Genomic DNA, 443,899 nt, shown 5'->3' with positions numbered 1-443,899 from the left:
TAGAGCAAGAAGAAATTGCTCGTTTGAACAAAGAAATCCCTGAATTTGCCCCCGGCGATACCGTTGTGGTGTCTGTGCGCGTGGTAGAAGGCAACCGCAGCCGTTTGCAAGCGTATGAGGGCGTGGTGATTGCGCGCCGCAACCGCGGTTTGAACAGCAACTTTATCGTTCGCAAAATTTCCAGCGGCGAAGGTGTGGAGCGTACTTTCCAACTGTATTCGCCTAACGTGGAAAAAATTGAGGTGAAACGCCGCGGTGATGTGCGTCGTGCAAAACTGTATTACTTGCGCGGCTTAACGGGTAAAGCGGCGCGCATTAAAGAAAAACTGCCTGCGCGCAAACAAGAAGCGTAATTTCGCTTAGATGAAAAAGGACAGCCTTTGGGGTTGTCCTTTTTTTGGTTTTAGCTTCGCAACTCCGCTTCGCTACGCAGGCTGCCTTTGGGGCGTACGCGATAAGGCAGCCTGAAACGATGCAAGAAAGGGTGGAGATTGGGCGGGGTGCAGGGGCTTGCCCCTGCTCGTGGTAGGCGGCGAAACGCCTGCGCGGGCAAAAGACGGGCAATGGCAGCCTGAAAACCGCAATCTGCTTTGCAAACCAATCGGCAGCCTGAAAAGGGTCGGCAGCTTGAAACGATGATAATTTTTGGCGACAAACCGTCGCTACTCTGTTTTGTGTTTCAGGCTGCCTTTTGTGCATAGGGTTGCCAATCATGAGGCAGCCTGAAAACCTTAACCCGCTTTGCAAACCAATCGGCAGCTTTTTGTGCATAGGGCTGCAACCATAAGGCAGCCTGAAACGTGAAATATCATTTTCAGGCTGCCTCATGCTATCCGCCATACTCAATCGCGTTGAGCTTTTTCAATAAGTCGTCGGATTTGTCGGGGTCTTCGTTGCGCATCAGGCGGGAGATGTCGTTTTCTAGCTGTTCGCTGTGGCTGCGTAGGATGATGTCTTTGATGGCGAGCAGATTGACGGTGTTCATGGAGAAGGTGCGCAGCCCGAGCCCAAGCAGCAGCCGTGTGAAGCGGGGGTCGCCTGCCATTTCGCCGCACAGGGATACGGGCTTGCCGAGGCGGTTGGCGGTGCGGATGATGTGGGCGAGCAGTTTGAGCACGGCAGGGTGGGCGGGCTGGTAGAGGTAGCTGACGCTGTCGTCGTTTCTGTCCACGGATAGGGTGTATTGGATGAGGTCGTTGCTGCCGATGGAGATGAAATCGGCGTGTTTGAGCAGGCTGGATACGGTGAGCGCGGCGGAGGGGATTTCTATCATGCAGCCGATGTCGGGGCTGCCGTAGGCTTCGTTGCGCTCAGTGAGTTGTTTTTTGGCGGTGTCCAGATGAATCAGGCTTTGTTTGAGTTCGGACAGGCTGGCGACCATGGGGAACATGATTTTGGTTTTGCCGTGAACGGCGGCGCGGAGAATGGCGCGCAGCTGGGTGCGAAATAATACGGGCTCGGCGTGGCTTAGGCGGATGCCTGTGAGCCCGAGCGCGGGGTTGAGGGCGGCGTTGGGGGTGCTGTTGTTGCCGAACCAGCGGGGGTTTTTGTCCACGCCCAAATCGATGGTGCGGATGGTGAGGGGCTTGCCTTTGAGCTTTTTGACGATGTCGGTGTAAAACCGGTATTGCTCGTCTTCGTCGGGCGGGGCGTCGCGGTTGAGAAAGAGAAATTCGCTGCGCAGCAAGCCGACTCCGTCTGCGCCCAATTGATGCAGGGCTTTGATGTCTTCGCTGCTTTCTATGTTGGCGAGCAGTTCTATTTCTTCGTTGTCTTGGGTTTGCGCGGCGGTTTTTTTGAGTTTGTTGAGGGCGCGTTGCTGGCTGCGGTAGGCGGCTTGTTGCTGGCGGTATTGGGCGAGGATAAGCTCGTCGGGGGCGATAACGAGCGTGCCGCTGATGCCATCCACAATCACCCATTCGTGTTCGCGGATAAGCCGCCGCGCTGCGCCCAGCCCAATCACGGACGGGATGTTGAGACTGCGCCCGAGTATGGCGGTGTGGCTGGTGGGGCCACCCATGTCGGTGGCGAAGCTTTCTATGCGTTGGTCTTTGAAGTGGATGGTGTCGGCGGCGGAAAGGTCGTGGGCGATGAGAATGGTGTCGTCCAGCAGCGTGCCTTCTAGGTTGAGTTCGGTGCTTTGCCCGATGAGGTTTTTTTGGATGCGCTCCACGACTTGCAGCATGTCTTGTTTGCGCTGGCGCAGGTATTCGTCGTCGATTTCGTCGAATTGCTGGGCGAGGCGTTCGGTTTGAATTTTGAGCGCCCATTCGGCGTTGATTTGCTGTTGTTCAATAATATCGATGGGTTCGCGCGACAGGGTGGCATCGGTGAGCAGCATCAGGTGCAGCGAGATGAATGCGCCCAGCTCGGTGGGGGCGTTTTCGGGGATGTTGCTGCGGATGTGTTCCAGCTGCTTGCGGGTGGTTTTGACAGCGGTTTCAAAGCGGGTGGCTTCGGCGGGGATGTCGCCCTCGGCAAGGCTGATTTGCGGGACTTCGGAAGTGTTGCGGCGGATAAGGTGGGCGCGCCCGATGGCGATGCCGCTGCCTGCGGGGTAGCCGTGGATGACGAGCATGGTTATTCTCCTTCGCCGAAGTAGTCGTTAATCAGCGCGGTTAGGGCTTGGACGGCTTGGGCTTCGTCTGCGCCGTCGGCTTCGATTTGGATTTGGCTGCCTTGGGCGGCGGCGAGCATCATTAAGCCCATGATGCTTTTGCCGTTGATGCGTTTTTCGCCTTTGCTGACCCAGATTTCGCTTTGGTATTGGGCGGCGGTTTGGACGAATTTGCTGGATGCGCGGGCGTGTAAGCCGAGTTTGTTGATGATGGTTACGGTTTGGGTGTGCATAGGCGGAAGTCCTTGGGGATGGGCGTTGTGTCGGGCTGTGCGGATGGGTGTTTTCAGGCTGCCTTGATGTGCGCGGGCAGCCTAAAAACGCATGGGCGGCATGCTGTCGGCTTTTCAGGCTGCCTATGCCCCACCATCGGGGGGTTCGGTAAATGCGAGTATGCCGTTGATGCCTGCTTGTTGCACGGTTTCGGTGAAACGGGCGAGGTCGGTGCTGTGGGCGCAATGGGTGAGGGCTTTGACGAGCATGGGCGCGTTCAGCCCGGTAACCATGCTGGTTTGGCGGGGGATAACGAGTTTGAGCGCGGCGTTGCAGGGGGTGGCGCCGAAGATATCGGTGAGAATCAGCATGCCGTGGTTGGGCGCGGTGCGGGCAAGGTGGTCTTGGGCGCGTTGGATGATGGCGGCGTGGTCGTCGTCGGGTTGGACGTGCAGTTGGTGGATATGGCTGAAATCGCTGAGGGGCAGGATGTGGCGGGCGAGCGCGGTGTAGGCGGTGCCGAGGGTTTCGTGGGCGATGATGAGCAGGTTAATCATGGTGGGTTTGTGTGGATGGGAATAGGCAGCCTGAAAACGGCCGGGCGGGTTCAATTGAGATGGGGCGTGGCTTTGCGCGATGGCGTTGCTGCGCCCCAAGCGGGCAAATTGTAATGCCTTTTCAGGCTGCCTGATGGCTTTTTGCATGAAGCGTTTTCATGCTGATTGCGTATTTTTCGGATTTGTATTTTAGTTACGGCTTGATTATAGTAAACCGATTTGGTTAATGGTTTTCAGGCTGCCTATGGGCTGCGATTTCTACTTCGCGCGTTTTCAGGCTGCCTACGCATAAGGAACAACAATGAATTTAAAACAACACATCCAACAACGCCCGATGACGGGTTTTCAATGGCTGGTGGTGGCTTTGGCGGTGGCGCTGAATATGCTGGACGGGTTTGATGTGCTGGCGGTGGCGTTCACGGCGAAAAGCATCAAAAGCGAGCTGGGCTTGACCGGCGGGCAGATTGGCTCGCTGATGAGCGCGGGCTTTGTGGGCATGACGGCGGGGTCGCTGCTGCTGGGGCCGCTGGCGGACAGGCTGGGCCGCCGCCCTGTGCTGATGCTGTCGGTGTTGCTGTCGGCGGCGGGAATGCTGCTGACGGTGTGGTCGCATTCGATGGCGTGGCTGGTGACGTCGCGCGTGCTCACGGGCTTGGGCGTGGGCGGGATTTTGCCGTGCACCAATGTGTTGGTGAGCGAGTATGCGAATAAAAAATGGCACGGCTTGGCGATTGCGGTTTATGCCTCGGGCTTCGGCGTGGGCGCGATGGTGGGCGGGATGTCGGCGGTGATGCTGCAAACGCAGTACGGCTGGCGCTCGGTGTTTATGGTGGGCGCGGCGCTTACGGCGATGGCGTTGGTGGCGTTGGTGGCGTTGCTGCCTGAAAGCGTGGATTATCTGCTCAACCGCCGCCCTGCCAACGCAAAGGCGCGGCTGGATGCGATTGCGGCGAAGATGGGGCTGCACGGCGATTGGGCGTTCCCCGAGGCGAAGCATCGCGCGCGCGGCGTGTCGGTGTTGCGCTTGTTCCAAGCCGATTATTTGAAAACCACGCTGCTGATTTGGTTGGCGTTCATTGCGGTGATGGCGGCGTATTACTTTATCAGCTCGTGGACGCCCACGCTGCTGGAAGAGGCGGGCATGAGCAAGGCGAGCAGCCAAACGGTGGGCATGGCGATTTCCATTGGCGGGGCGGCGGGGTCGCTGCTGTTCGGTTTTTTGGTGAGCCGCTGGAGCGCGCGCACCATGCTGCTGGCGTTTGCGGGCTTGGCTGCGGCGGCGGTGTGCGCGTTTGTGCCCGCCACGGCAAATTTATCGCTGGCTTTGGTGTTGGCGGTGGTGCTGGGCGCGCTGTCCAACGGCTGTATCGCGGGCTTATACACCATCAACCCCGCGCTGTGGGAGGCGGATTTCCGCAGCACGGGCGTGGCGGTGGCAATTGGCGTGGGGCGCGTTGGCTCAATGGTGTCACCCATGTTGGTGGGGCGGCTGCTGGATGCGGGTTGGCAGAAAAATCAGTTGTATTTTGGCGCGGCGATTGTGTTGCTGCTGGCGATGGCGGCGGTGGCGGGCTTGAAGCAGCGGGTGTAGCGGGGTAACCCGGGCAGCCTTAAAACCGATACGGCAAGGCTGAACGGGTTACGTTGTTTTCGCTTTGCATCAGCGCGTAAACGGGTTTCGGCCCCGCCGCACCGGGTTTCAGGCTGCCTTTTCCGGTTGGTTGGGTTGGTTGCCCGCTGCGTTGCCATCGGCAGGACTGCGGCGGGAATAACGCCATCGGCTTTTGAGCCGATTTTTTGTTTTTCAGGCTGCCTAAACTATAATCCCCCCTTTTCACGCCCCGCCCGAGCCCGCCATGTCCAAACCCCTCTCCCCCATGATGCAGCAATACCTCAACATCAAAGCCGAACACGCCGATAAGCTCGTGTTCTACCGCATGGGCGATTTTTACGAACTCTTTTTTGACGACGCCATAGAAGCAGCCAAACTGTTGGACATCACGCTCACCACGCGCGGGCAAATCAGCGGCGAGCCCATCAAAATGGCAGGCGTGCCCTATCATGCCGCCGAGCAATATCTTGCCAAGCTGGTGAAACTGGGCAAAAGCGTCGCCATCTGCGAACAAATCGGCGAGCCTGTGGCGGGCAAAGTGGTGGAGCGCAAAGTGGTGCGCATCATCACCCCCGGCACGCTCACCGACAGCGCCCTGTTAGAAGACAAACAGCCCAACCGCATCGCCGCGCTTGCCGTGCTAAAAAAACAAACCGCCCTCGCATGGGCTGCGCTAGAAAGCGGCGAATTTAAAGCCAAAATCATCCATGCCGACCAGCTTGCCGACGAACTCGCCCGCCTGCAAGTCGCCGAGCTGCTCGCCCCCAACGATTTCAGGCTGCCTGAAAATATCGCCGCGCAAACCAGCATCACCCGCCTCAACAACTGGCAGTTCGCCCCCGACACCGCATTCACCTTGCTCACCCAATACTTCGGCAGCCAAGATTTAAGCGCATACGGGATGCAGCCTGAAAATCACCCCGCCGCCATCGCCGCCGCAGGCGCATTGCTCAACTACCTCAAAATCACCCAAAGCCAGCTCCCCCCGCATTTAGACGCGCTCACGCTGGAACACGAACACCAATACATCGCCCTAGATGCCGCCACCCGCCGCAACCTAGAAATCACCACCACGCTATCAGGCAAAAAAGCCCCCACCCTGTTTTCCACGCTCGATAACTGCGCCACCCACATGGGCAGCCGCCTGCTCGCCCAATGGCTGCACCACCCCCTGCGCAACCGCGACCACATCCAAGCCCGATTAGACGCCGTCGCCGCCCTGCTCGCCGATAACACCAGCACCGAGCTTTCAGGCAGCCTGAAAACCATCGCCGACCTAGAACGCATCGCCGCCCGCATCGCCCTGGGCAGCGCCCGCCCGCGCGACCTATCCGCCCTGCGCGACAGCCTGCTCGCCCTCGCCACTTTCAGGCTGCCGCAAAGCCCCCTGCTGCAAACCCTAGGCGACAGCTTCCCCGCCACTGCCGCCATCGCCGAACACCTACAACGCGCCCTGTTGCCCGAGCCATCCGTATGGCTCAAAGACGGCAACGTCATCAACCACGGCTACCACGCCGAGCTAGACGAACTGCGCCACCTGCACACCCACGGCAGCGAAACCCTGCGCCAAATGGAAGAACAAGAACGCCAAAACACAGGCATAGGCAGCCTGAAACTAGAATACAACCGCGTACACGGCTTCTACATAGAACTCAGCAAAGCCCAAGCCGAACACGCCCCAGCCCACTACCAACGACGTCAAACCCTCAAAAACGCTGAACGCTTCATCACCCCCGAACTCAAAGCCTTTGAAGACAAATACCTAGCCGCCCAAGAGCGCAGTCTCGCCCTAGAAAAACAACTCTACGAAGAACTGCTGCGCCAGCTGCAAAAAGAGCTCCCCAAAATCCAACGCAGCGCACGCGCCGCCGCCACGCTAGACGTGCTCAACAGCTTCGCCCACACCGCCCGCAGCCAAAACTACACCCGCCCCCAGTTCACCGACCACAGCAGCCTACACATCCAAAACGGGCGGCATCCCGTAGTAGAACAACAAGTCCAACACTTCACCCCCAATCACACCCAGCTCACGCCCAGCCGCCGCCTCACCCTGCTCACCGGCCCCAACATGGGCGGCAAATCCACCTATATGCGCCAAGTCGCCCTTATCGCCCTGCTCGCCCACACAGGCAGCTACATCCCTGCCCAAGCCGCCACCATCGGCACCATAGACCAAATCCACACCCGCATCGGCGCATCGGATGATTTGGCAGGCAACCGCTCCACCTTTATGGTAGAAATGTCCGAAACCGCCTACATCCTGCACCACGCCACCGCCCAATCCCTCGTGTTGATGGACGAAGTCGGGCGCGGCACATCCACCTTCGACGGGCTCGCCCTTGCCCAAGCCATCGCCGAGCATCTGATTAGCAAAAACCAATCGCTCACCCTATTTGCCACCCACTATTTTGAACTCACAAGGCTGCCTGAAAACCACCCCAGCGCATTCAATATGCACCTATCCGCGCTAGAACAAGGGCAAGACATCGTGTTCCTGCACCACATAGAAGCCGGCCCCGCCGAAAAAAGCTACGGCATTGCCGTCGCCAAACTCGCAGGCATCCCCAGCCGCACGCTCAACACCGCGCGCAAACACCTTGCCGCGCTAGAAGCCCAAACCGCGCAACAGCATCCCCAGCTGGATATGTTCGCCCCCCTGCCCGAACACAATGCCGAACACGATGCCAAGCACACGCCCAACCCCCTAGCCGAAAAACTGCGCCACATCCACCCCGACGACTTAACCGCCCGCGCAGCCCTAGATTTGGTGTACGAATTGAAAAAACTGGCAGATGAGGCAGCCTGAAAACCTTGCGAAACCAAAGGCAGCCTGAAAAACAAAACCGTTTAATGTTGAGCCAAACGGTTTTGTGCTGAATGAATTGGCTTTCAGGCTGCCTAACGCTTCACAAATATTTAATGCTGCCGCCACTCTCCCCTACGTCCAGCCGAACGCAGCATCCTTTTTTCGGGAACAAGCGTGCGCTTGTCCGACGACGCGCAAAGCGCGGCTAGTTCGCACGCGCCGAAAAAAGGATGCAGCCTTCGGGAAGTTTGGCGCAGCCAAACTTGCACGTCGAGGTCGCCTTTCTTTTGCCAGAACCTGTATTCGTTATCTGCGCGAGCGGATTTTGTATTCAGTGAATACGAATACAAGGCGACAAGCCAAGTTAATAGTGGTTCTATTAACTTGGCTTGGCAACGCAGTAGGCGTGTTCAATGAATGCAAAAGCAGCCGTGCAGATAGCGAATGCAGGTTCTCATTCTTTGGCGAAGCAAAGAAAAGGAAGTGCCCCGCTGGCATGAAGCGCATGGTTAAAACCACACCCAAAAGCCAACCACAAAGCAGTAACCCATTTTCAGGCTGCCTTAAACGCCAGCCACATAAAACGATAGTGTGCAGATTAGTAAAACGTCAGCAAACCACCATCGCTCTATTGGTAGCAATAGATTTTGCACAAACAGCCCTTAAAACAAAATCCCCATACCAAACAACCCCCTACCCACCTACACCCAAATACCATTTGACACCCCCGCCAAAATCCGTAAAATGGCGCACTTCAACACCTGCCCAGGTGGCGAAATTGGTAGACGCAGGGGACTCAAAATCCCCCGCCGCAAGGTGTGTCGGTTCGAGTCCGACCCTGGGCACCAAATTCCCAAAACCCTGTTCTAAGCGAACAGGGTTTTTTCATATCTGCTCAATTCAGCCCAAATCATCTGCCCAATCGGTTTTCAGGCTGCCTTTGGGCTATAATCGCCCCCTTTTAGCTACGCCTTTTAAAACGCCCATGAACATTTTCTACGAAGACGGCGGCAGCCTGAAAGTTGCCAGCATCGTCCAAAAAAACGACGCCACCTACCAAGCCGACACGCAACACGGCAAGCGCGTCAAAATCAAAGCCGCCAGCGCATTCATTGAATTTGATGGCGACATGGATGCCTTTTTATCCGCCGCGCAAAGCGAAGCCGCCGAAATAGACACCGCGCTGCTGTGGGAAGCCGTGGGCGAAGACGAATTTTCCGCCGAACAAGCCGCCGCCGAATATTTTGGCAGCCAAACCAGCAAAACCCAGCTTGCCGCCACCATCATCGCGCTATACGCCGCGCCGATGTATTTTCACAAAAAAGGCAAAAACAATTTTCGCGCCGCGCCTGCCGATATTTTGCAGCAAGCCCTTGCCACCATGCAGCGCAAGGCCGAGCAAGAAGCGCAAATGCAAGCATGGGCAGATAGCATGGTTTCAGGCTGCCTGCCCGATGCCATCGCCGCCGATTTGCCCAAAATTCTGCACGCGCCCGATAAGCAAGCGCTGTCCTACAAAGCCTTTTGTAAAGCTGCCGATGCGCTCAAACTTTCCGCCTACGAGCTTGCCAAACACATCGGTGCCATCCAAGCCTTGCCCGATTATTTAGTGCAACGCTTTGAATACAAAAACTTTCCGCAAGGAATCGGCTTTGCCCATGTTGCTGAGCCAAGGCAGCCTGAAAACAATTTACCCCTTGCCGAAAACGTGCGCGCCTTTTCCATTGACGACCAAGACACCAGCGAAGTGGACGACGCGCTTTCCGTGCAAGACTTGGGCGGCGGCGCCAAACGCATCGGTATCCACATCGCCGCCCCCGCGCTCGCCATAGAAGCCGACAGCGAAATGGAACGCATCGTGTTCCAGCGCCAATCCACCGTATACTACCCCGCGCACAAAATCACCATGCTGCCTGAAAGCTGGATTAGCACATTTAGCCTAGACGCAGGCGCGGCGCGGCCCGCATTCAGCGTGTATTTCAACGTGTCCGCCGAGGGCGAGCTGTCCGCGCCCGAAACCAAAATCGAGCGCGTGTTCATCGAAACCAACCTGCGCATTCAAGACATCGAGCCGCATTTCAACAGCGAAACGGGCATCGGCAGCGCAGCCGAGCCGCAGTTCCCGCATCATGCCGATTTGATTTACCTGCTGAATTTAGCTTACACATTGCAAAAACGCCGCGACCGCTACGAAGACCCCGCCGCGCCGAAAAAATACGACTACGGCATTGAATTTGACGCGCAAGGCAAGGTGCGCATCACCCGCCGCGAGCGCGGTTCGCCGATTGACACGCTGGTAAGCGAAATGATGATTTTGGCGAACACCACATGGGCGCAAATGCTGCACGATAACGACATCAGCGGCATTTTTCGCGTGCAGCCCAGCGGGCGCGTGCGCATGAGCACCCAATCCGAGCCACACATCGGCATGAACGTGCAGCATTACGGCTGGTTTACCTCGCCCTTGCGCCGCGCCTGTGATTATGTGAACCAAAAGCAACTGCAAACACTGCTGCAAAACACGCCGCCGCGTTTTGGCAAAAACGACAGCGCGTTGTTTACCGAGCTAACCGCGTTTGAAACCACCTACGCCGCCTACCGCGAGTTCCAAGACAACATGGAAAGCTATTGGTCGCTGGTGTGGCTGGAACAGGAAAACGTGCGCGAAATCAACGCCACGGTGTTGAAAGACGACCTCGTGCGCATCGACGGCTTGCCGCTGGTGGCGCGCGCCACGGGCATCCCGCTGGAAATCGCGCCCAAAACGCTAATCAAGCTGGCGGTGAGCGAAGTGGACAGCGAGAAGCAGTTTGTGGCGTTGAAATATGTGAACGTGGCGGATTGAAGGCGGGGAAGGCAAGGCAGCCTGAAAACGGGGAGTGAATACCGTTTCAGGCTGCCTTTTATGCACGCGCAAAGGCTGCCTTGAAACCATCCCAAGGCAGCCTGCGCAGCGAAGCGGCGAAGCCAAAACCGCAAAATCCCAGCCAACCGAAAGGCACCCCCATGAAACCCACCGCCGCACTCACCGCACTCTTGCTCAGCTTCGCCCCCGCACACGCCCTGATCGTCCACCCCGACATCTGGTTCGGCAGCGACAACGGCAATATCCGATGCGGCGGCTATCCGCAATACATCAGCGGCGTGGTCTGCGAAATCCACCGGAGCGAAAACAACATTCAACCGCATACCGCGCGCCCCGAAGCCTGCGGCAACGGCGATTGGCACTACCGCTTTGCAATAGACGACCAAGGCGAAGCCCGCGCCTTTTGCGTAAACGACCGACTCCGCCACCTCGGCGCAGCATCGCTGGCAAACGGCGAAACCTGGCGCAGAAAAAACTGGCGCTGCACCCAGCCTGCCGCACGGCATCACCTGCCAAAACGCCGACGGACACGGCTTCACGCTCACCCGCCAAAGGCAACAGATTTTCTAGGGGCTGTTAACCAATGCTTGCGGCGGCTTTTGCGTCATAAAATGGCCGATGCCGTTTCAGGGCGCAAAAGCCGTCAAAATATTGGTTGCCAACAGCCCCCCAAACCAAGGCAGCCTGAAAACCCGCTCCGCCCACATTTTCAGGCTGCCTCTGCCCGATTTCCTTTAAAATAGCCCCATTCTTGCTTATTCAAAAACCATTATGTCCCAACCACTCATCATCGCCCTGTCCGCAGGCGAAGCCTCGGGCGACCTGCTCGGCGCACACCTCATCGAAGCCATCAAAAAACAACACCCCGATGCCCAATTTGTCGGCATCGGCGGCGCGCGCATGACGGCAGCGGGCTGCCAAAGCCTGTTTGACCAAGAACGCCTTGCCGTGCGCGGCTATGCCGAAGTCATCAAGCGGCTGCCTGAAATCCTCAAAATCCGCCGCGAACTGGTGGCGCGGTTAAAGCAAATTCGCCCGTCTGTGTTTGTGGGCATTGACGCGCCCGATTTCAATCTCGGCGTGGCAGCGCAGCTTAAAGCGGCGGGCATCCCCACCGTACATTATGTTTCGCCCTCGGTGTGGGCTTGGAAGCGCGAGCGTGTGAACAAGATTGTGCGGCAGGTGAACCAAGTGCTGTGCCTGTTCCCTATGGAAGCCCCGTTATACCAAGCAGCGGGCGGCAAAGCGTTGTTTGTGGGGCATCCGCTGGCGCAAACGCTGCCGATGCAGCCCGACAAATCCGCCGCGCGCGAACGCCTGAAACTGGCGGCGGACACGCCCGTGTTTGTGCTGCTGGCGGGCAGCCAAGTGAACGAAATCAACCAGATGGCGCCGATTTACTTTCGCGCGGCGCAGCTTGTTTTGCGCGAGCTGCCCAACGCGCAATTTATCTCGCCCTACCCCACCGCCGCTGCCCGCGCGCGGTTGCAGCATTTTTTGGCGCAGCCTGAATTTGAAAAACTGCCCATTCGCCTGCAAGCCGCCCGCACCGAATTGGCTTGCGCGGCGGCGGATGCGGTGCTGGTTACCAGCGGCACGGCAACGCTGGAAGTGGCGTTGTGCAAACGCCCGATGGTCATCAGCTACAAACTTTCCGCGCTCACTTATTGGCTGGTGAAGCGCAAAATCCAAGTGCCACACGTGGGGCTGCCGAATATCCTGTTAAACAAAGCCGTTGTGCCCGAGCTGTTGCAAGCGGATGCCACGCCCGAAAAACTTGCCGCCGCACTGCTGGATTGGTATCGGCAGCCTGAAAAAGTCGCCGCGCTGGAAGCCGACTTCGTTCATTTGCACGAAATGCTGAAACTGAACACGGATGAATTGGCGGCGAGTGCAGTGTTGGCGGAGTGTCGTTAGATGCCATGAGGCAGCCTGAAAACCTGTTATCCCATCCCTCGATTAACCCTGTAAACAAATTAAAGAGGGGCTGAACCATGAAACGCTCCCGCCCTTTTGCCTTTGCCATCGTTGCGAGCCTTGTCGCGTTGGGCGCAGGCATTTACTGCAAAACGCAAGGCAACGCCGCGTTTAACGCCCAATTTGGCGCCGCCGATTTTCAGGCTGCCGCACGCTGGTTTGACTACGTCATCGCCCTATTCTCGCTGGGCGGCTTGGCGGGCGCGGCGGGCAGTTGGTTGGCGCCGCTGCCCAATCCTTCTGCGCTCAAACGCATGATGGCGGTGGCGGCGTTTGTTTGCGTGTATAGCGTGATTGTGCTGCTGGCATCGTAAACAAAAGGCAGCCTGAAATGCTGGATTTCATACTGACGGTTGTGGGTTACGGCATTCTTGCGCTACTCGGGCTGGCTTTGTTTTTCGCTTTGCTGGCCGCCGTTCTTGCCGCGCTGCCCATTATGCTGTTTGGCGGCACGGGTTTGTTTTTAATCGTGCTGCCCGTTTATTTGATGTTCCAATACAGCTATTGGTGGGGGCTTATCCTGCCGCCGTGTTGGTGGCTTGGCTTTGCGGTTTTAGCTGCCCTTGATGAACCCCAAACCATTAAATCAAACGACTAAATCAAACGACAAAACGCAGTAAAATAACCCTAGCCCGCTTTAGCTTCGCAACTCCGCTACGCTGTGCAGGCTGCCGCAAACGAAAGGAAACACCATGCAACGCCAATCCTTTATCGCCCTTGTTGCCGCATTCGGCTTGCTGACAGGCGCGCCGCTTGCCCAAGCGAAAAACCATCTGAAAAAGCCGCTGATTGAACGCATCGACGGCGCGCTCGCCAAAGCCAAACGCACGCGCGAAAGCCGCGCCCTTATCCGCGAACAGCAGCGCAAGGAAAAAGAAGCGGCCAAACAAAAAGCGCAACCCGCTTCCGCGCCTGTTGCGCCGCAGCGTTAATAAGAGAATAAAAGCCAAGCAGCCTGAATGGATTTTCAGGCTGCTTTATTATGTTTTGCACGGCAATAGCCTACGCCTGCTTGGTTACTCTAAACAGCCCGAAAAAAAGGCGTTAATTCCTTCACTTCGCGTAACACAAGATTAGCAGCATGGAGCTTGGTTTGAAGATGAGGCAGCGTATGAAACCAAAATTCGGGCGGCGTGTTGGCTTTCATGTCCTGCCAAGTGTAAACATAGCCATCTGCCAGATAGGGTTTGATTTGCTGTTCGTAAACGTCTTTGGGCGTGGTGTTTGCCAGCAAATAGCGGTAAACGCGGTTAAAGCGTTCGGGTTCTGCTTCGGGGTCAAACAGAATCAGCTCATCGGCAAACACCATTTCGCCATCATCTTTCAGCAAAGAATGGATTTTCTGAAAAAGGGCAAGCTGATTTTCATCTGATACCTGATGCAACATCAGCGAAGAAACCAGTAAATCCACCGAGCCGGGCGGCAATGGCAGCTGCAACAGATTGCCCTGCATAAACGAAATATGCGGCATTTCCTGATATTTTTGCCGTGCTGCCCGCAGATTTTCAGCATTGCAATCCACGCCGATAATATGCGCAAAATGGTTGGCAAACGGTTTCAGCGAAGCGCCCCAACCGCAGCCCAAATCCAGCAGCGTGTCGCCAGACGGGCGGCTGGCAACACGCTGCAAGGCTTTTGCAAGTTGGGGCGTGGATTCAAAGGTATCGCGCCCGTCAGGGCTAATGGTGTGCCGAATATATTAAGCGTAGTGTTTCAGTCCAAAGCGATTTCATGTGCTTCTCCGATACCTGTGCTGCGCCTTGTTGGGCATGATGTGTTGGCAATTGTCGCGTTGTTTACGCTTTTTCAGGCTGCCTCATCATGCCAAACAACCAAGGCAGCCTGAAACGCCATCACCCCCCTCACCGCCCCATCGCCTTATCCGCAATATCCGTCCGATACTGCATCCCGTCAAACCGAACCTCTGCCAACGCCCGATACGCCCGCTGTTTGGCGGCGGCAACATCGTCGCCCAAGCCCACCACGCACAGCACGCGCCCGCCGTTGGTAACCACTTCGCCGCGCTCGTTCACCGCCGTGCCCGCATGGAACACTTTGCCGATTGCGTTCGCCGCGTCTATGCCGTGGATGACATCGCCTTTTCTCGGCGTGTCGGGATAGTTTTGCGCGGCAAGCACCACGCCCACGGCGGTTTGCGGCTTCCATTGCGCGCTTGCGCTGTCTAATTTTCGGTTTAACGCGGCTTCAACCAAATCCACCAAATCGCTGTCCAAGCGGCTCATAATCGGCTGCGTTTCGGGGTCGCCAAAGCGGCAGTTAAACTCAATCGTGCGCGGTGCGCCCGCCGCGTCTATCATCAAGCCCGCGTATAAAAATCCTGTAAATTCAATGCCGTCTGCTTTCATACCGCGTATGGTGGGCAAAATGATTTCGTCCATCACGCGCTGATATACGGCTTCGCTCACCACAGGCGCGGGGCTGTATGCGCCCATGCCGCCTGTGTTCGGGCCTTTGTCGCCGTCCAGCAGGCGTTTGTGGTCTTGGCTGGTGGCCATCGACAGCACGTTGTCGCCATCGGACATCACGATAAAGCTGGCTTCTTCACCCTGCAAAAAGTCTTCAATCACCACGCGCGCGCCTGCGTTGCCCATTTTGTTGCCCAGCAGCATATCGTCGATGGCGGCGTGGGCTTCGTCCAGCGTCATGGCAACGATGACGCCTTTGCCCGCCGCCAGCCCGTCGGCTTTGATGACGATGGGCGCGCCTTTTTGGTTCACATAATCGTGCGCGGCGGGGGCGTGTTCAAAGGTTTGATACTGCGCGGTGGGGATGCCGTGGCGCAGCATAAAGGCTTTGGCAAAATCTTTGGAACTTTCCAGCTGGGCGGCGGCGCGGGTGGGCCCGAAAATCGGCAGCCCTGCGGCGCGAAAATCGTCCACAATGCCTGCGGCAAGCGGGGCTTCGGGGCCGACTACGGTAAAGGCAATGTTTTCGCGTTGGCAAAAGGCAATCAAATCGGCATGGGCGGTGAGCGCAAGATTGCGCAGCTTAGGCTCGGCGGCTGTGCCTGCGTTGCCCGTGGCAACGTAAACGGTGGCGACTTTGGGCGATTGGGCGAGTTTCCATGCGAGGGCGTGTTCGCGCCCGCCGTTGCCGATGATGAGCAGTTTCATGTTTTGTCCTTGTGGGGTGGAGAGGGAAAGGGAGGCAGCCTGAAAATGGGGTTGGGCTGCGGGCTATTTTCAGGCTGCCTTTGAGGGATGGATAATCAGGCAGCCTGAAACTTTTGCAAAACCTAAAATCAAAATAGAAATAGTAACGCCCGTTATTCCCGCGTAGGCGGGAATCTTGGTTAATCTTAAACAACATTTTGTTTTTACAATTATTTCTGAATATCAAACAAGATTCCCGCCTACGCGGGAATGACGGCATTTCTTATTTTTCAGGCTGCCTTAGGTTGCTGCGCGTCTGTTTACTCGTTCAAATATATTTTAGGCAGCCTGAAAACGCTATTTCATGTTTTCAGGCTGCCTCTCTATAAACTTAATACTCGCGCACTACGGCGTTTTGTTGTAGCTGTTGCACAAATTGCGCTTGGTTGGCTTGGCGCGCTTGTTGCACCAGCTGGCGGCGCACGGCTTCGCGTTGCATTTTGGCAGGGTCGTTTTCGGTGCGGCTGGATACCAGTTGGATAATCTGCCAGCTTGTGCCCACGCGCTGCGGCGCGGTGATTTGATTGGGCTGCATTTGGTGAATCAGTTTTTCCACATTTTCAGGCAGCATATCGTCGCTCACTTCGTGCAAACCGCCGTTCACCGCTTCGGCTTCTTGCGAGTAACGTTTGGCGATGGTGGCAAAATCGCTGCCTTGTTGGATGGCTTGGGCGATTTGTTGCATCCGTTTTTCCACCGCGCTCATGTTGGCTTGGTTGCCCGCTTGCAAGATGATGCGGCGGATGGTGTACACGGGATAGGGCGTGCCTTGCGGCAGGGCTGCGCCGCTTTTGAGGGCTTCGTTGATTTGGGCATCGCTGATGTTTACATTGTTGTTCAAATCGCTTAACAAGTAATCCGCCAGCACGTCTTTGGCGACTTCTAGGCGGTAGGCTTCGCGGGTGTAGCCGTTGGCTTGGGCTTTTTTGTATAGATTTTCTACGCTGGTGTTTTCCGCTGCGGCGCGGCGTTTGAGCTCTTCATCAATGCCGCTGGGCGTGGCTTTAAGCTGCTGTTGGCGGGCGGCATCGGCGATGAGGGCGCGTTCCAATAGGCGTTGCTTGGCAGCCTGAACAAATTGCTCTTCGGGGATATTTTGCCCTGCGTTGCGCGATTTGAGCTCGCGCACGGTGCGCTCAATATCGCGGTAGGTAATCACGCTGGAATTGACTTCCATCGCAATGCGGTTCAGTGGCTTGATGGTGTCGGCATAGGCAGCCTGAAAAGCGATGCCGAGTGTGGCGGATAGGATTAGGGGGGTGATTTGGCGTTTCATCATTTGTTTACCTCGTTGGTTTTGGTGTAGCCGGGGATGCCTAGGCGCAGTTGCTCTTGGGCGTTGGTGCCTGCGTTGCTGAGGTCTTTCAGCTGCAAAGTGAAGAAGAAGGCGGTTTTGTATTTGTATTTGTCTTGCACGGGCTGCCATTCGGTTACATAGCGTTGGGCAACAAAGCTCGCGCTCCAACAGCCGCAGGGGTTTTTGTATTCCAGCCCTGCGGTTTGCTCCAAGATGGCGCGGGGGGAGGTGCTGTAATTGAGCCGTCCCACGGCGTATAGGTTGCTGCTGATGGGCCATTGCGCGGCAAGGTCGATGTGGCGCAGTTTGTCGTAGAAGCCCGAATAGATTTCTTCGTTGCGCCCGTATTTGAAGCGTGCGCTCAACACTTTGCCCGCTTCGGGGTTGTAGCGGATGCCCAAGTCGTAGCGCTGGGTGGCTTTATTGTCGGCGCTCCAATGCCAGTTGCTGTCGGCAAACCAGCTGGGGGCGACTTGCCCGCTGGCAAAGGCAACGATGTCGCCGTTTTTACGCTCGTTTTGATTCAGGCTGCCTGAAAGGGCAACTTCGTCGCGGGTGAAATAATATTTTTCGCCGATGCCTGCGCGGAAGTATTCGTAGCCTGTGTTGGGGTTGAGAAAGCGGGTTTGCAAACCTGCCGATAGGCTGTTGTTGGCGTTGATGCGGTCGTTGCCCGAATAGATGTTTTCGCGGAACAGTTGGTCGTAGCTGAAATCGTTGAGCGACGAGTCAAAATTGGGCAAGTCGTTTTGCGATTTGCTGGGGGTATAGTTGTAGAACAGGCGGGGTTCAACGGTTTGCACGAAGCTGCCGCCAAACAGCTTGGCTTGACGTTCCAGCGTGATGCCGCTGTCCACGTTCACAATCGGCAGGATGCGCGAGGTGTCGCGCGATTTCAGGCTGCCGAATGCGTCTAGCCAATAGCGTGTGGCGTGCACGCCCACTTTGGGGCGCACATAACCCCATGCGTTGTGGAAATCCCATTTGATGCTGGGATAAACCACGGCGCGGTTGCCGCTTTGCATATCTTTGTGGTCAAAGCGGGTGAGCTGCGCTTTGATGTCCAGCTCGGTGTAGGGATTGATGTTTTTTGCCCAAGTGGCAGACAGGCGCGGCAAGATGGAATACACGGGGTTTTTGTTGCCGTTGGAATCATTGAGAATTTGGTATTTTTGCACCATCAATTCTGCGTTGAACGGCGCGCCCCAAAGGCTTTGATTGTAGTTCAGCCATGCTTTGCGGTTTAGGTTGGTGCTTTCGGCCAACTCGTTGCGCCCTGCGAAATCGCGGTAGTAATCGTCGTCCGACACTTGGTTGAAATCAATGCCGCCAGTGAGCTTGGATGTGAAGGTTTGGCTGTGTTTCAGGCTTAGCGCCGCGCGGTTGTTTAAGCCGCGTTTGCTGTCGTGCGGCATATATTTAACGTTTACGCTGCCTGTGTATTTGGGCTGCAAATAGCGAAACTCGCCGCCGATGCGCGCGCCGCGCGAGCCGATGTAGCCGGGGGTGAGCGTGGCATCGTAGTTGGGCGCAAGGTTGAAGTAATACGGCAAATCAACCGACGCGCCATCCGAGCCCACCGACATGGTCGGCACTAAAAAACCGCTTTTGCGGTTGCCGTTAATCGGAAAATCCACCCACGGCGTGTACAAAATCGGCACGCCTGCAAACACCAGCTTGGCTTTTTTTGCCACGCCGATGCCTGTTTCGCGGTTGGTGGTCAGCTCTTCGGCTTGGATGTACCACGATGTGTCGCCTGTTTCGCAGGTGTTGAATTTGACTTCTTGCGCGGCGTGATGGTTGTCGTCATACATTTTCAGGCTGCGTGCCACGCCTTGCAGCCGTTTGCTGTTTTGCTCGGCAACAAATTCGGTGTTGTTGGCGTTGCCCGAATGCTTGGCGAGGTCGTAATCCAGCTTATCGCCTTGCACGGTTTGCCCGTCGGCGCGGGTGAGCGTGAATTGGTCGCCCGCGTAAACGTGTTCGCTGGGCTGGTCGTAGTCCACCCAATCGGCGTTCAGCGTTTCGTCGTTGCGCTCAATGATGACATCGCCCTGCGCGCGGTGGCGCACATTGGTTTGCCCTGCGGCTTTATCTGCTTCGATGCGGGTTACATCTTGCGGCAGCTTGGGCAGCCCTGTTTTGCGGGCAGGGGCAACGCCTTTAGCTTGCGGATTGGGCGCGCGGCACACCCAGCCCAGCTTTTCAGGCTGCCATGTGTCCGACACCGCCCACGCGCTGCCTGAAAAGGCAATGCCCAGCATGGCGACTAATGGTTTGCTTACAAATGAACGAGACAAAATCACACCTTGCAACGGTTTTAAAGTTAAAATGACGGGCTATTTTAACCGAAAACCCGATAATTCACAGTATGCAACGAGAAACCCTGCTAAAAGACTGGCTCACCAGCGTTTACCCCAATCAACCCTTTGAACTGAGCTTTGCTGCTGCGGATGCCGATTTTCGCCGTTATTTTCGCGCCACCTTTGCCGATGGCAGCACGGTAATTTGCATGGACGCGCCGCCCGAAAAAATGCGCGAAAGCGTGGCGAATTATTTGAAAGTGCGCGATTTATTCAGCAGCCTGAATGTGCCCACCGTGCTCGCCAAAAATTTGGAGCTGGGGTTTATCGTGTTAAACGATTTGGGCGATGTGCAATACTTAAAAGCGATGCAGCAAGAAAACACGCCCGAGGCGCACAAAGCCTTGCTGCTGGAAGCGATTGATGAGCTGATTGTGTTGCAACAAGCCAGCCAGCCCAACCAGTTGCCCGAATACAGCCGCGAGATTTTGCTGCGCGAGATGAATTTGTTTCCCGAATGGTTTGTGGCAAAAGAATTAAACGGCAGCCTGAATTTCGCGCAACGCCAATTGTGGCAGCAAACCATGGATGCACTGCTGCCCGTGATTGAAGCGCAGCCCAAAGTGTATGTGCACCGCGATTTTATCGTGCGCAATCTGATGCTCACGCGCGGCCGTCCTGCCGTTTTGGATTTTCAGGATGCCTTATATGGCGCGATAACCTACGACTTGGTTTCGCTGCTGCGCGATGCGTTTATTGAATGGGATGAAGAGTTTACGCTGGATTTGGTCATCCGCTATTGGGAAAAGGCGCGCGCGGCGGGCTTGCCTGTGCCTGCGCAGTTTGACACGTTTTATAAATGGTATGAATTCATGGGCGTGCAGCGGCATTTGAAAGTGGCGGGCATTTTTGCGCGGCTGTGGCACCGCGACGGCAAAGACAAATACCGCCCCGAAATCCCGCGCTTTTTGAACTACTTGCGCCGCACGTCGCGCCGTTACGAAGAGCTTGCCCCGCTTTACGCGCTGCTGTTGCAGCTGGTGGGCGATGAGGATTTGCAAACGGGCTACACATTTTAGGAACGACAATCATGGCTGTTATTCAAACGCATATTCCCGTGCTGCTGGTGTCGCTGTCGGCTGGCATCATTGAAATTCACAATATGTCCAACCACCGCGCCAGCTTCAAAATGCCCACCACGCTGCGCATCGGCTTGGTGGACGATGTGATGAAGCCTTGCCCGTTTTCGCATCCGCGCGTTGCCATCGACGACGAGCAAGTGGCCGCCGATATTTTTCAAAACGCGCTCGCCAAAAGCGGCATGGTGCAACGCAACCAGCCGTGCATCGTCGTGTTGCATCCGCAAAGCCATTTTGCCAGCGACATGACGCAAAGCGAACTGCAAATGCTCACCCGCATGGTGCACGAATCGGGCTTCCCCATCCACGGCGAAGTGTATTTTCTGCTCAAACCCACCATCGACGAGAGCGATTGGCAATATTTCGAAGCGATGGCGCGCGAGCCTGCGCCGCAATTGATGCAGCCTGAAAACCAAGCGGGCGTGTTGCGCCGCGCATGGAATTGGCTGGCGCAGAATTTGTGAGTCATACTTTTCAGGCTGCCTATTATTGTTTCCCCGCCTGATAAGGCAGCCTGAAAACCGATTGCGCCGCCCGCGCGTTAAACCCGAACACAATTTTCAGGCTGCCCTTTGCCAAGCGCAACAATACCCGCTATATTCCACCCCGCAAAAATTAGTACAAGCAATCTAAGAACCTGTATTCACTATTTCCATAGGTAGATTTTATGACATAAAAGCGTGGATACAAGGCAAAAAGCGCAGAAAGGTTGAACACCTTGCGAGCATTTTTAACGCAGTAGCCGCGTTTTTAGGGCATAGAAGATGCCTATGGAAATAGTGGATACAGGTTCTAAACCCCAACATCAGGCAGCCTGAAACCCCAAGGCAGCCTGAAATCCACATAAGGACAACCCCATGAGCTGGTTTGACAAAATCCTCCCCCCGAAAATCAAAAAAAATGACGACAAAAAATCAGGCGTGCCCGAAGGCTTGTGGCACAAATGCTCATCCTGCGGCGAAACCCAATACGCCACCGAGCTGAGCCAAAATCACAAAGTCTGCCCCAAATGCGGGCACCACGAAGCCCTCACCGCCCGCGAACGCCTAAACCTCTTGCTGGATGAAGCCAACCGCGAAGAAATCGGTGCCAACATCCACCCCACCGATATCCTGAAATTCAAAGACAGCAAAAAATACCCCGACCGCCTTGCCGCCGCCAAAAAAGCCACGGGCGAAGACGACGCGCTCGTGGTGATGCGCGGGCAGATGCACGGCTTGCCCGTGGTCATCGCTGCGTTTGAATTCCGCTTTATCGGCGGCTCAATGGGCTCGGTGGTGGGCGAGCGCTTCGTGCAAGGCGTGCGCCGCGCCGTTGCCGACAACTGCACCTTTATCTGCGTGGCCGCATCGGGTGGCGCGCGTATGCAAGAGGGGCTGAACTCGCTGATGCAAATGACCAAAACCAGCGCATCGCTGCATTTGCTCAACGAAAAAGGCTTGCCATTTATCTCCGTGCTCACCGACCCCACCATGGGCGGCGTATCCGCCAGCTTCGCCTTCTTGGGCGACATCGTGGTCGCCGAACCCAAAGCCCTGATTGGCTTTGCCGGCCCGCGCGTGATTGAGCAAACCGTGCGCGAAAAACTGCCCGAAGGCTTCCAACGCGCCGAATTCTTGCTGGAAAAAGGCGCGATTGACCAAATCATCGACCGCCGCGAGATGAAAAAACGCCTTGCCGATTTGATTACCCTGCTGCGGCGCGAACCGCAAGTGAGCGAAGTGGTTTAGGCAGCCTGAAAAACGAAACGCAAACAAAAAGACGGATTTTTGAGAATCCGTCTTTTTTTGTGTCGGGACGGCGTGCAGCGGGAAGCGTTACGCCGTTTTCAGGCTGCCTTATCGCCCCGCATCAACACATCTTGCGCACCACAACCGCCCGTTCATACCGCCCCAACGCGCCAAAGCCGTGCGGATTGTTTTGCGCTCGGGTTCGGATTGTGCCGTTCAAGCAAACGTTTTGTTTGATAAAAAACGCCTTGCTCGCCGCCCGCTGTTGCTTAATCCATTCGTTTAACACGCCGCGCTCGTCGTCCAGATAATACGTTTGCCCCTGATAGCTAAACTCCGCCTGTTCAAACGAAATTTGGACGGTGCCGTTCATATCAACGGCCGGATTGAGCGCATCGGCATGAGCGCTTGCGGTGTGGCACGCGGTCAGGAGCAATAAAAAGGCAAGAATGGGTGTTTTATGATGTTTCCCGTTTAGATAAAAATTGAGCGGATGGCTGACCAAGGCAGCCTGAAAATCTGATTTTAAGCTGTTTGCGGCGAGATGGGACGGATGGCTGCCCATTGGTTTTCAGGCTGCCTGTCGCGTAACCGACAGGCAGCCTGAAATTCAGCGCAACCCCGCATCGGGCGGGGTTTTGTTTACCGTTTATTTTTTCTTCTCTTCCGCCGCTTTTTTCTCATCGGCTTTCTTTTTCTCTTCCGCTAGCTTTTGCACGCCCTGCCCCAAAGACTGCTGCCATTCGCTTGGGTTTTTCAGCAAATCCAACGCTTTGCGCAGCTGGTCGTCTTTGCTGGGGTCGGGTTTGCGGCGCGAAGCCAAATCTTCCAATTTGGGTTTGGGCTCGCTGGCGGCCGCGGGTTTGGTTTCTTCTTCCTTGCTGTCGGGCTCGGAAGCGGAAATGGCGGTTTTTACGCCGTTTTCGCCCAGCGGGTTGTCAATGTGTCCTGACAAATCCGCCTCGTGGCTTTCAAACGTGCGCGTTTTGTCTTTCACTTCCACGTCGGGCACGATGCCGGTAGCTTGGATGGAGCGGTCGTTGGGCGTGTAATACAGCGCGGTGGTGATTTTCAACGCGCCGCCGCCAGACATCGGAATCACCGATTGCACCGAGCCTTTGCCGAAGCTGCGCGTGCCCACGATGACCGCGCGTTTGTGGTCTTGCAACGCGCCTGACACAATCTCCGAAGCCGAAGCCGAGCCTGAGTTAATCAACACGGTGATGGGGATGTTTTTGATTTCGGCGGGCAGCGAAGCCAAGGGGTCGGTGCCCACCGACAAAATGTAATCTTCGGGGCGGGCTTTGAGCAGCATGCCTTGTTTGTTGTCGCGCCCTTTGGTGCTTACGACTACGGAATCTTTGGGCAGGAACACGGCAGACACGCCCACCGCGCCGTTGAGCAGGCCGCCGGGGTCGTCGCGCAAATCCAGCACCAAGCCTTTGAGCGGGGCTTTGTTTTCTTGGGTTAATTTGTTCACCGCTTCGGCAACCGAAGCCACCGTGCGCTCTTGGAACTGGGTTACGCGGATGTAGCCGTAGCCGTTTTCCAGCAAATGCGAGCGCACGCTTTGCACTTTAATCACCGCGCGGGTCAGGTTCACGACAATCGGTTTGTCGGCATCTTTGCGCGATAGGGTGAGCGTGATTTTGGTGCCTGGTTTGCCGCGCATTCTTTTGACGGCATCGTTCACCGTCATGCCGCGCGTGGATTCGTTGTCGATTTTCACGATGAAATCGCCACTTTTCACGCCTGCGCGCTCGGCGGGAGTGTCTTCAATCGGCGCGATGACTTTCACAAAGCCGTCTTCCGAGCCGACTTCCATGCCCAAGCCGCCGAATTCGCCGGTGGTGGACTCTTTCATTTCGGCATAACCTTTTTTGTTCATGTATTCCGAATGCGGGTCCAGCCCCGCCACCATGCCTTTGATGGCTTCTTCCAGCAGCTTGTCGTCGTCGGATTTGTTCACATAGTTGGCTTTAATTTGCCCATACACTTCCGCCATGGTTTTGAGCGATTGGATGGGCAGGTTGTCGTCGGTTTTTTTGTCGGCGGCGAAACTTTGCGCGCCGATGCTCAGCGCCACACCGCTGATTGCGCCGCAGGTGTAGAGGGCGATTTTTTTCCAAGTTTGAGACATAGTTGTGTGTCTTTCCTTTTGTTGTCGTGTTGTTTCAGGCAGCCTGAAAACGCAAAGGCGTAAGGGTAGGCGATTTTATGGGTTTAGAAAAGGGCGCAAACAAAAATTAACGAAAAAGATGAGTGCATTAGCGTTTTCAGGCTGCCTTATCCGGTAAAGGCAGCCTGAAAACGCTTATCCGCGGATGCGCTCAATCTTTGCGCCCACGCCGCCGAGTTTTTTCTCAATGTATTCGTAACCGCGGTCTAGGTGGTAGATTCTGTCCACAATCGTTTCACCGCTGGCCACCAAGCCTGCCAGCACCAAGCTGGCGGAGGCGCGCAAATCGGTTGCCATCACGGTTGCGCCCGAGAGCGTTTCTACGCCCGTGAGCAGCGCGGTATGCCCGTCCACCGAAATGTTCGCGCCCATGCGGTTGAGCTCGGGCACGTGCATAAAGCGGTTTTCAAAAATGGTTTCGGTTACCCTGCTTACGCCTTCTGCCACCACGTTCATCGCCATAAACTGCGCCTGCATATCGGTGGGAAAGGCGGGATGCACGGCGGTGCGGATGTTTACCGCTTTGGGGCGTTGCTGCATTTCTATCGTAATCCAGTCCTCGCCCGTGGTGATGATGGCGCCCGCTTCGGCGAGCTTGTCCAACACCGCTTCCATGGTTTTGGGCGCGGCGTGGCGCAGGGTTACTTTGCCGCCGGTCATTGCCACCGCGCACAGGAACGTGCCCGCTTCAATGCGGTCGGGCACGACGCTGTGTTCGCAGCCGTGCAATTCGTTCACGCCTTCCACCGTCATGGTGGATGTGCCGATGCCGCTGATTTTCGCGCCCATTTTCACCAAGCATTCCGCCAAGTCCACCACTTCGGGCTCAACCGCGCAGTTTTCCAGCGTGGTAACGCCTTGCGCCAAAGTCGCCGCCATCAGCAGGTTTTCCGTGCCGCCCACGGTTACCACGTCCATCACCACGCGCGCGCCTTGCAGCTTGCCTTGGGGCGCAACGGCTTTCACATAGCCGTGTTCAATCGTAATCTGCGCGCCCATCGCTTCCAAGCCTTTCAGATGCTGGTCCACAGGGCGGCTGCCAATCGCGCAGCCCCCCGGCAGGCTCACTTCGGCTTTACCAAAGCGCGCTAATGTCGGTCCTAACACCAAAATGGAGGCGCGCATGGTGCTGACCAAATCATACGGCGCATGGGTGTTGTTTACCGTGCCGCCGTTGATTTCAAACTCGCTGATGTTGTCGGTCATCACGCGCGCGCCCATGCCTTGCAGCAGCTTTTGCGTGGTTTTGACATCCGCCAACATGGGCACGTTTTTGAGCCGCAGCGTGCCCGCTGTGAGCAAGCCTGCGCACATCAGCGGCAGCGCAGCATTTTTTGCGCCCGATACGGTGATTTCGCCGTTAAGTTTGCCATTGGCGATGATTTTGAGCTTGTCCATAGGTTTCTATTCCCTGAATCTGTTGCTTGAAAAATGGGCGCGATTATAGCTTAAAGCGGGGGCGGGCGTGGGCAAAAGGCAGCCTGAAAATGGGGGATTCATTTTCAGGCTGCCTTTGGGGGGTAATCCAGTTATCCAGTATAAACAGATATGCCTCGCAACTCGTTTTTAGGCTTGCTCGCCGCGTTCCAGCACAAAATCGGGTTCAAACTCGGCAACGGCTTCGCACAGGCTTTGCCAATTATTGTTTTTGGGCATCAGCAAAATACCGTTGCCAAAATGCTGGATGATGACTTCTGATGTATCAAACTGAAAGGCTTGGGGTAAGCGAACGGCTTGGGAACGCCCTGTAATAAAGATTTTGGCGGTTTGCATGATGATATCTTTTTTGATAGGTATCGGCGTAGCTTACCACGCAAGGTTTAAGGCAGCCTGAAATCCAATTTTCAGGCTGCCTCTACTATTCGCGCAACTCCTTGGGCAAGGCAAACACCATATGCTCGTCCACCGCATCGCCCTGTTCCACCTTATCCACGCCCCAATCTTTAATTTGCTGAATCACTTGCTGCACCAGCACCTCGGGCGCGCTCGCTCCCGCCGTTACGCCCACCTTGTTCTTGCCGTTAAACCATTCGCGTTGCAACAACGAAGCGTTGTCCACCATATACGCCTCCACGCCGCGCTGCGTTGCCACTTCGCGCAAACGGTTGCTGTTAGACGAATTGGGCGAGCCAACCACAATCACAATATCGCAATCCGCCGCCAATTCTTTTACCGCCGCTTGGCGATTGGTGGTGGCGTAGCAAATGTCTTCCTTGTGCGGATTGTTGATAAGCGGAAAACGCGCGTTGAGGGCGGCGATGATATCGGCGGTTTCGTCCACCGACAGCGTGGTTTGGCTCACATACGCCAGCTTATCGGGGTTGGCTACCACCAAATCCGCCACATCCTCCACCGTTTGCACCAACAGCATTTTGCCGCTGGGCAGTTGCCCCATTGTGCCTTCCACCTCCACGTGCCCCGCGTGCCCAATCATAATAATTTGATAGCCCTGCGCATCCAGTCGCGCCACTTGCTTGTGCACTTTGGTAACCAGCGGGCAAGTGGCATCAAACACGCGAAAACCGCGCTCGGCGGCTTCGGCTTGCACCGCTTTGGATACGCCGTGCGCCGAGTAAATCAGCGTTGCGCCTGCGGGCACATCCGCCAAGTCGTCAATAAAAATCGCGCCTTTATCGCGCAAGCCATCCACCACAAATTTGTTGTGCACGACTTCGTGGCGCACATAAATCGGCGCGCCAAATAACTCTAACGCGCGTTCTACTATGGAAATGGCTCGGTCCACGCCCGCGCAAAAACCGCGTGGGTTAGCGAGCATAATGGTTTTTTGGGTCATGGGGGCTCTCTTGATGGGGGTTTGGATTTTCAGGCTGCCTTTGGTGTTGTAGCTAGATGCCAGATGAGGCAGCCTGAAAATACATTTGCGAATTATTTGAGTTCGACGATATAATTCATACCAACAACCCCCCCTTATCCGCGAAGCCGAAGGCTTTGACATTAGTTTTAATGTGATGCGGATTTGGGGGCTTTCTTTTTACCGCCATAAATTCCAGCGGTTTAAATCAATCTTTTTGTGTATGCCAAAAGTGTTCAAATTCACTTCATTCATGGCGGCATTGTGCTGCGGAAATAATGCTAACGCCTGCTGAAAGCGCAATTTCCAATCACTTTGAGGGCAAATCTTTTTGTAGCATACGTTGCATTAAACAAAACACCACAAAAACAGCATTTTCATCTAATAATTGCCATTGTTGCCCTTGCAATTTTTTAAACTTAGGCCTGCCAATCATGTTTCTATTCCATAGTCGCCCATGATGAGCGGCTACATTGCGCACAAAATTAAAAGATTGCAAATGGCTTTCTAGTTGAGTGGCAGATAAATGAAATATTTTGGCGATGCCATCTCTATCTGTCGCTTGCATTCCCTGAAATAATCTAGACATCGCACCAAAATCCCATAATTCACAAGCCACCCAAATAGGCAGACCGCCATATTTGGTTACATTATGCAGCACAAAACCAATATGCTTTTTATCCTTTTTTTCTGAATTTAAGGCTGCATTAAGCAGTTCTTGATATTTATCCAACCAATCTTGATGCTTAAATTTGGGATTGAAAAACCGAGATTGAGTATGCGCGATGGCATTGTGTTTTCCTAATGCATAAGCAATCTGCACCCGCAAAGCAATTTCAATATATTGCATGGCTTCCAATGCAAGCAGCTTAATTGTTGTATCAAAATGATACAACGCAAGAATGTGGTCAAATTGCGTACCTGCAACAAAGTTGTTGCTACGGTTTCCCGAGTTGTCGCGTTCGCGAAAAGGATAAAAATAGCCGCTTAGCCGATAATAACCAATTTGCGCCAGTTGAAATTCAGCATCTTGGTCATCGTTAATAAACAAGCCACGCTTTTTGAGCTGAATAACTTGGTCGGCAAAGGATAGCCATGGTTTGTATGGTGCGAATGCCATTTTCAGGCTGCCTTTTTATGCTTGATGCTGTCAATCGCCAGCAACACCGCGCCCACGCAGATAAAACTGTCGGCAACGTTAAACGCGGGGTAATAATGCTCGCCCCAGTAAAACAGCAAAAAATCCACCACTTTCTCGTGCACAAAGCGGTCAATCACGTTGCCCAACGCGCCGCCGATAATCATCGCCGCTGCCCAGTTGCCCAGCTTGCCGAATTCGTTTTTGGCGATGCCGCGCGCCAGATAGCCGCTAATCACAAACGCCAGCACGATAAACAAATATTTCTGCGCGCCGCCCATGTCGGCAAGAAAGCTAAACGCTGCACCGGGGTTGTACACCAGTGTAAGGTCAAAAAAATGGGGGATGATGTTGAGCCGCTCTTGGTATTCAAAACGGGCAAGTACGGCGGATTTGCTGATTTGGTCAAGGATGATGGCGGCAAGGGCAACCAGCCCATAGGGAAGGTATTTCATTGGTTTGTGCTTGGGAAAATAAAGCGGGGGATTGTACTGGATTTTCAGGCTGCCTTAAATGCACAAAAGCACCGGCTTCTTGCCAAACAAATGAAAAATCAGGATAATGCGCGGCTTCGTTCAATGAGGCGCAGGCAAAACCCCTACGCTCGCTTTTTTAAGGAAAAAACATGAAACCTGAAATTCATCCCGAATACCATGAAGTGAATGTTACTTGCTCTTGCGGCAACCAATTCGTAACCAAATCCACCATGGCAAAAGAAAACTTCAACATTGAGGTTTGCTCAAACTGCCATCCTTTCTACACAGGCAAACAAAAAATTGTGGACACCGCAGGCCGCGTGGACAAATTCAATCAAAAATACGGCAATATGTTCAAACGTTCGGTTTGATTTATGCCCGCAAAGGCAGCCTGAAAACGGGGGAACTCGTTTTCAGGCTGCCTTTTTCGTTGCAACATGTGATTGGCTGCAACCAACAAAAACACGCTTTGCCCCGCCGCAAAGCGTGTTTGCCTTTTCAGGCTGCCCCGACCTTATCGCTTAACCGGCAGCTTGATATGCGGCTTCACTTTCGGCGCGGCCGCAGGCTCCGGCTCGGGCGCAATCAAACCCAGCTCAATCTGCTGCTCTTTGCTCAGCAAATTGCTCCAATCGCCGTTTTTGTACCACTCGGGACCGTCCAGCTCAATCGGATGCTGAATCCGCTCGCAGCCGTTGCCGCACAGCAAATCATCATCCTTGCAATATTTGTCGCAGCCCCAGCAAATCCGCTCGGGATGCTTGGGGAAAATGGGAAATTTTTTTGCCATTGTTTTTGTTCCTCTTGATTATTGTTTTATCGCTCAATCGGCAGCCTGAAAACCATGTTTACGCCATTTTCAGGCTGCCTATCAGTTTGCCTATCAAGGCAGCCTGAAAACTACGGCGCAAGCCGCATTTTTTGCCACGCGCCATCCGCCAGCACATAACACACGCGGTCGTGCAAACGACTGGGCCGCCCCTGCCAAAATTCCACGCGGTCGGGCCGCACCACATAGCCGCCCCAATGCGGCGGACGCGGCACTTTCAACGGATGCCGCGCGCCAAACATCGCCGCGCGCGCCACCAGCACCGCCTTGTTCGCAATCGGCTGGCTTTGCTCGCTCGCCCACGCACCCACGCGGTTGGTGTAGGGGCGGCTGGCAAAATAGGCATCCGATTCGTGTTCGGGCAGCCTGAAAACCTGCCCCTCGATGCGCACCTGTCGTTCCAATTCAGGCCAAAAGAAAGTGAGCGCGGCAAACGGATGCTGCGCCAGCGCCTGCCCCTTGCGGCTGGCGTAATTGGTAAAAAAAACAAAACCCTGCGGGTTCACTTCTTTCAACAGCACCACGCGATTAGTGGGGCGGTTATCCGCACCCACCGTTGCCACGTTCATCGCCGTCGGCTCGTTTACCTGCGCCGCCATCGCCTCGTTCAGCCATAATTCAAACTGCTCAATCGGGTCCGCCAAACATTGCGCCTCGGATAATTCCTGCTTGCTGTAATCCTGCCGGATCGCGTGCAAATCCATGTGATTCCCCAAACATGCGTGGAAAATTTAATTATATGCCTATGCCAAATATAGAGCAAAACTGACATCCCAGATGAGAATGAATCGCATTTAATAGTCAAAATCTTAAAGTTTCAATAAGCTCTTTATTTTTTGCTATAATCGCGCCAATCATTTCCAATAATACAAACCACGTTATGAAACTCACCGTTATTGGGCTCAACCACCAAACCGCCCCCCTAGCCATCCGCGAGCAGCTTGCCTTTGCCGCCGCTGCGTTGCCCGAAGCCGTGCGCGATTTGAGCGTGAACGCCGCTGCCGAAGCCGTTATCCTTTCCACCTGCAACCGCACCGAGCTGTATTGCGTGGGCGATGCCGAGATGATTATCAACTGGTTGGCGGACTACCAAGGCGTAAACGCCGACGACATCCGACCCTATCTTTACACCCTCGGGTGCAGCGAAACCATCCGCCACGCCTTCCGCGTTGCCTGCGGCTTGGACAGCATGGTGCTGGGCGAGGCGCAAATTTTGGGGCAAATGAAAGAAGCCGTGCGCATCGCGCGCGAACAAGGCAGCATCAGCACATGGCTCAACGCCCTGTTCCAACGCACGTTTCAGGCTGCCAAAGAAGTGCGCAGCCTAAGCGGCGTGGGCGACAACGTGGTTTCCATGGCAAGCGCGGCGGTGCGCATGGCAGAGCAAAGCGTGGGCGACATCGGCAGCCTGAATGTGTTGTTCGTGGGCGCGGGCGAAATGAACGAAAGCGTGGCAACCTATTTTGCCGCCAAACAGCCGCGCAGCCTGATGGTTGCCAACCGCACGCTCACCCGTGCCGCAAACCTGTGCAGCAAACTGGGCAACGACGCGCAAGCCTGCAAGCTGGAAGCCCTGCCCGAAATCCTGCACCGCTACGACATCATCATCTCTTGCACCGGCAGCGAATTGCCCGTGATTACGCGCGATATGATGGCACACGCCGTCGCGCAACGCACAGGCAGCCTGAAAACGAGCGACGCGAGTAAAACCCAATTTATGCTGGATTTAGCCGTGCCGCGCGACATAGAAGCCAGCATTGCCGAGCTGCCCCACATCGCCTTGTTTACCGTGGACGACATGGCAGAGCGCGTGGCGCACGGCAAAGAAGCCCGCGCCGCCGCCGCCGCCCAAGCCGAAGCGATGGTGCAAGCCAAAGTGAACGAATTTGTGGCATGGCAACAAAGCCGCCAGCGCGTGCCGCTGATTTGCGCCCTGCGCGATGAAGGCGAACGCGCCCGCCAGCAAGTGCTCAACCACGCCATGCGCCAGCTTGCCAAAGGCACGCCGCCCGAAGAAGTGCTGGAACGTCTGTCGGTGCAGCTTACCAACAAGCTGCTGCATTCGCCCACCCGCGCGTTAAACAAAGCTGATTCGCATGATATTCATGTAGTCAAAGCGTTGGCGCAGGTTTATCACTTGCCGCATTGAGTTGGTGATAGAAAAATAGTTTTCAGGCTGCCTAATGGGATGTTAGGCAGCCTGAAAGCGTGTTGGGGGGATTGTTTTCAGGCTGCCTTTGTGTGTTTCATAAAGGCAGCCTAAAATTTATTTTGGGGTTAAGGGGGAGCAGAAATCATTTTGCGACATTATGGTGCGCTATGTTTAGCTTTACTTTGTGTCAATTATCCGATTTGCTTGCTGTTGGCAAAATTGGCATGGTTAACTTTTACCAGAGCGGTGTAATTGGCAATTTGTTGAATGGTATGTTTACTCATTTGTTCATCTCCTAGTTTAGGTTATTTCCAATAAAAATATTTTTTATATATTTCAAGTTCATTCTCAGGGTTACACTCTTTATGCCCATTTCGGATGCCGAGTAGATTGGATAAACTTACGCCAGCTACGTTTACGATAGAATTGCCATTTCCAGAGAACCAAGTATATGTATATAGTACGGTCTTGGTTTCCCAATCGTAGTAAAGATAGCTATCTAAACTTGCGTAATCATTAAATGCATAATGGTCTGTACCATAGACTAATACACGCTTATGGGTTATGTAGTGAAAGTCATATTTAATTCCTTTAAAAGTGAATGTAGCGGGATATGTCTGCTTTTCTTTTTCGGAGAGCTCGGACATTTCTTTTTCTTCGGAATCGGCAAGTTCCTGCCAAGCCTTATGCCCGCCTACCATTTCAATCCATTTTTCAGGCTGTACATAGATAGTCAGTTTTGCCTGCTTGCAGGCTTCCACTCCTGCCCAATAGGTACGTTGCCCCTCAATGAACCATTTAATCCACCAGCCACCAAAGGTGAGCATAAAACCAATAAAAGCAACGATGCACGCAGCACGCTTGTTTTTAATCAGTATCAACGGTAAAAATGTGGCAAGACAAACAATAATGAACCACAGGGCTAAACCGAGCAAAATGGCAACACCGAGCATGACTTTCTCCTATTGGATTGAGTAATTTGTGAATAAGCGTAGGGTAATGGGCTAACCGTTTGGTTTGCGAAATTTTCTTTTATAGTCATCTATTTATTCTTTTTCAGGCTGCCTTGTGTTCACATAGGCAGCCTGAAAACCCTATTTCTTATCAAAATCAATAATCTCCGACACCATGCTTTTCTTGGCAACCAAGCTCAGTTGCAGCGCGGCAAGCTGGCTAAACAGTTGGTCTTTTTTCACTTCAGGATTTTTTTGCAGCGCGGTAAACACGCGCTTGGCTTCGTCAAACCGCCCCAGCTTGCGCAGCATTTCGCCGCGCAAAAATTGCGTGTTAATGGCATCTTTGCTGCTGATTGCCTTGTTTGCCAACACCTTATCGGCGTATTCCAGCGTTTTGCTAAACGATTCTTGGCTTTCGCTCTGCCAGCTTGCCTTTAAAAAAATATTCATCATTTGCTGCGCATCGGTGTTTTCGCCCGCCAGCTCCATCATACGCCCCCATGCAAAATAGCTGGGCGACTGCGCGGCGATTTGCTGGTATTCCGCGCTGTTGACCACGCGCTCAAACTTCGCCAATTCTGCCTTGCTGAATTGGTTTTTAAACATCACGAATTTGTTTTTGGGGCATTGCGGAATGGCAAACGGCGCGGCAATCGGCCCGACCGGGCGCGTGTCGGTCATCATACCGAAGCTGGTGCCCGAGGTGTCGATGATTTGCGAAAAGGTTTCGCCGCCAATCGGGCAGGTGAACGCCTTTTCTGTTGCGGTGTGCGCCGATGCCGATGCGCCGGCGGCAAGGAGCAAAAGGGCGAGCAGTTGGGTTTTCATGGGATTCCTTTGGCTGGGGCTGCGATAAAGCGGTGGATTTTAAGGGCTTTGAGGCAGCCTGAAAACCCGCTTTCCGCTTTTCAGGCTGCCTCAATGCGACCTCAATGCAATGATTTGCGTTTTATTTGTCCGTTCGCGCGCGCAAAAACGTGGCAAAGCGCGGCGTGCCTTTGCTGGTGAAGCCGCGGTATTTATAAGTGATGGTGCTGCCGATTTTGGGCGGGTTTTTGCGCTGTGCGTCTTTAAAGCCCGAGCCGATGCGAAATTCGCCCAGCTGGTTTTTGCACGACAACGCGCCGAGCATGCCCGCATATTTGCCTTTGCCTTCATGGTGTTGCGTAACCACGCATTCGGCATCGTGGGCGGATTTGAGCTTCAACAAATCGCTGCTGCGCCCGCCTTGATACGGCGTGTCGGGGTTGCGCAGCATCACGCCCTCGCCGCCTTGCGCTTCGATTTCGCGCAAAAACCGCCGCGCGTGGGCTTCGTTTTGCACCGGCGTTTGCGCGAGCACGGCAAAATTGGCGTTGGGATGCTTGGCGAGATGCTGCTTCGCCTTGGCTAAACGCTGATACAGGTTGCCGCTTTCTTTTGGCGCATCAAACACATACAGCTTGATGCCCTGCCAAGAATGCCCCGCCGTGCGCACCGCCGCCGATACCGCTTCAAACTTGCCGCGCCCGATATACAGCTCGCCATCCAGCGCGAACGGCGGAAAATCGCGGGTGAAGCCCGCAGGCGGGGCGAACACGTTGCCTTGGCGGCTGATTAGCTGCTTGCCGTCCCAATAGGCGCGCACGCCGTCCAGCTTTTCGCTCATCGCCCAGCCTTGGATGTTTTGGTTTTTGTATTCTTGCGCCAGCATCAGATTGGGCGCGGCGGCTTGGGCGGCGGGGATGGCGGCGAGGGCGAGCATGGGGATGAATTTTGCAAACATGGGGGTTCCTTTGCGGTTTTCGTTTCGCGGCAACGTGCGTTGCTCGTTTTAGCTTCGTTGAAGCCTGCGGCTTTCAGGCTGCCTGAAATTATAAATGATTTGCCGTGCCGCATTCGGCTTTCTCTGCGCCGCATCATCCAGTACACTACGCAGCCGATTTCGCCGCAACGGGCAACGCTATTTTCAAGCTGCCCCGTATGGTTGAACCTCTGCAAGGGGCATCCTATCGGGCGGCATTTCCGTTTAACCGCACCACTCAAACGATTGAAACCATGAAACACACGCTCCCCCTTTTCGCGCTGCTGCTTCCGCTCGCCGCCTGCGCCCAACTGCCCATCAGCTACACCGCCCGCGTAACCGGCGTGCACGATGGCGACACAGTGCGCGTAACCGATGCGCACGGCGCAAAACGGCGCATCCGCCTTGCCTACATCGACGCGCCCGAGCTGGACCAAGCGCACGGCATCGCCAGCCGCGACGCGCTGCGGCAGCTGGTTGAGCGGCAAACGGTGCGGCTCACCATCCACGACACCGACCGCTACCAACGCCAAATCGCCACCATCACGCTGGGCGGGCAAGACATCAACCGCGCGCAAATTGAAAACGGCAACGCGTGGCACTACCGCAGCATCGCGCGCAAACGGCAAAACCCAACGGATTACGCGCAATACAGCCAAGCCGAAGCGCGGGCGAAGCAGGAAAGAATCGGCTTATGGCACGGTAAAAACCCGCTTGCGCCGTGGGCGTATCGGCAACAGCAGCGGGCGGCGATGATGCAGGAGAACAATGGGGCGATGCGGTAGGCAGCCTGAAATCCAAATGGAACGGCAACGGCTCATTACCGCCCTATTGAATACAAAAATTTCAGGCTGCCTGTTGTCTCCAATCAGGCAGCCTGAAAACGATACTTGATTCAAAATCAATGCGCGGGATGCCGCTGCACCGCCGCCACCACGTCCATGCCGAACAGCGCGTTGATGTCGGTTTCGTCGAAGGTGTAGTGTTGGTTGCAGAAATCGCAATCCACGGTGATGCTGCCTTCTTCGGCCACCACTTTACCCACTTCTTCGCCGCCGAGCATCAGCAGCATGTCGCTCACTTTGCCGCGCGAGCAGGTGCAGGCGAACTCCAAATTTTCGGCGGGGAACACGCGCGGCGGAGTTTCGTGGAACAGGCGATACAGCAGATTTTGCGCGTCCAAATGCAGCAGCTCGGTGGCGGTGAGCGTGCTGGCGAGGGCGGTAACGTGTTCCCATGCGGCATCGTCCAGCTCTTCTTCGGGCAGGCGTTGCAGCAGCAAGCCGCCGATGTGGTTGTCGTCTGCGGCGAGGGCGATGTGGGTTTGCAGCTGTTCGCTGCGGGTCATGTAGTGCATCAGCATATCGGCGATGCTGCCGCCTTCCAGCGGCACGACACCTTGCCACGGTTCGCCGTTTTTGGGCTGCACGGTGAGCACGAACACGCTGTTGTCGCCCAACAGTTGGGTTAAATCGGCATCATCGGCGATGGCGGCGGTTTCGTCCCAGCGGGCGGTGGCGCGCACGGTGTCTTCGGAGGTGGCTTCCACCACCAGCATTTTCAGGCTGCCTTGCCCTTGCACTTGCACGATGAGTGTGCCGTCCAGTTTCAAATTGCTGGATAGAATCGCGCCGGCGGCCAGCAGTTCGCCTAGGGCGCGGCGGATGGCTTTGGGGTAGGGTTTTTGCTGGGCGATGTGTTGCCACACGTCGGTAAGCTGAACGTGGATGCCGCGAATGGGCTGGTTATCAAAAATAAAGCGGGTGCGTTGGTTGGTCATGTTTTTTCCTTTGAATTATGTGAATAATGGGCTGCTATATGGTTTCAGGCTGCCTAAAATCAAGATATTGAGGCAGCCTGAAAACCGTGTTGCTCACTTTTCAGGCTGCCATTCTTGCTGCGCTACCAACTCTATCCCCAGCAAGCCCAACGCGCGCACCACGCTTTGCGTGATGATGTCGTCAACGCTTTCAGGCTGCATATAAAGCGCGGGCACGGGCGGGAACACGATGCCGCCCATTTCGCTTACGCGGCGCATATTGTCCAAATGGGCGAGGTTCAGCGGCGTTTCGCGCACCATCAACACCAGCCGCCGCCGCTCTTTGAGCGTTACATCCGCCGCGCGCGTAAGCAAATTATCGCTGGTGGCATGGGCAATTGCCGATAGCGTGCGCATGGAGCAGGGCGCAACCAGCATCCCCGCCGTGCGGAACGAGCCGCTGGCGATGCCCGCCGCCAGATTGCCAATCGGATGCACCACATCCGCCAGCGCGTGCACTTCGTCGCGGCTGAACGCCGTTTCCGAAGCGCGGGTAAGCTCCGCCCCTTTGGACACCACCAAATGCGTTTCCACCTGAGGCACGGCTCGCAGCAGTTGCAAAGCCTTGCAGCCATAGGCAAACCCGCTTGCGCCGCTGATGCCGATAATCAAACGTTGAACCATCTTGCCCACTCGTAAACATAAAAACGCGCGATTATAGCGGTTTCGCCGCCAAGGCAGCCTGAAAACCTTGCGCAAAACCCCGTTTTCAGGCAGCATCGCTCGGTTTTTCAACCGCAAGGACGCTCACATGGAATTTAGCGACTACTTCGTCAATCTGGTATTAAGCGGCATCTTAATCGTTGGCGCGTATCAGTTTTATTTTTTCACCCAACGCCATCCGCTGCGCAAACCCATCGTATGGCACTCGCCCGTGGATGAAGCCATCCCGTTCAAACCGCAATGGTCTTGGGTGTACAGCTTTTTGTATTACCCCGCCATTTTGTATCTGAACCTGCTTGCCGAAGACAGCGGCCATTTCAACAAAATGGCGTTCAGCTTTTTGGTATTGCTGTTTATGCAGATGATTTTTTTCTGGCTGTTTCCCGTCTCCACGCCCGAGCATTGGCGCAGCATCAACACCGGCAAAACGTGGTCGGAAAAATTTTTGCTGTTCGTGCAAAAGTTTGACCAATCCACCAACTGCTTCCCCAGTATGCACGTTTCCGTTGCCATGCTCACCACGCTGCACGCATGGAGCGGCTTGGGCGCGTGGGGGCTGCTGTTCCCGCTGTTGATTGCCCTATCGTGCGTGTACACCAAGCAGCATTATCTGGTTGACCTGCCTGCCGGCGCGTTGCTCGGCTGCCTGGCTTATGTGGTGTACGGCTGGGTGGCATAAACAACGCAAGACAGCCTGAAAATCATTCTTTCAGGCTGCCTTTTTAACAACGCCCCGCAGCGTTTTCAGGCTGCCCCAACATCATGCGGCAGCCTGAAAACATCCCTTCAACGCAATCCCCCCAAGCAAAAGGACACCCCATGCCCGCCACCCTCAACCTCTATCTTATCCGCCACGGGCAAACCGAATACAACGCCGCAGGCATCGTGCAAGGCTGGTGCGACTCCCCGCTCACCGCCGAAGGCAAAGCAGGCGCCGCGCAAACAGGCAACGCCATCGCCCAAGCCCAAATCCCCTTTGCCGCCGCCTATTGCAGCACCAGCCCGCGCACCGCCGCCACCGCGCAAATCATCCTACAACACGCCCGCCAGCCGCACATCACGCCCGTCGCGTTGGACGACCTGCGCGAATACCACTTCGGCTCGTTTGAACGACAACCCTCGCGCCACATCCACCAAACCATCGCGCAAGAATTGGGCTACGACAGCACGGAAGACTGGCTCGCCGACTACCGCAGCGGCAAACACAGCAACAACCAACTGATGCACACGCTGCACCGCATCGACCCCGCCGCCGAGCAAGAAAGCCAATTCATCCGCCGCCTGCATCGCGGCATCCAACACATCATCGCCAACAGCCTTGCCGATATAAATCAAGGCAGCCTGAAAACGAGCAACGCGCGTTTCTGCGAAGCTACAACCGAATCTTCCGCGCAAAACGTGTTAATCGTATCGCACGGCATGGCCATTACCGCCCTGTTGCGCAGCATCAACCCGCAAGCCATCGCCTACCGCAGCGTGCCCAACGCCAGCGCCACCCTGCTGCGCTACAACCTTACCGGCGGCTTGCAGATTATCGGCGAAGCGGGCAAAGCGTTGTAACGGCACAATCAAACAGGGCAGAGATTGAATCTCTGCCCTTGCGGGTGATGGGATAGGCAGCGTTTCAGGCTGCCTTTTCGTTTGCTTACTGCGAATGCTGCAAATGGTTATCCAGCGCCACCGCCGCGCCCACGATGCCGGGGTATCGGCTTTGCACGATGTAAACGGGGATGGCGGCCAGATAGGCATCAAACCGCCCTTTGCTTTCAAAACGCTGGCGAAACGGCGACGATTGAAAATAATCGATAAAGCGCGGGATGATGCCGCCGCATAGATACACGCCGCCGCGCGCGCCCAGCGTGAGTGCTAGGTTGGAGGCGACCGTGCCGAGCATGGCGCAGAACATATCCAGCGTTAAGCGGCAAAGGGGCGAGGTGCCGCTGAGGGCTTTTTCGCTGATTTCGGCGGCGGTGAGCTTTTGCCGTTTCACGCCTTCGCGCTCGGCAAGGGCCTCGTGAATCAACATTAAACCCGAGCCGCTTAAAAAGCGTTCGGCAGAAACGTGTCCGTGTTTGCGCTTGGCGTATTGCCACACCATGATTTCGGCATCGTCAAATGGGGGAAAGCTGGTGTGCCCGCCCTCGCCCGCAAGAGGAACGTATGCGCCGCTGGGCGTGGGAATAAGCCCGCTTACGCCCAAGCCTGTGCCCGGCCCGATGACGGCTTTGGGGGCGTGTTCAATCGGCTGCGCGCCGCCCACCTGCACCAAATCGGCGGCGGCGGTTTGGGTGATGGCGAGCGCTTGCGCGGTGAAGTCGTTGAGCAGCAGCAGGTTGTCCAAATGCAGGGCTTGGCGCGTGGTTTCAATGGAAAACGCCCAGTGGTGGTTGGTCATTTGCACCCAGTCGCCCACGATGGGGTTGGCGATGGCGATGGCGGCGTTGCGCACGCTGGGGTTGCCCGCGCGTTTCAAATATTCTTTGGCGGCATCCACGATGGTGTCGTAGTCGGCGCAGGGCAGCACTTCGATGTGTTCAAACTGCTGCCGCGCGGTTTCCAGCGCGAAGCGGGCGTTGGTGCCGCCGATGTCGGCAATCAGGCGGGGATAATCAGGCGTGGTAGAAGACATGGGGGGTTACCTTTTGGCTGTTGAGAACGAAACTGACAGGATGCTGTTGCTGCGCGCCTTGTGTGGCTTGTTGGTACACCGCCCGTTTTTCCGCGCCTGCGATGGCGAGATAAACGTGCGGCGTGGCTTCGATGGCGGCCAGCGTCATGCTGATGCGCTCGTGCGGCGCAGTGATGGGGCTGGTATGCAGCAGGGGCTGGGGGTAATCGGCGCGCACGGCATCGGCAAACTGCGGGGCTTGCGGGAAGATGCTGGCGGTGTGCCCGTCGCCGCCCATGCCCAGCACCAGCACATCGGGTTGCACATAATGGCGCAGGGCAAATTCAACGGCGGCGGCAGGGGTTTTCAGGCTGCCTTCGCTGGCGGCATCGTCAATCATCGGCAGCCATGTCGCCGCGGTGGCGCGGTTTTGCAGCAGGTGTTGGCGCACCAAGCCGGTGTTGCTGTCGGCGTGGGCGGTGGGGACGATGCGCTCGTCTACCAGCGTGATGTTGACCCGCGCCCAGTCCAAATCTTGCCGGCTTAACGCTTGGAAAAAGGCGATGGGCGATTTGCCGCCCGATACGGCAAGCGTGGCGCGTTCTTGCGTTGCTAGCGTGTCGCGCAGGTTTTGGGCGACGGCTTCGGCAAGGGCTTGCGCGGATTGGGCGGCGGAGGCGGTTTCGGTGAATGTGATGCTCATGGGATGCCTTGGGTTGGGTTAAAAAAAGGGGTTTTAACTTCGTTGAAGCCTACGGCTTTCAGGCTGCCATTAGGCTTTGCGCTGGGCGAACTGTATCAGCATTTGCGTGCCAAACCAGCCCCAATAGATGCGGTGCGCTTGGATTTTACCGTTTTGGATTTGCATCAGTTCCAAAATATCCACTTGGTTGCCATCGGGCGTGTGGCGCGGGTATTCCCACACCAGCGTGTCGCCTGAGACAAAATATCGCCCCGTGCGATACCAGCGCACCAGCTCATTGGGGCGGCGGCGCGTGCCTTCTTGCAAAAAGGCGAGAATTTCGGCGCGCCCGTGTAGCACGCCGTTTTCTTGCTGCATGATGATGGGGACGAGCGGGCTTTCAAATTGGGCATCATCGGCGTAAAGGTTAATCAGGGCTTCGGTGTTGCGGGTTTGGGCGTATTCGTGCCATTGGGTGTAGATGCGGTCAAAGTCGGTCATGGTGGGGTTCCTTTGGGTTTTTGGCTTCGCAACTCCGCTTCGCTACGCGGGCTGCCTTAGTGCGGGTGCGGATGACAGGCAGCTTGCCGGCAAGCCGTGTGCAAGCGAAATATCAAGCAAAAAACACAGACTGCCAAAGTTTAACGGCAAACAGGCAAAAGAGTAAGCCGACAGCGGCGGCACCAAGCGCGGCAAGGTTGCGTTTGTGGCGCAGTTTGGCGAGCAGTTTGTCGCCTGCTAGGGCAAGGGTGGCTAGGTAGCACATGCTGAGCGTTTGCATCACGGCGGCAAGGATAAAGAAGCTGAGCGCAGGGTGGGGGTAGCGCGGGTTCACAAAGGGGATAAAGAACGATAGGAAAAACAGGGCGGCTTTGGGGTTGGATAGGCTCAGTAGCAGGGCGTGGCGGAAGACGTTGTCGTGGGTGTGTATGTTGGATAGGGTTTGGGCGGGGGCTTGGGCAGCGGTACGGCGGCGGGCTGCCCATGCGCCGCGCAGCATATTGATGCCGAGATAGGCAAGGTATAAGCCGCCCGCGCATTTGAGTGCGCCAAACAATAGGGGGTGGCTTTTGAGCAGCGAGGCGGCACCGCCCACGGCGCATAAAATCAGCACGCTGTCGCCAAGGAAAATAGCCGCCATCACTTTGGCTGCTTGGCGCGCGCCTTGTTGGGTGGCAACGGCAAGGCAATAGAGCGAATTGGGACCGGGTATCAACACAATGGTAACCGCGCCGATAAGATATAAGGGGAAATCTATGATGCCGTACATGGTCGGAATGCTTTTCAGGCTGCCTGAAAAGGCTATTTTACTTTATCTTGGCACCTGCATTCACGCTTTCCATGAGCGGGTTTTGAAGGAAGCAGCGTGTCATTTGTTCGTTTTATTTTGATTGGTTTGGCGATGGCTGCCTTTGCTGTTTCGCCGTTTATTGTGATGATGGTTTGGGGGTATTTTGAAGCTATGTCGTCAGGCATATCCACCAGCGCGCGGAACAAAGCAAACAGATTGGTCGGGGCACTTTGCTTCGCAGACCGGCCACCTCGCCCATCTCTCCCGATTTTACCCGCCCTTAACCCGAGTTCAATTTCAGCCGGGCAAAAAAACTTTATAATGCTGCGCTTCCCGGCATGATTGCTGCAACCCCCAAGGAGTGTTCCATGAAAAAAACCATCCTAGCCAGCATCATCCTGTCGCTTGGCTTTGCCGCTTTGCCTGCGCAAGCGAAAAACGGCGGCGGCTACATCAGCCGCGCCAAAGCCGTCTCCATCGCCAAAGCCCGCGTGGGCGGCGGCAAAGTGGATAATGTGGATTTTGAACGCAGCAGCCACCACGGCGCGTACTACGAAATCGACATTGAAAACCGCAAAGGCGAATACGAAGTGCGCGTGAATGCCAAAACCGGCAAAGTGATTTCCGTGCACCGCGATGATGACCATGACCACGACGACGATGACCACCATCACCATGACCACCATCACCATGACGACCATCACCACGACGGGATGTAACACAACGGCAGCCTGAAAACGGCTTGCGGCGCATCGCAGCGCGGCAACGCCGAAAGGGCAGCCGAACCCCGCAGTTCGCAAAGGCAGATAGGCTTATCTGCCTTTTGTGTTGGGCGAATCGGGCGGCGCTTGCGGGCAAGCGGTTGGCAAGCCGCCAAGCTGTTTTACGGTTTGGCTTCGCAGAAACACGCAAACCCACTTTCAGGCTGCCGGTTGCGCCCGCCGTTTTGCTAAAATCCGCGCGTTCCAACCATCGGACAACGTTATGAATTGGTGTGTTTATTTATTGTTGTGCGCCAACGGCGCGTTATACGCGGGCATCAGCAACCGCCCGCAGGCGCGGCTGGCGGCGCATTTGGCGGGCAAGGGGGCGAAATACACCCGCAGCCATCGGGCGCGGGAAATGCGGATTGTGGCGTGCTGTTTGGACCGCAGCGCGGCGAGCAAGCTGGAACGGGTGTTGAAACGGATGACGGCGGCGCAAAAGCGCGCGCTGTGGGAAACGGGGCAACCTGTTGCTGCGAATAAAAACGAGGCAGCCTGAAATCCGTTTTCAGGCTGCCTTTTTGCATTGGGCGGGATGCGCTAGGCGGTTTTAGCTTCGCAGAAGCGCACAAACCCGCTTTCAGGCTGCCCGAAACCTTTGCAAAACCTCAAAGGCAGCCTGAAACGAAATTTGTTGGCGCTAAAACGGTGTTGGTCGTGCTTCGGTTGATAGGGGTGATGGGGTTCACCTTTGCGCCTTATCGCGGCGCGGGCGACTTACTTTCTTTGCTTCGTCAAAGAAAGTAAGCAAAGAAAGACGACCCCGACATTGCAGGTTCGCTGCGCGAACTTCCCTCTCTGCGCATCCTTTTTTCGGCGCGTGCGGACTAGCCGCGCTTTGCGCGTCGTCGGACAAGCGCACGCTTGTTCCCGAAAAAAGCATGCTCCGTTCGGCTGCACGATGGGGAAGGAGAGGCAACACTCAACGGATGCGGTGAATTGGGCAGCCTGAAAGCCAATCTATCCGGCAAGAAACCAGTTTGGCTGGACACCAAACTGGTTTGCATTTTCAGGCTGCCTTTTTACGCTACGGCGGATTGCGCTAGGCGGTTTTAGCTTCGCAGAAGCTCACAAACCCGCTTTCAGGCTGCCCGATTGGATGAATTCTGCCGCCGTGTGGCGCACTTCGTTATCCAAGGCGAGCAAGTCTGCCAGGGTTTGCGTTTTCAGGCTGCCTGAACGGCTGTGCTGCGCGAGGCTGTGTTCCACCACGCGGGCGATGTCGGTGAACAGGATTTGCCCGCGCAAAAAGGCGGCAACGGCGATTTCGTTGGCAGCGTTGAGCACGCAGGGGGCGCCGCCGCCGATGGCGAGCGCGTCGTAGGCGAGTTTCAGGCAGGGGAAGCGTTGGAAATCGGGCGGCTGGAAGGTGAGCGCGGCAAGTCGGCTGAAATCCAGCGCGGCGGCGCCCGATGCGATGCGCTGCGGCAGCCCGAGGCAGTTTGCGATGGGGATGCGCATATCGGGTGTGCCCAGCTGGGCGAGCACGCTGCCGTCGGCATAGCGCACCATGCTGTGCACCACCGATTGCGGGTGGATAACCACTTCCAGCCGCTCGGGCGGGCAGTTGAACAGCCAGCGCGCTTCAATCAGCTCCAAGCCTTTGTTCATCATGGTGGAGGAATCCACCGAGATTTTCTGCCCCATCGACCAATTGGGGTGTTTGACCGCTTGCGCGGGCGTGATGGCGGGGAAGTCGGTTAAATCGGTGTGCAAAAACGAGCCGCCGCTGGCGGTGAGGATGATGGAGGCGATGCCGTGCGCGTTCAGGCTGCCCGAATAGTCGCGCGGCAGCACTTGGAAGATGGCGTTGTGTTCGCTGTCGACGGGCAGGATGGCGGCGCCGTTTTGGTGGGCGGTTTCCATAAACAGGCTGCCCGCCACCACCAGCGTTTCTTTGTTCGCCAGATAGATGGTTTTGCCGTGCGCGGCGGCGGCCAGCGCCGAGGGCAGCCCTGCCGCGCCCACAATCGCACACATCACGCCGCTGACTTCGCTTGCGGTGGCGATGTCAATCAGGGCTTGTTTGCCGTGCAGGACTTCGGTGTTGATTTTGGTTTTCAGGCTGCCTAATTGTTGGCGCAGCGCGGCGGCGTGCGCTTCATCGGCAACCACGGCGTAGCGCGGCTTAAATTGGCGGCATTGCTCGGCGAGCTTGGCGGTTTGGGTGTGCCCGGCGAGGGCGAAGATTTGGAATCGGTCGGGATGGCGGGCGACCACATCCAGCGTGGAAACGCCGATGCTGCCTGTGCTGCCGAGGATGGATAGGGTTTGCATGGGATGGTTTGTGCGAAAAAATAAGGCGAATTTTAGCGGGTTTTTCGGTTTTCAGGCTGCCTTTGGGGGTGAGGCAGCCTGAAAATGGTGTAGAGAATTTTGCTTCACATAAAGCCCAAATAATTAAAGAGCAGATGAAGCCAATCATCCGCCCTATGTTTTCAGGCTGCCTTTACCCTTTCAACGCCGCCGCTTCTTTGGCTAACTGAGTAATCGTATCCCAATCTTTGTTGGCAACGGCATCCTTGGGCGTGAGCCACGAGCCGCCCACGCACAACACGTTAGGCAGCGCCAAATATTCGGGCGCGGATTGCAGCGTGATGCCGCCCGTGGGGCAGAAGCGCACGTTGGCATACGGGCCATACAGGGCTTTGAGCATGGCTGTGCCGCCCACCACTTCGGCGGGGAACAGTTTGAGCGTTTCCATGCCGTATTCCAACGCCAGCTGCACTTCGCTAGGCGTGGCAACCCCGGGGATGAGCGGAATGTTCGCCTTGTCGCCGGCTTTGGCGAGCGCTTTGTGCAAACCGGGGCTGATGGCGAACGCCGCACCCGCATCGGCAACGGCTTTCAGTTGTTTTTCGTTAATCACCGTGCCCGCGCCCACAATCGCGCCCTTCACTTCCTTTTTAATCAGGCGGATGGCATCCAAGCCCGCGGGCGTGCGCAGCGTGATTTCCAGCGTGCGGATGCCGCCTTCCACCAAGGCGTGCGCCAAATCAACGGCGGTGGACAAATCGTCAATCGCCATCACGGGCACAACGGGGCTGGCGGTGAGAATTTCGCGGGGGGTCAGTTTGGACATGATGCTTCCTTTATGGCGGGTTGGAAAATGCGGATTTTACCCGCATTGCGCCCGCGCGTCAGGGTAGCCTGAAAACCGCAGGCCGCAACGAAGCCCAAACGGGCGCAGCGGGTTTCGGCGCAGCCCAAACAGGCAAGCTCGGGCAGACAAAAGGCAGCCTGAAACCGTGTATCCCTCGGTTTCAGGCTGCTTTTGCCTGATGGTTCAGCCGTCAGCCAAACAGCCGCCCTTGCGCCAAAATCTGCTTCACCGGCGCAAAATCCGCCCGATGCTCGGGCAACGCGCCATAGCGTTGCAGCGCCGCCAGATGTGCCGCCGTGCCGTAGCCCTTGTGTTGCGCGAAGCCGTATTCGGGATGCCGCTCGTGCAACGCATACATCTCGGCATCGCGCGCGGTTTTGGCAAGAATCGACGCGGCGGAAACGGCGGCGATTTTGGCATCGCCTTTCACCACCGCTTCGGCGGGCACCGCCAAATCGGGCGGCACGCGGTTGCCGTCTATCCACACTTTTTCAGGCTGCCTCGGGAGCGCGGCAACGGCGCGGCACATGGCAAGCATGGTGGCGTGCAAAATATTCAGCCGTTGGATTTCGGCAGGGTTGGCGGATGCCACCGCCCATACGGTTGCCTGCCGTTTGATTTGCGCCGCCAGCGCGTCGCGCTTGGCTTCGCTGAGTTTCTTGGAATCGGTTAAGCCGGGCAAATCATAATGCACGGGCAGCATCACGGCGGCGGCAAACACGCTGCCCACCAAGCAGCCGCGCCCCGCTTCGTCCACGCCCGCATGGCCGGGCAGCACGATGTAATCAGTCATGGTGCAGGGCATCCCATTCTTCGGGCGTTTCGGGCAGCGCAGGGATGGCGTGTTGCTCATCCGCCCATGCGCCAAGGTCTATCAGCTTGCAACGCTGGCTGCAAAAGGGGCGGTATTGGTTTTCAGGCTGCCATGCAACAGGGGTTTGGCAGGTAGGGCATTTAACGGTGGTCATGGTTTAAATCGCTTGGTTGGAATTTCTTGGGAAAAGAATGAATTATAGCTTTTCAGGCTGCCGCATGGGGTAATGAATAGGCAGCCTGAAAAACGGTATTTCCGCTTTCAGGCTGCCTTTTATCGGGTTAACAAGGTTTGGGCTTCGCAACTTTGCGTTTGCATCACATCAAAAAGCAATACGCCCACACCGAAATCGCGGCGATGCTCAGCACGCTCAGCATCAAGCCCGCGCCCACCATATCGCGCTGGCGAACCTTGCCCGTGGCAAACACAATCGCGTTGGGCGGCGTGCCAACCGGCAGCATAAACGCGCACGACGCGCCGATACCAATCACCAGCGCCAACACGCGCTCGGGCAGCCCCATTTGCGCGGCAATGCTGGCAAACATCGGCACCAGCAGCGCGGCAGAGGCGGTGTTGCTGGTGAAATTGGTGAGCAGGATGATGAAGGTGGTAACGGCAACAATCACCACGCCGTGCGGCGCGCCGCTGAGCAAACGGGCGACTTCGTTGCCCAGCGCGGCAGACGCGCCCGAATGGTTCATCATGCTGCTCAATGCAATGCCGCCGCCAAACAAAAACAACACGCCCAAGTCGGTGTTGCGCGCCACTTCGCGCCAGCCCACCGTACCAAATACCACCACCAGCGCGGCGGCAATCAGCGCGATGATGCTGTCAATCGAAGCGATGCCCGTTGCCTTGCCGATTTTACCGCTCAGCATCCACGCCAACGCCGTGCCCACCGCAATCAGCACGGTGAGCACGCGGTGCAGATTCCACGGGATGTCTTCGGTTTGTGCCTGCACCGTGCCGGCAGAAAATTGCGGGCGCAACACCACAAACAGCGAAACCAGCATCATGGGCAGCAACACCAGCATAATCGGCAAGCCATAGCCCATCCAGCCGGTGAAATCCAGCCCCAAGGCTTTGGCGGCGATGGCGTTGGGCGGCGACCCCACCAAAGTGCCCATGCCGCCGATGCCCGCGCAATAAGCGATGCCCAGCAACACAAAGGCAAACGTGCGGCGGTCTTTTTCGGGGTCCAGATGCGACATCAGCCCCATGGCGAGCGGCAGCATCATGGCGGCGGTGGCGGTGTTGCTGATCCACATGGAAAGAAACGCGGTTACGGCAAAAATCAGCATCACCGCGGTAAACAGGCTACCGCGCGACAAGGCGATGACCTGCAAGGCGATTTTTCTATCCAGCCGCTGGATGTGCAACGCGCTGGCAAGGGCAAAGCCGCCGAAAAAAACAAAAATCACAGGGTCGGCAAAGCCTGCGAGCGCCGCGCCGGTGTTCATGTTGGGGATTTTGAACACCACCGCGAGCACGGGCACCAGCAGCGCGGTAATCGTGATGTGCACCGCTTCGGTGAGCCACAGCAGGCCCACGAATAACAAAATCGCCAAACCTTTGTTGGCGTTGTTGTCGTAGGGCAGGAGGCAATATGCCGCAAAACTTATCGCCGCCGCCATCAGCGTAAACAGCACGCCGCGCCAACTGGTTGCCGTGGGCTGCGCGCTTTTGAGCGATAGGTTTTCGGGCAGGTTTTGCTGCGTGTCGTCGTGGATGAAATCGGTTTTGTGTTCCGCCGGGGGGTGAACTTTGGCGTGGCTGGTGTTTTTTTCCATGCGGGCCTCTTTGGGTTAGCGGTTGATAATGCGAAGAAAACAGAATGTTGTTGCGCGTGGTTGTGCGGGGCAGTATAGGGGGCGGGGTGGCAATTGGCAAGAAACGGATAAGATGTTTTAAGAAGCGTTAAGGAGTGTATGGCTGATGAAAATTGAGACAAGGCGGCAACGCCGTATCATCGCGTTTAACCAACTGCATTTTCAGGCTGCCTCTGCGGCGGCGCTTGTTTGCCGCGCGCCAATCGGGTTAAGGCGGCTTAACCAATCTTTAAGCAAGCGCAACGTTTTTTAAGTTACCACAAAAGCGCGGGTTCGCCGTTGCCAAATACTCGGGTTGCCTATAAGATGGCTGCGATGCGGTTGCATTCGCGCCGCATAAACACCTTGTGAAAGGACAAAATCATGAAAAAATCTGTTTTGAATATTCTGTTCGTTGCCTCTTTGGCTGTGGGTTTAAGCGCGTGCAACAGCATGACGACGCAGCAACGCAACACCGCCGCCGGCGCGGTAATCGGCGGCGCGGCAGGTTCGCTCATCGGCGGCGACACCGGCTCCACTTTGGGCGGCGCGGCATTGGGCGGCGTGATTGGCAGCCAAGTGCATAAGTGGCATTAATTAGCCGTATCGGTTTTCAGGCTGCCTAGAACGTGTTATCGCGTTTTAGGCAGCCTGAATTTTTTGCTCACCCGTTTAAGCCGCGATGCAGTTTGCTTTGCCTGCGCCCCATGTTTTCAGGCTGCCTTTGTATGTTCGACAAAGGCAGCCTGAAAACGTTTGGCGCGACAACTCGGCTCACGGCTGGTAAGTCGGCAACACGCCCAGCGGCAGCAGTTGCCACACATAACCCGTGGCGTTGTGCCGCCCTGCCAGCTGCCCCGCTTCGTCGCCGTAGCCCCAAAAATAATCCACGCGCACCGCGCCTTTAATCGCGCTGCCTGTGTCTTGGGCGACAATCAGACGGTTTAGGCCGGCGTTGGCGTTGGCAGGATGCGAAGTCGCCAAGAAAAGCGGCGCGCCGAGCGTGATGTGGTGTTTGTCCACCGCGCCCGAATAGCCGCCGGTAAGCGGCACGCCCAATGCGCCCACGGGGCCTTGGTCGGACGAGCCGTCCAGCACTTTAAAAAACACATAGCTGGGGTTTTGCCCGAGCACTTCGGCGAGGCGGTTGGGGTTTTTGCCCATCCATGATTTGATGTTTTGCATGGAGGTTTGCGCCAGCGGCAAATAGCCGCGGGTGGACATATATTGCCCGATGGAAACATAGGGGTATTCGTTTTTGTCGGCAAAGCCGAGGCGCACAAAATTGCCTGCGGGCGTGCGCAGCCTGCCCGAGCCTTGAATGTGCATGAAAAACAGTTCTACGGGGTCGTTGGCGTAGCCCAAGATGGGGGCGCGTCCGTTGAGCGCGCCTGCGTTGATTTGGGCGCGGGTGAAATACGGCACAAATTGGTTGCCAACAAATCTGCCTTTAAGCGCGGTGGTGCGGGCGGTGATGGGGAATTGGGCAAGGTTGGCGATGTATGCGCCGTTGCTTTGAATCACGCCGCGATTGTTGCCTGTGGGAGAAACGCGCACGGTGGCTTTGCTATTGCGCAAATTGGCAGGCAGGGGGATGGAAACAAAATCGCTGGGGATGCCGTAGATGGGAAAGCGGGCGGTGCTGGTGTTGCGGGTGTCGCCGTGTAGCACGGGCTCGTAGTAGCCTGTAATTTTGCCGCTGGCTTGCCCTCTTTCGCTCACTTGCCACGGGGTGAAGTTTTGTTCAAAAAAGGCTTTGGCGGCAGCGGTGTTGCGCGCGGTTTGGTTGGCGCGGGCGCAGGTGTATTGCCATTTGGCTTGGTTGGCGAGTTTCAGGCAGCTTTTTTGGAAAGCGGCGAGGCTTTCGCCGAAACTTTGTTCGTTCCATTGCGGCAGTTCTTGAAAGGATACGGCGCGATAGGTTGCGCTGCTGCCTGTGGGTTGCAAGGTGGTGCCGTGCGATACGGCATTGCCTGTGGCAAGATTGGGGTTGTAGGGGGCGGGAGGGTTGTTGTGTGTGTGGCTGCTTTGCCCTTGCCGGCTCGGCATGGTGGTGGGGCAGGCGGTTAGAAGTAGGGTGAGCGCGGCTAAGGCGGCAAGACGGATTTGGGGAGACATTGCGGTTCCTGCTGACAATGGTTTTTTGAAACGGTAAGCGTTCATTATAGCAGCGTGCGCGTTTTTAGGCCGCGTTGGCGCGGATGTGACATAAAGGCAGCCTGAAAACGGTCAGACTCGTTTTCAGGCTGCCTTTATCGCGTTTGCGGGGCAAAACCGCCTGCCTAGCGCCGCAAAATCTGCGAGGTAATCGTGCTATCGGTAATCTTGTCGTCATCGGCAAGCAGCATGGCTTTGGACAGCACTACGGAGAGCGCGTTGTCGCCTTCAAACGGGATAAACAGCTTGTCGGTAACGTCTTTTTTGCTGCGGTCTGGCACGATGCAAAGGTATTGGTCGTCGGGCAGCATCAGGATATTGGTGCTGCCGATGTGGATTTTGTAGGTGCGCAGCTTGCCTTGCACCACCAAAAAATTGCCGTCTATATGCGCCACTTTGCCGATTTTCAGGCGCGGCAACAGGGTTTCCAGCACGGCTTTGCGCGTTTTGGCAACCTCGCTCAAATCGCCAAACGAATAGCTTTGCCAATATTGGTAGTAGCGCGGCAAGCCGCCGTTGTCTTGCCAAGTCGGGTCGTTGCCCACGCTGGCAACGCCCACGAACAAATCCACATCGCGCAGCACTTCGGAGAACACGCGCGGCGGAATGTTGATGAGTTCCACGGGGTGTTCGTAGTCGTCTAGGTGGTGGAAGCGCACTTGGTCGGTGCTAACGTAGAAATAAATGCCAGCATCGGTGTAGGAGCTTTCGTCGCCATCCACCGTTTGCGCCCAAAATTCGGCGCACAGGTTGTATTCGGGCAAATCTAGGGTAACACGGGCATCGTCGCCGCCGTCCCATGCGCCGCCGAGCGAGCCTTTCCAGCCGCGCATTTTGGCGAGCGTCATGTATTGATGCTGTTTGAGGATATGGGCGGCGAAGCGGTTGCTGTATGTGCGCGTGTTGATTTCGGCTTCGGTGAGCAGATAGATTTCGCGGAAGGCTTGCTTGATGGGCTGGCGGATTTCGTTTGCCATCAGCAGCTTGCGCCAGTTTTCTATGCTTTGGCGATTGGATAACGCGGGATGCCACAGGATAACGCTGAGGCAGCCTGAAACGTCTATCGGCGCGCCGTGTTCGTTTACCCATTGGTTATTCAGCCATAGCGCGGCTGTGCCGTTTGGGTCGCTGTCATCGGCATAGAATTGCCAAATCAGCGGGCGGGTGAGATACGACATTAAGCCGTGTTGCCAATAATACTGCTCGGCGTGCTCGCGGCTGATGCGCTGCTCGGAGCGCAGCATTTGGTCTAGGCGGTCGCGCTGGGCGGTGAGTTGGGTGTTCAGGTTTTTTTGCGTGGCTTTGATTTTTTTGAGCTTATCGGCAAAGTCGTCTTTCACGAAGCTGGGCACGGTTTTTTGCGGTGAGCCATCGGGCTTGAACCACAATAGCTCGCTTTTGCCCACGCCTGTAATCGCCAAGCGGCAGGTGTAGTCGTTGAACGCATAGTCGCGGCTGTGGTTTTGCAGCTTAAAGTCGTCCACCGCCATGTCTTCAATTTGGCTACGGCTCACACCGCGCTCGCTGGCGGCGGCTTCCAGATATTTGCTGATGGCGGTTTGCGCGTTGCTGAATTTGATACGCAGGCGCAGGCGCGTGAGCTGGGCGATGCCGTCCAGCCCTTTGGAGCGGTACAGCGTGTAGAAGCAGGCGTTGCCGATGGCTTGATAGCGCGCGCCGATGTCGGGCACTTTTTCGTAGCTGTGCAGGGCTAAATCGGCGATGGCTGTGATGGTGGCATTGTCGTGGAAATGGGCGCACATCCACACCAAGCCTTTGAACGCGGTTTGGTTGATGTTTTCAATGGGAAACACTAGGCGGTCTTCGGCGGTGCGGGCAAAATCTAGCCAGCCGTGCAGCATTTTTTTGAATTTATCCGCGCCCAATTCGTCTATCAATGCTTTGCTTTCTTTCAGATATTTTGCGCTGGGCTGGGCGGCGTTGGCGGATAGGGCGAGCATGATGATTTTTGCCCATGTTTTTTGTTCGGGCGCAGGCAAAGCGGCAAGCTGGGGGTTGGCGTATGCGGCAAATCTATCATCGTAGGGGAAGGCAGCTTGCCCTACTTCGCCGATGCTTTCACCAAACGCGGAAACGATTTTGCTCGCGGTAGTGCGATCAATGAAATAAATGTCTTGCATGCTTTGGCTGCTGAACTTTTGGAATTGCTCGCGGGCGATTTTCAGGCTGCCTATGAGTGCTTCGGATGGGTTGGGATATTGTTTTTTGATTTGGTTGAGCAGGTGTTTGATGGGGTAGAAATAGGCTTGGTCTTCGGCTAAGCCGTTGGCATCAAACATGGCGGCAAAAATGCGGCAGATGTCGTCTTCGCTCATCGGCAGGTTTTTACGGGCGATGGCTTGGGCTAGGATGCAGCGCTTTGTACCTTTATTGGTGTAGCGCATTTCGGCGGGCATGCTTTTGTATGCGGGACCGCCTTCTTTAAACAATTTCCAACCGCGGATTTGCTCAATCAAAAAAATCAACAGGTTTACGCGCGTTTCGGGCGGGGCTTTTTCTACTTTGGAAACATAGCTGGGGCAGTTTTTGAGTTCGCCTGCCCATTCTTCAATGATTTGGACGAGAAGTTGGTCAAATTCGGCGCGTTGTTCGGCGGAAATGGTGTTATCAAGTTGATATGGGGTCATGGCAATTCCTTTGCGGATGGGGTTAATCGGTTTTAGCTTCGCAGAAGCTCGTCAACTTGCTTTCAGGCTGCCTGAAAACGTGTGGCACCTGTCGGCAAGAATGGCGAAACTAGCCGCCTACTAAGGGCGTGAGCTTGATGAAGTTCACAATCAAACCTTCGTGCAGATACACGGTTTCGTCCAGCGTTTCCAGCTGGCGGTTGTCGGCAAGGATGAAAAAGCCGTTTTGCTCAAAGGCTTTGAGCGCGATGGCGATTTGCGTTTCGGCATCCACGGGCTTGTGTTTTTTGCCTTGCGGGTCTAGCACAATATCGCCGCGCGCGGTGGGAATCACAAGACTGTGGCGCAGCAGGGCTTCTTCGCTGCGGTTGTTGTAGGATTCCACTTCTTGGCGCACGCGCTCGCGAATCAGCTCGGCGGCGCTGATGCGGTGGGTGCTGAATTTTAAAAACAGCTCGTGCAGGATTTTGCCGGCGGGGGTTTGGTCTTGGACGGTGATGATGGCGGGCTGCGGGGAGAGGGTGGCGGGCATGGGGGGGTTCCTTTGGTTGGGTTGGGGAAGTGGGATATTAACGTAAATTTACGTTTTCGGGCGGGGGGTTAGAGGGTTTGTTTTAATTTTTTGGGTGGGGGAGGCAGCCTGAAAAAATAAAACCGTTTAGGTGTGTGCCAAATGGTTTTTTGTTGGGTGGATTGGATTTCAGGCTGCCTCTGTATGGTGAGCAATGAGTTGCCAGTCCTACACGCTAAAACGTTGGCAAAATCTAAGTAGGTCGGGCATTTATGCCCGACGTTTTGAGTGGCGTATTAAGTTTGTCGGGTATAAATGCCCGGCCTACAAACATTCTGTTTCATCAGCCATTGGGTGGCGAGCCGCCGCTGTTTCATTTGCCGCTGGTTTGCCACAATTTCAGGCTGCCTCTAATCATCAAAGGCAGCCTGAAAAAACAAAACCGCTTGGTATTGAGCCAAACGGTTTTTTACTGGATGGATTGATTTTTCAGGCTGCTTCAACGCGGGCGCGCTTGCTTGGGCAGCCTGAAACGTTCCCCGCGCCCCTACGGCTTGCTGGCAAGCCGTGCGCTGGCAAAGAATAGGCAGCCTGAAAATCTTTATAAATGCCGTTTTAGCTTCGCTCGTTTTAACTTCGTTGAAGCCTTCGGCTTTCAGGTTGCCTATTGAAACCGCCCGCCTTTCACTTGCGAGCTGCCGAGCTTCGCCGCCAAGCCTTGATTGCGCAGCGCGTGGGTGAGCGCAATCGCCAAGCCATCGGCGGCATCGGCTTGCGGCGTGCCCGACAGTTTCAGCATTTGCACCACCATGTGTTGCACTTGCTCCTTCGCCGCCTTGCCCTGCCCCACCACCGCCTGCTTCACTTGCAGCGCGGTGTATTCGTAAACGGGCAAGCCGCGCAACACCAGCGCCGCAATCGCCGCGCCGCGCGCCTGCCCCAGCATCAGCGTGGCCGCGGGGTTCACGTTCACAAACACGCGCTCCACCGCCGCCACGGTGGGGCGATAGGTGGCAACCAGCTCGCTGATGTTTTCCACGATGATGCCGATGCGCCCCGCCAGCTCGTCGTTTTTAATCGTTTTGATGCAGCCTGAAACCACATAAATCTGCTCGCGCCCCACCACGTCGATGATGCCAAAGCCTGTGGTACGGCTGCCGGGGTCTATGCCGAGAATGCGGGTGGGGCGGGATGGGGTCATGGTGTTGCCGTGGGAGAAAAAGCGGGGATTATAGCGGAAACGGGTTTCAGGCTGCCGATGGGGGTGGAGGGGGTAAAATAACAAAATTTGCTCGTATCGGCTATAATAGCTCGTTTAGTAAAACGTCTTTGATTTTTTAAATTAAATAAGGTAAATAAGGTAAAAGGAATGGATGTTCGTTCTCAAACATTATTGCTTGACGCGAGAGAAAGATGGCTTAATCAACCGCCCGAACCAGATGAAAACTACATCGCAACCGCATTAAAAAAAGCAAAAGATGCAGATGTCGTGTCGTTTGATATTTTTGATACGGTGCTCACGCGCGTGCTGGAATGCCCCATTGACTTATTCGCATATGTGGAACGTGAATTATTGGCGCATGGCTTTGATGCGAAAGGCTTTGCCAAAATACGCTTTGACGCGGAAAACCGCGCTCGCGCCATTGCATGGGCAGCAACGAAAGCCGAAGAAATTACATTCGATGAAATTTATCAGCAAGTGCAAGCGGCGCCGCAATTGGCAGGAGCTGCCAGTCTTGTTGCGACCGCGCGCGAAGCCGAAATTCAAGCTGAAAAAGTAGCGTGCGTGGCAATTGCCGACCAAGTAGAACTGATAAAACGCTTAAAAGCGGCAGGCAAAACCATTATTTTCGTTTCGGATATGTATTTGTCCCAAGAGCAAATCAGCACCATTTTGGCATACAACCAAATTGATACGCTCTGCGATCATTTGTTTGTTTCTTCCGAATACAACCAAACCAAGCACACGGGCAAAATTTGGAACGTTGTGCGCAAACATATTCCAGCCAACCACCGTATTTTGCATATTGGCGATAACTTACATTCAGATGTTGAGCAACCCAAGCAAGCTGGCATCAGCACGCTGCACTACCCTCGTTTCATTGCGGAACGTCGTGTAGGCGCGAGCTTATCTGCCGATTTGGTGCCATTTTCCATTTTGTCCCGCTTGGCCGATTTAGACGCTCAAAAAGAAACCGACCGCGAAGAAGCCTTTTGGCGCAAGCTGGGAAAAAGTTTGGGCGCATTAACGCTATACAGCTATGTTCAATGGCTGGCAGGACAGGTGAAACGCAACAAAATCGAGCATGTTTATTTCTGCGCCCGCGACGCCCAAGTGATTCAAGCAGCATGGGATATTTGCGATTTAGACAAGTCATGCGGTACGACATCCGGCTATTTATATGTTTCGCGCAAAGTGCTGCATTATTCTACTTGCTATACAGAAATTATCCAAAATGGGCGGCTCTCTGATAAATCATTACTGTTTTTGGTAGAACATTCAATTAATGAAAACAGTGCATTCCGCGATATTTTCAAACCTTTCAATCTTAGCGACGAAGTTATCGATAAACATGGTTTGCATGACATTATTGGTCCGTTAGACAATTTAGTGGATTGGTCAAAAACGGCTTTAATTAAAGACTATATCAACAGCTATTTGCTCGATGACATGCTGCCCACCTTTAAAGGTGTTTTTGACAACGCTATGGGCTATTACCGCCAAGAAGGCGTATTCCGCGATGACCGCAAAGCAGCCATTGTGGATTTAGGCTGGGCGGGCACCATGCAGGCAGCCTTAATTGATTTGCGCCGTTATGCGGGCGTAGAGCAAAATTTGGCGGGTTATTACTATGGTTTATGGGGGATAAGCGAAGCTATTGCGGGTAAGTCGTATCACAATGGCGTGATGTTCTCTGCGTTTGGCAATAAATTTGAACAGTTGAAAAACGCGTTGCTATTGCGCAATGGCGTGAACTTGCTGGAAAACTTGCATTCTGCCAACCATGAAACCACCGTGGACTTTAAGCAAGTGGGCGATGCCTTTGAGCCGATGTTTAAAAAAGACGTTCATTATCGCTATTTAGGCTGGTTCAACAGCACGATTGCCCATTTTCAGGCAGCCGCATTGGATGCAATTCGCACATGGCATTCGGGCGAGAAACATTTAACCCTTTCTGCCGATGAAGTCTCTATTGACACGGCTATTGCCGCAATGATGCAGGTATTCTGCTCGCCCAATAAGCAAGAAATCGCCCATTTAGGGCAAATCATGCACGCGGCAACTTATGCGCACGCCGAATTTAGACCCATCGTTGAAAACGAATTGCCAAAAAATGAAAGCGAAGTGTATTCGTTTCTATATGGTGGGGGCTGGCCTTGCGGGGTAATGAAATATTGGTGTAACAGCGGGTTGCAAGCTACGAACTCGCATTTGTACAACGTGGCCAAAAATGAATTTGCTGCGTATCCTGAATTTATCCGTAACCAGTTTTAAACACAGGTAGCACCATGAATACAACTCTTTTCCCTCAACCCCAAGCCTTTGCTTCATTGCCCAATCTCAAAACCGACGGTTCGGTTGCCATTATCACGCGCACCAAAAACAGAGCGGTGCTGTTGGCACGCGCATTAAATAGCGTATTGGAGCAACGTTATCAAAATTGGCATTTGTATGTGGTCAATGATGGCGGCGATGTTGCCACAGTGGAGAAATTGCTGGACACCTATCGCGATTTATTCGGCGAACGATTAACGGTTATCCACAACCCGCAATCGCTGGGCATGGAAGCGGCTTCCAATTGCGCGTTTGAGCGGGCGAACGAGGAGTTTTTGGTTATCCATGATGACGACGATAGCTGGCATCCCGATTTTTTACAGGAAACAGTTGCCTTTTTGCAGAAAAACCGCGATGCGGTAGCGGTTTTAACCAATTGCGTGGTGATTCACGAGGAAATTAAACAAGATACGGTGCGCCAGCTTAATGTGTTGGAATGGGGCTTTTGGCGCGATCATGCTGATGCGGTTCGCCTAATTAAAGGCAATATTACGCCACCCATTTGTTTGTTGATTCGCATGAGTGCTGCCAAAACCATCGGCGGCTATAACGCAGCATTGCCTGTGTTGGGCGATTGGGATTACAACTTGCGCCTATTTCGCTTAGGCGAAATTAAAACGCTGAACAAAGAATTGGCGTATTACCACCATCGCATTTCCAGCAATGATGCTTATGGCAATTCGGTTATCGCGGGTGTAGATAAACATCAAGCCTATCAGGCAGCATACCGCAATGCGCTGGTGCGCCGCGCGTTGGCGGAAGACCCTGCCAATTATGGCTTGCTGCATTTGATTTTGCATGATGCGGAAAACAATAAAAACGAATTGTTGCGCGAAATTCAAGATTTGAAATATCGCTTGGACAACGTGGGCATCGGGCATCATGCGAACCGTGATGCAGAGCTGTTTGCCCGCGTGGATTATTTCTATCGCAAATGCTTGCCAATGCGTAATTTAGCAGCCAAATGGCGCGAGCGCATGCGGAAAATGCGGCGTGAATCCAAGGTGCTTCGTCCGCTGGCGCATCAAATACGCGACATGGTGCGTGTGTTGCGCGGCAAGCGTAAATAAACAGCAGTAGGCAGCCTGAAAAGCGGTTTTCAGGCTGCCTAAATCATTTGCGGTATCACACCGCTCAAACCCCGCTTTGTTCGCAGGAGTTCCCATGCCCGTTTTATCCGAAAAATTCTGCTTGGTCAGCCGCCGCGTGTGATGCAACGGCGAAATGTTGTTACTACCCGAAGATTGAACACCAGCGACAGCCTGAAACCGCCCATCCCGTTTTCAAGCTGCCTCAACCATCCCAACCATAACAGACCCAAAATGCCCGCCACCCGCACCCGCCTCCCCGACCTGCTGCTCACCGCACTTGCCCCGCTGATTTGGGGCAGCACTTATCTGGTTACCACGCTGTTTTTGCCGCCCGAGCGTCCGTTTACGGCGGCGCTGTTGCGCGTGCTGCCTGCGGGCGTGTTGCTGCTGGCGGCGTATCGGCAGGTGCCCGCGCGGCGCGATTGGGGCAGGATTACGCTGCTGGGCGTGCTGAATATCGGGCTGTTTCAGGCGATGCTGTTTGTGGCGGCGTATCGGCTCACGGGCGGGCTGGCAGCGATTTTAACGTCCACGCAAACGCTGATGGTGCTGCTGCTCACTTGGCTGGTTGGCGGGCAGATGCCGCCGAAAGCGGCGTGGGCTTGGGCGGTGGCGGGCGTGGCGGGCATCGGGCTGCTGGTGTTGTCGCCCACGGCGCGCTTGGACGGGCTGGGCGTGGCGGCGGCGTTGGCGGGTTCGGCGGCGATGGCGTTGGGCGTGTATTTGTCCAAGCATTGGCAGATTAAGCTGTCGGGCGCGGCGTTTACCGGCTGGCAGCTGGTGGCGGGCGGGCTGTTTTTGCTGCCGATAACGCTGTGGCGCGAGGGCGTGCCGCATCATCTGACGGCGGCGAATGCGGGCGGCTATGCGTATTTGTGTCTGGTGGGGGCGGTGCTGGCATACGGGCTGTTTTTTCGCGGACTGGCGCGGCTGTCGCCTGCGGCGGTGTCGTCGCTGGGGCTGCTCAGCCCTGTGAGCGCGTTTGTGTTGGGCTGGCTGTTTTTGGGGCAGGCTTTGGATGCGCGCTCGATGGTTGGGCTGGTGTTGGCGTTGGTGTCGATTGCGGGGATACAGCGGGCGATGCGTTGATGGGCAGCGCGGCGGTGCGTCAATTTGTTTCAGGCTGCCTCTTGTTGCTTGCGTATCAATGCCAAAGGCAGCCTGAAAGTTGATTTTTTTGGGCGGAATAATCGGATTTCAGGCTGCCTATCCATGCAAACCGGCGCGCAAGGCAAACGCGGGCGCAGATGACGGCAGCCTGAAAACCTAAAACCGCGCTCCCTACGGCTTGCCCGCAAGCCGTACCCTAACCACACAAAAGGCAGCCTGAAACGCCGTTTCCGCGCCACGGGCGGCTGCACGATTTGAGCTGTTTGCGCGGCGAGATTATGCAATCGCTGTATCACGCGCAGCAGGATACGCAGCAGGCGGCAACGGTGGAATTTGTGATTTGAGGCAGCCTGAAAACGCCCTGTCCGTTTTCAGGCTGCCTCAACGCATAACCGCCCCATCCCATCCATCCGACAACAAAAAAGAACCCGATTATGTACACACGCCGCGATTTTATGAAATTGTCCGCCCTGTTCACCGCATCCGCCGCGCTGCCGCTGTTGCAAGCCTGCGGCAAAAACGCCGCCATGCGGCCCGATGCGCCGCTTGCCATCGGCTATCTGCCTATTGTGGATGCCGCGCCGCTGCTGGTGGCGCACGGCAAAGGCTTGTTTGAACAACACGGCGTGGCGGCGGCAAAGCCCGTACTGTTCCGCTCGTGGGCGGGGCTGGTGGAAGCGTTTTTATCGGGGCAGGTGAATTTGATTCACGTGCTCTCGCCGATGAGCGTGTGGATGCGCTACGGCAGCCGTGCGCCCGTGCGCGCGCTGATGTGGAACCACGTTTGCGGCTCGGCGCTCACGGTGCGCCCCGATGTGAACGCGCTAGCGGATTTGCAGGGGCAAACGGTGGCGATTCCGTTTTGGTATTCCATTCACAACATCATCGTGCAACAGATGCTGCGTCAGGCGGGCTTGGCGGTAGTGGAGAAAAACCCGCAGGCGGGGCAGGTGCGGCTCACCGTGATGCCGCCTTCCGACATGGTGGCGGCGTTGGCGGCCAAGTAAATCGGTGGATTCATCGTTGCCGAGCCGTTTAACGCGCTGGCGGAAGCCAAAGGCGTGGGCAAAATCCTGCGCTTTTCGGGCGACATCTGGCGCGACCACGCCTGCTGCCTGAGCATGATGCACGACCACGACATCCAATCGCGCCCCCAATGGGTGCAAAACGTGATTAACGCGCTGGTGGACGCGGCAGCGTTTGCCAAACACCATCGCTCCGAAACGGCGGAGCTGCTGGCAAAACAAGGCATCCGGCACTACACGCCGCACGATGCCAAAGTGCTGCGCGCCGTGTTGCAGCCCGAACCCATCGTGTGGCAGAAATACGAGCGCACGGGCGCCATCCGCCATGCCGATTGGCAACAGCGGCGGGTGGATTTCCAGCCGTTCCCGTTCCAGTCATACAGCGAATTGCTGGTTAAGCTGCTCAAAGAAACGCATCTGGCGGGCGTGAACACCTTTCTGAACGATGTGCAGCCTGAAAAAGCCGCCCGCGAGCTGTTTGACACCCGCTTTGTGGAACGCGCCTTGCAGCGCGACGGTTTGATGTCGTCGTTCGGCCTGCAATCGCTGCAACGGCAGAAAACATTCGCTTTATAGGACACACACCATGAAATACCGCACACAAATTCTGGGATTAACGGGCTTGCTCGCGCTGCTGGCGTTTTGGCAAATCGGCAGCCTGATTTTGGCGCAATCGATGCCGCTGGCCAACATGCTCACGCCCGCCGCCGCATTGGGCAGCTTGGCGCATCTGTTGCCCGAAGCCGCGCTGTGGGCGCACATCGGCGCAAGTTTGCAACGCGTGGCAGTGGGCTTGATGGGCACGTTGGCGGCGGGCATTCCCATCGGCTTTGCGCTCGGCTTGTCGCGCCGCGCCGAAGAGGCCGCCGGCCCCGCGTTTCAGTTTTTGCGCATGGTGTCGCCGCTGTCGTGGATGCCCGTGGCGGTGATGCTGTTTGGCATCGGCAACGCGCCGATTTATTTTTTGCTGGCGTTTGCCGCCGTGTGGCCGATTATCCTGAACACCGCCTCGGGCGTGCGCAACATCAACCCGCAATGGCTGGAACTCGGGCGCTCGCTCTCGGCAACGCGCGCGGAGATGCTGTTCAAAATCATGCTGCCCGCCGTGCTGAGCGACATTCTCAACGGCTTGCGGCTGGCGATTGGCATTTCGTGGGTGGTGCTGGTGCCCTGCGAAATGCTCGGCGTAAACGAAGGCTTGGGCTATTTTATTTTGGACACGCGCGACAGGCTGGCGTATTCGGAGTTGATGGCGGCGATTGTGCTCATCGGCATCATCGGCTGGCTGCTGGACAGCGCAGCGCGCCTGCTGGCGAAACAACAGCGCAAGGCATAGCACACCCAAAAGGCAGCCTGAAAACCCCATCGCAGTTTTCAGGCTGCCTTTTTGCCGAAACAACGTTTGAGGCAGCCTGAAATCCGTTTCTTGCTATAATCCGCAAACCGAATAAACAATTAAACCTTTCCCCTCAACAACCTGCAAAAGAACAATATGAAAAAACTGGTTTTAACACTGGCGCTGGCGTTATCCGGCGCGGCGGGCGCACACGGCGTTTGGGTGGCGCAGCATTATGGCGAATACGGCATCGTGTACGGCATGGGTGCGTATGACGATGCGTATGCCGGCAAGAAAGTGCGCGCGGTAAACGGTTTGGACGAAAACCTGAAACCCACGCCCGTGCAAACGCGCGGCCATATGCAGCACACCTTTGTCGAGCCGCAAAAAGCGGCGGTGGTAACCGTGGTGTTTGACAACGATTTGTGGCGCAAAACGCCCGAGGGCAAATGGAAAGAGCTCAAAGCAGGCGAAAACGCGCCCGCCGACGAAGTTTCGCGCTCGCTCAAATACAACATCAGCATTTTGAAACCCTATCAGGGCAAATTGCAGCCGTTTGCCGATTTGCCCGTGCAAATCATCCCCGACCAAGACCCCTCGCAGCTCAAACAAGGCGAAGCGTTCACCGTAACCGTATACAACCAAGGCCGCCCCGCCGCCAATGCGGAAGTTACCGCCGATTATGTGAACGATATGCCCAACCGCGTGAAAACCGACGCGCAAGGACGCGCCACGCTGCACGTTCGCAACGCAGGTGTGAACGTGGTCGGTGCGATGCTGTCCGCCAACATGCCGCAAGATAAAGTGGCAACGCTGCACCGCGTGGTGTCAACGCTGTCGTTTACCTCGTCTAAAAAGTGATTTGAGATAAAAAGGCAGCCTGAAAACCGTTTTGGTGGTTTTCAGGCTGCCTTTTTATCATTGAATAACGCTTCCGGCTTATTTGCCGTCCCACGCTTTAATCGCATTCAGGCGGATGTTCACGCGGTCTTGCGGCGTGCCTTTAAAGTAGTCTTTCGCCAAGCCGCCTTCCCAATCACCATAGTTCGGATTGGGCAACACGATGAATTTTTTGCCAAACGCTTGGCTGTTTTCTTTTACGAATTGACGGCGTTCAGCGTTGGGTTTGTGGTAAGTGGCATCGCCAAAATCGTTCAAGTTGTCGCCAATATACAGCACGATGTCGTAGCCTTGTTTTTCAATTTCGGCAAAGCGGATGGATTTGCTTGATTTGTCTTTTTTCAACAATAAGGTTTGGTCGCTTACCCCGTTGAAACCCAGTTTTTTCAAGTCTTCAACCGTGGCAACTTTTTCGCCGTCATCTTTGCGGTTGGACACATAAAACATTGTGCCGCCGTGTGTGTTCACATAATTGTTGAATTCCACCGCACCGGGCACCGCTTGGGTTTGGCGAGCGTTCACCCAGCGCGTCCAGTCTTTGCCGTCAAACGCTTTGCCGTGCTGCACTTGCCAGCCTGCGTAGGCACTGTTGTCCACCATGGTTTCGTCTAAATCCACCACCACGGCTTTTTTCTTGCCTTTGGCTGCGCTGGCGTTATCAAAAGCCACTTTTGCCGTGTTAAACGCTTGATACGCCAAGGCTTGATATTCGCCCGATTGCTGCATCCAGTTAATGCCCATCACGGCTTGTTGCTGCAACTGGGCATTGGCTTGGGCTTGCTCATCACCAGATGGCGCGTGTTGCGTGGCGCAGCCTGTTAGGGCAAGCATCAGGCTAAATGCGATGGCGGAAAATTTGGCTGTTCTCATTTGGTTTCTCCTTGTGTTATGAAATGTAAAGAAATTATAACGCAAGGAAACAGGAAACAAAATAGCCAAATGACAAAAACCGTCTGATTGGGGTTCAGACGGCTTTGATTGGGCTTTCAGGCTGCCTTTATGCTTTAAGGCAGCCTGAAAATGGGTTAATGCTTATTTAAAATCAGTTTTCCAACAGCGAGCGCAGCATCCAAGCGTTTTTCTCGTGGGTTTGCATGCGGGTGGTGAGCAGGTCGGCGGTGGGTTCGTCGTTGGCTTCGTCCACAGCGGGGAATAGGGCGCGGCAGGTGCGCACTACGGCTTCCTGTCCTTCCACCAATTCGCGAATCATCGCCTGCGCGTCGTTGCGGCTGTCGCCATCGGGGATGGAAGCGAGTTTGGCAAATTCGCCGTATGAACCGGGGGCAAGCTCGCCCAGCGCGCGGATGCGCTCGGCTACTTCGTCCACCGCCAGTGCCAGCTCGGTGTACTGTTGTTCAAACATGGTGTGCAGGCTGTGGAACATCGGGCCGCGCACGTTCCAATGGTAATTGTGGGTTTTCAGATAAAGGGTGTAGGTATCCGCCAGCACTTTGGCCAAGCCTTGGGCGATGGTTTGGCGTTGTTGTTCGGTCATGCCGATGTTGATGTTCATGGTGTTTCCTTTCAAATTAAGAACGCTGGACATCCAGCGGTTTTTATAATAGCACTAATCAATAGTGTTTTCAAAATTAATTTGATTTTTTTATTTTGCTTCATTTTGGTTTTGCTGCGTGAGCCGCCTATGCGGTTTGCACAATCTGCTGTTTTCCCAAAATTTGAGGCAGCCTGAAAACCGAATTTCAGGCTGCCTCAACCTCACGCATCAAACATGCGCGCGGCTTTCTCCTTCGCCGTCCACATTCTCGGCACAACGGGCGCACACGGTTTTATGCCCGGCCACCGTGCCCACGGTTGCCACATAATGCCAGCAGCGTTCGCATTTGGGCGCGGCGGATGCGGCTACTTCGGCGGCGAAAGCATCGCCCTGTTGCAGCGTGATTTTGGAAACCAGCATGGCAAAGCGCAACTCTTCGCCCAGCGTTTTCAGGCTGCCTAACACAGGCTCGGGCGCGGTCAACACCACTTCCGCTTGCAGCGATGAGCCGACGGCTTTATTGGCACGCAAAGGCTCAATCGCCGCGTTCACCACGGCGCGGGCTTCGCGGATATGCTTCCATTTTTCCACCAGCGCGGCTTCGCTGGCGGGGTTCATCGGCGGGAAGTCGTGCCAAGTGTGATACAGCACGCTGTCTTCCTCGCCGCCGCCGATGATGTCCCACGCCTCCTCGGCGGTGAAACACAAAATGGGCGACATCAGCAGCACCAAGCTGCGCGTGATGTGATACAGCGCGGTTTGCGCCGAACGGCGCGCGTGGCTGTTGGTTTTGGTGGTATAGAGGCGGTCTTTCAGAATATCCAAATAGAACGCGCCCAAGTCTTCCGAGCAAAACTGCACCAGCTCTTGCACGGCAAAGTGGAAGGCGTAGCGCGGATAATGTTCGCCCGCCAATTTCTCTTGCAACTGCCGCGCCAGCACCAGCGCGTAGCGGTCAATTTCCACCATATCGGCTTGCGGCACAGCGTCTTCAATCGGATTGAAATCGCTCAAATTGGCAAACAAGAACGCCAGCGTGTTGCGAATGCGGCGATAGCTTTCGGTAACGCGCTTTAAGATTTCTTTGGAAATCGCCAAATCGCCCGAATAATCGGTTGCCGCTGCCCACAAGCGCAAAATATCCGCGCCAAATTCGTTATAAACTTCTTGCGGCGCAACCACGTTGCCAATGGATTTGGACATTTTGCGCCCGTTTTGGTCCACCACGAAGCCGTGCGTCAAAAGCTGTTTGTACGGCGCGCGCCCGAACGCGGCGCAGCCTGTGAGCATGGACGATTGAAACCAACCGCGATGCTGGTCGCTGCCTTCCAAATACAAATCGGCAGGCCAAGCCAATTCTTCGCGCTGTTTCAACACGGAATAATGCGTGCTGCCCGAATCAAACCAAACGTCCATGGTGTCGGGCAGTTTGTCGTATTGCGCGCAGTCTTCGGGCGGCAGAATGTCGGCTTTGTCCAATTCAAACCATGCGTTGATGCCTTTTTCTTCAATTTTTTGGGCGACTTTTTCCAACAATTCGGCAGAATCGGGGTGCAGTTGCCCTGTTTCTTTGTGCGCGAAAAACGCCATCGGCGTGCCCCAATAACGCTGGCGGGAAACCACCCAGTCGGGGCGTTGCTCAATCATCGCTTGCAGGCGGGCGCGCCCCCATGCGGGGAAGAACTCGGTGTCGTCCACCGCTTGCAGCGCATCGTTGCGCAGCGTGTTGCCTTTTTTGCCCGCTTTGTCCATGCCGATAAACCATTGCGGCGTGGCGCGGTAAATCAGCGGGGTTTTGTGCCGCCAGCAATGGGCGTAGCTGTGTTCAATTTTGCTGCTGGCGAGCAAACGTCCTTTTTCTTCCAGCCATTCCAAAATGATGGGATTGGCTTCCCACACGGTTTTGCCTGCCACGCGCGGCACGCTGCCGACAAACCGCCCCGAGCCGTCAATAGGGTTGATGAGCTGGATGTCGTATTGCTTGCAGACAAAATAATCTTCCATACCATGCGCGGGCGCGGTGTGCACCAAGCCTGTACCCGCATCGGTGGTAACATGACTGCCGTTTAAAATGGGGATGTCGCGCTCCAAAAACGGGTGGCGGCAAAGCAGGTTTTCCAAAGCTGCGCCTGTGGTTTCCGCCAGCACGGGGCAACCTGAAAAACCGTAGCGCGCCAATGCGTCTTCCGCCAAATCTTTTGCCAGCACCAATTTGCCTTTGGGCGTGTCAATCAGCTGATAAACGATGTCTGCGCCTGCAGAAATGGCTTGGCTGGCGGGCAGTGTCCACGGCGTGGTTGTCCAAATCACGGCAAAGGCTTCGCCTGCGATTTCAGGCTGCCCAAACGCTTGGGCAAGCGCGGCGGTGTCTTGAAAGGGATATACCACGTCAATAGCGGGCGAGACTTTGTCTTTGTATTCCACTTCGGCTTCGGCAAGCGACGAGCCGCAATCCAAGCAGAACTGCACGGGTTTTTCGCCGCGGAACAAATAGCCGGCGGAATAAATCTCGCCAATCATGCGCACGGTGTCGGCTTCAGTTTTGTAGTCCATCGTGCGATAGGGGTTTTCCCAATCGCCCAGCACGCCCAAACGGATAAAGTCTTTTTTCTGGCGGGCGATTTGCTCGGAAGCATATTCGCGGCACAGCTCGCGGAAACGGCTGGCGGGCATGTCTTTGCCGTGCAGTTTTTCCACCATCACTTCAATCGGCAGCCCGTGGCAATCCCAACCGGGCACATAAGGCGCGTCAAAGCCCGCCAGCGTTTTGCTGCGGATGATGATGTCTTTTAAAATTTTATTGACCGCATGTCCGATGTGGATGTCACCGTTGGCATAAGGCGGGCCGTCGTGCAGAATGAATTTGGGGCGGCCTTTGGCAATTTGGCGCAGTTTTTGATAGCGTTTTTCGTCTTGCCATTGTTTTACCCAAGCGGGTTCGCGTTTGGCAAGGTTGCCGCGCATGGGAAACGGAGATTCGTAAAGATTAACGGTTTTGGAGTAATCGGTCATGGTGTGGGCTCTGTAATCGTAAAAATAAAGAAAGAGGAAAAGGGGTTTTCAGGCTGCCTGAAATCGGCTTGGACATGGAAAAACGACCATTCTACAAGCCTTTATCCTTTGTGAAAAGCAATGCGGTAGCGCGGGCGGCGTTTCGCTGCTGTGTAAACGCGGGTTAATGCTCATTACCAAACGCTGCATTTGCAGGTAAGATGCGCGCCGTTGCCATTTGGCAATATTCAACCAATGGAGATTTACCATGAATATCAAACACGTTTCCTTGATTGCGGTTTCTGCACTGGCTTTGGCAGCTTGCGCGGGCAGCGAAAACCCTTCGGCAAACAACGACCCACGCGATAGCGCAATGGGCAATATGTCTATGCAACAACAGCAAGCGATGAAGCCCCAAGTAGGTGGCACCAAACGCTTTGAATGCGACAACGGCATGACCGCCACCGTGAAATACGGCAGCGGCGCAATCAATCTTGCCGTGGACACCATGGGCAAATCGGCTGTGTTGAACCAAGCGATGTCGGCATCGGGCGTGCGCTATGCGTCTAACAGCGCGTTCTATGGCAACCCTGCCGAGTGGCACGAAAAAGCAGGACGCGAAGCCTATTTTGAATTTAGCGGCTCGGACGGCAGCGTTGTGAACACCAACTGCATGGCAAAATAATCCGATATTTGAATAGTCAATCAGACCGATTTCAGCATGGTTGTTGAAATCGGTTTTCGTATTTGAAGGCAGCCTGAAACAGCAAATCTGGCTTCGCCATGCTGTCTGCTTAACAATTCTTAACTGGATAGAAAGATTATGCTAGAATGCGCCCGTTGTTCTCGCTTAATCAAAAACGCGCTGAACAATGATTTTCAGGCTGCCTCACAGCCTAAACACAATTAGTCGGGGTGCTGCGCAAGCGGCTGAGAAAACACCCGTGAACCTGACACAGGTAATACTGGCGTAGGAAACTAATCAAAACAACTGTTTATGTTGATTTATGAAACCCACCGCCATTTGCCGTGTTGTGCAAATGGCGTTTTTTATTTTTAACAGGAGAATACCCATGAAATTTGTTCATTTTAGCGTGCTTACTTTGTCGCTCGCTTTAAGCCACGCCGCTTGGGCGCAAACAGAAGTACGGTTGGCCGTGAGCGATTCATTTGATTTGCCCAAACCCGTGATTGCACAATTTGAGCAGCAAAACGATGCCAAAGTTTCCATTGTGAAACTGGGCAGTGGCAATGAAATGCTGAACCGATTGATTTTAAGTAAAAAATCACCGTTAGCCGATGCGGTATTCGGGCTGGATAACAATTCGTCCGCCAAAGCGCACGCGGCAGGCATTTTGACAGCGAAACAACCGCAAAGCAAAGCAACATCGGTTTCTTTATCACACGCATTAGCGGTGGATTTTAGTTTTGTAACGTTAAACTATGACAAACAGTGGTTTGCCAAAAACAACCTGCCTTTGCCTAAAACACTGGATGATTTGGCACAGCCCAAATACAAAGACTTGGTTGCCGTTCCCAATCCGGCCACATCCACCCCGGGTTTGGCATTTTTGTTAGCCAATATCAGCGGTTTGGGCGAAAAAAATGCGTTTAAATGGTGGGGACAAATGCGGCAAAATGGCGTGAAAATCACCAAAGGCTGGTCGCAAGCGTATTACACCGAATTCACACTCAACGGCGGTTCACGCCCGATTATCGTGGGCTATGCCACCAGCCCTGCGGCGGAAGTGTTTTACAGCGAAGGCAAGCTCAAATCGCCCAATATGGGCAACTTGTTCTTGCACGGCGGCAGCTATTTGCAGGTTGAAGGCGCGGCAGTGTTAAACCAAGCCAAGCAGCCTGAAATGGCGGCGAAGCTGGTGCAATATTTGCAAAGTCCTGCGGTGCAAGATTCGCTGATGACTTCCATGTGGGTTTATCCTGCGGTAAAAGGAACGAAAGCGCATCCGATTGCAACCCACGCTTCTACGCCCAAAGATGCCAAGTTGCTGCCCGCGGCGCAAGTAAACAGCAAGCAAAAAGATTGGGTGGCGCAATGGACGCGCGTGGTGCTCAAATGATTTGAGGCAGCCTGAAAACAAAAAGGTATCCGTTTGGGATACCTTTTTTGCTGCGCGGCTAGGGCGTATCGGTATGCCGTTTAATGCGCGTCGTCCCAATTTTTGCCTATACCCACTTCGGCAACCAGCGGCACATCCAGCACACCTTTGCCCACGCTTGCCATCAGCGCAGGGATATTTTGCACAATCCGTTCTTGTTCGCTTTTGGGCACTTCCAACACCAATTCATCGTGCACTTGCATGGTCAAACGCGTTTTCAGGCTGCCTGAAAGTAAGAAATCATCCACCGCAATCATGGCGCGTTTGATTAAATCGGAAGCGGTGCCCTGCATCGGCGCATTGATGGCGGCGCGTTCCGCTCCTGCGCGTGCCTGCGCATTTTTTGCGTGAATATCAGGCAGATACAACCGCCGCCCAAACAGCGTTTCCACATAGCCCAAATCTGCCGCCTGCTCTTTGGTGCGCTGCATATAATCCGCCACGCCCGTGTAACGTGCAAAATAGCGTTTGATAAACATATCGGCAGACGCGTTATCAATCCCCAGCGATTTTGCCAAGCCATAGCTGCTCATGCCGTAAATCAAGCCAAAGTTAATCGTTTTGGCGTAACGGCGTTGCTCGGGCGTAATGTTTTCAGGCTGCATGCCAAACACTTCGGCGGCGGTGCGGCGGTGCACGTCTTCGCCATTTTTAAACGCCTCAATCAGCGTTGCGTCGCCGCTTAAATGCGCCATGATGCGCAGTTCGATTTGCGAATAATCGGCAGACACAATCACGCTGTTTTCAGGCGCAATAAACGCTCGGCGCACGCGCCGCCCTTCGCTAGTGCGGATGGGAATATTTTGCAGATTGGGATTATTGCTTGCTAGCCGCCCCGTAATCGCCACCGCTTGCGCATAATTCGTGTGGATACGATGCGTGTTAGGGTTAATCATTTCAGGCAGCTTATCGGTGTAGGTAGATTTGAGTTTTGCCAAACTGCGATTTTGCAAGATGATTTTTGGCAAAGGATAATCCATCGCCAGTTGTTCCAACACCGCTTCGTTAGTGGATATACTGCCCGTGCTGGTTTTCTTTAAGCCTTTGGTTGGAATGCCTAATTTTGTAAACAAGATTTCTTGCAACTGCTTGGGCGAATTCAAGTTAAACGGTTGTCCTGCTAAATCATAGGCTTGCTGTTCTAGTTTCAACAATTCCGCACCCAATTCCGCGCTTTGCTGCGCCAATTCCGCGCGATCAATCAGCACGCCATTACGTTCCATGTGAAACAACACCTGCGCCACAGGTAATTCCATTTCTTCATACATTTTGCGCTGCTCATCGCTCATCTGCGCTTTTAAATGCGCTTCAATGCGCAACGCAAAATCAGCATCTTGGCAAGCATATTCCGTTGCCTGCTCAACCGAAACATCAGCAAACGAAATTTGCTTCGCGCCCTTGCCGCACAAACTTTCATAAGTAATCGTTTCCAAGCCCAGCCAACGTTGTGCTAATTCATCCAAACCATGCCCCAAATGGCTTTCCAACACATAGGAAGCTAACATCGCATCGCCTGCAATTCCTTGCAATTGAATGCCATGATTAGCAAAAACGTGTTGGTCATATTTTAGGTTTTGCCCAATTTTTAATAACGTTTTGCTTTCCAAATATGGTTTCAGGCTGCCTAACAGCGTTTCCCAGCTTAATTGCTGCTCAGCAAATGTGTGATTAATCGGAATATACACCGCTTCGCCTGCGGCAAAAGCCATGCTGATACCCACCAGCCGCGCATTCATTGGGTCTAGCGATGTGGTTTCAGTATCCAAGCCAATTTGCTCGGCTGTGGATAATTTTCTGAGCAATTCATCCAACTGCGTTTGATTGATAACTGCTTGATAACTCAGCTTTTCAGGCTTAGGAGCAAGTATGATTTCAGGCTGCCTTTGCGCATCAAACGCAGCTTGCGTGCCCACATCATCCGCTGCAAATAAATCATCACTTACTTGGCTAGATAATTGATTTTCTGCTTCTTTTAACCAAGTTTTAAACCCCAGCTCACGAAAATGCACCGCAAGCTGTGCCCATTTAGGCGCGTTGCGGCGCAAATCATCCATGCCATTGGGCAATTCGCTAAACAAATCAACATCGGTTTTAATCGTTACCAATTCATACGATAAAGGCAGTTGTGGCAAAGCAGCACGCAGATTTTCCCCAATTTTTCCTTTAAATTCATCTGCTTTATTCATAATATTTTGCAGAGAACCAAATTCCGCCAACCATTTTGCCGCCGTTTTTTCGCCACATTTTTCCACCCCAGGCACGTTATCCACTTTATCACCCATCAGTGCCAAAAAATCGCGAATCTGATTAGGATGTACACCAAATTTGTTGAACACGCCCGCTTCATCCAGCGTTTCATTTTTCATGGTATTCACCAGCGTGATGCGCTCGCTCACAAGCTGTGCCATGTCTTTATCGCCTGTGGATATAATCACATTCATATCCGCACTTTCAGCCTGCTTTGCCAGCGTGCCAATCACATCATCCGCTTCTACATCGCTGATTTTCAATACCTTCCAGCCCATCAATTCCACCAAATCAGGCAGCATATCGGCTTGCGGGCGCAAATCATCAGGCATGGGCGGGCGCGTGGCTTTGTAATCAGGAAACAGCGCGTGGCGGAAATTTTTGCCTTTGGCATCAAACACGCAAGCGCAATAATCATGCGGGGTTTCTGCACGCAAACGGCGCAGCATATTCAATACGCCGTAAACCGCGTTGGTTGGCGTGCCATCAGGCGCAGAAAGATGAGTCATGGCGTAAAACGCGCGATAAAGATAGGACGAGCCGTCCACCAAGAGTAAGGTTTTTGTGGTCATTTTAATATTCAACATCAATAAAAAAGCTGCCTAAAACCATTCTAGGCAGCCTGAAAATCAATTTAGGCAAATAATTTGGCAAACGCTTTTTTCAAATCATCATCGGTAAGCGGCAAGCATTTGCGAATATCCTCAAACGAAAGCGAAGCCACAATTTGGTCGACTTTATGCTCTTGCGCGCCCAATTTTTTCAATTTGGCAACCAGCATTTGCCCAACCATAGATTCCAACGCTTCTTGACCTTCTGATGAATTCATTTTTCGTCCTTTCAACTAAACAAATACACAATGATAATGGCTGCTATTATAACAATAATCTGATTGATTTGTTTAGCTATTCCTATTTTCAGGCTGCCTAGGGGCTGCTGATATTCAACTTTTGAAGTGAATTTTGCGTCATAAAATGGCAGATGCAAGGCAAAAATGCGAGCCAATGCCATCCATTGGCGAGTATTTTTAACGCGGCAGATGCCGTTTTAGGGCGAAAAATCCGCCAAAATGTTGATTATCAACAGTCCCTAATAACGGCGCAATTCTTCTTGCAACGCCTGCATATTTCTAATACGGTCAGCCACTTGCATACCAAAGCGTTTAATCGCCGCATCATTTTTCGCTTTGCCTGCTTTAACCAAATTATTTTGCGCGGCTAAAAGCGCATTTTTTTCGCGGCTGATTTCCTGTTGCAACACTTCGCGCTGTGTTAATTTTTTCGGTTCAGACAGCGATACAACTTTGGCAAGCTGGCTGGGAATGCGCGTATTAGTGTGAAGTGCCGCCACTTGGTTACGTAAATTGGCTTGTACCTTGTTATCCGCAGCCATATCAGAAACAGGCGGCAGCAAAACCGTATCGTTAAACAGCTGGCTGGAATCTTTCCACACACGGCTAATCTCATCATCAATCGCTTGTGGCACGCTGGCAGGAATAGGCGCAACCATAGAAGCAGAAGCGGGTTCAGATGCCGCTTCTGCGCTCGTGTTTACGGTTTCAGCATGGACGCTGTGGATGAAACTTGCTGCTGCAAGGCATACCAACCATTTAAATTTCATCATGTTTTCAGGCTGCCTAATGTGGATAACTTAAAGCAACATCATACCAAAATTACGCTTTTCAGGCTGCCTGAAACAGCTGCCAATCCCTCATTTTTAGAAAACTTTGCACTATTAACTTTTCTTTATTTTTATTTACTTCAATTGGTTGTTTTAAATCTTATCGCCACACATATCCTTTTTTAATAATTTGGATACCTTTTACAACTATAAAAAAGCAGCCTGAAACTGTGGATAGGTTTTTAGGCTGCCTACTTTTTTGTGCTTAGTGTTCCACTTGTTCGGGCAAAAATCCGCCGCTCTGATGCGCCCATAATTTGGCATATAACCCGTTGTTTGCCAACAGTTCTGCGTGCGTACCTTCTTCCACGATTCGCCCTTTATCTAGCACAATTAATCTGTCCATGGCGGCGATTGTGGATAACCTGTGGGCAATTGCGATTACGGTTTTGCCTTCCATCATTTTATCCAAGCTTTCTTGGATTGCCGCTTCCACTTCGCTATCCAACGCACTGGTCGCTTCGTCCAATAGCAAAATCGGTGCATCTTTAAGCATCACACGGGCGATGGCAATACGTTGGCGTTGTCCGCCCGATAATTTCACGCCACGCTCGCCAACATGGGCATCGTAGCCTGTTCTGCCTTTTGCATCTGACAAATTGGGGATAAAGTCAGCGGCTTCGGCGCGTTTGGCAGCCTGAAACATTTCTTCGTCGGTGGCTTCGGGCCTGCCGTACACAATATTGTCGCGCACGGAGCGATGCAGCAGGCTGGTATCTTGTGTTACCAAGCCGATTTGGGCGCGCAGGCTTTCTTGTGTGATGTCGTTGATGTTTTGCCCGTCAATTTCAATTGTGCCACTTTGCGGCTCATAAAAGCGCAACAGTAAGTTCACAATGGTGGATTTGCCTGCGCCGCTGCGTCCGATTAAGCCGACTTTTTCGCCTGCCTTGATGTTCAGATTGAAGCCATTTAGCAAGGGTTTGCCCGCTTCGTAAGAAAAATCAACGTGGCTGAAACTGATGTTGCCCTGTTCCACTTTTAACGGCAATGCGGCAGGTTTATCCAAAATAGTTTGCGGTTTAGACAAGGTCGTCATGCCGTCCGACACTGTGCCGACATTTTCAAACAGCCGTGCCGACTCCCACATGATAAATTGCGACAAGCCATTGAGCCGCAATGCCATGGCGGTGGCGGTAGCAACCGCCCCTGCGCCAACGTGTCCGCCATGCCACAGCCACACACCCAGCGCGGCGGTGGATAACGTGAGCGATGAGTTAATAATGAAACTCCAAGTGTGCAACAGCGTGGCAAGCCGCATTTGGGCGTACACAGTTACCATAAATTCGTCCATAGACTGCTTGGCGTAACGGGCTTCGCGTGCGCCGTGCGAAAAGAGTTTCACGGTAGCAATATTGGAATAGGCATCGGTAATGCGCCCCGTCATCAGGCTGCGCGCATCCGCTTGTGCCTGCGCCGTTTTGCCAAGCTTCGGCATCAACAGCTTCATCATCAGCGCGAACGACACTATCCACAAGGCAAACGGCACAAGCAACCAACCATCCATTGCCGCCAGAATCAGCCCGGAAGTCAAAAAATACACAAAAATGTAAATCACCATATCGGCGATGGTCATCACCACATCGCGCACGGCAAGCGCGGTTTGCATCACTTTGGCGGATACGCGCCCCGCAAATTCATCCTGATAAAACCCGAGCGATTGGTTCAGCATCAAGCGGTGAAAATTCCAACGCAAGCGCATCGGGAACACGCCTTGCAAGGTTTGCAAGCGCACATTAGACGCAACAAAATGCCACAACACGGCAAATACCATCATTGCAACCATGCCGAACAGCGCCCAGCCTTTTTCAGCGAACAATGTTTCTGGTGTGAATTTTCCAAGCCAGTCCACAAGTTTGCCCATGAATTGAAACAGCAGCGCTTCCATAATGCCGATGCCTGCGGTCAAAATCGCCAGCACAAATATCCACACGCGCACCCCTTCCAAATTGCTCCAAATAAAGCGGAACAAACCTTTGGAAGGTGTAATGGGCGTTGCTTCGGGATAAGGTTCCACTCGGCTTTCAAACCAAGCGAATATTTTGGTTAAGAATTTAGTGTTTTTCATAAAGGATAATGGTTTCAGGCTGCCTTAAATATCATTCTAGGCAGCCTGAAAACGGATATGTTGTTAATCTAAACGGGTTTGGCAAACAAAGTGGTACGATTGAATTTCAAAGCCTTGTTGAAAATAAACGCGATGAGCAATCGTTCGCTCGCTGCCCACATGACAATCAACATGAATTTGCGTGATACCTTGTTCCGCAGCAATTTGATGCACTTTATCCAACAGCCGCGAAGCATAACCGCAACGGCGACTTTGGGGGATGGTAATCAAATCATCAATATGAATGTGCCGCCCGCTAACCAAATCGGTTTTTTCACGAAACCCGCATACAGCAACCGCGTTGGTTTTTCCTGCTTCAAACAATCCAAGCAAGCGATAGCCTTGCGCACGTTGCACATTATTCACTTGCTCTACAAATTGGTTGATGTCATTAAGCGTGGGGCGCAACACGCTCAATGCAGCAAATACACTTGCCGTTTCTTTGGGCAAAATTTCACGCACATGGCTGGTTGGTTCTTCTGCTTTTTCAATAGATTGTTCTGCTTTTTCTTCAACAATGGATTTATTGTTATCTTTAACAGACTCTGTAAGTTGATTTTCAGGCTGCCGATGAGAGTAAAAATCCGAACCACGCATAATCTGCAAATCATTATCCGCCGCAAAGTCCATCAAAAAACGGAACATGCCGGGATTAATTTCTTCAAGGCTGGGCGAAACCTCTACACAACGGACTTTATTCAATAATACAGGTCGCACCCATTCTTGATGCGACGATTGATTATCTTTGCCAAACGACGAAAGAATACCGCACAACCGTTCTGCCCAATCGCTGGGACGAAACACCTTGCCATTACTGGTTGTGCCATGAATAATAATTTCATCGCTGGGTAACATAATCCATTCCGCAAAAAAGCAGCACAAAGAGTGCTCATTATACCTGACATGTATCAATCAAACCTTGAAAGATAAAACAAAACCGCTTGGAATACCAAGCGGTTGAAATTTGGTTGCGGGGGCAGGATTTGAACCTACGACCTTCGGGTTATGAGCCCGACGAGCTACCATGCTGCTCCACCCCGCGTCAGAAGGGCGAACTATACGCCATATTAATTTAGCTGTCAAATTCTTTATGTTTATTTTCAGGCAGCCTGAAAACCGTTTAACGAATAATGCCGCGTTGTGATGCCGCAATAAATTCATGCAAAATTTGCAATTCCGAATTGGTTTTAGCCATTTCTGCAATTTTCGCTTTTGCTTCGTCTAAGCCTAAATCTTGCATATATAAAACCTTATAGGCCTGTTTAACCAGCGAAATTTGTTCTGCCGAAAAACCGTTACGCCGCATTCCTTCGCTGTTTAAACCCGCCGGTTCAGCGCGATAACCCGCCGCCATAAAATAAGGGGGGACATCTTTATGCACGCCTGCGGCAAATGCTGTCATGGCATATGCTCCAATACGGCAAAATTGAAACACCAAAGTATAACCGCCCAACACCACATAATCGCCAATGGTTACATGCCCTGCAAGCGATGCATTATTGGCAAAAATAGTATGATTTCCCACAACACAATCGTGCGCTAAATGGCAATACGCCATAATCCAATTATCATCGCCAATCCGCGTTTCGCCGATGCCTGTAACCGTGCCGGTGTTAAATGTTGTGAATTCACGAATGGTGTTGCCATTACCAATAATAAGCTTAGTAGGCTCATTGCAGTATTTTTTATCCTGCGGCTGCGCACCCAAACTGGCGAATTGGAAAATTTTATTGTTTTGACCTATTATCGTATGCCCTTCAATCACAGTATGTGCGCCAATTTCCGTGCCTGCATCAATTTGCACATTTGCGCCAATAACGGAATAAGCACCCACTTTCACACTGCTATCTAATTCAGCTTTGGGGTCTATGATGGCTGTTTTGTGGATTAAAGACATAATACTCTCGCTATTGTTTAATTTGTCTTTTTCAGGCTGCCTAGATGGATTAGGCAGCCTGAAAACTCAAATACTCATTCAAAAAACAAGCTGTTTGAAGCAATAAACCAACCCCGCCAGTTCGTTTTATGACTTGGTATTATTTTTCCACTTTGCGTTTAGCACACATAATTTCCGCCTCAACCGCCAACTCGCCATTCACTTTTGCAACAGCTTTAAACTTGCCGATACCCCGCTTGCTTTGCAGCAGCTCAATCTCAAAAACAAGCTGATCAGCAGGAATAACTTGGCGTTTGAATCGTGCATTATCAATCCCCGCAAAGAAATAAATCTCATCAGGATTGCGCCCGCCTTCGGTCAAAATAGCCAATGCGCCACATGCTTGTGCCATCGCTTCAATAATCAACACACCGGGCATAACAGGATATTCAGGAAAATGCCCCACAAACTGCGGCTCATTCATGGTTACGTTTTTAATTGCCGTAAGCGATTTTCCGCTTTCAAACGCTGTGATACGGTCAATCAGCATGAATGGAAAACGGTGAGGAATCAGTTTTTGAATATCTTTTGCTTCTATTGGTAGAGAAATGTTCACTTTGTTTTTTCTTTTGCAAATAATTAAAACCAATCTATGTTTCATGTGAAACACAGACACGAGACTAACGATTTTTCAATGCTTCGGTTAATTGCGGCACAACTTCAAACAAATCGCCCACAATACCAAAATCTGCCACATTGAAAATTTGGGCATCAGGATCTTTGTTAATGGCAACCACAACTTTGCTGTCCTGCATCCCCGCAACGTGCTGAATCGCGCCTGAAATACCAATCGCAAAATACAATTCAGGCGCAACAATTTTACCCGTTTGCCCCACTTGATAATCATTTGGCACATATTCAGCATCCACCGCCGCGCGTGATGCACCAATCGCTGCGCCTAATACATCGGCTAATGGTGTTAAAACAGCATCAAACTGCTCCGCACTCCCTAATGCGCGACCTCCCGCCACAATTACTTTTGCTTGTGTTAATTCCGGGTGGTCGGATTGTGTTAATTCGCGCGACACAAATCGACTCAGCTGCTGCGCCGGCGTAGCCACCACATTTTCAATTTCTGCCGCTTGCTTGCCGTATGTTGCCGCATCAAATGCGCTGGCGCGAATGGTCAGCACCAGTTTTTCTTCATTGCTGGATACGGTGGTGAGCACATTGCCTGCGTAAGTAGGGCGGATAAAGGTTTGTTTATCCACAATCTCAGTTAAATCCGAAATTTGCGAACAATCCAACATCGCCGCCACGCGCGGCATAATATTTTTACCAAACGCGCTAGCCGTGGCAACAAAATATTGATACGGCGCAGCCAGCGAAACAACAAGCGGCGCAATTTCTTCTGCCAACGGCTCGACAAAATGCGTGGCTTCGGCGTGCAACACTTTGTTCACACCGCTAATTTTACTGGCTTGCTCGGCCACTTTCAGGCTGCCTGAACCTGCTACCAGCGCATGAACTTCGCCTAATTTTTGCGCAGTATAAATAGCGTGTAATGAGGCTGGGTTTACTTGCTTGCCATCATGTTCTACTAATACCAAAACGGTCATTTTCTTTCCCTTTTTTAAATTGCTTTGGCAGCCGCCAGTTTTTCAACCAATTCAGCCACGCTTGCCACTTTCACACCCGCTTGACGCGCTTTGGGTTCAGCATAGTGTTTCACGTGCAACCGCGGTTCAATGTTTACAGCCAATTCTTCAACCGATTGCTTTTCAATTGTTTTTTTCTTCGCTTGCATCAGCGCAGGCAGCTTCACAAAACGCGGCTCGTTCAAACGTAAATCTGCGCTAATCACAGCCGGCAATTTCAACGCAACCGTTTCCACACCGCCATCAATATCGCGCGTAACCACCGCCTCGTCGGCAGACAATGCCACTTTGCTGGCAAACGTGCCTTGCGGCGCGTTCATCAATGCCGCCAGCATTTGCGCCGTTTGGTTGGCATCGTCGTCAATGGCTTGTTTACCCAGTAAAACAAGGCTAGGCTGCTCTTTATCTACGATTTTTTTCAATAATTTAGCCACGGCCAACGGTTCAAGCGACGCATCGGTTTCCACATGAATGGCACGGTCGGCACCCATTGCCAAAGCAGTTCGCAGCGTGTCTTCACATTTTTTTTCGCCCAGCGATACGGCGACCACTTCGTTGATTTTGCCTGCTTCTTTCAAACGCACTGCTTCTTCTACCGCAATTTCGTCAAACGGATTCATCGACATTTTCACATTGCCGATATCCACGCCCGAGCCATCTGCATTCACGCGCACTTTCACATTGAAATCAACCACGCGTTTTACCGCCACCAATGCTTTCATGAGAATTCCTTATACCGTTATTTTCAGGCTGCCTGAAACCAATAAAGGGCGGTATTTTATCGGAAAAGCACATTTTTGAACACGTTTTAACATAGCCGTTGTTTTATTATCCACAGATTGAGGCAGCCTGAAAACGACAGCCTGTTTGTTTTCCAAACTTATCCACATAATGTTGCTGTTTACGAAATTTTATCCACTGCTATTCACACCCTATCCTTGTTTTCAGGCTGCCTTTTCCAAAGCCATAAATACAATCCAACATTTTGAAATTATTTTATTTTTAAACTTATCAACAAACAGATAGCGCATTCTTTATCTTACATAATCAGTTTATATTTAAATTTTGGATTTAAATACTATTACCGGCAACGCAGGTTTCTTGCATTGTCTATCCCATGCCAATGGAGTAAAGTTACAGCTTTCTCAACTCGCAAGGAATAGCTATGAAAGGCGATATTGGTGTAATCGGTTTGGCGGTAATGGGTCAAAATTTGATTTTGAACATGAACGACAAAGGCTTTAAAGTGGTGGCGTTCAACCGAACCGTTTCCAAAGTGGACGAATTTTTAAATAGTGCTGCAAAAGGCACCAATATTATTGGCGCACATTCTTTGCAAGAGCTTGTGGACAAATTGGAAAAACCTCGAAAAATCATGCTGATGGTGCGCGCGGGCAGCGCGGTGGACGAATTCATTGCGCAAATTGTGCCTTATCTGGAACAAGGCGACATCATTATCGATGGCGGCAATGCCAATTATCCCGACACCAACCGCCGCACGGTTGAACTGGCTGCCAAAGGCATTCGCTTTATTGGCGCAGGCGTTTCAGGCGGGGAAGAAGGTGCGCGGCATGGCCCATCTATTATGCCAGGGGGCAATCCCGAAGCGTGGCAATACGTTCAGCCAATTTTGCAAGGCATTGCGGCAAAAACGCCTAATGGCGAGCCTTGCTGCGATTGGGTGGGCGACAATGGTGCGGGGCATTTTGTGAAAATGGTGCACAACGGCATTGAATACGGCGATATGCAGCTGATTTGCGAAGCCTATCAATTTATGAAAGATGGCTTGGGCATGACGTATGACGAAATGCACGAAACGTTTAAATCTTGGAAAAACACCGAGTTAAATTCTTATTTGGTGGACATCACCACCGATATTCTTGCCTACAAAGACATAGACGGCACGCCGCTGGTGGAAAAAATTCTAGACACCGCAGGGCAAAAAGGCACGGGCAAATGGACTGGCATCAACGCTTTGGATATGGGCATTCCGCTCACGCTGATTTCCGAATCGGTGTTTGCTCGTTGCGTTTCGGCGTTGAAAGAACAGCGCGTTGCCGCCGCCGGCTTGTTCCCCCGCAGCATTGCGCCTGTTTCAGGCAGCCGCGAAGAATGGCTGGAATCGCTGCGTTTATCGTTGCTCGCATCCAAAATTATTTCGTATGCCCAAGGCTTTATGCTGATGCGCGAAGCCAGCAACACGTTTAATTGGAAATTGAATTACGGCAAAACCGCGCTGTTGTGGCGCGAAGGCTGCATCATCCGCAGCGTTTTCTTGGGCAACATCCGCGATGCATTTGAAGCCAACCCTGATTTAGCCTTCTTGGGCGCAGACCCGTATTTCCAAAAAATCCTGCTCAACGCCTTGCCCGCATGGCGCAAAACCGTTGCCAAAGCGATTGAAATCGGCATTCCCATGCCTTGCATGGCGGCGGCAATTACTTTCCTAGACGGCTACACTTCCGCGCGCTTGCCTGCCAATCTGCTGCAAGCCCAGCGCGATTACTTCGGCGCGCACACCTACGAGCGCACCGATAAACCGCGCGGCGAGTTTTTCCACACCAATTGGACGGGCACAGGCGGCAACACCGCTTCCAGCACCTACGAAGTGTAATCAGTTATCACATATGTTTTCAGGCTGCCTATCTGTCAGAGGCAGCCTGAAAACCATCCACAGGAGTAAACAACATGGGTTGGTTTTCCCGCAAAGAAGAAGCCTTTTTTCTTGCCACCGTAACGCCGAATGATATTCAACTAGACGCTTATTTGGGTATTGTGAACGGCGAAGCGATTATCGGCGCCAACATTTTCCGTGATATGTTCGCTTCCATACGCGATGTGGTCGGCGGGCGCGCGGGCGGCTATGAACGCGCATTGGCTGGCGCGCGCGAAGCGGCGTTGGCGGATATGAAGCAGGCCGCGAAGGAGCTGGGCGCAAACGGCATCATCGGCATCGATTTTGACTACGAAGTGTTGGGCGAAACCAATGGCATGATGATGGTAACCGTGAGCGGTACGGCGGTTAAAGTGGCGGTTTAATGGTTGAGGCAGCCTGAAAATAGGTAATCCCATTTTCAGGCTGCCTTTTATTGTGTATAACTTTGTTGATAAAACGTCATCCTATTGTTTTAAATAAAAATAATCAGGGATAACTTGATGTGCAAAAGGCAGCCTGAAACAGGGGATAACCAATTTCAGGCTGCCTTTTGGATTGCGGCAAACTAGCTCACGCCCAACGTTTCAATCCCCGAAAATGCGCGCGGCATCGCATCATCATCGGGAAATTCCACCCACTCAAACGCCGTTTCGTCCTCCAGCACCTTGCGCAGCAGCGCATTGTTAATCGCGTGCCCCGATTTATAACCCTCAAACGCGCCGATAATCGGATGCCCGACAATATACAAATCGCCAATCGCATCCAAAATTTTGTGGCGCACAAATTCATCGGGATAGCGCAGCCCTTCGGGGTTCAGCACATCGGTGTCGTCAATCACAATCGCGTTGGACAAATTGCCGCCCAAGCCCAAATTGTGCGCGCGCATCAGCTCCACTTCTTGCATAAAGCCAAACGTCCGCGCCCGCGCAATCTCTTCCACATAAGACTTTCCTGCAAAATCAATCTCAAATGTGGGCGACGAGCGGTTGAACACAGGATGGTCAAATTCAATCGTGAGCCGCACTTTAAAGCCGTTATAAGGGGTAAATTTCACCGCTTTATTCGGCTCTTCCAGCGAAACTTCTTTTAGTATCCGCAAAAAGCGTTTTTCTGCCTGCTGCTCCACCACGCCCGCATCTTGCAACAAAAAGATAAACGGCAAACTGCTGCCGTCCATAATCGGGATTTCGGGCGCGTTCAACTCCACCAAAATGTTATCCACACCATACGCCGCAAATGCCGACATAATGTGCTCAATCGTGCCCACGCGGATGCCGTTTTCGGTAACGATGGTGGAAGAAAGGCGCGTGTCGTTAATCAAATAGGGCGTGAGCGGCACAATTTCGCCCTGCTCGCCCGATAAATCGCTGCGGCGAAATTGGATGCCCGTGTTTTCAGCGGCAGGATGCAGGGTAAGCGACACGCGCTCGCCCGAATGCAAGCCTACGCCTGTGGCGGTGATGGATTTGGCTAGGGTGCGTTGTTTCATGCAGTTATCCTAAAAATGATTTTCAGGCTGCATCATAAACCATTTTAGGCAGCCTGAAAGTGTGGTTAAGGCAATAAAAAAGCGTGATAAAGCCGATTTATCCACAGTAAAGCGATTTACGTTTCATTTTATCCACAGTTATCCCAATCAATTAACCGCCATCGCGCACAGATTTTTGTTTATCTTATTTTGTTATCAAATCATTTGTTTAACCGATTTATCCACAATGCGTGCTGTGCCTCATAAATATCATCTTTTTATTTTTTAATCTTTTGTTTTTAATTTAATTACAAATACAAACTCGCCCAGCCAAAAACAAAAGCCTTTTGCGTTTAAGCGTAAAAAATGGTAAAAAGAAGCGTTTTTCAACGCACAGAAGGAACGTAAAAATGGCAGTTAAAGTGGCAATTAACGGTTTTGGGCGCATTGGACGCTTGGCTTTGCGCCAAATCTTGAAAACAGACGGCATTGAAGTGGTTGCCGTAAACGATTTAACGCCTGCTGATATGCTGGTTCATCTGTTTAAATACGATACCACGCAAGGTCGCTTCAACGGCACGATTGAGCAAAAAGAAGAAGCGTTTCTCGTAAACGGCAAAGAAATCAAAGTGTTTGCCAAGCCTAATCCCGAAGAATTGCCTTGGAAAGCATTGGGCGTTGATGTGGTGTTGGAATGCACGGGCTTTTTTACCAGCAAAGATAAAGCCGAAGCGCACATCCGCGCGGGCGCGCGCAAAGTGGTAATTTCTGCGCCTGCGGGCAACGATATGAAAACCGTGGTGTTTAATGTGAACCACAATGTCTTGGATGGCAGCGAAACCGTGATTTCTGCGGCTTCTTGCACCACCAACTGTCTTGCGCCGATGGCGGCGGTGTTGCAAAAACAATTTGGCGTGGTGCAAGGTTTGATGACCACCATCCATGCCTACACGGGCGACCAAAACACGCTGGACGCGCCGCACCGCAAAGGCGATAAACGCCGCGCTCGCGCCGCTGCGGCAAATATTGTGCCCAACAGCACAGGCGCAGCCAAAGCCATTGGCTTGGTGATTCCTGAATTGAACGGCAAATTGGATGGCGCGGCGCAGCGCGTGCCTGTTGTTGCGGGTTCGCTGACTGAATTGGTTTGTATTTTGGAAAAAAATGTAACCAAAGAAGAAGTGAATGCTGCGATGAAAGCCGCTGCCAATGAATCGTTTGGCTACACCGAAGATGAAATTGTGTCGTCTGATGTGGTCGGCATGGAATTTGGTTCGCTGTTTGATGCCACGCAAACCCGCGTGCAAACGGTGGGCGACAAGCAGTTGGTGAAAACCGTGGCTTGGTATGACAACGAGATGTCTTACACTTGTCAACTGGTGCGCACGTTGAAATTCTTTGCTGAAAAAATTTAAGTTATCCACATTAAAGAGGCAGCCTGAAAACGTATTGAATGCGGTTTCAGGCTGCCTTTTATTGTTGAGTAAAGTCTTATTATTACAAATAAAATTTCTTAACCACGTTTAAATCATCATCCAATTTGTACACCAAGGGCTGCCCTGTGGGGATTTCCAAGCCCATAATGTCGTCGTCGGAAATGCCTTCAATGTGTTTTGCTAGCGCGCGCAAGCTGTTGCCGTGCGCCGCCACCAACACGCGCTTGCCGCTGATGATGGCGGGGGCGATTTGGTCTTCCCAAAAGGGCAACACGCGTTGCAGCGTTACTTTCAAATTTTCGCCATCGGGCACCACATCGGCGGGCAAATGGGCGTAGCGGCGGTCGTTGTGGGCGGAAAATTCATCGTCTTTGCTTAACAGCGGCGGCAAGGTGTCGTAGCTGCGGCGCCAAATATGCACTTGCTCATCGCCGTATTTTTCGGCGGTTTGTTTTTTGTCCATGCCTTGCAATGCGCCGTAATGCCGCTCATTCAGCCGCCATGTTTTGATTTGCGGCACCCAAAGCTGGTCGCTTTCTTCCAGCACGATGTTACAGGTTTTGATGGCGCGGGTTAAAACCGAGGTGAACGCGATGTCAAACTGGTAGCCTGCGGCTTTGAGTTTGCGCCCCGCTTCTTGCGCTTCGGCGATGCCCTTTTCGCTTAACTTCACATCGCGCCAGCCTGTGAACAGGTTTTTGGCGTTCCATTCGCTCAAACCGTGGCGGATAAAGACGAGTTCCATGATGTTCCTTTTTGGTGGGTTGAAAGGTGTGATTTTAAAGGATTTGCGCACCAAGCTGGCGGGAAATGGCGGATAAGTTGACAAAAGGCAGCCTGAAAAAGGCAACGGCGCAGTTTAGGCATTGCCGTCTGCCTGCGCCGTTGTTTTTCGCTTCGCTCAAACGCGCTTGGTTTGTTTTCAGGCTGCCGATTGTTCGCGAAAATTCGCCCCTTTAAACACGCGCACGGGGTTGCCGCGTTCCACTTGGTATAACTGCGAATGTGCATGGGCGGAGTGTTGTCCCAACGCTGCCGAATGCTGTTCCGCCAGCTTCAAAGCCAGCAGTTCGCGGGCGCGTTTTTTGTTGGCGTGTTGGCTGCGCTCGCTTTCCACGCGCACCGAAACGCCTGTTGCCAAATGCGTGGCGCGCACGGCACTGTCGGTTTTATTGACATGCTGCCCGCCTTTGCCGCCCGCGCGGCAGGTTTCAAAACGGATGCTGTCGTCATCGGGCAGCGCGGGGATTTGCGGCAGCCTGAAAACGCCGATGTACCAATTTTTGCGCGGATGCTTGGGTCGCACGGGGCTGTTGCCAATCCATTGCAGCGTGCCGAGCCAGCGTTGCGCCAAGTCTTCTGCGCCCGCGCCGCTGAGGGCAAATACGGCGGACAAAATGCCGTGTTTGCTGGCGGTTTGGCTCAACAGCTCGGCTGCCACGCCTGCGGCTTCGGCTTCGCGCAAGATTTTGCGTAACACAAATTGGGCGAAAATTTGGCATTCGGCGGGCGATTGCCCTGTGGAGAGTTGCAGATAAATCATAAAGTTCCTTGTATTTTGGTTTCAGGCTGCCTTTTACACGGAGGCAGCCTGAAATTAGTTCAGTATCAATCGGCGCAACCGCCCGCTGTTTTGTAAGTCAAAACAGGCTTCATCCGCGCCACCAATTCAATCAGCCCAAAATCGCGCATGGCAGCGATTACGCTGTCTATTTTTTTGTAGGCTTGCGGTGCTTCTTCAAAAATCAAGGCTTTATCTTCGCAGACCACTGCGCTGCCAAATGCGGTTTGGCGCAGGCTGGCGGCGGAAAATTTGTGCGACAAGCGCGCTTTGCATTCGCCGCGCTGCCATTTGCGCCCCGCGCCGTGCGCCAAGGAAAACAAGGCATCTGCGCCATTTTCTGCAATCGGGCGCACAAGATAGCTGTAATCGCCGCGCGAACCGGGGATAACCACCAAGCCGCAATCGGACGGCGTTGCGCCTTTGCGGTGCAGCCAGCCCGTTGCGTTATCCAGTTGAACGCGTTGCAAAAAATTGTGGTGCACATCCAGCAGACACGCGCCCTCTGCGTTCCAACGCGCCAGCATACGCTCGGCAATCAGGCGGCGATTGGTGCGGGCAAAATCCAGCGCGGCATCGTGTTCGGCAAGATATGCGGCGGCTTCGGGCGTGTTTTCAGGCAGCCCTGCGTGGTTAAATTTATCCACATGGTGGCGCAAAATATGCTGCCCCAAGCCGCGCGAACCACTGTGTACCAACAGTTGCAGGCATTGCGGATTGAACGCGGCGGGCAGGCTGTCGGGCGCGTAAACGGTATCCACCGCTTGCAGCTCGGCAAAATGGTTGCCGCCGCCGATGGTACCCAAGGCAGCCTGAAACGGATGCTGCGGCAGCAGCTCGTTTATCCGCGCCTGCCAATCCTCGCCTAGCGGCGCGTCTATGCTACCCAATTGTTTGACCAATTTGCCGGTTTTGGCTTTGTGTGCGGCCAAATCGGTTTGCCAAAATGCCATGCCGCAGCCGATGTCGTTGCCAATCAGCGCGGGGTAAAAATGCCCGATGCTAAAAAAAGCCGCGCCGACGGGATAACCGCGCCCTGCATGCAAATCGGGCATGCCCGCCACGCGCTGCATGTGCGGCAGTTTGGCGGTGGTTTCCAGTTGTTGAACGGCGTTGCCTTCTATCCAGGTGTTTGAATTTTTGATGATAATGATTTGATTGCCCATGTGGGACACTTTCTTTTTGCTTTTGTTGAGACGTGTTTCAGGCTGCCTAAAACGGCATGGCATTGAAATCTTTGTCTAAACAATAATTGGAGAAAGCAGCCCGAACGGGCGGTTAGATAACGCGCGCGGCGTTCAGGCTGCCAAGTTGGATGGTAGTTTGAGCGATGGTTTGCATGGTTTATCCTTTCTTGGCAATGGGTTGAACAATGAAAGCGCGGATGATACGCGCGGGCGGCGGAGTTTGGCAAATTTGAGCCGGATAATGGTGGCAAAGTGTGGTTTTTGCTTCGTATAAAGCCCAAATGCGATTTCAGGCTGCCTTTACATTGAGGCAGCCTGAAAACCTTTACACATTCTTAATACACTCCTAATTATCTCCTAATTTTCGCTCTCCATACTGCGAACCGTTGTCAAGCGACACACATTTTCTTAACCACTAACAGGAGTCATACCATGAAATTCAACACCCAAAAAACCGCAGCCGTTTTATTTGCCGCATTGTTTGCTGCCGTTTCCGCGCCTGCGCTGGCGGGCGGCGATTACCTGCACTACGAGCAAAACCGCGCCCAATACATTACGCACGAAAAAGCGGCGCAAATTGCCGTTGCCAAAGTGGGCGGCGGGCAGGCGACGGAAGTGGAATTTGACCGCAGCCGCAACAAGCCCGACCATTTTGACGTGGACGTGCGCACGGCAAACGGGCAGAAATACGAAGTGGAAGTGAATGCCAAAACGGGCGCGGTGATTTCCAGCAAATTGGACGACTAATCGGCGCAGGCGCTTAGGCAGCCTGCGTAGCGAAGCGCAGTTGCGAAGCTAAAACAGTTTGTTTACCGCGAATTACATTCCCTTTTTCTTGTGAGATTGGACGTGCCGGGCGCGTCCTTTTTTGCGTGCGGCGGTTTTATTCGCACGACAGAATGCGAACGCTGCCGTTGGCGATTTGAAATTTCACTTCTTTGCCGGCGATGGTCGTGCCGTAGATGCGCTCGGGGAGGTCTTGATAGGCGGGGCGGGGGTCTTGGGCGAGGCTTTGTTCGATTAGGGCGCGCTGTTCGGGGGAAAGCGCGGATGGGCGGCTTTCAGGCTGCCAAATCACGTTTAACCGCTCGGGCGCGCCGTTCACAAAGCCTGCGCGGGCTTGGGGATGGGCTTCGGCAAAGGGGATGTAGGGTTTGATGTCTAAAATGGGCGTGCCATCTAGCAGGTCGCCGCCTTGGCAATGGATGTGCACGCGGCTGCCTGTGGTGTCTATGCGGATAAGGCGCAGCAGGGAAAGCCCGATGTGGTTGGGGCGGTGCGGGCTGCGGGTGGCGAATACGCCCATTTTTTGTTTGCCGCCGAGGCGCGGTGGGCGAACCATTTGCGACCAGCCTTCGTAGATGGCATCGTGAAACAGAAATTGTAGCCAGATGTAGTCAAAGCCGTCTAAACCGCGCACGCTGTCGGCGGTAAATTCGGGGTTGAGGATAAGGATGATTTGGGCGGCGGGGACGAGTTGGGGCTGGCGGGGAATGCCGAATTTTTGGGCGTAGGGGGATTGGACTGTGCCGATGGGGTGAAGGGTGTGGAGCATGGTTTCAGGCTGCCTTTTGGGATGGGTGTGGGTATTTTATCGTGATTGGTGGCAGCCTGAAAAAAGGAAACCAGCAATAGTTTACTAACCAATGCGCTGGTTTATTTAAGACAGCTTGAAAATAGAGTGGGTTGGCTGTTTGAATAAAAAGACGGGCATTTTTTAGGACAGAATTAGCAAATCAGTTAAACGGGCTTTGCCAAACAATCCTCAACCCGTTTTCAGGCTGCCTGATGCGCAGGCAAGATTAGGTAAACGGCGGAATCAATTGTAAAATAGGCAGCCTGAAAGTTTGAAAACCGATTTTCAGACTGCCTTTTAACCAACAAACATAAAGGAACACAATCATGCGATTACTACACACCATGCTGCGCGTGGGCAATTTGGATAAATCTTTGGCGTTTTACACCGAAGTGCTGAACATGAAACTGTTGCGCCGCAAAGACTACCCCGACGGGCGTTTCACGCTGGCGTTTGTGGGCTACGGCGAAGAATGCGACACCACCGTGCTGGAACTCACCCACAACTGGGACACGCCGTCCTACGACTTGGGCGCGGGCTACGGACACATCGCCATAGAAGTGGACAACGCCGCCGCAGCCTGCGATGCCGTGCGCGCCAAAGGCGGCAAAGTCATCCGCGAAGCCGCGCCGATGAAACACGGCACCACGGTTATCGCGTTTGTGGAAGACCCAGACGGCTACAAAATTGAATTTATTGAAAAAGGCACGGGCGCAGATACCTACAAAGGCGCGTAAACCCGCGCCCAATCATCCGCCCAAGGCAGCCTGAAACAGGAAAAGCGCGTTTCAGGCTGCCTTTCCCTGCCAATTTGCTAAAATACCGCTTTTTTCCCAACCGTCAGCCATCATGCAAAATCCCCCTGCCCACGAACTCCACATGACCACCCTGATTACCCCCGCGATGGCCAATTTTAGCGGCAATCTACACGGCGGCGAGCTGCTCAAAATGCTAGACCAAGTTGCCTACGCCTGCGCCAGCCGCTATTCGGGCAATATGTGCGTAACGCTGTCGGTGGACCAAGTGATGTTTAAAGAGCCGATTCATGTGGGCGAGCTGGTGAACTATTACGCCAGTGTGAACCTGGTGGGGCGCACCTCCATGGAAATCGGCATCCGCGTGGAAGCCGAAAACATCCAAACACGCACCGTGCGCCACACCAATTCTTGCTATTTCACCATGGTTGCCATGAAAGACGGCAAGCCCGTTGCCGTGCCACCGCTGGCATTGCAAACCGAGCAACAAATCCTCCGCCATGCCGCCGCCGAGCAGCGCAAAAAACTGCGCCTGCAAGCCAACCGATAGGCAGCCTGAAAAGTTATTTACCCGTTTCAGGCTGCCTCAGCCATCCCCATCCGTTATCCCAAAATGTTATCCACACAACCATCCACAGCCGCGCAACCCACCATCGCCGCCATCGCCACCGCAGCAGGACGCGGCGGCGTGGGCGTGATTCGCATTTCAGGCAGCCAGCTTTTGCCCATTGCCCAAGCCATCACAGGCGGCAAAACGCCCAAGCCGCGCACCGCGCTCTATACCGATTTTTTAGACGAACACGGCAACGCCATCGACAACGGCATCCTGCTCTATTTCGCCGCCCCCGCCAGCTTCACCGGCGAAGACGTGATAGAACTGCAAGGGCATGGCGGGCAAATTGTGCTGCAAATGCTGCTCAACCGCTGCCTGCAACTGGGCGCGCGCATCGCCGAAGCAGGCGAGTTCACCAAACGCGCCTTTTTAAACAACAAATTAGACCTTGCCCAAGCCGAAAGCGTTGCCGATTTAATCGACGCATCCAGCCAAGCCGCCGCCCGCATGGCGGTGCGCTCGCTCAAAGGCGCGTTTTCCAACCGCATCCACGCCCTTGTGGACGATTTAATCACCCTGCGGATGCTGGTTGAAGCCACGCTGGATTTTCCCGAAGAAGAGATTGATTTTCTGGAAGCCGCCGATGCCAAAGGCAAGCTCGCCGCGCTACAAAACGAACTGTCCACAATTTTATCCACAGCCGGGCAAGGCGCGATTTTGCGCGAAGGCATGAACGTGGTGCTGGTGGGCGCGCCCAATGTGGGCAAGTCCAGCCTGCTTAACGCGCTGGCGGGCGACGACATCGCCATCGTAACCCACATTGCCGGCACCACACGCGACACCGTGCGCGAACACATCACGCTAGATGGCGTGCCTATTCACATCACTGACACCGCAGGGCTGCGCGAGACCGACGATTTAGTAGAAAAAATCGGCATTGAACGCAGCGAAAAAGCCGTGCAAAACGCCGATGTTGCCCTGATTTTGATAGACCCCGCCGAAGGCATCAACGCCGCTACGCAGGCGATATTGAACAAGCTGCCCAGCAGCCTCACCCGCATTGTTATCCACAACAAAGCCGACTTGCGCAACGAAACGCCCAGCCGTGTGGATAACCAGATAGGCAGCCTGAAAATTAAAACGGATACGCCCGCCACGCTCATTAAACTATCCGCCAAAACAGGCGCAGGCTTGGATTTGCTCAAACAAGCCTTGCTGGATGCAGTGGGCTGGCAAGGCGAAAGCGAAGGCTTGTTCCTTGCCCGCAGCCGCCACATCCACGCGCTAGAAACCGCCCAGCGCGAGCTAGACAACGCCGCCCTTTGCGGCAACCACCAGCTTGAACTGCTTGCCGAACACCTGCGCCTTGCGCAAAACGCGTGCAGCGAAATCACCGGCGAATTTACCGCCGATGATTTGCTGGGCGTGATATTCAGCCGCTTTTGCATTGGCAAATAGGCTGAATGCGTTTTCAGGCTGCCTCAAAGTGCAGGCAGCCTGAAAACCAATCAACGCCGTTATCCCTTTCTCTAATCCCCCCGAGACCCATCATGGCAAAAAAATCCCCGCCCAAAACATTTGAAGACGCAATCGCTCGTTTAGAAGCCATCACCCAATCCATGCAAAACAACGCCCAACCGCTAGAAGAAGCCCTAGAAAACTACGCCGAAGGCGTGGAATTGGTGCGCTACTGCCAACAAAAACTCGCCGCCGTAGAGCAAAAAATTCAAGTGTTAGACCACGGCGATTTAAAAGACTGGGAGCTAGAAGGTGAATGATTTTGTAACGTGGCAAAAAACCGCGCAGGCGCACACCGAAGCCGTGTTGCAACAGATGCTGCCTGAAACCGCCCTTGCGCCGCAAGGCTTGCACGAAGCGATGCGCTATGCCGCATTGGATGGCGGCAAACGGCTGCGCCCGATGCTGGTGTTAGCCGCCGCCGAGCTGGGCAACCGTGTTCAGGCTGCCTGCGAAGCCGCGCTGGCGGCGGTGGAATGCATCCACGTTTACTCGCTGGTGCACGACGATATGCCCGAAATGGACAACGACACGCTGCGGCGCGGCAAGCCCACCTGCCATGTGGCGTATGGCGCGGCAACCGCGCTGCTGGTGGGCGATGCCTTGCAAACGCTGGCGTTTGAGCTGCTGTCGCGCCAAACCGATTTACCCGCCGCGCGGCAGCTGCGCATGCTCAACGTGTTGGCACGCGCCTCGGGTAGCACAGGCATGGCAGGTGGACAAGCAATTGATTTAGCTAACGTGGGGCACGATTTGCCGCAAGATGCGTTGGAGCAAATGCACAGCCTGAAAACAGGCGCGCTGATTCGCGCGGCGGTGCAGCTGGGCGCATTAAGCTGCCCCGATGTGGATGAGGCCGCGCTCGCCGCGCTGGACGAATACGCCGCCAAACTCGGCTTGGCGTTTCAAGTGATTGACGACGTGTTGGACTGCGCCGCCGACACCACCACGCTGGGCAAAACCGCAGGCAAAGATGCCGATGCCGACAAGCCCACCTATGTGAAACTGCTCGGCTTGGACGCGGCGCGAGGCTATGCCGAACAACTCGCCGCCGACGCCATCAACGCGCTGGCAACGTTTGATGCACGCGCCACACGCCTGCGCGAGCTGGCAGAATTCACCGTCGGGCGCAAGTTCTAACCACCCCCGCCGACCATCAAACAGTGCATCATCAGGCAGCCTGAAAATACTTTTCGCCAGCGCACGGCTTGCCAGCAAGCCGTAGAAAGCGCGGGGTGAGCGTTTCAGGCTGCCTGTCTTTGCGCCCGCGTTTTAAGCTGGGCTTGTTACCCGGCCCGAATCTTTGAGGCAGCCTGAAATCTAAAATGGCGCGGCGACGGCTCGCCGCCAAATAGTATTCAACGGGGCTTTACGGGTTGGAAAAATGTCGGCGAGCTGACGCGCCAAAGAGGCAGCCTGAAAAAGACAAAACCGTTTGGTGTCACGCCAAACGATTTTTTGCAGGACGGATGGTTTTAGCTTCGCTGCAGCCTGTGGTTTTAGCTTCGCTGAAACGCACTTCGTTCGTTTTCAGGCTGCCTTATCGCGGTTGCCACGCTCTGCTCTCTCTTCCAACTTCATCCGCTTGTTGCGCCGCCGAATCAGCACCACCCACAGCGAAAACAGCGTGGGCAGCACTGTCCAAAACACCAGATAAATCAACACCCGCGCGATGCCCTGCGGATACTGCGCGATGGAAAACATCAGCGTGACGAAAACATAGCCGATTAGGATGATGTGCCACATGCCTACCGCCCGTGCGTGAGCCGCAGAACCGCGCCGTTTTGCTTGTTAATCACATGTTGGATGGCGCGGCTTTTGCCGTACACGTTGGCGATATGAACTTCGGCGGGTGCTTCGGCATGGGCGCGGGTTTGAACAAGGATGTGGCCGTTTTGGCTGAGGAGGTTGTGTTCGGGGGAGGCTTGGGCTGGGGTGGTCATAAACAGGGCGGTTAGAACGGGGATGGTTAAAGGTTTGAGCGGCATGGTGTTCCTTTGCGATAACCGTTTTCAGGCTGCCTGTGGATTGTGCACAGACAGCCTGAAAATCATTCTTCGTTGCCGTTTCGTTCGGCTAACTGCGCTTCCAGCGCTTTGAGGCGTTTGTGCATTTCGTTCAGGTGGTTCAGGTGCACGGCGTTGCGCGTCCATTCGCGGAAGGTTTGCATCGGGTAGATGCTGGCGTAGTGCGTGCCGCTTTCTTTGATGCTGTGGGTAACGGATGTGCCGCCGCCGATGGTGGTTTTGTCGGCGATTTCAATATGCCCCACCGTGCCCACGCCGCCGCCGAGGATGCAGTAGTCGCCGATTTTCACGCTGCCTGAAATGCCGGTGCACGAGGCAATGACGGTGTGCGCGCCGATTTGGCAGTTGTGGGCGATTTGAATCAGGTTGTCGATTTTGGTGCCGCGCCCGATTGTGGTGTCGCTCATCGCACCGCGGTCTATGGTGGTGTTGGCGCCGATTTCCACATCGTCGCCCAGCGTAACCGCGCCCGTTTGCGGGATTTTGAGCCAATGGTCGCCCGCAAACGCCAGCCCGAAGCCGTCTGCGCCGATGATGCTGCCCGAATGGATTTCCACGCGCTCGCCCAGCGTGCAGCCGTGGTAAACGGTTACGTTGGGGTGCAGTACGACTTGGCTGCCGAGCGTGCAATCGTGTTCCACCACGCTGTTGGGCAGGATGCGGCATTGTTCGCCCAACACCGTGCGTGCGCCGATGTACACATTTGCGCCGATTTCGCAGCTGGCGGGCACGCGGGCGGTAGGGTCTATCACGGCGGTGGGATGGATGCCTGCTTGAGCTATGGGCGCGGGGTGGAACAGCCTTGCCACTTGGGCGAAGTAAAGATAGGGGTCGGCGGCGATAATCAGGTTGCGATTAGGGAAAAGTGCGGCGGCTTTTTGCGCAACGATAATTGCGCCTGCTTGGCTGTGCTCCACTTCGCTTTTGTATTTGGGGTTGGCGAGAAAGGTGATTTCATGCGCTTGGGCACGGGCGGCGGGGGCGATGGCAGTGATGACGATGTCGTTGCCGATAAGTTCGCCGCCGAGTTGGGCGGTAAGCTGGGAGAGGGTGAATTGGGTCATGGGAGCTCCTTGCGGGTAGGCTTGGCTGAATGGGGTTTCAGGCTGCCTTGTGCGTTTCAGAGGCAGCCTGAAAACGATAAACAACGGCATAAGTAGGGCGTCTATTCCATCATAACGCCAAAGGCAGCCTGAAATTCGTTTCACCGTTTTCAGGCTGCCTTTTGGGTTGTATTACTTCATTTCATCCAACAGTTTAATCACGCGGTCGGTGATGTCGTATTGCTGGGTAACAAACACCGCTTCTTGCACAATCAAATCGTATTTTTCTTTTTCGGCAATATTGCGGATAACCGTGTTGGCGTTGTTTTGCAGCGCGGCAAATTCTTCGTTGCGGCGCAGGTTGTATTCTTCGGCAAGGCGGGCGGAGGCGATGCGGTATTGCTTGCCTGTTTCCAGTAATTTGGCTTCGGTTTGTTTACGCGCCGCGTTGCTCAGTTTGCCGCGCGTGAGCTTTTGTTTAAGTTGAATGCCTTGCTGTTGCAGTGCGTTGAGTTTTTGCTGCTGCGCGCCAAATTCTTGTTGCAAAGTGGCTTCAATGCGTTGCGCGGCTTGGGTTTCGGTGTAAACGCGCTCGGGGTTTACATAGCCAAACTTTTGCACGCGCTCGGCATGGGCGGGCAGCGCAATAAGGCAGCCTGAAAACACAGCAGCGGCGCAAAGATTTCGGATGGTTAGGGGTTTCATGTTGTTCGTCCTATTTTTGGTTTGTTTGCGATACGCGGTGGGATGGCGCGCGCGTAGGGATGAGTGTATTCATTGCGTGCGGATAAAGCAACCGCGCCAATCAATTTTCAGGCTGCCTATATGCCGCTTAAATCAATAAAAGCCCGTTGGCAGTTTGCAAATAACTGCCAACAGGCTTTTTGATTTTAGAACACAGTGCCCAGTTGGAATTGGAAGCGTTGCACTTGGTCGCCCGTTTTTTTGTTGAGCGGCAAGGCGTAGCTCAATTTAATTGGGCCGACGGGGGAAATCCACGTTAAAGCCAAGCCTGTTGAATAGCGCAATTCTTCTTTAAAGCTGGATTTATGGCTGCTGGTGTAAAAACCATTGCTGCCATAAGGATTGCTGCGGCTGTATGCAAATTGGTTGTAGTTTTTGCCATCCCACACGCTGCCCGCATCAGCAAACAAGCTCATGCGAATACTTTTGCTGTCTTTTAAGCCAGGGAAGGGGAACAGCAATTCGGCATTGGCGTTCACGGCAAATTTACCGCCGTATGCCTCAGTGTCCAGCGAGCCATCGTAGGGGTCAACGTCATACACTTTGGGGCCGAGCGTGCCTGTTTCGTAGCCGCGCACCGAGCCTAAACCGCCGCCCGATTGGGTGTACATAAACGGCACATCTTTGGTTTTGCCATAGCTGCCGCTGTATCCAATTTGCCCATTCAGCATCAGGGTAAACGAGCGAGAAATCGGGAAGTACCAAGTTTGTTGGTGCCCTAATTGATAATATTGCAAGCCACTGCCGGGCAGGCCGATTTCGCCTGTTACATTGGCGTTGTAGCCGCGGGTGGGCCAATAGCCGTCATCCGTAGTGTTGCGGTACCAGCTGAGCAAGCCTTTGTAAATCCAGTTGTTGCGCTTGTTTTCATCCACAAAGCGTTGATAACGATAAGGCGGGTTGCGTAACAGCGTAACGCCCATGTGTTCCACGCCCAAGCCAAAGTTTACGCGGTCGTATTCGGTAATCGGGATGCCCATGGTTGCCGTGCCGCCGTAGCGCGTCATGCGGTAATTGCGGCGCGTGCTGGTGCTGGTGGATTTGGACGGGTCGTAGCGCGAGCCGAACAGGCTGTAAGTCATGCTCACGCCGTCGGGGGTGAAATAAGGGTCGGTGAACGACAGGTTTGCCGATTGGGTTACTTTGCTGCGCGACACGTTCAGCGAAGCGGATTTGCCCGTGCCGAACAAATTGTCTTGCGACACGCCCGCCGCCAAAATCAAACCGTCGTCTTGCGACCAGCCTGCCGATGCATTCAGGCTGCCTGTGGCGCGTTCTTTCACGGCAACGGAAACATCCATTTGCTGTTCGTCTTCGGGCACGGGCGCGGTGGTTACCTGCACGTCTTCAAAATAACCCAGCTGGCGCAAGCGTTCTGCCGAGCGGTTGAGCTTGGCTTGGTCGTAGGTTGCGCCTTCCATTTGGCGCATTTCGCGGCGGATGACTTCATCGCGGGTTTTGTTGTTGCCGCTGATTTCAATTTGGCGCACCGCCACGCGGTTGCCAGGGTTAAGCTGCACGGTCAAATCCACATAATGCTTGCCGTTTTCCTCGCGGCGGCGCGCTTCGGTGGTTACTTCGGCGCGGGCATAGCCTGCGGATTGCAAATCCAGTTTGATTTTGGCTAGCGCTTCTTGCAGCGTGTCCATGTTGCTCAAACTTCCCGCTTTGATTTTTTTCAGGTGTTTTTGCAATTGGGCAATCGGCACTTCTTTGTTGTCGCCTTCAATTTGGGTGTCGCCCCAATAATAGCGTTCGCCCTCGTGCACGCGGATGGTTACGCTTTCGCGCGTGCGGTCTTCGTTGAGCTGGCGTTGCACGTCTTCAAAGTCCACTTTGAAATCAAAATAGCCTTTGCGGTGGTAGAACGATTCTAGGCGGGCTTTGTCTTTGCTGAATTTTTCCCATGAGAACACGTTGGATTTGGTTACCCACGAAATCCAAGTGCCGTCGGTTAAGCCAATCACGCGGCTGAGGCGGTAATCGGAAAAGTGTTCGTTGCCTTCAAAATCCAGTTTTTTCACGCGCGTGGTTTCGCCTTCTTCGATGTTGATGGTTACGGCAACGCGGTTTTGCGACAACTCTTGCACTTCGGGCGTGATTTTTACGTTGTTTTTGCCTTGCTCTTTATAGGCGGCATCTAAGGCGCGCAAGGCGCGAATCAGGGCTTCTTGGCTGAAAAAATCGCCTTTGGCTAAGCCTGCGCTGGCAATGGCTTGCGCGGTGCTGGAATCGGTGGTGCGTTCAAAATCGGCTTGTTTTTGGTCATACGATTTTTCGGTGTCTTGCTTGCTGTTCACCAAATCTTCATCGCTGCCTGCGTTGCTGGCGCGCACGGTGGACATTTGCTTCACAATGGCATCAGTGGGCAAAACTTTCGCGCCTTTCACCGTTAATTCGCTCACAATCGGGCGTTCTTTCACGGTGATAATCAGCATATTGCCGTTTTGTTCCAGCAGGGCGTTTTCGTAGAAACCGCTGGCGTGCAGGCGGCGGATGATGTCTTCGCCAACGGCATCGGTGTAGGTGTCGCCTTCTTTTACGGGCAGCAGCGAGCGCACGGTGGCTTCGGAAGTGTGTTGCTCGCCTTCAATGCGGAAGTTTTTGATGGTGAAATCGGCTGCCCATGCGGGCGCGGCAATGCCGAGTGCGATGAGGGTGGCGGTGAGGTGTTTGAGTTTCATAGGTTATCCAAAATTATCCAAAAGAGGCGATTAGTCGGGTGATGTCGTTGAAAAAGGCCAGAATCATCATGGCGAGCATAGCGGAAATGCCAAAGCGTAAGCCCCATTCTTGGGCGCGTTTGCTGATGGGTCGCCCAATCAAAAGCTCAATAGTATAGTAAACAAAATGCCCGCCGTCTAACACGGGAATCGGCAGCAGGTTCATCACGCCAAGGCTGATGCTCACCAGCGCGAGAAATTCCACATAAGGCTGCCAGCCGATTTGTGCGGTTTTGCCCGCCACTTCGGCGATGGTAATCGGGCCTGAAATATGCGCCAGCGAGGCGTTGCCTGTGAGCAATTTGCCGAAGAAAGATAGTGTCATGCCGGAATAATTAACGGTTTTGTTCCAGCTAAGCTGCATGGCTTCGGCGAAGCTGGGGGTGTAGTGGTGGCGGACTTTGTTGTCCCATGCGGCATCGCTTTGTGGCAGCACGCCGATTTTGCCCTCGGCGGTGGGGGTGATGGTGGTGCTGTATGCTTTGCCTTGGCGGATGTATTGGAGTTTCAGGCTGCGGCTGGGGTTTTCGCGGATGATTTTGCTCCACGCTTCCCATGTGGGCATGGCTTGGTTGTTGATGGCGATGATTTGGTCGTCTTTTTGCAAGCCTGCGCGTTGCGCGGGGGTGTTGGGGCGCACTTCGCCGATGCTGTTGCTCACTTTAACGGGCGAAATGCCCAGCCCGATTTTACGCTTGGCGACATCGTTGGCTTGCTGCGTGCCTGCTGCATTGACGATGCGGTTTTCAGGCTGCCCTTGCGCGTTTTCCACTTGCACGTTGATTTTGCCTGTTTCTAAATCCAGCACGATTTCGGTGTAGGCATCGGAAAAATTGTTTACGGGCTTGCCGTTTACGCTGATGATTTTGTCGCCTTGTTGAAAGCCTGCTTGCGCGGCGATGCTGGCGGGCTCTACCGTGCCCACATAGGGGCGAACTTGGGTGATGCCGCCCACGCCAAAGCTAAACCAATACAGCAACACGGCTAAAATCAGATTGGTGAACGGCCCTGCCAGCACCACGGCGATGCGTTTGAGCGGGTGTTGTTTGTCAAAGGCAACGGGCAAATCTTCGGCGGCGACTTCGCCTTCGCGCGTGTCCACCATTTTCACATAGCCGCCGATGGGAAAGGGGGCGAGACACCATTCAATATTGCGCCAGCGTTTGGTGTAAAACGGCTTGCCCATGCCCACGGAAAAGCGCAGCACTTTGATGCCACACAGCCGCGCCACGACAAGATGCCCGAGTTCGTGCAGGCTAACGAGTAAAACGATGGCGACAATAAATGCGGCAAGCATGTGCAAAGCGGATAAAACGGTGGACAAGGCGGCGCTCCGTGTGAATGGGGTTGGAAAAACGGGGCTAGCATAGCAGTTTTGGTTTATTTGATAAAGAGTTAGATGATAAAGAGTTAGATAGATTGTGGCAGCCTGAAAAGCCATAATGGCGCAAGAATGATACGGCTTGGCCGCCCGTTATCTATAATATCAGCCGCCGCGCCCCCGTTTCAGGCTACCCTAATTTTCTGCTAATTATCTCCTGCTACAATCCATCCGAAAACCACCCGCCCAAACCCAAAGGACATCCCATGCGCATTTTGCTTGTTGAAGACGACTCCATGATTGCCCAAGCTGTTGTCGGCAGCCTGAAAGACGACGGCTACGCGGTGGATTGGGTGAACAATGGCAACACCGCCGAAACCACCCTCGCCGGCCAAAACTACGACATCATCCTGCTGGATTTGGGGCTGCCCGGGCAAGACGGCATCCAAGTGCTGCAACACACCCGCGCGCTTCGCAACGCCACGCCGATTCTCATCCTCACCGCCCGCGACGACATCCAAAGCCGCCTTGCAGGGCTAGATGGCGGCGCGGATGATTACATCATCAAACCCTTTATCATGGCGGAACTTAAAGCCCGCATCCGCGCCATCCTGCGCCGCCACGCAGGGCAAGCCAGCCCGCTGTTGCGCAACGGCAGCATTCAGCTTAACCCGCAAACCTACCAAGCCACGCTGGAAGGGCAGCCTGAAAACATCCTATTGAGCCAAAAAGAATTCGCCGTACTCCAAGCCCTAATTAGTCGCGCAGGCATCATCCATTCCCGCAGCGAGCTGGAAGACAAAATCTACGGCTGGGGCGAAGAAGTGGAAAGCAACGCCATCGATTTCCTGATTCACAGCCTGCGCAAAAAAATCGGCAAAGAGCATATTAAAAACATACGCGGCGTGGGCTGGATGATGCCCAAAGCTGAGTAATCCACTCAAACCAATTTCAGGCTGCCTCATATTCCAAGGCAGCCTGAAATGCTGTAAACAAATATTCGCCAGAACGCGCGTCTTGCCGCGCACCACGCTTCCCACAGCCCACCCATCGCACACCCAAAAGGCAGCCTGAAAATGACCCGCATCAAACACTCTCTCCAACTGCAACTTAGCCTCACCATCACCGCCCTGCTGCTGTTCATCGCTTTGGTTTCAGGCAGCCTCTCGTTCTACGAGACCTACCACCAAACCCACAAAATCCAAGACGACCTACTGCGCCAAATCGCCGCCTACATCAACCCCAGCCAACCCCTGCCCAAATCGCAAAAAAGCAAAAACGACGCGCGCATCCACATCCGCACCAGCACCCAACAAGCGCCCGACAAAAAAGCCCTGCCCGAAGCCAGCCACCTGCCCGACGGCTTCCACACCCTCACCGAAGCCGACGGCGACGACACCTACCGCGTCTACACCACCACCACTGAGCAAGGCAAAATCATCATCTATCAAGAAAACGAATACCGCGACGACCTAGCCCAAAGCATCGCATGGCACAGCACCGCGCCCATCCTAGCCACCATCCCGCTTGCCATCGCCCTGCTGATTGGGCAAATCCGCCGCGCCCTGCGCCCCCTGCGCCAACAATCGCAAGAATTGCAACACCGCCAAGCCACCAATCTCGCCCCGCTCAACCCCCAGCAAGCCCCCAGCGAAATCCAAGGCTTCATCCACGCCATCAACCAACTGCTCCACCGCACCCACCAAGCCATGCAACAGCAGCAACGCTTTATCGCCGATGCCGCCCACGAACTGCGCACCCCCACCACCGCCCTCAGCCTACAAGCCGAACGCCTAGCCGAACACAACCTCCCGCCCGAACTCCAAGCCCAAATAGGCAGCCTGAAAACCACCATCGCCCGCAGCCACCAACTGCAAGAACAACTGCTCACCCTCGCCCGCAGCCAAGCCAGCCCCGAGCCCGCCCAGCCCGCCCCTGCCACCCCAATTCAACCCATCTTCCAACGCATCATCCAAGACCTGCACCCCCTAGCCCAAGCCAAAAACCAAGATATCGGCGTAACCACCAGCGAAAACCCCAGCCTGCCCGTCAGCGAAATAGACCTATACACCCTTGTCAAAACCCTTGCCGACAACGCCATCCGCTACACCCCAAGAAGCAGCCAAATAGACCTATCCACCCAAAGCCAGCAGGGCAGCACCACCATCATCATAGAAGACAACGGCAACGGCATCCCCCCCGCCGAACGCCAGCGCGTATTTGACCCCTTCTACCGCATCCTCGGCAGCGACGAACAAGGCACAGGGCTCGGGCTGTCCATCGCCCAAACCATCGCTCAACGCCACGGCGGCAGCATCGCCCTGCACGACAGCCAAAACTTCCCCACAGGCTTGCGCGTAGAAATTACCTTGCCTAACCACCCATAGCGTTTTCAGGCTGCCTATACCGCACCCAAAGGCAGCCTGAAACCTTTGCCAACCCCATAACCAACGTAGCACAGGCGGCGTACCAACATCTCGCTTAATCAGTAAAACCCTATTGAATAAACCATTTGGCAACAAGCCATCGTTGCTCCATTTCAAATTTCAGGCTGCCTCAATCCCCAGCAAAAGCAAAAATCTTTTGACAAAACAACCCAATATTGCCATAATTCGCCGCTTTCCACGTTCCGCCCCTTAGCGGAACTTTTCATTAACCCAATTCTTACGGAGTTGAGCATGTACGCGGTCATAAAAACTGGCGGTAAACAATACAAAGTTACCGTTGGCGAAAAATTGAAAGTAGAACAGATACCAGCCGAACTCGACAGCCAAATCGAACTAGAAGTTCTGATGATTGCTGACGGCGATAAACTAAAACTAGGCGAAGAAGCCGCCAAAGCCAAAGTGGTAGCCAAAGTGGTTGCCCACGGTCGCGGCGAAAAAGTCCGCATTTTCAAAATGCGCCGCCGCAAACACTATCAAAAACGTCAAGGCCATCGCCAAAATTTCACCCAAATTGAAATTTTGTCCATCGCCTAAACCAATCTAATCAGGAGTAACCAACATGGCTAGTAAAAAAGCAGGCGGTAGCACCCGCAACGGACGCGATTCAGAAGCCAAACGCCTAGGCGTAAAAGCCTACGGCAACGAGCTGATTCCCGCAGGTTCCATCATCGTGCGCCAACGTGGCACCAAATTCCACGCAGGCGAAAACGTAGGCATGGGCAAAGATCATACCTTATTTGCCAAAGTGGACGGTTATGTAGAATTTGCCACCAAAGGCGCGTTGAACCGCAAAACCGTGAGCGTTCGCCCCTACGAAGGCGCAGAAAACTAATCCGGTTTTCGCCAAGCAAACCCTGTTGTGCCGCAACGGGGTTTTTCAATTTTCAGGCTGCCTCTGCTGCGCGAGCAAAAGGCAGCCTGAAAAGCCGATAACTGCTATAATCGCCCCTTTTCCCAACCACACGCATTCGCACGAAAGCTGCAAGTCATGCTGCACACCATTCCCTATTTTCAACAAAATTTGGAAACAGATTTAAGCCGCGTAAACGTGGTCATCAACCGCGCGGTGCAATCCGAAGTTGCCCTGATTTCGCAAATCGGCACCTACATCATCAGCGCAGGCGGCAAGCGGCTACGCCCCATTCTCACCATTTTGGCGGGCAAATGCTTGGGCTGCGACAGCGACAAACTGTATTCCCTCGCCGCCATGGTAGAATTTATCCACACCTCCACGCTGTTGCACGACGATGTGGTGGACGAAAGCGAACTGCGGCGCGGGCGCAAAACCGCCAACAATCTGTTTGGCAACGCCGCCGCCGTGTTGGTGGGCGATTTTTTATACACGCGCGCGTTTCAGCTGATGGTGGGTTCGGGCAGCCTGAAAATCCTAGAAGTGATGGCAGAAGCCACCAACATCATCGCCGAGGGCGAAGTGATGCAGCTAATGAACATCGGCAACACCGAAATCAGCGAAACTGAGTATTTGCAAGTCATCCAATACAAAACTGCCAAGCTGTTTGAAGCCGCCGCGCAAGTGGGCGCAATCCTAGCAGGCGCAACGAGCGGGCAAGAGCAAGCCCTGAAAGACTACGGCGCGCACATCGGCACCGCGTTCCAAATCATTGACGACGTGTTGGATTATTCGGGCAGCGTGGAGCAAATCGGCAAAAATGTCGGCGACGATTTAGCCGAAGGCAAGCCTACCTTGCCGCTGATTTACCTGATGCGGCAAGGCAGCGAAGAAGCCGCCCGTGATGTGCGCCACGCCTTGCAACACGCCGACCGCAGTTATTTTGAAACCATACACAATCATGTAATGCAATCGGGTGCGCTGGATTATTGCGTGCAGCAAGCCCGGCACGCAGCGGATAAAGCCATTTTGGCATTGCAAATGCTGCCTGAAAACGAAGTTACCCACGCCATGCGCGAACTGGCGGAACAATCCCTATCGCGCATCGCATAAAGCTCCGCTCGCCGTAGTTCAACGGATAGAACGTATGCCTCCTAAGCGTAAAATACAGGTTCGATTCCTGTCGGCGGGACACAAAAAAGGCAGCCCGAAATTAATTTTCAGGCTGCCTTAAACATATTTTGGCAGAGGGGATGGGATTCGAACCCACGATACGCTATTAACGTATACACACTTTCCAGGCGTGCGACTTAAACCACTCATCCACCCCTCTGTTGAAGTGAAGGGCGCGATTATACGCATAAATAAACAACATAACAAGCAAGCAGAAGCGATTTAGAATAGACAAATTAAAAATATTAAGTTATCTTAACGTTTTAAATTTTTGGTCAACAGAAAGAAAATTATGAAGGCATTGGCATTAACATTGGTTGCCGTGGCAGCCCTTAGCGCCTGTTCTGGCACAAGCACAAAAGTAGCCAAAGATGGCACAGCAAGCGAATTAAGCTGGCCTAATCCGACCAGCACATCTTTCAATAAAGATCGCGGCACCTATCCCAATTTGGAAAACCTCAGCAAAATTCGCTCAGGCATGTCAAAAGACGAATTGTACGACTTAATCGGGCGCCCGCAGTTCACCGAAGGCTTCCGTGTGCGCGAATGGAACTATCTGTTCCACTTCAACACACCCGGGCAAGGCACGCAAGGCGTAACAACCTGCCAATACAAAGTGCTGTTTGATAGCAAAAAATACGCCCGCAGTTTCCACTGGCGCGCAGTAGATCCTGTTGATGCTGTTTGTCCGCCTCCTGCCCCCGCTCCTGTTGTTCAACAAGCTGAACCTCAAGTGATTGTCCGTGAAATTGTGCAAACGCCCGCAAGAATCCGTCAATAACGCAATTATCGGCTTTGTTTTGTCTTTGCTGTTGTTCTCCTATGCGCAAGCCGAGGATAACATTGAGCAATATAAACAAAGCCGAAGAGTTGTTGTGGATACGAAAAAAGCAGAATTATGTTTTGCTGATACGCAAGATTGCCATAAAGTGCTTATTGGAAAAACAACCCCGAAAGGCGTTTTTCCATTAACACTTTACGCGACTGCAAAGAAAGGATACGGCGGAGAAATTATTGGATTCAAAGAAGAAAAAGACTTTCTGTTTGCATTGCATCGTGTATGGCTAGGAAAGCCATCGGAACGCAGGCAAGAAAGAATCGTATCCGATAAAGTGTCAGACCGTATCATGACAAATGGCTGCATTAATGTTAGCGATGCAGTTTATGAGAAATTACGAGAGTACTTTGTGCTTGAAGTGATTTGATAGTAAGGCAGCCTGAAAACCCCACTCCCCCCAATTTCATGCTGTCCGCACACCACCCCACAACCTATTACCATTGATTGCGAGCAAGTGCATCCGAACAAAAAACTATTATTGCGCAATCATTTGACCGTTTTACAGAAACATTTTCTGTTGTGGGGATTGACAATATTGGTTTGTGTGCGTATAGTTCGCATCTTTCGCTGCTACGGCAGTCAAAGCTTCTGTAAAGAAGCTTAAGTTTTGTTCTTTAAGAAGACAGATTACCGATAAGTGTGAGTGCCTGATGGTCTCACACTGCGACAAAAACAGACAAGAAGGATTAATGATGATTTAGGCTTTTAGTTTGAATTGTTATTGATTGCCTTGTCAGTTTCTTTGAAGCAGACCAGAATAAAGTAAGTTAGAGATTAAACATAAGAGTTTGATCCTGGCTCAGATTGAACGCTGGCGGCATGCTTTACACATGCAAGTCGAACGGCAGCACGAAAGAGCTTGCTCTTTTGGTGGCGAGTGGCGAACGGGTGAGTAATGCATCGGAACGTACCGAGTAATGGGGGATAACTATCCGAAAGGATAGCTAATACCGCATACGCTTTGAGAAGGAAAGTGGGGGCTCTTCGGACCTCACGTTATTCGAGCGGCCGATGTCTGATTAGCTAGTTGGTGGGGTAAAGGCCTACCAAGGCGACGATCAGTAGCGGGTCTGAGAGGATGATCCGCCACACTGGGACTGAGACACGGCCCAGACTCCTACGGGAGGCAGCAGTGGGGAATTTTGGACAATGGGCGCAAGCCTGATCCAGCCATGCCGCGTGTCTGAAGAAGGCCTTCGGGTTGTAAAGGACTTTTGTTAGGGAAGAAAAGGATAGTGTTAATACCATTATCTGCTGACGGTACCTAAAGAATAAGCACCGGCTAACTACGTGCCAGCAGCCGCGGTAATACGTAGGGTGCGAGCGTTAATCGGAATTACTGGGCGTAAAGCGAGCGCAGACGGTTTATTAAGCAAGATGTGAAATCCCCGAGCTTAACTTGGGAACTGCGTTTTGAACTGGTAAGCTAGAGTATGTCAGAGGGGGGTAGAATTCCACGTGTAGCAGTGAAATGCGTAGAGATGTGGAGGAATACCGATGGCGAAGGCAGCCCCCTGGGATAATACTGACGTTCATGCTCGAAAGCGTGGGTAGCAAACAGGATTAGATACCCTGGTAGTCCACGCCCTAAACGATGTCAATTAGCTGTTGGGCAACATGATTGCTTAGTAGCGTAGCTAACGCGTGAAATTGACCGCCTGGGGAGTACGGTCGCAAGATTAAAACTCAAAGGAATTGACGGGGACCCGCACAAGCGGTGGATGATGTGGATTAATTCGATGCAACGCGAAGAACCTTACCTGGTCTTGACATGTACGGAATCTTCCAGAGACGGAAGAGTGCCTTCGGGAGCCGTAACACAGGTGCTGCATGGCTGTCGTCAGCTCGTGTCGTGAGATGTTGGGTTAAGTCCCGCAACGAGCGCAACCCTTGTCATTAGTTGCCACCATTCAGTTGGGCACTCTAATGAGACTGCCGGTGACAAACCGGAGGAAGGTGGGGATGACGTCAAGTCCTCATGGCCCTTATGACCAGGGCTTCACACGTCATACAATGGTCGGTACAGAGGGTAGCCAAGCCGCGAGGTGGAGCCAATCTCAGAAAACCGATCGTAGTCCGGATTGCACTCTGCAACTCGAGTGCATGAAGTCGGAATCGCTAGTAATCGCAGGTCAGCATACTGCGGTGAATACGTTCCCGGGTCTTGTACACACCGCCCGTCACACCATGGGAGTGGGGGATACCAGAAGTAGGTAGGCTAACCGCAAGGAGGCCGCTTACCACGGTATGTTTCATGACTGGGGTGAAGTCGTAACAAGGTAGCCGTAGGGGAACCTGCGGCTGGATCACCTCCTTTCTAGAGAAAAAGAGACGATTAGGCACTCACACTTATCGGTAAACTGTACATAAAGATGCGACACATAGGGTTTGTAGCTCAGGTGGTTAGAGCACACGCTTGATAAGCGTGGGGTCGTAGGTTCAAGTCCTACCAGACCCACCAAGAGAAGCAAGCCGCAAGTAAAAAACCTCATGAGAGGAAAAGAGAATACTGGGGGCATAGCTCAGTTGGTAGAGCACCTGCTTTGCAAGCAGGGGGTCATCGGTTCGATCCCGTTTGCCTCCACCAAGATTTCCCAAATCAAAGCAGCCTGAAAGCATGTTAGGCTATTTTAATTTGCGAAAACAACGCATCGATCTTTAACAAATTGGAAAGCCGAAATCAACAAACAAAGACAAAAGTTTGGATTGGTTTGAAATGCTGGTGCAACAGCATTTCAGGCAGCCTGAAATGCCATTTAACGCAAGTTAAAAAGCAAACAGGCAAAAAAGAAACAAACAAAAGAATTTGGGTGATGATTGTATCGACTTAATCCTGAAACACAAAAGGCAGGATTAAGACACAACAAAGCAGTAAGCTTTATCAAAGTAGGGAATCTAAGTTATAGCGGTAGTCAACGCTGGTTATAACGAAGTCAAAAGGTTCTTCAAATGATAGAGTCAAGTGAATAAGTGCATCAGGTGGATGCCTTGGCGATGATAGGCGACGAAGGACGTGTAAGCCTGCGAAAAGCATCGGAGAGCTGGCAATAAAGCAATGACCCGGTGATGTCCGAATGGGGAAACCCACTTAGTTTACTAAGTATCCTTGTCTGAATACATAGGACAAGAGAAGCGAACCCGGAGAACTGAACCATCTAAGTACCCGGAGGAAAAGAAATCAACCGAGATTCCGCAAGTAGTGGCGAGCGAACGCGGAGGAGCCTGTATAAGATAGCCAAACTGTTAGAAGAAGGAATTGGAAACTTCTGCCATAGTGGGTGATAGCCCCGTATTCGAAAACAGATTGGTGGTACTAGGTATACGACAAGTAGGGCGGGACACGAGAAATCCTGTCTGAAGATGGGGGGACCATCCTCCAAGGCTAAATACTCATCATCGACCGATAGTGAACCAGTACCGTGAGGGAAAGGCGAAAAGAACCCCGGGAGGGGAGTGAAATAGAACCTGAAACCTGATGCATACATACAGTGGGAGCGGAATAATTCCGTGACTGCGTACCTTTTGTATAATGGGTCAACGACTTACATTCAGTAGCGAGCTTAACCGGATAGGGGAGGCGTAGGGAAACCGAGTCTTAATAGGGCGACATAGTTGCTGGGTGTAGACCCGAAACCGAGTGATCTATCCATGGCCAGGATGAAGGTGCCGTAACAGGTACTGGAGGTCCGAACCCACGCATGTTGCAAAATGCGGGGATGAGCTGTGGATAGGGGTGAAAGGCTAAACAAACTCGGAGATAGCTGGTTCTCCCCGAAAACTATTTAGGTAGTGCCTCGAGTATGAGACTGATGGGGGTAAAGCACTGTTATGGCTAGGGGGTTATTGCAACTTACCAACCCATGGCAAACTAAGAATACCATCAAGTTGCTCCTCGGGAGACAGACATCGGGTGCTAACGTCCGGTGTCAAGAGGGAAACAACCCAGACCGCCAGCTAAGGTCCCAAATGACAGATTAAGTGGTAAACGAAGTGGGAAGGCACAGACAGCCAGGATGTTGGCTTAGAAGCAGCCATCATTTAAAGAAAGCGTAATAGCTCACTGGTCGAGTCTTCCTGCGCGGAAGATGTAACGGGGCTCAAATCTGTAACCGAAGCTGCGGATGCACTTTTAGTGCATGGTAGGGGAGCGTTCTGTAGGCCTGAGAAGGTGTATCGTAAGGTATGCTGGAGGTATCAGAAGTGCGAATGTTGACATGAGTAGCGATAAAGCGGGTGAAAAGCCCGCTCGCCGAAAGCCCAAGGTTTCCTACGCAACGTTCATCGGCGTAGGGTGAGTCGGCCCCTAAGGCGAGGCAGAGATGCGTAGTCGATGGGAAACGGGTTAATATTCCCGTACTTGATTCAAATGCGATGTGGGGACGGAGAAGGTTATGCTGGCAATCTGTTGGAATAGATTGTTTAAGCCGGTAGGTAGAAGGAGTAGGCAAATCCGCTTCTTTAATATCGAGACGTGATGACGAGTGTCTACGGACATGAAGCAGCAAATACCACGCTTCCAGGAAAAGCCACTAAGCTTCAGTTTGAATTGAACCGTACCGCAAACCGACACAGGTGGGCAGGATGAGAATTCTAAGGCGCTTGAGAGAACTCGGGAGAAGGAACTCGGCAAATTGATACCGTAACTTCGGGAGAAGGTATGCCCTCTAATGTAAAGGACTTGCTCCGGAAGCATCTGAGGGTCGCAGAGAATCGGTGGCTGCGACTGTTTATTAAAAACACAGCACTCTGCTAACACGAAAGTGGACGTATAGAGTGTGACGCCTGCCCGGTGCTGGAAGGTTAATTGAAGATGTTAGCGCATCGGATCGAAGCCCCAGTAAACGGCGGCCGTAACTATAACGGTCCTAAGGTAGCGAAATTCCTTGTCGGGTAAGTTCCGACCCGCACGAATGGCGTAACGATGGCCACACTGTCTCCTCCCGAGACTCAGCGAAGTTGAAATGGTTGTGAAGATGCAATCTCCCCGCTGCTAGACGGAAAGACCCCGTGAACCTTTACTGTAGCTTTGCATTGGACTTTGAAGTCACTTGTGTAGGATAGGTGGGAGGCTTAGAAGCAGAAACGCCAGTTTCTGTGGAGCCGTCCTTGAAATACCACCCTGGTGGCTTTGAGGTTCTAACCCAGACCCGTAATCCGGGTCGGGGACCGTGCATGGTAGGCAGTTTGACTGGGGCGGTCTCCTCCCAAAGAGTAACGGAGGAGTTCGAAGGTTACCTAGGTCCGGTCGGAAATCGGACTGATAGTGCAATGGCAAAAGGTAGCTTAACTGCGAGACCGACAAGTCGAGCAGGTGCGAAAGCAGGACATAGTGATCCGGTGGTTCTGAATGGAAGGGCCATCGCTCAACGGATAAAAGGTACTCCGGGGATAACAGGCTGATTCCGCCCAAGAGTCCATATCGACGGCGGAGTTTGGCACCTCGATGTCGGCTCATCACATCCTGGGGCTGTAGTCGGTCCCAAGGGTATGGCTGTTCGCCATTTAAAGTGGTACGTGAGCTGGGTTTAAAACGTCGTGAGACAGTTTGGTCCCTATCTGCAGTGGGCGTTGGAAGTTTGACGGGGGCTGCTCCTAGTACGAGAGGACCGGAGTGGACGAACCTCTGGTGTACCGGTTGTGACGCCAGTCGCATCGCCGGGTAGCTAAGTTCGGAAGAGATAAGCGCTGAAAGCATCTAAGCGCGAAACTCGCCTGAAGATGAGACTTCCCTGAGGATTTAATCCTCCTAAAGAGTCGTTCGAGACCAGGACGTTGATAGGCAGGGTGTGGAAGCACGGTAACGTGTGAAGCTAACCTGTACTAATTGCTCGTGAGGCTTGACTCTATCATTTGAAGAACTTTGCAATAAAACAAAGTGAAGCAAAGATAAAGCTTACTGATGAATACATTCATCACCGAAATAAGACAAAATAAAGTAATAAATAAAAAGTTGATAAACGGCTTGCCAATTTGACAGTTTATGTTTGGCGACCATAGCGGTTTGGTCCCACTCCTTCCCATCCCGAACAGGACAGTGAAACGAACCAGCGCCGATGATAGTATGGATTCCCATGCGAAAGTAGGTCATCGCCAAACTCCTTATGCAAAACCCCTTTGGTTGCCATCACAGCCAAAGGGGTTTAGTCTTGGGGGCTGTTTGATTTTATTTGTTACAGCAGCCTGTAAGTGAAATATATTTGCTACGGTGCAATGATTGGCTTGCATAATGCATACTTTGAAAATAGAATGCGGCTTTTGTTTTAAATCACTTTATGGAGATTTTATCATGTTGAAAAAATTATTCTTGGCTGTGCTGGCTTCGTTGAGCTTTTCTTTTGCGCTGGCTGCGGTTGATTTGAACACGGCAACGGTGGAGCAACTGAGTACGCTGAAAGGCATTAAGGCGAAAAAAGCTACGGCAATTGTGGAATACCGTCAAAAAAATGGTGCGTTCAAATCAGTGGATGATTTGAAAAACGTGCCCGGTATCGGGCAAAAAACAGTGGATAAGTTGAGAAGCGAATTGACGGTGGGCGCTGCTGCGCCTGCCGCCCAACCCAAAGCGGCCCCCAAACCTGCTGCGTCTAAGGCTGATAAGACTAATAAGGCTGATGCCGCTAAGTGATTGGGAATAACGATAAAAACCGCCATGACTTAATGTCGCGGCGGTTTTGTTACTGGAAATGAAAAAATATAACTGTTATAATCCACAAGCTTTCACTTTGGAAGCGTTTTTATTTTTCAACGCTCGCATCGCACAAAAAAGGGTGCTTGTTTTCAGGTTCTAGTGTGTGATGTTTGCTTTAACCCTTTAAAGGAATATTATGTCTCAAGTTACTATGCGCCAGATGATTGAAGCTGGCGTTCACTTTGGCCACCAAACCCGTTATTGGAATCCCAAAATGGCGCAGTACATTTTTGGTGCGCGCAATAAGATTCACATCATCAATTTGGAAAAAACGGTTCCGTTGTTCCAAGAAGCGCAAGAAGTTGTGCGCCGTTTGGTTGCGAATAAAGGTACGGTTTTGTTTGTGGGTACGAAACGCCAAGCCCGTGAAATCATTAAAGAAGAAGCGCAGCGCGCAGGCATGCCTTATGTGGACTATCGTTGGTTGGGCGGTATGCTGACTAACTATAAAACAGTAAAACAATCTATCAAACGTTTGGAAGAAAAAACAGCAATTTTGGCTAATGCTGAGAGCAGCGGCTACAACAAAAAAGAATTGCTGGATATGACACGCGAAGTAGAAAAACTGGAACGTTCTTTGGGCGGCATTAAAGAGATGAAAGGTTTGCCTGACGCGATTTTTGTGATTGATACGGGCTACCAACATGGTACTTTGGTTGAGGCAGCTAAATTGGGCATTCCCGTAATTGCGGTTGTGGATAGCAATAACAGCCCTGATTTGGTGCAATATGTTATCCCTGGTAACGATGACTCTGCAAAAGCGATTCGCTTGTATTGCCGTGGTATCGCCGATGCGGTATTGGAAGGCAAAAACCAAGCCGTTGCGGAAACGGTTGCTGCGGCTCAAGCTGCTGCGGCTGCTTAATTATTGATTGTTGATTTCAGGCTGCCTGAATATTTAGGCAGCCTGAAAATTAGTTATAGAGATTGGAGAAACTCATGGCAGAAATTACTGCAAAAATGGTTGCGGATTTGCGCGCGGCTACTGGCTTGGGCATGATGGAATGCAAAAAAGCCTTGGTTGAAGCGGAAGGCAACATGGAAAAAGCGGAAGAAATCTTGCGTATTAAATCGGGTGCGAAAGCGGGTAAATTGGCCGGCCGCACTGCAGCGGAAGGCGTGTTGGCCTTTGCGATTGAAGGCAACGTGGGCGCTTTGGTTGAAGTGAACTGCGAAACAGACTTTGTTGCCAAAGACGCGGGTTTTGTGGCGTTTGCTAACTTTGTAGCCAAAATGGCTGCCGAGAAAAAACCGGCTACGGTTGAAGAGTTGAGCGCGTTGGTTGAAGAAGAGCGCAAAGCGGTGATTGCCAAGCTGGGCGAAAATATGTCGGTTCGCCGCTTTCAAGTGATTGAAACGGCTAATAATCTGGTGGCTTACATTCACGGCGCTTTGGCAACCGAAGGCGTTTTGGTTGAATACAAAGGCGTGGAAGACGTGGCGCGCAAAGTGGGCATGCACATCGTGGCGGCAAAACCGCAATGCGTGAGCGAAGACCAAGTGGATGCGGCTTTGGTGGAAAAAGAACGCCATATTTACACCGAGCAAGCGATTGCTTCCGGCAAACCTGCTGAAATCGCGGCGAAAATGGTTGAAGGGCGCATCAAAAAATACTTGGCCGAGGTTACTTTGAACGGTCAGGCGTTTGTGATGAATCCCGACCAAACCGTGGCGCAATTCTTGAAAGAGAACGGTTCGGAAGTGGTTTCTTTCGTTCGCTATAAAGTGGGCGACGGTATTGAGAAAAAAGAAGTGGATTACGCGGCGGAAGTGGCTGCGGCTGCAAAAGTGTAAGTTTGCTTCTGATGTGAAAAGCACTCATCTTGCGATGGGTGCTTTTTGTTTTTGGCTTCGCGGCCTTGCTTCGCTACGCAGGTTGAAACCTTTGCAAAAACCCTGAGGCAGCCTGAAATCTAAAATGGAGCGGCGACGGCTTGCTGCCAAAAGATTTCAGGCTGCCTATGTGGATAACTTTGTGGGTAATCATTTGATGCGCTGGTAGCGCCCGCCTGCCATGCTGGCTACGATGCCGTCCAGCTCCCATTCGGTGAGCTGGGCGTAGATGTCGGCGGCGGGTTGTTCTGTTTGTTCGGCTAGGGTGTCGGGGTGGATGGGGTCGTAGCCCATTTTGGTAAGCAAAGGGTGTTCGTTGGTGGATTCGGGTTCGGGCGAGGGTGTCGTTGTGGGTAACTCTGTGGATAAGGGCTGGGATAAGGTGGGCTTGGGTTTAGCGGCGTGGGTTTTGGGTTTCAGGCTGCTGGGGGCGATGCGGGCGGGGTAGGAGAGTTCGTCCACAATGTCCATAAGGTTTTCAACGAGTTTTGCGCCTTCTTTGATGAGTTTGTGGCAGCCTTTGGCGTGTGGATTGTCAATTGAGCCTGGTATTGCCATCACGTCGCGCCCCATTTCGCTGGCGAGGCGGGCGGTGATGAGTGAGCCGCTTTCTAGCGCGGCTTCTACCACCAGCACGGCTTGGCTTTGCGCGGCGATGATTCGGTTGCGGCGGGGGAAGTTGCCTGCCAGCGGGCGGGTGTCCAGCGGAAATTCGGAGACGATGAGACCTTGCTCGGCGATTTGATGTGCAAGGGCGCGGTTGCTGGCGGGATAGATGCGGTCGATGCCTGTGCCCCAAACGGCGATGGTGCCGGCTTTGCCTTTGAGCGCGCCTTGGTGGGCGGCGGTGTCGATGCCTGCTGCCATGCCTGATATAACGGTGATGCCGTATTCGCTGAGGGCTTGCCCGAAATCGTGGGCGATGCGCATGGCTTGCGGGGTGGCGTGGCGGCTGCCCACGATGGCAATGCTGGGTTTGTGCAGCCATTCGGGGTTGCCGCGCAGAAACAATACGGGCGGCGCGGTGATGCCTTCGGCGAGCATGGCGGGGTAATCGCTGTCGCACGAGAGCATCAGGCGGCAGCCGGGTTGTTGCTCCCATTGCAGCGCGGCTTCGGCGGCGGCGCGGGCGAGGCTTGTGTTGTGCCATTCGCGGGCGGTGTGTTTGGCTTGCTTGCCCAGTTGCGCGATGACTTCGGCGGGCGCTTGCAAGGCTGCGCTGGCGGTGCCGTACATTTGTAAGAGAAGCGCGAAACTTTCCGCGCCGATGTGGGGCGTGAAAGCGAGTTGTAGCCATGCTTGGCGTTCGGATTCGGTCATGGGGTGTCCTTTTGTGGAAAGCGGGCGGGCAGGTTTCATATTCAGGGCAGCCTGAAATTTGGGCTAATCTGGTTGGCAAGGTTGGCTATTTTACAGGCAGATTTCGGGTAGAATGCCGGTTTTTTCAGGCTGCCTGAAAATCACAGCCAGCCTCGTCAATCTCTCCAATCAGGAAAACGCATGCAGATTACCCGCCTGAAACCCGCCAACATTGAAGCCATTATTGAACACCTGATTTTCCGCATCCGTGCCAGCAATCGTGCGCACAACGCCGCCTGCTCCTTCGGCTGGCTGTTTGTGCACGGCTTTGAAGAAGGCGCGTCGTTTGAATTTGGTGCAGGCGCAGCGGTAAGCGACCCGCAGTTGCTGCTGGAATATGAAATAGGCGGCGAAATTTGGGACTATGCCGACGCTTATGAAAACGAGGATGACGATGAAGTCCCCGGCGAGCGCGAGCTGGAAGGCGTGTACGAATGGAGCGAAGCCGACTGGCGGCTGGCAGCGGGCGAAGAAAGCGGTCAAATTGCCCTGCAATTTGGCGATTGGCAGATTGTTTCCGATGGCAAAGAGTGGCAAACCATCGGCTTCACGGCGGAAAATGAAGAGGACAACGTGTTCAGCCAACACGTTTACCGCCACATCCTCGCCGAAGCCGCCCGTCGCTATCCAAGCGAAATCCAAGGCTTCGTGTTGGAAATGCACGACAGCGCGCTGCCCAGAGAATGGGTGGATGCGCAGACGCAGGCAGCCTGAAAACTGCATAGAGTGGCTGAAAACCTAACCGCCGCCATGCCCGCGCAGACGGAGATTTTGCAACCGATTCAATCCGCATTTTTTGTTTGCCACGGAGAGTCGCCATGAACACCCTGCCCGATTTCTGCCAAGACTATCTCCACCGCACTTTGCAGCCCGCCGCGTTGTTTACTTGGGATTGCAGCTAAACGCGATGCGCACAGAGGCAGCCTGAAACCCTCATTTCAGGCTGCCTCAACCATATCTGTTATAATTTATAGTGAATTCAATTTGAATGAGTACAAGGCGGCGAGCCGCAGATAGTACAAGTAGTACAGCAAGGCGAGCCAACGCAGTAATCATTCAAATTCAATTCACTATACACTTTCCAAACAAAGGACAACCCCATGAAAACCACCCCCCTTATCCTCGCCCTCATCGCCACCGCCGCCCTATCCGCCTGCACATGGGAAACCTATGCGGGCGACGACGGCAGAACCCACGTTCGCCAAAAATACCCCACCGGCACAGGTGTTTACTACACCAACGGCGCGGCATCGCAAAACACCCTGTACCACAGCGCGCGCCCCGAGCCACACGCCATCTTGCCCAATACAGGCGAATAGTTGTTTACAGGCAAATCATCATTTTCAGGCTGCCTCAGCAAGATAAGGCAGCCTGAAACCATATTGCTTATAGTAAAACCCCACCCCAAAGGAAACCCCATGACCCTAAACATCATCATCCTCGCCGCAGGCAAAGGCACGCGCATGTATTCCCGCCAGCCCAAAGTGTTGCACCCCATCGGCGGCAAACCCATGCTCGCGCACGTTATCCAAACCGCGCAAACGCTCGCCCCGCAAGCCATCCATGTGGTGATTGGGCATGGCAAAGAGCAAGTGAAACAACAGCTTGCCGCTGCCAACGTAAACTGGGTGGAGCAAACCGAGCAGCTTGGCACAGGACACGCCGTCAAAACCGCGCTGCCGCATCTGCCGCCGCATGGGCGCACGCTGGTGCTATACGGCGATGTGCCGCTGATTGATGCCGCAAACTTGCACGCCCTGTTGGATGCCGCAGGCGAGGGCGTAGGCATCCTCACCGACATCATGGACAACCCCGCGGGCTACGGGCGCATCATCCGCAACGAGCGCGGGCAAGTGGTGCAAATCGTAGAAGAAAAAGATGCCACCGCCGCGCAAAAAGCTATCCGCGAAGTGAACACTGGCATTTTTGTGTTGGCCAATCAATATTTGGGCGGCTGGCTGAACGCGCTGCAAAGCAACAACGCGCAGGGCGAATATTATCTGACCGATGTCGTCGCCCTTGCCGTGCGCGATGGCGTTGCCATCACGCCGCAGCCCGTGTCGGCGCATCATCTTGCCGCAGGCGTGAACAACAAAATGCAACTGGCTGAATTGGAACGCATTTTCCAGCAAAACCAAGCGCGGCAACTGCTGCAAAGCGGCGTAACCCTGCTGGACCCCAGCCGCTTTGACCTGCGCGGCAGCCTGAAACACGGGCAAGACGTGCAAATTGACGTGAACTGCGTGTTCACAGGCGATTGCGAATTGGGCGACAACGTAACCATCGGCGCCAACTGCGTGCTACACAACGCCAAAATCGCCGCAGGCACGCGCATCGCCCCGTTCAGCCACTTGGAAGACTGCACCATCGGCGCAAACGCGCAAATCGGTCCGTTCGCCCGCCTGCGCCCCCAAGCCGTGCTGGCGGACGAAGTGCATATCGGCAATTTTGTGGAAGTGAAAAACAGCCAAATCGGGCGCGGCAGCAAAGCCAACCATTTGAGCTACATCGGCGACACCACCATCGGCGAGCAAACCAACATTGGCGCGGGCACAATCACCGCCAATTACGACGGCGTAAACAAACACCAAACCACCATCGGCAACCAAGTGCGCATCGGCTCCAACAGCGTGCTGGTCGCCCCCGTAACCATTGGCGATAAGGCGACCACGGGCGCGGGCAGCGTGATTACCAAAAACTGCGCCGCGGGCAAGCTGGTGATTGCCCGCGCACGCCAGCAAACGGTTGAAGGCTGGGCTCGCCCCGAAAAGCCAGCCAAATTCTAAACCAAAGGCAGCCTGAAAACGTTGCCCAACCCAAAACGAAGCAAGAAATAGCAACCGCCGTCATTCCCGCGCAGGCGGGAATCTTGGCAGAATGCAAGCCATGTATGGTTTTTACAAAGATTGCCGAATGCCAAATAAGATGCCCGCCTGCGCGGGAATGACGGCGGTGGTTATTTTCAGGCGGCTTACCAATAAAGTTTTCAGGCTGCCTCAAAGCCGTGCTATGGCTACGGAATTAGGTAGGGCAGCCTGCGTAGCGAAGCTAAAACGAATTCTCCCCCGTTTCGCTTCATCCATTCACTTTCAGGCTGCCCAAACCCTGCCGCAGATTCAACCGTTGCATGGCGTTGCACCGCCATACCCACGCTTCGCCCGCGCTAAACTTCCGCCGCCCGCGCCATCTCACGCCTTTCCCAATCCAACCACGAAAGCCCCGCCATGCCCGCCATCCAAACCCGCACCTTCCCCAGCCCGCTGGGCAAAATCATTGTCTGTGCCACCGAGCAAGGCTTATGCCTGCTGGAATTCGTTGGCAGCAAACGCATAGAGCGCGAGCAGCAAGATTTGCAACGCCTGCTGCAACGCCCCATCGCCGTCGGCGACAACATCCACTTGCAGCAAACCGAAGCCGAGCTCAACGAATACTTTTCAGGCTGCCGCATCCAATTTAGCGTTGCCCTGCACACGCCCGCCACCCCGTTTCAGGCTGCCGTGTGGCAAGCCCTGCAAACCATTCCCTACGGCAAAACCGTCAGCTACCAAGAACAAGCCAACCGCATCGGCAAGCCCACCGCCGTGCGTGCCGTAGCCAACGCCAACGGCGCAAACCGCGTGTCCATCATCATCCCCTGCCACCGCGTCATCGGCTCGGACGGTAGCCTAACGGGCTACGCAGGCGGCTTGCAGCGCAAACAATGGCTGCTGGCGCACGAACGCGGCGAGTTGCCGAACAGCCAGGATTTGTTTGGCGAGAGTTTGTTTTAGGCAGCCTGAAACCTTTGCAAAACCCCAAAGGCAGCCTGAAATCTAAAATGGAGCGGCGGCGGCTCGCCGCCAAATGGCTACAAACAGAGCATCACGGGTTTACCAAAATGTCGGCGAGCCGCCGACGCTCCATTGGTTACCCGTTTTGCAAAGGTTTCAATCTGTATTCATTATTTGCATAAGCAGCCTGAAACCTTTGCAATAACGCTGAGGCAGCCTGAAATAGCCTAGCCCATTCAAACCATGCCCATTTGCCCCATTTTTGCTTGCGCTGATTAAGACGACTGTTGCAGATGATAGAAAGGCGGATTGAAAAAACGCCTTCGCTAGCGCAGTTCCAACCATTCAACCCAAAGGAAAAATCATGATTCGTATCGTCATTTTGTTTCTTTTAGCCTTTTGGCTCGGTATTGCTTGTTTTGTCATCTTTTTGTCGCCTAAACCTACTAAAAATAAACTGGCTGTACGCATTGTTACCTTATGCTTTTTGATGCTGCCGTTTGGCGGTTGGTGGTTATATCTGACTATTGACGGTTACCGTGCTTATTTAGCAGGCAAGGAAGCCTGCAAGCAAGCCAAAATAACCATTTATGTGCCGTATGAGAAATGGCGCGAAATGGTGGGCGGGCATGAGGCATGGGTAAAACTTGCTGACTATGGAACCAGAACAGTGCGTGAACTTTCCGAAGAAGAAAAGCAGAAATACCCGAGTACTTTTAATTTTAAGGGTGTTGAATATCATCTAGAATATTTAATTCATAAGCGTGTTTTGGTTTATGAATCAGGATATTATAAGTTTAATGATTATGCGAATTTGGATAGCGTTCTTTACTATGATTGGGAAACTAAAACTGTACTGTATCAATACACTCGCTTTCCTAAAAATTACAGTTCAGGGCTAACCGTATCCAATCTACTTGGCATCCGAAGTGGGCATAAAGAATGTGAACCCAAAGAAGAACATGACACGCATGCTTATTATTTTTATCGCAAATAACCTAAGCTAGAAGCGTAAAAAAGGCGCAGCGAAAAACGCCACGCTCTAATGTTTTAACACGATTGCCACTTCCCAAACCCCAATAGGTTTTCAGGCTGCCTAATAACCCATTAGGCAGCCTGAAACGGTATTTGATTGCGGAATAAATCTTGTAGGGCGTGTGGCTTTGCCACGCACTATGAAACATTGGCTAAACGGTGCATGGCGAAGCCGCACACCCTGCTCGTATCGTTTTCAGGCTGCCTAATCCCATCAATCCCGTTTCGCCCGAAAGTGAAACAAATGCTGCGTAACCGCCAGCCATGCGCCCATAATGCCGAGCAAACACACCACCAGCAGCACCACCGTCATTTCCGATGGCGTAAACGTGCGCCATTGCAAATTGATGCCATAGGGCTGGAAGATTTGATTGACCAACGGCTGCGAGGTTTGCATCACCAGCGTGCACAGCCCCAAGCTCATGCCCGATGCCAGCAGGCTTTCCCACGCCGCTTGATACAAAAACGGACGGCGCACAAACGATGAGGGCGCGCCCAACAGCTTGGTGATTTCAATTTCTTCTTTATGCGTCAAAATTTGCAGGCGAATGGTGTTATTGGCAACCAACACAAACGCCAGCCCCAGCGTAACCGCTAAAAACCAAAACACTTTGTTTACCAACTGATTGAATTGATACAAGGTTTGCATCCATTCCTTGTCCATTTGCGCCGATTCCACCATCGGATAATGCGACAAATCTTCTTGCAATGCCGCAATCGCCTGCGGATTGTTTTCTTTCGGCGTAACGATAAACGCATCGGGCAGCGGGTTTTCATCCAGCATCGCGCCAATGTCTTGCCCGCCCATTGCTTGTTGCATTTCCGCCAAGCCTTGCTCCTTGCCCACAAATTTCACCGCTTGCACGCGCTTGTCTTCGGCGAGCAGTTTTTGCACGGTTTCATTGTTAACGGGGCTGGCGGCCGCATCCATATACAGCGTGATGTTGGGTACATCGTTGAGCTTGTCTAACACGTCTTTGCTGCTTTGCACACCCAAATACAGCGTGAGCGGCAGCGTCATGGCAATCGACAGCATCGCCAAAATCAGCAGCGAGGCAATCGGCTGTTTGAAAAAATAGCCTGCGGCGCGTTTCGCGCTTTCGGCGTGTAACGAAAAATAATTGCTGCTCATCCTGCAAACCTCCCGCCTTGTAAACGCAAAATGCGATGCCCGTAATCCTGCATTAGGGTTTCATCGTGCGCCGACACGATTACGGTGGTGCCCACTTGGTGAAACGATTTGAACAATTCCATGATGTCCAGCGCGTAGGCGCGGTCTAGGTTGGCGGAGGGCTCGTCGGCAATCAACAAGCTGGGCTGGTGCACCACGGCGCGGGCGATGCACAGGCGTTGCTGCTCGCCGCCTGATAAGCCGTTGGGGTCAGACAGCTCGCGCCCCGCCAAACCCACTTTTTCAATCGCCACGCGCGCGCGCTTTTCGGCGGATTCGTTGTCGTAGCCGATGATGCGCAAGGGTAGCATCACGTTTTGCAACACATTGCGGTCAAACAGGATTTTGTGGTCTTGGAACACGATGCCGATGTGTTGGCGCATATAGCACAGCTGGTTGTCGCTTAGCTCGCCCAAATCGTGTTTGTTTACTAATACTTTGCCGGTGGTGGGCTTGGTGATGCCCGCAATCAAACGCAACACAGTGGATTTGCCCGCGCCCGAATGCCCTGCAATAAAAATCATCTCGCCCTTGGCGATGGTGAAGCTCACATTCTTTAAGGCTTGGTAGCCGCCGGGATAGGTTTTGGAAACGGATTCAAAACGGATCATTGCGTGTTTTTACTCTTTTGAAATAACGGCGTGATTATACGCGAACAAAGGCAGCCTGAAAAACGTGTGGATAAGTGTGTGGGCAGGGCGTGATTATGCTGTGCATGGATGGTGGATTTTCAGGCTGCATCAGGCTTTGCAAGGGGGTGGGCGAGGTGTGGATAAAGATGTGGGCAACTGTGCTGCGCGTGTTGGCGGGGCGGGGCTGTGTTAAAATGCGCGCCTTTGCATTTATCGCGTTTCAGGCTGCCTTTGGGCAGGGCGGCGCAGCAGGATAGGGCAGCCTGAAAACGAGTTTCGGCGTAGCTAAAACGCGAAACCATCTATCAGCCAACGCATTATCAGAGGCAGCCTGAAAACCGATTTCAGGCTGCCCATCATCAAGGAATAACCATGCTAGACAACCTAACCAACCGATTCTCCAAAGTATTCAAAAACATTCGCGGCAAAGCCACGCTCACCGAAGACAACATCAAAGAAGCGTTACGCGAAGTGCGCCTTGCGCTGCTGGAAGCCGATGTGGCGTTGCCGATTGTGAAAGATTTTGTGAACCAAGTGAAAGAACGCGCGTTGGGACACGAGTTCGCCCACGATTTAACCCCCGACCAAGCCTTTTTCGGCATTGTGAACGAAGCCTTAACCGAGCTGATGGGCAAGGAAAACAGCGCGTTAAACTTGGCTGCCGCGCCGCCTGCCACCGTGCTGATGGCGGGTTTGCAGGGCGCGGGCAAAACCACCACCGTGGGCAAGCTGTCGCGCTTGCTCAAAGAGCAGGATAAGAAAAAGAAAATCTTGCTGGTGTCGGCAGACGTGTATCGCCCCGCCGCGATTGAGCAGTTGAAATTGTTGGCCGAGCAAGTGGGCGTGGATTTTTTCCCGTCCGATGTGTCGCAAAAGCCGGTGGACATCGCCCTTGCCGCGCAGGATTACGCCAAAAAGCATTTTTATGATGTACTGATGGTGGACACCGCAGGGCGTTTGGCGATTGACGAAGAAATGATGAACGAAATCAAGGCAATTCATGCGGCGGTGAACCCTGTGGAAACGCTGTTTGTGGTGGATGCGATGCTGGGGCAGGATGCGGTGAACACCGCGCAGGCGTTTAACGAAGCCTTGCCGCTCACGGGCGTGATTTTGACCAAAATGGATGGCGATTCGCGCGGCGGTGCGGCGTTGTCGGTGCGCCAAGTAACAGGCAAGCCGATTAAGTTTTTGGGGATTGGCGAAAAAATCAACGGTTTGGAGCCGTTTTACCCCGACCGCGTGGCAGGGCGCATTTTGGGCATGGGCGATGTGGTTACCCTGATTGAAGATGTGCAAAAAGGCATTGATGAAGAAGTTGCCGCCGAAATGGCGAAAAAACTGCATCGCGGCAAGGGCTTTGATTTAAACGACTTTAAAGCGCAAATCCAGCAAATGCGCAATATGGGCGGCTTGGAAAGCCTGCTGTCTAAAATGCCAGGCGAATTGGGGCAAGCTGCCAAGCAAATCCCCGAGGGTACGGCAGAAAAAGCGATGGGACACGTGGAAGCCATCATCAATTCTATGACCCCGAAAGAACGCGCCAACCCCGCCATCATCAAAGCCAGCCGCAAAAAACGCATTGCCGCAGGGGCAGGCACCACGGTGCAAGAAGTAAACAAAATGTTGAAGCAGTTTGAGCAATCGCAGCAGATGATGAAGATGTTTAGCGGCAAGGGGTTGGGCAAATTGATGAAATTGGCAGGCGGGATGAAGGGGATGTTTCCCAAGATGTAAGCAAGGCATTGAGGCAGCCTGAAAACGGATGGATTCTGTTTTTAGCTTCGCAACTCCGCTTCGCTACGCAGGCTGCCTATTGATTGAATTGGAATGCAGGTTGCTCGCCCTTTCCCGTTAGGCAGCCTGAAAACACTCAAAGGAAACCCCATGAGCGAAAGCAGCAGAAAAAAAGGCATCATCGCCACCATCGGCGGGCTATGCACCGCCATTGCCGGCACCACCGTTTACCAAGTGGCCGTGGACCAGCTGGTGATACGCCCCGGGCAGCAGGTGCTGACCAAATTTCTGGCGGGGCAATATGAGCACAGCCTGCAAAACGGCATGAGCATGGTGGGCAGCATGATTCAAAACAACCCCGACAGCATTGCCGCCGCCGCCAACGATTTGGCGCAAGCCAATCTGCCGCCCGCCGCCAACATCCAACTGCAATGCCGCCCGTTGGAAGGCGAAGAGGCTTGTTTGCAACGCAACACCGCAGAATTAAAAGCCCGTCTGGGCTGGGAAAAGCAGCAGGCGCGGTTAAAAGCGCTGGATAACGCTTATTCCGCCTGTCGCGACCAAACCGCGCAAAACCCGAAAATCGATTTGGCCGCCCGAGAATTGGTGTATGAAGCCAATATCCGCTGCTTGGTTGCCGATGGCTACGGCAAAGAGCTTAACGCGCTCGCCCAAAACGATGCCAACCTTGCCCAAATCATCGCGCAAACCCAAGACGATTTAACCAACCCGCCCGCCCAAAACAAGGAATAAGCATGAAAAACATTTTATTGATGGCAACCGGCAGCCTGCTGCTTGCCGCCTGCACCAGCACAGCCGACATCAGTGCCAGCCCCGCCTATCGTGCGCAGCTAGAAAAAATTCGCCAAGATTGCGCCCATTATTATTCGGGGCAAGACATGGCAACCGAAGGCAAAATTGCCAACTGCATCAACGCCCGCAAAGCCGGCATTCGGCTGTAATCCCGTTAGCCATAAGTCAAAGGCAGACTTACCCCTTTGTCCAAATCTTTGATTTGGGTATAAAGGGGTATACCGCAGCGCAGCGAAGGTTGAAAACGATTTCCCGTTTTAGCTTCGCAACTCCGCTTTGCTACGCAGGCTGCCTTTCATCCGTTCAATCAATCATCCCGCGCCCCGCACGAAACCGCTTCGTGGCGTTCACTTCGCGCTCCTTCTTTTCCCCTAGCGCATACCAATCCACATGGCGCGTGCAATACATCACCGCAAACAGCGTGGCAAACAGCAGGCAAGAGCCCACCAGCAAGTTATATTCCTGCATCCGCAGCAGCACAAACATCGTGCCATACGCCAAACACAGCAAACCCACCATCAAATTAACCCCCTGCCAATTCGCCAGCACAAACTGCAAATACCACCACAGCAAGCCGATGCACGCCGCCGCGCCCAACACATAAGCCGCCACAAAGCCGATATGCTCCGCAAACGACAACAGCAGCAAATAAAACATCGACAACGCCGAGCCCACTAGCAAATACTGCATCGGATGAATGCGCCAATCCTGCAACACCTCGCTCAAAAAGAACGCGCTAAACACCATAATCACCAACACCATCCCATATTTCATGCTGCGGATAATCATCTGATAATCCAGCGAACCCAGCAGCGCGCTCGAATGATAATAATCCCGCTGCACCGCCAAGCTGTGAATAAACATCAGCACAATAGAAAACACCACGCACAAGCCCAAAATGCTCCATAGCTTATTTGCCATCATCAAACTCCGATACCGCAGCCCGTAATCGTCATTTCAGGCTGCCTTAATTGAACACCCGGCCATTATGCAAAACCAACATCAAAATCTTGTGAACAAGTTATCAAGAATTTATGAAGATTGCGTTGTGAGATAAAATTCCCGCGTTGCACGCATCATAATAGGCAGCCTGAAAACCATTGCAAAGCCAAATCCGCAACCAATGCAGCGTCGGCGGCTTGCCGACATCTTGGCAACCAATAAAGTTTGATTAAATCCGCCATTTAACGACAAGCCCTCACCCCGCCATTCTAGATTTCAGGCTGCCTCAGAAACCCCGCAAAGGTTTTAGCCTGAATCCCCCCGTTCCACTCCATCCCCCAACCGCCATGCCCCACATCCTTATCCTAGAAGACGAAGCCGAAATCGCCGAAATCATCGCCATCGCCCTCAAGCGCGACTGCCACACCAGCCAAATCGCCCCCACCGCCCAAGCCGCCGGCCAGCATCTCGCCCGCGAAGCCTACGACCTACTGCTGCTAGACGTAGGCTTGCCCGACATCAACGGCTTTGACTACCTCAAAACCCTGCGCCACCAACATCCCAGCCTGCCCGTTATCATGCTCACCGCCCAAGACGAAGAAACCGACCGCATCCTCGGGCTGGAACTCGGCGCAGACGACTACATCGGCAAACCGTTCAGCCCGCGCGAACTCAACGCCCGCATCAAAGCCCTGCTGCGCCGCACCCAAAGGCAGCCTGAAAACGAGTGCAGCCAAAACGAGCCCAACCCCAATCCACCACAAGCCCAATGGCAACAATGGCAAGACGACACCCAAGCCCACTGCATCCGCCACCAAGGGCAAGCCCTCCCCCTCACCCTCGGCGAATACCGCCTACTGCGCACCCTCATCGCCCACCCCCAGCGCGTGTACACCCGCGAAGAACTGCTCACCGCCATGTTTGGCAGCAACCACCCCTCCGACCCCCACACCATCAACACCCACATCCGCGCCCTGCGCCAAAAACTGCGCAACGCCCAAATAGACCCCGCCTGCATACACACCCACCACGGCATCGGATACAGCTTCCAATGAGCAAATATTTCAAAAACATCAGCCTGCGCCTGTTTTTCATCCTGCTGGGTATCAGCACCCTGCTCACCGCCCACGCATGGCTCAACCAAAGCCCCCATATCCAAGCCCACATCGCCGCCACCCTCGTTCTGCTGGTCAGCCTTGCCTACTGGCTCGCCCGCAGCATCAACCGCATCCGCCGCTACGCCGAAGCCATGGCAGCCAACCGCACCGCCATCCAGCCCCAATTCGGCGACAGCTATCTCTACCGACTAGTCCACGCCATCGCCCACCTGCGCCAAGAACTCAACCACCGACAACACATAGAAGACTACATCCTCGGGCTCACCCACGAACTCAAAACCCCGCTCACCGCCCAAGCCGCCGCGCTGGAACTGCTGCAAGACAGCCCGCTCACCCTCGAGCAACACCAACTGGTTGCCCGCATCATCCGCAACACCCAAAACCAGCAACAGCTCATCGCCAAGTTATTAGAACTCGCTCGACTGGAAAACAGCGACCAGCTTGCCGCCATCCAACCCGTGCCGCTCGCCTCTCTGTGCCAACAAGCCATCCAAGAGCACCAGCCCGCCGCCCAAGCCAAACACCTCGCGCTACAATTCAACGCCATCGCCCAACCTGTTCTGCAAGGCGACCCCATCCTCCTGCGCCAAGCCATCCACAACCTGCTCGCCAACGCCCTAGACTTCGCCGCCCCGCACACCACCATCCGCATCAGCCTTACCGCCACCGCACTGCACATCGACAACCAAGGCGACCCCATCCCCGACTACGCCCTCGCCAAAATCCCGCAACGCTTCTACTCGCTCCCCCGCGCCAACGGCAGGCGCAGCAGCGGCTTGGGGCTGAGCTTCGTTGCCGAAATCATGCGTCTGCACGGCGGCAGGCTGGCGTTGCAAAACCAAAGCCACGGCGTGCGCGCCAGCCTTATCTTTGCCCACGAATGCCCCTAAGCCCATGCAACAAAAGGCAGCCTGAAAACGGAGAAACTCCTTTTTCAGGCTGCCTATTTCCATCCATCCCCATGCCCGCCCACATTCAGGCAGCCTGAAAATCCCTTTCGCCCGTACACGGCTTGCAAGCAAGCCGTAGCCAGCGCGAGCAACCGTTTTCAGGCTGCCCAACCTTTGCGCCCGCGCCGCGATAAGGCGCAAAGGTAAACGCATCACGAAGGTTTATCGAAGCACAGCCGCCAACGTATTTTTAGCTGCATTAAACTGTGTTTCAGGCTGCCGCAACCCAACCATAGCAGCCTGAAACCACACCCACGCGCCACGCCCAAAAACCAAAAAGGCAGCCTGAAAACGAGAAACCCCGTTTTCAGGCTGCCTATCTATGGTCTATCGGCGCAATGTTAATGCACGTCTTTCCAATATTCTTTCTTCAAGAAATACGACAACGGCAACAGCACCGCCAGCAAGAACATCAGCACGATATAGCCGATTTGTTTGCGCTGCACTTGGGCAGGCTCCGCCATATACGCCATAAAGTTGGTCAAATCACGGGCATAGTTGTTGTAGTCGGTTTCAATAAACTTACCGTCTTTGCTGAACCGCGTGAGCTTGCCTGCGCTTTCCCACTGCAAATCAGGCACCAGCTTGCCGTGCGCGTCTTTTTTCATCACCGGCTGCCCCTTGGCATCCAGTTTCACCGCTTGGATGCCTTGCTCGGCAGCCAAAACGTGCGGCATCGCGGCGTTGGGCAGCACCGTGTTGTTCCAGCCCGTTGGGCGCGTCGGGTCTTTGTAGAAGCCGCGCAGATAGGCGTAGATGTAGTCGTTGCCGCGCGAGCGCGCAATCAGCGTCAAATCAGGCGGCACGGTGCCAAACCATTTTTTCGCATCCTCAGGTTTCATGTGCGCATGCATCACATCGCCCACTTTATCGGTGGTAAACATCAGATTGGCTTTGATTTGGTCTTCGGTCAAACCGATGTCTTTCAAGCGGTTAAAACGCATGGCAGCCGCAGAGTGGCAAGAGAGACAGTTGTTCACAAAAATTTGTGCGCCGCGTTGCAAGCTCACTTGATCGCGCGGGTCAAGCTCAACGTGGGGATAATGCCCGCCGCCCGATGCGCCAGCCATAATGGGTGCTGCCAACAACAGGGCAGCCAAAGTTTTTTTGAATGTAGATTTCATTTTCTCTGCCCTTTAAACGTTAGTTGCAAACAGATACGCGCACACCAATGTGATGCCGACGTAAACGAAGAACATGATTTTTTGCTTCGTCGTGCTCATGGTTACACGTTCCGGAACAGGTTTGTTTTTGTCCAGCTTGGTGTAGAACGGCATGCCCAAGAAGAATGCGAAGTAAACGATAGAGAAAATGCGGGCGAGCAGGGTGCGCGTGTCGGTTGCCACTTGCGCCCCCAAAATGCCCAAGCCGATAAAGGCGATGATAAACAACACCAGTGCGGTTTTGAAAATCGGACCGCGATAGCGAACGGATTTCACTTCGCCACGGTCAAGCCAAGGCAGCAGCGCAATCAAAATCACCGCACCACCCATGCCGATTACGCCCCAAACTTGCGTGCCGGCAAACGAAGGAATGGCGCGCAAAATGGCGTAGAACGGCGTGAAATACCACACGGGCGCGATGTGCGCGGGCGTTACCATCGGGTTGGCCGGGTCAAAGTTCGGCGCTTCTAAGAAGTAGCCGCCGCCTTCAGGCGCAAAGAACAACACGGAGCAGAACACGATAAGGAACACGGCAACGCCCAAGATGTCTTTCACGGTGTAGTAAGGATGGAACGGGATGCCGTCGAGCGGGATGCCGTTTTCATCTTTCAGTTTTTTGATTTCTACGCCATCGGGGTTGTTTGAGCCGACTTCGTGCAGGGCGATTAAGTGGGCAACTACCAAGCCGAGCAATACCAAAGGTACGGCAATCACGTGCAGCGCAAAGAAGCGGTTAAGCGTGGCATCAGATACGTTGAAGTCGCCGCGAATCCAGGTGGACAAATCCGGACCAATCACGGGAATCGCGCTAAACAAGTTAATAATCACTTGCGCGCCCCAAAACGACATTTGCCCCCAAGGCAGCAAGTAGCCCATAAAGGCTTCCGCCATCAAGGCGAGGAAGATGAGCGAGCCGAATATCCACACCAATTCGCGCGGTTTTTTGTATGAGCCGTAAATCAGCCCGCGGAACATATGCAGATACACCACGATAAAGAAGAACGACGCGCCGGTGGAGTGCATATAACGGATAATCCAGCCGCCCGATACGTCGCGCATGATGTATTCCACGGCGGTGAACGCCACGGGGAGGTTGTAGGCGTTGGTGGTGCCGTCCGGTTTGAAGTTCATGGTCAGGAAAATGCCGCTGACGATTTGAATTACCAAAACGAGCAGGGCGAGCGAACCGAAGTAATACCAGAAATTGAAGTTTTTGGGTGCGTAGTATTGCCCGACGTGGTCGTTCCAAAGTTTGGTCAATGGAAAACGCGCGTCCACCCAGTTTAATAAGGCTTTGGTTTTGCTTGTTTGTTGGTTTGACATGATGTACCCCTATTAACTTTCGCCAATCAAAACGACGTTGTCGTTGATGTATTTATATGGCGGGATAACCAAATTGGTGGGCGCGGGAACGCCTGCATACACGCGTCCTGCGAGGTCAAATTTGGAACCGTGGCAAGGGCAGAAAAAGCCGCCTTTCCAGCTTCCGCCGCCCAAGTCTGCCGCGCCCACATCGGGGCGGAATGTGGGCGAGCAGCCTAAATGCGTGCAAATGCCCACGGCCACCCAAAGGTTGGGTTTGAGCGAGCGCGTGGGGTTTTTGCAGTTTTCAGGCTGCTGGTCGGCATTGGATTTGGGGTCGGCTAATTGGCCATCCAACGAGGGCAAGTCTTTAACCTGCTGTTCGGTGCGGTTTAACACGAAAATCGGTTTGCCGCGCCATTCGGCGGTAATCATTTGCCCGGATTCAATTTTGCTGATGTCCACTTCAACAGCAGCACCTGCGGCTTTTGCCTTTTCAGACGGAAACCAGCTTGCCACAAGTGGTGTTGCCACCCCTGCGGCGGCAACTGCGCCTGCCCCGGCGGTGGCAAGCGATAGAAAGCGGCGGCGTCCTTGATTTATTTCTTTATTATCCATTTTTTTTATTCCAAGATTTCGGCGCGGTGGGCAACGTGTAATGCAATGTTGCTTTTCGCGCTTGGAGTGTTAAAAAAGTGCTTTTAAACGTGGGGATTTTAACCGATTTTATGGGGGAGATTGAAGCTGTTTTTTAAGATAGGTTAAGATTGTTTAAGCATGCGGGTTTCAGGCTGCCTTGGGTTTAGGGCGGCGTAGCAAATTGTGCGGCAGGCACGGCTTTTTTTGAGTTGTTGCAAAATGGTTTTGCGGCTGCATCCGTGTTGTGCTGCCGGGTTTGTTTGCCTAGGGTATAAGAAGCCTGCCAAAGTGTTTTGGGATGGAGCCGTTTCCCACCGTTGGATTTTGGTTACATTAACAAATCAGCCCCACCACACGGGGATATAAGCAACCACCCATTCACAAACTTCAAATCAACCACAATCTCAAACTGCGTTTCAGGCAAACCGCGTTTCAGGCTGCCCCAACCGGCCGAAAACAGAAAAAGCAGCCTGAAAATAAACATTCTCATTTTCAGGCTGCCTTTTATTTAGGAAAAAATCCCGCTTTGCGCGCTACGGCATCACTTACTGCGCCATCTCAGATGCCGTGCGCGCTTTGTCGCGCATGGTTTTTTCAAGCGAGGCGGGCAGTTTGCCGGCTTCTTTGGTCAGCGTAATCACCAGCTGCCCGCCATCCGCTTTGGCTTGCACGGCGTCTTTGAATTCGCTGTTGTTGAGTTCCAGTATGCCTTTTTCAAAACTCTGCACGGCTTGTTCAAGTTGGGCATCGTCAATAGGCGTGCCGCTGATGTTCATAAAGGCTTTGTAGCCTTCGCGGATGAATTTTTTGTCAATGCGCACTTCGCCTTGGGCTTTGGTCTGTTTCAACAGCTCTTGGGCTTGCTCGTCCGTCATTTTTTCGCTGACAACATTGGCGGGGAAGCTGCTTTCCCATTGCATGGTGGCTTTGCTGCCGTTGAGCACGATTTGGTTGTCTTTGGATTCAAACGTGCCGCCCGATTGCAACAGCGCTTTGAGAAAATCTTGGAAGGCTTTTTCGCTTTCGGCAGCAGGCACGCAGCGCTGGCTTTGCGCTTTAAACAAGTCAGCCAGAATTTCAAAGGCTTTGGCATCCAGGTCTTTCATGCTCAGGTTGTAGCGGATTTGTTCCAGCTTAACGTGTTGCTGCGGATTGCCTTGCAGGCTGAGATCGCCCAATTTGCTGCTGCTGGTGTACACCAGTTTGCCGTTTTGGATTGCCACATCGGCGCTGCTTTCCAAATTGTTCAGGCTCATTTCAAAGGGGTTGCTGCCTGCCATGGAAAAGGTAACGGATTCCACTTTGCCGCCGGCTTTGCCTGATGCGAGCATGGCGAAGGTGAGCCGGTCGGCTTGGTAGCTGGCGTTTTTGATGGCGCCGTTAAATTTCGGGTCTTTGAGCGTGATGCCGGGGATGTTGATTTTCAGGTTGTGCACTTCCCTGCCGTCTTTGCCGTTTTTGAGCGTGAACGCGGCGGTGATGGGTTCCCATGCAAGCGTGCCGCTGTTTTCGGTGAACGAGTTGGCGGGGATGGTGATTTCGCTGTCGATATTGCCGCTCCATGTGGTTTGGCTGCGGATGTCAAACAGATGGGTTTCTTTTGGGCTGTCGGGGTTTTGGGCGTAGATTTTGGAAACGACGGTGTAGCCCGTTAAGCCGCGGGTGATGGTGTCTTCGCTACGGAAAACGGGGCGGTATTCGGGGTGGCACAAATCGGCGGTGATTTCGCCCGTCCATTTTGCGCTGCCCGATAGCATGCCCATGTTGAATTCGGACACGTTCACTTTAAAGCGTTTGTCTTGCACGTTAAAGCTGTTGTGATACGCGCTTTCCAGTTTTTTGCCGGCCACGATGTTGCCGCCGACTGCGCCAACGAGCGCGATGCCGACTGCGCCGGCTATCAGGGTTTTTTTGTTCATTTGCGGTTTCCTTGTGGTGGGTTAAATGGTTTGGCGGGTGATTAGGCAGCCTGAAAGTCGGGTAAACAGCGTTTTCAGCCTTGCGCTGCGGCAAACCCCTTTAAAGATTTGGACAAAGGGGCAAGCCTGCCTAATCGTCTTCTAAAATCTGCCGCGATTCGCGCTCCAAAAGGGTGATGATGTTGTCAAAATATTGCCGCGGAATGTCTTTGCCAATGCGTTCAAATTCATCCAGCGCATCCAGCAACACATCAACAGGCTCGGCTTCCCAGCCAAACAAATTGCGGTCTAGCTCTGCGCCAATCAGCAAGCCATCGCCCGCCAACATCAAGCACCAGCTTTCCAAAAATTCCGCCAAGCCAAACGCGGCGATTTCATAATCCGCCCATTCCTCGCGGCAACAATCGCGGGCGCGGGCGGCGGATGACCAAAAGCACACCACGCCAACGGGTTCGCCATCCTCGTATTCTTCGTGGGCGGAGGGCAGGAAGGCGTATTGGTCTTGCTGCGGCAATTTGAGCGCGAAAACCTGCTCGTTTTGGCAAATGGTTTGGATGAATTGCTGATAGCGTTTTTCCAGAGTGGCGGTGTTTTGCAGCACGGGGGTTTCCTTGTGATGGTTGGCAGCCTGAAAACGGCTGAAACGCTCGGAATATACTGGATTGCATCAGGTGGGTAAAGAGAGGTGCGCGCAAAATATCAGGCAGCCTGAAAACCCGTTTTCCCGCCCGCGGCGCAAGCGGCAAATTTGCACAAATCAACCGCTGGGCAGCCTGAAATCGGGTACAATCGCCCCCCATTTACCAACCCGAACGAGACACTTCCATGCTAGGCTTTTTTAACAAACTGTTTAAATCAAAAACCCCGGCACCCGAAACCCAAACGCGGCCTGAAAACGAACAAAACAACACACCGACGGCTGCGGAAAATGTGCCCGCCGACCGCACCGCTGCCCCAGCCACGGCAGCCGAGCCCAACACAAGCGACACGCAGCCTGAAAACACAGCGGCCGAAACCGCAGAACAGACCGCAGAACCCGTAGCAGCGCAGGCAACAGAACACAGCGCGCAACCCGAAGCCTCGGCAAACGAAAGCGCAAGCGTTGAAACGGCAGAACCAGAACCCGCAGCGCAAGCGCAGCCTGAAAACGCAGAGCCGTCGCCCGCCGCCCCCGAAAATGAAACCGACGGCACAACCGCAAATGCAGCCGCTGAAAAGGTGGCACAAGGGCAGCCTGAAAACCCTGTCACGCAGCCTGAAACCGAAGCCAACCACCCAACCGAGCCAACCCAATCCCCAACGCAGCCCGAATCCAAACCCGACGCGTTGCAACCCAACCCAAACGAACCGCCCGTTCGCAACTGGACGATGGCCGCCGTTGTCGACAAGCCCAACAGCTGGGCAGGCGCGGCCGAGCCAACGCAGCCCGAAACCGCATCAGCACCAAGCGAAACGCAGCCTGAAACCGTTGCAAGCGAATCAGCCGCCGCCGAAACCGCACCCGTTCGGCAGCCTGAAACACACGAAACCGAACCTGAAACCAAGCCCGGCTGGGCAAGCCGTTTGAAGCAAGGCCTGACCAAATCGCGCAACCACATGGCCAAATCGCTGGCAGGCGTGTTCGGCGGCGGGCAGATAGACGAAGACTTGTACGAAGAGCTGGAAACCGTGCTGCTCACCAGCGACATGGGCATTGAAGCCACCGAGCAGCTGATGCGCGAAGTGCGCGACCGCGTGTCGCTCAAAGGGCTCAAAGACGGCAACGAATTGCGCCAAGCCCTGAAAGACGCGGTGTACGACCTGCTCAAACCGCTGGAACAGCCGCTCGCCATCCCCGAAAACGGCGCGCCGTTTGTGATTATGCTGGCGGGCATCAACGGCGCGGGCAAAACCACCTCCATCGGCAAGCTCGCCAAATATTTCCAAGCGCAGGGCAAATCGGTGATTCTGGCGGCGGGCGACACCTTCCGCGCCGCCGCCCGCGAGCAGCTGCAAGAATGGGGCGAACGCAACGGCGTTACCGTGATTTCGCAAGCCAAAGGCGACAGCGCGGCGGTGTGTTTTGACGCGGTGGAAGCCGCCAAGGCGCGCCAAATCGACATCGTGCTTGCCGACACCGCAGGGCGGCTGCCCACGCAGTTGCACCTGATGGAAGAAATCAAAAAAGTGAAGCGCGTGTTGCAAAAATCCTTGCCCGATGCGCCGCATGAAATCATTGTGGTGCTGGATGCCAACATCGGGCAAAACGCGGTGAACCAAGTGGTCGCTTTTGACGACGCGCTGGGCGTAACCGGCTTAATCGTAACCAAGCTGGACGGCACAGCCAAAGGCGGCGTGCTGGCGGCGCTGGCAAGCAGCCGCGCCATCCCCGTGCGCTATATCGGCGTGGGCGAAAGCATCGACGATTTGCGCCCGTTTAACGCCAAAGATTTTGTGGACGCGCTGCTGGATTAAACCGCCCGCACGCCAAAAGGCAGCCTGAAAACGGATTATTCGTTTTCAGGCTGCTTTTTTGTTGGTGTGTGGAATGGATGTTGTGTGTTGAGATTGCGGCAGCCTGAAAACCGTATTTTGGGTTTCAGGCTGCCTTGTTGTTTAAGTTTGCAGGTCGGATATTGATGCCCGACCTGTCGTTGTTCACCCCTTCGCCGGCGGATAAAAGCCCATCCCCTGCCGCGTGCCGGCGAGCATCGCGGGCGTGTAGCGGTAACGGTCGGTTTGCTGCCAGTCAAAATGCGTGTGAATCTCGGCTTCGCGGCCGTTTGCTATCAGCTCGATCAAATCGGGGTTGAGCATCACGGTTTTGCCCAGCGCGATGAATTCCGCCCAGCCCGTTTCCCAGGCTTGGGCGATGTCGTCGGCGGTGTAGAGTTTGCCCACGCCGATAAAGGGTAAACGCCCGTTAATCCGCTGGTGGATGAGTTTCATACGGTATTCGTCGTTGCCGTCGCGGCGCGCTTTTTTGTAGAAATCCCACAGCGAAACGTGCAGGTATTGCAGCGGTTTGGCAGCGAGCGCGTCCACCAGCGCGAGCGTGTCCGCCATCGTTAAGCCGTCTGCGCCAGGTTCTTCAGGCGAGAAGCGGTAGCCGATGATGAAGTCGGGGCGGTTTTTGCGGCGGCGCATTTCGTCAATCGCGTCGATGACGGCGAGTGGGAAACGGAAGCGGTTTTCGCGGCTGCCGCCCCATTGGTCTTGGCGCAGATTGGTGGCGGCGGAGACGAATTGCTGAATCAGCCAGCCGTTTGCGCCGTGGATTTCCACGCCGTCCAAGCCTGCGTCGAGTGCGAGTTCGGCAGCGCGGGCGAAGTGCTGCACCATTTGCGCCACTTCGGCGCCGCTCATTTCGCGCACGCGCCCGTAGCCGCTGGGGGCGACGGCGCCGAGTCCGCGCGTCATTAGCGGATTGGCGCGGCCGCCTGCGTGGGCGATTTGGGCGACGATTTTCGCGCCTTGTCCGTGCGAAATGGCGGCGTATTCGCGCAGGGTGGGCAGGTGGCTTGCATCAAAAGCGTTGGGCGACGGGAAACCGATGCCGGTCGGATGCACATTGGTAAACGGCATCACAAACAGCCCGAAGCCGCGAAAACGGTCGCGCCAGAAATTACGGGCGGCGTCGGTCAGCCCGCCGTTGGCATCGGATTCGTAAATCGTCAGCGGCGCGACGACAAAGCGGTTTTTGATTGCCACGCCGTTGTTGAGGGTGTACGGCGCAAACATCGGGGCGTAACGCGGGTTCATTTTTGACTCCTTATTTATTTGATTGAATGCCGTCTGAAAAACGGGTTCAGACGGCGTTTGTTGGTTTGGGCAAGCGCGTGAACAAGGTTTCAGGCTGCCTGCGTAACGAAGTGGTAAAGCAAAAAACTTTTACAAAATCCACCGTTCTTTATGGGAAAAAATGCCGTCTGAAAAATGGATTCAGACGGCGTTTAGCATTTCAGGCAGCCTGAAAACGTTTAGCGTCTTTCAATCGGGTCGTATTCGGCAGGCAGCCAAGTGTAGCTGCCGTTGCTTTCGGCACGGATGTGTCCGATGCCGAGGAAGGGCATGTGTGCGCCAGCTATCCAGATTTTACGTGTGGCGGCATCTTTGAGCGCGGCTTGGCGGCTGGCGCGTGCCTGTTTGGGGTCGCTGTCAAACTCAATGGCGATTTCGGGATCAAGCATTTGCAGTGTGTGGTTGTGCATCAAATCGCCCCACACCAGCATGGTTTGTCCTTTTGAAGTGAACTCGATGCCATTGTGCCCAGGCGTATGACCGGGGCTGGGGCGCGAGCGCATTCCGGGTACGACTTCTTCGCCACTCTGATAAAAACGCACTTTACCTGCTTTGGCATAAGGCGCTACGGCTTCACGCGCCAGCGTTGCCAAGCCGCGTACAGGTTCGGGCAATTCGTTGATGTTTTTATCCAGCCAAAAGCCTTTTTCTTGCGCCGCCAATAGCAGCGTGGCGTTTGGGAAAACGCGTTTGCCGTTGCGCGTAAGTCCGCTGATGTGGTCAAAGTGCATATGGGTAGGAATCAGCAAATCGATTTGCTCGGGGCGATAACCTGCGGCTTTTAGGCTGTCCACCAGTCGTCCTGCGTTTTTGCCCATGATGTCCACGCCGCCCACACCGGCATCCAGCAAAATCAAATTGTTACCCGTGTTCACTAAAAAACCAATCACAGCGGTATTCACGCCGCCGTCTGCTTCGCGTAAGCGGAAATTGTCGTTTAGTATTTTGTTCAAATCATCAAGCGAGCGTTGGCTGTATGGTTGGAACAATTTGGGGTCGGTAGACAAAAATCAGTCATACAGCGCGGTTACTTCAAAATCGCCGACCATTTGGCGAAAATAGCCAGGGGCTTGGGTTTTGACTTGTTTGACCTGATTGGGCGCAGGTGTGTAAGCAGGCGCGGCGTGGGCGGAAAAGGCGGCAACCAGCAAAGTGGCGGCAAAAAGTGTGTTGAGTTTTTTCATGGTTTTATCCTTGTTCAAAAATAAAGGGAATGGGGTTTCAGACGGCGTTTCAGGTTGCCTGAAACCCCCAAATCTCACACCGCAAAATGCGGCATCACGTTTTCGGCGAAATCCTGAATGGTTTCCAGCGCGCCGCGCCGTGTGGGTTTCAGGTTGACGGTGATGTGCGCCACGCCGTCGGCTTGCTGTTTTTGCCAGAATTCGACGATGCTTTTGGCGCCGCCGCGCAGGTAGATGTTGTTATAGAACTCGGCGGGGGCGTTGGGGTCTTCCAAGAGTTCGACGAAATTCGCCACGCCAAAGGGTTTCCAGGTTTCGCCGTCGCCCAATTCTTTGAGCGTGTTGACGATGTCGCCCAGTTTTTCGGGGGCGATGCCGTACCAAATCCATGCGTCGCTTTCGCGGGCAATCCATTCCAGCTCTTGGCGGGCGCGGCCAATGGCGAGCATCGGCAAACCGTGTGCGGGTTTGGGCACCAAGTCCAAATTGCCGCTGAATCTGCCGTAGTGTTCGCTATTGAACGCGGGGAATTTTTCCTGCGTCAGGCGGCGGATGATTTGCCACGCTTCGCGGTAGCGTTCGGCGCGGTTGTTGAAATCGGCGGCAAAGGCGGGGTATTCGGTGGGACGGTCGCCGCTGGCCAAGCCGAGCAGGAAGCGGCCGCCGCTGATTTGTTCCGCCGATGCGGCTTCTTTGGCGGTGAGAATCGGCTCGCGCAGGGGCGAAACATAACCCGCCGAGCCGAGCGCAACGTTTTGGGTGAGCGCGGCGAGATAACCCAGCGTTACCGACGGGTCGTAAATCTGCGCGACATCGCCAAAACTCGGGTCGTAAAACGGCACATCGCGCACCCACAGCGTGGCAATGCCGCTTTGGTCGGCGGCTTTTATCACGGTGGCGAAGTCGTCCATTTCGGGCACGGGGCTGTCGGGATAGCCTTTGAATGGCGCAATCAGGCCCAATGTGAGTTTGCCCGGTTGGAAAGTGCGGGCGAAACCGCGATGGTTTTGCAGGCGTTCGGGTAATTTCAGCGCAGTCATTTTTTTGCTCCTTGTGATGTGTTTTTGCACGGGATGAAGTATATTTGTTTTATTCGGGAATGTGCTTCCCTAATCTCGGGCAAGAAAATACCAAATGTAGGTCGGGCATTGATGCCCGACGTTTTTAAATTTACCTGTATTTGTCGGGCATAAATGCCCGATCTGCGCAAGAAAAATTTATGGAACTCAACAATCTCAACGATATGACCGCCTTTGTCGCCAGCGTAAAAAGCGGCTCGTTTACCGCCGCCGCCAAACAACTCGGGCTCACGCGTTCCACCATCGGTAAACGCATCGTCCGCCTTGAAGCGCGGTTGAACGTGCGCCTTTTGCAGCGCAATACGCGCAACCTTGCGCCCACCGACGAAGGGCGGCTGTTTTACGAACGCTGCACCGCCGTGTTGGAAGAGCTGGAAAACGCCGAGCAATGCCTTGCCCAACGCAGCATCGAGCCGCAAGGCCGTCTGAAAATCAGCGCGCCGCTGGTGTTGGGCAAAACCATCTTGCCGCCGCTGTTGGCGGATTTTCTCCACCGCTATCCGCAAACCAGCGTCGAACTCTCACTCACCGACGACTACGCCGACCTGATTTCAGACGGCTACGATCTCGCTCTGCGCAACGGCAACCCGCCCCAATTCGACAGCCTGATCGCCCGCACCGTCGGCAGCCAGCAAATGCTCACCTGCGCCGCCCCAGGCTATCTCGTTCAACACGGCACGCCGCAAAGCCCCGACGATTTGGCACACCACCAATGCCTGCATTTCCTACACGGCGGCCGCGTCAGCCGCTGGCGTTTCCAGCAAAAAGGCAAAGAAACCACCTTCCAAGGCAGCGGACGCTTCAGCGCCGACAACGGCGAAGCCCTGCTGGAACTCGCGCTGTCCGCATTCGGCATCGTGCAGCTGCCGCATTATCTGGTGCAAACCGCCCTCGATGCAGGCAGCCTGAAAAGCGTTTTATCCGATTTCCAACCCAAACCCGTGCCCGTGATGGCGGTGTACCCCAGCCGCAAACAGCTCTCGCCCAAAGTGCGGGCGTTGGTGGATATGATGGGGGAAGCGTGGGGGAAGGCCGTCTGAAAACGGAAAAAGCAGCCTGAAAACCCGTTTCAGGCTGCCGCAAACATTTGAACGCAGCAGTTTGCCCAACCGTCAGCCAAAGCCAGCAAAGGTAGCCTGAAAAACGGGGAATTCAAACATACGCCGTCTGAAAATCTGCTTTGGGATTTTCAGACGGCGTTTTTGATTTTCAGGCTGCCTTTTGCGCATCCGCCATGCTAATCGTTTGCACCAATACCAACAATCGCAACCACCGCGCATCATCATCTCACCCCAAACCACCTACCCAATCCCCCCCCAAAACGCAAAAAACTTCCCCATCGCCCCGCCACCCTTTAAACTCCCCCCATCCATCACCTCCATCAGGAGCCACCCATGAGCGCAGCACATCATCACAACGACCACAGCCATGTTCACACTTCCAACAAAAAAGTGCTGGCGGTATCTTTTGTCATCATCGCAGGCTATATGCTGGTGGAAATCATCGGCGGGCTGCTAACAGGCTCGCTGGCGCTGCTTTCGGATGCAGGGCATATGTTTTCCGATGCGCTAGCGCTGGGCTTGGCGCTGGTGGCGTTTAAATTTGGCGAAAAAGCCGTGAACGCCCGCCAAACCTTTGGCTACAAGCGGGCGGAGATTTTGTTTGCGCTGTTCAACGGGCTCACGCTGATTGCCATCGCCGTGTTCATTATTATTGAAGCGGTGGAGCGCTTTAAGCAGCCGCCCGAAATCGCAGGCGCAGGGATGCTGGCGGTGAGCGTGCTGGGGCTGCTGGTGAACATGGTGGTGGCGTGGTATATGCTGCGCCACAGCGACACCGAAGGCAATCTCAACATGAAAAGCGCGTATTTACACGTTCTCGGCGATTTGCTCGGCTCGCTGGGCGCGATTGTGGCGGCGTTGCTGCTGATGGCGTTTGGCTGGAAACTGGCGGATCCGATTGTGAGCCTGCTGGTGTCGCTGCTGATTGCACACAGCGGGCTGGGCGTGCTGAAAAACACCCTGCATATTTTGATGCAAGGCGCGCCCCAACATATAGACCAAGCCGCGCTAGCGGACGAAATCCGCGCCGTGCCACAGGTGTTGGGCGTGCACGATTTGCATGTGTGGACGCTCACCAGCAACCGCCATCTGTTTTCCGCCCATCTGGTGTTGGACGGCGGCATGACCGTTGGCGAAGCGCAAAGCGTGCGTCAAGCGGTGGAGCGCTTAATCCAAGCCAAAGGCATCGCGCACGTTACCTTGCAGCTGGACGCGCAAAACCATCAGCACGGCGAGGATTTGTATTGCAACGGCGATGAAAGCGAGGCGCACGGGCATCATCACGAACACGGGCAGCGGCATTGAAACCAAGGGGCGGCGGTTAGGCAAAGCCGTTTGCAGCATAAAAGGCAGCCTGAAAGCATACAATGGCTTTCAGGCTGCCTTTTGTGTGGGCGAATGGGTGTGCAATCCGCATTGGCGGGCAAAGCGCGGCAAAGGGTTTCGCCGACCGTTTTCAGGTTTCAGGCTGCCTCGCCCACATACGGGTTGAACTGTTTTTCATGCCCGATGGTGGTGGTGCGGGCGTGGCCGGGGATAACGAGCGTGTCGTTCGGCAGCCTGAAAAGTTTGTTGCGGATGTTGTCCAGCAAATCCTGATGATTGCCGCGCGGAAAATCGGTGCGTCCGATGCTCTCGTAAAACAACACATCGCCCGCCAGCAGCAGCTTGGCGGCGGCGCAGTAAAACACCACTTGCCCCGGAGTATGCCCAGGAATGTGCAACACTTGAAACGTGAATTGCCCAACGCTCAGCGTATCGCCATCGTGCAGCCAGCGCGTGGGCGCAAACACAGGGCAAACGGGAAAGCCGTAAGACGCGGTGGTTTCAGGCAGCGCATCCAGCAAAAATTGGTCATCAGGATGCGGCCCGATAACGGGCACATTTTGCCGTTCCAACAGCATGGGCACGCCGCCTGCGTGGTCAAGATGCCCGTGCGTGAGCCAGATGGCGTTCAGTTTCAGGCTGCGTTTGTTCACTTCGGCGAGCAGATGTTCGGCATCGCCGCCCACGTCTACCAACACCGCATCGCGCGTTTCATCGTCCCACAGCAGCGAGCAGTTTTGGCGAAACGCGGTTACGGGCATGATTTGAATTTGCAATGCCATAAGCGCTCCTTAGGCAAGGGGATTTTTGCGCGGGCGGCCGCGGCGGCGGGGCAGGTTGGTGGTTTCGCTGCTGTTTTGCTGCGCGGCGGTGGGCGCGGTGGTTTTCAGGCTGCCTTGGGCGGCGTTGCTGGTGTTGCCATTGTTTGCATGATTGGCGGCATGGCTTTTGCCTGCGTTATTGCTGCCGCGCATCAGGTCAAAAAAGTCGGCGTTGTTTTTGGTTTGCTTGATTTTGTCTAACAAAAATTCCGCAGCTTCCACATCGTCCATCGGATGAATTACGCGGCGCAGCATCCACATCCGTTGCAATTGGTCGGCGGGGACGATTAACTCTTCGCGGCGCGTGCCCGATTTGTTGATGTTGATGGCGGGGAATACGCGCTTTTCGGCAAGGCGGCGGTCTAGGCTGAGTTCCATGTTGCCCGTGCCTTTAAATTCTTCAAAAATCACATCGTCCATGCGGCTGCCTGTTTCCACCAGCGCGGTGGCGATGATGGTGAGCGAGCCGCCTTCTTCCACGTTGCGCGCCGCGCCAAAGAAGCGTTTGGGGCGATGCAGCGCGTGCGCATCCACGCCACCTGTAAGCACTTTGCCCGACATCGGCACCACAGTGTTATACGCGCGGGCAAGGCGGGTGATGCTGTCCAGCAGAATAATCACGTCTTTTTTGTGTTCCACCATGCGCTTGGCTTTTTCAATCACCATTTCGGCTACTTGCACATGGCATTGCGCGGGCTCATCAAAGGTGGAAGCCACCACTTCGCCGCGCACCGAACGCAGCATTTCGGTTACTTCTTCGGGGCGCTCGTCAATCAGCAGCACAATCAGTTCGGCATCGGGATAATTGGCGGTGATGGCGTGGGCGATGTTTTGCAGCATCACAGTTTTGCCTGTTTTGGGCGGCGCAACCAGCAAGGCGCGTTGCCCGAAACCGATGGGAGAAATCAGGTCGATAATCCGCCCCGTGATGTTTTCGCTGGATTGATTATCGCGCTCCAATTTAAGCTGGCGATTGGGGAACAGCGGGGTAAGGTTTTCAAACAAAATTTTATGGCGACTGCTTTCGGGGTGGTCGCCGTTCACGCTGTCTAGCCGCACCAGCGCGAAGTATTTTTCATCGTTTTTGGGCACGCGCACGGTGCCTTCAATGGTGTCGCCCGTGTGCAAATTAAAACGGCGAATTTGCTGCGGCGAAACGTAAATATCATCGGGGTTGGCAAGATAGGATGTGGCGGCGTTGCGTAAAAAGCCGTAGCCATCGGGCAGCACTTCCAGCGTGCCCGAGCAGATGAATTCTTGCCCGTTTTGAATCAGCTCGCGCACAATTTGGAAAACAAGGTCTTGTTTTCGCAAGCGGTTTGCGCCGTCAATGCCCATTCTTTCGGCTTGTTCTAGGAGTTCCGTTATGTGTTTGGTTTGGAGTTCGGTAACGTGCATGGTGTTGGGATTGTTTGTGAATAAAGGATGGGCAGCCTGAAAAACGAGGTTGCGCTGCCGCGTGGTTGAAAATATTGGGTAATGGGAAAAGTGCCTGAGACGGCGTAGAACTTTGAAACGCGCGGATTTTAGGGGCTGGGCGGGGGTGTTGTCAAATTGGGCGAATGTAAAAAATCGGGCTGGGGCAGCCTGAAAATTTGTTGGGCAGGATGGGGCAAACTGGTTATGTAAACAAATGTGAAGTGTAGTAGAATGTAGTTGAAACAAACTTTCAGGCTGCTTGATGTGTGTCATGTTGTAAATTACAAGGCAGCCTGAAAATATTAGGGAGCGGGTTATGTGGAAATTTTTGTGGCTTGTGTTGGTTATCGCGGCGTGGCTGGCTTGGCTGCGCAATAACAGTATGTCGTCGGCGCGGTTTTTGTATGAAAGCGTGAAAAGCAATCCGAAAACGCACGAATGGCTGCGGCAGAATGTGTCGGGCAATCGCATCAATGATTTGGTGGCGATACGGCAGCGGTTTGGTTTGTCGTTGCGCTATGCGAAAGAATTGCTGGATGAGTTTCAGGCGCGGCGCTAGCGCGCCAAACACAGCAGGCAGCCTGAAATCGGATAACAAAGGGAAAACAGAATGAGCTTTTTAGAGCATTTTTTGGATAGGGAGCAGCAAAAGCCCGAGGTGCTGGCGGTGCGACAGGCGGCGAAAACGCGCATTTTTGAAGTGCAGGAAGTGGATTTGCGCTTTGCCAACGGGGCGGAGCGCACGTATGAGCGTTTAACGCCGTCGCGCAAGCCGGCGGTGATGGTGCTGCCGGTTGAAAACGGCGAGTTGATTATGGTGCGCGAGTATGCGGTCGGTCCCGAGCGGTATGAATTAACTTGCGTGAAGGGTTTGATTGACGCGGGCGAAACGCCCGAGCAGGCGGCGCGGCGCGAGTTGCAGGAGGAAATCGGGCTGGCGGCGGCAACACTTACCCCGCTGCGTGCGCTGTATTCGTCGCCCAGCCATATGTTCGGGCTGATGCACGTTTTTATCGCGGAGGATTTGCGCGCGTCCAAATTGGAGGGCGACGAGCCTGAGCCGCTGGTGCCCGTGCGCGTGCCGTTGGCGCAATTGAACGCGCTGATTGACGATGAGGCGCTGGGCAATTCGCAAACCTTGGCGGCGTTGATGTTGTTGCAGCGCAAGCGCCCTGAGCTTTTTCAGGCTGCCTGACAGATTGTAATCAAATGGAAGAGGTCATCATGTTAAGCAAGATTAGTGAGAGTTTGGATTCGTTGTCGAACGCGGAGCGCAAGGTGGCGGAATGCGCGCTGTCGGAGCCCAAATGGTTTGTGCACGCGGCGGTGGCGGAAATCGCGGAGCAGGCGCAGGTGTCGCAGCCCACGGTGATTCGTTTTTGCCGTAGCTTGGGCTACAAGGGGCTGCCTGAATTCAAACTCGCGCTCTCTGCCAGCATCAGCCAAAACGGTTTGCCGTTTGTGCACGCCGAATTGAACACCGACGACAACATGGGCGACGTGATGGAAAAAGTGTTGGGCAACACCGCCGCCGCGTTGCTCGGCGCCCGCCGCAGTTTGGACGAAAACGAGCTGGAAAACGCGATTGCCATGCTGTCGCACGCGCGGCGCATTGAGTTTTACGGCGTGGGCAATTCGGGCATTGTGGCGCAGGATGCGCAGCATAAGTTTTTCCGCTTCGGCGTGTCTACCGTGGCGTATTCGGACACGCATATCCAGCTGATGGCGGCGGTGCTCACGGCGCAGGATGTGCTGGTGGTGATTTCCAATTCGGGCTCGTCGATTGAGCTTTTGGATGCGGTGAGCATTGCCAAGGAAAACGGCGCGAAAGTGATTGTGATTACCCGCGCGGGCAGCCCGCTGGCGCAGTTTGCCGATTGCGAATTGGCGCTGGCGGCGCAGGAAGACGCGCACCGTTATTCGCCGATGGTGTCGCGCTCGTTGCAGCTGGCGGTGATAGACATCTTGGCGATTGGCTTGGCGTTGCGCTTGGGCGAAACCGCTTCGTTGCAGTTGGAAAAAGGCAAGCGCAGCATTTTGAGCCACCGCGTGCACGACTGATGCGCGGCATGGTTTCAGGCTGCCTACTGATGAAACAGAGCAGGCAGCCTGAAAACCGAACAGAGCGCATCGCCCGTGCGCCATAAGGCAGCCTGAAACGAGATTTTCCGCTTTCAGGCTGCCGTTTCATTTCATCCAAAGGCAGCCTGAAAATCACTATAATCCCCTCTCTTCCCCTTAACGCAAAGGAAAACAAATGACTGCTCCCACCCACCTCCCCGCATGGCAAGCCCTGCAACAAGACTACGAACAAACCCAATCCGTCCAAATGCGCGACCAATTCGCCCAAGACCCCGAGCGCGCCAACCGCTATTGGCTGGAAGTGGGCGGCCTGGCGGTGGATTTTTCCAAAAACCGCATCAACGACCAAATCATCGCCGACCTCGTTGCCCTAGCCGAGCAGGCGGGGCTGCCCGAGCGCATTGAGCAAATGTATCGCGGCGAAAAAATCAACGAAACCGAAAACCGCGCCGTGCTGCACGTTGCCCTGCGCAACCGCAGCAACACGCCGATTAAGGTGGACGGCAAAGACGTGATGCCCGAAGTGAACCACGTTTTGCGCAAAATGGGCGATTTCACCCGCGCTGTGCGCAGCGGCGAATGGCTGGGCTACACCAACCAAGTCATCACCGATGTGGTCAATATCGGCATCGGCGGCTCCGATTTGGGGCCGCTGATGATGTGCACCGCGCTGAAAAACTTCGGGCATCCGCGCCTGAATATGCATTTCGTTTCCAATGTGGACGGCACGCAAATGCGCGACGTGCTGGAAAAAGTCCACCCCGAAACCACGCTGTTCATCATCGCATCCAAAACGTTCACCACCCAAGAAACGCTCACCAACGCCCACACCGCGCGCGATTGGTTCTTGCAGGCAGGCAGCGAAAAAGACATCGCCAAGCACTTTGTCGCCATTTCCACCAACCAAAAAGCCGTTGCCGAATTCGGCATCGACACCGAGCATATGTTTGAATTTTGGGATTGGGTGGGCGGACGATACAGCCTGTGGTCGGCCATCGGCTTGCCCATCATGCTGTATTTGGGCGAGGAAAACTTTATTGAATTGCTGGAAGGCGCGCACCTGATGGACCAACACTTCCGCAACGCGCCGCTGTCGCGCAACCTACCCGCGCTGATGGGGCTAATCGGCATTTGGTACATCAATTTCTACGGCGGCGGCAGCCACGTTATCGCGCCTTACGACCAGCACCTGCACCGCCTGCCCAAATACATCCAGCAGCTAGACATGGAATCCAACGGCAAGCAAGTGCAAATGGACGGCACGCCCGTCGCCACCGAAACCGGTCCGATTATCTGGGGCGAAACGGGCATCAATGGGCAGCATGCCTTTTTCCAACTGCTGCACCAAGGCACGCACATCACGCCCATAGACCTCATCGCCAGCTTGGAAAAACGCAGCAATCTGCCCGGGCATCACGAAATCCTGCTCAGCAACGTGTTCGCCCAAGCCGAAGCCTTTATGCGCGGCAAAACGTCTGCCGAAGCCCGCGCCGAACTGCAAGCGCAAGGCGTGCCCGCCGAGCATATCGAAGCGCTTGTGCCGCATAAAACGTTCAGCGGCAACCGCCCCACCAACGTTATCCTGCTGGATAAAATCACCCCGCGCAACATGGGCAGCCTGATTGCCATGTATGAACACAAGGTCTTCACCCAAGGCGTGATTTGGGGCATCAACAGCTTTGACCAATGGGGCGTGGAGCTGGGCAAACAGCTTGCCAAAACCATTCTCGCCGAGCTGACGGGCGCAATCGACCCGCAACTGCACGATGCTTCCACCAGCAAACTGGTGCGCTTGTATCGCAAAGCCAACTGCGAAGCGGACGGCACGTGCGCGCTGTTCCAATAGCTTGCTCTTGCCGACTTGCGGATAAAAAGGCAGCCTGAAGCGGGAAATACCGTTTCAGGCTGCCTTTGTGTGATGGTTGGGCGGATTGGGCGTTCGGCATCGTTTTCAGGCTGCCGTTGCACCACCTGCAACCAATGGAGCGTCGGCGGCTCGCCGATGTTGCCAACCGGTAAAGCCTCGTTGCATACATCATTTGGCAACGAGCCGCCGCTCCATTTTAAGATTTCAGGCTGCCGTTGCATCGTTAGGCAGCCTGAAAACCATTTAGCCCGTAAGCTGTTTGCTAATCAATTTTTTCAACGGCGGCAAATTATTGCTCACGCGCAACACCGCCCCGCGCAGCAACTTCGCAGGCGCGCTGTCGTTGGTAAAGAACGACACCATCGCGTTCGTGCCGTGATACAGCGGGCGCGTGTGCAATTGATGCTTCACGTTATACATCTCCAACACGTCTTTAGACGCAATATCCTTGCCCTTCGCATCCGCCTGCAACACTTGTTTTGCCAGAATCTCCGTGCTTTCCAAGCCCAAATTCCAGCCATGCGCGGTAACAGGGTGCATCCCCACCGCCGCATCGCCCACCAAAGCGCAGCGCGTGCCCACAAACGTGCTCGCGTGCGCCCCCACCAGCGGATAATGATGCACCGTGCCCGCAATCTCCATCTCGCCCAAGCGCCCGTTCAGCATTTTTTGCGCTTCCGCCGTCAAGGCTTCGGGCGACAAATCCAATAATTCATGCGCCTTAGTATTCGTAATCGTGATCACACAATTGGTCAAATGCTCTTCCAGCGGCAGCAGCGCCAGCGTGCGCCCGTAAAAGAAACACTCGCTTGCCGTGTGCTGGTTGGAAATCGTGTGTTTCGTGCGGAACACAATCACCGTGCGCCCAAAATCGTGCATATCTGCCGCAATGCCCAGCTGCCGCCGCGTTTGCGAAAAGCGACTGTCCGCCGCAATTAACAGCCGCGCCGTAATCGTATCGCCATTTTCCAGCTCAACCAGCGCACGGTTCTCGTTCGTCTCCACGCTTTTCACGCCCACGCCGCAACGCAGTTCCACATTCTCACATTCCGCCACTTCCTCATACGCCGCGCGGCGAATATTGTGATTAGAAATCAAATTGCCCAAGCGGTCGGCCTCCCCGCCGCGCGCCTTGCTCGGCTGCGGAAAATGTAGCGTGTAATCGCTCGTGCCGTTAAACACCTTCGCATCGCGCAAACGGTAAATCTCGTTTTCAGGAATGCGCTGCCACATGCCCAAACGCTGCATAATCTCGCGCGACAAATGTGTCAGCGCAATCTCGCGCCCGTCATACGGCGGATTTTGCAACGTCTCCAATGGCGCTTTCTCAATAATCGTTACCCGCAAACGGCTGTCTTTCAACTGCCGCGCAAAAGCCAACCCAGCAGGGCCACCGCCCACAATCAAAATATCAGTATCCATGATGTTTCCTTAATATCAGAGAATAGGGAATAAAACAGAACAAGCAGCCCGCCCATCAAAGGCAGCCTGAAAACCATGTTACCCACCTTTTCAGGCTGCCCTACGCTGCCAACAGTCCAAAAAAAACCTATTGTACTATTTAAAATAAACAATCGCTAACGCAACCTAAAAATTTTTTGCCCAATTCAAAACCACCCCGCCACACGGCAATATTGTAACCAAAAAGCCAGCCATTCCGTTAAGGCAGCCTGAAAACAAAATTTACGCTTGAAAAATATAAACTTCTGTTGGAAAGCGCGAATAAATATGATATAGTGCGCGACTTGGCATTCGTGCCAAGTAAATTTTTGTCCATTTAAGATTGCTCAATCGCAAGCAATCCCTTTGTCAAACAAGGAAATAATCATGGCTTTAGGTCTGGTTGGACGCAAAGTAGGCATGACTCGCGTGTTTACAGAACAAGGTGCATCTGTTCCTGTAACCGTGTTGGAAATGACTGCTAACCGCGTTACCCAAGTAAAATCCAAAGAAACGGATGGCTATGCGGCCGTTCAAGTTACCTTTGGTGAGAAAAAAGCAAACCATGTAAACAAAGCAGAAGCTGGACACTTTGCAAAAGCAGGTGTTGAGGCGGGTCGCGGTTTGCACGAGTTTGTTGTTTCTGAAGAAAAAGCAGCTGAATTGAAAGCTGGCGATGTAATCACTGTATCTCTGTTTGAAGTGGGTCAATTGGTTGATGTAACAGGCACATCCAAAGGTAAAGGCTTCTCAGGTACGATTAAACGCCACAATTTCGGTGCGCAACGCACTTCGCACGGTAACTCACGTTCGCACCGTGTTCCGGGTTCTATCGGTATGGCACAAGACCCTGGTCGCGTGTTCCCTGGTAAACGCATGGCTGGTCAGTATGGCAACACCAAATCAACTGTTCAGCATTTGGAAATTGTACGCGTTGATGAAGAACGCAATCTGCTGTTGGTTAAAGGTGCCGTTCCTGGCGCGGTAAACAGCAATGTTGTGGTTCGCCATAGCGTTAAGAAAGCAGGTGCGTAATGGAATTAAAATTGATTGATGCAAAGGGTCAAGTTTCAGGCAGCGTTGCTGCGTCTGATGCTTTGTTTGCCCGTGAATACAATGAAGCATTGGTTCACCAGTTGGTAGTTGCATTCTTGGCGAATGCCCGCTCTGGTAACCGCGCTCAAAAAACACGCGCAGAAGTTAATCACTCTACCAAAAAACCATGGCGTCAAAAAGGTACAGGTCGTGCCCGTTCCGGTATGACTTCATCTCCATTGTGGCGCAAAGGTGGTCGTGCATTCCCTAACAAACCCGATGAAAACTTCACTCAAAAAGTAAACCGCAAAATGTATCGCGCTGGTATGGCGACTATTTTGTCGCAACTGGTTCGCGATGAGCGTTTATTTGTAATTGAGAGTTTGTCTGCTGCAACACCTAAAACCAAAGAATTTGCTGAACAAGTGAAAAATTTGGGTATGGAGCAAGTGTTGTTTGTTACTAAACAGCTAGATGAGAACGTATATTTGTCTTCACGCAATTTGCCTAATGTATTGGTGTTAGAGGCAACACAAATTGACCCATACAGCTTGTTGCGCTACAAAAAAGTAGTGATAACAAAAGAAGCAGTTGCACAGTTAGAGGAGCAATGGGTATGAATCAACAACGTTTGATGAAAGTGATTTTGGCTCCTGTTGTAACTGAAAAAAGCAACTTGGTTGCCGAAAAACGCAACCAAATGGTGTTCAAAGTGTTGAAAGACGCAACTAAAACTGAAATTAAAGCGGCAGTTGAATTGCTGTTTAATGTAAAAGTTGCCTCTGTAACGACCACTACCACAAAAGGCAAAGTGAAACGCTTTGGTCGTACATTGGGTCGTCGCAGCGATGTGAAAAAAGCCTATATCAGCTTGGTGGCTGGTCAAGAGCTGGACTTAGAAGCCGCAGCCGCTGCTGCAGATAAGGAATAAGCATGGCTATCATAAAAATGAAACCAACTTCTGCTGGCCGTCGCGGCATGGTTCGCGTGGTAACAGAAGGTTTATACAAAGGTGCAGCTTATGCTCCTTTGCTGGAAAAGCAAAGCTCTACCGCGGGTCGTAATAACAATGGTCACATTACTACGCGCCATAAAGGCGGTGGTCATAAACACCATTACCGCGTTATTGATTTTAAACGAAATAAAGACGGTATTTCTGCAAAAGTAGAGCGTATTGAGTATGATCCTAACCGCACTGCGCATATTGCATTGTTGTGTTATGCCGATGGCGAGCGTCGTTACATTATCGCTCCGCGCGGTGTTCAAGCTGGCGCTACATTGGTATCAGGTTCAGAAGCTGCAATCAAAGTAGGCAATGCTTTGCCTATCCGTAATATTCCTGTAGGTACAACAATTCACTGTATTGAAATGAAGCCAGGTAAAGGCGCGCAAATTGCCCGTTCTGCTGGTGCTTCTGCGGTATTGTTGGCAAAAGAAGGTATTTACGCTCAAGTTCGCTTGCGTTCTGGCGAAGTTCGTCGTATTCATGTTGATTGCCGTGCTACTATCGGTGAAGTAGGTAACGAAGAGCAAAGTCTGAAAAAAATCGGTAAGGCTGGTGCGAACCGCTGGCGTGGTATACGGCCAACCGTACGCGGTGTGGTAATGAACCCAGTAGATCACCCGCATGGTGGCGGTGAGGGTCGCACGGGTGAGGCTCGTGAACCTGTTAGTCCATGGGGTACACCTGCTAAAGGTTATCGTACTCGTAACAACAAACGCACAGACAACATGATTGTTCGTCGTCGTTATTCAAATAAAGGCTAATTGACATGGCTCGTTCATTGAAAAAAGGTCCATACGTTGACCTGCACTTATTGAAAAAAGTGGATACGGCTCGTGCCACTAACGACAAACGACCAATCAAAACATGGTCACGTCGTTCAACTATTCTGCCTGATTTTATTGGTTTGACTATTGCTGTTCATAACGGTCGCACTCATGTGCCCGTATTTATCAGCGATAATATGGTTGGTCATAAATTGGGTGAATTCTCATTGACTCGTACCTTTAAAGGTCATTTGGCTGATAAAAAAGCTAAGAAATAATAAGGTGAAATATGAGAGTATCTGCACAACACAATAATGCCCGCATTTCTGCTCAAAAAGCCCGCTTGGTGGCAGACATGATTCGTGGTAAAGACGTTGCCCAAGCTCTAAATATCTTGGCATTCAGCCCTAAAAAAGGTGCTGAATTGATTAAGAAAGTTTTGGAGTCGGCTATTGCCAATGCTGAGCATAATAATGATGCTGACATTGATGAATTGAAAGTGGTTACAATTTTTGTAGACAAAGGTCCCAGCCTGAAACGCTTTCAAGCTCGTGCAAAAGGTCGTGGCAACCGCATTGAAAAACAAACTTGTCATATTCATGTGACAGTAGGCAATTAAGGAACAACAATGGGACAAAAGATTCATCCAGTTGGCTTCCGTTTAGCCGTAAACAAAGACTGGTCTTCAAAATGGTTTGCTAAAAGCACTGATTTTGCAACTGTTCTCAAACAAGATATTGATGTACGCGAATATTTAAGCAAACGCTTGGCTAACGCATCGGTCGGTCGTATTGTAATTGAACGCCCTGCTAAATCTGCTCGTATTACTATTCATTCGGCTCGTCCAGGTGTAGTAATTGGTCAAAAAGGCGCAGATATTGAGATCTTGAAGCAAGATTTGGAAAAATTATTGGGTGTTGCTGTTCACGTTAATATTGAAGAAATTCGCAGACCAGAATTGGATGCTCAAATTATTGCCGATGGAATTGCGCAGCAGTTAGAAAAACGTGTTCAATTCCGTCGTGCAATGAAGCGGGCAATGCAAAATGCAATGCGTGCTGGTGCAAAAGGCATCAAGATTATGACTTCTGGTCGTTTGAATGGTGCAGACATTGCGCGTAGTGAGTGGTATCGCGAAGGTCGCGTACCCTTGCATACATTGCGTGCCGATGTGGACTATGCGACCAGCGAAGCTCTGACAACTTATGGCATTATCGGTTTAAAAGTATGGGTTTACAAAGGCGAAATGGGTCAAGTTCAAGCTCAGCCTGAACGTGAAAATCGCCGTAGTAACAGAAAGGGTGGTAGAAATGCTACAGCCAACTAGACTAAAATATCGCAAACAGCACAAAGGTCGCAATACAGGTATTGCTACTCGTGGTAACACAGTAAGTTTCGGTGATTTTGGCTTAAAGGCGGTTGGACGTGGTCGTTTAACTGCTCGTCAAATAGAAGCTGCACGTCGTGCTATGACTCGCCATATTAAACGTGGTGGTCGTATTTGGATTCGCGTGTTTCCTGATAAGCCAATTACTGAAAAACCAATTCAAGTTCGTATGGGTGGTGGTAAAGGCAATGTAGAGTATTATATTGCTGAAATTCAGCCTGGTAAGGTGTTGTATGAAATGGATGGTGTAAATGAAGCTTTGGCTCGTGAAGCATTTGCTTTGGCTGCAGCTAAACTGCCAATTCCAACCACATTTGTAACAAGACAGGTGGGTAAGTAATAATGAAAACCAATGAGTTGAAAGAGAAATCAGTAGAGCAACTAAAAGAAATTTTAGTCGATTTACTGAAGCAGCAATTCAGTTTGCGCATGCAGCATGCTACTGGTCAATTGGGGCAAACTAGCGAAATAAAACGAGTGCGCCATGCTATTGCTCGTGTAAAAACTATTATCTCTGAAAAAGGTGTCCAATAATGAGTACTGAAAAAACTGTTCGTACTTTGCAGGGCAAAGTAGTAAGCGATAAGATGGATAAAACTGTAACAGTGTTAATTGAACGAAAAGTAAAGCATCCGTTATATGGCAAAATTATCCGTCGTTCTACTAAAATTCATGCTCACGATGAGCAAAACCAATATGGAATTGGTGATGTTGTAGTGATTCAGGAATCGCATCCTTTGTCTAAAACTAAATCTTGGGTAGTTAAGGAATTAGTAGAAAAAGCACGTACTGTCTAATGGGAGTTGAAAGGATTTAATGAGTGAAATTTACTAGGTGATAGCAAAAGTAAATTTCACTTTCTTTCTTACCTGCATTAAGCTGCAAAAGCAAAGAATATTGGAATATTTTTGCTATTTTGTGGCAGTGCTTGCAAACATAAAAAAACATGGTATAATACCCAACTTCTTTTGACCCTTTCGGGGTACTCCTCTTTGAGGGCCAAAACTGGTTTATTCTTTTAGATCTTGGTGATTATTCTGGATCGTTTTGCGGGATGTTGCAATAAACTAAGTTGGATTTTTAAAGGTTATTTAAACATGATTCAAATGCAAACTATTTTGGATGTTGCTGATAATTCTGGTGCGCGTCGAGTAATGTGCATCAAGGTGATTGGTGGGTCCAAGCGTCGCTATGCAAATGTTGGTGATGTTATTAAGGTGGCGGTGAGAGACGCTAGCCCACGGGGGCGTGTGAAAAAAGGTGATGTTTATAATGCTGTTGTGGTTCGCACTGCAAAAGGCATTCGTCGTCCTGATGGCGCACTAATTAAGTTTGATAATAATGCGGCGGTGTTGTTGAATAATAAACTTGAGCCTATGGGCACTCGGATATTTGGACCGGTAACACGTGAGTTGCGCACGGAGCGTTTTATGAAGATTGTTTCATTGGCTCCCGAGGTGTTGTGAGCTTTAGGAGTTTGTAATGAATAAGATTATTAAAGGCGATCAGGTTGTTGTTGTTGCTGGTAAAGATAGTGGCAAGCAAGGTAGGGTGATTCGCGTATTGGGTAATAAAGTTGTTGTGGAAAATATTAATATTGTTAAGCGGCATCAAAAGCCTAATCCTATGCGCAATATTGAGGGCGGCATTATTATTAAAGAGATGCCAATTGCGATTTCAAATGTCGCCATTTTAAATCCTAATACAAAAAAAGCTGATCGTGTTGGGATTAAAATGGTTTTTGTTGATAGTAAAGTGAAGCGCGTTCGCGTATTTAAGTCAGATGGCATGGAAATTCCTGCTGTTAATCGTGGAGCATAATCAAAATGGCACGTTTACAAGACTTTTATAAAAATATGGTTGTACCAGAATTGGTGAAACAGTTTGGTTATAAAACAATCATGGAAGTTCCACGTATTGAGAAAATCACTTTGAATATGGGGGTTGGTGAAGCAGTTGCTGATAAGAAAATTATGGAGTATGCAGTTGGTGATTTGCAAAAAATATCAGGTCAGAAGCCAGTAGTAACTGTTGCACGTAAATCTATTGCGGGCTTTAAGATTCGAGATAATTATCCAATAGGTTGCAAAGTTACTTTACGCCGAGAGAGAATGTTTGAATTCTTGGATCGTCTGGTAACTATTGCTTTGCCTCGCGTACGTGATTTTCGTGGTGTGAGTAGTAAGTCGTTCGATGGAAGTGGTAACTATAATATGGGTGTTCGTGAGCAAATTATTTTTCCAGAAATCGAATATGATAAAATTGACACGTTGCGTGGGTTGAATATCACTATTACAACCACAGCAAAAACTGATGAAGAGGCCAAGGCCTTGCTGTCATTGTTTAAATTTCCATTTAAAGGTTAATTATGGCTAAGAAAGCACTTATTAATCGTGAAGTGAAGCGTATTGCACTTTCTAAAAAATATGCTGCAAAGCGCGCAGCTATTTTTGCAATTATTGATAATGCAAGTGCAACAGAGGAAGAGCGTTTTGGAGCTCGTCTGCAACTTCAATCAATTCCTCGTAATGCTGCTCCAGTTCGGCAGCGGCGGCGCTGTGCTATCACTGGGCGTCCACGTGGCGTGTTTAGAAAATTTGGTTTGGGGCGCATTAAGATTCGTGAGATTGCTATGCGTGGTGCAATTCCTGGTGTTATTAAAGCCTCTTGGTAATAGGAGTATAAAAAATGAGTATGCATGATCCTATTTCCGATATGTTAACCCGTATTCGTAACGCTCAGCGTTCAGGTAAGGTTTTTGTAATTATGCCTTCTTCAAAATTAAAATGTGCTATTGCAAATGTATTGAAGGCTGAGGGTTATATTGAGGATTTCTCCGTATCTGATGGTAATAAGCCTGAATTATCTATTATCTTAAAATATTATTTGGGTAGTCCTGTTATTGAACAAATTAAGCGCATTTCGCGTCCAGGGCTTCGTATTTATAAAGGAGTAAATGATATTCCTTTGGTGATGAATGGATTGGGAATAGCTATTGTTAGCACTTCGCAAGGTATCATGACAGATCGCAAGGCACGCAGTTTGGGTGTTGGTGGCGAATTGTTATGTGTTGTTGCTTGAGGTTGGAGGAGATTGTTGAAATGTCTCGTGTAGCAAAGAATCCAGTAGTAATTCCTGCTGGAGTTGAAGTAAATTTTGAAGTAAATGCATTAGTTGTTAAAGGTAAAAATGGAACTTTATCTCTCAACTTAACTGGCGACGTAAAAGTTGAGTTGAGGGATGGGCAGTTAATTTTTTTACCTAGTAATGATAGTAAACAAGCAAATGCGATGTCTGGTACCATACGTGCATTAGTTGCTAATAGTGTAAAAGGGGTATCGGAGGGTTTTGAGAAAAAATTGCAATTGGTTGGTGTGGGTTACCGTGCTCAGGCCCAAGGCAGAGTTTTAAACCTGTCATTAGGGTTTTCTCATCCTGTTGTACATGAAATGCCAGAAGGTGTTACAGTATCAACTCCTTCTCAAACTGAAATTGTGTTAACTGGTGCAGATAAGCAAGTTATAGGACAAGTTGCAGCTGAGATACGCGCCTATCGTCCTCCTGAACCTTATAAGGGCAAAGGTGTGCGTTATGCTGGTGAGACTGTAGTTATGAAAGAAGCTAAGAAGAAATAATAATTTGAGGTTACTGTTATGAATAAGAAAGCTGCAAGGCTGCGTCGTTCACGCAAGACACGCGCAAAAATTTCAGATTTAAAAATGATACGGCTATGTGTATTTCGCACTAATAATCATATTTATGCTCAAATCATTGATTCGAATGGAGCTAATGTGTTGGCATCAGCGTCTACTGTGGATAAAGAGATCCGGAATCATATAAAATCTGGAGGCAATGTGGAATCAGCCTCAATTGTAGGTAAGTATATTGCAGAAAGAGCTAAATCGGCAGGTATTGAGCAAGTTGCTTTTGATCGTTCGGGTTTTCAATATCATGGACGAATAAAAGCATTAGCAGAATCCGCTCGTGATAATGGATTGAGATTTTAAAGATTCTAGGGGCTAAAATATAATGGCAAAACATGAAATTGAAGAGCGTAATGACGGTCTGATTGAGAAAATGGTTGCTGTAAATCGCGTGACAAAGGTCGTTAAAGGTGGTCGTATCATGGCGTTTTCTGCATTGACTGTAGTTGGCAATGGGGATGGGCAGATTGGTATGGGAAAAGGTAAATCTCGTGAAGTACCAGTTGCTGTTCAAAAGGCAATGGATCAAGCGCGGCGCAGCATGGTTAAAATTCCATTAAAAAATGGAACTATATATCATGAAGTGCTTGGTAAGCATGGAGCAACGAAAGTTTTTATTCAGCCTGCGAAAGAAGGTAGTGGAATTAAGGCAGGTGGTCCAATGCGATTAGTGTTTGAGGTCATGGGGGTCCACAATATTTCTGCCAAAGTGCATGGGTCAACAAATCCGTATAATATTGTTCGTGCTACTTTAAACGGATTGGCGCAGTTGTACACTCCATCTGAGATTGCTGCAAAACGTGGTTTAACAGTAGAAGAAATTTTGGGAATTGAATAATGGCAGAGCAAAAAACTATTAGAGTTACATTGGTGAAAAGTTTAATTGGAACTATTGATACTCATAAAGCATGTGCACGTGGTTTAGGTTTGCGCCGTCTGCAGCATACAGTAACTGTTTTAGATACTCCTGAAAATAGGGGCATGATTAATAAAATTAGCTATTTATTAGATGTGGAGTTGTAATATGTTTTTAAATACAATTCAAAATTCTTTAGGTACTTGTATTGCACGGCGAGTAGGCCGTGGTATTGGTAGTGGTTTGGGTAAAACTTGTGGTCGAGGGCATAAAGGACAAAAAAGTCGTGCAGGTGGGTATCATAAGGTTGGTTTTGAGGGAGGGCAAATGCCATTGCAACGTCGCTTGCCTAAAAGGGGTTTTAATTCACTATCTGCTAAATCTAATGCGCAAATTACATTAAAAGATTTAGATTCTTTATGTGTTGACAGTATTGATTTAATTATTTTAAAACAAGCCGGTTTGATTCCAGAGGGCATTAAATCAGTTAAAGTAATCTCTTCTGGAAATATAAAAAGATCGGTTTTGTTAAGAGGTATCCAAGTAACAAAAGGGGCAAAAAGAGAAATTGAAGCGGCTGGCGGGAAGATTGAATAGGATCTTATAAAGTGGCGGCAAAACTATTTCTTTCAAAGCAATCGAAATTGTGGTCCAATCGGGAATTTAGAAGTAGAGTAATATTCTTACTGGGATCGTTGATGGTGTTTCGTATTGGTTCACATATTCCCGTACCTGGTGTTGATGCTAATGCTTTAGCGCAAGTGTATCAACAAGGAGCAAATGGAAGTATATTAAGTATGTTTAATATATTTTCTGGGGGAGCGTTGGAGCGATTTAGTATTTTTGCAATCGGTATTATGCCTTATATATCTTCATCAATTATTATGCAGTTGGCAAGTGAAATACTTCCTACTCTTAAGAATATGAAGAAAGAGGGAAATGTAGGGCGTAAACTTATTACTAAATATACGCGCTTAGGTACAGTTCTTTTGGCAGCAATACAGAGTATTGGTGTTGCTACGTTTGTATTGAGTCAAAAAATAGTTGTAATAAGTCCTTTTGAGTTTTATATTTCTACGGTAACTTGTTTAGTTGGTGGGACGATGTTTTTAATGTGGTTGGGTGAGCAAATCACAGAAAGAGGCATTGGGAATGGTATTTCATTACTTATAACGGCAGGAATTATTTCTGGGATACCTTCTGCGATAACTTTACTGAATAATTTAGCTCAAGAGCGCCCATTATTGGCTGTATCGCTTTTGTTTGTGGTTTTGTTGTTAGTTCTAGGTATTGTTTTTATTGAGAGTGCACTTAGAAAAGTTCCGATTCAATATGCTAAGCAACAAAATGCAAATGGGCATTCTCTCAATAATAGCGTTGCTCATATTCCGTTTAAATTAAATATGGCTGGGGTCATACCGCCTATTTTTGCATCTAGTATCATTATGCTCCCTTCCATGTTGTTAAATTGGTTGAATCCTGGAAGTTCTGCCGTTGGTAAGGTCTTGTCTATATTACGACATGGGCAAATAGCATATATGATAGTATTTGCTGCTACTATTATATTTTTTTGTTATTTTTACACGGCACTTGCGTTTAGTCCTCGGGAGATAGCAGAAAATTTGAAAAAAGGTGGGGCTTTTGTGCCAGGTGTTAGACCAGGAGATAAAACAGCACAGTATTTAGAGAATGTTGTTTTAAGATTGACGTTATTTGGGGCGTTATATATTGCTTTTGTTTGCCTTTTGCCTGAGGTTTTAACATCTTTTGTTGGGGTGCCATTTTATTTGGGGGGTACTTCACTATTGATATTGATAGTTGTTGTAATGGATTTTAATACTCAGATAATGTCATATCGTGTTACTCAGCGATATGAGGGTCTAGTTTCGAGTAGAAGTGGATTAAAATGACATGGCAAAAGAAGATGTAATACAGATGCAGGGTGAGGTTATTGAAACTTTGCCTAATGCAACTTTTAGAGTGAAGCTAGAAAGTGGTCATGAAGTAATTGGTCATATATCTGGGAAGATGAGAATGCACTATATTCGAATATTGCCGGGTGATAAAGTGACTGTTGAAATGACTCCATATGATTTGACACGAGCTAGGATTGTTTTTAGGGCTCGGTAGATATTTTATTAAGGATAAGTTATGCGTGTGCAACCATCTGTAAAACCAATTTGTCGAAATTGTAAGGTAATACGGCGTAATCGAGTGGTTCGTGTAATTTGCACTGATCCGCGGCATAAGCAACGTCAAGGTTAATCTTACAACTATACTAATTTTCTTAATGAGTAAGGAATAAATTATGGCTCGTATAGCAGGGGTTAATATCCCGAATAATGCTCATATCGTAATTGGTCTTCAGGCTATTTATGGTATTGGGTCGACCCGTGCCAAGATGATATGTGAAGCTGCTGGAATTTTAGGTAGTCACAAAGTCAAAGATTTGGACGAAAAACAATTAGAAACTCTTCGTGAAGAGGTTGCTAAGTATGAAGTTGAAGGTGACTTGCGTCGTGCAGTGACAATGAATATTAAACGGCTTATTGATATGGGCTGTTATCGAGGTTTCCGTCATCGTCGTGGACTTCCTTGTCGTGGCCAGCGCACACGTACCAATGCTCGTACACGTAAAGGACCTCGTAAAGCAATTGCAGGTAAAAAATAAGGAAAGTAAATAATGGCTAAAGCAAACACAGCTTCACGTGTACGAAAAAAAGTGCGTAAAACCGTGAGTGAAGGTATTGTGCATGTTCATGCATCATTTAACAATACAATTATCACAATTACAGATCGTCAAGGAAATGCGTTATCTTGGGCTACTTCTGGCGGTGCGGGTTTTAAGGGCTCACGTAAAAGTACACCATTTGCTGCTCAGGTAGCGGCAGAATCTGCTGGTAAAGTTGCCCAAGAGTATGGTGTTAAAAATTTGGAAGTTCGTATAAAGGGACCAGGTCCTGGTCGGGAATCTTCTGTGCGTGCACTCAATGCTCTTGGTTTCAAGATTACCAGTATCACAGATGTTACTCCGTTACCTCATAACGGATGCCGTCCATCAAAAAAACGTCGTATTTAATGGAGTAATTTAAGCATGGCACGTTATATTGGTCCTAAATGTAAACTGTCGCGTCGCGAAGGTACTGATCTGTATTTAAAAAGCGCACGTCGCTCTTTAGATTCTAAATGCAAAATGGAAGCCGCACCAGGTCAACATGGTGCAAAAAAACCCCGTCTTTCTGGCTATGGTCTTCAGTTACGCGAAAAACAAAAAATTCGTCGCATCTATGGTGTATTGGAGCGTCAATTTCGTCGTTATTTTGCAGAAGCAGACAGAAGAAAAGGTTCAACTGGTGAGTTGTTACTGCAACTGCTAGAGTCTCGATTAGATAATGTTGTTTATCGCATGGGGTTTGCTTCAACGCGTGCGGAGGCCCGTCAACTTGTTTCTCATAAAGCAATAATGGTAAATGGGCAGGTTGTCAATATTCCATCTTTCCAAGTAAAAGCTGGTGATGTTGTTGCTATTCGAGAAAAAGCAAAAAAACAAGTTCGTATTCAGGAAGCAATGGGTTTAGCCACTCAAATCGGTTTGCCAAGTTGGGTTTCTGTTGATGCGACAAAACTAGAAGGTACTTTTAAAAATGTACCTGATCGTGCTGAGTTGTACAGTGATATTAATGAACAGCTGGTGGTAGAGTTCTACTCTAAATAAAACTGGCGCAGTAAGGGGTAGTTAAATGCAAAATAGCACTTCCGAATTTTTGAGACCTCGCCAAATTGATGTTGATGCCTTATCACCAACACATGCAAAAGTTTCTATGCAACCATTTGAGCGCGGTTTTGGACATACTTTGGGTAATGCTTTGCGCCGTATCTTACTGTCATCAATGAATGGTTTTGCACCAACTGAAGTAACAATTGCAGGTGTTTTGCATGAGTATTCCACCTTAGATGGTGTTCAAGAAGATATTGTTGATATTTTATTGAATATTAAGGGTGTGGTATTTAAGCTTCATGGCGGTAGTACAGAGGCTGTTATTACATTAAAAAAAGAAGGTTCAGGTGTAGTAACAGCTGCTGATTTTGAGTTGCCTCACGATGTTGAAATTATCAATCCAGAACAAGTTATTTGTCATTTGGCCGCAAATGGCAATATTGATATGGAGGTTAAGGTAGAACAAGGTCGTGGATATCAGTCGGTTGCTGGTAGGAAAGCTGCAAAAGAGCAAACTAAAATTGGCTCTATTCAATTGGACTCAAGTTTTTCACCTATTAGCCGTGTTAGCTTTGAAGTTGAAGCAGCTCGCGTTGAACAAAGAACAGATTTAGATAGTTTAGTTTTAGATATTGAAACAAATGGCTCAATTGAACCTGAGGAAGCGGTTCGAGCTGCTGCCCGAATTTTGATTGACCAAATGTCAATATTTGCTGATTTGGAAGGTACGCCAATTGAAGTTGAAGAAGAAAAAGCGCCTCCAATTGATCCTGTTCTGTTGCGCCCTGTAGATGATTTGGAATTAACCGTTCGTTCAGCAAACTGTTTGAAGGCAGAAGATATTTATTACATCGGTGATTTGATTCAACGTACTGAAACTGAGTTGTTAAAAACACCTAATTTGGGTCGTAAATCCTTAAATGAGATTAAGGAAGTTTTGGCATCTAAAGGTTTAACTTTGGGTTCTAAACTGGAATCTTGGCCTCCCGCTGGATTAGAAAAACCCTAGGCTTTAAAGTTTAAAGGATAATTGATATGCGCCATCGTCATGGTAATCGCAAATTAAATCGTACTAGTAGCCACCGTGCAGCTATGCTGCGTAATATGGCAAACTCTTTGTTAACGCATGAAACCATTGTAACTACTCTGCCCAAAGCAAAAGAATTGCGTCGTGTGGTTGAGCCTTTGATTACTTTGGGTAAAAAACCATCGTTAGCCAATCGCCGTTTGGCGTTTGACCGCACGCGCGACCGTGATGTTGTGGTTAAGCTATTTGGCGACTTGGGTACACGCTTTGCTTCTCGCAATGGTGGCTATATTCGTATTTTGAAATATGGCTTCCGTAATGGTGACAATGCGCCTTTGGCGTTGGTTGAGCTAGTAGATAAAGCTGTTGAGTAAGATAAAAGTAAGTTATTGCTTGATTAAAGCCGAGCTGGTTTCAGTTCGGCTTTTTCTCAAATCAATGTAATTTTTGTTAGGAATAGGTATGGTTAATTTATATCAGATATTAGGTTTGCCCTATTCGGCAACAAGCGATGAGATTCAGGCTGCCCTTGAACGGAAGCAAGCAGCTCTTAATGCTAAAACAGTGAAAGCTGTTACCGAATGGTTGTTGGTGGATAGTGTGCGTACACGCTATGATGCAAAATTGCGCCAAGAGCAGCCTGAATTTTTCCAGTCTGTAATGGTTGAAAGAGAAACGCCATCAACCCTAAGCCTGCAAAAAAATGAAACGCCCGAAGCGCAACCAACTCTTCAAGTGGCAGAAGAAGAGTATTACGTTCCCCAGCTTTGGAATCCTACCGCTGCGGCAATTTGGGCATTCTTTTTATCACCCATATTAGGGGCTTGGCTGCATGCCATTAACTGGCGAGAATTGGGGGAAAAAAAATTAGCTGAACAGAATATGTATTTTGTCTGGGGAACAGTCGCATCGGGCTTTGTGCTCATGCTCATAGAGGCGGTTGCTAATATTGAGTTTCCCGCTGTTGCGAGTAGTACTGCTATTTGGGCAGCATGGTTTTTTCCTTTAGGCAAAAAGCAAATTGATTTTGTGCGTAACGAAGTAAATGATGATTATGACAAGAAAAAATGGGGCAAACCAATCGGGCTAACCATTTTGGGTTTGTGTGCCTATGTTGCTGCACTTATCGCTTTTGCTTTTTTACTGGTTATCGCTGGCGTGATGCGACTGACCGCTTAATAAAAAACGGTGTGATGATTCACACCGTTTTGCGTTTTCAGGCTGCCCCAATCAATCATGCACGCGCAGCAATTCCACTTCAAACACCAAGGTTGCGTGTGGCGGAATCACGCCGCCTGCGCCGTGTGCGCCATAACCCATTTCGGGCGGAATGGTCAGCTTGCGTTTGCCGCCTTCTTTCATGCCGTCAAAGCCTTCATCCCAGCCCTTAATCACTTGCCCCACGCCCAGCGTAAGGGTTAAAGGCTGGTGGCGGTCTAAGCTGGAATCAAATTTCGTGCCATCGGCGAGCCAGCCGGTGTAATGCACGGTAATCTTCTTGCCCTTCTGCGCCAATTGGCCCTCGCCCGCTTGCAGGTCTTCAATAATCAAACTCATGTTTCGCCTTTCTGATTGCGTTGAAAAGCCGCAAGCGTATCACAAAACCGCTTTTCAGGCTGCCTGCATTTGTTTACAATCAAAAAACGATTATTTCACAACAAGATAACGTTTTCAGGCTGCCCAATCCGTCCCGCAAAGGCAGCCTGAAACCCGAAAGGAAAGCATTATGATGAACTGGCAGCAACTCATGTCGCCCACCCGTTTTCAAATCGACGAACATGGCACCATCTCCGCCGTGCCGCCCAAAGCGCACACGCCCTACCGCACCCCCTTTCACACCGACTACGACCGCGTGGTCTTTTCCAACGCCTTTCGCCGGTTGGGGCGCAAAACCCAAGTGCATCCGCTCGCCAAAAACGACCACACTCACAACCGCCTCACCCACAGCGTAGAAGTCGCCAGCGTGGGGCGCAGTTTAGGCAATCTGGTGGGCGAACTGTTGCGCGCCGAACAGCAACTGCCGCCCAATCTCTCGCCCAACGACCTTGCCACCACCGTGCAAACCGCCTGCCTTGCCCACGACATCGGCAACCCGCCCTTCGGACACACCGGCGAAGATGCTTTGCGCGATTGGTTTAGGCAGCCTGAAAACGCCCTGTACACCGCCACGCTCCCCCCCGCGCAACGCAGCGACATCCAAACCTACGAAGGCAATGCCCACAGCCTGCGCCAAACCGCCAGCATTGAAATGTATCGCAATCGCGGCGGCATGCGCCTCACCGCCGCCGGCTACGGTGCGCTGCTCAAATACCCGTGGACAAGCAGCAGCCCGCAAGGGCAACGCAAATTCAATATCTACCAAACCGAGTTGCCGCTGATGACCCGCATCGCCGCCGAGCTGGGGCTGCCTGAAATCGCCGCCAACCATTGGGCGCGCCATCCCTTGTCTTACCTGATGGAAGCCGCCGACGACATCTGCTACGCCCTGATGGACTTGGAAGATGCCGTGAGCCTAGATTTGCTGCACCACCAAGAAATCGCCGACATCCTCGCCCCGCTCGTTGCCCCCGAAGCCACCCAACACGCCACCAGCCCGCGCGAACGCACCGCCATGATGCGCGGCATCGGCATCGGCGCGGCGATTGACGGCATCGCGCAAACCTTCATCAGCCACCACGCCGCCCTGCTCCACGGCGATTTTCAAGGCAAAGACCTGATTGAACAAAGCCCCGTCGCCGTGCACGAAGCATTGCAAAACGCCAAAACGCTCGCCCGAGAGCGCATTTTCCGCCACCGCGTGAAAGTAGAATTGGCGGCGTTTTCCTGCATCGCCTCCATGCTGGATTTGCTTGTACCCGCCGCCCACGCGCTGATTATTTCGGGCAACTGCAAAAAGCAGCACAAACTCGCATTAAGCCTGCTGGAAAACGACCCGATTACCGAACGCGACAGCTTGTATTTGGCGTATATGAAAATTTTGGATTTTATCGGCGGCATGACCGACAACTACGCCGCCCGCATCGCGCAAGAAATATCAGGCATCAGCATGGTGTAATAATATCTGCAATGAAAACATAATATTGTCGAATGGGTGCGAAATTGTGCTTTACAAGGCAGGGATTGCTCTGTATTATTCGCGCTTTCTTGACTTGCATTGAGATTAAATTGGATATGCAAATACGCACCCGTAGCTCAGTTGGATAGAGTATCTGGCTACGAACCAGAGGGTCGGGCGTTCGAATCGCTCCGGGTGCGCCAAGAAATCTATTTTTAGACGCGCCCATCGTCTAGCGGTTAGGACATCGCCCTTTCACGGCGGTAACGGGGGTTCGATTCCCCCTGGGCGTGCCAAGTTTTCAAAACCTGCTTCAAACCTGTTTAGGTTGAAGCAGGTTTTGTTTTGCGCGCTCTGCGCTGTATGGGTTTGGGTTTAACGGTTGCCGCGGCGTTAGATAAATGCCGCCGTAAACCTTAATACTGTTTTCTGTTTTCAGGCTGCCGATTGCATCCGCATGGGTAGCCTGAAATTCAAAGATTCAAAAGAATGCCTATTTATTTAAGCCGCCTGCCCGCCGAAGTGCAAATATTCGTGTAGAAAGCGGAAAGCCGTGCGCTCAGGGCATGACGGCAAACTCAAGCGATAACGGCAGCCGCAGCAGCAAGGGCGGCAATGATGATGCCGGCAACGTGCTGTTTGGTTGGGCGCTCGATGCTCTGATTGTATTTGAATCAAACCCCTGCAAACCGCGTGTAATCGGTTTGGCAGGGGTTTTGTTATGCGGGGGTGGTTTTCAGGCTGCTCTTTGGTTTGGGCTTTGAGGCAGCCTGAAAACGGGGATAAGGCTTTTCAGGCTGCCTAATCTATCCAATTCAACACCGTACGCCCCGCGTGCAGCAGGCGGTAGATAAACAGCGAGTAGCTTTCTTCAATGAAAAATTTCCAGCGGGCCTGCTCGGATGCTTCGGTGTAGCGGCTGGTGGGCGTGGGCGACGGGGTGGCGGGGATGCCGAGATCGCGGGCGATGGCGATGGCGCGCGCCATGTGGTAGGGGTCGCTCACGATGATGACGTGGTGCAGTTTGTGTTTTTGCATCAGCAAGCGGGTATTGACGAGGTTCTGATAGGTGTCTTTGGAGCGGGTTTCGTAGATGATGTCGTGGCTGGGGATGCCTTGTTTGAGGGCGAATTTGCGGGCGACTTCGCCTTCGCTGGGGTAGCCTTCTTTGCGCGTGCCGCCTGTGAAGATGAGTTTTTCCACACGTTCGGATTGATACAGGGCGATGGCGTGGTTGATGCGCTCGCGGAACACGGGCGAGGGCTTGTCGCCCCATGCGGCTGCGCCTAAAACGACGGCGGCATCGGCGTGTTTGGGCAGCGCGGCGGGGGCGTGGGCGTATTGGTAGACTTGCCATGCGCACCATGCTTGCAGGGCGAAAATGCTGAGGATGCTGAGCAGGAAGCCGTAGCGCAGATAGCGCAGGGTGGATTTTTGCGGCATGGCGGGTTAAACGGGTCGGGTGGATTTTCAGGCTGCGCTAGTTGCCATCGGCAGCCTGAAAATCGGGGTTTGGCGGGCTGTCGGATGATGGCGGATGCGGCGCTGGCCGGGTTTGGCAACTGAGGTTCCAGATGGAGGGCGTGCATTGCAGATGCCCGATGTATTGCAGCTTGGCAACGGGGGCGATGGTGGCGATGTCGTCTTCGCGCATGTGCAGGATGTCGGATGGGTCCACCCATTGCGGTTGGACGGTGGTGAGCGGTTTGCCTGCGCGGTTGAAGGCTTCGATGACTAATTGCGAACAAAACAGCCGCTTGCTGCCGAGCGAGGGGACGGTGATGGTGGCGAGCGCGTTGAGACACAAATGGCGCATGGCGCGGGGGATAACGGGCAGTTCGCAGGCGTTTCGCGCGATGGAAAACGGGGCTTGCAGCGCGATGCCGAGGTGGTTGTAGCCGCTGCCGTTTTTTTCTTGGGCAAAGGCAATGATGGCTTGGATGTTTTCGGGGGTTAAATCGGGGCGGCGAAAGGCAACGGTGAGATTGGTTTCTTGGAGCGTGTCGGCGAGCGGGCGGATGCGCGTGCCGCTGCCCACGGCTTCGGCGATGTTGCCGTCGCCCAAATAGATAAACGAATGGCTCACGGCGGCGTTACTGAACACGCGGATGCCCAGCGAGCGGATGCTGCCCTCGGAAGAAAACAAAATATCGCCTGCGCGCAAATCGCTCGGACGGATAAAGGTTAAGCCGTTTTCAGGCAGCGTGCTGTTGCGCACGCTTTGCAGACGCAGCGCGGTTTTGCCGTTGTCGCTGCGGCGAATGTGCCATTCGGTGGCGCAGGCGCAAAGCAGGAGTGCCGTAATCAACAGGAGAGCGCGATACATTTTCAGGCTGCCTTAATTAACAAAGTGGCTTAAACAAGATGGCTTATTGTGGCAAAACAAGGGGCGCAGCGCAATGGCTGGCGGTGGCAAAAGGCAGCCTGAAAACGGCTTGTGCTACAATCGTGGCTTTTCCACACTATGAACAAGGATGATTGCCATGAAAAAATGGTTTTGGATTATGCTGGCGGGCTTGGCGTTGGCAGGTTGCGCTTCGTCGGGCGACAGCGACGATTTGGGGATAGACCCCAACACAGGCGTGAGCGCGGAGCATTTGACCGAATTTGTGTAACGCGAAATGATTTCAGGCTGCCTTTGTGGTGAATAATAGGCAGCCTGAAAACCGATAACAGCAAGGAATACCATGATTGTTTCCCTAGACATTGATGCGCAAAAAACCTTTACCCCGCTTTGCCCTGCCGAATTGCCCGTGCACGAAGGGCATCGGATTGCGGCGGAACTCAACGCCCAAGCGCGGCTTGCCCAGCTGCGCGTGATGAGCAAAGACGCGCACAGCCCCGCCGCCCGCTGGATTTGCGCCAGCCATGCCGAGCAACTGCGCCCCACAGGCTTGCCCAACGCGCGCGAGGCTTGGGTGGCGCACGCCATTGTTGGCACGCAAGGCTTTGAATTGCTGGACGAATTGCCACCCGTTGCCGCCTACGATTTTTGCGTGTGGAAAGGCGTTGAGCCCGATATGCACCCCTACGGCGCGTGTTATCACGATTTGGCGGAAAAATTGAGCACGGGGCTGATTGAATGGCTGCGCGACAAGGGCGCGACGGTGTTGCTGGTGGGCGGCTTGGCAACGGATTATTGCGTGAAAACCACGGTGTTGCAGCTTTTGCGCGGCGGCGATTGGCAAGTGCTGGTGAATAGGGCGGCGTGCCGTGGCATCGCGGCGGACACGGTGGCAGTGGCGTGGCGTGAAATGCAGGTGGCGGGCGCGGTGGTGTTAGACGATGCGGCGGCGATGGCGGCGTATTTGCGGGAGCGGGGCGAGATAAGGTAAAGGCAGGTGGCTGCGGCAGCCTGAAAACGGCAACGGCACATCGCGCCGCCGCGCCATTTTGGATTTCAGGCTGCCTTTGCGCGCCCTAAAAACAGTTCAGGCTGCCTATCGTTCACCGATTAGGCAGCCTGAAACGCATCAGCGTTTATTTTTTCTTTTTGTTTTTTGCCGGCTCTTTGTCCAACACTTCCGCTTTGGGCGCGCCGTTGGCGGGTGCAGCGGCGGCGGTTTGGCGGTTAATCAGCCATTGCTGGGCAATCGTCAGCAGGTTGTTCACCACGTAATACAGCACCAGCGCGGCGGGGAAGAAGAAGAACATCACCGAGAACATCAGCGGCATGATTTTCATCATTTGCGCTTGGGTGGGGTCGCTGGGCGGCGGGCTCATTTTGGTTTGCAGATACATGGTTACCGCCATCAGAATCGGCAGGATGTAGAACGGGTCGGGGCGCGACAGGTCGTGAATCCAGCCCAGCCACGGCGCTTGGCGCAATTCCACCGATAGGAAAATCATCCAATACAGCCCGATGAAAATCGGCATTTGAATCAGCATCGGCAGGCAACCGCCCAGCGGGTTGATTTTCTCATCGCGGTACAGCTTCATCAGCTCTTGTTGCATCGCCATGCGGTCTTCGGGGTTGGGGTATTTTTTCTTCAATGCTTCCATTTTGGGCTGGATGGAGCGCATTTTTGCCATGGATTTGTAGGCTTTTTGGTTGAGCGGGAACAGGATGGCTTTCACAATCAAAGTCAGCACGATAATCGCCCAGCCCCAGTTGCCGATGATGCCGTGCAGCCAGTTGAGCAGGGCAAACAGCGGCGAGGCGAAAATGTGCACGCGCCCGTAGTCTTTGGTGAGTTCAAATTTTGGGGCGATGGTTTTCAGGATGCTGGTTACTTGCGGGCCGGCGTATAAATTAGCGGCGAAGGTTTTGCTGCCGCCTGCGGGGATGTCCACCGCAGCGGTGTTTACGCCTGCGCTGTATAGGTTGCTGGGCAGGCGTTTGATGCCGATGGTGCATGAGCCGCCTGTGCACAGGTTTTCGCCGTTTTCAGGCTGCATAATCCATGCGGAGGCGAAGTAGTGCTGAATCATGCCCACATAGCCGCCCGAGGCTTTGCGTTGGTATTCGGCGGTGTCTTTGCCTGCTTCAAAGTCTTTGTCCAGCGTGGCGAATTGCACTTTTTGGAATGCGTCGGCATCGGGCGTGTATAAAACAGGACCCACATAGCTGCTGGTAAACCAGCCTTCGCCTGCGGGCTTGCTGTTGTCGCGCACGATTTGGTACGACGTGCCGAGCTTCACGGCTTGGCTGCTGGTGTTTTTCACCTCAAAGCGCACGTTGACCAAATAGCTGCCTTTGGTAAACGTGTAAATTTTGTCTACTTGCACGCCATTTTGCGCGGGGGCAGTGAGACGCACTTCCAGTTTGTCGCCGTTGAGCGTTTGCGATTTTGAGGCAGCCTGAAAATTAGCGTTGGCCAAAATATTGTTGCCGTTGGCATCCACCAAATTGGATTGGGCAACATAAGTGAGCGGCTTGCCGTCGGCGAACAGGGTGAAACTTTGCGCGGTGTCGTGGGTGGCATCGTAGTGTTGCAGGGTTAAGCCGCGCAAATCGCCTGATTTTTCGTCTATCGTGGCTTTAACGGTGTCAGTTTCCACGCTCACGGGCACGGTTGCGCCCAATGGGGCGGCTTGCGGCTGCGCGGCGGTTTGCTGCTGTTGCGCGGCTTGTTGCTGTTGCGGCTGGGCGGCTGGGAAGAAGTGTTGCCAAGCCATCATAAAGACAATCGCCACAGCGGCGGTGGTCAGCATTCGTTTGAAATCGGATGGGTTTTGCTGTTGCATGAGAGTGTTTCCTAAAACTAGGGGACGGGGTCGTAACCGCAGCCGCCCCAAGGGTGGCAACGGGCAAGCCGTTTGAGGGCGAGCCAGCCGCCTTTGAGCGCGCCATATTTGCGCACGGCTTCAATCGCGTATTGCGAACAAGTGGGCGTGTAGCGGCAGCGCGGCGGGATAAGCGGGCTGATGCAGAGTTGGTAAAAACGGATAAGCGCGAGAAAGAGTTTGCGGAACATAAAATCGGCTTTCAGGCTGCCGTGTAATAATCGGGCTTGCCGATGCCGACCGTCCAAAAACAGCGCGATTTTTCCAAATCTTCTTGCAGCCAGGCGGCATCGGCATCTTCGCCGTTTTTGCGCATTTGGGCGATGTCGGCTAAAACGTGTTCTTCGGCAAAGTCGCGCCAAACGCCGATGGAGAGATGGGTATAGCCATAGCAGCAAGGGGCTTCGCTGTCGTCTATGCCCGCGGGGTCTTTTTCGGCAAGCAGCGCGGTTAATTGCGTGGCGGGCAGGGCAAGCGGGTCTGTGCCATACAATGAGAGTTGGTAATCACCGTTTTCGGCGCGGGAAAATTCCATAAACTCCACGCCGTCCGTGCGGTCCAAATCTACGCGCAAGCCTAAGCCGTCGTAATAAAGCTGTTCGGTTTCGCCGCTGCTAGGCTTGCCCAAAAGCGCGACGACATCCTGCCGGCTTTGCCCGAATTGCAGCGTGCCCAGCCCTTCGATTTCTATGCCGTGCAAAGGATGGAGTGTGATGGTTTTCATGCGTATTCTTTTGTAAACGTGTTTTCAGGCAGCCTGAAAAGCCAACTTTCAGGCTGCCTGAAACATTACCGACATTTGCGCGGCAGCATCAATTCCGCCAACTGTTGGCAGACTTCGTGATACTGCCCGCGCCCAAACATCACGCGCACGCGCACCACAAAATCTTTGGCGGGCAGCTCTTGCCGGTGCAGCCTGAACCATTCGCGGATGACGCGCTTCATGTAATTGCGTTTGTTTGCCCGCTTGGCGGCTTTTTTGCCGACCACCAAGCCCAAACGCGCGTGTCCCAGCGCATTGTTTTCCGATTGCAGCACCGCCAAAAAGCTGCGCGAACGCTGTTTTCTTAACGCAAAAACGGAAGAGAACTCTTCCGTTGTGAGCAGCCGATAGGCTTTGCCGAAGCGATGAGCCAATTACACGGCCAAACGTTTGCGGCCTTTGGCGCGACGCGCTGCCAAAACGGCGCGGCCGCCGCGGGTTTTAGAGCGCACCAAGAAGCCGTGGGTGCGTTTGCGTTTGGTAACGGAAGGTTGATAAGTGCGTTTCATGTTGGTTTCCTAATCTGAAATTGGGGGAAAAATAAACGGCGCATTAAACCTGTTTTGATGCGGTTTGTCAAACAAAATAAGTGCTTTGCTGGGTTTCAGGCTGCCTTTTGCGTGGGGTTAGGCAGCCTGAAAATGCTATTGATTATTGAGCCGTTGGATAATCATTTGGCTGAGCTGTTGCACTTCATTGGGTGTGGCGGTGGGGAGTACGGTTTGCCAGTCTCGCTGGGTAAATGTGGTGTAATCCAGCCGCAAAGCTATGCCACGAACAACGGTTAAGCCTTTTGTATTGTCGCGGCTGTCTTTAAAGCGCACATAATAAGTTGCGGGCTGTGGCGTGTTTGTGGGCAAATCCAATACGCGGTTGTAGCGTTTGGTAAGCCATATTGTAGAAAGTGGAACGATGATGTTGTAACAGCCAAACAACAACACAGTAGGCAAAAACAATGTGCCATTGTCAAAAAATAACATGGGGTGGATAAAGTAAACAAGAATGGTAAGTAGCAGCGGTATGGGCAGCGTATAAGCAAACAGTTTTTTCAGGCGCATGGCGTGGTTGCGTTCATTGTTGCTAATGGGTGTGCGCTTTTGCCATGTGATTTCGTTTGTGCCTGCTTGCACGGCGTGGCGCAATTCGGCAAATGGGGTGTCTTGGGGGAGCGGGCTGGGCATGGGGATTATTCCTTTATTAAGTGAGAGAGAAACAGTTTTTAGGCTGCCTTTTGCATGGGTTTGGGCAGCCTGAAAATGCTATTGATTATTGAGCCGTTGGATAATCATTTGGCTGAGCTGTTGCACTTCATTGAGTGTGGCGGTGGGGAGAATTTCTGCCCAATCGGTTGCGGTGAAATTTTGCCAATCGGGGTGAAGATTCATGCCGCGTGAAGCGAATATTCCTTTGTCGAGGAAATATCGGAATGATGCTTTTGTTTGCAGAGTGTAGGTTATGGGGCAAGATTGCTCTGTGGGATGGTTGGCAATTTTGCGCTGGTGTTTAAACATAATGAAAAAATTGAGGGAGAGGGCTGTATAGAAAAATAGCCAAAACAGCGCGAGCAGCCAGTCTGCTAATGATTGGGGCGGATTTCGGGGGCTGCATACTCGGGGCAAGAAATAACAAAAATAATTGCTCATTTTGTCTATGAGCATCAAAAGTGTCAAAAAGGTGATAAGTAAAAACCGTTTCATGGCTTTTTTGGCATCACCGCGTTCGCGGTCGCTAATGGGGCTGGATTTTTGCCATGTGATGTGGGTCGCGTTGGATTGCACGGCGTGGAGTAATTCAGCGAACGGGGTGTCGGGGGTGTTTGACATGGTTGTTTCCTTGTTGGCAATGATAAAAGGGGCTTTTCAGGCTGCCTTTATGGCGGGGGCGAGGCAGCCTGAAAACGTTATGGGTTTATTTGCTGTTTAGGCGTTGGATAATGATTTGGCTGAGGCGGTGTATTTCGTCTGCGCTGGCGGTGGGGAGGATTTCTGCCCATTGGGCGGGGGTAAATTTTTGCCAGCCCAGCTGGGTAATTCTGCCGCGAGCGGCGGTGATGCCGTTGGCGTAGCGGCGTGCTGCTTGTGTTTGTAGGGTGTAAAGGGTGGGGAAGGGCTGCGCGGCGGGGTGGTCGGCGATGCGCCCCATGCGTTTAGCTATCCAAATATCAAACCCAATAAAGCCGATGTTGAAAACCAGCGTAATGGCGAGAAATAACCAAAAAAAACAAACTGCTGCCGGGGCTGCATATATCGGGGGTGAAGTAGCAGCTGCTTAGGCTGAAAATCGGCAATGCGAACGCGGCGGCTAAAAATGCCCATTTTGTTGTTTTGGCGTTGGCGCGTTCGCTGTCGCTAATGGGGTGGGATTTTTGCCATGTGATGCGCTTCTCGCCAGCTTGTACGGCGTGGAGCAATTCGGAAAATGGGGTGTCGGGGGTTGTATGGTTTTGCATGGTTGTTTCCTTGTTTGTGATGATTAAAAAAGGTTTCAGGCTGCCTAAACATCGCTATTCAGCTTCGGCTAGCCGCTTTTGAATCGCGCGGATAAGCTGTTGCAGGGCTTCGGGGCTGGGCGCATCGGGGAGCAGGGCTTGCCAGTCTGCTTGTGTGAAGCTGTCCCAATCTGGGAGGTATCTGTCGCAACGTGTGTCTAGTGTGTTTTTGGGGTAATAGAGACCTCTGCCTCTGTAAATTGATGTGAAATAGGGCGTAAAGTTTTCAGGCTGCATTGTGCCGATTGGCGCGCGCAAGATGCGGATGGCATCGGGCAGTTCTGTTTTCAGTATTGCTATTGCAAGGAAAAACGCTGCCGCGCCCAATAGCATTCCAACGATGCTCAATAGCATCCCAACGGTTTGCTGCTCGTTAAAAATCAAAAGCGATGTCGGCACTGCCGTTACCATAAGCAGCAAGCCCAGCAAAATCAGGCGGTGCAAGTGCTGCCGTGTTAGCAGGTGGTCTTGTTTGCTGATGGGCGTGATTTTCTGCCACGAGATTTCAAGCTCGTCCGATTGCAATTCGCTCAATAATCGTGCGTAGGTGAGTAGGGCACCATAATTGTTTGCTTTCATCGATTTTCCTTATTTTTCAGGCTGCCTAAACATTGCTAGGCAGCCTGAAACCAATCAATTCCCGCTCACATTCAACACAGGCGCGGCGTTTTCTTCGGAAAGCAGCACCGTCATCATATTGGTAACCAGCTTGGCTTTTTCGGGTTCGGTCATGTTTACAATGCCGCGTTTTTCCAGCTCGGCAACCGTGCCCGCCACCATGCCGATTGCGCCACGCACCAGCGTTTGCCGCGCCAAAATCACCGCTTCGGCTTGCTGGCGGCGCAGCATGGCTTGGGCGATTTCGGGCGCGTAAGCCAGATGCGTGAAGCGCGTTTCGTCAATGCTGATGCCCGCGATTTCCACGCGCTCTTGCACCATGCGGCGAAATTGCTCCAAGATTTTGTCCGAATGCCCCGTTAGGCTGTCTGCCGAGCCGTCGTTGGTGTAAGGATGGTGGGTTGCCAAAACCCGCAGCGCGCCTTCGCTTTGCACCTGCAAAAAGTCGTGCGCGTTTTCCACGTCCAGCACCGCAGCGGCGGGGTTTTCAATGTGGTACACAATAGCGGCGGCGATTTCAATCGGCGTGCCAGAGGCATCGTTCACTTTCAGCGTGGCGGTAACGTAGTTGCTGGTTTTTAGCGACACGCTCACCGTGTTGTAAAACGGCAGTAGCCAAAAAAAGCCCGATTGGGGCAACACGCCTGCGTATTTGCCAAACAGCGTGCCCACCAAAGCGGTGTTAGGCTGCACCACGCGAAAGCGCGTAAAGCCATATCCCAGCGGCAGCAGCAGAAAACCCAAGCCGCCCGCTCCGTTTTCCAATGCGCTAAACATTCGCCACACCACAAATAACGTGATTGCCACCAATACGGCGGCTGCGGCAAAGCCGTTAAGATGCGGCATGGTGTATTTTTTGCTGTATGACTGGCTTATGGGAACTCCTTATCGGTTGAGGGTTGGAAATGGGTTGGATTATAGTGTAAAAACGATTGATTTTTCGTGATTTTTTATGATTTGTTGGCTGCTGACAACAGTCCCATCATGCCCCAAAAAACTGTGGATAATGTTATCCACAACGGCGCGGTCTTAACAAAAATTTGCGGTATAATGGCGAACATATCCACAACGTAACAAAGTAGTCCCATGCGTCTTCCCGAATTTTGGTCCCAATGCCTTGCGCTTTTGCAATCCGAGCTTTCCGAACAGCAATTTTCCCGCGACATCGCACCGATTACGGTGGGCGAACAAGATGGCGCGTGGGTGTTGTTTGCCAAAAACCAATTTGCGGCAAACCTGTTGCGCACCCAATACGCCCGCAAAATCCACGAAGCCGCCGCGCTGATTGCGCCCGATGCGCCCGAATTGCTGTTTCAAGCAGGCGTGGGCGAGCGGGTGGCAATGGCGCAAGTGCCTGCGGATGTGGTTAGCCCTGTAAACAACGATAGAGGCAGCCTGAAAACCGCAAACGACAACCAAGCGCAAACTGAAACCGCACCCGCATCCGAGCCAACGCCAAGCCCCGCCCGCAACAAAAGTGCGCAAGACATCTTAGCCGAGCGCATGAGCAACCTGCGCCCCGCCAAGCAATCCCCCCAAAGGCAGCCTGAAAACGCCGCAAGCAAGCCCTCCGCCATCGCCGCCGAGCAAGCCCGCGAAGCCGCCGAACAACGCCTAAACCAAACCAATCTTTCCCCCGACTACACCTTTGAAACGCTGGTGGAAGGCAAGGGCAACCAGCTTGCCGCCAACGTTGCCAAAAGCATCGCCGAAAAACCAGGCGACAGCATGTATAACCCGTTTTTCGTGTATGGCAGCACAGGCTTGGGCAAAACCCACTTGGTGCAAGCCATCGGCAACGAATTGCTGCGGCTCAACCCCAAAGCCAAAGTGCGCTATATGCACTCGGATGAATACCTGAAAACCTTTATGGCAACCGTGCGCAACAAAACATGGGATACGTTTAAACAGCAATATTTGCATTACAACCTGCTGATTATCGACGATATTCAATTTATCTCGGGCAAAGACCGCACCATGGAAGAATTTTTCTTCCTGTTTGAGCATTTTCACTCGCGCGACCAGCAAATTATCCTCACCTGCGACCAGTTGCCCAGCAGCTTGGAAGACATGGACAAACGCCTTGTGTCGCGCTTTTCATGGGGCATGACCATCCGCCTAGAACCGCCCGAATTGGAAATGCGCGTGGACATTTTGGAGCGCAAAGCCCAAGCCGCGGGCATTATGCTGGAAGAAGATGCCGCCACCTTTATCGCGCAAAACGTAAAACAAAATGTGCGCGAGCTGGAAGGCGCGTTAAACCGCGTGATTGCGCGCTGCCGATTTAGCAAAGCCAGCACCATAGACATAGACCTCGCCACCGACGCGCTGCAAGATATCGTTGCCAGCAACTACAAGCCGATTACCGTTGAGCTGATTATGAAAGCCGTTGCCGACCATTACCACATCAGCATCCGCGATATTTTGGGCAAAAAACGCAGCCGCAACCTTGCCCGCCCGCGCCAAATCGCCATGGCGATTACCAAAGAACTCACCAACCTAAGCCTGCCTGCCATTGGCGACGCATTTGGCGGGCGCGACCACACCACCGTGATGCACGCGGTGAAAACCATCGCCAAGCTGCGGCAAGACGAGCCTGAATTGAAGCAGGATTATGAGAAATTGCTGATTGTGATACAGCATTAGCGAACAGCGTTTTCAGGCTGCCTATATGGTTCAGCAAAGGCAGCCTGAAAACGCCATCCAGCAAAAGGAAGCAATATGAACAAACTCTGGAACAGCATCAAATGGCTGGCAGGCACGTTGGCGTTGTTTGGCGTGGTTATGTTGGGCGATATGCTGCGCGGCGATCCGATTACCCTGCGCCACTATATTGCTGCCGCTGGGATGGCTGGCTTTTTCGGGATAAACAGCTTGCCGCTGCAATGGTCTGCGCGCCAACGCTTTGCTTTTAACTTTGGCTATGTGTCGCTTTCCATGCTCGCCATATCGTTTTATTTCGGCGAACCGTTTACATGGATAGGCTATGTTTTCGTGCCGTGCGCCATCGCATTGAGCATGGCGGCGATTTTCCATGCCAATCATTTGATGCGCGCAGCAGCCGAACAAGAGCAAGCGAAACAAGCCAGCAACAACCAAAAGGCAGCCTGAAACGAACAAAGCAAGTTTCAGCCAAGCCAACGCGAATTACCCCCATGCAAAACTACCGCCAAAAACTCAAACCGCTCATCATCATCGCCATCATCATGCTGATTTTTTCCGCGCTAGACGACAAAATCACCCACGAAGAATGGTACAGCTTCGGCGTGATTTGCCTGCTCGTGCTCCCCTTTTGGACCATGTGGGACATCAACACCCGCAACGCAGGCAAATTCAGGCTGCCGCTCTACGCGCTGGGTACGTTCATCGGCATCTTCGGTGCAAACTACATGCTGCGCGAACACAGCATCAACACCCTGCTGATAAGCCCGCTGATTTACACCGCCCTGTTTACATGGCTGCAAAGCCTGGCGGACAAACAGCCGCCGCCCGAATAGGCAGCCTGAAAACAAGCAACGCGCGTTTCAGCAAAGCCCAAACGCATCATGCGCTGGCTGCGAAACCACACCCCTTTTCAACATCCCAAACACAAAGGAACCCCATCATGTTAATCCTGCAAACTGAGCGCGACGCGCTGCTCAAACCTCTGCAAACCGCCACCGGCATCGTGGAGCGCAAGCACACCCTGCCCATTTTGGCGAACGTGCTGCTGGAAAGCAAAGGCGGCAAAGTGCACATCCTCGCCACCGACTTGGAAATCCAAATCCACACCCAAGGCGCAGACAGCGAACAAGGCGATTTCCAGCTCACCACCAACGCCAAAAAACTGCAAGACATCCTGCGCGCCTTGCCCGAAAACGCCACCGTGCAACTGGATTTGGACGAACACAAGCTCACGCTCAAAGCCGGCAAATCGCGCTTCAACCTGCAAACCCTGCCGCCCGCCGATTTCCCCACCATGAACATCAGCGAAACCACCCACACCCAATTTTCCCTGCCGCAAGAAACGCTGAAACACATGATTAACCAAGTGCAATACAGCATGGCGGTGCAAGATATTCGCTATTATCTCAACGGCTTGCTGCTGCAAGTGGAAGGCAACCAACTGCGCCTGGTCGCCACCGACGGACACCGCCTTGCCTACGCCAGCACCACCATCGAAGCCGAGTTGGCAAAACAAGATGTGATTTTGCCGCGCAAAACCGTGCTGGAATTGGTGAAACTGCTCAACCAGCCCAAAGAAGCCATCCAAATTGAGCTGCTGGACAACCAAGTGCGCTTCCAATGCGGCGACACCACCATCGTGAGCAAAGTCATCGACGGCAAATTCCCCGACTACAACCGTGTCATCCCGCTGGACAACGACAAAATCTTCGTCATCAACCGCGCCACGCTGCTGGGTGCGCTGGAACGCTCCGCCATTCTCGCCAACGAAAAATTCCGCGGCGTGCGCCTGCAACTGGCCCCGGGCAGCCTGAAAATCACATGCAGCAACAGCGAGCAGGAAGAAGCCAGCGAAGAGCTGGAAATCGCCTACGCGGGCGAAAGCCTGGAAGTCGGCTTCAACATCCAATTCCTGATGGACGTGCTGCGCAGCGCAAACAGCGATGACATCCAAATCGCATTTGGCGATGCCAACCGCTCCACGCTGATTACGCTGCCCAACAACGCCGAGTTCAAATACATCGTGATGCCGATGCGGATTTAATTACGCTAACCCGTTTTCAGGCTGCCTCTATCGTGCACAGATAAGGCAGCCTGAAAATATTACACCGCCTGCCAACCCTTCCCGAAAGCCCCACCATGATTACCCATCTAACCGGCAAACTCGCCGAAAAACACCCGCCGCAAATCACCATCGATGTAAACGGCATCGGCTACGAGCTGGAAGTCTCCATGCAAACCTTTTACCAACTGCCCAACATCGGCGACAGCCTCCACATCTACACCCAGCTCATCGTGCGCGAAGATGCCCATTTACTGTTCGGCTTCGCCGGCAAAGCCGAGCGCGCCACCTTCCGCCAGCTGGTGAAAGTGAGCGGCATCGGCGCGAAAACCGCGCTGGGCATCCTGTCCGCATTTAGTGCCGATGAACTCGCCGCCGCCATCGCGCAAGAAGACATCAAACGCCTATCCGCCGCTCCCGGAATCGGCAAGAAAACCGCCGAGCGCATGATTTTGGAGCTGCGCGGCAAACTCGCCCCCACCAGCGGCGAGGCAACAGGCTTATTCGCCCCCGCCGTCACGCCCGATGCCAGCGAAGACATCATCAGCACCCTGCTGGCGCTGGGCTACAACGAACGCGAAGCCCGCGCCGCCACCAAAGGCATCCCCGCCGATACGGATGTGGGCGAAGGCGTGCGATTGGCGTTGAAAAACCTGATGAAATGATGTTAGGCTTCCAACTCAGGCTGGCTGGCGGGCAAACCCATAGGCAGCCTGAAAACCAACCGGCCAATTAATTTCAGGCTGCCCTGTAACGCATAATCCCACACCCTATCACTTCAAAGGAATCAAAATGAGCCAAACCCCTGCTATTCTCCAATCCCTTCCCATCGGACAAAAAATCGGCATCGCCTTTTCGGGCGGGCTGGACACTTCCGCCGCGCTGTTGTGGATAAAACTGAAAGGCGGCAACCCCTATGCCTACACCGCCAACCTCGGGCAACCCGACGAAGACGACTATTCCGCCATCCCGCAAAAAGCCATGGAATACGGCGCGGAAAACGCCCGCCTGATTGACTGCCGCAGACAGCTTGCCTGCGAGGGCATCGCTGCCATCCAATGCGGCGCGTTCCATGTTTCCACCGGCGGCATGCCTTATTTCAACACCACCCCGCTCGGGCGCGCCGTAACGGGCACCGCGCTGGTCGCCGCCATGAAACAAGACGACGTAAACATCTGGGGCGACGGCAGCACCTATAAAGGCAACGACATCGAACGCTTCTACCGCTATGGCTTGTTGACCAACCCCGCGCTCAAAATCTACAAACCGTGGCTGGACCAACAGTTCATCAACGAATTGGGCGGGCGCGAAGAAATGTCCAAATACCTGATTGCCAACGGGTTTGACTACAAAATGTCGGTGGAAAAAGCCTATTCCACCGATTCCAATATGCTCGGTGCCACGCACGAAGCCAAAGATTTGGAATTTTTAAATTGCGGCATCAACATCGTGCAACCGATTATGGGCGTGGCGTTTTGGGACGAAAACGTTGAAATCCAAGCCGAAACCGTGTCCGTGCGCTTTGAAGAGGGCGTGCCCGTTGCGCTGAACGGCAAAACCTTTGACAACCCCGTAGAGCTTATTTTGGAAGCCAACCGCATCGGTGGGCGGCACGGCTTGGGCATGAGCGACCAAATTGAAAACCGCATCATCGAAGCCAAATCGCGCGGCATCTACGAAGCTCCCGCCATGGCACTGCTCCACATCGCCTACGAGCGCTTGGTAACCGGCATCCACAACGAAGACACCATCGAGCAATACCGCATCAACGGCCTGCGCTTGGGCAGATTGCTGTATCAAGGGCGCTGGTTTGACAGCCAAGCCCTGATGCTGCGCGAAGCCGCCCAACACTGGGTGGCCAAAGCCGTTACCGGCGAAGTAACGCTGCAACTGCGCCGCGGCAACGACTATTCCATTTTGGACACCGAAAGCCCGAACCTGACCTACCACCCCGAGCGGCTGAGCATGGAAAAAGTGGAAAACGCCGCCTTCACCCCCGCCGACCGCATCGGGCAGCTGACCATGCGCAATCTGGATATTTCCGACACCCGTGCCAAACTGCGGGTTTACGCGCAAACAGGCTTGGTGCAGCTGGGCGACGGGACAAACGTGCCCAAGCTGGACAGCAAATAAAGCGGTTCGGCTTCCGGTTTCAGGCTGCCTTTCCCCCATCGTTGTGGCAGCCTGAAAAACATCCGCAGCCGCCCCAAGGCAGCCTGAAACCTGTGTAGAACCCGCATCCGATGGAGCGTCGGCAGCCCGCCGACATTTCCCAACCAATCCAGCCGTGTTAAACACACCATTGGGCAACGAGCCGTTGCCGCGCCATTTCGGCACGGATACCGTTTACGCTTCCATCCCCCACCGCGATGCCATGCTGGTGTTTCCCCAATGCGCGGGCGGCTAGCTGCAAGCCTACCGCGACATGATTGCGGAACACGAAAGCGACGGCGAAAAACCGCTCACGTTTACCCTGTTTGAAGTCAGCCCCAACGGCGTGCGCGCGATGGCGTAGATTGCCGTTAACGGAATACTGATGCCGAGGCAGCCTGAAAATGGGAAAACCTTTATTTTCAGGCTGCCTCACACAATAAGGCAGCCTGAAAGCCCATTTCAGCGTAAAATCCGCCCTTTCCTTTTTCAGGCAGCCTGAAAAACACACCTCAACCAAACCACACAAACAAAGGAACACAACCATGCCCGACTACCGCTCCAAAACCTCCACCCACGGACGCAACATGGCAGGCGCGCGCGCCCTTTGGCGCGCCACAGGCGTTGCCGACAGCGACTTTGGCAAGCCCATCATCGCCATCGCCAACTCGTTCACCCAGTTCGTGCCCGGCCATGTGCACCTGCACAACATGGGGCAGCTCGTTGCCCGCGAAATAGAAAAAGCAGGCGCGATCGCCAAAGAATTTAACACCATCGCCGTGGACGACGGCATTGCCATGGGACACAGCGGGATGCTGTATTCGCTGCCCAGCCGCGATTTAATCGCCGACAGCGTGGAATATATGGTAAACGCCCATTGCGCCGATGCGCTGGTGTGCATTTCCAACTGCGACAAAATCACCCCAGGGATGCTGATGGCGGCGATGCGCCTGAACATCCCCACCATCTTTGTATCGGGCGGGCCGATGGAAGCGGGCAAAGTAGTCGGCGCGATTAACATTGCCGACAGCCGCCGCTTGGACTTGGTGGACGCGATGATTGACGCGGCGGACGACAACGTTTCCGATGCCGCCATCGCCGAAATTGAACAAAACGCCTGCCCCACTTGCGGCTCGTGTTCGGGGATGTTTACCGCCAACTCCATGAACTGTTTAACCGAAGCGCTCGGCTTGTCGCTTCCGGGTAACGGCTCACTGGTTGCCACCCACGCAGGGCGCAAAGAATTGTTCCTAGAAGCAGGGCGGCTCATCGTAGAAATCACCAAACGGCACTACGAGCAAAATGATTATTCCGTGCTGCCGCGCAGCATCGCCACCAAAGCCGCGTTTGAAAACGCCATGACCATGGACATCGCCATGGGCGGCAGCACCAACACCATTTTGCACTTGCTCGCCGTTGCCCAAGAAGCAGGCGTGGATTTCAAAATGGCGGATATTGACCGCCTGAGCCGCATCGTGCCCTGCCTGTGCAAAACCGCGCCCAACAACCACGATTACTACATGGAAGACGTGCACCGCGCAGGCGGCATCATCGGCATCCTGAAAGAGCTAGACAAAGCAGGCAAATTGCACACCGACGCGCTCACCATCCATTCAGGCAGCCTGAAAGAAGCCATCGCCAAATGGGACATTGCCAACCCCGCCAACACCGAAGCGATTGAACGCTTCAAAGCCGCGCCGGGCGGCGTGCGCAGCACCCAAGCCTTCTCGCAAAACCGCCAATGGAAAACGCTGGATTTAGACCGCGCAAACGGCTGTATCCGCGACGTGGCGCACGCTTATTCGCAAGACGGCGGCTTGGCAGTCTTGTTTGGCAACATCGCCGAGCGCGGCTGTGTGGTGAAAACCGCCGGCGTGGACGAAAGCATCTGGCAGTTCACCGGGCGCGCCCGCGTGTTTGAAAGCCAAGAAGATGCCGTGGCAGGCATTTTGGGCAACCAAATCGTGGCGGGCGACATCGTTATCATCCGCTACGAAGGCCCCAAAGGCGGGCCGGGGATGCAAGAAATGCTGTACCCCACCAGCTACCTAAAATCCAAAGGCTTGGGCAAAGCCTGCGCCTTGCTCACCGACGGGCGTTTCTCGGGTGGCACATCGGGTTTGAGCATCGGGCACGCCTCGCCCGAAGCCGCAGAAGGCGGCGCCATCGGCTTGGTGCACGAGGGCGACACCATTGAAATCGACATCCCCAACCGCCGCATCCACCTTGCCGTGTCCGACGAAGAACTCGCCCGCCGCCGCGCCGAAATGGAAGCACGCGGCAGCCGCGCATGGAAGCCCGAAAGCCGCGAGCGATACGTTTCCGCCGCACTACGCGCCTATGCCGCGATGGCGACCTCTGCCGACAAAGGCGCGGTGCGCGATGTGAGCCAAGTGGAACGCTGATTGGCGTGAACAAGGAAAGGCAGCCTGAAAATGGAGAATATCCGTTTTCAGGCTGCCTATTGCAATGGAGAACCCATGGCCATTCACCGCTACCGCTTCCCGCCCGTCAACGTTGCCTTTGTTTGCTTTGCCTGCCGTGTCAAAACCACGCGCAGCAAATACGGCGGCATCAACCAACCCGCCGTGCTCTGCCCGCAATGCCGCCGCCCCTGCGACAACATCGGCGACCGCCGTCCCGCGCCGCCGCGCAACCGCGAGTCGGCATGGCAGCAAATGGAGCGCGATTATCGCAGTTTGCAGCAGCGCATTTTGGCGGCGTATCAGCAATGGCGGCATGAAGCACGCAGCGCAACGCTGGCGCATTTGCAATGGGCGCAGAAGCTGAATCTGCCCGACATCATCGCGCGTGATGAATTTTGGCTGGAAAAACTGGACGCGCTGCCCGATGTGCCGCGTGCGGTCAATGTGCCGTATCAACGCGATTGGCTGGGCATGGTGCAGGGCGCGGTGTGGCACAGCGGCTTGGGCAAGCCGTATCCTGCCGAGCTGCAAGCATTGATGGGCAAGCCGTTTAACAAAGAGCGGCAGGCGCAGATTGATACACGCGTTGCCAAACATCAGCGCCTGCATCTGCACGATTTCTTCGGTGAATTGCACACCGCTTGCACCACGTTTCGCGACAACGGGCAATATTGGCACCAGCGCGATGTGCATGAATGGGCTGAGGATTTGTGTTGGCAGTAGATTGAGTGCGATGAAAAAAGGCAGCCTGAAAACGGATTTTTCCATTTTCAGGCTGCCTTTATATGCAAACAAAGCGGGTGATGGGAATCGAACCCACGTCAGTAGCTTGGGAAGCTAATGTCTTACCATTAGACGACACCCGCGAAAGCCGCGCATTATACGGTGTTTTAGGCAGCCTGAAAATGGGAATTAGGCTACAATTCGTCATTTCTTTTTCCGCCCGCCCCATCATGCGCCGCTTTGCCTTCTCTTTTTTGCTTGCCCTGCCCATTCTTGCCTTTCTCGGCGTGCTGGTGGTTGCGCCGTTGGCGGCGATGTTGGGCTATCAAGACGCTGCACCGTTGTGGGGCGAGATGCTGGGCGATGCGTATTACCAGCGGCGCATCATCTGGACGGTGTTTCAGGCTGCCGCCACCGTGTTGCTGACCGGTTTGCTCGGCGTGCCGATTGCTTGGGCGTTGGCGCGCTTGCAGTTTGCGGGGCGCGCTTTGGTGTTGCGGCTGCTGATGCTGCCGTTTATTTTGCCCACGCTGGTGGCGGGCATGGGCGTGTTGGCGTTGTTTGGTGAGCGCGGTGCGTTGTGGCGCGGTTGGGCGGACACGGCGGCGTTGCTGTTGTATGGCAATGTGTTTTTTAATTTGCCTGTGATGATTCGCGCGGCGTATCAGGGCTTGGCATCTGTGCCCGCCAACCGTTTGGCGGCGGCGCAAACGCTGGGCGCGAACGCTTGGCAACGCTTTTGGCGCGTGGAATTCCCTGTGCTCAAAGCATGGCTGGCGGGCGGCGCGTGTTTGGTGTTTTTGTATTGCTTTTCGGGCTTTGGGCTGGCGTTGCTGTTGGGCGGGCAGCGGTTTGCCACGGTGGAAGTGGAAGTGTATCAACTGATTGCGTATGAATTGGACATGGCGCACGCGGCGGTGCTGGTGTGGCTGGTGCTGGGCGTAACCGCGCTGGCGGGGCTGTTGTATGCATGGATTAGCCGCCGCGCGGATGCCGCCGAGGTGCGCGCCCGGCAGCCTGAAAAACCGAAAACGCGGGCGGAGCGCGCCCTGCTGGCGCTTGCCTTGTTTACGCTGGCCGCGTGCTGCGCGCTGCCCCTGCTGGCGATTGCGTTTCAGGCTGCCCAAGCGGGCGCGGCGTGGCGCGTGTTGTGGGATGGCGACACGCTGGCGGCGTTGTGGAACACGGCGCGGTTTTCAGGCGGCGCGGTGTTGGGCGCGGCGGTGTTGGGCGCGTTGCACGCCGCTGCGGCGCGGCAATGGGCGGCGATTCGTGCGCTGACATTTTTGCCGTTTATGGTGTCGCCCGTGTGCTTGTCGTTTGGCGTGTTGCTGCTGTATCCCGCTTGGTCGGCGAGCTTGCCGATGCTGATTGCGCTGTATGCCTTGCTGGCTTATCCCTTTGTTACCAAAGATATTTTATCCGCTTGGGACGCGCTGCCCGCCAACTATACCGCCGCCGCGCGGGTGGCAGGCGCCAGCCGTTTTCAGGCTGCCTATGCGGTTACGCTGCCCCTGCTGCTGCCCGCCCTGCGCCGTGGCCTAACGCTTGCTGCCGCCACTTGCATCGGCGAATTTGCCGCTACGCTGTTTCTGTCGCGCCCCGAATGGACCACGCTGACCACGCTGATTTACCGCTATTTGAGCAAGGTGGGCGCGGCAAACCACGATAAAGCGTTGGTGCTGACGGCGGTGCTGCTGGGGTTGAGCTTGCTGGTATTTATGCTGCTGGACGCGAGCGATAGGCAGCCTGAAAAATCATAGCGGCGGTTTTGCCGCCATTTTGCCAACCCAAACACGGCTGTGCCCATTAGGCAGCCTGAAAATCATTTATAGAAAGCCCACCATGACCGCCCCCATGTACACCCTGCTGCTGCTCACGCTGCTTATCGCCAATTTCCCTTTTCTCACCCAGCGCGGCTTGGGCATCATCCCGCTTAAACGCAAAACCATTCTGCATCACCTCGCCGAGCTTGCGTTGGGCTTTATCATCATCGCCGCCATCGCGTATGTACTGGAAAGCCGCTCGGGCAGCGTGCATCGGCAGGATTGGGAGTTTTACGCCACCGTGGTGTGCTTGTATTTGGTGGCGGCGTTTCCCGCGTTTGTGTGGCGGTATTTTTGGCAGGGGCGCAATCGGGAATAGGGCGGTTTTATGCAAAGGCAGCCTGAAAACGAGCGAAGCGAGTTTCAGCGGAGCTAAAACAGCATCTAAAAATGTTTTCAGGCTGCCTTAGTGCTGTTTACAAGGTAATCTCTTCCAAATCGGCAAACTCGGGATGCCGCGCCAAATAGTGAATGGTAAACGAGCATTCGGTGCGCACTTTCACGCCTTGCCGTTGCGCTTCGCTTAAAGCGGCATGTACCAAATCGGCGGCAATGGCACGACCGTGCGGCGTGGGCTGGGCTTCGGTGTGTTCCAACAGCCAAACACCGTTATCCAGCGGGCGATAGGCAACGTAAGATGTTTCGCCGTTTTCGCTGTATTCAAAACGGCAGGTGGCGGGGTTGTGGATAATGGTGCGGGACATGGTTCTGTTCTCCAAAACGTGCTGCGTTCGTTTTCAGGCTGCCTTATGTGGATGATGGCAATAAAAAAATCTCTACAACCGAGATTGCAGAGATTTTACGAAACCCTTATTTCAATTTGGTTTCTTTGTAAATAACGTGTTTGCGGGCAACGGGGTCAAATTTTTTGATTTCCAATTTGCCGGGCATGGTACGTTTGTTTTTGGTAGTGGTGTAGAAATGACCTGTACCAGCAGAAGATTCTAGTTTGATTTTATCGCGCATGATTCATTCCTTATTTAGATGGCTTCGCCGCGTGCGCGCAAATCAGCCAAAACAGCGTCGATGCCGTTTTTGTCAATGGTGCGCAATGCTGCGTTGGTTACTCGGATGCGAATCCAACGGTTTTCGCTCTCTACCCAAAAACGACGTGATTGCAAGTTAGGCAAAAAACGACGTTTGGTTTTGTTGTTGGCGTGTGATACGTTGTTGCCAGACATTGGACGTTTGCCCGTTACTTTGCAAACTTTTGCCATGATGGGTCTCCAAACTGTGATTTTAAAAATGGTGAAATTGGTTTATGGGTTAAACCGCTAATTTGGGCAATCTTTACAGTGGGTTATCTACATTTTGTGTGTGGATTGCCCGTTTAATTATTGCGCGTAGCAAATAAGATTTGCCTGAAAAACGGGCGATTATACTGGGTTTGTTGTTGTATTGCAAAGGATTTATAGTCGTCCCACACAGCCTTATACTGCGTTGGCTCGCCTTGCTGTACTACTTGTACTATCTGCGGCTCGCCGCCTTGTCTAAGGCTGTGTGGAACAACTATATGGCGTGGTTTGCCATGTGGGATAGGGGTGGGTGCTGAGGTAGGCGTTGGTGTAGCGGCCGTCGCTGGTGATTTCTTTGCCAAGCCAGTTGGGGCGGGGGTAGGCGGCAGTTTCGCTGGAGAGTTCTAGTTCGGCGAGGATGAGCGGGGCGTTGCCGCCGAGAAATTCGTCTATTTCAAAGCGATGTCCTTGGTGTTCAATGATGTAGCGGTTTTTTTCTACTTTGAAGGGGCAGAGGGTGGTGAGCATTTGTTGGGCTTCGGCAAGGGGAATGGGGTATTCGTATTCGCTGCGGGTGGTGTCGCTGATGTAGCCTTTGATGGTGAGCCATGCGTTATCGCCGATGATGCGCACGCGGATGCTGCATTCTTTGGCAACGGTGAGATAGCCTTGGTGGAGGCGTTGCGGGGCGGAGGCGTGTTGTCGCCATGTGTTGTTGGCGAGCAGGAAGCGGCGTTCGATTTCTAGGTTGGGGGTGGTCATTTGGGTTTGCCTTGGAATAGGGTTCGGCAGCCTGAAAACGGGTTTCAGGCTGCCTTTGGGGTCAGAAGGGTTTGAACAGGACGAGGTAGAGCGCGGCGAGCAGGGCGAACACGGGGATTTCGTTGAAGACGCGGTACCATTTGTGGCTGTGGCGGTTGCGCTGCTGTTCAAAGGCGATAAGCAGTTGGCGGCAGGCGATGTGGTAGGCAGCGAGCAGGATGCCGATGGTGAGCTTGCCGTGCGTCCAGCCTGCGGCGGGGAGTTGGGCGAGCATGAGCGTGCCGAAGATGAGTGCGCCGATGCCCCACGGGGTCATGAATTTATACAGTTTTTGCGCCATAATCAGCAGGCGGCTGTATTCTTCGGGGGTTTGGGCGAGGGCGAGATTGACGTAGATGCGGGGCAGGTAAAACAGCCCTGCGAACCATGCGATGATGAAGAAGATGTGGAAGAATTTGAGCCAAAGATACATTTTCAGGCTGCCTTGGATTGGAAAAACGGCTGAGTATAGCAGATTGGGCGGGGGCGAATATCGGCTTTGCGGGGCAATACAATCAGGCAGCCTGAAACCGGGTAATGCGCGTTTCAGGCTGCCTTTGGTGTGGCTAAACGGGGCTTATTTGGCGGGCTTGTGATAAATCCATTCTTTGCTCCACAACGCGATGCCCACCAGCAGAGCGGGGATGGTAAGCACGGTGGCGACGGTTTTGAAATCCCAGCCCCAGTTTAAAAACCATGCGCCCGCAAAGGCGGAGGCAAACGCGCCGATGCGTCCGATGCCGTGCATCCAGCCGTTGCCCGTGGCGCGGGCTTTGAGCGGGAAGAACATGCTGGACAGCGCGTTCATGCCCGTGCCGCCGCCGTTGAGCGACACGCCCAGCAGGAAGGCGAGCAGGCACATCAGCGCGTAGCTGCCCAGCACGCCGCTCAACCCCACCAGCACCAGCGCGCCCGATGCATACCACAGCGCCACGGTTTTGCCCGCGTTGAACCGGTCCATCAGCCAGCCCACGGCAACCGAGCCGAGCGGCCCGCCCAGCTGGAACATGGCGGAAACGATGCTGGCCTGTTCGGCGCTCATGCCGCTTTCTTTAATCATGGTGGGCATCCAGCTGCCGAGCAGGTACACCAAAAACAGGTGCGAAAAATAGGCGAGCCACAGCAAAAGGCTGCCGGCGCGGTAGTGCGCATTGAGCACGGTTTGCACGGGCGATTCGTTGCTCGCGGCGGCTTCGGCTTCGCTGGGGAGAGTGTGGTGGGGCAGCACAAACACGCTGTGTTCGGTGGTGCTGTTGGGCACGCAGCGTTCTACTAGGGCGCGGATTTGCGCTTGGTCGCCGCGTTTGTGAATCAGAAAGCCGATGCTTTCAGGCAGCCTGAAAAACATAATCACGCTTAAAACCAGCGGGGTGATACCGCCCACATAAAACACGCTGTGCCAGCCGTAATGCGGGATGAGCCATGCCGCCAAGAAGCCGCCACCCGCTGCGCCCACGGTGAACCCTGCGAACACGATGGTAATCAAAAACGCGCGTTTGCGGGCGGGGGAAAACTCGGTTACCAGCGTGGCGGCGTTGGGCATGATGCCGCCCATGGCGCAGCCTGCGATAAAGCGGAACACCACCAGTTGCCAGATGTCGCCGGCGTGGGCAACCAGCAGCGTGGCGCAGCCGAAGCACAACACGTTGCCCAGCAGCACTTTGCGCCGCCCGAATTTGTCGGCGAGCGGGCCGGTAATCATCGCGCCCACCGCCAAGCCCGCCAACGCTGCGCTGAGCACGGGGGCGAGCGCGTTGTTGGTGAGCTGCCAATCGGCTTTGATATAGGGGGCGACAAAGCCCATGATGGCAACGTCAAAGCCGTCTGCCACCACGATAAAAAAACAAAGCGCGATGATGAGCTTTTGGTAGAAGCTGATGGGGCTGCGGTCTAGCAGCTGGCGGATGTTGATTTCTTGCGGTTGGGGCATGGGAAACCTGTTTTTGTTAGTGTTTGTAAAGTGGGGAAATGTATCAAATTTTGGCAAGCAGGTAAGATTGTTTTGGTCTATGCGATAGGATTTGAGGTTATTTGGCAGCCTGAAATTTAAAATGGAGCGGCGACGGCTCGTCGCCAAATGGATATTCAACACGGTTTTGTTGGTTGGAAAGATGTCGGGCGAGCCGCCGATGCTTCATCGGTTGTAGATTTTGCAGAGGTCTTTGCTTGGAAAAGGCAAAAAACGAGCGAAGCGAAAACAGCCGCTTGCTCTTGTTTTCGCTTCGTGGATGTTTGTAAACCCGGTTTCAGGCTGCCTCTGTGGCAACGATAAAGGTAAAGGCAGCCTGAAAACAATCACCGCAATAACTACCGCCTGCGCTTATCTTCAATATGCACCACGCGCAAATATTCCGCATCCATTGCCCGCAGCGAACGTCCCAGCAAACCAATCGGCACATGATTGTCATCATCGCCCTCGTCAGCAAACACAAAATTCAAAATATCGGGATGATGCCCCGTAACCACCCAGCCCGAGCCGTCCGACAGCGTAATCCACATTAAAATCTGCCGATGGTGTGCCCACTTGCACCGCGCCAAATTCGCGCAGCAACGCCACCGCTTGCGCTGCCAAATCGGTTTCAGGCTGCATCAGTATCACGCAAGTGCCCTGTTCAAACAGCACCCACGATTTATTCTCGCCCTGAATGCAACTGCGCCATGCGGCGATGTAGTCTGGCGTGGAATGTTCCATTGTCTGCGTTCCTTATGTGGTATGAGTATATTTGGTATAATAAATAAAATGGAATTTTATAGGGAGGTTACTAGTATGGCAATTGCTAATATAAAGATTACTCTTTTGTGTCCAATAGAAAAAGTGTGGAATAAGCTCACTAATTTAAATGATTTTGTTTGGAGAAGTGACTTAACAAATATAAGAATTATAAATGATAATACGTTTGTAGAAGTTTCTAAATATGGAATTGAAACTTATTTTAAGGTTACAGAATGTATTAAATATCAAAGCTGGGCATTCGAAATAGAAAATGAAAACATCAAAGGAACTTGGATAGGAAAATTTTATCCGCATGGAGATAAAACAACTTTAGATTTTACCGAAAATATTGTATCTAAAAAATTCATATTTAACCTTTTTGTAGGGTTATATTTAAGGAAGCAACAGAGATTGTATCTTAAAGATTTAAAGAAAGCATTAAATTGTAAAGAAGTAAGATAACTGTGTGGCTTACAACTGCGCCACTTGGCGCAACACTTCGGGCGTGGTCGTCTCCAAGCCGAAATATTCCAAATAAGCGGGAATCTGCTCAAACAGCATATCGGTTGCCACTTGAATGGTGCAGCCCCGCGCCTGCGCCGCCGCCAAAAACGGCGTAATCGGGCGGCTCAACACCACTTCGCCCACAAACGCATCGGGGCGAATCCGCGCCACATCCAACGGCAACGCATCGCCGTTATACATCCCCAACGGCGAGGCATTGGCAACCAAATCAAAGCCTTGCGGGTCGTTGCTGCCTGTTTCCACCGCCAAATCGGGGTAGTGCCGGCGCAGCCGCGCTGCCAATGCTTCCGCCTGCGCGACATTGGGGTCAAACAACGCCAAACGCGCCACACCAGCCGCCGCCAAGCTCGCCGCAATCGCGCTGCCCACGCCGCCCGCGCCCGCCAGCAAAGCCGATTTGCCCTGCGGCGCAAACCCCTTGCGCACCATGCCGCGCACAAAGCCTTCGCCGTCAAACATATCGCCTTGCAGTCTGCCATCGGCGCTGCGGCGCACGGCATTGCACGCGCCCGCAATCTGCGCGGTGGGCGAGATTTCGTCGAGCAGGCCGATGGTGCTTACTTTGTGCGGCATGGTAATCAATGCACCCAGCGTGTTTTCGTTACGGAACACGGCGCGCAGAAAATCGGGGTAGTTATCCGCTTGGCAGGCAAACGGCACCACCACCGCGTTGATGCCGCGCGATTGGAAATAGGGGTTGTAAATCATCGGCGATTTGAAGGTGTGCGTGGGGTAGCCGATGTGGGCGATGATTTGGGTGAGGCCGTTTATCATAGGAGTTCCTTTGGGGATGGAGGATTCATCAGAGGCAGCCTGAAAACGGTTTTCAGGCTGCCTTATGGCTGTGGCGCAAGCTCATTTTCAGGCTGCCTTCCCCTTACGCGCCACAAACTGCAACGCCGCCTGATAGCCGAACGTGCCCAGCCCCACAATCACGCCCACCGCCTTGTCCGACAAATACGAATGATGGCGGAACGCCTCGCGCGCGTGCACATTGGAAATATGCACTTCCACAAATGGAATGCCCACGCCTGCGAGCGCATCACGAATCGCCACGCTGGTGTGCGTGAACGCGCCCGCGTTGATGATAATCCAGTCGGTGTTGCCGCGCGCCGCTTGGATGACATCCACAATCGTGCCCTCGTGGTTGCTTTGAAAATGGCGCACGCTCACGCCCAGCTCGGCGGCGGTTTTGTCCAAATCAGCCGATACATCCGCCAGCGTTTCCGCGCCGTAAATATCCGGCTCGCGCGTGCCCAGCAGGTTTAGGTTCACGCCGTTGATTACCAAAACATTCATGCTTTTTCCTTTCGTTCAAATGGTTGTGGATTATAGCCGTTTGCACGCCCGCTTTCCCACAAGGCAGCCTGAAAACGCACAGGCAAAACGATAACGCTAACGATGTCGGCAAAATTGGCAGAATAAAATAGTTTTTATGGAAAACGCGCGATTTTATAGTGCGCAAAGCGGCAAACAAAACAACGCAAGCAATAAAAAACCATCAGGCAGCCTGAAACGCCCCAAACCCGTTTTCAGGCTGCCTATGCCAAATTTAACCCGCCACCCACCCAACTTAACACCGCAGCCGCGTATCATCCGCCGCTCGCAGTTGCCGTATCCGTTCAAACATCGATTACAAGGAAAAATCATGAAACGCTCCACACTACTTGCCTCCACCGCCGCCCTCTTGTTAAGCGCAGGCGTAGCCGTTGCCGCTGGTGAAGCGGTTAAACAGCAATCTGCCAACGATATGTCGCCCCCCGTGCGCGATGGCTACAAAAAAAGCCCCCGCCACCATCAAGACAAAATGGACTACCAATTCAAACGTGATGGCTTGCCACGCGGCTTTAACGAGCTGGATTTAAGCGAAGAACAAAAAAGCAAAATCCGCGCCATCATGGCGCAATACCGCCCACAGCAGCCTGAAAACCACGCCGCCCGCCGCGCCGAGTTCCAACAAAAAATGGCGCAACGCCAAAGCCAAGAGCAGCAACTGCTGAACAGCAAAAATTTTGACGAACAAGCCGCGCGCAAGCTCATCTCCGAGCGCCAACAAGAACGCGCCGAGCTGGAACGCCAGCACGCCGAACGCGAATTGCAAATGCTCCAAGCCCGCCACGCCGCCTTCCAAGTGCTAACTCCGGCGCAACGGCAAAAATACACGGAGCTGCAAAAACAGCAACACCAACGCTTCGCCGAGCGCATGGCGCGCCGCCAGCCGCCGGAAGCCCCAACCGCTAACAAGTAAACCATATATAGGCAGCCTGAAAACGCATTCAACCGCTTTTCAGGCTGCCTATTTATATGCCCGCCCACAAATCCTTCACACAATCTTCATACAATCTTGACAACCATCCCCTATAATCCACCCCATTCCCATCCCACCCGCAAGGCAGCCCCATGAGCCACATCAGCATGAGCCACATTAGCAGCACCCAAACCATCCCCGAGCACAGCCAAACCCCCCGCCACATCGCCATCATCATGGACGGCAACGGGCGCTGGGCAAAAAAACGCTTCCTGCCCCGCGCCATGGGGCATAAAAAAGGGCTAGACGTGCTGGAAAACATCTGCCACATCTGCAACGACGCAGGCGTGCGCTATCTCACCGTCTTCGCCTTTTCCACCGAAAACTGGCGGCGGCCCGCCGACGAAGTCTCGTTTCTGATGGGGCTGTTTCTCGTTGCCCTGCAAAAGAAAGTCATCCAAATGAACGAAAAAGGCGTGCGGCTCAAAGTCATCGGCGACCGCAGCCGCTTCTCCGCCGAAATCCAACAAAGCATCATCGATGCCGAAGCCCTCACCGCCAACAACACAGGGCTCACCCTCACCATCGCCGCCGACTACGGCGGACGCTGGGACATCCTACAAGCCGCCAACGCACTCATCGCCGAAGGCAAAACCCACATCAGCGAAGCCGACCTCGCCAGCCGCCTGATGCTCGCCGAAGCCCCCGAGCCCGACCTCTTTATCCGCACAGGCGGCGAAACCCGCATCAGCAACTTTATGCTCTGGCAAATGGCATACGCCGAATTTTATTTCACACCCGTACTGTGGCCCGACTTCAACCAAGCCGAAATGCAAAAAGCCTTCGCCTCGTTCACCCAACGCGAACGCCGCTTCGGGCGCACATCCGAGCAATTGCCCAGCGAGCAACAGCGCCCCGAATAGCGCGGCAAAGGCAGCCTGAAAAGCCAAAACACGGTTTTCAGGCTGCCTTTGTGTTGATTGCGTTGCCTTGGGTATTCGTCTGCCAAAAACGTTCATCAAGTTTGTAGATTGGAATCTTTATGCCCACCAAATCCTATTCGCAAAGTTTGGGCGCAAATGTCCGATTTACCGCTCACCATTGTTGCGCTCGCGTTTTAAAGTTGAAAACCGCATCATTAGGCAGCCTGAAAAGCATTTAGTCCGTTTCAGGCTGCCTTTGCTTGCTGCGATGCTAACCCGAAACAGGTAAAATAATCGCCACCTTATCCCAGCCGTTTTAGCTTCGCAGAAACTCGCTTCGCTCGTTTTCAGGCTGCCGCAAACCACTCACCAACAAGAAAGAACATTATGCTCAAACAACGCATTCTCACCGCCCTTGTCCTGCTTCCGCTGATGCTCGCCATGCTGTTTTTCGCCGGCAACACCCTTTGGGCGGCGTTTGCCGCGCTGATTGTGCTGCTCGCGCTGTGGGAATACAGCCGAATGGCGGGATTTAGCCCCGCGCAGCAAACGCCTTATTTGGCGGGCACGGCGTTTTTCATGCTCACCGCGCACGCAGGCGGCTGGCAGCTGCCGCCGTTTGTGTGGGCGATTGTGTTCGCCTTTTGGCTGCTGGCGATGCCCGCGTGGCTCAACCGCAAATGGAAAATCCAAGCCGATGCGCGCGGCATGGCAATCGGTTGGCTGCTGATGCTGCCTTTTTGGTTTGCCCTGATTGCCCTGCGCCCGAGCCCGCAAGAGGCGGGGCAATTGCTCGCCATTATGGTGCTGGTGTGGCTGGCGGATTCCGCCGCTTATTTTGTGGGGCGCGCCATCGGCAAACACAAGCTCGCGCCCGTGTTAAGCCCGAAAAAAAGCTGGGAAGGCGCGGCAGGCGGCGTGATTGCCGTGTGCATTTATATGACGTTTGCCCGCAGCGCAGGCTGGCTGGGCTTTGAAGCGTCTTGGTTTGCCACCATGCTGGTTGCCGTTATCCTCACCTTGGTAAGCATCGGCGGCGATTTGCTGGAAAGCTGGCTCAAACGCGCGGCGGGTATCAAAGACAGCAGCAATTTATTGCCTGGGCATGGCGGCGTGTTTGACCGCGTGGACAGCATGATTGCCGTGTTAAGTGTGTATGCAGCGGTGCAAGCGATGCTGTAAAACCTATTTTCAGGCTGCCTTGTTATCCCCCAAAGGCAGCCTGAAAACGAAGCAACAGACGTTTCAGGCTGCCTAATCGTTACCATCCCAAGGCAGCCTGAAACCCTATTTCCCCCACAAGAAAGGACACTCCCATGCAACACAACACATTAGGCGCAAGTGGCATCCAAGTAAGCAAAATCTGCCTTGGCACGATGACTTGGGGCGAGCAAAACACCGCCGATGAAGCGCACGCCCAGCTGGACTACGCGCTATCGCACGGCGTGAACTTTATCGATACCGCCGAAATGTATCCCGTGCCGCCGTGCAAAGAAACCTACACCCGCACCGAGCAAATCATCGGCGCGTGGATAGCGGCGCGGGGCAAGCGCGATGATTTTGTGCTCGCCAGCAAAATCGCCGGCCCAACGGGCAACAACGCCAACGGGCTGGAACCCTATATCCGCAACGGCAACGATTTTTCGCGCGCGCAAATTTTTGAAGCCTGCGAAGCGAGCTTAAAGCGGCTCAACACCGACTATTTGGATTTGTACCAACTGCATTGGCCCGAACGCCAAGCCAATTATTTCGGCAAGCTGGGCATCGACAAGCTGCCCGAAAGCGAAGCGTTTACGCCGTTTGAAGAAATCATTGACGCGCTCAGCGAGCTGGTGAAACAAGGCAAAATCCGCGCCTATGGTTTATCCAACGAAACGCCGTGGGGCGCGATGCGCTACCTTGCCGCGCACGAAAGGCAGCCTGAAACCGCCCGCGCCGCCACCATCCAAAACCCATACAGCCTGCTCAACCGCAGCTACGAAGTCGGGTTAAGCGAAGTCTCGCTGCGCGAAAACCTGCCGCTGTTGGCGTATTCGCCGTTGGCGTTTGGCGTGCTAACAGGCAAATACCGCCACGGCGCGATGCCCGCAGGCAGCCGCTTAGCGTTGTTTGAACGCTTTAAGCGGTACAGCAAACCGCAAGGCTTCGCGGCGGTGGAACGCTACGCGCAAATCGCCGATGAAGCAGGGCTAAGCCTGACCGCGCTGTCGCTGGCGTTTGTGAACGACCGTCCATTCGTTGCCAGCAACATCATCGGCGCCACCACGCTGGAACAGCTTGCCGAAAACATCGCCAGCGCAGCCGTAACCCTGTCGCCCGACGTGTTGGACGCGATTGACGCGGTGCACGCTGAAATCAGCAATCCTTGCCCGTAAGCGCGCCGCATCCGTTTTAGCTCCGTTGAACTTCGTTTCAGGCTGCCTATCGCGGATGCAAATAGGCAGCCTGAAAATCCCATCCACACACGCAATCCAAAAGCAACCCAAACATGCTCACCCTCAGCCAAATCCACAAATCCTTCCAGCAAAAAACCACCGCCCGCAACATCAGTTTCAGCGTCCAAGCAGGCAGCATCACCGCCATCCTCGGCGCAAGCGGCAGCGGCAAATCCACGCTGCTCAACATCATCGCGGGGCTGGTGCAGCCCGACAGCGGCGAAGTGTATATCAACGGCGAAGCGCAAAACGCCATCGCGCCCGAACGCCGCCACGTCGCCATGATGTTCCAAGATTTCGCCCTGCTGCCGCATCTCAACGTGTGGCAAAACGCTGCGTTTGGGCTGCGGATGCGCGGCGTGGGCAAAGCCGATGCCCGCGAGCAAGCGCAAGCGCTGCTGGGCGAAGTGGGCATGGGCAACATGGCGGAGCGCCACATCAGTGCGCTGTCGGGCGGCGAAAAACAGCGCGTTGCCCTCGCCCGCGCCTTGGCAGGCACGCCTAAAGTGCTGCTGCTGGACGAACCCTTTTCCAGCTTGGACACCACCCTGCGCAGCCAGCTGCAAAGCCAAACGCGCGAGCTGGTGCGCCGCCGCCAAATCCCCGCCGTGCTGGTTACGCACGACCCCGCCGAAGCCTGCTTTATGGCGGATAACATCGCCCTGCTGGCGGGCGGCGAACTGCTGCAACACGACACACCCGAAGCCGTTTTACGCCGCCCCGCCAACGCCCAAGCCGCGCGGCTGCTCGGCTGCCTCAACGTATCCGATGCCCATTACATCCCGCCCGAAGCCATCCACCTATCGCCCCACAGCGGCACACCATGCACGCTGCAACACAGTTTCAGGCTGCCTATTGGCTACCGCATAGAAGCCACGCATCCGCAATTTGGCGCGATTACCTTTTTTCACGACCAAGCTGTTCACACCGATGATTGCCGCGTCGCCGTGGATGCCAGCCGCGTGGTGGCGTTTGATTGAAGCGGTTTACAGGGCTACGCGCGTTTTCAGGCTGCCTAATGCGGAACGATTGAGGCAGCCTGAAAACCTGTGCAACGCCTGCAACCAATAAATCGGCGGCGGCTCGCCGACATCATGCCAATCAGTTGTAGGTCGGGCATTTATGCCCGACAAACATTGACTAAAAACGTCGGGCATAAATGCCCGACCTACTTTTTGTAGAACCCTGCTAACTGCTTTTCAGGCTGCCTATACAGTTGAACAAAGGCAGCCTGAAAACCGCATATACGGACAATCCAGCCACCGTTCCCAGCAAACCCACTGCGCCCCATTTTCAGGCTGCCCCACCCATTTAGGCAGCCTGAAACCCCTTTCAAGCAACAAAATGCCAAAAATAACAAAATAACGCAAATTTAACTAACGCAATCCACAAAAAACCAAAAAGAATAAAATTAAGTTCTAATTGTTCTATACCATTTGGTTGTCAAAAAATGTAAACAAAGCTATGCTACACGCTTTACAAATTCCAACCAAAGAAGAACATCATGCCACTGCATCCCACCGACGACTTGCGCGTCAAACAAATCGACGAGCTTTTGCCCCCCATCGCCCATTTATACGAACTGCCCATCAACGAACAAGCCTCCGAGCTGGTTGCCCAAACGCGCCAGCAAATTGCCGACATCCTGCACGGCAAAGATAACCGCCTGCTCGTGATTATCGGGCCTTGCTCCATCCACGACCCCAAAGCCGCGCTGGAATACGCGCAACGCCTGCTGCCCCTGCGCCAAAAATACGCCAAAGAATTGCTGATTGTGATGCGCGCCTATTTTGAAAAACCGCGCACCACCGTAGGCTGGAAAGGGCTGATTAACGACCCGCACCTCAACGGCACGCACGACATCAACTTCGGCTTGCGCCAAGCCCGCAAACTATTGTTGGAACTCAATAACCTCGGTATGCCCGCCTCCACCGAGTTCCTAGACATGATTACCCCGCAATACTACGCCGACCTCATCGCATGGGGCGCAATCGGCGCGCGCACCACCGAAAGCCAAATACACCGCGAGCTTGCCAGCGGCTTATCCTGCCCCGTCGGCTTTAAAAACGGCACCGACGGCAACCTGAAAATTGCCATCGACGCGCTCGGCGCGGCATCGCATCCGCACCATTTCCTATCGGTAACCAAAGCGGGACATTCCGCCATCGTGCACACCGCGGGCAACCGCGATTGCCATGTGATTTTGCGCGGGGGCAACGGCGCGCCCAATTACAGCAGCGAACACGTTAAAGCTGCCGCCGAGCAGCTTACCCAAGCGGGCTTGCCCGCCAAGCTGATGGTGGATTGCAGCCATGCCAACAGCCGCAAAGACTTCAAACGCCAAATGGAAGTCGCCCAAGACATCGCCACGCAAATCCAAAACGGCGAGCCAAACATCATGGGCGTGATGGTGGAAAGCCACTTGGTGGAAGGGCGGCAAAACGAACCCGTGGTGTACGGGCAAAGCATCACCGATGCCTGCATCGGCTGGGACGATACCGAAAAACTGCTCGCCTTGCTGGCAGAAGCCAATCACCCGCGCGTATAAGCGTTAAACATTAAGGCAGCCTGAAAACGCAAAAATACGTTTTCAGGCTGCCTCTTTTGCCCAAACCATAACCGATGGCGCATCAGCGGGCAGTACCAACCAAGTCTTGTTCAATACAGTATGTCGGGTGTGTGGTTTTGCCACGCACACGGTTTGCAAGTTACCAATCCTATAATTAAACAGCCAGAGGCAGCCTGAAAACATTTTTAGCGGCATGTTTTAGCTCCGCTTGTTTTCAGGCTGCCTTATCGTTTCATTTTTAGAAAACAGTGTTTCATATTCCGCCATTGTTTTGCACATCGGGAAACCCTATATTGCACGCACTGATGAACAACAATGAAAGGACACATCATGCGTACCCTAATCAGCCTCACCTCCGCCCCCGCACGGCATTGGGTAGGCAACGGCTTCCACGTTTCCCCCGTGTTTTCCCACATGGGCGAAAAACGCCAAACCAGCCCATTTTTAATGTTTGACTACGCCATGCCACAAGAGTTCGCCCCCAACTTCGCCGCCCCACGCGGTGTAGGCGAACACCCGCATCGCGGCTTTGAAACCGTAACCATCGCCTACCACGGCGAAGTGGCGCACCGCGATGGCAGCGGCGCAGCAGGCGTTATCCAAGCAGGCGATGTGCAATGGATGACTGCAGGCGCAGGCACCGTGCACGAGGAATTTCACAGCGAAGCATTTAGCCGCGCAGGCGGGCTGTTTGAAATGGCGCAAATTTGGGTGAACCTACCCCGCGCCCACAAAAACGCCCCGCCGCGCTACCAACATCTACGCAGCGAAAATATCCCCGTGGTAAACGTGGACGGTGGCGCAATCCGCCTGATTGCAGGCAGCCTGAACGGCATAAACGGCGCAGCGAACACGTTTACCGAGCTCAACATTTGGGACGTACGCGTTCACGCAGGCGCAAGCCTCACGCTGGATTTGCCCGCCAACCACAATCTTGCCGTGTTGGTGCGGCAGGGCGACGTGCTGTTTAACGACACCCATCGCGCCAGCGCAGCGCAACTGGCGATTTTTGAACGCGAAGCAGGCGCAATCCGCATCGGCAACACAGGCGATGCCGCCGCCGAGCTGATTTTGCTGTCGGGTGTGCCGATTGATGAGCCGATTGCCGCCTACGGACCGTTTGTGATGAACACGCCCGATGAAATCCGCGAAAGCATTGAGTTGTTCCGCGCGGGCAAATTGGGCGCGCTGGCGTAATCGCGTAAAATAAGGATTTTGCATTTTCAGGCTGCCTCACAAACCTCAAATCGCAAAATCCTTTTTTGTGGAGAGAACCATGCTTTGCCCCTGCCAATCCAATCAGCCCTACGCCGATTGCTGCCAACCCTTTCACACAGACGAAAGGCAGCCTGAAACCGCCGAACAGCTGATGCGCTCGCGCTACGCCGCCTACGCCTTGCAACAAGTGGATTACATTATCCGCACCACCGTACCCGCCCAGCAGCCGCAGCTTAACCGCAACGAACTCGCCCAATGGGCGCACGAAACACAATTTCTCGGGCTTACCGTGCATCAACACACCCCGCGCATCAGCAAGCACCACGCGCAAGTCTCGTTTACCGCCCAGCTTGCCCAACACGGCGAAGCGCACGTGCACCACGAGCAATCGTTTTTCGTGCAGATAAACGGCGCATGGTATTTTATAGACCCAACAGTCGCACTCCCCAGTATGAAATCGCCATGCATTTGCGGCAGCGGGAAAAAGTTTAAGGCGTGTTGCGGGCAGTTTTTTAAGTAAACCCCAAATCTAATATAATGCAAACTTTTCCCATTTAGGAGACGCAACTATGGCAACCGAACCGAACCGAACCGAACCGAAATTATACACGATTTAGAAAATAATTTCATTAAAAACAAATTATTAGAACTAAAAAATATTTTCCCCGAAGCCTTTTGCGAAAACCAAATTGACTGGGAAAAGCTCAAACTCATGCTCGGCGAAGAAAACCTTGCCCATCAGGGCGAGCGTTACCAGCTCAACTGGGTGGGCAAAACCGATGCCTACCGCACGTTGCAGGCGCCGACCTTCAACACCCTTTCCCCCTGCCGTGCCGAATCGGTGGATTTTGACGGCACGCGCAATCTGTTTATCGAGGCGGAAAATCTGGAAGCCTTGAAAATCCTGCAAAAAGCCTATGCCGGCAGCGTGAAGATGATTTACATCGACCCGCCGTACAACACAGGTAGCGACAGCTTTATCTATCCCGATAAATTTTCCGAAACCCGCGAAGAATACGCCCGCCGCGTGGGCGATAAAGATGCCGACGGCTATTTGAAACGCGACGGCGTATTCCAAGGCGCGTGGCGCAAAAACAGCAAAGACAGCGGGCATTACCACAGCAACTGGCTTTCGATGATGCTGCCGCGCCTGCATTTGGCGCGCACGCTGTTGCGCGACGATGGCGTGATTTTTATCTCAATCGACGATAACGAACAGGCGCAGTTGAAATTGCTGTGTGATGAAGTGTTTGGAGCGGAGAATTTTGTTGGTCAGATAATTTGGAAAAATGCAACTGACAACAACCCTTCAAATATTGCGGTAGAACATGAATATATATTTTGCTACTGCAAAGAAAAAAATAATCTTGAAAGTATTTGGAAAACCTCACTCTCTGAAACAAAAGAGCTACTTATTCAGTTAGGCAAAGACATTCTTTCTCATTCAGACAATTTGGCAGAAGCACAATCTAAATATACAAAATGGTTCAGAGAAAATAAGCTGCAATTAGGAAAACTTGACCGCTATAAATACATTGACGAAAAAGGGATCTATACAGGAAGCCAAAGTGTGCATAACCCAGGAAAAGAAGGCTATCGCTATGATGTCATTCATCCAAAGACAAAAATGTCGTGCAAGCAGCCTTTGATGGGTTATAGATTTAAAGAAGAAACCATGAAACGCCTTCTTTCAGAAAATAAAGTCCTTTTTGGAACAGATCATAACAAAATAATTGAACTAAAAGTCTATGTAGAAGAATTTGAAGAAAAACTGTCTAGCATAATAGAACTTGATGGACGCATTGGCGCATATGACTTAAAAGATATTTTTGATAAATCACAGATATTTACTAACCCAAAACCAGTTTCCCTAATTCAAAATTTACTACCGTTTATATTGAATGATGGAGATATTTTCTTAGATTTCTTTGCAGGCAGTGGGACAACAGCACAAGCCATCATGCAGATGAATACACAAGACGAAAAAAAACGCCGCTGCATCTGTATTCAATTACCCGAAGAGCTAGATCCAAATGACAATAAAAGCAAAGCCGCCTACGATTTATGCCAATCATTAGGCGTGCCGCCAACCATCGCCGAAATCGCCAAAGAGCGTATCCGCCGTGCGGGCAAACAGGTTTCAGACGGCCTCAAAGACGGGCAACGCGTGGATACGGGCTTTAAGGTGTTCAAATTGTCCGAAAGCAGTTTCAAACAATGGCGGCAGCCTGAAAACGGCGCGGATTTGGAACAACAGTTGCGCCTTGCTATCGATTCCGTCGCCGAACACGCCGCGCCCGAAAATATGCTTTACGAGCTGATGCTGCGCCTGGGCTGCAAACTCACCGGTGCCGTCGAACACAAAAACGGCGTGTATTGGGTAACCGACGAAGACACGGGCAAACGCATCGTGCTGCTGCTGGAAGCCGCCAACCAAGCGCTGATAGACGAGGTAATCGCCGCCGCGCCCGCCAAGGTGGTAGCGCTGGACAAATGGTTTGACGGCAACGATGCGCTCAAAAGCAATACGGTATTGCAGATGAAAGATGCGGGGATTGTGTTTGAGTGTGTGTGAGGCAGCCTGAAACGCTACACCCGCCGTTATTCCCGCGCCCCGCTTGCCGTCATTCCCGCGCAGGCGGGAATCTTGGTCGGGTTGCGGCGGCCGTTGGGGCAGCCTGAAAACGCCGAATCTGTTTTTTCAGGCTGCCTTTACAGGGCAAATATCCGCGTACCGCCGAAAAGATTCCCGCCTGCGTGGGAATGACGGAGCGGGGGAAATATCCGAAGGCAGCCTGAAAGGCCGTCTGAAAAAAGGAAAAATTATGGAACTGAAATTTGAAGAATTAGCCTACCAAACCGATGCCGTGAATGCGGTGGTGCGCCTGTTTGAGGGGCAGCGCCGCGAAAGTTTCAGCTTGCACGATGCGGGCATTGAGCTTTTTGTCGGCAATAAGCTGGATTTGGATTGGGCGCAAATCGGCGAAAACCTGAACAACGTGCAAAAAACCTTCGGGCAGCCTGAAACGGAAATCGGGCAGCACGGCTTGAATTTTTCGGTGGAAATGGAAACGGGCACGGGCAAGACTTATGTTTATCTGCGCACGATTTTTGAATTGAACCGCCAATACGGCTGGACAAAATTCGTGATTGTCGTGCCCGGTGTGCCGATCCGCGAGGGCGTGTTACAAACCCTGCGGGCAACGAAAAACCATTTTGCCGAGCTGTTTAACAAGCCGGTGATGAATTTCAGCGAGTACGACAGCAAGCGTTTGGGCGCGTTGCGTAATTTTGCGGTGAACGACGGCATTGAGATTATGGTGATCAATATCCAGTCGTTTGACAAACCGGAAAACAATGTAATCAACATAGTCAATGAAAGCGGCGATGCGCCGATTAAGTGGATTCAGCAAACCCGCCCGATTGTGATTGTGGACGAGCCGCAAAATATGGAAACGGAAAACCGCCTTGCCGCGTTAGATTCCTTTAATCCGCTGTTTATTTTGCGCTATTCGGCAACCCATAAAAACAGCCGCCATAAGGTTTACAGCCTCAATCCCGTTGAAGCTTACAACCAAAAGCTGGTGAAACAGATTGTGGTGCAGTCGGTTTTGGCGGAAAACGACAGCAATGGCGCGTTTGTGGAATTGGTGGAAATACCGCCGGCAAAAGGCAGCCTGAAAGCCAAGTTAAACATTCATTTTCGCGATAAAAAGGAAACCAAGAAAAAAACCGTGTGGGTGAGAAGCGGCAAAAATGGCAAACAAGGTGATGATTTGTTTGATAAGTCAAACGGGAATGAAGCCTACCGGCACGGTTATATCGTGGATGGACTCAATTTTGATGAACAAATGGTTGCATTTTCCAACGGCGTGCAAATCAGCCGCGCTGACAATCAGGACGCGCTGCAAGACGAAGTGATGAAAGCGCAAATCCGCTGCACCATTGAAGAGCATTTGAAGCGCGAGAAAAAGCTCAAAGCGCTGGGCATTAAAGTGTTGTCGCTGTTTTTTATCGACAAGGTGGAACACTACCGCACGGCAGACGGCAGCGCGGGCAAGTTTGCGCAATGGTTTGACGAGCTTTACCGCGAGCTGGCGGGCGAAGATTCAGACGGCGTGCACAACGGCTATTTTTCGCAGGATAAAAACGGAAATTTCAAAGACACCAAAGAAAACAAACAGAATCAGGCGGATTACGATACCTACCATTTGATTATGCGCGACAAGGAAACGCTGCTTTCTTTTGCCAGCCCCTTGCGTTTTATCTTTTCCCATTCCGCACTGAAAGAGGGCTGGGACAATCCCAATGTATTCCAGATTTGCACGCTCAACGAAACCCGTTCTGCGATTAAAAAACGGCAGGAAATCGGACGCGGCTTGCGTTTGGCGGTAAACCAAAACGGCGAGCGCGTGCGTGATGAAGCGGTAAATGTGCTGACCGTGATTCCCAACGAAAGCTACGAAAGTTTTGCTAAAAAATTGCAAGAGGAATACGAAGACGAATGCGGTATTAAATTTGCCGCCAGCAATATCAAAGACGGGCGCAAACGCAAAACGCAGACTTTCCGCAAAAACTTCCCGCTTGACCCCGAATTTCAGGCGATTTGGCAGAAACTCGACCGCAAACCGCGTTACCGCGTGCAATACGATACGGCGGAATTAGTCAAACAAGCCGCCGATGCCGTTTTCAGGCTGCCTGAAATCCACGCGCCGAAAATCCAAACGCGCAAGGCGAAAATTGAGCAAAGCATTACTTACGGAATCGAAGCCGTGGAAACCGCCAGCGGCAGCCTGAAAATCGAAACGGCGTTTGCCATTCCCGATATTTTGGGCGAAATCCAAAACAAAACGGGTTTAACACGGCGCACGGTGTTTGACATTCTCAAAACATCAGGCCGTCTGAACGATGCGGCAAACAATCCGCAACGCTTTATCGATTTGGCGGCGGAAAAAATCAACCGCTGCCTGCACGCGCTGATGAGCGAAGGCATTGTTTACGAGTTGACCGACAACGAACAATACCGCCAAGAACTGCTGCGCAACCTGCAAAAAATGGAAAACGAGGGCGAAGAGTTTTATTTTGACGACAAGACCACGTTTACCGTGCAAAACGGGCAAAAAACCATCGCCGAAAACTATATCCCGCTGGATTCGGAAACCGAGCAGAAATTTGCCGCCGATTGCGAAAACTACGAAAACGTGTCGCTGTATTTCAAACTACCGCGCTGGTTCAAAATCCCCACGCCGCTGGGCAATTACAATCCCGATTGGGCGGTGGTGAAACAAAACGGCGGAAAGGCGTATTTTGTTGCCGAAACCAAAAATACAGGAAAAGGCATACAAAACGGCGTGGACGAGAGCAGACTGCGCGAAGACGAGCGGCTCAAAATCCAATGCGCCTGGGCGTGTTTTGAGAAGGTGCAGGAGGTGGAGTATCGGGTAGCTGAAAAGCTGGAAGAACTATAAAGACAAATAAAAATCGGATTTCCCCACACAGGAGAAATCCGATTTTCTATTTTCAGGCTGCCTTAAACTAAACAGCCCAAGTTAATTAACCCTTACGAGCAGCGGTTACTTCAGCAGCTACGTTAGCAGGTGCTTCGGCGTATTTTGCAAACTCCATAGAGTAGGTAGCGCGACCTTGTGTAGCAGAACGTAAGTCGGTTGAGTAACCGAACATTTCAGCCAAAGGCACTTCGGCGCGTACTTTTTTGCCGCCGATGCCGTCGTCGTCCATGCCCAACACGATGCCGCGGCGGCGGTTCAAGTCGCCCATCACGTCGCCCATGTAGTCTTCGGGTGTTTCCACCTCAACCGCCATAATGGGTTCAAGCAACACAGGCGATGCTTTGCGCATACCTTCTTTAAACGCTTGCGAAGCGGCCAATTCAAACGCCAGTTGCGAAGAGTCCACATCGTGGTAAGAACCGAATACCAAGCGGATACGCACGTCCACCACAGGGAAGCCTGCCACCACGCCGTTTGGCAGGGTGTCGCGGATACCTTTATCCACAGAGGGGATGAATTCGCGCGGAATCACACCGCCTTTAATCTCGTCGATAAATTCGTAGCCTGCGCCGCCTGGTTCCATCGGTTCCATTTTGATGACAACGTGGCCGTATTGACCTTTACCGCCTGATTGTTTCGCGTGTTTGTATTCCGCTTCCACTTCTTTGCGGATGGTCTCACGGTAAGCCACTTGGGGCGCACCGATATTGGCTTCCACCGCAAATTCGCGTTTCATACGGTCCACAATAATCTCCAAGTGCAATTCGCCCATACCAGAGATAATGGTTTGACCTGATTCTTCATCAGTACGCACGCGGAAAGAAGGGTCTTCTTTTGCCAAACGGTTCAAAGCGATACCCATTTTTTCTTGGTCGGCTTTGGTTTTTGGCTCAACGGCAACGTGAATCACAGGCTCAGGGAATTCCATGCGTTCCAAGATAATGGGCGCATCTTCGGCGCACAAAGTTTCGCCTGTGGTAACGTCTTTCAAGCCGATAGCCGCAGCGATGTCGCCTGCGCGCACTTCTTCAATCTCATCGCGGTCGTTTGCCGTCATTTGCACCAAGCGACCAATACGTTCGCGTGTGCCTTTTACTGAGTTGACAACCGTATCGCCAGATTTCAAAACGCCTGAATACACGCGGATAAAGGTTAAGTTACCCACATATTTGTCATTCATCATTTTGAATGCCAATGCGGAGAATTTCTCTTCATCGCTGGCTTGGCGCGTGGCTTTGTCGCCGTTAGGCAATTCGCCTGCCACAGGAGGAATGTCGGTAGGTGCAGGTAGCAGTTCTACCACCGCGTCCAACATACGTTGCACACCTTTGTTTTTGAACGCAGAACCGCACAGCATAGGTTGAATTTCGCCGTTCAAAGTGCGGGTACGCAATGCGCCAATAATTTCAGCTTCGGTCAGCTCTTCGCCGCCCAAATATTTATCCATCAGCTCTTCGTTGGCTTCGGCGGCGGCTTCAATCATGTTTTGACGCCATTCTTCGGCGGCTTCCACCAAATCAGCAGGGATGTCGCCGTAAGTAAAGGTTACGCCTTTGTCTTCTTCGTTCCAAATGATGGCTTTCATTTTCAACAAATCCACCACGCCTTCAAACGCGTCTTCTGCGCCCACGGGAATCACGATAGGCACAGGGTTAGCGCGCAGACGGGTTTTCATTTGTTCTACCACGCGGAAGAAGTTGGCACCTTGGCGGTCCATTTTGTTTACAAATGCCAAGCGGGGCACTTTGTATTTGTTGGCTTGGCGCCATACGGTTTCGGATTGGGGTTGCACGCCACCCACCGCGCAATAAACCATTACTGCGCCGTCCAACACACGCATAGAACGTTCTACCTCAACGGTGAAGTCCACGTGTCCCGGGGTGTCGATGATGTTAAAGCGGTGTTCCGGGAACTGTTTCGCCATACCTTTCCAGTATGAGGTTACTGCCGCAGAAGTAATGGTGATACCGCGTTCTTGTTCTTGTTCCATCCAGTCGGTGGTGGCCGCGCCGTCATGCACTTCGCCCAGTTTGTGGGTCAGGCCGGTGTAGAACAAAATACGTTCGGTAGTGGTGGTTTTGCCCGCGTCGATGTGGGCGGAAATACCGATGTTGCGGTACAGGTTAATAGGGGTTTTACGAGCCATTTTTTTATCCTCTCGATATTAGAAACGGAAGTGAGAGAACGCTTTGTTGGCTTCTGCCATGCGGTGTACTTCTTCGCGTTTTTTCATTGCGCCGCCGCGGCCTTCGGCTGCGTCAATTAATTCGCCAGCAAGGCGCAAATCCATAGATTTTTCGCCACGTTTGCGGGCGGCATCGCGCACCCAACGCATTGCCAATGCCAAACGACGTGCAGGGCGCACTTCAACAGGAACTTGGTAGTTGGCACCACCTACGCGGCGGCTTTTCACTTCTACAAGCGGTTTGGCGTTGTTAATGGCTTCGTTGAATACTTCAATCGCTTCTTTGCCTTGTACTTTTTTGGCAATTTGTTCCAATGCGCCGTATACGATGCGTTCTGCAACGGCTTTTTTGCCGTCAATCATCAATACGTTCATGAATTTGGACAATTCTACGCTGCCGAATTTTGGATCAGGCAGAATCTCGCGCTTGGGGACTTCTCTACGTCTTGGCATTTTAATTCCTTAATGTCTATTCAGTTGGGGCATTCCCATGAATGCTCATACGGGGCATTCACTTACTCGGCGGCTGTTTTCAGGCTGCCGATGTGCCAGAGGGTTTAACAAATTATTTAGGGCGTTTTGCACCGTATTTAGAACGAGCTTGTTTACGGTCTTTCACGCCTGCGGTATCCAAAGAACCACGAACGGTGTGGTAACGCACACCTGGCAAGTCTTTTACACGACCGCCGCGAATCAGCACCACGCTGTGTTCTTGCAAGTTATGACCTTCACCGCCGATGTATGAAATCACTTCAAAACCGTTGGTTAGGCGCACTTTGCAGACTTTACGCAAGGCTGAGTTTGGTTTTTTTGGAGTTGTGGTGTAAACACGGGTGCATACGCCGCGTTTTTGCGGGCAGGCTTCCAGTGCGGGAACTTTGTTCACATAAACAGGTTTTTGACGACCTTTGCGAACTAATTGGTTGATAGTTGGCATATTTTTCTTTTCCTGTTGAATAAAAATATCTTGCTAGCACCATGCCAGCAAGCCGAGCATTATAGTATTTTTGCAAGATGTTGGTCAATAAGGGATTTTGGGGCAGCCTGAAAATGGGATGGGCAGGTTTCAGGCTGCATTTGATGCGTTGGCTTGCACATGTTGTTCAATCGCGTCGGCGATGCGTTGGCTTGCGCCGCGATGTTGGGCAAGGTAGGCGGCGGTTTTGGCGGTTTGTTGCGCGTAGATTTCAGGCTGCGCGAGTTGCCGGGTTACGGTTTGGACAAGCTCGGCTGCGCTGTGGATTTGCTGGGCGACGCCTGTGGCAAGGGCTTCTTGGCAGGCAGCCTGAAAATTGTAAATGGACGGGCCGAACAGCACGGGTTTGCCGCATTGCAAGGGTTCGATGATGTTTTGGCAGCCGGTGTCTACAAGGCTGCCGCCGATGAAGACGATGTCGGCAGCCTGAAAATAGGCATACATTTCGCCCATGCTGTCGCCTATCCACACTTGGGTGTCGGGGCGGACGGGGGCGTTGTCGCTGCGTTTTTGGGTGTTGAAACCGCGTTGCCGGGCGAGCTCGTAGGCAGCCTGAAAACGCTCGGGGTGGCGCGGGATGAGCACGAGCAGGGTGTCGGCGTGCGGTTGCCATGCGTTGAGGATGAGTTCGGCTTCGTCTTGCCCATCTTTTTCGCGCAGGCTGGCGGCGAGGAACACGCGGCGGTTGCCGATTTTTTGGCGGAATTGGGCGACGAGTTCGCGGGATTGGGGCGGGATGGGGATGTCGTATTTGGTGTTGCCGCAGACGATGGGGGCGGGCGCGCCAAGCTGTTGCAGGCGTTCGGCATCGGCGGGGGTTTGGGCGCAGATGGCGGTGAGCTGGCGCAGGGCGGGACGGATGAGACCGGGGATTTTTTGGTAGCTGCGTTGGGATTTTTCGGATAAACGGGCGTTGGCAAGGAATAGCGGAATGCGCTGGTTGAAGCAGCCTGAAATCAGGTTTGCCCACAGTTCGGTTTCCATAAGCACGCCAAATTGAGGGCGATGTTCACGCAAAAATTGTGCTACCCAATCGCGGCGGTCGTAGGGCAGATAGCGGCATTGGGCTTGCGGATAGAGTTGCATGGCGGTGGCGCGTCCTGTGGGCGTCATTTGGGTGAGCAAAAGCGGTGCATTGGGGAAGCGGCGTTGCAATTCGGCGATAAGCGGCTGCGCGGCGCGGGTTTCGCCAACGGAAACGGCGTGTATCCAGATGGGTTGTTGCACGGGATTGGGATGCGGCGCGCCGAAACGTTCGCCCCAGTGTTCCAGATAAGCGGGGTTTTTGCGGGCGCGTTTGCGCAGATAGTGGCGGATGAATGGGAGGGCGATGCGCCACAGGGCGTTGTAGAGAGCGGGGAGCAGCATGTTTAATACGGTAAACAAAAAATTCAGGCTGCCTATTTTAGGTTAGGCAGCCTGAAAATACGATGAAGGATTAGTCAACCAAAGTGAGTTTGCCGTTCATGGTTGCGTAGTGGCCAGGGAATGAGCAGTAGTACTCGTATGCTTCGCCTTTTGCCAATTTAGATACGTCAAATGTTACGCTGTCTTGCTCGCCACCGCTCAGCAATTTGGTGTGCGCAATCACGCGCTCATCGCCAGCTTTAACGTAGTTATTTGCTTCGCCAGCAGTTTGACCATCAGCCAATATGCCGTCTTTGTCGGCAGATTTGGACACTACTACGTTATGACCCATTGCTGATTTAGGCATTTTGCCTTCGTGTTTCAGGGTGATTTTGTATTGTTTGCAGCTTGATTTTACTTGGATTTCTTTGGGGTCAAATTTCATTGCGTCGTCGCTTACGATAACGGCTTCGCATTCGCCACCAGCGGCTGCGGGAGCGGCAGCTGCGGTTGAAGCAGCGGCAGGCGCAGCTCCTGATGCGGCAGTAGGAGCAGAAGCAGCAGGAGCAGAAGCAGCTTCAGATGCGGCAGCCATAGAAGCGGCTGCGGTTTCAGATGCGGCGGCAGTGGCAGCAGGAGAGGCTGATTCAGCAGGTTGCGCAGGTTTGTTATCGCCACAAGCGGTAAGCGTTAATGCTGCGGCTGCGATGAGACCTAGATAGATTTTCATAAGGGGCTGTACTAGATAAGCAGTCATGTTAGACTGCAAAAATGAAGATAACCCATTGTAAACTAAAAAAGAGTATACGAAAAAAGTTGCTCCAATTTTTTGTACTTGAAGTAACCGCCCGTTCGGCTGCTGATTTGTTGGGCATTCACCCCAATTCAGCAGCACTGTTCTACCGCAAAATCCGCGAAGTCATCAGCTACTATCTTTCATTGGAAGCCAATACAGTTTTTGATGGTACGGTTGAGCTAGATGAGAGTTACTTCGGCGGACATCGCAAAGGCAAACGCGGACGCGGAGCAGCAGGAAAAGTAGCTGTCTTTGGTATTCTTAAGCGTGGTGGTAAAGTTTATACCGTAGTAGTGAAGAATGCCAAAAGAGAAACCTTAATGCCTGTTATCACAAAGAAAATCATGCCTGATAGTATTGTTTATACCGATTGTTTGAGCAGCTATGATGTGTTGGATGTAAGTGGTTTTACCCACCACCGTATTAACCACAGCAAACTGTTTGCTGACAAACAAAACCACATCAACGGCATTGAAAATTTTTGGAATCAGGCGAAACGTGTTCTGCGTAAATACAATGGAATTGACCGTAAATCTTTCCCATTATTCTTGAAAGAATGCGAGTTTCGTTTTAACTTTGGCACACCGTCTGAACAGCTTAAAGTGCTGCGCAGATGGTGTGGTATTTAGGGCTTATCTAGTACAGCCCCTTTCATAATGAGTCTTCCCTTAAAGTTTGATGATATTTAAGTTTGTTTTTGATTTAGAACAAACTTGCGTTTAACAAGGGGGCGATTATGCCCCCAGTTAAGGGGATTTTGTTTGATTTAAGTCAAGTTTTTCGTTAATTATTGTTAGTATTGCGGTTGTTTTTGACCAAATTTTGCAGCGCGGCAGCTAGTTTGGGGTGGTGGGCAACTTTTTCGGCGGTTTGTTCGAAGCTGTTTAGGGCGCGCTCGCTCAGGTGGAAATTTTTGCTTTTGGCGGCGGCGGGGTTGTGCGGGCGCGTTTTGATTTGGATGCGGGCGATGCCGGGGTCAAGCTCTTGCAACTGCGGCAACAGGTTGGGCAGCAGCATTTTGAGACGGGTCGCCGCCATGGGCGCGCTCACGTGGATAATCAACGCGCCCTCTTCAATGCACGCCACGCGAAAATGCGGATGCAGGTTGGCGGGCAGCAGGCGTTTGGCGGCGGCGTCCAGCTGTTGCCAGTAGCGCGAGCGGTGCAGGAGGTTGGCAAGGGGGGAGTTGGCGGGGATAAGGGGGGCAAATTGCATGTGGTTTGGGTTGGGATTGCGCCGAACGGGTTTTCAGGCTGCCTAGTCGCTTAGCGCGGGTTGGCTTTTGCGCAGTTCTTCCAATTCGTCCAGCAGGCGCATGATGAGCGCGGTAGCGGGGATGCTGGCTTCAAAGTCGCGGCCGATGCGTGCGGCGCGGCGGATGCGGGCCAATTGGAAACCGCTGTATTCCGAATGTTCAGGCTGCCCTTGCACCACAATTACTTCTTCTTCTATCAGCCCGAGCAACCATTCGCGTTGGCAGCCGCCTGCGGCCAGGGTTTGTTCAAAATTTAAAAAAATGTCGGTTTCGTGTTGCATGGCGGTTGTCCTTTAATGTGCGGATTGGGCATAGTGGTCGGCGAGTTGCTGCCACAGGGCGCGGTCGGCTTCGCTGTTGGCTTCGGGCACGGCGATGTGGATGACGAGATACAAGTCGCCCGCTTCTTTGGCGGGGATGCCTTGCCCTTTCAGGCGGATGGTTTTGCCGTTGTGGCTGTTGGCAGGCAGGGTAACTTGCAGGCGTCCTGATGCGGTGGCGACGGTGATTTTGCCGCCCAACACGGCTTGCCACGGCATCACGCTGATGGTTTGGTATACGTCTTTGCGGTTTTTGACGTATAAGTCGGGGCGGGCGTGGAAGCGGATTTTTAAGTATAAATCGCCGTTCGCGCCGCCGTTGTAGCCCGCCAAGCCTTGCCCGGCAAGGCGGATTTGCTGCCCTTCGGCGATGCCTTTGGGGATTTTGACGTTGAGGGTTTTTTGCTGCACGGTGGGGCGGCCTGCGGCATCCAGCGCGGGGACGTTCAGCGTGAGCGTGCGTTCTGCGCCTGCGTAGGAGGCGTAAATGTCAATCGCCAACTCGGCGTGTTGGTCTTCGCCGCGTTGCGGCTCTTGCGGGCGGCGGGCGTGCGCTTGCTGCCGGGCAAAGGCGGAAAACAGGTCTTCAAACTGGAAATCGTCTGCGCCAAACGGTGCGCCGCCTGTGTATTCGTAGCGGAAGCCCTGCTCGCCAAAATGATTTTCGCCAAACGGATTGCCGCCGCCCGCTGCGCCTTGGAACGGGTTGCCGCGTGGTTGGGCAAGCTCGGCATCGTATTGGGCGCGTTTTTCGGGGTTGGACAGGGTTTCGTAGGCAAGGTTGATTTCGGTGGTGCGCTCCGCCGCGTCGGGCTCTTTGCTCACATCGGGGTGGTATTTGCGCACCAGCTTGCGGTAGGCTTTTTTGATGGTTTCATCGTCGGCGGTTTTTTCTACGCCTAAAATTTCATAATAGTTTTTTGCCATGATGGTCTCTGGGATGGGTTTTCAGGCTGCCCATTGGTGTTGCGACAGCATTGAGGCAGCCTGAAACGAAGTTCAGCGGAGCTAAAACGGGTTGCGCGGTTGGATGGCTTGCGTGTTACTCGGGGCGCATCTGCGGAAACAAAATCACATCGCGGATGGTCTGCGTATCGGTCAGCAGCATCACCAAACGGTCGATGCCGATGCCGCAGCCGCCGGTGGGGGGCAGGCCGTATTCCATGGCGCGGATGTAGTCGGCATCGTAGTGCATGGCTTCGTCGTCGCCCGCGTCTTTTTGCGCCACTTGCGCTTTGAAGCGGGCGGCTTGGTCTTCGGGGTCGTTCAACTCGGAATAGCCGTTTGCCAGCTCGCGGCCCACCACAAACAATTCAAAGCGCTCGGTCAAACCTGCTTGGCTGTCGGATGCGCGCGCCAAGGGCGACACTTCTACGGGGTAATCCACAATAAACGTAGGATTCCACAGCTTGCTCTCGGCGCAGCCTTCAAACAGCGCCAGTTGCAGGCTGCCCAGCCCCGCTGCGTGTGGCAGGCTTTCGCCGTGTTTCACGATTTCTTTTTTCAGCCATTCGGCATCGTTGAGCTGTTCGTCGGTGTAGTGCGGGTTGTATTTTTTGATGGCTTGCAAAATGGTGAGGCGCTCGAACGGGCTTTCCAAATCCACTTCTTTGCCGTTGTATTCGATTTTCAGGCTGCCTGAAACGCTGCGGCAGGCGGCGCGGATGGTGTCTTCCGCCATTTGCATCATGCGGTTGTAGTCGCAGAAGGCTTCGTAGAACTCAATCATGGTGAATTCGGGGTTGTGGCGCACCGACATGCCTTCGTTGCGGAAGCTGCGGTTGATTTCAAACACGCGCTCCAAGCCGCCGACCACCAGCCGTTTTAAATACAACTCGGGCGCGATGCGCAGGTAAAGCGGGATGTCCAGCGCATTGTGGTGGGTAACGAAGGGCTTGGCCGTTGCACCGCCGGGGATGGGGTGCATCATCGGCGTTTCCACTTCAAGGTATTGCTCGGAAACCATAAAATTGCGCACGGCTTGGATGATTTTGCTGCGTTTGATAAACACGTCGCGGCTGTCGGCGTTGGCGATTAAGTCCACATAACGCTGGCGGTATTTGGTTTCTTGGTCGCTCAAACCTTTATGTTTATCGGGCAGCGGACGCAGCGATTTGGACAGCAGGCGGATTTGCGACACGCGCACGGTTAATTCGCCGTGGTTGGTTTTGAAGAGCACGCCTTCGGCGCCGATGATGTCGCCCATGTCCCAATGGTTGAACGCGTCCAGCACTTCTTGGCTTACGCCTTTGTTGTTCAGATAAAGTTGGATTTGCCCGGTGGCGTCCTGCACGGTGGCGAAACTGGCTTTGCCCATTTGGCGTTTGAGCATCATGCGCCCCGCGATTTTTACGGGCACGGCTTGCGGGTCCAGCTCTTCTTTGCTCATTTCGCCGTATTGTGCGTGCAAATCGGCGGCGAATGCGTCGCGGCGGAAATCGTTGGGGAAGGCGATGCCTTGTTGGCGGATTTCGTTCAGTTTTTCGCGGCGCAGGGCGATGATTTGGTTTTCGTCTAATTGCGGGATTTCGGGGGTTTGGGTTTGGTCGGTCATAATGGCTTCCGGTAAAAAAGGGTTTGGCCGCATGGGCAGCCTGAAAATATCCATAAATAGCAAGCCGCGCATTTTACGCGGATTTACGTTTGCCCTGAATAACCACGCGCGAAATTTTTGCAATCGGGCGTTTTTTTGCTTGTTTGCCGGATGGATACGCCGCCATTTGCCGTCGTAGGCAGCGCCGCCGTGTGTTAAAATTGCGTTGGAAAATAAAGATGCTGCGGTCGTGAAACGATACGCGCCGATGCAGGAATGGATTTTAAGGAAACACCGCTGCGCATAACCAAAAAGAGGATTGCTTTCCCATGCTGAACCTATTGATTACCCCCGATTTCCCCCCCGAATTTTTTGCCCACTGGCACATGTTTAACACGCAGTTGCAACGCGCACTGGATACCGCCATCCGCCTGCAAACGCCCACGGGCTACCGCGAGCAGCAAGATTTGCTAGACAGCGAAACGGTTGCGCTGGTGTATGCCAACCCGTTTGACGCGGGCAGCCTGATGCGCGACAAGGGCTACATCCCGCTTGCCAAGCCCGATTTGCCCAGCGATCAAGTGTTGGTGGTGGCGAATGCACAAAGCGCGTTTGCCACATTGGGCGATTTGCCTGCCGATAGCCGCGTGCTGGTTACCGCCAATTGCGACATCGAACGTATCGGCTTGGACGTGTTGCAAGGCACGGAGATTACGGCGGATACGGTGCAATGGCTGCACGCGCGCACGTTCACAGAATTGGCGCGGCGGCTGATGGCAAACGAAGCCGAAATCGGCTTGTTCCTTGCCAGCTCGTTCCGCAGCTTGAACGCGGGCACGCAGGGCAGCCTGAAAATCCTGTTTGAAACGGAATTTGAAGATTTCGGGCACGTTATGCTGCTGCATCCCGATTTTGCCGACCAAGCCGACAAGCTGCGCGCGGCATTGCTGAATATGGCGCAAGCGCCCGTGAGCCGAATGACGCTGGAAGATTTGGGCATGGCGAAAGGGTTTGTGGCAGCGGGCGGCGCAGGCGACGGCAAGCGGGATGACGGCGAGGTGCAGGACGGGCAAGCCGAAGCGGAAACCGTCGTCGAGCATCAAACGGCGGACATGGCGCAAGCTGCATCAACAGCCGAAGCTGAGCAAACAACGGCAGCCGAAGGGCAGCCTGAAAACGGTTAAAGGAAACCATGCGCGAGCATGGGCATCGCCCGCCCTGTTTTCAGGCTGCCACTGCCGCACCAACCCGCCCCGTCCCCAAGGCAGCCTGAAACTCGTTTTGCCAATGGTGCGAATTTTCGCTAAACTCGCCCCGTTTTTATTTTTGCAACCACACAATGAACGAACCCGAGCAGAGATGCGGCAACCCTCGCCGCCACTGCACAACATAGCCCACAAGGCAGCCTGAAAACGTATTGGAAACGCCGCTTAGCTTTGCTCAAACGCGCTTTATCCGTTTTCAGGCTGCCTTTTGCGGTTTATCGCTTGGGCGGGCGGCGCGCGCCTTATCGCAGGCAGCCTGAAACCGCTATCAACCCCATTCGTTCCCACCCAAAGGATTCACGCCACAATGGACATCAGTTGGCTCGCCGAGCCGCAAACATGGATAGGTTTCGCCACGCTGCTTATATTGGAAGTGGTGCTGGGCATTGATAATTTGGTTTTCGTTGCCATCCTAGCGGGCAAAGTAAAACCCGTGCTGCGCGACAAAGCCCGCATCGTGGGGCTGGCGCTTGCCGTTGTCATCCGCATCATCATGCTGGGCTTTATGGCGCACATCATCACGCTCACTCAGCCCCTGTTTCACTTTGGCGCGCACAGCGTGTCGGGCAAAGATTTAATCATGCTGTGTGGCGGCATTTTTCTGCTCTACAAAGCCACCACTGAGCTACACGAGCGGCTAGAAGGCGAAAACCATTTCCAAGTTGCCGACACGCACAAAAAACACGCCGCCTTTTGGAGCGTGGTGGCGCAGATTGTGGTGCTGGATGCCGTGTTTTCCATAGACAGCGTGATTACCGCCGTGGCGATGGTGGAACACATCATCGTAGCGATGGCGGCGGTTGCCGTTGCCATGACCGTGATGATAACCGCCAGCAAAGTGCTGACCAATTTTGTGGACAAGCATCCCACCGTGGTGATGCTGTGCCTAGGCTTTTTGCTGATGATAGGCTTTAGCCTGATTGCCGAAGCCTTCCATTTCCACATCCCCAAAGGCTATCTCTACGCTGCTATCGGCTTCTCCATCCTGATAGAAGTGTTTAACCAAGTGTCGCAAAAAAATACCAAGAAAAACGACTACGCAGGCAGCTCATGGCGACAACGCACCGCCGAAAACGTGCTGGGCATGATGGGCATCCGCGAAACGCTGCTGAGCAAAGATGGCAGCGACAACGGCGACAGCGAGCATTTTGAAGACAACGAAAAATCCATGATTCGCAGCGTGCTCACACTTGCCGAGCGCCCCATTTTTGGCGTGATGATTCCGCGCAGCGACATTGAACGGCTGGATATTTCGCAAAGCAAAGACGAGCAAAAAGCCAAGCTGATTGAATGCCCCTATTCGCGGCTGTTGGTGGTGGGCAAAGCAGGCGTGGACGAACCCTTGGGCTACATCAACAAAAAAGACCTGCTCGCGCAAATCTTGGAAACAGGCGAAACCCACATTCATGCTGCCTTAAAGCAACCGCTGATGCTGCCTGAAAGCGCGACCGCGCTGCAAGCCATTGAGCTGTTTCGCAAACACAGCGCGGATTATGCCTTGGTGGTGGACGAATTTGGCGCGGTGCTGGGCATGGTTACCATGAAAGATTTGCTGGAAACCATCGCAGGCGAGTTCCCCGAAGAATTTGAGCGCGAAGAAGAACCCAGCGTGCAAGAAAACACCGACGACAGCTTAACCGTGGACGGCGCGTTGGAATATGTGGAACTTGCCCCACAGCTGAATCTGCCGCCACCCGCCGAAGATGCCGATTTCCACACCGTGGCCGGCTTGATTATGGAGCAAATGCAAGACCTGCCCGAAGTGGGCGACAGCATCCAGTTTCACGGCTGGCAGTTTGAAGTCTTGGAAAAAGACGGGCACCGCGTGGAGCGGGTGAAAATCAGCCGCATCCCTGATGAAGAATAGGCAGCCTGAAAATAAGAAAACCGTTTGGTGTATGCCAAACGGTTTTTTGCCGGATGGATTGGCTTTCAGGCTGCCGAATATCCCGCCCGATAAGGCAGTCTGAAAACGAGCGCAGCGCAACCAACGCTTCCGATACGTTTTCAGGCTGCCTTTACCCACCCCCAAGGCAGCCTGAAAACTATTGCTCAACCCCAACCCGCTTCAACACAGCCATCATCCCATAACACACAAGCGCAGGAACACGGCTTGCCGGCAAGCCGTAGCCGCGCGGGAGCCGTTTCAGGCTGCCCCCTGTCCCGCCAGCGTTGAGGCAGCCTGAAAAACCATAAACGCCATCACGCCCGTCCGCCAACAAACCCAAAGGCAGCCTGAAAACCGGTTTCCCCGTTTTCAGGCTGCCTTATAGCTGCGCCAAGCGCGCATCAAATCACATCTTGTTTCACTTGCGCGCTGTCCGCTTCCGCGTGGTTGAGCAACGCGCTCAGGTTGCGCCAATAATCGTTGTCCAAGCCCAGCACCATCACGCCCGGTTCCTTGGCAAAGGGCGAGGCATCATGCCAAGCCACTTGGCGGAACAGCGATTCCGCCGTCATCGCCTCTTGCAGCGATTTCAGGCTCACATAAACATGGCTGGCATTGCTAACCAGCGCAGGCTCAGGCAGTGTCAATTCGTTCTGCGCCAAATTGATGGCGGGTTGAACGGCTTGCGGCGCGGGTTCGTCGTTGGCGGCCACATTTATTTTGTCGCCCGCCGTTAACGCTTCAATGCGCACGTTGGTTGAACCTTGCTGGATAAAGCCCAGCGCCTTCGCCGCGCCTTTGGATAAGTCCAACACGCGCTTGCCGTGGAACGGGCCACGGTCGTTGATGCGCACCACAATCGTTTTGCCGTTGGCCAGATTGGTTACCCGCGCATAGCTGGGAATAGGCAGGGTGCGGTGGGCGGCGGTGAGGGCATTCATGTCAAACCGCTCGCCGCTGGAAGTTTTTTTGCCGTGAAAGCCGGGGCCGTACCATGAAGCGCGCCCTGTTTGGCTAAAATTTTTCTCTACGCTTTTTCTTGGGTAGTAGCGTTTGCCCGCCACCTTGTAGCTTAAATTGGCGGTGGAATGCAAAGCCTCCGCTTTAACCGTTTGAGCCGGCTCGCGCCCCGCGTGGGCGGATTGCTCCGTGCGCGTGGTGGAGCAGCCTGCCGCCAGTAATACAAAAACGCCCGTTAAAAGAGTATGTTGAATTTTAGTCAAAATGTGTTCCAGTTCTTGAGTTGAAGATATTTGCAAGCCTAAACAGATACCGCTTTTATGTTGGAATGAGCGCGTAGCCGTTTTGGGTTCTTATGAACCGCCTGCGTAGCCCAGTTGTCGCCATGCTTCAAACACCGTAATCGCCACGGTATTGGATAAATTCATGCTGCGATTGTTCGGCATCATGGGGAAACGAATTTTCTGATTTTCAGGCAGCGTGTCCAACACCGTAGCGGGCAAGCCGCGCGTTTCGGGGCCGAACAAAAACACATCGCCCGCCTGAAAAGCCACGCTATCGGGGCGGTTTTTGCCCTTGGTGGTGAGCGCGAAAATGCGTTTGCCTTGGAGCGTGTCCAAACATTCGGCAAGGTTTTCATGCACAATCAGCGTGGAAAATTCGTGGTAATCCAAACCCGCGCGCTTCATTTTCGCGCTGTCCAGTGGAAACCCCAGCGGCTTGATTAACCGCAATTCGCAGCCGGTGTTGGCGCAAAGGCGGATAATGTTGCCCGTGTTGGGCGGGATTTCGGGTTCAAACAATACAACGGTAAACATCGTTTAGCCCTAATTTGTTGATTATAAACAATCTTTACAAAACTTGCGCCGTTGCAAGCCGTGCAATATGCGCCTTTTTGCAACAGTAAGTCAAATCTTTTTTCACTTGTTACACGCGACTACACAGGCGAAAACTTCGGCAGCCCCCGCTAAAAGCAGGGCGCGGGATAATTCGGCGATGCTGGAATGCGTGGTGCTAACATCATCAATTATCACAACTTTACAGTTCTTAACGTTCTCGCGCACGCGAAAGGCATCGCGTATGTTGCGGGCGCGCTCTGCGGCGGAAAGGGTGGATTGCGGCGGTTTGGGCGCGCGGTGCACGGAATCGGGCGGCAAAAGGGGGATTTTGTAGCGTTGTGTAACGGTTCGGGCGAGGCTGTCGCATTGGTTGAAGCCGCGTTGCAGGCGGCGTTCGCGGCTGATGGGCATGGCGAGCACGGCATCGAATGTTTGGTTGGCGAACCACGGCGGGGGATTTTCTTGGAGCAGCCATGCGAACACGGGGGTGAGGTGGCGGTTGCCGTGGTGTTTCCATGCGTGCAGCAGGGCGGGGATGGGGGCGGCGTATTCGGCGCACGCCCAAAAGGCGGAATAGGGCGGCGGATGGCGTTGGCAGTTGCCGCATAGGGCTTGGTGCAGGCTGGCTTCGCCGCAGCGCGGGCAAAGGTGGCGCGTATCGGGAAAGAGACGTCGCAGTTCGCTTTGGCAGGCGGGGCAGAGCGCGTTGTCTTGAATGTCGTGGCAGATGAGGCAGCTTTGGCTTGGGCGGAACATAGGGGTGCTTGGCGAGGGGCGTTGTAGGCAGCCTGAAAAGGGCAAAGGGTTGGATTGGGTTGCATCGGGCGGCAATGGCTAACCGGTTTTAGCTCCGCAACTCCGCTTCGCTACGCAGGCTGCCGCAGCGCGGATGGTTTCTTAATGGTTAAAACTACGTTCGCCAAACCGCGCTATTTTAAACGGGTAGTTATCCCTATAATGCGCCGTTTCAACATTCACACAGGAAGAAAGCTATGTTTACTCGTTTACAAAATTGGCAAGATGCGGCGTTGTGCTTGGTGCGCGCGGTTACGGGCTATATGTTTTTGCAACACGGTTTGGCGAAATTTTTCGAATTTCCCGTTTCCATGACGGATGGGCACGGCGCGGTGCCGCTGTTTTCGCTGTTTGGCGCGGGCGGCGTGTTGGAGCTGGCGGGCGGCGCGTTGCTGATTTTGGGCTTGTTTACCCGCCCCGTGGCGTTTTTGCTGTCGGGTCAAATGGCGGTGGCGTATTTCTTTATCCACGGCGGCAATGTGCTGCTGCCGATGACCAACGGCGGCGAATTGGCGGCGTTGTATTCGCTGATGTTCTTGCTGCTGGTGTTTACGGGCGGCGGTAAGTATGCGCTGGATAGCGTGCTGCGCAAAAGCTAAGATTGTTTTGCTTTTTCAGGCTGCCTGCAAGCAAGCCGGATAAGCGTTAAGCGACACGTTTTGCCGATGCGGTGGCAAAACGTGTTTTTGTTTTGGCACAAGCTCGCAAACCTGTTCTCAGGCAAAGATTTTTGCAAACCATGAGGCAGCCTGAAACCTTTGTAAAACCGACAACCGATGGCGCATCGGCGGCTCGTTGCCATGTCGGCAAACCAATTTGTAAGCCATCTGGCAGCGAGACGCCGCCGTTCCATTTTGGTTTTCAGGCTGCCTCAATGGCAATTAATCCCTATATTCATCAGGCGCTGCGCCAAAGCGGTTGTCGCCCGCCGTGCCTTTGAAGCAGAGCAGGGCAAACAGCGCCGCTTCGCCAATATAAGGGATAAAGCCCAGCAGCAGCCACCAGCCCGAGTAATCGGCATCGTGCAAACGGCGCACGGTAACGGCGCAAGTGGGCACAATGGTTGCCAGCGCGTAGAGCATCATCACATAAAACGGCAGCCCCGCCGCGCCCAAATCGCGCCAGCGGAAGTTGTCGCCCGGTTCGTTGGGCAACGCCGCCACCAGCCACATCGCCAGCGCAAAAGGCAATGCCTATTTGCACCGGCGAAAACCGCCAATATTCCCTGCGCCCTGCGCGCCCGCTGAACACGGCGTATTGCTTTAACACGGCAAAATATTCGTCCATTTATCCCTCCTTGTGTTTCAGGCTGCCTTATTAGTATGAGGCAGCCTGAAAACGTTTTAACCGATAATCTTGTGCGCTATCAGCTCTTTTTTCAGATAAGCGTAGCACACGGGCGCAAGCACAATGCCGCCGATGCCAAACAAATGCTCAAACACAATCATCACCAGCAGCAGTTCAAACGCTTTAGCGTTCACTTGCTCGCCGATGATTTTCGCGTTCAAAAAATACTCGGCTTTGTGAATCACCACCAAAAATATCAGCGACACAATCCCCGCCGTGAGCGAATTGCCCAAGCTGATAATCACCACCGCCGTGTTGGAAATCAGATTGCCAATCACGGGGATTAAGCCCGCAAAAAACACCAGGCAGGTGAGCGTGGTTTTGAACGGCAGCGAAATGCCCGCCGCAGGCAGCGCCACAAACAAATACAGCACGGTGAGTAAAGTGTTCACGGTGGAAATTTTCACCTGCGCCACAAACACATCTTTAAACTAGGTTTTAAAGCCTACCAGCCGCTCCACCAGTGATGCCGACAAAAAGCCCGTGTATTGCGCCTGTTTGCTGTGCACCACATGGGTTTTAAGCATAATGCCCACAATAATGCCGATGATGATGTACACAAACGAGGTAACGCCTTTTTTGCCAGCCTGCATAATATTTGCGCTGTGGGCGGCGAAAAACGCGGAAATTTCCTCGCCGATGTTGATGCCTTCGGGCAGGTATTTGTCCGCGCCGTAGGACGCGAGAATCTGGGGCAGGCGGTGGTACATGGCTTCAAACTCGTCGATGTTGATTTTGGTGTAGCCCGCATACACCGCAATGCCCAGCATGGCGCACACCGCCAACACAATAGACAACGCCGAAATCAGATGAACGTGCTTGTGTTGCAGCCGCCCGCCCAACGCCTTGCCCAGCATCGTGTTCGCGCCTTCAATCAGGCAATACGTCATCAAAATGCTCACAAACAGCACCACAAAATGAAAATGCAACACGCCAAACAACACCAACACGGCAATCGCCAGCGAAATCAAAAAAGGCTTGCCTGTGTCGTTGCTTGCGGGGGTGGGGCTTGGGGGAATGGGGGGGGTTGTGGCTCATCTTGTTGCTCCGAAAAGAAAGGCGCAATCTTAACAGAAAGGGATGGAGCGGGGCATAAACGGCAGAGGCAGCCTGAAAACATGAAATACCGTTTTCAGGCTGCCTCAACCCTTGCAATCCACCCAATCTGCCCCATTTGATAAAACCTATTCTCAACCATCCCGAAAGCCCATCATGCAAAACAACACCCTGCTCAACCTGCAACACGAACCCGATTTCGCCGCCATCCGTGTGGACGACATCAAGCCCGCCATGCAAACCGTGATGGCAGAAGCCCGCGCCCAAATCGCCGCGATTAAACAGCAGCCTGAAAACGCCGCCAACTGGCTCAACACCGTTGAACCGCTCACCGATTTAACCGAGCGCGTAGGGCGCATTTGGGGCGTGGTGGCGCATTTGAATTCGGTGGTGGACACGCCCGAGTTGCGCGCCGTATATAACGAGCTGATGCCCGAAGTAACCGTGTTCTTCACCGAAATCGGGCAGGACATTGAACTCTACGCCCGCTTCAAAGCGATTAAACAATCGCCCGAATTTGCCCAATTAAGCCCCGCGCAGCAAACCAAATTGGCGCACGATTTGCGCGGTTTCGTGTTAAGCGGCGCAGAATTGCCTCCCGAGCAGCAGGCAGAACTAGCCGCCTTGCAAACCGAAGCCGCCCAGCTTTCCGCCCAATTTTCGCAAAACGTGTTGGACGCCACCGATGCCTTCGCGCTTTATTTTGAAGACGACAGCAGCCTGAAAGGCTTGCCCGAAGATGCGCTGGCGATGTTTCAGGCTGCCGCAGCCGCCGAGCAAAAAGCAGGCTACAAAATCGGCTTGCAAATGCCGCACTACATCGCCGTGATGCAATACGCCGACAACCGCGATTTGCGCGAACAGGTGTACCGCGCCTACGCCACCCGCGCCAGCGAATTCGGCAAACCCGAATGGGACAACACCGAAAACATCAACCGCTGCCTTGCCATCGCCCTGCAAGAAGCGCGTTTGCTCGGCTATCAAAATTACGCCGAATTGTCGCTAGTAACCAAAATGGCGGAAACGCCCGCACAAGTGCTCGCCTTCCTGCGCGATTTAGCCCAACGTGCCAAACCCTTTGCCGAGCGCGATTTAGCCGAAGTGCGCCAATATGCCGCCGAGCATTTAGGGCTGCCTGAAATCCAATCATGGGATTTGGCGTATGTCAGCGAAAAACTGCGCGAAGCCAAATACGCCTTTTCCGAAACCGAAGTGAAAAAATATTTCCCTGCCAGCAAAGTTTTGGCAGGCTTGTTCGCCCAAATTGAAGCCTTGTATGACGTGAAACTGCGCGAAAAAAGCGTGCCCGTTTGGCATGAAGACGTGCGCTATTTTGAGCTGGAAAAAGACGGCGCAATCATCGGCGCGGTGTATATGGATTTATACGCGCGCGAAGGCAAACGCGGCGGCGCATGGATGAACGATTACCGCGGGCGCAGACGCTATCTTTCAGGCAGCCTGAAAGGGCAAATCCAAACGCCCACCGCCTATTTGGTGTGCAATTTCACCCCGCCTGTGGCTGGCAAAGAAGCGCGGCTCAGCCACGACGAAATCATCACCCTGTTCCACGAAATGGGACACGGCTTGCACCACCTGCTCACTAAAATTAATGAATTGGGCGTGAGCGGCATCAACGGCGTGGAATGGGATGCGGTGGAACTGCCCAGCCAGTTTATGGAAAATTTCGTTTGGGAATACAAAGTTCTGCGCGAAATGTCCAGCCACGAAGACACGGGCGATCCGCTGCCCGAAAGCCTGTTTGCCAAAATGCTGGCGGCAAAAAACTTCCAGCGCGGGATGTTTTTGGTGCGCCAAATGGAATTCGCGCTGTTTGACATGCTGATTTACAGCCAAAGCGATGCAGGCAGCCTGAAAAACTGGGCTCAGGTGCTGGCGGATGTGCGCCGCGAAGTCGCCGTGGTGCAGCCGCCCGAATACAACCGCTTTGCCAACAGCTTCAGCCACATTTTCGCCGGTGGCTATTCCGCAGGCTATTACAGCTACGCATGGGCGGAAGTGTTGAGCGCCGATGCCTACGCTGCCTTTGAAGAAAGCGGCGACGTGCGCGCGATGGGCGCGAAGTTCTGGAACGAAATCATCAGCATGGGCGGCAGCCGCAGCGCGATGGAAAACTTCAAAGCCTTCCGCGGGCGCGAGCCGAGCATTGATGCCTTGCTGCGGCATAGTGGGTTTGTGGCGTAATTACGGATAAAAGGCAGCCTGAAAACGATATTTCCCGTTTCAGGCTGCCTATCGCCTACGCGCATAAACAATATTCCATTTAAATTAAATAAGATAGTATCCATACACGCCACGCCCTCTTGCCAACGCTTGACGGGATAACGCTGCCTCCCTATAATGCGCGTTTCTCGGGTCGTTAGCTCAGTCGGTAGAGCAGCGGACTTTTAATCCGTTGGTCGAGCGTTCGAATCGCTCACGACCCATAAGCCAAGTTTTCAGGACTTGGCTTTTTCTTTGCCTGCTGCATCAGGCAGCCTGAAAATAATCTGCTTGATTTTTTTATCAAAAACCGCGATAATCGCACGTTTTAATTTTCACGGAATGGCGCAACCGCGCTGTTTCATTTTTGTGTAAGATAAACTCTTACTCGTTCTTTATATAAGGATTTTAGCTCATGGCTAAGGAAAAATTTGAACGTAGCAAACCGCACGTAAACGTTGGCACCATTGGTCACGTTGACCATGGTAAAACCACTCTGACTGCTGCCCTGACCACCATCTTGGCAGAAAAATTCGGCGGTACAGCCAAAGCGTACGACCAAATTGACGCAGCACCCGAAGAAAAAGCACGCGGTATTACCATTAACACCGCACACGTTGAATACGAAACCGAAACTCGCCACTACGCACACGTAGACTGCCCAGGGCACGCCGACTATGTGAAAAACATGATTACAGGCGCAGCGCAAATGGACGGCGCCATCTTGGTGGTATCTGCTGCTGACGGTCCTATGCCCCAAACGCGTGAACACATCTTGTTGGCCCGCCAAGTAGGCGTACCTTACATCATCGTGTTTATGAACAAATGTGACATGGTGGACGATGCTGAGTTGTTGGAATTAGTAGAAATGGAAATCCGCGACTTGTTGTCTAGCTACGATTTCCCAGGTGATGACTGCCCAATCGTACAAGGTTCAGCTTTGAAAGCCCTAGAAGGCGATGCTGCCTACAAAGAAAAAATCTTTGAATTGGCTGCTGCTTTGGACAGCTACATTCCTACCCCAGAACGCGCCATTGACAAACCCTTCTTGTTGCCAATTGAAGACGTATTCTCCATCTCTGGTCGCGGTACCGTGGTAACAGGTCGTGTAGAACGTGGCGTTATCCACGTAGGCGACGAGATTGAAATCGTAGGCTTGAAAGACACCCAAAAAACCACGTGCACAGGCGTGGAAATGTTCCGCAAATTGCTGGACGAAGGTCAAGCAGGCGACAACGTAGGCGTATTGTTGCGCGGTACCAAACGCGAAGAAGTAGAACGCGGTCAAGTATTGGCAAAACCCGGCACCATTACCCCTCACACCAAATTTAAAGCCGAAGTGTATGTATTGAGCAAAGAAGAAGGTGGTCGTCATACCCCATTCTTCGCCAACTACCGTCCACAATTCTACTTCCGTACTACTGACGTAACGGGTGCGGTTACCTTGTCTGAAGGCGTAGAAATGGTGATGCCGGGTGAAAACGTAACCATCACCGTTGAATTGATTGCGCCGATTGCCATGGAAGAAGGCTTGCGCTTTGCGATTCGCGAAGGTGGTCGCACAGTAGGTGCGGGCGTTGTGGCTAGCATTATTGCTTAATACGAGGATACAGACTGATGGCAAACCAAAAAATCCGTATCCGCTTGAAAGCGTATGATTACAGCTTGATTGACCGTTCGGCACAAGAAATCGTTGAAACCGCCAAACGCACGGGCGCAGTAGTAAAAGGTCCGATTCCTTTGCCTACTAAAATTGAGCGTTTCAACATTTTGCGCTCTCCCCACGTGAACAAAACTTCGCGTGAACAATTGGAAATCCGCACGCACTTGCGCTTGATGGACATCGTGGATTGGACCGACAAAACAACCGATGCGCTGATGAAGCTGGACTTGCCGGCAGGCGTGGATGTTGAAATTAAAGTTCAATAATCGCTGAATCAAAAGGCAGCCTGAAAACGGTTTGATGTTTTCAGGCTGCCTTTTTATGCAAACGAAACGCGGTTAGAATTTCAGGCTGCCGATATTTAATTGATTGAACGGGGTAAACATGGATTTTGATATTTCTTGGGCGCAGGTCTTTCTTTGGCTGCACGTTTTGGCGGTAGTCGCCTGCGTGGTTCGCGTGCTGTATAAGCAGCGCAATACGGGCACGGCGTTTGCGTGGCTCATCATTTTGTTTGTGTTTCCCGTGTTTGGCGTGATTGCGTATTTTGTGATTGGCGAGCCACGGCTGGGCACGGCGCGCGCCAAGCGCAGCGAGCAGATGAATGCGTTTTACCGCGCGTTTGCCGAGCAGCATTTGGGCGATGGCAATGCCGAGCTGAACCGCCAAATGCAGCAGCGTTATCAAGGCATCAGCCATGTTGCCACCAGCGTTACGGGGCTGGCGCCGAGCGAAAACAACGCCATGCGCTTGCTCACGCAAACGGATGAAATTATTGATGCCATGCTGGCGGACATTCAGGCTGCCCAGCAAACGTGCGCGCTGGCGTTTTACATTATTGAGCCGCAAGGGAAAATTCAAACGTTGCTCAGCGCGGTGCGCGATGCGGCGAAGCGCGGCGTGGAATGCACGATTTTGGCGGATGCAGTGGGCAGCGGCGTATTTTTGGGCAGCGAATGGGAAACGCAGTTGCGCGAAGCGGGCGTGCGGATTGTGCCTGCGCTGCCTGTGGGCGTGTTCAAAACGGTTTTCGCGCGCAGCGATTTGCGCAACCACCGCAAAATTTTGATTGTGGATAATCTGATTGCCTACACGGGCAGCTTCAATTTGGTGGACCCGCGGTTTTTCAAGCAAGGCGCGGGCGTGGGCGAATGGGTGGACGTGATGATGCGGTGCCGCGGCGAAATGGTGTTGGAACTGGCGGCGGTGTTTTATGCCGATGTGGCGGTGGAAACGGATGAAAATCTAACCGAAGTGCAGCAGCAAATTGAGCAAATTAGCGACAAAATCCCCGAATTGCTTACGATTAAACGCCAATCGGGCGACGCGGTTGCCCAAGTGATTCCGTCTGCGCCCAACCAATCTGACCCCGTGATTTACGAAACCATCGTGTGCGCCATCCATGCGGCGAAATCGCGCGTGATGATTACCACGCCGTATTTCGTGCCCGACGAATTGCTGCTCACCGCGCTGACCACGGCCGCCAAGCGCGGCGTGGACGTTACCTTGATTTTGCCGGCGAAGGTGGATTCGTTGCTCGTGCGCTGGGCTTCGCGGGCGTATTATCCCAATCTGTTGAATGCAGGGGTAAAAATTGCGCTGTTTCACGGCGGCTTGCTGCACGCGAAAACGCTGACGGTGGACAACGATTACGCGCTGTTCGGTACGGTGAACATGGATATGCGCAGCTTCTTTTTGAACTTGGAAATCAGCCTGGCGATTTACGATGCGCCCGCCACGCAAGCCATCGCGCAGTTGCAGCAGCAATATTTGCACAGCAGCCATTTGATTTCGCCCACGCATTGGCAGCAGCGCGACAAGGTTTGGGGGCTGGTGGAAAACGTGGTGCGGCTGTTTAGCCCGCTGCTGTAGTTTTAACGCCGTTGCCGCCTTCGGTTTTCAGGCTGCCTTGATGCGCAATCGGCAGCCTGAAAACCGTCTTGTCCCCAATTGCTAAACCAAATTAACTAACGTAAAATATCGCCGTTTTTCTGTAAACAAATCTTAACCCCTTTTGATAGGAGCCAACCATGTCAATCATGAAAAAAACCGTGTTCGCCGCCCTGATGCTTGCTGCCATCCCCGCTTTGGCCAAAGGCCCCAAAGTGCCTTACGACCACAAAGGCGTAACCGCTGCCGACATCGTGAAAAGCCCCGATGTGCGCTGGGTAACTGTGGACGAAATCCGCGAAAGCATCAAAGACATGCCCCCGATGACCGTGAGCTTTGACATCGACGATACCGTGCTGGTGTCTTCGCAATGCTTTTACTACGGCCGCAACAAATGGTCGCCCAACGGCTATGAATACCTGCACAACCAAAAATTCTGGGACTACGTTGCCGACGGCTGCGATTTGAGCTCCATCCCCAAAGAATCGGCGAAAAAAATCATTGAAATGCACCAAGCGCGCGGCGACCAAGTGGTGTTCATCACCGGGCGCACCCCCGCCAAAAAACACAAAGACGGCACCATGGACCAACTTGCCAAAATCTTGGAACGCACCTTTGGCGTGAAAAACATGAAGCCCATCAGCTACACCCGCGACACGCCCGTTGCGCCATACAAATACGACAAAACGGCGTACATCGTTAAAGCCCAATCCAAAATCCACTACGGCGACAGCAACGATGACGTATTGGCCGCGCGCGAAGCCGGCATCCGCGGCATCCGCGTGATTCGCTCGGCCGTGAGCACCAACCGCCCCTTGCCCGTGAACGGCGGTTACGGCGAAGAAGTTGTGGTTGATTCGTCTTACTGATGCGTTAAGCGTTTTCAGGCTGCCTGTTGCGATTTGAGGCAGCCTGAAATTTTTTGTGCGGCAGCCTGAAAGCGGTAAACAAGCAATATCAACGCCTTGCACGCAAAAATATCTCACATCGCGCTGAAAATTATGGCATAATCCGCGCTTCGTTTCGTTGGCACGAAACGAATTCGGAGTTTGCAAACGGGTGGCTTGCGCTACTCGGCAAACTTGTCCGCCGCAAGGCATTATTTTTTAGGAAAAACAACTATGCTAACCGTAGAACAAAAAGCCCAAATCGTTAAAGATTTCCAACGCAAAGAGGGCGACACCGGCTCGTCAGAAGTGCAAATCGCATTGCTCACATTCCGCATCAACGATTTGACCCCCCACTTCAAAGCCAACCCCAAAGACAAACACAGCCGTCGCGGCTTGTTGAAAATGGTCAGCGCACGCCGCCGCTTGTTGGCTTACTTGCGCCGCACCGATGCGGACACCTACCGCAACGTTATCACCCGCTTGGGCTTGCGTAAATAATAGGGTAAAACGTTTTCAGGCTGCCTTGTGTAAACTATAAGGCAGCCTGAAAAGCATTTAAGAAGTGCAAACTCGTTTCCGCATCACCCGTATCGCAACAGGCAGCCTGAAGGTGCTTTTTCAGGCTGCCGTTTCTTTCGCGCCATACTCGCACAAATCGTTGATGATGCAGGTCTGGCATTGCGGCTTAATCGCCTTGCAGGTGTAGCGCCCGTGCAAAATCAGCCAATGATGCGCGTCCAGCAAAAATTCTTTGGGCACATATTTCATCAGCTTGTCTTCTACCTCGCGCACGGTTTTGCCCCGCGCCAAGCCTGTGCGATTGGCAACGCGGAAAATGTGCGTGTCCACCGCCATCACGGGCTGCCCAAAAGCGGTATTGAGCACCACGTTCGCCGTTTTGCGCCCCACGCCCGCCAAGGCTTCCAGCTCCTCGCGCGTTTGCGGCACTTCGCCGCCGTGCTGTTCCAACAGCGCACGGCAGGTTTGCATGATGTGCTTGGACTTGGTTTGATACAGCCCAATCGTTTTCACATACTCGCGCACGCCATCCAGCCCCAAATCCAGCATCGCTTGCGGCGTGTTGGCAACGGCAAACAGTTTTTCGGTGGCTTTGTTCACGCCCTTATCGGTGGCTTGCGCCGACAGTAACACGGCAATCAGCAGCTCAAACGGGCTGCTGAAATGGAGTTCGGTAGTGGGATGGGGATTGGCGGCGCGTAGGCGTTCAAAGATTTCTTGGCGGGTGTGTTTGTTCATGGTGGGGCGGGGGGATGGTTTTCAGGCTGCCTTTGAGGGGTAGACAGCCTGAAAAGGGGTTGTGGGGTTATTTTTTAACGACCCATTTGCCTTTGCGTTTGGTAATACGAACATCGGGGTATTCTGTTGTTTTAGAGGGCATGCGAATATAGACTTCAAAATTGCAGGAATATACACCGTCTGTTATACCACCTTGTACCTTTTGACAGGGCTTGGTAATAGTTAAAACGACATTTTGAGCATTGGCGAAAGTAGCGGGGTCAGTTTTACGAAACGCCTCTTTCACATCAGAATCAGTCGGCGGAATAATAGTAAAGTCATGAGTTTTATACACATGATACGCCCCATACAAAATCGCCATAGTAATCAAAGTTTTCACAATTTTCATTATTTCTCTCTCTTACAAGTTAGTTAATCAATCCTCCGCCTGAAACACATCACGATTGGTTTCAGGCAAATCCATTTCAGGCTGCTGTTGGGCTTGGGCAGCGGCTGCTTCTGCCATCAGGCGTTTTTTCTCGCTGATATATTGGTTAATCTGCTGCACCAATTCCTGCGTGCCCTCGTGCGTTAAGGCACTAATTTTAAACAATCTGGGCGTGGTCATGTCAAATTCAAAGCGGTCATCGGGGGTGGGGTAGTCCCAGCCGATGGCGGCGAGCAAGTGGGCAATGCGTTGCTGCGCGGTCTCTTCGTCCAACATATCCAGCTTGTTGAGCACCAGCCAGCGCGGTTTGTCGTATAACTCTTCGTCGTATTTTCGCAACTCGTTCACAATCGCCAAGGCTTCGGCGGCGGTGTCGGTGGTCTCGTCAAACGGGGCTAAATCAATCACATGCAGCAGCAAGCCTGTGCGCGATAGATGTTTCAAAAAACGATGCCCCAAGCCCGCACCCTCTGCTGCGCCTTCAATCAGCCCTGGGATGTCTGCCATCACAAAGCTGTTGTTTTCATCGATGCGCACCACGCCCAAATTGGGATGCAGCGTGGTAAACGGATAATCCGCCACTTTCGGGCGGGCGGCAGACACGGCGCGAATCAGCGTGGATTTGCCCGCATTGGGCATGCCCAGCAGCCCCACATCCGCCAGCACTTTCAATTCCAGCAGCAAAGTGCGTGCTTCGCCTTCCTCGCCCGTGGTGAACTGCTTGGGCGCGCGGTTCACCGATGATTTGAAATGGATGTTGCCCAAGCCGCCTTTGCCGCCTTTTGCCACGCACACGCGTTGCCCGTGGTGGGTAAGGTCGGCAACGATTTCATCGGTGTCGGCATCGCGAATCAGCGTGCCCACGGGCATATGCAGTTCAATGTCGTCCGCGCCTGCGCCGTAGCGGTCGCTGCCGTGTCCTTTTTCGCCGTTTTTGGCTTGGTAGCGCTTCACGAAGCGGTATTCCACCAGCGTGTTCACGTTTTCGTCGGCAACGGCAAACACGCTGCCGCCGCGCCCGCCGTCGCCGCCGTCCGGTCCGCCGCGCGGCACGAATTTCTCACGGCGGAAACTGGCTGCGCCGTTGCCCCCGCGTCCGCCAAAGACTTCTATTTTGGCTTCGTCTATAAATTTCATGGATTGGATTCTCGTGTTGGATTCAGGATAGTTTAGGCAGCCTGAAAAGGGGTTTCAGGCTGCCTGAAAGGGTTGGAAAATGGGGCGTATTATAAAGGACTTGCTGCGGCTTTGCCCGAATATTTGCTACAATGCCGCGCTCGGTTTTCAGGCTGCCTTAACCCATTGGGCAGCCTGAAAACGCATTTTGTGAAAGGAATCCCATGTCTCGCTCATCCCAAGAGCTTGGCGGCATCACGCTGCTGGGCGGTCAGAAAACCGAGTACCGCGCCGATTACGCGCCCGAAGTGCTCGAAGCCTTCGACAACAAGCATCCCGATAACGATTATTTCGTCAAATTCGTCTGCCCCGAATTCACCAGCCTGTGTCCGATTACCGGCCAGCCCGATTTCGCCACTATCGTTATCCGCTACATCCCCGATGTGAAAATGGTGGAAAGCAAATCGCTCAAACTCTATCTGTTCAGCTTCCGTAACCACGGCGATTTTCACGAAGACTGCGTGAACGTGATTATGAAAGACTTAATCGCGCTGATGAATCCCAAATACATCGAAGTGCATGGTATCTTCACCCCGCGCGGCGGCATCGCCATCCATCCCTTTGCCAACTACGGGCGGCTGGGCACAGCGTTTGAGCAGATAGCGCGCGAGCGGCTGTTCGGGCACGACAGGCAGTAAGACTGAGGCAGCCTGAAAATGAAAAACCGCCTGTTTTTACTCGCAGGACTGGCAGCCTGCCACGCCGCTGCCCAATCCATGCCAATATGACCACCCTCGCCATCACCCGCAGCACCACCGCGCTCGCCGCGCTTTATTCCGTGCAAATCAACAACAATTTGGTTGCGCTGTATGAAACTGCCGAGCCGTTAGCCCGTCAGCAAGGTGTTCGGGTAACTGCCGCGCCCAGTTCAACTTTATCGGTCGTCTTCAACGGCACGGCAGAATTGGATTGCCGTTGGCAAGATTGATTTTCAGGCTGCCTCAGGCGCGCGGATAATCCACACGGCGGGGCAAAATTTCCTTATAATCCGCCCCTTTCGCAGGCAGCCGCAGGGTAAAACTAAAACGGCTGCCCTTTTCAACCCCGCGCGGTTCGTAACCCTCCCGCGTTGAAAGGGTCGTGCAGATGGGCTTTTAATACAAGGCGGCGAGCCACAGCCGGTACAAGCAGTACAGCAAGGTGCGCCAGCACCGTAGTAAAAGCCAAGATGTGCGACCAATCAAAACCAAAACTAGGAAACCCTATGCAAAACTATCTTTTTTCCGACAAGCAAAAATCGCAAGCGCTCTTTTGGCTGGCGTTGTTCCACATCGCCGTCATCGCATCCAGCAACTATCTGGTGCAATTCCCCTTCACCATCACGCTGCCCAACGGCTTTGAAGTCCATTCCACATGGGGCGCGCTCACCTTCCCCTTCATCTTTCTCGCCACCGATTTAACCGTGCGCATTTTTGGGCAAACACTCGCCCGCAAAATCATCTTTTTCGTGATGTTTCCCGCGCTGCTGTTGTCCTACGCCCTTTCCGTGCTGTTCCAACAAGGCGCGTGGACGGGCATTGCCTCGCTGCAAACCTTTGTGCCGATTGTGTTCCGCATCGCGCTTGCCAGTTTTTCCGCTTATGCGTTTGGGCAACTGATGGACATTTTCGTGTTCAACAAACTGCGCCGGCTCAAAGCGTGGTGGATTGCGCCCACCGCCTCCACGTTTGTGGGCAACGCGCTGGACACGCTGCTGTTTTTCGCCATCGCGTTCGCAGGCAGCGACGATGCCTTTATGGCGGCAAATTGGCAGCATATCGCCTTTGTGGATTATCTGTTCAAGCTCACCATTTGCACGCTGCTGTTTGTGCCCGCTTACGGCGTGGCGTTGAATTATGTGCTGAAAAAATTGGCAGCGAGTGGGCAGCAGTTTCAGGCTGCCTAATGGCGGGATAAATAGGAAGTCGGGTGTTTTGCCTGACTTTTTTGTTTACAGGGTTAGGCGGGATGGGCAGCCTGAAATCTCTGCGAAACCGTAGGTCGGGCATTGATGCCCGACATTTTTCGTTGTGGCGTATGAAGATAAATAGCTTGGCATTTGTCGAGCATCAATGCCCGACCTACAACAGCAGCTTGTTTTTCCAATCATTTCTGAATATCAAACAAGATTCCCGCCTGCGCGGGAATGACGGCGTTTCTTATTTTCAGGCTGCCTTTGCCATGCCCAAAGGCAGCCTGAAACGCTTGCGCTACGGCAACGGAAAGAGTGGGTATGGCGGCGATACGCCATGTTCTGTTTCAGGCTGCACGAAGGGTTGAGGCAGCTTTATCCATTTGTCCAAATCTTTGATTTGGGTATAAATGGTTATACCGCAGCGCAACGCGCAAGGTTGAAATCTAAAATGGAACGGCGGTGAGCTGATTAAGCCAAACATGATGGGTTTGCCAAAATGTCGGTGAGCCACCGACGTTCCATTTTAACTTCGCCCCCGCAGCATTTTCAGGCTGCCTCAACCATGCGCAACCATCACACCCACAAAAAAACCGCTTGCGCTGCCTGCAAGCGGTTTTATCAACTTCAATCAAAGGCTTCTTTCAGCCGTTCCCAAAAACTTTTCTGCCGTGGCGTTTGGCTGCGGTCCAAACCTGTGGAAATGGTTTCAAACTCCGCCAGCAATTCTTTTTGCCGCTCGGTCAGGTTAATCGGCGTTTCCACCACAATGTGGCAATACAAATCGCCCACCAAGCTGCTGCGCACCGATTTCACGCCTTTGCCTTTCACGCGCATTTTCTTGCCGTTTTGCGTGCCGGCGGGGATGTTGAGTTTTACTTTTCCGCCCAGCGTGGGCACTTCCACTTCGCCGCCCAGCGCGGCGGTGGCGAAGCTGATGGGCAGCTCGCAATGCAAATCGGTGGGGATTTCGGGGTCGCGTTGGAAGATTTTGTGCGGGGCAACGGAAACGTGAATATACAAATCGCCGTTGGGTGCGCCGTGCGTGCCTGGTTCGCCCTCGCCTGTGAGGCGGATGCGTTGCCCGTCGTCAATGCCTGCGGGGATATTGACTTCTACGGTTTTGCTGGCTTTCACACGCCCTGCGCCGTGGCATTTGAGGCAGGGCTCTTTGATTTCTTTGCCTGTGCCGCCGCAGGTGGGGCAGGTTTGTTGGATTTGAAAGATGGCTTGGCGAACGTGTACCGTGCCTGAGCCGTGGCAAGTGGAGCAGGTGGTGGCTTTGGTGCCTGCTTTTGCGCCTGAGCCGTGGCACACGTCGCATTCTTCGTAGGTGGGGATGGTGATTTGGCGTTTTACGCCTGTGGCGGCTTCTTCTAGCGTGATTTCTACGCGATAGCTGATGTCTTCGCCTTGATAATTGGGCTGGCGCGCGCCGCCTGCGCCGCCAAACATTTGGCTGAATATGTCGCCAAAATCAAAACCTTGCGCGCCGCCAAATCCGCCGAAACCACCAAATCCGCCAAAATCGCCCGCGCCGCCAAAACCGCCTTGTTCAAAGGCGGCGTGTCCGTATTGGTCGTAGGCAGCTTTCTTTTGCGGGTCGGATAGGGTGTCGTAGGCTTTTTGGATTTCTTTGAATTTTTCTTCGGCTTCTTTGTTGTTCGGATTGCGGTCCGGGTGGTATTTCATTGCCAGTTTGCGGTAGGCTTTTTTGATTTCGTCTTCGCTTGCGCTGTGGGCTATGCCTAGGGTTTCGTAAAAATCTTTGCTCATGGTTGTGTGTCTTTGGGTTGGTTAAATCGGATGCGGGGCTATATGGGGGGCGTGGGGCGAAAATCAAGGTTGGCGGCGGGGTTTGTTTGTCGGAGGCAGCCTGAAAGCGGGGGTATTTGTTTTTGCTTCGGACGCTGTTTCAGGCTGCCTTTGCGTGTGCCGCTTTATGGGCTGCAGCGGGATGTGGGCGTAGCGGGGGTTGTTGTGGCAAACAAGCGGAGTCAGGCAGCCTGAAAACTATTGCGCGGCAAGCAACACGATGGCTTGCGCTTCAATGGCTTCTTCGCGCCCGAGATAGCCGAGTTTTTCGTTGGTTTTGCCTTTGATGTTGACGCAGTTTTCAGGCAGCCTTAAATCGGCGGCGATGTTGGCGCGCATGGCGGCGATGTGGGGGCGCAGCTTGGGCTGCTGGGCAATCAGCGTGCTGTCCACATTCACCACACGCCAGCCTGCTTGCTGCACGAGGGCGTAGGCTTGGCGCAGCAGGTGGCGGCTGTCGGCGTTTTTGTGTTCGGCGGCGGTGTCGGGGAAGTGCGCGCCGATGTCGTTGAGTGCGGCTGCGCCCAGCAGGGCATCGGTGATGGCGTGCAGCAGGGCATCGGCATCGGAGTGTCCTTGCAGGCCTTTGGGGTGGGGGATGTGTACGCCGCCGAGAATCAGCGGGCGGTTGGGCACGAGGGCGTGAACGTCGTAGCCTTGTCCGATGCGTAGGGTCATGGGGATTCCTTTGTGGTGGGGGTTAGAGGCAGCCTGAAAACGGGTGTTCAAGGCTGTTTGGGCTTCGTTTGTTGTAGCTTCGCCAAACGCTGTTTCAGGCTGCCTATTGGGTGATAAATAAACTTTCTATGCGGGCATCGCGGCGAAACTTTTTGCTGTGTAGAGGCAGCCTGAAATGGGCAGAGGGCATGTTGCCAAAATCGCCACCGCGCACGCGAATATTGAGCCATTTGGGCTGTTGGGTGAAGCGGGCAACGGAGCGCATTTCCACTTCGCTTAATTCAATATCGCGCACTTTGCCCAGCGTTTTTTCGGCATCGCGCAATGCCATGCGGGGGCGGATGCCGTGGGCGGTGCGGCAGGCGGGCGATGGGGTTTCCAGCCATGTGATTTGCTGCGTGCTGTCGTTGAGCAGGGCGAACACTTCAATTTCTTGCGGCAGGGTAATCAGGGTGATTTCGCCCGTTTCGGCATCGGCTTCGCTGCGGATTTGAGCTTGCGGCAGGGCGCGTTGCACTTGCGCCAGCGTTTGCCCAAGTTGGATGTCTGCGATGCTGTTGGGCGTGATGGTGCAGGCGGAGGCGATGGAGGCGGCGATTAGGGCGAAAGGGAGCAAGATTTTTGGGAACATGGTTTGACCTGTGAACAAGAGACAGCCTGAAAGCGGGATTGCAGGATGGGGCATGATGAGCCATATTTTGCGGGAGACGTAGCATACGTTTTCAGGCTGCCTATTGCCATGAGGCAGCCTGAAAACGCTTTTTATGCGCCAATGGCAACGCTGGGCAAACCAATCGCTATTTTCAGGCTGCCTACGGCTGCTCCGTTGCCAACCGCCCCGCCCAAATCCTATCCGCCGCGCCAATTGCCTCCGCATCGCGCAACACGCCGTTGCCAAACCAAACCAACGCGGGCGCGTGGTGATTGTCGTGCCGCTTGCAGATGCGCTGCTCCGCGCCGTTTTCCAGCCATTGCGCGCACCAATGCGTGCTGCCCGAAACGGGGGTGTTGCCGTTTTGCCATTGGTTGCGATGGCTTGCCAGCCAGTTGCGCCAAGCCGTTTGGCGTTTTTCGCCTGCGCGGCGGGCAATCGGCAGCGTGCGGTTGCCGAGGCTGTCGTGGTAGATGACGAGTTGCAGGTTTTGCGCGGTGAAGGTTTCGGGCAAAGTGGCTTGACAAGCGGTGAGCAACAATAAGGCAAATAGGGCAGGGCGGTTCATGGCGTTTTCGGCGGTAAAAAATGAACGGAATATAGCACATCGCCCCAAGCGGCAGCCTGAAAAAAAGCAACAGAAAACGTTTGATTTGGGGTGGAGTAATGTTTCAAATAAGATTGACGTGGCACAAGCAAATGACCAAAAATGCGCTTGAAACAGCGAGATAAGCGTATCATAATTATGTAATAAATTTTTTCAACAACCAAAGGAAGTAGCAAAATGGCAAACAAAGTGAGCAATAAAGTGGTGGTGATTGGCACAGGCGCGGTGGGCGTGAGCTATGCCTATGCCGCGCTCAACCAAGGCACTGTGGACGAATTGGTGTTGATTGACATCAACCAAAAACGCGTAGAGGCCGAAGCCTACGATTTGAGCCACGGCGTGTTTAACGGACCGACTTCAACCGTGGTCAAAGCAGGCACTTATGCCGATTGCGCGGATGCCGACATCGTTACCATTTGCGCGGGCGTGCCGCAAAAACCCGGCGAAACCCGCCTGCAACTGATTGATAATAACTTAAACGTGTTCAGCAAAATTGTTGGCGAAGTGGTGAAAACAGGCTTTAAAGGCGTGTTCCTGCTTGCCGCCAACCCTGTGGATGTGTTGTCCTACGCGACTTACAAATTCTCAGGCTTCCCAAGGGAGCGTGTTATCGGATCGGGCACGGTGTTGGATACCGCCCGCTTGTGCGATGAATTGTCCAAAGAATTTAACGTTGCGCCGCAAAGCATCAACGCTTTTATGGTGGGCGAACACGGCGACAGCATTTTGGCGGCTTGGAGTTCGGCAACCGTTGCGGGGCAATCGGTAAAAGCCTATTTTGATGCTCAACCCAACGGCAAAGAACGCATGGAGCAAATCCGTTACGACGTGATGCGCGCCGCCTACAAAATCATTGAAGGCAAAGGCGCAACGTATTATGGCATCGGCATGGGCTTGGCCCGCATTACCCGCGCCATTTTGCGCAATGAACGCGCTATTTTGCCCGTTTCCGCGCTGGTGGAAGGCGAATACGGCGAGCATGATGTGTTTATCGGCACGCCTGCGGTTATCGGCAGCAGTGGCATTGTGCGCATTATTGAGCAACCTTTGGATGCCGAAGAAAAACAAAAATTTGCAGATTCCGCCAACATCTTGCGTGGCTATCAAGAGAAAGTGCACGAATATTTGAAATAATCAAAACGCAAAAAGCCGCTTGGGTTCAAATGCCCAAGCGGTTTTTGTTTTCAGGCTGCCTTATTGCGCACCAAACGTGTTGCATTGGTTAATATCGCCCGTTTGCAAACCACGCTGCAACCATTTTTTGCGTTCGGCAGATGTGCCGTGCGTATAAGTGTGCGGCACGGTGTAGCCTTGCGCGCGTTGCTGCAAGGTGTCATCCCCCACCGCTTCCGCCGCCACATAGGCTTCTTCAATGTCGCCGTCTTCAAACAGCCCGTCTTTTTGCGCGTAATAGCCCCACACACCCGCGTAGCAATCCGCCTGCAATTCCAGTTTTACCGATAACGCATTGGATTCTGTTTTGCCCACTTGCTGCTGTAAATTGTGCACCTTGCCAAGCGTGCCCAGCATGGTTTGCACATGATGCCCCACTTCGTGAGCAATTACATAAGCAAACGCGGCATCGCCTTCTGCGCCAAGCTGGTTTTTCATGGTATTGTAAAACGACAAATCAATGTATAGCTTATTATCCGCAGGGCAATAAAACGGGCCTGCGCTGGCTTGCCCTGTGCCACATCCCGTTCGAGTTGCGCCCGAATAAATTTGTAACACAGGCTCTTGATACGTTTTGCCCATTTTTTGAAAATACGCGCCCCATACTTTTTCCGTTTCACGCAATACAACCGAGCTGAGTTTATATAACTGCTGCTCTTGTTGAGAATATTGCGGTTGCTGGCGTGTTTGCTGCTGAGCATTGCTAAGCTGGTTCGCCCCGCCCACCAAACCGCTTAAATCCACGCCGTTGTAAGCACCAATTAACAAAATAATCAAACCAATGATGCCAATTGGTTTGCCGCCACCCATGCCGCCTCCGCCCGAGCTGCCACGCGCATCTTCAATATTGTTACTGCCTTCCCGGTCTTGCCAACGCATAAAAACTCCATTCAAAAATAAACGAAAAGCCCAAACAAACGTTTGGGCTTGAATATTTGGTGGCCAGAGGCAGGATCGAACTGCCGACACACGGATTTTCAATCCGTTGCTCTACCGACTGAGCTATCTGGCCAAATAAGCTGCGTATTACAACACAATAAAACTAGGATGTCAAACGAATAATGGAAAAGCCAAACCTAAATTATTTTGTAATATCCACAATCGCACGGGCTGCACGGCGAGCATCCAACAGAATCAAACCCAGTTTTGCACTTTCTTTGGCAGTTAAGCACAATACATTGGTGCCACCCGCTTGAATCAGCAATGTGTAGCCCAGTTTGCCCTTAACAATCACTTGCTCCAATTCACCGCAAGCCAATTCTTGCGTGGTGCGATTGCCCAAAGCCAACAATGCGGCAGACATTGCACCTACGCGATCAGGGTCAATGTTCGCGGGCAATAGATGCGCGATAGGTAAACCATCGGTAGAAATAACGGCAGATGCAGTAATATCAACGGAAGAGCTGTTTAAGTCGCTCAATACGGAAGTTAAAAGTTGTTCATGCATTTTATATTAGTCCAATCCAAATTTTTAAAAATCAGCGCCCAAATTGTTAGCCGCTTCAACCGTTTTATAAAGTGCGCGCACCAGAGTTACAAAAGCTTCTTTGTGTAATTGTGGTGTGCCACCTGTTACCAAAATGTATTTTGTATCGTTGATGTAGATGGGGAAGAATGTTAATTCGCTTTGCCCTGTTGGGTCGCATAAACCCCATGCATTTTGATAAATGTTTAGGTTGTTTTTAATCAAAAGAGCGTGGCGCTCAGATAATCGAATGGCTTCGCTCGCCAAAATAGCCACTTCTTCTGCTGCCTCATGGTTAAAACCAGAGTTTGCAAAATAGAAACCGTCATGATCAATCAACAATGCTTTTTGGCTGTCTGACAAATGGGGCAATAAATTTGCCAAAGTATCGTCTTGAAGCTCAAAATTTTCTTCTGGGGTGTCGCCGCCATATAAAAATTCAAGGCGTTGCAAACGATAGAGTAAATTCAATGCCGATTCTATATCACTGGTTTCAGACCATTCTAATAATTTTTCTTGAGTGATAGGTTGTTGGCTATCTGCTTTTAAAATATTAGACAGCAATGTGCGGCTGGCACTCACACTTTTGTTGGCAATTGCATAGAATGCGCCAGCGGGCGTGATGTGTGGGTATAAATTTGTTTGTAATGAAAGAGTAGATTCCATGTTACACCTCTAAACCTGGGTCAATTTGAAAGAGCATTGCAGTAACGAGTTGTTTCACATCTTCTTCGTTACGTGCATCAACTTCAAATACAGGCACATTGAAACCATTTTGTGCTAAATATTTTTGGTAAACATCAATACCTGGCACGGCGCGAATATCCATTTTGGTTACACCAACCACCAAGGGGGCGGTTTTCAGCAAATCTGCAAAAGAATCCAAAAAGAATTTCAAATCTTTTAATGGGTTACCACGAGTATTATCCAACAACAAAATCAAGCCCATACTACCTTGGCTTAGGATGTCCCACATAAAGTCAAATCGTTCTTGCCCTGGCGTGCCGTATAAATGGATTTTGGTGTTTTCATCTAATTGAATCAAACCATAGTCCATAGCAACGGTTGTGTAACCTTTGCGTACGGCAGTCATGTCTGATGCGCTGGCATCTGTTTGGATAGGTGGTTCATCAGACAAGGCCGCGATGGCGGTTGTTTTGCCAACGCCTACTGGTCCCGTAAAAATGATTTTATTTTCTATCAACATAGTAATCCCTCATTCATTATTTATTCAGCAATTTTTTCATAAAACGGCTCAATAGACCGCCTGTTTTTTGCTGTGTATGTGCTTCGTTTGCGCGCGCAGCACGTACCTGTTCTGGGCGTGGTGTTGCAGATGTGTTCACTGTTGCGCGAGTAGCTGATTGTGCGCTTGGTGCTTCGTGAACTTGTTGCGTAACTTCCAAGTAGTCTGTCAGATACGTCGCTGCAATATAGTTCAAAATATCAGCCATATCTAAAGGCATCAGTTTATACAGCATATTCAAACTAACAGATGTTTTAGTTAGGAATGCCGACAAACGCATGGCTTCGGGCAAGGGTGTTAAACGCGTCAGATTGGGCCAGCTTTTTAATTTGAAAACAGTATTGGGATTGATTGGATGAACCAAGCGACCATTCGCGGTCCACAATGCTACTTGCCACATGGTAGATGTAACGGTTGCATTGGCGCGATCTTGGATGTTGTTTTCATCTGGAATATTTTTGAGCTTGATATTAGGGTGCTCTTGACGACACAGTTCCCGCAGTTGTTCAGGAGGCACAGCAATCCAAACACGTTGCGTAGAAGGGAATATGGCTAACACAGGCTTTTCATCAACCAAAAGGGCTGTGTTGCGCTGATGTGCCAAGATTTCCCGGAATGAACCTAAGATGCCAACGCGAGGATCAAAGCGTGGAATGGTTACTTCGCTGGAACGATTGGCGTGTGTTGAGCGTGCGGGTTGGGCTTGTGCAGGAGCACTGGGTGAAGGTGCTGCTGAACTTGCGTTTGCCATGTTTGAACGAACCACCCAGATGCCATTGCCTTGCAACAAATTGCGGAGATTCAGAAACAGAGAATCAAATTTAATGGGCTTGGCAAGATAGGGAGCGGTTACAGCAGGCGGTGATTTTGAGAAAAACACCACAACGCTGCCTGAAAAGTCATGTTTTGCTTTTTGCCATGTCGCCAAACCATTTGTACCGTCACCATCTACGATAACCAGCTCGGGTTTTTCGCCGGAGCCAGCGTTGATGACTTGGTAATTGGTCGTGTTGTGCATCTTAAATGCCATTTTGAACATGGCTTGTTGCTGGTCGTCCATGGCTACAAACAACAACTTCACCGTTTTGACGTGGGGTAAGTCATGATTCATTTTATTTAATGTCCGAATGAGCCGTTACTAAATCGTTGTAGTAGTTGGCTCATCGCCAACACTACTTCCTCAGGTAATGTTTGAACTTTTGGACGCAATTCTTGCAGCAGATTTTCCAAGCGAGTCCATTCTTCCGCGCGTTCATACAAGTCAAACAAGGTAATATACAGCTGAGATTCTTGCGGATACTCTGCAATGGCGTTTTCCAATAGTTCCATCGAGTTGTCTAATTGACCGTACATCAGCAAGGATTCTGCTTCTTTCAAGATACGCTCAGTGGCGGTTCTTGGTTCGGCATTAACATCTGCTTTTTCGGTTACGAGCGCTTGGTAACGCGCTTTTTTCAGGCTGCCTCCGTCAATCCATCCTTGTTGGATGCCCAAGTCGCGTAACGCTGCTTCATTGGGCGCGGCTTCTAGGCGGTCAAACACGGGGTGTTGCCCCAATGTATAGCCCCAGCCAAGCATGCGTTCTTTTACTTGTCGGCCATATTGGCCTAGGCTGTAATACAGATTCCACAAGTGCCCCGCAAAACCGTTGATGTTTTTAGCGCGATAATCCAGCGATAATGCATCAATCAACAAGGAAGCAGGTTTGTCTGATTTGCGAATGGCTTTATTCATGTATTTAACCGCGGCATCGTAGCTTAAAACATTTTTCAATAGTTTCACGCTTTGCTCGGGTTCCATAAATGCCAAGACCGCCCCTTTTTCGTCGGTGCTCACGCCTGAAATCACGCCACGCCCAGCAACCAAAGGTTTGTGCGGTTGTTTTCTTTCGGTTTCCGTTTCTTTTCTTTTGCCGCGCATGGTGGGCTGAACAGGTTTGGCTTCTTCATGACCCAAGCCTGTTTTTTCGCCGATTTCTTCGGCGGTTTTCTTCACGCTCCAACCCAGTTTGTTTTCGGCCAATACACGCAGACCCAAGTGGTTTTCGTCAATCGCCAAACCTTCTTTAACAAATTGAGTAATCTGTTCCTCAGAAAGCGTGTCTTGGTATTGGGTTAGGGCTTCGGTAGCCGCATCAACATTTTTGGCTTGCAACCATAGCTCAACCAGCTCGCCGGCAAGTTGAGGGTCTTTTTTAGGCGTTTTAGCAAGATAAGCCGAAAGCGATTCGGCGGCTTTGTCAAAGTAGCCGAATTGTTTGTATACGTTGAATTCGGTGAGCGTGTCCACGTCTTGAACGGAAACTTTGGTGTCGTCTACCACATTGGTGGTGGCGACTGTGTCCCAATTTTCGTGTTCTTCGGATTCGGTCGAATAGTAGTCTTCATCATCCGCGTGTGCATTGCGGCTGCTGCGTGCGCTGCTCGATTTTTTGCCTTTCTTGCCTGCTGATGCTTTTTGCTTGTTTTTCAAGAAAACTGCACCGAGCACCGCCAATACTGCCACGGCAATAATACCGAGCATTATTGGATCATCCATAGCGACTCCTTGCTTCGTTAAACTAAAAAATTTACCCATGGCTAATGCGGGTAAGCTGACACACTTTAACAGATAACGCCTTGCTGCTGCAATATTTTCACGTTTGCTCTGCTCAGATGTTGTAATTTTATCATGATTTTATGTATTCTTACGTTTTCGCGCTTTATAGGAAAGAGTGTAACCATGATGCTAAAACGATTGCGCAGTTGGCAGCCTGAAGCCAGTGAAGAGCAGTTATCTGCGTTTATTCAAGAGCATGGGATGCTGTTGGATCTGCTGGACGAGAGTTGGCAAAAATTCGTCAAACAGCGCGCCGAGCTTTTTCAGGCTGCCCCGCCTGTTTACGAAAGCCATTATGCCGAGGGCTTTTCGGTGGACGATTTGCGCCATGAGCCGGTTACCAATGCGGAACTGATGGCGTTTTTGAGCGCATTTGACCGCGAGCGCACACATAACGACCGCCCTTTCGGCGACCACGTTGAATACGCAGAACAAGATTGGGAAATTGAGGAATAGCGTTTCAGGCTGCCTCAGCAAATTCAAGTTTATCGCTACGCTTATTTGGCGTAGTATTGCAACCGTTTTCAGGCTGCCCTAGCCCTGTTAGGCAGCCTGAAAATAATTATCCACATCATATTGGGAGATAAACCATGACAACATTCAGTAAACTAACGCTCGCCGGTGCCATCGCTTTTGCGTTGGCGGCTTGCGGGCAAGGTGGCAGCTCTACGCCTGCTGCGTCCTCTGCATCAGGTTCAAACGCGCCCGTTGTAGAAAAAACCGAAATCAAATTCGGCACAACCCCGGGCGATTTCGGCACGATGGTTACCGATAAAATCAAGCCCATGTTGGAAAAACAAGGCTACAAAGTAACGCTAACAGAGTTCCCCGACTACGTTACACCCAATAAAGCCCTCGCCGAAGGCGCGATTGACATCAACGTTTTCCAACATAAGCCCTATTTGGATGGCTTCAAAGCCGAGCACAAATTGGATTTGACCGAAGTGTTCCAAGTGCCCACCGCGCCGCTTGGCTTGTATCCGGGCAAATTGGCCGCGCTTGACCAAGTGAAAAACGGCAGCACCGTTGCCGTGCCCGACGACCCGTCTAACTTCGCCCGCGCTTTGGTGATGCTGAACGAGCTGGGCTGGTTGAAATTGAAAGACAACATCGACCCGCTCAAAGCATCCAAAGCCGATATCGCGGAAAACACCAAAGACATCAAGCTGGTAGAAATGGAAGCCGCGAACTTGCCACGCAGCCGTCAAGATGTTGATTTTGCGGTGGTAAACGGCAACTATGCGATGTCCAGCGGCATGAAGCTGACCGAAGCGCTGTTCCAAGAGCCTAGCTTTGCCTATGTGAACTGGGCGGCCGTTCGCACCGCCGATAAAGACAGCAAATGGGTGAAAGACGTAGCCGCCGCGTACAATTCAGACGAATTCAAACAATACGCGTTGCAACGCTTCGCGGGCTACAAATACCCGGCCGCTTGGGGCGAAAACGCCGCGCAAAACGCGGTAAAAGAAGCTTCTGCCGCTTCTGCTGCGTCTGCCGCCAAATAATCCGCTCCATCCGTTTTCAGGCTGCCTCTGTGTCATTGCGCAGAGGCAGCCTGAAAACGCAAAAATACTTATGCTGCCGCATCAGGCAGTTTGTTAATTCGGCTTGACACTTCTTCGCAATTTGATTACATTGCACTACTCTGTAACGCAGCGAATAATAAGCAAAGTATGTTCAAAATAGTTGGCATCCAATTGGTTGTAACCGCTGCATGCAGCTTGATTGCGTATGCCGTTGGCGGTTTTCAGGCTGCCTTATCCTTGTGTTTGGGCGGTTTTTCTTATTTGCTGCCTACGTTTTTTTCGGTGTTAATTTTAAATTTTTCACGCTCGCTGGAGTGGGCAGGCTTGGGGTTTATCCTGTCGGAAAGTTTAAAAATAATACTGGCGTTGGCTCTAATGTTGGCATCATTCGCGTTCTATCGCGAAATACGGTTTTTGCCCTACTTTATCGGCTTGTTAAGCGTTAGTCATTTGGTTTTATTATTATTTTTGAGAGTTCATCGTTATGGCAAGTGAATCTATGACCGCTGCCGATTACATCAAGCACCACTTACAAAACTTAACAAGTTTGTCTGATGTAACCGAAGGGCAAGGGCTAAAAAATATCGCCGACTTCTCGTTTATCAATATTGATTCGCTGTTTTTCTCTATTCTTTTGGGCGTGGTGGGCAGTTATCTGCTTTATCGCGCTGCGCAACGTGCCACATCAGGTGTGCCAGGACGTTTTCAGGCTGCCGTAGAAATTCTGTTTGAATTTGTGGACGATATGTGCAAAAGCATCATCCCCAATGAAGAATCGCGCAAAGTTGTCGCTCCTGTGGGTTTAACGCTATTCGTGTGGATTTTCCTGATGAACGCCATGGATATGCTGCCTGTGGATGCGTTACCGCGTGCGTTTCAGGGCATGACCGCCGAACATCACGCGCTATTACGCGTTGTGCCTACCGCAGATTTAAACGTTACTTTGGCAATCGCCATCGGCGTTTTGCTGATGTGCATCTATTACAGCATCAAAATCAAAACATTGCGTGGCTGGGGGCATGAATTGGTTTCTGCACCATTTGGTGCGAAACTTGCGCCCGCCAATTTGCTGTTAAATATCATGGAATTTTTGTCTAAAACTGTTTCGCATGGCATGCGGTTGTTTGGCAATATGTATGCGGGCGAATTGGTGTTCTTGCTGATTGCGTTGCTGGGCGGTGCTTGGGCATCAACGGGCAGCGTGAGTTTGATTGACCCTGTGTTGTTCGTGTTCCATATTATTGCGGGCTTGGCATGGGCAATCTTCCATATTCTTGTGATTACCTTGCAGGCATTTATTTTTATGGCGTTGGCTTTTGTCTATATTGGGCAGGCGCACGACCATCATTAACCTTTTCTTTTCGTTGTTTTTATCAATAGGAGTAGTAACTATGGGCTTAATTGCTATCGCATGTGGTTTAATCGTTGCCTTGGGTGCCTTGGGTGCATCAATTGGTATCGCTATGGTGGGTTCTAAATATTTGGAATCTTCTGCGCGCCAGCCTGAATTGATTGGTCCATTGCAAACCAAATTGTTCTTGATTGCGGGTTTGATTGATGCTGCATTCTTGATTGGTGTTGCGATTGCCTTGTTGTTTGCCTTTGTTAATCCTTTCGGTGCTGCATAATAAAAGCAGCGTCCGATTTGTTTGATTAACCCTTACAAGAGGGCAGGTAAAGTGAATTTAAATGCAACCTTAATTGCGGAAGTCATTGTCTTTTTGCTTTTGTGTCTGTTTACCGTCAAATTTGTATGGCCACCTATCGCAAAAGCATTGGATGAACGCGCTGATAAAATCGCAGAAGGCTTGGCTGCTGCCGAGCGCGGAAAAAGCGATTTTGAGCAGGCTGAAAAGAAAGTTGCAGAGCTCTTAACCGAAGGTCGCAATCAAGTTTCTGAAATCGTAGCCAACGCTGAAAAACGCGCTGCGCAAATTGTGGAAGATGCCAAAGCGCAAGCCATAACCGAAGCAGCCAGTATCACCGAGCAAGCAAAAACAAACGCCGAGCAAGAAATTAACCGTGCGCGCGAAGCATTGCGTGAGCAGGTGGCGGCTTTGGCTGTAAAAGGTGCTGAGTCTATTTTGCGTCGCGAAGTGGATGAAAAACAGCATGCTCAAATGTTGGGTGCCTTAAAACAGGAGCTGTAACCTTATGATAGAGTATGCAACTGTTGCTCGTCCTTATGCAAAAGCTGTGTTTGAATTAGCTCAAGAAAAAGAGCAATTTGATCTATGGCTTGGCGGGTTGGAACAACTGGCTTGGCTGGTGCAGCAGCCCAAAGTAGCTAGCTTAATTGGTTCAGTTGATTTAAACGATTCGGAAAAAGCATTGCAACTGGTTAAATTGTTAGACGGTTGCGAAGCGGTGAGAAGTGCCGAGTTTAAAAATTTCATTAATGTGGTCGCGGCTGAGAAGCGCTTGGCTGTGCTGCCTGAAATTTTTGAACAATACAAAACGCTTGTTTTGGCAAGAAACAATACCAAGCAAGCGATTGTTTACACTGCTTATGATGTTAAGAGCGAAGGTCAGCGTGCCAAAATCATTAGTGATTTGGAGCAGCATTTTCATGTTGGTTTGCAAGCCACATTTGTTACCGAACCAGAATTAATTGGTGGGGTGAAAGTGGTTGTGGGCGACAAAATATTAGATTTGTCTATACAGGGTAAATTGCAAAATCTGTATACGACTCTGACAAATTAGGAGGATTTCATGCAGATTAATCCTGCTGAAATCAGCGATTTGCTGAAGGCTAAAATTGAAAAATTGAACACGCGTGCCGAAGAAAAAACGCGTGGTACAGTTATTTCGGTTACTGACGGTATCGTGCGTGTTTATGGCTTGTCTGATGTGATGCAAGGGGAAATGTTGGAGTTCCCCAGTAATACATTTGGTTTGGCGATGAACTTGGAGCGCGATTCGGTTGGTGCTGTGGTGCTGGGCGAATATGAGCATATCAAAGAAGGCGACGAAGTCAAATGCACCGGTCGTATCTTGGAAGTGCCAATTGGTCGCGAGTTGGTTGGTCGCGTTGTGAACGCATTGGGTCAGCCAATTGATGGTAAAGGTCCAATCAATGCAACATTAACTGCGCCGATTGAGAAAATTGCACCGGGCGTGATTGCGCGCAAATCTGTTGATCAACCTATGCAAACAGGTTTGAAAGCAATTGACTCCATGGTGCCGATTGGTCGCGGTCAGCGTGAATTGATTATTGGCGACCGTCAAACAGGTAAGACAGCCGTTGCGCTAGACGCGATTGTGAACCAAAAAGATACGGGTGTGATTTGTATTTATGTGGCAGTGGGGCAAAAAGCATCTTCTGTTGCTAACGTTGTGCGTCAGTTAGAACAACATGGCGCAATGGAACACACCATTGTTGTGGCAGCTACGGCATCAGAAGCTGCAGCATTGCAATACATTGCGCCTTATTCAGGCTGCACCATGGGTGAATACTTCCGCGACCGTGGTGAGGATGCCTTGATTGTTTATGATGATTTGTCTAAACAAGCGGTTGCTTATCGTCAAATCTCCCTGTTGTTGCGTCGTCCGCCTGGTCGCGAAGCATATCCCGGCGATGTATTCTATTTGCACTCTCGCCTGCTAGAACGTGCTGCGCGTATCAATGCAGACGAGGTTGAAAAGCTAACCAATGGAGAAGTAAAAGGTAAAACAGGTTCTTTGACTGCCTTGCCTATTATTGAAACACAAGCGGGCGACGTGTCTGCATTTGTGCCGACTAACGTTATCTCCATTACCGATGGCCAGATTTTCTTGGAAACTGACTTGTTTAACTCAGGTATCCGTCCTGCTATCAACGCCGGTATTTCGGTATCCCGTGTGGGTGGTGCAGCACAAACCAAAGTTATCAAAAAACTGGGTGGTGGTATTCGTTTGGCATTGGCTCAATATCGTGAGCTGGCAGCGTTTGCTCAATTTGCCTCTGACTTGGATGAAGCTACACGCAAACAATTGCAACACGGTGAAGTGGTTACTGAATTGATGAAACAAAAACAATTCAACACTTTGAGCACTGCTGAAATGGCTTTGACTTTATGGGCAATCAACAACGGCTCGTATTCAGACGTTCCTGTTAACAAAGCATTGGCTTTTGAGGCTGAGTTTTTGAATTATGTTCGCACGCAACATCCTGATACATTGAATACAATCAATGAATCAGGCGCATTGTCCAATGAAAGCGAACAAGTTTTGGAAGGGGCAATGAAAACTTTCAAAACATCATATAGCTATGCAGCCTGAAAATAGGTGAAGAGGGAGTCTTAAAATGGCAGTTGGAAAAGAGATTCTTACCAAAATTCGCAGTGTGCAGAATACGCAAAAAATCACACGCGCGATGCAAATGGTATCGACCTCTAAAATGCGGAAGACTCAAGAACGTATGCGCCTTGCGCGTCCCTATGCGGATACCGTCCGCTTGGTGATGAATCGCTTGGCGCAAACGCAAGCGGATCACGGCATCAAACTGTTGGAAGAGCATAAAACTAAACAACGTGTTGGTTTTATTCTGATTACAACAGACAAAGGTTTGTGCGGTGGCTTAAATGCAAATGTTCTGAAAAAATTCTTTGCACAGGTTCAGGAATATCAAGACCAAGGCATTGATGTTGAAATTGTATGCCTAGGCAGCAAAGGCTTGTTGGCTTGCCAACGTATCGGCTTGAATGTGATTGCGAGCGTAACCAATTTGGGCGATACGCCTAAAATGGAAACCATGCTGGGTGCGCTAACGGAGATTTTCCGCCGTTATGAACAGCACGAATTGGATGTTATCCATTTGGTGAGTTCTTATTTTGTGAACACCATGAAGCAAGAGCCGCATTCAGAGATTTTGTTGCCAATTGGTGAAGCTGTGTTTAATGAAGATGATAACCAGCAACGAAACTGGGATTATCACTATGAGCCAAGCCCGGTTGCTGTGTTGGAATATTTGGTTAGACGCTATTTAGAGTCTGTGGTTTATGAGGCATTGAGCGAGAATATGGCGGCAGAACAGGCTGCGCGGATGGTGGCCATGAAAGCTGCTACCGATAATGCAGCCAATGCCATTAAAGAGCTTCGCTTGGTGTACAACAAATCGCGCCAAGCGGCGATTACTACAGAATTGTCAGAAATTGTGGCAGGTGCAGCAGCCGTATAAGGCAGCCTGAAAATGCCCGAACAAAGTTAGGATACGATAATGAGCCAAGGCAAAATCGTACAAATTATTGGTGCTGTGGTAGACGTGGAGTTTCCACGCGATGCCATCCCCCATATTTATGATGCGTTGAAACTGGTTGACGTTGATTTGACACTTGAAGTGCAACAGCAACTGGGCGACGGCATCGTGCGGACCATTGCGATGGGCGCAACAGATGGTTTGAAACGTGGTTATGCGGTAGAAAATACGGGCGCGCCTATTACTGTGCCTGTGGGTACTGCCACGTTGGGACGTATTGTGGATGTATTGGGCAAACCGGTGGATGAGGCGGGTGCCATTGATGCGAGCCACACGCGCGCCATTCACCAAATCGCCCCTAAATTTGATGAGCTATCCAGCGCAACAGAATTGTTGGAAACAGGCATCAAAGTGATTGACTTGCTTTGTCCGTTTGCCAAAGGCGGTAAAGTGGGCTTGTTTGGCGGTGCGGGCGTAGGCAAAACCGTTAATATGATGGAATTGATTAACAACATTGCCAAAGCGCATAGTGGTTTGTCTGTATTTGCCGGCGTAGGTGAGCGCACTCGCGAGGGCAATGACTTCTACCACGAGATGAAAGAGTCTAACGTGTTAGACAAAGTGGCGATGGTGTACGGTCAGATGAATGAGCCGCCTGGCAACCGTTTGCGCGTTGCTTTGACTGGTTTGACTATGGCGGAATACTTCCGCGATGAAAAAGACGAAACAGGCAAAGGCCGCGATGTGCTGTTCTTTGTGGACAATATTTATCGCTACACGTTGGCGGGCACCGAAGTATCTGCGCTGCTGGGTCGTATGCCTTCTGCGGTGGGTTATCAGCCTACATTGGCGGAAGAAATGGGTCGTTTGCAAGAACGTATTACCTCCACGCAGACAGGTTCGATTACTTCTATCCAAGCCGTGTATGTTCCCGCCGATGACTTAACCGACCCGTCTCCTGCGACAACTTTCGCCCACTTGGATGCAACGGTTGTGTTGAGCCGTGATATTGCATCTTTGGGTATTTATCCTGCGGTTGACCCCTTGGATTCCACTTCGCGCCAGCTTGACCCCATGGTATTGGGTCAAGAGCATTACGATGTGGCGCGTGGTGTGCAGGCAACGCTGCAAAAATACAAAGAATTGCGCGATATTATCGCCATTTTGGGTATGGATGAGCTGTCTGACGAAGATAAATTGACTGTGGCGCGTGCGCGTAAAATCCAACGCTTCTTGTCTCAACCATTCCACGTTGCCGAAGTGTTTACCGGTTCGCCTGGCAAATATGTTTCTTTGCGCGATACGATTGCTGGCTTTAAGGCCATTCTGAATGGCGAATACGACCACTTGCCTGAACAAGCGTTCTACATGGTGGGCGGTATTGAAGAAGCTGTTGAGAAAGCAAAAACCTTAAATTAAGGAGATGGGCATGAGTGTCATGCGCGTAGAAGTAGTCAGCAACGAAGAGCACATCTACTCCGGCGAAGCCAGCTTTGTGGTTGTGCCAACCGTGAGCGGCGAGCTTGGCATTTATCCGCGACACGAGCCAATCATGAGCTTGGTTCGCCCAGGTGCTTTGCGTTTAACCGTGCCTGATTCTAATGAAGAAGTGTTGGTTGCCGTGTCGGGCGGAATCTTGGAAGTGCAGCCCGATAAAGTGATGGTGCTGGCGGATATTGCTGTGCGCAGTACCGAGCTGGATACGGCGCGCGCCGAAGAGGCGAAACGTGCGGCGCAAGAACGGTTGGCTCATGCGAAACAGTCTAATGACGATGAAGCACAAGCCAAAGCACATGCGGCATTAGCGGTTGCTATTGCGGAATTGAAAACGTTGGATTATTTGCGAATACATAAAGATTAATCCAAAAAACAGAAAGCTGCCCTTTTGGGGTGGCTTTTTTATTGGCTTATTTGCGGCAGCCTGAAACGTGGTTCAACATAGGGCAGGGCATTTCAATAAAACGCAAAACAAACCCCCAAAGCGAAAACTTTGGGGGTGGTTCATTTTCAGGCTGCCTATGCTGTCCAATCAGCATAGGCAGCCTGAAAACCAATCAGCGATGTTTTTACACCAATGTTTTATACCAACCGCCCATGGCATTGCTTGTATTTCAAGCCGCTGCCGCAAGGGCAAGGGTCGTTGCGATGGACGGCGATGCCACGCGCTTCAAGCGCATCGGGGAAGAATTGTTTGTCTTCTTCGGTGGGGTTGGCGGGGTCAAATGCACCATTTTCCACGTTTGACCATGCTTGGGGCGCAGCGTTTTCAGGCTGCCTGATGGTTTCTGGCTCGGGTTGGTGCGGTTGGATTTGTGCGCTCACCAAAATGGATGTGGCGTTGTATTGGATGTTGTTCCACAGGTTTTGGAACATGGCAAAGGCTTCGCGCTTGTATTCCTGTTTCGGGTCTTTTTGCGCGTAGCCGCGCAAGCCGATGCCTTGGCGTAAGTAATCCATGGCGGCAAGGTGCTCGCGCCATTGCGTATCCACCACTTGCAACACAACGCTGCGCTCGAAGTTGCTAAACACTTCATCGCCCACCAAGTCTTTTTTGGCTTGGTATTCAGCATCCACTTGCGCCAACACGCGCTCTTTCACCTCTTCGTTTTCCAGCGTGTTGTCTTCTTTGAGCCAGCCTGAAACGTCCACATGAACGTTAAACTCGCCTGCCAATTTCGCCATCATGGCGGGGATGTCCCATTGCTCTTCCATGCTGTCGGCGGGCATGTACATATCCACGATGCCGCCAATCACGGTGGCGCGCCATTCTTGCAGCATTTCGCTGATGTCTTTGTTGCCCAGAATCTCGTTGCGTTGATGGTACAGCACGCGGCGTTGGTCGTTGGCAACATCGTCGTATTCCAACACTTGTTTACGCATATCAAAGTTGCGCCCTTCCACTTTGCGTTGGGCGTTTTCAATTTGGCGCGTCAAAATGTTGGCTTCAATCGCCACGCCCGGTTCGGGCGCAAGGCGATTGAGGATGGCGGCGGCGCGGTCAAGCGCAAACAGGCGCAATAGCGGGTCTTCAAACGACAGGTAGAAGCGGCTTGAACCCGGGTCGCCTTGCCGCCCGGCGCGTCCGCGCAGCTGGTTGTCGATACGGCGGCTTTCGTGGCGTTCCGTGCCGATGATGTGCAAGCCGCCTGCGTCCACCACGGCTTGGTGTCCGGCTTCCCACGAGTCTTCCAAGGCTTGAATTTGCGCTTGTTTTTGCTCGTCTGTAAGCGATTCGTCGGCGCGGATGGCATCGGCTTGGTGTTGCACGTTGCCGCCCAACACGATGTCTGTACCGCGACCTGCCATGTTGGTGGCGACGGTAATCATTTTGGGTTTGCCTGCTTGGGCGACAATCAGGGCTTCGCGCTCGTGTTCTTTGGCGTTCAATACGTTGTGCGGCAAGCCTTCGCGTTTGAGCAAATGCGACACGAGTTCGGAGTTTTCAATTGTGGTCGTGCCCACCAACACGGGCTGCCCGCGCTCGTAGCAGTCTTTGATGTCTTTGACAACGGCTTCGTATTTTTCTTCGGCGGTGCGGAAGATTTGGTCGTTGAAGTCTTTGCGTTGGATGGGCTTGTTGGTGGGGATGATGACGGTTTCCAAGCCGTAGATGGATTGGAATTCGTAGGCTTCGGTGTCTGCCGTGCCAGTCATGCCCGATAGTTTGGTGTATAGGCGGAAGTAGTTTTGGAAGGTGATGCTAGCAAGGGTTTGGTTTTCCTTTTGCACTTCCACGCCTTCTTTGGCCTCTACCGCTTGGTGCAAGCCGTCTGACCAGCGCCGCCCGTCCATCAAGCGTCCTGTGTGTTCGTCCACAATCACGATTTCAGGCTGCCCTTCTTCGTTGGGTTTCACTACATAATGTTGATCACGATGGAAGAGCGTGTGGGCGCGCAATGCCGCCATCAGATGATGCATCAGCATGATGTTGTTTGAGGCGTAAAGCGATTCGTTTTCTTGCAGCAAGCCCAGTTGCGTCAAGATTTGCTCGGCGTGTTCGTGCCCTTGCTCGGACAGCACCACTTGCATATTTTTCTCGTCCACCCAATAGTCGCCTTCGGGGCTGTCTTCTTTTTCTTGCGGCGTGAGATGAGCGGGCACTTGGTTCATGATTTGGTACAGCTCAACGTTGTCGTTGGCCTGCCCCGAAATAATCAGCGGCGTGCGCGCTTCGTCAATCAGGATGCTGTCCACTTCGTCCACCACGGCGAAGTTGAGCTCGCGTTGGACTTTGTTGTAGATGTCGTCCACCATGTTGTCGCGCAGGTAGTCAAAGCCGAATTCGTTGTTCGTGCCGTAGGTGATGTCGCTGCCGTAGGCTTGTTGGCGGTGGAATGAATCCATATTGCTCAGAATAACGCCCACGCTCAATCCGAGGAAGTTGTAGAGCGGGCGCATGATGCCTGCGTCGCGCTCGGCAAGGTAGTCGTTCACGGTTACAACGTGCGCGCCTTTGCCCGACAGGGCGTTGAGATAAACGGGAAGCGTGCCGACGAGGGTTTTGCCTTCACCTGTGCGCATTTCGGCGATTTTGCCGTCGTGCAGCACCATGCCTCCGATGAGCTGAACGTCAAAATGGCGCATGCCCAGCACGCGCACGGAGGCTTCGCGGCACACGGCGAATGCTTCGGGCAGGATGTCGTCAAGCGTTTCACCATTGGCAAGGCGGTGTTTGAATTCTGCGGTTTTGGCTTGCAGTTGCTCGTCGCTTAGCGCTTTGGTTTCTGCTTCCAAGCTGTTAATTTTGGCGACGATTTTTCGGTAGTGTTTGAGCAATCGGTCGTTGCGGCTACCGAAGATTTTTTTGGCGATTTTGGTTAGCATTGATGGGTTTCCTTTGTGCGTTTGGGTACGCTAGATTTGCGGCAAATGGGGCGGATTCTATCACATTTAGGCTGCCCATTTGGGGATGGGTAAGATGGGTTTAAAGCAAGCGGAGTGCAGAAATGCTGGGTTTAACGTTTCTTTACTCTTTAAGGCAACCTGAAAATGGTGCGCGAATGGGTTGATTGGATGGCTGGCATTGTTGGGCTGGCTGTGCGCTGGCTTGCGTTTATGCTTATTATATTTATGCGCAACAGGCAGCCTGAAAATGGATAACGTGGCAACAATATGCCAAAGTGGATTTTCAGGCTGCCTATTGGCGTGTCTTGCAAAGCGCATGGGGTTGTGTGGCGTGGTGCGCGGCGCAACGCGCGAGAATGGCAAAAAGCGGTTTGGCAATTTTGCTGCGCGATACGGATTATTGCTGGCGTTTGGCAAGGTTTTCAGGCTGCCTTTGGGGCGTTATGTTGCGTTATTGGTTGTTTGGATGATTTTTTGCGGCATTTTTGCGCTGGCGCAAATTTTTTTGGGCTTGGGGGTAACTTGTTCTGTTAGTTTTCGTTAAAATGGGTTTGTAGTGAGTTGTAGTTTCTTTTTTTAACCATTTTTGTAAGGAGTTTCGTTATGCCTGCTAGTCATCAATTGCAGCCGTTTGAGCAAGTGGATTTGGGGGATAAGAAAGATAGTTTGAAAGTGTTTGAAGAGGCAGTAATGAAATATCGCGGGGCGGTGTCGCAAGAGGATAGCGACCGCGCGCCTTTGCCTGCGGATTATCCTTATGATGAGCGGATGAGCCGTCGGGTGTATGAAGCGGAAAAGGAGAAATTGCAGATTGAGCTGCTGAAAGTGCAAAGCTGGGTGAAAGACAGCGGGCAGCGGGTTGTGAGCTTGTTTGAAGGACGCGATGCGGCGGGCAAAGGCGGGACGATTAAGCGTTTTATGGAACATTTGAACCCGCGTGGCGCACGGATTGTGGCATTGGAAAAGCCCACAGAGGTGGAGCGCGGGCAATGGTATTTTCAGCGTTATATTCAAAATTTGCCCACGGCGGGCGAGATGGTGTTTTTTGACCGCTCTTGGTACAACCGCGCGGGGGTGGAGCGTGTGATGGGATTTTGCACGCCGCAGGAATATTTGTTGTTTATGCGCCAAACGCCTGAATTGGAGCGGATGCTGATTGATAGCGGCGTGCACCTGTTTAAATTTTGGTTTTCGGTGTCGCGCGAGGAGCAGCTGCGGCGGTTTGTGTCGCGCTATTCCGACCCGTTGAAGCATTGGAAATTGTCGCCCGTGGACGTGCAATCGCTTGACCGCTGGGATGCTTACACGGAAGCGAAAAACGCAATGTTTTTCCACACGCATAACAAAAATTCGCCGTGGGTGATTATTAAATCGGACGACAAAAAACGAGCGCGGCTTAACTGCATTCGCTACTTCTTATATGCGTTGGATTATCCAAACAAGGATTGGGACGCGATTGGCGAGCTGGATGAACATTTGGTGATGCAGCCCGATATGAACGCGGTGGCGCAAGAGCGTGGGTAGGTTCTCAACATAAGGCAGCCTGAAAACGGTTTTCAGGCTGCCTATCTCTATATATAAGATATGAGTGCGCCGATTGCTGGCAAGGACATTTCATCCATGGCATTTTGTCTCCTGCTATGCTGTTGAACAGCGGTTGGGACGGGATGATAGCAACGCGCGTTATTTCGCTGGGATGGTCGCCCAATGCTTTTCAGGCTGCCTAAATATAGGCAAAGGCAGCCTGAAAACAGGTTTGCGGCAATCTCTCCATCCTGCTTTACAAACCGCGTTGAAAATTAACGCACCATAACAATCTGCCGCTTACTTTACGCCCCTGAAACAACCGTTTCAGGGGATTTTTTGCTTTTCAGGCTGCCTTTGAGACGCGAGCGGCTATTCGTTTGGCTATAACAAATGGATGGCTGATAGTGTGGTAAAAATGTTGTCAATAAAACGTAAAATTTGGGCTAGATATGATAAGTGGCTAGTGGCGATTGTTAATTTCTTGTATGATGCGCAGGAATTGTTATCTGCATTTTTATAGCTTATAAACTACTGAAAATAATAAAAATTTTATTGCGTAACGCTCGCTGCTGCGAGCAGAACAGCGAGACTTAGCAGTTAACGAACCAATAATTGATGTCAATCAAAATCCGATTTTCGTTGATTTTTGTTTTAATTTGTTTTGTGTTTGAAATGTAGGAAGTGTAACTATGAATAAGACATATCGTGTTGTTTGGAATGAAAGCACCAACACTTGGGTGGCTGTGCAGGAAACAGCTAAGGCGCATGGCAAATCTGCATCGGGCAGTGTTCATGGTATTGCTGTGGGCCTTTTGGAGCGAGCAGGCATTAAAATCCCCCGATTTGCTGCTTCTACAATGCTGCTGGTTCTGACTGCTACTGCTGGGTATGCCCACGCAGGCCCGGGAATTTATATCAATGATGGGCAGGATGTTAACTGTACTCTCCTTCCTGATGGTTCTAATGCTGTTCCTTATGCGATACAGCCGGGTAACCCTCAACAGGTTTCAACTCCTTTGCAGGGGGTAGGAAGTGTGTCGGTGTATAACGCCGCCGATGTTGGCCTAACATCTTCATATAATCCGTGTAATTCGCGCACTACTGCTGGCAGTGAGGCGCATGATAAGCAAACCAACCGTACTTTGTTTTACGGTGATAAAAATCATACTGCAAGCGAGACTGAAAATGGCGCTAAAAACCTCACTCTTGGCGGCCGCCTAGATGTGAATAGTGGCATTATCGGCTTAGGCGATCGTGGAACCAATGGAACAAATGCAACCAACAGCATCCGTATCGGGACGGGGGTGACTTTGGATGATGCCAACAAGCAAACAAATTCAATCGCTATCGGTGTGGACACTAAGGCAACCGTTTTGGATGCTGTTTCGATTGGTGCAGGTGCGGAGGCTTCTGATACTCATGGTGTGGGGAAAGTAACCGCAATTGGTTATTCTGCTAAAGCCACTGATGCACATGCTACGGCGCTTGGTGCTTTTTCCAACGCTGCAACAGACGGTTCTGTGGCAGTAGGTTTTGAGTCGAAGTCTGAGGGCGTGGGCTCTGTTGCAATGGGGCGCGGCAGTGTGTCAGGCAGTTCTGGCGTTGATTACACTACTGCGGTTGGTTTTCAGTCACAGGCTGGCGGCTATGGCGCGATTGCAGTGGGCTCCGGTGCGCAGGCAACTGTGCAGGATGCTGCCGCTTTTGGTCATGATTCCAGAGCTACTTTGAAAAACTCTGTTGCTTTGGGCAACGGCAGCACGACTGCTGTGAATGCACAGGGCGTGGAAAGTGCCACCATTGGAAGTGTGACTTATGGTGGTGGTGCAAATAAATTTGCCGGCTCTACAAATATTGCCGCCGGCGATCAGGTTTCAATCGGTAGTGCGGGCAACGAGCGCCAAATTAAACATGTGGCTGCCGGCGCGATCACGGCAAGCAGTACTGATGCCATCAACGGCAGCCAACTTTATCAGATAACGGACGGCTTGCAGAAAAGTATTGCCAATATTCCGAGCAACAACACTCACTTTTACAGCGTGCAAGGTGCTTCTGGCGACAACAACTACAACAATGACGGCGCAGTCGCCAACAAATCCATGGCAGTCGGCAACGGCGCAAAAGCACAGGGCGTAAGCTCCATTGCCATTGGCAATGCCACCGTGGCTGCCGCATCCGCCAGCAATTCACAATCCGAAGGTGCTATTGCTATTGGCGACACTTCTTACGCCTCAGGTCGCCACGCTTTGGCGCTGGGACAAGGGCGTGCAGAAGAACATAACGCCGTTGCCGTCGGTTCAAATGCGCGTGCTGCGGCAACATCTTCCACCGCTATCGGCACTAGCGCAGTTGCATCCGATGCACACACTATTGCCATCGGTAGTGCGGCAAACAGTGCTGCAGCGAACGGCATTGCTATCGGTCGCGACAGCGCAACAACCATGAGCGCACCTGGTTCCGTTGCTTTGGGATACGGCTCACAGGCAACACGCCGCGCAATCGTTGCAGGCTCTGTCGCCACTTCCACCACACCAACCGTGGCGTCAAACCAAGTATTTGCCTTGGATGCTTCCAGCGATACCGATAAAGCCAATATCCGCGAAACAGTAAAAGGCGGCAGCGGCGCAGTGTCTGTCGGTACACAAAACGATACCCGCCAAATCATCAATGTGGCAGCAGGTACGGAAGATGCAGATGCAGTAAACGTGGCACAGTTGAAATCAGTTGCTAACCTGATTAAAAACAACACGCCGACCAAAGTCGGCCCCGCCGCGGGCAGCCCCGTGAAAGTGGAAAACAAAGGTTCTGCAAGCGCACCCAACTACGAGCTTGATCTCACCGATGCTGCAAAAGGCAGCCTGAAAAAAGCTGACACCGCCATGCAAAAATTTAAAGTGGCAACAGTTGCCGCTAAGGGTGGCACAGCTTCCGCAGGCGAAGAAGTAGGTAACGGTGAAACATTAACCTTCAAAGCAGGCGACAACGTAAGCATTGCTCAACAAGGCAAAGAAATCACCATCAACGCCACAGGCACAGGCGCAAGCAAAGTAGAAGCCGTTTCAGGCAGCCCTATTTCCGTAGCAGGCACAGGCACAGCAACCGACCCCTACAAAGTTGGCATAAACACCGTTGCATTGAGCAACACTACTACTGGCGCAGTAAATCTGCCCGCTACAAACGATGCAGGCAAACTGGTTACCGCTAACGAAATCGCCAAAGCGATTAACAACTCTGGTTTTGTGGTTACTTCGGGCAAAACGGGCTCAGGTCAAGTAACTGGCTCAACTGATGAAGTTGTAAATCCTGGTGAAAAAGTGAAATTCACTGCGGGCGATGGCATCAAAATTGCCCAAAACAATGGCGAATTTGTTATCAGCAATACAGGCACAGGCTCTGGCACAATGCCAACGTTTGCAGACGGGCGCGGTACGGTTGCCAATGTCAGCACAACGGGCGGCGTAACCACCGTGAAATTTGACACGCCATTAAGCTACACCGATGCAGCGGGTGCGCTGAGCAACACACCAAGCAACACCGTGAACTTGGTGGGCGCGAATACAAGCAATCCTGTTACCTTGGGCAACGTGGCTGCTGGTGTGAAAAACAATGATGCGGTGAATGTGTCTCAACTGAAAGCCAATGGCTTTAACGTGGCCGTGGCGCATACAGGCACAGGTACGTCTAGCGATAGCACACCTAGCGGCGCAACAGGTGCTGCCGATAAGAAAATTGTGGGTGATGAAACGCTGACATTTGAAGCCGGCAACGGCATTAACGTGTCGCAAAACGGCGGCAAAATCACCATTACCAACACCGGCAGCGGTGCAGGTGGCAGCGGTAACACGCATTATTACAGCGTTCAATCTGCTCAAACGGCCGCAGGCAGCAACTACAACAACGATGGCGCGACTGGCAACAACTCAATGGCAATGGGTCCATTTGCTAAGGCAAATGCACGCAACGATATTGCTATCGGTCATCAAGCAGGTGCTTTGAGTGGTGAAGGACCTATTAGTGGAGGAAATGGCGAACGTGTGACGATTGGTTCTAATGCAACAGTTGGTTCTAATCAAGCTATTAGCGTGAATGCAGGTGGCTCTTTGGGCACGGTTAATCTGGCAGTGAAATCAGTTGGGCAATCGGTTGCGATTGGTGGTGGGACTGGTGCGCAGCCTGAAAACCGCACTTATGCTTATGGCGACCAATCTTTGGCGATAGGTAGTGATACGCTGGCGTATGGTGATAGTTCTGTTGCGATTGGTGGTGATGATTTGAACAGAGCAGGTAGCCAACAAATCAGCTATACCGACCCGACCAATGGCAACCAAGTCAATGGCACAGTACGTCAAGCCTATCAAGCCTTAACAGGCGACACAATGCAAAATGGCGTGTACATCAAAACCGCTTCTAAACAAGCGGGTGTGTCTGTTGGTGTGCAAGCCCAGTCTGGCGATTTGGGCGTGGCATTGGGTGCTAAATCTACCGCATCAGGCACAGCCAGCACTGCAATCGGCACAGGCGCATCAGCCAATAAAGACAATGCCATTGCTTTGGGCGCAGGCAGTAAAACCAATACCAACGCCACCCAAGTTACTTCCGCCACGGTTGGTGGTTTAACTTATGGCAACTTTGCGGGCAATAGTTCAATAGCCGTGGGCGACCAAGTATCAGTTGGTAATACAGGCTTTGAACGTCAAATCAAACACGTTGCACCAGGGGAAATTTCTGCCGCGAGCACCGATGCCATTAACGGCAGCCAACTGTACGCCACCCAAAAAACATTGGGTAATGTTGGTAACACGGTTAAAACTATCTTGGGTGGCAATGCTGCAATAGACGCTGACGGCAATATTACGATGAGCAATATTGGTGGCACAGGTCAAAACACCATTCACGATGCGATTCAGGCTGCCAAAACCAAAGTTCAGGCTGCCGATAACAGCCCAGTAACCGTAACCGGCACAGGTTCCAGCACCGACCCATATAAAGTAGGTGTGAACACTGTAACTCTTGCTCCCGCAACTGGTACTGATGCAGGCAAAGTAGCCGCACCCGCCACAGGTGATGCAGGCAAACTGGTAACCGCAGGCGATATTGCCAACGCCATTAACAGCAGCGGCTTTAAAGCCACCGCAGGCGGCAATACTACTGGCGCAACACCAACGCAAGAGCTAATTAAAGCAGGCGATACGCTGACTCTGAAAGCAGGCAATGGTTTGACCGTAGAACAAAGCGGCAGCACATTCACTTACGCTTTGAATGCACAGCAAATCACTCAAAATGCGCAAACGCCTGTGGTGTACACCAAAGCCGATGGCAGCAAAGTGTATAAACACACAGACGGCAACTTCTACAGCCAACCTAATGGCGCAGGTACGCAAGTAGCGGCTGGTGATGTCATCGCTTCAATGAACGCAGGCGACAACACCACTTCAACCCCAACCACCTTGGCAAACGTGAAAGGCAATTTGGCTGATGCTGCAACTGCAACAGCTAACCCAGCCAATAACAGCCGTAGCGATTTCGCAGGCAAAGGCAATAATGCCGCTACTGTAAACGATGTGCTGAACGCAGGCTTTAACGTACAAGGCAATGGCGTAGCCAAAGACTTTGTTACTCACGGCGATACCATCAACTTTGTTAATGGACAAGGTACAGTAGCCAATGTAACCAGCACCAATGGCGTAACCGAAGTGAAATTCGACACCCCATTGAGCTATGTGGATAACGCAGGCAACAACAGCAGCACACCAAGCAACAGCGTTAAATTGGTAGGCAGCGACCCAAGCAAAGGCGTTAAATTGGGTAATGTAGCCGAAGGTGTGAACGACACCGATGCCGTTAATGTGGCACAACTGAATGCCGCCAAAACCAAAGTTCAGGCTGCCGATAACAGCCCAGTAACCGTAACAGGTGATGGCAGCACAGCAAACCCATACAAAGTAGGCGTGAACACTGTAACCTTGACTGCACCCGCCACAGGTACAGATGCAGGCAAAGTAACCGTTCCTACTGGCACAGACGCAGGCAAACTGGTAACCGCAGGCGATATTGCCAACGCCATTAACAGAAGTGGCTTTAAAGCCACCGCAGGCGGCAATACTACTGGCGCAACACCAACGCAAGAGCTGATTAAAGCAGGCGATACGCTGACCCTGAAAGCAGGCGATGGTCTGACCGTAGAACAAAGCGGCAGCACATTCACTTACGCTTTGAATGCACAACAAATCACTCAAAATGCGCAAACACCTGTCGTTTACACCAAAGCCGATGGCAGCAAAGTGTACAAACAGCCTGATGGCACGTTTAACACCAAAGCCGATGGTTCAGGTACAGCCGTACAACCTGCTGACATCATTGCTTCAATGCAAGGTGCGGACGGCGCAACAACCGCCACTCCTGCCACCAAAGACCCTGATACAGGCATCATGACCATGGCGGGCGGCACAACGCTGAACAACGTGGCCAGCGCAGGCGACATCACCAACCCAGCCAATGCTTATCGTGCAGTCAATGCAGGCGATTTGAACAACAGCGTGCAAAAACTGGTGAACAACGGCTTCAAGATTGATGCTGATAACGGCACAGCGGACACCGTGAAACTGGGTGAAACCGTTAAATACGCGGGCGATGGCAACATCACTACCACCGTAAGCAACAATCAAATCGGCTTCAAACTGGCGAACACCGTTACCATTGGCGATGCTGCAACAGGTGGTAAACCCGTGAAAATTGACGGTACAGCAGGCACCGTAACAGGCTTGACCAACATCACTTGGGACCCTGCCACTACGCCGATTACCAGCGGTCGTGCCGCCACCGAAGACCAGTTGTTAGCCGTAGCCAATGCTGCTAATTCTGCTGGCGCAGGCTTCACCATTGCAGGCAACAGCAAAGCGGCGGGTGTAACCACAGCGGACGAAACCATTAAAGCAGGCGAAACGCTGAGCATTAAAGGCACAGGCACAGGCGCGTTTACCGATTACGACAGCAGCAACATTCAAACCCAAGTGGGCGCGAATGGCGAAGTAACCGTGGGTCTGAAAAAAGACTTGAATGTGAACAGCGTTACCGCGGGCAACACCAAAGTGGATAACGGCGGTATCACCATCACTAACCCAACCGACCCAAGCAAAAATGTGAGCCTAACAGGCAACGGCTTGAACAACGGTGGTAACACCATTACCAACGTGGGCGATGGCGTGAACGATACCGATGCCGTGAACGTGCGTCAGTTGAAAGCCGCGCAAACCAATGTGAACAATCTCACCAACAACGTGATTGGTACGGACAAACCCAACATCACTACTTATGATGTACACGGTAACGTTGCCGACAACCAAAACACCGTGGTTGAAGCGATTAACAACATGAACACTGGCGGTATCAAGTTCTTCCACGTGAACGATGGTACAGGCAGCCAAAACACCGCAGGTACATTGAGCCACCCAGAAGATTCGTCTGCCAAAGGCAACTACGGCGCGGCTGTGGGCTATCAAGCGAAAGCGGATGGCGAAAGCAGCGTGGCATTTGGTAAAGGCGCGCAAGCTACGGGCAAAAATACCATTGCGATTGGTACGGGCAACGTGGTTACCGGCGAAGGCTCTGGTGCGATTGGCGACCCAACCACCATCACAGGCCGCGGTACATACAGCGTAGGTAACAACAACGGCACCATTAGCGCGAACGAAGCAGGCGTGTTTGGTAACAACAACACGCTGACCGGTAACAGCAGCCGCATTATTGGTAACAGCAGCACCGTTACCACCACCGATACGTTTGTGATGGGTAACAACTCCACCAGCAACGTAGCGAACTCTGTGGTATTGGGCAGCAATGCCGCCGCCACTTCTGCAGCTACTGCATCTAGCGCAGGCACGACCACTTACGCTTCCAGCGTGATTAACGGCACGACCTACAACTACGCGGGCGCAACGCCAACAGGCGTAGTGAGCGTGGGCAATGTGGGCGCGGAACGCCGCGTGCAAAATGTTGCCGCTGGTTTGATTAGCGCAGACAGCACCGATGCGATTAACGGTAGCCAACTGTATGCCACCAACAGCGCCATCAATGCGTTGCAAACAGGCGCGGCGGGTATTGTTCAATACTCTAACGGCAATGTGCAACCCAACGGCGGCACGCCTACCAACCACGTTACTATGGTGGGCGCAGACCAAAACGCCCCTGTAACCGTGCATAACGTTGCCGCAGGTGTTGCGCCGACCGATGCAGTGAACGTATCGCAACTGCAAGGCGTGGCCGGGCAAATCAACAAAGTGGCGGATGAAGCCGATGCGGGCACAGCCGCAGCGATGGCCGCCGCAGGCTTGCCACAAGCCTACTTGCCAGGTAAGAGCATGGTTGCCGTTTCAGGCAGCACTTATCGCGGTAAACAAGGTTACGCGGTGGGCTTCTCTGCCATCAACGATGGCGGCAACTGGATTGTTAAAGGCATTGCCACAGGCAACAGCAAAGGCAAATTCGGTGCGACCATCGGCGCGGGTTATCAATGGTAATGTGATGTAGTTGAGCTTTCAGGCTGCCTTTGGGCAGCCTGAATTATTTGGAGCGAAGGCAGCCTGAAAACGGAATTTTCTGTTTCAGGCTGCCTTTTGTTGTTGAATGCGCGGTTGCTGCGCCATGGAGTTGGTGTAGCGTAAGCCGAGCGCGCCGATAATGGGTCGCTGTTGCCGCGCTTTATTTCGGGCAGGCGGGAACGGCAATTGCTGCTGGCCAGACAGGGTTTGCCTTGATGGCAAGCGGCGGCAGCCCGAAACCTTTGCGAAACCCCAAAGGCAGCCTGAAATCTAAAAAGGAGCGGCGACGGCTTGTTGCCCAATGGTGTATTCAATAGGGCTTTACGGGTTGGCGTGGCGACATCGGCGAGCCTTGGTTGCGCCATCGGTTGCAGGATTCGCACAGACAGCCTGAAAACAAGGAAAGCGAATAGGGCGGGCGCAATGTGTTTGCAAGATGCGCCCGATGTGGCTGTTTTTTGTATTGTGTCGGGCGGTTGAAATCTTTTCAGGCTGCCTTTTGCAAAGCGGGGCGGGGTTTTACAATATCGGGCATTCGGAATTTTCGCAAACAGCGTTTTCAGGCTGCCTTGCCGCGGCTGGTTTTTGTGCATTGGGGCAGCCTGAAAATCATTTCAAACCATCCATTCCAATCATCACACGGGGTCATCATGTCTTGGATAAATTTTGTGCGGCGTTGCCGTTTTTGGGCGCGTAGAAAATGGCGGCAGATGCGGCGCTTGTCGCGAAAATCGGTGCCGTTGCTGTATTTGCTGATTGGTTCGCTGCTGGTGGCGGGGGTGTCGATGATTTTTGCGCAGATGGCGGAATTTGCTTTGGAGCACAATCGGCATTGGGTGAAAACTTATCCGTGGTTTGCTTGGGTGGCGTTGCCGCTGGGCCTGATGCTGATTGCTTGGCTGATGCGGCGGTTTGCGCCTTACACGGTGGGCAGCGGGATTCCGCAGGTGATTGCGTCGATTGTGCTGCCGTATGGGCGCACGAAAAAGCGGGCGCTGGGCTTTCGGGAGACGTTGTTGAAAGTGCCGCTGACGTTTTTGGGAATGCTGTGCGGGGCTTCTATTGGGCGGGAGGGGCCTTCGGTGCAGGTGGGGGCGGCGGTGATGGCAAGCTGGGGGCGGTGGTGCAAGAAGCACAATTTGGCGTTTACGGGCTTGCAGGATAACGATTTGCTGGCGGCAGGCGCGGCAGGGGGCTTGGCGGCGGCGTTTAACGCGCCTTTGGCGGGGGTAATTTTTGCGATTGAAGAGCTGGGGCGCGATGTGATGCTGCGCTGGGAACGGCAGATTTTTATCGGCATTTTGGCGGCGGGTTTTGCGCAGGTGGCGATTATGGGCAACCACCCGTATTTCAGCAATTTTTATGCGTATGGCACGGAGGTGAAGCATTTGTGGCTTTGGGTGCTGGCGGTGGCGTTGGTGTGCGGCGTGATGGGGGGCTTGTTTAGCCGTTTGCTGTTTAAAGGCGTGGGCTGGGTGATTCCTGCGGCGGGCTGGAAGGCTTGGGTGCAGCGTCGCCCGATTTTGCTGGCGGGGCTGATGGGGCTTTTGCTGGCAGCGGTGGGCACAATCAGCGGCGGGGATGCTTATGGCACGGGCTCGGCGCAGGTGTTGGAGGCGTTGCACAACCAATATCATGCGCCGTTTGGCATGTCGCTGTGGAAATGGCTGGCGACGATTTTTTCTTATTGGGCGGGCATCCCCGGTGGGATTTTTACGCCGTGTTTAACCATCGGTGCGATGATTGGGCATGATTTGGCGCAGCTCGCGGGCTTGGGGCTGGGCGGGAATGTGTTGGTGTTGCTGGGGATGGTGGCGTTTTTGTCGGGGGCAACGCAATCGCCGCTGACGGCAAGCGTGGTGGTGATGGAGATGACGGGCAGCCAGCAGCTTTTGGTGTGGATGCTGATGGGGGGCTTGGTGGCGACGGCGGTGTCGCGGCAGTTTTCGCCCAAGCCGTTTTACCATGCGGCGGCGGCGCGGTTTCGCCAGCGCGTGGCGGAGGAGTGTAAGGCGGGGAAATGAAGTAGGCAGCCTGAAAACGTGTTTACCCGTTTTCAGGCTGCCTATTCATGCAGTTCAATCAACCTCACCCCTGCTCTTCCACCCACAAATTCCCATCCCGCGCCAGTAGTTTCCGCGCCGCCTCAGGCCCCCAGCTATCAGCAGGATAACCGTGCGGCGGCACAGGCGAAGTTGCCCAGTTGTCCAAAATCGGCATCACCCATTCCCAAGCCTTTTCCAATTCGTCGCGGCGGTTAAACAACGCCAAACGCCCGTCAATCACCTCGCGCAGCAGCAATTCATAAGCCTCAGCGCGGCGGCCGTCCACCGCTTTGCCCATGTCCAACACCATTTCGGCGGGGGCTACGTTCAAGCCGCTGCCCACTTGTTTCACAAACCATTTGAGCGACACGGTTTCATCGGGCTGCAAGCTGATGATTAAGCGGTTGGCATGGCTGCCGAACAAGCTGCCCGCATCGGGTTTGAAGTTCAACACAATTTGCGCGCTGCGTGCTGCCATGCGTTTGCCCGTGCGCAGGTAAAACGGCACGCCCTGCCAGCGCGGCGTGTCCACTTCGGCGCGGATGGCAACATAGGTTTCTGTGCGGCTATCGGCAGGCACTTTATGCTCTTGCAAATAGCCTTTCAGGCTGCCTGAGGCGGTGTATTGCCCACGCACCACGTTTTTATCCACATCGGCAGAAGTCATCGGTTTGAGCGCGGCAACCACTTTCAATTTCTCATCGCGCACATCATCCGCGCCCAGCGATTTCGGGCGCTCCATCGCCACAAAGCACAGCATCTGCATCAAATGGTTTTGCACCATATCGCGCAACGCGCCGGTGATGTCGTAGAACTCGCCGCGCTCTTCCACGCCCAACTGCTCGGCGATGGTGATTTGCACGGACTGCACGAAATCTTTGTGCCAAATCGGTTCAAGGAACACATTGCCAAAGCGCAGCGGCAACACGTTTTGCAGGCTTTCTTTGCCGAGGTAGTGGTCAATGCGGTAAATCTGTTCTTCTTTGAAAAACCGCGCCACATCGGCGTTGATGGCTTGCGATGAGGCTAAATCCGTGCCCAATGGTTTTTCCAACACAATGCGCACGTTATCCGCGTTCAAGCCCACGGCGGCAAGGTTTTCGCAGGCGGGGGCGAAGAATTTGGGCGCGGTGGAAAGATAGATAATCACGTTATCCGTTTCTTTGCGCGCTTTGACTACTTCGCCCAGCTTGGCAAAATGTTCGGGCTCGCTCACGTTTAAAGACAAATATTGAATGCGCTTGATAAACGAAGCCCAAAGCGCGTCGCTGAAATGGTGTTTGATGTGGATTTTGCTGTCGGTTTCCACTTTTGCCAAAAATTGTGCGGTGTCAAACTGGCTGCGCGACACGCCCAAAATGCGCGCATCGGGATGCAGCAAGCCTGCGGCGTGCGCCTGATACAAGCTGGGCAACAGCTTGCGCATAGATAAATCGCCGGTTGCGCCGAAGATAACCATATCAAAATTGGTTTGAGACATAGCGGATTCCTTGTTCTATGGGGGCATGATTGCGCCATTATAAAAGATTTGCGGCTTTTCAGGCTGCCTGAAAGGGGGGGGCGCCGCGATAGGCAGCCTGAAAATTGTTTAACACCGACAACCGATGGCGCATCAAAAACCCGCCGACAGGGTTCCAACCCGTAAAACCTGATTGAACACGCCGTTTGGCGATGAGCCGTCGCTGCTTTATGTTGGTTTTCAGGCTGCCTCAACGGGCGGTTCCCATACAATAGGCAGCCTGAAAATCATATTGACCCATTTCAGGCTGCCTCAACGCCCGCTAAACAGCAGCGTCATCTCATGCCATTCCGCCCCGCCGTGTTCCGAATCCGCCACGCCGCCGTGCACAAAGCCAAAGCCGCGATAGTAATCCAGCAAATGCGCCTTGCAGGTGAGCACCACGCCGCGTTTGCCGCGCTCGCGCATGGCGGCGATGTAATGATTGAGCAACGCCGCCGCCATGCCGCGCCGCTGATAATCGGGATGCACCGCCAAGCCAAACACAAACGCATACGCACCGTTGGGCTGATGATGGCGGGCATCGGCGTAAAATTTGTCGGGCAGATGCGGCGTATCCGCCGAGCAGCCGTTGATAAAGCCCACCACGCGGTTATCTTGCTCTGACACAAAAAATTGCTCGGGAAACACCGCCAATCGCGCGGTAATCTGTGCGAGGCTCGCCGCTTCTGCGGGGGTAAAGCCCAAGGCTTCAATTTCTGCCATTGTGGCGGCTTCTTCGGGGCGTGGGGTTCGGATGATGAAATCAGTCATGCGGATTCCTTTTTCAGGCTGCCTTAAACCGTAGTAATCCTACACATTGGCATGAATTTTGTCTATTCGGCAGCGTGCGCGAAAATTGATTTAAAACAGTCGTATTAGCAATTTTTCGGTATAATTCCGCCCCGTGCGATAAGATTGAAACCCGCAGCAAAATATTATTTTTGTAGTTAAGCTACAAAACAAAATGAAAGACGCAAACCATGACCCCTCTCCACCCCAAACTCGCCGAAATCACCCAGCGCATTATTGACCGCAGCCGCCCTACGCGCACCGCCTATTTGGCGCGGATTCGCCAATACATCAAACAAGGCAAAGTGCAGCGCGACCGGCTAGGCTGCTCCAACTTGGCACACGGCTATGCCGCCATGCCCAAAACCATCCAAATCCAAATGCAGCAGCCCAATGTGCCCAATATCGGCATGATTAGCGCGTATAACGACATGGTGTCGGCGCACCAGCCGTTTAAAGATTTTCCCGATTGGATTAAAGACGAAGTGCAAAAATACGGCGCAACCGCGCAAGTGGCGGGGGGCACGCCCGCGATGTGCGACGGCATCACGCAGGGCTACGAGGGCATGGAATTGTCGCTGTTTTCGCGCGATGTGATTGCCATGAGCACGGCGGTGGGTTTGTCGCATCAGATGTTTGACGGCGCGTTGCTGTTTGGCGTGTGCGACAAAATCGTACCGGGTTTGATGATAGGCGCGTTGTCGTGCGGACATTTGCCCGCTATTTTTGTGCCCGCCGGCCCGATGGAAAGCGGCATCAGCAACAAAGAAAAAGCCCGCACGCGCCAGCTTTTTGCCGAGGGCAAAGTGGGGCGTGATGCCTTGTTGGCAAGCGAGCTAGGCTCGTATCACAGCGCGGGCACTTGCACCTTTTACGGCACGGCAAATTCCAATCAAATGATGATGGAATTGATGGGCGTGCATCTGCCCGCCGCCGCGTTTTTCAACCCCTACACGCCGATGCGCGAGGCTTTAACGCGCTATGCGGGCGCGCGCATGGTGCAGGGCATCCAATCAGGCAGCCTGAAACCGCTGGGCGAAATGCTGAGCGAAAAATCGTTTACCAACGCCATGATAGGCTTGATGGCAACAGGCGGCTCCACCAACCACACCATGCACTTGGTGGCGATGGCGCGCGCGGCGGGCGTAATTTTGAATTGGGACGATTTTGACGAAATCTCGTCCATCATCCCTTTGCTGATTCGCGTGTATCCCAACGGGCAGGCGGATGTGAACCACTTTGCCGCGGCAGGTGGCTTGCCGTTTGTTATCCGCGAACTGCGCGACGCGGGCTTGCTGCATGACGATGTGGACACCGTGGTTGGGCGTGGCATGGCGGCGTACACGCAAGAGCCGTTTTTGATTGACGGCAAGCTGGAATGGCGCGACGCGGTTGCCGAAAGCCGCGACACCGGTATTTTGCGCACCGTTGCCGCGCCGTTCTCGCCCGATGGCGGCTTGCGCCTGATGCGCGGCAACGTGGGGCGCAGCGTGATTAAAGTGTCTGCCATGAAACCCGAACATTTTGAAATGGAAGCCCCCGCCATTGTGTTTAACGACCAGCGCGAAGTGTTGGCGGCGTTTGAGCGCGGCGAGTTGGAGCGCGATTTTGTGTGCGTGGTGCGCTTTCAGGGCGCACGCGCGATGGGGATGCCCGAGCTGCACAAATTAACCCCGCCGCTGGCGATTTTGCTAGACCGTGGCTTTAAAGTGGCGTTGGTTACCGATGGACGGATGTCGGGCGCATCGGGCAAAGTGCCTGCCGCGATTCATATGTCGCCCGAAGCCTTGATGGGCGGCAACATCGGCAAAATCCGCACCGGCGACATGATTCGCTTCAACGCCAAAACGGGCGAATTAAATGTGCTGGTGGACGAAGCCGAATGGAACGCGCGCGACATCCCTGCGCCCGATTTAAGCAAAAATACGCACGGCATCGGGCGCGAATTGTTTGCAGGCTTTCGCGCGCAAACCAGCAGCGCGGAAACGGGGGCGATGAGCTTTGGCGGGGATTTTGCGTGATAGGGGCGGGGTAAGCGCGGGGCGTTGAGAACAAGACCAAGGCAGCCTGAAAACGGTATTTTGCGTTTTCAGGCTGCCTTTACGTTTGGGTAGGCTTGGGCAATTTGCTGTTTTTGGGTTTGCAGGGCTTGGGGGCTGCGGGCAAACTGCGTGTGCAGTGAAGCGGCACGCCCTACGGCTAATGGGAAGCAAGGCAGCCTGAAAACGGTTTTTTATGCTGTTTTAGCTTCGCAGAAACTCGCTGCGCTCGTTTTCAGGCTGCCTTTTAGTGTGCGTGTTTCAATCAACCCGCCCCATCTCACACAAACCCCATCGCCCCTTTGCCGCCTTCTTTTAGGCTGCATTCTAGTTGCAAGCTGGCGAGCAGGGCTTGGGCATCAGCAAACGGGGTGATGCGCGCTTGCTTGGCGGCAACGGCAAAATCGCCTGCCACCAGCTGCCTGATGCGGGCGACTTCGCTGCGCAGCTCATCGGGGCAGGGCAAGCTAAGTTGGGCGCAGTGGGCTTGAAACAGCTTCCATGCTTGGTCGGGGCGCAGCGGCGAAAATTCCAGCTTGAAGTCAAAGCGGCGCAGGGCGGCTTGGTCTAGGTTGCGCATCAGGTTGGTGGTGGCGATGAAGATGCCTTGGTAGGCTTCCATTTGGGTGAGCATTTCGTTCACTTGGGTGATTTCCCAGCTTTGGTTGGCGCCGCGCCTGTCTTGCAAGAAGCTGTCCACTTCGTCAAACACCAGCACGGCTTGGTTTTCTTCGGCTTCGGCGAAGGCTTGGGCGATGAGTTGCTCGGTTTCGCCCACGTATTTGGACAGCAAATCGGAGCTGCGTTTGTAGATAAGCTGTTTGCCCGCTTGCTCGGAGAGCCATGCGGCATACGCGCTTTTGCCTGTGCCTGCTGCGCCGTATAGGCAGAGGGTGCCGCGCCCTGCGGCGATGATGCCTTGGGCGAGTTGGTGCAAATCGCGCGGGGTGTTGAGATAGTCTAGGCTGTACACTTCGGGCAGCTTGGCGGTTTTGTTGAGCGCGTGGTAGTTGCCTTGGGCTTTGAGCGTGTTTTGCAGCAGTTTTTGGAAGAGTTCGCTGCGTTTTTCAGGCTGCCAATCTTGGCTGGTGGCTTGGGTTACTTTGTGGGCTTGTTTGAGCAGGGCGGGCACGAGGGCTTCGTGTTCGGCGAGGCTGCGGATTTGGGATTTGTCCATAAAATCGCGGGTGTAGCCGGCGATGAGTTCGGCGCGGCGGGCAACGGGCGGGGCTTTCATTTCGATGACGATGTCAAAGCGGCGCACGGCGGAGGGGTCGATGAGTTCTACGTTGTTGCCTATCCAGATGGTGGGCACGCGGTTGTTTTCTAAAAAGCGGTTGAGCCATGCTTTGTTGAGGCTGAAATCGTGTTGCCCGCGGTCAAACAAGTCTTCTACTTCGTCAAACATCAGCATGCTGTTTTGCCCGGCGAGGATGTTTTGCGCCATGCGCAGGGCGTTCATGCGGTCGTCGCGGTCGGCGGGGCTGTCGTCTTCGTTGGTCCACGAGATTTCGTAGAGCTCTACGCCCAGCGCGCTGGCGAGCACGCGGCTGAATTCGGTTTTGCCGGTGCCGGCCACGCCGTGGATGAGGATGTTGCAGCCTGAAAGTTTTTGCGCGAACACTTGGCGCAGATAGGCTTCGGCGGCGGTGGCGAGCACGCCCAAGTGGGCGAAGTCGCCAAGCGTGAGCTGGGTTTGCGGCGCGGGGAGAATGTGGCGTTTGAGGATTTCGGTGGGGGTGGTGGGGGCGTTGAGCATCAGGTCGGCAAATCGGCGCGAGAGCAGGTCGATTTTGCTTTTCATGTAGTACTCGTCGTTGCGGTCAAGGCGCATCAGCCCGATGTTGGCGAGCGGGGCTTTGGGCGACAGGGCGGCGGTGATTTGGTTTTCAGGCTGCCGCAAGAGTTGGGCGAGGGCTTCGCAGCAGGCGTTGTCGTCTAAATCGCCCAGCAGGTTGCACAGGCGCGACAGGGTGGATTGGCTGTGCAGCAGGATGCCGAAGGTGAGCAGGCGGGTTTCGGTTTCGTTGAAGTGGCTCATGGCTTGCCATTGGGCAAGGTTGTGGCGCAGGGTGTCGGGCAGGCTGGTTTGCCAGATGTGTTCGAAGTCGTGTTGCTGCTGCCATGCTTCGTAGGCGGCTTTGAGCCGGCGGCGGGCGGCGGCGGGGTCGTAGGGGTTTTCTTCGTTGAACCAGTTTTCTGCGCCGATGAGGCGGGCGATTTCGCTGCGCTCAAAGCCGTCGCTGCCGATGAATTGGTTTTGCCCGTCTAGCGGGTAGAGGATGTCCCATGCCCATTGTTGGAACAGGGTGTTGAGTGTGTTTTGCATATTGGGATGACGGATTGGGGGTTGATGGGGAAAGGGGCGGATTATAGCGAGTTTGGGGTTTTCAGGCTGCCTTTGCGATGCTTAAAGGCAGCCTGAAACGCGTGGGCTGCGGCACGGGAGAGCGGGCATGGCGGCGCTGCCGTGTTCGGTTTCAGGCTGCCTGATGCCGCATGATGTCGTCTAGATTGTCCTGCAACCAGTTCACCAGCGCGTCCACTTTCTCCGCCGCCGCCTCGCCCAACGCCGTGAGCGTGTATTCAACGTGCGGCGGCACGGTTTGGAACGACTGGCGCACCAGCATCCCATCTTGTTCCAACTGCTGTAAGGTTTGCGTGAGCATCCGCTCGCTTACGCCGTCAATGGCGCGGCGCAGTTCGCTAAACCGATGTGTGCCGCCGCGCAGCACCACCAGCACCAGCAAGCCCCAGCGGCTGGTTAAACGGCGCAAAATCTCGCGCGAGGGGCAGGCGCTGGCCAAAACATTGCCTTTTTCCATAAAAATCCTTGCGAAACAATCTGTTTTCAAAAAAATCCATGCTTACAAAAGTGTAAGTACTTACTAAAAATAAGTAATGCCATTATACTGCGCGGCATTCGGTCAACGCAAACCGCTTTTATTTAATCTTTTCAGGCTGCCCGTGCCGAACAAAAGGCAGCCTGAAAATCAACAAGGAGTTCCCATGAACAACACCCTGCTCGCCGCAGCCGCATTAGGCTTGGCTTTAACCGCTTGCTCGCCCGTTTCACCCCGCGCGCCGCAAACCGCGCCCGCGCAGACGCAACCCCAATCCGCCGCAGAGCGCAACAAAGCCAACGCGCTGGCGTTTTATGAATTGGCGTTTAACCAACACGATTTGCAGCGCGCCGTGCGCCAATATGTGGGCAAGGAATATTTGCAGCACAACCCGATGGTGGCAGACGGCGGGCAGGCGTTTATCGATGCGTTTGCGCCGTTTTTAAAACAAAACCCGCAGTCGCGCGCCAGCGTAAAACGGGTGATTGCCGATGGCGATTTGGTGGCGCTGCACGTTCACAGCCAGCTATCGCCCGATGATGCAGGCGAAGCGGTGGTGGATATTTTCCGCTCTGATAACGACGGCAAAATCGTGGAGCATTGGGACGTGATTCAGCCCGTGCCCAAAGAGAAAACCGCCAGCGGCAGAAGTATGTTTTGATATTTGAGGCGCATAAAGGCAGCCTGAAAACGATTTTTTAACCGTAACACAAGGAGTTTATGATGAAAATTGCAGTAATCGGCGCAACAGGTTTGGTGGGCAATGCCACCGTGTTGGAATTCGCCGCGCGTGGGCATCAAGTAACCGCGTTTGCCCGTAATGTCGCCAAAGTGGCGCAGCACCCGAATGTAACCGCCGTGGCAGCGGATGTGAACGCGCCCGATTTTGCCAGTAAACTGGCGGGCTTTGATGCGGTGGTGAGCGCGTTTAACGCGGGCTGGGACAACCCCAATTTGGCGCAAGACGTGAAAACGGGCTACGACAACTTGCTTGCCGCATTCAAAACCGCCAATCTGCCGTATTACTTGATTGTCGGCGGCGCAGGCAGCCTGAATGTTGCGCCCAATGTGCAACTGGTGGACACGCCCGATTTCCCCGCAGATGTTTACCCCGCCGCCAACGCTTTGCGCGTGTTGCTCAACGATTTGCGCCCGCGCCGCGACATCAACTGGGCGTTTTTGTCGCCTGCCGTGATGTTTGCCGTTGCGCCCGTGAGCTTTGACAAAAAAGGCGCGTATCGCATCGGGCAAGATGATGCGCTGCTTAACGCCGATGGCTCGCCTGCTGATATTACCGTGCCCGATTTGGCGGCAGCGATTGCCGATGATGTAGAACAAAAAGCGCATCTGTTCCAACGCTTTACCGTGGCGAACTGATTTGAGGCAGCCTGAAAACGCATCCAGCCGTTTCAGGCTGCTTTTAAAATCTTTAATTTCTGTATTGACAGAAATTTAAAAAATATTTAACCTGTGCGAAATTTTGCCAACCCGCGCAAGCGAAAGCCAAACATGAAACTCAATCCCGTAACCGAAAGATTTATTTTGCACTGGGGCGAAATGGGCACCAAATGGGGCGTGAACCGCACCGTCGCGCAGATTCACGCGCTGCTTTACATTTTGGGTAAGCCGATGAATGCCGACGAAATTTGCGAAACGCTAAACGTGGCGCGCTCGAATGTTTCCAACAGCATTAAAGAGTTGCAGTCGCTGCAACTGGTGAGTGTTACCCATATTTTGGGCGACAGGCGCGATTATTTCGCCACATCCGACGATGTGTGGACACTGTTTCGCACCATTGTGGAGCAACGCCAGCGCCGCGAAATTGAGCCGACTTTGGCGTTTTTGAACGAGCTGGCAAACAGCCCCGAATTTGCGCAGGAAAACGAAGCCGTGCGCCGCCGCATCACCGAAACGCGCGATTTCATCGGCACACTCACCAGTTGGGCGAACGAGATGTTGAAGCTGTCCACCACCACGCTGGCGCGCGTGTTGAAGCTGGGTGCGAGTATTCAGAAATTTTTGCGTTAGGAGCGGGGCATGAATGAATGGGGCATTATGCTGCCGCTGTTGGCGATTGCGCTGGCGATTATTGGGTATCGCCATTTGGCGAAAAGGCAGCCTGAATATCCGAATGGGCAGGCGATTGGCGTGTTTACGCTGTTAGGCGGTGGACTGGGCGGGCTGCTGATTATTGTGTTCGCTATGGTTGTGGATGCGTTGCGAGGACATTTTGATATGCCGCTATTTATAATGATTGCCTTTATAGTTGGTGGCTCTGCAATCGGCTGCTTGCCTGCCACGCTGTGCGGTTTAATCTTGGCCTGGCGGCGTTGCACGCGCTCGTGGAAAAGCGCGGGTTTGGCGGCGCTGGTGGGCAGCGTGGCAAGCGTGCTGTTTACGTTGCTGTGGACATCTGATGACGTGGTGATTTTATTTGGTTTTGTGGGTGCGTTGGCAGCGGCGATTTTGGCGGCGTTGGTGTTGCCCAAGGCAGAATAATGCCGTTTCAGGCTGCCTTCAAAAGCAGGATAAGGCAGCCTGAAATCCAATCTCTCAAAAATTTTTCCCCATTTATTTCACTTTTAACAGAAATTTAGGAACAAAACAAATGAACGCTCCCTATCCCGCCGCCCGCGTTATCGCGCTGTACACCTTACTTGCCCCCGTTCTATTCGGCTTCGGCGTGGGGCTGCCGCTGGGCGTGTTGATGCTGCCTGTGGTGTTGGCGAGCCTGCTGTATGGTTGGTTGCCTGCGCTGGCGTGTGGCATTTGGCTGGCGGTATGGCGCACGCGCGGCACGCGCTGGGGGCGGCTGCACGCGGTGGGTTTGTGTACAGCGGTGGCGGTGGGGGCGACGCTGTGGCTGGATAAATCGGTGGCGCAATCGGATTGGCTGGTTTGGGTGGCGTTGTGGGGCGGGGCGGCGGCGATGATTGCGGCGTGGTGTTTTTTGCCTGCGCCGCTGGTTGCGCCCGCTGCGGAGGAGGGGCGCGATGAAACGGCTTGATTGTTTGGTGTACAGCATGGCGTTTTTGTGGCTGTGGAGCGGGATTCAACCTGCGTTGTTTGTGCTGCCGCAGTCGTTGGATTTGCTGGCGCGGGTTGGTTTTCAGGCTGCCTATTGTTTGCCCATGTTCGCGCTATCTTGCGCGTTGGACGTGTTTTTTGGACTGGGCTGTTGCACGCGTTTGCGTGATTGCGCGTGGTTTTGGGCGGCGCAGGCGGCGGTGGTGCTGGGGTATAGCGTGATTATTGCTTTCAGGCTGCCTGAAATGTGGGCGCACCCGTTTGCGCCGTTGGTGAAAAATGTGCCGATTTTGGCAGTATTGATTTATTTGTGTGATGCAAACAGGAGGGCGCAGCCATGAATGCGTATTTAATTGTGAAAACCTTGCATATTTTGTCGGCAACGTTGATGGTAGGCACGGGCTTTGGTACAGCGTTTTATTTGTTCTGGGCAAACCGCTCGGGCTCGGTGGCGGCGCAAGCGGTGGTGGGGCGGTGGGTGATGAAGGCGGATTGGTGGTTTACCACGCCTGCGGTGATTTTTCAGCCGCTGTCGGGCTTGTGGCTGCTGCATCAAATGGGCATGCCGCTGTCGTGGAGCGGGGCTTGGCTGTGGGTGAAGTGGACGCTGGTGTTGTACGCGCTGGCGGGCGCGTGTTGGCTGCCCGTGGTGTGGCTGCAAATTCAAATGGCGCGGTTGTCGGCAGCGGCTTGGGCGGCGGGGGAAACACGCCTGCCCGCGCGTTATCGGCGTTGCCAGCTTTGCTGGGAGCTGCTCGGCTACCCCGCGTTTTGCGCCACCGTGGTGATTTATTTTTTAATGGTAATGAAACCGATTTAACAAGGCTAATTGCGCTTGGATTACAATTTAGGCAGCCTGAAAAAGGCGTTTGGCGAAGCGCAAGGTTTGGTTTTGCCAGCGCACGGCTTGCAAGCAAGCCAAAGGGCGTGTTGGCAATCAACATTTTGGCGGCTTTTGCGCCATAAGACGGCATCTGCCGCGTTAAAAACACTCGCCTATGAATGGCATAGGCTCGTATTTTTGCCTTGCATCTACCGCCTTCTGACGCAAAATCTGCAGCAAAAGTTGAATGCCAACACGCCCGAGGCGCGGGGAACGTATCCCGTAGCTCAAGCTGCCGCGCCCGCGTTTCAGGCTGCCTTGTAAGCCAATCGCATAAGGCAGCCCGAAAAAGGGATTAGCGAAGCACAAGCGTTTTGCTTTGCCAGCGCAATGGTTTGCCAACAAGCCAAAGGGCGTGTTGGGAACGTATCCCGTAGCTTGCCCCCGCGTTTTCAGGCTGTCTTGTAACCAATCCCACAAGGAGACCTAACATGAAAAAATCCATCCTACTCACCGCGCTTGCCCTAGCCAGCACCGACGCGCTCGCCTGCCACCAGCCCCCCAAACGCTTCTATCCGCAGCCCGAGCAATCCACCACCGCCGCCCCCGCCGCGCAACAATGGACGCACCCCAGCAAAGCCACCCCCGCGCCAGAAGCCAGCGCACCCGCTAGCAAATAGCGCGTAACCGTGTGGCGCAGCAATCGCCTTGCGCCACACGCCCCATTCCGCCCATTTTCCGAGAACCCCCATGAAACCCCTAGCCCTAATCGCCACGCTTGCCCTCATCGCCAGCCCCGCGCTTGCCGAGCCGCGCCCCATATCCTGCGTGGACACCAGCATAGACAACCCACCCATAGACAAAGCCTCCTCCGCCCAATGCAGCCCCCGCCCCGACGGCGGGCAAACCTGCCGCCGCTATTGGCTCAATTCAGGCAATCTCGCCAGCGAAAGCCAACACGATGCCCAAGGGCGCGAACAAGGCATCAGCAAAACCTATTATTCCAACGGCAGCCTGAAAACCAGCACCGCCTACCAAAACGGTGAAAAACACGGCGCAGCCCAAAGCTACGCCGCAGACGGCACGCTGCAAACCACCACGCACTATTGCCACGATGCCGAATGCCCGAGTGCGCAGAAATAAACGTTTTCAGGCTGCCCTAAATCAATCAAAGGCAGCCTGAAATCTATAGTCGTTCCAATTAAGTCTTATACAAGGCGGCGAGTCGCAGATAGTACAAGTAGTACAGCAAGACGAGCCAACGCTGTATAAGGCTTAATTGGAGCGACTATAAAATGGAACGGCGGCGGATTACCGCCAAATGGCTGATTAAACAGAGTATGACTGCTTTGCCAAGATGTCGGCGAGCCGACAATGCTCCATCGGTTGTCGGTTTTGCAAAAGGTTTTCAGGCTGCCTTCAATCAACCCAAAGGCAGCCTGAAACCCACAAAATCCCCACCCCAAAGGCACAACAATGAAACCCACCGCACCCCTCGCCGCAATCCTACTCAGCATCACACTCGCCCCCGCGCACGCCCTTGTAATCCACCCCGACATCTGGTTCAGCAGCGACAACGGCAATATCCAATGCGGCGGTTATTCGCAATACAGCAGCGGCGTCGTCTGCGAAATCTACCAACGTACCGACAACATTCAGCCGCGCACCGCCCGCCCCGAAGCCTGCCAAAAACGCGATTGGGGCTACCGCTTCGCATTAGACGACTATGGCGAAGCCCGCGCCTTTTGCGTGGACGACACGCTCCACTCCCTCGGCACAACCCCGCTGGCAAACGGCAAAACCCAGCGCAGAAAAAACTGGCGATGCACCGCCCAAGCACACAGCATCACCTGCCAAAACGCCGACCATCACGGCTTCACGCTCACCTCCATCCAACAACGCTTTTTCTAGGATTACCACCATGACCGTCCACCCCAACTATCCCACCGACAAACTGGTCATCAAATATCTGCTCTGCGGCGGCGCAGTCGGTGGCTTGATTATGGGCACATTTGCGTTGCCAAGGCAGCCTGAAAAGGGTGAGTTGAAGTAGGGAGTGGCTTTGCCGAATGAGGTTTCAGGCTGCCTTTGGGGTTGAGCAACGCCTTAGCCTGAAATCTTTGTCAAATGCCCAACCCCCAAGCAACGTCATTCCCGCGCAGGCGGGAATCTTGGCTAAATTTTCATAATAAATTGTTTTTACAAAATTTTCTAAACGTAAAACAAGATTCCCGCCTACGCGGGAATGACGGCAGTTGTTGTGTTTCAGACTGCCTTGGGGCTTGTGCAAAGGTTTTCAGGCTGCCTTTGGCGTTCGCAAAAACCGCCCCAACCCAACAATCCAATCAGCAACAATAAGGAACGATGCAAAATGAACATTCTTATCCTCGGCGGCAGCGGCTTTATCGGCAGCCGCGTAGCCAAAATCTTGCGCGAACGGCAGCACAACGTAACCACGCCATCGCACGCGGAATTGGACTTGATGCGGCTGGATTTGGACGCGGCGCAACGCTTGTTGCACGGGCAAGATTGCGTGGTGAACTGCGTTGGCGTGATGAGCCGCCATGCCGATGTGTTGGAGCGGGTGCATCATCACGCGCCGCAGCAGTTGGCGCATTTGGCGCGGGCGGCGGGCGTGCAAACGTGGGTGCAGTTGTCGGCATTGGGCGCGGACGCGGCGCATGAGGTGGCGTTTGTGGGCAGCAAGGGGCGTGGTGATGCGGCGGTGTGTGCCAGCGGTTTGCGGGTGAACATGGCGCGTCCGAGCGTGGTGTTTGGGTGCGGCGGGGCGAGTTGCGAGCTGTTTATTAAGCTGGCGCGATTGCCGGTGCTGGTGTTGCCTGCGGGCGGGCGGTTTGCGTTGCAGCCTGTGCACGCGGACGATGTGGCGCAGGCGTTGGCGAATATGGCGGAGCAGCCGTTGCCGCATGGCGCGGTGGTGAATATGGCAGGCAGCCTGAAAACCACGCTGGCGGGTTATTTGGCGATTTTGCGGCAAACGCTGCATCATCGTGCTGCGCCTGCGGTGTGGGCGTTGCCGATGGGGTTGCTGCGCCCTGTGTTGCCGTTGACGAATGTGTTGAGCAATGGCTTTTTGTCGTCAGGCAGCCTGAAATTGCTGGCGCAAGGCTCAGTGGCGGATACGGGGGATTTTGCGCGGCTGCTGGGGCGCGAGCCGTTGGGGGCGGAGGCGTTTTATCGGTATCCGTAAAAGGCAGCCTGAAACGGCTACGGCATATATCGCGCGGCAAACAACGCTACCACATCGCCCACATAAACGCTGTTTTGCTGCAAGCCTAAGGCGTTGAGTTGGAAATAGATAGCGCGAATTTCGTCCACTGTGAGCGCGACCGTGTGCGCGAGGCACGACAGCGCAAACGATTCCCACGCCATTTCGTGTTCGCCCACGCGCAGATAATGTTGAATGTTGCTGATGTCGTCTGGCGGGAAAGCGTGGGCGTATTTTTGGGCGAGGGCGGTGAGATAGGAGTCGCCGTGAGTTTGGTGCATGGTGGGGCTTTCTGAATCAATTAAAGACAGCCTGCGTGGCGCAGCAGCATTGCGAAGCCAAAATGCTACATTACACGCAATTATTTGTATTTACGCGACATATTTTTTGGTTGATACAAACAAAGTAATTTTATAAACAATGAGTTATTTACAAAAAATAGAAAAATTCCCGCCTATATAGGTTTTCATAGATGCAAAATCCAACAAGATTTAATAAAATGAAAAGGTCTGTAAAGACATCTTTACTATTTTATTTAACATAGGAATATTCAAATGAAAAAATTAACATTAGCCGTGCTTGTTTCGGCAGCTATGCTAAGCCTTTCTGCTTGTAGCAGTGGTGGCAGCAGTAATGGCATCAATGGCAATTTGTCTTTTATTGGACCAAAACCTACGCCTGCGCCTAAACCAGAGCCAACTCCGACCCCAACGCCAACTCCGACCCCAACGCCAACTCCGACCCCAACGCCAACTCCGACCCCAACGCCAACTCCGACCCCAACGCCAACTCCGACCCCAACGCCAACTCCGACCCCAACGCCAACTCCGACCCCAACGCCAACTCCGACCCCAACGCCAACTCCGACCCCAACGCCAACTCCGACCCCAACGCCAACTCCGACCCCAACGCCAACTCCGACCCCAACGCCAACTCCGACCCCAACGCCAACTCCGACCCCAACGCCAACTCCGACCCCAACGCCAACTCCGACCCCAACCCCGACTCCAACCCCGACCCCGACTCCAACCCCGACCCCAACGCCAACTCCAACCCCAACGCCAACGCCAACCCCAACCCCAACCCCAACCCCGGCTCCAAAACTGATTAGTGTCGGTTCTGCCTTTTACGCTAACCAAGATAATTTAGCCACTGCTCGCACCGCTTCTATTAGTGGCGAAAAAAACTCAATGGTTACCGTTAATGGGCGCACGATTCCCGTTTACGAATCAAGACTAGATAGTGCGCAGATACCGTTTAATGTTATGACTGATATTAATACTGCTGATAAGAGTGGTACTACTATGGTTAATACCAAAGGGATGAGTTATGTTCGTTTTGGTCACCATGTTCAATATCATGGTAAGGTGTACAATGATCCCAATGCACAGCATGAATATTATGCGTTTGCCATTGGTGATTTAACCCCTGTTGCTCAAATGCCGACCACAGGAAAAGCCCATTATCAAGGTAATGGTTCATACTACAGAGGTGAACACCCAACAAGTCTGCCATGGGGGCAACAATCTGACCAAGCTGATTTTTATGTTGATTTTGGCAATAAAACCATTGATGGGGTAGTAGGACTTCGTGGCATTCCACTAAGTGGCACCATTGAAGGTAACTCATTCAGCGGAACAAAAATTGACAACAGTCCACAATTTAATCGCAAAAGTGATGTCTTTATGACAGGTCATTTCTACGGTCCAAATGCTAATGAACTGGGCGGCGTGTTTAGAGGTACATACAACGGCGACAAAGTTATGGGCTCTTTTGGTGCAAGACAAATCAAAAATTAACCCATTTGGCAACCCACTCCCACAGGAGTGGGTTTTTCTATTTCTGACAATATTAAGGAGCCTGAAAACAGGATTTCCCCGTTTCAGGCTGCCTTTTGTAAACCCGTTATCAACAAACGTAAAAGCATTTTCAGGCTGCCTCATTATCCCCCGCTAAGGCAGCCTGAAAACCAATACAACGGTTTATCGTTTACAACCGAAACCCCGCATCAAACCCCAGCTCGCGTTTCGCTTTTTCACTAGACAGCCGCGCATCGTCATCCGCTGCGTTGTAAATGCCCGATTGCTCGCATTGCAACGCCAGCACCGCCGCGTGCGCCGCTGCTTCCGCGTGCACAGGCGGGGCAAAGTCCACAGGCGCATCAAAGCCCGTGCCCGCGCCATACAGACAGCCATAACGCAACACAACGCCGATAAACGCAGGGTCGGTGGTGATTTGCTGCTCCAAGCTGTGCACCGCGCGAGCGGTTTCGCCGTAAGCAGGCTCGGCAAAATCCAGCAGCGGCGCATCCTCGGTAACGGGCTGCGGCGCGTCGGGCGCGTACACAAACGCAATGCTTTGCGCGATGATTTTTTTCACGCCCGCCGCTTTTGCCGCGCGCACCAAATTGCGCGTGCCCTCGTCGCGGATGCGGGCATTGCGCACCAACGCGGCTTCCATTTGGTCGGCAGCCAAGCCATCGGGCAGGTCGGTGAGTTCGTGGAACACCACATCGGGGCGGATTTCGTCTAATTCTTTAAGCAAGCCATCGGCGTCAAACGCATCAATAAAATTATCGGCTTAATGCCGTGCGCCATCAGCATTTGCGCTTTGGCGGAGCTGCGCGTGGTGCCATACACTTCATGCCCAGCCGCCAGCAGCATTTTGCACAACGGCAAACCAATCACGCCGCTTGCGCCCGCCACAAACAGTTTTTGAGCCATTTCGTTTTCCTTTGGTAACGTTAAAAGCGCGCGATTATACGCAATGTTTCGCGCAACAAGGTTTTGCCAATAAAGCAACGCATCTAAAAGGCAGCCTGAAAAAGCCCGCCACAAACTTTCAGGCTGCCTTACAATTCCCACCCTTGTCATCATTCGCAAAAAGATTATGTCCCACTACGCCATCGGCGACCTACAAGGCTGCTACGCCGAGTTCACCGCCCTGCTCAACCAAATCCAATTCAACCCCAGCCGCGACACCCTTTGGCTGGTGGGCGACATCGTCAATCGCGGACCGCAATCGCTAGAATGCCTGCAATACTGTATGCAACACGAAAACAGCGTGCAAATTGTGCTCGGCAACCACGACCTACACCTGCTCGCCCTGATGCACGGCTACGGCAAACTCAAACACCGCGACACCCTCGATGCCATCCTCAACCACCCGCAAATGCCGCAAATGCGCGACTGGCTGCGCCAACAGCCGCTGATGCGCCACACCGCCAGCCACGCCCTTGTGCACGCAGGCATCCACCCCGATTGGAGCATCCCGCAAGCGCAAGCGCTTGCCAACGAAGTTGCCGCGCAGATTTCGGGCAGCCAAGCCCGTACATTCTTCGCGCAAATGTATGGCAACCACCCCAGCCAATGGCAGCCTGAAAGCCAAGGCATAGACCGTCTGCGCATCATCACCAACGTCTTCACCCGAATGCGCGTGCTCAACCCCGACAACAGCCTAGACTACGACTACAAAGAAACCTACGCGCGCATCCCCGCGCCCAAACGCGCATGGTTTGACGCGCCCCACCGCCAGCACACCAGCCACGAAATCATTTTCGGGCATTGGTCGGCGCTGGGTTACCGCCGCGAAAAACACATCTGGTCGCTGGATACAGGCGCGCTGTGGGGCGAAGAACTCACCGCCGTAAACATCCGCACAGGTGAACGCTTTACCCAGCCCAGCTTTCAGCGTAAACAATTTTGACTAACCCATTTTCAGGCTGCCTCAAATGAACGCCATCGAGGCAGCCTGAAATGTTTGTACGACCCACAACCAGATGGAGTGTCGGCAGCTCGCCGACATCACGCCAACCCGTAAAGCTCCGCTTGAACACAGGTTCTTATTGAGCGATGCGCCGTTGCCATTCCATTTTGGCTTTCAGGCTGCCTCAATCCCCGCCCAACATGTAAAGCAAACGCAAACCCATTTGACAACCCCATCCAAAAGCAGTCTAATCGCGCCCAGTCGTGGCAACCGCCACCCCAACGAAACGGAGACAACATGAAACGCATCCCCATCCTCACCGCCGCCCTGCTCGCCGCCACCACCTTCGCCGCCCAAGCCGCGCCCGCTGGCAGCGAAAGCGACATCGACAGCAAAAAAGAAGTCGCCTACACCTGCCAAATCCTGCAAGACAACAAACTGCAAAACATCAAACTCACCGCCATGTATGGCATCAAAAACAACCAACCCATCGTCGCCCAAGTGCGCATCAACGGCGTAATCACCCCCGGCATGTGGCGCGACACCAGCTTCAATCTACTCAACCGCTTTATCAGCAACGACCCCGCCGAGCGCACCACCGTGTGGACCACCATGCCCGCCGATGCCAGCAAACTCACCCAAGTGGATGGCGGCAAACTCTCCGTAGCCGAAAAAGCAGGCGCACAACAAAGCGTCATTGCCGACAACTGCCGCTTAGACAAAGCCGCCACCGCCAAACTCAACAAATAATCCCAAGGCAGCCTGAAAACTTTCAGATGCGCGTTTTAGCTTCGCTGAAACCCGCTTCGCCCGTTTTCAGGCTGCCCCGTTTCCCCGCATCCCAAGGCAGCCTGAAAACCCGTTCCCTTTCAGGCTGCCTCAATCACACCCGCCATGCTCACCCGCTATCTCACCCTTGTCAGCGTATTCGTCCTCATCGTCGTCATCATCCGCAACCTGCTCACCCGACGGCAACAACGCGCCATCGATGCCACCGCCAAACAAATCGCCGCCATCCTCCTGATGGGCAGCCTGATTGCCGCCGCCTACACCCTGCTCAAAGACTGAACGCCATGAACACCCCCATCACCGTAACCATGCTCGTCAAAAACGCCGAACGCTGCCTAGCCGAAGCCCTCAACGCCCTCGCCAGCTTCAACGAAGTGCTCTTGCTAGACAACGACTCCACCGACAACACCCTCACCATCGCCGCCCAATACCCCAACGTAACCCTCCACCACCACCCATTCGACGGCTTTGGCAACATGAAAAACCGCGCCGCCGCCCTCGCCAAAAACGACTGGATACTCAACATAGACAGCGACGAAATCATCACCCCCGAGCTGCTTGCCAGCATCCAACAAGCCGACCTAACGCAGCCTGAAAACATCTACGCCCTTAACCGCATCAACCACTACCAACGCCGCCCCATCACAGGCTGCGGCTGGTCGCCCGACATCATCCCCCGCCTCTACAACCGCACCCACACTCAATACAACCAACGCGCCGTCCACGAAGCCCTTATCATCCCCCAAGGCATCCGCCCCCAACTGCTGCAAGGTAATCTCAACCACTACACCTACGACAGCATCGAAGCCCTGATTAGCAAAATGCAACAATACAGCAGCCTATATGCCGAGCAAAACGCAGGGCAAAAAACCAGCAGCCCCCTTGCTGCCTTAATGCACGGCGCGTGGAGTTTCATCCGCAGCTACCTTCTCAAAAGCGGCTGGAAACACGGCGCAGACGGGCTCACCATCTGCCTCACCCAAGCCGCAGGCTCATACTACAAATACGCCAAACTCAACGAACGAAACCGCGCAATAAAAAGCCAACAACACATTGACACCCCCCCCGAAACCCACTAAAATCCGCCGTTTCTTTTATCTAATATTTATTGGAAACCATTTTATGAAAACCTTTTCAGCGAAACCGCATGAAGTGCAACGCGAATGGTTTGTGATTGATGCCACAGACAAAGTGCTTGGGCGCGTAGCAGCCGAAGTCGCCAGCCGTTTGCGTGGCAAACACAAACCAGAATACACCCCGCACGTTGATACAGGCGACTACATCATCGTCATCAACGCCGACAAACTGCGCGTAACAGGCAACAAATTTGAAGGCAAAAAATACTACCGCCACTCAGGCTTCCCCGGCGGCTTGTATGAGCGCACCTTCCGCCAAATGCAAGAAAAACAACCCGGTCGCGCATTAGAAGTAGCCGTAAAAGGCATGTTGCCCAAAGGGCCTTTGGGTTACGCCATGATTCGCAAACTCAAAGTTTATGCAGGCGCAGAACACCAACATGCCGCGCAACAACCCAAAGTACTTGAAATCAAATAAGGACACGACAAATGAACGGTAAATATTACTACGGCACAGGTCGCCGCAAAAGCTCAGTAGCCCGCGTGTTCTTGCAAAAAGGCAAAGGTGAAATCATCGTAAACGGTCGTCCCATTGATGAATTCTTTTCACGCGAAACCAGCCGCATGGTGGTGCGCCAACCTTTGGTTTTGACTGAAAACGTTGAAGCATTTGACATCAAAGTAAACGTAGTCGGCGGCGGCGAAACAGGACAGTCAGGCGCGATTCGCCACGGCATTACCCGTGCTTTGATTGACTATGACGCAGCATTGAAACCCGCGCTTTCGCAAGCAGGCTTCGTTACCCGCGATGCCCGCGAAGTGGAACGTAAAAAAGCAGGTTTGCGCAAAGCACGTCGCGCAAAACAATTCTCAAAACGTTAATCTGCGTTTATCCAAAAAACACTCTTCGGAGTGTTTTTTGTTTTTCGGATTATCTCGCGTGGAAATGCCGAATAAAAAAGCAGCCTGAAAACCATTTTGCGTTTTCAGGCTGCTTTATTGTTTACGCCTTAATTCTCAGGGCGGCATTCTTTATACAAAATTCTGTTGTTCGGCGCGGTTACCGTGCCGATGGTTACTTGGTCGTATGTGGTTGTGTCTACATACGCCGTGTCAATCATGTAGCCGCCCACTTTGCCGAATTTGGTGCCGGCAATGTCGGAATGGGCTAGATTGATGGGCAGGGTGCGGCGTTTGCCGTTGATTTTGGCAACGACTTTGGTAGGCAGATTTTGTTTGTTGAATGAATAGGTTACATCCAATGTTTTGTCGCCTTGGCAGTTGTAGTGCACGGTTTTTGGGGTCATGGCAAATGCCGTGCCGGAAGCGATTAAGGTTGCAGCAGCGATAAGCGTTGCAGCAAGTTTGTTCATGGTAAATCTCCTGTGTTTGTTTGCATCCCGACTGGGAAGGCGCGCATCTTACGCGGGGGGGTGTTAGTTTGGGTTTGGGGGGTGTAATCCTGTGTAATAAACAAATTTGAACCGTTTTGGTCATAATTCGCGCAAGAACGCTTGAATAAACGCGATTTTTTCCAGTTCGTTCATGGCGTTGAACGCGGCTTGGTTTTCGCGGATGTGGTCGATTAGGGGGTAGTATTCTTCGTCCACGTGGCGTTTGTCCAGTTTGCGCCCGAGGTTGCCCTCGTTGCTGCGCCCGAGAAATTTGGAAATCAGGTAATACGGCGATTTGAGCTTGAACAGCATTTCGCCCGTGTCGGCGTCAAACACCATAAAGCCTTCGTGTTCCACGGTTTTGAGCAGGGCTTTGAGTTCGCCGAATGTGATGTCGGTTAGGGTTTGCGGACGGGCGATGCCGTGCTCTTGGGCGATTTGGTCTAGCCGGCTTTCGGTGAATTGTTCGCCTGTGGCAACGTTGCGGATGCCGATTAGGGTTTCGCCGAATGTTTCTCGGATGATGTGGACATCGCCGGGGTCGGTGATTTCAAACATAAAGGTGTGGTTGGGATAGGCTTGGAATAGGGCTTCATACCGGGCGCAATGGGTTTGCAAGAGGCGGGCGAAATCGCTATCCAGCGAGCCTGTGGTGGAATAGAGGGTTCGGTTGTCGAAGGCTGCGCCGTGGCTGGGGTGGTTTTCAGGCAGCCGCACAAAGGTGCAGCAGCCGAGAAAGCCGTTCACTTTGACCACGGCGTTGAGGCGGTGGTTATCTGCGATGCGGATGGGGTAGCGGCTGTTGGCGGCGATGCGTTCGGAGTAGTTAAACACTTTGTTGAACGGTCGGATGATGATTTGGTTGTGTTGGTCTAACACGATGCCGCGCATTTCCAGCAGGGCGTTGTCAAAGCGGTTTTCGTAGAACACGCTGCGGGCGTATTTGAGCACGGAGAGCTGGGGATATTTTTTGCTGGGTTTGATGCTGAAATCGCGTTTGCCAAGGCGCAAGTAGTCTTCGGTGATGTAGGTGTGGCGGGTTGCATCGTATTGCGGGGCGCGGTTTTTGAATTGGGTCATTTCTTGAATTTTGGCGTGTTGTTCGGGCGACATGGGCTGCATGGCGGGGAGATGGATTTCGTCGCGCAGCGGGTTTTGGTTGAGCCTGATGTAGGCGGCGAGCACGCCGGCTTCGTCAACGCCGTGGGTGTTGGGGTGGAAATTGTGCAGGCGGTACACCTCGGTTTGAAAGCCGTGTTTGCGGGCGGCTTGCAGCATTTGGATGCAGGCGGCGGTTTTTTGGTTGGTGTTGGAATTGATGATGAGGATGTCGTGCTCGGGGTGTTGCTGCCCTTGTTTGAGCGCGGTTTTGAAGCGGGCGCGTCCTTTTTCTTGCGCGGCGGCGAGGGCTTCGCTGCTCCATTGGTATTCGCCGTTTGCGTTGGTGAGTTCTTGGTCGTTTTCTATGTGGACGATTTGGGCGTGGGGATGGGCGCTTTGGAATCGGGCGATGAGTTCGGCGGCGTGGGTGGTTTTGCCCGAGCCTTGGTGTCCGCGCAGGAGAATGAATTTTTGCATGGTGGGGGTTCCTTAGGTGTTGGGGTTGGCGGGCAGCGGCGCGTTACCCGTTTTAACTTCGTTGAAGCCTACGGTTTTCAGGCTGCCTTTATGCGGTTTGGGCATGGGGGCGGTTTATAAGGCAGCCTGAAAACGGGCGACGCATCGGCAAAACAGGTTTTCAGGCTGCCGCTGTTTCCAAAATATAGCGCACGCTGCTTTGCCGCACGAATGCGCGGCGGTTGTCGGGCAGGCGCAGCACGAACAAGCCGTCCCAGCCGCCGAACGGGTTATTCTCGCCGCGGATTTGCCCGATGATGGCGACGTTGTCAAACATTTGCCTGTCGGACATTTTGATTTGGTAGCGCATATCGGGGCGGATTTTAACGGCATCTTGCGCGGCGGGGAGCGATTGGGCGCGGAGCTGTTCCACGCGGCGGTTTTCGCGTCGGATGGCGATGATGATGTAAACGGCAAGCAGCAGAAACGCGCTTGCAATGGTTTGCCATAGGGTCATGGGGGATTTCCTTTGGATAGGCAGCCTGAAAACGGGTGGCGCGTGCCATTTGGTTTTCAGGCTGCCTTTGTTGCGCTTAAGCTGCCCAGCGCGGCGGGTTGAAGAAAAAACGTTCTGCCAAAATGGCTTTTCAGGCTGCCTGAAACCATCGGGCAAGCCGTTTGGTGACGATTGCGCGTGTTTACATGGCTTCGGGCAGCGCGATGCGTTCAATCTCGTCCACCCAAAAATCCGCGCTCATGCCGCGTTCGGCAAACGTGCCGATGAGGCTGAACACGCTGTCGCTGAACCCACCGATATTCAGAATATCGCTGCGGTTTTGCGCCTGCGCGGTGGTGTAGGGCTGAATATCCAGACAAACCAGCTTGGCTTGCGGGCAGCGGCGTTTGAGCGTGTCCCATTCTTTCATCAGGCTGGTTTTGCTGTTCCAATGTTGCTCGCGGTCTGCCCAGCTTTCGTTGTCCGACACCATAATCAGCAAGTCCACCTCGGCTTTGCGGCGGTTCAGCTCCGCCAAGGGCGCGCTGCACATTGTGCCGCCACCGCAAATGCGGGCGAGTTTTTCCGCATTGGTCATGATGCTGTCGCGCGGATTGAGGCGCACATCCACCACGCGGGTTTCAAACGGCAGCACCTGTGCGTGCGGATTGGTGCGCAACATGGCGGCGGACAGCAACGCCGCCACGTCCACGCACGTTGTCGCGCTGGTTGCTGAGCCGCGATAGCCGGTAACGGGGCTGTTCATCGAGCCCGACACATCGGGGCACACCACCACATTGCCTTGAATACTGGGCACGTTTTTCACCGCCAGCTCCATCGCGTCTTGCAGCGCATCGCGGATGGCGTGCGGCATTTCGTCCGATGCAGCCTGAAACGCGGTCAATAATTGATACGGCAACACCCGCGCCCGCGCAATCGCCTCGGCATCGCGCAGTTTGTCGGCAACAAGGCGCACGTTGGCTTGGTCGGCAAACACGCCGTGTCGTTGAAACGTATTCAGATTTTGGCGCACCTGCTGCCAAGAGCCGTTTGCCGCAATCTGCGCCCAAGCCGCCGCGTCCAAATCCAGCGCGGTGAGCATTTGGAACGGCACATCGGGCAGGCAGCCTGAACGGGTTTTTTTATACTGTTCAAACGCTTGCGTAAGCGGGGGCAAGGCTTCGGCATCGTAGGGTTTGCCAATCAGCCATGCGAACCACGCGGCACGCCACGCTTCGCGCGGTTTCGGATGCACCATTTTTACCACGTCAGCCAGCGAAGGATTGTTGCCCACCGCCGCGTTCAACAATTGGCGTTCGCTTGCCGACAGCAGCCATTGCTGCACCAGTTTTTTCGGACGCGAGCCAAACGATTTTCTCCCCACCGCACCGCTGCGCACCATCTGCGCGAAGTTGCGCAGCATTTTGCCGTTGTCCGCCACGCGGTCAAACACACGCGCCAGCATCGCCACGTCTTTTTGCGCCAACACCGCCAGCAGAAGCGCGGGCATGTCTTTCATATAACCATGCTCGCGCGCATAAATCGCGGTTTTGGCGATAAATTCCGCATCCAAGCCGTTTGCCAGCGCAAGCACCTGCGCCAACTGGTTTTCGGCGGTGGCGTAAAAAGTGCTGTTTAGGCAGCCTGTTGTCGCCAGCTGCGCGAGCTGTTGTTTGGGGGAAAGGGTGTATGCCAAGCCACCCGCTTCGTTGCGCGTGTCGGCATGGAAAAGTTTTTGTTTGACGGATTGGAACAAGTTGGTATTAGCCATTTTCATTTCCTTTTTAATTTTAATCAGTAATATTTATTAGGCAGTCTGAAAGCTAGTTGCCCAGCAATTTCTGCCAAAATCCTTGCTTTTGCGGGGCTTGGGGTGTGGCTTCGGGCGCGAGTGCATCGGCAAGCCGCCCCGTTAGCCAATATTCGCCCTGTATCACATTGCCTTGCTGCGGCGTATCGGCAAAGGCTTCGGCAGGGTAAACCACCGACCAAACGCCGCCAAATGTTGCGATTTCGCAGTAATAAAACGGCTGCTGGGTGAGCGTGTTGTGCCGTTTTTCTGCCGTGCGCACAATGCCTGTAAACAAGGCGCGGGCTGCGGGGCGTGCGCCCTCGGGCGCGTTTTCATCCATAAACATTCCGCTGGGGATAAAACTTTGCGCCGCCCATTTCAATTCTTGCGTTTCTTGGCTGGCGGCAAACGCGGCTTCGCTGGCAAATAATTCTGCTGATTCGGCAAAGGCGCACACCGCGATTTTTTGCGCCGTGCCAACGGCGGTTTGCGGAAAAGATGCGATGTCGGGAATATCCACAATAAAGGGATAGTCGCCATCTACGCATTCGCCGTTTTCCGATGCGCTGCCGTTTTACCAAACATGGGCAAAGCCTGTGCCATCGTCAAAACCGTCATCATATTGATTGGCAGCAACATGGCTTATCCACACCGATTGGAGGCAGCCTGAAAAATACGGCTCAGCCGAGAAAAATTCGTTGTCTTGATTGATGCCTACCCACAGCTCCGCGCCGCTGGCATCGCGGTAAACCGCATAATCGCCAATCATTTGCGCGTGTGGCGAAACTTGGTTGATTAGGGCAGACAGTGTTTCTTTGCTGGTGATGCCTGTAAATCCAATGGTGTCGTAATGGCTCATGGTTTTTCCTTTGGTATCGTGTTTAAGGCAGCCTGAAAACCGTTTAGGCAGCCTGAAATAAGGCGGCAGCGCAGCAGCAAGGGGTGTAGAAATGCGTATCGTGGAAGGATGTAATTCCTACGGTATCTGCTGCGATGCCGAAAAGGTGGACGACCAGAACAACGAGATGTCTCACGTTTGGCAACGCGGCGGGGATTCGAACCCCTTAAACCGATGTAATCTTGTTTGCATTCGCCCAAAAAGGGCGGCACACCCGACAGCAAGAAATAAAGAAATCATGTACCGCGCGCTAACCGTCTGCGCTACCCCGCCATAATGGAGACGGGGGCAGGACTCGAACCTGCGACCTCGGGCACCCTATGCTGTAATTCCTTCGGCATCTGCCGTTGTGCCATAAAAAGGGCGGGCGACTAAATCGGCTGGTTGTTTTTCCTGAGCTATAACGTTTGCACGCCATCGGGATTTGAACCCGAGACCTACGGTTTCAGCCGTTGCTCTACCTGTAAACCAGCCAGCATTCACCCGAAAGGGGCGCACGTTGCAACAAAAGATGAAGAAATAATCGTGCTCTACCTAACTGAGCTACTCTGCCATTGATACGGCAGAGACGGGACTCGAACCCGCGACCACGAGCGTGATAGGCTGTAATTCCTTCGGCATTTGCATCGTGCTTGTGGGGTATATTGCAAACAACGTGCCAACGATGCCAAAACAGCGCAAAATAATTTGTAATAACATGAAAACAAAGAGAATATATTTTTGAAACCTGTTTTCAGGCTGCCTGAATAATCCATAAAAACTAGCTAAAAAGCTAGCCAAATAGCTTATAATCTTGCGCGTAAATTCCCGCGCATCCATTTTCAGGCTGTCTATTGCGTCAGAATTAAGAACCGGTATTCACTATTTCCATAGGCAGATTTGATGACATAAAAGCGTGGATACAAGGCAAAAAGCACAGCAAGGTGAACACCTTGCGCGCATTTTTAACGCGGTAGCCGCGTTTTTAGGGCATTAAAGATGCCTATGGAAATAGTGAATACAGGTTCTAAATAGCGCAATGCCATGCCCACAAAGGCAGCCTGAAAACCCACAAAAGGACAACCATCATGCCCAAAACCCAAGTCGTCCTCTCCTTTCTCGGCACCGTGTTAGACAACGGCTTCGGGCAAGCCCGTTGGCAAAAATGGCGGCCCAACATCGCCCTGCACCAACGCGCCGACATCAGCTTCAACCGCATGGAGCTGTTTTACAGCGAGCGATACCGCCCGCTTGCCGAGCGGGTGCGCGACGATATTGGCGAGCTGCGCCCCGATACCCAAGTCAATCTGATAAACATGGAGCTGGCAAACCCTTGGGATTTCAGCGAAGTCTATACCAAACTGCACGATTGGGCGGCATCCTATCCCTTTGATACAGAGGCAGAAAATTATTACACCCATATCACCACGGGCACGCACGTTGCCCAAATTTGCCTGTTTTTGCTAGTGGAAAGCCGCCAAATTCCCAGCGTGCTGCTGCAAACCGCGCCGCCGAAAAACCAAAAGCGCAGCATGGCGCAAGGCGATGTGGGCGGCTTGGATGTGATAGACCTAGATTTGGCGCGGTATGACGTGTTAGCCGAGCGGCTGGCTGCCGTGCGCGATGATGCGGTGCGCTATTTGAAAAGCGGCATCGCCACGAAAAACCAATCGTTTAACAACATGATTGCCGAGATAGAGCAAGTGGCACTCAATTCGCCGTCGCCCATTTTGTTAAGCGGGGCAACGGGCGCAGGCAAATCCATGCTGGCGCGGCGGATTTACGAGCTGAAAAAAGCCAGACACTTGATTACAGGGCATTTTGTGGATGTGAACTGCGCCACCTTGCGCGGCGATGGCGCGGCATCGGCGTTGTTTGGACACAAAAAAGGCGCGTTTACAGGCGCGGCAGACAAGCGCGATGGTTGGCTGAAAACCGCCGATAAAGGCGTGTTGTTTTTAGACGAAATTGGCGAATTGGGCTTGGATGAGCAAGCTATGTTGCTCAAAGCCATTGAAGAGAAACAGTTTTACCCCGTGGGCAGCGACAGCGAAGTGAAAAGCAATTTTCAGCTCATTGCTGGCACCAACCGCGATTTGCGCCGCGAAGTGCAAGCGGGGCGGTTTCGTGAAGATTTGTTCGCCCGCATCAATATTTGGCATTACACGCTGCCTGCGCTCGCCGATCGCCGCGAAGACATCGCGCCCAATATTGAACACCAGCTTGCCCTTGCCGCGCAGGAGCTTGGTCGCGCCACGCGGTTCAACAAGGAAGCCTACGCGCTGTATTTGGACTTTGCCCTGTCGCGTCAATCGCTGTGGCGCGGCAATTTCCGCGATTTAGCCGCCAGCATCATGCGCTTGGCAACGCTGGCGCCGCAGGGCAGAATTTCCACTGATTTGGTTCGCGCCGAAATCGCCCGTTTGCAGTATTTATGGGTGGAAGACGACGATAACCACACCGCAAAACCCGTTTTCAGGCTGCCTGAAAGCATCCGCCGCGAAGAATGGGATTTGTTTGATTTGCAGCAGCTGGAAAACGTGCTGGCGGTTTGCCACCAAAGCAAAAACATGGCAGAAGCAGGGCGCGCGCTGTTCAACGTATCGCGCAACAGCCGCAGCACGCCCAACGACAGCGACAGGCTGCGGAAATATTTGGCGCGATTTGGTTTAACATGGGCGGATGCGGTGGCGTAAAGCAGAGGCAGCCTGAAACCTTTGCAAAACCCCAGAGGCAGCCTGCGTAGCGAAGCGGAGTTGCGAAGCTAAAAATAAGAAATGCCGTCATTCCCGCGCAGGCGGGAATCTTGGTTGGACTTAAACAACAGATTGTTTTTACAATCATTTATGAATATCAAGCAAGATTCCCGCCTGCGCGGGAATGACGGATGTGATTATTTCTTGTTTTATTTTAGGTTTTGCAAAGGGTTCAGCCTGAAAATCCAAATGCCCATATTGCGACCCAAATTTTACCCTAAAAACACAGCAGCCCATTTTGTTTTGGTAACCCACTTCGTTTGTTTCAGGCTGCCTCGACCATCACGAAAGCCCCACCATGCCACAAATCTATTTCACCTCCGACCTGCATTTCTCGCATAAAAACATCGCCAAATTCTGCCCGCAATTTCGTCCCGCCGCGCCATCGCTGGAAGAGTTAGACGAATACATGATTGCTCGTTGGAACGAAACCGTGCAGCCCGAAGACACCGTGTACAACCTCGGCGACGTATCCTTTGCCCACGACCTGAAAAAAATAGAAGCCATTTTGCGCCGCCTCAACGGGCAGCACCACCTAATCCTCGGCAACCACGACGACCTCATCAGCCGCAACAAAAAACGCTTTTTGAACACGCCCAAAGCCGACGGCCATCCCATGCTGTCCACCATCCGCAGCTACCAAAAAATCAAACTGCCCGAAATCAACAACTCCTTGATTTTGTTTCACTATCCCATTAACGAATGGGACGGCTGCCACAAAGGCTGGTATCACCTATACGGGCATTTGCACGACCGCGTTGCCCAAATGCCGGGGCGCGCGCTCAATGTGGGCTGGGATTTGCACGGGCGCTTCCTCACTGCGCAAGACATCGACGGCTATCTGCGCGCGCTGCCCGCCATCCAACGCTTTGACGACCGCGCCAACACCATCGCAGGCAGCGATGTAAACGATGCCGCCGCGCAAATCCGCGCCAAACTGGCGGAGTTCAACGCATAAGGCAGCCTGAAAACGCTGTTAATCCCGCAACCAATGGTGCGTTGGTGGCTCGCCGACATCCTGTTCACAAGCGCACGCCTGTTTAGTTTCAACACGCCATTGGGCAATCATCTCTCGCTGTTTCATTTTCAGGCTGCCCTTGCGAAATACAAACGGCAGCCTGAAACTCAAAATGGAGCGGCGGCGGCTTGCCGCCAAATGGCTACAAACAGAGCATGACTGGTTTGCCAAAATGTCGGCGAGCCGCCGATGCTCCATCGGTTGCAGGTTTTGCAAAGGTTTCAGCCTGAAAATAACGCCGTCATTCCCGCATAAAAATGGCATTTCTTGATGAATGGCGCATTCAGCAAACCCCCGCCTTAAAAACCAAATAACACCCCCATCGCCCACAAAAAAGGCAGCCTGAAAACGGTATAAACCCATTTTCAGGCTGCCTCAATCATATTCAAACTATCGCGGAGGCCCCGCCATCTCTCTTTCAACCGCCTCTGCTTTTTCCGCCGCCCCCATTTCCGACATCACCACCTTTTCGCCCTCGTTCAAGCCCGATTTCACTTCCGTGTTCATGCTGTCTTTCAAGCCCGTTTGAATCTCCCTATCCACCGCCTGATTGTTCGCCTCCAGCACCCGCACAAATTTCTTGCCATCCTTGGTTTTAATCGCCACAGTCGGCACCATCAAAACATTATCCGCCGAAGCAATTTCCACCGTGTTTTGCGTGGTCATCCCAATCGCCAGCTTGCCCTCAGGATTAGGCACCGTCGCTCGCGCATAATAATAAATCGCGTTAGAAGTCGTATCGGTAGATTTGCTGTATGAACCTTGCGACATCGTGGTTAAACCGGGGTCAATGCTGTCCAACTTCGCGCTAATCGGCGTATCAGGCTCAGACAAAATCGTAAAATTCACCGTTTGCCCCGCCTTTACCTTGGTTGCATCGCCCTCCGCAATTTGCATTTTGTTGGTCATGCTCGTCAAATCCGCAATCTGCACCACAGTAGGCGAAGTTTGGCTGGAATTGATGGTTTGCCCTTGCTCTACCACCAACGAAACCACCGTGCCCGCAGAAGGCGCAGTAATCCGCGTGTAGCCCAAATCTTTTTCCGCTGTGTTAATCGCAATTTGCGTTTGGTGGATAGACGATTGTAACTCTTTGATTTTCGCGCGATTGGTAGCCAAGCTGTCTTCCGTTGCCTCAAATTCCTCTTTGGACACCGCATCCGCGCTGGCTAGCGATTTATAACGGCTGTATTTGCGCTGCGCAATTTTCAACGCCACCTGCGCCGATTCCAACTGCGCCTGATAAGTTTGCAACTGCGCCTTGCGCGTGTTGACTTCGTTCACTTGGGTAACATTATCAATTTCCGCAATCAAATCGCCTTCTTTCACCACATCGCCGATTTTAACGTGCATCTTTTTGATTTGCCCCGACACCTGCGCGCCCACGTCCACCAAATTTGTCGCCGCAATCTCGCCCGTAGCTGACACCGTTTGCGCGATTTTGCCGCGTTTCACCTCTTCCGTAATAAAAGTTGCCTCATTTTTGGGCTGCATTTTTTGATAACCATACCAACCCAATCCAGCCAAAATCACCAATGCGGCAACCCATTTAAACACTTTTTTCATCATTTTTTGCGTGTAATGTTAAAGACAGCGCATCATAAAGGATAAACCGCCCAAATCCAAGCAGCCGCGCCCTTGCAGCAACGGCAAACAATTGAAAACAAGGCAAAATCGCTGCACACGTTTACACAAATTTTCAGGCAGCCTGAAAACGCTTTGTAACAAAATTACCAATATAAACAAACAAATATTAACGAGTGTAAAACTTTTGCAAACAAAGCCCTTGCGATAGTTAAGAAAAGCTGGTTTAATTCACGCTTTCGCAACGCAGCGATGCGGGTGATTAGCTCAGTTGGTAGAGCGTCTGCCTTACAAGCAGAATGTCGGCGGTTCGACTCCGTCATCACCCACCAGTTTTTGGCAGGTGCTTTAACGGCAGTTGTCATGCGCGGTGGTAGCTCAGTTGGTTAGAGTACCGGCCTGTCACGCCGGTGGTCGCGGGTTCGAGCCCCGTCCACCGCGCCAAAAATTTCATAAAAAGTTTCATCATGTATCCTTTCGTAAATCCTTTGGTTTGATTTAAACCTGTCTAACTCTTTGGTCTCCTTTCCCAAAGAGTTATTTTTTTGCCTATCAGGCAGCCTGAAACGGCAAATGCAACAATCCGCAAGGTGTGCAACTTTGCTGCGCACGCCGTAGCCAAGCGCAGAGGCAGCCTGAAACCCAAAATCTGCTTTTCCCCATCTTTCAAAGCACATACAATTCTTTTCTTTCCCATTTCTTTACATCAATTATGACCGTCCCTTTTATTGAATTTCAAAACGTTGCCTTTGCCTATGGCGCGCGTCCGATTTTGCAGAACGTGAGTTTTGCGGTGGAGCAAGGGCGGTTTGCCGCGATTATGGGCGGCTCGGGCAGCGGCAAAACCACGCTGATGCGCTTGATTACCGGGCAGCTTCGCCCCAGCGCGGGCAAGGTTTTGCTCAACGGGCGCGATTTGGGCGCGTTTTCGGCGGGCGAATTAAACGAACACCGCCGCCGCATGGGTGTGTTGTTTCAGCAGGGCGCGCTGTTTACCGATTTGAACGTGTTTGATAATTTGGCGTTTCCGATGCGCGAATTAACAGAGCTGCCTGAAAGCGTGATACGCGATTTGGTGCTGTTAAAGCTCAATGCGGTGGGCTTGCGCGGCGTGGAAAAGCTGATGCCGGCGGAATTATCGGGCGGCATGGCGCGGCGCGTGGCATTGGCACGCACGATTGCGCTAGACCCCGAGCTGATGCTGTTTGACGAGCCGTTCACGGGGCTAGACCCGATTTCGCTGGGCGTGATCGCGCATTTGATTCATCGGGTTACCAAATCGCTGCGCTCCACCAGCATTATGGTTACGCACGATGTGGGGCATTCGCTGAACTTGGTGGACCAAATTATTTTCTTGGCGCATGGCGAGATTGTGTTTTCAGGCAGCCCTGCCGAGATGGAACGCAGCGATTCGGATTGGGTGCGGCAGTTTGTGCGCGGCGAGCCCAATGGGCCGGTGGCGTTTCGTTATCCCGCGAAAACGAGTTTGCAGCAAGATTTGTGGGTGGCAAAAGGATGAACGCACTGCCTGAAACCTATGGCGGCTATGCCGTTCCCGCCGATTACCGCGCGTTTGCGCAAAGCCTTGCGGCGGAACGCATCTACGCTTATCCCCTGCCAAATATAACGCTTGATTTAATCCTTCTGCCCGCTGCCTAATTATGGCGCTGTCGTTTGATTTTGCCGATTGGCAGGACGAGAAATAAGGTTTCAGGCTGCCTCAAATGAATAAGGCAGCCTGAAAATGGATTTTAAAGAAAGGCAAACCATGCCGATTGCGCTGTATCACGAATGGCAAAGCCATCCCACGATTCTTGATTTCGCCGACCCATGCGCGTTGATGCGGCGGCTGCGGCAAATCCCGCTTGCCGAAATCCAGCAGCAGCCTGCGCTGTTGCAGCACATCCAAATCTCGCATCAGCATAATGGAGTGTTTGAGCTGGGCGAGGCGGACGCGCCGATGTTTGCCGAATTTGTGGCGTGGGTAAAAGGTCTATTGGTGTATAATCTTGATTTTTCACAATATACTGACAGTTTAGGTGTGCGTTTTGCCATCGCGGGCTGATTAAGCCGTTTCAGGCTGCCTTATATTGAAAGGAGTACCACCATGAACGTATTGAAACACCACATCCAAAACGAAGACCGCGAGCTGGAATGGGCGCTGAACTACAACGCGCCCAATGCGGGCACGCCGGCGTGGTTTTTGTATCCCATCACGCTGTTTAAAACCGCCGTGCGCCTGCCCAATGCGGCGTTTGCACTGGCGGTTGTGTTGAGCCTGTCGCTGTTTACCTGGCAGCCGTGGATAAGCCTGATTTTAACCGCCGCGTTCGGCGGCTTGTGGTATGTGTCGTATCAAGACGAGCTGGGCACCAGCGTGTCGCTCAATTTGTATGACAACGAGTGCTACATTGAAAACGGGCGCGACGCGCAAACCATTGAATTAAAAGGCTGCAAATTTATTGTGAACAGCGTGGGCAAGGGCGCGGAGCTGGTGTTGAAAAATCGCGATGGTGAGCAAACCATTTTGCGCCTGTGCGATGCCGACGAGGGCGAAGTGAACATCCTAAAACGCTTGGCAAAATACATAGAACATTGCATCGCCACGCCTGCCGAATATCCCACCGAATCTTCGGGCAACACGATTATTTTGAACGAGCCATCATTCCAACCCAATAAGCAGCCTGAAAACCCCGCTGCCGACCCATTTAACGAGCCTGTGTTTGGCAACGCCGCGGGCAACGGAAGTAACGATAACGCCCCAGTCGCCGACCCCTTTGCCTATGGGCGGCAATCCACCACGCCTGCGGATGACGAGCCTCTGGAATTCAAATAAGGCAGCCTGAAAACCCAACCACCCCAATAAAACATGAACTTCATCCAATCCACAGGCGCAAAAACCTTAGCCTTTATCCAAACGCTGGGCGCAAACGCCTTATTCCTGCTCAAAATCCTGCTGCTGTTGCCGCAAACGCTGCTGCGCGCGCGGCTTACCATCCGCCAGATGTATTTTTCGGGCGTGTTGTCCGTGTTGATTATTGCCGTGTCGGGGCTGTTTGTCGGCATGGTGATTGGCTTGCAAGGCTACACGCAGTTGGCAAAATTTAAATCGGCGGATGTGCTGGGCTTTATGGTGGCGGCTTCGTTGCTGCGCGAGCTTGGGCCTGTGCTGGCGGCGATTTTGTTTGCCAGCAGCGCGGGCGGCGCGATGACCAGCGAAATCGGTTTGATGAAAACCACCGAGCAGCTGGAAGCGATGGATGTGATGGCGGTGAACCCTGTTGCCCGCGTGGTTGCGCCGCGCTTTTGGGCAGGCGTGGTTTCCATGCCGCTGCTGGCGTGTATTTTCAATGTGGCAGGCATTTACGGCGGCTATTTGGTGGGCGTGCAATGGCTGGGGCTGGACACGGGCGTGTTTTGGTCCAATATGCAGAACAATATTGACTGGTCGTATGACGTGTTCAACGGCTTAACCAAATCGCTGATTTTCGGCTCGGCGGTGGCGCTGATTGCCGTGTATCAAGGCTTTCATTGCACGCCCACGGCAGAGGGCATTTTGCGCGCCAGCACGCGCACGGTGGTGTCTTCCGCGCTTACGGTGCTGGCGTTGGATTTTATTTTGACCGCGTTTATGTTCACATAGGCAGCCTGAAAATGAAAAACCAGAATATCCCCTATGGCGCAATACTGGCAATTTGGATTTGGTGCGCGATTTGCAGCCAGCCGATGTTCGGTTTCATGATGTTTTTCCCTGCTGCGATGGCGCTGCTGTGGTGGCTTATCAAGGCGATATGGGCGATTAGGCAGCCTGAAAATTGGCGGCGGCATAAAATCATCGGCGCAGCGTGGTTAATCGGGCTGGCGGCGTGTTTCGCCATCAATGCTTATTATGTTTACGCCGCCGAACAAGATATGCGCCAAGTGGTCGCCGATATAGAACGCTACCGCGCGCAACATGGCAAATACCCCGACCAGCTCGCCGATACGGGCACGCAAGTCAAACAAGATATGCAACACACGCGCTATGGCAAAATTAAAGACACCAACCAAGTTTATTTGGTTTACAAAGTGCCTTACATCATATTTGATTACTACCGCTATGATTTCCAAACCAAACAATGGGAACAAACAGACTAATTAAGGCAGCCTGAAAACGCCTTTTCCGCCTCGCCCATCCCATCAAACACAACCGCAGCCGTATTTTCAGGCTGCCTCAGCAAAGGACAATCCATGAAAAAAGCCATCCTAGAATTTTGGGTCGGACTGTTCGTCCTACTCGGTTTCGCCACGCTGGGCATCCTTGCCTTTCGCGTTGCCAACGGCGGCGACAGCTTCGGCGCGCCATCCGCCACCTACACCGTGTACGCCCAGTTTGACGACATCGGCAGCCTGAAAGTGCAAGCGCCGATAAAATCCGCCGGCGTGCTGGTGGGGCGCGTGAGCGATATTCAGCTAGACCCGCAAACCTTCCAAGCCAAAGTGAGCATGCAGATTGAGCAGAAATACGCCTACAGCGTGGATGCCAACGCCGCCATTTTGACTTCGGGCTTGCTGGGCGAGCAATACATCGGCTTAACCCAAGGCGGCGAAGAAGAAAAATTGAAAAACGGCGACACCCTTTCCATGACCACTTCCGCGCTGGTGTTGGAAAACCTGATTGGCAAATTTGTCAGCAATTTTATGAACAAAGACAGCCAAAGCACGCCCGCCGAGCCCAATACAAAATAAAGCGCAAAAGGGCAGCCTGAAAACGCAAGGGCGCATCCTGTTTTACAATCCCACACGTTGCCACGCCGCCTCACAATCCGCTAAACTGCCAGCCCCCGATAAACGGGCAAACCAAAATACAGAGAGAACACAACATGAAAAAAACGTCCATCCTCGCCGCCCTTGCCATCAGCGCGTTAAGCATCAACCTTGCCGTTGCCGCGCCGCAAGACGCGTCCAACCAAATCAAAGAAAACTCCGTGCAGATGCTCAAAATTTTGCAGCAGGCCAACGGCAAAAACGATGCCGCCGTGCGCAAACAAGCCGAAAACTACGCCCTGCCTTATTTTGACTTCGCGCTGATGACCCGCCTGTCCGTGGGCGCGCCGTGGAACAAAGCCACCGCCGCACAAAAACAAACGCTGGTAAACGAGTTTCGCACCATGCTGATTCGCACCTACTCGCGTCAAATGCTGAACTACAAAAACGCGCAGGTAACCGTGAAAAACGCTGTTGCCAAGCCCAGCAGCCTGTTGCCCAGCAAAGAGCAAATTGACGTACGCGCCACCATCACCAACCCCGGGCAGCAGCCGGTGGAAGCCGTGTTCAGCACCTATCAAGACGGCAACAAATACAAAGTGTTCAACGTGGTGTTTGAAGGCGCGTTTGCCCTTGTGCAAAGCCAAAAACAGCAATTCAAACCCATTTTAGACAGCAAAGGCATAGACGGCTTAATCGCCGATTTAAAAGCCAAAAACGGCAGCAAATAATGCAAAGCGAAATCCGCGACAATATCGTGTATGTGGCAGGCGAAGTGAGCGTGCAAACGGTAAACCAAGCCGCGCTTGCCCAGTTTACGCAGCAATGTAGGCAGCCTGAAATCCACGCCGTCGATTTAAGCCAAATCACCCGCGCCGATTCCGCCTGCCTATCGCTGTTGCTCACCGCCTTGCGCCAAAAAGCACAAGGCAGCCTGAAAATCCACAACCTGCCCGCCAGCGTGCGCGATTTGGCGCAACTTTACGAGATAGAAGAATGGATAACCGCCTGAAAATCGGCATCACTTGCCTACTGCTGGCGACCAGTTTCGCCGCCCAAGCCGAGGGCACGCCCGCCCCCTACGAACGCTACAACCGCGCGATGTTTAAATTTAACGACAAAGCCGACCAATATGTGTTCACGCCCGTGGCACGCGGTTATCGCAAAGTAACGCCCCAGCCCGTGCGCACCGCGGTGGGCAATTTTTTCAACAACCTGCGCGATGTGAAAAGCATGGGCAACAACATCTTGCGCGGACACATTGGCAAGGCAGGCGGCGATTTTATGCGCGTGGCGGTGAACACCACCTTCGGCATCGGCGGCTTAATCGACATCGCGGGCGCAGCCAATATGCCCAACCACAAAACCACTTTCGGCGACACGCTGGCTTCTTGGGGCTGGAAAAACAGCAATTATTTCGTGATGCCGCTGTTTGGTCCGAGCACCGTGCGCGATACGGTGGGCGAGGGCGTGAGCATGGTTTATGTGCCGCAACGCGCCATCATCCACGACCGCGCCGCCAATTATTCGCTCGCCGGGCTGAACGCGGTGAGCAGCCGCGAAAAACTGCTGGATGCCACCGACACGCTCAACGAAATGGCGTTGGACAAATACGTTGCCACCCGCGATGCCTACATGGCGTTGCGTAACAAACAGCTGGGCAGCGCCGCCATCCAACCCGAAGACGGCTTAACCGACCCCGAAGCCGCTTCCGCGCCCGCAAGCGGCGAGCCGAAAATCGCCCTGCCCGCAGCCCAAAGGCAGCCTGAAAATCCAACCACCCCCGCGCAGGAGTAAGCATTATGTATGAAGTGAACCGCAGCGTATTCATCGTTATCCCCAACGAACCCTTTTGGTATTGGCTCAACAGCCTGCCCGACAGCGATTTGTCCGGCATCACGCTGGAAGACTTGCAAGACGATGCCAATTCTTATTTGGTAGATGCCTGCGACAACGCCGACGCGCTGTGGGACGAAATTGAAAACCGCGTGGAAGAAATTTTTGCCGCCGAGCTGGGCGATTGGTGCGAAGACGAAAGCCTGTGGCCCGATTTGCACCCCGATATTTTCCGCGAATGGTTTGACATCGAGCTATCCAGCATCGTAACCGATTTGAGCAGCGAGCCTTTGCAACGCGAAGCGTTCGGCGCGATTGAGTTTGATTGACGGGCAAGATGGCAGAGGCAGCCTGCGTAGCGAAGCGGAGTTGCGAAGCTAAAACGAGCGAAGCTAAATAGTTTTCAGGCTGCCTCAATGATGTAAGCCAAGATACGGCGGATAGTTTATCCGCCTGTTTCATGCGTCGCGCGCAAGGCGGGATTGAAGCCGTGTTGCGTTATTCAAGGCAGCCTGAAACCTTTGGCAAACCCACAACCGATGGAGCGTCGGTGGCTCGCCGACATTTTGCCAGCCAGTAAAGTTCTGTTGAACACGCTATTTGGCGACGAGCCGTTGCCGCTCCATTCTTAGATTTCAGGCTGCCTATCCGCCCCTCACTCCCAAGCCTCCCAAAATGCCCTACACCCAAGAAATCCTGAACTACCACCTAGACGGCTACGCCCATGTCAACAATGCCCGCTATCTTGAATTTTTGGAAGCCGCACGTTGGCATTATTTCAAGCGGCAAATGCCGTTGGGCAGTCTGCAACAAGCCCAGCTGGTCGTTTCCCGCATGGACATCCGCTACCGCCGCGCCGCCAAGCTCGGCGATATCCTGCACATTCACAGCCAGCTTACCCAAGCCCAATCGCGCCAATTTATCGTTACGCAGCGCATCCTGTTTGCCGACAGCGGGCAGCTTTGCGTGCAGGCCGAAGTAACGCTGATGCCCACCGACAGCCAAGGGCGCGTTTTCAGGCTGCCTGAACCGCTGCTCGCCGCCTTTCAACAACTCACCTCGTTATCATGAAAAAAACCCTCGCCGCGCTGGCCGCCATCGCCATCATCGCGCTTGCCGCGTTCACCTTGTTTGGCGCGCCAGCCAACCCCGCCCCCAGCTTCCAGCTCACCAATCTACACAACCAAACCATCAGCAACGCTAACCTGCAAGGCAAAGTAACCCTGATTAACTTTTGGTTTCCCACCTGCCCCGGTTGCGTAAGCGAAATGCCCAAGCTCATCAAAATGGCGCACGATTATCAGGGCAAAGATTTCCAAATTCTCGGCATCGCCGAGCCCACGTCCAACCCCGCCGACAGCCTAGACGGAGTGAAAAATTATGTTGCCAAACAAGGCATTCCGTTTGAAGTGATGTTTGATGGCGACAAAGCCGTTGCCAAAAAATTCCTGAAAACCGAGCTTTACCCCACCAGCGTGTTGCTTAACAAAAAGGGCGAAGTGCTGAAAACCTTTGTGGGCGAGCCTGATTTTGCCGCGCTGTATCGCGTGGTGGATGACGAAATGGCGAAATAGGGCAAGGCATACGTTTTCAGGCTGCCTATTGTCTTGCGGGCGCAGTATAGGCAGCCTGAAAATCAAAATGGAACGGCGCGGCTCGTTGCCAAGCGGCAGGCTTTGCGGGCGGGCAAGATGATGTCGGCGGGTCGCCGACGCTCCATCGGTTGTAGGCTTGGCAAAGGTTTCAGCCTGAAAATCCATCCACCGCAAGGGCGCACCACACGCCCTTTTTTCATGCCCGCTTTGCCTTTTGCTTTAAACTTTCCTAAAATATGCAACTTTCAGAGGCAGCCTGAAAACCAGTTCAGCGCAGCCAACATAACAAAACCACATTAAAGGACCCCACCATGACCGACCTCTCCCTCTGGCAAACCGCCAGCCTGCCCAACACCGTTGACCACGTGCTTGAACGCTACCACGCCACGCACCGCCGCCAGCTTGCCGATGCCGCGCAGCTTGCCGCCAAAGTCGCCGCCCGCCACGAAACCTTCCCCAGCGGTTTGGTGGATTTAATCCAAGCCATTGAAGCCGAACTCAGCAGCCACATGATGAAAGAAGAGCGCATGCTGTTCCCGATGATAAAAAACGGCATGGGGCGCAACGCGGGCATGCCCATCCGCGTGATGATGATGGAACACGAAGAACACGAAGCCGCGCTGGCGCAGTTGCTGGCGACCACGGATAACTTTACCGCCCCCGCCGAGGCGTGCAGCAGCTGGCAACAGCTTTACGCCGATTTGAAAACCTTTGCCGACGATTTGAACGACCACATTGAGCTGGAAAATACAATTTTGTTTCCTCGCGCATTGAATGAGTAAACCGCGATAGAAAGGCAGCCTGAAAACAGTAGTGGGTGTTTTCAGGCTGCCTTTTGTTTATTAGTAGGTCGGGCATTTATGCCCAACAAACAATGATTTATTTATCTTAAAATACGCCACAACTAAAACGTCGGGCATAAATGCCCGACCTACTTAGGTTTTGCAAAGGTTTCAGTCTAATGCCCATGTTTCTCCGCCTGACCCTGCTCATTCGCATCGGCGGGCAAATCTTTCGGGTAAAACAAATTCATCGGCTGCGCGCGTATTTGCTGCCATGCGCATTGGAAAATACCCAGCCAGCTGTCAATCTTGGCTTCGCGCGAGCGCAGCGCCACCCATAGGGTGAGCATAAAGCTCACCACCAGATTCACCACGCCAATCAGCAACACGAAAAACACGCTCTGAATAAACACCCACAGCCCCTCATGCCCCGCCACTGCGGCGTAGCCAATGTTGGCAGAGGAGAAGGCAACGTGGCGAATATCCAGCGGCAGCCCCAGCGCGTGCCCCACAAAGCCCGTCATGCCCAGCAGCATCCCGAAGCACACGTTCCCCATCAGGCTGCCGTAGTTGGAGTGGAGATAATCGGCGACTTTGCCGCGCAGCTTTTCGGGCAGCAAACGTTTGAGCACGGGGTGTTGGCGCAGGCGCATCCGCAGGTTCAGATAATCGCAGCGGTTGTCAAAAAAGCCCGAAATAATGCCCGAGCAAAACAGCCACAAGCCTGCAATGGCGGCGTACCAAAGCGTTGCGCCCCAAGGGTTTACTGAATGGATTTGGTAGGCGACTTCGGCTTCGGTGAGTATCGGCACGCCTTGTGTGAAGCGGTAAACCAGCGCAATCAGCATGGCAAGTGTCATGGCAACGACCACATTGCCCGCCACAGCGGCGACTTGCGAGCGCACCACGTCAATCAGCAGCTGCGCGAGTTTTTGATTGACCGCGTGCCCTGATTCGCTGCGTTCCACGGCGGCGGCAAAGCGCGAGGCGGTCATGGCGGGCTGTTTGGTGGCAACGGTGAAGTGCAAGATAAATATCAGCGCGAAGCCCAAGCCGTAGTTCAGCCCTGCGGCAACGCCGTAGGCAAACGGGTTGGTGATGTGCCGCCCCACATACACAATTTTGAACAACGCCATCAGCGCAATCAATACGCCACCGCCCGCTGCGGAGCGCACCATGCCCATGTATTCTTTTTTGCTGCGCGTGATGTAATGCTCGCCGTGGTCGCTGGTGTTTTGTGTGATGCTGCGGGCGAGCATGCCCACGCTGCGTTTCCACAGGCGCGACACGCTTTGTTGCTCGGCGGTGGCGCAGGCGAGGATGCCTGTTAAATGCAATAGGTTGGCGAGCTTGGGTTTTTCGTCTGCAAACGTGGTCAGCAGCAGTACGATGCGGTTAAATGTTTGGTCTAGCCGTTCCAGCAGATGCGCCACGTCCATAGACGCGCCCGCGCCCGAGCCGGTGCCGAGTTTGCGCAGTTTTTCTACTTTGTCGCGGCATTGTTGCAGCATCACTTGCAAATGGCTGTCGTCAAAGGCTTGGTGTTGAACGTGCGCCGCTAGCCAAGCGTGGGTTTCGCGCTTGAAGGCGACAAATGCCGAATCGCGGTCTAACAGCTTGGGGTCTAGCCGCACCAAATCGGGTTCCAGCGCTTCGGCGGCAATCCAAATCGACAGCATTTCAATGGCGTGAAAGCCCTCCCAGCGCACATAGCGGCGCAGCGTGTCTAGCTGGTGGGCGGGCGTTTTTTGCCAAATCAGGTGGAATAATTGCAGCCATGTTTGCTCGGGCACTTCGCGCAGCCAGCGGGCATCGCGCTCGTTTACCAGCAGCAGGGCGAACACATCGCGCAAGTCGTTGGGGTCTTTGTAGGCAGGGTTGAAATGTTCATACAGCCGCGCGATGAGTTCGTCGCGAAAGCCTTTGCGCGAGAAAATCCCCGCGCTAATCAGCAGGGGATAAAGCCGCAAGCTGCCCAGCCATTTTGCCAGCAGCTCGGCGGTTTTGGCGCACAGCTCGGGGTCTTGCTGCAAGGTGGTGATAAGCAGATGGATGCGCTCTTGGGCGCGCTTGCCTTTGCGCTGGCGCAGCCAAATCGCCAAGCCTTGCAGCAGGTTGAACGCATTGTGTCGGGCGACCTGCTCGGCGAGAAATTCGGATAGGGTGTGGTCTTTGGGGGCAATCATAAGTATTCCGTGCGGCAGCCTGAAAACGGGGCGGTAGGTTTTCAGGCTGCCGTTAATGTGTGTTTTTGTAAAGATGCGGATTATAGCACTTGGGCATTTTCAGGCTGCCTTAGCTTATGTTTGCAACGCAACACACTCGGCGCAGCCCGCGTAAATCATTAACAAAGCTTTACTGTCTACGTTTATAATAACCGTTTAATTCACACAGCCACACACCAAACAAAAAGGATAAGGAAAACCGCACATGACAATCGTAGAATGGACCCCCGATTTAAACACAGGCATCCCCGATATTGATGAGCAGCATAAACAAATGCTGCATCATATCAACGACTTCTATGAAGCGGCGAACGCCAAAGACAAAGACCGCATGTCAATCGTATTGTTTGACCTGATTAACAGCACCCTTGCGCACTTCCAATACGAAGAAGCGCTGATGGAACAAGCCAAATACCCCCTGCTGGAACCCCATCGCCGCGTGCACAAAAACTTCATTGACAAACTGATGAATTTGCATGAAAAACTGCAAACCATGGAAACCACCGACGACATCGCCGTGCTGCTGATTGACAGCCTAGATGGCTGGCTGTTCCGCCACATCCGCATCAACGACAAAGGCTACACCAACAGCGTAAACGAATCAGGCGTGTACCAAGCCATGCACGAAAACCTTGTCGCCGCCCGCGCCGCGCAAATGCAAGAGTATGGCGAAGTCGCCGAACCAGAACCTCAACCCAAACCTGCGCCACAGCCCGTGCAGCCCAAGCCCGCCCCGCGCCCCGCGCCACAAGCGCAAGCCGCCCCCGCGCAGCCCAAAGCAGAACCCAAACCCGCGCCCGCTCCCAAACCTGCCCCCGCGCCGCAAAACAAACCCACCCCCCAGCCCGCCACCCAACCACAAAACAAAGAACCCGAAGACGACGAACCGAGAGGCTGGGCAAGCGGCAACTGGAAATTCTAAAAATTCTAACCCCCGCTAACAAAAAAAGGACACAACCATGGCATACGTTTACTGGACGCACGACCTTGAAACAGGCTTCCCCGACATCGACGAACAACACCGCCATCTCGTCGAATGCCTAGACCAACTGTATGCCGACCAAGAAAAGGGCGACCGCGAAGAAGTGGGCAAAGTGCTGGAAGAGCTGATTTTCTACACCGCCGACCACTTCGCCTACGAAGAACGTATGCTAGAAGACGCGCACTATCGCTTGGTTGAGCAACACAAAAAAGTGCATCTGAACTTTGTCAACAAAGTGCTGGAATTTCAAAAACGCTTTGATGCAGGCGAAGACGTTGCCCAAGATATGCTGCAACTGCTGGAAGGCTGGCTGTTCCGCCATATCCGCATCAACGATATGGGTTTTGTGGAAGACGTTAAAAAAGCCCAAGCCAACGCCGCCCATAAGGCAGCCTGAAAACGCTGTTTCAGCAAAATTAAAACGATTTACGCATCACCAAGAAAGAAGCAAACCATGCAAGCACAATGCCAATGCGGCTGCGTAACCCTTGAAGTCAGCCACAACCACCAAGTCCACGCCTGTCATTGCGGCAAATGCCGCCAACGCGCGGGTGGCGCATCATTTGTATTAACCGCCGAGGGCAAACCGCATATCAGTGGCAGCGAACACATCGGCAGCTATCGCTCATCCGACTGGGCGGAGCGCACCTTTTGCAAACAATGCGGCACGCAGCTTTATTTCCACCTGCTGCCCGAAAGCGGTATGGACGAAGCATGGTATGTGAACGCAGGCTTGTTTGCCGATAACGCCGATTTTGCCCTCACGCTGCAAATGTTTACCGATTGCCAAGCTCCGTATTACCACTTGGCAGACGACACCGTTAAGCTCACGGAGCAGCAGTTTTTAGAAATGGTGGGCGCAGCGGAGTAAGGCAGCCTGAAAACGCAAACCCCAAGGAACGTTACCCAACGTTCCTTTTTTATTGCATCGCATCGGACAAACAATAAGGCAGCCTGAAAACACGGTTTACCCATTTTCAGGCTGCCTCAGCACCAATCATCCATCCCCCAAATACACCATCAGCTTCCCGCTTTAAATAACTTTACAAAAAACCATCGCAAACAAGAATGACTCTCAAAAACATATTGAAAACATGGAATTTTTACAAACATTCCCCTCGTTTACAACTTTTAAACAACATCAAAATTCGTTAAAATGCCCGCCTATTTTTAATTGCGGAATATTAAGGTCTCGCTATGTTAGCCAACTATTTCCCCATACTCATTTTTGCCATCATCGGCATCATCGCAGGCATTGTATTCATCGGGCTGGGCACGCTGCTCGGGCCCAAACGCCACTACGCCGAAAAAGACGCACCCTTCGAATGCGGCTTTGAAGCCTTTGAAAACGCCCGTATGAAATTTGACGTGCGCTATTACCTTGTCGCCATTTTATTTATTTTGTTTGACCTAGAAGTCGCCTTTATGGTGCCGTGGGCGGTGGTCTATAAAGACCTGATGCACAGCACAGGCGCATACGCATTTTGGTCTATGCTGGTGTTCATTGTGGTGCTCACAGTGGGCTTTGTTTACGAATGGAAAAAAGGTGCGCTGGAATGGGAATAGAAGGCGTTTTAAATAAAGGCTTCGTAACCGCCAGCGCGGATACGGTGTTGAACTATGTACGCACAGGCTCGCTGTGGCCGGTAACCTTCGGGCTGGCGTGCTGCGCCGTAGAAATGATGCACGCCGGCATGGCGCGCTACGACCTTGACCGTTTCGGCATTATCTTCCGCCCGTCGCCCCGTCAGGCCGATTTGATGATTGTGGCCGGCACGCTCACCAACAAAATGGCGCCCGCCCTGCGCCGCGTTTACGACCAAATGGCAGAGCCGCGTTGGGTGTTGTCTATGGGATCGTGCGCCAATGGTGGCGGCTATTATCATTATTCATATTCTGTGGTGCGTGGCGCAGACCGCGTTGTGCCCGTTGATGTTTATGTGCCCGGTTGCCCGCCAACAGCAGAAGCCTTGCTTTACGGCTTAATCCAGCTGCAAGGCAAAATCAAACGCACCTACACCATCGCCCGCGCATAAGGAGCGAAAATGCACGTTACCGATTTACAGGCTGCCTGCGCGACCCTGTTGGGCGACAAAGCCAGCAACATCATCTTGGCATACGGCGAAATAACCCTTGAATGCCAGCCTAAAAACTATCTTTCCTTGATGCAAACCCTGCGCGATCACGACGACTTGCACTTTGAGCAACTGGTAGATTTGTGTGGCGTAGATTACAGCACCTATCAAAATCAAGCATGGCAAGGCAAGCGCTTTGCTGCCGTAAGCCAACTGCTTTCCATCAAGAACAACCAACGCATTCGCGTGCGTGTGTGGGCGGATGATGACGATATGCCCATCGTGCCATCGGTTGTGTCGCTGTATAACAGCGCGGATTGGTATGAGCGTGAAGCGTTTGATATGTACGGCATTATTTTCAACGAACATCCCGATTTGCGCCGTATTTTGACCGACTATGGCTTTGTGGGACACCCCTTCCGCAAGGATTTCCCTGTGTCGGGCTATGTGGAAATGCGCTACGACGAAGCCGAAAAACGCGTTATTTACCAGCCTGTAACCATAGAGCCGCGTGAAATTACCCCGCGCGTTGTTCGTGAGGAGACCTACGGTGGCTAAATTAAGAAACTACACCATCAACTTCGGGCCGCAACACCCCGCCGCCCACGGCGTACTCCGCATGATTTTGGAGCTGGAAGGCGAAACCATCGTTCGCGCCGACCCGCATATCGGCTTGCTGCACCGTGGTACAGAAAAGCTGGCTGAAACCAAAACCTATCTGCAAGCGCTGCCTTATATGGATAGGCTAGACTACGTTTCCATGATGTGCAACGAGCAAGCCTATTGCTTGGCGATTGAGAAATTACTGGGTATAGAAGTGCCCATCCGCGCCAAATACATCCGTACCATGTTTGCCGAAGTAACGCGTATCTTGAATCATTTGATGGGCGTGGGTTCGCATGCATTGGATATTGGCGCGATGACGGCGATTTTGTATGCGTTCCGCGACCGCGAAGAATTGATGGATTTATACGAAGCCGTATCAGGCGCGCGCATGCACGCCGCGTATTTCCGCGTGGGCGGCGTGTATCGCGATTTGCCAGACTTTATGCCCAAATACGAGGCCAGCAAATACCGCAGCGCAAAAGTGTTGAAAGAACTCAACGCCTCGCGCGAAGGCAGTATGCTGGATTTTATTGACGCATTTTGCGAACGTTTCCCCAAAAACATAGACACGCTGGAAACGCTGCTCACCGACAACCGCATTTGGAAGCAGCGGACAGTAGGCATCGGCGTGGTGTCGCCCGAACGCGCTTTGCAAAAAGGCTTTACCGGCGTGATGCTGCGCGGCTCGGGTGTGGAATGGGATGTGCGCAAAAAGCAACCCTATGAAATGTATCACGAAATGGATTTTGATATTCCCGTAGGCGTGAACGGCGATTGCTACGACCGCTATCTCTGCCGCATGGCGGAAATGCGTCAATCGGTTCGCATCATCAAACAATGCGCCGACTGGTTGCGCGCCAATCCTAATCTGCCCGTGATTACCGATAACCACAAAGTCGCGCCGCCCAAGCGAACTGAAATGAAAATGGGCATGGAAGACTTAATCCACCATTTCAAATTGTTCACCGAGGGCATGCACGTTCCCGAGGGCGAAACCTACACCGCGATTGAACACCCCAAAGGCGAATTTGGCGTGTACATCATTTCAGATGGCGCAAACAAGCCCTACCGCCTGAAAATCCGCGCCCCCGGTTTTGCCCACTTGCAAGGCATGGACGAAATGGCGCGCGGGCATATGCTTGCCGACGTGGTCGCCATTATCGGCACGCAAGACATCGTATTCGGAGAGGTAGATAGATAATGCTGTCCGCACAATCGCTAAAAGAAATTGACATTGAACTGGCAAAATACCCTGCCGACCAGCGCCGCAGCGCGATTATGAGCGCGTTGCGCATCGCCCAAGTGGAAAAAGGCTATCTTGCGCCCGAAACCATTGAATTTGTGGCGAAATACATCGGCATCGCGCCCGTTGCCGCCTACGAAGTCGCCACGTTTTACAATATGTATGACTTGCAGCCTGTGGGCAAATATAAGCTCACCGTGTGCACCAATTTGCCCTGCGCCTTGCGCGGCGGCGTGGACGCGGGCGAGTATTTGAAAGAGAAGCTGGGCATTGACTACGGCGAAACCACGGCAGATGGCAAATTTACGCTGGTGGAGGGCGAGTGCATGGGTGCGTGCGGCGATGCGCCTGTGATGCTGGTGAACAATCACAGCATGTGCAGCTTTATGGATGCGGATGCGATTGAAAAGAAATTGGCGGAGCTGGAATAAGCGGTTTCAGGCTGCCTAAAACAAACAAAACCCAGTTAGGTAAAACACATGGCAATCTACCAATCAGGTGTTATTTTTAAAGATGTCAACACCCAAGACCCCAGCTGCTGGACGCTAGACGAATACATCAAACGCGGCGGCTATCAAGCCCTGCGCAAAATTATCAGCGAAAAAACGCCACAAGACGACATCATCAACGAACTCAAAACATCCAACCTGCGCGGGCGCGGTGGCGCGGGCTTCCCCACAGGCTTGAAATGGAGCTTTATGCCGCGCGCCTTTGAAGGGCAAAAATACGTGGTTTGCAACACCGACGAGGGCGAGCCGGGCACCTTCAAAGACCGCGACATCATCCTGTTCAACCCGCATGCGCTGATTGAAGGCATGATAATCGGCGGCTACACCATGGGCGCGTCCGCAGGCTACAACTACATCCACGGCGAAATTTTTGAAGGCTACCAACGCTTTGAAGCCGCGCTTGCTCAAGCCCGCGAAGCCAATTTGCTCGGGCAGAACATCTTGGGCAGCGACTTTTCGTTTGAGCTGTTCGCCCACCACGGCTACGGCGCGTATGTGTGCGGCGAGGAAACCGCGTTGCTGGAAAGCCTGGAAGGCAAAAAAGGGCAGCCGCGCTTCAAGCCGCCGTTCCCCGCATCGTTCGGCTTATACGGCAAACCCACCACCATCAACAACACCGAAACGTTCTCGTCCGTGCCGTTTATCTTGCGCGATGGCGGGCAAACCTTTGCCGACATCGGCATAGAAAAAGCGGGCGGCACCAAATTATTCAGCATCTCGGGGCACGTTGAACGCCCGGGCAACTACGAAATTCCGCTGGGCACGCCGTTTGCCGAATTGCTGGCGATGGCGGGCGGCGTGCGCGGCGGGAAAAAACTCAAAGCCGTTATCCCCGGTGGTTCGTCCGCGCCCGTGTTGCCTGCCGACATCATCATGCAAATCAACATGGATTACGACAGCATCGCCAAAGCAGGCTCCATGCTCGGTTCGGGCGCGGTGATTGTGATGGACGAAGACGTGTGCATGGTGAAAGCCTTGGAGCGTTTGAGCTATTTTTACCACGAAGAATCCTGCGGGCAGTGCACGCCCTGCCGCGAAGGCACGGGCTGGCTCTATCGCATCGTGCACCGCATCGCTAACGGCAAAGGGCGCATGGAAGATTTGGATTTGCTGGACAGCGTGGGCAACAACATGGCGGGGCGCACCATTTGTGCGCTCGCCGATGCGGCGGTGTTCCCCGTGCGCGGCTTCACCAAGCATTTCCGCGAGGAGTTTGTGCATTATATTGAACACGGCAAGCCGATGAAGGCGCATAAGTGGCGTTGAAGCAGTTTTCAGGCAGCCTGAAAACAACAAACGCAACGGCATAAATAACAAACGAAACAAAATGAGAACAAAAGAAATTTTCCGTCAGGCAGGCGGATTTGCGCTGGCGGCGTTGCTGGTGTTTTCGGCAAACGCGCAGGCTGCGGCGTGCCGCAACCCCAACCTTGATGTGGTGGTGCTCGGTTCGGGCGGCCCGGAGTTGGACGACAACCGCGCTTCAGTGGGCTATTTGGTGCGGGAAAACGGCCGCGCTGCCGTGTTGGTGGATTTTGGTTCGGGCACATCGCTCAATTTTGAGCGGGCGGGCGCGAAAATCGAGGATTTGCAGGCCGTGTTGCTCAGCCAGTTTCATGTTGACCATGTGAACGACTTTCCCGCCTTGGTTAAAGGCGCGGTTTTCACCCGACGCAACCGCGATTTGCCTGTTTACGGGCCTTCGGGCAACCGCATCGTGCCGGCTTTGCCGCACAGTATCTGGCGCGGTTAATCGGCAACAAGGGCGCGTATGCTTATCTGTCGGGCTTTTTGGACGGCGGCGAGTCGTTCCGCCTCAAACCTGTTACCGTGGCAGCCGATGCCGCGCATCCGAAAGTATTCGCCGCCAGCGAGGGCGGTTTCCGCATCAGCGCGGTGCCCGTTACCCACAGCATCATCCCTGCGCTGGGCTGGCGGGTGGAAAAAGACGGCTGCGCGGTGGTGTTTTCCAGCGGCACCAGCAATATGGGGCGCACGTTGGACAAAATCGCCGCCGATGTCGACCTGTTGGTGGCGCACAACGCCATCCCCGAAGGCAGCACCGACCGCGTCGCCCTGAAACTGCACATGATGCCGTCTGAAATCGGCCGTATCGCCGCCGCGGCACACGCAAAAAGCGTGGTGTTGTCGCATTTTATGAACCGCACCGAAAACGTGATGTGGGAAACGGCAGACGCCATCGGTAGCCGCTACAAAGGCAAGCTGAACTTTGCGCGCGACTGCGATATTTACGCCGTGCACAGCGGTGAGCAAATCGGCAGCTGCCTGCGCTGATTGCGCTGTGCCGATAGGCAGCCTGAAAACCGATAGGGCGCATAGGGCAAACCAGAAACAAAACGATAACCGGCCGTCTGAAACCCGTTTTCAGGCTGCCTGAAACCTTTAAAAATCCGTAACTAGGAAACACACCATGTTACAAATCCACATAGATGGCAAACAGATTGAAGTAGAGCAAGGCGCAACCGTAATGGAGGCCGCGCACCAGCTGGGAACGTATATCCCCCATTTCTGTTACCACAAAAAACTCTCCATCGCCGCCAACTGCCGCATGTGCTTGGTGGAAGTGGAAAAAGCTCCCAAACCGCTGCCTGCGTGCGCCACGCCCGTAACCGACGGCATGGTGGTGCACACGCATTCCAACATGGCAAAACAAGCCCAAGCGGGCGTGATGGAGTTTCTGCTCATCAACCACCCTTTGGATTGCCCTGTGTGCGACAAGGGCGGCGAATGCCAGTTGCAAGACTTGGCGGTGGGCTACGGCAAAACCACCAGCCGCTACATTGAAGAAAAACGCGCGGTGAAGCCCAAAGACATGGGCGCGTTGATTTCCACGCAAGAAATGTCGCGCTGCATTCATTGCACCCGCTGCGTGCGCTTCACCGAAGAAATCGCGGGCGAACAGGAAATCGGCATCGCCAACCGCGGCGAATGGTCGGAAATTCTGCCGTTTATCGGGCGTGCGGTGGAAACCGAGCTATCAGGCAATGTGATTGACCTTTGCCCCGTGGGCGCGCTCACCAGCAAGCCATTCCGCTTTAACGCGCGCACTTGGGAGCTGAGCCGCCGCAAATCCATTTCTGCGCACGATGCTTTGGGCACTAATTTAGAAGTGCAAACCAAAGAACACACCGTGCGCCGCGTGTTGCCGTTGGAAAACGAAGCGATTAACGAATGCTGGTTGTCGGATAAAGACCGCTTTGCCTACGAAGGCTTGAACCACGAAAGTCGCCTTGTTGCGCCCAAAATTAAGCACGGCGGCGAATGGAAAACCGTGGATTGGCAAACCGCGCTGGAATATGTGCGCCACACCTTGTCTTGCGTTGCCAAAGAATACGGTGCAGGCGAAATCGCGCTGTGGGCAAACCCGATGAACACGGTGGAAGAGCTGTATCTGGCAAACAAATTGGCGCAAGGCTTAAACATCGCCCACACCACCGCGCAGCTTCGCACGGCGGATAGCGGCGTTTCAGGCAGCCTGAAAGGCGCGGCATGGCTGGGGCAAAGCATTGAACAGCTTGCTGGCTGCGATGCCGCGTTGGTGGTGGGCGCGAGATTGCGCCAAGAGCAGCCGCTGCTCACCGCTCGCTTGCGCCGCGCCGCCAAAGCGGGCATGGCGTTGGACATCATCGCCAGCAGCCACGAGCAACTGCATATGCCACTACGCGCGCAAACCGTGTTGCACCCTTGCGAATGGGCGAACTATTTGAACACCGCTGCCAAAGAAATGGCGCACGATGTTTCAGGCAGCCTGAAAAACGCTGAACGCGCCGCTATTTTGCTGGGCGCAGAAGCGCAAAATCACCCCGACTTTGGCAATATTTACCTTGCCGCGCAAAAGCTGGCACGCGAAACAGGTGCGGTGCTGGGCATCTTGCCGCAAGCCGCCAACAGCGTTGGCGCGGATATCATCGGCATCAACCGCGCCAACATTGGCGACATGGTAACCACGCCGAAAAAAGCCGTTATCTTGCTCAATATCGATCCCGAGCACGACATCGCAGGCGGTGCGGCAGCCGTATCCGCGCTGAAACAAGCGGGCAGCGTGCTGGCGTTTAGTGCGTATGAAAGCGAAACGCTGCTGGACGTGGCAGACGTGTTGCTGCCGATTGCGCCGTTCACCGAAACCTCGGGTAGCTTTATCAGCATGGAAGGGCGTTTGCAGTCGTTCCACGGCGTGGTCAAAGGCTTGGGCGACAGCCGCCCCTTGTGGAAAGTGTTGCGCGTGCTGGGCAATGTGTTTGAACTGAACGGCTTTGACTTTGAAACCAGCGCCGACGTGTTGGCGGAAGCCTTGGGCGACCCCGCCGCGCTGCCCGAAAAATTAAACAACGACAGCGATTTGTCCGCCAAAGCCAGCCGCCTGCAATCGGGCAAAAACGAACTGGTGCGCGTGGGCGGCACCGGCATTTACCACACTGACCCCATCGTGCGCCGCGCCGCATCGCTGCAACAAACCAGCCACGCCGCCGAACCGCGCGCGGGCGTGCATCCGAAAACGCTGGCGAACCTAGGTTTGGCAGACGGCGAAATCGCCATCGCCACGCGCGGCAGCCAAAACAGCGAAGTATTCGTAACCGTGCGCGCCGACGATACGCTGCCTGAAAACGTGGTTTTCCTGCCCGAACACCCGATAAACGCTCCGCTTGGCGGCATGATGAACGTGATTGAATTAAGAAAGGCAGCCTGAAAATGCAAGAGTGGTTTCAATCTCTATTTGCCCAAACGCTCGGCATGGGCGCGCTCGGCAGTGACATCGGCTTGGTGGTGGCGATTGTGGTTAAAATCGTCATCATCTTGATTCCGCTGATTTTAACGGTGGCGTATCTGACTTACTTTGAACGCAAAGTCATCGGCTTTATGCAGCTGCGCGTGGGCCCCAACGTAACCGGGCCTTGGGGTTTGATTCAGCCGTTTGCCGACGTGCTCAAACTGCTGTTCAAAGAAGTAACCCGCCCCAGCGCATCCAACCGCTATCTGTTTTATATCGGACCGATGCTCTCGCTCGCGCCTTCGTTTGCCGCATGGGCGGTGATTCCATTTAACGACACATGGGTGCTGACCAATATTGACGCGGGCCTGCTGTATATTTTGATGATTACCTCGCTCTCGGTTTACGGCGTAATCATCGCGGGCTGGGCATCCAACTCCAAATACGCCATGCTCGGCGCGATGCGGGCTTCCGCGCAAACCATTTCTTATGAAATCGCCATGTCTGCCGCGCTGGTGTGCGTGATGATGGTTTCAGGCAGCCTGAATTTTAAAGAAATCGTTGCCGCGCAAGCCACGGGCATTGCGGGCGGTTCAATCTTTTCGTGGAACTGGTTTACCCTGTTTCCGGTGTTTTTGGTGTATCTCATCTCCGCCGTTGCCGAAACCAACCGCGCCCCGTTTGATGTGGCCGAAGGCGAAAGCGAAATTGTAGCGGGGCATCATGTGGAATATTCGGGCTTTGCCTTTGCGCTGTTTTTCCTTGCCGAATACATTTTTATGATTTTGGTGGGCGCGCTCACCGCGCTGCTGTTTTTGGGCGGCTGGCTGTCGCCCTTTCCGCAAAGCTGGGGTGTGATTGGCGCGCCGAGCGCGGTTTGGATGTTTGGCAAAATGGCGTTTGTGCTGTATGGCTATTTGTGGATTCGCGCCACTTTCCCGCGCTACCGCTACGACCAAATCATGCGCTTGGGCTGGAAAGTGCTGATTCCCGTGGGCTTTGCCGCGATTGTGTTTTACGGCGCGTGGATGGCTTCGCCGTTGAGTTTGTGGAAGTGATTGAGGCAGCCTGAAAACGCCATTTCAACAAAAGTAATCAGCCCAGCGGAGCAACAGCCATGAACTACGACAATTTCTTTTTTCCCGCCGATGATTTGGCAGCCACTAAACGTTTTTATCAAGAAACGCTGGGCTTGCCCGTAAAATTTGATTTTTCCGACAGGGGTATGCTGGCGTTTCAAGTGGGCAACGAAGAAGCCGCCATTATTTTGAAAGATAAGCAAAAATTTCCCCAAGCTGCACCCGCGCTGTGGCTGGAAGTGGATGATGTACACGCGCTGTATCAGCAATTACGCGCCAAAGGCGTGCGTTTTTTAAGCGAGCCGTTTCGCATTCAAACAGGCTGGACGGTGGAATGCACCGACCTGTCTGGCAATATTGTCGGCTTTACCGATTATCAAGATAAAGTCTAGGCACAATAGGCAGCCTGAAACCCAACAACAAACAAGAGAATACAACCCAAAATGGCAAACCTAGTCAAAACCTTCCTGCTTGGCGAACTCGTCAAAGGCATGGGCGTAACGCTCAAAAATTTCTTCGCCCGCAAAGACACCATCTACTTCCCCGAAGAGAAAACGCCGCAGTCGGTACGCTTCCGCGGCCTGCACGCCCAGCGCCGCTATCCCAACGGCGAAGAACGCTGCATTGCCTGCAAACTGTGTGAGGCCGTCTGCCCTGCGATGGCGATTAACATTGAAAGCGAAGAGCGCGAAGACGGCACGCGCCGCACCACGCGCTACGATATTGACTTAACCAAATGTATTTTCTGCGGTTTCTGCGAAGAAGCCTGTCCCACCGATGCGATTGTGGAAACGCATATTTTTGAATACCACGGCGAGAAAAAAGGCGATTTGCACATGACCAAGCCGATTTTGCTGGCGATTGGCGATAAATACGAAGCCGAAATCGCCAAACGCAAAGCGGCTGATGCGCCGTATCGGTAGGCAGCCTGAAAATCCCCAAAGCAGCCTGAAAACACGGAACGGAAAATAAAATGTTTAAAATCATTATGCTGGTGAAAAAGAAACCTGAACTCAGCACCGAAGCCTTTATCGCTCGCTGGCAGCAGCATTCCGAAAAAGTGCTGGGCTTTAAAGACGTGTTGAATATCCGCCATTACGCCAAAACGCTGCCCTTTCAAGCCAGCGGGCAGCCTACCACCCAGCGCGACACGCTGCCGTTTGAATTTGATGCGATGGGCGAGCTGTGGTACGACAGCCGCGCAGATTTCCAACGCGCCCGCGAAACCGAAGCAGGGCAGGCGGCATTGGCTGCGCTGCGGGAAGACGAAGCCGCGTTCGTGGATTTGCAGCATTCTGTGATGTGGTTTGGCGAAGAAGAGCGGGTGCTTTGATGACCTAAGGCAGCCTGCGTAGCGTAGCGGAGTTGCGAAGCTAAAACCCAAAGGAGCACCCATGTTTATTGTTTCGCTGGAATACATCCGCCCACTTGCCGAGATTGAAGCCGCGCTGCCCGAACACATCGCCTATTTGGAACGGCATTACCGCGCGGGGACGTTTCTGCTATCGGGGCGCAAACAGCCGTGCACAGGTGGCGTGATTGTGATGCAGGCGGACAGCCGCGAGCAAGTGGCGCAAATCATCGCCGAAGACCCATTTCATCAGGCGGGGTTGGCGCAATACAGCATCACCGAATTTCTGCCCACCAAAACGGCGGAGAGCTTGACGCAATACCGCGTGGCATTGTAAGGCAGCCTGCCCCCCCGAAAGCCCACCATGCCTGCATCAGCCGAACTTGCCAACCACATCGCCGAACAACTCGCCCCGCTGGGCGGCATCACGCGCAAACGAATGTTTGGCGGCGTAGGCTTTTGCCATTATGGCGCAATGGTGGCGATTTTGAGCCGCAGCAACGAGCTGTATCTCAAATACCCCGCGCCGCACGCCGATTTGGGCGAACCGCTTATCAGCCGCCGCACCGATAAAACCACAGGCGGCATACGCGAAATTCCTTTACCGTATTACCGCCTGCCCGAAACCGCGTTAGACAACGGCGATGAATTGCGCGATTGGGTGCGCCAAGCGATTGCGCGGTTGGGCAAACCATAGGCAGCCTGAAAACGCCCCCCGCACATCAAACCCAAATACCCAATATGGAAAACAAAATGAACAAAACCCTAATCATCGCCGCCCACCCCAATCTCGCCCAATCCGCCGTAAACCGCCGCTGGTTAGACGCATTGCGCCAGCACCCCGAACGCTTTACCGTACACGAGCTTTATGCCGCCTATCCCCACGGCAACATAGACATCGCCGCCGAGCAACGACTGGTGGACGCGCATCAAACCTTGGTTTTGCAGTTCCCCGTGTATTGGTTTAACTGCCCGCCGCTGTTGAAACAATGGCTAGACGATGTGCTGACCTACGGCTGGGCATACGGCGCGCAAGGCAAAGCGTTGGCAGGCAAGAAAACCGCGATTGCTGTGTCGCTGGGCGCGCCCGCCGCCGATTACACGCGCCAAGGCGCAGTGGGCTACACCGTTGCCGAAGCCCTGCGCTCGTTTGAATTATCGCTACGCTATTGTCAAGCCGATTACCGCCCCATGTTTGCCTTTCACACCATAGACAGCAATGCAGGCTATTCCGCAGCCGCCTTGCAAGCCATAGAGCAAAGCGCGGCAGATTACATCGCATGGCTCAATCAGCTAACAGAGGCAGCCTGAAAACCCTAACAACCCAACTGGACCCCACCATGAGCTTCCCCCTAATCCTGTTCTACACCCTAGCCGCCATTATCCTATTTAGCGCGCTTAAAACCGTAACCGCCAAAAACCCCGTGCACGCCGCGCTGTGGCTGGTGCTCACCTTCTGCATGAGCGCGATAACATGGCTGCTGATGCAAGCCGAATTTCTCGGCATTACGCTGGTGGTGGTGTATGTCGGCGCGGTGATGGTGATGTTCCTGTTTGTGGTGATGATGCTCAACATTGACATAGAAGCCATGCGCCAAGGCTTTTGGCGACACGCGCCCGCCGCGCTCACCGTGGGCGTGTTAATGGCGGCGTTGCTGATTATGATTTTTGTCGCACCCGACACCAATCTCGCCGCCTTTGGCGCGATGAAAGACATTCCCGCCGATTACAGCAACGTGCGCGATTTGGGCACGCAAATTTATACCACTTACCTGCTGCCGTTTGAACTCGCGTCCGTGTTACTCGTGCTCGGCATGGTGGCGGCGATTGCGCTGGTGCATCGCAAATCCACCCGCACCAAATACATGGACCCCGCCTTGCAAGTACGGGTAAACCCCAACGAAGGGCGTATGCGTCTCGTTTCCATGCCCGCCGAAGTGCAAACCCCGCGCACGCAGCCTGAAACCGAAACCACCGAGGAGAGCCAAGCATGATTACGCTCACGCATTATTTAGTCCTTGCCGCCTTGCTGTTTGGCATCAGCGCCATGGGCATTTTTATGAACCGCAAAAACGTGTTGGTGCTGCTGATGTCGATTGAACTGATGCTGCTGGCGGTGAATTTTAACTTTATCGCCTTCTCGCAATATCTCGGCGACACTGCAGGGCAAGTGTTCGTGTTTTTCGTGCTGACCGTGGCTGCTGCCGAAAGCGCGATTGGTTTGGCGATTATGGTGCTGGTATACCGCAACCGCAAATCCATCGACATTGCCGATTTGGATAGCTTGAAAGGGTAGGGCGGTTTCAGGCAGCCTGAAAAGCAGCCTGCACCTTGGAATGCAACAGTAAATTGATTTTCTTCCCTGCGGGGGAGGGTGGGTTGCAGCAGCCCTACTGGCCACCAGTGAAAATAAGTGTTCAGGCAGCCTGAAAACTAGGAAATCAAGACGATGAAGCAAGAACAAAATTTTAAGACCGTCGCTGTTTTTATTGATGCAGATAATGTGCCTGCCAAAAAAATAGATTTTATTATTAGCGAGCTTGCCAATTATGGCGCGGTCATGGTTCGCAAAATATATGGCAATTGGAAAAGCGAAAGATTGAAGGGTTGGGAAGAAGTATTGCTGGATTATGCACTTGCGCCAGTCCAACAGTTTGACTATGCCAAGGGCAAAAATGCAACCGATATGGCACTCACAATAGATGTTATGGATATGCTGTATTCTGGAAAGATAGATGTTTTTTGTATTGTTTCTTCCGACAGTGATTTCACGCCGCTTGCTATGAGGGTAAAGACCGAGGGGAAACAGGTTATCGGTTTCGGGCGGCACAGTACATCGAAAGCATTAGTCGCTGCATGTAATAAATTTCTATTTTTAGATGACGAACAACAAACTACATCCGGCCAAGATGCCAATACTTCGCCCAACCGCCGAACAGGCAGCCAACTTAAAATGGATACTGCCTTAATGAACTTATTGAGAAATGCCGTTGCAGACTGCTGCGATGAGAATGGCTGGGCCAGCCTTAATCGTGTCGGGCAGGTAGTCAATAACCAGTCTTCGTTTGACAGTAAGAACTATGGTTATGCCAAACTTGGCGATTTGATTCGCGCAATAGATATATTTGAAACGCAATTAGCAGAAAACCGCTCGCAGCTTCTGGTAAGAAATAAACGGCAAAACCAGCCTGCACATCAGGCAAACCCATTAAAAACTACCCCATAAAGGTTTACCCAAAATGACCGACATGACTTTATACCTCATCATCGCCCTCGCTCCGCTTGCAGGCTGCCTATTAGCAGGGCTGTTCGGCAACCAAATCGGCCGTAAAGGTGCGCACACGGCGACCATTCTCGGCGTGGGCATTTCCGCCGTGTTGTCCGCGCAGGTGCTGTGGGGCTTTATCAACGGTACGCGCGCCAAGTTTGACGAAAACGTCTATACCTGGCTCACCATGGGCGGCACGGACTTTTCTGTCGGCTTTTTGGTGGACAGTCTCACTGCCATGATGATGGTCGTTGTAACCAGCGTCTCGCTCATGGTGCACATCTACACCATCGGCTATATGCACGACGAAGCGGTCGGCTACCAACGCTTTTTTAGTTATATCTCGTTGTTTACCTTCAGCATGCTGATGCTGATCATGTCCAACAACTTCATCCAGCTTTTCTTCGGCTGGGAAGCAGTGGGTTTGGTGTCTTATCTGCTGATTGGTTTCTATTTCAAACGCGAAAGCGCCATTTTCGCCAACCTGAAAGCCTTTTTGGTGAACCGCGTGGGCGATTTTGGCTTTCTGCTCGGCATTGGCTTGGTGCTGGCGTATTTTGGCGGCAGCCTGCGCTATCAAGATGTGTTCGCCTATTTGCCCAATGTGGCGGGCATGCAGTTTCTGGGCACGGATTTGATTACCGTAACCTGCCTGCTGCTGTTTGTCGGCGCGATGGGCAAATCCGCGCAATTCCCGCTGCACGTTTGGCTGCCCGATTCGATGGAAGGCCCTACCCCCATTTCCGCGCTGATTCACGCCGCCACGATGGTAACCGCCGGCTTGTTTATGGTGTCGCGCATGTCGCCGATATATGAAATGAGCACCACCGCGCTGTCGGTCATCATGATTATCGGTGCGATTACCGCGCTGTTTATGGGCTTGCTCGGCACCATCCAAAACGACATCAAGCGCGTTATCGCCTATTCCACGCTGTCGCAGCTGGGCTATATGACCGTTGCGCTAGGCGTGTCGGCATATTCGGTTGCCATGTTCCATGTGATGACGCACGCCTTTTTCAAAGCCCTGCTGTTCTTGGCGGCGGGCAGCGTCATCATCGGCATGCACCACGACCAAGATATGCGCAACATGGGCGGCTTGCGCAAATATATGCCGATTACTTGGCTCACCATGCTGCTGGGCAATCTCTCGCTGATTGGCACACCGTTGTTCTCGGGCTTTTATTCCAAAGACAGCATTATTGAAGCCGTGAAAATGAGCCATTTGGCGGGCAGCGGTTTTGCCTATTTCGCCGTGTTGGCGAGCGTGTTTGTTACCGCGTTTTATGCGTTCCGCCAATACTTTATCGTGTTCCATGGCAAAGAACGTTGGCGCGAAGCCAAGCACGATGCGCATCATGGCGACGAACATCATCACGACTTGTCGCCCAACGATAATCCGCACGAAAGCCCTTGGGTGGTAACGTTTCCGCTGGTGTTTTTGGCGATTCCGTCTGTCATCATCGGCGCATTGACGATTGAGCCGCTGCTGTATGGCGATTTCTTTAAAGGCGTGATTTTTGTGAACCACGAAGCGCACCCTGTGATGCACCACATGAAAGAGGAATTTCACGGCGCGATGGCGATGGTGTCGCACAGCCTTGCTTCGCCCGTGTTGTATCTGGCGATTGCGGGCGTGGCGACGGCGTGGCTGCTGTATGTTGCCAAGCCCAATCTGCCTGCCAAGTTTCAGGCTGCCTTTAAGCCCGTTTATACGCTGCTGGACAACAAATATTATTTGGACGTGATTTACTACAACGTGTTCGCCCGCGGCGCGCGCGTGCTGGGCAATTTGTTCTGGAAAGTGGGCGACACGCTGATTATTGACAACGGCATCGTAAACGGCTCGGCAAAACTGGTTGGTGCGGTGGCGGCGCAAGTGCGCAAAGCGCAAACAGGCTTTATTTACACCTACGCGGCGGTAATGGTGTTCGGGCTGCTGGTGATGGTTGCCGCGTTCTTTTGGGGGCTGTGGTTCAAGTGATTTTCAGGCTGCCTTCTTAACACAAACCCCTTTCAACCTTTCAAATTCAATAAGAGAAAACAGGCGATACTATGTTTTTCAACAACTTACTCAGCTTAGCCATTTGGCTGCCGATATTGGCGGGCGTGCTGGTGCTGGCAACGGGTTCAGACGAAAAAGCCCCGTTGGCGCGCATACTCGCGCTGGTGGGCGCAGCCGCGAGCTTTGTCATCACCTTGCCACTGTTTACCCAGTTTGACCGCGCCAGCGGCGGCTATCAGTTTACCGAGCTGCATGCGTGGATACCCGCGCTTAATTTGAACTACGCGCTGGGCGTGGACGGCATTTCCGTGCTGTTTATTATTTTGAATGCGTTTATCACGCTGATGGTGGTACTGGCAGGCTGGGAAGTGATACAGAAACGCCCCGCGCAATACATGGCGGCGTTCCTGATAATGAGCGGGCTGATTAACGGCGCGTTTGCCGCGCAAGATGCCATTTTGTTTTACACCTTCTTTGAAGGCATGCTGATTCCGCTGTATTTGATTATTGGTATGTGGGGCGGGCAGCGCAGAATGTATGCCGCGATGAAACTGTTTCTTTACACGCTGCTCGGTTCGCTGCTGATGCTGGTTGCGTTGATTTATCTGTCGTATCAAGCGGGTGGCAGCTTTGCGATTGCCGATTTGCAGGCGATTAAAAATATTCCGCTGGGCGTGCAACAGCTTTTGTTTATCGCGTTTTTCCTATCGTTTGCGGTGAAGGTGCCGATGTTCCCCGTGCACACATGGCTGCCCGATGCCCACGTTGAAGCGCCCACAGGCGGCTCAATGGTGCTGGCGGCGATTACGCTGAAAGTGGGCGCATATGGCTTTTTGCGCTTTATTTTGCCGATTTTGCCCGATGCGTCGCGCTATTTCGCGCCCGTGGTGATTGTGTTGAGCCTGATTGCGGTGGTGTACATTGGCTTGGTTGCGCTGGTGCAAACCGATATGAAAAAGCTGGTGGCGTATTCGTCAATTAGCCATATGGGGTTTGTTACGCTGGGCTTTTTCCTGTTTATGCAAAATGGGCAGCCTGAAAGCTGGGCGTTTAAAGGCGCGATTATGCAGATGATTTCGCACGGCTTTGTTTCCGCTGCGATGTTTATGTGTATCGGCGTGATGTACGACCGTTTGCACACGCGCAATATTGCCGATTACGGCGGTGTGGTGAATGTGATGCCCAAATTTGCCGCGTTTATGATGCTGTTTGGCATGGCAAACGCAGGCTTGCCCGCCACATCGGGTTTTGTGGGCGAATTTATGGTGATTATGGGCGCAACGCATTACAGCCTGTGGATAGGCGCGATTGCGGCGACCACGCTGATTTGGGGCGCGAGCTACACGCTGTGGATGTATAAGCGCGTGATTTTCGGCGACATCCTCCATCCCGCCGTGAAAGAAATGAAAGACATCAACGCGCGCGAATTTGTGATTTTGGCGATTTTGGCGGTTGCCGTGCTGGGCATGGGCTTGCTGCCCGAGCCGTTTATCGCGGTAATCCACCAAGCGGCAGACAACCTAATGGCGCAAATCGCGCACAGCAAGATTTGAGGTGAAACATGGATTGGACAAGTTTGAATTTGAGTGCAGCCACACCTGAAATCGTGTTGCTGATTGGGCTGTTTGGCGTGCTGCTGCTGGATTTGTGGCTAAGCGATAACAACCGCTTTATCACGCATGGGCTGAGCATTGTGGTGATGCTGGCAGCGGCGGGCGCGCAGTTGGCAACGTGGGTGCATGAGCCTATTACCGCGTTCCACGGCTTTTATATTGCCGATGGCATTTCGCAAGCTGCCAAGCTGGCGATGTATTTGGCAACGGCGGCGTTGTTTGTCTACGCCAAGCCGTATAACCAACTGCGCGGCATTTTCAAGGGCGAGTATTACACGCTGGCGATGTTTGCCTGCGTGGGCATGAGCGTGATGATGAGCGCGGGGCATTTTTTGACGGCGTATATCGGCTTGGAGCTGCTGTCGTTGTCGCTGTATGCCATGATTGCGCTGCAACGCGATTCCGCCCGTGCCGCCGAAGCCGCGCTGAAATATTTTGTACTCGGCGCGCTGGCTTCGGGCATCTTGTTATACGGCGCTTCCATGGTTTACGGCGCAACGGGCAGCCTGAATTTCGCCGAGATTTTTCAGGCTGCCCAAAGCGGCGACGTGAACGGCTGGCTGTTGAAGCTGGGCGTGTTGTTTATTGTGGCGGCGGTGGCGTTTAAATTTGGCGCGGTGCCGTTTCACATGTGGGTGCCCGATGTGTATCAAGGCGCGCCGACTTCGGTGGGCGCGTTTATCGGCTCGGTGCCTAAAATCGCCGCCACTCTTTTTGCCTTCCGCATTCTGGTGAGCGGCTTGGTGTTGAACAAAGGCGATTGGCAGTTGCTGTTTGCCGCGCTGGCGGCGCTGTCGCTGCTGGTGGGCAATTTGGCGGCGATTATGCAAACCAATGTGAAGCGGATGTTCGGTTTTTCTACGGTGTCGCACATGGGCTTTGTTTTGCTCGGCTTTGTGGGCGGGCAGATTGGTTTTCAGGCTGCCGTGTTCTACGCGATTATTTACACGCTGATGAGCCTAACGGGCTTTGGCGTGCTGATGGCGGTGAGCAACGAGCACCACGAATGCAACCAAATCAGTGATTTGGTGGGATTGAACCAACGCCATGCGTGGTATGCGTTTTTGATGCTGCTGGCACTGTTTAGCATGGCGGGCATTCCGCCGCTGGCGGGTTTTTACGCTAAATTTGCCGTGCTGAAAGCGCTGGTTGCCGCGCAATATCCGTGGGCAACGCTGCTGGCGGTGTTTGCGGTGGTGATGAGCTTGGTGGGTGCGTTCTATTATTTGCGCGTGGTGCGCGTGATGTATTTTGAAGACGCTACGCAACACGAGCCGATGAGCGGCACGCTGGCGGCGAAGTGGGTGCTGTCTGTTAATGCGCTGCTGTTGCTGGTGTGGGGCGTGATGCCCGCTCATTTGACGGAATGGATTAAAACGGCGGTGGAACGCGCGTTTTGATTGAAGAGTAGTGGATTTCAGGCTGCCTTGTTGTGATGAGGCAGCCTGAAAATTTATTGTGGGGTAGGCATGATGTGGCAGAATAGGCAGCCTGAAAATCCATCTGAGCCGCCGACGCGCCATGCGCGGCTGCATTTCGTTTCAGGCTGCCTTTGGGTGTTGGTTGTCATATTTTTGTAAACAAGGTGGTGCGATGAAGCCGTCTGTTCAGATTTCTGCTTTTGCTTGGCTGGCGTTGAATTTTTTGGGTTATTTTTGCGCGTTTGGGGTGGTGCAGCCGTTTTTTCCGTTGTGGTTGCAGAGCCATCATCATTCGGAATTTTTTATTGCGTTTGTGATGTCGTCGGCTTATCTGTTTCGCTTTTTGGGCGGGCTGTTGCTGTCTAAGCGGGTGAAGCGGCTGGATGCGCTGTTGCCGACGATTCGGCTGGCAACGTGGGGCAGCGTGGCGGCGTTGCTGGCGGCTGCGGCAAGCGTTGGCTGGGCGTGGTTGTTGGTGGCGTTGGTTTGGCTGTTTTTTGCCTTTAATGGCGGCGAAATGCCGTTGAACGAGACGGCGGCGAGCGCTTGGCAAAAGCAGATTGGTTTGGATTATGGGCGGGCGCGGTTGTGCGGCTCGGGGGCGTATATTTTGGGGGCGCTGTTGTCGGGCTGGGTGGTGGCGCAGTTTGGCGCGGAGCAGTTGATTTATTTGATGGTGATTTTGCTGTTGGTGCATGGGCTGATGCAGCTGCCGCGGGCGGCGCCTGCTTTGCACAATCGGGCGGTGGCATCGCAGGAAGCGTCGTTGGGTTATATGGCGCTGTTGCGGCAGCCTGAAACGCGGGGGATGCTGCTGGCGGTGTCGTTGATTCAGGGCAGCCATGCGGCGTATTACACTTATGGCGTGATTTATTGGCAGTCGGCTGGGCTGGCGCCGCAGCAGATTAGTTGGCTGTGGAGCGTGGCGGTGGTGGCGGAGATTGTGTTGTTTTTCTTTTCTCGGCGGCTGTTGGGTGGGGCGGAGGTGGTGCGCTTGATGCAGGTGTCGGTGGTGCTGACTGCGGGGCGGTGGCTGCTGATGGCGGCAACGGTGAATCCGTGGGTTTTGCTGGCGGTGCAGCTGTTGCACGCGGCGGGGTTTAGTTTGTCGCATTTTACGATGGTGCGGTTTATTGTGGGGCAGCCTGAAAAGGATATGGCGAAGTTGCAGGCGTTGTATATTGGGCTGGCAAGTTGCGTGGTGGTGGCGGTGCTAACGCTGTTGGCTGGGGGCTTGTATCAGGTGCAGCCAAGTTGGGCGTTTGCGGTGATGAGTGTGTTTGCACTGGGGGCGTTGTGGGTGTTGCCGAAAAGGGAGAAGGTTGAGGCAGCCTGAAAACGAGTGAAGCGCGTTTGGGCAGGGTGTAAACAGCGGTTCAAAAGCGTTTTCAGGCTGCCTTTGTACAATCAATTAGCCATCAACGTGCGTGGGCGTTGCAAAGAAAGGCAGCCTGAAACGGATACAGTGCGTTTCAGGCTACCTTTGGATCTTTCAACGATAGGGGTAACCCTACCCACCCCGTTCCGCCAAATACTCCCGCAATCCGCGTTCGCGCAAGATGCAGGCGGGGCATTGGTGGCAGCCGCCTGCCACGCCCATGTAGCAGGTGTGGGTGTGCGCGCGGATGTAGTCAAACGCGCCCAGTTGGTCGGCGAGTGCCCATGTTTGTTTTTTGGTGAGCCACATCAGCGGGGTGCGGATGTCAAACGGGTAGTCCATGGCGAGGTTGAGCGTTACGTTCATGGATTTGATGAACACGTCGCGGCAGTCGGGATAGCCTGAAAAATCGGTTTCGCATACGCCTGTGTAGATGCGGTGGATGCCTTGCGCTTTGGCGTGGATGGCGGCGTAGAGCAAAAATAGGGCGTTGCGCCCGTCCACAAAAGTGTTGGGCGTGTTGCCCGCTTGCTGGATGGGCGCGCTGCTGTCCATCAAAGCGTTGTGGGTGATGTTGCCAATGGCGGATAAATCCAACACGGTGTGCGGCACGCCTAAATCTTGGGCAATCCACGCGGCGCGTTGCAGCTCGACGGCGTGGCGTTGCCCGTATTGGAAGCTGATGGTTTGCACGTTGCCCGCGCCGCAGTCGGCGATGGCTTGGAACAGGCAGGTGGTGGAATCTTGCCCGCCCGAGAAGATAACGAGTGCTGTGTTGGGAGACATTTCAGGCTGCCTTGTGGGAAAATTGGTATTATACTTCGCCGTTTTATGGATTTTGGAACGACAACATGAGTTTGGTAAACAAATTGCGGGCGATGCCGTGCTATCGTTTAACGGTGTTGGCGGTGTTTTTGGTGGCGGCGGGCGGTGTGTGCGGCTCGTTTTTTGGGCAATATGTGCTGAAAATGAATCCGTGTGTGATGTGCATCCAGCAGCGTTTGGCGTTGGTGGCAACGATGTTGCTGGCGTTGGTTTGCATCGCGCTGCCGCATCGCAAGCTGATTGGGCGCACGCTGGCGGCGGTGTTGATTTCCGCGCCTGCGGCGTTTGGCGCTTGGGTGGCGGCAAAGCAGATTCATTTGCAGTCGCTGCCGCCTGCCGAGCAGCCCGATTGCGGCGCGCCGCTGTCGTTCGTTTTGAAAAACAAGCCGTTGTTTAAATTGTATGAGCCGCTGTTGCGCGGGGATTCGGGCTTTTGCGGCGAGGTGTATAAGGTGTTGGGCGTGCCGCTGCCGGTGTGGAGCGTGATGTTTTTTGCGGCGGTGTTGCTGATTGTGTGGGCAATGTGGCTGCGGACGCGTAAACAATGATTGTGAGGCAGCCTGAAAGTGGGTTTACTGCGTTTCAGGCTGCCTCAATCTAAACAAGGAAACCAAAATGACCAACGAAACCATCAACGTTGACCCCAACGAAATCGCCAAGTTCAGCCAAATCGCCGATAAATGGTGGGACAAAACGGGCGAGTTCAAACCGCTGCACGACATCAACCCCCTGCGCTTGGACTATATTGACCAACACGCCCACTTGGCGGGCAAGACGGTGCTGGATGTGGGCTGCGGCGGCGGCATATTGTCGGAAAGCATGGCGCGGCGCGGTGCGGCAAGCGTGTTGGGCGTGGACATGGCAGAATTGTCGCTGCAAACCGCGCAGGCGCACGCCGATGCCGGGCGCGTGGCAAACGTTGCCTACCGCTGCGTGAGCGTGGAAGATTTGGCGGCGGAAATGCCGCAAGCGTTTGACGTGGTAACGTGCATGGAAATGCTGGAACACGTGCCCGACCCCGCCTCCATCATCCGCGCCTGCGCCAAGCTGGCAAAAGCCGATGGTTGGGTGTTTTTTTCCACCATCAACCGCAATCCCAAATCGTATCTGCACGCGGTGCTGGGCGCGGAATATGTGCTCAACCTTGTGCCCAAAGGCACGCACGATTGGCAAAAATTCATCACGCCCGCCGAATTAGCGCGCATGGCGCGGCAGGCAGAGCTGGATGTGGTGGACACGCGCGGGATGTCGTTCAACCTGCTCACGCGGCAGTATTTTTTGCAGGATGATGTGCGCGTGAACTATATGGTGGCGTGCAGGGCGGGTTGATATTCAAAAGTTGGCAGAGGCAGCCTGAAAACGGTTTTCAGGCTGCCTCACGTTACAATGCGCGCTTTCCCACCATTCATTTAGGAGCATCCGAATGACCGAACTGTCCCGCCAACCCGTTGCCGACCGCGCCGAGCATAATGCGTTTTTCCCGTCCGAATATTCGCTGTCGCAATACACCGCGCCCAAAACCAATTTTGCCGGCACAAAATTTGCCCAACCCTACACCGGCGGCAAATTCAAAGTGCTGATGGTGGCAGCCGACGAGCGCTACCTGCAAATGCAAAACGGCAAATTTTTCTCAACGGGCAACCACCCCGTAGAAACGTTGCTGCCGATGCTGCATATCCACAAAGCAGGCTTTGAAATTGACGTGGCAATCTTGTCGGGCAACCATGCCAAATTTGAAATGTGGGCGATGCCGAACGAAGATGCCGCCATCGCCGAAATCTATGCCGAATATCTGCCCAAGCTGGACAAACCCGCCAAATTGGCGGACATTCTGGACGCGGTAACCGCGCCCGATTCGCCCTATTTGGCGGTGCTGATTCCCGGCGGGCACGGCGCGTTTAACAAGCTGCCCGAAAGCCGCGAGATGCAACGCCTGCTGGATTGGGCATTGGCAAACGATAAATTTGTCATCACGCTGTGCCACGGGCCGGCGGCGTTGGCAGCGGCGGCGGTGGGTCGCGCCGATGCGGATTTCCCGTTTAAAGGCTACGAATTGTGCGTGTTCCCCGATGCGCTCGACGAAGGCGCGAATTTGGACATCGGCTATATGCCCGGCAAACTGCCTTGGCTGCTGGCAAAACGCTTGGAAGAGCTGGGCATGGTGGTGAAAAACAGCAAAACCGGCATCGACGGCAGCGTGCACAAAGACCGCCGCCTGCTCACCGGCGACAGCCCTTTGGCGGGCAACGCGCTGGGCATTTTGGCGGCGGACGAATTGCTTAAAGCGGTTGGCGTAGCGTAAATCGGCGCGTAAAAAGGCAGCCTGAAAACGGGAAAGTCGTTTTCAGGCTGCTTTTTTCGTTGGTTAGGTTGTTGCAGCGGCACAGTTCGGCGAAATCTTTGGGCAGGTTTTTTTGGGGGGGGGCATAGAGTCTCATGTTGATGATTAAGGCAGCCTGAAATTCCGTTTTCAGGCTGCCTATGGTTTATTTCTCTTTATCCTGCGGTTCATCGCCATTGGGTTGTTCGGGCTTTGCCGAATCCAATTTGTCTTTCAGCTGCGACACGCCTTGGTTGATATGTTTCACCGCTTGCGAAGTCATGTCGCCCACCGCCTTGGCGCTGCCGTCAATAAACTGCTGCAAGGCTTGCGTGTCGTCGCGGGAGAAGCTTTGCGCTTGCAGGTCAAATTTCTCGTCGTCGGTATCAAAATACTGGATGATGCTAAACGACAATTTCTGCGCCACCAGCACCACGGGAAACGAATTGCGATAGCTGTTATACGCGTTCACGCGGTTATTGTAATTTTCGCGCCGCGCCAGAATGTCGTTTTCCAGCGTTTCCAACTGCTGCATCAGTTTTTGGTAAGTGGCATCGGCTTTCAGCTGGGGGAAGGCTTGCGCCACCATTTGCATTTGCCCCGTGTTGTTTTGCGCCACTTTAAGCTGCGTGAGCTGCTCGTGCGCCATATAGCCCGATGCAATCTCAATAATCTGCCCGCTTAACTGCTGGCGTTTTTTCAAACCCGCTTGCAAATTGGAAAACATCTCGCGGATATTTTGCATACTGGTTTGCAGGCGGTTGTAGGTTTTAATCAGCTAAACGGCGATAACGGCAACCACCAACAGCACAAAAATCAAGAAAGACATAGCCACTCCTTAGCTTAAACGGAAAGCGCTATTGTAATAAAAGGCAGCCTGAAAACGGTTTTCAGGCTGCCTGTGCTTGCTATTTCACAATCTGGTTCAACTCGCCCTTGGCATATTTCGCCGCCATTTTTTCCAGCGAAATCGGCTTGATTTTATCCGCCATACCTTCGCAGCCAAACGCTTGATAACGCGCCAAGCAAATTTGCTTCATCGCTTCCACCGTTTTGCTCAAATATTTGCGCGGGTCAAACTCGCTGGGGTGCTGCGCCATAAAGCGGCGGATTGCGCCCGTGCTGGCAAGGCGCAGGTCGGTGTCAATGTTTACTTTGCGCACGCCGTGTTTGATGCCTTCCACAATTTCTTCCACGGGCACGCCGTAGGTTTCGCCAATGTCGCCGCCAAATTCGTTGATGATTTTCAGCCATTCTTGCGGCACGGAGCTAGAACCGTGCATCACGATATGCGTGTTGGGCAGCGCGGCGTGGATTTCTTTGATGCGGTCAATCCGCAGCACTTCGCCTGTGGGCGGGCGGGTGAATTTATATGCGCCGTGGCTCGTGCCCACCGCAATCGCCAGCGCGTCCACATTGGTGTCGCGCACAAAGCGCACGGCATCGGCAACGCTGGTGAGCATTTGGTCGTGGCTCAATTTACCTTCCGCGCCCACGCCGTCTTCCTCGCCCGCTTCACCCGTTTCCAAATTGCCCAACACGCCGATTTCGCCTTCCACCGACACGCCGCAAGCGTGCGAGAACTGCACCACGCGGCGGGTTACTTCGGCGTTGTATTCATAGCTAGACGGCGTTTTGCCGTCTTCTTGCAGCGAGCCGTCCATCATCACTGAGCTGAAGCCGAGCTGGATGGAGCGTTGGCACACGTCGGGCGATGCGCCGTGGTCTTGGTGCATCACTACGGGGATATGCGGAAACTCTTCCACCGCCGCCAAAATCAAATGGCGCAAAAAAGGCGCACCCGCATATTTGCGTGCGCCTGCCGATGCCTGCACGATGACAGGCGCGTTCACTTGGTCGGCGGCTTCCATAATCGCGCGCATTTGCTCCAAGTTGTTGACGTTGAATGCGGGAAGCCCGTAGCCGTGTTCGGCGGCGTGGTCCAATAATTGGCGCATGGATACGAGTGCCATGGTTTTTGCTCCTTCAAAATGTAGTTGGATGTAGGAAAATGCGGGCGCAATTATAAGTGCTTGAAAGCAGGAAAACAATGGCAGGTGGGCATTTGCCCGTGCGAAAGGCAGCCTGAAACGCCGTTTTGCGGTTTTCAGGCTGCCTTTTGCGCTACATGATGCTACGTTTGTTTTAGCCGGTATCGGCAACCGATTGGTGTTGCCGTGTCCGCCCGACATCGTTTCAGGCGCAGGGTGCGATGATTGAGGCAGCCTGAAAACGGGATAATCCATTTTCAGGCTGCCTGTGTTTGTGTGCAGCGCAGGCGTGTCGCCCCAAGCATTTCAGGCTGCCGAAGCATCCCATCCAAGGCAGCCTGAAAATCAAATCATCACGCCGCATCGGCGCGGGTGGTAATCACTTTGTCAATCAAGCCGTAATCCGCCGCTTCTTGAGCAGACATAAAATTGTCGCGGTCGGTGTCGCGCTCGATTTGTTCCAGCGATTTGCCCGTGTGTTCCGCCAGCATTTGGTTCAATTTTTCTTTCAGCTTCAACAGCTCGCGCGCGTGAATCTCGATATCCGAAGCCTGCCCGCCCAAGCCGCCGCTAATCAAAGGCTGGTGAATCATCACGCGGCTGTTGGGCAGGGCAAAGCGTTTGCCCTTGGTGCCCGCCGACAGCAAAAACGCGCCCATGCTCGCCGCCTGCCCCAAGCACAGCGTTTGCACATCGGGCTTGATGAACTTCATGGTGTCGTAAATGCTCATGCCTGCGGTAACGCTGCCGCCGGGGCTGTTGATGTAGAAATAAATGTCTTTGTCGGGGTTTTCGCTTTCCAAAAACAAAAGCTGTGCCACCACCAAGTTGGCGGTGTGGTCATTCACGGGGCCCACCAAAAAGATAATCCGCTCTTTGAGCAGGCGCGAATAAATGTCAAACGCGCGCTCGCCGCGCCCGCTTTGTTCAATCACGGTGGGGATTAAGGTGTTGTTTTGAATATCGGGTAACATGGTTTTTCCTCAGGTTTGAATGGTTAAAACGAATCGGCAGCCTGAAAACAGGCGTATCGCGAAACGATGGATTTTTGGATAAGGCGCGCGGCTGCGTTTTCAGGCTGCCTTTGCGGCAAGCTACATCAGAATAGGCAGCCTGAAAACGGGTAAAACGGGTTCAGCCAAGCCAAAACCCCTGCCCAAGCGGCTAACAAAAAAGCACCAAGCAATCAATCGCCTTGGTGCTTTTTGATGATGCGGTTAAGCGTTTGCGCCCATCACTTCTTCAAAGCTCAATGCTTTTTCGGTAACGTTGGCTTTGCCCAGCACATAATCCACCACATTGGCTTCCACCGCCAAATTGGTCGGGCCTGCCAGGCGGCTGCGGTCGGCAAAATACCAATCCATCACTTCTTGCGGGTCTTCGTAGCTGTCGGCAACATCGGCGATAATCGCTTTCACTTGCTCGTCGGTGGCTTGCAGTTTGAATTCTTCCACCAAAGCGGGCAGCAGCAGGCCCAATGCCACGCGCTGCTCGGCGCGTTCGGTAAACATATCGGCAGGCAAATCAAAGTTGGCGGCATCCAAGCCTTGTTGCGCGAAGTTTTGTTTCATTTCATCTGCCAAGCGTTGCGCTTCGTCTTTCACAAAAGCCTGTGGCAAATCAAACGAATGCGCGCCGCGCAAGGCTTCCATAACGGCATCGGTGTTGCGTGCATCCACGCGGCGTTTCACTTCGCGCGCCACGTTTTTCTTGATTTCCTCGCGCATTTTGGCAACATCGCCATCGGCAATGCCCAAGGCTTTGGCAAAATCGGCATCCACTTCGGGCAACATAGGCTCGGCAACATTGTGCACGGTGATGGTGAACACGGCGGTTTTGCCGGCCACTTCTTTGCCGTGGTAATCCTCGGGGAAGTTCACTTCCACGTCTTTGCTTTCGCCTTCTTTCAAGCCCAGCACGCCCGCTTCAAATTCAGGCAGCATTTCGCCGTTGCCCAGCAGGAAAGGATAGTTTTTAGACGAACCGCCGGCAAAAGGCTCGCCGTCGATTTTGCCTTCAAAGTCGATAATCACGCGGTCGCCGTTTTGCGCGGCGCGCTCCACGCGGTTATAGCGGGTGCGTTGTTTGCGCAAGATTTCAACGGTGTCGTCCACTTCTTTGTCGCCCACTTCGGCGCTCACTTTTTCAATGTTTAAGGCAGACAAATCGCCGATTTTGATTTCGGGGAAGGTTTCGTAGGTGAACGCCACTTTCAAAGCGTCGGCGCTTTCTTCGCCTTCAACGGGCTCAATTTTGGTGACGGCGGCGATGCGCAGGTTTTGCTCTTGCGCCACTTTGTTGAACGCTTGTTGCGCCAAATCGTTCAACACGTCGTTTTGAATGCCCGCGCCATACATTTGGGCAACCATTTTCAAAGGGGCTTTGCCGGGGCGGAAGCCGTCGATTTTCACGCGGCGTTGCGCTTTTTTCAGCTCTTTGTCGGTGGCTTCGTTGATGTCTAACCAAGACAAAGATACGATGACTTTACGTTCCAATTTTTCTAATGTTTCAACTGCTGCGCTCATGGCTGGTCTTTCTTTCGTTGATTTTTGACGGGAAATAAAACGCGCGAGTGTAGCACAAGGTTGGGTTTTTCGCATCTGTTTTGCGCCGTTTGCAGATATACCGCTTGACGCATTGCCGGTTGCACCGCTATAATGCGCGCTTCTTTGCCCAGATGGCGGAATTGGTAGACGCGCTAGTTTCAGGTACTAGTGTCCGTAAGGACGTGGAAGTTCGAGTCTTCTTCTGGGCACCAAATTTTGAAGGACTGCTTTTGCGAGCAGTCCTTTTTGTTTGTCTGAAACCTGATTTTCAGGCTGCCTCAGCCTTTGCCGCCATGAACCGAATCTCTGCTTATGCGCTTATCCTGCTGTTTACTCTGCTGTTCATCTTGTTGTTTGGCGGCAGCAGCTGCCTTGCCGCTTATCGCAACCCCGCGCCTGCGTTGGCGTTAAACAGCGCCGTGCCGCTTATTCCCGCCACCGCATGGCTTTATTTGAGCCTGCCGCTGTTTTTGGTTTGCGCCGCCCGTCGGCTCAACATCGCCGCGCAATGGCGTTTCTTTTTGCTGCTCACCGGCGAGCTGGTGGTTGCCAGTATCGCATTTCAGCTTTATCCCGTTCACGTTCGTTTTATGCAGCCTGAAAACCCGCAAGGCGCAGGGCAAACGCTGCTGCGCCTTGCGCACACCATCGGCATGAGCCACAACTATCTGCCCTCGCTGCATTGCGCGTTTGCCACCAGCGCCGCCGCGCTGTTGCACCGACATGTTTCGCGCCCCGCGCGCGCTGTCATTTGGCTGTATGCCGCCGCCATCAACATCAGCACGCTCACCATCCACGCCCATCACTGGCTGGATTTGGTGGCGGGCAATCTGTTGGTGCTGCTGCTTTGGCAACCCATCCGCCGCCTTGCCCGCGCCACTTTGCCCGGCTACCAAACGCATCTGCTTTGGCTGCACAACCAAGCTCGGTTCGCCCGCCGCCATCCGCGCTATGCGCTCGTCAGCCTGATTTTGTACAGCCAATATCCGTTCCATCCCAAGCGCAGCAAACTGATGATTGCGGGCTACTGCTTTTTGCAGGCCTACGACGACATTATGGACGGCGACCGCCCGCTCAATGGCAGCCTGAAAACGAGTGCAACCAAAACGAATGCTGCCGATTGCGGCACAGCCTCACACGCGCTCACGCCGCCGCAACACGCCGCGCAAATCATCCGACAATGGCAAAGCTATGCTCAACCCGCGCAAAGGCAGCCTGAAAACCGGCATGGCGCGTTTCAGGCTGCCGCAAACAGCGCGGCAGATATGAGGCAGCCTGAAATTCCATCCAAGCCGCTATCCGACCTGCCGCGACTTGCCTGTCTGTTTAACCGCCAGCTCGCCCGACTGCCCGCTTACGCCGAAGCCCACGCGGAAGTGGCCCGCCTGCTGCGGCTGATGCAGGCCGATGCCGTCCGCGCCCCCGCCCGCCTGCTTTACCCGCAAGCGCGGTTGCAACGGCATATGCGCCAAACTTTTGCCTCGTCGCTCAATCTGCTGTTTTGCGCCCAGCAATGCGCCACCCGCGCCAAACACGTTCCCGAGCTGGTGCGCGCGCTGGCATGGTGTTCCGCGATGCGCGATTGGGATGCCGACCTCGCTTGCGGCATCATCAACATCCCCGCCGAAGTGTGGCACGCCGCCCGACTTGCGCCCGATGAGCGCAACGGGCGCGTGGTCAGCCAAAATCCCGCCGTTGCCGCGTGGCTGGCGCAGCAAAAACAGCACGCGGAACAGGATTTGCGCGACCTGTTTTTCAGGCTGCCGCAAATCAAGCGGCAAGACCCCGCTGCGGCGAAAATCATTCGGCTGTTTGCGCGCTCGGTGTGGCGGTTTGCCGAAAAACGCTATCCCAAGCGGTTCGGCGGGGGATAAGGCAGCCTGAAAGCCAAATGGCGCGGCGGCGGTTTGCCGTCAAACAGTTTGTTTAATCAGGCGTTGGCGGGATGTCGGCGCGCCTGTTCTATGGGTGGCAAGTTCGTAAAGGTTTCAACTTGAAACGCGGTTCAATGGAACGAAGACAGCCAAGCCGTTTCCCTTTTCAAAATGTGTAAACCGCGCGCAAACAAAGGCAGCCTGAAACCCGTGATGGGATTTTCAGGCTGCCTTTGATGCTTTGGGGCAGGCAATCGGATGCGCCGTTGTGGCGGCGGTTTTGGCTGCGCCGAAACCCATTTCATTTGTTTTGGCTGCGCTCGTTTTCAGGCTGCCGATGCTTATTGCCACACGGCGAGCTTGGGCATCGGTTCGACTTGGTAGCCGTTGTGGCGCAGCAGCATAATCAGGCCTTGGTTGCCCACCAGATGCGCGGTGCCCACGGCAAACAGGGTGGGCTGTTTGGCGGCTTCGGCTTGGATTTTGGGCAGCCAGTTGCGGTTGCGGGCAACAATCATCTGTTGCACGAACCAGTCGGCAAATTGTTGCTGCTGCGCGGGGGAAAGGCTGCTTTCGGGGTTGAATTCGGTGTCTTTTTGCAGCAGGGCGGGGATGCGGGCGAAATCGCCGTGGGCATAGGCTTCGAAGATGATTTTGTCGTTGTCTTTTTTGGGGCGTTGCGCCCAGTCGTTCAGCCCGGCGATGATGAGCTCTTCGGGCAGGATGTGAAAGTAGGCGAGCGCTTCAATGTGGCTTTCCAAGCTGCCGAGCGGTTTGTGCTGCTGAGTGGCTTGGGCGGTGATGAGCTTGTCTGCGCCTGTTTCGTTGCTTTCGTCGGTTTCGCGCAGGCTCAGGGTGTTGAGCAAGACCGCCCACGGGTGGAGTTGGTCCAGACTTTGCAGGAGCGGTTCGGCGTTGGGGTAGCTGCGGATGTGTTGTTTGAGGGCGTTAAACGCGCGGCTGCCCATTTTCTGCGAGAGCGGGGTGTCGCTGAGCATGGCTTGGACGAGGCTTTGGCGCGTGCTTTCGGGGATGCCGTCGGCGACTTCGGTGATGATTTTTTGGTTTTGGGTAATCAGCTGGGCGAGGGCGGGGCTGATGCGGGCGTCGGTTTTGCCGATGTGGATGGTGCCGAGCAGGTAGGAATCGGGCTGCCCTGCTTTGCTGATTTTCCAGAGGTTGCTTTCCAGCTTGACGCTGTGCCAGTCAAACGGGGTTTGGGCGTATTGTTTGGGCGCGGGGAGCGTGGTTTGGGCGCGGGATTTTTTGGCGGTTTGGGGGGCGGTGGCGGGATGGGGTTGCCAGAATTGGATGCCGATGTTGGCGAGAACCAGCAGGGCGATGAGGGTGATAAGCAGTTTGAGGTGTTTGCTGTTCATGGGTGTGGTTTTGGGGGATGGGCAAACCTGTTTTCAGGTTGCCTTTGGGGTTTACTCGCGGTGGTAGGGGTGGTTGTTGAGGATGGAGACGGCGCGGTAGAGCTGTTCGGTGAGCAGCACGCGCACCATGCCGTGCGGCAGGGTGAGACTGGACAGGCGCAGCATCAGGTGGGCGCGTTGTTTGAGGCTGTCGGTCATGCCGTCTGCGCCGCCGATGATGAAGCAGGGGTGGGCGCCGTTTTGCTGCCAGCCGCGCAGGTGTTCGGCCAGTTCTACGGAGGTGGGGGCTTTGCCGCGTTCGTCTAGGGCAATGATGTGGGCGTTGGGCGGCAGGGCTTCGAGGATGCGTTTTTCTTCGGCGGCCATGCCTTGCGCGCTGCTGGTGCCTGCGCCGCGTTTTTCGGGTTTGATTTCTTTTAGGGTGTAGTGGATGTCGCGCCCGAAGCGTTTGCTGTATTCGTTGACGGCTTCGGTTACCCAACGGGGCATTTTGGTGCCGACGGCTAGGATGGTGATGTTCATGTTTGGGTGTCGGGGTGGGAATGAGGCAGCCTGAAAACGGGGTTGGCTTACTGTGGTTGCGGTAAACATTTATGTATATGTATGGCGACGAGCCGTCGCCATGCCATTTTGTGTTGTGTTTTCAACCTTGCGCGTTGCGCTGCGGTATACCCCTTTAATACCCAAATCAAAGATTTGGACAAAGGGGCAAGGCTGCCTTTGGGTTAATCCGGGTGGTCGTTGCCGGTCATCATCATGAGCAAGACGATGTTTTGGATGGTGTTGTGGATGATGGGGTGGTCGTCTTCGTAGGTGTTCATGAAGATGAGCAGGGCTTGGTGGAGCTGGGTGAGGGCTTGCTCGGGCCGGTGGGTTTGCAGGTGGTGGTAGGCGTGGCGGCAGAGGTATTTGGCGTAGAGCGGGTGGTCGGTGCCGACGCTGCGGGCGAGGTGTTGCGCGGCTTGGCGGTAGTGTTCGGCGGCTTGGGGATAGTGTTTGAGCGCGTCGTGGGCGGCGGCGAGTTCGCAGTGGGCGAGGGCGGTGCTCGGGTGGTGGGCGGGGGCGGTGGTTTCTAGGATTTGGGTGGTGTGTTGCAGGATGGACAGGGCTTCTTGGGCGTGGTCTTGCTGGCGGTAGACGGCGGCGGCGTGGGTGTAGGCTTGGGCGGTTTTTGGGTGGTGCATGCCGTATAGGCGTTCAAATCGGGCGGCGGCTTGTTCGTAGTGGTGCAGGGCTTGGGCAAGGTTTTCTTGGGTGTAGTGGGCGTTGCCGAGGTCGTCGTGGATTTGGGCGGTTAAGTCGGCTTCGGTGGCGAGGGTTAGGGCTTCTTCGAGATTGCGTTGGGCTTCGCTGGCTTGGGCGGTGTGCAGTTGGTTGATGGCAAGCTGGTTGAGGGCTTGGGCGAGGGCGTTGGGGTTGCTGTGTTGGCGTTGGATGTGCACGGCTTGTTTGAGCAGCGGTTCGGCGGCGGCGTAATCGCCGTTGGCGGTGTGCCATGCGCCGAGGTTGAGCAGGCTTTGGGCGTGTTGGGGGCTGGTTTCGCCGTGGGTGTGTTGGGTGTAGTCGTGGGTGTCTTGCAGCTCTTGGGCGAGCTGTTGGTGTTGGTAGTTTTGGATTTGCTGCCGATGGCGTTGTTGTTGGGTTTTGAGTTGGTGTGGGGTCATGGCGGGCATCGCTTGTGCGAGCGAGTGGTTAAGAGTGTTTTCAGGCTGCCTATGTGTGTTTAGGCAGCCTGAAAATAGTGAATATAGGTTCTTAGTTATCGGCGGCGTGCCATGGTTTGCTTGCGCCTGTGTGGAATTGGGGTTTTTCGCCGCCCCAGAGCGCTTCGATGTCGTAATAATCGCGCACGGCGGGGAGCATCACGTGGACGATTAAATCGTCGGCATCCACCAGCGCCCATTCGCCGCTGTCTTGCCCTTCGCTGCTGAGGATGGTGTAGCCTGCTTCTTTCAAATCGACGGCGACGTTGTTGGCAAGGGCTTTGACTTGGCGGGTGGAATCGCCGCTGGCGATAATCATGCGGGCGAAGAGGGAGGTTTTGTCGCTGGTGTTGAGCACGATGATGTCTTTGGCTTTGATGTCTTCTAGGGCATTGACGGCGATGGCGGTCATTTGTTCTAGGTTGGGTTGTTGTTCGGTCATGTTGTGTCTTTGTGTTATGGGGTTGGAAAAATGGGGGGATTATACTGAATTTGGGGGTGGGGCGGGGTAAGGCAGCCTGAAAATGGTGAGTAGCTTGGTTGATGGCATCCATCCATTTTAGCTTCGCAACGCCGCTTCGCTACGCAGGCTGCCTATTGGTTTCAGGCTGCCTACCGCTGCTCTTGCTTGCGTATTAGATACATCGCCCAGCAGCCAAAGGCGGCGGTGGGCAGGATGGCGGAGAGCATGGCGGGCACGCCGTAAAGCTGGGTGGTGAAGCCAAATAGCCGCCCTGTGAAGAAGAACAGCAGCCCAAGGCAGATGCCACCAAACAGTTTTAAGCCCATGTTGCTGTGCCGCCCTGAATTGGGGGTGAAGGCGAGGGCAACGAGTGCCATCACCATCGTGGCGATGGGGTAGATGAGTTTGTTCCACCATGCGACATCATAGGCTTGGGTTTGCTGGTGGTTTTCTTTGAGATAGCGGATGTATTGGGTGAGCGCGGTGAAGCTCATTTGCTCGGGTTTAACCAGTAATACGTTGAGCAGGGGTTTGCCGATGTCGGTTTGCCATTCGCGCTCGGCTTGTTGCTGGGGCTGGGCGTGGTTATCAGCGAGGGTGGTGCTGTGGGTGTTGTGCAGTTGCCACGCGCCGTTGGCTACGGTGGCTTTTTCAGCGCTGATGGCTTCGGTGAGCTGGAATTGGTCGTTGTAGTGCCAGATTTTGATGCCAACGAGCGTGTTGTCGGGCAGCATGGAGGCAACGTTTATCATGCTGCCCGGTTGTTTAATCCAGATGCCGTTGTGGGCGGCGGCAATGTGCCCCGCGCGGGCGTTGGCTTTCATTTCGTCGCCACGGCGGCTGAGCTCAGGCGCGAGCCATTCGCCAAGCAACACGGTGGCGATGGCGAAAATGGCGCTGAATTTGATGATGATGCCGATGATGTTTGCGGTGGATAAGCCGCTGGTTTTGATGACGGCAAGCTCGCTGTTGTTGGCAAGCTGGTTGAGCGCAACCAGCCCGCCGATGAGCGTGGCAAGCGGCATCAGCTGATAGGCGCGTGCGGGCATTTGCATCAGGATGTATTGGGTTGCCACCCAAAGCGTGTATTGGTTTTGCCCGACCACGCTAGTTTCGCTGATGAGGTCGATGAAGCTGTATAGCGCGAGGATGGCGAACAGGGCGTAGCACGAGGCGACGGCAAGGCGTTTGATGAGATAGCGGGTGATGAGGTTCATGGCGGTTGGTGTTTCAGGCTGCGGTGCAGTAGGCAGCCTGAAAATAGGGGGTGAGATGGGTTAAAGGATTTTAGTTAAAGGATTTTCAACCTTGCGCGTTGCGCTGCGGTATACCCCTGAGCTTTGCATAAGTCCGCATAGCTAAATCAAAGATTTAGATGCTTACTTAATACCCAAATCAAAGATTTGGACAAAGGAGCAAGGCTGCTTCTGTGGACTGTTTCATGGCATAGAGTAAGGCAGCCTGAAAAAGGGATGGAGGGAATAGGGCAGCCTGAAAACAGGTTTAGCAGTCGTTTCAGCCTTGCGCACTACGCTGCGGCATAACCCTTTATACCCAAATCAAAGATTTGGACAAAGGGGTAAGGCTGCCTTTGGGCAGATTAGGGCAACTACCGCCCCAGCACCGCCGCTTTCAGCCCCTGCCAAAACGGCTTCGCGGGCATGGAGCGCATCCGCAGCAATACCCAAATGCAGGCAATCATCAGCAAGTGCATCGGCAGCAAGCCCAGCCAAAAGTTAATTTTGCCGTCTTCCACCGCATCGCGCAGCAGGGTTAAGCCGTTTTGGTACACCAAAAAGAAGCCCACGGCGAGCAACACATGATACGAATTGCCCGAGCGCGTGTTGAAATACGACAGCGGAATCGCCAGCAGGCTGAGCAGCAACACGGTTATCGGCAGCGACACGCGCCACATCAGCTCGGCTTGGTATTGCGGGTTGCTGCTGCCGATAAGCTGCGCGGTGGGAATGGTGCGGCGGTGGTCAATCGGGTCCACCACTTTGGGCGTGGTGTTGATGATGAGGTTGAGCTCTTGAAACGACACTTGGTCAAAATCGCCACGCCCCGCGATGCCGCTGTAACGATAGCCGTTGGTGAGCACCAGCGTGCGCTTGTTGTTAGACAAATCAAAACGCCCTTCTTTGGCGAACACCACGCTGTCGCGCCCCGTTTCGTCTATATCGCGGATAAACAGGTTTTTCATGATGCCGTTATCGGTGTCAAACGTTTCCACAAAATACACGCGCCCGTCTTTTTTGCCCAATTCGCTAAACGTGCCCGCTTGCACCAGCGATAAATTTTGCTTTTGCTTCAAGATTTCGGCGTATTCGCGGCTGCGGTATTCCGCCCACGGCAACACGGAAATTTGCATCGTTGCCACCAACACGGCAAGCGGCAGGGCAAAGGTGAGCACGGGGCGTATCCATTTTTTCAACCCTAAGCCGCTGGATAACCAAATCGCCATTTCGCTGTCGCGCCAATAGCGTGTGAGCACCGTGAGCGTGCTGATGTAGGCGGTGAGCACCAGCAGAAGCGGGGTCATGCCCAGCGTCCAAAAGCCAATCAGCGTGGTAACGGCATCCACGGCAACGCGCCCGTCGGCGGCGCGCCCGAGCATATTGATGCCTTGGGTGAACACCAGTATCGCCAACACCACAAAAAAGATGGCGATGGCGGTGAGCGTGGTTTCTTTGATGAATTGACGATGGTAAATCATGGGATGTGTAAGCTGTTTTGCATGGGGGCAATTGTACGGGAATTTGGCTTTTCAGGCTGCCTTTGTTTACAGGATTGCTTGCACAACAGCATAGAGGCAGCCTGAAAACTAAAAATAGAACAGCAACCGCTTGGGATTTCGTTTACACGTTTTCAGGCTGCCTCAACACCCCAAAGGCAGCCTGAAAACCCAGTTCACCTTGCCCAATCACAGCAAAAATAGGTTCTATGATAAAATCGCGCGTTTTGAAGCAATTATCTCTCGGAGACCAAACATGGCTGGACACAGCAAATGGGCGAATATCCAACACAAAAAAGCCCGCGTCGATGCCCAACGCGGCAAAATTTTTACCAAACTGATTAAAGAAATCACCGTAGCCGCCAAGCAAGGCGGTGGCGACCCCGCATCCAACCCCCGCCTGCGCCTTGCTATGGACAAAGCATGGGATGCCAATATGCCCAAAGACAACGTGCAACGCGCGATAGATAAAGGCACAGGCAACCTAGAAGGCGTGGATTATGTAGAACTGCGCTACGAAGGCTACGGCATCGGCGGCGCAGCCCTGATGGTGGACTGCATGACCGACAACAAAACCCGCACCGTTGCCGATGTGCGCCACGCCTTCACCAAAAACGGCGGCAATTTGGGCACAGACGGCTGCGTGGCGTTTAACTTTGTGCATCAAGGCTATCTTGTTTTTGCCAATGTGGACGAAGACGCGCTGATGGAAGCCGCGCTGGAAGCGGGCGCAGAAGATGTGATTGTGGACGACGAAGGCATTATTGAAGTCATCACCGCGCCCAATGATTGGGCTGCCATCAAAGCCGCGCTGGAACAAGCAGGCTTCAAAGCCGAAGACGGCGACGTAACCATGCGCGCGCAAAACACCACCGAACTGAGCGGCGCCGATGCCGAAAAAATGCAAAAACTCATCGACGCGCTGGAAAGCCTGGACGACGTGCAAAACGTGTACACCTCTGCCGTTTTGGATTTAGGCTAAGCCCCAAGGCAGCCTGAAAACAAACAGCGCAAGCCGCGTTTTCCGTTTTCAGGCTGCCCATCCCTTTTATAACAAACTCAAGGACAACATCCATGTCATCCAAAATTATTTCATTGAAAAAGCAAGCCCTGCTTATCGCCGCCGCCATCGGTTTGGCGGCGTGCGGCGACCAACCTGTAAACCCCGCCGCCTCCGCGCCTGCCGCCGTTAGCGCGCCCGCCGCGCCCGCAGCCGCTTCCGAAGCATCTGCTGCATCCGCCGCCGGCACATCCGAAGCCGCCGGCACCACGCTATCGAGCAAAGACAACAAAGTGCAATTCGTTATCCCGCAAAATATTAGCGGCGCGTTCGAAGACAAGCTCGCCGATGCCAACCTGTTGCCCGAAGGCGTGCCCGCTGAGCAAGTAACCCTGCTGCAACGCAACGACGATGCCGATTTAACCCTATCCGTGGTGCAAACAGGCAAAACCGACAAAGCCGCCGACAAACTGTTTGCCGATTTGAAAAAAGAAATTGAAAGCGACCAAAGCGTGAAAGACGCGCAAGTAGATGCCGCCACCGCCGATAGCATGGCATACCGCTACACCCAAGCCAACGAAAACGCTAGCACCCGCGAAAGCTGCATCGCCCATTTGTCTGCCGATAAAGAACTCGCCGTGGTGTGCGCCACCAGCGGGCAAATGTCTGCCAACGAGTTGAAAGACCTGCTGGCAAACAGCGTGAAGTTTAACTAACCGCGCGCATATACATATAAGGCAGCCTGAAAACGGGGTTATCCCTTTTCAGGCTGCCTCAATGTTATCCGCAGGGCAGGGCGGCTTTCCGTTTGCGCCGTCATCCCAGTCCAACCGTTTTACCGCTCCGCACCTTCTTCCCACTCCCATCCCATTGCAACCGCCATGCCTCCGTTCACTCACCAAGACACCCAACACATGCAACTCGCCCTCGCCCTCGCATGGCAAGGACGCTTTTCCACCAGCCCTAACCCGCGCGTCGGCTGCGTTATCGCGCACGGCAGCCAAATCGTCGGGCAAGGCTACCATGTGCAAGCGGGCGCGCCGCACGCCGAAGTCCACGCCCTTGCCCAAGCGGGCGCGCTGGCACGCGGCGCAACCGCCTATGTAACCCTAGAACCCTGCGCCCACCACGGGCGCACGCCCCCTTGCGCCGAAGCGCTCGTTCGCGCAGGCGTATCGCGCGTGGTCGCCGCCATGCAAGACCCCAACCCCCTTGTGGCAGGCAAAGGCTTGGCCATCCTGCGCCAAGCAGGCACCCAAACCGCTAGCGGGCTGTGCGAAGCCGAAGCGCGCGCGCTCAACCGCGGCTTTCTGTCGCGCATCGAACGCCAACGCCCGTTTGTCAAACTCAAAATCGCCGCCAGCCTAGACGGCAAAACCGCGCTTGCCAACGGCGCAAGCCAATGGATAACAGGCGAAGCCGCCCGCGCCGACGTGCAAATCCAACGCGCCGAAAGCTGCGCTGTGCTCACCGGCATCGGCACCATCCTCGCCGACAACCCGCAGCTCAACGTCCGCATCCCCACCATCCGCCAGCCGTTGCGCATCGTGCTGGACCGCCAACTGCGCACCCCCGCCCGCAGCCGCATCATCCAAGACGGCGGCGAAACGCTCATCTGCACGCAAAGCCCCGCCAACCCCTTCGCCGATTACCCCAACGTGCACATATATAGGCAGCCTGAAAACGATTTATCCAGCCTGCTCGCCCATCTCGCCCGAGAACACCAAATCGGCGAGCTGATGGTAGAAGCGGGCAGCACCCTCGCCACCGCCTTTATCCAAGCCGATTTGGCGGATGAAATCGTGTACTACCAAGCCCCGAAAATCCTCGGCGACAGCGCGCGCGGTCTTTTCAGGCTGCCTGAAAACGAAAACACGCTCACCCGTCCGTCAAAATGGCAAACCGTGAGCGTGGAAGCGTTGGGCGACGACATCAAATGGGTGTTGCAGCGCAAGCGGTAAACATTTTCAGGCTGCCTTAATATGCAATCAAGGCAGCCTGAAAACGCTTAAATAATTTCAAATTAACAACGCTGCCGCAATAAAAGCAACAAATCGTAGGGTGTGCAGCTTCGCTGCGCACGCAGCTAACAAAGCAGCCTGAAACGCCAATAGAACAACAGCCCGCCGCCCCACCCCCCCCATCCGCCCAACAAGAACTCCACACTTCGCCGCGCAACCTGCCATTATTCAACATCGCCCGCGCAGGCGTTTCGCCGCCTACCACGAGCAGGGGCAAGCCCCTGCACCCCGCGCAGCATCAACCAATCATGGCATGATTTTCAGGCTGCCCAATAAGCCGCGCAACAATTTGAGCCTAAGCCATCACACGCCAAAGGCAGCCTGAAAACCAGTTCCCGATTTTCAGGCTGCCTCAACCCATCCATCTCCCCCTCAAACCACCTCCACACCAAACGCCCCCAACGTCCCCACCAACCAAAAAATCGGCAAACCAATCAACGCATTCGGATCAGAACAATCCACGCGCTCCAACAACGCCGCGCCCAAGCCCTCGCTTTTTGCCGCCCCCGCGCAAAAAATCGCATCAGGCTCACGCGCCAAATACCGCCCAATCTGCCCCGCCGACAATGCCCGCATCCGCACCACCGTCTCATCCACATGCGATTTAAGGCAGCCTGAAACCGAATCCAACACACACACCGCGCTGTAAAACACAATCTCCCGCCCCGATAACGCGCCCAACATCGCCGCCGCCCGCTCCACCGACATCGGTTTGCCCAACTGCCGCCCATCACACCAAGCCACTTGATCCGCCCCAATAATCAAATGCGCAGGAAACCGCCTCGCCAACGAGCGCACCTTGCCCACCGCCAAACGCAACGCCGTATCCCGCGCCGATTCCCCCGCCAGCGGCGACTCATTAAACACAGGCTTGCCCACCGCAAAATCCAAGCCCAAAGCTGCCAACTGCTGCTGGCGAAACACCGAAGAAGACCCCAAAACAACAGGCAACGCCATCGCGCCACTCCCTTAAAAATATTGACTGAATAAGCATAAAATTATATCATGCGCCGTTTATGTTAAACCGAATACTGATTGATTCCCAAGCGTTCACCGCCAAGCAAGAAACCCTGCAAGGCAACGTCTCGCTCAACCAACTGGACGAACGCGTTTGGACGCACGATTTCACCGACTTGTCATCATCCGTCGCCTACACCCTAACAGGCGGCATAGATAAATGGCAACGCCCCTATTTAACGCTCACCCTTTCAGGCTGCCTGCCCCTGCAATGCCAACGTTGCATGCAACCCACAGAATTTGCGTTAAACGAAAACGTGCGGATTGTTCTGTTTGAAAACGAAGAAACGCTAGACGAAGCCATGCTTGCCGACGAAGACCTCGAAGGCATGCTGCAAGAACCCGAAATAGACGTTTTCTCGCTCATTGAAGACCAAATCCTCATGGCTTTGCCGTTTTCCCCCAAGCACGAACAATGCGGCAACGCCCAGCTAGAAGCCAACAATCAAAGCAAACCCAATCCCTTTGCCGCGCTGGCAGGATTGAAAAAATCGGGCTAACTTTTTTATCTTTCATTTAATTAGGAGTTCAAAATGGCCGTTCAACAGAACAAAAAATCCCCCTCACGCCGTGGTATGCACCGTTCACACGACGCGCTTACTGCCCCCGCATTGTCCGTAGATAGCGCAACAGGCGAAGTGCACCGCCCACATCACATTTCTCCCAACGGAATGTATCGTGGTCGCAAAGTAGCCAAAGCCAAAGGCGAATAAGCACAGCGGCGCAAAAAGCCAGCGATTGAGCAACAGCAATATCGGCTGGCTTTTTCGTACCAACCATTTTCAGGCTGCCCACTCTCACGCCAACGCAGCCTGAAACATCCCATCCCATCACAGAAAAGCGAGCATTCCCATGGCACAAAAAATTTGGTACACCTACGACGACATCCATCGCACCGTGAAACACATCGCCCAAAAAATCAACGAAGCAGGCGTCAAATACGATGCCATGATTGCCATCGGCGGCGGCGGCTTTATCCCCGCCCGAATGCTGCGCACTTTTCTTGACATCCCCATCTACGCCGTAACCACCGCCTATTATCTGAACGAAACCGACAGCCAAACCACCGATGCGGTGCAGAAAATTCAATGGCTTGACCCGATTCCGACCGAATTGCAAGGCAAAAACGTTTTGGTGGTGGACGAAGTGGACGACAGCCGCACCACCATGCGTTTTGTGCTGGATGAACTGGAACGCGACGGCTTCAAGAAAATCGGCGTCGCCGTGATTCACAACAAGCTCAAACCCAAAGTCGCCGAGCTGCCCGCAGATGTCGCCTATTTTAGCGGCGTAGAAATTGAAGACTGGTGGATAAACTACCCATGGGATGCCACCGACATCGAAGCGCACAACTGCCGCGCCGCCGCAGGCGTTCATTCCGACGAAGAATAAAGCGGCAAACCATTTTGGCTTCGCAACTCCGCTACGCTCCGCAGGCTGCCTGAAACCCCCAAAAAGCGTTTCAGGCAGCCTGAAACCGTTTTACAATACCTGCTTTGAATACTGGGTAAGCCGCAAACACCAAGGGCTAACGCCAAAGGCAGCCTGAAAACGAGTGCGCCAGCCTCGCACCAAGCCCAACCCTCACCAAGGAAACCTTCAACATGATAACCCTGTCCGTAGATGCCATGGGCGGCGACATTGGTCTCGCCGTAACCGCCCCCGCCGCCGCCAACTTCTTGCAACGCCGCCCCGATGCCAAACTCATCATGGTAGGCGACCAAGCCCAAATTCAAACCGCCTTGCAACAAGCCAACGCCCCAATGGCGCGCATCAGCATCATTCACGCAAGCGAAGTCGTCGGCATGGACGAAGCTCCGCAGTACGCCCTAAAAAACAAAAAAGACTCATCCATGCGCGTTGCCATCCAGCAAGTGAAAGAGGGCAACGCCCAAGCCGCCGTTTCCGCAGGCAACACAGGCGCGTTGATGGCAACCGCCCGCTTCGTGCTCAAAACCCTGCCCCATATAGACCGCCCCGCCATTGCCAAATTTCTCCCCGCTGAAAACGACCAGCTCACCCTGATGCTTGACCTCGGCGCAAACGTCGACAGCACCCCCGAGCAGCTCCACCAATTCGCCATCATGGGCAACGAACTCTACCGCGCCCTGTATCCCAGCCACAACGCCCCTAAAATCGGCTTGCTCAACATCGGCACGGAAGACATCAAAGGCACCGAAACCGTTAAGCAAGCCTTTCAACTGCTCCAACAAAGCCCCGTCAATTTCATCGGCAACATCGAAGCCAACCAAATATACAGCGATAAAGTAGACATCGTGATTGCCGACGGCTTTGTGGGCAACATCGTACTCAAAACCATAGAAGGCACGGCAGGCTTTATGGGTGGCATCATCAAACAAGAATTCCAGCGCAACCTATACACCAAATTCAGCGCGTTTACTGCACTGCCCGTGCTTCAAAGTTTCAAACGCCGCCTAGACCCGCGCCGCTACAACGGCGCCATCTTTCTCGGCTTGCGCGGCATCGTCGTCAAAAGCCACGGCGGCACCGATGCAACAGGTTTCGCCTTCGCCCTAGAAGAAGCCTACCAAGAAGCCCAAGCCGACAGTCTGGCCAAAATTGAGCAAGGCATCAGCAAAAAACTAGCCGCAGCCTAATTGGAAGGCAATGGCTTGCTACCAAAGGCAGCCTGAAAACACCAAGCTGCCGCCCATTCATTCCACAAAAAAGCAACACTGCAAAAATAAATTTGCAAAAAAACAACACTATTTTATTCTTATAAATTGCTTTATTAAACAACAAAATAAGACAAAATAGTCAAAATAAAACCAAAAATCCCAAAGTACGCTCAGCATAAAAACAAAAAATAAGTTTGTTTTTTTTTCGCAAAATAGCTATATTAACGACTGCGAACTGCAAGGCTCAATAAGATTTTGGGCTTAACAGGGGTTAAAAGTGTTTTATTGTGAGCACATTTAATTCTTTTCAAAACTTGTTTAAGTAAACATAAGGAATACAGAAATGAAAAAAACTCTGATTGCTTTGGCTTTGGCTTCATTGTCAACTGCTTCTATGGCCGATGTGATTTTGTACGGTCAAATCAAAGGTGGTGTTGAAACTACTTTTGGTAACAAATTAGGTCAAGACAAAAACAAAGGTACAACTACCCAAATCGTTGATTACGGTTCACGTATCGGTTTCAAAGGTCATGAACACCTGACTGACAACTTGGATGCTATTTGGCAAGTTGAATCTAAAGTAGACATCGGTGGTGGTAGCGGTCGTACATTCGGTACTCGCGATTCTTTCATTGGTTTGAAAGGTGGCTTCGGTACTGTTAAAGTAGGTTACCAACAAACTCCAATCAAAGAGTTGAATGGCAAACTGGACCAATGGGAATATGATTCTTCTGTTGCTGGTTTGGGAACATTCACTCGTGGTACTGATGCTAACCGTCGTGCAACTGCAGTTAGCTACGAAACTCCTGATTTGTCTGGTTTCACTGCAAAAGCTTACTACTCACCTAGCGAGCAAGAAAACGGCGAAAGCACTAACGCATTGGGTGCTCACAAAAATAAAGCCAAAGGCATTTATGGTTTGAGCGCAAGCTACAAAAACTCTGGCTTCTTTGCTGATGTTGCTGGTGTATATGCACGCGGTACTACTGCTGCTGTTGCTGCTGGTAAAAAAGGCGGTTACCAAGCATTGGTACAAGCAGGTTACGAGAGCGACAAATGGTTGGCTGGTTTGGCTTACCAACGCTCACAACGTGTAGAACGTGCTAATTCTACTTTGAATGCTGATGCTGATAAAGTAAACGAGTTGGCGTTGTCTGGTGCTTACACTCTTAATGATGCTTTGACTCTGAAAGGTACTTTTGCTTACGGTTTCGGTATCAAAGACATTAATGGTGACAAAATTGCTGGTAATGGCAAATACTACCAAGGTTTGGTAGGTGCTGACTACGCATTGTCTAAACGCACTATCGTTAATGGTCAATACGGCTACCTGCAATCTGGTAAAGGCGATGACAAACTGAAAGCTAACGTAGTTAGCATTGGTATGAAACACAAATTCTAATCTGATATTGCCTCGGATTTAGAATGCTAAAACTCCCTACGAAGGTGGGGAGTTTTTTACTTGGTAAGTAAAACCTTCTTATAAAAAAGCAGCCTGAAAACTTCATTTATCAGTTTTCAGGCTGCTTTTTGTTCATTTTGTTATGCTGGATTATGCTCATCAAAGAACTGCACTTTCACATCAAACTGTTGTGCGAGTGCCTTACCTAATGCTTGGATGCCGTAGCGTTCGGTGGCATGGTGCCCTGCGGCGATGAATGCTGTGTCTGTTTCGTTGGCAAGATGATATTGCGCTTCGGAGATTTCGCCTGTGAGATACACGTCTGCGTTTGCATCTATGGCAGCCTGAAAATACCATTGCGCGCCGCCTGTGCACCATGCGATGCGGGTAAGCGGCTGTTTGGGGTTGCCTATAATGGTGGGTGTTCTGCCCAGCGTTTGTTCAATAGCTTGGGCAAGCTGGGCGAGCGTGCGTTGGTTTTCGGGCAATGTGCCGATGTTGAGCAGATTTTGTTCGCCGAATGTGTTTTCAGGCTGCCAGTTGAGTTTGGCGGCGAGTTGGGCGTTGTTGCCAAGCGTGGGATGGGCATCGAGCGGCAGGTGGTAGCCAATCAGGTTGATATTATGGGCGAGTAGGGCGGCGATGCGTTGTTTTTTCCAGCCGATGATGGCGGTGGGTTCGCTGCGCCAAAATAAGCCGTGGTGCACGAGTAAGGTGTCTGCGCCTTGGGTAATGGTGTGGTTGATGGCGGCTTGGCTGGCGGTTACGGCGGTGATGATGTGGCGGATTTGGTCGTTGCCTTCAATTTGCAAGCCGTTGGGTGCGCCGTCTTTGAATAGCTGGGGTTGCAGGGTTTGGTCGCACCAGTTGAGCAGGGTTTGGCGTGGGGGCATGGTTTGTTCCTTGTGTGAGTGGAGGTGTTGAGGCAGCCTGCGTAGCGAAGCGGAGTTGCGAAGCTAAGCCCACGCGGTTACTCAATCTGAGCGCGTGGGCTGAAACCTATGCGACAAGTTCAGGCAGCCTGAAAAAGTGTTTCAGGCAGCCTGAAAACTATTTGGCGCAGCGAAACCCCATATTGTGCAAGACAAAATTGGGTTGTAAGCTGGTGCGGATGCCATAACGCAGGAAGGCGGCGTAGTTGCTGGGATCGCTGCTGTTTACTGCGCCTGAACCGCAAAAATCAGCGGCTTTAAGCGTGCCTGATGTGATTTGGCTGCTGTTGAAATCGGATGTCCATTCCCAAATCAAGCCGTGCATATCGTACACGCCGTAGAAATTGGGTTTGTTTTGTCGGATGTTTTTTAGCCCTTTGCTGCCGTTTTCATACCAGCTCAAAATGGTGCGGTTGTAGCTCGGTTCGTTGCTGCCGTTGGCTTGCAGCTCGGATGCGAGCCCCACAAATTCCCATTCGTCGTTGGTGGGCAAGCGTTTGCCTTGCGCGGCGCAGTAGGCATGGGCGGCAAACCATGAAACGTTGGTTACGGGTTTGTTGACATCGGCGGCTTTGGGGCCGTTTTTGTCCCATTGTTTCAGGTAGTTTGACTCGGCTTGTTTCACGCTCACGTTGCCGCGCTGCCATTTGGGATTGGCTTTCACAAACTGGGCAAATTCGGCATTGGTTACGGGCGTTTTGTCAATTTGAAACGGCTTCACGCTAATCATGGGCGTGTCTTTTTTGAGGTACAGCGGGCGATAAGAGCCGCCGGGGATGTTTGCCATTTCCACGGCGTGCGCGCTGAGGCAGCCTGAAAATAGGATAGCGAGAATGATGTGTTGGGTTCGCATAATGATGTTCCTTGTGATAAGGCATCCTGAAAGTGGATTTTACGCAATTTTCAGGCTGCCTCAAACGTCCTTCGTTAAAAAAGCTGCCTGAATCGTGATACACACATCAGGCAGCCAATCTCTCACAAAACTACGCTTTATTTACGCGCGGCGGCAACGTCTTCGGGTTTTACTTCGCCGCCTTTGTTGCCGAAGCTGTTCAACACATAAGTCAGCACGTTGGCGATTTTCTCGTCATCCAAGGCTTGCGCGGGCATCACGCTGTTGAATTTTTTGCCGTTTACCGTGATTTCGCCGCTCAAACCTTTCACAACGGCGTGGATGCCGCGTTTGGGGTCGGCATTCAGGTAATCAGAGCCTGCCAACGGAGGGAACGCGCCTTCAACGCCTTTGCCTTCTGCGCCGTGGCAAGCCGAGCAGGTGGATTGATACACGCTTTCGCCTGCTTTAATGCGCTCTTCTTTGGATGCGGCTTTGGGTGCGCCTGCGGCAACTTGTGAGGCTTCGCTGGCGGTGAGCGGCGCGGTTTGGATGGTGCCGCCCTCGCCTTGGTACACTAAGTCTTGCGTTTTGCCTGAGAAGATGTCTTTGTTTTCCGCCCCTTCGGCAACCAATTGACCCAACGCGCCTTTGTTGAACGCGCGGAAGAGGGAGTGGTCAACCACAGTGTAGCTGCCGGGTACATCCAGTTTCATTTCCACAATCGCCGCGCCGCCTGCGGGAACAAGCGTGGTTTGAACGTTGTGGTTTTCTACCGTGCCAGCTTCCACCACCACGCGGTCAAAAATTTCGCCAATCACGTGGAAAGAAGAAACGAGGTTGGGCCCGCCATTGCCCACAAACAAGCGCACTTTTTCGCCCACTTTGGCTTTGAGCGCGTTATCGCCTGCAATCGCGCCAACGTGTCCGTTGAATACAACGTAATCCGCGTCTTCATCAATCGCTTTTTTCATGTCAAACGGTTGCAAGCCTTGTGCGCCGTATTCGCCTTTGGTGTAGAAATCGCCTTGCATCACATAGAACTCTTTGTCCACTTTGGGCAAGCCTTCTTTGGGTTCAACCAAAATCAAGCCATACATACCGTTGGCGATGTGCATGCCCACAGGCGCAGTCGCGCAGTGGTAAACATACAAACCAGGTTGCAATGCTTTAAAGCTGAATACGCTGGTATGACCAGGGGCAGTGAACGAAGCCGCCGCGCCGCCGCCCGGGCCGGTTGCAGCGTGGAAGTCAATATTGTGCGGCACAGTGGAATCAGAGCGGTTGGAGAAATGCACTTCCACTTGGTCACCTTCGCGCACGCGGATAAACGAACCGGGCACATCGCCGTTGAACGTCCAATATTTGTAGTCCACGCCGTCTGCCATTTTCATTACTTTTTCTTGCACTTCGATGTTCACTTTCACGCGAGCCGCGTGGTCGCGGTCGATAGCAGGGGGAACTTCGGGTGCTTTGGTTAAAACAGCGTCGATAACAGGCAATTCGCTGGCAGGCACTTCGGCTTCGGCACCGGCAGACGCAGCGGGCGCAGAAGCGGCGGCGGGAGCAGAAGTTGCTGCAACAGGCGCGCTGCCGGCAGCGGGTTTGTCCTCAGGCGCAGGCTGTGGCGCGCAAGCGGAAAGAGCGAAAGCAGAAGCGATGAGCATCGCAAGAGTTTGACGTTTCATGGTGTTGTGTCCTTAACACGGGTTTAAAATTATTTCCAGGCTGCCTACTTATTTTGGCGGTGCCTTGTTGTTAGAAAGCATTATTAGTTAAGGCGGATTAACGCATCTTGACATAAATCAACAAAAATAAAAAAGTTCATATTTGCTGAATTTTCTATTAAAAATATTTGCGGTAAATCAAAAAAAGCGAACGGTTTGAGAATGGCGCGTTGTTTAAAGTAAACACTTTGAAAGATAAGAAACTATCTCAATTTGGCGCGATAAGGGCAGCCTGAAAAAATCGCTACTTATTTTGGCGCTATTCGTGTTACAATTTTTAACATTCAATAATAATGAATTTTTAACCACGTCCAATTTAACTTTTTTAAGGAGCACAAAATGGGACAATATAAAAAGTTATGGTACATGCTCATTGGCGTGTTAGCCGTAACGTTCACTCTGCTGGGGTATCTTGGCGTTGAAGTTTATCGCCAGTCGCCTCCGTTTCCTGAAAAATTCGTTTCGGCGGATGGCAAAGTTTTGCTTACCAAAGACGATATTTTCAAAGGTCAATCCGCATGGCAAAGCACAGGCGGCATGGAGCTGGGTTCGGTGTTGGGACACGGCGCATACCAAGCCCCCGACTGGACGGCCGATTGGCTGCACCGCGAATTGGAAGCATGGTTGGATTTAACCGCGCAGGCTGATTTCGGCAAAAAATACGCCGAGCTGGATAAAGTGCAACAAGAAACCGTGCGCGCCAAAATGATTCAAGAATACCGCTTTAACAGCGGCGTGCAGGAAGACGGCAGCGTGAAGCTGTCGGATACGCGCATCAAAGCGATTGAAAGCGTTGCGCCTTACTACATCGGTTTGTATGGCGATGAGCCATCGTTGAACAAGTCGCGCGAACACTTTGCGATGCGCACCAACACCCTGCCCGATGCCGAAGCGCGTCAAAAACTGACTAACTTCTTCTTTTGGACGGCGTGGACCGCTTCCACCAACCGCCCGAACACCGAAGCGACTTACACCAACAACTGGCCGCACGAGCCTTTAATCAACAACGTGCCGACCACCGAAAACTATATGTGGTCGTTTGCCTCGTTTGTGTTCTTGTTGGCGGGTATTGGCTTTTTGGTGTGGGGCTATCATTTCTTGCGTTCGCACGACGATACGCCCAAAGCCCCCGCTTCCGATCCATTAGCCAAAATTACTTTGACTCCATCGCAAAAAGCGTTGTGGAAATATGCTGCGCTTACGGTGATTTTGTTCATCGTGCAAATTTTGCTCGGCGGCTTGGTGGCGCACTACACCGTGGAAGGTCAAACATTCTACGGCATTGAAATGTCTAAAATTTTGCCTTACTCGCTAGCGCGTACTTGGCACTTGCAATCTGCGCTGTTCTGGATTGCAACGGGCTTCTTGACTGCGGGTTTGTTTGTTGCGCCGATTATCAACGGCGGCAAAGACCCTAAATTCCAAGCCTTGGGCGTGAACTTGTTATACGTTGCCTTGTTCATCGTGGTGGCGGGTTCTTATGCCGGCAATTTTGTTTCGCTCGTATTGAACAAAATGTCTGGCTCAACCAATTTCTGGTTTGGCCACCAAGGCTATGAATACTTGGATTTGGGCCGCTTCTGGCAAGTGTTGCTCACAGTGGGCTTCCTGTTGTGGCTGTTCTTGATGCTGCGCTGCACCGTGTCTGCGTTCAAACAAGGCGGCGACAAAAACCTGCTGGCGATTTTCGTGGCTTCGATTGTGGGTGTGGGTGCGTTCTATGCGCCCGGCTTGTTCTACGGCGAACACAGCCCTGTGCCTGTGATGGAATACTGGCGTTGGTGGGTGGTGCATTTGTGGGTAGAAGGCTTCTTTGAAGTGTTCGCCACAGCCGCCTTGGCGTTTGTGTTCTACAACTTGGGCTTGGTGAGCTATAAATCGGCAACCGCCGCTTCTTTGGTGGCCGGCAGCTTGTTCTTGGTCGGCGGCGTGCCCGGTACGTTCCACCACTTGTATTTCACGGGGACTACCACGCCTGTTATGGCAACCGGTGCTTCGTTCTCTGCTTTGGAAGTGGTGCCTTTGGTGCTGCTCGGCCATGAGGCGTATGAGCATTGGTCTCACCAACACGCTGCGCCTTGGATGCAACGTTTGCGCTGGCCTTTGATGTGCTTCACCGCCGTTGCGTTCTGGAATATGCTGGGCGCGGGCGTGTTCGGCTTCTTGATTAACCCGCCGATTACCTTGTTCTTCTTGCAAGGCTTGAATACCACTGCGGTGCACGCGCACGGCGCATTGTTCGGCGTGTATGGCTTCTTGGCTCTGGGCTTTGTGTTGCTGGTGGGCTGTTACATCAAGCCAAACTACACCTACAACGCCAAATACATGACCATCGGCTTCTGGCTGCTCAACGGCGGCTTGGGTTTGATGATTGTGTCCAGCTTGTTGCCGATTGGCATTATTCAAGGCTATGCGTCGATTAGCCAAGGTTTGTGGTATGCGCGCAGCGAAGCGTTCATGCAGCAGGATTACTTGGTGCTGTTCCGCTGGATTCGCACGATTGCGGATTTCACCTTCATCGGCGGCGCGTGCTTGTTTGCATGGCAAGTGATTAAAATGTCGATCAGTCGTGATAAAGCGGCGTAAATAGCTTGAATGAGGCAGCCTGAAAACGTAGTTGAATGCGTTTTCAGGCTGCCTTTTTTGTGTGGATTGAATGTGCGGGTGTGGTGGTGCGATGCAGAGGCAGCCTGAAAACGGGTAAAGGGGTTTTCAGGCTGCCTTTGGGGTAAAGATTTCAGTGATGGCGCGGCGGTGGCTTGCCGCTAAGCGGGGTGTTGTGCGGATTGTTACCGCGATGTCGGCGAGTCGCCGCGCTATTAGGTTGCCGACTGGATTGCAGTGTGTTGCTACCATGCAGAGGCAGCCTGAAACGGGCTGGGCAAATCGGTTTTCAGGCTGCCTCAACGCGCCCGAGCGTTACGCGGTCTAGCCCCGCCCAATCCTGCTGCGTTTCAATTTGGCAGAAACCAAATCGCGCCAAAATATCGCGCACGGCTTGTCCTTGGTCGTAGCCGTGTTCCAGCAGCAGCCAGCCGTGGCGGCGCAGATAGGCGGGCGCGTGTTGGGCGATGTGGCGGATGTGCGCCAAGCCGTCGGCAAAGTCGGTGAGCGCGGCGGGCGGCTCGTAGCGCAAATCGCCTTGTTGCAGGTGCGGGTCGTCGGCTTCGATGTAGGGCGGGTTGGAGGCGATAATGTGCACGCTGTGTTGCGGCAGCCTGAAAACTTGGTTGGCGGCAAACCAGGCGCCTTGTGCGAATGAAACGGGGGCGCACCACGCGGCGGCGTTTTGTTGCGCGACGGCCAGGGCTTCGGCGCTGATGTCGCTGGCAAACACGCGGGCATCGGGGCGTTCGCATTTTGCGCTGACGGCGATGATGCCGCTGCCGGTGCCCAAATCCCACAACACGCCGTTTTCAGGCAGCCGTTGCAGCGCGGCTTCCAGCAGGTGTTCGGTTTCGGGGCGCGGGATGAGCACGGCGGGGGAAACGACGAAGGCGCGCCCGTAAAATTCGCGCGTGCCGATGAGGTAGGCAATCGGCTCGCCCGCGCTGCGCCGTGCGATAAGGCGGTGCAATTGGTCGGCTTGGTCTTTGGGCAGCGGCTCGCGGTCGCGCGTGATGAGCTGGCTGGCGGTGTAGCCCGTGATGTGTTGCAGCAGCAGGCGGGTTTCGTTGCGCGGGATGGGGGCGGTTTGCAGGATTTGGGCGATGGTGGGCATGGCGGAGTTGGGCAGCCTGAAAAAGGGCTGCGGGGGTGGATGGTTTTTAACGTGGCAACAGCCTGCGGATATGTTTTCAGGCTGCCTTTAACAAGGGTATGGGAGAGGGCGGTTCGCGCATAAGTTGAAACGGAATGAACTCAGGCAGCCTGAAAACCGGTTTCCCGTTTCAGGCTGCCTGTGCGTTCCAATCAATATTTCACGCCTTTGTGCAGCGCTACAATCCCCGCGCTCAGGTTGTGGTAATCCACGCGGTCGAAGCCTGCGTCCAGCATCATCTGTTTCAGCGTTTCTTGGTCGGGGTGCATGCGGATGCTTTCGGCAAGATATTGATAACTATCGGCATCTTTGGCAATGTATTTGCCCATCAGCGGCAGGAATTTGAACGAGTAAAAATCGTAAACCGGTTTTAGCGGCTCGTACACTTTGGAAAATTCCAGCACCAACAGCGTGCCGCCCGGTTTTAACACGCGATACATTTCGGCAAGGGCAACGTCTTTGTGCGTCATGTTGCGCAAGCCAAACGACACGGAAACAAGGTCAAAATAATTGTCGGGGAAGGGCAGTTTTTCGGCATCGCACACGGCAACGGGCAAAATCATGCCCTCGTTGAGCAGGCGGTCGCGCCCCACGGTGAGCATGGAAGAGTTGATATCGGTGAGCCACACTTCGCCGTCTTTGCCCACGCGTTTTGCCCAGCCGCGCGACAAATCGCCCGTTCCGCCTGCGATGTCCAACACTTTGCCGCTTTTGGGCACGCGCGCGGTGTTGATGGTGAAATGTTTCCACACGCGGTGCAAACCGCCCGACATCACATCGTTCATGATGTCGTAGTTTTGGGCAACGGAATGGAACACTTGGGCAACTTTGCCCGCTTTTTCGCTTTCGTTTACGGTTTGATAGCCGAAATGGGTTTTTTGGTCGGTCATGATGGGGCTTTCTGGGGATAAGGGTAACACGGTATAAAAGGCAGCCTGAAAACGGTCTACCGCACAGCAAAAACGATTTCAGGCTGCCTCAATCAATCAGCGGCGACGGCGATGATGCCCGCGGCGTTTGCTGCCACCCGAATGTTTGCCTGTTGCGGCGGCAGGCGCGCTGGCATCGGATGCGGCAACGGCGGATGCGCCGGCGGCATGGGCGGGCGTGCTGGCGGCGGCAGGTTGCGATGCCGCGGCGGGCGATGTCGCTTTGGCGGGCGAGGATGCAATGGCGGCGGAAGCTGCCGAAGCCGCGCTCACGCCAAAGAATTTTTGTGAACAGCTATCCGATACGCTGGCAACGGTTTTTTGCAGTTTTTCGGGCATATTTTCGGGTTTATCAATGGCGAGCGCGCTGTCCCATTGGGCTTTGTCACCATAGGCTTTCGCGCCCTCGTCGTACACGCAGCCGCAGTATTGCATGGTGGCATCGTCGGCGGGGGCTTGCTGCGATGCGGTGCTCAAACACGCGCTGATAAAGGCCTCGCGCACGTTCACGGCTTTGGGCGCAGAAGCGGTGGGTGCGGATGCTTGGCTGGCGGCAGGCTCGGAGGCGGGGTGGAGTTTTTCGGCGATTTTGTCGCAGGCGCAAAGCGCGGCGCTGCAAGCGATTAGGGTGGCAAGGCGGGTAGGGTTCATTATTAGCGGGCTTTCTTGTTAATCAGTAATTCGTATGCCAAATAGAGCAGCGGCAGGCTCATGATGGCGATGTAAACAATGTTGTGCATAAAAATGGGCAGCGAGAGCGTGGCAACCAACACCATGCCCAAGGCTGCGCCGCCCAGATGCGCGGCGTGCCCGATGTTGTCCCACGGGCGGGGTTTGAGCAGCATGGCAACGGAGTAGGCGAAGTATAAAGTGGCGAAAATCCAAGCGGTTACGGGGATGAAATACACGCCGATGGTTTGCGTGGGCGCCAGCGCGATGGCGGCAAACAACACGCCCGACACGCCGCCCGATGCGCCAATGGCGGCATAGCTAGGGCGGTTTTTATACAGCCAGAGCGAAAAGGCGTTGCCGGCAACGATTGAGCCGATGTATAGCCACACAAATACAAACACGCCATAGTAAAACATGATGGGGCGGGCGAAAAAATACAGCGTGAACATATTAAAAAACAAATGCCCCCAATCGGCATGCAAAAAGCCCGATGTAATCAGGCGGTAGTATTGCTTGTTGTAGCGCACTTGCCCGACTTGGAATTGATAGCGGTCAAAAATCACGCGGTTGGTGAAGCCGAGGTAGCTGAACAGGCAAGTGCCGATAATGAGCAGGGCGGGGATAAGGGTGTATAGGTTTGTCATGTGTGTGGGGCGGTGGCAAAGGGCAGCCTGAAACAGGGCAATGGCGTTTCAGGCTGCCATAAATATATTCAAAGCGGAGGCGCGCCAAAGGCAGCCTGAAATGGGGTTAATGATGCGAACAGCCGCCGCAGCTATGGGCTTTGGTCGGAGCGGGCGCGGTTAAATCGGGGTCGCGCGATGCGCCTTCCATGGCGAGCAGGGCAAGATATTGCTGCCATAATTCTGCTTGCTGGCTGCCGAGGTTGTGCAGATATGCCCAGTCGTATAAACCGCTGTCGTGTCCGTCGGAAAAGGTGATTTTGAGCGCGTAGTTGCCCACAGTTTCCAAATCGGTAATCAATACGCCGCGTTTGCCCGTTTGCAGCGTTTCCTGTCCAACGCCGTGCCCGCGCACTTCCGCGCTGGGGGAATACACGCGCAAAAATTCGGCAGGCAGGGCGTGTGCGTGGTTGGGGTAAACAAGGGTGAGTGTGTCGCGTGTTTTGTTGATGCGGATTTCTTGTGGCACTTGCATGGCGCGTTCCGTTTTGACGTGGTGTTAAGGAAGCGAATTTTAACAGAAAGTTTTTCAGGCTGCCTAATCGCAGGGAGCCGAGGCAGCCTGAAAACAGGCGATCCCACAGCCAGCAAATTGGTTACACTATAACATATTCATCTATTTGATTACAAACAGGAATTTCGCGTCCAAACCCTTGACACGCCATAAACCAAAAGCGCATACTGCGGTTCAGCAGTTCACGTTGGCGTGCAGTTAGCGTCGTTTTCCAAACCATTTCCCAAACGGAGAAAAATCATGGCTAAAATGAAAGCAGCAGTAGTGAACCCCAATGCAAAACACGGCGTGGAAGTAACAGAAAAAGAAATCCGCCCTTTGCGTTACAACGAAGCATTGGTTGAAGTGGAATATTGTGGCGTGTGCCACACCGATTTGCACGTTGCCGCAGGCGATTATGGCGATAAAACGGGCGTGGTGTTGGGACACGAAGGCATCGGCATTGTGAAAGAAGTTGCCGATGGCGTGAAAGCGTTGAAAGTGGGCGACCGCGTGAGCATTGCGTGGTTGTTCCAAAGCTGCGGCTCGTGCGAATACTGCAACACAGGGCGCGAAACCTTGTGCCGCAGCGTGTTGAACGCGGGCTACACTGCCGACGGCGGCATGGCGACGCATTGTATTGTGGATGCCGATTACGCCGTGAAAGTACCCGAGGGCTTAGACCCTGCCCAAGCATCCAGCATCACTTGCGCGGGCGTTACCACATACAAAGGCATTAAAGTGGCCGGCGTCCGCCCCGGTCAATGGATTGCGGTTTACGGCGCAGGTGGCTTGGGCAACTTGGGCGTGCAATATGCGAAGAAAGTATTCGGCGCGCACGTGATTGCGGTGGATGTGAACGATGAAAAATTGGCGTTTGCCAAAGAAAGCGGCGCGGATTTGGTGGTGAACCCCAACAAAGAAGACGCGGCCGAATTCATCAAAAAACACACCAATGGTGGCGCACACGCGGCGGTGGTAACAGCGGTATCCAAAGCGGCGTTTAACTCGGCGGTGAACTGCGTTCGCGCAGGCGGCCGCGTGGTGGCGATTGGCTTGCCGCCCGAAAGCATGGATTTGTCTATCCCGCGCGTGGTGTTGGACGGCATTGAAGTGGTCGGTTCGCTGGTGGGTACGCGCAAAGACTTGGAAGAAGCGTTCCAATTTGGTGCGGAAGGCTTGGTGGTGCCCAAAGTGCAACTGCGCACGCTGGACGAAGCCCCTGCCATCTTTGACGAAATGCACCACGGCAAGATTACAGGCCGTATGGTGATTGACATGAAACAAGGCGGTTCCGGCTGCTGCGGTGCTTGCGGCGGCGGTGGGCACTAATTTGCTCGCCTTGTAAACATAGATAGGCAGCCTGAAAAGACAAGGGCAGCCTGAAAAAGAGAGGCAGCCTGAAAATGGTATTTACCGTTTTTCAGGCTGCCTTTATTATGCGCGGCTCGTTCCACAAGGAAACCACCATGCCTCAACTCCATCTTTTTTATCTCGGCGGCAGCGCAGGGCAATCCAACATCGAAGTCCACGATGTGCAGTTTGCCGTTTGCGACACATGGCAAGAAGCCATCCCCGTGCTCAAAGCCGCGTGGTTTGGCGATGCCGACAAAATCCACATAGACGGCTGGCAAATCATCAACTGGGCAGACGGCTACGGCATCCAAGTCGCCCCCAAAGCCGCCACCTCCGTTTCAGGCAGCCTGAAACTCTATTTTGTGAACGTGGGCGGTTATTGCCCCGAAGCCTTGCCCGAAGCGCACGAGTTCGGCTTGTTTGTTGCCGAAACCGCTGCCGAAGCCAAACAAAAAGCCCTTGCCGCCCTGCTTCCCCATCATCACGCGCAGCATAAAGACAACCTGAAAGACGTGGACAACGTGTTGCTGCTCAACGAACGCTTGCCCGATTGGCACATCACGCTCACGCCCAACCCGCAAGGCAAACCCGCCCCCATCGGCTTTCAAGGCTACCAACCCATTTGATATGAATACCCAATCCACCCTTCGCCGCGCCGTGTACGCAGGCAGTTTCGACCCGCCCACCAACGGGCACCTATGGATGATAGCCGAAGCCCAACAGCTTTTTGACGAGCTGATTGTTGCCATCGGCATCAACCCCGACAAAAAAAGCAGCTACACCGTTGCCGAGCGCATCGCCTTTTTGCAAGACATGGCAAAGCCCTATCCTAACGTGCGCGTGGCATCGTATGAATATCAATTTTTGGTGAACTACGCCCACGACGTCGGCGCGGCGTTTATCGTGCGCGGCATCCGCTCCGCTGGCGATTATGAATACGAGCGCGCCATGCGCCACATCAACGCCGATTTGCAGCCAGCCATCAAAACCGTGTTTCTGATGCCGCCGCGCGAAATTGCCGAGATTTCGTCCACTATGGTTAAAGGGTTAGTCGGGCCAAAAGGCTGGCGCGAGATTGTAAAACGCTACGTTCCGCCCAGCGTGTACCACAAAATCCTTGCCGACAACGCCGATAAATGATTTTCAGGCTGCCCATTAGAACCTGTATTCACTATTTTCATAGGCATCTTTAATGCCCTAAAAACGCGGTTACTGCGTTAAAAATGCGCGCAAGGTGTCCAACCTTGCTGTGCTTTTTGCCTTGTATCCGCGTTTTTATGTCATCAAATCTGCCTATGCAAATAATGAATACAGGTTCTTAATCACACAAGGCAGCCTGAAAATGTATCCCAGCAAGGCTATGATATAATTGCGCGTTTACATTCAAACCCCTTTTCAGGCAGCCTGAAAAGCGCACACAAGGAATCCCCATGACTTTCGCCTATTTCAGCATTTTCCTTTTCGCCTTGTTCAATTTATTCTGCTCCGTTGCCGCCAAAAAAGCCGCCAATATGCACGCCGCCGAAAACCACAATCCGCGCGAAATTCTCGCCCGAGCCACAGGCAAAGCCGCACGACTCAACGCCGCGCAACAAAACGGCTACGAAATGCTGCCGCTTTATGCCGCCGCCGTCATCATTGCCCACGCCACAGGCGAAGCCGCGCAAGGCACAATCAACTTTTGGACAACCCTGTTTCTTCTCTCTCGCATCGCCTATATTTGGGCATACGCCCAAGACAAAGCCGCCGCGCGTTCCGCCATTTGGAGCGCGGGCTTGGTTTGCGTGATTGCGCTGTTTATCGCCGCGTTCTAAATGAGGCAGCCTGAAACCCCATTCCATTTACTCAATAAAGACCGAAACCATGACACAACAAACCAATCAAGAATACGGCGCAGCCAGTATCCAAGTCCTAGAAGGCCTAGAAGCCGTCCGCAAACGCCCAGGGATGTACATCGGCGACACCCAAGACGGCTCAGGCTTGCACCACATGGTATTTGAAGTGCTAGACAACGCCATCGACGAAGCCCTAGCAGGCTATTGCGACCGCATCACCGTTGCCATCAACGCCGACGAATCCATCACCATCGAAGACAATGGGCGCGGCATTCCCACAGGCATACACCCCAAAGAAGGCCGCTCCGCCGCCGAAGTGATTATGACCATTCTGCACGCAGGCGGAAAATTTGATAACAACAGCTACAAAGTGTCAGGCGGCTTGCACGGCGTGGGCGTGAGCGTGGTCAATGCGCTGTCCTATTGGCTCAAACTCACCATTTGGCGCGAAGGCAAAGAGCATTTTGTCGAATTCAAACGCGGCGAAACCGTAGCGCCGCTGAAAGCCATCGGCGCAGCGCAGCCTGAAAATCGCCACGGCACGCGCGTGCAATTTCTCGCCAGCGAAGACACCTTTGGCACGGTGGAATACAAATTTGAAACGCTCGCCAAGCGTATCCGCGAACTCTCGTTTTTGAACAACGGCGTGCGCATCGAGCTGTTTGACAAACGAGACGGCAAACACGAAGACTTCGCCGAATCAGGCGGCGTGCAAGGCTTTGTGCAATACATCACCGGCAGCAAAAAACCCTTGCACAGCAAGATTTTCTACGCGCTGGGCGAAAAAGACGGCATGACGGTGGAATGCGCGATGCAATGGAACGAAAGCTACCAAGAATCCGTGCAATGCTTCACCAACAACATCCCGCAACGCGACGGCGGCACGCACCTGACCGCGCTGCGCCAAGCCATGACGCGCACCATCAACCAATACATCGCCGATAACGACATCGCCAAAAAAGCCAAAGTGGATACCTCGGGCGACGATATGCGCGAAGGTTTGACCTGCGTGTTATCCGTGAAACTGCCCGACCCCAAATTCTCATCGCAAACCAAAGACAAACTGGTTTCCAGCGAAATTTCGCCCGTGGTAAACGAAGTGTTGGGCGAAGCCTTGAAAAACTTTTTGGAAGAAAACCCCAACGATGCCAAGATTATCTGCGGCAAGATCGTAGAAGCCGCCCGTGCCCGCGAAGCCGCCCGTAAAGCCCGCGAACTCACGCGTCGCAAAGGCGTGATGGACGGTTTGGGTTTGCCCGGAAAACTTGCTGATTGCCAGGAAAAAGACCCTGCGTTATCCGAGCTTTATCTGGTGGAGGGCGATTCGGCAGGCGGCTCCGCCAAGCAAGGGCGCGACCGCAAATTCCAAGCCATTTTGCCGCTCAAAGGCAAGATTTTGAACGTGGAACGCGCCCGCTTTGAGCGCATGCTCGCCAGCCAAGAAGTTGCCACGCTGATTACCGCACTGGGCACCAGCATCGGCAAAGAAGAATTTAACCTAGAAAAATTGCGCTACCACCGCATCATCATTATGACCGATGCCGACGTGGACGGCGCACACATTCGCACGCTGCTGCTCACCTTCTTCTACCGCCAAATGCCCGAATTGATAGAACGCGGCTATGTGTATATCGCCCAGCCGCCGCTGTATAAAGCCAAACACGGCAAGCAAGAGCGTTATCTGAAAGACGAAATGGAAAAAGACGAATTTTTGCTTGGGTTGGCGGTGGACAACGCCAAAATCGTGGCAGGCAGCCGCACGCTGGAAGGCGCGGAATTAACCAAACTCGCCAAGCAATTCTTGCGCGCGCGCAACACCATTGCCGAAGAAAGCCGCGTGATTGATGCCGCTGTGCTGCGCGCACTGATAGACATTGAACCGATTGATTTATCCAGCGAACCAGCCGCGCAACACGCCATTGCCGCCCTTTTAGGCAGCCTGAAAAACCCAGAAATCGCGTTGGAACACATCGCAGGGCAAGACGGCGGGCATTTCATCAAAATCACGCGCCAGCTGCATGGCAATGTGATGGTGTCGTATTTAGACCAGAAATTTGTGGACAGCAAAGCCTATCAAGTGCTGCTGAAAACCGCTGAACAGCAACGCGGCTTAATCGGCAGTGAAGGCGCAGCCTTGCACAAAGGCGATGCCGAAGCGCAACACGTTGCCAGCTTTGAAGCCGCGCTAGACAGTCTGCTTGCCACCGCGCAAAAAGGCTTAACCATGCAACGCTACAAAGGCTTGGGCGAGATGAACCCCGAGCAGCTTTGGGAAACCACCATGAACCCCGAAGTGCGCCGCTTGCTGAAAGTGCGCATTGAAGACGCGATTGCCGCCGATGAAACGTTTGTTACACTGATGGGCGACGAGGTTGAGCCGCGCAGAGCATTTATTGAAGCGAATGCGCTGGTGGCGCAGAATATTGATGCGTAGGCGGTTTTTGTAGTAATAGGCAGCCTGAAAATGGTTTTTTTGGTTTAGCTTCGCTGAAACTCGCTTTACTCGTTTTCAGGCTGCCTTAAACAACCCAAAAAAGGAATGAATATGACAGACGAGCCAGATAAAACAACCGCCGAAGCCGATGAAACCACCACCGAGCCAGAATATCAGCCTTTGCCATCGCTGATTAAATGGGGCATCCCCGCTGGCATTTGGTGGTTTCTCGTGGCTATTGTGCCGCCCGTTATGCTTAATGGAACGCTGTTTGGGACGGGGAACCAACTGTTTATGTTTACGGGCGCGATGATTTTATGGCACATCATCGCGGTGCTGATGATGCTGGTACATAAAACAAAAGTAGCCACCAAGGTTTGGCTATTTATATTGGCAGTGGTGCTGGATTTGGCTTGGGCGGTGGTGGTGATGTGGATGATATTGTATATGTTTTACATGATTTAAAATTAAGGCAGCCTGAAAACGTATTTTTCGTTTTCAGGCTGCCTTTGCGTTTGCAATCATTTGTAACTGTGTGTAATCAAAATCACCATTATCACCACCCAATCCAAAATTTCTTGCCCGCAAAAACAAAATCCACTTTGTTTGATTTACCTCAATTCGCGCAACTTTATCCCATAAAATATCAAAAATAGGCAGCCTGAAAACCAGAATTAGAAAAAATTGCCCAATAAAAGCAATTTTCAGGCTGCCTTATCTGTTAAACAAAAACAATCTGCGTTAATTACAAGCGATTACAAAAATTTCCACCAAAATCACCGCCGCGCCACAAAATTCAAATTGATGTGTGCTATTATGTTTACGCGAATTAACGTTCGCTTCAATTTTTTCCACTAACCCAGTCTCGGAAAGGACTCTGAAAAATGGCTGAAAACTACGTTATCTGGCTTGAAAACCTACGCATGACCGATGTGGAACGCGTGGGCGGCAAAAACGCATCATTGGGCGAAATGATTTCGCAACTTGCCGAAAAAGGCGTGCGTGTGCCGGGCGGCTTTGCTACCACCGCCGAAGCCTACCGCGCCTTTTTAGCACACGATGGGCTGCACGAACGCATTTCCGCCGCACTTGCCGCGTTGAACGTGGATGATGTAACCGAGTTGGCACGCGTGGGCGCGCAAATTCGGCAGTGGATTTTGGACACGCCTTTCCCTGAGCAATTGAATGCCGAAGTGGAAGCGGCGTGGGCAAAAATGGTTGCCGATGCGGGCAGCGACCAAATTTCCGTTGCCGTGCGCTCATCGGCCACCGCCGAAGATTTGCCCGATGCGTCGTTTGCGGGGCAACAAGAAACTTTCCTAAACATCAATGGTTTGGATAATGTAAAAGAAGCGATGCACCATGTGTTTGCATCGCTTTACAACGACCGCGCCATCTCTTATCGCGTGCACAAAGGCTTTGACCACGATGCCGTTGCGCTTTCGGCTGGCGTGCAACGCATGGTACGCTCCGACACAGGCGCATCAGGCGTGATGTTCTCCATTGACACCGAAAGCGGCTTTGAAGATGTGGTGTTCATCACTTCATCTTACGGCTTGGGCGAAACCGTGGTGCAAGGCGCGGTGAACCCCGATGAATTTTATGTGCACAAACCCACGCTCAAAAAAGGCAAACCCGCCATTTTGCGCAAAACCTTGGGTTCAAAACTCATCAAAATGGTGTTTACCGACAGCGTGCAGGCGGGCAAGTCGGTGCAAACGGTAGATGTGCCCGAAGCCGACCGCAAACGCTTCTCGCTCAGCCCTGAAGAAATCGCCGAACTCGCCCAATACGCGCTCACCATTGAAGAACACTACGGCAGAGCGATGGATATTGAATGGGGTCGCGATGGCGTGGATGGCAAGCTCTATATCTTGCAAGCTCGCCCCGAAACCGTGAAATCGCAAGAAAAAGCCGCTGGCAATGTGTTGCGCCGTTACTCCATCAAAGGCGAGCGCAATGTGTTGGTGGAAGGTCGCGCGATTGGGCAAAAAGTGGGCAAAGGCGTGGTGCGCGTGGTGAAAAGCGTGAGCGAGATGGACAAAGTGCAAGCAGGCGATATTTTGGTTACCGACATGACCGACCCCGATTGGGAACCTGTGATGAAACGCGCCGCTGCTATTGTTACCAACCGCGGCGGGCGCACTTGTCACGCGGCGATTATTGCGCGTGAACTGGGCATTCCTGCGGTGGTGGGTTGCGGCGATGCCACCAGCCGTTTAACCGATGGCGCGGAAGTAACCGTGTCTTGCGCCGAAGGCGACACAGGCTATATTTACGCGGGCTTACTGGAAGTGGAAGTGGATGAAGTTTCGCTGGACCAAATGCCCAAATCGCCCGCCAAAATTATGATGAACGTGGGCAACCCCGAAATGGCGTTCTCGTTTGCCAACTTGCCTAGCGAGGGCATTGGTTTGGCGCGGATGGAGTTTGTGATTAACCGCCAAATCGGCATCCACCCACACGCGCTGTTGCAATTTGATAAACAAACGCCTGAATTGCAAGCTGAAATCACCGACCGCATTGCAGGCTACGCATCGCCCGTTGATTTTTATGTGGACAAACTCGCCGAAGGCATCGCCACGCTGGCGGCATCGGCTTATCCGAAAAAAGTCATCGTGCGGATGTCTGATTTCAAATCCAACGAATACGCAGGCTTGCTCGGCGGCGCGCAATATGAGCCACACGAAGAAAACCCCATGCTGGGCTTCCGTGGTGCGGCGCGTTATGTGTCGGACGACTTCAAACCTTGCTTTGCGCTGGAATGCCGCGCGGTGAAATATGTGCGCGATGTGATGGGGCTGACCAATGTGGAAGTGATGATTCCCTTTGTGCGCACGCTTGCCGAAGCGGAAGCGGTGTTGGAAGTGCTCAAAGAAAACGGCTTGGAACGCGGCAAAAACGGCTTGCGCTTGATTATGATGTGCGAAGTGCCCAGCAACGCGCTGCTTGCCGAGCAATTCCTTGAATACTTTGACGGCTTCTCCATCGGCTCAAACGACATGACCCAGCTCACCTTGGGTGTGGACCGCGACAGCGGTGGGCCGATTGCCAGCACGTTTGACGAGCGCAACGCCGCGGTAAAAGTGATGCTGCACCTTGCTATTTCCACTTGCTTGCGCTTGAACAAATACATCGGCATCTGCGGGCAAGGCCCATCCGACCATCCCGACTTTGCTAAGTGGCTGGTGGACGAGGGCATTGAAACCTTGTCGCTGAACCCTGATACCGTGGTGGAAACATGGTTGTATTTGGCGCGGGAATGCCAGCCGAAGAAATAATGGGCTGAAATGGTAAACAGCCGTAAGCAAGGGCAGATTGTGTATCTGCCCTTTTTTGGTTTTTTTCAGGCTGCCTTGATGCGGATAAGCAGAGGCAGCCTGAAAACTATGTTTGTTATAGAGTGTTGATGGCTCGCCGATATTTCGCCAGCCTGTAAAGCCTTATTGAACAAGCGGCTTGGCGACAAACCGTTGTTGTTTCATTTTGGTTTTCAGACTGTCTCAATCGTGTTAAGCCTGAGGCAGCCTGAAAACGCTTTATGCTACAAAGGGCAGCCTGAAAACCAGTTCTCACAAAGCACAATGCTTAAACCCATTTTGGCTTCGCAACTCCGCTGCGCTACGCAGGCTGCCTCAGCCCATGCTCAATCCTTCGTTTGGCTTTCCGCCTTTTGCCGTTCCGCCAGCCGTCGCTGCTGTTCCCGCTGCCTAATCTTCCGAATCAGCCACAATTTCGTCCGAATCTTCACATCATAGCCCACCGACCCCGCGCCCAGCAGAAACAGCAGCAGCGCCACAGGCAAAGTAAAATAATAGCCCACCTTGCGATAGCCGTAAGCGCCAACCACGCCGCCTATGATAAAGCAGCTAATCATCCCCATCAGCAGATACATCTTGGGGCGGTTCACCTTCACATCGGGCAGCTTCGGGTGGCTTTTTTTGCTGTAATACAACGCCTTGGCAATTTCAATGCCCAAATCCGTGGTTGAACCCGTCATGTGCGTCGCTCGAATCAGACTGCCCGACAACACGCTCATCACCGAATTATGAATCCCCATAATGTAGCAAAGCAGCAAAAACGTGGGCGGCAACATCACCGCGCCCACGCTGGATAGCGCAAAGCCAAACACCGCAAACAGCAGCAGCAAAATCGCCTCAATCCACAACGGCAAGCCATAGCAGCTGCGAAAACGATGCCGCTTGCCCCAAAGAATCGTTAAATTTGCCGTGATGCTGCCAAGCAAAAAACACACCGCGCCCATCAACGCCGCCAACGCCGTATGCCATTCAAACAACACCATGCTGTCTGCCACGCGCGAAAGCAAGCCCGAAACGTGCGAAGTGTAGCTTGCCACCGCAAAAAAGCCGCCCGCGTTAATCGCGCCCGCCGAAAACGCCATCATGTAGCCCAAACGGCGAAAACGCGCGTCGGTGATGGTGTGGTCGTGCAGATAAGGCTTATCGGCTTGCCAAAAGGGATGGTGATTGATGATGCGCCGTTGGGCGCGTTTGGAGTGCGGCATGGTGGAATAGGGGGCGTTAAAAAGCGTGCAAGTATAACAAGTTTATGCGCTTTTTCTAGGCGCGTTGATTGCTTGCGCACCGTAAGGCAGCCTGAAAATGGCGCGCGCTTATGGCAAGCATGGCACGGCTCAATCCGTTTTCAGGCTGCCTTTAAACCCGTAAACAAAAAGAACTAAGCAAGTTTAACCGTTTTACCTATTCTTAACATAACCACACAAATTCATAACGTTTATAAAGATTTGTTCACTTGATTTATGTCAAACGAAAAGGCAGTAAAGGCTTCTAAAATGTGGATGTTTCTAAACACAACAAACCACCAAAATAGGACAAACCAATATGTCTCGCCCAATGGTCTCAATCGCACACCATTTCTATCAGAAAATCATATTCTTTCTGCTCGCCGCGTGTACGCTGCTGATTTTGGCCGCGCCCGCGCAAGCCGAGCGTTTGCCCGATTTAATCAACAAAGTCAAACCTGCCGATGTTTTCCCCAATGCCACACGCTTTGGCGCGCCCGAAGGCAAGCCGATGATGGCAAAAGTGTATGAAGGCGACAAAGAAGTGGGCGTGGTGTACATCACAACAGACGTGGTCAGCACGCGCGGCTATTCCAGCAAACCGATTGACACCATTGTGGCGCTGGATAACGAAGGCACCATCAAGGGCGCGAAAATGCTGGAACACCACGAGCCGATTTTGCTGATTGGCATTCCGCGCTCCAAAGTGGACACTTTCATCGACGGCTACATCGGCATGAATCCCACCAAAAACCCGCCGCAAGCGGGTGCAACGCCCTCGCCCATCGTAACAGGCGCAACCGTTACCGTGGTGGTGATTGGCGACAGCATTGTGCGTTCTGCGCGGATTATCACCGCCGAATTGGCCAAACAAGGCGGCAAAGCTCCCGCCGCCGCAGCCAATAACACCGTGCAAACCCGCCCGCATCGTTTGCCCAATATGGAAAAACAAGACATCTTGTCGTGGCAACAATTATTAGACCAAGGCGCGGTTGCCAAGTTGCACATCAGCATCGGCGAAGCCAACAAAATGTTGGAGCAAAACAACCCCGCCGCCGCCGAAAAACCGGAACCGGGCAACCCCGAAGACACGTTTATCAATTTATACACCGCCGTGGTATCGCAGCCTTCCATCGGCAAAAGCCTGTTGGGCGAACAGGGCTACGAGCGGCTCAAAGGCAGCCTGAAACCCAACCAAGCCGCGATTATCGTGGCAGGTGAGGGCGTGTATTCATGGAAAGGCTCGGGTTATGTGCGCGGCGGTATTTTTGACCGCATTGAGGTGGTGCAAAACGACAACGGCTTCCGCTTTACCGACGCGCAACACACTCGCTTGCTGAAACTGGAAGCCGCAGGCGCGCCCGAGTTTAAAGAAGTGTCGCTGTTTGTGATTCCCGAAAACGAAAAACTGGACGCAGCCGAGCCGTGGCATTTGCAACTGGTGGTGCAACGCGAAATAAGCGTGCAAAACAAAGCGTTTGTAACCGTTGATTTGAACTACTTGCTGCCCAAAGAATTTACCGTGGACGACCCCAACGGCGAGCCTGTGGTGATTGATGCGCCTGCGCCTGTTCAGGCTGCCTCTGCGCCTGCGGGCAACGCCGTCGTTGCCAACGCAAGCGCGCCTGCGGGCGACATCGCCACCGCCGATGCCGGCGCGGAAGACAATCCGCAGCGCATGATTTGGAAACGCCTGTGGTGGGAAAAACGCTTCCACGTTGCCGCCATCGCCGTAATGCTGCTGATTTTGAGCGCGGTGTTCTTTTTCCAAGACACGCTGGTCAGATACGAAAAATTCTTCAACCGCTTCCGTTTGGCGTATTTGACGGTAACGCTGGTGTATGTGGGCTGGTATTTGCACGCGCAGCTGTCTGTTGTAAACGTGATGACGTTCACATCATCCTTAATCACAGGGTTTAGCTGGGATTATTTCTTGATGGATCCCTTCATCTTCACACTATGGAGTGCCACCGCCATCGGTATGCTGCTTTGGGGGCGCGGCGCGTTTTGCGGCTGGCTCTGCCCGTTTGGCGCGTTGCAAGAAATCGCCTGCGCGATTGCGAAAAAGTTTGGAGTAAAACAATATTTAGTCCCGTTCGGCATCCATACCCGCCTAACTGCGTTAAAATATGTTATCTTTATGGTACTTTTTGGCATATCGTTATACGAATTGGGCACTGCTGAAAAATTTGCCGAAGTGGAGCCTTTTAAAACCGCCATCATTTTGCATTTTGTGCGCGAGTGGTATTTCGTGATTTTTGCCGTGGCGTTGGTGGTTGCCAGCCTGTTTATCGAACGCTTTTTCTGCCGCTATCTTTGCCCGCTGGGCGCGGCGATGGCGATTCCCGCCAAATTGCAAATTTTTAACTGGTTGCGCCGTTATTCGATGTGCGGCAATCCTTGCCAGATTTGCAATCACGAATGCCCCGTGCAGGCGATTGCGCCCGAAGGCGACATCAACCCGAACGAGTGTATCCAATGCTTGCATTGCCAAGTGATGTATAACCACCAAACCCGTTGCCCGCAAGTGGTGGCGACCAACAAGAAAAAAGCCAAACAAGCCGCGGCCAAAGCGGAATTGGCAGCACAGCAAGCTCCAAGCGAGCCGCAAGAGCAGGTTGTGCAATTTGTGAAGAATCCGAAAAAAGCGGATTAGGTTTTCAGGCTGCCTTTGATGCAGCAACCCAATAGGCAGCCTGAAAACCTACAACAGGCATCTCTCTCCTGTTTTTATTTAACCAAACACTCTTTATAGGAGTTATCACTATGTCAGACAACAAACTCAGTCGCCGTAAATTCTTAGGTACTGCTGCTGCATCAGGCGTGGGCTTGATGGGCTTGGCAGCTTGTTCTGGTGGCACGCAAAGCGGCGGTAACGCGCCTGCTTCTGCTGCACACGCAGGTGCTTCTAACGCTGCGCCTGCTGCTTCTGTTGCCGCATCAACTGCTTCTGCCGAGGGCGGTTTGAACTACCACGTTGGCCCAGGCGAGTTAGACCAATACTACGGCTTCCTATCAGGCGGTCAATCAGGCGAAATGCGGATTATCGGCGTGCCTTCTATGCGCGAGTTGATGCGCGTACCCGTGTTCAACATGGACAGCGCCACAGGCTGGGGTCGCACCAACGAAAGCCGCAAAATCTTGAATGCTAACTTAACCGAAGGCACACGCGAGTTTTTGAAAAAATCCAATCTGCCTTGCTACCCCAATGGCGACTTGCACCACCCACATATGTCGTTCACCGATGGCACTTATGACGGTCGCTATGTGTATGCCAACGATAAAGCCAACAACCGCGTTTGCCGTATCCGTTGCGATGTGATGAAAACCGACAAAATCACCGAAATTCCCAACGCATCAGGCATCCACGGCTTGCGCCCACAACGTTATCCCAAAACAGGTTACGTTTTTGCCAACGGCGAACACATCGTGCCCGTGCCCAACAACGGCACAATGCTGGATGACCCTGCTAAAAACTACTGGGCAATCTACACCGCATTAAACGGCGAAACCATGGAAATAGCATGGCAAGTGATGGTGGATGGTAACTTGGATAACGGCGATGCCGACTACCAAGGTAAATACTCTTTTGCCACTTGCTATAACTCTGAAAAAGGCGGCACCGTAACCGAAGCCTCTGCCAACGAGCAAGACTGGTGTGTGGTGTTTGACTTGAAAGCGATTGAAGCAGGCATTGAAGCGGGCGATTTCAAAGAAATCAACGGCGTGAAAGTGTTAGATGGTCGCTTCCAAGCGAAAAGCAAATACACTCGCTACATCCCTGTGCCCAACTCGCCACACGGCTGTAACGCATCGCCTGATGGCAACTACATCATGCTCAACGGCAAACTGTCGCCCACTGTAACCGTGTTAGACGTGCGCAAACTGGACGACTTGTTCGCAGGCAAAATCAAAGAGCGCGATGTGGTGGTAGCCGAGCCTAAATTGGGTTTAGGTCCGCTCCATACTGCGTTTGACGGTCGTGGCAATGCCTACACCACCTTGTTTATTGATAGCCAAATGGTGAAATGGAACATTGATAAAGCGATTGCGGCTTACGCAGAAAAAAGCGACAAAGACGATTACATCGTGCAAAAACTGGATGTTCACTACCAACCTGGTCATAACCACACCACCATGGGCGAAACCAAAGAAGCCGATGGCAAATGGCTGGTGTCTTTGAACAAGTTCTCAAAAGACCGTTTCTTGAACGTGGGTCCTTTGAAACCCGAGTGCGACCAATTGATTGACATCTCCGGCGATGAAATGAAGTTGGTGCACGATAATCCAACTTTTGCCGAGCCACACGATTTGATGTTGGTGGCGACCAGCAAGCTGAACCCCAACAAAACTTGGGATCGCAAAGACCCTTGGATGTGGGAAGACGCAGTTGAGCAAGCCAAAAAAGACGGCGTGGAATTGGAAAAAGCTAAAAACGTTATCCGCGATGGCAACAAAGTGCGCGTGTATATGACGGCGATTGCGCCTGCGTACAGCCTGCCTGCATTTGAAGTGCATGAAGGCGACGAAGTTACCGTGTATGTAACCAACATGGAAACCATTGAAGACTTAACCCACGGCTTCACCTTGGAAGAACACGGCATTGCGATGGAAATCAGCCCGCAAGCCACCGCTTCGGTTACCTTTACCGCCAACCGCGTGGGCGTTTACTGGTACTACTGCCAATGGTTCTGCCACGCCTTGCACATGGAAATGTCTGGTCGCATGGTTGTACACAAAAAAGGCGAAGCATTCTTGGGCGACGAAGCGTTGACGAAAAACAGCACGCCGGTAAACATCTTCCATCCGGAAGGCGCGCCTGCCGCAGCCGCTTCTGCCCCAGCAGCAGCTTCTAAACCTGCCGAGGCTTCTAAACCCGCCGAAGCCTCTGCTGCCTCTGCGGCAAAATAATCGCTTGATGTGATTTTGGCTCATTCGGCTATCAAATTTTGGTAGCCGAATGGGCTATTTTCCCGCATAGGGAAACCGATTTGCACCGTTGATTAAAATTGCCGTGATACGGGGGCGTTGTGCCTCGTTTTAATCAACATAAACACGCTAAACATGGTTTCAGGCAGCCTGAAAACGTGTTTGCTTCCGCACAGTTTTAATGGGTAGGCGGTTTGTTCGGGCAAACGCCAAGCCGACAGGGCAGGGCGGCAATGCTCGCCTGAGGCAGCCTGAAAACAGGGCAAGCCTTGCGGTTTGGGCTTTGCAGCGCCGCTTCGCTTCGCAGGCTGCCTACCCATTAAAACAACTTCTTTTCAGGGCAGCCTGAAAACGCACGCAAACATGAAAACCTCCCCCCTTTTTCTCGCCCTTGCTTTATCCGTGCCTTGGCTGGCGGCATCCGCCCAAGCCGCCGTTATCCCCGTGAGCGCGGGCGCGGATTTGCAAACCGCGATTGACCAAGCCCAAGCGGGCGACACCCTGCGCCTAGCCGCAGGCGGATACGCAGGTAAAATCGTCATCAACAAACCGCTCACGCTGGAAGGCGGCGACAAGCGCGATGCCGTTATCCAAGGCGACCGCACGGGGCGCACCATTACCGTTGCCGCACCCCATGTAACCATTAAGCACCTTACCGTAACCAAATCGGGCATCAGCCTGCCCAATATGGACGCGGGCATTTTTCTGGACAAATCCGCCGATGCCGCCCACATCGTGGAAAACAACATTTTGGATAACTCGGTGGGCGTGTATCTTTGGGGCGCGCCCAACGCCGTTGTCGAGCGCAACACCATCATCGGCAACCAAGAGCTGCGTGAAAACGAACGCGGCAACGGTGTAACCGTGTGGAACGCGCCCAATTCCAAAGTGATTTACAACGACATCTCACACGGGCGCGACGGCATTTTTTCCAACGCCAGCAATTTCAACACGTTTAGCCACAACCATTTCCACGACCTGCGCTACGGTGTGCATTATATGTACACCAACGACAGCCAAATTGAAGGCAACATCGTATCCAACAGCAAAATTGGCTATGCCATCATGTTTTCCACCAACATCAAGCTGCGCGACAACGTGTCCTACAACAACATAGACCAAGGCATCATGCTCAACTATGCCAACGATTCCATTATTGATGGCAACGCCGTAGAAAAATCGCCCAAATGCGTGTATCTCTACAACGCCAACAACAACCAATTCACCCGCAACCATTTTGAAGGCTGCGAAATAGGCATCCACTTTTCGGGCGCAGCCGAGGGCAACACCATCCGCGAAAACGCCTTTGTGAACAACCACATCCAAATCAAATATGTGGGCACACGCTTCGTGGATTGGGCGGAAGGGCAGAAATACGGCAACTATTGGAGCGACAACAGCGCGTTTGATTTGGACGGAGACGGAATCGCCGACACCGCCTACAAACCCAACGGCATCACCGACCAAATCCTCTGGCGCGCCCCCGCCGCCCGCCTGCTGATGAACAGCCCCGCCGTAACGATAGTGAAATGGGCGCAGAAGAACTTTCCCGCCATCATGCCCGGCGGCATGACCGACAGCAAACCGCTGATGGTGATGCCCGAAACCGAAACGCTCAAAAAACTGCGCGAATTGAAAGCAGGCGCGCAGAAAACGGGATAATGCGCCGTTTCAGGCAGCCTGAAACCCAATCCCGCCCAATCCCGAAACGGAAAATGCTATGGAACAACACATCAACTACATCACACTCGGCGTGGCCGACCTTGCCGCGTCCCACCGTTTTTACCGCGACGTATTCGGTTGGCGGGAAACGGAAGACGGCAACGAACACATTGCGTTTTTCCAAACGGGAAACGCGCTACGGTTGGCCCTGTTCGGCAGGGAAGCTTTGGCGCAGGACGCGCAGGTATCGGCGCAGGGCAGCGGTTTCCCAAATTTCACATTGGCGCACAATGTCGGCAGCGAAGCCGAAGTGGATGCGCTGTTTGCCGCATTTGCCGCCCGAAACGCGAACATCGTCAAAGCACCGCAGAAAGTATTTTGGGGCGGATACAGCGGTTATATCGCCGACCCGGACGGCTTTTTGTGGGAAATTGCGTTTAACCCGTTTTTGCAAACACTGCGCTGAAATCCGCCGCCCGAAACCGCCCTTTTCAGACAGCCTGAAACCCCTTATTCCAACCTTCCATTTAAGGAGACACCCATGCACCCCGAAACCCTAAACGAAGTCCGCCAAGCCATAGACAGCTTGGATGCCGAACTCATCACCCTGCTCGCCAAGCGGCAAACGCTGGTGGAACAGGCGGGCAGGCTCAAACCGCGCGGCGACAGACAGGCCGTTGCCGCGCCCGAACGCGTCGCCCAAGTCATCGCCGCACGCCGTGGGCAGGCCGCCGCCGCAGGGCTGTCGCCCGAAGTGGCCGAAGCCGTGTGGCAGGCGATGATTGCCGCCTTTATCCGGCTGGAAACCGAAACCAATCAGGCAGAGACCTTTGCAAAACCTCAGATTTGAGCACATTTCAAAGCAATAGCATCACAGAATGCGCAGATAATATTGAAATATAGTGGATTAAAATTACAATGATACGGCGTTGCCAACGCCCTTATGTACTACCCGTACACGGCGGGCGTTGCCGCCTTGTCTCATTTTTATTTTAATCCACTATATTTTCAAGCATTAGAGAAGCGCATGGCGAAGAAATGCGCCAAAGATGAGGATGTTTGCAAAAGTCTCAGGCAGCCTGAAACCCCTTATCCCAACCTTCCATTTAAGGAGACACCCATGATTAGTGCACGCAACCAACTTCCCGCCACCGTGAAAAACGTGAAAAAAGGCGCGGTAAACGACGAAATCACACTGGAACTGGCCGGCGGCGCAACGCTGACCGCAATCATCACATCCGAAAGCACCCAAAACCTCGGGCTGGCCGCAGGCAAAGAAGCCGTTGCCGTTATCAAAGCCTCTTCGGTGCTGGTTTCCACAGACGAAACGCTGCGCCTGTCCGCCCGCAACCAGCTTGCCGGCACTGTCAGCCGCATTGAAACCGGCGCGGTGAACAGCGAGGTGGACGTGAAAGTCGGCAACAACACGTTTGTGGCGATTATCACCAAGCACAGCGCGGAAAATATGAAACTGACCGTGGGACAGGCGGTGAACGTGATTGTGAAAGCCTCCCACGTATTGGTGGGCGTGCGCGGATAATGCCGATTCCGGCATTCGCAGGCTGCCTGAAAACGGTTTTTCCGTACCATAACGACAATTCCATATCCGCCATACCCAATGGAGCGCGAACGGCACGTCTGCACAACCAAACTTTCAGGCAGCCTGAAACCCTTCCCCACCCCGAGAAAGCCCATGACCACCCTACTCTCCCTCACCCAAGTAACCAAACAATACGGCGAGCAAAAAGCCGTCAATAACGTAGATTTGACCCTGCAGGCCGGTGAATGCGTCGGGCTGGCGGGACACAACGGCGCGGGCAAATCCACCGTCATGAAGCTGATTTTGGGGCTTATCCGCCCCAGCGCAGGCAGTGTAACCCTGTTTGGCGAAAACGTATCAGGCGGACGCGCCGCCGAAATCCGCCGCAAAATTGGCTATTTGCCCGAAATCGTTGCCCTGCATCCGAGCTTAACGGGCAAAGAAACCATGGATTTTTACGCCAAACTCAAAGGCGTGGACACACAAGGCAACCAAGCCTTGCTGGAACGGGTGGGCATTGCCCAATCGGCGCACAAGCGCGTGGGCGCGTATTCCAAAGGGATGCGGCAGCGGCTTGCACTTGCCCAAGCCTTACTTGGCGCGCCGCAGGTTTTGTTGTTTGACGAACCCACCACAGGACTAGACCCCGCTTCGCGCCAGTTGTTCTACCAAATTGTGCATGAACTCAAAACCCAAGGCGCAACCGTGCTGCTGTGCACCCACGCGCTTGCCGAGCTGGACGGGCACGCCGACCGTGTGGTGGTGATGAAAAACGGCAGAAAGCTGGCAGACGGCAATATGCACGAGTTGCAAGTGCAAAGCGGCTTGCCTGTGAGCATTGATGTAACCCTTGCCCGCGAAACTACACTGCCGCCGCATTGGTACAGCGTTTCAGGCTGCCCTCATCGCTACATCAGCGAATGCCAAGCCAACGAAAAAGCCGCGCGGCTGCAAGAGCTGGGCAGCTTGGACAACATCACCGCCATTGACATCCACACGCCCACGCTGGACGAAGTGTATGCCGAGTTTTTAAAACGCGAAGACGTGTAACGGACGAGCAGGCGCAGCCCCAAGGCAGCCTGAAAACGAATAAGCACGCACAACAAAAATCCGCAAAGGAAAACCATGTCTCCCACCCTTATCATCGCTCAAAAAGAAATCCGCGATAATCTCCGCAACCGCTGGGTGCTCGCCGCCACCATTCTGATGTTTGCCCTTGCCCTGGCGCTGGGCTTTATGGGCAGCACGCCCACAGGCAGCGTGAAAGTGGACCCGCTCACCGTAACCGTGGTGAGCCTGTCTAGCCTGTCTATTTTCCTCGTGCCGCTGATTGCCATGCTGATGTCGTATGACGCGCTGATTGGCGAAATTGAACGTGGCACGATGGCGTTGCTGTTGAGCTACCCCATCTCGCGCTGGCAGATTTTGGTGGGCAAGTTTATTGGGCACACCTTTTTGCTTGCCGTTGCCACCACCATTGGCTACGGCGCGGCGGGGCTGATTTTGCAATGGCAGTTTGGCGGTTTTCAGGCTGCCGCATGGAAGCCTTTTTTCTTGCTGATTGTTGCCAGCATTTTGCTGGGCGCGGCGTTTTTGTCGCTGGGCTATCTGATTAGCGCGAAAGTGAAAGAACGTGGCACAGCGGCGGGCTTGGCGATTGGCGTGTGGCTGTTTTTCGTGGTGATTTTTGACATGGCGTTGCTCGGCATTTTGGTTGCCGACAGCAAACACCGCATCACCGCCAAGCTGCTGGAAAACGTGCTGCTGTTCAACCCCACCGACATCTACCGCCTGCTCAACCTCACAGGCTTTGAAAACACCGCCATGTATTCGGGCATGGCGGGCATCAGCGGGCAAATCGGCTTAACCAAAACCCTGCTGGTCGCCGCGCAAATCGGTTGGATAATCGTGCCCTTCGCGCTGGCGGCATGGCTGTTTAACCGCAGGCAGATTTAGCAGGCAGCCTGAAAAAAGGAAACCCGTTATGTGGCAAACCATCCGACAATGGTGGCAAGAAGAGCGCGAACGGTGGCGATATTATTGGCACATGACTCGCCCCGCATGGTACGTTGAGCTGATGACCATGCTGCTGATTGAGTTTTCCGACCGCATCGCGTTTTTAGACTTTTTGGACAGCTGGATTTTCGGCATTGGCAGCTTCATCATCCTGCTGTGCAACGGCTACATCGGCATCATCTGCTATTCCACCCCATACCGCCCCGAAGACTGGGAAGACTTCAAATAACCCGCCCAAGGCAGCCTGAAAACTCCATTCACACACAAGGAAACCACCATGAAAAAACTCATCGCCACCCTTTTGCTGGCCACCGCCCTTGCCGCGTGCGGCGGCGAAAACGGCAACACCGCCGCCAACAAACCCCAGCCGCAAGTCATCAGCGATGCCGCCAAGGGCTACTACTGCACCATGAACCTGCCCGAGCACAACGGGCCCAAAGCGCAAATCTTCCTGGAAAGCAAGCCGGATGAAGCGCTGTGGTTCTCCACCGTAACCCAAATTTTCAACTTCGTGCGCCACCCGGGCGAACCCAAAGACATCGCCGCCATCTATGTAACCGACATGAGCGACGCCACTGATGCCGACTGGGAAAAACCGCTCACCACTAACGCCAAATGGATAGATGCCCGCACCGCCCATTATGTGATTGAAAGCCGCTACATCGGCGGCATGGGCACACAAGATGCCATCCCCTTTTCCGACATGGCAAAAGCCCAAGCCTTCGTTGCCAAAAACGGCGGGCGCATCGTTTCGTTTGACGACGTGCCCGACAGCTTCGTATACGCCAACCCCGTTGTCGGCGTGCCGCCGCAGCCTGCCAGCGCGCCCGATGCAGCCGCCAGCCATTAAGCATTTTCAGGCTGCCGCAACCGCCTGATGCAGCCTGAAAACCCCTCCCCCAAAAACAAAGGACACCACCATGCTCACCCGCCGCCGCTTTATCCGCATCACCGCCGCCACCACCGCCGGCGCACTGCTCCCCCTCGCCCATGCCCAAACCGCCGCCCCCGCCCCCGCCGTCAAACCCGCTCTCTGGCAAGGCGTGGCGCTCGGCTCTGGCGCGGAACTGCGCCTCTACCATCCCAACCCCGCCGTCGCCCAAAGCCTGATTAAACGCAGCTTGGACGAAGTCGCCCGCTTGGAAAAAGTATTCAGCCTTTACCGCGACGACAGCCAAATCCAACAGCTCAACCGCACAGGCAGCCTGAAAAACCCCTCGCCCGACCTGCTCGCCGTGTTAAGCCAAAGCCGCTATGTGCACCGGCTCACCCAAGGCGCGTTTGACCCCACCGTGCAAACCCTGTGGCATCTCTATGCCGATTGGTTCAGCCGCCACCCCAACAGCCAAACCCCGCCGCCCCATCTTGCCCAAGCCGTGCAACACATCGGCTTCCAACACGTCCAATTCAGCAGCCGCGAAGTGCGCTTCACCCGACCCAAAATGGGCATCACCCTCAACGGCATCGCCCAAGGCTACATCACCGACCGCATCACCACCCTGCTGGAAAAAGCAGGGCTGGCGCACGCCTTGGTGGATTTGGGCGAACTGCACCACTTAGACCCCCAACACCGGCATCCCGAACGCGTCAGCGTGCGCGACCCCAAAGACCCCAACGGCACGCGCTTCCAAATCCCGCTCGACAACCAAGCCCTCGCTACATCAGGCGGCTACGGCACCTATTTTGACCCCGATGGTAAGTTCACCCACCTGTTCAACCCCAAAACAGGCGGCAGCAACCCCCGCTACCAAAGCATCAGCGTGCGCGCCGACCAAGCCGCCCTTGCCGATGCCCTGTCCACCGCCTTTGCCGTGAGCAGCGAATCCGTTATCCGAAACGCCGTCAAACAACGCCCCGACATCAAAGCATGGGCGATTGCGCTGGATGGCACGGTGAAAGAATACGGCTAAGGCAGCCTGAAAACACACATGGCGCGCCGGCTCGCCGACATCCGGCCAACAGCACGGCAGCCCTGTTCAACGCAGCATCAGCGACAGACCCGTTGCCGCGCCGTTACAAAACTTCCGCCTAAACGCCAATCTCAAACGCAGCCTGAAATCCCCCGTTTCAGGCTGCCCATCTGTCTCCCGCCCGAAAAATGACCCCCGCCAAACCCAGCAAACGCCCCGTCTGCGGCGTGCTCCTGCTAGACAAACCGCTTCACCTATCCAGCAACACCGCCCTGCAACAAGCCCGCCGCCTCTACCGCGCCGAAAAAGCAGGGCACACCGGCGTGCTGGACCCCCTTGCCACCGGCGTGCTGCCCGTCTGCTTTGGCGAAGCCACCAAATTCGCCCAATACCTTTTGGATGCCGACAAAGCCTACACCGCCACGCTAAAACTCGGCGAAGCCAGCACCACGGGCGATGCCGAAGGCGACATCATCGCCACAGGGCGCAGCGACATCAGCCTGAGCGAATTTCAGGCTGCCTGCACCGCGCTCACCGGCAATATCCGCCAAGTCCCTCCCATGTTTTCCGCGCTCAAACACAACGGCAAACCGCTCTACGAATACGCCCGCCAAGGCATCACCATCGAGCGCAAACCGCGCGACATCACCATCCGCCAAATCACCGTCCAAGATTTTGCCCCGCCGCACGCCACCATCGCCGTGCAGTGCAGCAAAGGCACCTACATCCGCACCCTCGCCGAAGACATCGCCAAACAGCTCGGCACCTACGCCCACCTCACCGCCCTGCGCCGCACCGCCACCGCAGGCTTTGATATCGCCCAAACCCACACGCTGGACGCGCTTGCCGCGCTGTCCGAAGCCGAGCGCGATGCCCTGCTCTTGCCCTGCGACGCCCTTATGCACTACCTGCCGCGCATTAACGTAGACAACGAAGCCGCCCGCAAACTGCGCTTCGGGCAAACCGCGCCATACACCCCCAGCGGCAGCCTGAAAAGCAACACGCCGCTTCGTGCCTACGACGAAAACGGCGTGTTTATCGGGCTGGCGGCGTATTTCAGCCATTACGGCAGCCTGAAAGCCATACGGCTGATGAACACTGCCCCAGCGGCGGAATAGGGCAGGGCAGGGCGCGATGGGGGGCGCGCCGAACGGATGATGAAACCGCCGTGCCTGTCATCACGATAAGCTATCGCGATAAAAGGCAGCCTGAAAACGGGATACAAGCGTTTTCAGGCTGCCTTTTGCTATTCTGAAACCTTGGCAAAAGCCTTGGGGGGTGTTGCAGGTCGGGCATGGATGCCCGACATTTTTAGTGGTGGCGTATTGAAATAGGTCGGTGTTTGTCGGGCATCCATGCCCGCCCAGCATCAACCGTCCGCCGCAGCATCAAGGCAGCCTGAAATCCGTTTTTCAGGCTGCCTTTCATGCTTTATTCGCCCCCGCGCAACCGCGCCAGCTCCGCCTTAACCTGCGCCACGTTCTCTTCGGTAAACAGCCGTTCCAAATTCCGCCAAATGCTGTGGTAGCCAAAGCGTTCGTGCTTCATTTCCGCCAGCGCATCGGCAATCGGCAGCCCGTGATACACAATGCGGTACATCGCCACAATCGTGCCCGTGCGGTCCGCGCCGTGGTAGCAATGCACCAGCACCGCGCCCTGTTGCTGCTGTTGCTCAATCGTCCGCAACACGCGGGCAATGTCGCGCGGCTGCACGCGCCAAGTGAGCAAGGGGCGGTTAATCAGCGCGATATCGGGATGGCCGGCAAAAATCTTTTGGTTTTTATGGCGGCCAAAATAGCGCAGATTCACCACGCTGCGGATGCCCAGCTGACGGATGGTGGCGAGGTCGTCGCGGTTAAGCTGTTCGCTGCGGTACAGTTTGCTGTCCACGCGATACAAATTGGCATCTTGTTTGATGAGCTGCATGGCGGCTTTCGGTGAGGGGGATGGAGAAGCGGCAGGCGGTTGCGGGGCGGCAACGACAAGCGCGGGCAATAATAAACAGGCAAGCAAGAATCGGCGCATGGTGTTGTGTATCGGGTTACAAAAAATCGCGTGAACAAGCATTCACGCGATTGAAATCTGGTGGGTCGGGTGGGGTTCGAACCCACGACCAAGGGATTATGAGACGCGTCTTTTAATTATAACTAATTGATTATTAAAGAGTCAATACCTGCACAATACAGTCTAACACAGCCTAATACAGCCACATTCAGGCACAAATTGGACACACGCGCAAAAGAGCCAAAACGCAAACATCTACACGGATTTTTGTGGATTTTTTCGTTTTTGTTTTTTGCGAGGATTCATTATGTTAAAAAAAACCATTGCCCTTTTGCTGGCAACCGCTTTGCCTTTTCAAACGATGGCTGCTCAAACACCCCGCTCACTCAAACCCGCTGCCTCATCGCAGCGGGTTTCGTTTAACCAGCTAGCCGAGCAATGCGGCAGCACGGTACATCCCGATACCTTGCAAGCGGTGGCGCGGGTGGAGAGCAAGTTTAACCCTTTTGTAATTGGTGGCATAAGTAACAAATTTACTGCTGAAAATTTATTTTTCAGAAAAAGAATCCTTAATAAACTTTATTTTGTTGGCTTTACTCATGCCGTGATGACACGCCAAATGCCGCTTTAATCCGGCAAATGCACCATCAAGCAGATTGGTGGTGTTTGGGATGTTCAGATCGGGATGCTCTTCAAACACAAATAGGTTGCCCATGTTCCGTTTCAGGCTGAAATATGCGCTGCGTAGTCTTGGGTGGGTGTAGTGGGATTTGCCCGTTTCGGGGTTCTTTGTGCGTTCGTTGAAGAAGTCTTTGTGCTGTTCGAACCATGCTTTCAGGCTGCTTTCAAAGTCGGCTCTGCGGCTGTTTTTCAACGTCCGTGCCAAGTGCCACAGCTCTTTGCCTGCTGCCGTTTGCGGGTTGCGCGTCAGGTAGCAGCCGACGGTTTTGACTTGGTGGAAATGGCAAAGTTGTACGGGGATATCGGGGAACAGTTGCAGCAAACCCTTACGGCCGTCGCAGACGATGCTTTGTATTTCAATGCCTTTGGCTTTCAGGCTGCCGATGGCTTCGGCGTAAAGGGCGTTGGTTTCGTTTTTGACTTCGGTAACAGAAAGCGCTTTGCCGCTGATGCTGTCGAACAAAACCATGATGCCGAAACGGCGTCCGAAGTAGGTGGTGTCCATCACGACGTTGGCGCATTGGGGCGCGGCAAACTGCGCTTTGGGCGCGGCTTTTTTGAGATGGCGCAGGATGGTTTGGCGGCTGCATCCGTAGGCGGCGGCAAGCTGTGCAGCGGTTTGTTTGCCTGCGGTGTAGGCTTGCCATAGTGCTTGCGGGTTTATCCGTCTGCCGCCGTTGAAATACTTATTGCAGCATTGGCATTTGTACTGTTGGATGCCCTGATGCTGTCCGTTCTTTTTGACCTGTTTTGAGCCGCAGAAAAAGCATTTTTTGTGTTCAAAACCTTTGACTCCGCTTAAAGCCTTGCAGCATAAGGCTTGCAGCGGGTTTTAGCAGTAAATTTGTTACTTATGCCGAAAACTACAGCCATAGGACAGGGCTTCAGGTAGCCTTTTCCAGCAGCCGGGCGATTTCGGCCACGATAGCATCGGCGGTGTCGCGTTTGCCCATTTCCGGCAGCGCGGTTTCGGCCGAGTCGCTGATGAGCGTTAATTGGTTGTTACCGCTGCCCATGGCGCTGACGGCATGGTTGGCCACAATCAGCGGCACGCCTTTGCGCAGCCGTTTGGCGCGGGCGTGTTCGAGCACGTTGTGGCTTTCGGCGGCGAAGCCCACGCAGAAGGGCGCGTTGGGCAGCCGAGCCACGGCGGCGAGAATGTCGGGGTTTTCGGCCAATTCGATAACGGGCGGCGTGCCGTTGCCGTCTTTTTTCAGCTTTTCGGCGCTGCGGTTGGCCACGTGGTAGTCGGCTACGGCGGCTACGCTGATAAACACATCGCAGTTATCTACTTCTCTCATCACGGCTTCGTGCATTTCACGGGCGCTGTGGGCGTGGTGTACGGCTATGCCTGTAGGCGGGGCTACCTGAAGCTGCCCGGCCACCAGCACCACTTCCGCCCCGGCAGCACGGGAGGCCTGCGCTAGCGCCACGCCCATGCGGCCGCTGGACAGGTTGGTGATGCCGCGCACGGGGTCGATGGCTTCAAAGGTGGCGCCGGCCGTGAGCAAAACGCGTTTGCCGGCAAGCAGTTTGGGGGTCCACAAGTCGGGCAGCAGTTCGGCCAATTCGGCGGCTTCGAGCATGCGGCCTTCGCCGGTTTCACCGCAGGCCTGGCTGCCGCTGGCGGGGCCGAATACGGTGATGCCGTCGGCTTGCAGTTGGGCGATGTTGCGCAGGTTAGCCGGGTTGCGCCACATTTCCACGTTCATGGCGGGGGCAACGGCCAGCGGGCAGGCGCGGGCGGCGGCCAGGGTGGAGAGCAGGTTGTCGGCCATGCCGTGGGCGATTTTGGCCAGGGTGTTGGCGCTGGCGGGAGCGATAAGGAACACATCGGCCTCGCGACTGAGACGGATGTGCGCCATGCCGTCGGCGGAGTCGGCAGTATCGTCCGTCCACACGGTGTGCCCGCTCAGGGCTTGGAAGGTTTGCGGGGAACCGAAGCCGGCAGCGGCGCGGCTCATGGCCACGCTTACGGTGTGCCCCTGTTTCCTGAGCAGGCGCACAAGTTCGCAGGATTTATAGGCAGCAATGCCGCCGCTGATGCCGAGCAGGATGTGTTTGGTGGGCATGGTATATGGTGTGATGTGAAAAGATGGGCGTTATGGTAACACAGGGCTGGGTGGGGTGTTTCAGGTAGCCTTCAGACGGGGAAAGGCTACCTGAAACCAGTTGCTGTGTATCGATAATAGAGAAACGATGCTTATTTAGAGTAATCGGTTCAATGAGATGTGTTGTATTGCTGTTTTGTGTCTTTTATCCATCAATTGCTGTTATTGGCGGTAAGTTTTCGTTAGTTCTCTTGTTTGCATATGTTACAATCCGCCGATTTCATTTTGCGGAATCGTATGTGGGCATTTGAAATTAGTTCAGATGTGTCAGCGTATTTGCACTTAAGGAGTTAATTTAATGAATAAAATTTATAATATCGTGTACTCTGAAGAGCGCGGCACCTGGGTGGTGTGCTCAGAATTGGAGCGCGCTAGCCGGAAGAAGTCTTCCAATAATTCTGCCGCCAAACTGCTGGCTTCTGTCGCAGTGATCGGTCTTGGTGTATCTGCTTTGCCCGCTGCGGCTTCTACCTGTGGCAATGGCAGTACTGTAGCCAGCGGTGGTAGCTGTGATATGGGTGTTTATACTGCAGCCGCAAACGACAATAAAGTCGGTCAGGCTTTGGTAACCGGTGGTGATACTGTTACCTTAACATCACCCGATATCAACAACATTACCGGTAATAATAATGACCGCTCTATCAGAAGTGGAAAATTAAGCGAACTGTTTACAGAGCCCGCCATTCTTGCGGAACTGAATCAGCGCGAGCGCCTGCTTGCCAACCAAAAAGGCCGCACAGTCAATGTAACAGACCCAGCAACCAATAGTAACCAAACCGTAAACGTTTACAACAACGTTAAATCTATATCTGCAGCAGATATTCAAAGTACTGTATCAACGGGTAATGATATATACGTTGATATGCGCTTGGGTACCGCTAATGGCAACGGCAGCAAAATTATTGCCAGCTTAGGTGATCCGGCTGCTGCTATGGTAGATGAGACTACTACTCCGAACACTGTAAAAACACTGATTGCTTTAAAAAACTCTCGGTTGGTGCAGGCCGAAGGCGGTGGGTCGGCAGAATGGGTATCTAAAAACCGCATTTATTTTGAAGAAACCCGTGTAGCTTCCCAAGAGATGGCGATTAGCCAAGTTTTGTTTAAGCCGAAAACCGTTACCTTTAGGGGGGTGAGCCATACGCTGAATACGGTGGAGGATTTGGCTAACTATAATAGAGATGTCTTGATTCCTGCCGTTGGTACGCCTGGTTTTGCCAATGCCGGCGAAACCCAACAGGCAGCATACGATCGCTATTTCAATGAGGCTGCTGCTACCGAAACAAAAGTTTTCCGTCAAAATAACCCCATTGCTATCCATCCAGATTCTACTCTGCCGATTGGTGAGCGCTGGGTGTTGGCCGCAACTGGTGCGGGTTCCACTGCTACCATCAAAAATGGTGGGCAAATTGACGTAAGCCCTGGTTTGGAGTCAAGTAACGGTGGCGGCATGCTGGCAGAAAACGGTGGTAAAGCAGTGATTGAGGAAGGTGCGCAACTGTCCGGCCGTTTCAACAGTCTGACCGTACGTGATGCAGGCAGTACAGCAATTAACAACGGTGTGATTTCCGGTGGTTTCTTTGCGTCTGATAATTACGACACAACCCAGGCCAGACAGACAAATAAAAATGACTACTACTCTTTGTCTACCACTATTAATGCAACCAATAGCGGCAACTTCGAAAATAATGGCATCATTAACCTTGCCGGCTATACCTATCAGGGCTATTCGCATAACAACTACGCACTTCGTGTGAATAATAATGCTACGGCAACCAATAAAGCCGGCGGTATTATCAATGTAGCAGTGAACAGTTCGCCAAACAGCGGTATTACCGGCGTACGTGTAGAACAAGGCGGTACATTTAATAGTGAGAAAGACAGCCAAATCTTTATCGGCCGCGCAGCACAATACGACAAAAACGCACCGACTAAGCTGATCGGCAATGCTACCGACCAAGTAGGTATTTTGGTGAATGGCAGCAATGCCGTTGTTAATCATAACGGTAAGATTACCCTTGGAGAGCAAACTCAAGGTGCTACCGCTATCCGTGTAGCCAGCAACAGTGATGCATCAACCGTGGTTAACTTGGGCACAGACAGTGTCATCAATATCGAGGGTAAGGCAAGCGGTGTTGGCGGTGCACAGCCAAAACAAAACGTTGGTATCCAAGCACAAAACTCTGGCGCTGCTCAAATTACCAATGCCGGTGCAATCAACGTAATTGGCACTAATGCAGTCGGTGAAAACGTGGTGGCCGAGGCAGGGCGCACGGCAAAAATCACTAATACCGCCACCAGCAAAATTACGGTAGAAGAGGCTTCTGCCAACCTGGTGACCCGCAATTACGGTATTTATGCTGATGGCCAAGGTACTGGCAAAGCCGATGTGGTTGCAGATGGCACATTGACCTTGAAAGGTGACAACGTTATCGGCGCACACGCACGCGGCAATTCAACCATGACCGTCAATGCGGGCATGAAAGCCGTGTTCGATAACTCCACCAATGCGAAAAACCAAATTGCTTACCACATCAATGGTGGCAATGCTGTTGCCAACGTAGCTGCCTTGGCCAACAGTACCGACATCACTACCGAGAACTCCACTATGTTCCGTGCAGATGCTGGTGGTACCGTAAATGCATCCGATCTCACCGTTACTGCATCCGGCAAAGATGCCGTGATTTTGGCTAGTGATGGCGCTGATGCAGCAGGTAAAGCTTCTGCTGTTAATGTGAATAATGGTACTTATAACCTGACCGGCAGCGGCTCTAAGGTGGCCTTGGTATCCGGCGGTGCCGCAGCTAGTTTAAAAGGCACGGCTAATGTTGCGGACACTGCCACCAATGCAACCATTGGTATAGCAGATGGTAAAAACCACGGTTTGAATAACCAAGCAGTTGCCGGTAGTTCACCTAATAACAAAACCAAACTGGTTTCTGAGCTGAACACCACCACCAGCGCCGCTGGTGTAACCGGCTATACCGCGCAAAACAGCGGCACGGTGAACTATTCAGGTAGCCTGAATCTGAATGGTGCCAACAGCGTTGCCGTACAAACGCTGAATAACGGTACAGCCAACCTGAACAACGCAACGGTGAAAGCCAATGGCGACGCCCTGCGTGCAAATGCTGGTAACAACACTATCAACGTTAATGGTGGCACGGTAACCGGTACCACCAACGTATTCAATTCAGTTGCCGGCACCAACTCACTCGTTGCCACTAATGGCGCGGTGCTGAATGGTGTGATGTCGCTGGCAGCAGGTACTTCTTCCGTGGAGCTGGCTAACGGTACCACTTGGAACAATACCGGCAATTCCACCGTAACCAGCCTGGATAATGCCGGCACCGTAGCCTTTGCTACACCGACTACCGCTGCTGTGGGCAACTACAAAACCATCACCGTAAACGGTGACTACACCGGCAATAACGGTAAATTGGTGGTGAACACCCTGTGGAACAGCGATGCGGATAAAGACTCCGACCACCTGATTATTAAAGGTACGGCCAGCGGTAAAACTGTTGTCAGCACGCCAAACGGCATTATCGGTAACATCACGAAAACCACTGCACAGCAGTTCTCTTCTGATGTGGTAACCGTAGAGCAGCCTGCAGCCAATGCCGCTGGTCAGCAAGTTGGTCAACCGGATGGCAACGCTGTCTTTACAGGTACTGCCGACACCACCAATGCCGGCCAAGCCCAATTGGTGTTGAAGAGCACTGCAGGCGGTAAAAATGTGTACGCATGGACGCTGTATGCTACTCCGGCTCCTGCACCTGCTCCAGCACCTGCTCCAGCACCTGCTCCTGCACCTGCTCCAGCTCCAGGACACTATATTTTCGCACCTGGTGTATCAGCATATACGCTGATGCCGCAAGTGAACCAAGAAATCGGTTACAACACGTTGTCTGCTACATTGCACGAACGCCGTGGCGAAAACCAAATCATGGCTTGGGATGAGTGTGCAACCTGCGGCGACCAGGCCAAAGGTCAAACTTGGGCGCGCCTGCTGGGTCGCGGTCTGAACAGCGATGGTAAAGAGCGTTTCAACTTTGAAACCAAAATGGGCGGCGTACAAATCGGTCATGACTTTGCCATCCGCCGTAACGATAAAGGCGGTCATAACCTGACTGGCGTGTTTGCGGCATATACCCATGCGACAACCGACTTCTTCGACCGCTACCGTGCTGTCGGCGGCGTTGTGGTGGACGATAAATTCACCGGCGAAGGCAAAACCGATGCCGTATCTTTGGGCGTGAGCAACACTTACTACGCACAAAACGGCAGCTATCTGGATTTGGTCGGCCAAGTAAGCTGGCTGCGCAACAACTATAAAGCCCGTGATTCCGTTTCCGTGAAACAAAACGGTTGGGGTGCAGGCCTGTCTGCCGAAGTTGGTCGTCCGTTTGCCTTGGGTGAGCGCGCCGAAAACGAGGGCGGCTGGATGATTGAGCCGCAAGCTCAGTTGATGTACCAATATGTGGGCCTGAAAAACTTCAACGACGGTATCCGCCAAGTAGAACAAAACGGCCAACACGGTCTGCGCGGTCGCTTGGGTGCACGTTTGGCCTACAATGCACCAAACAGCAACCTGCGCACCAACACGTTCTATGCCGTTGCCAATGTGTGGAATGATTTCATCAAACCGCGCAATATCCACATCGGTGCGGACTCTGTCAGCGAGAAACGCAACACTACGTGGGGCGAACTGGGCTTGGGCGCACAACTGCCGCTGGGCAAAAATGCCTACCTGTACGGCGATGCGCGCTACGAACGTAACCTGGGCGGCGCAAAACGCGACGGTTACCGTGGCACAGTCGGCTTCAAATACACTTGGAAATAACCCCTACCGTGCAGGCTGCCTGATTTAAGGCAGCCTGCCCAAAGGAAACCATCAATGAAAAAAACATTTTTATTTGCTGCCCTGGCAGCTTGCTTAAGCACTCCTGCATTGGCCAAAGATTACATTCACAAATGGTGTGCGCCTGAAGAACCTGCGGCTCCCGTTATGGTGGCGCCTGCACCAGCACCTCAAGTTGAGCGTATCAATCTGGCCGCCGATGCCTTGTTCCAATTCAACCGCTCGTCTGTGAAAGATCTGCTGCCGCAAGGCCGCGCAACATTGGACGACCTGGCCGCCCGTCTGGTCAGCCGCCAAGCGCACATCGACAGCATTGCCCTGGTGGGCCATACCGACCGCTTGGGCAGCGAGCAATACAACTACAACTTGGGCTTGAAACGTGCAGAAACCGTGAAAGCCTATTTGCAGGAAAAAGGCGTGCAAGACCCTATCAGCACCCGCAGCGCTGGTGAAACGCAACCGGTTACCACCGACTGCCATGGCACCCGTGCAACGGCGGCTTTGAAAGCCTGCCTGCAACCTGACCGCCGCGTAGTGGTGGAAATCACTGGCACAACCTCTGTTGCGCAATAATCGCGCGCTCAAATCCCTTGGTTTGCTTTTGCTTGAGCCAAGGGATTTTTATTGGAATTTAAAAGCAGCCTGAGACCTTTGCAAAATTCCCCAAAATCCCCTAAATTCCCACCAAGACATTTAGGGGATTTCTCATGAGCACCTTCTTCCAGCAAACCGCACAAGCCATGATTGCCAAACACATCGACCGCTTCCCACTATTGAAGTTGGATCAAGTGATTGATTGGCAGCCGATCGAACAGTACCTGAATCGTCAAAGAACCCGTTACCTTAGAGACCACCGCGGCCGCCCCGCCTATCCCCTGTTGTCCATGTTCAAAGCCGTCCTGCTCGGACAATGGCACAGCCTCTCCGATCCCGAACTCGAACACAGCCTCATCACCCGCATCGATTTCAACCTGTTTTGCCGTTTTGACGAACTGAGCATCCCCGATTACAGCACCTTATGCCGCTACCGCAACTGGCTGGCGCAAGACAAGACCCTGTCCGAATTGCTGGAACTGATTAACCGCCAACTGACCGAAAAAAAACCTAAAAGTAGAGAAAGCATCCGCCGCCGTCATTGACGCCACCATTATTCAGACCGCCGGCAGCAAACAGCGTCAGGCTATAGAAGTCGATGAGGAAGGACAAGTCAGCGGCCAAACCACACCGAGTAAAGACAGCGATGCCCGCTACCAGCACAACTTTGGCAGCACCAGCCGCCATGGCTGCCGTGGCAGCGTAGGCTTCAAATACACTTGGAAGTAAGCGTTTGATGCAGCAAAGGCTACCTGAAAATATTTGAACGAATAGTTTTCAGGTAGCCCCAACAAGGATTGAATACAATGAATCAGATTACAAAAACTCTCCTCCTCACAGCCTTGGCCGCCGGTTTGAGCAGCCAAGCCGCCGCCCGCGACGTGCACCACCGCTGGTGTGCCGAAGAAGCACCCGTTGCGCAACCCGTTGTGGCAGAGCCGCAAGTTGAGCGCATCAACCTTTCGGCTGATGCCCTGCTCCGATTCAACCAATCGGATGCCGCCGATATGTTGCCTGAAGGTAAAGCCACCCTCGACCGCCTGCCCGAAAATCTCGTTAGCTGTCAAGCCCATATCGACGGCATCGCCCTTACCGGCCACACCGACCGCCTCGGCAGCGAGCAATACAACTACAACCTCGGCCTACAGCGTGCCCAAACAGTGAAAAACTATCTGCAGGGCAAAGGCGTACAAGCCCCCATCAGTGTGGCCAGTGCCGGCGAAAGCCAGCCGGTTACCACTGCGTGTACCGGTACCCGTGCTACTGCGGCTCTGAAAGCCTGCTTGCAGCCCGACCGCCGCGTTACCGTGGATATTTCCGGCACAGCGGCACAATAGTAGTTAAGCCGGTTGGAATTGAGGCTACCTGAAACTCAGCAGAGCGGAATTGCCGCGAAGCTGAAATTTCGGCATAAGTAACAAATTTACTGCTGAAAATTTATTTTTCAGAAAAAGAATCCTTAATAAACTTTATTTTGTTGGCTTTACTCATGCCGTGATGACACGCCAAATGCCGCTTTAATCCGGCAAATGCACCATCAAGCAGATTGGTGGTGTTTGGGATGTTCAGATCGGGATGCTCTTCAAACACAAATAGGTTGCCCATGTTCCGTTTCAGGCTGAAATATGCGCTGCGTAGTCTTGGGTGGGTGTAGTGGGATTTGCCCGTTTCGGGGTTCTTTGTGCGTTCGTTGAAGAAGTCTTTGTGCTGTTCGAACCATGCTTTCAGGCTGCTTTCAAAGTCGGCTCTGCGGCTGTTTTTCAACGTCCGTGCCAAGTGCCACAGCTCTTTGCCTGCTGCCGTTTGCGGGTTGCGCGTCAGGTAGCAGCCGACGGTTTTGACTTGGTGGAAATGGCAAAGTTGTACGGGGATATCGGGGAACAGTTGCAGCAAACCCTTACGGCCGTCGCAGACGATGCTTTGTATTTCAATGCCTTTGGCTTTCAGGCTGCCGATGGCTTCGGCGTAAAGGGCGTTGGTTTCGTTTTTGACTTCGGTAACAGAAAGCGCTTTGCCGCTGATGCTGTCGAACAAAACCATGATGCCGAAACGGCGTCCGAAGTAGGTGGTGTCCATCACGACGTTGGCGCATTGGGGCGCGGCAAACTGCGCTTTGGGCGCGGCTTTTTTGAGATGGCGCAGGATGGTTTGGCGGCTGCATCCGTAGGCGGCGGCAAGCTGTGCAGCGGTTTGTTTGCCTGCGGTGTAGGCTTGCCATAGTGCTTGCGGGTTTATCCGTCTGCCGCCGTTGAAATACTTATTGCAGCATTGGCATTTGTACTGTTGGATGCCCTGATGCTGTCCGTTCTTTTTGACCTGTTTTGAGCCGCAGAAAAAGCATTTTTTGTGTTCAAAACCTTTGACTCCGCTTAAAGCCTTGCAGCATAAGGCTTGCAGCGGGTTTTAGCAGTAAATTTGTTACTTATGCCGAAATTTCAGGCTGCCATTCTCGCGCGGTATGCTGCTTGCCGTTCCGCCGCGCTGGCGTATTTCTTGGGTCTGCCACCTTTGCGTGCGACGGGCGGTTTGGGCGTTTCAGGCTGCCTTTGGCTATGGTTTGGCAAGCTCGGCAAAACTTCGGTGTATTCTGCTTCAATCACATCATCGTTTTCAGGCTGCCTAAACATGGTTAGGGGAATACGCCGATTGGAGCGTATGGGCGATTGCCAACGAGCATCGTAGGCAAAGGCAGGGGTTGGGCTAGGGAAAGGGCGAGTAGTGCGTCTGTGGCGTTGTGGGCGCGCGTATGGGCGAATGGGTGGTGGTTCGCTGTATGCGGTGTCGGCATCATCGTTCACTTCGTAGGGAGCTTCGTATTCATCCACTTCATCATCCCAAGTCTCTGCCGCAAAATTGCTGGCGGTAATGTCTATCCCTTTGCCACTGCCACCAAAGAAAACCTGCATCGGTTGGCGCATTTCGTTTGGCTCGTTAGGCTCGGCGGGTAATTGCCCCAGTATCTCGCGCTCAATCAAATAATCTTGAAACGGCGCGCCTAATCTACTCACCAATCGGGGGATGAGCCGATTACTCAATTCATGCAAAAACTGATTTTCGTATTCCAATTCCATGCACTCACGCTGCCAGTAATGCACTTCTTGGCGCGATTGGTCTTTTTGCAGATTGCGAATGCCCAAATACAACAATCCGCCCATACTACCTAATGCGATGATGGCGGGCAATAAATCCATCGTGTTCATGTTACGCCCTCCACTTTTTTGTTACGAAACATGGGATTTTGCGGGGTTTCGTAACGGTTTCGTAACGCTTTGAATAGGGTAGGGCGGAAAAACAGAGGTTTCGTAACAAGTTTCGTAACAAATTTTTGGATTTCGTAATGCGGTTTCATCACAGAAAAGCCAAGTTTCGTAACGCTCAAAATAGGTTTTGTAACAGGTTTTGTAACAAAATGCGCAACAGAACAGCGCAAATGATGCGGGCAAGATGAGCCCAAGGAGATGAGATTCATGGCGAATGCCTTGCCAGTTTGCCATGCACCTTGCGCTCGCGGTGGCATTCTACAATGCCCGATTTCTTTCAAATCGGCGCGCGCTTGTTCGTAATTGCGGTGAGAAAAGCCTAAGTTCGCCGCTAAATCCTTGGCGGTAAGGCGTATCCAACCATCACGCTCAACTTGTTCGCTTTCAGGCTGCCCGCTCGCCCAATCCGTCCACCGGTGCAACAACGAGAGCAAATCGCGGGCGTAGTGTTTTTTGCCGAGCAACGCTTGATAGTCGTCATACACAATGCGGAACGACTGTTCAAGGTTTTGCGTGAGCAGGTTAAAGGGCATATCCATCAGCGCCCCCCCCCTTTAAGCGTGCCACACTCGTACCCGTTGCGAATAAGCAGCGAAACGCGCCCGCAGGGTGGCTGGGGCGGTGGCGTGGAGCGTGGCGGTTGGGGTAGGGGGTGGGCATGATTATTCCGTAGCAGAGGCGGAAATATCGCTGTCTTTACTATATAAAGACAAATCAACAGATAATTTTCCCCGTGTGAGATTTTCCAAGCGGTAGGCTTGTTTTTCGGGAATAACATCGCCCCATTGCGAAATCGCAGATGGGCTAACGCCTAGTGCTTGTGCGGCTTTTACAAATGAGCCGTAGTATTTTTTAACATCAGATTTCAACATGGTAGCTACTTTTGAAATTCATAAAATTTAAATATTCTTAAATTTTACACATAAAGGAAACTTAAATCAACATTGGTTACTATCGCCGCTTGCAAATTTAGAATGGGGTTAACACAGTGCAAGCAACAACAATAGGACAACGAATTAAGCAAAAAAGAAAAGAACTGCACTTAACGCAAGCCGATTTAGCAAAAAAAGTTCAGGGGGTTTCGCACGCAGCAATTTCACAATGGGAAACTGACATCACTAAACCAAACGCAGAAAATTTGTATGATTTATCGCAAATTTTTAAATGTGATTTTGTCTGGTTGCTGCGTGGAGAAGGAGAAAATATAACCCCGCATAAGATTGAAAATGTTACGAAAATACCTGTTTTTCGCTACGATGATTTAAAAAATTGGGATAGTACTCGGATTATTAACCATACAGAAACCGAGTACATTATGTCTGAAATTAATCATTCCGAATTTGCGGTTGCATTCAATATTATTGATGACTCCATGACCCCTGATTTTCTAGTGGGTGATTTAATTGTAATAGACCCCAAAGTTCGCCCTTTACCAGGGGAATTTGTTTTAGCTAGAAGTGGGGAAACGACGTTGTTCAGAAAATTCAAAGCTAATGAGTTGGATTTGGGAAATGAACAGTCGTTTTCGCTTATCCCTCTAAATGATGATTATGCTTCGTTGTCGTCTAGTAATCATGAAATTGAGATAATTGGCACAATGATTGAGCATCGGATTTATCGGCGTAAACGGTAAGTAAAAAGGCAGCCTGAAAACATTTTCAGGCTGCCTTTTAATTGCGCTTAAAGTGCAAGTTGATTGGGTAAGCAATCATAAATAGCAGCGAATTGCTCGCGTGTTTTTGCTTGTGGTCTTGTTCCCACTTTCTCAATTTGAGAGAGCGCAGCTTGGCTGATACCTGCTTTTTCTGCGGCTTGCGCTTGGGTTAAACCACGATAGATGCGCCATGCTGCGATTGCGCTAACTTCTTTTTCGCTCATGATTTTTACAATATCATGGGGAATGGTTACATCGTCAAACTCAGTCGCCTTACTAGGGATGTCTTCCCATTTTTCATCGCTATTATCGTCAATTAAACGGCGGTATTCATCAATAGGCAAAATTACAAATTGAGTTTCGCCGTGTTTGTCGTGAATGTATTGTACGTTCATATTTTAGGCTTCCTTTGTTAAGGCAGGGCTTGCGCCCTGCTGATTGGTTAATGCTTGTAGGTTGTTGTGGTGCGCCGTTTCACTTGCATAATATTGATGATTTTCGGCTCACCATCTATTACTTCAAAGAATATACGGTAATCGCCGTGTCTTATCCGATACTGCTTGCCGCTCAAATGCTTTACGTCTGCTTTACGTCTAAATAAAAGCCATCAAGAAAGGGAAAATCTTTCAACATGGCGACTTTTGCTTCTATTGCCGCGCGGTAGCGCCTATCTATTTTTAAAAATTGGCGCGTTGCTCTTGGATGCCAAACAACATTGTTCTCCATAACTGCCTTTCTACATTGTTAATCACAGCATAAATTATAAGATAATAATCTTATGCGGTCAAGCATTTTCTTATTTCAATATAAGAAAATTTGCCATCTGCCTATTTCCCTTTGCCCGAAATCGCGTAAAAACAACACCGTAAAATTAAATTTAAGAAATCTTAAAATAATACTTGCGCTATTATTTAAGTTATCTTAAAATTTCACATATCAAAGCAGTACCCCAGTTCTTTAACAATTCGGCAAACGTATCAACCACCCGATGCTTGGTCTTTATCAAGATTGGCGCGCTCCTTTCGTCTTTTTGCGCGGCTTCTTTTTGTGGCTCGGCAGAAATTTTTTCGCTATGAAACGCGGCTAATCTTGTGTGGCTTATCGGTGAAATGCGTATCAAAGGTTGCAGGCGGCATCCAATCCGCCTTAATCAGAATGCCGTGCATACGGGTAGCGCGAGTGCGTCCGTGAACAGGCGGCAGTTGGACGTATCTTTTAATTGCGGCGTATCCGCGATGTGGGGCAAATCTACGGACGCGCCCTAACGCAGTTTCCCTGCCTTCGGGCATAGCCTGCGCACCCTTTGCCGTGGCGTGTTTTGCGCTCGGCTGGGGATTTGTTTTTCATAGCAAACGGTTTCAGGCTACTTTTGGGTTTTTGAGTTTTAGTGGCAGCCTGAAAATCGTTTTTGAGTGGTTTTCACACCCAAACCTGTTTGGGCTGGTTGAAGCTGGTTTGGGTGTGGGAATGTTTGAGGGGATACATGGATGAGATTGAAGAGATTTAATATTAAGTCGGCTGTATTGCTGGCTCTTAATAGCACTTGGCTAAATATGGTCGCAGAAATCATTATTCTCTTTTTAGTTGCTCATTTTATTTTAGAACTCGTATTCATGGTCTTATTATGGCTTGGGTGATGGATATTCATCCATTTTCCATGGGCATCTTTCTGTTGTGTGAAAAGGTTTGAGATTAGGAAACTTAATCTTAACACGGACGGTTAGATGCTCGCCTTTCTTGGGTAGTTTGAGAATTTTGGTTTTTCAAACTACTTTTATGTTTTCAACGGGTATCAAAGCCACCCCAACGGCAGTGGAAAGCCAAAACATTGTGTGCGGTCGTGGAAAACCGAAAAACATTGTGGCAGCGATACCCCCTTTCAGGCGGTCTGAAAATCAATACATCGATTTCAGGCTGCCTTTCCTTTTTCTCAACTAGGAGATTATTATGAAATCCAAACTCGCCATTCTATTAACTGCCGCGCTGCTCGCACCCGGCATAGCATCCGCTGCGCCCGCCAACCCCGCAACCCAGCCTGATTTGCTTACAGGCGACACTAAACTCGCCTGCGAAGCCATTTTGTGCTTATCCAGTGGCACTCGCCCCAGCGAGTGCAATCCGTCTTTGCAACGCTATTTCAGCATTCATCACAAGAAACCGCACAAAACAATTCAAGCGCGGGAGAACTTTTTGAACCTTTGCCCCACATCTGGCGAGAAGGGCATTAAAGAGTTAAATCGCGCCTTGGCAAATGGTGCAGGGCGATGCGATGCCCAAGAGTTAAATCGTGTGATGCGTCGCACCATTGCCGTGCGCGAGTGCAAACCGGTTGCCAATAAAAGCGTTATGGGCAGCAGGGGCAATCGCAAACCCGTGCAAGAGTGCCAAGATGTGCAAAAAGTGGTGGTGCTCAATGCCAAACCATCCTACTGCTCCGCCTATCACAACCACGAATGGACGCGCGTAAGCGACACCGTGAAATATGTGGGCGACCCGAAACAAGGGGGCAAATGGGTGGATGTAGGGCAGTAAAGTAACACTAAGAAAAGGCGAATACATGAAAACTACTGAAGAGAAAATATCATGCGATATACACCACTATAAGCAAACCTTGCGCGAATTTTATTCAAATGCAGCAGCTATTTTGTTGGCTGCAGTAATAGGTTCTGCACTCGTTATTTGCTTTGATATATCCATAGATACCAAAGTAACTTTGGTAAAGTTGCTGATGGGTTGTGGAGTTGTGGGGATTCTTGCTGTTGTGGTGCAGTTTGTGCGATTCGCTAGTAAGAAAAGATAAAGATTTAACTCCTGCTGCGGTTTGTTTCTTCTTCCGTAGCGCTTTACGCCGCCACGATGGGCATATCGTTGGCGGCTTTTTTTGCTTTCAGGCTGCCTGAATGCTGTTGTTCACAATGCAAAAACCATTTCCGAGCTCAAAGTGGTTTTTTTCTTGTGAATAATCATTTGATTGTTGATTTTGAATTTAAATTTGAACTTAGAGAGGTTTTGAAATGAAAGAAGTGCATTTTGTTACCCAATCCAAAGGTGGCGTAGGCAAATCCTTTGTAGCTATGTTGTTGGCGCAATATTTGCAAGACCGTGCGGAAGACAAGCTTTTTTGCTTTGACACCGACCCTGATAACGCAACTTTTGCGGAATATAAAGCATTAAAGGCTAAATACATCAATATTAAAGCGGATGACCGCCCTGTGATTAACATCAAAAAATTTGACGGTTTGTTAGACACTTTAATTGATGATAAGGGCATTGCTGTGATTGATACAGGCACATCTACTTTTGACCCGTTGATGACCTATATCGCCGAAGCGAATGTGGATGCGATGTTAATCAATGAAAATGTGCGCATGGTGATGCACGTTCCGCTGAATGGTGGGCAAGCGAAAAATGAATGTATCAAAGGTTTGGCGCGGGTGTTAAGTAGCATTGATGCGCAAGTTGTTGTTTGGCTCAATGAGCATTTACATGGTGAGATTCAAGAACAAGGTAAACCGTTTGAAGAGTTTGAAATTTGCAATGCCTACCGCAACAAAATTGCAGGCATTGTTCGCATTCCAGTAATGAATGCAGATACCTATGGCGATGATATTAAACAAATGACAGAACACAATGCTACGTTCCATGAAGTTGCTAAAAGTGCTGATTTTGGACGTTGGACGCGCACCCGTTTAGCAGAGTTTCGCAACATCATTTGGGCGGAGTTAGACCGAGTGCCTTTTCTTGCCAGCCAAGCGTGGCACAAGAAACACACTTTGCCCGAAGCGGATAAGCCAGCATGAATGCAGATGCAAAACCTAACACGAAGCTGAAACTCTTGAATGCCGATGAAATCAGCACGGCGGTTTATCACCGCGCAGGGTTGAAAGTTGAACCGCATGATGTATCCATCCGCGATATGTTAATCATGCAAGCCATGTTTGCGACCGTAATGGAAAACATCCAAAAGCAGCAAATCGCACAGTTCCAACACGATATAGCCCATTTTCAGGCTGCCCTAACCGAAACTGCCACGCCGATTATTGAAGCCAGCGAAGAGCTGCAAGAGCTCAAAGCGGAAATTATTAAAGAGATTCTTGCCAGCAATGCCAAATCGCAGCAAGAAAATGAAACCAATTTGTACAACCAAATTAGCCAACGTTTGCAACAACAAACCCAGCAGCATATCCAGCAACACTGGACACGGTTTTCAGGCAGCCTGAAAACGCTTTTGCTACTGGGTTTTGTTGTACAAAGCGTTTTGCTGACGATTGTAATCGTAGTGAGCCGATAGAAAGGAAGCGTAAGTGAATAGCGAAACCTACAACGTCGCCCAAGCCGCTGCCTATCTCAAATGCCACTCCGAAACGGTGCGCGAAATGATACGCAGCGGCAAACTCGTTGCCGCCAAAATCGGGCGTAGCTATTGCATCCGCAAAATCCATCTTGACGCGCTCATTGCCGAAGCTGAAAATCAATCCGTGCAGGCATTGGCTCGCAGCAGGAGTAGACAACAATGCCCATCTATCAACGAAAAAGCGGTGTCTGGTACATTGACATTCGGGCACCGAGCGGCAGCAGAATTAGACAATCTACTGGTACGCAAAATAAACAGGAAGCACAAAAGCTGCACGATAAATTGAAACACGATTTATGGCAGCAAGAAAAGCTAGACCAAAAACCACTGAGATTATGGGAAGAAGCCGCCTTGCGCTGGTTGCATGAAAAACAGGAAAAGAAAAGCATCCAAAGCGATATTTACCGGTTGCGCGGACTTTCCATGTTTAAAGGTATCTATCTGCACAATCTAACGCGCGATTTGGTGATGCACAGTATCGCAAAAACCATGCAGGGCAAAGCCAACGCCACCAAAAACCGCTATTTGGCTTTGGTGCGCGCCATTCTGAACAAAGCAGCAAACGAATGGCTATGGATAGACAAAGCCCCCAAAATCACCCTATACCGCGAACCCAAACGCCGCATCCGCTGGCTCACGCCTGCCGAAGCCGAAAGGCTCATCGCTGCGTTGCCCGAATACATGGCAGACATGGCAACATTTAGTCTTGCCACAGGATTACGGCAAAGCAACGTTATCAATCTGCGCTGGCAACAGCTAGACTTGCAACGCGGCGTAGCATGGGTTGATGCCAGTGAAAGCAAATCGGGCAGGGCGATAGGCATTGCGCTCAATCAAACTGCCCTTAATGTTATCCAAAAACAAATGGGCAAACACAAAGAATATGTGTTCACCCATAGCAAAGGACGGCGGTTACACAGTATCAGTTCGCGCATTTGGCGCAACGCCCTAGCTGCCGCAGGCATCAGCGATTTTCGTTGGCACGACCTGCGGCATACATGGGCTAGCTGGTTGGTGCAAAAAGGCGTTCCGCTCAATGTTCTGCAAGAAATGGGCGGATGGGAAAGCATAGAAATGGTGCAACGGTATGCCCACCTTGCCCCTGAGCATCTGCATCGCCACGCAGCTTTGCTGGATGATTTGGCTTTTACCCAAGACACAAAAGACACAAATTGGGCACACGAAAATAATCCGTCAGCCAAAGAAAAAAGCCTAAACGATTGTTTAGACTTTGAAAAATCTGGTGGGTCGGGTGGGGTTCGAACCCACGACCAAGGGATTATGAGTCCCCTGCTCTAACCCCTGAGCTACCAACCCGAGTTAGAAAAAACGCGAATTATAGGGGGTTTTCAGGCTGCCGACAAGTTGGCGGCGCAAAGCAGTATAATCGCCCCCTTTTGCGCAAGGAAGGGATATGGAAAGCATCAAAACGCTTGTGCTGGTACTCACGCCCATGTTTGTCGGCTTTGCCATCCCCCTGCCCAAGCCGTATCTGAAAATGCTGGACCGCATGCTGGTGTGGCTGGTGTATGTGATTTTGCTGCTTATCGGTATCGGCTTGGCGCAGGTGGGCGGGCTGTGGTCGCTGTTGAACGACATCGCGCTGCGCGTGGCGTTGCTGTTTACGCTGCTGACTGGCTGCAATCTTGCCATGCTGTGCGCGTTTGACGGCGTGTTTCCGTGGCAGCCGCGCACGCAGGCGGCGCAAGGCACGCATCGCGTGGACATGACGGGCGGCATCAAACAGGTGGCGGTGGTGGCGTTGGGCGTGGCCATCGGCAGGCTGCTGCCGCGGGCGTGGCTGCCGCCCGATTTTGCGGCAACGGGCGCGCTGATGCTGCTGATTTTTGTGGTGGGGATGCAGTTGCGCGGCGGCGGCATTGCGCTGCGCCAAGTGTTGCTCAATCGGCGCGGTTGGCAAACGGCGCTGGTGTTTATGCTTTCTTGCGCAGTTTCAGGCTGCCTCTTTGCGTGGATGCAGCCTGAAATATCGTTGGCGCAGGGCTTGGCGATGTCGTCGGGCTATGGCTGGTATTCGCTTTCGGGCATTGTCATTACCAGCGCGTATGGGGCGCAGTGGGGCAGCGTTGCCCTGCTGAACGATTTGCTGCGCGAATTGTTTGCGCTGGTGTTCATCCCGATGATTATGCGGCGGTTTCCCAGCGCGGCGGTGGGCATCGGCGGGGCGACCAGCTTGGATTTTACGCTGCCTGTTATCCAGCAATCGGGCGGTTTGGCGGCTGTGCCTGTGGCGATTAGTTTTGGGTTTATCGTGAACCTTGCCGCGCCGATTTTGATGGTGGTGTTTTCGGCGGTGAAGTAGCTTTTCAGGCTGCCTTTGGGGAATGAGGCAGCCTGAAAACCTTTTGTAGAACACCAAAGGCAGCCTGAAAAACAAAAACCGCTTGCCGTTGCGCCTAATGTTTTTTGATTGAATGAATCGTCTTTCAGGCTGCCTAGAATGCGATAAGGCAGCCTGAAAACCACACCCGCCCCTTTCTCAGCCAAGCAAAAAACCTATATAATTCACTCTTCTAAACAAACGTTCACATCGCCTCCCATCATGTCTCCAACACACACAACCGCCCCGCTTATCGCTTACGCCTTCGCCGAATGGAACAAATCCACCCTGCCCGCCGAACTGTTTGCAGGGCAGCGCGTGCCCGAACACACATGGGCGCAGTATCAAGCCCTGTCGGGCAGCCTGAAAATCCGCAAGCTATCCGCGCAAAACGACATCCTCGCCGAACACGAACTGTGCGCGGCAAACCCCAGCGTGCAGCTTGCGCCCGACAGCGAATACCGGCTTGCCCAAGCTAGCGACGACGTGCGCGTGCAACTGGATTACTACACCACCGCCGCGCACTACATCCGCCTGCGCTACGGCTTAACCGCCACCCACAGCGAAGTCGTCCGCGCCGTGGAGCAGCATCATGTTGCCCCCTGCAAAACGCTGGACATGGGCGCAGGGCAGGGGCGCAACGCGCTGTATCTCGCCTTGCAAGGCTTTGACGTAACCGCCGTGGACACCAACCCCAATGGGCTGGCGAACATCGCCCAAATCGCCGCCGAAGAGCGCATCCCCGTCCGCACCGAGCTATACGACCTCAATCAAGCCGCGCTGCAAGAGGACTACGGCTTTATCGTCTCCACCGTAACCTTTATGTTCCTAGAACACGACCGCGTGCCCGCCATCATCGCCGATATGCAGGCGCACACGCAAAGCGGCGGCTACAACCTCATCGTCTGCGCGATGGACACGCCCGATTACCCCTGCCCGATGCCGTTTTCGTTCACCTTCCAAGAAAACGAATTGCGCGATTACTACGCAGGCTGGGAACTGCTGGACTACCGCGAGGAACTGGGCGCGATGCACGCCAAAGATGCCCACGGCAACCCCGTGCAGTTTAAATTTGTGAATATGTTGGCAAGAAAGCCGTGAGGCTGAGGCAGCCTGAAAAGCGGTTTTTCACGTTTCAGGCTGCCTTATCGTTGTTCAGATTGTTGTAAACAGTATGACGTTCACGCCCCAAAGGCAGCCTGAAACAGGCAAACCCACCCAACCCCTAACCCTACCTCAAACCATGCCCCTAACCCGCCGTCACTTCCTCCTCACCACCGCCGCCCTCGCCGCCCCCGCCCTTTTGCACGCAGGCGCGCAACGCGAAGAAACCCTGTCCGACGACGTTGCCAGCATCATGCGCCAATCCGTTGAAAACGCCAGCCCGCCGCGCCTCGTGTTTGACCGCCCCGCCGAAGGGCAACGCTGGCTCAACGAAATGTCCGCCCGCCTCGCCCGCTTTATCGACAGCGAGCTTTACCGCCGCCGCCTGCTGGTGATGATTCAATACGAAGCCAGCCGCGCTGCGCTAGACCCGCAAATCATCCTCGGGCTAATCGAAGTGGAAAGCCGCTTTCGCCAATACGCCATCAGCAACGTGGGCGCAAAAGGGCTGATGCAAGTGATGCCTTTTTGGCAACGCTACATCGGCAACGAAAGCCACAACCTGTTTGACGTGCGCACCAACCTGCGCTACGGCTGCACCATCCTGCGCCACTACGGCAACCTAGAAAACGGCAACCTCGTGCGCATGCTCGCCCGCTACAACGGCAGCTTAGGCAGCCTGAAATACCCCAACGCCGTGCTCGGCGCATATCAGCGCAACTGGCAATGGCAAGGCAGCGAACTGCCGCCGCAAACCCCCAGCCAACCCGCCGCCAACGCCTCAGGCACCGCCGTATAAGCGCGCCGCCCCAAAGGCAGCTTGAAAACCCATCCGACCACCACCCCGAAAAGGAGTTCCCATGGCACAAGTCCATATCCCCAGCCAAGCCCAACTCATCGCCCCGCAAGTGGAATGCGACTGCATCGACAGCACCCACGGCAAAGTGCTCAGCGGCACCACCGCATGGGAAGCCTACGTTGCGCTCACCTCCGAAACGCCCAAAATATTCGCCCTCGCACTGCGCGCCCGCAACGCCGTCGCCCGTCTGCTCAAAGCCGAAGCAATCAGAGGTTTTGCGGAAAAAAACCCCGACCGCGCGCCCAAAGCCGACGATTTTGTGGATTTTTTCCAAGTAGTCGGCGTAAACAACAGCCAACTGGTGCTGATGACGGAAAACGACGACCGCGCCGTTATGCTGTCGCTGGACATCACCTGCCCCGCCGCCGGCGCGCCGCCCACCCAGCTGGATGTTACCCTGTCGGGGCAGGCATACAGCAAAACAGGGCATTTCCAAATATTCTTTATGAACGTGTTTTACGGCATCGTTATGAAGCAAATGCTCGCCAACATTAAAGGCTACCAAAAACAGCATCCGCCCAAACCCAAAGCCGAAAAGAAATTTGACGACCCGTTGGCGGGGTTGTGATGCTTGCATCGCGTAAACATTGAGGCAGCCTGAAAACGGGATTTCTCGTTTTCAGGCTGCCTTTTATCGCGCCGTGCCTAGCGCAGGGTAGGGCGGTCAATTGCTACGTTCACCCCCGCGCGGCTGTGCTCATCCGCCACCGCTCTTGCCGTTTCGCTGTCCAATTCGCTTAACACGCCTTGCTTCATGGAGATGATGCGCTCGGCGTGGTGGAAATATTTGTCGTCGTGGCTGATGGCGAAGATGGTGCTACCGCTTTGTTTGAGCAGCGGCAGCAGTTGCTCGTAAAAAATACGGCGAAACTGCGGGTCTTGGTCGGCCGCCCATTCGTCCAAAATGATGATGCTGCGGTTTTCCAGCGCGGCGGCAAGCAAGCCAAGCCGCTTTTTCTGCCCTTGCGATAACTTGCTGTTGAGGATGCGGTTTTGTTCTATTTTGACTTTTTCGTCTAGTTGCAAATGGTCGAGCCAGTGGGCGATTTGGGCTTGGGCGGCGTCTTCGCCGATGCCGTCCACCAGTTGTTCAAAGATATGAAAGTCGGTGAACACGCTGGCGAACAGTTGGCGGTAGGCGGGGCGGTTTTCGGCGGTGATTTCGATGTCGTCCACAAAAATTTTGCCCGATGCGGGGGTGTACAGCCCGGCGAGCAGCATGGAGAGGGTGGATTTGCCCGAGCCGTTGCCGCCGATGAGAAACAGGGTTTCGCCGCGGTGTAGGGTGAGGTTGACGGGTTGCAGCGCAAAGGTTTGCCCGCCTTGCTGCGGGTAGGCGTAGGTGATGTTTTCCAGGCGGATGGTGCGCCAGTTTTCAGGCAGCCTGAAAGGGCTGTGGAAGGGAGTGGCGTAGTCGGCGAGCCCTAAATCGGCAAGGGCTTGCAGGGCGACTTTGCTTTGGGCGAGCAGGGGGAATGCGCTAACGGCGGAGGCAAGCGGGGCGCGCATGAACAGTAGGGTCATGGTGAGGGCGGCGGCATCGGTGTTGCTTGCCCAACCGTGGTAGCTGGCGAGGTAGTAGATGATGCCAACGGTGGCGAGCATGATGCTGTTGCCCCAGTTGAGGGCGAGGGCGTGGTAGGCATCGGCGCGGATGTGGGTGTCGCGGCGGTGGGCGGCGGCGGGCAGAAATTCTTGCTGGTAGAAGCGTTCGGCGCGGTAGCGGTTGAGGGTGAGTTCTTTGTGTCCGTTGAGGCTGGTTTCGTAGTGGCGTTGGATTTCGTCTTCGCTGCGGCGCATTTGGCGGAAGCTGGCGAAGTGGCGTTGTACGACAAAATGGGTGCCCGCTATCATCAGCAGCATCATCAGCAGGGTAACGGCAAACAGTTTGGCAGACAGCGCGAGCATATAGGCGCAGCAGGCGAGAACAAACAATGCGCCTTGCACCAGCTCGGGCAGCCGTGTAAACGCAAACGACAGGCTGCGGATGTCGCTGCCGAGGCTGGCGAGGATTTTGGGCTTGCCAATCAGCTGGATTTGTTCTTCGTGCGAATCCATGATGCGTTTGACGAGCTGGGTTTGCATCTGGCACACGAAGTTTTGCCCGATTTTGGCAAGGTGGATTTGGGCGTAGTTGGCGGCGATAAAGTAAAACGCGACCAGCAGCAAAAAGGGCAGCAGCCCGCCGCCGCTGCCTTGCAGCAGATGGCGGTTGATGTAGGACAGGATGCCGATGCCCAGCGCGCCCGACAGGGTGGTGAGCGCGAGCATCTGCAAAAACGGGCGGCGGTGTTGGGTGTAGATGAGTTTGAGCAAATCCATGGCGACGGGCGCGGTTTCAGATTGGGGAGAGCGGATTTTAGTGGAAAAAGCGTTTTCAGGCTGCCTTAATTGGGCGGGCAAAGGCAGCCTGAAAACGAACAATGGGGCAACACAATAGAAAAGCGCGCAAACAGCAAGCAGTGAATGTTTGATAAAATGCCGCCTGATTTTTCAGGCTGAAATCTTTTCAAACCCCCAAATCTATCCCGCCATCGTCATTCCCGCGCAGGCGGGAATCCGGGGAAAATCAAGCAACAGATTGTTTTTATATAAAATGACGAATATCGCGCAAGATTCCTGTTTACAGGGAGCAACGCACTTTGCTTTCAGGCTGCCTTTTAATCCAACAAACCGGCAGGCAGCCTGAAAATCCACATTCAAGAAAGAACCGCCATGACCGCATTCACCGAACTGGGCTTAGGACACGAAATCTGCACCGCCCTAGCCGAACAAAACTACCAAACCCCCACCCCCATCCAAGCCGCCGCCATCCCCAAAGCCCTAGCAGGGCACGACCTGCTCGCCGCCGCGCAAACAGGCACAGGCAAAACCGCCGCCTTTATGCTGCCCAGCTTGGAACGCCTGAAACGCTATGCCAACGCCAGCGCATCGCCCGCCATGCACCCCGTGCGGATGCTGGTGCTCACGCCCACGCGCGAGCTCGCCGACCAAATCGACCAAAACACGCAAAACTACATCAAAAATATGCCCCTGCGCCACACCGTGCTGTTTGGTGGCGTAAACATGAACAAGCAAACCGCCGAGCTGCGCGCCGGCTGCGAAATCGTCATCGCCACCGTGGGGCGGCTGCTGGACCACGTCAAACAAAAAAACATCAATTTAAGCAAAGTAGAAATCGTGGTGCTGGACGAAGCCGACCGCATGCTGGACATGGGCTTTATCGACGACATCCGTACCATCATGCAAATGCTGCCCAAGCCGCGCCAAACACTGCTGTTTTCCGCCACCTTCGCCCCCGCCATCCGCAAGCTGGCGCAAGACTTTATGAACGCGCCGCAAATTGTGGAAGTTGCCGCGCAAAACACCACCAACGCCAACGTGGAAGAGCACGTCATCTCCATAGACAGCCACCGCAAACGCGAGCTGTTGGAGCGGCTGATTGTGGATTTGAACATGAACCAAGTCATCGTGTTTTGCAAAACCAAGCAGTCTGCCGACCAAGTGTCGCGCGATTTGGTGCGCCGAGGGCTGTCTGCCAACGCCATCCACGGCGACAAATCGCAGCAAACGCGGCTGGACGTGCTCAACCAGTTCAAATCGGGCGAACTGCGCGTGCTGGTGGCGACCGACGTTGCCGCGCGCGGCTTGGACATTGCCGAGCTGCCGTTTGTGGTGAACTACGAAATGCCCACCCAAGCCGAGGATTATGTGCACCGCATCGGGCGCACAGGACGCGCGGGCGCGGACGGCGTCGCCATTTCGCTGATGGATGAAACCGAGCAAAAAATGTACGAAGCCATCAAAGCCCTAACAGGCAACGAATTGCCGATTTCGCGCATTGAAGGCTTTGAACCGCACTGGGAGCAAGCGCAGGCGGAAGGCAGCCTGAAAAACGAAAACAGCCCCCGTGCCTCATCGCGCCGCAACGAGCGTGAACCGCAAGAGCGCAGCGAAAAAAACGACCGCCGCGCCTCATCCCGCAACGAACGCAGCGGCCGCCACCAAGAAATCCCCACCGTGGATGCCAGCAAAATCCCACCGCGCACCAGCAGCCGCCGTCGCGGCAGAGAACGGCGCACTTGCGCGTTGTTGCAACGCAATTTTGGCGTGGAAGCGTAATTTCGCTGTTTGCGCCGCATAAAAAGGCAGCCTGAAAACGGGGTTTATCGTTTTCAGGCTGCCGAATGTTTTTCAGGCTGCCAACTATTTTCAGGCTGCCTTTAATGGCTTCTGCTACACATCCTCCACATCCACCACCTCAATCCCCAACTCGCGCAGCCGCTGTGCAAACAGCCCGCTGCCCGCCACCAGCTTCCCCGTAAACGAGCCATCGTATACGCAATTCACGCCGCAAGTTGGGCTGCGCGATTGCAACACCGCATGGCTAATCTTGCGTTGTCCAATCGCCGCAATGGCTTGCGCCACCCCGTGCTGATAAATCTCGTGCACATCGCGCCCCGAACATTCCGTTACCCTGCCGTTGATAAGTTCCGCAGGTTCGCGCGGCGTGGGCAAGCCCGCCAGTATTTCAGGGCAAATCGGCAACACTTTCTTCCCCGCCAAATACGCCACCGCCCGTGCGCTGTAATTGTTCTTGCCGTTGAATTTGCAGTTTTCGCCCAAAATGCACGCGCTCACCAGTATGCAAGGCTGTTCGTCTTCCATATTTCGCTCCGTTGAATGGCGTTTCAGGCTGCCTTGGCTTGCGCCATCAAAAAATCCCTTTGCGCCGTTTGCGCACACCCAGCTCCACGCCCGTGCGCCGCTTAATCTGCGCCCGCGTGGGCTGCCCATATTCCAGCCACAGCCGCAACTGGCGAAACGCCGCTGCATTGGTGGCATCGTAAAACACACATTGCCAAAACGCCGCATCCATCGTCTGCCAATGGATAAAACACGCCCAGCGCGTTGCAAGGCAGCCTGAAATCGGCTGCGCGGCAAAGGCTTCATCGCCGATGAACACCGCCGCAAAGCCCTGATTGTCCACCATCAAACGTTTCACATCGTAACGCGGTTTGCGCCACACCCATGCGCCGCACGCCGCAATCGCCGCCAGCAACCCCCATTTCAGGCAGCCTGAAAAATAAGCGCACACCGCGCAAACAAGCAGCGCGGCATAGCACAAAGCCAAGCCGCGCTGGATGCGGGAGGGAACAAAATCCGCGCGAAACGCCTGCATCGCCGCTACGCCATGTTGTCAAACACGGGCGTGATTTGCAGCTCCGCCTCTTCCAAATCCAGCACCGAATCGTGCACTTCCAGCTCAAAAAACTGCCAAAACGTTTCCAAATCCAAGTTTTTCGGATAGGTGGATTCGTCTAACGTCCAGCCCGCCAGCTCGGCTTTGAAAATGCCCAAATAGCGCTCGTCAAAATACGCCACTGCTTCTTCGGGTTCTTCAAACACGGGAATCAAAAACACGCTGCAATTAGCTCGCAACTGGGCGAGCGTCAAATCGGGCATATCCTCTTGCGAGTTGTTCAGCCATGCGAGGAAATGTTCGGTGGGTTTGAGCACCACCGCGCTGCGGTCTACGAAATACATAAATAATCCTTAAAAAGAGCGGCATAAGGCAGCCTGAAAACAGATAAAGGAAAAGCAGCTAAAAATAGCTGCTTTTGGATTTGGTGCCGACAGCGAGACTTGAACTCGCACGAGCTAGGCTCACTACCCCCTCAAGATAGCGTGTCTACCAATTTCACCATGTCGGCGTAAAGTTTACTTTTTGTTTTGCTTGCCAGCGGGTTTGGCATGTTTGTTTTTGCCGGCGTTGTTTTTGTTTTTAGCCAGTTCGGCTTTTTTGCTGTTTTCTTTTTTAGCAGTGGGTTCGCTGGCTTGTTTGGCAGGCTCGCTGACTGCTTCCGCACTGGCGGCTACGGGCGCAACCGTTGCATTTTCCGGAACGGTCTGGCTGGCAGATGTTACACTTGCTGACGTAGCAGCGGGAGCGGTTTGCTGTGGCAATGCAGGCTGCGATGCAACCGAGACAGAACTGGCGGGAGCAGATGCGGCAACAGACGCAGTTTGTTGCACGTTGCTGAAATCAATGCCCTTATTGCGGTTGCCGCTGTGAACATAGCTCAAAGCCAAGCTGGATATGAAAAAGATGGTTGCAAACAAAGCCGTCATGCGGCTGAGAAAGTTTGCGTTGCCCGCCGAACCGAATACGCCTTGCGCACTGCCCGAGCCGCCAAAACCTGCGCCTGCGTCTGCGCCTTTGCCTTGTTGCATAAGCACCAGGCAAACTACGCTGATAGACGAGAAAATGTTGATGACGAGGATAAGTGTTTTAAAGGCTGCCATTGGGTTTATTGTGTGTTTTGCGCGGCTTGGATGATGGCAGTAAAGGCATCGTATTTGAGCGATGCGCCACCAACAAGTGCGCCGTCAACGTGGGGAACGCTAAAAATTTCGGCGGCATTGGTATCGTTTACGCTGCCGCCATAAAGAACGCGGATATTAGCATCGTTGCCACACAATGACAAGATTTCGTTGTAAATAAATGCGTGCATATCGGCAATTTGTTCTTTTGTTGCGACTTTTCCCGTGCCAATCGCCCACACGGGCTCGTAGGCAACGGCGAAATTTTGGGTTTTAAGCCCTTTGAACACGGAGAGTTGGTAGGCGACGGCTTCTTTTTCGCGCCCGTCTTCGCGCTCTTTCAGGCTTTCGCCCACGCAAAGCAGCGGCAGCAGACCCACGTTTAATACGTTTTCTATTTTCAGGCGTTGCACGTCGTTTTTTTCGTTGAAGTAAAGGCTGCGCTCGGAATGCCCGATGAGCACGATGTCCACGCCCACATCGCGCATCATTTCGGCGGACACTTCGCCTGTGTATGCGCCTTTGTCGGGGAAGCGGCTCACGTCTTGGGCGCAAACGTGGATTTTGTTGTCTAGCACGATTTGCACGGCGTTGTGCACTTGCAATAGGTAAACGGTGGGCGGGGTGATGCCGATGCAGACGTTAGACGCGGCGGGCAGTTGGCGCAGTTTGTGAACGAGGTTGTTGTTGTTGTGGAGCTGCCCGTTCATTTTCCAGTTGCCGATAACCCATTTTTGTTGCCAGATGTTGATTTCTTGTTCCATGATTTTTCCTTTGTTGAGGCAGCCTGAAAGTGTTAGCTGCGGGAATTGTAGCGCAATTTGGGCTTTTCAGGCTGCCTTTGTTATGCAATGTAGGCAGCCTGAAAATTTTATTTGACTACTCTTGAAAACCAAAAAATGCACCCTATCTAGCAAGCCATCAAGGCGCGGCAATCCTTTCAGGGCAGCCTGAAAACGATATTTAACCCCCGCGCACTATTTATTTTTAATTTTTATTGCATTTAAGGAGCAAACAACATGGCAAAAGTAATCGGTATTGATTTAGGCACAACCAACTCATGCGTCGCCATTTCCGAAAACGGCAGCACCAAAGTGATTGAAAACGCCGAAGGCGCGCGCACCACCCCATCGGTTATCGCCTATTTAGACGGCGGCGAAATTTTGGTGGGTGCGCCCGCCAAACGCCAAGCCGTAACCAACGCCAAAAACACCATCTATGCGGTAAAACGCCTGATTGGTCATAAATACGAAGACAAAGAAGTACAACGCGACATCGAATCCATGCCGTTCAAAATCGTGAAAGCCAAAAATGGCGACGCATGGGTGGAAGCACAAAGCAAAGAGCTGTCGCCCCCGCAAGTTTCCGCCGAAGTGCTGCGTAAAATGAAAGAGGCCGCCGAAGCCTATTTGGGCGAAAAAGTAACCGAAGCGGTGATTACCGTACCCGCCTACTTTAACGACAGCCAACGCCAAGCCACCAAAGACGCGGGCCGCATCGCGGGCTTGGACGTGAAACGCATCATCAACGAGCCGACTGCCGCCGCATTGGCGTTTGGCATGGACAAAGGCGACAGCAAAGACCGTAAAATCGCCGTATACGACTTGGGCGGCGGCACATTTGATATTTCCATCATTGAAATCGCCAACATCGACGGCGACAAACAGTTTGAAGTATTGGCCACCAACGGCGACACTTTCTTGGGTGGCGAAGACTTTGACCAACGCATTATCGACTACATCATCGCCGAGTTCAAAAAAGAGCAAGGCATTGATTTGAAAAATGATGTGATGGCATTGCAACGCTTAAAAGAAGCGGCGGAAAAAGCCAAAATCGAATTGTCTAGCGGGCAACAAACCGAAATCAATCTGCCGTACATCACCATGGATGCCGCCGGTCCAAAACACTTGGCGATGAAAATCACCCGCGCCAAATTTGAAAGCCTGGTGGAAGATTTGATTCAGCGTTCCATCGAGCCTTGCCGCACCGCGTTGAAAGATGCCGGTTTGAGCGCAAGCGATATTGACGATGTGATTTTGGTGGGCGGTCAAAGCCGTATGCCCAAAGTGCAGGAAGCGGTTAAAGACTTCTTCGGCAAAGAGCCGCGCAAAGACGTGAACCCTGATGAAGCGGTTGCCGTGGGCGCAGCAATTCAAGGTGAAGTGTTGAGCGGCGGGCGCAGCGATGTGCTGTTGCTGGACGTTACGCCGTTGTCGCTGGGGATTGAAACCATGGGCGGTGTGATGACGAAACTCATCAACAAAAATACCACCATCCCCACCAAAGCATCGCAAGTGTTCTCTACGGCAGAAGACAATCAATCTGCGGTAACCATTCATGTGTTGCAAGGTGAACGTGAACGCGCTTCGGCTAACAAATCGCTGGGTCAATTTAACTTGGGCGATATTGCACCTGCACCACGCGGTATGCCACAAATTGAAGTTACCTTTGATATTGACGCGAACGGTATTTTGCACGTTTCTGCCAAAGACAAAGGCACCGGCAAAGCGGCAAACATCACCATCCAAGGTTCTTCCGGTTTGAGCGAGGAAGAAATCGAACGCATGGTGAAAGATGCGGAAGCGAATGCGGAAGAAGACAAAAAACTGCACGAGCTGGTGCAAAGCCGTAACCAAGCAGAAGCGTTAATCCATTCTGTGAAAAAATCGTTGGAAGAACACGGCGATAAGCTGGACGCTGCGGAAAAAGAGAAAATTGAAGCGGCGGTGAAAGCGGCCGAAGAAGCGGTGAAAGGCGACGATAAAGCGGACATTGACGCGAAAGCCGAAGAATTGGGCAAAGCGAGCCAAAAATTAGGCGAGATTGTGTATGCCCAAGCGCAGGCGGAAGCGGAAAAAGGCAGCGCAGAAAGCGCAGCATCATCGGATAAGAAAGATGATGATGTGGTGGATGCGGACTTTACCGAAGTGAAAGACAAGTAAGCATCGCGTGATGCTTGCATGAATAGGCAGCCTGAAAACGGGAAAAAGCGTTTTCAGGCTGCTTTTGTGTTTGTAGGTTGGGCATTGATGCGCGACCTACTTAGGTTTTGCCATGGTTTCAGGCTGCCTGCATCGTGCAACCAAGGCAGCCTGACCCCCCCTTGCCTAGCCCGCGCCCAATTTCGCTTTCTCCGCCGCTGTGAGCCATTTTTCGCGCTGCGATTGCAGCAGGGTAAGCAGGTTGCCGAGTTCGCTGCGGATATTGAGGCTGGTCCACACGAAGCCTTGGGTTTCAAACGGCAGCTTGGCGGCGATGGCGCGGACTTGCGCTTCTTCGGGGAAATGAATGCTGATGGGTTGCCGCCATTCGCCTTTGAGCAGCTTGGAGGCGCGGTGCAGGTCGTGTTGTAGGGTGGCGAAGTGGCGGCTGAGCAGCTGTTCGTCTTCGATGCTGAGCCGCGCTTTGGGCAGCTTGGGCACGGTGGCGAGCATCAGGTTGATGCTGCTGACGATGTTGCGCTGGCTTTGCTGGATGCTGTCGAGCAGGGCGAGGTTGATTTTGCTTTCGTGGGCGGTGGGAGCGAGCAGGCTGCGCGATTTTACCAGCCGTGCGTTCAGGCTGCGTTGTTCCAGCCACAGGGCGTTTTGGGTTTCTTGCGGCAGGGCTTTGTGGACGGTAATCAGCGAGAATTGGTGGGCGCAGGTGGCGAGGTTGTCGGACAGCAGGAACCGCCATGTGAGCATGGATTTGATGGGGATGAGCGCGGAGGCGACAAGCACGATGAACACGCCAATTATCACGTTGATGGCGCGGATGATGCCGGCGTGCAGCCAGTTGTCGCTCACGTTGCCCAGCAGCATCGCCATGGTGAGCCCGGCGAGCATGGCGGCATAGCCGTAGTTGCCGAGTGTGTGCCAGCCGCTGACGGCGCTGATAACGGCGATGGCGATGAAGTAGAGCGGGCTGTTGTGCAGCAGGTGGTGGTTCAGCCAAATCAGCGCGATGCCGATGGTCATGCCTAGCAGCGTGCCGATGATGCGTTCATACGCTTTGCTGTTGATTGCGCCTTGATAGGGCACGCTGCCGAGCAGCACGAATACGGTCATCGCTATCCATTCGCCGTGTTCAATGTTGCCCAAATAGGCAATCAAAATGGCAGCCACCACGGCAAGCGATAGGCGGATGGCGTGCATGGCGCGTTGGTGTTGATAGCGTTTATAGGGGTTAAACCATTCTTTAAACCAGTGGGATAGGCGGTGGGGCATGATGGGCAGCCTGAAGAAGGGAATGGCGTATAATAGCGCGTTTTGTGTAGTGGAAAGTAATCAAAAATGAAAGACCAAAACAATCTTTGCTGGCTGGATATGGAAATGACGGGGCTGAACCCTGAAACAGATAAAATCATTGAAGTGGCGATGATTATCACGGATAAGGATTTGAACGTGTTGGCGCAATCGGAAGTGTTTGCCATCCATCAAAGCGATGAAATTATGGACAACATGGACGAATGGTGCACCACCACGCACGCACGCACGGGCTTAACCGCGCGGGTGAAAGCCTCGTCGTATAACGAAGCCGAGGTGGAGCAAAAGCTGTTGGATTTTATGGGCGAATGGCTGCCCGCCAAAGCCTCGCCGATGTGCGGCAACACCATCCATCAAGACCGCCGCTTTATGGTGAAATATATGCCGCGCTTGGAGGCGTTTTTTCACTATCGTAATTTGGATGTGTCCACGCTAAAAGAATTGGCGCGGCGTTGGCATCCTGCGGTGTATAAAGGCGTGGTGAAAAAGGGCTCGCACAAGGCGTTGGACGATATTTTGGAAAGCATAGACGAGCTGAAATATTACCGCGACACCTTTTTAAGGCTGCCTGCGCCTGATAATACCGCCGCGCCCGCAGCCGAGTAACGCGCATGATAATGTGGCACACCGATTTACCCGACAGCCCCGTTGACAGCCGCTTGGCAACGGCGCAATCGCTCACGGCGGCGTTGTCGCAACGGGGCGATTTTGCCGTGCGGCTGGACGCGCTGGGCGAAACGCAGGGCGGCGAAGGCATTTTCAGGCTGCCGCAACCGCAGTTCGCCCGCCGCGTTACGCTGCTGCTGGACGGCGTGGCGGTGGTGCAGGCGCAAAGCGTGTGCGCGCCGGATTCGCCGTGGCGCAAATGGCTCGATTGCGGCACCACGCCGCTGGGGCAGATGCTGTTTTCAGGCTGCCTGCCGCTCACGCGCAGCCCCTTGCAGTTTGCCAGCGCCGAGCCTTTTTTGCTGGCGCGGCGTTCCACGTTTGATTACCACGGCAATCGGCTGGATTTGCTGGAATGCTTTTTGCCCGAGATATTGCAGTTTGCGGCAGCCTGAAAACAGACTAAGCCGATAAAAAAACCTGTATCCCCATGGGTGATACAGGTTTGGTTTTTTCAGGCTGCCTTTATTCTCTCTATCGGTTTAACCGTCAGACGGCGGGATTAAACCGTTCTCTTTGTTTGCAGATTCATCATACAAGGCAGCCTGAAAAACGGGTTGGCACGCTGGGCAAACTATTTCATCGCCCCTGCCATGGTTTTCACGTTGTAGCGGAACATATCGGCATAGGTTTTCGCAGGCGCGCCTTTGGAAAGCGCATCGGAATACAGCACGCCGCCCACTTTCGCCCCTGTTTCCTGCGCGATGCGTTGCACCATGCGCCCGTCTTTAATGTTTTCGGTGAACACCGCTTTCACGCCCTGCTGTTTAATCTGGCGAATAATCGCGGCAACGGTTTTTGCCGAAGCCTCGCCCTCGGTGCTCACGCCTTGCGGCGCAAGAAAGGTGATGCCGTAGCGTTTTGCCATGTAGTTAAACGCGTCATGCCCTGTGAGCACTTTGCGTTTGTCGCGCGGGATGGCGTTGAACTGCTCGCGCGCATAGCCGTCCAGTTTCACCAATTCCGCCGAATAGCCTTTAAACCGCGCTTGGTAATAATTTGCGCCTGCGGGGTCGGCTTTAATCAAGGCTTTGGTAACGTTTTCGGCGTATTTTTGCATCAACACAGGGTCGTTCCACACATGGGGGTCAAACTCGCCGTGGTCGTGATGATGATGCCCTGCGTGGTCGTGGTCATCATGGTCGTGGTCGTGATGATGCGCGTGTTCCTCCTCCGCTTTGAGCGGCGTGATGCCTTGCGTGGCTTCCGCATACGGCACGCGGCTTTGTTTCACCGCGCGCAGCACTTCGCCACTTTCCAAGCCCAAGCCGTTGAGCAGCACCAATTTTGCCGCCGCAATTTTTTTCACATCGCCGCCGGTGAGCTGATAGGCGTGCGCGTCTTGGTCTGCGCCCACCAAGCTGGTTACGGTTACCCGCTCGCCGCCAATTTGCTGGGCAACATCGCCCAACACGCTAAAACTGGTTACCACAGGCAACGCTTCTGCCCAAAGGCAGCCTGAAAATGTTAAAGCAACAGCCAAAACGGTTGATTTAATTGCGCGTTGGCGCATGATATTTCTCCTTGTGAATATTGTGTAAACAGGGGTTAAGAAAAAAACGCCCGCGATTATACACGGATTTTGTGTTACGGTATTACATTGTTTCAGGCTGCTGATGTGTAAGCAAAAATTGTTAGCACGAGCGGGGCGGCGCAACGCAACACGCCGCAGATGAGATTGCTGCGCCATGCTGCGTGCGCTGTTTTCAGGCTGCCCATCCATTCCCCAAAGGCAGCCTGAAAGCCCGTATAATCCGCCCACTTTTGTTTACCCCAACCGCCATGCCCCAGCCCAAAGCCTTCGCCATCCTCGGCGCAACCGCCAGCGGCAAAACCGCCCTTGCGCTTGCCATCGCGCAACACTTTCCCTGCGAAATCATCAGCCTAGACAGCGCACTTGTGTACCGCGACATGAACATCGGCACCGCCAAGCCCATCGAAGCCGAGCTCGCCGCCGTGCCGCATCATTTGATTGACATCATCAGCCCCGTTGAAGCATACAGCGCGGCGGATTTTGTGCGCGACTGCACGCGCTTGGTGGGCGAAATCCACGCCCGCCAACGCCTGCCGCTGATTGTCGGCGGCACCATGATGTATTACCACGCGCTCACGCAAGGCTTAAACGCGCTGCCCGAAGCCAGCCCCGCCCTCCGCGCCCAACTGCAAGCGACCAAAGCCGCGCACGGATTAGCCTTTTTATACAACGAATTGCAACGGCTAGACCCCGAAACCGCCGCCCGCCTCAAACCCAACGACAGCCAGCGCATTGAACGCGCCCTAGAAATCTACCAGCTCACAGGCAAGCCCATGAGCCAACATCTTGCCGCCCATGCCACCGCCGCCGCGCCGCTTAATCTGCACACGCTCGCGCTGATTCCCAGCGACCGCAGCCTGCTGCACGCGCAAATCAACCAGCGCTTTAACCAAATGATAGAACACGGCTTTTTAGACGAAGTGCGCCAACTGCGGCAACGTTACCCCGCGCTGCACCCCGATATGCCATCCATGCGCTGCGTGGGCTACCGCCAAGCGTGGCAGCATTTGGATGGCGCAACCCGCTTCGCCCAATTTGTTGAACAAGGACAAGCCGCCACGCGCCAGCTCGCCAAACGCCAGCTCACTTGGCTGCGCAAAATTCCCGCCGACACCGTGTTAGACCCGTTTACCAGCGGTTATCAAGCCGCCGCCCTTGCCGCCGTGCAAAACAGCATTTTGCTTGCGCCGAAAATCAGTTTCAGGCTGCCTAATCCAACCCCATAAGGCAGCCTGAAACCTAAAATGGAGCGGCGACGGCTCGTCGCCAAATGTGATTCAACATGATTTTATTGATTGAAAATATGTCGGCGAGCCGCCAGCTCTCCATCGGTTGCAGATTTTGCAAAGGTTTCAGGCTGCCTAACCACACAAGGCAGCCTGAAAAAGGGTAGGGTGTAATCATCCATGCTTCATCCTCGCCCAAACCATTTTCAGGCTGCCTCACCCCCACAGGACACCCCATGCGCCCCATCGCCCCGCTCAAACGCCGCTTCGCCGCCTTGCTGTATGAAAGCCTGCTGATTGGCTCGGTAACCATACTCGCAGGCATCGCAGCGGGCATCATCAACACCGTCATCACCCGCAGCGCACCCACGCTCGCGCCCGCCATCCCGCTGCTTACCAGCCTCGTGTTTGTGCTGGCGTGGTGGCAATACTTCCGCCTGAACTGGCAGCGCGAAGGGCAAACGCTGCCGATGCGCGTGTGGCAAATCGGGCTGATTAACCTTGCGGGCAGCCGCCCCAGCAAACGGCAGTTGTTTCTGCGCTTTGCGTGGGCGTGCGTGCTGCTGGTGTTCATTCCCCTGCTTTCCTACGCCGCCTTGCAACACATCGGTTGGCACGGCAGAAACGCCGCCGTCGCCGCGCTGTTTTGGTGGATATTGCCGTGGGGCTTTGCTCTGTTTCACCCGCGCAAACAGTTTTTATACGACTGGCTGGCGGGCACGGAATTGGTTGATTTGCGCCAAGCAGGCGAATAAACGGGCGGTGTTCCTGTAAACAGAGGCTGCCTGAAACCTTTGCAAAATCGATAACCGATGGAGCGTCGGCGGCTCGCCGACATCTTGGTAAACCAGTAATGCTCTGTTTAATCAGCCGTTTGGCGGCGAGCCACCGCCGCTCCATTTTAGGTTTCAGGCTGCCTCGTGGGTTTTGCAAAGGTTTCAGCCTGAAAATTGCAATAGCGTATTCATAGGGATTACAGGTTAGCCACATCGGCAAGCATTCGCCGCGCCGCAAGCCATGCAGGCGTTTGCGCCACGCAAAAAGGCAGCCTGAAAACGCATCTAACACGTTTTCAGGCTGCCTTTTATGTTTACTGACTTACTGCTGCTTCGCCGCCCACTCCGCAGGCGTTGCCGCCACGGTAATCGATAGCGCGTGCAATTCATTGCTCGCCAGCTTTGCCGCCAGCCCATCTTTAATCAAGCGATGCCGCGCCAGCCGCGCCTTGCCCTCAAACGAAGCCGAGACAATTTTGGCGAAAAAATGATGCCCGTCGCCTTCCACTTCAATCAATTCGCAAGGGGTAACTTGGGCAATCAGCTCTTTAACTTGTTCCGGAAACAACATATTCAATCCTCAATCGTGTGGTGTGTGAAAACGCGCGATTTTAGCATAATCGACAACCAATATTTTCAGGTTGCCCATCACCCGAGGCAGCCTGAAAACGATGTATCGCCTACTTCTTCTTCAAAATATATTTCTGCACCGCCGCATTATGCTCGTCCAGCGTGCGGCTGAACTGGCTGCGCCCCGTGTCGTCCATGCGCGAAACAAAATACAAATAATCGCTATCGGCAGGGTTGGCCGCCGCTTGCAACGCCGCGCGGCCGGGCAGCGCAATTGGCGTGGGCGGCAAACCGGTGCGCGTGTAGGTGTTATACGGCGTGTCGCGCTGCAAATCCGCCTTGCGAATCTTGCCCTGATACGCCGCGCCCATGCCGTAAATCACCGCGGGGTCGGTTTGCAGGCGCATGCCCTTCGCTAAGCGGTTGCGGAACACCGCCGCCACATCGCTCCTGTCGTCCTCATGCGCCGTTTCTTTTTCCACCAAGCTCGCCATAATCAGCAAGTCATACGGTTTCTGATACGGCAGATTCGCCTGTTTCGCTTCCCAAGCCTTGTTCAACTCGCGCTGCATCGCCTTGTAGGCAGCCTGAAAAATCTGAATGTCGCTGCTGTCCGCCGCAATCTCGTAGCTGTCGGGGAAAAACAAGCCCTCGGGGTTGGCAGACACGGCATCGGGGTCGATTTTTCGTAGCAATGCCTCATCGCTCAACGCGCGCGTGTCGTGCCGGATATTCGCCGTTTGGTTGACGATGCGGCGCATCTGGCTAAACCGCATTCCTTCCACAATCTGCACCGAAACCAAATCGGGATTGTTTTGGCGCAGATGCTGCAAAATTTGCCAACTGGACACCCGCCCGGCAAAACGGTAGCTGCCGCTGGTGAGCTTGTCGTGCACGCCCAGCGCGTATGCCGCCGACACCAACACATAGCGGCTGTAAATCTTATCTTCCGCCGCCAATTTGCGCCCCACCGCCGCCATGCCTTGCCCCTTTTCCACTACCAAGCGGTAAGGCATGCCGTTATTTTTCGGCGCAAACAGCAAAGCGGCATACCCGATTGCCAGCAGCAAAACCGCCGGCACAATCAAAAAACGTTTAACAGTCATGCGAATCAAAATACCGTTGAAAAATAGAATTATAGCTTAAATCGGCAAAGCACGTTTTCAGGCTGCCTAACCCCGTTGTGCAAACGCATAGGCAGCCTGAAACCGGCACCCAAACAAAAAAGCAGACAACCCAATCCGAGTTATCCGCTTTGTGCGATTTGGTTAATCTGGTCAAACGCGATTACGCGCCTTGGATATTGGCGGCCTGTTTACCTTTGGGGCCGGTGGTTACATCAAAAGAAACTTTTTGACCTTCTTTCAATGTTTTAAAGCCTTCCATGTTGATTGCCGAGAAGTGTGCGAACAAATCTTCGCCGCCTTCGTCAGGAGTGATGAAACCAAAGCCTTTAGCGTCGTTAAACCATTTAACTGTACCAGTTGCCATAAAATGCTACTCTCTTACTAAAAATATTAAACAAAAAGCAGTTGGAGCAAGTTTAAAAGCAATTCTTTGCAGAGAACGGTTCTGAACGCACACCAAATGCTGTTTGACGTTTTACTCACTTTAACGGATATCGTCAAGTTTTGTTTAGGCAAACACAAACTTTTTCATTAAAATAACAAAAAATACAACAGAAGCCCACCATGAGCCTGCACCAAGCCACACGCCAATCGCAAAAAACCCAACTCGCGCCGCCGAAAAAATACGGCGTTTTTCTGTTAAATGACCATTACACACCGATGGATTTTGTGGTGGATGTGCTGCAAGATGTTTTCAGGCTGCCTGAAAGCAAGGCGGTGAGCATCATGCTGGAAGTCCACCATCATGGCAAAGGCTTGTGCGGCGTTTACACGCGCGATATTGCCGAAACCAAGCAGCAGCAAGTGATGCAGCTTGCCGATGAGGCAGGGCATCCGCTGATGTGTACGATTGAGGAAGTATCTCTATGATTTCAAAAGAACTTGAACTGATTTTGCAAGATTTATACACTCACGCCAAAAATGCGCGGCATGAATTGGTGGGCTTGGAGCATTTGCTGTTGGCGATTGTGCAAGGCTCAACCGATGTGAACGCGGCGTTGCAGCATTGCGGCGTGGAAACCGCGCTGTTGGTGGTGCAACTGCAAGAAAGCATTGATGAAAACACGCCTGTTTACCCCGCCGACCAAGCCACGCACGAGCCGCAGCCCACGGTGGGCTTTCAGCGCGTGATTCAGCGGGCGATGATTCATGTGCAGCATTCGTCGCAGGATAAGGTGTTGCCCGAAGATGTGTTGATTGCGCTGCTGGATGAAGACGACAGCCCTGCGGCGTATTTCTTGCAACTGCATTCGGTTAAACGCATTGATTTGCTGCGCTATTTCTCGCATCGTTCAGGCAGCCTGAATGCGGGTGCGCCATCACGTTCGCAGGATGATGACGACAACAATCTTGCCGATAATCCGCTGGAAGCCTACACCGTCCACCTGAACGCTGAAGTGCAGGCCGAGCGCATTGACCCACTCATCGGGCGCGAGGCGGAAATGGAACGGATGTTGCAAGTGTTGTGCCGCCGCCGCAAAAACAATCCCTTGCTGGTGGGCGAGGCGGGCGTGGGCAAAACCGCGCTGGCGGAAGGCTTGGCGTATTTGATTGAGCGGAACCAAGTGCCCGAAGTGTTGGCGAAGGCGCAAGTGTATTCGCTGGATATGGGCGCGCTGCTGGCAGGGGCGAAATATCGCGGCGATTTTGAAGCACGGGTGAAAGCGGTGTTAAAAGCGCTGGCGGCGGTGCCCAATGCGCTGTTGTTTATTGATGAAATCCACACCATGATAGGCGCGGGCAGCACGCAAGGCAGCGTGATGGATGCGTCAAACTTGCTCAAACCTGCGTTGGCAAAAGGGCAGCTGCGCTGCATCGGCGCGACAACGTATGACGAATACCGCACCATTTTCGCCAAAGACCACGCCTTAAACCGCCGTTTCCAAAAAATTGACATCAGCGAGCCGAGTGTGTCCGAAACGGTGCAAATTTTGCAGGGCTTAAAGCCGATGTTTGAAGCGCACCACAACGTGCATTACACCGACGATGCTTTTCAGGCTGCCGCAGAGCTGTCGGCCAAATACATCAACGAGCGATTTTTGCCCGATAAAGCCATTGATATTATTGACGAAGCAGGCGCAGCCCAACGCATCGCGCAGCCTGAAAACCGCCAAGACGAAATCGGCAAAAACGAGATTGAACGCATCATCGCCAAAATCGTCCGCATTCCCGAAACCACCGTGTCGCACGACGATAAAACCGTGTTGCGCCACCTTGCCGACACACTCAAAGCCAAAGTGTTCGGGCAAGACGAAGCGATTGATTTGATTACCACCGCCATCAAGCTCGCCCGCTCAGGCTTGGGGCAGCCTGAAAAACCGATTGGCAGCTTTTTGTTTTCAGGCAGCACAGGCGTAGGCAAAACCGAAGTCGCCCGCCAACTTGCCAACGCGCTGGGCATCACGCTGCAACGCTTTGATATGTCGGAATATTCCGAGCCGTTTGCCGTAACCCGATTTATTGGCGCGCCCCCTGGCTATGTGGGCTTTGACCAAGGCGGCTTGCTCACCGAAGCCATCAACAAGCATCCACATTGCGTGCTGCTGTTGGACGAAATGGAAAAAGCACATCCCGATATTTACAACGTGTTCCTGCAAGTGATGGACGCGGGCAGGCTCACCGACAACACGGGCAAAAGCGCGGATTTCCGCAACGTCATCATCATCATGACCACCAATGCGGGCGCGCAAAATCTCAACCGCGCCAATTTTGGCTTTACGGGCAAACACGAGCGCGGCGACGAGATGGAAGCCATCAAAAAAACTTTCACGCCCGAGTTTCGCAATCGCTTGGATGCTGTTGTGCCTTTCGCGCCGCTCACGCCCGAAATCATCCTGCGCGTGGCGGATAAATTCCTTGCCCAACTGGGCGAACAGCTTGCCGCGAAAAACGTTTCCGCCAGCTTTGGCAGCGCGTTGCGCGAACACCTTGCCGCCAAAGGCTTTGACCCGCAAATGGGCGCGCGCCCGATGCAACGCCTGATTCAAAGCGAAATCCGCCAAGCCCTTGCCGATGAATTGTTATTCGGCAAGCTGGCAAACGGCGGCAGCGTGGCGATTGATTGGGATAACGAGGCGCAGAAAGTGGTGTTGGAAATGAACGCGGCGAAAGCGGCGCCGGAAAAAGAAACGGTGTGATGGTTTTCAGGCTGCTTGACGAACAAAAGGCAGCCTTGCCCCTTTGTCCAAATCTTTGATTTGGGTATCAGTGAGTATCTAAATCTTTGATTTAGCCATGCGAACTTATGCAAAGCCAAAGAGGTATACCGCAGCGCAGCGCGCAAGGTTGAAAACCCGATAACGCATGCAACCCGTCATCAGGCAGCCTGAAAGGTCTGTTGCCCCGTTTTCAGGCTGCCGCAAAGGAATCTTATGTCTGCCCTTTATCCCTATGCCCACATCATCCATCTTTATTGCGCCATCACTTTTGTGGGCGGCGTGTTTTTTGAAGCGCTGGTGCTCAGCGTGATGCACAGCAAACGCGTTTCGCGCGAAGCCCGCCGCGAAGTGGAGCGCGCGCTGTCATACCGCGCCGTACGCGTGATGCCGTGGGTGGTGAGCGGCGTGTTTTTGTCGGGGCTGACCATGCTGCACCGCTACGCCGCCGTGTTGCGCCATCCGTTTTCGGGCGGCTTTGCCACCATGCTTTCGCTGAAAATTCTGCTCGCGTGCGGCATTCTCGCCCATTTTGTTATCGCTGTTTACAAAATGAAAACCCACACGCTGACGGTGGGCTGGTCAAAATACATCCATGCGGCGGTGTTTACCCAAATGCTGCTGATTGTGTTTCTGGCGAAGGCGATGTTTTATTTTGCTTAGGTTGATTACTGTGCTGCGATGGAGCGTCGGCGGCTCGCCGACATTTTGCTGATTAGCGCAGCCTTGTTTAATTTGCCGCGCCATCGGTTGCGACGCTGCATAAAGATTTCAGGCTGCCTCGGGCAAATAAAACACAATATCTCGCAAACAAAAAAATCCCAGTCGTTGCGACTGGGATTTCTGTTTTGTGGTGGAGGTAAGCGGGATCGAACCGCTGACCTCTTGCATGCCATGCAAGCGCTCTACCAACTGAGCTATACCCCCGATTATTAAAATAAGTTGGAATGGATGATTCCAACTTATGTGATTTGGTGGCGAATCAGGGACTCGAACCCCGGACACAAGGATTATGATTCCTCTGCTCTAACCGACTGAGCTAATTCGCCGTGTGGAAGCCGCGCACTATACTGGGCTTGGGTTTTTTCGTCAAATGAAATTTTGCGTTTGCGCTGGGGGTGGGTTGATTTTTAATGAAATTCTGTTGGCAAGGTGGGGCAGGGTAGCCTGAAAGTGTGTAAAGAGTAGGCTGGCGGGGATTTTTGATTTGTTATGTTAAGGGATGTTAAGGTATGATGCGTTTTTTTGTTTTCAGGCTGCCTGTTGCTGGGCGGCGGGAGTTGTTGTGCAATGAATGCGGTCATTATTGGTGTTTTGGTGATGCTGGTGTTGTCGGTGTCGCGGATTCATGTGGTGTTGAGTTTGGTGATTGGGGCGTTTGCGGCGGGGCTGGCGGCGGGTTTGCCGTTGTCGGACGTGAGCGATGCGGCGGGCAATGTGGTTACCAAGGGGGTGATGTCGCATTTTCAGGACGGTTTGGCAAACGGGGCGACGATTGCGCTCTCTTATGCGATGCTGGGGGCGTTTGCGATGGCGATTACGCATTCCGGGCTGCCGCAGCAGATGGCGGGGGCGATGATTCGGCGCATTTCCACCAACCAAACGCAGGATACGATTCCCTCGGGCATCAACGGGGTGAAATGGGGCTTGCTGTTGGCGCTGCTGGCAATGGGGGTGATGAGCCAGAATGTGGTGCCGATTCATATCGCGTTTATTCCGATGATTGTGCCGCCTTTGTTGTTGGTTTTCAATCGGTTATACATTGACCGCCGTTTGCTGGCGTGTGTGATGACGTTTGGCTTGGTTACGACTTATATGTTTCTGCCTTATGGTTTCGGCGCGATTTTTTTGAACAAGATTTTGCTGGGCAATATTGAGAAGGCGGGGATGAGCGTGCAGCATATCCATGTGATGGAGGCGATGGCGATTCCCGCGCTGGGCATGGTGGCGGGCTTGCTGCTGGCGTTTGTGCATTACCGCAAGCCGCGCGTGTATCAGAACCAGCAGGTGGATGTGGACGCGGCAAGCGAGGCGGCGGGGCAGCCTGTGGTGTCGTCTTATCGCAGCGCGGTGGCGGCGGTGGCGATTTTGGTGTGCTTTGCGATTCAGTTGGTTTACAAGGATGCGCTGATGCTGGGCGCGCTGCTGGGCTTTGCGGTGTTTATGATGCTGGGGGTTGTGCGCCGCTCGGAAGCGGATTCGGTGTTTAACCGCGGGATGCAGATGATGGCGATGGTGGGGTTTATCATGATTGCGGCGCAGGGCTTTGCCGAGGTGATGAAGGCGACGGGGCAGATTGAGCCTTTGGTGCAGGCGAGCGCGACGATGTTCGCCGGCAATAAAACGATGGCGGCGTTTGCCATGCTGATGGTGGGCTTGCTGATTACGATGGGGATTGGCAGCTCGTTTTCCACGCTGCCGATTATCACGGCGATTTATGTGCCGCTGTGCGTGAGCTTGGGCTTTTCGCCGATGGCGACGGTGGCGATTATCGGCACGGCGGGGGCGTTGGGCGATGCGGGTTCGCCCGCTTCGGACTCTACATTGGGCCCAACCATGGGTTTGAATGTGGACGGTCAGCACGACCACATGCGCGATAGCGTGATTCCCACGTTTATTCATTACAACATTCCGTTGTTTATTGCGGGGTGGATTGCGGCGGTGGTGTTGTAAGCCTTGATGTTGTGATACAGAGGCAGCCTGAAAATGGGTTTTATGGTTTTCAGGCTGCCTTTTGATTGGGATGATGGATGACGAAACGAGTGAACCCGATGAACGAGAACGAATTAGAAAACCGAATGATTGAGCTGGAAATCCGCCTTGCGCTGCAAGACGAGCTGGTAGGCAGCCTGAATGACACCGTTGCCAAAATGCAAGATGCGCTGGATTTGCAGCAGGCACAGTTGCGGCTGCTGTACAACAAAATCCAGCAGCAAAGCGAGGGGGCGGGGGATAAGCCGTATAGTTTGGCGGATGAAGTGCCGCCGCATTATTGAGGCAGCCTGAAAACACAAAATGGAGCGGCGACGGCTCGTCGCCAAATACCAAATAGTTGATTTAATATGTTTGTTGATTAGGAATATGTCGGCGAGCCTTTGATGCGCCATTGGTTGCAGGTTTTGCAAAGGTTTCAGTCTGAAAAAATTGAGGCAGCCTGAAAAAAGGTTACGCGCTTGCTGGGGCTAAAATGGTTTTCAGGCTGCCTCAATCTGCTAGGCAGCCTGAAACCTTTGCGAAGCCTGTAAACGATGAACCGATGGCGCACCAAAGGCTTGCCGATATTTCACTAACCAGCAAAGTCTTGTTGAATGCGCCATTGAGCAACACAAGCCGTTGCCGCGCCGTTTTGGTTTTCAGGCTGCCTCAGGATTTTTCTGAAAGCGTGTAAAACGTTAAACCTGTTTTCAGGCTGCCTCACCCCAAAGGCAGCCTGAAAACGCCACCCGCCGCATTATGCTAAAATGCCGCCCATTTTTGTATTCCATCATCTCGCCATTAGGCAGCCTGAAAACGCCCATCATCATGATTTTTCGCCACACCGCCCTGTTTTCTTGTTTACTCGTATCCATCAGCAGCCCGCTGTTTGCCGCCACGCAAAATTCCAGCGAAGCCGCTTCTGCGCCCACCGCCGCCAGCAATGAAAGCGCAGAGCAAACCCCTGCGCCGCCGCTGAAAAAATCCGAAATCTCCCCGCGCAAAGACAAAAGCAAAAGCGAGCAGGCCAACGAAGAAGACGACAAAGAACTCACCCCCAAATACCCCATCATCATTGAAGCCGATAACCCCGAAATCCAAAAAATGTTGGAGCAGCATCTGCCGCTGATTGCCTACCAACGCAAAGAAGAACTAGACAAAGAACAGCTGGGCTACCTCGCCGAAGACGCGCCCAACGACGCGCGCAACATGATAAAAACCGAAGGTTATTTCAACAGCGAAGTCAGCGTAACGCCCGAAGGCGAGGGCTACCGCGTGAAAGTCATCACCGGCAAGCGCACTACGATTGACAACGTAAACGTCGCCATTTTGGGCGACATCCTGCAAGACGACACGCTCGGCAGCTACTACAAAAACGCCTTTTCCAACTGGCAACTGCCCGTGGGCGCGCCCTTTCGCCAAGAAGATTGGAGCAGCAGCAAAACCTCCGTGCTCACCGCCGTAACCCGCAAAAAATACCCGCTCGCCCAGTTCACCGGCACGCAAGCCGCCGTGAACCCGCAAACGCAAAAAGCCGATTTAACCGTAACCGTGGACAGCAAAAAGCCGATTTATTTCGGCGATTTTCAAATTAAAGGCAACCAACGCTATCCGCAAAGCGTGATTTCAGGCATGGCGCAGTTTAAAACAGGCGATGTGTACGACCTAGACAAACTGCTGGATTACCAGCAAGCCCTAGAAAACGACAGCCACTACACCGGCGCGTCCGTGCAAGCCGATTTTGATAATTTGCAGGGCGACCGCGTGCCCGTGAAAGTTGCCGTGTCCGAAGCCAAACGGCAAAAATTTGAAACCGGCATCAGCTTTGATTCCGAATACGGCTTGGGCGGCGAGCTTGGCTACGAACACTACAACATTTTCAACCGCGGCTATGTGGGCTCGTTTGCATGGGAGATGGACAAATACCAAACCAAGCTGGGCATCGGCATCAGCCAGCCGCGCAAAGGCTCGGGCTATTTCAACACCGCCAACCTTGCCTACAGCCGCAGCACCACGCAAAACTTGGAAAAACGCGGCATCACATCGGGCATCTGGCGCGTGCGCGACCGCGATGGCATTGAATCGCGCGTGGGCATTGAATTCATCGCCGAAGACAGCCGCATCCCCAATAGCAATGTCAATTTTGGGCGCAGCTACGCCACCATGCTCACCGCCGCATGGAAACGCCAACGGCTAGAAAGCCTGTTGCGTCCGGCCAATGGCTATTATTTAAGCGGCAAAATCGGCACCACACTCGGCTCGCTGCTTTCATCCGCGCCCATGATTCGCGTACACGGCAGCGCAGGCTATTACTACACGCCCGAAGACAAAAAACTGGGCACATGGGTGGCGCGCGGCGAAATCGGCTATGTGCACACCAACCAAAAATTTGAAGACGGTAACGTGCCCTCATCATTGATGTTCCGCTCGGGCGGCGCAAGCTCCATCCGCGGCTACGAACTCAACAGCATCGGCAGAAAAATCCCGCCCAGCAGCGCGGTCTTGCCTGAGCGCGCCATGTTTGTCGCCAGCGCCGAATACCAATACCCCATCAAAGGCAGCTTCGCCCTTGCCGCGTTTCACGATGTGGGCAGCGTTGCCCACCGGTTCAAAGACATGACCCTATACCACGGCACCGGCATCGGCGTGCGCTGGTTCAGCCCCGCCGCCCCGTTTTCGTTTGACATCGCCTACGGGCATCGCGATAAAAAATTGCGCTGGCATATTAGCTTGGGCACGCGGTTTTAGGCATGAGGCAGCCTGAAATAAGCTTTGCAATCCTTTTGGCTTTGCCGCGCAGCTTGCGCTATCCGTCGCATCATCAGTTCGCAAAATATCGGCAAGCCGAATTCCGCCTAAGGCAGCCTGAAAACCCCCTTCACAATAAAACACCATGACCGAGCAACCCTCCCCATCCCAAGAAACTCCCACCGTTTCCCCGTCATCCAAAAAATCCAAAAAACTCCGCCGCCTGCTCAAATACACCTTGGGCGCGGTTATCGTTCTGCTTGGTGCAAGCGCAGGCGGCGCGGCATGGCTGCTGAATACCAACAGCGGCTTGCGTTTTGCCGTGTATCAACTGCCCAAGCTCGCCGACATCCAAATCACATCCCAAACGCTAACAGGCAGCGTGTTGCAAGGCATCAACGCCGACGAGCTGCGCATCATCACCCCCAGCGCCGATATAGATATCAGCAGCCTCTATTTCCAATGGCAGCCCAGCCAGCTCTGGCAACGCCATCTGCACATCAACCAAATCAACGCGGGCGACATCCACATTCAATCCAAACCCACACCTCCGCAGCCCAAAAGCCCGCGCCCCGATGCGCCCATCAGCATCAGCCTGCCCATCAGTATCGCGCTAGACAACCTCACCATCAACAGCATCACCCAAGGCAAAAACCACACCGAAATCCTGCGCCAAGCCCAAGCCAGCTACATCTACAACCACCAAGAACACCGCATCAAAATAGGTAGCCTGAAAAACTATTGGTCCAGCACCCAAGGCGAACTCGCCGCCAACACCGCCGCCCCCTTCGCCCTATCAGGCGATTTGGTGTCAGACGGCGAACTGGACGGCATCGCCGTCAGCAACGTACTCAACCTATCGGGCAGCCTGAATAACATCAGCATCAACACCGCCCTAGCAGGCAACGGCATCGGCTTGCACGCCAACACCCAACTGCGCCCGTTTGCCAAACGCATTGACGACCTAATCGGCAAAGTGAACATCATCGGGCAGGGCATCAACCCCAAAGCCTTCCTGCCCAGCCTGCCCGAAGCCTCGCTGTATTTCACGCTCGGCATCACGCCCGATTTGGACGACACCAAAACCACGCTGCGCGGCGCGCTCAACCTGCGTAACGAGCTGCCCAAAACCGCCGACAACAACGGCATCCCCGTTAAACTCATCAACGGCATTTTCAATATTGACGACAACGGCACAATCAAAATAGACCACATCCAAGCCAACCTGCTGCAAAAAGGCAGCCTGAAAATCGCAGGCGACATCCGCACCAGCGACCAAACCCTCAACCTCACCGCCAACATCGCCCAGCTCACCAGCAGCGATGCCCTCAGCACCGCCCTTGCCCCCACGCTCAACGGTGACATCAAAGCCACAGGCACATTTGCCGACCCGCAAATCAACTGGCAACTCGCCACCGAAAACGCCCAAAGCAAAGGCAGCCTGAAAATCGCCACCGATACCAAAAACGCCCAACGCACCTTGCTGCTAGAAAACGGCAGCGTCAAAGCGAACAACGGCGGCGAAGTCAAAATCGCAGGCAGCTTGGAGCTGTTCCAAAACCAAAAACTCACCCTGCAAGCATCCAGCCAAAACTTCAACCCCAGCGCGCTCTACCCTAGCTTCCCGCAAGGCAACATCAACGGCAAAATCCAAGCCACAGGCGAAATCGCCAAGCAACAAATCCACAGCGAACTCAACTTCGCCCCCTCCACCCTGTCGGGCGCAAACCTATCAGGCAGCGGCGTGGTCGATTACCGAGACAACCACCTCAGCCGCGCCGACCTCGCCATCCGCCTAGGCAACAACCACCTCAACACCAAAGGCGCATACGGCAAACAAGGCGACAACCTCGCCCTAGACATCAACGCCCCCAATCTCAACCTATTCGGCTTCGGGCTACAAGGCGCACTTACCGCCAAAGGCAGCCTGAAAACCACCGCCAACGGCTACACCCAAGTGGATGCCAACCTCAACGGACAAGCCCGCGGCTTTGCCCTCGGCGAAGCCCTGCGCATCCAAAACCTAGACTTCAAAATCCAAGCCAGCCCCAGCCCCACCGCCCCGCTCAACATCACACTCAACGGCAACCACATCAGCGCAGGCGGCATCGCCATTGACAACATCAACGCCAGCCTTAACGGCACGCAACGCCAACACCAATTCAAAGCCCAAAGCAGCCTGAAAATAGACAACAAACCGCTTACCCTACGCGCCGCAGCCAGCGGCGGGCTAAACGAAAAAATCCAATGGCAAGGCAACATCAGCGAACTCAACATCGCAGGCGCGCTCAACCTACGCCTGCAAAACACCATGCGGCTAGAAGCCAGCGCCGAACACGTCGCATTAAGCAAAGCCAGCTGGCAAGCGCTTGGCGGCAGCCTGAATCTAGACCAGCTCACATGGAGCAAACAAGCAGGGCTGGTAACCAAAGGGCGCGCCAATAATCTCAGCCTAGAACAGCTACACAACTTCTACACCCCGCCGATTGAGCACAATCTCACCATCGCCGCCGACTGGGATTTAAGCTACACCCAAAGCCCGCGCGGCTACCTAAACCTGCGCCAACAAGGCGGCGACATCACCCTGCCCACCGCCCGCAAGCAGCCGCTCAATCTACAAAACTTCGTGCTTAAAACCACGCTAGACGGGCGCGGCATCCACAACACCATCACCGCCGACACCCGCTACGGCAAAGCATCGGGCGACTACAACATCCTGCAAGCCTTCGGCAGCGGCAAAATCACCGCCGCCCCCGTAAGCGGCAAAATCCAATTCACCAACGACAACTTGGAAAGCCTGAAAAGCATGATGCCCGTGGGGCACATCATCCAAGGCTCGCTCGTTGCCACCGCCCAAATCGCCGGCACCGTCGCTACGCCCAAACTCAGCGGCACGGTAAACGGCGACAACCTGTACTACCGCAACCGCCAAGTCGGCATCATTCTCGACAACGGCAGCCTGAAATCGCATTTAGACGGACAACGCTGGCACATCGACTCGCTCACATTCGACCGCAAAGGCGGCAAAATCAGCCTGACCGGCGATGCCGCCTATGTGAACAGCGCGCCCGATGTGAACGCCAAAATCACCGTCGCCCAATACCCCATCCTAGACCAAGCCAGCCGCCGCCTCACCCTGTCGGGCACAACCGACATCAGCTACAACAGCAGCGGCATCACGCTGACCGGCAGCCTGAAAACCGATATGGGACGCTTCGGCTTCCAAGAAAGCAGCGCCCCCACGCTCGATGACGACGTGATTATCGTGGGCGAAGTCAAACCCCCGCCTGCACCCCCGCTGCCGCTCAAACTGGATTTGGAATTTGACCTCAACGACCGCCTGTTCTTCGTGGGCGAAGGTTTGCGCGTGTCGCTCGGCGGCAAACTCAACCTCACCTCCCACACCACCGCCGACGTGCAAGCCGTGGGCAGCATTTACATCACACGCGGGCAATACAAAGCCTACGGGCAAGACTTGGTGGTGAAAAAAGGCATCATCTCGTTTGTTGGCCCGCTCACCAAGCCCAATCTCAACATCCGTGCCGAACGCCGCGCCTCCCCCGTGGGCGCAGGCGTGGAAGTGCTCGGCAATCTGGAAAGCCCGCGCGTGAGCCTCGTTGCCGATGAACCGATGAGCGAAAAAGACAAACTCTCATGGCTGATTCTCAACCGCGCCAGCTCTGGCAGCGACAGCGACAACGCCGCGCTCGCCACCGCCGTCAGCGCCTATCTGGCAGGCAAGTTCAACGACAAAATGGGCTTTGTGGACGACTTCGGGCTAACCACCCAGCAAACCCGCAACATCAACACCGGCGAACTTAACCCCGCCCAGCAAGTGCTCACCTTCGGCAAACAGCTCACGCAAGACCTCTACCTCGGCTACGAAGTCGGGCTGGGGCAAGCCAACCAAACCGTTAAACTGGTGTATCAACTTAGCCGCGCCTTCCAAGCCATCGCCCGCATCGGCACGCTTTCATCAGGCGGCGAATTGAAATACATCAAACGCTTTGATTAACACAGCACAGATAGAGGCAGCCTGAAAACCACGTTACCCGTTTTAGCTCCGCTGAACTTCGTTTCAGGCTGCCACAAAGTTGGCAACCCACTTGCTTGCAAGCTACAATCCCCTTTTCATTCAACACAAAGAAAGAACCACCATGATTAACCAATTTGACATCAACCCCTACACCAAAAACCAGCTTACCGCCTATCTGGAAAGCAAAAACATCAACCTGCGCGAAGGCATGGACAACGAAGAAACCAACAAAGAAATCGCCGCCATCTTGCACGCAGGCTTTCCCAAAATGGTACAAAAAATCTACTCGCTGGCGAAATTTGAAAAATTCTTCTGGGAAAAACGCGAGCTGTTGCACCAACACATCGCCAACCGTTTTACCGCGATTGACGAAAAAGCCGCCAAAAAAGGCAAGTAAATATCCAATGTAGGGCGTGAGACTTTGCCACGCTTCTATTCAGATATTGACCACCACAAAGGCAGCCTGAAAACCTGTTTTACCGTTTTCAGGCTGCCTCAACCGTACACTTAACCAACCCTATAAGGAAACCCAACCATGAGCCGAAAAGTTCAACTCAACAAAGGCGCAATCCAAGACAACGCCTTAAAAGCCCTAGTCAAATCCAACCTCTTCCGCCACAAGGTAGAGCGCAACAAAAAAGGCAAAGGCAGCTACAACAGACAGCAAGCAAAAAAATGGCAGGACGGTTCGTTTGAATCGTCCTGCTTTGTTTTGGTTGAGGCAGCCTGAAACGCGTGCCAACAAAATGCCACCGCACTAGTCTTTACAATCCGTTACGCTATATCAGAATAAAACCATGAAATTTCAACGAGTTATTGATTTCGCTTCGCCAAACGTTTACAATGCGTCTGCAGTAAATTTTCCACAACCCTATACAGGAGCATACAAAAATGACCGATTGTCAAACACACGCAAACCACACCCACGCCCACGGCGCAAACTGCGGACACACCGCCATCCAACATGGCGACCATGTGGATTACCTGCACGATGGGCATCTGCACCACGCCCACGCCGAGCATTATGATGAACACCGCTTGGAAGTAAACGATGCCAACCCAGACGGCTGCCACCCCGTGCACACTTGCGGCGAACACCGCCACGGCGCAGGCTGCGGACACGAAGCCGTGCCACACGGCGACCATGTGGATTACTTGGTAAACGGTCGTTTGCATCATCAACACGGCGACCATTGCGATGACCACGGCCCTGTGCAAATCGTCAAATAATCGTGAAATAATCGCGCAATAAAAAACACGCTCGCAAAGCTCTGCGGGCGTGTTTTGCATTTTCAGGCTGCCTGAAAATTAGCGTGGGGCGCAATCTTTAAACAAGATTTCATCGTTGGGCGAAGTGATGGTGGCGATGTTGGCTTTGCGTGCGTTTTTGCTGGTGAGCATTTCCATGCTGATGCCGTAGCCACGACCGCCGAAAATGGTGTCCACGTTGTCGGATTTGTTCAAATCGTATTGCATCACGCGGGTTGCGCCGTTCAATTTAGCGGCGGCAGTAACAGGAATGCCTGCGCCGTTAAAGTTGTATTTCACGGCAACGCGACCTTGTTGGCAAGTGTAGTTTACGGTTTGTGTGCTGGTGATTTTTTTCGCGTTAATCGGACCGCGTGGGGCGGCGATTGCGCTGCCTGCGATAACGGTTAAAGCCAAAATGCTCAAAGTTTTTGCGATGTTCATATTTTGTCCTTTGCGGAAAAATGGGTTGATTGCTGCAAGGATTTGCAACGGGCGGCATCATAAATTTAGTGTTTATGTTTGTCTAGTAGGGCGGGTGAGTGTTTTCATATTTTTTCAAATGCTAAAACGACTGAACTTTGGGATGTGGGTTCA

General features: G+C 53.4%; 473 protein-coding genes, 19 tRNA genes, 3 rRNA genes, 6 pseudogenes and 1 riboswitch (2 of these 502 running past the window's edge). Of the genes and pseudogenes, 296 read left to right on the top strand and 205 right to left on the bottom strand.

Features of this window, described 5'->3' with window-relative positions; translation table 11 throughout:
- Positions 1-353 carry the 3' portion of a 50S ribosomal protein L19 gene (gene rplS, locus H3L93_RS12560; RefSeq protein ID WP_003798459.1) on the top strand. Its footprint begins 19 nt before the window's first position, so only the last 353 of its 372 coding nucleotides appear in the window; its start codon lies off the left edge, out of view; its stop codon occupies positions 351-353.
- Positions 354-403: 50 nt separating this feature from the next.
- Here rplS and H3L93_RS12555 read toward each other — a convergent pair whose 3' ends face one another.
- The 4 genes from H3L93_RS12555 to H3L93_RS12540 form a co-directional block, all read right to left on the bottom strand.
- The gene (locus H3L93_RS12555; protein ID WP_155803224.1) at positions 404-601 is read right to left on the bottom strand and encodes a hypothetical protein; all 198 of its coding nucleotides are present in this window, start codon (positions 599-601) and stop codon (positions 404-406) included.
- Between the two features lie 228 nt (positions 602-829).
- Positions 830-2,578: a phosphoenolpyruvate--protein phosphotransferase gene (ptsP, locus tag H3L93_RS12550; protein WP_003798457.1), complete on the bottom strand. Its 1,749-nt coding sequence runs from the start codon at positions 2,576-2,578 to the stop codon at positions 830-832.
- A 2-nt stretch (positions 2,579-2,580) separates the two neighbouring features.
- Positions 2,581-2,850, bottom strand: a complete 270-nt coding sequence (locus H3L93_RS12545; RefSeq protein ID WP_003798455.1) for an HPr family phosphocarrier protein — start codon at positions 2,848-2,850, stop codon at positions 2,581-2,583.
- A gap of 123 nt (positions 2,851-2,973) precedes the next feature.
- Complete coding sequence (locus H3L93_RS12540; protein ID WP_003798453.1) at positions 2,974-3,534, bottom strand: PTS sugar transporter subunit IIA; 561 nt, start codon at positions 3,532-3,534, stop codon at positions 2,974-2,976.
- A 154-nt stretch (positions 3,535-3,688) separates the two neighbouring features.
- On the opposite strand from H3L93_RS12540, the gene H3L93_RS12535 reads away from it, so the two are divergent.
- The 9 genes from H3L93_RS12535 to H3L93_RS12495 all read left to right on the top strand — a co-directional run bounded on the left by H3L93_RS12535 (position 3,689) and on the right by H3L93_RS12495 (position 13,580).
- The gene (locus tag H3L93_RS12535) at positions 3,689-4,978 is read left to right on the top strand and encodes an MFS transporter (protein ID WP_003798451.1); all 1,290 of its coding nucleotides are present in this window, start codon (positions 3,689-3,691) and stop codon (positions 4,976-4,978) included.
- 265 nt (positions 4,979-5,243) lie between these two features.
- Positions 5,244-7,805, top strand: coding sequence for a DNA mismatch repair protein MutS (gene mutS, locus H3L93_RS12530; RefSeq protein ID WP_003798447.1), 2,562 nt, complete (start codon positions 5,244-5,246; stop codon positions 7,803-7,805).
- 763 nt (positions 7,806-8,568) lie between these two features.
- Positions 8,569-8,653, top strand: a tRNA-Leu gene (locus H3L93_RS12525).
- A 137-nt stretch (positions 8,654-8,790) separates the two neighbouring features.
- Positions 8,791-10,650, top strand: coding sequence for a ribonuclease catalytic domain-containing protein (locus H3L93_RS12520; RefSeq protein WP_003798442.1), 1,860 nt, complete (start codon positions 8,791-8,793; stop codon positions 10,648-10,650).
- An 80-nt stretch (positions 10,651-10,730) separates the two neighbouring features.
- Entirely contained in the window at positions 10,731-11,414 is a 684-nt protein-coding gene (locus tag H3L93_RS12515) for a DUF6636 domain-containing protein (protein ID WP_003798440.1), read from the top strand.
- Positions 11,415-11,442: 28 nt separating this feature from the next.
- Positions 11,443-12,588 carry a lipid-A-disaccharide synthase gene (lpxB, locus tag H3L93_RS12510; protein ID WP_003798439.1) on the top strand — a complete coding sequence of 382 codons (1,146 nt, stop codon included), beginning with the start codon at positions 11,443-11,445 and terminating at the stop codon, positions 12,586-12,588.
- 77 nt (positions 12,589-12,665) lie between these two features.
- Positions 12,666-12,962, top strand: a complete 297-nt coding sequence (locus H3L93_RS12505) for a hypothetical protein (RefSeq protein ID WP_003798437.1) — start codon at positions 12,666-12,668, stop codon at positions 12,960-12,962.
- A 17-nt stretch (positions 12,963-12,979) separates the two neighbouring features.
- Positions 12,980-13,246 (top strand): hypothetical protein, encoded by a 267-nt coding sequence (locus tag H3L93_RS12500; RefSeq protein ID WP_003798435.1) that lies wholly within the window; start codon positions 12,980-12,982, stop codon positions 13,244-13,246.
- Between the two features lie 94 nt (positions 13,247-13,340).
- Positions 13,341-13,580, top strand: a complete 240-nt coding sequence (locus H3L93_RS12495) for a hypothetical protein (protein WP_003798433.1) — start codon at positions 13,341-13,343, stop codon at positions 13,578-13,580.
- An 89-nt stretch (positions 13,581-13,669) separates the two neighbouring features.
- Here H3L93_RS12495 and H3L93_RS12490 read toward each other — a convergent pair whose 3' ends face one another.
- The 4 genes from H3L93_RS12490 to H3L93_RS12475 form a co-directional block, all read right to left on the bottom strand.
- A complete protein-coding gene (locus H3L93_RS12490; protein ID WP_211204741.1) occupies positions 13,670-14,278 on the bottom strand; it encodes a class I SAM-dependent methyltransferase in 609 nt (202 codons plus the stop codon).
- A 232-nt stretch (positions 14,279-14,510) separates the two neighbouring features.
- Positions 14,511-15,782: a phosphoribosylamine--glycine ligase gene (gene purD / locus H3L93_RS12485; RefSeq protein ID WP_003798428.1), complete on the bottom strand. Its 1,272-nt coding sequence runs from the start codon at positions 15,780-15,782 to the stop codon at positions 14,511-14,513.
- Positions 15,783-16,152: 370 nt separating this feature from the next.
- On the bottom strand, positions 16,153-17,100 hold the full coding sequence (locus H3L93_RS12480) for a peptidylprolyl isomerase (protein WP_003798424.1): 948 nt from the start codon (positions 17,098-17,100) through the stop codon (positions 16,153-16,155).
- On the bottom strand, positions 17,097-19,418 hold the full coding sequence (locus H3L93_RS12475; RefSeq protein ID WP_040559154.1) for an LPS-assembly protein LptD: 2,322 nt from the start codon (positions 19,416-19,418) through the stop codon (positions 17,097-17,099). The genes H3L93_RS12480 and H3L93_RS12475 overlap by 4 nt, the downstream gene beginning before the upstream one ends.
- Before the next feature lie 71 nt (positions 19,419-19,489).
- Between H3L93_RS12475 and amgK the strand changes: the two genes are divergently transcribed.
- The 4 genes from amgK to accD all read left to right on the top strand — a co-directional run bounded on the left by amgK (position 19,490) and on the right by accD (position 22,290).
- Positions 19,490-20,500, top strand: coding sequence for an N-acetylmuramate/N-acetylglucosamine kinase AmgK (amgK, locus tag H3L93_RS12470; RefSeq protein ID WP_003798420.1), 1,011 nt, complete (start codon positions 19,490-19,492; stop codon positions 20,498-20,500).
- 11 nt (positions 20,501-20,511) lie between these two features.
- A complete protein-coding gene (locus tag H3L93_RS12465; RefSeq protein WP_003798419.1) occupies positions 20,512-21,024 on the top strand; it encodes a hypothetical protein in 513 nt (170 codons plus the stop codon).
- A gap of 25 nt (positions 21,025-21,049) precedes the next feature.
- A complete protein-coding gene (locus H3L93_RS12460) occupies positions 21,050-21,193 on the top strand; it encodes a hypothetical protein (RefSeq protein ID WP_003798417.1) in 144 nt (47 codons plus the stop codon).
- Between the two features lie 224 nt (positions 21,194-21,417).
- Positions 21,418-22,290 (top strand): acetyl-CoA carboxylase, carboxyltransferase subunit beta, encoded by an 873-nt coding sequence (gene accD, locus H3L93_RS12455; protein ID WP_003798412.1) that lies wholly within the window; start codon positions 21,418-21,420, stop codon positions 22,288-22,290.
- A gap of 121 nt (positions 22,291-22,411) precedes the next feature.
- On the opposite strand, the gene H3L93_RS12450 is transcribed toward accD, so the two are convergent.
- The 7 genes from H3L93_RS12450 to lspA form a co-directional block, all read right to left on the bottom strand.
- Positions 22,412-22,663, bottom strand: a complete 252-nt coding sequence (locus H3L93_RS12450) for a hypothetical protein (RefSeq protein ID WP_155803222.1) — start codon at positions 22,661-22,663, stop codon at positions 22,412-22,414.
- A gap of 276 nt (positions 22,664-22,939) precedes the next feature.
- Positions 22,940-24,430 carry a S41 family peptidase gene (locus H3L93_RS12445; protein WP_003798408.1) on the bottom strand — a complete coding sequence of 497 codons (1,491 nt, stop codon included), beginning with the start codon at positions 24,428-24,430 and terminating at the stop codon, positions 22,940-22,942.
- A 174-nt stretch (positions 24,431-24,604) separates the two neighbouring features.
- The gene (gene murA, locus H3L93_RS12440) at positions 24,605-25,867 is read right to left on the bottom strand and encodes a UDP-N-acetylglucosamine 1-carboxyvinyltransferase (RefSeq protein WP_003798404.1); all 1,263 of its coding nucleotides are present in this window, start codon (positions 25,865-25,867) and stop codon (positions 24,605-24,607) included.
- A gap of 168 nt (positions 25,868-26,035) precedes the next feature.
- On the bottom strand, positions 26,036-26,242 hold the full coding sequence (locus tag H3L93_RS12435; RefSeq protein ID WP_003798402.1) for an antitoxin: 207 nt from the start codon (positions 26,240-26,242) through the stop codon (positions 26,036-26,038).
- Between the two features lie 85 nt (positions 26,243-26,327).
- On the bottom strand, positions 26,328-27,263 hold the full coding sequence (gene ispH / locus H3L93_RS12430; RefSeq protein WP_003798401.1) for a 4-hydroxy-3-methylbut-2-enyl diphosphate reductase: 936 nt from the start codon (positions 27,261-27,263) through the stop codon (positions 26,328-26,330).
- Positions 27,264-27,591: 328 nt separating this feature from the next.
- Complete coding sequence (locus H3L93_RS12425; RefSeq protein ID WP_003798397.1) at positions 27,592-28,401, bottom strand: Abi family protein; 810 nt, start codon at positions 28,399-28,401, stop codon at positions 27,592-27,594.
- A gap of 2 nt (positions 28,402-28,403) precedes the next feature.
- The gene (lspA, locus tag H3L93_RS12420; protein ID WP_040559072.1) at positions 28,404-28,874 is read right to left on the bottom strand and encodes a signal peptidase II; all 471 of its coding nucleotides are present in this window, start codon (positions 28,872-28,874) and stop codon (positions 28,404-28,406) included.
- 170 nt (positions 28,875-29,044) lie between these two features.
- Here lspA and rpmE point away from each other — a divergent pair, with 170 nt between their 5' ends.
- The gene (gene rpmE / locus H3L93_RS12415; protein WP_003798392.1) at positions 29,045-29,266 is read left to right on the top strand and encodes a 50S ribosomal protein L31; all 222 of its coding nucleotides are present in this window, start codon (positions 29,045-29,047) and stop codon (positions 29,264-29,266) included.
- 143 nt (positions 29,267-29,409) lie between these two features.
- On the opposite strand, the gene H3L93_RS12410 is transcribed toward rpmE, so the two are convergent.
- Complete coding sequence (locus tag H3L93_RS12410) at positions 29,410-29,685, bottom strand: DUF3079 domain-containing protein (protein WP_003798388.1); 276 nt, start codon at positions 29,683-29,685, stop codon at positions 29,410-29,412.
- A gap of 110 nt (positions 29,686-29,795) precedes the next feature.
- Positions 29,796-30,428 carry a pyridoxamine 5'-phosphate oxidase gene (pdxH, locus tag H3L93_RS12405; RefSeq protein WP_003798387.1) on the bottom strand — a complete coding sequence of 211 codons (633 nt, stop codon included), beginning with the start codon at positions 30,426-30,428 and terminating at the stop codon, positions 29,796-29,798.
- Positions 30,429-30,604: 176 nt separating this feature from the next.
- Here pdxH and hemA point away from each other — a divergent pair, with 176 nt between their 5' ends.
- A complete protein-coding gene (gene hemA / locus H3L93_RS12400; protein ID WP_003798386.1) occupies positions 30,605-31,873 on the top strand; it encodes a glutamyl-tRNA reductase in 1,269 nt (422 codons plus the stop codon).
- Positions 31,874-32,181: 308 nt separating this feature from the next.
- On the opposite strand, the gene H3L93_RS12395 is transcribed toward hemA, so the two are convergent.
- The 3 genes from H3L93_RS12395 to H3L93_RS12385 form a co-directional block, all read right to left on the bottom strand.
- Positions 32,182-32,829: a hypothetical protein gene (locus H3L93_RS12395; RefSeq protein ID WP_003798384.1), complete on the bottom strand. Its 648-nt coding sequence runs from the start codon at positions 32,827-32,829 to the stop codon at positions 32,182-32,184.
- Positions 32,830-32,970: 141 nt separating this feature from the next.
- Positions 32,971-33,660 carry a tetratricopeptide repeat protein gene (locus H3L93_RS12390; protein ID WP_003798383.1) on the bottom strand — a complete coding sequence of 230 codons (690 nt, stop codon included), beginning with the start codon at positions 33,658-33,660 and terminating at the stop codon, positions 32,971-32,973.
- Positions 33,661-33,781: 121 nt separating this feature from the next.
- Entirely contained in the window at positions 33,782-34,597 is an 816-nt protein-coding gene (locus tag H3L93_RS12385) for a DNA ligase (protein ID WP_003798382.1), read from the bottom strand.
- A gap of 104 nt (positions 34,598-34,701) precedes the next feature.
- Between H3L93_RS12385 and H3L93_RS12380 the strand changes: the two genes are divergently transcribed.
- A complete protein-coding gene (locus tag H3L93_RS12380; RefSeq protein ID WP_246313980.1) occupies positions 34,702-35,400 on the top strand; it encodes a thermonuclease family protein in 699 nt (232 codons plus the stop codon).
- 116 nt (positions 35,401-35,516) lie between these two features.
- Here the strand turns inward: H3L93_RS12380 and hslO are convergent, their stop codons facing one another.
- On the bottom strand, positions 35,517-36,395 hold the full coding sequence (gene hslO / locus H3L93_RS12375; RefSeq protein WP_003798374.1) for an Hsp33 family molecular chaperone HslO: 879 nt from the start codon (positions 36,393-36,395) through the stop codon (positions 35,517-35,519).
- Between the two features lie 93 nt (positions 36,396-36,488).
- Positions 36,489-37,058, bottom strand: coding sequence for a UbiX family flavin prenyltransferase (locus tag H3L93_RS12370; RefSeq protein WP_003798372.1), 570 nt, complete (start codon positions 37,056-37,058; stop codon positions 36,489-36,491).
- A 127-nt stretch (positions 37,059-37,185) separates the two neighbouring features.
- Between H3L93_RS12370 and H3L93_RS12365 the strand changes: the two genes are divergently transcribed.
- Both H3L93_RS12365 and H3L93_RS12360 read left to right on the top strand, forming a co-directional pair.
- Positions 37,186-37,776, top strand: a complete 591-nt coding sequence (locus H3L93_RS12365) for a phosphatase PAP2 family protein (RefSeq protein ID WP_003798371.1) — start codon at positions 37,186-37,188, stop codon at positions 37,774-37,776.
- A gap of 140 nt (positions 37,777-37,916) precedes the next feature.
- Positions 37,917-38,657, top strand: coding sequence for a histidine phosphatase family protein (locus H3L93_RS12360; protein ID WP_003798368.1), 741 nt, complete (start codon positions 37,917-37,919; stop codon positions 38,655-38,657).
- An 85-nt stretch (positions 38,658-38,742) separates the two neighbouring features.
- Here the strand turns inward: H3L93_RS12360 and H3L93_RS12355 are convergent, their stop codons facing one another.
- The 4 genes from H3L93_RS12355 to leuE all read right to left on the bottom strand — a co-directional run bounded on the left by H3L93_RS12355 (position 38,743) and on the right by leuE (position 41,657).
- Complete coding sequence (locus tag H3L93_RS12355) at positions 38,743-39,726, bottom strand: glucokinase (protein ID WP_003798367.1); 984 nt, start codon at positions 39,724-39,726, stop codon at positions 38,743-38,745.
- Positions 39,707-40,408 carry a 6-phosphogluconolactonase gene (gene pgl / locus H3L93_RS12350; protein ID WP_003798364.1) on the bottom strand — a complete coding sequence of 234 codons (702 nt, stop codon included), beginning with the start codon at positions 40,406-40,408 and terminating at the stop codon, positions 39,707-39,709. Before pgl ends, H3L93_RS12355 begins: the two co-directional genes overlap by 20 nt.
- 69 nt (positions 40,409-40,477) lie before the next feature.
- A complete protein-coding gene (locus H3L93_RS12345) occupies positions 40,478-40,888 on the bottom strand; it encodes a nuclear transport factor 2 family protein (protein ID WP_003798363.1) in 411 nt (136 codons plus the stop codon).
- A 112-nt stretch (positions 40,889-41,000) separates the two neighbouring features.
- Positions 41,001-41,657 carry a leucine efflux protein LeuE gene (gene leuE / locus H3L93_RS12340; RefSeq protein ID WP_003798360.1) on the bottom strand — a complete coding sequence of 219 codons (657 nt, stop codon included), beginning with the start codon at positions 41,655-41,657 and terminating at the stop codon, positions 41,001-41,003.
- Positions 41,658-41,753: 96 nt separating this feature from the next.
- On the opposite strand from leuE, the gene H3L93_RS12335 reads away from it, so the two are divergent.
- The 3 genes from H3L93_RS12335 to H3L93_RS12325 all read left to right on the top strand — a co-directional run bounded on the left by H3L93_RS12335 (position 41,754) and on the right by H3L93_RS12325 (position 42,941).
- Positions 41,754-42,020 carry a hypothetical protein gene (locus H3L93_RS12335; protein ID WP_155803221.1) on the top strand — a complete coding sequence of 89 codons (267 nt, stop codon included), beginning with the start codon at positions 41,754-41,756 and terminating at the stop codon, positions 42,018-42,020.
- Between the two features lie 26 nt (positions 42,021-42,046).
- Positions 42,047-42,397, top strand: coding sequence for a PepSY domain-containing protein (locus H3L93_RS12330; RefSeq protein WP_003798358.1), 351 nt, complete (start codon positions 42,047-42,049; stop codon positions 42,395-42,397).
- A gap of 265 nt (positions 42,398-42,662) precedes the next feature.
- Complete coding sequence (locus H3L93_RS12325) at positions 42,663-42,941, top strand: GIY-YIG nuclease family protein (protein WP_003798357.1); 279 nt, start codon at positions 42,663-42,665, stop codon at positions 42,939-42,941.
- A 569-nt stretch (positions 42,942-43,510) separates the two neighbouring features.
- Here the strand turns inward: H3L93_RS12325 and ispC are convergent.
- Together ispC and H3L93_RS12315 are read right to left on the bottom strand one after the other, a co-directional pair.
- Positions 43,511-44,719 (bottom strand): 1-deoxy-D-xylulose-5-phosphate reductoisomerase, encoded by a 1,209-nt coding sequence (gene ispC, locus H3L93_RS12320; protein WP_003798355.1) that lies wholly within the window; start codon positions 44,717-44,719, stop codon positions 43,511-43,513.
- Between the two features lie 172 nt (positions 44,720-44,891).
- Entirely contained in the window at positions 44,892-45,524 is a 633-nt protein-coding gene (locus H3L93_RS12315) for a bifunctional 4-hydroxy-2-oxoglutarate aldolase/2-dehydro-3-deoxy-phosphogluconate aldolase (RefSeq protein ID WP_003798354.1), read from the bottom strand.
- A 20-nt stretch (positions 45,525-45,544) separates the two neighbouring features.
- Between H3L93_RS12315 and H3L93_RS12310 the strand changes: the two genes are divergently transcribed.
- Positions 45,545-45,724 (top strand): hypothetical protein, encoded by a 180-nt coding sequence (locus H3L93_RS12310; RefSeq protein WP_003798353.1) that lies wholly within the window; start codon positions 45,545-45,547, stop codon positions 45,722-45,724.
- Positions 45,725-45,735: 11 nt separating this feature from the next.
- On the opposite strand, the gene rnhB is transcribed toward H3L93_RS12310, so the two are convergent.
- The 3 genes from rnhB to H3L93_RS12295 all read right to left on the bottom strand — a co-directional run bounded on the left by rnhB (position 45,736) and on the right by H3L93_RS12295 (position 48,149).
- Complete coding sequence (rnhB, locus tag H3L93_RS12305) at positions 45,736-46,338, bottom strand: ribonuclease HII (protein WP_003798352.1); 603 nt, start codon at positions 46,336-46,338, stop codon at positions 45,736-45,738.
- A complete protein-coding gene (gene yacG, locus H3L93_RS12300) occupies positions 46,331-46,513 on the bottom strand; it encodes a DNA gyrase inhibitor YacG (RefSeq protein WP_003798351.1) in 183 nt (60 codons plus the stop codon). The genes rnhB and yacG overlap by 8 nt, the downstream gene beginning before the upstream one ends.
- Before the next feature lie 163 nt (positions 46,514-46,676).
- Positions 46,677-48,149 carry an SLC13 family permease gene (locus H3L93_RS12295; RefSeq protein ID WP_003798350.1) on the bottom strand — a complete coding sequence of 491 codons (1,473 nt, stop codon included), beginning with the start codon at positions 48,147-48,149 and terminating at the stop codon, positions 46,677-46,679.
- Positions 48,150-48,551: 402 nt separating this feature from the next.
- Here H3L93_RS12295 and H3L93_RS12290 point away from each other — a divergent pair, with 402 nt between their 5' ends.
- The gene (locus H3L93_RS12290; RefSeq protein WP_003798345.1) at positions 48,552-48,764 is read left to right on the top strand and encodes a glycine zipper 2TM domain-containing protein; all 213 of its coding nucleotides are present in this window, start codon (positions 48,552-48,554) and stop codon (positions 48,762-48,764) included.
- Positions 48,765-48,941: 177 nt separating this feature from the next.
- Here the strand turns inward: H3L93_RS12290 and mltA are convergent, their stop codons facing one another.
- From mltA to H3L93_RS13405, 4 genes are all read right to left on the bottom strand, one after another.
- Complete coding sequence (gene mltA, locus H3L93_RS12285) at positions 48,942-50,285, bottom strand: murein transglycosylase A (RefSeq protein WP_003798343.1); 1,344 nt, start codon at positions 50,283-50,285, stop codon at positions 48,942-48,944.
- Positions 50,286-50,449: 164 nt separating this feature from the next.
- Entirely contained in the window at positions 50,450-52,972 is a 2,523-nt protein-coding gene (locus tag H3L93_RS12280; protein ID WP_003798342.1) for a DUF4132 domain-containing protein, read from the bottom strand.
- Positions 52,973-53,081: 109 nt separating this feature from the next.
- Positions 53,082-53,504: a hypothetical protein gene (locus H3L93_RS12275; RefSeq protein WP_003798341.1), complete on the bottom strand. Its 423-nt coding sequence runs from the start codon at positions 53,502-53,504 to the stop codon at positions 53,082-53,084.
- Between the two features lie 68 nt (positions 53,505-53,572).
- Complete coding sequence (locus H3L93_RS13405) at positions 53,573-53,698, bottom strand: hypothetical protein (RefSeq protein WP_003798339.1); 126 nt, start codon at positions 53,696-53,698, stop codon at positions 53,573-53,575.
- A 57-nt stretch (positions 53,699-53,755) separates the two neighbouring features.
- On the opposite strand from H3L93_RS13405, the gene H3L93_RS12270 reads away from it, so the two are divergent.
- The gene (locus H3L93_RS12270; RefSeq protein ID WP_040559070.1) at positions 53,756-53,968 is read left to right on the top strand and encodes a hypothetical protein; all 213 of its coding nucleotides are present in this window, start codon (positions 53,756-53,758) and stop codon (positions 53,966-53,968) included.
- Between the two features lie 179 nt (positions 53,969-54,147).
- On the opposite strand, the gene ruvC is transcribed toward H3L93_RS12270, so the two are convergent.
- Positions 54,148-54,684, bottom strand: coding sequence for a crossover junction endodeoxyribonuclease RuvC (gene ruvC, locus H3L93_RS12265; RefSeq protein ID WP_003798332.1), 537 nt, complete (start codon positions 54,682-54,684; stop codon positions 54,148-54,150).
- Positions 54,685-54,852: 168 nt separating this feature from the next.
- Between ruvC and H3L93_RS12260 the strand changes: the two genes are divergently transcribed.
- From H3L93_RS12260 to H3L93_RS12235, 6 genes and pseudogenes are all read left to right on the top strand, one after another.
- Positions 54,853-56,979, top strand: a complete 2,127-nt coding sequence (locus H3L93_RS12260) for an HAD family hydrolase (RefSeq protein WP_003798330.1) — start codon at positions 54,853-54,855, stop codon at positions 56,977-56,979.
- A 14-nt stretch (positions 56,980-56,993) separates the two neighbouring features.
- A complete protein-coding gene (locus H3L93_RS12255; protein WP_003798328.1) occupies positions 56,994-58,109 on the top strand; it encodes a glycosyltransferase family 2 protein in 1,116 nt (371 codons plus the stop codon).
- Between the two features lie 252 nt (positions 58,110-58,361).
- Positions 58,362-59,219: an EamA family transporter gene (locus tag H3L93_RS12250; RefSeq protein ID WP_003798324.1), complete on the top strand. Its 858-nt coding sequence runs from the start codon at positions 58,362-58,364 to the stop codon at positions 59,217-59,219.
- 455 nt (positions 59,220-59,674) lie between these two features.
- Positions 59,675-60,841: pseudogene (locus H3L93_RS12245) on the top strand (ABC transporter substrate-binding protein).
- A gap of 10 nt (positions 60,842-60,851) precedes the next feature.
- Entirely contained in the window at positions 60,852-61,601 is a 750-nt protein-coding gene (locus tag H3L93_RS12240; protein ID WP_003798316.1) for an ABC transporter permease, read from the top strand.
- A 156-nt stretch (positions 61,602-61,757) separates the two neighbouring features.
- A complete protein-coding gene (locus tag H3L93_RS12235; protein WP_003798314.1) occupies positions 61,758-62,462 on the top strand; it encodes a DUF4198 domain-containing protein in 705 nt (234 codons plus the stop codon).
- A gap of 78 nt (positions 62,463-62,540) precedes the next feature.
- Here H3L93_RS12235 and H3L93_RS12230 read toward each other — a convergent pair whose 3' ends face one another.
- The 3 genes from H3L93_RS12230 to ileS all read right to left on the bottom strand — a co-directional run bounded on the left by H3L93_RS12230 (position 62,541) and on the right by ileS (position 67,008).
- The gene (locus H3L93_RS12230; RefSeq protein ID WP_003798312.1) at positions 62,541-63,371 is read right to left on the bottom strand and encodes a 5'-nucleotidase, lipoprotein e(P4) family; all 831 of its coding nucleotides are present in this window, start codon (positions 63,369-63,371) and stop codon (positions 62,541-62,543) included.
- Between the two features lie 172 nt (positions 63,372-63,543).
- The gene (locus H3L93_RS12225; RefSeq protein WP_040559067.1) at positions 63,544-64,014 is read right to left on the bottom strand and encodes a Dps family protein; all 471 of its coding nucleotides are present in this window, start codon (positions 64,012-64,014) and stop codon (positions 63,544-63,546) included.
- Positions 64,015-64,224: 210 nt separating this feature from the next.
- Positions 64,225-67,008: an isoleucine--tRNA ligase gene (gene ileS / locus H3L93_RS12220; protein WP_003798308.1), complete on the bottom strand. Its 2,784-nt coding sequence runs from the start codon at positions 67,006-67,008 to the stop codon at positions 64,225-64,227.
- Between the two features lie 247 nt (positions 67,009-67,255).
- Here ileS and H3L93_RS12215 point away from each other — a divergent pair, with 247 nt between their 5' ends.
- Together H3L93_RS12215 and H3L93_RS12210 are read left to right on the top strand one after the other, a co-directional pair.
- Positions 67,256-67,672: an MliC family protein gene (locus H3L93_RS12215; RefSeq protein WP_003798307.1), complete on the top strand. Its 417-nt coding sequence runs from the start codon at positions 67,256-67,258 to the stop codon at positions 67,670-67,672.
- A gap of 216 nt (positions 67,673-67,888) precedes the next feature.
- Positions 67,889-67,981, top strand: a riboswitch (TPP riboswitch).
- A 79-nt stretch (positions 67,982-68,060) separates the two neighbouring features.
- Positions 68,061-69,068: a thiamine ABC transporter substrate-binding protein gene (locus H3L93_RS12210; RefSeq protein ID WP_040559141.1), complete on the top strand. Its 1,008-nt coding sequence runs from the start codon at positions 68,061-68,063 to the stop codon at positions 69,066-69,068.
- A gap of 80 nt (positions 69,069-69,148) precedes the next feature.
- Here H3L93_RS12210 and polA read toward each other — a convergent pair whose 3' ends face one another.
- The 10 genes from polA to H3L93_RS12160 all read right to left on the bottom strand — a co-directional run bounded on the left by polA (position 69,149) and on the right by H3L93_RS12160 (position 79,397).
- Positions 69,149-71,926 (bottom strand): DNA polymerase I, encoded by a 2,778-nt coding sequence (gene polA, locus H3L93_RS12205; RefSeq protein ID WP_040559139.1) that lies wholly within the window; start codon positions 71,924-71,926, stop codon positions 69,149-69,151.
- Between the two features lie 62 nt (positions 71,927-71,988).
- The gene (locus H3L93_RS12200; RefSeq protein ID WP_003798300.1) at positions 71,989-72,183 is read right to left on the bottom strand and encodes a hypothetical protein; all 195 of its coding nucleotides are present in this window, start codon (positions 72,181-72,183) and stop codon (positions 71,989-71,991) included.
- 260 nt (positions 72,184-72,443) lie between these two features.
- Positions 72,444-72,977, bottom strand: a complete 534-nt coding sequence (locus H3L93_RS12195; RefSeq protein WP_003798295.1) for a hypothetical protein — start codon at positions 72,975-72,977, stop codon at positions 72,444-72,446.
- 262 nt (positions 72,978-73,239) lie between these two features.
- Positions 73,240-75,102, bottom strand: a complete 1,863-nt coding sequence (locus H3L93_RS12190; protein WP_003798290.1) for an ABC transporter ATP-binding protein — start codon at positions 75,100-75,102, stop codon at positions 73,240-73,242.
- Positions 75,103-75,165: 63 nt separating this feature from the next.
- Positions 75,166-75,996: a GNAT family N-acetyltransferase gene (locus H3L93_RS12185; protein ID WP_003798288.1), complete on the bottom strand. Its 831-nt coding sequence runs from the start codon at positions 75,994-75,996 to the stop codon at positions 75,166-75,168.
- A 110-nt stretch (positions 75,997-76,106) separates the two neighbouring features.
- A tRNA-Met gene (locus H3L93_RS12180) sits at positions 76,107-76,183 on the bottom strand.
- Positions 76,184-76,261: 78 nt separating this feature from the next.
- Complete coding sequence (gene lpxA, locus H3L93_RS12175) at positions 76,262-77,038, bottom strand: acyl-ACP--UDP-N-acetylglucosamine O-acyltransferase (RefSeq protein ID WP_003798285.1); 777 nt, start codon at positions 77,036-77,038, stop codon at positions 76,262-76,264.
- A 139-nt stretch (positions 77,039-77,177) separates the two neighbouring features.
- Positions 77,178-77,633 carry a 3-hydroxyacyl-ACP dehydratase FabZ gene (gene fabZ / locus H3L93_RS12170; protein ID WP_040559135.1) on the bottom strand — a complete coding sequence of 152 codons (456 nt, stop codon included), beginning with the start codon at positions 77,631-77,633 and terminating at the stop codon, positions 77,178-77,180.
- A 64-nt stretch (positions 77,634-77,697) separates the two neighbouring features.
- Positions 77,698-78,636 carry an electron transfer flavoprotein subunit alpha/FixB family protein gene (locus H3L93_RS12165; RefSeq protein ID WP_003798281.1) on the bottom strand — a complete coding sequence of 313 codons (939 nt, stop codon included), beginning with the start codon at positions 78,634-78,636 and terminating at the stop codon, positions 77,698-77,700.
- A gap of 14 nt (positions 78,637-78,650) precedes the next feature.
- The gene (locus H3L93_RS12160) at positions 78,651-79,397 is read right to left on the bottom strand and encodes an electron transfer flavoprotein subunit beta/FixA family protein (RefSeq protein ID WP_003798279.1); all 747 of its coding nucleotides are present in this window, start codon (positions 79,395-79,397) and stop codon (positions 78,651-78,653) included.
- A gap of 443 nt (positions 79,398-79,840) precedes the next feature.
- On the opposite strand from H3L93_RS12160, the gene gnd reads away from it, so the two are divergent.
- The gene (gene gnd, locus H3L93_RS12155; RefSeq protein WP_003798273.1) at positions 79,841-81,289 is read left to right on the top strand and encodes a decarboxylating NADP(+)-dependent phosphogluconate dehydrogenase; all 1,449 of its coding nucleotides are present in this window, start codon (positions 79,841-79,843) and stop codon (positions 81,287-81,289) included.
- A 74-nt stretch (positions 81,290-81,363) separates the two neighbouring features.
- Positions 81,364-81,714 carry a heavy metal-binding domain-containing protein gene (locus tag H3L93_RS12150; protein WP_003798271.1) on the top strand — a complete coding sequence of 117 codons (351 nt, stop codon included), beginning with the start codon at positions 81,364-81,366 and terminating at the stop codon, positions 81,712-81,714.
- Positions 81,715-81,896: 182 nt separating this feature from the next.
- Here the strand turns inward: H3L93_RS12150 and lpxC are convergent, their stop codons facing one another.
- Complete coding sequence (gene lpxC / locus H3L93_RS12145; RefSeq protein ID WP_003798270.1) at positions 81,897-82,820, bottom strand: UDP-3-O-acyl-N-acetylglucosamine deacetylase; 924 nt, start codon at positions 82,818-82,820, stop codon at positions 81,897-81,899.
- Positions 82,821-83,209: 389 nt separating this feature from the next.
- On the opposite strand from lpxC, the gene gap reads away from it, so the two are divergent.
- Entirely contained in the window at positions 83,210-84,214 is a 1,005-nt protein-coding gene (gene gap / locus H3L93_RS12140) for a type I glyceraldehyde-3-phosphate dehydrogenase (protein ID WP_003798267.1), read from the top strand.
- A gap of 82 nt (positions 84,215-84,296) precedes the next feature.
- Here gap and H3L93_RS12135 read toward each other — a convergent pair whose 3' ends face one another.
- The 4 genes from H3L93_RS12135 to H3L93_RS12125 all read right to left on the bottom strand — a co-directional run bounded on the left by H3L93_RS12135 (position 84,297) and on the right by H3L93_RS12125 (position 86,962).
- Positions 84,297-84,980 (bottom strand): 2,3-diphosphoglycerate-dependent phosphoglycerate mutase, encoded by a 684-nt coding sequence (locus H3L93_RS12135; RefSeq protein ID WP_003798264.1) that lies wholly within the window; start codon positions 84,978-84,980, stop codon positions 84,297-84,299.
- A gap of 34 nt (positions 84,981-85,014) precedes the next feature.
- Positions 85,015-85,140 carry a hypothetical protein gene (locus H3L93_RS13400; protein WP_003798263.1) on the bottom strand — a complete coding sequence of 42 codons (126 nt, stop codon included), beginning with the start codon at positions 85,138-85,140 and terminating at the stop codon, positions 85,015-85,017.
- A gap of 17 nt (positions 85,141-85,157) precedes the next feature.
- Entirely contained in the window at positions 85,158-85,778 is a 621-nt protein-coding gene (gene prfH / locus H3L93_RS12130; protein WP_003798262.1) for a peptide chain release factor H, read from the bottom strand.
- Between the two features lie 65 nt (positions 85,779-85,843).
- Positions 85,844-86,962, bottom strand: coding sequence for an RNA ligase RtcB family protein (locus H3L93_RS12125; protein ID WP_003798260.1), 1,119 nt, complete (start codon positions 86,960-86,962; stop codon positions 85,844-85,846).
- A 453-nt stretch (positions 86,963-87,415) separates the two neighbouring features.
- On the opposite strand from H3L93_RS12125, the gene H3L93_RS12120 reads away from it, so the two are divergent.
- Complete coding sequence (locus H3L93_RS12120) at positions 87,416-87,730, top strand: PepSY domain-containing protein (RefSeq protein WP_003798258.1); 315 nt, start codon at positions 87,416-87,418, stop codon at positions 87,728-87,730.
- A 136-nt stretch (positions 87,731-87,866) separates the two neighbouring features.
- On the opposite strand, the gene tsaA is transcribed toward H3L93_RS12120, so the two are convergent.
- Complete coding sequence (tsaA, locus tag H3L93_RS12115) at positions 87,867-88,538, bottom strand: tRNA (N6-threonylcarbamoyladenosine(37)-N6)-methyltransferase TrmO (protein WP_003798257.1); 672 nt, start codon at positions 88,536-88,538, stop codon at positions 87,867-87,869.
- A 347-nt stretch (positions 88,539-88,885) separates the two neighbouring features.
- On the opposite strand from tsaA, the gene gloA reads away from it, so the two are divergent.
- The 5 genes from gloA to H3L93_RS12090 all read left to right on the top strand — a co-directional run bounded on the left by gloA (position 88,886) and on the right by H3L93_RS12090 (position 92,525).
- Entirely contained in the window at positions 88,886-89,296 is a 411-nt protein-coding gene (gene gloA / locus H3L93_RS12110; RefSeq protein WP_040559064.1) for a lactoylglutathione lyase, read from the top strand.
- Positions 89,297-89,408: 112 nt separating this feature from the next.
- Positions 89,409-89,864 (top strand): acyl-CoA thioesterase, encoded by a 456-nt coding sequence (locus H3L93_RS12105; protein WP_003798252.1) that lies wholly within the window; start codon positions 89,409-89,411, stop codon positions 89,862-89,864.
- Between the two features lie 63 nt (positions 89,865-89,927).
- Entirely contained in the window at positions 89,928-91,325 is a 1,398-nt protein-coding gene (mnmE, locus tag H3L93_RS12100) for a tRNA uridine-5-carboxymethylaminomethyl(34) synthesis GTPase MnmE (protein ID WP_182077690.1), read from the top strand.
- A 92-nt stretch (positions 91,326-91,417) separates the two neighbouring features.
- The gene (gene xseB, locus H3L93_RS12095) at positions 91,418-91,645 is read left to right on the top strand and encodes an exodeoxyribonuclease VII small subunit (RefSeq protein ID WP_003798240.1); all 228 of its coding nucleotides are present in this window, start codon (positions 91,418-91,420) and stop codon (positions 91,643-91,645) included.
- Positions 91,646-91,700: 55 nt separating this feature from the next.
- The gene (locus H3L93_RS12090) at positions 91,701-92,525 is read left to right on the top strand and encodes a polyprenyl synthetase family protein (protein ID WP_081446126.1); all 825 of its coding nucleotides are present in this window, start codon (positions 91,701-91,703) and stop codon (positions 92,523-92,525) included.
- Positions 92,526-92,556: 31 nt separating this feature from the next.
- Here H3L93_RS12090 and H3L93_RS12085 read toward each other — a convergent pair whose 3' ends face one another.
- From H3L93_RS12085 to rseP, 7 genes are all read right to left on the bottom strand, one after another.
- On the bottom strand, positions 92,557-92,736 hold the full coding sequence (locus tag H3L93_RS12085) for a hypothetical protein (RefSeq protein WP_003798235.1): 180 nt from the start codon (positions 92,734-92,736) through the stop codon (positions 92,557-92,559).
- Between the two features lie 179 nt (positions 92,737-92,915).
- On the bottom strand, positions 92,916-93,131 hold the full coding sequence (locus H3L93_RS12080) for a hypothetical protein (RefSeq protein ID WP_003798234.1): 216 nt from the start codon (positions 93,129-93,131) through the stop codon (positions 92,916-92,918).
- A 2-nt stretch (positions 93,132-93,133) separates the two neighbouring features.
- Entirely contained in the window at positions 93,134-93,373 is a 240-nt protein-coding gene (locus tag H3L93_RS12075) for a hypothetical protein (RefSeq protein ID WP_003798231.1), read from the bottom strand.
- 62 nt (positions 93,374-93,435) lie between these two features.
- The gene (gene lpxD / locus H3L93_RS12070) at positions 93,436-94,476 is read right to left on the bottom strand and encodes a UDP-3-O-(3-hydroxymyristoyl)glucosamine N-acyltransferase (protein ID WP_040559061.1); all 1,041 of its coding nucleotides are present in this window, start codon (positions 94,474-94,476) and stop codon (positions 93,436-93,438) included.
- A gap of 171 nt (positions 94,477-94,647) precedes the next feature.
- The gene (locus tag H3L93_RS12065; protein WP_003798229.1) at positions 94,648-95,160 is read right to left on the bottom strand and encodes an OmpH/Skp family outer membrane protein; all 513 of its coding nucleotides are present in this window, start codon (positions 95,158-95,160) and stop codon (positions 94,648-94,650) included.
- A gap of 185 nt (positions 95,161-95,345) precedes the next feature.
- Positions 95,346-97,883 carry an outer membrane protein assembly factor BamA gene (gene bamA / locus H3L93_RS12060; protein WP_003798228.1) on the bottom strand — a complete coding sequence of 846 codons (2,538 nt, stop codon included), beginning with the start codon at positions 97,881-97,883 and terminating at the stop codon, positions 95,346-95,348.
- Between the two features lie 13 nt (positions 97,884-97,896).
- Complete coding sequence (rseP, locus tag H3L93_RS12055) at positions 97,897-99,225, bottom strand: RIP metalloprotease RseP (protein ID WP_425484988.1); 1,329 nt, start codon at positions 99,223-99,225, stop codon at positions 97,897-97,899.
- Between the two features lie 284 nt (positions 99,226-99,509).
- On the opposite strand from rseP, the gene H3L93_RS12050 reads away from it, so the two are divergent.
- From H3L93_RS12050 to H3L93_RS12025, 6 genes are all read left to right on the top strand, one after another.
- Positions 99,510-100,178 (top strand): response regulator, encoded by a 669-nt coding sequence (locus H3L93_RS12050; protein ID WP_003798224.1) that lies wholly within the window; start codon positions 99,510-99,512, stop codon positions 100,176-100,178.
- 141 nt (positions 100,179-100,319) lie between these two features.
- Positions 100,320-101,630: an ATP-binding protein gene (locus H3L93_RS12045; RefSeq protein WP_003798222.1), complete on the top strand. Its 1,311-nt coding sequence runs from the start codon at positions 100,320-100,322 to the stop codon at positions 101,628-101,630.
- Between the two features lie 291 nt (positions 101,631-101,921).
- Positions 101,922-102,224, top strand: a complete 303-nt coding sequence (gene rplU, locus H3L93_RS12040) for a 50S ribosomal protein L21 (protein WP_003798221.1) — start codon at positions 101,922-101,924, stop codon at positions 102,222-102,224.
- Between the two features lie 25 nt (positions 102,225-102,249).
- Positions 102,250-102,522: a 50S ribosomal protein L27 gene (gene rpmA, locus H3L93_RS12035; protein ID WP_003798220.1), complete on the top strand. Its 273-nt coding sequence runs from the start codon at positions 102,250-102,252 to the stop codon at positions 102,520-102,522.
- Positions 102,523-102,678: 156 nt separating this feature from the next.
- On the top strand, positions 102,679-103,653 hold the full coding sequence (locus H3L93_RS12030) for a polyprenyl synthetase family protein (protein ID WP_003798218.1): 975 nt from the start codon (positions 102,679-102,681) through the stop codon (positions 103,651-103,653).
- 7 nt (positions 103,654-103,660) lie between these two features.
- Positions 103,661-103,732 (top strand) — tRNA-Arg (locus H3L93_RS12025).
- Positions 103,733-103,782: 50 nt separating this feature from the next.
- Here the strand turns inward: H3L93_RS12025 and H3L93_RS12020 are convergent.
- Positions 103,783-103,873, bottom strand: a tRNA-Ser gene (locus H3L93_RS12020).
- 132 nt (positions 103,874-104,005) lie between these two features.
- Between H3L93_RS12020 and H3L93_RS12015 the strand changes: the two genes are divergently transcribed.
- The 10 genes from H3L93_RS12015 (at position 104,006) to tsf (ending at position 113,033) form a co-directional block, all read left to right on the top strand.
- Positions 104,006-104,494, top strand: a complete 489-nt coding sequence (locus H3L93_RS12015) for an outer membrane protein assembly factor BamE (protein WP_040559059.1) — start codon at positions 104,006-104,008, stop codon at positions 104,492-104,494.
- Positions 104,495-104,519: 25 nt separating this feature from the next.
- Positions 104,520-104,918 carry a hypothetical protein gene (locus H3L93_RS12010; RefSeq protein WP_040559057.1) on the top strand — a complete coding sequence of 133 codons (399 nt, stop codon included), beginning with the start codon at positions 104,520-104,522 and terminating at the stop codon, positions 104,916-104,918.
- A gap of 409 nt (positions 104,919-105,327) precedes the next feature.
- Positions 105,328-106,868, top strand: a 16S ribosomal RNA gene (locus H3L93_RS12005).
- 67 nt (positions 106,869-106,935) lie between these two features.
- Positions 106,936-107,012: transfer RNA gene (locus tag H3L93_RS12000), tRNA-Ile, on the top strand.
- A gap of 50 nt (positions 107,013-107,062) precedes the next feature.
- Positions 107,063-107,138 (top strand) — tRNA-Ala (locus tag H3L93_RS11995).
- 369 nt (positions 107,139-107,507) lie between these two features.
- Positions 107,508-110,396, top strand: a 23S ribosomal RNA gene (locus tag H3L93_RS11990).
- Positions 110,397-110,534: 138 nt separating this feature from the next.
- Positions 110,535-110,647 (top strand): 5S ribosomal RNA (gene rrf / locus H3L93_RS11985).
- The 16S, 23S and 5S rRNA genes sit together here with 2 tRNA genes alongside, the layout of an rRNA operon.
- A 130-nt stretch (positions 110,648-110,777) precedes the next feature.
- Positions 110,778-111,176, top strand: a complete 399-nt coding sequence (locus tag H3L93_RS11980; protein WP_003798210.1) for a ComEA family DNA-binding protein — start codon at positions 110,778-110,780, stop codon at positions 111,174-111,176.
- 199 nt (positions 111,177-111,375) lie between these two features.
- Positions 111,376-112,104 carry a 30S ribosomal protein S2 gene (gene rpsB, locus H3L93_RS11975; RefSeq protein ID WP_040558501.1) on the top strand — a complete coding sequence of 243 codons (729 nt, stop codon included), beginning with the start codon at positions 111,376-111,378 and terminating at the stop codon, positions 112,102-112,104.
- Positions 112,105-112,178: 74 nt separating this feature from the next.
- Complete coding sequence (tsf, locus tag H3L93_RS11970; RefSeq protein WP_003795802.1) at positions 112,179-113,033, top strand: translation elongation factor Ts; 855 nt, start codon at positions 112,179-112,181, stop codon at positions 113,031-113,033.
- Between the two features lie 189 nt (positions 113,034-113,222).
- On the opposite strand, the pseudogene dprA reads toward tsf, so the two are convergent.
- Positions 113,223-114,203, bottom strand: a pseudogene (gene dprA / locus H3L93_RS11965) (DNA-processing protein DprA); the annotation flags it as partial.
- Positions 114,204-114,293: 90 nt separating this feature from the next.
- Positions 114,294-114,392 (bottom strand): annotated as a pseudogene (locus H3L93_RS13520) (hypothetical protein); the annotation flags it as partial.
- A 180-nt stretch (positions 114,393-114,572) separates the two neighbouring features.
- On the opposite strand from H3L93_RS13520, the gene H3L93_RS11960 reads away from it, so the two are divergent.
- From H3L93_RS11960 to H3L93_RS11940, 5 genes are all read left to right on the top strand, one after another.
- Positions 114,573-115,145, top strand: coding sequence for a hypothetical protein (locus H3L93_RS11960; protein ID WP_003795806.1), 573 nt, complete (start codon positions 114,573-114,575; stop codon positions 115,143-115,145).
- 386 nt (positions 115,146-115,531) lie between these two features.
- Positions 115,532-115,750 carry a hypothetical protein gene (locus H3L93_RS11955; RefSeq protein WP_003795808.1) on the top strand — a complete coding sequence of 73 codons (219 nt, stop codon included), beginning with the start codon at positions 115,532-115,534 and terminating at the stop codon, positions 115,748-115,750.
- 99 nt (positions 115,751-115,849) lie between these two features.
- On the top strand, positions 115,850-117,217 hold the full coding sequence (gene glmU, locus H3L93_RS11950) for a bifunctional UDP-N-acetylglucosamine diphosphorylase/glucosamine-1-phosphate N-acetyltransferase GlmU (protein ID WP_003795809.1): 1,368 nt from the start codon (positions 115,850-115,852) through the stop codon (positions 117,215-117,217).
- 438 nt (positions 117,218-117,655) lie between these two features.
- The gene (locus H3L93_RS11945; protein ID WP_003795812.1) at positions 117,656-118,201 is read left to right on the top strand and encodes a methylated-DNA--[protein]-cysteine S-methyltransferase; all 546 of its coding nucleotides are present in this window, start codon (positions 117,656-117,658) and stop codon (positions 118,199-118,201) included.
- Between the two features lie 364 nt (positions 118,202-118,565).
- Entirely contained in the window at positions 118,566-119,198 is a 633-nt protein-coding gene (locus H3L93_RS11940) for a hypothetical protein (protein ID WP_003795819.1), read from the top strand.
- A gap of 252 nt (positions 119,199-119,450) precedes the next feature.
- Here H3L93_RS11940 and ftsX read toward each other — a convergent pair whose 3' ends face one another.
- Positions 119,451-120,368, bottom strand: coding sequence for a permease-like cell division protein FtsX (ftsX, locus tag H3L93_RS11935; RefSeq protein ID WP_003795822.1), 918 nt, complete (start codon positions 120,366-120,368; stop codon positions 119,451-119,453).
- Positions 120,365-121,018 carry a cell division ATP-binding protein FtsE gene (locus H3L93_RS11930; protein WP_003795824.1) on the bottom strand — a complete coding sequence of 218 codons (654 nt, stop codon included), beginning with the start codon at positions 121,016-121,018 and terminating at the stop codon, positions 120,365-120,367. The genes ftsX and H3L93_RS11930 overlap by 4 nt, the downstream gene beginning before the upstream one ends.
- A gap of 95 nt (positions 121,019-121,113) precedes the next feature.
- Here H3L93_RS11930 and H3L93_RS11925 point away from each other — a divergent pair, with 95 nt between their 5' ends.
- The 4 genes from H3L93_RS11925 (at position 121,114) to H3L93_RS11910 (ending at position 123,738) form a co-directional block, all read left to right on the top strand.
- Positions 121,114-121,296 (top strand): hypothetical protein, encoded by a 183-nt coding sequence (locus tag H3L93_RS11925; protein ID WP_155803124.1) that lies wholly within the window; start codon positions 121,114-121,116, stop codon positions 121,294-121,296.
- Between the two features lie 115 nt (positions 121,297-121,411).
- Entirely contained in the window at positions 121,412-122,776 is a 1,365-nt protein-coding gene (ffh, locus tag H3L93_RS11920) for a signal recognition particle protein (RefSeq protein ID WP_003795828.1), read from the top strand.
- A gap of 150 nt (positions 122,777-122,926) precedes the next feature.
- On the top strand, positions 122,927-123,529 hold the full coding sequence (locus H3L93_RS11915; protein ID WP_040558507.1) for a hypothetical protein: 603 nt from the start codon (positions 122,927-122,929) through the stop codon (positions 123,527-123,529).
- A gap of 2 nt (positions 123,530-123,531) precedes the next feature.
- Entirely contained in the window at positions 123,532-123,738 is a 207-nt protein-coding gene (locus H3L93_RS11910; RefSeq protein ID WP_003795832.1) for a hypothetical protein, read from the top strand.
- Positions 123,739-123,892: 154 nt separating this feature from the next.
- Here the strand turns inward: H3L93_RS11910 and H3L93_RS11905 are convergent, their stop codons facing one another.
- The gene (locus tag H3L93_RS11905; RefSeq protein ID WP_155803126.1) at positions 123,893-124,510 is read right to left on the bottom strand and encodes an inner membrane CreD family protein; all 618 of its coding nucleotides are present in this window, start codon (positions 124,508-124,510) and stop codon (positions 123,893-123,895) included.
- 368 nt (positions 124,511-124,878) lie between these two features.
- On the opposite strand from H3L93_RS11905, the gene H3L93_RS11900 reads away from it, so the two are divergent.
- Together H3L93_RS11900 and H3L93_RS11895 are read left to right on the top strand one after the other, a co-directional pair.
- Positions 124,879-125,586: a response regulator gene (locus tag H3L93_RS11900; RefSeq protein ID WP_003795836.1), complete on the top strand. Its 708-nt coding sequence runs from the start codon at positions 124,879-124,881 to the stop codon at positions 125,584-125,586.
- Complete coding sequence (locus H3L93_RS11895; protein WP_003795840.1) at positions 125,583-126,539, top strand: ATP-binding protein; 957 nt, start codon at positions 125,583-125,585, stop codon at positions 126,537-126,539. Before H3L93_RS11900 ends, H3L93_RS11895 begins: the two co-directional genes overlap by 4 nt.
- A gap of 401 nt (positions 126,540-126,940) precedes the next feature.
- Here H3L93_RS11895 and H3L93_RS11890 read toward each other — a convergent pair whose 3' ends face one another.
- The 5 genes from H3L93_RS11890 to H3L93_RS11870 all read right to left on the bottom strand — a co-directional run bounded on the left by H3L93_RS11890 (position 126,941) and on the right by H3L93_RS11870 (position 132,223).
- Positions 126,941-127,723, bottom strand: coding sequence for a cytochrome c1 (locus H3L93_RS11890; RefSeq protein WP_003795842.1), 783 nt, complete (start codon positions 127,721-127,723; stop codon positions 126,941-126,943).
- 12 nt (positions 127,724-127,735) lie between these two features.
- The gene (locus H3L93_RS11885) at positions 127,736-129,085 is read right to left on the bottom strand and encodes a cytochrome b (protein ID WP_003795844.1); all 1,350 of its coding nucleotides are present in this window, start codon (positions 129,083-129,085) and stop codon (positions 127,736-127,738) included.
- Positions 129,086-129,097: 12 nt separating this feature from the next.
- The gene (gene petA, locus H3L93_RS11880; RefSeq protein ID WP_003795846.1) at positions 129,098-129,682 is read right to left on the bottom strand and encodes a ubiquinol-cytochrome c reductase iron-sulfur subunit; all 585 of its coding nucleotides are present in this window, start codon (positions 129,680-129,682) and stop codon (positions 129,098-129,100) included.
- A gap of 566 nt (positions 129,683-130,248) precedes the next feature.
- Complete coding sequence (locus H3L93_RS11875) at positions 130,249-131,622, bottom strand: DUF945 family protein (protein WP_003795852.1); 1,374 nt, start codon at positions 131,620-131,622, stop codon at positions 130,249-130,251.
- Positions 131,623-131,752: 130 nt separating this feature from the next.
- Positions 131,753-132,223 (bottom strand): DUF2750 domain-containing protein, encoded by a 471-nt coding sequence (locus tag H3L93_RS11870; protein ID WP_003795854.1) that lies wholly within the window; start codon positions 132,221-132,223, stop codon positions 131,753-131,755.
- 224 nt (positions 132,224-132,447) lie between these two features.
- On the opposite strand from H3L93_RS11870, the gene ftsY reads away from it, so the two are divergent.
- Positions 132,448-134,076, top strand: coding sequence for a signal recognition particle-docking protein FtsY (ftsY, locus tag H3L93_RS11865; RefSeq protein ID WP_003795857.1), 1,629 nt, complete (start codon positions 132,448-132,450; stop codon positions 134,074-134,076).
- A gap of 183 nt (positions 134,077-134,259) precedes the next feature.
- On the opposite strand, the gene H3L93_RS11860 is transcribed toward ftsY, so the two are convergent.
- The 4 genes from H3L93_RS11860 to H3L93_RS11845 all read right to left on the bottom strand — a co-directional run bounded on the left by H3L93_RS11860 (position 134,260) and on the right by H3L93_RS11845 (position 137,626).
- Positions 134,260-135,363 (bottom strand): NADH-dependent flavin oxidoreductase, encoded by a 1,104-nt coding sequence (locus tag H3L93_RS11860; RefSeq protein WP_003795859.1) that lies wholly within the window; start codon positions 135,361-135,363, stop codon positions 134,260-134,262.
- Between the two features lie 218 nt (positions 135,364-135,581).
- On the bottom strand, positions 135,582-136,409 hold the full coding sequence (locus H3L93_RS11855; protein ID WP_003795862.1) for an MBL fold metallo-hydrolase: 828 nt from the start codon (positions 136,407-136,409) through the stop codon (positions 135,582-135,584).
- 3 nt (positions 136,410-136,412) lie between these two features.
- Positions 136,413-136,586 (bottom strand): hypothetical protein, encoded by a 174-nt coding sequence (locus H3L93_RS11850; RefSeq protein WP_003742239.1) that lies wholly within the window; start codon positions 136,584-136,586, stop codon positions 136,413-136,415.
- 74 nt (positions 136,587-136,660) lie between these two features.
- A complete protein-coding gene (locus H3L93_RS11845; protein ID WP_003795865.1) occupies positions 136,661-137,626 on the bottom strand; it encodes a TIGR03571 family LLM class oxidoreductase in 966 nt (321 codons plus the stop codon).
- A 179-nt stretch (positions 137,627-137,805) separates the two neighbouring features.
- Here H3L93_RS11845 and H3L93_RS11840 point away from each other — a divergent pair, with 179 nt between their 5' ends.
- The 3 genes from H3L93_RS11840 to H3L93_RS11830 all read left to right on the top strand — a co-directional run bounded on the left by H3L93_RS11840 (position 137,806) and on the right by H3L93_RS11830 (position 140,218).
- A complete protein-coding gene (locus H3L93_RS11840) occupies positions 137,806-138,705 on the top strand; it encodes a LysR family transcriptional regulator (protein ID WP_003775711.1) in 900 nt (299 codons plus the stop codon).
- A 354-nt stretch (positions 138,706-139,059) separates the two neighbouring features.
- Complete coding sequence (locus tag H3L93_RS11835; RefSeq protein ID WP_040558514.1) at positions 139,060-140,031, top strand: cation diffusion facilitator family transporter; 972 nt, start codon at positions 139,060-139,062, stop codon at positions 140,029-140,031.
- Positions 139,982-140,218 (top strand): hypothetical protein, encoded by a 237-nt coding sequence (locus H3L93_RS11830; RefSeq protein WP_155803128.1) that lies wholly within the window; start codon positions 139,982-139,984, stop codon positions 140,216-140,218. The genes H3L93_RS11835 and H3L93_RS11830 overlap by 50 nt, the downstream gene beginning before the upstream one ends.
- Here the strand turns inward: H3L93_RS11830 and H3L93_RS11825 are convergent.
- A complete protein-coding gene (locus H3L93_RS11825) occupies positions 140,190-140,834 on the bottom strand; it encodes an MBL fold metallo-hydrolase (protein ID WP_003795871.1) in 645 nt (214 codons plus the stop codon). The two genes, H3L93_RS11830 and H3L93_RS11825, sit on opposite strands and share 29 nt — an antisense overlap.
- Before the next feature lie 9 nt (positions 140,835-140,843).
- Entirely contained in the window at positions 140,844-142,271 is a 1,428-nt protein-coding gene (gene rho / locus H3L93_RS11820) for a transcription termination factor Rho (RefSeq protein ID WP_003795875.1), read from the bottom strand.
- 337 nt (positions 142,272-142,608) lie between these two features.
- Here rho and H3L93_RS11815 point away from each other — a divergent pair, with 337 nt between their 5' ends.
- The 4 genes from H3L93_RS11815 (at position 142,609) to pgi (ending at position 146,220) form a co-directional block, all read left to right on the top strand.
- Positions 142,609-142,851, top strand: coding sequence for a hypothetical protein (locus H3L93_RS11815; RefSeq protein WP_003795876.1), 243 nt, complete (start codon positions 142,609-142,611; stop codon positions 142,849-142,851).
- 51 nt (positions 142,852-142,902) lie between these two features.
- Positions 142,903-143,487 (top strand): ADP compounds hydrolase NudE, encoded by a 585-nt coding sequence (gene nudE / locus H3L93_RS11810; protein ID WP_003795880.1) that lies wholly within the window; start codon positions 142,903-142,905, stop codon positions 143,485-143,487.
- Between the two features lie 29 nt (positions 143,488-143,516).
- A complete protein-coding gene (locus tag H3L93_RS11805) occupies positions 143,517-144,353 on the top strand; it encodes a MurR/RpiR family transcriptional regulator (protein WP_040558816.1) in 837 nt (278 codons plus the stop codon).
- A gap of 196 nt (positions 144,354-144,549) precedes the next feature.
- Positions 144,550-146,220 (top strand): glucose-6-phosphate isomerase, encoded by a 1,671-nt coding sequence (pgi, locus tag H3L93_RS11800; protein ID WP_003795884.1) that lies wholly within the window; start codon positions 144,550-144,552, stop codon positions 146,218-146,220.
- A gap of 264 nt (positions 146,221-146,484) precedes the next feature.
- Here the strand turns inward: pgi and ubiM are convergent, their stop codons facing one another.
- Positions 146,485-147,663: a 5-demethoxyubiquinol-8 5-hydroxylase UbiM gene (gene ubiM / locus H3L93_RS11795; protein ID WP_003795886.1), complete on the bottom strand. Its 1,179-nt coding sequence runs from the start codon at positions 147,661-147,663 to the stop codon at positions 146,485-146,487.
- A gap of 405 nt (positions 147,664-148,068) precedes the next feature.
- On the opposite strand from ubiM, the gene rplC reads away from it, so the two are divergent.
- The 29 genes from rplC to H3L93_RS11650 all read left to right on the top strand — a co-directional run bounded on the left by rplC (position 148,069) and on the right by H3L93_RS11650 (position 162,357).
- On the top strand, positions 148,069-148,716 hold the full coding sequence (gene rplC / locus H3L93_RS11790; RefSeq protein WP_003795890.1) for a 50S ribosomal protein L3: 648 nt from the start codon (positions 148,069-148,071) through the stop codon (positions 148,714-148,716).
- Positions 148,716-149,336, top strand: coding sequence for a 50S ribosomal protein L4 (gene rplD, locus H3L93_RS11785; protein WP_003795892.1), 621 nt, complete (start codon positions 148,716-148,718; stop codon positions 149,334-149,336). The genes rplC and rplD overlap by 1 nt, the downstream gene beginning before the upstream one ends.
- On the top strand, positions 149,333-149,647 hold the full coding sequence (gene rplW / locus H3L93_RS11780) for a 50S ribosomal protein L23 (RefSeq protein ID WP_182077689.1): 315 nt from the start codon (positions 149,333-149,335) through the stop codon (positions 149,645-149,647). The genes rplD and rplW overlap by 4 nt, the downstream gene beginning before the upstream one ends.
- Positions 149,648-149,649: 2 nt before the next feature.
- On the top strand, positions 149,650-150,483 hold the full coding sequence (rplB, locus tag H3L93_RS11775) for a 50S ribosomal protein L2 (protein WP_040558515.1): 834 nt from the start codon (positions 149,650-149,652) through the stop codon (positions 150,481-150,483).
- Positions 150,484-150,488: 5 nt separating this feature from the next.
- A complete protein-coding gene (gene rpsS / locus H3L93_RS11770) occupies positions 150,489-150,764 on the top strand; it encodes a 30S ribosomal protein S19 (protein ID WP_040558517.1) in 276 nt (91 codons plus the stop codon).
- A gap of 11 nt (positions 150,765-150,775) precedes the next feature.
- Positions 150,776-151,105, top strand: coding sequence for a 50S ribosomal protein L22 (gene rplV, locus H3L93_RS11765; RefSeq protein WP_003795898.1), 330 nt, complete (start codon positions 150,776-150,778; stop codon positions 151,103-151,105).
- Positions 151,106-151,114: 9 nt separating this feature from the next.
- A complete protein-coding gene (rpsC, locus tag H3L93_RS11760) occupies positions 151,115-151,813 on the top strand; it encodes a 30S ribosomal protein S3 (protein ID WP_003795900.1) in 699 nt (232 codons plus the stop codon).
- The gene (gene rplP, locus H3L93_RS11755; protein WP_040558519.1) at positions 151,797-152,213 is read left to right on the top strand and encodes a 50S ribosomal protein L16; all 417 of its coding nucleotides are present in this window, start codon (positions 151,797-151,799) and stop codon (positions 152,211-152,213) included. Before rpsC ends, rplP begins: the two co-directional genes overlap by 17 nt.
- Before the next feature lie 2 nt (positions 152,214-152,215).
- Positions 152,216-152,407 (top strand): 50S ribosomal protein L29, encoded by a 192-nt coding sequence (gene rpmC, locus H3L93_RS11750; protein ID WP_003795904.1) that lies wholly within the window; start codon positions 152,216-152,218, stop codon positions 152,405-152,407.
- Entirely contained in the window at positions 152,407-152,670 is a 264-nt protein-coding gene (gene rpsQ, locus H3L93_RS11745; RefSeq protein ID WP_003795905.1) for a 30S ribosomal protein S17, read from the top strand. Before rpmC ends, rpsQ begins: the two co-directional genes overlap by 1 nt.
- Positions 152,671-152,970: 300 nt before the next feature.
- On the top strand, positions 152,971-153,339 hold the full coding sequence (gene rplN / locus H3L93_RS11740) for a 50S ribosomal protein L14 (protein WP_003795908.1): 369 nt from the start codon (positions 152,971-152,973) through the stop codon (positions 153,337-153,339).
- Positions 153,340-153,355: 16 nt separating this feature from the next.
- Complete coding sequence (gene rplX, locus H3L93_RS11735) at positions 153,356-153,694, top strand: 50S ribosomal protein L24 (protein ID WP_182077688.1); 339 nt, start codon at positions 153,356-153,358, stop codon at positions 153,692-153,694.
- 5 nt (positions 153,695-153,699) lie between these two features.
- Entirely contained in the window at positions 153,700-154,239 is a 540-nt protein-coding gene (gene rplE, locus H3L93_RS11730; RefSeq protein ID WP_003795912.1) for a 50S ribosomal protein L5, read from the top strand.
- A 2-nt stretch (positions 154,240-154,241) separates the two neighbouring features.
- Complete coding sequence (gene rpsN / locus H3L93_RS11725; RefSeq protein WP_081446098.1) at positions 154,242-154,547, top strand: 30S ribosomal protein S14; 306 nt, start codon at positions 154,242-154,244, stop codon at positions 154,545-154,547.
- Positions 154,548-154,561: 14 nt separating this feature from the next.
- Complete coding sequence (rpsH, locus tag H3L93_RS11720; protein ID WP_040558526.1) at positions 154,562-154,954, top strand: 30S ribosomal protein S8; 393 nt, start codon at positions 154,562-154,564, stop codon at positions 154,952-154,954.
- A gap of 20 nt (positions 154,955-154,974) precedes the next feature.
- Positions 154,975-155,508 carry a 50S ribosomal protein L6 gene (rplF, locus tag H3L93_RS11715; RefSeq protein WP_040558528.1) on the top strand — a complete coding sequence of 178 codons (534 nt, stop codon included), beginning with the start codon at positions 154,975-154,977 and terminating at the stop codon, positions 155,506-155,508.
- A gap of 18 nt (positions 155,509-155,526) precedes the next feature.
- The gene (gene rplR, locus H3L93_RS11710) at positions 155,527-155,880 is read left to right on the top strand and encodes a 50S ribosomal protein L18 (RefSeq protein WP_040558531.1); all 354 of its coding nucleotides are present in this window, start codon (positions 155,527-155,529) and stop codon (positions 155,878-155,880) included.
- A 22-nt stretch (positions 155,881-155,902) separates the two neighbouring features.
- Entirely contained in the window at positions 155,903-156,415 is a 513-nt protein-coding gene (gene rpsE, locus H3L93_RS11705; protein ID WP_003795921.1) for a 30S ribosomal protein S5, read from the top strand.
- Entirely contained in the window at positions 156,415-156,600 is a 186-nt protein-coding gene (rpmD, locus tag H3L93_RS11700) for a 50S ribosomal protein L30 (protein ID WP_081446099.1), read from the top strand. The genes rpsE and rpmD overlap by 1 nt, the downstream gene beginning before the upstream one ends.
- 1 nt (position 156,601) lies before the next feature.
- A complete protein-coding gene (gene rplO, locus H3L93_RS11695) occupies positions 156,602-157,030 on the top strand; it encodes a 50S ribosomal protein L15 (RefSeq protein ID WP_040558533.1) in 429 nt (142 codons plus the stop codon).
- A gap of 101 nt (positions 157,031-157,131) precedes the next feature.
- Positions 157,132-158,343, top strand: coding sequence for a preprotein translocase subunit SecY (gene secY, locus H3L93_RS11690; RefSeq protein WP_246314022.1), 1,212 nt, complete (start codon positions 157,132-157,134; stop codon positions 158,341-158,343).
- Position 158,344: 1 nt separating this feature from the next.
- Positions 158,345-158,563 carry a translation initiation factor IF-1 gene (gene infA, locus H3L93_RS11685; protein WP_003795927.1) on the top strand — a complete coding sequence of 73 codons (219 nt, stop codon included), beginning with the start codon at positions 158,345-158,347 and terminating at the stop codon, positions 158,561-158,563.
- 21 nt (positions 158,564-158,584) lie between these two features.
- Positions 158,585-158,698: a 50S ribosomal protein L36 gene (rpmJ, locus tag H3L93_RS11680; protein ID WP_002642304.1), complete on the top strand. Its 114-nt coding sequence runs from the start codon at positions 158,585-158,587 to the stop codon at positions 158,696-158,698.
- 43 nt (positions 158,699-158,741) lie between these two features.
- Positions 158,742-159,104, top strand: a complete 363-nt coding sequence (rpsM, locus tag H3L93_RS11675) for a 30S ribosomal protein S13 (RefSeq protein ID WP_040558536.1) — start codon at positions 158,742-158,744, stop codon at positions 159,102-159,104.
- 12 nt (positions 159,105-159,116) lie between these two features.
- A complete protein-coding gene (rpsK, locus tag H3L93_RS11670; RefSeq protein WP_003795931.1) occupies positions 159,117-159,512 on the top strand; it encodes a 30S ribosomal protein S11 in 396 nt (131 codons plus the stop codon).
- Between the two features lie 15 nt (positions 159,513-159,527).
- On the top strand, positions 159,528-160,148 hold the full coding sequence (rpsD, locus tag H3L93_RS11665; protein ID WP_040558539.1) for a 30S ribosomal protein S4: 621 nt from the start codon (positions 159,528-159,530) through the stop codon (positions 160,146-160,148).
- A gap of 25 nt (positions 160,149-160,173) precedes the next feature.
- The gene (locus H3L93_RS11660; protein ID WP_040558540.1) at positions 160,174-161,160 is read left to right on the top strand and encodes a DNA-directed RNA polymerase subunit alpha; all 987 of its coding nucleotides are present in this window, start codon (positions 160,174-160,176) and stop codon (positions 161,158-161,160) included.
- A 26-nt stretch (positions 161,161-161,186) separates the two neighbouring features.
- Positions 161,187-161,552 (top strand): 50S ribosomal protein L17, encoded by a 366-nt coding sequence (gene rplQ, locus H3L93_RS11655; RefSeq protein ID WP_040558542.1) that lies wholly within the window; start codon positions 161,187-161,189, stop codon positions 161,550-161,552.
- A gap of 88 nt (positions 161,553-161,640) precedes the next feature.
- Positions 161,641-162,357, top strand: coding sequence for a J domain-containing protein (locus H3L93_RS11650; protein ID WP_003795943.1), 717 nt, complete (start codon positions 161,641-161,643; stop codon positions 162,355-162,357).
- Between the two features lie 51 nt (positions 162,358-162,408).
- Here the strand turns inward: H3L93_RS11650 and H3L93_RS11645 are convergent, their stop codons facing one another.
- Complete coding sequence (locus tag H3L93_RS11645; RefSeq protein WP_003795946.1) at positions 162,409-162,735, bottom strand: FKBP-type peptidyl-prolyl cis-trans isomerase; 327 nt, start codon at positions 162,733-162,735, stop codon at positions 162,409-162,411.
- Between the two features lie 169 nt (positions 162,736-162,904).
- On the opposite strand from H3L93_RS11645, the gene H3L93_RS11640 reads away from it, so the two are divergent.
- The 3 genes from H3L93_RS11640 (at position 162,905) to H3L93_RS11630 (ending at position 164,529) form a co-directional block, all read left to right on the top strand.
- Positions 162,905-164,233 carry a deoxyguanosinetriphosphate triphosphohydrolase gene (locus H3L93_RS11640; protein ID WP_003795949.1) on the top strand — a complete coding sequence of 443 codons (1,329 nt, stop codon included), beginning with the start codon at positions 162,905-162,907 and terminating at the stop codon, positions 164,231-164,233.
- Positions 164,234-164,359: 126 nt separating this feature from the next.
- Positions 164,360-164,436, top strand: a tRNA-Arg gene (locus H3L93_RS11635).
- Positions 164,437-164,454: 18 nt separating this feature from the next.
- Positions 164,455-164,529, top strand: a tRNA-Glu gene (locus H3L93_RS11630).
- Positions 164,530-165,034: 505 nt separating this feature from the next.
- Here the strand turns inward: H3L93_RS11630 and H3L93_RS11625 are convergent.
- Positions 165,035-165,676 (bottom strand): YdcF family protein, encoded by a 642-nt coding sequence (locus H3L93_RS11625; protein WP_003795953.1) that lies wholly within the window; start codon positions 165,674-165,676, stop codon positions 165,035-165,037.
- A 37-nt stretch (positions 165,677-165,713) separates the two neighbouring features.
- A complete protein-coding gene (locus H3L93_RS11620; protein ID WP_003795955.1) occupies positions 165,714-166,559 on the bottom strand; it encodes a C40 family peptidase in 846 nt (281 codons plus the stop codon).
- Between the two features lie 157 nt (positions 166,560-166,716).
- Between H3L93_RS11620 and H3L93_RS13395 the strand changes: the two genes are divergently transcribed.
- Both H3L93_RS13395 and H3L93_RS11615 read left to right on the top strand, forming a co-directional pair.
- A complete protein-coding gene (locus H3L93_RS13395; RefSeq protein WP_281365000.1) occupies positions 166,717-166,848 on the top strand; it encodes a hypothetical protein in 132 nt (43 codons plus the stop codon).
- A gap of 72 nt (positions 166,849-166,920) precedes the next feature.
- Entirely contained in the window at positions 166,921-167,568 is a 648-nt protein-coding gene (locus H3L93_RS11615; RefSeq protein WP_003795958.1) for an isochorismatase family protein, read from the top strand.
- Between the two features lie 145 nt (positions 167,569-167,713).
- Here the strand turns inward: H3L93_RS11615 and yidC are convergent, their stop codons facing one another.
- The 11 genes from yidC to H3L93_RS11560 form a co-directional block, all read right to left on the bottom strand.
- Positions 167,714-169,420: a membrane protein insertase YidC gene (gene yidC, locus H3L93_RS11610; RefSeq protein ID WP_003795960.1), complete on the bottom strand. Its 1,707-nt coding sequence runs from the start codon at positions 169,418-169,420 to the stop codon at positions 167,714-167,716.
- Positions 169,421-169,437: 17 nt separating this feature from the next.
- On the bottom strand, positions 169,438-169,650 hold the full coding sequence (gene yidD, locus H3L93_RS11605; RefSeq protein WP_003795963.1) for a membrane protein insertion efficiency factor YidD: 213 nt from the start codon (positions 169,648-169,650) through the stop codon (positions 169,438-169,440).
- Positions 169,651-169,661: 11 nt separating this feature from the next.
- Positions 169,662-170,183, bottom strand: a complete 522-nt coding sequence (locus tag H3L93_RS11600; RefSeq protein ID WP_003795964.1) for a hypothetical protein — start codon at positions 170,181-170,183, stop codon at positions 169,662-169,664.
- A gap of 65 nt (positions 170,184-170,248) precedes the next feature.
- Entirely contained in the window at positions 170,249-170,596 is a 348-nt protein-coding gene (gene rnpA, locus H3L93_RS11595; RefSeq protein ID WP_003795966.1) for a ribonuclease P protein component, read from the bottom strand.
- Positions 170,597-170,731, bottom strand: coding sequence for a 50S ribosomal protein L34 (gene rpmH / locus H3L93_RS11590; protein WP_002214728.1), 135 nt, complete (start codon positions 170,729-170,731; stop codon positions 170,597-170,599). It lies immediately after the preceding gene.
- Positions 170,732-170,866: 135 nt separating this feature from the next.
- Positions 170,867-171,403, bottom strand: coding sequence for a hypothetical protein (locus tag H3L93_RS11585; protein WP_003795969.1), 537 nt, complete (start codon positions 171,401-171,403; stop codon positions 170,867-170,869).
- Between the two features lie 78 nt (positions 171,404-171,481).
- Positions 171,482-172,045, bottom strand: a complete 564-nt coding sequence (locus H3L93_RS11580; protein WP_003795971.1) for a hypothetical protein — start codon at positions 172,043-172,045, stop codon at positions 171,482-171,484.
- A gap of 85 nt (positions 172,046-172,130) precedes the next feature.
- Positions 172,131-172,364 carry a hypothetical protein gene (locus tag H3L93_RS11575; protein WP_003795974.1) on the bottom strand — a complete coding sequence of 78 codons (234 nt, stop codon included), beginning with the start codon at positions 172,362-172,364 and terminating at the stop codon, positions 172,131-172,133.
- A gap of 19 nt (positions 172,365-172,383) precedes the next feature.
- The gene (locus H3L93_RS11570; RefSeq protein WP_003795976.1) at positions 172,384-172,671 is read right to left on the bottom strand and encodes a hypothetical protein; all 288 of its coding nucleotides are present in this window, start codon (positions 172,669-172,671) and stop codon (positions 172,384-172,386) included.
- Between the two features lie 54 nt (positions 172,672-172,725).
- The gene (locus H3L93_RS11565) at positions 172,726-173,289 is read right to left on the bottom strand and encodes a hypothetical protein (protein ID WP_003795978.1); all 564 of its coding nucleotides are present in this window, start codon (positions 173,287-173,289) and stop codon (positions 172,726-172,728) included.
- A 54-nt stretch (positions 173,290-173,343) separates the two neighbouring features.
- Positions 173,344-174,174 (bottom strand): SPFH domain-containing protein, encoded by an 831-nt coding sequence (locus tag H3L93_RS11560; RefSeq protein WP_003795980.1) that lies wholly within the window; start codon positions 174,172-174,174, stop codon positions 173,344-173,346.
- A 240-nt stretch (positions 174,175-174,414) separates the two neighbouring features.
- On the opposite strand from H3L93_RS11560, the gene dnaA reads away from it, so the two are divergent.
- The 8 genes from dnaA to H3L93_RS11520 all read left to right on the top strand — a co-directional run bounded on the left by dnaA (position 174,415) and on the right by H3L93_RS11520 (position 183,354).
- Positions 174,415-175,974 (top strand): chromosomal replication initiator protein DnaA, encoded by a 1,560-nt coding sequence (gene dnaA / locus H3L93_RS11555; protein WP_003795984.1) that lies wholly within the window; start codon positions 174,415-174,417, stop codon positions 175,972-175,974.
- A gap of 75 nt (positions 175,975-176,049) precedes the next feature.
- On the top strand, positions 176,050-176,439 hold the full coding sequence (locus tag H3L93_RS11550; protein WP_003795986.1) for a hypothetical protein: 390 nt from the start codon (positions 176,050-176,052) through the stop codon (positions 176,437-176,439).
- Between the two features lie 44 nt (positions 176,440-176,483).
- Entirely contained in the window at positions 176,484-176,825 is a 342-nt protein-coding gene (locus H3L93_RS11545; protein ID WP_003795988.1) for a hypothetical protein, read from the top strand.
- 107 nt (positions 176,826-176,932) lie between these two features.
- Positions 176,933-178,036: a DNA polymerase III subunit beta gene (gene dnaN / locus H3L93_RS11540; RefSeq protein WP_003795990.1), complete on the top strand. Its 1,104-nt coding sequence runs from the start codon at positions 176,933-176,935 to the stop codon at positions 178,034-178,036.
- A 95-nt stretch (positions 178,037-178,131) separates the two neighbouring features.
- Entirely contained in the window at positions 178,132-178,719 is a 588-nt protein-coding gene (gene ruvA, locus H3L93_RS11535; protein WP_003795992.1) for a Holliday junction branch migration protein RuvA, read from the top strand.
- A 127-nt stretch (positions 178,720-178,846) separates the two neighbouring features.
- A complete protein-coding gene (argG, locus tag H3L93_RS11530) occupies positions 178,847-180,187 on the top strand; it encodes an argininosuccinate synthase (protein ID WP_003795994.1) in 1,341 nt (446 codons plus the stop codon).
- A 563-nt stretch (positions 180,188-180,750) separates the two neighbouring features.
- Positions 180,751-182,610: a dihydroxy-acid dehydratase gene (gene ilvD, locus H3L93_RS11525; RefSeq protein WP_003795998.1), complete on the top strand. Its 1,860-nt coding sequence runs from the start codon at positions 180,751-180,753 to the stop codon at positions 182,608-182,610.
- Between the two features lie 30 nt (positions 182,611-182,640).
- A complete protein-coding gene (locus tag H3L93_RS11520; protein ID WP_003796000.1) occupies positions 182,641-183,354 on the top strand; it encodes a hypothetical protein in 714 nt (237 codons plus the stop codon).
- Between the two features lie 72 nt (positions 183,355-183,426).
- On the opposite strand, the gene H3L93_RS11515 is transcribed toward H3L93_RS11520, so the two are convergent.
- A tRNA-Gly gene (locus H3L93_RS11515) sits at positions 183,427-183,497 on the bottom strand.
- Positions 183,498-183,536: 39 nt separating this feature from the next.
- Between H3L93_RS11515 and H3L93_RS11510 the strand changes: the two genes are divergently transcribed.
- Positions 183,537-185,117 carry an ABC transporter permease gene (locus H3L93_RS11510; protein ID WP_425484951.1) on the top strand — a complete coding sequence of 527 codons (1,581 nt, stop codon included), beginning with the start codon at positions 183,537-183,539 and terminating at the stop codon, positions 185,115-185,117.
- Positions 185,118-185,199: 82 nt separating this feature from the next.
- Positions 185,200-185,499, top strand: coding sequence for a DUF2818 family protein (locus H3L93_RS11505; RefSeq protein ID WP_003796002.1), 300 nt, complete (start codon positions 185,200-185,202; stop codon positions 185,497-185,499).
- A 97-nt stretch (positions 185,500-185,596) separates the two neighbouring features.
- On the opposite strand, the gene H3L93_RS11500 is transcribed toward H3L93_RS11505, so the two are convergent.
- The 6 genes from H3L93_RS11500 to H3L93_RS11470 all read right to left on the bottom strand — a co-directional run bounded on the left by H3L93_RS11500 (position 185,597) and on the right by H3L93_RS11470 (position 189,146).
- Positions 185,597-185,884: a GNAT family N-acetyltransferase gene (locus H3L93_RS11500; RefSeq protein ID WP_003796004.1), complete on the bottom strand. Its 288-nt coding sequence runs from the start codon at positions 185,882-185,884 to the stop codon at positions 185,597-185,599.
- A 106-nt stretch (positions 185,885-185,990) separates the two neighbouring features.
- Complete coding sequence (rpmG, locus tag H3L93_RS11495) at positions 185,991-186,146, bottom strand: 50S ribosomal protein L33 (protein ID WP_003684373.1); 156 nt, start codon at positions 186,144-186,146, stop codon at positions 185,991-185,993.
- 14 nt (positions 186,147-186,160) lie between these two features.
- Positions 186,161-186,397 (bottom strand): 50S ribosomal protein L28, encoded by a 237-nt coding sequence (gene rpmB, locus H3L93_RS11490; RefSeq protein WP_040558560.1) that lies wholly within the window; start codon positions 186,395-186,397, stop codon positions 186,161-186,163.
- 273 nt (positions 186,398-186,670) lie between these two features.
- Entirely contained in the window at positions 186,671-187,177 is a 507-nt protein-coding gene (locus H3L93_RS11480) for a CYTH domain-containing protein (RefSeq protein ID WP_003796009.1), read from the bottom strand.
- A 61-nt stretch (positions 187,178-187,238) separates the two neighbouring features.
- The gene (locus H3L93_RS11475; RefSeq protein WP_003796012.1) at positions 187,239-187,649 is read right to left on the bottom strand and encodes a CopD family protein; all 411 of its coding nucleotides are present in this window, start codon (positions 187,647-187,649) and stop codon (positions 187,239-187,241) included.
- A 144-nt stretch (positions 187,650-187,793) separates the two neighbouring features.
- Positions 187,794-189,146 carry an MFS transporter gene (locus H3L93_RS11470; protein ID WP_003796015.1) on the bottom strand — a complete coding sequence of 451 codons (1,353 nt, stop codon included), beginning with the start codon at positions 189,144-189,146 and terminating at the stop codon, positions 187,794-187,796.
- A 147-nt stretch (positions 189,147-189,293) separates the two neighbouring features.
- On the opposite strand from H3L93_RS11470, the gene H3L93_RS11465 reads away from it, so the two are divergent.
- Complete coding sequence (locus H3L93_RS11465) at positions 189,294-189,488, top strand: hypothetical protein (protein ID WP_182077687.1); 195 nt, start codon at positions 189,294-189,296, stop codon at positions 189,486-189,488.
- Between the two features lie 147 nt (positions 189,489-189,635).
- On the opposite strand, the gene H3L93_RS13225 is transcribed toward H3L93_RS11465, so the two are convergent.
- Entirely contained in the window at positions 189,636-189,908 is a 273-nt protein-coding gene (locus H3L93_RS13225) for a hypothetical protein (RefSeq protein WP_003796019.1), read from the bottom strand.
- 75 nt (positions 189,909-189,983) lie between these two features.
- Between H3L93_RS13225 and H3L93_RS11455 the strand changes: the two genes are divergently transcribed.
- Positions 189,984-190,391 carry a hypothetical protein gene (locus tag H3L93_RS11455; protein WP_040558825.1) on the top strand — a complete coding sequence of 136 codons (408 nt, stop codon included), beginning with the start codon at positions 189,984-189,986 and terminating at the stop codon, positions 190,389-190,391.
- Between the two features lie 9 nt (positions 190,392-190,400).
- Here H3L93_RS11455 and H3L93_RS11450 read toward each other — a convergent pair whose 3' ends face one another.
- Both H3L93_RS11450 and aroQ read right to left on the bottom strand, forming a co-directional pair.
- Complete coding sequence (locus tag H3L93_RS11450; protein ID WP_003796023.1) at positions 190,401-191,228, bottom strand: shikimate dehydrogenase family protein; 828 nt, start codon at positions 191,226-191,228, stop codon at positions 190,401-190,403.
- Between the two features lie 87 nt (positions 191,229-191,315).
- Positions 191,316-191,753, bottom strand: coding sequence for a type II 3-dehydroquinate dehydratase (gene aroQ / locus H3L93_RS11445; protein WP_003796027.1), 438 nt, complete (start codon positions 191,751-191,753; stop codon positions 191,316-191,318).
- Positions 191,754-191,889: 136 nt separating this feature from the next.
- Between aroQ and H3L93_RS11440 the strand changes: the two genes are divergently transcribed.
- The 5 genes from H3L93_RS11440 (at position 191,890) to H3L93_RS11420 (ending at position 197,040) form a co-directional block, all read left to right on the top strand.
- Positions 191,890-192,702 (top strand): Spy/CpxP family protein refolding chaperone, encoded by an 813-nt coding sequence (locus H3L93_RS11440; RefSeq protein WP_040558562.1) that lies wholly within the window; start codon positions 191,890-191,892, stop codon positions 192,700-192,702.
- A 152-nt stretch (positions 192,703-192,854) separates the two neighbouring features.
- Positions 192,855-193,625, top strand: a complete 771-nt coding sequence (gene uppS, locus H3L93_RS11435; RefSeq protein ID WP_246313976.1) for a polyprenyl diphosphate synthase — start codon at positions 192,855-192,857, stop codon at positions 193,623-193,625.
- A 387-nt stretch (positions 193,626-194,012) separates the two neighbouring features.
- Positions 194,013-194,807 carry a phosphatidate cytidylyltransferase gene (locus tag H3L93_RS11430; protein ID WP_003796038.1) on the top strand — a complete coding sequence of 265 codons (795 nt, stop codon included), beginning with the start codon at positions 194,013-194,015 and terminating at the stop codon, positions 194,805-194,807.
- Positions 194,808-194,941: 134 nt separating this feature from the next.
- Complete coding sequence (locus tag H3L93_RS11425; protein ID WP_003796040.1) at positions 194,942-196,000, top strand: NADP(H)-dependent aldo-keto reductase; 1,059 nt, start codon at positions 194,942-194,944, stop codon at positions 195,998-196,000.
- A 113-nt stretch (positions 196,001-196,113) separates the two neighbouring features.
- The gene (locus H3L93_RS11420; protein WP_003796042.1) at positions 196,114-197,040 is read left to right on the top strand and encodes an ABC transporter ATP-binding protein; all 927 of its coding nucleotides are present in this window, start codon (positions 196,114-196,116) and stop codon (positions 197,038-197,040) included.
- A 6-nt stretch (positions 197,041-197,046) separates the two neighbouring features.
- Here H3L93_RS11420 and H3L93_RS11415 read toward each other — a convergent pair whose 3' ends face one another.
- Complete coding sequence (locus H3L93_RS11415) at positions 197,047-197,217, bottom strand: hypothetical protein (protein ID WP_003796044.1); 171 nt, start codon at positions 197,215-197,217, stop codon at positions 197,047-197,049.
- Positions 197,218-197,564: 347 nt separating this feature from the next.
- On the opposite strand from H3L93_RS11415, the gene aroG reads away from it, so the two are divergent.
- The 5 genes from aroG (at position 197,565) to H3L93_RS11390 (ending at position 205,315) form a co-directional block, all read left to right on the top strand.
- Complete coding sequence (gene aroG / locus H3L93_RS11410; protein ID WP_003796049.1) at positions 197,565-198,608, top strand: 3-deoxy-7-phosphoheptulonate synthase AroG; 1,044 nt, start codon at positions 197,565-197,567, stop codon at positions 198,606-198,608.
- A gap of 351 nt (positions 198,609-198,959) precedes the next feature.
- Positions 198,960-199,826: a pirin family protein gene (locus H3L93_RS11405; RefSeq protein ID WP_040558563.1), complete on the top strand. Its 867-nt coding sequence runs from the start codon at positions 198,960-198,962 to the stop codon at positions 199,824-199,826.
- A gap of 79 nt (positions 199,827-199,905) precedes the next feature.
- Positions 199,906-200,367 (top strand): YchJ family protein, encoded by a 462-nt coding sequence (locus H3L93_RS11400; RefSeq protein WP_003796056.1) that lies wholly within the window; start codon positions 199,906-199,908, stop codon positions 200,365-200,367.
- 246 nt (positions 200,368-200,613) lie between these two features.
- The gene (locus H3L93_RS11395; protein WP_246313974.1) at positions 200,614-202,422 is read left to right on the top strand and encodes a site-specific DNA-methyltransferase; all 1,809 of its coding nucleotides are present in this window, start codon (positions 200,614-200,616) and stop codon (positions 202,420-202,422) included.
- 250 nt (positions 202,423-202,672) lie between these two features.
- A complete protein-coding gene (locus tag H3L93_RS11390; RefSeq protein ID WP_003796063.1) occupies positions 202,673-205,315 on the top strand; it encodes a restriction endonuclease in 2,643 nt (880 codons plus the stop codon).
- An 85-nt stretch (positions 205,316-205,400) separates the two neighbouring features.
- Here the strand turns inward: H3L93_RS11390 and fusA are convergent, their stop codons facing one another.
- The 5 genes from fusA to azu form a co-directional block, all read right to left on the bottom strand.
- On the bottom strand, positions 205,401-207,503 hold the full coding sequence (fusA, locus tag H3L93_RS11385; protein WP_003796065.1) for an elongation factor G: 2,103 nt from the start codon (positions 207,501-207,503) through the stop codon (positions 205,401-205,403).
- 18 nt (positions 207,504-207,521) lie between these two features.
- Positions 207,522-207,995 carry a 30S ribosomal protein S7 gene (gene rpsG / locus H3L93_RS11380; RefSeq protein WP_003796067.1) on the bottom strand — a complete coding sequence of 158 codons (474 nt, stop codon included), beginning with the start codon at positions 207,993-207,995 and terminating at the stop codon, positions 207,522-207,524.
- A 112-nt stretch (positions 207,996-208,107) separates the two neighbouring features.
- Positions 208,108-208,479 carry a 30S ribosomal protein S12 gene (gene rpsL / locus H3L93_RS11375; RefSeq protein WP_002218431.1) on the bottom strand — a complete coding sequence of 124 codons (372 nt, stop codon included), beginning with the start codon at positions 208,477-208,479 and terminating at the stop codon, positions 208,108-208,110.
- A 129-nt stretch (positions 208,480-208,608) separates the two neighbouring features.
- Positions 208,609-209,886, bottom strand: coding sequence for a lipid IV(A) 3-deoxy-D-manno-octulosonic acid transferase (gene waaA / locus H3L93_RS11370; protein WP_040558614.1), 1,278 nt, complete (start codon positions 209,884-209,886; stop codon positions 208,609-208,611).
- A 70-nt stretch (positions 209,887-209,956) separates the two neighbouring features.
- Entirely contained in the window at positions 209,957-210,595 is a 639-nt protein-coding gene (gene azu, locus H3L93_RS11365) for an azurin (RefSeq protein WP_040558616.1), read from the bottom strand.
- A 41-nt stretch (positions 210,596-210,636) separates the two neighbouring features.
- On the opposite strand from azu, the gene H3L93_RS11360 reads away from it, so the two are divergent.
- On the top strand, positions 210,637-211,290 hold the full coding sequence (locus H3L93_RS11360) for an IS1595 family transposase (RefSeq protein WP_003793959.1): 654 nt from the start codon (positions 210,637-210,639) through the stop codon (positions 211,288-211,290).
- A gap of 154 nt (positions 211,291-211,444) precedes the next feature.
- On the opposite strand, the gene H3L93_RS11355 is transcribed toward H3L93_RS11360, so the two are convergent.
- The 4 genes from H3L93_RS11355 to lysS all read right to left on the bottom strand — a co-directional run bounded on the left by H3L93_RS11355 (position 211,445) and on the right by lysS (position 214,790).
- On the bottom strand, positions 211,445-211,876 hold the full coding sequence (locus tag H3L93_RS11355) for a DciA family protein (RefSeq protein ID WP_003798576.1): 432 nt from the start codon (positions 211,874-211,876) through the stop codon (positions 211,445-211,447).
- Between the two features lie 42 nt (positions 211,877-211,918).
- Entirely contained in the window at positions 211,919-212,197 is a 279-nt protein-coding gene (locus H3L93_RS11350) for a chaperone modulator CbpM (RefSeq protein WP_003798578.1), read from the bottom strand.
- Between the two features lie 12 nt (positions 212,198-212,209).
- Positions 212,210-213,166 (bottom strand): DnaJ C-terminal domain-containing protein, encoded by a 957-nt coding sequence (locus tag H3L93_RS11345; protein WP_155803234.1) that lies wholly within the window; start codon positions 213,164-213,166, stop codon positions 212,210-212,212.
- Between the two features lie 112 nt (positions 213,167-213,278).
- On the bottom strand, positions 213,279-214,790 hold the full coding sequence (gene lysS / locus H3L93_RS11340; protein ID WP_040559188.1) for a lysine--tRNA ligase: 1,512 nt from the start codon (positions 214,788-214,790) through the stop codon (positions 213,279-213,281).
- A 308-nt stretch (positions 214,791-215,098) separates the two neighbouring features.
- Here lysS and H3L93_RS11335 point away from each other — a divergent pair, with 308 nt between their 5' ends.
- The 3 genes from H3L93_RS11335 to H3L93_RS11325 all read left to right on the top strand — a co-directional run bounded on the left by H3L93_RS11335 (position 215,099) and on the right by H3L93_RS11325 (position 218,125).
- On the top strand, positions 215,099-215,953 hold the full coding sequence (locus tag H3L93_RS11335; protein ID WP_003798584.1) for a PhnD/SsuA/transferrin family substrate-binding protein: 855 nt from the start codon (positions 215,099-215,101) through the stop codon (positions 215,951-215,953).
- Positions 215,954-216,341: 388 nt separating this feature from the next.
- Positions 216,342-217,901, top strand: coding sequence for a TerC family protein (locus H3L93_RS11330; protein WP_003798588.1), 1,560 nt, complete (start codon positions 216,342-216,344; stop codon positions 217,899-217,901).
- 53 nt (positions 217,902-217,954) lie between these two features.
- The gene (locus H3L93_RS11325; RefSeq protein WP_155803235.1) at positions 217,955-218,125 is read left to right on the top strand and encodes a hypothetical protein; all 171 of its coding nucleotides are present in this window, start codon (positions 217,955-217,957) and stop codon (positions 218,123-218,125) included.
- Positions 218,126-218,323: 198 nt separating this feature from the next.
- Here H3L93_RS11325 and H3L93_RS11320 read toward each other — a convergent pair whose 3' ends face one another.
- The 3 genes from H3L93_RS11320 to H3L93_RS11310 all read right to left on the bottom strand — a co-directional run bounded on the left by H3L93_RS11320 (position 218,324) and on the right by H3L93_RS11310 (position 220,477).
- Positions 218,324-219,145 (bottom strand): septal ring lytic transglycosylase RlpA family protein, encoded by an 822-nt coding sequence (locus tag H3L93_RS11320; RefSeq protein WP_343062997.1) that lies wholly within the window; start codon positions 219,143-219,145, stop codon positions 218,324-218,326.
- A gap of 90 nt (positions 219,146-219,235) precedes the next feature.
- A complete protein-coding gene (gene trmL / locus H3L93_RS11315) occupies positions 219,236-219,700 on the bottom strand; it encodes a tRNA (uridine(34)/cytosine(34)/5-carboxymethylaminomethyluridine(34)-2'-O)-methyltransferase TrmL (RefSeq protein ID WP_003798596.1) in 465 nt (154 codons plus the stop codon).
- A 102-nt stretch (positions 219,701-219,802) separates the two neighbouring features.
- Positions 219,803-220,477 carry a ComF family protein gene (locus tag H3L93_RS11310; protein ID WP_040559163.1) on the bottom strand — a complete coding sequence of 225 codons (675 nt, stop codon included), beginning with the start codon at positions 220,475-220,477 and terminating at the stop codon, positions 219,803-219,805.
- Positions 220,478-220,713: 236 nt separating this feature from the next.
- Between H3L93_RS11310 and H3L93_RS11305 the strand changes: the two genes are divergently transcribed.
- Positions 220,714-221,115, top strand: coding sequence for a DoxX family protein (locus tag H3L93_RS11305; protein WP_003798601.1), 402 nt, complete (start codon positions 220,714-220,716; stop codon positions 221,113-221,115).
- Positions 221,116-221,397: 282 nt separating this feature from the next.
- Here H3L93_RS11305 and H3L93_RS11300 read toward each other — a convergent pair whose 3' ends face one another.
- The 3 genes from H3L93_RS11300 to H3L93_RS11290 all read right to left on the bottom strand — a co-directional run bounded on the left by H3L93_RS11300 (position 221,398) and on the right by H3L93_RS11290 (position 222,834).
- Positions 221,398-221,706 carry a DUF805 domain-containing protein gene (locus tag H3L93_RS11300; protein ID WP_050755601.1) on the bottom strand — a complete coding sequence of 103 codons (309 nt, stop codon included), beginning with the start codon at positions 221,704-221,706 and terminating at the stop codon, positions 221,398-221,400.
- A gap of 153 nt (positions 221,707-221,859) precedes the next feature.
- Positions 221,860-222,279 (bottom strand): AI-2E family transporter, encoded by a 420-nt coding sequence (locus H3L93_RS11295; protein WP_169303490.1) that lies wholly within the window; start codon positions 222,277-222,279, stop codon positions 221,860-221,862.
- Between the two features lie 15 nt (positions 222,280-222,294).
- Complete coding sequence (locus H3L93_RS11290; protein WP_003798611.1) at positions 222,295-222,834, bottom strand: hypothetical protein; 540 nt, start codon at positions 222,832-222,834, stop codon at positions 222,295-222,297.
- A 241-nt stretch (positions 222,835-223,075) separates the two neighbouring features.
- Between H3L93_RS11290 and H3L93_RS11285 the strand changes: the two genes are divergently transcribed.
- The 7 genes from H3L93_RS11285 to rpsO all read left to right on the top strand — a co-directional run bounded on the left by H3L93_RS11285 (position 223,076) and on the right by rpsO (position 230,080).
- Entirely contained in the window at positions 223,076-225,121 is a 2,046-nt protein-coding gene (locus tag H3L93_RS11285; RefSeq protein ID WP_003798615.1) for a M3 family metallopeptidase, read from the top strand.
- 169 nt (positions 225,122-225,290) lie between these two features.
- Positions 225,291-225,363: transfer RNA gene (locus tag H3L93_RS11280), tRNA-Lys, on the top strand.
- 191 nt (positions 225,364-225,554) lie between these two features.
- The gene (gene tuf, locus H3L93_RS11275; RefSeq protein ID WP_003798618.1) at positions 225,555-226,739 is read left to right on the top strand and encodes an elongation factor Tu; all 1,185 of its coding nucleotides are present in this window, start codon (positions 225,555-225,557) and stop codon (positions 226,737-226,739) included.
- Between the two features lie 17 nt (positions 226,740-226,756).
- A complete protein-coding gene (rpsJ, locus tag H3L93_RS11270) occupies positions 226,757-227,068 on the top strand; it encodes a 30S ribosomal protein S10 (protein WP_002642322.1) in 312 nt (103 codons plus the stop codon).
- 118 nt (positions 227,069-227,186) lie between these two features.
- Positions 227,187-228,674 carry a cardiolipin synthase gene (gene cls / locus H3L93_RS11265; protein WP_003798621.1) on the top strand — a complete coding sequence of 496 codons (1,488 nt, stop codon included), beginning with the start codon at positions 227,187-227,189 and terminating at the stop codon, positions 228,672-228,674.
- Positions 228,675-228,832: 158 nt separating this feature from the next.
- Positions 228,833-229,561, top strand: coding sequence for an acid phosphatase AphA (aphA, locus tag H3L93_RS11260; protein WP_003798624.1), 729 nt, complete (start codon positions 228,833-228,835; stop codon positions 229,559-229,561).
- 252 nt (positions 229,562-229,813) lie between these two features.
- Positions 229,814-230,080 carry a 30S ribosomal protein S15 gene (gene rpsO, locus H3L93_RS11255; protein WP_003798626.1) on the top strand — a complete coding sequence of 89 codons (267 nt, stop codon included), beginning with the start codon at positions 229,814-229,816 and terminating at the stop codon, positions 230,078-230,080.
- A 120-nt stretch (positions 230,081-230,200) separates the two neighbouring features.
- Here the strand turns inward: rpsO and nth are convergent, their stop codons facing one another.
- The 3 genes from nth to obgE form a co-directional block, all read right to left on the bottom strand.
- Positions 230,201-230,839: an endonuclease III gene (nth, locus tag H3L93_RS11250; protein ID WP_003798627.1), complete on the bottom strand. Its 639-nt coding sequence runs from the start codon at positions 230,837-230,839 to the stop codon at positions 230,201-230,203.
- Between the two features lie 67 nt (positions 230,840-230,906).
- Positions 230,907-231,227, bottom strand: coding sequence for a hypothetical protein (locus H3L93_RS11245; protein WP_003798629.1), 321 nt, complete (start codon positions 231,225-231,227; stop codon positions 230,907-230,909).
- A 27-nt stretch (positions 231,228-231,254) separates the two neighbouring features.
- Positions 231,255-232,403, bottom strand: coding sequence for a GTPase ObgE (obgE, locus tag H3L93_RS11240; protein WP_003798631.1), 1,149 nt, complete (start codon positions 232,401-232,403; stop codon positions 231,255-231,257).
- A gap of 203 nt (positions 232,404-232,606) precedes the next feature.
- Here obgE and queF point away from each other — a divergent pair, with 203 nt between their 5' ends.
- The 4 genes from queF to H3L93_RS11220 all read left to right on the top strand — a co-directional run bounded on the left by queF (position 232,607) and on the right by H3L93_RS11220 (position 234,701).
- The gene (gene queF / locus H3L93_RS11235) at positions 232,607-233,080 is read left to right on the top strand and encodes a preQ(1) synthase (RefSeq protein ID WP_003798633.1); all 474 of its coding nucleotides are present in this window, start codon (positions 232,607-232,609) and stop codon (positions 233,078-233,080) included.
- 86 nt (positions 233,081-233,166) lie between these two features.
- On the top strand, positions 233,167-233,370 hold the full coding sequence (locus tag H3L93_RS11230) for a hypothetical protein (RefSeq protein WP_003798635.1): 204 nt from the start codon (positions 233,167-233,169) through the stop codon (positions 233,368-233,370).
- A 276-nt stretch (positions 233,371-233,646) separates the two neighbouring features.
- A complete protein-coding gene (locus tag H3L93_RS11225) occupies positions 233,647-234,327 on the top strand; it encodes a 7-cyano-7-deazaguanine/7-aminomethyl-7-deazaguanine transporter (RefSeq protein ID WP_003798637.1) in 681 nt (226 codons plus the stop codon).
- Positions 234,328-234,473: 146 nt separating this feature from the next.
- Positions 234,474-234,701, top strand: coding sequence for a hypothetical protein (locus H3L93_RS11220; protein ID WP_155803236.1), 228 nt, complete (start codon positions 234,474-234,476; stop codon positions 234,699-234,701).
- Between the two features lie 259 nt (positions 234,702-234,960).
- Here the strand turns inward: H3L93_RS11220 and dnaJ are convergent, their stop codons facing one another.
- From dnaJ to H3L93_RS11200, 4 genes are all read right to left on the bottom strand, one after another.
- A complete protein-coding gene (gene dnaJ, locus H3L93_RS11215) occupies positions 234,961-236,109 on the bottom strand; it encodes a molecular chaperone DnaJ (protein WP_003798642.1) in 1,149 nt (382 codons plus the stop codon).
- 237 nt (positions 236,110-236,346) lie between these two features.
- Positions 236,347-236,826, bottom strand: a complete 480-nt coding sequence (gene ispF / locus H3L93_RS11210) for a 2-C-methyl-D-erythritol 2,4-cyclodiphosphate synthase (protein ID WP_003798644.1) — start codon at positions 236,824-236,826, stop codon at positions 236,347-236,349.
- 103 nt (positions 236,827-236,929) lie between these two features.
- A complete protein-coding gene (locus tag H3L93_RS11205; protein ID WP_169303491.1) occupies positions 236,930-237,691 on the bottom strand; it encodes a hypothetical protein in 762 nt (253 codons plus the stop codon).
- Positions 237,639-238,046, bottom strand: coding sequence for a hypothetical protein (locus tag H3L93_RS11200; protein ID WP_003798647.1), 408 nt, complete (start codon positions 238,044-238,046; stop codon positions 237,639-237,641). Before H3L93_RS11200 ends, H3L93_RS11205 begins: the two co-directional genes overlap by 53 nt.
- A gap of 216 nt (positions 238,047-238,262) precedes the next feature.
- On the opposite strand from H3L93_RS11200, the gene H3L93_RS11195 reads away from it, so the two are divergent.
- The gene (locus H3L93_RS11195; protein ID WP_003798651.1) at positions 238,263-239,219 is read left to right on the top strand and encodes an L-lactate dehydrogenase; all 957 of its coding nucleotides are present in this window, start codon (positions 238,263-238,265) and stop codon (positions 239,217-239,219) included.
- Positions 239,220-239,279: 60 nt separating this feature from the next.
- Here the strand turns inward: H3L93_RS11195 and ypfJ are convergent, their stop codons facing one another.
- The 7 genes from ypfJ to H3L93_RS11160 form a co-directional block, all read right to left on the bottom strand.
- Complete coding sequence (gene ypfJ, locus H3L93_RS11190; protein WP_003798652.1) at positions 239,280-240,137, bottom strand: KPN_02809 family neutral zinc metallopeptidase; 858 nt, start codon at positions 240,135-240,137, stop codon at positions 239,280-239,282.
- Between the two features lie 57 nt (positions 240,138-240,194).
- Positions 240,195-240,270: transfer RNA gene (locus H3L93_RS11185), tRNA-Phe, on the bottom strand.
- Positions 240,271-240,339: 69 nt separating this feature from the next.
- On the bottom strand, positions 240,340-240,705 hold the full coding sequence (locus H3L93_RS11180) for a roadblock/LC7 domain-containing protein (protein WP_003798653.1): 366 nt from the start codon (positions 240,703-240,705) through the stop codon (positions 240,340-240,342).
- Between the two features lie 24 nt (positions 240,706-240,729).
- Positions 240,730-241,389, bottom strand: coding sequence for a hypothetical protein (locus H3L93_RS11175; RefSeq protein ID WP_003798654.1), 660 nt, complete (start codon positions 241,387-241,389; stop codon positions 240,730-240,732).
- Between the two features lies 1 nt (position 241,390).
- Positions 241,391-241,927, bottom strand: coding sequence for a GTP-binding protein (locus tag H3L93_RS11170; protein ID WP_040559192.1), 537 nt, complete (start codon positions 241,925-241,927; stop codon positions 241,391-241,393).
- A 19-nt stretch (positions 241,928-241,946) separates the two neighbouring features.
- Entirely contained in the window at positions 241,947-243,080 is a 1,134-nt protein-coding gene (locus tag H3L93_RS11165; protein ID WP_003798656.1) for a hypothetical protein, read from the bottom strand.
- A gap of 5 nt (positions 243,081-243,085) precedes the next feature.
- On the bottom strand, positions 243,086-244,507 hold the full coding sequence (locus H3L93_RS11160; RefSeq protein ID WP_040559165.1) for a hypothetical protein: 1,422 nt from the start codon (positions 244,505-244,507) through the stop codon (positions 243,086-243,088).
- A 183-nt stretch (positions 244,508-244,690) separates the two neighbouring features.
- Here H3L93_RS11160 and H3L93_RS11155 point away from each other — a divergent pair, with 183 nt between their 5' ends.
- From H3L93_RS11155 to H3L93_RS11105, 11 genes are all read left to right on the top strand, one after another.
- A complete protein-coding gene (locus tag H3L93_RS11155) occupies positions 244,691-245,023 on the top strand; it encodes a hypothetical protein (RefSeq protein ID WP_050755602.1) in 333 nt (110 codons plus the stop codon).
- Between the two features lie 134 nt (positions 245,024-245,157).
- Positions 245,158-246,072, top strand: a complete 915-nt coding sequence (locus H3L93_RS11150; protein WP_003798659.1) for a MetQ/NlpA family ABC transporter substrate-binding protein — start codon at positions 245,158-245,160, stop codon at positions 246,070-246,072.
- 168 nt (positions 246,073-246,240) lie between these two features.
- Positions 246,241-246,588 carry an ATP synthase subunit I gene (locus H3L93_RS11145; RefSeq protein ID WP_003798661.1) on the top strand — a complete coding sequence of 116 codons (348 nt, stop codon included), beginning with the start codon at positions 246,241-246,243 and terminating at the stop codon, positions 246,586-246,588.
- Positions 246,578-247,444: a F0F1 ATP synthase subunit A gene (gene atpB, locus H3L93_RS11140; RefSeq protein WP_003798663.1), complete on the top strand. Its 867-nt coding sequence runs from the start codon at positions 246,578-246,580 to the stop codon at positions 247,442-247,444. The genes H3L93_RS11145 and atpB overlap by 11 nt, the downstream gene beginning before the upstream one ends.
- Before the next feature lie 40 nt (positions 247,445-247,484).
- Positions 247,485-247,721: a F0F1 ATP synthase subunit C gene (gene atpE, locus H3L93_RS11135; protein WP_003676106.1), complete on the top strand. Its 237-nt coding sequence runs from the start codon at positions 247,485-247,487 to the stop codon at positions 247,719-247,721.
- Positions 247,722-247,772: 51 nt separating this feature from the next.
- A complete protein-coding gene (locus tag H3L93_RS11130) occupies positions 247,773-248,243 on the top strand; it encodes a F0F1 ATP synthase subunit B (protein ID WP_040559166.1) in 471 nt (156 codons plus the stop codon).
- A 4-nt stretch (positions 248,244-248,247) separates the two neighbouring features.
- Positions 248,248-248,796 carry a F0F1 ATP synthase subunit delta gene (locus tag H3L93_RS11125; protein ID WP_003798668.1) on the top strand — a complete coding sequence of 183 codons (549 nt, stop codon included), beginning with the start codon at positions 248,248-248,250 and terminating at the stop codon, positions 248,794-248,796.
- Positions 248,797-248,805: 9 nt separating this feature from the next.
- Entirely contained in the window at positions 248,806-250,353 is a 1,548-nt protein-coding gene (gene atpA, locus H3L93_RS11120) for a F0F1 ATP synthase subunit alpha (RefSeq protein WP_003798670.1), read from the top strand.
- A gap of 25 nt (positions 250,354-250,378) precedes the next feature.
- Complete coding sequence (gene atpG / locus H3L93_RS11115; RefSeq protein WP_003798672.1) at positions 250,379-251,251, top strand: F0F1 ATP synthase subunit gamma; 873 nt, start codon at positions 250,379-250,381, stop codon at positions 251,249-251,251.
- A 39-nt stretch (positions 251,252-251,290) separates the two neighbouring features.
- Complete coding sequence (atpD, locus tag H3L93_RS11110) at positions 251,291-252,688, top strand: F0F1 ATP synthase subunit beta (RefSeq protein WP_003798673.1); 1,398 nt, start codon at positions 251,291-251,293, stop codon at positions 252,686-252,688.
- Between the two features lie 10 nt (positions 252,689-252,698).
- A complete protein-coding gene (locus H3L93_RS11105) occupies positions 252,699-253,130 on the top strand; it encodes a F0F1 ATP synthase subunit epsilon (RefSeq protein ID WP_040559167.1) in 432 nt (143 codons plus the stop codon).
- 218 nt (positions 253,131-253,348) lie between these two features.
- Here H3L93_RS11105 and secA read toward each other — a convergent pair whose 3' ends face one another.
- Both secA and H3L93_RS11095 read right to left on the bottom strand, forming a co-directional pair.
- Complete coding sequence (secA, locus tag H3L93_RS11100) at positions 253,349-256,093, bottom strand: preprotein translocase subunit SecA (protein WP_003798681.1); 2,745 nt, start codon at positions 256,091-256,093, stop codon at positions 253,349-253,351.
- Between the two features lie 66 nt (positions 256,094-256,159).
- Entirely contained in the window at positions 256,160-256,531 is a 372-nt protein-coding gene (locus H3L93_RS11095; protein WP_155803238.1) for a hypothetical protein, read from the bottom strand.
- A gap of 186 nt (positions 256,532-256,717) precedes the next feature.
- Between H3L93_RS11095 and ppk2 the strand changes: the two genes are divergently transcribed.
- Both ppk2 and H3L93_RS11085 read left to right on the top strand, forming a co-directional pair.
- Positions 256,718-257,638: a polyphosphate kinase 2 gene (gene ppk2 / locus H3L93_RS11090; protein WP_003798687.1), complete on the top strand. Its 921-nt coding sequence runs from the start codon at positions 256,718-256,720 to the stop codon at positions 257,636-257,638.
- Between the two features lie 692 nt (positions 257,639-258,330).
- Entirely contained in the window at positions 258,331-266,157 is a 7,827-nt protein-coding gene (locus tag H3L93_RS11085) for an ESPR-type extended signal peptide-containing protein (RefSeq protein ID WP_003798693.1), read from the top strand.
- On the opposite strand, the gene H3L93_RS11080 is transcribed toward H3L93_RS11085, so the two are convergent.
- Positions 266,148-266,771, bottom strand: a complete 624-nt coding sequence (locus H3L93_RS11080) for a hypothetical protein (RefSeq protein WP_155803239.1) — start codon at positions 266,769-266,771, stop codon at positions 266,148-266,150. The two genes, H3L93_RS11085 and H3L93_RS11080, sit on opposite strands and share 10 nt — an antisense overlap.
- 117 nt (positions 266,772-266,888) lie before the next feature.
- Here H3L93_RS11080 and H3L93_RS11075 point away from each other — a divergent pair, with 117 nt between their 5' ends.
- On the top strand, positions 266,889-268,202 hold the full coding sequence (locus tag H3L93_RS11075) for a chloride channel protein (protein WP_003798699.1): 1,314 nt from the start codon (positions 266,889-266,891) through the stop codon (positions 268,200-268,202).
- 64 nt (positions 268,203-268,266) lie between these two features.
- Here H3L93_RS11075 and zwf read toward each other — a convergent pair whose 3' ends face one another.
- Positions 268,267-269,703: a glucose-6-phosphate dehydrogenase gene (gene zwf, locus H3L93_RS11070; protein WP_003798701.1), complete on the bottom strand. Its 1,437-nt coding sequence runs from the start codon at positions 269,701-269,703 to the stop codon at positions 268,267-268,269.
- A gap of 291 nt (positions 269,704-269,994) precedes the next feature.
- The gene (locus H3L93_RS11065) at positions 269,995-270,495 is read right to left on the bottom strand and encodes a GNAT family N-acetyltransferase (RefSeq protein ID WP_003798703.1); all 501 of its coding nucleotides are present in this window, start codon (positions 270,493-270,495) and stop codon (positions 269,995-269,997) included.
- Between the two features lie 209 nt (positions 270,496-270,704).
- Here H3L93_RS11065 and edd point away from each other — a divergent pair, with 209 nt between their 5' ends.
- Complete coding sequence (gene edd / locus H3L93_RS11060) at positions 270,705-272,534, top strand: phosphogluconate dehydratase (protein WP_003798704.1); 1,830 nt, start codon at positions 270,705-270,707, stop codon at positions 272,532-272,534.
- Positions 272,535-272,832: 298 nt separating this feature from the next.
- Here edd and H3L93_RS11055 read toward each other — a convergent pair whose 3' ends face one another.
- Together H3L93_RS11055 and H3L93_RS11050 are read right to left on the bottom strand one after the other, a co-directional pair.
- Positions 272,833-274,881 carry an AAA family ATPase gene (locus H3L93_RS11055; RefSeq protein WP_003798707.1) on the bottom strand — a complete coding sequence of 683 codons (2,049 nt, stop codon included), beginning with the start codon at positions 274,879-274,881 and terminating at the stop codon, positions 272,833-272,835.
- A gap of 151 nt (positions 274,882-275,032) precedes the next feature.
- Positions 275,033-275,377, bottom strand: coding sequence for a winged helix-turn-helix transcriptional regulator (locus H3L93_RS11050; RefSeq protein WP_003798711.1), 345 nt, complete (start codon positions 275,375-275,377; stop codon positions 275,033-275,035).
- A 184-nt stretch (positions 275,378-275,561) separates the two neighbouring features.
- On the opposite strand from H3L93_RS11050, the gene H3L93_RS11045 reads away from it, so the two are divergent.
- The 12 genes from H3L93_RS11045 to H3L93_RS10995 all read left to right on the top strand — a co-directional run bounded on the left by H3L93_RS11045 (position 275,562) and on the right by H3L93_RS10995 (position 282,456).
- Positions 275,562-276,056, top strand: coding sequence for a nuclear transport factor 2 family protein (locus H3L93_RS11045; RefSeq protein ID WP_040559170.1), 495 nt, complete (start codon positions 275,562-275,564; stop codon positions 276,054-276,056).
- 62 nt (positions 276,057-276,118) lie between these two features.
- On the top strand, positions 276,119-276,772 hold the full coding sequence (locus H3L93_RS11040) for an NAD(P)-dependent oxidoreductase (RefSeq protein ID WP_155803251.1): 654 nt from the start codon (positions 276,119-276,121) through the stop codon (positions 276,770-276,772).
- 132 nt (positions 276,773-276,904) lie between these two features.
- Positions 276,905-277,423, top strand: a complete 519-nt coding sequence (locus tag H3L93_RS11035) for a GbsR/MarR family transcriptional regulator (RefSeq protein ID WP_003798717.1) — start codon at positions 276,905-276,907, stop codon at positions 277,421-277,423.
- A 9-nt stretch (positions 277,424-277,432) separates the two neighbouring features.
- Positions 277,433-277,894 (top strand): hypothetical protein, encoded by a 462-nt coding sequence (locus H3L93_RS11030; RefSeq protein ID WP_040559171.1) that lies wholly within the window; start codon positions 277,433-277,435, stop codon positions 277,892-277,894.
- Positions 277,895-278,003: 109 nt separating this feature from the next.
- On the top strand, positions 278,004-278,402 hold the full coding sequence (locus tag H3L93_RS11025) for a hypothetical protein (RefSeq protein WP_003798722.1): 399 nt from the start codon (positions 278,004-278,006) through the stop codon (positions 278,400-278,402).
- Complete coding sequence (locus H3L93_RS11020; protein WP_003798724.1) at positions 278,389-278,763, top strand: DoxX-like family protein; 375 nt, start codon at positions 278,389-278,391, stop codon at positions 278,761-278,763. Before H3L93_RS11025 ends, H3L93_RS11020 begins: the two co-directional genes overlap by 14 nt.
- Positions 278,760-279,242 (top strand): DUF2269 family protein, encoded by a 483-nt coding sequence (locus tag H3L93_RS11015; RefSeq protein WP_003798726.1) that lies wholly within the window; start codon positions 278,760-278,762, stop codon positions 279,240-279,242. Before H3L93_RS11020 ends, H3L93_RS11015 begins: the two co-directional genes overlap by 4 nt.
- 494 nt (positions 279,243-279,736) lie before the next feature.
- A complete protein-coding gene (locus H3L93_RS11010) occupies positions 279,737-279,925 on the top strand; it encodes a hypothetical protein (protein ID WP_003798732.1) in 189 nt (62 codons plus the stop codon).
- A gap of 70 nt (positions 279,926-279,995) precedes the next feature.
- Entirely contained in the window at positions 279,996-280,388 is a 393-nt protein-coding gene (locus tag H3L93_RS11005) for a toxin-antitoxin system YwqK family antitoxin (RefSeq protein ID WP_040559172.1), read from the top strand.
- 333 nt (positions 280,389-280,721) lie between these two features.
- Positions 280,722-281,156 carry a DUF6636 domain-containing protein gene (locus H3L93_RS11000; protein WP_003798738.1) on the top strand — a complete coding sequence of 145 codons (435 nt, stop codon included), beginning with the start codon at positions 280,722-280,724 and terminating at the stop codon, positions 281,154-281,156.
- Between the two features lie 10 nt (positions 281,157-281,166).
- Positions 281,167-281,298, top strand: a complete 132-nt coding sequence (locus tag H3L93_RS13390) for a hypothetical protein (RefSeq protein ID WP_003798741.1) — start codon at positions 281,167-281,169, stop codon at positions 281,296-281,298.
- A gap of 318 nt (positions 281,299-281,616) precedes the next feature.
- On the top strand, positions 281,617-282,456 hold the full coding sequence (locus H3L93_RS10995; RefSeq protein ID WP_040559173.1) for an NAD-dependent epimerase/dehydratase family protein: 840 nt from the start codon (positions 281,617-281,619) through the stop codon (positions 282,454-282,456).
- 17 nt (positions 282,457-282,473) lie between these two features.
- On the opposite strand, the gene H3L93_RS10990 is transcribed toward H3L93_RS10995, so the two are convergent.
- Entirely contained in the window at positions 282,474-282,755 is a 282-nt protein-coding gene (locus H3L93_RS10990) for a hypothetical protein (RefSeq protein ID WP_003798747.1), read from the bottom strand.
- Positions 282,756-283,158: 403 nt separating this feature from the next.
- On the bottom strand, positions 283,159-283,563 hold the full coding sequence (locus H3L93_RS10985; protein WP_182077686.1) for a hypothetical protein: 405 nt from the start codon (positions 283,561-283,563) through the stop codon (positions 283,159-283,161).
- A 101-nt stretch (positions 283,564-283,664) separates the two neighbouring features.
- On the opposite strand from H3L93_RS10985, the gene H3L93_RS10980 reads away from it, so the two are divergent.
- On the top strand, positions 283,665-284,273 hold the full coding sequence (locus tag H3L93_RS10980; RefSeq protein WP_003798753.1) for a transferrin-binding protein-like solute binding protein: 609 nt from the start codon (positions 283,665-283,667) through the stop codon (positions 284,271-284,273).
- A gap of 190 nt (positions 284,274-284,463) precedes the next feature.
- Here the strand turns inward: H3L93_RS10980 and H3L93_RS10975 are convergent, their stop codons facing one another.
- Both H3L93_RS10975 and H3L93_RS13030 read right to left on the bottom strand, forming a co-directional pair.
- Positions 284,464-285,018, bottom strand: a complete 555-nt coding sequence (locus H3L93_RS10975) for an NAD-dependent epimerase/dehydratase family protein (RefSeq protein ID WP_003798756.1) — start codon at positions 285,016-285,018, stop codon at positions 284,464-284,466.
- Positions 285,003-285,197 (bottom strand): NAD-dependent epimerase/dehydratase family protein, encoded by a 195-nt coding sequence (locus H3L93_RS13030; protein ID WP_211204743.1) that lies wholly within the window; start codon positions 285,195-285,197, stop codon positions 285,003-285,005. The genes H3L93_RS10975 and H3L93_RS13030 overlap by 16 nt, the downstream gene beginning before the upstream one ends.
- A 166-nt stretch (positions 285,198-285,363) precedes the next feature.
- Between H3L93_RS13030 and H3L93_RS10970 the strand changes: the two genes are divergently transcribed.
- The 7 genes from H3L93_RS10970 to rpsI all read left to right on the top strand — a co-directional run bounded on the left by H3L93_RS10970 (position 285,364) and on the right by rpsI (position 288,926).
- Positions 285,364-286,179: a symmetrical bis(5'-nucleosyl)-tetraphosphatase gene (locus H3L93_RS10970; RefSeq protein WP_003798760.1), complete on the top strand. Its 816-nt coding sequence runs from the start codon at positions 285,364-285,366 to the stop codon at positions 286,177-286,179.
- A 73-nt stretch (positions 286,180-286,252) separates the two neighbouring features.
- Complete coding sequence (locus tag H3L93_RS10965) at positions 286,253-286,480, top strand: hypothetical protein (protein WP_003798762.1); 228 nt, start codon at positions 286,253-286,255, stop codon at positions 286,478-286,480.
- The gene (locus H3L93_RS10960) at positions 286,477-286,929 is read left to right on the top strand and encodes a hypothetical protein (protein WP_003798766.1); all 453 of its coding nucleotides are present in this window, start codon (positions 286,477-286,479) and stop codon (positions 286,927-286,929) included. Before H3L93_RS10965 ends, H3L93_RS10960 begins: the two co-directional genes overlap by 4 nt.
- A gap of 144 nt (positions 286,930-287,073) precedes the next feature.
- Complete coding sequence (locus H3L93_RS10955; RefSeq protein WP_003798769.1) at positions 287,074-287,247, top strand: protein MIGRI; 174 nt, start codon at positions 287,074-287,076, stop codon at positions 287,245-287,247.
- Positions 287,248-287,252: 5 nt separating this feature from the next.
- On the top strand, positions 287,253-288,047 hold the full coding sequence (locus H3L93_RS10950) for a glycosyltransferase family 2 protein (RefSeq protein ID WP_003798771.1): 795 nt from the start codon (positions 287,253-287,255) through the stop codon (positions 288,045-288,047).
- Between the two features lie 43 nt (positions 288,048-288,090).
- Positions 288,091-288,522 carry a 50S ribosomal protein L13 gene (rplM, locus tag H3L93_RS10945; protein ID WP_003798772.1) on the top strand — a complete coding sequence of 144 codons (432 nt, stop codon included), beginning with the start codon at positions 288,091-288,093 and terminating at the stop codon, positions 288,520-288,522.
- Positions 288,523-288,533: 11 nt separating this feature from the next.
- The gene (gene rpsI, locus H3L93_RS10940) at positions 288,534-288,926 is read left to right on the top strand and encodes a 30S ribosomal protein S9 (protein ID WP_003798774.1); all 393 of its coding nucleotides are present in this window, start codon (positions 288,534-288,536) and stop codon (positions 288,924-288,926) included.
- 128 nt (positions 288,927-289,054) lie between these two features.
- Here rpsI and H3L93_RS10935 read toward each other — a convergent pair whose 3' ends face one another.
- The 7 genes from H3L93_RS10935 to H3L93_RS10905 all read right to left on the bottom strand — a co-directional run bounded on the left by H3L93_RS10935 (position 289,055) and on the right by H3L93_RS10905 (position 294,733).
- The gene (locus H3L93_RS10935) at positions 289,055-289,417 is read right to left on the bottom strand and encodes an ACP-like domain-containing protein (RefSeq protein WP_003798776.1); all 363 of its coding nucleotides are present in this window, start codon (positions 289,415-289,417) and stop codon (positions 289,055-289,057) included.
- A gap of 120 nt (positions 289,418-289,537) precedes the next feature.
- Positions 289,538-291,016 (bottom strand): RNA ligase, encoded by a 1,479-nt coding sequence (locus H3L93_RS10930; protein ID WP_040559175.1) that lies wholly within the window; start codon positions 291,014-291,016, stop codon positions 289,538-289,540.
- A gap of 160 nt (positions 291,017-291,176) precedes the next feature.
- Positions 291,177-291,512: a hypothetical protein gene (locus H3L93_RS10925; RefSeq protein ID WP_040559176.1), complete on the bottom strand. Its 336-nt coding sequence runs from the start codon at positions 291,510-291,512 to the stop codon at positions 291,177-291,179.
- Between the two features lie 181 nt (positions 291,513-291,693).
- Positions 291,694-293,268, bottom strand: coding sequence for a vWA domain-containing protein (locus H3L93_RS10920; RefSeq protein ID WP_003798785.1), 1,575 nt, complete (start codon positions 293,266-293,268; stop codon positions 291,694-291,696).
- Positions 293,269-293,314: 46 nt separating this feature from the next.
- A complete protein-coding gene (locus tag H3L93_RS10915; RefSeq protein WP_003798787.1) occupies positions 293,315-293,803 on the bottom strand; it encodes a hypothetical protein in 489 nt (162 codons plus the stop codon).
- 54 nt (positions 293,804-293,857) lie between these two features.
- Positions 293,858-294,142, bottom strand: a complete 285-nt coding sequence (locus H3L93_RS10910) for a hypothetical protein (RefSeq protein ID WP_003798789.1) — start codon at positions 294,140-294,142, stop codon at positions 293,858-293,860.
- 447 nt (positions 294,143-294,589) lie between these two features.
- A tRNA-OTHER gene (locus H3L93_RS10905) sits at positions 294,590-294,733 on the bottom strand.
- Positions 294,734-295,248: 515 nt separating this feature from the next.
- Here H3L93_RS10905 and rtcR point away from each other — a divergent pair.
- The 3 genes from rtcR to H3L93_RS10890 all read left to right on the top strand — a co-directional run bounded on the left by rtcR (position 295,249) and on the right by H3L93_RS10890 (position 298,093).
- Complete coding sequence (rtcR, locus tag H3L93_RS10900) at positions 295,249-296,856, top strand: RNA repair transcriptional activator RtcR (RefSeq protein ID WP_003798794.1); 1,608 nt, start codon at positions 295,249-295,251, stop codon at positions 296,854-296,856.
- Positions 296,857-297,214: 358 nt separating this feature from the next.
- Positions 297,215-297,874: a metallophosphoesterase gene (locus tag H3L93_RS10895; RefSeq protein ID WP_003798799.1), complete on the top strand. Its 660-nt coding sequence runs from the start codon at positions 297,215-297,217 to the stop codon at positions 297,872-297,874.
- A gap of 33 nt (positions 297,875-297,907) precedes the next feature.
- Positions 297,908-298,093: a hypothetical protein gene (locus tag H3L93_RS10890; protein WP_155803243.1), complete on the top strand. Its 186-nt coding sequence runs from the start codon at positions 297,908-297,910 to the stop codon at positions 298,091-298,093.
- A 231-nt stretch (positions 298,094-298,324) separates the two neighbouring features.
- On the opposite strand, the gene H3L93_RS10885 is transcribed toward H3L93_RS10890, so the two are convergent.
- Entirely contained in the window at positions 298,325-299,503 is a 1,179-nt protein-coding gene (locus tag H3L93_RS10885) for an efflux RND transporter periplasmic adaptor subunit (RefSeq protein WP_003798802.1), read from the bottom strand.
- 271 nt (positions 299,504-299,774) lie between these two features.
- Here H3L93_RS10885 and H3L93_RS10880 point away from each other — a divergent pair.
- The 15 genes from H3L93_RS10880 to H3L93_RS10810 all read left to right on the top strand — a co-directional run bounded on the left by H3L93_RS10880 (position 299,775) and on the right by H3L93_RS10810 (position 307,674).
- Positions 299,775-299,850, top strand: a tRNA-Val gene (locus tag H3L93_RS10880).
- A 35-nt stretch (positions 299,851-299,885) separates the two neighbouring features.
- Positions 299,886-299,962 (top strand) — tRNA-Asp (locus tag H3L93_RS10875).
- 265 nt (positions 299,963-300,227) lie between these two features.
- Positions 300,228-301,037: an ABC transporter ATP-binding protein gene (locus H3L93_RS10870; protein WP_040559196.1), complete on the top strand. Its 810-nt coding sequence runs from the start codon at positions 300,228-300,230 to the stop codon at positions 301,035-301,037.
- Positions 301,034-301,177: a hypothetical protein gene (locus H3L93_RS10865; RefSeq protein WP_003798811.1), complete on the top strand. Its 144-nt coding sequence runs from the start codon at positions 301,034-301,036 to the stop codon at positions 301,175-301,177. Before H3L93_RS10870 ends, H3L93_RS10865 begins: the two co-directional genes overlap by 4 nt.
- An 85-nt stretch (positions 301,178-301,262) precedes the next feature.
- Entirely contained in the window at positions 301,263-301,583 is a 321-nt protein-coding gene (locus tag H3L93_RS10860) for a hypothetical protein (RefSeq protein WP_003798814.1), read from the top strand.
- Between the two features lie 42 nt (positions 301,584-301,625).
- Positions 301,626-302,354, top strand: a complete 729-nt coding sequence (locus H3L93_RS10855) for a hypothetical protein (protein ID WP_003798816.1) — start codon at positions 301,626-301,628, stop codon at positions 302,352-302,354.
- Positions 302,355-302,387: 33 nt separating this feature from the next.
- On the top strand, positions 302,388-303,161 hold the full coding sequence (mlaE, locus tag H3L93_RS10850; protein WP_003798818.1) for a lipid asymmetry maintenance ABC transporter permease subunit MlaE: 774 nt from the start codon (positions 302,388-302,390) through the stop codon (positions 303,159-303,161).
- An 11-nt stretch (positions 303,162-303,172) separates the two neighbouring features.
- The gene (locus H3L93_RS10845) at positions 303,173-303,655 is read left to right on the top strand and encodes a hypothetical protein (protein WP_003798820.1); all 483 of its coding nucleotides are present in this window, start codon (positions 303,173-303,175) and stop codon (positions 303,653-303,655) included.
- A gap of 93 nt (positions 303,656-303,748) precedes the next feature.
- Positions 303,749-304,246 carry an outer membrane lipid asymmetry maintenance protein MlaD gene (gene mlaD / locus H3L93_RS10840; RefSeq protein ID WP_003798822.1) on the top strand — a complete coding sequence of 166 codons (498 nt, stop codon included), beginning with the start codon at positions 303,749-303,751 and terminating at the stop codon, positions 304,244-304,246.
- Between the two features lie 134 nt (positions 304,247-304,380).
- Positions 304,381-304,995, top strand: a complete 615-nt coding sequence (locus tag H3L93_RS10835) for an MlaC/ttg2D family ABC transporter substrate-binding protein (protein WP_003798823.1) — start codon at positions 304,381-304,383, stop codon at positions 304,993-304,995.
- Positions 304,995-305,276 (top strand): STAS domain-containing protein, encoded by a 282-nt coding sequence (locus H3L93_RS10830; RefSeq protein WP_003798825.1) that lies wholly within the window; start codon positions 304,995-304,997, stop codon positions 305,274-305,276. Before H3L93_RS10835 ends, H3L93_RS10830 begins: the two co-directional genes overlap by 1 nt.
- A complete protein-coding gene (locus tag H3L93_RS10825) occupies positions 305,261-306,061 on the top strand; it encodes an MlaA family lipoprotein (protein ID WP_003798827.1) in 801 nt (266 codons plus the stop codon). Before H3L93_RS10830 ends, H3L93_RS10825 begins: the two co-directional genes overlap by 16 nt.
- A gap of 5 nt (positions 306,062-306,066) precedes the next feature.
- On the top strand, positions 306,067-306,429 hold the full coding sequence (locus H3L93_RS10820; RefSeq protein WP_003798828.1) for a hypothetical protein: 363 nt from the start codon (positions 306,067-306,069) through the stop codon (positions 306,427-306,429).
- 346 nt (positions 306,430-306,775) lie between these two features.
- On the top strand, positions 306,776-307,171 hold the full coding sequence (locus H3L93_RS10815) for an acyl-CoA thioesterase (RefSeq protein ID WP_040559177.1): 396 nt from the start codon (positions 306,776-306,778) through the stop codon (positions 307,169-307,171).
- On the top strand, positions 307,168-307,674 hold the full coding sequence (locus H3L93_RS10810) for a TlpA family protein disulfide reductase (RefSeq protein ID WP_003798831.1): 507 nt from the start codon (positions 307,168-307,170) through the stop codon (positions 307,672-307,674). The genes H3L93_RS10815 and H3L93_RS10810 overlap by 4 nt, the downstream gene beginning before the upstream one ends.
- A gap of 62 nt (positions 307,675-307,736) precedes the next feature.
- On the opposite strand, the gene H3L93_RS10805 is transcribed toward H3L93_RS10810, so the two are convergent.
- Entirely contained in the window at positions 307,737-307,895 is a 159-nt protein-coding gene (locus H3L93_RS10805) for a hypothetical protein (protein ID WP_155803244.1), read from the bottom strand.
- Positions 307,896-308,006: 111 nt separating this feature from the next.
- On the opposite strand from H3L93_RS10805, the gene H3L93_RS10800 reads away from it, so the two are divergent.
- Positions 308,007-308,477, top strand: a complete 471-nt coding sequence (locus tag H3L93_RS10800; protein ID WP_003798833.1) for a hemerythrin domain-containing protein — start codon at positions 308,007-308,009, stop codon at positions 308,475-308,477.
- Positions 308,478-308,653: 176 nt separating this feature from the next.
- Here H3L93_RS10800 and H3L93_RS10795 read toward each other — a convergent pair whose 3' ends face one another.
- Positions 308,654-310,663 (bottom strand): site-specific recombinase, encoded by a 2,010-nt coding sequence (locus tag H3L93_RS10795; protein ID WP_003798834.1) that lies wholly within the window; start codon positions 310,661-310,663, stop codon positions 308,654-308,656.
- A 244-nt stretch (positions 310,664-310,907) separates the two neighbouring features.
- Here H3L93_RS10795 and H3L93_RS10790 point away from each other — a divergent pair, with 244 nt between their 5' ends.
- The 26 genes from H3L93_RS10790 (at position 310,908) to H3L93_RS10670 (ending at position 332,916) form a co-directional block, all read left to right on the top strand.
- Positions 310,908-311,624: a bacteriohemerythrin gene (locus H3L93_RS10790; RefSeq protein WP_003798837.1), complete on the top strand. Its 717-nt coding sequence runs from the start codon at positions 310,908-310,910 to the stop codon at positions 311,622-311,624.
- Positions 311,625-311,661: 37 nt separating this feature from the next.
- Positions 311,662-312,081 carry a bacteriohemerythrin gene (locus tag H3L93_RS10785; protein ID WP_003798838.1) on the top strand — a complete coding sequence of 140 codons (420 nt, stop codon included), beginning with the start codon at positions 311,662-311,664 and terminating at the stop codon, positions 312,079-312,081.
- A gap of 57 nt (positions 312,082-312,138) precedes the next feature.
- Entirely contained in the window at positions 312,139-312,555 is a 417-nt protein-coding gene (locus H3L93_RS10780) for a GFA family protein (protein ID WP_003798839.1), read from the top strand.
- Positions 312,556-312,881: 326 nt separating this feature from the next.
- Positions 312,882-313,250, top strand: coding sequence for an NADH-quinone oxidoreductase subunit A (ndhC, locus tag H3L93_RS10775; protein WP_003798840.1), 369 nt, complete (start codon positions 312,882-312,884; stop codon positions 313,248-313,250).
- A complete protein-coding gene (locus tag H3L93_RS10770) occupies positions 313,241-313,720 on the top strand; it encodes a NuoB/complex I 20 kDa subunit family protein (protein WP_003798841.1) in 480 nt (159 codons plus the stop codon). Before ndhC ends, H3L93_RS10770 begins: the two co-directional genes overlap by 10 nt.
- Positions 313,721-313,729: 9 nt before the next feature.
- Positions 313,730-314,317, top strand: coding sequence for an NADH-quinone oxidoreductase subunit C (locus H3L93_RS10765; RefSeq protein ID WP_003798843.1), 588 nt, complete (start codon positions 313,730-313,732; stop codon positions 314,315-314,317).
- Positions 314,310-315,566, top strand: coding sequence for an NADH dehydrogenase (quinone) subunit D (nuoD, locus tag H3L93_RS10760; RefSeq protein WP_003798845.1), 1,257 nt, complete (start codon positions 314,310-314,312; stop codon positions 315,564-315,566). Before H3L93_RS10765 ends, nuoD begins: the two co-directional genes overlap by 8 nt.
- Complete coding sequence (gene nuoE / locus H3L93_RS10755) at positions 315,566-316,039, top strand: NADH-quinone oxidoreductase subunit NuoE (protein WP_003798846.1); 474 nt, start codon at positions 315,566-315,568, stop codon at positions 316,037-316,039. Before nuoD ends, nuoE begins: the two co-directional genes overlap by 1 nt.
- Positions 316,040-316,087: 48 nt before the next feature.
- Complete coding sequence (gene nuoF, locus H3L93_RS10750) at positions 316,088-317,383, top strand: NADH-quinone oxidoreductase subunit NuoF (protein WP_003798847.1); 1,296 nt, start codon at positions 316,088-316,090, stop codon at positions 317,381-317,383.
- Between the two features lie 61 nt (positions 317,384-317,444).
- Positions 317,445-317,870: an MBL fold metallo-hydrolase gene (locus tag H3L93_RS13220; RefSeq protein WP_003798848.1), complete on the top strand. Its 426-nt coding sequence runs from the start codon at positions 317,445-317,447 to the stop codon at positions 317,868-317,870.
- A 38-nt stretch (positions 317,871-317,908) separates the two neighbouring features.
- Entirely contained in the window at positions 317,909-318,412 is a 504-nt protein-coding gene (locus tag H3L93_RS13215) for an MBL fold metallo-hydrolase (protein WP_003798849.1), read from the top strand.
- A 136-nt stretch (positions 318,413-318,548) separates the two neighbouring features.
- Positions 318,549-320,825 carry an NADH-quinone oxidoreductase subunit NuoG gene (gene nuoG / locus H3L93_RS10740; RefSeq protein ID WP_003798850.1) on the top strand — a complete coding sequence of 759 codons (2,277 nt, stop codon included), beginning with the start codon at positions 318,549-318,551 and terminating at the stop codon, positions 320,823-320,825.
- 2 nt (positions 320,826-320,827) lie between these two features.
- Entirely contained in the window at positions 320,828-321,904 is a 1,077-nt protein-coding gene (gene nuoH, locus H3L93_RS10735) for an NADH-quinone oxidoreductase subunit NuoH (protein ID WP_003798852.1), read from the top strand.
- Between the two features lie 59 nt (positions 321,905-321,963).
- On the top strand, positions 321,964-322,317 hold the full coding sequence (locus H3L93_RS10730; protein ID WP_003798853.1) for a VOC family protein: 354 nt from the start codon (positions 321,964-321,966) through the stop codon (positions 322,315-322,317).
- A gap of 51 nt (positions 322,318-322,368) precedes the next feature.
- Entirely contained in the window at positions 322,369-322,848 is a 480-nt protein-coding gene (gene nuoI / locus H3L93_RS10725; protein ID WP_003798854.1) for an NADH-quinone oxidoreductase subunit NuoI, read from the top strand.
- Positions 322,849-322,898: 50 nt separating this feature from the next.
- A complete protein-coding gene (locus tag H3L93_RS10720) occupies positions 322,899-323,258 on the top strand; it encodes an EthD domain-containing protein (protein WP_003798856.1) in 360 nt (119 codons plus the stop codon).
- A gap of 61 nt (positions 323,259-323,319) precedes the next feature.
- Positions 323,320-323,613 carry a YciI family protein gene (locus H3L93_RS10715; protein ID WP_003798857.1) on the top strand — a complete coding sequence of 98 codons (294 nt, stop codon included), beginning with the start codon at positions 323,320-323,322 and terminating at the stop codon, positions 323,611-323,613.
- A 27-nt stretch (positions 323,614-323,640) separates the two neighbouring features.
- Positions 323,641-323,973 carry a TfoX/Sxy family protein gene (locus H3L93_RS10710; protein WP_003798858.1) on the top strand — a complete coding sequence of 111 codons (333 nt, stop codon included), beginning with the start codon at positions 323,641-323,643 and terminating at the stop codon, positions 323,971-323,973.
- 56 nt (positions 323,974-324,029) lie between these two features.
- Positions 324,030-324,587 (top strand): NAD(P)H-dependent oxidoreductase, encoded by a 558-nt coding sequence (locus H3L93_RS10705; protein ID WP_040559178.1) that lies wholly within the window; start codon positions 324,030-324,032, stop codon positions 324,585-324,587.
- Between the two features lie 29 nt (positions 324,588-324,616).
- Positions 324,617-325,270: an NADH-quinone oxidoreductase subunit J gene (locus H3L93_RS10700; RefSeq protein WP_003798860.1), complete on the top strand. Its 654-nt coding sequence runs from the start codon at positions 324,617-324,619 to the stop codon at positions 325,268-325,270.
- Positions 325,267-325,572 (top strand): NADH-quinone oxidoreductase subunit NuoK, encoded by a 306-nt coding sequence (nuoK, locus tag H3L93_RS10695; protein WP_003798861.1) that lies wholly within the window; start codon positions 325,267-325,269, stop codon positions 325,570-325,572. Before H3L93_RS10700 ends, nuoK begins: the two co-directional genes overlap by 4 nt.
- A 153-nt stretch (positions 325,573-325,725) precedes the next feature.
- Positions 325,726-326,502: an NYN domain-containing protein gene (locus H3L93_RS10690; protein ID WP_003798862.1), complete on the top strand. Its 777-nt coding sequence runs from the start codon at positions 325,726-325,728 to the stop codon at positions 326,500-326,502.
- Between the two features lie 13 nt (positions 326,503-326,515).
- Positions 326,516-328,525 (top strand): NADH-quinone oxidoreductase subunit L, encoded by a 2,010-nt coding sequence (nuoL, locus tag H3L93_RS10685; RefSeq protein WP_003798863.1) that lies wholly within the window; start codon positions 326,516-326,518, stop codon positions 328,523-328,525.
- A gap of 71 nt (positions 328,526-328,596) precedes the next feature.
- Complete coding sequence (locus H3L93_RS10680) at positions 328,597-330,099, top strand: NADH-quinone oxidoreductase subunit M (RefSeq protein ID WP_003798864.1); 1,503 nt, start codon at positions 328,597-328,599, stop codon at positions 330,097-330,099.
- A gap of 8 nt (positions 330,100-330,107) precedes the next feature.
- Positions 330,108-331,559, top strand: coding sequence for an NADH-quinone oxidoreductase subunit NuoN (nuoN, locus tag H3L93_RS10675; RefSeq protein WP_003798866.1), 1,452 nt, complete (start codon positions 330,108-330,110; stop codon positions 331,557-331,559).
- Between the two features lie 193 nt (positions 331,560-331,752).
- Positions 331,753-332,916: a 3-phenylpropionate MFS transporter gene (locus H3L93_RS10670; protein WP_003798868.1), complete on the top strand. Its 1,164-nt coding sequence runs from the start codon at positions 331,753-331,755 to the stop codon at positions 332,914-332,916.
- A gap of 174 nt (positions 332,917-333,090) precedes the next feature.
- On the opposite strand, the gene queC is transcribed toward H3L93_RS10670, so the two are convergent.
- Complete coding sequence (gene queC / locus H3L93_RS10665; protein WP_003798870.1) at positions 333,091-333,744, bottom strand: 7-cyano-7-deazaguanine synthase QueC; 654 nt, start codon at positions 333,742-333,744, stop codon at positions 333,091-333,093.
- Positions 333,745-333,836: 92 nt separating this feature from the next.
- Between queC and H3L93_RS10660 the strand changes: the two genes are divergently transcribed.
- The 3 genes from H3L93_RS10660 (at position 333,837) to hchA (ending at position 336,085) form a co-directional block, all read left to right on the top strand.
- Complete coding sequence (locus H3L93_RS10660) at positions 333,837-334,331, top strand: disulfide bond formation protein B (protein WP_040559199.1); 495 nt, start codon at positions 333,837-333,839, stop codon at positions 334,329-334,331.
- 67 nt (positions 334,332-334,398) lie between these two features.
- Complete coding sequence (gene ubiG, locus H3L93_RS10655) at positions 334,399-335,112, top strand: bifunctional 2-polyprenyl-6-hydroxyphenol methylase/3-demethylubiquinol 3-O-methyltransferase UbiG (protein WP_003798874.1); 714 nt, start codon at positions 334,399-334,401, stop codon at positions 335,110-335,112.
- A gap of 94 nt (positions 335,113-335,206) precedes the next feature.
- Positions 335,207-336,085, top strand: a complete 879-nt coding sequence (hchA, locus tag H3L93_RS10650; protein ID WP_003798877.1) for a glyoxalase III HchA — start codon at positions 335,207-335,209, stop codon at positions 336,083-336,085.
- A 184-nt stretch (positions 336,086-336,269) separates the two neighbouring features.
- Here hchA and H3L93_RS10645 read toward each other — a convergent pair whose 3' ends face one another.
- The 4 genes from H3L93_RS10645 to tig all read right to left on the bottom strand — a co-directional run bounded on the left by H3L93_RS10645 (position 336,270) and on the right by tig (position 340,619).
- Positions 336,270-336,848, bottom strand: a complete 579-nt coding sequence (locus tag H3L93_RS10645; RefSeq protein WP_003798880.1) for a LemA family protein — start codon at positions 336,846-336,848, stop codon at positions 336,270-336,272.
- A 163-nt stretch (positions 336,849-337,011) separates the two neighbouring features.
- On the bottom strand, positions 337,012-338,076 hold the full coding sequence (gene fba, locus H3L93_RS10640) for a class II fructose-bisphosphate aldolase (RefSeq protein WP_003798881.1): 1,065 nt from the start codon (positions 338,074-338,076) through the stop codon (positions 337,012-337,014).
- A 371-nt stretch (positions 338,077-338,447) separates the two neighbouring features.
- Positions 338,448-339,068: an ATP-dependent Clp endopeptidase proteolytic subunit ClpP gene (gene clpP / locus H3L93_RS10635; RefSeq protein WP_003798883.1), complete on the bottom strand. Its 621-nt coding sequence runs from the start codon at positions 339,066-339,068 to the stop codon at positions 338,448-338,450.
- Positions 339,069-339,311: 243 nt separating this feature from the next.
- Positions 339,312-340,619 carry a trigger factor gene (gene tig, locus H3L93_RS10630; RefSeq protein WP_003798885.1) on the bottom strand — a complete coding sequence of 436 codons (1,308 nt, stop codon included), beginning with the start codon at positions 340,617-340,619 and terminating at the stop codon, positions 339,312-339,314.
- A gap of 146 nt (positions 340,620-340,765) precedes the next feature.
- On the opposite strand from tig, the gene H3L93_RS10625 reads away from it, so the two are divergent.
- Both H3L93_RS10625 and H3L93_RS10620 read left to right on the top strand, forming a co-directional pair.
- Positions 340,766-340,852: transfer RNA gene (locus H3L93_RS10625), tRNA-Leu, on the top strand.
- 81 nt (positions 340,853-340,933) lie between these two features.
- Positions 340,934-342,514: a phosphatase PAP2 family protein gene (locus H3L93_RS10620; protein ID WP_050755603.1), complete on the top strand. Its 1,581-nt coding sequence runs from the start codon at positions 340,934-340,936 to the stop codon at positions 342,512-342,514.
- Positions 342,515-342,855: 341 nt separating this feature from the next.
- On the opposite strand, the gene H3L93_RS10615 is transcribed toward H3L93_RS10620, so the two are convergent.
- The 6 genes from H3L93_RS10615 to lptF form a co-directional block, all read right to left on the bottom strand.
- Positions 342,856-343,893, bottom strand: coding sequence for a TraB/GumN family protein (locus H3L93_RS10615; RefSeq protein WP_003798890.1), 1,038 nt, complete (start codon positions 343,891-343,893; stop codon positions 342,856-342,858).
- A gap of 51 nt (positions 343,894-343,944) precedes the next feature.
- Complete coding sequence (gene rlmH / locus H3L93_RS10610; RefSeq protein WP_003798892.1) at positions 343,945-344,415, bottom strand: 23S rRNA (pseudouridine(1915)-N(3))-methyltransferase RlmH; 471 nt, start codon at positions 344,413-344,415, stop codon at positions 343,945-343,947.
- 203 nt (positions 344,416-344,618) lie between these two features.
- Positions 344,619-345,557 carry a tetratricopeptide repeat protein gene (locus H3L93_RS10605; RefSeq protein WP_169303492.1) on the bottom strand — a complete coding sequence of 313 codons (939 nt, stop codon included), beginning with the start codon at positions 345,555-345,557 and terminating at the stop codon, positions 344,619-344,621.
- Positions 345,558-345,648: 91 nt separating this feature from the next.
- Complete coding sequence (gene rsfS, locus H3L93_RS10600) at positions 345,649-346,038, bottom strand: ribosome silencing factor (protein WP_003798899.1); 390 nt, start codon at positions 346,036-346,038, stop codon at positions 345,649-345,651.
- Between the two features lie 170 nt (positions 346,039-346,208).
- Entirely contained in the window at positions 346,209-347,276 is a 1,068-nt protein-coding gene (gene lptG, locus H3L93_RS10595) for an LPS export ABC transporter permease LptG (protein WP_003798900.1), read from the bottom strand.
- A gap of 392 nt (positions 347,277-347,668) precedes the next feature.
- Complete coding sequence (gene lptF / locus H3L93_RS10590) at positions 347,669-348,775, bottom strand: LPS export ABC transporter permease LptF (protein WP_003798904.1); 1,107 nt, start codon at positions 348,773-348,775, stop codon at positions 347,669-347,671.
- A gap of 274 nt (positions 348,776-349,049) precedes the next feature.
- Here lptF and H3L93_RS10585 point away from each other — a divergent pair, with 274 nt between their 5' ends.
- The 3 genes from H3L93_RS10585 to ribD all read left to right on the top strand — a co-directional run bounded on the left by H3L93_RS10585 (position 349,050) and on the right by ribD (position 351,754).
- On the top strand, positions 349,050-349,775 hold the full coding sequence (locus H3L93_RS10585) for a YebC/PmpR family DNA-binding transcriptional regulator (protein ID WP_003798908.1): 726 nt from the start codon (positions 349,050-349,052) through the stop codon (positions 349,773-349,775).
- Between the two features lie 92 nt (positions 349,776-349,867).
- Positions 349,868-350,509, top strand: coding sequence for a hypothetical protein (locus tag H3L93_RS10580; RefSeq protein ID WP_003798910.1), 642 nt, complete (start codon positions 349,868-349,870; stop codon positions 350,507-350,509).
- Positions 350,510-350,674: 165 nt separating this feature from the next.
- Positions 350,675-351,754, top strand: coding sequence for a bifunctional diaminohydroxyphosphoribosylaminopyrimidine deaminase/5-amino-6-(5-phosphoribosylamino)uracil reductase RibD (gene ribD / locus H3L93_RS10575; RefSeq protein WP_003798912.1), 1,080 nt, complete (start codon positions 350,675-350,677; stop codon positions 351,752-351,754).
- Between the two features lie 432 nt (positions 351,755-352,186).
- On the opposite strand, the gene H3L93_RS10570 is transcribed toward ribD, so the two are convergent.
- The gene (locus H3L93_RS10570; RefSeq protein ID WP_003798915.1) at positions 352,187-352,771 is read right to left on the bottom strand and encodes a Maf family protein; all 585 of its coding nucleotides are present in this window, start codon (positions 352,769-352,771) and stop codon (positions 352,187-352,189) included.
- A gap of 59 nt (positions 352,772-352,830) precedes the next feature.
- On the opposite strand from H3L93_RS10570, the gene H3L93_RS10565 reads away from it, so the two are divergent.
- The 5 genes from H3L93_RS10565 (at position 352,831) to H3L93_RS10545 (ending at position 356,872) form a co-directional block, all read left to right on the top strand.
- On the top strand, positions 352,831-353,331 hold the full coding sequence (locus tag H3L93_RS10565) for a YceD family protein (RefSeq protein ID WP_003798918.1): 501 nt from the start codon (positions 352,831-352,833) through the stop codon (positions 353,329-353,331).
- Positions 353,332-353,364: 33 nt separating this feature from the next.
- On the top strand, positions 353,365-353,544 hold the full coding sequence (gene rpmF / locus H3L93_RS10560; RefSeq protein WP_081446130.1) for a 50S ribosomal protein L32: 180 nt from the start codon (positions 353,365-353,367) through the stop codon (positions 353,542-353,544).
- A 139-nt stretch (positions 353,545-353,683) separates the two neighbouring features.
- Positions 353,684-354,223, top strand: coding sequence for a phosphoribosyltransferase (locus tag H3L93_RS10555; RefSeq protein WP_003798921.1), 540 nt, complete (start codon positions 353,684-353,686; stop codon positions 354,221-354,223).
- Positions 354,224-354,435: 212 nt separating this feature from the next.
- Complete coding sequence (gene plsX, locus H3L93_RS10550) at positions 354,436-355,449, top strand: phosphate acyltransferase PlsX (protein WP_003798925.1); 1,014 nt, start codon at positions 354,436-354,438, stop codon at positions 355,447-355,449.
- Between the two features lie 364 nt (positions 355,450-355,813).
- Positions 355,814-356,872, top strand: coding sequence for a porin (locus H3L93_RS10545; protein ID WP_003798930.1), 1,059 nt, complete (start codon positions 355,814-355,816; stop codon positions 356,870-356,872).
- 140 nt (positions 356,873-357,012) lie between these two features.
- Here the strand turns inward: H3L93_RS10545 and H3L93_RS10540 are convergent, their stop codons facing one another.
- The 3 genes from H3L93_RS10540 to nirK form a co-directional block, all read right to left on the bottom strand.
- Positions 357,013-357,765 (bottom strand): Nif3-like dinuclear metal center hexameric protein, encoded by a 753-nt coding sequence (locus H3L93_RS10540; protein ID WP_003798931.1) that lies wholly within the window; start codon positions 357,763-357,765, stop codon positions 357,013-357,015.
- Between the two features lie 157 nt (positions 357,766-357,922).
- Positions 357,923-358,657, bottom strand: coding sequence for a formylglycine-generating enzyme family protein (locus tag H3L93_RS10535; protein WP_003798933.1), 735 nt, complete (start codon positions 358,655-358,657; stop codon positions 357,923-357,925).
- 137 nt (positions 358,658-358,794) lie between these two features.
- The gene (nirK, locus tag H3L93_RS10530) at positions 358,795-360,324 is read right to left on the bottom strand and encodes a copper-containing nitrite reductase (RefSeq protein ID WP_003798935.1); all 1,530 of its coding nucleotides are present in this window, start codon (positions 360,322-360,324) and stop codon (positions 358,795-358,797) included.
- A 378-nt stretch (positions 360,325-360,702) separates the two neighbouring features.
- Between nirK and H3L93_RS10525 the strand changes: the two genes are divergently transcribed.
- Both H3L93_RS10525 and H3L93_RS10520 read left to right on the top strand, forming a co-directional pair.
- Positions 360,703-362,949, top strand: a complete 2,247-nt coding sequence (locus H3L93_RS10525) for a nitric-oxide reductase large subunit (RefSeq protein WP_003798939.1) — start codon at positions 360,703-360,705, stop codon at positions 362,947-362,949.
- Positions 362,950-363,106: 157 nt separating this feature from the next.
- A complete protein-coding gene (locus tag H3L93_RS10520) occupies positions 363,107-363,295 on the top strand; it encodes a hypothetical protein (protein WP_155803246.1) in 189 nt (62 codons plus the stop codon).
- Here H3L93_RS10520 and prmC read toward each other — a convergent pair.
- The 5 genes from prmC to H3L93_RS10495 all read right to left on the bottom strand — a co-directional run bounded on the left by prmC (position 363,257) and on the right by H3L93_RS10495 (position 366,882).
- Complete coding sequence (gene prmC, locus H3L93_RS10515; RefSeq protein WP_003798943.1) at positions 363,257-364,084, bottom strand: peptide chain release factor N(5)-glutamine methyltransferase; 828 nt, start codon at positions 364,082-364,084, stop codon at positions 363,257-363,259. The genes H3L93_RS10520 and prmC overlap by 39 nt on opposite strands.
- A 191-nt stretch (positions 364,085-364,275) precedes the next feature.
- Positions 364,276-365,013: a bifunctional demethylmenaquinone methyltransferase/2-methoxy-6-polyprenyl-1,4-benzoquinol methylase UbiE gene (ubiE, locus tag H3L93_RS10510; protein WP_003798947.1), complete on the bottom strand. Its 738-nt coding sequence runs from the start codon at positions 365,011-365,013 to the stop codon at positions 364,276-364,278.
- 96 nt (positions 365,014-365,109) lie between these two features.
- The gene (locus H3L93_RS10505) at positions 365,110-365,703 is read right to left on the bottom strand and encodes a hypothetical protein (RefSeq protein ID WP_003798950.1); all 594 of its coding nucleotides are present in this window, start codon (positions 365,701-365,703) and stop codon (positions 365,110-365,112) included.
- A 2-nt stretch (positions 365,704-365,705) separates the two neighbouring features.
- Entirely contained in the window at positions 365,706-366,368 is a 663-nt protein-coding gene (locus H3L93_RS10500; RefSeq protein ID WP_003798951.1) for a rhomboid family intramembrane serine protease, read from the bottom strand.
- Positions 366,369-366,474: 106 nt separating this feature from the next.
- The gene (locus tag H3L93_RS10495) at positions 366,475-366,882 is read right to left on the bottom strand and encodes a gamma-butyrobetaine hydroxylase family protein (RefSeq protein WP_003798952.1); all 408 of its coding nucleotides are present in this window, start codon (positions 366,880-366,882) and stop codon (positions 366,475-366,477) included.
- Between the two features lie 288 nt (positions 366,883-367,170).
- Between H3L93_RS10495 and adhP the strand changes: the two genes are divergently transcribed.
- The 7 genes from adhP (at position 367,171) to ppsA (ending at position 375,806) form a co-directional block, all read left to right on the top strand.
- The gene (adhP, locus tag H3L93_RS10490; protein WP_040559202.1) at positions 367,171-368,232 is read left to right on the top strand and encodes an alcohol dehydrogenase AdhP; all 1,062 of its coding nucleotides are present in this window, start codon (positions 367,171-367,173) and stop codon (positions 368,230-368,232) included.
- Between the two features lie 137 nt (positions 368,233-368,369).
- On the top strand, positions 368,370-368,882 hold the full coding sequence (locus H3L93_RS10485) for a DUF1543 domain-containing protein (protein ID WP_040559203.1): 513 nt from the start codon (positions 368,370-368,372) through the stop codon (positions 368,880-368,882).
- 1 nt (position 368,883) lies between these two features.
- Complete coding sequence (gene coaD / locus H3L93_RS10480; protein ID WP_003798960.1) at positions 368,884-369,396, top strand: pantetheine-phosphate adenylyltransferase; 513 nt, start codon at positions 368,884-368,886, stop codon at positions 369,394-369,396.
- 290 nt (positions 369,397-369,686) lie between these two features.
- The gene (locus H3L93_RS10475; protein WP_003798962.1) at positions 369,687-370,070 is read left to right on the top strand and encodes an MAPEG family protein; all 384 of its coding nucleotides are present in this window, start codon (positions 369,687-369,689) and stop codon (positions 370,068-370,070) included.
- A gap of 49 nt (positions 370,071-370,119) precedes the next feature.
- Positions 370,120-372,525 carry a DNA topoisomerase (ATP-hydrolyzing) subunit B gene (gyrB, locus tag H3L93_RS10470; RefSeq protein WP_003798963.1) on the top strand — a complete coding sequence of 802 codons (2,406 nt, stop codon included), beginning with the start codon at positions 370,120-370,122 and terminating at the stop codon, positions 372,523-372,525.
- Positions 372,526-372,636: 111 nt separating this feature from the next.
- On the top strand, positions 372,637-372,990 hold the full coding sequence (locus H3L93_RS10465; RefSeq protein WP_040559180.1) for a hypothetical protein: 354 nt from the start codon (positions 372,637-372,639) through the stop codon (positions 372,988-372,990).
- A gap of 419 nt (positions 372,991-373,409) precedes the next feature.
- Positions 373,410-375,806: a phosphoenolpyruvate synthase gene (gene ppsA / locus H3L93_RS10460; RefSeq protein ID WP_003798967.1), complete on the top strand. Its 2,397-nt coding sequence runs from the start codon at positions 373,410-373,412 to the stop codon at positions 375,804-375,806.
- Positions 375,807-376,171: 365 nt separating this feature from the next.
- Here ppsA and H3L93_RS10455 read toward each other — a convergent pair whose 3' ends face one another.
- Positions 376,172-377,050 (bottom strand): YoaK family protein, encoded by an 879-nt coding sequence (locus H3L93_RS10455; RefSeq protein ID WP_003798970.1) that lies wholly within the window; start codon positions 377,048-377,050, stop codon positions 376,172-376,174.
- 337 nt (positions 377,051-377,387) lie between these two features.
- Between H3L93_RS10455 and H3L93_RS10450 the strand changes: the two genes are divergently transcribed.
- Positions 377,388-379,724 (top strand): 4Fe-4S binding protein, encoded by a 2,337-nt coding sequence (locus tag H3L93_RS10450; RefSeq protein WP_040559181.1) that lies wholly within the window; start codon positions 377,388-377,390, stop codon positions 379,722-379,724.
- Between the two features lie 110 nt (positions 379,725-379,834).
- A complete protein-coding gene (gene nosZ / locus H3L93_RS10445) occupies positions 379,835-381,979 on the top strand; it encodes a TAT-dependent nitrous-oxide reductase (RefSeq protein ID WP_003798976.1) in 2,145 nt (714 codons plus the stop codon).
- 92 nt (positions 381,980-382,071) lie between these two features.
- Here the strand turns inward: nosZ and H3L93_RS10440 are convergent, their stop codons facing one another.
- Positions 382,072-382,317, bottom strand: coding sequence for a hypothetical protein (locus tag H3L93_RS10440; RefSeq protein WP_155803247.1), 246 nt, complete (start codon positions 382,315-382,317; stop codon positions 382,072-382,074).
- Between the two features lie 43 nt (positions 382,318-382,360).
- Between H3L93_RS10440 and H3L93_RS10435 the strand changes: the two genes are divergently transcribed.
- The 10 genes from H3L93_RS10435 (at position 382,361) to truB (ending at position 390,243) form a co-directional block, all read left to right on the top strand.
- Positions 382,361-383,659 carry a nitrous oxide reductase family maturation protein NosD gene (locus H3L93_RS10435; RefSeq protein ID WP_003798979.1) on the top strand — a complete coding sequence of 433 codons (1,299 nt, stop codon included), beginning with the start codon at positions 382,361-382,363 and terminating at the stop codon, positions 383,657-383,659.
- A gap of 58 nt (positions 383,660-383,717) precedes the next feature.
- Complete coding sequence (locus H3L93_RS10430) at positions 383,718-384,125, top strand: VOC family protein (protein ID WP_003798980.1); 408 nt, start codon at positions 383,718-383,720, stop codon at positions 384,123-384,125.
- Between the two features lie 75 nt (positions 384,126-384,200).
- A complete protein-coding gene (locus tag H3L93_RS10425) occupies positions 384,201-384,509 on the top strand; it encodes a chorismate mutase (protein ID WP_003798982.1) in 309 nt (102 codons plus the stop codon).
- A 270-nt stretch (positions 384,510-384,779) separates the two neighbouring features.
- Positions 384,780-385,199: a TOBE domain-containing protein gene (locus H3L93_RS10420; protein WP_040559182.1), complete on the top strand. Its 420-nt coding sequence runs from the start codon at positions 384,780-384,782 to the stop codon at positions 385,197-385,199.
- A 153-nt stretch (positions 385,200-385,352) separates the two neighbouring features.
- Positions 385,353-386,249: an ABC transporter ATP-binding protein gene (locus H3L93_RS10415; protein ID WP_003798985.1), complete on the top strand. Its 897-nt coding sequence runs from the start codon at positions 385,353-385,355 to the stop codon at positions 386,247-386,249.
- Between the two features lie 75 nt (positions 386,250-386,324).
- A complete protein-coding gene (locus H3L93_RS10410; protein ID WP_003798989.1) occupies positions 386,325-387,155 on the top strand; it encodes an ABC transporter permease in 831 nt (276 codons plus the stop codon).
- Between the two features lie 28 nt (positions 387,156-387,183).
- Positions 387,184-387,444 (top strand): hypothetical protein, encoded by a 261-nt coding sequence (locus tag H3L93_RS10405; RefSeq protein WP_003798992.1) that lies wholly within the window; start codon positions 387,184-387,186, stop codon positions 387,442-387,444.
- Between the two features lie 48 nt (positions 387,445-387,492).
- Positions 387,493-388,065, top strand: a complete 573-nt coding sequence (locus tag H3L93_RS10400; RefSeq protein WP_003798995.1) for a nitrous oxide reductase accessory protein NosL — start codon at positions 387,493-387,495, stop codon at positions 388,063-388,065.
- Positions 388,066-388,135: 70 nt separating this feature from the next.
- Positions 388,136-389,125, top strand: a complete 990-nt coding sequence (locus H3L93_RS10395) for an FAD:protein FMN transferase (protein ID WP_003798997.1) — start codon at positions 388,136-388,138, stop codon at positions 389,123-389,125.
- A 188-nt stretch (positions 389,126-389,313) separates the two neighbouring features.
- On the top strand, positions 389,314-390,243 hold the full coding sequence (truB, locus tag H3L93_RS10390; protein WP_003798999.1) for a tRNA pseudouridine(55) synthase TruB: 930 nt from the start codon (positions 389,314-389,316) through the stop codon (positions 390,241-390,243).
- Between the two features lie 313 nt (positions 390,244-390,556).
- Here the strand turns inward: truB and H3L93_RS10385 are convergent, their stop codons facing one another.
- Entirely contained in the window at positions 390,557-391,051 is a 495-nt protein-coding gene (locus H3L93_RS10385; RefSeq protein ID WP_003799002.1) for a phosphatase domain-containing protein, read from the bottom strand.
- 385 nt (positions 391,052-391,436) lie between these two features.
- On the opposite strand from H3L93_RS10385, the gene H3L93_RS10380 reads away from it, so the two are divergent.
- The gene (locus H3L93_RS10380; protein ID WP_003799006.1) at positions 391,437-391,760 is read left to right on the top strand and encodes a lysozyme family protein; all 324 of its coding nucleotides are present in this window, start codon (positions 391,437-391,439) and stop codon (positions 391,758-391,760) included.
- Here H3L93_RS10380 and H3L93_RS10375 read toward each other — a convergent pair.
- Both H3L93_RS10375 and coaBC read right to left on the bottom strand, forming a co-directional pair.
- Entirely contained in the window at positions 391,677-392,528 is an 852-nt protein-coding gene (locus H3L93_RS10375) for an IS256 family transposase, variant Zn-binding type (RefSeq protein WP_425484987.1), read from the bottom strand. The genes H3L93_RS10380 and H3L93_RS10375 overlap by 84 nt on opposite strands.
- Positions 392,529-392,694: 166 nt before the next feature.
- Positions 392,695-393,882 (bottom strand): bifunctional phosphopantothenoylcysteine decarboxylase/phosphopantothenate--cysteine ligase CoaBC, encoded by a 1,188-nt coding sequence (gene coaBC, locus H3L93_RS10370; protein WP_003799011.1) that lies wholly within the window; start codon positions 393,880-393,882, stop codon positions 392,695-392,697.
- A 337-nt stretch (positions 393,883-394,219) separates the two neighbouring features.
- On the opposite strand from coaBC, the gene H3L93_RS10365 reads away from it, so the two are divergent.
- The 4 genes and pseudogenes from H3L93_RS10365 (at position 394,220) to H3L93_RS10350 (ending at position 400,716) form a co-directional block, all read left to right on the top strand.
- The gene (locus tag H3L93_RS10365; protein ID WP_003799012.1) at positions 394,220-398,767 is read left to right on the top strand and encodes an autotransporter outer membrane beta-barrel domain-containing protein; all 4,548 of its coding nucleotides are present in this window, start codon (positions 394,220-394,222) and stop codon (positions 398,765-398,767) included.
- A gap of 54 nt (positions 398,768-398,821) precedes the next feature.
- The gene (locus tag H3L93_RS10360; RefSeq protein ID WP_003799013.1) at positions 398,822-399,358 is read left to right on the top strand and encodes an OmpA family protein; all 537 of its coding nucleotides are present in this window, start codon (positions 398,822-398,824) and stop codon (positions 399,356-399,358) included.
- A gap of 134 nt (positions 399,359-399,492) precedes the next feature.
- A pseudogene (locus tag H3L93_RS10355) lies at positions 399,493-400,051 on the top strand (transposase); the annotation flags it as partial.
- Positions 400,052-400,185: 134 nt separating this feature from the next.
- Positions 400,186-400,716, top strand: coding sequence for an OmpA family protein (locus H3L93_RS10350; protein WP_003799019.1), 531 nt, complete (start codon positions 400,186-400,188; stop codon positions 400,714-400,716).
- A gap of 100 nt (positions 400,717-400,816) precedes the next feature.
- On the opposite strand, the gene H3L93_RS10345 is transcribed toward H3L93_RS10350, so the two are convergent.
- The 4 genes from H3L93_RS10345 to H3L93_RS10330 all read right to left on the bottom strand — a co-directional run bounded on the left by H3L93_RS10345 (position 400,817) and on the right by H3L93_RS10330 (position 403,511).
- Positions 400,817-401,668 carry an IS256 family transposase, variant Zn-binding type gene (locus H3L93_RS10345; protein WP_425484987.1) on the bottom strand — a complete coding sequence of 284 codons (852 nt, stop codon included), beginning with the start codon at positions 401,666-401,668 and terminating at the stop codon, positions 400,817-400,819.
- A 146-nt stretch (positions 401,669-401,814) separates the two neighbouring features.
- Complete coding sequence (locus H3L93_RS10340) at positions 401,815-402,579, bottom strand: hypothetical protein (RefSeq protein ID WP_003799023.1); 765 nt, start codon at positions 402,577-402,579, stop codon at positions 401,815-401,817.
- The gene (locus H3L93_RS10335; RefSeq protein WP_003799025.1) at positions 402,576-403,178 is read right to left on the bottom strand and encodes a hypothetical protein; all 603 of its coding nucleotides are present in this window, start codon (positions 403,176-403,178) and stop codon (positions 402,576-402,578) included. Before H3L93_RS10335 ends, H3L93_RS10340 begins: the two co-directional genes overlap by 4 nt.
- Positions 403,179-403,301: 123 nt before the next feature.
- Complete coding sequence (locus tag H3L93_RS10330) at positions 403,302-403,511, bottom strand: Cro/CI family transcriptional regulator (RefSeq protein ID WP_003799030.1); 210 nt, start codon at positions 403,509-403,511, stop codon at positions 403,302-403,304.
- A gap of 116 nt (positions 403,512-403,627) precedes the next feature.
- Here H3L93_RS10330 and H3L93_RS10325 point away from each other — a divergent pair, with 116 nt between their 5' ends.
- Positions 403,628-404,272 (top strand): helix-turn-helix domain-containing protein, encoded by a 645-nt coding sequence (locus H3L93_RS10325; RefSeq protein WP_003799032.1) that lies wholly within the window; start codon positions 403,628-403,630, stop codon positions 404,270-404,272.
- A 47-nt stretch (positions 404,273-404,319) separates the two neighbouring features.
- Here the strand turns inward: H3L93_RS10325 and H3L93_RS10320 are convergent, their stop codons facing one another.
- The 3 genes from H3L93_RS10320 to H3L93_RS13025 are packed head-to-tail and all read right to left on the bottom strand — an operon-like array spanning position 404,320 to position 405,019.
- The gene (locus H3L93_RS10320) at positions 404,320-404,688 is read right to left on the bottom strand and encodes a helix-turn-helix domain-containing protein (protein ID WP_003799034.1); all 369 of its coding nucleotides are present in this window, start codon (positions 404,686-404,688) and stop codon (positions 404,320-404,322) included.
- Between the two features lie 47 nt (positions 404,689-404,735).
- Positions 404,736-404,864: a type II toxin-antitoxin system RelE family toxin gene (locus H3L93_RS13515; RefSeq protein WP_369582903.1), complete on the bottom strand. Its 129-nt coding sequence runs from the start codon at positions 404,862-404,864 to the stop codon at positions 404,736-404,738.
- Positions 404,865-404,869: 5 nt separating this feature from the next.
- A complete protein-coding gene (locus H3L93_RS13025; RefSeq protein WP_003799038.1) occupies positions 404,870-405,019 on the bottom strand; it encodes a type II toxin-antitoxin system RelE family toxin in 150 nt (49 codons plus the stop codon).
- Positions 405,020-406,240: 1,221 nt separating this feature from the next.
- Between H3L93_RS13025 and H3L93_RS10310 the strand changes: the two genes are divergently transcribed.
- The 6 genes and pseudogenes from H3L93_RS10310 to H3L93_RS13510 form a co-directional block, all read left to right on the top strand.
- Positions 406,241-406,825: a TrbM/KikA/MpfK family conjugal transfer protein gene (locus tag H3L93_RS10310; protein WP_003793651.1), complete on the top strand. Its 585-nt coding sequence runs from the start codon at positions 406,241-406,243 to the stop codon at positions 406,823-406,825.
- 25 nt (positions 406,826-406,850) lie between these two features.
- The gene (locus tag H3L93_RS10305) at positions 406,851-407,093 is read left to right on the top strand and encodes a hypothetical protein (protein WP_003793652.1); all 243 of its coding nucleotides are present in this window, start codon (positions 406,851-406,853) and stop codon (positions 407,091-407,093) included.
- Between the two features lie 214 nt (positions 407,094-407,307).
- Positions 407,308-408,093: a nucleotide-binding protein gene (locus tag H3L93_RS10300; RefSeq protein ID WP_003793654.1), complete on the top strand. Its 786-nt coding sequence runs from the start codon at positions 407,308-407,310 to the stop codon at positions 408,091-408,093.
- On the top strand, positions 408,090-408,584 hold the full coding sequence (locus H3L93_RS10295) for a hypothetical protein (RefSeq protein ID WP_003793655.1): 495 nt from the start codon (positions 408,090-408,092) through the stop codon (positions 408,582-408,584). Before H3L93_RS10300 ends, H3L93_RS10295 begins: the two co-directional genes overlap by 4 nt.
- A gap of 13 nt (positions 408,585-408,597) precedes the next feature.
- Entirely contained in the window at positions 408,598-408,933 is a 336-nt protein-coding gene (locus H3L93_RS13210) for a helix-turn-helix domain-containing protein (protein ID WP_246313973.1), read from the top strand.
- Positions 408,843-409,823 (top strand): annotated as a pseudogene (locus H3L93_RS13510) (tyrosine-type recombinase/integrase); the annotation flags it as partial. The gene H3L93_RS13210 and the pseudogene H3L93_RS13510, both read left to right, overlap by 91 nt.
- 65 nt (positions 409,824-409,888) lie before the next feature.
- Here the strand turns inward: H3L93_RS13510 and H3L93_RS10285 are convergent.
- Positions 409,889-409,964, bottom strand: a tRNA-Ile gene (locus H3L93_RS10285).
- Positions 409,965-410,061: 97 nt separating this feature from the next.
- Here H3L93_RS10285 and H3L93_RS10280 point away from each other — a divergent pair.
- The 4 genes from H3L93_RS10280 (at position 410,062) to H3L93_RS10265 (ending at position 413,519) form a co-directional block, all read left to right on the top strand.
- Positions 410,062-410,970 (top strand): LysO family transporter, encoded by a 909-nt coding sequence (locus H3L93_RS10280; RefSeq protein WP_003793351.1) that lies wholly within the window; start codon positions 410,062-410,064, stop codon positions 410,968-410,970.
- Between the two features lie 240 nt (positions 410,971-411,210).
- Positions 411,211-412,089 carry an SAM-dependent methyltransferase TehB gene (tehB, locus tag H3L93_RS10275; RefSeq protein ID WP_003793354.1) on the top strand — a complete coding sequence of 293 codons (879 nt, stop codon included), beginning with the start codon at positions 411,211-411,213 and terminating at the stop codon, positions 412,087-412,089.
- A gap of 73 nt (positions 412,090-412,162) precedes the next feature.
- The gene (locus H3L93_RS10270) at positions 412,163-412,891 is read left to right on the top strand and encodes a lytic transglycosylase domain-containing protein (protein WP_003793355.1); all 729 of its coding nucleotides are present in this window, start codon (positions 412,163-412,165) and stop codon (positions 412,889-412,891) included.
- Between the two features lie 61 nt (positions 412,892-412,952).
- Positions 412,953-413,519, top strand: coding sequence for a DUF2867 domain-containing protein (locus tag H3L93_RS10265; protein WP_003793358.1), 567 nt, complete (start codon positions 412,953-412,955; stop codon positions 413,517-413,519).
- A gap of 77 nt (positions 413,520-413,596) precedes the next feature.
- Here the strand turns inward: H3L93_RS10265 and H3L93_RS10260 are convergent, their stop codons facing one another.
- On the bottom strand, positions 413,597-415,354 hold the full coding sequence (locus H3L93_RS10260) for a multidrug ABC transporter permease/ATP-binding protein (RefSeq protein ID WP_050755530.1): 1,758 nt from the start codon (positions 415,352-415,354) through the stop codon (positions 413,597-413,599).
- Positions 415,355-415,666: 312 nt separating this feature from the next.
- On the opposite strand from H3L93_RS10260, the gene H3L93_RS10255 reads away from it, so the two are divergent.
- Positions 415,667-417,073 carry a DEAD/DEAH box helicase gene (locus tag H3L93_RS10255; protein WP_003793368.1) on the top strand — a complete coding sequence of 469 codons (1,407 nt, stop codon included), beginning with the start codon at positions 415,667-415,669 and terminating at the stop codon, positions 417,071-417,073.
- A 114-nt stretch (positions 417,074-417,187) separates the two neighbouring features.
- Here H3L93_RS10255 and H3L93_RS10250 read toward each other — a convergent pair whose 3' ends face one another.
- The 6 genes and pseudogenes from H3L93_RS10250 to tpiA form a co-directional block, all read right to left on the bottom strand.
- On the bottom strand, positions 417,188-417,619 hold the full coding sequence (locus H3L93_RS10250; protein WP_003793370.1) for a 2-thiouracil desulfurase family protein: 432 nt from the start codon (positions 417,617-417,619) through the stop codon (positions 417,188-417,190).
- Between the two features lie 46 nt (positions 417,620-417,665).
- Positions 417,666-418,133 carry a protein YgfX gene (locus H3L93_RS10245; protein ID WP_003793371.1) on the bottom strand — a complete coding sequence of 156 codons (468 nt, stop codon included), beginning with the start codon at positions 418,131-418,133 and terminating at the stop codon, positions 417,666-417,668.
- A gap of 5 nt (positions 418,134-418,138) precedes the next feature.
- A complete protein-coding gene (locus H3L93_RS10240) occupies positions 418,139-418,498 on the bottom strand; it encodes a hypothetical protein (protein WP_003793373.1) in 360 nt (119 codons plus the stop codon).
- 81 nt (positions 418,499-418,579) lie between these two features.
- Positions 418,580-418,665, bottom strand: a tRNA-Leu gene (locus H3L93_RS10235).
- A gap of 241 nt (positions 418,666-418,906) precedes the next feature.
- A pseudogene (secG, locus tag H3L93_RS13195) lies at positions 418,907-419,257 on the bottom strand (preprotein translocase subunit SecG); the annotation flags it as partial.
- A gap of 5 nt (positions 419,258-419,262) precedes the next feature.
- The gene (tpiA, locus tag H3L93_RS10225) at positions 419,263-420,039 is read right to left on the bottom strand and encodes a triose-phosphate isomerase (RefSeq protein WP_003793376.1); all 777 of its coding nucleotides are present in this window, start codon (positions 420,037-420,039) and stop codon (positions 419,263-419,265) included.
- 255 nt (positions 420,040-420,294) lie between these two features.
- Between tpiA and dnaK the strand changes: the two genes are divergently transcribed.
- On the top strand, positions 420,295-422,217 hold the full coding sequence (gene dnaK / locus H3L93_RS10220) for a molecular chaperone DnaK (protein WP_003793378.1): 1,923 nt from the start codon (positions 420,295-420,297) through the stop codon (positions 422,215-422,217).
- 165 nt (positions 422,218-422,382) lie between these two features.
- On the opposite strand, the gene H3L93_RS10215 is transcribed toward dnaK, so the two are convergent.
- On the bottom strand, positions 422,383-423,483 hold the full coding sequence (locus H3L93_RS10215) for an FUSC family protein (protein WP_040558040.1): 1,101 nt from the start codon (positions 423,481-423,483) through the stop codon (positions 422,383-422,385).
- 66 nt (positions 423,484-423,549) lie between these two features.
- Between H3L93_RS10215 and orn the strand changes: the two genes are divergently transcribed.
- Positions 423,550-424,128, top strand: coding sequence for an oligoribonuclease (gene orn, locus H3L93_RS10210; RefSeq protein WP_003793382.1), 579 nt, complete (start codon positions 423,550-423,552; stop codon positions 424,126-424,128).
- 11 nt (positions 424,129-424,139) lie between these two features.
- A complete protein-coding gene (locus H3L93_RS10205; RefSeq protein WP_050755531.1) occupies positions 424,140-424,583 on the top strand; it encodes a chorismate--pyruvate lyase family protein in 444 nt (147 codons plus the stop codon).
- Positions 424,584-424,762: 179 nt separating this feature from the next.
- On the opposite strand, the gene H3L93_RS10200 is transcribed toward H3L93_RS10205, so the two are convergent.
- Positions 424,763-425,701 carry a metal ABC transporter solute-binding protein, Zn/Mn family gene (locus tag H3L93_RS10200; protein WP_003793386.1) on the bottom strand — a complete coding sequence of 313 codons (939 nt, stop codon included), beginning with the start codon at positions 425,699-425,701 and terminating at the stop codon, positions 424,763-424,765.
- A gap of 269 nt (positions 425,702-425,970) precedes the next feature.
- On the opposite strand from H3L93_RS10200, the gene miaA reads away from it, so the two are divergent.
- Positions 425,971-426,948, top strand: coding sequence for a tRNA (adenosine(37)-N6)-dimethylallyltransferase MiaA (gene miaA / locus H3L93_RS10195; protein ID WP_003793389.1), 978 nt, complete (start codon positions 425,971-425,973; stop codon positions 426,946-426,948).
- Positions 426,949-426,961: 13 nt separating this feature from the next.
- On the opposite strand, the gene H3L93_RS10190 is transcribed toward miaA, so the two are convergent.
- Positions 426,962-427,186: a hypothetical protein gene (locus tag H3L93_RS10190; RefSeq protein ID WP_003793392.1), complete on the bottom strand. Its 225-nt coding sequence runs from the start codon at positions 427,184-427,186 to the stop codon at positions 426,962-426,964.
- On the opposite strand from H3L93_RS10190, the gene H3L93_RS10185 reads away from it, so the two are divergent.
- Positions 427,185-427,703, top strand: coding sequence for an RDD family protein (locus tag H3L93_RS10185; RefSeq protein ID WP_003793393.1), 519 nt, complete (start codon positions 427,185-427,187; stop codon positions 427,701-427,703). The genes H3L93_RS10190 and H3L93_RS10185 overlap by 2 nt on opposite strands.
- Before the next feature lie 343 nt (positions 427,704-428,046).
- On the opposite strand, the gene H3L93_RS10180 is transcribed toward H3L93_RS10185, so the two are convergent.
- From H3L93_RS10180 to H3L93_RS10170, 3 genes are all read right to left on the bottom strand, one after another.
- Entirely contained in the window at positions 428,047-428,295 is a 249-nt protein-coding gene (locus tag H3L93_RS10180) for a BolA family protein (protein ID WP_003793394.1), read from the bottom strand.
- 109 nt (positions 428,296-428,404) lie between these two features.
- Positions 428,405-429,400, bottom strand: coding sequence for an endolytic transglycosylase MltG (gene mltG, locus H3L93_RS10175; RefSeq protein ID WP_003793397.1), 996 nt, complete (start codon positions 429,398-429,400; stop codon positions 428,405-428,407).
- Between the two features lie 181 nt (positions 429,401-429,581).
- Positions 429,582-429,785: a cold-shock protein gene (locus H3L93_RS10170; protein WP_003793400.1), complete on the bottom strand. Its 204-nt coding sequence runs from the start codon at positions 429,783-429,785 to the stop codon at positions 429,582-429,584.
- Positions 429,786-429,985: 200 nt separating this feature from the next.
- Between H3L93_RS10170 and clpS the strand changes: the two genes are divergently transcribed.
- The 3 genes from clpS (at position 429,986) to H3L93_RS10155 (ending at position 433,239) form a co-directional block, all read left to right on the top strand.
- The gene (clpS, locus tag H3L93_RS10165; RefSeq protein WP_003793401.1) at positions 429,986-430,291 is read left to right on the top strand and encodes an ATP-dependent Clp protease adapter ClpS; all 306 of its coding nucleotides are present in this window, start codon (positions 429,986-429,988) and stop codon (positions 430,289-430,291) included.
- Complete coding sequence (gene clpA / locus H3L93_RS10160; RefSeq protein WP_003793403.1) at positions 430,288-432,558, top strand: ATP-dependent Clp protease ATP-binding subunit ClpA; 2,271 nt, start codon at positions 430,288-430,290, stop codon at positions 432,556-432,558. The genes clpS and clpA overlap by 4 nt, the downstream gene beginning before the upstream one ends.
- A gap of 234 nt (positions 432,559-432,792) precedes the next feature.
- Entirely contained in the window at positions 432,793-433,239 is a 447-nt protein-coding gene (locus tag H3L93_RS10155) for a CopD family copper resistance protein (RefSeq protein ID WP_003793408.1), read from the top strand.
- A gap of 188 nt (positions 433,240-433,427) precedes the next feature.
- On the opposite strand, the gene H3L93_RS10150 is transcribed toward H3L93_RS10155, so the two are convergent.
- Both H3L93_RS10150 and H3L93_RS10145 read right to left on the bottom strand, forming a co-directional pair.
- Positions 433,428-433,503: transfer RNA gene (locus H3L93_RS10150), tRNA-Ala, on the bottom strand.
- A gap of 45 nt (positions 433,504-433,548) precedes the next feature.
- A tRNA-Met gene (locus tag H3L93_RS10145) sits at positions 433,549-433,625 on the bottom strand.
- 241 nt (positions 433,626-433,866) lie between these two features.
- On the opposite strand from H3L93_RS10145, the gene H3L93_RS10140 reads away from it, so the two are divergent.
- From H3L93_RS10140 to H3L93_RS10110, 7 genes are all read left to right on the top strand, one after another.
- On the top strand, positions 433,867-435,249 hold the full coding sequence (locus H3L93_RS10140) for a Na+/H+ antiporter family protein (RefSeq protein WP_003793413.1): 1,383 nt from the start codon (positions 433,867-433,869) through the stop codon (positions 435,247-435,249).
- A 98-nt stretch (positions 435,250-435,347) separates the two neighbouring features.
- Positions 435,348-435,572, top strand: a complete 225-nt coding sequence (locus H3L93_RS10135; protein ID WP_040558042.1) for a SlyX family protein — start codon at positions 435,348-435,350, stop codon at positions 435,570-435,572.
- Between the two features lie 526 nt (positions 435,573-436,098).
- A complete protein-coding gene (locus H3L93_RS10130) occupies positions 436,099-438,018 on the top strand; it encodes an autotransporter assembly complex protein TamA (protein WP_003793424.1) in 1,920 nt (639 codons plus the stop codon).
- A gap of 145 nt (positions 438,019-438,163) precedes the next feature.
- Positions 438,164-442,033: a translocation/assembly module TamB domain-containing protein gene (locus H3L93_RS10125; RefSeq protein ID WP_003793427.1), complete on the top strand. Its 3,870-nt coding sequence runs from the start codon at positions 438,164-438,166 to the stop codon at positions 442,031-442,033.
- A 142-nt stretch (positions 442,034-442,175) separates the two neighbouring features.
- On the top strand, positions 442,176-442,451 hold the full coding sequence (locus tag H3L93_RS10120; protein WP_003793429.1) for a hypothetical protein: 276 nt from the start codon (positions 442,176-442,178) through the stop codon (positions 442,449-442,451).
- Positions 442,452-442,589: 138 nt separating this feature from the next.
- Positions 442,590-442,784 carry an alternative ribosome-rescue factor A gene (locus tag H3L93_RS10115; RefSeq protein WP_003793431.1) on the top strand — a complete coding sequence of 65 codons (195 nt, stop codon included), beginning with the start codon at positions 442,590-442,592 and terminating at the stop codon, positions 442,782-442,784.
- A 161-nt stretch (positions 442,785-442,945) separates the two neighbouring features.
- Complete coding sequence (locus H3L93_RS10110) at positions 442,946-443,284, top strand: hypothetical protein (protein ID WP_040558044.1); 339 nt, start codon at positions 442,946-442,948, stop codon at positions 443,282-443,284.
- A 78-nt stretch (positions 443,285-443,362) separates the two neighbouring features.
- Here H3L93_RS10110 and H3L93_RS10105 read toward each other — a convergent pair whose 3' ends face one another.
- The gene (locus H3L93_RS10105; RefSeq protein ID WP_003793434.1) at positions 443,363-443,746 is read right to left on the bottom strand and encodes an ACP-like domain-containing protein; all 384 of its coding nucleotides are present in this window, start codon (positions 443,744-443,746) and stop codon (positions 443,363-443,365) included.
- Positions 443,747-443,896: 150 nt separating this feature from the next.
- Positions 443,897-443,899, bottom strand: partial view of a hypothetical protein gene (locus tag H3L93_RS10100; protein ID WP_155802918.1) — the end only. 237 nt of this gene lie beyond the right edge of the window; the window shows 3 of its 240 coding nt (coding positions 238-240); its start codon lies beyond the right edge, outside the window; it ends in the stop codon at positions 443,897-443,899.

The organism is Kingella oralis (genome assembly GCF_014054985.1).
GTDB lineage: Bacteria > Pseudomonadota > Gammaproteobacteria > Burkholderiales > Neisseriaceae > Kingella_B > Kingella_B oralis.
This window is presented reverse-complemented; position numbering and strand designations above follow the sequence as displayed.

What these genes read in the sequence shown, in the direction of transcription:
- ptsP (WP_003798457.1), bottom strand. Translation starts at nt 2,578, where the DNA reads ATGCTCGTCATCCACGGCTACCCCGCAGGCAGCGGCATCGCCATCGGG.
- H3L93_RS12545 (WP_003798455.1), bottom strand. Translation starts at nt 2,850, where the DNA reads ATGCACACCCAAACCGTAACCATCATCAACAAACTCGGCTTACACGCC.
- H3L93_RS12540 (WP_003798453.1), bottom strand. Translation starts at nt 3,534, where the DNA reads ATGCAAAAAGCCATCAGGCAGCCTGAAAAGGCATTACAATTTGCCCGC.
- H3L93_RS12535 (WP_003798451.1), top strand. Translation starts at nt 3,689, where the DNA reads ATGAATTTAAAACAACACATCCAACAACGCCCGATGACGGGTTTTCAA.
- mutS (WP_003798447.1), top strand. Translation starts at nt 5,244, where the DNA reads ATGTCCAAACCCCTCTCCCCCATGATGCAGCAATACCTCAACATCAAA.
- H3L93_RS12520 (WP_003798442.1), top strand. Translation starts at nt 8,791, where the DNA reads ATGAACATTTTCTACGAAGACGGCGGCAGCCTGAAAGTTGCCAGCATC.
- lpxB (WP_003798439.1), top strand. Translation starts at nt 11,443, where the DNA reads ATGTCCCAACCACTCATCATCGCCCTGTCCGCAGGCGAAGCCTCGGGC.
- H3L93_RS12505 (WP_003798437.1), top strand. Translation starts at nt 12,666, where the DNA reads ATGAAACGCTCCCGCCCTTTTGCCTTTGCCATCGTTGCGAGCCTTGTC.
- H3L93_RS12500 (WP_003798435.1), top strand. Translation starts at nt 12,980, where the DNA reads ATGCTGGATTTCATACTGACGGTTGTGGGTTACGGCATTCTTGCGCTA.
- H3L93_RS12495 (WP_003798433.1), top strand. Translation starts at nt 13,341, where the DNA reads ATGCAACGCCAATCCTTTATCGCCCTTGTTGCCGCATTCGGCTTGCTG.
- purD (WP_003798428.1), bottom strand. Translation starts at nt 15,782, where the DNA reads ATGAAACTGCTCATCATCGGCAACGGCGGGCGCGAACACGCCCTCGCA.
- H3L93_RS12480 (WP_003798424.1), bottom strand. Translation starts at nt 17,100, where the DNA reads ATGATGAAACGCCAAATCACCCCCCTAATCCTATCCGCCACACTCGGC.
- amgK (WP_003798420.1), top strand. Translation starts at nt 19,490, where the DNA reads ATGCAACGAGAAACCCTGCTAAAAGACTGGCTCACCAGCGTTTACCCC.
- H3L93_RS12465 (WP_003798419.1), top strand. Translation starts at nt 20,512, where the DNA reads ATGGCTGTTATTCAAACGCATATTCCCGTGCTGCTGGTGTCGCTGTCG.
- accD (WP_003798412.1), top strand. Translation starts at nt 21,418, where the DNA reads ATGAGCTGGTTTGACAAAATCCTCCCCCCGAAAATCAAAAAAAATGAC.
- H3L93_RS12450 (WP_155803222.1), bottom strand. Translation starts at nt 22,663, where the DNA reads ATGAACGGCACCGTCCAAATTTCGTTTGAACAGGCGGAGTTTAGCTAT.
- H3L93_RS12445 (WP_003798408.1), bottom strand. Translation starts at nt 24,430, where the DNA reads ATGTCTCAAACTTGGAAAAAAATCGCCCTCTACACCTGCGGCGCAATC.
- murA (WP_003798404.1), bottom strand. Translation starts at nt 25,867, where the DNA reads ATGGACAAGCTCAAAATCATCGCCAATGGCAAACTTAACGGCGAAATC.
- H3L93_RS12435 (WP_003798402.1), bottom strand. Translation starts at nt 26,242, where the DNA reads ATGCAAACCGCCAAAATCTTTATTACAGGGCGTTCCCAAGCCGTTCGC.
- ispH (WP_003798401.1), bottom strand. Translation starts at nt 27,263, where the DNA reads ATGACCCAAAAAACCATTATGCTCGCTAACCCACGCGGTTTTTGCGCG.
- H3L93_RS12425 (WP_003798397.1), bottom strand. Translation starts at nt 28,401, where the DNA reads ATGGCATTCGCACCATACAAACCATGGCTATCCTTTGCCGACCAAGTT.
- lspA (WP_040559072.1), bottom strand. Translation starts at nt 28,874, where the DNA reads ATGAAATACCTTCCCTATGGGCTGGTTGCCCTTGCCGCCATCATCCTT.
- rpmE (WP_003798392.1), top strand. Translation starts at nt 29,045, where the DNA reads ATGAAACCTGAAATTCATCCCGAATACCATGAAGTGAATGTTACTTGC.
- H3L93_RS12410 (WP_003798388.1), bottom strand. Translation starts at nt 29,685, where the DNA reads ATGGCAAAAAAATTTCCCATTTTCCCCAAGCATCCCGAGCGGATTTGC.
- pdxH (WP_003798387.1), bottom strand. Translation starts at nt 30,428, where the DNA reads ATGGATTTGCACGCGATCCGGCAGGATTACAGCAAGCAGGAATTATCC.
- hemA (WP_003798386.1), top strand. Translation starts at nt 30,605, where the DNA reads ATGAAACTCACCGTTATTGGGCTCAACCACCAAACCGCCCCCCTAGCC.
- H3L93_RS12395 (WP_003798384.1), bottom strand. Translation starts at nt 32,829, where the DNA reads ATGCTCGGTGTTGCCATTTTGCTCGGTTTAGCCCTGTGGTTCATTATT.
- H3L93_RS12390 (WP_003798383.1), bottom strand. Translation starts at nt 33,660, where the DNA reads ATGAAAACCCAACTGCTCGCCCTTTTGCTCCTTGCCGCCGGCGCATCG.
- H3L93_RS12385 (WP_003798382.1), bottom strand. Translation starts at nt 34,597, where the DNA reads ATGTTTGCAAAATTCATCCCCATGCTCGCCCTCGCCGCCATCCCCGCC.
- hslO (WP_003798374.1), bottom strand. Translation starts at nt 36,395, where the DNA reads ATGACCAACCAACGCACCCGCTTTATTTTTGATAACCAGCCCATTCGC.
- H3L93_RS12370 (WP_003798372.1), bottom strand. Translation starts at nt 37,058, where the DNA reads ATGGTTCAACGTTTGATTATCGGCATCAGCGGCGCAAGCGGGTTTGCC.
- H3L93_RS12365 (WP_003798371.1), top strand. Translation starts at nt 37,186, where the DNA reads ATGGAATTTAGCGACTACTTCGTCAATCTGGTATTAAGCGGCATCTTA.
- H3L93_RS12360 (WP_003798368.1), top strand. Translation starts at nt 37,917, where the DNA reads ATGCCCGCCACCCTCAACCTCTATCTTATCCGCCACGGGCAAACCGAA.
- H3L93_RS12355 (WP_003798367.1), bottom strand. Translation starts at nt 39,726, where the DNA reads ATGTCTTCTACCACGCCTGATTATCCCCGCCTGATTGCCGACATCGGC.
- pgl (WP_003798364.1), bottom strand. Translation starts at nt 40,408, where the DNA reads ATGAGCATCACATTCACCGAAACCGCCTCCGCCGCCCAATCCGCGCAA.
- H3L93_RS12345 (WP_003798363.1), bottom strand. Translation starts at nt 40,888, where the DNA reads ATGACCGACTTTGACCGCATCTACACCCAATGGCACGAATACGCCCAA.
- leuE (WP_003798360.1), bottom strand. Translation starts at nt 41,657, where the DNA reads ATGTACGGCATCATAGATTTCCCCTTATATCTTATCGGCGCGGTTACC.
- H3L93_RS12330 (WP_003798358.1), top strand. Translation starts at nt 42,047, where the DNA reads ATGAAAAAAACCATCCTAGCCAGCATCATCCTGTCGCTTGGCTTTGCC.
- H3L93_RS12325 (WP_003798357.1), top strand. Translation starts at nt 42,663, where the DNA reads ATGAATTGGTGTGTTTATTTATTGTTGTGCGCCAACGGCGCGTTATAC.
- ispC (WP_003798355.1), bottom strand. Translation starts at nt 44,719, where the DNA reads ATGCAAACCCTATCCATCCTCGGCAGCACAGGCAGCATCGGCGTTTCC.
- H3L93_RS12315 (WP_003798354.1), bottom strand. Translation starts at nt 45,524, where the DNA reads ATGTCCAAACTGACCCCCCGCGAAATTCTCACCGCCAGCCCCGTTGTG.
- rnhB (WP_003798352.1), bottom strand. Translation starts at nt 46,338, where the DNA reads ATGACTGATTACATCGTGCTGCCCGGCCATGCGGGCGTGGACGAAGCG.
- yacG (WP_003798351.1), bottom strand. Translation starts at nt 46,513, where the DNA reads ATGACCACCGTTAAATGCCCTACCTGCCAAACCCCTGTTGCATGGCAG.
- H3L93_RS12295 (WP_003798350.1), bottom strand. Translation starts at nt 48,149, where the DNA reads ATGGAAAAAAACACCAGCCACGCCAAAGTTCACCCCCCGGCGGAACAC.
- H3L93_RS12290 (WP_003798345.1), top strand. Translation starts at nt 48,552, where the DNA reads ATGAAAAAATCTGTTTTGAATATTCTGTTCGTTGCCTCTTTGGCTGTG.
- mltA (WP_003798343.1), bottom strand. Translation starts at nt 50,285, where the DNA reads ATGTCTCCCCAAATCCGTCTTGCCGCCTTAGCCGCGCTCACCCTACTT.
- H3L93_RS12280 (WP_003798342.1), bottom strand. Translation starts at nt 52,972, where the DNA reads ATGACCCCATATCAACTTGATAACACCATTTCCGCCGAACAACGCGCC.
- H3L93_RS12275 (WP_003798341.1), bottom strand. Translation starts at nt 53,504, where the DNA reads ATGCCCGCCACCCTCTCCCCGCAGCCCGCCATCATCACCGTCCAAGAC.
- H3L93_RS12270 (WP_040559070.1), top strand. Translation starts at nt 53,756, where the DNA reads ATGCCCGACGTTTTGAGTGGCGTATTAAGTTTGTCGGGTATAAATGCC.
- ruvC (WP_003798332.1), bottom strand. Translation starts at nt 54,684, where the DNA reads ATGACCCCATCCCGCCCCACCCGCATTCTCGGCATAGACCCCGGCAGC.
- H3L93_RS12260 (WP_003798330.1), top strand. Translation starts at nt 54,853, where the DNA reads ATGGATGTTCGTTCTCAAACATTATTGCTTGACGCGAGAGAAAGATGG.
- H3L93_RS12255 (WP_003798328.1), top strand. Translation starts at nt 56,994, where the DNA reads ATGAATACAACTCTTTTCCCTCAACCCCAAGCCTTTGCTTCATTGCCC.
- H3L93_RS12250 (WP_003798324.1), top strand. Translation starts at nt 58,362, where the DNA reads ATGCCCGCCACCCGCACCCGCCTCCCCGACCTGCTGCTCACCGCACTT.
- H3L93_RS12240 (WP_003798316.1), top strand. Translation starts at nt 60,852, where the DNA reads ATGAAATACCGCACACAAATTCTGGGATTAACGGGCTTGCTCGCGCTG.
- H3L93_RS12235 (WP_003798314.1), top strand. Translation starts at nt 61,758, where the DNA reads ATGAAAAAACTGGTTTTAACACTGGCGCTGGCGTTATCCGGCGCGGCG.
- H3L93_RS12230 (WP_003798312.1), bottom strand. Translation starts at nt 63,371, where the DNA reads ATGAGAACAGCCAAATTTTCCGCCATCGCATTTAGCCTGATGCTTGCC.
- H3L93_RS12225 (WP_040559067.1), bottom strand. Translation starts at nt 64,014, where the DNA reads ATGAACATCAACATCGGCATGACCGAACAACAACGCCAAACCATCGCC.
- ileS (WP_003798308.1), bottom strand. Translation starts at nt 67,008, where the DNA reads ATGACCGATTACTCCAAAACCGTTAATCTTTACGAATCTCCGTTTCCC.
- H3L93_RS12215 (WP_003798307.1), top strand. Translation starts at nt 67,256, where the DNA reads ATGAATATCAAACACGTTTCCTTGATTGCGGTTTCTGCACTGGCTTTG.
- H3L93_RS12210 (WP_040559141.1), top strand. Translation starts at nt 68,061, where the DNA reads ATGAAATTTGTTCATTTTAGCGTGCTTACTTTGTCGCTCGCTTTAAGC.
- polA (WP_040559139.1), bottom strand. Translation starts at nt 71,926, where the DNA reads ATGACCACAAAAACCTTACTCTTGGTGGACGGCTCGTCCTATCTTTAT.
- H3L93_RS12200 (WP_003798300.1), bottom strand. Translation starts at nt 72,183, where the DNA reads ATGAATTCATCAGAAGGTCAAGAAGCGTTGGAATCTATGGTTGGGCAA.
- H3L93_RS12195 (WP_003798295.1), bottom strand. Translation starts at nt 72,977, where the DNA reads ATGATGAAATTTAAATGGTTGGTATGCCTTGCAGCAGCAAGTTTCATC.
- H3L93_RS12190 (WP_003798290.1), bottom strand. Translation starts at nt 75,102, where the DNA reads ATGAAAAACACTAAATTCTTAACCAAAATATTCGCTTGGTTTGAAAGC.
- H3L93_RS12185 (WP_003798288.1), bottom strand. Translation starts at nt 75,996, where the DNA reads ATGTTACCCAGCGATGAAATTATTATTCATGGCACAACCAGTAATGGC.
- lpxA (WP_003798285.1), bottom strand. Translation starts at nt 77,038, where the DNA reads ATGTCTTTAATCCACAAAACAGCCATCATAGACCCCAAAGCTGAATTA.
- H3L93_RS12165 (WP_003798281.1), bottom strand. Translation starts at nt 78,636, where the DNA reads ATGACCGTTTTGGTATTAGTAGAACATGATGGCAAGCAAGTAAACCCA.
- H3L93_RS12160 (WP_003798279.1), bottom strand. Translation starts at nt 79,397, where the DNA reads ATGAAAGCATTGGTGGCGGTAAAACGCGTGGTTGATTTCAATGTGAAA.
- gnd (WP_003798273.1), top strand. Translation starts at nt 79,841, where the DNA reads ATGAAAGGCGATATTGGTGTAATCGGTTTGGCGGTAATGGGTCAAAAT.
- H3L93_RS12150 (WP_003798271.1), top strand. Translation starts at nt 81,364, where the DNA reads ATGGGTTGGTTTTCCCGCAAAGAAGAAGCCTTTTTTCTTGCCACCGTA.
- lpxC (WP_003798270.1), bottom strand. Translation starts at nt 82,820, where the DNA reads ATGAAACAACGCACCCTAGCCAAATCCATCACCGCCACAGGCGTAGGC.
- gap (WP_003798267.1), top strand. Translation starts at nt 83,210, where the DNA reads ATGGCAGTTAAAGTGGCAATTAACGGTTTTGGGCGCATTGGACGCTTG.
- H3L93_RS12135 (WP_003798264.1), bottom strand. Translation starts at nt 84,980, where the DNA reads ATGGAACTCGTCTTTATCCGCCACGGTTTGAGCGAATGGAACGCCAAA.
- prfH (WP_003798262.1), bottom strand. Translation starts at nt 85,778, where the DNA reads ATGATTTATCTGCAACTCTCCACAGGGCAATCGCCCGCCGAATGCCAA.
- H3L93_RS12125 (WP_003798260.1), bottom strand. Translation starts at nt 86,962, where the DNA reads ATGGGCAATCAAATCATTATCATCAAAAATTCAAACACCTGGATAGAA.
- H3L93_RS12120 (WP_003798258.1), top strand. Translation starts at nt 87,416, where the DNA reads ATGAAATTCAACACCCAAAAAACCGCAGCCGTTTTATTTGCCGCATTG.
- tsaA (WP_003798257.1), bottom strand. Translation starts at nt 88,538, where the DNA reads ATGCTCCACACCCTTCACCCCATCGGCACAGTCCAATCCCCCTACGCC.
- gloA (WP_040559064.1), top strand. Translation starts at nt 88,886, where the DNA reads ATGCGATTACTACACACCATGCTGCGCGTGGGCAATTTGGATAAATCT.
- H3L93_RS12105 (WP_003798252.1), top strand. Translation starts at nt 89,409, where the DNA reads ATGCAAAATCCCCCTGCCCACGAACTCCACATGACCACCCTGATTACC.
- mnmE (WP_182077690.1), top strand. Translation starts at nt 89,928, where the DNA reads ATGTTATCCACACAACCATCCACAGCCGCGCAACCCACCATCGCCGCC.
- xseB (WP_003798240.1), top strand. Translation starts at nt 91,418, where the DNA reads ATGGCAAAAAAATCCCCGCCCAAAACATTTGAAGACGCAATCGCTCGT.
- H3L93_RS12090 (WP_081446126.1), top strand. Translation starts at nt 91,701, where the DNA reads ATGCTGCCTGAAACCGCCCTTGCGCCGCAAGGCTTGCACGAAGCGATG.
- H3L93_RS12080 (WP_003798234.1), bottom strand. Translation starts at nt 93,131, where the DNA reads ATGTGGCACATCATCCTAATCGGCTATGTTTTCGTCACGCTGATGTTT.
- H3L93_RS12075 (WP_003798231.1), bottom strand. Translation starts at nt 93,373, where the DNA reads ATGCCGCTCAAACCTTTAACCATCCCCGTTCTAACCGCCCTGTTTATG.
- lpxD (WP_040559061.1), bottom strand. Translation starts at nt 94,476, where the DNA reads ATGACCCAATTCACCCTCTCCCAGCTTACCGCCCAACTCGGCGGCGAA.
- H3L93_RS12065 (WP_003798229.1), bottom strand. Translation starts at nt 95,160, where the DNA reads ATGAAACCCCTAACCATCCGAAATCTTTGCGCCGCTGCTGTGTTTTCA.
- bamA (WP_003798228.1), bottom strand. Translation starts at nt 97,883, where the DNA reads ATGAAACTCAAACACCTCACCGCCACCCTCATCGCACTCGGCATTGCC.
- H3L93_RS12050 (WP_003798224.1), top strand. Translation starts at nt 99,510, where the DNA reads ATGCGCATTTTGCTTGTTGAAGACGACTCCATGATTGCCCAAGCTGTT.
- H3L93_RS12045 (WP_003798222.1), top strand. Translation starts at nt 100,320, where the DNA reads ATGACCCGCATCAAACACTCTCTCCAACTGCAACTTAGCCTCACCATC.
- rplU (WP_003798221.1), top strand. Translation starts at nt 101,922, where the DNA reads ATGTACGCGGTCATAAAAACTGGCGGTAAACAATACAAAGTTACCGTT.
- rpmA (WP_003798220.1), top strand. Translation starts at nt 102,250, where the DNA reads ATGGCTAGTAAAAAAGCAGGCGGTAGCACCCGCAACGGACGCGATTCA.
- H3L93_RS12030 (WP_003798218.1), top strand. Translation starts at nt 102,679, where the DNA reads ATGCTGCACACCATTCCCTATTTTCAACAAAATTTGGAAACAGATTTA.
- H3L93_RS12015 (WP_040559059.1), top strand. Translation starts at nt 104,006, where the DNA reads ATGAAGGCATTGGCATTAACATTGGTTGCCGTGGCAGCCCTTAGCGCC.
- H3L93_RS11980 (WP_003798210.1), top strand. Translation starts at nt 110,778, where the DNA reads ATGCATACTTTGAAAATAGAATGCGGCTTTTGTTTTAAATCACTTTAT.
- rpsB (WP_040558501.1), top strand. Translation starts at nt 111,376, where the DNA reads ATGTCTCAAGTTACTATGCGCCAGATGATTGAAGCTGGCGTTCACTTT.
- tsf (WP_003795802.1), top strand. Translation starts at nt 112,179, where the DNA reads ATGGCAGAAATTACTGCAAAAATGGTTGCGGATTTGCGCGCGGCTACT.
- H3L93_RS11960 (WP_003795806.1), top strand. Translation starts at nt 114,573, where the DNA reads ATGCAGATTACCCGCCTGAAACCCGCCAACATTGAAGCCATTATTGAA.
- H3L93_RS11955 (WP_003795808.1), top strand. Translation starts at nt 115,532, where the DNA reads ATGAAAACCACCCCCCTTATCCTCGCCCTCATCGCCACCGCCGCCCTA.
- glmU (WP_003795809.1), top strand. Translation starts at nt 115,850, where the DNA reads ATGACCCTAAACATCATCATCCTCGCCGCAGGCAAAGGCACGCGCATG.
- H3L93_RS11945 (WP_003795812.1), top strand. Translation starts at nt 117,656, where the DNA reads ATGCCCGCCATCCAAACCCGCACCTTCCCCAGCCCGCTGGGCAAAATC.
- H3L93_RS11940 (WP_003795819.1), top strand. Translation starts at nt 118,566, where the DNA reads ATGATTCGTATCGTCATTTTGTTTCTTTTAGCCTTTTGGCTCGGTATT.
- ftsX (WP_003795822.1), bottom strand. Translation starts at nt 120,368, where the DNA reads ATGAGCAGCAATTATTTTTCGTTACACGCCGAAAGCGCGAAACGCGCC.
- H3L93_RS11930 (WP_003795824.1), bottom strand. Translation starts at nt 121,018, where the DNA reads ATGATCCGTTTTGAATCCGTTTCCAAAACCTATCCCGGCGGCTACCAA.
- H3L93_RS11925 (WP_155803124.1), top strand. Translation starts at nt 121,114, where the DNA reads ATGCTGTGCATGGATGGTGGATTTTCAGGCTGCATCAGGCTTTGCAAG.
- ffh (WP_003795828.1), top strand. Translation starts at nt 121,412, where the DNA reads ATGCTAGACAACCTAACCAACCGATTCTCCAAAGTATTCAAAAACATT.
- H3L93_RS11915 (WP_040558507.1), top strand. Translation starts at nt 122,927, where the DNA reads ATGAGCGAAAGCAGCAGAAAAAAAGGCATCATCGCCACCATCGGCGGG.
- H3L93_RS11910 (WP_003795832.1), top strand. Translation starts at nt 123,532, where the DNA reads ATGAAAAACATTTTATTGATGGCAACCGGCAGCCTGCTGCTTGCCGCC.
- H3L93_RS11905 (WP_155803126.1), bottom strand. Translation starts at nt 124,510, where the DNA reads ATGGCAAATAAGCTATGGAGCATTTTGGGCTTGTGCGTGGTGTTTTCT.
- H3L93_RS11900 (WP_003795836.1), top strand. Translation starts at nt 124,879, where the DNA reads ATGCCCCACATCCTTATCCTAGAAGACGAAGCCGAAATCGCCGAAATC.
- H3L93_RS11895 (WP_003795840.1), top strand. Translation starts at nt 125,583, where the DNA reads ATGAGCAAATATTTCAAAAACATCAGCCTGCGCCTGTTTTTCATCCTG.
- H3L93_RS11890 (WP_003795842.1), bottom strand. Translation starts at nt 127,723, where the DNA reads ATGAAATCTACATTCAAAAAAACTTTGGCTGCCCTGTTGTTGGCAGCA.
- H3L93_RS11885 (WP_003795844.1), bottom strand. Translation starts at nt 129,085, where the DNA reads ATGTCAAACCAACAAACAAGCAAAACCAAAGCCTTATTAAACTGGGTG.
- petA (WP_003795846.1), bottom strand. Translation starts at nt 129,682, where the DNA reads ATGGATAATAAAGAAATAAATCAAGGACGCCGCCGCTTTCTATCGCTT.
- H3L93_RS11875 (WP_003795852.1), bottom strand. Translation starts at nt 131,622, where the DNA reads ATGAACAAAAAAACCCTGATAGCCGGCGCAGTCGGCATCGCGCTCGTT.
- ftsY (WP_003795857.1), top strand. Translation starts at nt 132,448, where the DNA reads ATGCTAGGCTTTTTTAACAAACTGTTTAAATCAAAAACCCCGGCACCC.
- H3L93_RS11860 (WP_003795859.1), bottom strand. Translation starts at nt 135,363, where the DNA reads ATGAACCCGCGTTACGCCCCGATGTTTGCGCCGTACACCCTCAACAAC.
- H3L93_RS11850 (WP_003742239.1), bottom strand. Translation starts at nt 136,586, where the DNA reads ATGAAAAAACTCAACACACTTTTTGCCGCCACTTTGCTGGTTGCCGCC.
- H3L93_RS11845 (WP_003795865.1), bottom strand. Translation starts at nt 137,626, where the DNA reads ATGACTGCGCTGAAATTACCCGAACGCCTGCAAAACCATCGCGGTTTC.
- H3L93_RS11840 (WP_003775711.1), top strand. Translation starts at nt 137,806, where the DNA reads ATGGAACTCAACAATCTCAACGATATGACCGCCTTTGTCGCCAGCGTA.
- H3L93_RS11835 (WP_040558514.1), top strand. Translation starts at nt 139,060, where the DNA reads ATGAGCGCAGCACATCATCACAACGACCACAGCCATGTTCACACTTCC.
- H3L93_RS11830 (WP_155803128.1), top strand. Translation starts at nt 139,982, where the DNA reads ATGAAAGCGAGGCGCACGGGCATCATCACGAACACGGGCAGCGGCATT.
- H3L93_RS11825 (WP_003795871.1), bottom strand. Translation starts at nt 140,834, where the DNA reads ATGGCATTGCAAATTCAAATCATGCCCGTAACCGCGTTTCGCCAAAAC.
- rho (WP_003795875.1), bottom strand. Translation starts at nt 142,271, where the DNA reads ATGCACGTTACCGAACTCCAAACCAAACACATAACGGAACTCCTAGAA.
- H3L93_RS11815 (WP_003795876.1), top strand. Translation starts at nt 142,609, where the DNA reads ATGTGGAAATTTTTGTGGCTTGTGTTGGTTATCGCGGCGTGGCTGGCT.
- nudE (WP_003795880.1), top strand. Translation starts at nt 142,903, where the DNA reads ATGAGCTTTTTAGAGCATTTTTTGGATAGGGAGCAGCAAAAGCCCGAG.
- H3L93_RS11805 (WP_040558816.1), top strand. Translation starts at nt 143,517, where the DNA reads ATGTTAAGCAAGATTAGTGAGAGTTTGGATTCGTTGTCGAACGCGGAG.
- pgi (WP_003795884.1), top strand. Translation starts at nt 144,550, where the DNA reads ATGACTGCTCCCACCCACCTCCCCGCATGGCAAGCCCTGCAACAAGAC.
- ubiM (WP_003795886.1), bottom strand. Translation starts at nt 147,663, where the DNA reads ATGGATACTGATATTTTGATTGTGGGCGGTGGCCCTGCTGGGTTGGCT.
- rplC (WP_003795890.1), top strand. Translation starts at nt 148,069, where the DNA reads ATGGCTTTAGGTCTGGTTGGACGCAAAGTAGGCATGACTCGCGTGTTT.
- rplD (WP_003795892.1), top strand. Translation starts at nt 148,716, where the DNA reads ATGGAATTAAAATTGATTGATGCAAAGGGTCAAGTTTCAGGCAGCGTT.
- rplW (WP_182077689.1), top strand. Translation starts at nt 149,333, where the DNA reads ATGAATCAACAACGTTTGATGAAAGTGATTTTGGCTCCTGTTGTAACT.
- rplB (WP_040558515.1), top strand. Translation starts at nt 149,650, where the DNA reads ATGGCTATCATAAAAATGAAACCAACTTCTGCTGGCCGTCGCGGCATG.
- rpsS (WP_040558517.1), top strand. Translation starts at nt 150,489, where the DNA reads ATGGCTCGTTCATTGAAAAAAGGTCCATACGTTGACCTGCACTTATTG.
- rplV (WP_003795898.1), top strand. Translation starts at nt 150,776, where the DNA reads ATGAGAGTATCTGCACAACACAATAATGCCCGCATTTCTGCTCAAAAA.
- rpsC (WP_003795900.1), top strand. Translation starts at nt 151,115, where the DNA reads ATGGGACAAAAGATTCATCCAGTTGGCTTCCGTTTAGCCGTAAACAAA.
- rplP (WP_040558519.1), top strand. Translation starts at nt 151,797, where the DNA reads ATGCTACAGCCAACTAGACTAAAATATCGCAAACAGCACAAAGGTCGC.
- rpmC (WP_003795904.1), top strand. Translation starts at nt 152,216, where the DNA reads ATGAAAACCAATGAGTTGAAAGAGAAATCAGTAGAGCAACTAAAAGAA.
- rpsQ (WP_003795905.1), top strand. Translation starts at nt 152,407, where the DNA reads ATGAGTACTGAAAAAACTGTTCGTACTTTGCAGGGCAAAGTAGTAAGC.
- rplN (WP_003795908.1), top strand. Translation starts at nt 152,971, where the DNA reads ATGATTCAAATGCAAACTATTTTGGATGTTGCTGATAATTCTGGTGCG.
- rplX (WP_182077688.1), top strand. Translation starts at nt 153,356, where the DNA reads ATGAATAAGATTATTAAAGGCGATCAGGTTGTTGTTGTTGCTGGTAAA.
- rplE (WP_003795912.1), top strand. Translation starts at nt 153,700, where the DNA reads ATGGCACGTTTACAAGACTTTTATAAAAATATGGTTGTACCAGAATTG.
- rpsN (WP_081446098.1), top strand. Translation starts at nt 154,242, where the DNA reads ATGGCTAAGAAAGCACTTATTAATCGTGAAGTGAAGCGTATTGCACTT.
- rpsH (WP_040558526.1), top strand. Translation starts at nt 154,562, where the DNA reads ATGAGTATGCATGATCCTATTTCCGATATGTTAACCCGTATTCGTAAC.
- rplF (WP_040558528.1), top strand. Translation starts at nt 154,975, where the DNA reads ATGTCTCGTGTAGCAAAGAATCCAGTAGTAATTCCTGCTGGAGTTGAA.
- rplR (WP_040558531.1), top strand. Translation starts at nt 155,527, where the DNA reads ATGAATAAGAAAGCTGCAAGGCTGCGTCGTTCACGCAAGACACGCGCA.
- rpsE (WP_003795921.1), top strand. Translation starts at nt 155,903, where the DNA reads ATGGCAAAACATGAAATTGAAGAGCGTAATGACGGTCTGATTGAGAAA.
- rpmD (WP_081446099.1), top strand. Translation starts at nt 156,415, where the DNA reads ATGGCAGAGCAAAAAACTATTAGAGTTACATTGGTGAAAAGTTTAATT.
- rplO (WP_040558533.1), top strand. Translation starts at nt 156,602, where the DNA reads ATGTTTTTAAATACAATTCAAAATTCTTTAGGTACTTGTATTGCACGG.
- secY (WP_246314022.1), top strand. Translation starts at nt 157,132, where the DNA reads ATGGTGTTTCGTATTGGTTCACATATTCCCGTACCTGGTGTTGATGCT.
- infA (WP_003795927.1), top strand. Translation starts at nt 158,345, where the DNA reads ATGGCAAAAGAAGATGTAATACAGATGCAGGGTGAGGTTATTGAAACT.
- rpmJ (WP_002642304.1), top strand. Translation starts at nt 158,585, where the DNA reads ATGCGTGTGCAACCATCTGTAAAACCAATTTGTCGAAATTGTAAGGTA.
- rpsM (WP_040558536.1), top strand. Translation starts at nt 158,742, where the DNA reads ATGGCTCGTATAGCAGGGGTTAATATCCCGAATAATGCTCATATCGTA.
- rpsK (WP_003795931.1), top strand. Translation starts at nt 159,117, where the DNA reads ATGGCTAAAGCAAACACAGCTTCACGTGTACGAAAAAAAGTGCGTAAA.
- rpsD (WP_040558539.1), top strand. Translation starts at nt 159,528, where the DNA reads ATGGCACGTTATATTGGTCCTAAATGTAAACTGTCGCGTCGCGAAGGT.
- H3L93_RS11660 (WP_040558540.1), top strand. Translation starts at nt 160,174, where the DNA reads ATGCAAAATAGCACTTCCGAATTTTTGAGACCTCGCCAAATTGATGTT.
- rplQ (WP_040558542.1), top strand. Translation starts at nt 161,187, where the DNA reads ATGCGCCATCGTCATGGTAATCGCAAATTAAATCGTACTAGTAGCCAC.
- H3L93_RS11650 (WP_003795943.1), top strand. Translation starts at nt 161,641, where the DNA reads ATGGTTAATTTATATCAGATATTAGGTTTGCCCTATTCGGCAACAAGC.
- H3L93_RS11645 (WP_003795946.1), bottom strand. Translation starts at nt 162,735, where the DNA reads ATGAGTTTGATTATTGAAGACCTGCAAGCGGGCGAGGGCCAATTGGCG.
- H3L93_RS11640 (WP_003795949.1), top strand. Translation starts at nt 162,905, where the DNA reads ATGATGAACTGGCAGCAACTCATGTCGCCCACCCGTTTTCAAATCGAC.
- H3L93_RS11625 (WP_003795953.1), bottom strand. Translation starts at nt 165,676, where the DNA reads ATGCCGCAAAAATCCACCCTGCGCTATCTGCGCTACGGCTTCCTGCTC.
- H3L93_RS11620 (WP_003795955.1), bottom strand. Translation starts at nt 166,559, where the DNA reads ATGTATCGCGCTCTCCTGTTGATTACGGCACTCCTGCTTTGCGCCTGC.
- H3L93_RS13395 (WP_281365000.1), top strand. Translation starts at nt 166,717, where the DNA reads ATGAAAAAATGGTTTTGGATTATGCTGGCGGGCTTGGCGTTGGCAGGT.
- H3L93_RS11615 (WP_003795958.1), top strand. Translation starts at nt 166,921, where the DNA reads ATGATTGTTTCCCTAGACATTGATGCGCAAAAAACCTTTACCCCGCTT.
- yidC (WP_003795960.1), bottom strand. Translation starts at nt 169,420, where the DNA reads ATGCAACAGCAAAACCCATCCGATTTCAAACGAATGCTGACCACCGCC.
- yidD (WP_003795963.1), bottom strand. Translation starts at nt 169,650, where the DNA reads ATGTTCCGCAAACTCTTTCTCGCGCTTATCCGTTTTTACCAACTCTGC.
- H3L93_RS11600 (WP_003795964.1), bottom strand. Translation starts at nt 170,183, where the DNA reads ATGAAAACCATCACACTCCATCCTTTGCACGGCATAGAAATCGAAGGG.
- rpmH (WP_002214728.1), bottom strand. Translation starts at nt 170,731, where the DNA reads ATGAAACGCACTTATCAACCTTCCGTTACCAAACGCAAACGCACCCAC.
- H3L93_RS11585 (WP_003795969.1), bottom strand. Translation starts at nt 171,403, where the DNA reads ATGCCCAGCCCGCTCCCCCAAGACACCCCATTTGCCGAATTGCGCCAC.
- H3L93_RS11580 (WP_003795971.1), bottom strand. Translation starts at nt 172,045, where the DNA reads ATGTCAAACACCCCCGACACCCCGTTCGCTGAATTACTCCACGCCGTG.
- H3L93_RS11575 (WP_003795974.1), bottom strand. Translation starts at nt 172,364, where the DNA reads ATGGGGCGCATCGCCGACCACCCCGCCGCGCAGCCCTTCCCCACCCTT.
- H3L93_RS11570 (WP_003795976.1), bottom strand. Translation starts at nt 172,671, where the DNA reads ATGCAAAACCATACAACCCCCGACACCCCATTTTCCGAATTGCTCCAC.
- H3L93_RS11565 (WP_003795978.1), bottom strand. Translation starts at nt 173,289, where the DNA reads ATGAAAGCAAACAATTATGGTGCCCTACTCACCTACGCACGATTATTG.
- H3L93_RS11560 (WP_003795980.1), bottom strand. Translation starts at nt 174,174, where the DNA reads ATGCCGCATCTTAACGGCTTTGCCGCAGCCGCCGTATTGGTGGCAATC.
- dnaA (WP_003795984.1), top strand. Translation starts at nt 174,415, where the DNA reads ATGCGTCTTCCCGAATTTTGGTCCCAATGCCTTGCGCTTTTGCAATCC.
- H3L93_RS11550 (WP_003795986.1), top strand. Translation starts at nt 176,050, where the DNA reads ATGAACAAACTCTGGAACAGCATCAAATGGCTGGCAGGCACGTTGGCG.
- H3L93_RS11545 (WP_003795988.1), top strand. Translation starts at nt 176,484, where the DNA reads ATGCAAAACTACCGCCAAAAACTCAAACCGCTCATCATCATCGCCATC.
- dnaN (WP_003795990.1), top strand. Translation starts at nt 176,933, where the DNA reads ATGTTAATCCTGCAAACTGAGCGCGACGCGCTGCTCAAACCTCTGCAA.
- ruvA (WP_003795992.1), top strand. Translation starts at nt 178,132, where the DNA reads ATGATTACCCATCTAACCGGCAAACTCGCCGAAAAACACCCGCCGCAA.
- argG (WP_003795994.1), top strand. Translation starts at nt 178,847, where the DNA reads ATGAGCCAAACCCCTGCTATTCTCCAATCCCTTCCCATCGGACAAAAA.
- ilvD (WP_003795998.1), top strand. Translation starts at nt 180,751, where the DNA reads ATGCCCGACTACCGCTCCAAAACCTCCACCCACGGACGCAACATGGCA.
- H3L93_RS11520 (WP_003796000.1), top strand. Translation starts at nt 182,641, where the DNA reads ATGGAGAATATCCGTTTTCAGGCTGCCTATTGCAATGGAGAACCCATG.
- H3L93_RS11510 (WP_425484951.1), top strand. Translation starts at nt 183,537, where the DNA reads ATGGGAATTAGGCTACAATTCGTCATTTCTTTTTCCGCCCGCCCCATC.
- H3L93_RS11505 (WP_003796002.1), top strand. Translation starts at nt 185,200, where the DNA reads ATGACCGCCCCCATGTACACCCTGCTGCTGCTCACGCTGCTTATCGCC.
- H3L93_RS11500 (WP_003796004.1), bottom strand. Translation starts at nt 185,884, where the DNA reads ATGTCCCGCACCATTATCCACAACCCCGCCACCTGCCGTTTTGAATAC.
- rpmG (WP_003684373.1), bottom strand. Translation starts at nt 186,146, where the DNA reads ATGCGCGATAAAATCAAACTAGAATCTTCTGCTGGTACAGGTCATTTC.
- rpmB (WP_040558560.1), bottom strand. Translation starts at nt 186,397, where the DNA reads ATGGCAAAAGTTTGCAAAGTAACGGGCAAACGTCCAATGTCTGGCAAC.
- H3L93_RS11480 (WP_003796009.1), bottom strand. Translation starts at nt 187,177, where the DNA reads ATGACCACCCCCAACCTAGAAATCGAACGCCGCTTCCTGCTCGCCAAC.
- H3L93_RS11475 (WP_003796012.1), bottom strand. Translation starts at nt 187,649, where the DNA reads ATGTATCTTTGGCTCAAATTCTTCCACATCTTCTTCATCATCGCATGG.
- H3L93_RS11470 (WP_003796015.1), bottom strand. Translation starts at nt 189,146, where the DNA reads ATGCCCCAACCGCAAGAAATCAACATCCGCCAGCTGCTAGACCGCAGC.
- H3L93_RS11465 (WP_182077687.1), top strand. Translation starts at nt 189,294, where the DNA reads ATGGATATTCAACACGGTTTTGTTGGTTGGAAAGATGTCGGGCGAGCC.
- H3L93_RS13225 (WP_003796019.1), bottom strand. Translation starts at nt 189,908, where the DNA reads ATGGAACATTCCACGCCAGACTACATCGCCGCATGGCGCAGTTGCATT.
- H3L93_RS11455 (WP_040558825.1), top strand. Translation starts at nt 189,984, where the DNA reads ATGGCAATTGCTAATATAAAGATTACTCTTTTGTGTCCAATAGAAAAA.
- H3L93_RS11450 (WP_003796023.1), bottom strand. Translation starts at nt 191,228, where the DNA reads ATGATAAACGGCCTCACCCAAATCATCGCCCACATCGGCTACCCCACG.
- aroQ (WP_003796027.1), bottom strand. Translation starts at nt 191,753, where the DNA reads ATGAATGTTTTGGTAATCAACGGCGTGAACCTAAACCTGCTGGGCACG.
- H3L93_RS11440 (WP_040558562.1), top strand. Translation starts at nt 191,890, where the DNA reads ATGGAAAACGCGCGATTTTATAGTGCGCAAAGCGGCAAACAAAACAAC.
- uppS (WP_246313976.1), top strand. Translation starts at nt 192,855, where the DNA reads ATGAGCCACATCAGCATGAGCCACATTAGCAGCACCCAAACCATCCCC.
- H3L93_RS11430 (WP_003796038.1), top strand. Translation starts at nt 194,013, where the DNA reads ATGCTCAAACAACGCATTCTCACCGCCCTTGTCCTGCTTCCGCTGATG.
- H3L93_RS11425 (WP_003796040.1), top strand. Translation starts at nt 194,942, where the DNA reads ATGCAACACAACACATTAGGCGCAAGTGGCATCCAAGTAAGCAAAATC.
- H3L93_RS11420 (WP_003796042.1), top strand. Translation starts at nt 196,114, where the DNA reads ATGCTCACCCTCAGCCAAATCCACAAATCCTTCCAGCAAAAAACCACC.
- H3L93_RS11415 (WP_003796044.1), bottom strand. Translation starts at nt 197,217, where the DNA reads ATGCCCGACGTTTTTAGTCAATGTTTGTCGGGCATAAATGCCCGACCT.
- aroG (WP_003796049.1), top strand. Translation starts at nt 197,565, where the DNA reads ATGCCACTGCATCCCACCGACGACTTGCGCGTCAAACAAATCGACGAG.
- H3L93_RS11405 (WP_040558563.1), top strand. Translation starts at nt 198,960, where the DNA reads ATGCGTACCCTAATCAGCCTCACCTCCGCCCCCGCACGGCATTGGGTA.
- H3L93_RS11400 (WP_003796056.1), top strand. Translation starts at nt 199,906, where the DNA reads ATGCTTTGCCCCTGCCAATCCAATCAGCCCTACGCCGATTGCTGCCAA.
- H3L93_RS11390 (WP_003796063.1), top strand. Translation starts at nt 202,673, where the DNA reads ATGGAACTGAAATTTGAAGAATTAGCCTACCAAACCGATGCCGTGAAT.
- fusA (WP_003796065.1), bottom strand. Translation starts at nt 207,503, where the DNA reads ATGGCTCGTAAAACCCCTATTAACCTGTACCGCAACATCGGTATTTCC.
- rpsG (WP_003796067.1), bottom strand. Translation starts at nt 207,995, where the DNA reads ATGCCAAGACGTAGAGAAGTCCCCAAGCGCGAGATTCTGCCTGATCCA.
- rpsL (WP_002218431.1), bottom strand. Translation starts at nt 208,479, where the DNA reads ATGCCAACTATCAACCAATTAGTTCGCAAAGGTCGTCAAAAACCTGTT.
- waaA (WP_040558614.1), bottom strand. Translation starts at nt 209,886, where the DNA reads ATGCTGCTCCCCGCTCTCTACAACGCCCTGTGGCGCATCGCCCTCCCA.
- azu (WP_040558616.1), bottom strand. Translation starts at nt 210,595, where the DNA reads ATGAAAATCTATCTAGGTCTCATCGCAGCCGCAGCATTAACGCTTACC.
- H3L93_RS11360 (WP_003793959.1), top strand. Translation starts at nt 210,637, where the DNA reads ATGAAGATAACCCATTGTAAACTAAAAAAGAGTATACGAAAAAAGTTG.
- H3L93_RS11355 (WP_003798576.1), bottom strand. Translation starts at nt 211,876, where the DNA reads ATGCAATTTGCCCCCCTTATCCCCGCCAACTCCCCCCTTGCCAACCTC.
- H3L93_RS11350 (WP_003798578.1), bottom strand. Translation starts at nt 212,197, where the DNA reads ATGCAACACGAAACCGACATTTTTTTAAATTTTGAACAAACCCTGGCC.
- lysS (WP_040559188.1), bottom strand. Translation starts at nt 214,790, where the DNA reads ATGACCGACCAAACCCAAACCCCCGAAATCCCGCAATTAGACGAAAAC.
- H3L93_RS11335 (WP_003798584.1), top strand. Translation starts at nt 215,099, where the DNA reads ATGCTGAACCTATTGATTACCCCCGATTTCCCCCCCGAATTTTTTGCC.
- H3L93_RS11330 (WP_003798588.1), top strand. Translation starts at nt 216,342, where the DNA reads ATGGACATCAGTTGGCTCGCCGAGCCGCAAACATGGATAGGTTTCGCC.
- H3L93_RS11325 (WP_155803235.1), top strand. Translation starts at nt 217,955, where the DNA reads ATGGATTGGCTTTCAGGCTGCCGAATATCCCGCCCGATAAGGCAGTCT.
- trmL (WP_003798596.1), bottom strand. Translation starts at nt 219,700, where the DNA reads ATGTTTACCGTTGTATTGTTTGAACCCGAAATCCCGCCCAACACGGGC.
- H3L93_RS11310 (WP_040559163.1), bottom strand. Translation starts at nt 220,477, where the DNA reads ATGTTCCGCCCAAGCCAAAGCTGCCTCATCTGCCACGACATTCAAGAC.
- H3L93_RS11305 (WP_003798601.1), top strand. Translation starts at nt 220,714, where the DNA reads ATGTTTACTCGTTTACAAAATTGGCAAGATGCGGCGTTGTGCTTGGTG.
- H3L93_RS11285 (WP_003798615.1), top strand. Translation starts at nt 223,076, where the DNA reads ATGCAAAACAACACCCTGCTCAACCTGCAACACGAACCCGATTTCGCC.
- tuf (WP_003798618.1), top strand. Translation starts at nt 225,555, where the DNA reads ATGGCTAAGGAAAAATTTGAACGTAGCAAACCGCACGTAAACGTTGGC.
- rpsJ (WP_002642322.1), top strand. Translation starts at nt 226,757, where the DNA reads ATGGCAAACCAAAAAATCCGTATCCGCTTGAAAGCGTATGATTACAGC.
- cls (WP_003798621.1), top strand. Translation starts at nt 227,187, where the DNA reads ATGGATTTTGATATTTCTTGGGCGCAGGTCTTTCTTTGGCTGCACGTT.
- aphA (WP_003798624.1), top strand. Translation starts at nt 228,833, where the DNA reads ATGTCAATCATGAAAAAAACCGTGTTCGCCGCCCTGATGCTTGCTGCC.
- rpsO (WP_003798626.1), top strand. Translation starts at nt 229,814, where the DNA reads ATGCTAACCGTAGAACAAAAAGCCCAAATCGTTAAAGATTTCCAACGC.
- nth (WP_003798627.1), bottom strand. Translation starts at nt 230,839, where the DNA reads ATGAACAAACACACCCGCCAAGAAATCTTTGAACGCCTACGCGCCGCC.
- H3L93_RS11245 (WP_003798629.1), bottom strand. Translation starts at nt 231,227, where the DNA reads ATGAAAATTGTGAAAACTTTGATTACTATGGCGATTTTGTATGGGGCG.
- obgE (WP_003798631.1), bottom strand. Translation starts at nt 232,403, where the DNA reads ATGAAATTTATAGACGAAGCCAAAATAGAAGTCTTTGGCGGACGCGGG.
- queF (WP_003798633.1), top strand. Translation starts at nt 232,607, where the DNA reads ATGTCTCGCTCATCCCAAGAGCTTGGCGGCATCACGCTGCTGGGCGGT.
- H3L93_RS11230 (WP_003798635.1), top strand. Translation starts at nt 233,167, where the DNA reads ATGACCACCCTCGCCATCACCCGCAGCACCACCGCGCTCGCCGCGCTT.
- H3L93_RS11225 (WP_003798637.1), top strand. Translation starts at nt 233,647, where the DNA reads ATGCAAAACTATCTTTTTTCCGACAAGCAAAAATCGCAAGCGCTCTTT.
- dnaJ (WP_003798642.1), bottom strand. Translation starts at nt 236,109, where the DNA reads ATGAGCAAAGATTTTTACGAAACCCTAGGCATAGCCCACAGCGCAAGC.
- ispF (WP_003798644.1), bottom strand. Translation starts at nt 236,826, where the DNA reads ATGACCCTACGCATCGGACAAGGCTACGACGTTCACGCCCTCGTGCCC.
- H3L93_RS11200 (WP_003798647.1), bottom strand. Translation starts at nt 238,046, where the DNA reads ATGAACCGCCCTGCCCTATTTGCCTTATTGTTGCTCACCGCTTGTCAA.
- H3L93_RS11195 (WP_003798651.1), top strand. Translation starts at nt 238,263, where the DNA reads ATGGCAAACAAAGTGAGCAATAAAGTGGTGGTGATTGGCACAGGCGCG.
- ypfJ (WP_003798652.1), bottom strand. Translation starts at nt 240,137, where the DNA reads ATGCGTTGGCAAGACCGGGAAGGCAGTAACAATATTGAAGATGCGCGT.
- H3L93_RS11180 (WP_003798653.1), bottom strand. Translation starts at nt 240,705, where the DNA reads ATGCATGAACAACTTTTAACTTCCGTATTGAGCGACTTAAACAGCTCT.
- H3L93_RS11175 (WP_003798654.1), bottom strand. Translation starts at nt 241,389, where the DNA reads ATGGAATCTACTCTTTCATTACAAACAAATTTATACCCACACATCACG.
- H3L93_RS11165 (WP_003798656.1), bottom strand. Translation starts at nt 243,080, where the DNA reads ATGAATCATGACTTACCCCACGTCAAAACGGTGAAGTTGTTGTTTGTA.
- H3L93_RS11160 (WP_040559165.1), bottom strand. Translation starts at nt 244,507, where the DNA reads ATGGATGATCCAATAATGCTCGGTATTATTGCCGTGGCAGTATTGGCG.
- H3L93_RS11155 (WP_050755602.1), top strand. Translation starts at nt 244,691, where the DNA reads ATGATGCTAAAACGATTGCGCAGTTGGCAGCCTGAAGCCAGTGAAGAG.
- H3L93_RS11150 (WP_003798659.1), top strand. Translation starts at nt 245,158, where the DNA reads ATGACAACATTCAGTAAACTAACGCTCGCCGGTGCCATCGCTTTTGCG.
- H3L93_RS11145 (WP_003798661.1), top strand. Translation starts at nt 246,241, where the DNA reads ATGTTCAAAATAGTTGGCATCCAATTGGTTGTAACCGCTGCATGCAGC.
- atpB (WP_003798663.1), top strand. Translation starts at nt 246,578, where the DNA reads ATGGCAAGTGAATCTATGACCGCTGCCGATTACATCAAGCACCACTTA.
- atpE (WP_003676106.1), top strand. Translation starts at nt 247,485, where the DNA reads ATGGGCTTAATTGCTATCGCATGTGGTTTAATCGTTGCCTTGGGTGCC.
- H3L93_RS11125 (WP_003798668.1), top strand. Translation starts at nt 248,248, where the DNA reads ATGATAGAGTATGCAACTGTTGCTCGTCCTTATGCAAAAGCTGTGTTT.
- atpA (WP_003798670.1), top strand. Translation starts at nt 248,806, where the DNA reads ATGCAGATTAATCCTGCTGAAATCAGCGATTTGCTGAAGGCTAAAATT.
- atpG (WP_003798672.1), top strand. Translation starts at nt 250,379, where the DNA reads ATGGCAGTTGGAAAAGAGATTCTTACCAAAATTCGCAGTGTGCAGAAT.
- atpD (WP_003798673.1), top strand. Translation starts at nt 251,291, where the DNA reads ATGAGCCAAGGCAAAATCGTACAAATTATTGGTGCTGTGGTAGACGTG.
- H3L93_RS11105 (WP_040559167.1), top strand. Translation starts at nt 252,699, where the DNA reads ATGAGTGTCATGCGCGTAGAAGTAGTCAGCAACGAAGAGCACATCTAC.
- secA (WP_003798681.1), bottom strand. Translation starts at nt 256,093, where the DNA reads ATGCTAACCAAAATCGCCAAAAAAATCTTCGGTAGCCGCAACGACCGA.
- ppk2 (WP_003798687.1), top strand. Translation starts at nt 256,718, where the DNA reads ATGCCTGCTAGTCATCAATTGCAGCCGTTTGAGCAAGTGGATTTGGGG.
- H3L93_RS11085 (WP_003798693.1), top strand. Translation starts at nt 258,331, where the DNA reads ATGAATAAGACATATCGTGTTGTTTGGAATGAAAGCACCAACACTTGG.
- H3L93_RS11080 (WP_155803239.1), bottom strand. Translation starts at nt 266,771, where the DNA reads ATGCACAAAAACCAGCCGCGGCAAGGCAGCCTGAAAACGCTGTTTGCG.
- H3L93_RS11075 (WP_003798699.1), top strand. Translation starts at nt 266,889, where the DNA reads ATGCGGCGCTTGTCGCGAAAATCGGTGCCGTTGCTGTATTTGCTGATT.
- zwf (WP_003798701.1), bottom strand. Translation starts at nt 269,703, where the DNA reads ATGTCTCAAACCAATTTTGATATGGTTATCTTCGGCGCAACCGGCGAT.
- H3L93_RS11065 (WP_003798703.1), bottom strand. Translation starts at nt 270,495, where the DNA reads ATGACTGATTTCATCATCCGAACCCCACGCCCCGAAGAAGCCGCCACA.
- edd (WP_003798704.1), top strand. Translation starts at nt 270,705, where the DNA reads ATGACCCCTCTCCACCCCAAACTCGCCGAAATCACCCAGCGCATTATT.
- H3L93_RS11055 (WP_003798707.1), bottom strand. Translation starts at nt 274,881, where the DNA reads ATGCAAAACACACTCAACACCCTGTTCCAACAATGGGCATGGGACATC.
- H3L93_RS11050 (WP_003798711.1), bottom strand. Translation starts at nt 275,377, where the DNA reads ATGGAAAAAGGCAATGTTTTGGCCAGCGCCTGCCCCTCGCGCGAGATT.
- H3L93_RS11045 (WP_040559170.1), top strand. Translation starts at nt 275,562, where the DNA reads ATGAACAACACCCTGCTCGCCGCAGCCGCATTAGGCTTGGCTTTAACC.
- H3L93_RS11040 (WP_155803251.1), top strand. Translation starts at nt 276,119, where the DNA reads ATGAAAATTGCAGTAATCGGCGCAACAGGTTTGGTGGGCAATGCCACC.
- H3L93_RS11035 (WP_003798717.1), top strand. Translation starts at nt 276,905, where the DNA reads ATGAAACTCAATCCCGTAACCGAAAGATTTATTTTGCACTGGGGCGAA.
- H3L93_RS11030 (WP_040559171.1), top strand. Translation starts at nt 277,433, where the DNA reads ATGAATGAATGGGGCATTATGCTGCCGCTGTTGGCGATTGCGCTGGCG.
- H3L93_RS11025 (WP_003798722.1), top strand. Translation starts at nt 278,004, where the DNA reads ATGAACGCTCCCTATCCCGCCGCCCGCGTTATCGCGCTGTACACCTTA.
- H3L93_RS11020 (WP_003798724.1), top strand. Translation starts at nt 278,389, where the DNA reads ATGAAACGGCTTGATTGTTTGGTGTACAGCATGGCGTTTTTGTGGCTG.
- H3L93_RS11015 (WP_003798726.1), top strand. Translation starts at nt 278,760, where the DNA reads ATGAATGCGTATTTAATTGTGAAAACCTTGCATATTTTGTCGGCAACG.
- H3L93_RS11010 (WP_003798732.1), top strand. Translation starts at nt 279,737, where the DNA reads ATGAAAAAATCCATCCTACTCACCGCGCTTGCCCTAGCCAGCACCGAC.
- H3L93_RS11005 (WP_040559172.1), top strand. Translation starts at nt 279,996, where the DNA reads ATGAAACCCCTAGCCCTAATCGCCACGCTTGCCCTCATCGCCAGCCCC.
- H3L93_RS11000 (WP_003798738.1), top strand. Translation starts at nt 280,722, where the DNA reads ATGAAACCCACCGCACCCCTCGCCGCAATCCTACTCAGCATCACACTC.
- H3L93_RS13390 (WP_003798741.1), top strand. Translation starts at nt 281,167, where the DNA reads ATGACCGTCCACCCCAACTATCCCACCGACAAACTGGTCATCAAATAT.
- H3L93_RS10995 (WP_040559173.1), top strand. Translation starts at nt 281,617, where the DNA reads ATGAACATTCTTATCCTCGGCGGCAGCGGCTTTATCGGCAGCCGCGTA.
- H3L93_RS10990 (WP_003798747.1), bottom strand. Translation starts at nt 282,755, where the DNA reads ATGCACCAAACTCACGGCGACTCCTATCTCACCGCCCTCGCCCAAAAA.
- H3L93_RS10980 (WP_003798753.1), top strand. Translation starts at nt 283,665, where the DNA reads ATGGTTACCGTTAATGGGCGCACGATTCCCGTTTACGAATCAAGACTA.
- H3L93_RS13030 (WP_211204743.1), bottom strand. Translation starts at nt 285,197, where the DNA reads ATGGCTCAAAAACTGTTTGTGGCGGGCGCAAGCGGCGTGATTGGTTTG.
- H3L93_RS10970 (WP_003798760.1), top strand. Translation starts at nt 285,364, where the DNA reads ATGTCCCACTACGCCATCGGCGACCTACAAGGCTGCTACGCCGAGTTC.
- H3L93_RS10965 (WP_003798762.1), top strand. Translation starts at nt 286,253, where the DNA reads ATGGAGTGTCGGCAGCTCGCCGACATCACGCCAACCCGTAAAGCTCCG.
- H3L93_RS10960 (WP_003798766.1), top strand. Translation starts at nt 286,477, where the DNA reads ATGAAACGCATCCCCATCCTCACCGCCGCCCTGCTCGCCGCCACCACC.
- H3L93_RS10955 (WP_003798769.1), top strand. Translation starts at nt 287,074, where the DNA reads ATGCTCACCCGCTATCTCACCCTTGTCAGCGTATTCGTCCTCATCGTC.
- H3L93_RS10950 (WP_003798771.1), top strand. Translation starts at nt 287,253, where the DNA reads ATGAACACCCCCATCACCGTAACCATGCTCGTCAAAAACGCCGAACGC.
- rplM (WP_003798772.1), top strand. Translation starts at nt 288,091, where the DNA reads ATGAAAACCTTTTCAGCGAAACCGCATGAAGTGCAACGCGAATGGTTT.
- rpsI (WP_003798774.1), top strand. Translation starts at nt 288,534, where the DNA reads ATGAACGGTAAATATTACTACGGCACAGGTCGCCGCAAAAGCTCAGTA.
- H3L93_RS10935 (WP_003798776.1), bottom strand. Translation starts at nt 289,417, where the DNA reads ATGAACAAACTTGCTGCAACGCTTATCGCTGCTGCAACCTTAATCGCT.
- H3L93_RS10930 (WP_040559175.1), bottom strand. Translation starts at nt 291,016, where the DNA reads ATGCAAAAATTCATTCTCCTGCGCGGACACCAAGGCTCGGGCAAAACC.
- H3L93_RS10925 (WP_040559176.1), bottom strand. Translation starts at nt 291,512, where the DNA reads ATGACCCTATGGCAAACCATTGCAAGCGCGTTTCTGCTGCTTGCCGTT.
- H3L93_RS10920 (WP_003798785.1), bottom strand. Translation starts at nt 293,268, where the DNA reads ATGAAAATGGCTAATACCAACTTGTTCCAATCCGTCAAACAAAAACTT.
- H3L93_RS10910 (WP_003798789.1), bottom strand. Translation starts at nt 294,142, where the DNA reads ATGAGCCATTACGACACCATTGGATTTACAGGCATCACCAGCAAAGAA.
- rtcR (WP_003798794.1), top strand. Translation starts at nt 295,249, where the DNA reads ATGCCCAAAACCCAAGTCGTCCTCTCCTTTCTCGGCACCGTGTTAGAC.
- H3L93_RS10895 (WP_003798799.1), top strand. Translation starts at nt 297,215, where the DNA reads ATGCCACAAATCTATTTCACCTCCGACCTGCATTTCTCGCATAAAAAC.
- H3L93_RS10890 (WP_155803243.1), top strand. Translation starts at nt 297,908, where the DNA reads ATGGTGCGTTGGTGGCTCGCCGACATCCTGTTCACAAGCGCACGCCTG.
- H3L93_RS10885 (WP_003798802.1), bottom strand. Translation starts at nt 299,503, where the DNA reads ATGATGAAAAAAGTGTTTAAATGGGTTGCCGCATTGGTGATTTTGGCT.
- H3L93_RS10865 (WP_003798811.1), top strand. Translation starts at nt 301,034, where the DNA reads ATGAACGCACTGCCTGAAACCTATGGCGGCTATGCCGTTCCCGCCGAT.
- H3L93_RS10860 (WP_003798814.1), top strand. Translation starts at nt 301,263, where the DNA reads ATGGATTTTAAAGAAAGGCAAACCATGCCGATTGCGCTGTATCACGAA.
- H3L93_RS10855 (WP_003798816.1), top strand. Translation starts at nt 301,626, where the DNA reads ATGAACGTATTGAAACACCACATCCAAAACGAAGACCGCGAGCTGGAA.
- mlaE (WP_003798818.1), top strand. Translation starts at nt 302,388, where the DNA reads ATGAACTTCATCCAATCCACAGGCGCAAAAACCTTAGCCTTTATCCAA.
- H3L93_RS10845 (WP_003798820.1), top strand. Translation starts at nt 303,173, where the DNA reads ATGAAAAACCAGAATATCCCCTATGGCGCAATACTGGCAATTTGGATT.
- mlaD (WP_003798822.1), top strand. Translation starts at nt 303,749, where the DNA reads ATGAAAAAAGCCATCCTAGAATTTTGGGTCGGACTGTTCGTCCTACTC.
- H3L93_RS10835 (WP_003798823.1), top strand. Translation starts at nt 304,381, where the DNA reads ATGAAAAAAACGTCCATCCTCGCCGCCCTTGCCATCAGCGCGTTAAGC.
- H3L93_RS10830 (WP_003798825.1), top strand. Translation starts at nt 304,995, where the DNA reads ATGCAAAGCGAAATCCGCGACAATATCGTGTATGTGGCAGGCGAAGTG.
- H3L93_RS10825 (WP_003798827.1), top strand. Translation starts at nt 305,261, where the DNA reads ATGGATAACCGCCTGAAAATCGGCATCACTTGCCTACTGCTGGCGACC.
- H3L93_RS10820 (WP_003798828.1), top strand. Translation starts at nt 306,067, where the DNA reads ATGTATGAAGTGAACCGCAGCGTATTCATCGTTATCCCCAACGAACCC.
- H3L93_RS10815 (WP_040559177.1), top strand. Translation starts at nt 306,776, where the DNA reads ATGCCCTACACCCAAGAAATCCTGAACTACCACCTAGACGGCTACGCC.
- H3L93_RS10810 (WP_003798831.1), top strand. Translation starts at nt 307,168, where the DNA reads ATGAAAAAAACCCTCGCCGCGCTGGCCGCCATCGCCATCATCGCGCTT.
- H3L93_RS10805 (WP_155803244.1), bottom strand. Translation starts at nt 307,895, where the DNA reads ATGAAAAAAGGGCGTGTGGTGCGCCCTTGCGGTGGATGGATTTTCAGG.
- H3L93_RS10800 (WP_003798833.1), top strand. Translation starts at nt 308,007, where the DNA reads ATGACCGACCTCTCCCTCTGGCAAACCGCCAGCCTGCCCAACACCGTT.
- H3L93_RS10795 (WP_003798834.1), bottom strand. Translation starts at nt 310,663, where the DNA reads ATGATTGCCCCCAAAGACCACACCCTATCCGAATTTCTCGCCGAGCAG.
- H3L93_RS10790 (WP_003798837.1), top strand. Translation starts at nt 310,908, where the DNA reads ATGACAATCGTAGAATGGACCCCCGATTTAAACACAGGCATCCCCGAT.
- H3L93_RS10785 (WP_003798838.1), top strand. Translation starts at nt 311,662, where the DNA reads ATGGCATACGTTTACTGGACGCACGACCTTGAAACAGGCTTCCCCGAC.
- H3L93_RS10780 (WP_003798839.1), top strand. Translation starts at nt 312,139, where the DNA reads ATGCAAGCACAATGCCAATGCGGCTGCGTAACCCTTGAAGTCAGCCAC.
- ndhC (WP_003798840.1), top strand. Translation starts at nt 312,882, where the DNA reads ATGTTAGCCAACTATTTCCCCATACTCATTTTTGCCATCATCGGCATC.
- H3L93_RS10770 (WP_003798841.1), top strand. Translation starts at nt 313,241, where the DNA reads ATGGGAATAGAAGGCGTTTTAAATAAAGGCTTCGTAACCGCCAGCGCG.
- H3L93_RS10765 (WP_003798843.1), top strand. Translation starts at nt 313,730, where the DNA reads ATGCACGTTACCGATTTACAGGCTGCCTGCGCGACCCTGTTGGGCGAC.
- nuoE (WP_003798846.1), top strand. Translation starts at nt 315,566, where the DNA reads ATGCTGTCCGCACAATCGCTAAAAGAAATTGACATTGAACTGGCAAAA.
- nuoF (WP_003798847.1), top strand. Translation starts at nt 316,088, where the DNA reads ATGGCAATCTACCAATCAGGTGTTATTTTTAAAGATGTCAACACCCAA.
- H3L93_RS13220 (WP_003798848.1), top strand. Translation starts at nt 317,445, where the DNA reads ATGAGAACAAAAGAAATTTTCCGTCAGGCAGGCGGATTTGCGCTGGCG.
- nuoG (WP_003798850.1), top strand. Translation starts at nt 318,549, where the DNA reads ATGTTACAAATCCACATAGATGGCAAACAGATTGAAGTAGAGCAAGGC.
- nuoH (WP_003798852.1), top strand. Translation starts at nt 320,828, where the DNA reads ATGCAAGAGTGGTTTCAATCTCTATTTGCCCAAACGCTCGGCATGGGC.
- H3L93_RS10730 (WP_003798853.1), top strand. Translation starts at nt 321,964, where the DNA reads ATGAACTACGACAATTTCTTTTTTCCCGCCGATGATTTGGCAGCCACT.
- nuoI (WP_003798854.1), top strand. Translation starts at nt 322,369, where the DNA reads ATGGCAAACCTAGTCAAAACCTTCCTGCTTGGCGAACTCGTCAAAGGC.
- H3L93_RS10720 (WP_003798856.1), top strand. Translation starts at nt 322,899, where the DNA reads ATGTTTAAAATCATTATGCTGGTGAAAAAGAAACCTGAACTCAGCACC.
- H3L93_RS10715 (WP_003798857.1), top strand. Translation starts at nt 323,320, where the DNA reads ATGTTTATTGTTTCGCTGGAATACATCCGCCCACTTGCCGAGATTGAA.
- H3L93_RS10710 (WP_003798858.1), top strand. Translation starts at nt 323,641, where the DNA reads ATGCCTGCATCAGCCGAACTTGCCAACCACATCGCCGAACAACTCGCC.
- H3L93_RS10705 (WP_040559178.1), top strand. Translation starts at nt 324,030, where the DNA reads ATGAACAAAACCCTAATCATCGCCGCCCACCCCAATCTCGCCCAATCC.
- H3L93_RS10700 (WP_003798860.1), top strand. Translation starts at nt 324,617, where the DNA reads ATGAGCTTCCCCCTAATCCTGTTCTACACCCTAGCCGCCATTATCCTA.
- nuoK (WP_003798861.1), top strand. Translation starts at nt 325,267, where the DNA reads ATGATTACGCTCACGCATTATTTAGTCCTTGCCGCCTTGCTGTTTGGC.
- H3L93_RS10690 (WP_003798862.1), top strand. Translation starts at nt 325,726, where the DNA reads ATGAAGCAAGAACAAAATTTTAAGACCGTCGCTGTTTTTATTGATGCA.
- nuoL (WP_003798863.1), top strand. Translation starts at nt 326,516, where the DNA reads ATGACCGACATGACTTTATACCTCATCATCGCCCTCGCTCCGCTTGCA.
- H3L93_RS10680 (WP_003798864.1), top strand. Translation starts at nt 328,597, where the DNA reads ATGTTTTTCAACAACTTACTCAGCTTAGCCATTTGGCTGCCGATATTG.
- nuoN (WP_003798866.1), top strand. Translation starts at nt 330,108, where the DNA reads ATGGATTGGACAAGTTTGAATTTGAGTGCAGCCACACCTGAAATCGTG.
- H3L93_RS10670 (WP_003798868.1), top strand. Translation starts at nt 331,753, where the DNA reads ATGAAGCCGTCTGTTCAGATTTCTGCTTTTGCTTGGCTGGCGTTGAAT.
- queC (WP_003798870.1), bottom strand. Translation starts at nt 333,744, where the DNA reads ATGTCTCCCAACACAGCACTCGTTATCTTCTCGGGCGGGCAAGATTCC.
- H3L93_RS10660 (WP_040559199.1), top strand. Translation starts at nt 333,837, where the DNA reads ATGCCGTGCTATCGTTTAACGGTGTTGGCGGTGTTTTTGGTGGCGGCG.
- ubiG (WP_003798874.1), top strand. Translation starts at nt 334,399, where the DNA reads ATGACCAACGAAACCATCAACGTTGACCCCAACGAAATCGCCAAGTTC.
- hchA (WP_003798877.1), top strand. Translation starts at nt 335,207, where the DNA reads ATGACCGAACTGTCCCGCCAACCCGTTGCCGACCGCGCCGAGCATAAT.
- H3L93_RS10645 (WP_003798880.1), bottom strand. Translation starts at nt 336,848, where the DNA reads ATGCAAAATATCCGCGAGATGTTTTCCAATTTGCAAGCGGGTTTGAAA.
- fba (WP_003798881.1), bottom strand. Translation starts at nt 338,076, where the DNA reads ATGGCACTCGTATCCATGCGCCAATTATTGGACCACGCCGCCGAACAC.
- clpP (WP_003798883.1), bottom strand. Translation starts at nt 339,068, where the DNA reads ATGTTACCCGATATTCAAAACAACACCTTAATCCCCACCGTGATTGAA.
- tig (WP_003798885.1), bottom strand. Translation starts at nt 340,619, where the DNA reads ATGAGCGCAGCAGTTGAAACATTAGAAAAATTGGAACGTAAAGTCATC.
- H3L93_RS10620 (WP_050755603.1), top strand. Translation starts at nt 340,934, where the DNA reads ATGAACCGAATCTCTGCTTATGCGCTTATCCTGCTGTTTACTCTGCTG.
- H3L93_RS10615 (WP_003798890.1), bottom strand. Translation starts at nt 343,893, where the DNA reads ATGAACAGCAAACACCTCAAACTGCTTATCACCCTCATCGCCCTGCTG.
- rlmH (WP_003798892.1), bottom strand. Translation starts at nt 344,415, where the DNA reads ATGAACATCACCATCCTAGCCGTCGGCACCAAAATGCCCCGTTGGGTA.
- H3L93_RS10605 (WP_169303492.1), bottom strand. Translation starts at nt 345,557, where the DNA reads ATGACCCCACACCAACTCAAAACCCAACAACAACGCCATCGGCAGCAA.
- rsfS (WP_003798899.1), bottom strand. Translation starts at nt 346,038, where the DNA reads ATGACCGAACAACAACCCAACCTAGAACAAATGACCGCCATCGCCGTC.
- lptG (WP_003798900.1), bottom strand. Translation starts at nt 347,276, where the DNA reads ATGAACCTCATCACCCGCTATCTCATCAAACGCCTTGCCGTCGCCTCG.
- lptF (WP_003798904.1), bottom strand. Translation starts at nt 348,775, where the DNA reads ATGATTTACCATCGTCAATTCATCAAAGAAACCACGCTCACCGCCATC.
- H3L93_RS10585 (WP_003798908.1), top strand. Translation starts at nt 349,050, where the DNA reads ATGGCTGGACACAGCAAATGGGCGAATATCCAACACAAAAAAGCCCGC.
- H3L93_RS10580 (WP_003798910.1), top strand. Translation starts at nt 349,868, where the DNA reads ATGTCATCCAAAATTATTTCATTGAAAAAGCAAGCCCTGCTTATCGCC.
- ribD (WP_003798912.1), top strand. Translation starts at nt 350,675, where the DNA reads ATGCCTCCGTTCACTCACCAAGACACCCAACACATGCAACTCGCCCTC.
- H3L93_RS10570 (WP_003798915.1), bottom strand. Translation starts at nt 352,771, where the DNA reads ATGGCGTTGCCTGTTGTTTTGGGGTCTTCTTCGGTGTTTCGCCAGCAG.
- H3L93_RS10565 (WP_003798918.1), top strand. Translation starts at nt 352,831, where the DNA reads ATGTTAAACCGAATACTGATTGATTCCCAAGCGTTCACCGCCAAGCAA.
- rpmF (WP_081446130.1), top strand. Translation starts at nt 353,365, where the DNA reads ATGGCCGTTCAACAGAACAAAAAATCCCCCTCACGCCGTGGTATGCAC.
- H3L93_RS10555 (WP_003798921.1), top strand. Translation starts at nt 353,684, where the DNA reads ATGGCACAAAAAATTTGGTACACCTACGACGACATCCATCGCACCGTG.
- plsX (WP_003798925.1), top strand. Translation starts at nt 354,436, where the DNA reads ATGATAACCCTGTCCGTAGATGCCATGGGCGGCGACATTGGTCTCGCC.
- H3L93_RS10545 (WP_003798930.1), top strand. Translation starts at nt 355,814, where the DNA reads ATGAAAAAAACTCTGATTGCTTTGGCTTTGGCTTCATTGTCAACTGCT.
- H3L93_RS10540 (WP_003798931.1), bottom strand. Translation starts at nt 357,765, where the DNA reads ATGCCCCCACGCCAAACCCTGCTCAACTGGTGCGACCAAACCCTGCAA.
- H3L93_RS10535 (WP_003798933.1), bottom strand. Translation starts at nt 358,657, where the DNA reads ATGCGAACCCAACACATCATTCTCGCTATCCTATTTTCAGGCTGCCTC.
- nirK (WP_003798935.1), bottom strand. Translation starts at nt 360,324, where the DNA reads ATGAAACGTCAAACTCTTGCGATGCTCATCGCTTCTGCTTTCGCTCTT.
- H3L93_RS10525 (WP_003798939.1), top strand. Translation starts at nt 360,703, where the DNA reads ATGGGACAATATAAAAAGTTATGGTACATGCTCATTGGCGTGTTAGCC.
- H3L93_RS10520 (WP_155803246.1), top strand. Translation starts at nt 363,107, where the DNA reads ATGGCGCGGCGGTGGCTTGCCGCTAAGCGGGGTGTTGTGCGGATTGTT.
- prmC (WP_003798943.1), bottom strand. Translation starts at nt 364,084, where the DNA reads ATGCCCACCATCGCCCAAATCCTGCAAACCGCCCCCATCCCGCGCAAC.
- ubiE (WP_003798947.1), bottom strand. Translation starts at nt 365,013, where the DNA reads ATGACCGACCAAAAAACCCATTTCGGCTATCAAACCGTAAACGAAAGC.
- H3L93_RS10505 (WP_003798950.1), bottom strand. Translation starts at nt 365,703, where the DNA reads ATGAACCCTACCCGCCTTGCCACCCTAATCGCTTGCAGCGCCGCGCTT.
- H3L93_RS10500 (WP_003798951.1), bottom strand. Translation starts at nt 366,368, where the DNA reads ATGACAAACCTATACACCCTTATCCCCGCCCTGCTCATTATCGGCACT.
- H3L93_RS10495 (WP_003798952.1), bottom strand. Translation starts at nt 366,882, where the DNA reads ATGCAAGTGCCACAAGAAATCCGCATCAACAAAACACGCGACACACTC.
- adhP (WP_040559202.1), top strand. Translation starts at nt 367,171, where the DNA reads ATGAAAGCAGCAGTAGTGAACCCCAATGCAAAACACGGCGTGGAAGTA.
- H3L93_RS10485 (WP_040559203.1), top strand. Translation starts at nt 368,370, where the DNA reads ATGCCTCAACTCCATCTTTTTTATCTCGGCGGCAGCGCAGGGCAATCC.
- coaD (WP_003798960.1), top strand. Translation starts at nt 368,884, where the DNA reads ATGAATACCCAATCCACCCTTCGCCGCGCCGTGTACGCAGGCAGTTTC.
- H3L93_RS10475 (WP_003798962.1), top strand. Translation starts at nt 369,687, where the DNA reads ATGACTTTCGCCTATTTCAGCATTTTCCTTTTCGCCTTGTTCAATTTA.
- gyrB (WP_003798963.1), top strand. Translation starts at nt 370,120, where the DNA reads ATGACACAACAAACCAATCAAGAATACGGCGCAGCCAGTATCCAAGTC.
- H3L93_RS10465 (WP_040559180.1), top strand. Translation starts at nt 372,637, where the DNA reads ATGACAGACGAGCCAGATAAAACAACCGCCGAAGCCGATGAAACCACC.
- ppsA (WP_003798967.1), top strand. Translation starts at nt 373,410, where the DNA reads ATGGCTGAAAACTACGTTATCTGGCTTGAAAACCTACGCATGACCGAT.
- H3L93_RS10455 (WP_003798970.1), bottom strand. Translation starts at nt 377,050, where the DNA reads ATGCCGCACTCCAAACGCGCCCAACGGCGCATCATCAATCACCATCCC.
- H3L93_RS10450 (WP_040559181.1), top strand. Translation starts at nt 377,388, where the DNA reads ATGTCTCGCCCAATGGTCTCAATCGCACACCATTTCTATCAGAAAATC.
- nosZ (WP_003798976.1), top strand. Translation starts at nt 379,835, where the DNA reads ATGTCAGACAACAAACTCAGTCGCCGTAAATTCTTAGGTACTGCTGCT.
- H3L93_RS10440 (WP_155803247.1), bottom strand. Translation starts at nt 382,317, where the DNA reads ATGGGTAGGCAGCCTGCGAAGCGAAGCGGCGCTGCAAAGCCCAAACCG.
- H3L93_RS10435 (WP_003798979.1), top strand. Translation starts at nt 382,361, where the DNA reads ATGAAAACCTCCCCCCTTTTTCTCGCCCTTGCTTTATCCGTGCCTTGG.
- H3L93_RS10430 (WP_003798980.1), top strand. Translation starts at nt 383,718, where the DNA reads ATGGAACAACACATCAACTACATCACACTCGGCGTGGCCGACCTTGCC.
- H3L93_RS10425 (WP_003798982.1), top strand. Translation starts at nt 384,201, where the DNA reads ATGCACCCCGAAACCCTAAACGAAGTCCGCCAAGCCATAGACAGCTTG.
- H3L93_RS10420 (WP_040559182.1), top strand. Translation starts at nt 384,780, where the DNA reads ATGATTAGTGCACGCAACCAACTTCCCGCCACCGTGAAAAACGTGAAA.
- H3L93_RS10415 (WP_003798985.1), top strand. Translation starts at nt 385,353, where the DNA reads ATGACCACCCTACTCTCCCTCACCCAAGTAACCAAACAATACGGCGAG.
- H3L93_RS10410 (WP_003798989.1), top strand. Translation starts at nt 386,325, where the DNA reads ATGTCTCCCACCCTTATCATCGCTCAAAAAGAAATCCGCGATAATCTC.
- H3L93_RS10405 (WP_003798992.1), top strand. Translation starts at nt 387,184, where the DNA reads ATGTGGCAAACCATCCGACAATGGTGGCAAGAAGAGCGCGAACGGTGG.
- H3L93_RS10400 (WP_003798995.1), top strand. Translation starts at nt 387,493, where the DNA reads ATGAAAAAACTCATCGCCACCCTTTTGCTGGCCACCGCCCTTGCCGCG.
- H3L93_RS10395 (WP_003798997.1), top strand. Translation starts at nt 388,136, where the DNA reads ATGCTCACCCGCCGCCGCTTTATCCGCATCACCGCCGCCACCACCGCC.
- truB (WP_003798999.1), top strand. Translation starts at nt 389,314, where the DNA reads ATGACCCCCGCCAAACCCAGCAAACGCCCCGTCTGCGGCGTGCTCCTG.
- H3L93_RS10385 (WP_003799002.1), bottom strand. Translation starts at nt 391,051, where the DNA reads ATGCAGCTCATCAAACAAGATGCCAATTTGTATCGCGTGGACAGCAAA.
- H3L93_RS10380 (WP_003799006.1), top strand. Translation starts at nt 391,437, where the DNA reads ATGTTAAAAAAAACCATTGCCCTTTTGCTGGCAACCGCTTTGCCTTTT.
- coaBC (WP_003799011.1), bottom strand. Translation starts at nt 393,882, where the DNA reads ATGCCCACCAAACACATCCTGCTCGGCATCAGCGGCGGCATTGCTGCC.
- H3L93_RS10365 (WP_003799012.1), top strand. Translation starts at nt 394,220, where the DNA reads ATGAATAAAATTTATAATATCGTGTACTCTGAAGAGCGCGGCACCTGG.
- H3L93_RS10360 (WP_003799013.1), top strand. Translation starts at nt 398,822, where the DNA reads ATGAAAAAAACATTTTTATTTGCTGCCCTGGCAGCTTGCTTAAGCACT.
- H3L93_RS10350 (WP_003799019.1), top strand. Translation starts at nt 400,186, where the DNA reads ATGAATCAGATTACAAAAACTCTCCTCCTCACAGCCTTGGCCGCCGGT.
- H3L93_RS10340 (WP_003799023.1), bottom strand. Translation starts at nt 402,579, where the DNA reads ATGAACACGATGGATTTATTGCCCGCCATCATCGCATTAGGTAGTATG.
- H3L93_RS10335 (WP_003799025.1), bottom strand. Translation starts at nt 403,178, where the DNA reads ATGGATATGCCCTTTAACCTGCTCACGCAAAACCTTGAACAGTCGTTC.
- H3L93_RS10330 (WP_003799030.1), bottom strand. Translation starts at nt 403,511, where the DNA reads ATGTTGAAATCTGATGTTAAAAAATACTACGGCTCATTTGTAAAAGCC.
- H3L93_RS10320 (WP_003799034.1), bottom strand. Translation starts at nt 404,688, where the DNA reads ATGAACGTACAATACATTCACGACAAACACGGCGAAACTCAATTTGTA.
- H3L93_RS13025 (WP_003799038.1), bottom strand. Translation starts at nt 405,019, where the DNA reads ATGGAGAACAATGTTGTTTGGCATCCAAGAGCAACGCGCCAATTTTTA.
- H3L93_RS10310 (WP_003793651.1), top strand. Translation starts at nt 406,241, where the DNA reads ATGAAATCCAAACTCGCCATTCTATTAACTGCCGCGCTGCTCGCACCC.
- H3L93_RS10305 (WP_003793652.1), top strand. Translation starts at nt 406,851, where the DNA reads ATGAAAACTACTGAAGAGAAAATATCATGCGATATACACCACTATAAG.
- H3L93_RS10300 (WP_003793654.1), top strand. Translation starts at nt 407,308, where the DNA reads ATGAAAGAAGTGCATTTTGTTACCCAATCCAAAGGTGGCGTAGGCAAA.
- H3L93_RS10295 (WP_003793655.1), top strand. Translation starts at nt 408,090, where the DNA reads ATGAATGCAGATGCAAAACCTAACACGAAGCTGAAACTCTTGAATGCC.
- H3L93_RS10280 (WP_003793351.1), top strand. Translation starts at nt 410,062, where the DNA reads ATGGAAAGCATCAAAACGCTTGTGCTGGTACTCACGCCCATGTTTGTC.
- tehB (WP_003793354.1), top strand. Translation starts at nt 411,211, where the DNA reads ATGTCTCCAACACACACAACCGCCCCGCTTATCGCTTACGCCTTCGCC.
- H3L93_RS10270 (WP_003793355.1), top strand. Translation starts at nt 412,163, where the DNA reads ATGACGTTCACGCCCCAAAGGCAGCCTGAAACAGGCAAACCCACCCAA.
- H3L93_RS10265 (WP_003793358.1), top strand. Translation starts at nt 412,953, where the DNA reads ATGGCACAAGTCCATATCCCCAGCCAAGCCCAACTCATCGCCCCGCAA.
- H3L93_RS10255 (WP_003793368.1), top strand. Translation starts at nt 415,667, where the DNA reads ATGACCGCATTCACCGAACTGGGCTTAGGACACGAAATCTGCACCGCC.
- H3L93_RS10250 (WP_003793370.1), bottom strand. Translation starts at nt 417,619, where the DNA reads ATGGAAGACGAACAGCCTTGCATACTGGTGAGCGCGTGCATTTTGGGC.
- H3L93_RS10245 (WP_003793371.1), bottom strand. Translation starts at nt 418,133, where the DNA reads ATGCAGGCGTTTCGCGCGGATTTTGTTCCCTCCCGCATCCAGCGCGGC.
- H3L93_RS10240 (WP_003793373.1), bottom strand. Translation starts at nt 418,498, where the DNA reads ATGTATTTCGTAGACCGCAGCGCGGTGGTGCTCAAACCCACCGAACAT.
- tpiA (WP_003793376.1), bottom strand. Translation starts at nt 420,039, where the DNA reads ATGGAACAAGAAATCAACATCTGGCAACAAAAATGGGTTATCGGCAAC.
- dnaK (WP_003793378.1), top strand. Translation starts at nt 420,295, where the DNA reads ATGGCAAAAGTAATCGGTATTGATTTAGGCACAACCAACTCATGCGTC.
- H3L93_RS10215 (WP_040558040.1), bottom strand. Translation starts at nt 423,483, where the DNA reads ATGCCCCACCGCCTATCCCACTGGTTTAAAGAATGGTTTAACCCCTAT.
- orn (WP_003793382.1), top strand. Translation starts at nt 423,550, where the DNA reads ATGAAAGACCAAAACAATCTTTGCTGGCTGGATATGGAAATGACGGGG.
- H3L93_RS10205 (WP_050755531.1), top strand. Translation starts at nt 424,140, where the DNA reads ATGTGGCACACCGATTTACCCGACAGCCCCGTTGACAGCCGCTTGGCA.
- H3L93_RS10200 (WP_003793386.1), bottom strand. Translation starts at nt 425,701, where the DNA reads ATGCGCCAACGCGCAATTAAATCAACCGTTTTGGCTGTTGCTTTAACA.
- miaA (WP_003793389.1), top strand. Translation starts at nt 425,971, where the DNA reads ATGCCCCAGCCCAAAGCCTTCGCCATCCTCGGCGCAACCGCCAGCGGC.
- H3L93_RS10185 (WP_003793393.1), top strand. Translation starts at nt 427,185, where the DNA reads ATGCGCCCCATCGCCCCGCTCAAACGCCGCTTCGCCGCCTTGCTGTAT.
- H3L93_RS10190 (WP_003793392.1), bottom strand. Translation starts at nt 427,186, where the DNA reads ATGGGGTGTCCTGTGGGGGTGAGGCAGCCTGAAAATGGTTTGGGCGAG.
- H3L93_RS10180 (WP_003793394.1), bottom strand. Translation starts at nt 428,295, where the DNA reads ATGTTGTTTCCGGAACAAGTTAAAGAGCTGATTGCCCAAGTTACCCCT.
- mltG (WP_003793397.1), bottom strand. Translation starts at nt 429,400, where the DNA reads ATGACTGTTAAACGTTTTTTGATTGTGCCGGCGGTTTTGCTGCTGGCA.
- H3L93_RS10170 (WP_003793400.1), bottom strand. Translation starts at nt 429,785, where the DNA reads ATGGCAACTGGTACAGTTAAATGGTTTAACGACGCTAAAGGCTTTGGT.
- clpS (WP_003793401.1), top strand. Translation starts at nt 429,986, where the DNA reads ATGAGCCTGCACCAAGCCACACGCCAATCGCAAAAAACCCAACTCGCG.
- clpA (WP_003793403.1), top strand. Translation starts at nt 430,288, where the DNA reads ATGATTTCAAAAGAACTTGAACTGATTTTGCAAGATTTATACACTCAC.
- H3L93_RS10155 (WP_003793408.1), top strand. Translation starts at nt 432,793, where the DNA reads ATGTCTGCCCTTTATCCCTATGCCCACATCATCCATCTTTATTGCGCC.
- H3L93_RS10140 (WP_003793413.1), top strand. Translation starts at nt 433,867, where the DNA reads ATGAATGCGGTCATTATTGGTGTTTTGGTGATGCTGGTGTTGTCGGTG.
- H3L93_RS10135 (WP_040558042.1), top strand. Translation starts at nt 435,348, where the DNA reads ATGAACGAGAACGAATTAGAAAACCGAATGATTGAGCTGGAAATCCGC.
- H3L93_RS10130 (WP_003793424.1), top strand. Translation starts at nt 436,099, where the DNA reads ATGATTTTTCGCCACACCGCCCTGTTTTCTTGTTTACTCGTATCCATC.
- H3L93_RS10125 (WP_003793427.1), top strand. Translation starts at nt 438,164, where the DNA reads ATGACCGAGCAACCCTCCCCATCCCAAGAAACTCCCACCGTTTCCCCG.
- H3L93_RS10120 (WP_003793429.1), top strand. Translation starts at nt 442,176, where the DNA reads ATGATTAACCAATTTGACATCAACCCCTACACCAAAAACCAGCTTACC.
- H3L93_RS10115 (WP_003793431.1), top strand. Translation starts at nt 442,590, where the DNA reads ATGAGCCGAAAAGTTCAACTCAACAAAGGCGCAATCCAAGACAACGCC.
- H3L93_RS10110 (WP_040558044.1), top strand. Translation starts at nt 442,946, where the DNA reads ATGACCGATTGTCAAACACACGCAAACCACACCCACGCCCACGGCGCA.
- H3L93_RS10105 (WP_003793434.1), bottom strand. Translation starts at nt 443,746, where the DNA reads ATGAACATCGCAAAAACTTTGAGCATTTTGGCTTTAACCGTTATCGCA.